A 461373-nucleotide genomic window follows, 5' to 3' on the forward strand; every position below is an offset into this window, starting at 1 on the left:
GATAATGCCAAGAAAAACTTAAAGTTAGGGAACTTACGCTCTAACTCGTAGAAATGTTCTAAATAGAATAGCTCACGCTTTGAACGTCCACCATACCAATACGTAACTGTTCTTCCTGTCTCTAATGTTTTAAATAAGTGGTACAAGTGGGAACGCATCGGAGCCATCCCAGCACCACCACCAACGTACAACATCTCTGCCTCACTTTCATTAATAAAGAACTCTCCATAAGGTCCAGAAATAGTTACTTTATCTCCCTTCTTCCTTGAGAAAATATAGGACGATGCTACTCCTGGGTTAACATCCATCCAACCATTTTTGGCTCGATCCCATGGTGGCGTAGCAATACGAACGTTCAACATAATTTCACGTCCTTCTGCGGGGTAAGAAGCCATAGAATAGGCTCTTTCTACCACTTCAGTATTTTTCATTACAAGCGGCCATAAACCAAACTTATCCCACTCTGCTTGAAACTTATCTGGTGTTTCATGCTCTTCAGGATGTGCAGTAATATCAATATCTGCATATTTTATTTCACATTCAGGAATTTCAATTTGGATATACCCTCCTGCTTTGTAACCCATATCTTCAGGAATTTCAACAACAAACTCCTTAATAAACGATGCTACATTATAGTTACGAACAACGGTTGCTTCCCACTTTTTAATACCAAACACCTCTTCTGGAATGGTAATATTCATGTCTTGCTTTACTTTAACCTGACAAGCTAATCGAGCACCATGCTGCAATTCTTTTCTAGTAAAATGAGGTGTTTCAGTCGGTAAAGCTTCACCTCCACCTTCTAATACATGACATTCACATTGAATGCATGTACCACCACCACCACAAGCTGATGGTAAAAATATCTTACTTCCGCCTAAAGTAGACAACAAACTACCTCCTGAAGCGACTTCAATCTCCTTTTCACCATTGATGGTAATTTTTACCGGTCCAGATGGCGATAACTTCTGTTTTACAAATAATAGTAAAGCAACCAATAACAATGTTACCACCAAAAAGGCTAATACTGTTACTGCGACTACACCTGTTGTACTTGCTGCTAATATCATGTTACTCATTTCCTTTTATGTTGTTAGCGATAACTTCTTCTTCAGAGTCGGTATTAGTACCTTCTACCTGAACTGTTTCTTCTTTTTTGGCACCCTCGTCATCTCCACCTGTTAACATACCGCCAAAACTCATAAACCCAATGGCCATTAAACCTGTAATAATAAATGTAATTCCTAAACCTCTTAATGCAGGAGGCACGTTAGAATATCTAATCTTTTCTCGAATTGCAGCGATAGCCAAAATAGCAAGAAACCATCCAATACCTGAACCTATTCCATACGTCGTTGCTAAACCAATTGTAGGTATTTCACGAGATTGCATAAATAATGAACCTCCCAAAATAGCACAATTTACAGCTATTAATGGCAAGAAAATTCCTAATGAATTATACAACGATGGTGAGAACTTCTCAACTACAATTTCCACTAATTGTACCATAGTTGCAATCGTTGCAATAAACATGATAAAAGATAAGAAGCTTAAATTATAATCGGCATATTCAGGGCCCAACCAAGTTAATGCTCCGGGTTGCAATAAATACTGATCTAACAACCAGTTTAAAGGCACCGTAATAGCCAAAACGAAAATCACAGCTGCTCCTAAACCAACTGCTGTTGATACTTTTTTAGATACTGCCAAGTAAGAACACATCCCCAAGAATGTAGCAAATACCATGTTATCTATAAATATTGATTTGAAAAATAATTCTATATGTTCCATTTATTCTTTATTATGAATTCAGAATTCTGAATTATTAATGATCTTCTACTAATGATGTGTTTCTTGTGCGTTGTATCCAAATGATAATTCCAACCACAATTAAAGCCATTGGAGCTAATAACATAAAACCATTATTCTCATAACCAAAAGCGTAAACCCCAGTTTTCTCAATTGGATCTCCCAAAACTTTAATTCCTAAAAGAGTACCTGCACCCAGTAATTCTCTAAAAAATGCTACAATTATTAAAATAACACCGTAACCAAGCGAGTTACCAATACCATCTAAAAACGATCTCCAAGGACCATTTCCTAAAGCAAACGCTTCAAAGCGTCCCATAATGATACAATTTGTAATAATTAATCCCACAAAAACAGATAAGGTTTTACTTAATTCGTAAGCAAAAGCCTTTAGTACTTGATCTACTATAATTACTAAAGCAGCAACAACGATTAGCTGAACAATAATTCTGATTTTAGATGGGATAATATTTCTCATTAAAGAGATAACTACATTTCCTATTCCTAGTACGAATAATACAGAAACAGACATCACGATGGCTGCTTCCAATTCAGCGGTAATAGCCAATGCAGAACAAATACCCAATACTTGAATAGTAATCGGGTTGTTATCCGCTAATGGATCTTTAATTAATGCTGCGTCTTTTTTTGATAAAAGTCCCATAAATTATTCGTTTTTTAAAGTTTCGAAATAAGGTACATACTGCTTTAACTCAGACTTAAGCATTGCAGAAACACCATCACCAGTAATTGTTGCACCTGCAATCGCATCTACCTTGTTGTCATTTTTATTTTCATTTTTAGGATCATTATTGCCTTTGGCAACTGTAATACCTTTAAACTCGCCGTTATTCATAAGGTTTTCACCAATAAAGTCATCCATAAAAAAGCGTTGCTTAATATTAGCTCCTAAACCAGCCGTTTCCCCTTTGTGGTCAAAATAGGCTCCTTGAACTACCATATCCTTATCCATAGCAATATAAGCCCATATAGCATCCCAAAGGCCTTTTCCTCTAATAGGTGCTATGTAAAATGTTTTACCATCCTTTTCCCCAACAAACAATGGCAATCGTCTTTCGTTTCCTTCTTTTGCACTAGCCTGTTCTTTTTTCACGTCGATTAAGTAGGCATTTTCATCCTCTGAAACATTATCCCCTTGGATAACTAATTGCTTTGAAATATACTTCTCAAATAACTGTGGAGCCTCTTTAGTTGAAACAAAAACAGCACTGCTTTCATCATTATCATTTACGCCCATAGCGTATAAAATATTCTGTTGCTTTTCAAGACGTTCGTTGTTATCAATCATTGGTCTTAAAGCAGATGCTGTAAAGGCTAGCAACCCTCCAACTACAATCACCATAGCAATGGCAAAAATTATAGTATATACGTTTGATTCTGTTCTGTTACTCATGATTTTTAAGCTGTTTTAACTTTTACACGTTTTAAACGACGTTTAACATTGCCTTGTACCACATAATGGTCGATGGTAGGTGCAAACACATTCATTAAAAGAATCGCTAACATAACGCCTTCTGGATATGCAGGATTAAAGACCCGAATAAGAATAGAAATAAATCCTACTAAAAATCCATATATCCATTTTCCTTTGTTTGTTTGTGAAGCCGTTACAGGATCGGTAGCCATAAATACGGTACCAAAAGCAAAACCTCCTATAATTAAATGCTCCCAAAATGGTGCACTCATTAACCCATAAAACTTACTAGAATCGGAGATAATTCCTGCCGAAGCTACTTGATTAAAAATTAATCCCATCACAACAGCTCCAAGTACAGATGACAACATAATTCTCCAGCTTCCTATTTTGGTAAAGATTAAAAATAAACCTCCTAACAAAATTAGAACAGTAGAAGTCTCTCCAACCGAGCCTGGAATAAATCCTAAAAACATATCGGCCGTGCTGTAAGCCACTTCTTTACCTTGAGCAAGCACCCCAAGAATTGTTTCACCAGAGATAGCATCTAAATTTTCTCCTGCTGCAATAGCTTGGTCTCTTTCAACCGCCCCATGAACCCAAACTTTATCTCCAGACATCCAAGTAGGATAAGCAAAAAACAAAAAGGCTCTAATGGTTAAAGCTGGGTTTAATATGTTCATTCCAGTACCACCAAAAACTTCCTTACCAATTACAACACCAAAAATCACTGCCACAGCTAACATCCATAGTGGAATATCAACAGGAACAATTAATGGTACAAGCATTCCTGTTACCAGATACCCTTCTTCTACTTCATGCCCTTTTATGATGGCAAAAATAAATTCAATACCTAAACCTACACCATACGATACAATGACTAATGGTAAGATCTTCCAAAAACCAACCATAAAATTATCCATGGTCCAAAACTCAGCGCTAAAAAAACTTCCTGTAACAGCTTGAATCTCCCCCAGAGCTAAGTGATGTTGATAACCCGCGTTGAACATACCGAAAATTAAACATGGTATCATGGCCATGATAACTGTATTCATAGTACGTTTTAAATCGTCCGCAGCTTTAATATGAGTTCCGTTATGAGTAGTCTCATCTGGCAAGAATAAAAACGTATGAATCGCCGAAAATGCTGGCAACCACTTTTTATCCTTATTTTTTATTTTAAAATCGTGTAATTTCTTTTTTAAACCCATTATCCTATCTCTTTAAGCATTAAGTCTAAACCTTCTCTTATTATTTTTTGATGTGGTTGCTTTGATACGCAAACAAACTCTGTTAAAGCAAAATCTTCTGGAGCTACCTCATACATGCCTAAAGCTTCCATTTCATCTAAGTCCTTATACATACAAGCTTTTAAAATTTGTAGAGGATAAATATCTAACGGAAATACCTCTTCATAACCACCAGTAACCACAAAAGCTCTATGTTCACCATTGGTGTTTGTATTTAAATCATATTCCTTCTTAGGATTTAACCAAGAAAATGTAAGTGCTCTAGACGTAGACACTTTATTAAAAACTGGTTTGTTCCATCCAAAGAATTCATAATCATCACCTTCTGGAATAATAGTTACTACATTGCTGTAATAATCTAAAGCGCCATCTGGCTTTATTTGTTTCCCTGATAAAACATTACCGGAAATAATTCTATCATGACCTCCCTTTTCAACGCCCTTATCATAAATTAACGTAGCAACTTCACTACCAATAAGGGTTTTAAAATATCTTGGTTTTTGAACCGAGGATCCTGCTAGCGCTACAACACGCTCTGCATTAAATCTACCTGTAAGTAAAAGCTCTCCTATGATAACTAAATCTTGCGCAGCAACAGTCCAAACAACCTCGCCTTTATTAACTGGATCAATTTTATTAATTAACGTACCAACGTTTCCTGAAGGATGCGGACCAGACACTTTATGCAATGTCACACCAGTTAAACCAGCAAGTGGTGAATTAGATTTTCTACCAACAGCCAAATGAACTTTACCTTCTGTTAATTTAGACAAAGCCGTAACTGCAGCTTGCAACTCGGCTTCTTTACCTTGCAACGTAAAATCTAAATCTGCTGCCAATGGCGCACTTGCATATCCTGAAATAAAAATTGCTTTAGGAGATTTTTCAGGATCAGCAATCACATCGTACGGACGTTGTTTAACAAAAGGCCAACAGCCGGATTCAAGCAATTTAGCCTTAACCTCGTCAGCACCCGCTGAATCTAAACTTAAAGCTCCAAAATCTCTGTAAGACTGCTTTTTATCTGCCTCGATTTTAATAGCATCAATGCGTCTTTTTGGTCCACGTACAATCTCAACCACTTTACCTGATACCGGAGATGAGAATTTAATTACCTCATTAGCTTTGTTATAAAATAAAGTCCCTCCAGCTTCAACTGAAGAACCTTCTTTAGCAACAAGTTTTGGAATTACGCCGTGGAAATCTTCTGGCCTTACGGTGCAGTAGTTGCTGATAATTGCCTGTTCTACAGTTTTTTCAGCTTCACCCTTAAGTTTAATGTCCAGACCCTTTTTAATACGAATGTCGTTTGACATATTTATTTTTATTGAAATTAGTTGTCTAAAAATCGGTGCAAAAATACGAATTAAATATACAGTTTACATAAAAAATACTTAGTTTTTTGCTGCAGGCACATTCCCGATTATTTTAGGCACAAATTTTGATTATATTTACGCAAAATAAGCTATAAATGACATTAAGAACCTTCTTAAATTTTATCATTTTATCCGTCCCAATATTCCTATTTGCTCAAGTTGTAGAAGTTAATCCTCCCGATTATATAAAAACGGTAAATTTTGGTGGTAATACCGAAGAAACTCAGTTACCAATAATAAGTTATGGGGATGAAATACAATTAGAATTTGATGCTTTAAACGGCAACGAAGATGATTTTTACTACAAAATAAAACACTATAATTTTGACTGGACGCCATCTGTTCTAGTACAATCTGAATTCATGGAAGGGTTCGACAATCAACGTATTCGAGAATACGAAAACTCATTTAATACCTATCAAATTTTCTCCCATTATAAACTCACCATTCCTAACAATGAAACCAGAAGACTTAAAGTTTCTGGAAACTATATATTGTTTATTTACGACAGTTATGGAGACCTAGTGTTTTCTAGAAAGTTTATGCTTTATGAAGACCGTGTTGGTGTTGGAGTATCCATTAAAAGAGCCAGAGATATTAATGTTATTGAAGAAAAGCAGCGTGTTGAAATTTTAGTTGCATCAGGTGGTTTGCAGTTGAACAACCCCTACCAAACTGTCAAGGCATCCATTATTCAGAATAACAACCTTAACACGGCCATTACCAACATGAAACCTCAATATACTTTGGGCAGCGATTTGGTTTATCGCTATGACTCTGAAACTAGTTTTAGAGGAGGTAATGAATACTTCTATTTTGAGAATAAAGATGTGCGAAGCGCCAGTAATGGCGTGCAATATATTGAACTAAATGATCTCTATCATAATTATTTGTTCACAAATGCATCCAGAGCCAATCTACCTTACACATACTATCCAGATATAAATGGTAATTACGTAGTGAATAATCTCGATGCAACTAATAATAACATTGAAGCCGATTATGTTTGGGTACATTTTTCTCTTTTAGCTAATGATAGCTTTAAAGATAAGACCGTACACGTTTATGGTAGTTTTAATAATTATGCCATCGAAGACATTACCCGTATGGACTACAATGCAGAAGAAAACAGGTTTTCAAAAGCTATTTTATTAAAGCAAGGGTTTTACAATTATAAGTACGTTGTTGCAGACCCCAATAACCAAATTGATGAAGGCTTAATTAGCGGTGATTTTTGGCAGACAGAAAACAGTTATAAGGTATTGATCTATTATAGAGAGCTTGGCGCTCGGTATGATCGAATAATTGGTTTTGGAGAAGGGAATTCTGTGAATATTACCAATTAAACAAGTCGTTTATCTAATATTTGTATCAAAGACGTTAAAATTTGTATTAGCCATTTAATATTTACTATTTTAGCAGCCTTAAACACGTGATTTATCAATAGTTAAGATGGTTCAACAAGTTACAAGTGGTATCAAAATTTCTGTAGAAACTAACTTTGAAGGCTCCTTTTATAAAAATTATAAAATCCAATATGCTTTTGGCTATACCATTACTATAGAGAATCAAAGTAAGGATGCTGTTCAACTTAACACACGTCATTGGGAAATACTTGACGCCTTAAATAATATTGAAATTGTGGATGGCGACGGCGTTATAGGAAAAAAGCCTGTTTTAAAACCTGGAGAATCTCACACCTATAGTTCTGGTTGTTTACTCACCTCCCCTTTTGGTGCAATGCAAGGATATTATAGCATGGTAAATTTCTCAACTACAAAAAAGTTTGATGTTGCTATTCCTTTATTTAAACTTAGCGCTCCTTTCGCAATCAATTAAGCGGTGTAAGCTTCATTTTAAAAAAATAAAAAGGAACAGTTTTTAACTCACCATTCCTTAGTATTTTAGACCAAATTACGGGTTCAATTCATTTCACTCACCCTGACCTAGAGAAAAACCACGTTTTCCATCAAACTCATACAGATTCTCTGTTTTAATCACGTCAAATTCATTAGCATGCAGTTTTGAAAGTAATGCCAATACTTGTTCATATTCAATAGACATATAAACGGGCTCATCGCGTTTAATTATCGAATCTTCAGCAACGAATCGACATCGCCAATGATCTGTGCAATAGGTTTCCTTTATACCCTTAGGAAACACCTTTACCCCTCGATTGGTTATCATTTTAAGTTTAAGCTTAAAAGCAGCAATATTTGATAGTTCTTGCCCAATCTCTTCTGGGTCATCTCCTTGCCAATCTATAAACACATCAACCCCAACTAATTTCTTATCCTGTATTTTTCGATGATACCCTGGAATTTTAATTTTATGTCCGTCTTGTTTTAAATCACTTTGCGGAAGTTGCTCCGGCACACTCCCTAATCGATTAATAACTTCTTGCGCAAACTCATCGGTACCAACACGCTTAAAACTCACACCTTTCTGGAATATATCCGAAGTATGGTAACCCGCCTCAATGGTAGACAACCAAGCATTCTTAATTTTTTTGGCTACAGCAGTATACCCCAAATGCGCCAACATATTAACAGCTGCATTGATTAAACCAGAAGGGTTTGCAATATTTTTGCCTGCAATATCTGGGGCTGAGCCATGAATAGCCTCAAACATGGCCACATTAGTTCCTACATTGGCCGATCCTGCCATACCAACAGAGCCAGCTACTTCTGCCACTATATCGGAAACAATATCACCATAGAGATTTGAAGTAACCACTACGTCATATTGCTCTGGATGCGCTGCCAGCTTAGCAGCTCCAATATCAATAATTTGGGTTTCATTAATAATCTCAGGATACTCGCAACAAATTTCTTCAAATACTTTGTGAAACAAGCCATCGGTTAATTTCATAATATTATCTTTTACCATACAGGTTACCTTCTTTCTGCCATAAGCTCTGGCATATTCAAAAGCATATCTAATTATTCGCTCGCAACCTGGACGGGTAATAAGTTTTAAACACTGTACCACATCTTGGGTTTGTTGATGCTCGATACCCGCATACAGATCTTCTTCATTTTCTCTAATCACCACAATATTCATGTTAGGAAAATAAGTGTGAACATATGGACTTAAGGCGGTAACCGGTCTCACATTAGCAAAAAGCCCAAGAGACTTTCTTAAAGTAACGTTCAAACTTTTATAGCCTTTTCCTTGCGGTGTTGTTATAGGTGCTTTAAAAATAACCTTATTCCTTTTAATAATTTCCCAAGCTTCTTTGGTAATACCAGCTGTATTTCCGGACAAATAAACTAGCTCTCCAATCTCAATAAACTCAGGTTCAATAGGTGCTCCTGCAGCATCTAGAATTTTTAAGGTGGCCTCCATAATTTCAGGACCAATACCGTCTCCTTTAGCTACCGCAATTTTTGTCGCAACTGGTATATGTTGTTGCTCTTGTCTGTTTAAAACCGTATTCGTATTCATAGTATCTTATTTTGTTTTCACAAAAATACACCAGACAATTCATATATTTTTATTTATACTTTTAATGAATTACATAAAATATTTTTATATAAAATTAATTCGTTGAAAAATTTCTACACTTAAACCTTTAAAGTAACCTACTTAAGGTGTAAACCCTTTTATTTTGTTGAATCGTGAAGAATTTGCAGTTGGAATAGTGAATTACAAGATATTCAAGCGTATAATCAAAACCTTGTTTATCAATTTCAAAAAGCGCATCAATATCCACATTGCCATATGGCGAAATACGCCTGCACTTAAACTGAGTCTCGGTTTTTGTGGGAAAGACCTCGAACCACGCCCCAGCTGCTATTCCAGAAAGCCATTGAGCATTTTCACTAATCTCTTTTAAAGGTCTAGGCTCTAAGGTGCCAGTAAAAGAGGGCACATGTCCTGTTAGCCTATCTAAAAAACAACGGATGTTTTCACTTCTTTGAGAACCTTTAAACTCTGAAATAATCCCATCCTCAGAAACTTCATAAATATAGTTTTCTGTATCTGCCAATAAAACATTTCCAATGGTACTAGGTGTAAACCATTTAGAAGCCAACAATTTCTTTTTAACCTCATCTTCTGTTACAGAAGCAATTAACGCATCGGTTACAAATCGAGCACAATTGCACGCTTCTTTAATAAAAGCGGCATACCTTATAAAATGTCTGTTTTGCATCATGTTGATGTGTTCACGTGCTAGACTATAATCAATGCACCCACAAACAGAGGCCACTAGTTTACCTTCACCATGTGTGATTTTAGGATGTGTTGACAAATATTCAAGAATACTATCAAGGTTTAATATAGTCTCGCCGTCAAATTTCGCCTTTAACGGAAAATGTAATTCGTTATCTGTAGACCTGCATCTTACTCTTCCCATTGGTTCTGGGGTAATGTAACGACCGAAATCATGATATTCTAAAACACCCGTTTCCTTATCTATTAGTACTAAAGCGGCATGACCTGCACGTAAATAGTTCTTTTTACCAACACCTAAATACCTTAAAAAAGGTGAAAACCACTCTTTAGATACCATAACAATGGTTTCTGGGTAGGCTAAGGTTAAAACAATTCCTGTATTAGCCATTTACAATATGAGAGGTTAAAAAATTCTTTGACCTTGAACAACCACTATCCAGATGAATATAATGCATATCTAATAAATTATCATGTTTTACAATCTGCGTTATACTGGTTGTTTTCACAAAACCGCGATCCATAATAACCCCATATTCGATATTATCTGCACCTGCGCTTTTATGAAATTTTAATATGTTAGTTGACTCCTTGCGACCGGCTAATACAAAATTACGAAACCATTTTTTACGCTCTTCCTTCATAGCTTCTGTATATAATGTAGATGAGGACCATATTCTAGGAGTAAGAGGCAATTCAGAAAAATACTTTTTAAGGCCATCCCAAACAAGCTCGTACAATTTTAATCCACCACTCCAATCTGCAACAACCAAAGTAAAAGGCTCTATATTATTAAAATCATATTCTTCAATGGTCATCTCAATATCCTCACAAACCATAAAATCATTAGCTACCAAACCTCTACTCTTTTTGTAACTAGCCTTTCTTTGATGCTTAACAAACCCGCCATTGAGCACGCAAACAACCCGATTTTTCTCACTTATTCCAATCCATGTCCCCCCAGAAAGTTCATCTTTAGGGTATAACACCCTTATTCCATCAATATTATAATATGACGGCAACAAGGCTTCTCTGTTAGGCGCTTCATCTCTATTTTGAGTAATAATGAAGTTATTGTTTTTTCCAGGAATAAAAGTAAGGGTACACATAAAACTTATAGTCTTGAAACATGTGAGCAACTTACAAAAAATAAATAAACTTTAACGCGCATTTAAGAAGTGGCCACCTCCATATATCATTTAAAAATTCTTAAATTTGCAGCGTATTTACTAAAAATTCAATAACGAAATACCTTAAATTATGGGAAAAGGATTTTTTAATGTACCAATAGCGGTTAACGAACCTGTAAAATCTTACGCACCAGGTTCACCAGAAAGAGCGGCTGTTTTAGAAGCATATAAAACTATGTTTAATAGTAAAACTGATGTTCCTTTATATATAAACGGCGAGTACATTAGTACCGGAAACACAAAAACTTTGTCGCCACCGCATGATCATCAACATGTAGTTGGAACATACCATATTGCAGAACAATCGCATATTGACGATGCCATTACTACCGCTTTAGAAGCAAGAAAAACATGGAGTCAAATACCTTGGGAGCAACGTGCGGGCATCTTTTTAAAAGCGGCAGAACTTATTGCTGGTCCATACCGTGCTAAAATCAATGCGGCGACCATGATTGCACAGTCCAAAACCATACACCAAGCAGAAATAGATGCAGCCTGTGAGTTCATTGATTTTTTACGTTTCAATGTTCAGTTTATGACAGATATTTACATGGAACAGCCAGAAAGCACCAGTGATGCTTGGAATAGAATTGAATACCGTCCTTTAGAAGGATTCACCTATGCAGTTACCCCATTTAATTTCACAGCAATTGCTGGAAACCTGCCTGCCTGTATGGCTCTAATGGGGAATGTTGTCGTTTGGAAACCTAGCGATAGCCAAGTGTATTCAGCAAAAGTCATTATGGATGTTTTTAAGGAAGCAGGTGTTCCACCAGGTGTTATCAATGTTGTTTTTGGGGATCCTATAATGATTACCAACACAATTTTAGCCCATAAAGATTTCTCAGGGTTGCACTTCACTGGTTCTACATTTATTTTTAAAGAACTTTGGAAACAAATAGGAAATAATATTCACAATTATAGAACCTACCCAAGGATTGTGGGAGAAACGGGCGGTAAAGATTTTATTATCGCTCACAAGTCTGCAAATGCCAAACAAGTGGCTACTGCAATTTCAAGAGGCGCCTTTGAATTTCAAGGACAAAAATGTAGTGCTGCTTCAAGAGCTTATATTCCAAATAGCTTATGGAACGATGTTAAAGCTTATGTTTTAGAAGATATTAAATCATTTAAAATGGGCTCGCCAGAAGATATGAATAACTTTATAACTGCTGTGATTCATGAAGGTTCTTTCGATAAATTAGCTAAATATATTGATCAAGCCAAGGCTGATGACGATGCTACCGTAATAGCGGGTGGTAATTATGATAAAAGCAAAGGGTATTTTATTGAACCTACTGTAATTGTTACTAATAATCCTAAATATACAACCATGTGCACCGAGTTATTTGGTCCAGTAATCACCGTTTATGTTTATGAAGACGATGCCTATTCCGAAACCTTAAAACTTGTTGATGAAACTAGTGAATACGCCTTGACAGGCGCTATTATTTCAAAAGACAGATACGCTATAACTCAAGCTACAAAAGCTTTGCAAAACAGCGCAGGTAACTTTTATATAAATGACAAACCAACAGGAGCAGTTGTTGGGCAACAACCTTTTGGAGGGGCAAGAGCTTCTGGAACTAATGATAAAGCTGGAAGTGCTCAAAACTTGCTGCGTTGGGTATCTCCAAGATTGATTAAAGAAACCTTCGTTACCCCAACCGATTATAGGTATCCTTTTTTAGGAGAATAAGTACACGGTAAAATAGAAACACATAAAATAAAACCTCTCAATTTAACTATTGAGAGGTTTTTAGCTTTTAATAACATAAAAGGTCTAACTTATGAAGGACTACTTACCCATTTACTGTATAAGCTATGCCCAATCGCCAAAACTACAGGCCCTACAAACAGACCTAATATACCTTGAAGCATCATACCTCCTATAGCACCAATTAAAATAACTATCATTGGAGTTTGCAACCCCTTAGCTAATAATAAAGGTTTTAAAACATTGTCTAACAAAGCTACTACAATCATATAAATAGAAAATAGGATTGCCGGTGTTGTTTCAGCGTTTGAAAATACATATACAATAGCAGGAATCATTACAATAATAACTGGCACTTGTACTACTGCAAATACTAGAACCGCAAAAGCCAAAATTCCAGAAGTTGCAAAATCCATCATAGAAAATCCAACAAAGGCAAGTACTGCTTGAATAATAGCCACTAAAAGAATTCCTTTCACCACACTGCGTATCGTATTAATACACATATCAATAATTTCTTTACCTTTTCCGCTCACTAATTTGTTTGAAAAAGCCACAGCAGTTTCGTAACCACTTGAAGCATTAGACAAAAAGATTCCAGCAATAATTATGGCAACTAAAGATAATAACGCAGCTCCCATAATTCCGGCAAAAGAGCTAAAAAACCATCCAACCGAAGATTTTACAGCATCGGGGTTTTTCAGAATAAATTTTTCTAAATCAGACGACGCACTCGACCATAAATCATAAATTTTATTTCCCAAAAGTGGCCAATCTTTAACCGAAGTAGATGGGGGCGGAACTTTTAGTGTCCCTTGTTCAAAATTATGAAATATTTCTTTTGAAGAATCTATTATAGACCCTGCAATACTCAAAGTAGGCATAACAATCAATAGCAATAGAACACCAACAAACAGACCTGTTACCAACCCTTTGCGTTTCTCTTTAAACATATTTAACGCTTTTAAATACAGCGGGTACAAAGCTACAGCCACAAGAATAGACCAAACTATTAGCATTAAAAAAGGTTTTGCAATAAAGAAACTCCAGATAATTATTCCCGATAGAACAACAATTTTAATAAATGTGTTAATAGTGTAATCTGTTTTTAAATTATTCATAATATTGGTTTTTAGTTTATTCGTTATTTTGATTATGCCAGCCACCCCCTAACGCCTGATATAGGTTTATTATCGACGACAACTCTTGTTTTAAAGCCTCGGAGGCTTTTAACTCAGCACTAAACTGAGAATTCTGTAAGGCTAGAACTTCTAAGTAACTTGTTAGCCCACCATCGTATCTAACCCAAGACAAATTAGCTGCTTTTGTGGCCAATTCCATCTGGGCATTCCTTAATTCATATTCATTTCTATAAGTTTCCTGAGCAATCATAGCATCTTCAACCTCCTTAATCGCGTTAAGATAGATTTTTTGATACTGGTTAAAGGCTTGTTCGGTTCTTTGTTTTTCTACCTCAACGCCTCTTTTAAGTTTACCATAATTAAATAAAGGCCCAAATAGTTGAGCTCCCAAATCTGCAAAAATTAAAGCGGGATTCAATACCTCTGCTCCCATGTTGGCACTTAATGTTAAGGATGGATATCTTAGTGTTTCTGCCACTCCTATTTGTAGTGTTTGCGCATGTAAAACGTGCTCTGCTTGTAATATATCTGGCCTTCTATCAATAAGCTCTGATGGTACCCCTACTGGTACTTCGGGTAAAGAAATTTGTTCAAACAAACTCAACCCTCTTGGAATATCTCTTGGAGCTGAGCCCAATAGTACGCTAATGGCATTTTCTAGTTGCACTCTAGACCTATTAAAGGTTTGAACAGCGGTTTTAGCCTCAATTAGCTGAATATTAGCTTGAGTTAAATCAACTTCGCTTATAAAACCGGCATCAAACCTTGCCTTCATGACATCTAAATTCTCTTCAAAACTTTTAGCTGTTTTTTCTGAAATTAACAACCTATTATCTAAGTCTCTAAGTGATATATATGCATTTGCCATTGCGGCAACCAAATTAATAGTAATGGCCTTATAAGCTTCTTCGGAAGCCAAATAATTTTGAAGTGCTGCATCATTCATGGTTTTAATTCGTTGCCATAAATCAACGGTATAAGAAACGTTCAACACGCCTGAAACCGAGTTATTTGCTTTTTTTGTTTCAGAATTTATACTAGTGTTTGCAGCAGCACCATAGCTTATCTGCGGATACAAATCAGCCCTAGAAATATCAACATAAAGCTGGGACTCCTGAATTCTCGAAATTGCAATTTTCAAGTCTTGGTTCTCTTCTAAAGTTGTTTGTATCAGGTCTACTAATACTGAATCTTTAAAAAGTTTCCACCAAGGTAAATTCGCAATGGTAGAATCCTTAACAAAATCTTGTCTAAACGCTTCTGGTAAATTCTGTTCAGCACGCTCATAATCTTCAGTTACTTTACAAGACAAGACCAGCAGCAAGGTTGCCACAATAAAAACACCTAAGCTATTTAACTTTAAAAACTTCATTATAGAGACCTAGATTTCCTTGAATTATTAAAATACTCCATCACCCTAAAAACAATAACTACATAGATAACTGCAATTCCTATTTGTATTATTCTAGTCCAAACCTTAGAACCGGCCTCGGCATCAGAGGATGTTACCGAACCCAAAATAAGCAAAAATGTAGAAAATGCCGTTCCAAATACAGGAGCAAATTTATGCTTACTAAACAATTTACTAGCGAACACCAAACCTACCAGTAAAGTCAATAAGATAAGTGTTAACAACATGGGAACGACGGTTAGTAAGTGATACACTAATATAGCCATAAGCCCTCCGATAATGTTAGCAACAATCATAACCAATCCTACTTTGGCATTCGCCAATGCCGGACTCATGGATAAAATTGAAATAAAAATTAAAACAACCAAAGAGTCATACAATCCAAAGAAATAAAACAGAAGAACCACTGGAAAAACAATAGCCAAAATATTAACTGCATATTTAAAACGTTGATTTTCTGTTTTTACTGGAGCTACTGGATTTGATTTGAAAAATACCTCATCGGTCTGACCCCAAGGAAATATCAAAAAAACTATTTGCGTTAATACAACAGCCATCAATGCATTATTTATTAAACTAACCGCAACAAAGGCGCCTATTTTACCACTTTGAATGGATAACATAGGGATTAATAAAAAACTAATAAGTGCAAAAACCTTGACCATCATGGGTAACTTATCTGAAAAATACAACCATAAAACCCCCAGAGCAAATAAAGGAATAAACACTAAAGTGTAGTTTAAAAAAATAGAACTAAACACAATGGCAATCACATTGGCTAATAGTAAAACCATTAAAAAAGAAGTCGCTTGTTTTAAACTTAAAGGCTTCACACCCGGAGCCAAATAACCTAATGCCAAAACTGGTGTTAAATATGACAACGAGTAATTTAATAATGACGAAACTAATAAAATAAAGCTGGCCCCTAACACATACCTATAAATAGGGATGTCTAACCTAAATCCATCCAAATACTTATTTAATTTCAAGTATTTACCTAACATAAGACAACCAAGAATTTAACCGTATTCTTAAAGACGCAATAGCATTTAATAGGGCATTATTACTAGTAAAAACCACCACATCTGCCTGTCCCCCAATTCTAATAATTCGTCTGAGTTCATGGCTATCATCTATACCAATAATTATAGGGAACCGCTGAGGGTCTCTTAACCAGCTATTTTTACTATCAATGCTCGGTAATCCGCCTTTATTAGCGGCATCGGCAGCAACACCATGCCCTAAGCTACTTACTTTTCCAATAAACACTTTACCAGGCGCAATATCGAAAGTAAATTTAACCTTATCTCCGACATGCATTCTTGACAAATTATTCTCTTTCATGTCTGCCTGTATCCAAATATTTGTATCTGAAATCAAAGTTGTTAACGGCTGGCCAACAGAAGCATAATACCCTAAGTCAATATCAAAACTCTCAATAACGCCAGAAGATGGTGCTACAATCGTTGCAAATTCGAGATCTAATTTAGCCTTTTCAAAGTCTTGAATAGCCCCTCTAATATTAGGGTTCCCTGGTCCGGAGTCACCCAAAGATTGCTTAGCCCGTTCAAGATTAGCTTCTGCAGAAGACACTTGTTCTAAGGCCTGAATTAAAGCGGTTTCAGATTGGTCTTTGTCTGCAGCAGATAAGGCACCTGCATTATCTTTTAATACTTTTTGAACTCGATCCCAGTTGCGTTGTGCTCTATCTAATTGAGCCTTTGCTACTCCCAATCTACCCGCAGCAGATTTTACTGACGAGCTACTTGCTGCAACAGATTGCGTTGCCTTATCAATATTCGCCTCGGCCTTTTTCAAGGCTATTTCAAAAGGTTTCCTATCTAATTGAATTAAGGTGTCTCCAAGTTTAACCTCAGAATGTAAATCAATATTTAACGAAACAACATTCCCCGAAACTCTGGAGGTAATAGGTGTTATAAGACCATTTACTCTAGCCTGATCTGTATAGGGTGTATAACGTTCTGAAAAAATATACCAAATAAAAAAGAGTACAGAAACTCCTAGAACTATATAAGTTACTTGTTTTATAGAGCTTTTACCCTTCGGTTCTTCTTCTTGCGAATCTTGAGTGTTGTGCTTAGGTGACTTCTCTTCACCTGATTTAGATGTTTCCAAATTAATCTTCTTTTTTATGTGAATCGTAATATGCTCTCGAATTAGTTACAATGACCTGCATTACAGAAAACATCATAGTTGTAGACCAACCTAGTAATAAAACCCCATTCATAGCCTCAATTCCAGATAAAATTCTACTTGGCGCACTTAAAGTAATTTCTCCATACCCCAAGGTTGTATAAGTAACAATTGAAAAATAAATAGACTCTTCTAAGGTACTAAACTGTGAAATTCCATAATGGTAGTAATAGGTCACCCCCCAAATAATTGCTTCTACAAAATTTAACAATAGTAGAAACAGTGCTGTTAAAATTAATGCCCAAACACTTGTTTTATCAAACGGTTTTCCTGTTAAATCCCCAAATTTATCTGAAAGCACCTTTACCCAAAACATAGTTCCGTAACCATGAATAGTAACCGTAATTCCAATGATAATAGTCCCTAAGGCAATATTTAGCATCATATTTATTCGGTGTAAAAAACCAAATATAACGAATAAAACATATCAATAATCTTTAAAAAAAATAAGCTTAAAATTATTCTTATAAAACTAATTAATAATTAGTGTACTTATAATGAAATAATTAAATTTAAAAACATGTATCCTTACAAAAGAGTGATACCTGGCACTTAGCACCGTAAACAACAAAATGGAAATGGACTATTTTATAAAAAAACGAGAGCGCATCATCAATTAAATAATTGTAAAGCTTCATCTTCTTTTCAATTATTCATAACTTAGTTGAATTCGATTTCATCATTTATTCAATCTTTTGTTATGAGGCATCTTGTTAGTTTCTTTCTTCTCTATTTACTCAACGTTTCTTTAGTTTTCGGACAATGGTCAAACAGATACCCAAAAGTAGATGGCTTTGGGCATCATGTTTATTTGGAAGGTTATGAATTACCTATCTTGAATTCAGGTCCGACAGACCCTGCACCATCTCCAGTAGATGACCATATAATATTTGCTGCAAAAGGCTGGCTATGGCTAATGGATATGAGCACGAATAATGCTGCTAGGATTACCTCTACGAAACACATAGATTCTAAACCCAACTGGTCTCCAGACGGGCAAAAAATTGTTTTTATTCGGGATAAAAGTGATGATACCGAAATTGTACTATTAGAATTAGCAACCAAGAAAGAAACGGTTTTAATAAATACTAAAGCACTTGATCTTGACCCTATTTTTTCGAGAGACGGAAACCATGTTTATTATGCTTCTGCAGAAGTTGGCTCTATTAATATTTGGCGTATCGATTTATTAAAAAATGAAAAACAGTTAATAACGAAGGAAGACAACCTAGAACGGCTTCCCGTTCCAACAAATTCAGATAAGTGGTTGGTCTATTTAAGAAAGGAAGGGTTTTCATATGACTCTATAGAACTTTTTAATACAAAAGCTCAGCAATCAAGCCCCTTGACTGAAGAAAATTTCACCTCCCAAGCGGCATTCTCTTTAGCTCCCGACAATCAGACCCTGGTTTATACATGGCCTAGGGACGACTTTTACGAACTTCGGCTTCTAGATATTTTAACACCAAAAAGTACGCTACTACTCACTAAAAGTGATGGACTCCCGCTAGGTCCTAAATTCAGTAAAAACGGAGAATGGGTTTACTATTATGAATTTAACTCCAATGAACGTTCCGAACTTAAGAGAATAAATACGTTTGGAGGCAAACCCGAAATCATAAATATTTCAAAATGGGATTGGAATGTACCCACCACTATGCTCAATATAAAAAGTTTTGTTGATGGTAATCAAGAAGCTGTCCGTATGAGTATTGTAGACCAATACGGTCACCCATTACTACCAGATAATGGAATCATACACTCCGATGGTCAAAACGGCATTGTTTTCTTTTATTCTAATGGTGATATTGATATTGAAGTTCCGCATGGCGATATTATAATAACAGCAGTTCATGGCTTATCTACCCTTAAAACCACCACAAAAATTCATATCACTAAGGACGACAGATTAGCAGAAATCTATCTTAGCAAAATTTGGAATGCCAAAGCGCATGGGTGGTACTCTGGCGACAATCATTTTCACTTGAATTACGGTGGTGTAAATCAACTTGACCCTACCGACATTGTATTGGATTTAAACGCGGAAGATATTGATGTAGCTTTTCCACTTCTGGCAAATTTGGGACAACGTTTTTTACAACAAGATTTATGGGGATGGGAGCGCAAAGAACTCCCTTTAATTGCTTTTGGCCAAGAAGTACGCTCCCATTTTTTAGGTCACCTAGGTCTATTAGGCAGTAAAGACTTGTTTTGGCCATGGGTATGGGGTCCTTATTACGACATTTATGGTCGTGATGATCGTGTAAATGCAGAAGCCCTACGTTTCGCAAAAAACCAAAATGGCTTGGGAGGTTATGTACACCCGACAAGTGTACAAGACCCTTTAACAGATTCGGGAGCAAGACGTATACCTATTGAATTGATTGCCGATGCTGTCTTAGGTGAAACTGATTATATTGAATTGGGGTGCTTATGGTCGGACGAAATTGGGACAGCTAAATTATGGCATGAAATGCTTAACATTGGAGAACCAGTCGCTATTTCTGCTGGCAGCGATGTTATGAACGACCTCTATAGAACTATGGCCATTGGAGCCACAAGAGTTTATGTAAAACCAGAGCAAAACTTAACCATGAGTAGCTACCTTCAGGCTTTGAAATCTGGACGCAGTTTTGTAACCAATGGCCCCCTAATTGAATTTAAAGTTGAAGACAAAATACCTGGTGAGGTATTAAAAACAAGAAAGAAAAAAGCTAAATGGTCTCTTAATGTGCATTCCGCTATACCTTATGAGTCTGTTGAAATATACGTAAATGGCAAGCTAGCGTCAACGAAAAAAGGGAATACTAAAACTGGAAGTAAAACGTATAAAGGCGCTCTTGATATTCCTGAAGGCGGCTGGGTAACAGCGAGGGTCGTTGGAGGTGCCATTGACTGGCCTTTTATGGATAGTTATCCTTTTGCTGAAAGTTCCCCAATCTGGTTTAATAATATTGGCAGCATAAGTACTGAAAGTGCAAAAGAATCTGCCAAAAATTTACTTAAACTTTTAGAGGCATCTAAAAAACGATTAGAAAATGGCTACGGCAACACTGAGATACCCATTTTACAAGGGCATTTTGAAAGAGCAAAACAAAAACTTCTTGAGTTAATAGATAGAGAACAATAAATTACACAAAATACTGTTTTAGGTACCAAATTAAATTCAACTAAATTTATTTATCTTTCGTAAGATTTTTTAAAACAAAAGCGGCACACTATTTGTTCATTAAATTGCTGATGAAAAACCAATTACTTGTATTCTTAATTTTTTTGCCCTTACTTTCTCTTGCTCAGGCGAATAAACTGTACAAAAAAGCTTTGAGAACTGATAATTTAGAAGAAAGGATGCGCCTATTAACTGAAGTTATTGAGTTGGAACCTAAAAATCTCGATGCTTATTTCCAAAGAGGGTTGGCAAAGAACGATTCTGGTGATTATCATGGCGCTATTGTAGACTATTCAAAAATCATTGTAGAACAACCAGATGCAGATAGCTATTACAATCGTGGAAATTCAAGGTATAGCATTAAAGACTTTGAGGGCGCTAAAGAAGACTATGCTAAAGCTTATATCTTAGATAACGAATTTATTGACGCCCTGTATAGTCTTGCCTGTGTTAGATATGATTTAGAAGAATATGAAAAGGCCATAGAGGACTTTAGTAGAGTAATAAAAATAGAACCTTCCCAGCCTAAAGTATACACATTAAGAGCTTCTGCTTATAAAGAAATAAAAAAATATAAAGAAGCTGCTCAAGATTATTCTACCGCCATTTTACTTCAACCCAGTGCTAATAACTATTATAATAGGGGAGTGTTTTTAATGAATATTAAATACTATCAAGAGGCCAGTGAAGATTTAACACGTTCCCTGAGACTAAATAGAAACAATTCGTATGCCTATTTTTTTAGAGGTGCTTCTAGACTACTACTGGGAAAATTTAAAGATGCATCAATCGATTTTACTAGAGCGATAGAATTTGACACTATGGATTTTGATGCCTATTTAGGCTTGGCCTTAGCTTACTATAAATTGAATGACACAGAAAAAGCCAAAACTTATTTTGAAAGGGCCAATGAAATTTTATATATTAAAACTCCAATAAATAGCATTGAACCCTACAATAACACCTATTGGTTTCAAAACCAATACTACTATTTCAATAATAATTTGAGTTTGCTTGCAAAACTGTAACTAGCCTTTGTATTTTAAAGGTAGATGAACCACTTTTTTGGTATCATAAAAATCTTCAACAAAGTAGTCTCTTAAATTATAAATAGTTCCTGTTTTATAAGTTTTTAATTCTTCTGATAGATCTCCTCCCTTCAAATAAAGAATACCGTTCTTAAGGTCGTTATTATGCTTTTTAGCTATTTTACCTTTTACCCAATGCACAAAGGTAGGCATCGCCGCAACCGCTCTGCTTACTATAAAATCGTAGGTATCATCAATAGCTTCAACCCTTGAATGTGTTGTTTTAACATTTGTCAACCCTAAACCATGAACAACCTCATCAACAACCTTAAGCTTTTTAGCGACACTATCAACCAAATGAAAAGAACAATCTGGGAATAAAATAGCCAATGGAATTCCAGGAAACCCTCCGCCAGTGCCAACATCCATGACTTTTGTACCAGCTTTAAAGGATATAACCTTGGCAATACCCAGTGAGTGCAGTGCATGGCGCAAATAAAGCTCATCAATATCTTTTCTTGAAACAACATTGATTTTTAAATTCCAATCTTGATACAAAGAATCTAATAACCTAAACTTTTCTATTTGATCTTCTGAGAGATTAGGGAAGTACTTTAAAATAAGATCCATTTCAAACTATATATTTGTAAATAAGATAGATCCAGAAAAAAATTTCTCCACAGTATATGAAAAAAAAACAGTCTCTGACTTCTTTAATGTTCGACAAAAATATACTTTTTCAACACATATTTTTATAAAAAAAGGTTATTACTTAAGTTGGTTTATACCTATCTTTGCCTCTGGTATGACAAACAATTTTTATTTTTTTTCATATTTAAACTTTTAGCATGACAAAACAAGCACTTTCATTTTCTAGAACTGATTCTGCAAAATTTTTCAAAACTTTAAATAAACGTGTTAATGATTATTTCAAAGAGAATAACCTAAAGCGCACAGGGAATTGGAAATTATATTCAAAGGCTATATTCATGTTTGCCCTTTTAATAACCCCTGTGGTGCTAGTTTTAACAATAGACATGCCATGGTGGGCTCAAATTTTATGCATGATTGTTACTGGTATTGGTATGGCAGGAGTTGGTATGAATGTGATGCATGATGCAAATCATGGTTCTTTCTCGAGTAAAAAATGGGTTAACAAACTAATGGGTAGTAGCATTTATATTTTAGCTGGTAACGATTATAACTGGAAGGTTCAACATAACGTACTTCACCATACGTATACTAATATTCAAGGACATGACGAAGATATTAATGCAGGAAGAATCATTAGGTTCTCCAAGCACACCAAATGGTTAAGAATCCATCAATATCAGAGATTCTATGCGTTCTTCTTATACGGTTTATTAACGGCTAATTGGGCAATTACTACAGATTTCATTCAAACTTACCAGTATCTAAAACGCAAGCTAGCTTATGGTAAAATGCCACACCCGGCTACTCAATGGACTAAATTGATTATTGGTAAAATAGTATACTATAGTATTTGGGTGATACTTCCGCTAGCGGTTGGCTTTACTTGGTGGCAAGTTTTAATAGGATTTGTAGTGATGCATTATACAGCAGGAATTATATTAAGCGTTATATTTCAATTGGCGCATGTTATGCCTAATACAGAAATGCCATTGCCGGATGAAAATGGTAATATAAAAAACACATGGGCCATTCATCAACTTTTTACAACTTCAAATTTTTCGCCAAAAAGTTGGTTGGCTGAGTTTTACACAGGAGGCCTAAACAGACAAGTGGAACATCATTTGTTTGCGCACATTAGTCATGTACATTACAGTAAAATAGCGAAAATAGTAAAAGAAACCGCTAAAGAATTTAGTCTTCCATACAATGAATATCATTCATTTTGGCAAGCTGTTGCAGAACATTATAACCAATTAAAGGCCCTAGGAAATAAACCTAGTATGGCTTAAACTTTATATTTACTTTTAATAATTAATTAAATGCAATTACTATCTGATAGAATTTTAAGCATGTCTACGTCTGCTACTTTGGCCATGGCTGCTAAAGCAAGAGAACTGAGAGGAGAAGGCAAGGATATTATCGGTTTAAGTTTGGGGGAACCAGACTTTAACACACCAGATTTCATTAAGGAAGCGGCGATTCAAGCTATTAACGACAACTATAATTCTTATACACCCGTTGATGGTTATGCGGATTTAAAGGATGCAATTATTACGAAATTTGAACGTGATAATGGGCTTACTTACACGCCAAGTCAAATAGTGGTTTCTACTGGAGCTAAGCAGGCTCTATTTAATATAGCAGGTGTTATGCTGAATGATGGGGATGAAGTGATTTTACCATGTCCTTATTGGGTAAGCTATTCTGATATTGTAAAACTTTTTGGAGGTCTTCCCGTTGAAGTAAAAACGTCTATTGATACGGATTTTAAAATGACGGCCGATCAATTGGAAGCAGCTATTACAGCCAATACGAAAATGATGTGGTTTAGTTCGCCGTGTAACCCTAGCGGTTCTGTTTACAGTAAGGAAGAATTACAGGCCTTAGTTGACGTTTTAGCTAAACACCCAGATATCTATGTAGTTTCTGACGAAATTTACGAGCATATTAACTATGGCAAGGGCCATACAAGTATTGCTAGTTTTGATGCGATGTACGACAGAACTATTACTGTAAATGGAGTATCCAAAGCATTTGCTATGACTGGATGGCGTATAGGATATATTGGAGCTCCAGAAAAAATTGCAAGAGCTTGTAACAAATTACAAGGTCAAGCAACCAGTGGTGCAAACTGCATCGCCCAACGTGCCGTGATTACGGCTTGCACAGAGTCTCCAGATAAGGTGAAATACATGATTGATGAGTTTAAAGATCGTCGTGATTTAATTTTAGGATTATTAAATGACATTGAGGGCTTTAAATGCAATGTGCCTGATGGTGCTTTTTATGTATTTCCAAACGTGACCCATTTCTTTGGAAAAACATTAAAAGGAAAGAAAATTAATAACGCTAGTGATTTTTCGTTATTCTTATTGGAAGAAGCCTTAGTAGCAACTGTTACAGGTGAAGCATTTGGAAATCCTGATTGTATTAGAATTTCATATGCGGCTTCAACCGAACAAATCATTGAAGCGGTTAAACGTATTAAAGAAGCTGTAAGCTAAAAACAGGTTTATATTTACAATAAAAAAGCCGCCATAAAGCGGCTTTTTTATGTAATAAGATAGAGCAATAAAATAAGAGCAAAAGATATTATAAAAAAGGCGATCAAATATCTTTTTCTTGCTTGTCTTTCCTCCTTCCTAATGCGAGTCCTTATTGCCTTTAAATTTTCGGGAGTCGCTTCTGGAAAATCTCTCAGTTTTACATCTGAATAATTACCTGACAACGCTTTTTTATCTTTCCTTTTTTTTAGCAAGCTCCTATTATTCTTTAAAGAATTAATAGCCGCAGCCATATGTCCTTCTCCTCCCATAGTATCTAAAAATATTAACTAAAACTTTCTTGAAATACTCAATAAAGTGTATGATGCTAATAACTACTTTTTCAGGAGCATCGATAAACTTTTAAGTAGATACTATATATGTAGGATATTATACTGGAATGTTACATCTTAACTTTCCGATTTAATGATGATACTCTAGAATTTTGTCAATATATTAATAAAAAAGTTTGTTCTTTAGCTTATTTGCAATGCAATCCTCTTTAATGAGAGGAACCAGGACAAAAATGATGCATGACACAACTCAAAAAACTACCGATTACGCCAAAAAAACGGTGTAAACAAAATAAGTACTGTAAATAACTCTAAACGCCCTATAAGCATTAAAAAGGAAGCCCACCATTTTCCTAAAGCAGGCAGTGGTGCATAGTTGTTTACGGGACCAAAATCTCCTAGTGCAGGACCAACATTACCGAGGGTTGATGCCGCCAGACCAACTGCCGACTTAAACTCGATACCAAGAATGGAAAAACCTAAAGACCCTATTATAAAAGATAGCATATAAAGTATAAAGAATGCCAAAACGTTAAAAACTATAAATCTATTAATCGCCTTCTTATTGTATCTTACTGGAACAATGGCGCTTGGATGAAGCGTACGTTTAAACTCTAAAAAACCATTTTTAATTAAAATTAAATGCCTAACAACCTTGACTCCACCCGATGTACTACCTGCTGAGCCTCCTAAAAACATAAGACCAAAAAAGAATACAGCCAGAAAAGGTGTCCATAATGTATAATCTGCAGTCACAAACCCTGTTGTCGTTACAATGGCGAGCACCTGAAATATGGCATGCCTAAAAGCACTTTCTCCTTCTCCCCAGACCATTGGATGATTAATAGAAGATATCGATATATCTGCCCTGAAATATATAATCAACGCCGCCACAAGGGTAAAGGATGCAATAAACTTAAAGTATAATTTAAATTCATCATCATGAATTATTTTTTGAATCTTACCTTTAAAAGCAAAATAGCTTAGTACAAAGTTGGTGCCAGCCAAAAACATAAACACAATAATAATATACTGAATGATGGGCTCTCCATTCCAATGGGCAACACTGGCGTTTTTTGTTGAAAAACCACCTGTAGACAGCGTACAGAGTGCATGATTAATGGCATCAAAAAAAGACATGCCTGCAACCTTTAACAATAAGGTTTCAGCAGCCGTATAGCCCACATAAATAAGCCATAATCGTTTAGCAGTATCCGTTATTCTTGGGTGCAGTTTATCTGTACTCGGACCCGGAGCTTCGGCGGCAAATAATTGCATACCCCCTATACCTAAAAGTGGTAATATGGCTATGGCTAAAACAATAATACCCATACCTCCAATCCAATGCGTTAAACTACGCCAAAACAAAACACCTTTTGGCACTGCCTCAATATCATTTAAAATAGAAGCCCCTGTGGTGGTATAGCCAGACATTGTTTCAAAAAAGGCATTAGTAAAGCTGGGTATACTTCCAGTAATAATATAAGGGAGTGTACCTGCTAAGGACATAATAATCCACCCAAAAGTAACCACTATATACCCCTCTCTTTTGTTAATTTCCTTTTGATGATGTCTTGTGAAAAACATAGAAATACCACCAAGACAGAGGGTTAACAAGCCAGCAATACAAATTTGAAAAGTGACCCCGTCTTTATAAACAAGACTAATAAGTGCTGATAAAAGCATAAAACCACCATTAAACAACAGAAGCAATCCTAAAATGTGGAAAATGATTTTATAATTAAGTTTCAAGTCTTTTTATGTTTTTAGGATAATCTTTTAAACAAAAAGTTTTTCTACAGTCTTGATAGACTTAAGTAAGCAACAAACAACGACCCTATCACCTTCCTTTATTTTAAAACTACCTAATGCAATCATTCCTACTCCGTCCCTAATGACACCACCAATAATAGCAGTTCTTGGAAAATCTATTGATTTGATTGTTTTATTACAAACAGCAGATGTTGCTTTTACTTCAAACTCCAGCAGTTCTGCATTTAAATTACTCAGCTTGGTCATTGCCACAACTTCGCCACGCCTTATATACCTAAATATGTTATTAGCCGCTAGAAGTTTTTTATTTATTAATGTGTCTATCCCTATAGAATGAGACAAATCAAAATAATCCATATTTTCAACCAATGCAATGGTTTTTTTCACTCCTTTTGATTTTGCTACTAGACAGGACATGATGTTAGTTTCAGAATTTGGCCCAACCGCAATAAATGCATCCATATCACTTATATTTTCTTCATCTAAAACATCGACATTCCTACCATCACTATTAATAACAAGTACCTTGGTTAAAGCATCTGCAATCTCGAAAGCTCTATCTCTATTACCTTCTAAAAGCTTAACATTAAAACTCTTTTCACTTAAGTCTTTGGCGGTTTTGAAAGCGATATCATCCCCACCAAGGATCATAACATCCTTAATATCTCTATTAACCTTACCTGTTAACCTACAAAGCTCGTCTGCGCCGCCTTCCGAAGTTATAAAAACAACATTATCGCCTCGTTTAAACTTTGTACTCCCTCTAGGAATTATTGTGTACTGTGTACCAAACCTTTGGATTGCAATAGGAACAAAATGAATTTCGGGAAATATCGCTGCAGCCTCTTTTACTGATTTACCTACAAACGATGCTGAACTTGAAAGCGTTAATCCCGCCATGGTTAATGCGCCATCTTCAAACTCATAGTTTTCATTAAAGGAAGACTGTTTTAGAGACAATTCAATTTCTGAAGATGCCAAGGCCTCAGGAGAAATAAGTTCATCTATCCCAAATTTAGTAAATCCAACTTCTTCTTTATATTGAATAAACTCGGTATTGGTAATTCTTGCAATTGTTTTAGTTGCCCCTAACTGCTTTGCTAATACACTTACCGTAATATTAGTAGTTTCACTAGAGGTTACGGCTATAAACAACTCACATGAATCTATACGGGCCTCCTTTAAAATGGCTATAGAAGTAGCATCGCCTTTTACAGTTCTAATGTCTAAATGTGCATCAGCATATGCTAAACTTTTTTTATTGGGGTCTATTAAGGTTATTTCCTGAGATTCGTAAGAAAGTAATTTTGCTAAATGAAATCCTACTTCACCTGCTCCAGCAATAATAATTTTCATGGTTTAATAATCATAAAAGGTAAAACAAATATACACAAATTCCATGCTGCAACATGATGGCCCAGCAATATAATTATTTAGAATTGTAATTATGACATGGCTTATTAATAGTTTATATTTGCCCAAAATTTTAAGTTTTGTCAAAAGTAAAACCATACAAAAACAGCGATTTAGGTAAAAAGGAACAGGTTACCCAAATGTTTGACAATATTTCAGAAGATTATGATGGTCTAAACCGTGTTATTTCCTTTGGAATAGACATTAAATGGCGTAAAAAAGTGGTGAATATCGTAAAAGCCACCAATCCTGAACTTATTTTAGATATTGCAACTGGTACTGGAGACTTAGCCATTAATCTAGTTGAAACCAATGCTTCTAAAATCGTTGGATTAGATATTAGCCCAGGCATGCTTGAAATTGGTAAAGAAAAAATCGAGAAGAAAGGTCTGGCCTCCAAAATAGAAATGACTTTAGGAGACAGTGAAAACATGCCTTTTGATGATAATACTTTTGATGCTATTACCGTAGCGTTTGGCGTAAGAAACTTTGAAACTTTAGAAAACGGACTGAAAGAAATATATAGAGTTCTTAAACCAAATGGGACTTTTGTCATTCTTGAAACCTCTGTGCCAACCAAGTCTCCCTTTAAACAAGGATATACATTTTACACTAATAATATTTTACCGCTTATTGGAAAAGCATTCTCAAAAGATAAAAGTGCCTATGCTTATCTAAGCGAATCAGCTTCTGTTTTTCCTTATGGTGAAGCGTTAAACAATATTTTACGAAAAATCGGGTTTATTAATGTTGAAGATTTTCCTCAAACTTTTGGTGTAGCCACCATTTACAAATCGTCAAAGTAGTTATATGAAATACCTATTTGCTCTACTTACAATAGTACTTGTATCTCAAACCTCCAGCGCGCAACTTTTTAAAAAAGAAAAAGTTACCTATGATGCGAATCAGGGACGAGGTAGCACAGATAATGACCTACTGAGATGGGGGTATTTTTTAGGATTTAATAGCTATGATTTTAAATTTAACTATAATGAAGATCTACGAGATATCTATGTAAGACGAAATGCAGGCTTTAATGTAGGCCTTATTGGAAATTTAAGAATCAATAGCTTTATCGACTTACGTTTAGAACCAGGATTATCAATAACCACGAGAGAATTAAACTATAGCACTAGTTATTTTGATGGGCTTGATTTTAAAAATTCCGATTTAGTAAGGGAAGTAAAATCTACATATATTCATATTCCTCTCTTGGTAAAAGTTTCTACAAAAAGAGTTAACAATTTTAAACCTTTTATCGTTGGAGGTTTTTCTACAGCAATAAACTTATCAAGTAACGAAGACAATCCGGAAGACAACAGCAACGGACAATTTAGAACCACCTCAAATCCAATATTTTACGAATTAGGGTTTGGAATTGATTTTTACCTTTATAACTTTAAGTTTACGCCTTCCATCCGGGGGATTTTTGGACTGAGCGATGAATTGGTCCGTGACGATGACCCGAATAGTCCATGGACAAGCAATATAGCCAGCATGAAAACGCGCGCTGTCTTTATTAACTTTACCTTTCAGTAGTTCCCTTAGGCCCCTCTTTTAAATTCACTCAGAATAACAGCTGCTGCCGTTGCTACATTTAAACTCTCTGTGGCCTGCACATCTCCAAATCTGGGTATAGCTACTTTATGCGTAACTAATCTGGTTATAGTCTTAGAAATGCCATTCGCTTCATTGCCCATAACCACTATTCCTTTTTCAGGCAAACTCTGCTTATATACATTTTGTCCATCCATATAAGTACCATATATAGGGCCATCATAACTTTTCAAAAAAGCTTCTAAATCGAGATAAACAATATTAACCCTTGTAATAGACCCCATTGTAGCCTGAATCACCTTCGGATTGTAACAATCAACTGTTTCTTTACTGCAAAGCAAATGCTCAACCCCAAACCAATCACATAATCTTATAATGGTTCCTAAATTGCCAGGATCTCTTATCGAATCTAAAGCTATTATGTGTCTAGTATCATCAATTTCCTTAAAACCTGGTATTTTAAAAATAGCAAGTGCCTTATTAGGGGTTGTTAAAAAACTTATTCGTTTTAATTCATTCTCAGAAATTAAAACTTCCTTTTTGGCATCAATATTGAAAGGATCAGTAGTGTAAAGTACTTTCAACTCAAGGTTAGAGTCTAATAACTCGCTTATTGTTTTAACACCTTCAGCAACAAATAAGGCATGTTGTTGCCTATACTTTTTATGTTTTAGACTAGTTATTAACTTTATCTGACTTTTAGAAAGCATGGATTCTTTATTTTTTATAAAGAAAAGAAATAATTAATTAGAAGCCTTATTTCTTCATGATTTAAAGCCGTTTTTTTTGGCATAAATAATGTATTTTTGATGGCATAACTAAGTATTTACCAAATGTTCAATCTTTATAAATAGTAAAACCTAGAATTAAGCCTACCTCCATTTGAAAAAGCAACTCTCAAAAATATTAGCTTTAACAATCATGACTGTCCAATTAATCTCTTGTGATGCTGTTAAAAGAGTTGGAGAAGAAGAATATTTGCTTACAAAGAATGCTATTGTTATTAACGGAAAGCTAGACAAAAGAGATCGTATTGATAAACTTATTGTTCAGAGTCCAAATAAAAAATTGGCTAATATTCCGTTACAACTTCATGTTTATAACTTAGCTCGACCAAATAGAGATTCTATTTTTGATGCCTGGTTAGAAAAAAAGCCAAAACGAGAAGAACGCCTTAAAAACCTATATTCACAAAAGCAAGTTAACCAATTAAGAGCGTCTGCATTAGGCTTCAATAGTTGGTTAAAAAAAACAGGCGAAGCCCCTGTTATAGTTAATGAAGATAAAGCAAAAAAGTCTGTAAAAAACCTCGAAGCCTATCATACTAACCACGGTTGGTTTAACGCAAAAGCAGAGTACAACGTTACAAGACACGATGATAAAAAGGCCGAAATCGAATACAAGGTACATACTGGATCACCCTATGTACTAGATTCTATAACAAACATCGTTAAATCTCCAGCTATTAAAACCCTATATGAGGATATTAAAAAAGAAAGCCTTTTAAAACCAAACGAACAATACAAAACATCAAATTTTGAAGAAGAAAGAGATAGAATTTCTCAAAGATTGAGAAACGCTGGAATTTATCACTTTAGTACTGATTATATAACCTTTGAAATAGATACGATAGGTACAAACAAAAAAGTAAATGTTAATTTAACCATTCAAGATCGAGCAATAAGAACACCCGACTCCCTAGAAAGGCAACCTTTTAATGTTTATACGATCCAAGGTGTTGATATTATTACCGACTATTCGTTTGAAAATAGCGGTAAACCGTTTAAAGATTCTATTTCATACGATGGCTATAATTTATATAGTTATGGTAAAATGAGACACCGACCTAAAAGTATAACGGATGCTATTTTTGTTAAACCTGGAGATGTTTTTAAAGAAATTGATGTGCTAAGAACATACAGGCACTTAAAAGAACTACGAACTTTTAAATACCCAAATATTGAAATTGAAGAGCATCTTGACAACACCTTAACTCACACGATTAGGCTATCTCCATTAAAAAAATTCAGCCTTGGGTTAGGAGCAGACGTTTCTACAAGTAACATTCAAACCGTAGGATTTTCGTTTAATCCCAGTCTACAAATGCGAAATATTTTTAGGGGCGCTGAAACTTTAGATATTACGGCAAGAGGCTCTATTGGTGCCTCAAGAGACAAAAACAACCCGAATGATGCTTTTTTTGATATTATCGAGTACGGTGTCGATCTTAGGCTAACAATCCCAAGGTTGTTTTCTCCATTTTATACTAAGCATATTATCCCTAAATACATGTCGCCCAACACCCAAATCACTTTGGCTATGACAAGTCAAACTAATATTGGTTTAGATAAACAATCTTTTCTGGGCACTCTAAATTACAATTGGTTACCTAATGACATATATAACAGCCGTTTGGGTTTATTTAATATTGAATACGTACAAAACTTGAACCCAGACAATTATTTTGGGGTATATCAAACATCATACAACTCGCTAAATCAGATTGCAAAAGATGTTGGTTACATTGAACCCGAGGAAAACCTAGGTATTCCTGAAGAAGCAGACGAATTTATTGCTTATGCCTTAGGTCCTCCTCCAGCACCAGAATTTTCTGAAGACCAGCTTAATACGGTAAACAGCATTGATGAGCGAAAAACAAGGTTAACTGAAAACAACCTTATACTTTCATCTAGTTATAGTTTTACAAAAGACAATAGAAAAAATTTATTTGATGAAGACTTTTCAATATTCAGATTTAAATTTGAGGCTGCAGGTAATTTGCTTTCAGCGGCATCAGACCTACTGGGCTTAAAAAAAGATGCTAGCGGTCGTTATACGCTTTTTAATGTAGCCTACTCTCAGTATCTTAAAACGGAGCTTGATTATGTAAAGCACTGGGATCTGGGTAAAAAAAATGTATTTGCCATTAGAAGCTTCTTTGGAATTGCAATACCTTATGGAAATTCAAATAGTATACCCTTTGCCAAAAGTTTCTTTGCTGGTGGACCAAATGACAATAGAGCTTGGTCTGCATATAGTTTAGGACCAGGAAGTTCTAAATCAAGAGATGAATTTAATGAGGCCAACTTAAAAATAGCCTTCAGCGCTGAACAGCGGTTTAATATTTTTGAAAAACTGAACGGTGCTGTTTTTATTGATACTGGAAATATTTGGAATGTACTAGATAATGTTACCGATCCGAACGCCACGTTCACAGGAATTAAGTCTTTAGAAGATATTGCAGTAGGTTCCGGCTTGGGGTTGCGCTACGACTTTAGTTATTTTGTTTTTAGATTAGATGTCGGTTTTAAAACTTACGACCCAGCTTATCAAAAGGGAGATCGGTGGTTTAAGGATTATAATTTTAAAAATGCTGTTTATAATATTGGTATAAACTACCCATTTTAAGACATGTAACGCTATACCCTTACTAAATCGTTTTAGTTTTATTTTGGATAATTCAACCTATAAATCCAACATAAAATCTTCAAAAAATCATTACTTTTGAATTTATTAAATTAGAAATTAAATTAAATTAAAAAAATGGGACATAATATAAAACCAGGAGTGGCTACTGGAAAAGAGGTTCAAGCCATTTTCGATCATGCGAAAGCAAATAACTACGCACTTCCAGCTGTCAATGTTATTGGTTCAGATACGATTAATGGTGTTTTAGAAACCGCTAGAGACTTAAACGCGCCTGTAATCATTCAATTCTCAAATGGGGGAGCTCAATTTAATGCTGGTAAAGGATTGAATAATGACGGACAAAAAGCTGCTATCGCTGGGGCCATCGCTGGAGCTAAGCATGTTCATACCTTAGCAGAGGCTTATGGTGTTCCTGTTATTTTACATACAGATCACTGTGCTAAAAAGCTATTACCTTGGATTGATGGTTTATTGGATGCTAGTGAAAAGCATTTTTCAGAAACTGGAAAATCTTTGTTTAGCTCGCATATGATTGACTTATCTGAGGAGCCAATTGAGGAAAATATTGAAGTTTGTAAACAGTATTTAGAAAGAATGTCCAAAATGGGTATGACTTTAGAAATAGAACTTGGTATTACCGGTGGTGAAGAAGATGGTGTTGATAATACAGATGTAGACGACTCGAAGTTATATACCCAACCAGAAGAAGTTGCTTATGCTTATGAGGAGTTAAGTAAAGTTAGTTCGCAATTTACTATTGCTGCTGCCTTTGGTAATGTTCATGGTGTATATAAGCCAGGAAATGTAAAACTAACTCCAAAAATTTTGAAAAACTCTCAGGAATATATTTCAAAAAAATATGGTGTAGGGCATAATCATATAGACTTTGTATTCCATGGTGGATCGGGTTCTACAGTTGAAGAAATTCGTGAAGGAATAAGCTATGGTGTTATCAAAATGAATATTGATACCGATTTACAGTATGCATTTATGAGTGGAATTAGAGATTATATGAGTGAAAAAACGGAATACCTTCAATCTCAAATTGGTAACCCTGATGGTAACGATGCGCCTAACAAAAAATTCTACGACCCCAGAGTTTGGCTGCGCGAAGGTGAAAAATCATTCGTAACTCGTTTGAAAAAAGCCTTTGAAGATTTAAACAATGTAAACACATTGTAATAAAATTATTTTTACCACAAAAACCCTAAAATGGCTTCACTTAGTAGTGAGGTCATTTTTGTTTATGTCCGATTTAACAAGGTTATAGCCTTGAAACGGTAATAAAAACATGATGGAGTTATTACAAAATTAAAAAAAGGTTTAATTTTGTAGTCTGGCTTGTTGTGACGGCTTGATGAATTTTATAGTTATATACTTAATAAACACCACGCAAACAATGCCAAATATTAGCTATTTAGATTATTTAAGATAATAAAATCTAAAAACACACAAACTATATGTCTTGGTTTAAAAGAAAAACAAAGGGAATTACAACAACCACCGAAGAGAAAAAAGACACGCCAAAGGGACTGTGGTATAAATCTCCTACTGGTAAAATCGTTGATACTGAAGAGTTAGAAAAAAACTATTATGTAAGTCCGGAAGATGGCTACCATGTTAGAATTGGAAGTAAAGAGTATTTTGAAATACTTTTTGATGACAACAAATTCAAGGAACTTGATAAAAATCTTGAGTCTAAAGACCCCTTAAAGTTTGAAGACACAAAAAAGTATCCTGAGCGTTTAAAAGCAGCTCAAGATAAAACAAAACTTAAGGATGCTGTAAGAACAGCAGTAGGAAAATCTAAAGGAAAAGACTTAGTGGTTGCCTGCATGGATTTTGCTTTTATTGGAGGTTCTATGGGGAGTGTGGTTGGCGAAAAAATAGCCAGAGCTGCAGATTATTCATTAAAGCATAATATTCCTTTAATGGTAATTTCTAAATCTGGCGGTGCTAGAATGATGGAAGCTGCTTTGTCGTTAATGCAATTGGCAAAAACATCTGTTAAACTTGCCCAATTAGCAGAAGCTAAAATTCCATATATTTCGTTGTGTACAGACCCTACCACAGGGGGGACGACAGCTTCTTTTGCTATGCTAGGCGATATAAATATTAGCGAACCAGGCGCCTTAATTGGTTTTGCCGGACCTCGTATAGTTAGAGACACTACTGGTAAAGAATTACCTGAAGGCTTTCAAACTTCCGAATTCTTGCTAGAACATGGTTTCCTTGATTTTATTACAGTAAGAAAAGAATTAAAAAATAAAGTAAACCAATACTTGGACTTAATTACAAATCAACCTTTGAGGGCTTAATTTAATTTTAAATACTTTCCCTAAGTACTTAAATATATATGTTAATAGCTTAATATTCATTAAACACTTTATTATCATGAAAACAAAAGCTACATTATTAATTATTTTACTTTTAAATGTCTTTAGCTGTGACGAAATAGACAAACTTACCGAGTTTGATGTAAACGACAGCTTTGCCTACACCATTATTGTTTCAGAAAGTACAGATTCTGAAGGCACACCTGTAAGTATATCAGAATCAATAACTATCAACCTAACTGATAATCAGGATATTGATGACAACTTAGATTTAATACAAAGTGTTGCGGTAAACTCAATTACTTTTGAAATAGATAATTTTGAGGGAGCAGAATTAACTACCTTAAGTAATGTTTTATTGACCTTTGATAGCGTTACATTACGGTTAGCCGATACTGACTTAAAAGCGGCCGACGACTCTAATACTAGTTATATGGTTGGAACGGCTAGTGATTATGATAATATTGCTAACTTGTTAAAAAACAACAAATCTGTAACAGCACAAATATCCGGAACAATAAGTGAAACTCCTGTGAGCTTTGATATTAACATAAAAGTAGATATTAAAGTTGTCATTGACGTTATTTAAAAACGGAATAGAGCTCTCATAAATCAGTAAAAAGAAAAAACTCTTTGACTTAAAAATAGTTTTATTGTTAAGAAGGTTCTTTAAACAGCTATAGAATTTCACTTATTAGAAAAGGTATAGATTTAACAAAAAGCTTGTTAGGGTATTTCTAGCAGGCTTTTTTTAGATATATTGAAAACTCCGTGCCCTTATCTACTTGGCTCACAACTTCAACCTTACCTCCCATCGATTCTATATGATTTTTAGTAATAAATAAACCAATCCCAATAGCATCTTTGTTAATATGAAAGGTTTTATACATATGAAAAAGCTTCTTTCCATACTTTTCTAAGTCGATCCCAATTCCATTGTCTGCAATAATTAAAATAACATAATTCTCATCTTCTTCAACAGATATTTTAATTTCTGAGGGTCTAGCTTCAGACCTATACTTAATAGCATTAGTTAAGAAGTTCAATACAATACTATCCAGGTAAGCAGGAACACCTTTAACAAATACATCATCCTCAATACTATTAATAATTGCAGTATTTGTGTTTCTAGCCAATGCTGTGACGTTATAAATAGCTTTCTCTACATAATCAAGAAGGTTTAATGTTTCAACTTCATCATTTCCAACTTGTTTAATTTTAGCAACTTCGGTTAAATGAGACACTGTTTCTTCCAAATTATCTATGGCTTTAACCATCAAATCAAAATTCTCATTGTCGTTAAGCCACTCAAACTCTTCTTGTAAAAAACCTTTTATAGTCGACAGGTTTCCCGAATGAGATCGTAAATTATGAGTTATAATATCGGCGAATGTATTGAGTCTTTCATTTTGTTCTCTAACAACCTTTAACATAAGTTTCAACTTATCTTGATTTAGTTTACGACTCGTTATATCCGAAAATTGCCATATCATTTGGGCTGGAGAACCATCTTTATTATTAATTAGGGAGACCGAAATGAGTACCCATATAATAGAACCATCTTTATGAAAGTAGCGTTGACGCACACGATACCGATCGATTTTCCCAGCTAATAATCGTTCATATTTAGTTTGATGTACTCCCAAATCCTCTCTAAATACAATATTTTGAATATCCATATTAAATAACTCGTTTCGGGTATATCCAAACAAATCACAAATACTATCATTTACTTTTATCCAATCCCCATCTAAAGTAAGTATTACAATACCGTTGTAAGTATTGTTAAATATTTTTTCAAAGGAATCGTAGGTGTCAGGAAAATTATTGTGAAGAAATGACGCTTTCATGCATAAGAAATTACAAGTTATATACGCTATTATATACTTATGGTCTTAGGCTAGGGTAAATGTCAAGTAAAAGTTACGCAAAAAAAGTTTTAAACCCAAAAAAGTTCCTATATTTGCCGCTCGAAAGATAGACTTTCGTTTACATAACAATTATTTACAACAATATTAGCATGTATTTATCAAAAGAAGCAAAAGAAGAAATCTTCGCAAAACACGGAAAAGGAAAAAATGATTCTGGTTCTGCTGAAGGACAAATCGCCTTATTTACGGCACGAATTAATCACTTAACAGAACACTTAAAAAAGAATCGTAAAGATTATAACACAGAGCGTTCGTTAGTAAAATTAGTAGGTAAGCGTCGTGCTTTATTAGATTACTTAACTAAGAAAGATATCTTAAGATATCGTGCCATAGTAAAAGAATTAGGATTAAGAAAATAATCGAAAAACATAAAGACCACGTCATTAGCGTGGTCTTTTGTTTTTGCCTTAATTTAAGGCTTTTAGACAGGGAATTCTACCAACAGGCAGACCCCGAATAATATAACTCTTGCGACAGAGTCTAAACCTCGCAGTATTTAGAAGAAGCTAGATTCTGAAAATAGATTCAGGACAAAAGGTTTTTCATTGGTCGAGACATTTAGTCACACACAACAACTACACACAACACAACGACCATTGTTTAACAAAGCTTAAGCATATCTGTGCTTAGGTGACAAGAAAAAAATTTATGATTCCAAAAACATTTAAAGAGGTTATTGACCTTGGTGACGGTAGAGAAATTTCTATCGAAACTGGAAAATTAGCAAAACAAGCTCATGGTAGCGTTGTCGTGCAATCTGGAAACTGTATGTTATTATGTACCGTTGTTTCCAATTACAAAGCTGCCGATGTCGATTTTTTACCTTTAACAGTAGACTATCGTGAAAAATTTGCGGCAGCAGGGAGATACCCTGGTGGATTCTTTAAGAGAGAAGCTAGACCAAGTGACGGCGAGGTATTAACCATGCGTTTAGTAGACCGCGTTTTACGTCCGTTATTCCCAAAAGATTATCACTCTGAAACTCAGGTAATGATTCAGTTAATGTCTCACGATCCTGAAGTAATGCCAGATGCTATGGCTGGTTTAGCCGCTTCTGCAGCTATTCAATTATCCGATTTCCCTTTTGAATGCCCAATCTCCGAAGTAAGAGTTGGTCGTATTAATGGTGAATTAATTATCAATCCTTCTTTCTCTCAGCTAGATGAATCTGACATCGATATGGTTATTGGCGCTTCGGCTGATTCTGTAATGATGGTTGAGGGTGAAATGGATGAGATTTCTGAAGAAGAAATGACTGAAGCTATCAAGTTTGCGCATGAAGCTATTAAAGTACAATGTGATGCTCAAATTAGATTAGCGGAAGCCTTTGGCAAAAAAGAAACTCGTGAATATGAACCTGAAAGAGAAGATGAGGACTTAGCTAAAAAGATTCATGATATGGCATACGACAAAGTGTATGCTGTAGCTAAAGCGGGTTCTTCCAAACACGAAAGAAGTGCTGCTTTTGCAGAAATAAAGGAGGAAATTGTGGCTTCATTCTCTGAAGAAGAGCTAGAAGATTTCGGCGATTTAATTTCCAAATATTACAGTAAAGCTGAAAAGGCCGCTGTACGTGACTTAACTTTGAATGAAGGTTTACGTTTAGACGGCCGTAAAACAACCGATATCAGACCAATATGGTGTGAGGTTGACTACTTACCATCTACACACGGTTCTTCAATATTTACACGAGGGGAAACTCAAGCACTAGCCACAGTAACCTTAGGTACTTCTAGAGAAGCTAACCAAATAGATATGCCATCTTTTGAAGGTGAAGAGCGCTTCTATTTACATTATAACTTCCCTCCTTTTTCAACAGGTGAAGCTAGACCTATTCGTGGAACATCTCGTCGTGAAGTTGGACACGGTAACTTAGCCCAACGTGCTTTAAAAGGTATGGTTCCTGAAGACTGTCCTTATACAGTACGTGTGGTTTCTGAGATTTTAGAATCAAATGGTTCTTCATCTATGGCAACCGTTTGTGCTGGAACAATGGCTATGATGGATGCTGGTGTACAACTAAAGAAACCGGTTTCTGGTATTGCTATGGGATTAATCTCAGATGCTGAGACTGGAAACTACGCGGTTTTATCTGATATCTTAGGTGATGAAGATCATTTAGGTGATATGGACTTTAAAGTAACCGGTACTGAAGACGGTATCACCGCTTGCCAAATGGATATTAAAGTAAAAGGATTGTCTTACGAAATCTTAGTGAACGCTTTAAAACAAGCACGTGATGGTCGTTTACATATTTTAGGTAAGATAACTGAAACCATAGCAACACCTAATGCAGAAGTTAAGGAGCACGCGCCTACCATGGTTACTAGACGTATTCCTAACGAGTTTATTGGTGCTTTAATTGGTCCTGGCGGAAAAGTAATTCAAGAACTGCAAAAAGAAACAGAAACCACTATAGTTATTAATGAAGACCCTATAACTGAAGAAGGTGTGGTTGAAGTTTTAGGTGTTGGTAGCAAAGGTATTGATGCTGTACTTGCCAAAATTGATGCTTTAATGTTTAAGCCTGAAGTTGGTAGCGTTTACGAAGTAAAAGTAATTAAAATGCTTGATTTTGGTGCCGTAGTAGAATATACTGAAGCGCCAGGTAACGAGGTGTTATTACACGTAAGTGAACTAGCTTGGGAACGTACCGAAAATGTATCGGATGTTGTGAATATGGGTGATATATTTGATGTGAAGTACTTTGGAGTTGATCCAAAAACACGCAAAGAAAAAGTATCTCGTAAAGCTATTTTACCAAAACCAGAAGGTTGGCAACCAAGACCTCCTAGAGATAACAACAGAGGTGGTCGTGACAACAGAGGTAGAGATAACCGTGGACGTGACAATCGCGGAAGAGATAATCGCAGAGAGGATAGAAAACCTAGAGAAGATAAGAAGGAAGATTAATACTTTCCATACTTTTTAAGTTTAAAAGCCATCAAATAAAATTGATGGCTTTTTCTTTTTGTGTTACTCGTTTTAAAAATTATATCTAAACGGTATTATAAATAATTCGCATTTTTTTAACACTATTAAAGCTAGATGCAGTTATATTATTTAAGCTTTAACGAGCTACGGATTCCTTGAACAATTGCCAACGTTTAGAATCGCCGTTTATAATAAAGCCTTCACTATTTTTAAATATAGCCGTGATCCCCCCAACAGCAGCACCATAAAAAGCTCCAGAGAATCCAAAAGCTAAGATAGCCCCTCCTCTCGAATAAGGCCAAAGATCGTCCTCGTTCGCTGTAATAGCAAGGGCAACTCCTACCCCCGTACCAACTAAAGCGCCTTTAGCAATATTATTCCCAGCCGATTTTTTTGTTTTAATTCTACCTATATCCTTCAAAAAAAGACTTCGGTATACTTCGGATCGTCTAAGTCCTATAACGCTATCGTTTATAAAAGCAATTTTTCCTGTACCAATTTTTTTATCGTTCAAATTATAAACTCTAACAAATATTTTATTTAAACTCTCGGGTTTCTGAGCATAACTCAATTTTGGATTTAAGTACATAATAAGTACGACAACACATCCTATAACTCTCATGATACTAACTTTTGATTAATAGCTACCATTAAAGTTATGGTACATCGAGATATTAACTATCCGAAAAAATCTTTAGAATAAAAAATAGGGCGTCCAACGATAATTTCGGACAATATAAACACTTAATACTTAGCTCTGAATGTAGAAGGTGTTTCTGAGGTGAATTTTTTAAACGCAGCGTAAAACGTCGATTTCGAATTAAAGCCGCATTCCAAACCAATGGCAACTATGGTGTAGTTACTATAGGCTTTATTAGATAAAAATCTCTTTGCTTGTTCTATCCTTAATGCGTTAATAAAATCAGAGAAATTAAAATCACTGTAGGAATTTATTAGTTTTGAGAAATAACTTTTACTCATTCCTAACTCTGCAGCCAATACTTCCATACTTAATAATGGGTCTAGGTATAATTTATCATTAATGATATGTGACTTTATCTTTTCAAAATCTTTTTGATGTTTCTCATTTAAAAATTCATCTTCACTATGAGAATGCGCTTTTAATTCCTGCGCTCCTATTAATACCTTATTGGTTTCTATAGAACTTCGTAATACGATTCTATCTCTTAAAACATTATATTTATAAACCCCTTGGTACCCCATCCAGTAAAGCACAATGGAAGAGCTGAGATTCAAAAACAAAAAAGCCTCAGTATTTCCAGTAAGCAACTTAATAAGTAATGCAACTGCCCAAAAGCCAATGACTACGACTCCCATTCTAATAAACCACTTAATCCAATTTAGGTCATCATAAGACAATATGTACGTTATTAGATGGTTTCTCCTAAAAATTAACAAACTGGCCTTCACAAAAAGAAAAATACTATATAAGAGATTAAAAACATCTTCATATAATGAATAAACCTCGATAAGGTGAATATCTCGATTTGGCACATAATAGTAAACATATAATATCAAACCCATACGAATTACTATTTCGACGGTAAAAACAATTAATGAAAACTTTAAAAAATCTCTGACTTTGTCTTGAACTTGAACAAAGTGCGTGGTAAAAGCATAAAACATAGGTAAGACAAGAACATACCAAGGTACTAGTAGTTGTTGAATTACAAAGCAATCTGAAATATAACCATTATCTATCAACCACCTTTGAAGGTTGTTTAATGAAATAAAAAGCACCGTAAGGTTTAAGAAAATAATTACGCGATCACACTTTTTTTTAGACAAAGTTGTAACAAGGTTAAATGCAAAACCTTGAACGACTCCAGCGATTAGAAAAAAATTGATAATTGATGTCAAATCTGTCAGTAAATTTTACTAAATTTAAGAATTTCAGGTTATTACACAACCACAAATGCTTCAAATCGAATTCGAAAAGGAACCTCGTAGTCCTTTAAACAATTGTTTAGTAACTAATACTATTCTTTAAAAAACATGTTTTACGTAAATACATTGGGACATTAATGTTACTATAAATAGTTCTCAAATCACTTTACCATCTATTTTTCTTAAAATCAAATATTTAATAAAAAATAGCATCTGTATCTTCCATTATCACAATATGGTTTTAAAAAAAATCTAAACCTGTTTTATTCACGTATAACCCATAAAACCATTACTATTTAGTGATCCATTAAAACCCCTCTATCATGAGTATTAAAAGACTTCACCGTATTATTAATATTAAATACAAAAAAACAAACCTCTGGAGTTTTATCGTATTAGTATGTACTTTTCTTCTAATACTTGATGCGATATATTTATTCTTCATACTTCAAAATGATTTCTACGAATTTAATATTGAAAGAACGGGATCGATATTGGGATCTACTTTTATGATTATAGCAGTTGCCTTACTTATTTTTAAGGCCAGTTTTTTTATATACACCCTCTACAAATACTTTAAATACAAACCAATAGCATCTGCCTTGGACAATGAGCTACCCTCCTGTACGGTCATTGTTCCAGCCTATAACGAAGGCAAACAAGTTTACGATACACTTATGAGTTTAGCTAAAAGTGATTATCCGAAACATAAATTACAATTACTGGCTATTGACGATGGTAGCAAAGATGATACCTGGCCTTGGATTATCGAGGCTAAAAAAGTTTTAGGAGATGGCTTGTCTATCTTTAAGCAACCTAAAAACAAAGGAAAACGTCATGCACTTTATCGCGGATTTAATGAAGGTACAGGTGATATATTTGTTACTGTAGATAGCGATTCTATTGTAACAGAAGACACCCTAAGAAATTTAGTAAGTCCTTTTGTATCAAACGAAAAATGCGGGGCTGTTGCAGGAAATATTAGAGTACTAAATAATAAGAAAGCTCTGCTTCCAAAAATGCTGGATGTTAGTTTTGTTTTAAGTTTCGAGTTTGTGCGTTCAGCTGAGAGTAGTCTTAATTCTGTATTGTGTACGCCAGGTGCCCTGGCGGCATATCGCCGTGATGCTGTTTTTGCTTGTCTTCCAGAATGGATTAATCAAACTTTTATGGGAAAACCATCAGATATTGGCGAGGACCGGGCAATGACCAACATGATTTTAAAACAGGGCTACCATGTTTTATTTCAAAGAAATGCCTATGCCTATACCAACGTTCCTGAAAAATACAATGATTTGTACAAAATGTTTATTAGATGGGGTCGAAGCAATGTTCGTGAAAATATAGCCATGTCTAAATACGTATTTACAAATTTTAAAGAAGAATCAAAGTTCGGAACGCGCTTATTATTTTTAAGTCAGTCTCTTGAAATCATAATGTGCTATCCTTTTTTAATTTTTATGTTACTTTTTGTTGTTATGCACCCTTTACTATTTATAAGCTCTACCCTTTTTAGTGTCTTTATTCTATCAACTTTTTCTGTTATTTTTTATGCTAAAAAATATGATTTATCAGAATCATTATGGGCATATACCTATAGCATATTGTATACATTTGGATTGTTTTGGATTACGCCCTACTCAATCGCTACAGCAAATAAAAGTGGTTGGTTAACCAGAGAAATAAAATAGCTAATAGGTTATAAAGGTATAACTTGGCTTATTTTGAGGTTTGCAACCAATCAAAATGCTTATTAATAATAGCCTGCTTGTTTTCAGTTACATAATCAATTAGCGATTTGGCAATGGTAGACATGTTTTTAGAACTAAGCCAAATTAAGTTCCAATTAGTAACAATTGGTAAGCCCTTTACAGGTATTATCTGTAAATCTCCAATGGTTAGAGCGTTTTTAATACCTATTAATGGCATAATAGAATATCCTAATCCAGAAATAACAGCTTGTTTTAAAGCTTCATTAGAAGTCAACTCCATCTTCTTGTAAGTTGATACCTTTTTAGAATCAATAAATTTTTCCATGGCCAAACGAGTGGCAGAGCCTTGTTCTCGGTAAATAAGTGGCAAATTTTGAAATGCAGTTTTCGAAAGGTACTTACCCTTATGAACATAGTCCTTCCCTCCTACCATGTACAGTTCATTTCTCATAAGCTCAATTCTGTTTATTTTTAGTTTTTTAGGAATGGTTGAAACCATGGCAAAATCTACTTCATTATTCTCTAGAGCTTTAATTACGGAAGCTTTATTTGTAACATCCATTATCAAGTCCACACCACGGTGCGTGTTAATAAAGTCTGAAATAAAATAAGGCATTACATATTTTGCGGTAGATACAATTGCAATCTTAAGCTTTCCTGCAAGTTCGCCTTGGTAAGACAAAGCTTTATAATCAATCGCTCTAACTTCGTCCATTATTTTCTCAGCAGCATGAGCAATTTCTTCTCCAAATTCAGTAATATAAATGCGCCTTCCAACAACTTCGAATAACGGAATTTTAAACTGTTCCTGAAATTTTTTAAGCTGAATTGACACAGCAGGTTGAGTAAGATATAATGCCTCTGAGGCCTTTGTAACACTTTGTAATTCAGCAATTTTTAGAAACACTTCAAGCTGGTGCAATGTATAATTCATAAAAAAATGTTATGGTTAACATAATAAATATAAATAAAAATATATGAATTATATGTACAAACTTTGCAAAAAAATAAATTCACAATGAAGCAAAAACTTTTACGCAGTTTTAAAAACCTACATGAAAAAACAATTTCAATGAACGATGTTATCATGACTTCAATGTACTTACTAGCAATAACCTTCTCTTTAAGGAGTGGTGGTATATTGATAAGAGAACTAGTTGTTTGCGGGCTCATTATTGGTTTAGCCTTATTACACAAAAAAACTAGTATTTAATTGAAAACCAGAAATTTTTTAAAATGGACTTACATTTATTAATCGACAACCTAACAAATCCAGCTTTGCTCTTCTTCTTTTTAGGGCTTATTGCGGTTCAACTTAAGAGTGACCTAAGAATTCCCGAAAACTCTTCAAAATTTATTTCTCTTTATTTATTATTAGCTATTGGCTTTAAAGGGGGTCAAGAGTTGTCTCATAGCCCTTTCAATTTAGAAATTATATGGGCACTCCTATTTGGAATTCTTTTAGCCGTTGCAGTTCCTATTTACACATACTTTATTCTCCGCAAAAAATTTAGCATCGAAAATGCAGGAGCCATTGCTGCATCCTATGGCTCTGTAAGTGCCGTAACATTTGTAACAGCTATTTCTTATTTAGAAATTATGCAAATACCCTTCAGCGGCCATATGGTTGCTGTTATGGCTCTAATGGAAGCGCCATCAATTATGGTTGGCTTACTCCTAATTATGGTTTCAACTGGAGGTAAAAAGAAAACAGACATTCCTTTATCGGCCGTTTTAAGACATGCCCTCTTTAATGGAAGTGTTTTACTAATAATAGGAAGTCTTGTTATTGGTTTTTTGGCAAGTGATGCGCAAGCGGAAGGCATCAAACCATTTACAACAGATATTTTTAAAGGATTTTTAGCCGTATTCCTTTTAGACATGGGAATAACCAGCGGAAGAAAAATTTCAAAACTCATAAAAAAAGGGTGGTTTGCATTCCTTTTTGCGATAATTATTCCAATAATAAACGGCTGCATAGTTGCTGCAATGACTGGGGCTTTTGTAAGCGGTACTGGTAACAGGCTACTATTTGCGATATTAGCAGCAAGCGCATCGTATATTGCTGTTCCTGCTGCAATGAAAATAGCCGTTCCAAAAGCCAGTCCTAGTTTGTATATCCCAATGGCCTTAGCTATTACATTCCCTTTTAATATTACCTTAGGAATGCCTCTATATTTATGTATTATTCAAAACTTTTAAAAAACATTTAATTATGAAAACTTCAGAAAAACAATCTCCAACAAAATCCCAGGTAGAACAAGAAATCAAGCTTGTAGATGGCATGTTTAATCCATCAGACGCAGCAAATATTATTGATGCCATTTTGGATATTAAAATCAACTATCATAAGCTTAAAAGACTATCCATAACAGAAGGTAATTGTAATGACCCATGCGAATATGACAGTGGAAGAATCAATGAGCTAATTGATGCCAAACTGGATGCAAAATCATTCTTTAAAGATGCTAGAAAGGACATGAAAAAATTAAAACTGTACGGAACACTGTCTATAAAAATTGAAGAATAATTCATTATTTACAGCTAAGTTCTTAAGCAATTTAGAATCTTAAAGACACATTAAATTGCATGAAAAAGCCCTTTTTTAATTAACTTAAAAAAGGGCTTATATTGTTGCGTATTCAATATTCTAATATCACATATCTTCTTCCAAGATATCAAATTCAGCCGCAGCTTGTGCATTTGTTTTTATGAGCAAGTAATGCTCTTTTAAGGCCTTCCACATACTCATAGATTTATATTCAAAACCATTTTCTTGAGCAAATTCTTTAATAACTTGAGTCGCTTCTGGTGCATATACAGAATTAACATTTGGTAAAATATGATGCACAATGTGGTAATTAAAATTACCCATAAACACTCTGCTAAACCAATTATCCATTGTAACATCATTGGTGGTAATAAACTGATGTTCTAGCCAACTATTTGGCATTTTACCATGTTCGTCTGGCACCGGAAACTCATTAGCCAAATTAGGATGAGCCGTTAATAAAATGGTTAACGCAATCAAGCTACCTACCACTAGCATAACTAAGAGCGCTCCTATAGCAACACCTGTTTTCTGTCCCATTAAGATTGGTACAAAAAGTAAGTAGAATACAAAGAAAAATTTGAAGAAAAATAATTTTACAAATTCTATTTTTGGTATGTCTTTTAACTTCTTTTTTATACAACGATCCTCCTGAAAAAAATCTTTAAAGTCCCTTATTAGAACCCAATTAAAAAGATACAAAGGATACATAAAAAACACAAGCCAGTGCTGCTTTCTATGGATAGGTTTCGATTCTGCCGCTGGATAAATCTTTACTGGACCTGCCTGCTCTATATCAGAGTCCCATCCCATAATATTCTGATAATTATGGTGCATTTTAATATGTCTGTTTTTCCAGATATAACTGTTTGCCCCCATAAAATCAAACACCAATAAAATCGCATTATTAGCCCATTGCTTTTTAAAAACATGATTATGAACGGCGTCATGAATGATATTCAAAAAAATAAATACTATTACAACTCCAAGTGCCACGTACAACGAATAATACAAACCAACATTTTCAATATTTCGCATAGCTACAAAATAAATGAGTACGTAAAGTGCAATAAAGAAAAAAGTGACTATTTGCTTTTTAAGGATTCTGGTTTTTGGCAAATCTTTAACCGCAGCATCTACTTTTTTTTTGAGTGATCTATAATGTTTATTATCTGTGGCGTTTTGATTAAATATAATTTCAGCACTCATATAACAAATCTTTAAAAATATACTGCAAAATTAAAGATAAAGCAGGGAATGAACAAGTTCTAAAAGCCTCAATTTATTAGACAAATATCGTGAAGATGCGCCTGAATTCAATCAAATAAAACTCACATCTCCATACATCTAGTCAAACCCCTCTTAAATATACATAATCATGTTTTGAAGCACCGGATTTCTATTCCTTTCGTTCCAGACCGCAGAAAGCGTAGTTAAGTGAATCTTAGATTTTATTTCAATAAATTTTAAGCTATCATTAGAAGTATTAACTAAAGACTTTGGAACAATAGAAATCCCAAAACCTTTATCCACTAGAGTATAGATCGAGGCTGCATGAATAGTATTGTGTGTTACATTAGGAACAAAACCAGCTTCATCGAAAATACCCATTACTTTTTCAAAATAGGAAGCACTATAAGCTGCATTAAACAAAATAAAAGGTTCTTCTCTTAATTGAGATATACTATTAAAATTGGTTGCATCAAGAGAGTGTTCTTTTGGCAGAACAATGCAAAAGGGTTCTTTTAGCAAAGGTTTAGACCTAATCCCTCTGGGTATTCTATCCAGTCTAACAAAGCCTAAATCAATATCTTGAGAAATCAAACTATCTATTTGCCTTTGGTTATCCATCTCTTGTAACGACAGGACTATATCCTTATGAGTGGCTTCAAACTGTAAAAGTAGTTCCGGAATGATTTTATTCATGGCAGATCCTACATACCCAAGTTTTAAGGCACCTTCCTGCCCATCACTCAAACGCTTTGCATGATTAAAAGTGTGCTCCAAACTTTTATTGTATGCATTTAATTCATCCTTTAAATATGCTCCAGCCACCGTAAGCTCGACCTTTCTATTATGCCTGTGAAACAACGTTAGACCCAATACGTCTTCCATATGTCTTATTTGTCTACTTAAACCAGGTTGAGAAATAAACAATCGCTCCGCAGCTTTTCTAAAATGTAAATCTTCGGCTACGGCCAAAAAATATCGAATATGCCTCAACTCTAATTGATTACCTATAGTTATCATTATTACAATAAATTAATCTTGTTAAGCATCAATATATCAAATAACTTTGAATTAAGCCTTAAATAACACAAAATGTTTAAATACGGTATTGATACATTAACTGGAAAAATAGCTATCGCCATTGCCAATGGAAGTACCAAAGCGATTCTCTCGAAAAGTGCTCAAGAAAAAGTTAATTCGTGCAGAAAAATGGTTGACACCATTGCCAATTCTAAAAAAGCAGTATACGGTATTAATACTGGTTTTGGTCCCCTTTGCGATGTACAAATTACTCCAGATGAAACCAGTAAACTTCAAGAAAACCTTATCAAAACACATGCCGTAGGAGTTGGTAAACCAATAGACAAACAGCTTTCTAAAATAATGATGATTTGCAAAGTACATGCACTTTGCCAAGGATTTTCTGGAATTAGAGTAGAAGTTATTGAACGCATTATATATTTTATTGAACATGATTTGCTCCCAGTTGTTCCTGAGCAAGGTTCTGTAGGGGCTTCGGGGGATTTAGCCCCTTTGTCTCATCTTTTTTTACCCCTTTTGGGAGAAGGACAATTTTGGGTAAAAAATAATACCATATCCGCAAGCAGCATTCTGCAGAAACACAAATTAAAACCCCTAAAATTATTAGCTAAAGAAGGACTAGCACTAATTAATGGTACACAGTTTATTTTAGCCCATAGTATTCTAGGGCTCGATAAAATGAAATTCCTTCTAAACCTAGCCGATCTTTCAGGTGCTATGAGTATAGAGGGCTACAAAGGAAGCGAATCTCCATTTAAAGCATCTTTGCATACTATTAGACCTTTTAAAGGCAACCTAAAAGTAGCTAAGCGCATGCGAAAACTATTCAAAGAATCTACGAATATTACCTCTCATAAAAACTGTGAGCGCGTTCAGGATCCGTATTCTATGCGATGTATTCCTCAGGTACATGGCGCCTCCAGAAATGCTTACTACCACCTGAAAAAATTAACAAAAATTGAAATAAATGCCGTAACCGACAACCCCATAATTTTAAGTAAAGATGAAGCGATTTCTGGAGGTAATTTTCATGGCCAACCTCTTGCCATGGCACTAGATTACGCCTCTATTGCAGCATCAGAACTCGGTAATATTGTCGATCGGCGATGCTATCTACTTATAGAGGGAAAATATGGATTACCTCGATTACTTACTGATTCAGGCGGACTCAACTCTGGATTTATGATTCCCCAATACACTACAGCTGCTTTGGTAGCAGAAAACAAGTCGTTATGCTTTCCTCCCTCTGCGGATAGTATTCCAACTTCGCTTGGTCAAGAAGATCATGTATCTATGGGAAGTATCTCTGGTAGAAAGTTTAATCAAATCCTAAATAATTTAGAAAAAATACTCGCCATAGAACTTATGTATGCAGCTCAAGCATTGGAGTTTAGAAGACCTTCGGAATTTTCAAAAATAGTTGAAGAGAATCTAAAAATTATCAGGAAAAAGGTTCCGAAACTTGAAGAAGATCGGGTTTTAATGCATGACATTAATGCCATGATTAGTCTTGTAAGAACCAGAGCCTTTATTGTTAAATAAACCATGAATTGAAAATGACCTTTAAGGAAGAAATACTGCAGGGAATCCCAAACATTTTGCCTGCCAAAAGAAAAATCTCTGAATCAATAAACAGAGCGCCAAAACGCAAAGATATATTATCTAAAGCAGAGAAACTTTTGGCCTTAAAAAATGCATTAAGATATTTTCCAAACCAATGGCACCAAGAACTAGCTAGTGAGTTTTTAAATGAGCTAAAAACGTATGGAAGAATTTACATGTATCGATTTAAACCAACCTATAAATTAAAAGCAAGACCCTTAAAGGCGTACCCTTCAAAATCCATTCAAACGGCTGCCATTATGCTTATGATACAGAATAATTTAGACCCAGAAGTAGCCCAACATCCAGAGGAACTCATTACCTATGGAGGCAATGGATCTGTGTTTCAAAATTGGGCCCAATACCTCTTGACCATGCAATATCTGGCTACCATGACCAACCAGCAAACCTTACATATATATTCTGGTCATCCATTGGGGCTATTCCCTTCGTCTAAACAAGCACCTCGAGTTGTGGTTTCTAATGGTATGATGATTCCTAATTATTCAAAACCAGACCACTGGGAAAAATTTAATGCTCTGGGTGTTACACAATATGGACAAATGACAGCTGGATCCTTTATGTACATAGGTCCTCAGGGCATAGTTCACGGTACCACGATCACCATAATGAATGCCTTTAGAAAAATACTAAAACCTCAAGAATCGCCAGCAGGAAAAATTTTCCTCACAGCCGGTCTTGGGGGTATGAGTGGTGCTCAACCTAAAGCTGGTAATATTGTTGGTTGCATCACCATTGTTGCAGAGGTTAATCCATTGGCGGCCGAAAAAAGATATAAACAAGGTTGGGTGGATAAACTCATTTATTCCATGGCTGAATTGGTTTTATTTACAAAATCGGCTCAAGCATCTAAAAAAAGTTTATCCATTGCCTTTATCGGCAATGTAGTTGATGTTTGGGAACAGTTTCTTGAAGCTCGTATTTTTATACATCTAGGGTCCGACCAAACCTCCTTACATATTCCTTGGACTGGTGGCTATTACCCTGTTGGCTTGTCTTTTGAAGCATCAAACCACCTTTTAAAAGAGAACCCAGAAAAATTCAAACTTAAAGTAAAAGAGTCCTTAGTACGTCATGCCGCTGCCATAAATAAACATTGTGCAAAAGGCACTTACTTCTTTGATTACGGCAACGCATTTTTACTTGAGGCTTCGAGAGCTGGTGCCCATGTTTTGACAAAAAATAACATTGACTTTAAATACCCTTCTTACGTACAAGATATCTTAGGTCCCATGTGCTTTGACTATGGGTTTGGTCCTTTTAGATGGGTATGCAGTTCTGGACTTCAGAAAGATTTAGACGAAACAGATAAAATTGCAGAAAACGCTCTGAAACAACTTTCTGAAGATGCACCAAAGGAAATTCAATTGCAACTTCAAGATAATATAACGTGGATACAAAATGCCAAAAGCAATAATATGATTGTGGGTTCTAAAGCTAGAATACTTTATGCCGATGCCTTAGGGCGAATAAAAATTGCACAAGCCTTTAATGATGCCATAAAAAAAGGAATTATAGGCCCTGTAATTTTAGGTCGCGATCACCACGATGTTAGTGGCACAGACTCCCCATATAGAGAAACATCGAACATTTATGATGGCAGTAAATACACAGCAGATATGGCCATACACAATGTTATTGGTGATAGCTTTAGGGGTGCTACCTGGGTTTCTATTCACAATGGCGGGGGCGTAGGTTGGGGAGAAGTTATTAACGGGGGTTTTGGACTCGTACTAGACGGCTCATTAGATTCTGAAAACCAACTAAAAAACATGCTCTTTTATGATGTAAACAACGGCATTGCTAGACGAGGCTGGGCACGAAATAAAGAAGCCCTATTTGCTATTAAAAGAGAAATGAGTCGTACGCCATCGCTCAAAGTGACTTTACCAAACCTAGTTGAAGAAACCATAATTAATAACATCAAGTTATGAAAACTATTTTCATCAATATAAAAGAGCTTTTACAAATACGATCATCCAAAATATCCTTTTTGTCTGGAAAAGAAATGCGGGAACTACCCTCTATAAAAGATGCGTTTCTGGTTGTTGAAAATGGTCTTATAGCGGATTATGGAAGCATGAATAATTGTCCGAAAGGAACTTTTAACAAAACCATAAATGCTACAGGGAAAATATTGCTCCCTGCCTGGTGTGACTCGCATACACATCTTGTTTATGCTGGTAACCGAGAACACGAATTTGTAGATAGAATAAACGGATTGAGCTATGAAGATATAGCTAAAAAAGGAGGAGGGATTTTAAACTCGGCAAAAGAATTACAAAAAACATCAGGAGAAGAACTATACCAACAAAGCAAAGTCAGGCTTGAAGAAGTTATAAAGCAAGGTACAGGAGCTATCGAAATAAAATCTGGTTATGGCCTAACAACGGAAAGCGAATTAAAAATGCTTCACGTTATCAAACGCTTAAAAGAAGAATACCCCATTGAAATAAAATCTACTTTTTTAGCAGCACATGCTCTGCCAAAAGCATTCAAAAATAACAAACCTAAGTATTTAGAGACTATTATTGAAGGGTTATTGCCGCTAGTAGCAGAGGAAAACCTTGCTGAATACATTGATGTTTTTTGTGAAACTGGATATTTCTCGGTTAAGGACACCGATCTCATTTTAAGAGCAGGGAAAAAGTATGGACTAATTCCTAAAATACATGTTAATCAATTTACATCTATAGGTGGCGTACAAAAAGGTATTGAGTACAATGCGCTATCTATAGATCATCTTGAAGAAATGCGAGATATAGATATTGATGCTTTACAAAATACTAAGACGATGCCCGTAGCATTGCCAGGGTGTTCCTTTTTTTTAGGCATTCCTTATACACCTGCTCGCAAAATGATAAATGCAGGTTTACCATTAGCACTTGCCACAGATTATAACCCCGGCTCATCACCTTCTGGGAATATGAATTTTATCGTCTCAACGGCTTGTATAAAAATGAAAATGACCCCAGAAGAGGCTATAAATGCAGCCACAATTAACGGTGCCTATGCCATGGGCTTAGAAAAATCTGTTGGCAGTATTACTATTGGCAAAAAAGCTAATGTATTACTTACAAAACCTATTAATTCTTACGGTGTAATTCCATATTCCTTTGGAACAAATCATATAGAAAAAACTTTTATTAAAGGCATAGAAGTAAAATAAGACCATGTATTTAAAACTTAAATACATATTGGGTTGATTCTAAAGTATATTTCATTGTTGTTTTTGCTTTTCAATGGCTTCCTTAAAAATCCGATTGCCCCCTGAACGTTTTGTTTTAAGAAACTCTAAAGTATCCATGTTTATTATTTCCTTCATTTTATCTAAAGCAAAAGTCGAGTCATGAATAAAAACAACCTTTCCTTTTCAACTTTATTTGAATCTTATCCATATACCCTTTAAAATCTTCATTTTTATTTTCATTACTTTTAGAATATCCATGACCAAAGATTAACCGTGTAAACTAAAAAACATAATTCATTAATCTATTTTATTAATTATCCATGCCTTATCTAACGCTATTTTTCAAGGTTAACAATGAATATTTTACCCATTTAGAATATAATTCAGCTAAAGGCACTCATTTCAATCTTCCTTCAAACCATAAAAGTGCCTCTTTAACACCATGATCTATGGGTTTAAAATCAAGTTTTAAATCTCTAACAGCTTTCTGGTTTGAATAATAACTCTCTATGCAAAGTATTTTCATATTTTCAACAGAAAAATCAGTTTTAACCCTAAAAAACCTCAATAATTTCCCAAAATACCCCAATAAAGTGAGGGCCTCTTTAGGTACTTTTATTATTAAGAATCTATTGTTACTATAATATTTCAGAATTTTAAAAAACTCATAAAAACTTAAATTTTGACTGGCCAATAAATAAGCGCCTTTATTTTTCCCATACTTTAAGGCTTTAATTATTCCTTTAGCGACATCACTTACACAAACAAAATTTTTTCCACCAGGGGGACATAGAACAAATCGATTCTTTAACCCCATAAGTACGATTTTACCAGAACTTGGTTTAGTATCAAAAGCGCCAATCATATAGGCTGGGTTAACGACGACTATTTCTATTTCATCTCCAATTGTTTTGATGTAGTCATGCGCCTCCTTTTTACTTCTGGAATAAAAAGTTTTACTGAAAGGATATCTCATTTTTTTAGTTTCATCTCCTAAGTCACTTAAACTCCCATATCCAAATTGGTTTGCAGTTCCTACATATATAATTCTTTGGAGTCCATTTCTAATCGCAATATGAATAATATCTTTAACAACTTTAACATTAATATTATAGTAATCACTATATTTTAAAAAGCTTTGATCTGTAATTGCTGCTATGTGAATTACATATTGACAACCAGAAATAGCATGTTCCAAATGCTCACTAATATTTATATCACCTTCAAACAGTTCTAGGCTAACATGGCTACCGCCTAGATACTTTCTTTTATTCCTTACAAAAGCTCTAACATAGAAACCATCTTTGAGCAATTTTAAAACTGTATTTGTACCTAATAAACCGTTAGCTCCTGTAACCAATACTTTTTTTGTCGCTGCATCCATTAAAAAAGAACTAAATTGATTCATTGATGATTAGTTTCCTCTAATTTTGGTATAGCAAATTTGTTTATCTCCCTGTTCGCTAATCTATCTTTTATAAAACCTGGTAATAACTTATCCAGTGCCATTAGGCATTTATTAACAAAGCCCGGAACCACAACTATTTCCGTCTTAATCATAGCCTTAATTGCTATTTTAGCGGCATCCTCTGGATTTAAAACAGTCTTCTGGGCAATCCAACTAACCAGTCTGTTTTGGTAACACAACCTTGTTGTTGTATTTAGTCCACCCGGACAAATGGTAGTTACAGAAATATTGTCTTTCTTCAATTCCTTTCTTAAGCTCTTTGAAAATGAAGTCAAGTATGCCTTCGTGGCTCCATATACTTGCTTTTTTGGTAAGAAAAAAAAACTGGCCATACTGCTAATGTTTAAAATTGATGCCGCCCCAGATGCTTTAAGATTTTCTAGCAATACTTTGGTCAGCAAGGTGGGGGCAGTAACATTCACGGCTATCTGCTTTAAAATAAATTCATCTTTAAGATCTTCAAACAAGCCTTTACTTAAAACCCCTGCATTATTTACCAAATATTTAATTTGAAGGGTACTACTATTTACATAGTCTGCAATGAAATAAGAGCTTTGGCCAATACTTAAATCAACCTCCAAATAGCGAACATCCACACCATAGATTTGTTTAATAAAATTTGATAATTCAGGTAATCCTGAATTTGGTAAAGCAATTAAAAGTAGATTTATCTTTCTATTTGCAAATTCTAAAGCCAATGCCTTTCCAAACCCTTGACTCGCTCCTGTAACTAAAGCATAATTCGTTTTCATAATTAGTTTTATAAATGATTAATAGTATTTGCCAGACCTACTTTTAATTTTGTTGGCTTATACTTTAATTCTTCTATTGCCTTTTCTGATGTAGAAATTCTATTTGTGAACAAGGAATTCAATATGTTCACTGATATCATGGACTGTGCACCAACCAAACTCCTAAATAAATTCAACGTTAATAGTCCCGTTTTAATAAAACCATAATTAACCTTCAATATTTTGATATTACTTTTGGTTAACGTTTTAATGGTCTCAAATAAGTTTTCATAATTGGAATTTTCGCCTCCAATAATGTATTTCCCCTTAACTATATTGCTTTCCATTGCTAAAATATGTGCGTCTATTACATCCTCGATAAAAACGTAGTTTGAAGTTATTTTAAGATTATCAGGAACTACCAAAATATCTTTGTTAACAAACATGGAGATAAGACTGTTTATGCCATTTGAGAATGTTTTTAAACCAGGTCCATAAACTTTTGAAACATTCAGCACAATACATGACAATCCCTTTTTGTAGTATTCTAAAACCTTTTCTTCAGACATAAATTTTGTGAGTTCGTAATCATTAGAAAAAGAAGTTAATCGAGGTTGTAACTCAGATATAGGAATATCTTTATACGATGGACCAAACACCGAAAGTGTACTTGTATATATCACTTTCTTAACCTTATTTTGACATGCCGCTTTTAATATATGCTCTGTTCCCAATACATTGGTATTATAGAAATCATGAATGTTTTTACATTTCAAATTAGTGTATGCCGCCGTGTGAAAAACGTAATCGCATTCATGGATAGCTTTCAAAATGGAATTAAAGTCACATATATTCCCCTCGAAAATTTTGATGTTTTTATGTCTTGGTAATTTTGAGGAATTTATGTCTCTTACTAGGGCGTGCACGGTTATGTTTTTTTCTGATAAAGCAAGTGCTAATTGATGCCCAATGTATCCTGTTCCCCCTGTTAATAACACCTTCATGATATTGATTTATTTAAGGTTAGATAATAAAAAATAGATATTTCGTAAACTGCTAATAGTGCCAGATGAATTAAAAAAGCATACCAAACACTATTAGTTAAATACGTAATTACACAGAGTATAACACCAAATGGAATAGCGCCTAAAATTTCTTCTTTCGAATCAAAAACGTGCATGACAAAATAAGCTAAAGTGCTATATAGAATAGCCATTTTAACAGAGACACATTCTAGAAATGTATATAATAAAACACCTCTGAAATAAAATTCGTAGCTAAGCAAAAAAATAAATCTTATGATAAAATAGAACCAAGACTTTGAAATCTTACAATCACTTATTACATGGTTTTTAATAACCTTATTTTGAATTGATAAATAAGACAAATAAGCCGATGTGAAAACTATGATTATAAACGGAATCAAAACATATAGTCTCGGTATTTCAATGGTTTCAATCAAAACCCTTAATTCTGGAATTATCACATAAAACAAAACCCCAAAAAGCGCAATACCAAGACTATGCTTCAGGTTTAATAACTGTAGCCCATTTCTAACCAAAAGTGCTTGTTGAAGATTAGGGATTCCCAATCCTTTGTAAACCCAACTCACCAAAAAATAAGTAAGAAAAGATAAAGTTATTATAATCCATATCGCATCTGTGGCTATCATGGTTTTACCGGAATTAAAGTAACACTAAACAAAGAGCTATTTGCTTCAATTTTTATACATTTTCCTTCTTTATAATGAAAAATATTATGCTTACCATTGGAAAATGACACTTTGTATTTACCTTTACCTAAAGATTGAATGTTTACCATTTGTTTTAAATTGTCACAAAAAATGTATTTCAAATCTTTAGGTTCACTAAAATAAAGTGACACTAAATTTTCCTGAATTTTATCAAGCCCGAGTCTTTTAAACTCATCATTAATCTCCAACTGGTATTGACCATTTTTATAAATTATGGTATGATTAGTTTTTGTTTTATTATTTAAAGTTCTTAAAACAGACGAGTACACTAAAAATCCATTTTTAAATACAGAGATTTCTTTTCCTGATATATTTAAGCTTAATATGTATTTAGCCTTAATGTTACTCTCTAAAATATATGTAACGGCATCATCAATAGAGTTGCAAGTTATTTGAATAGTCCCTATAACCTTGTTGTTTCTAACAACGTTGTACTTAACAATATTATCAGGATTAATATTAGCGGCATATAATGTTGGAGCAATAACTAGTACCAATAAAACCTTAAGTTTTAATACTAATTTTTTTAAATCATTTATCTTTCTATACAAAAATGAAGTCTTATCTAATCTTCTTAATAGGTATAGAATCAGCATGGGTATCATGTCTAGGAGTTTTAGGATTATTTTGGTAATCATAAAATTAATAGAGGATAACCATACTAATATCCCAGATGGTCTTATAAGAATAAAATAGGATGTCCAACGATAATCTCGGACTACAAATAGTCTAAAACTGACTTCTAAAAGAGGAAGGTGTTTCTGAAGTGAATTTTTTAAATGCAGAATAAAATGTAGACTTAGAATTAAAACCACATTCTAAACCTATAGCGACTATTGTGTATTCGCTAAAATGATCATTTGACAAGAACTTTTTAGCTTGTTCTACTCTTAACGAATTTATAAAATCTGAAAAATTATAATCACTATATGAATTTATAAGCTTTGAAAGATAGCTTTTACTCATACTCAATTCAGAAGCTAAAGATTCCATGCCTAATAAAGGATCAAGATAGAGCTTCTTGTCTACAATATATGAACGGATTTTTTCAAAATCCTGTTTATGTTTTTCAGAATAAAATTCATCGTTACTTTTTTCAGCTTTAGAAATCTGACTGGATGAAATAAGAACCTGATTTGTTTGAATAGTACTTCTTAAAACAATTCTATCTCTCAAAACAGTATATTTATAAAACCCTTGATAACCAATCCAATATAATAACACCGAAGAACTTAGTCGCAAAAACAAATAGGCATCTTCGTTTCCTGTGAGCAACTTAATAATAAGCGCAATAGTCCAAAATCCAATAACGACAGCTCCCAACCTAATAAACCATTTTATCCAATTCAAATCGTCGTATGACAAGATATAAGAAATTAGATGATGCTTTTTAAAGATTAACAAGCAGGCATTAATAAAAATAAAAATGCAGTAAGTCAAATTAAAAATATCTTCAGTATTAGTATAAAAGGTAATAATATTAATGTTCTTATCAGGAACCTCATAGTAGACATATGAGATCAAACAAAGTCTAATAGTTATTTCAGAAATAAAAATAACTAGTGAAATTTTAATAAAATCATTGACTTTATCCTCAACCTTTAAAAAATGAGTTGTAAAAGCATAAAACATAGGAAAAATGAGCAAATACCAAGGAACTAATAAATTTTTAAAAAGAAATAAGTTAGAAGAAAAATCGTTATCAATAAGCCAGCGCTGCAGATTGTTTAAAGAAATAAATAGCACAGTAAGATTTAGAAAAACAACAACTTTGTCAAACTTCTTGTTTCCTAATATAGTTACTAAATTAAACCCAAATCCCTGAACTACACCGGCTATCAACAAAAAATTGATAATTTTTATCATATTTTAAATTGGTTAACTTAAAACTAGTTATACTATTATCAGGCTAAAAGGGAATTACAGGGGAATAAACCAAAGTTAAAAAAAAAATTAAATTTCAAATAGATATATATCCATCTATTTGAGTGTCTTACGATTACTACCCCGTAAATAAAAGTATTTGACACCATTTCGCTTTTCATCGGAAGATATATCATTTAAACCCTTTTTTACAACAATATTACATATATACCAGTCTATACAACCATGTATAAATGATTTGCTTAATATGTGACTAATTTGCAACATTATTTGTGTTTAAAAGTTAGTTTATTTACTTGTTTACGGGTCGCCTAAATATTTAAATTCATCAAGAACAAGGCTCAACTATGACATAACGGTTTAACAACTAACTCAAAGAAAGTTATTATTGTCCATAATAAAAATACGTGAATTCCCGTATTTTTATTAAATTTATTAGCGAAACCCATGAATGAAGAAACCGGAATAACGTATTTTTTAAATCAGCTTAGTGATTTCAAAGCAAATTTAGAGACTATGGATGCCAAATCCATAAAAAAACGATTAATGCTTTATCCAAATCAAGCCATTTTTATTTATGATTACACAACTTTCGAGCTGAAGTACATTGATGGTTTTGAGATGTTTGGACTTAAAAACGAAGAAATTTCCATGTTGGATGTTTTCAATACAGCAATCCCAGAACAACGGGAAATATGTGGTGAATTGAGTGGAAAACTTATTAAATACGTTCAAGAAAACCCCGTAGACCAAGAGTCAACCGTTTTAAACATTAACTATGCAGGACAACATACAGATGGGAAACTGATGCATATTTTGCTTCAAGGTAAAATGTTCGAAACTACCCAAAAGGGTACGCTTAAAACGACTATAGTAACCATGACATTTTTACCTCACTTAAAACCTCCAAAGATTGTGAGCTGGCACCTAAAAGATTCTTCATTGAATGATACCATTTCAGGTATATTGGACAAAGATATTATGAGCCCTAACCATATTAGAGCAAGAGAGTTAGAAGTTTTAAAACTTACAGCAGAAGGCAATACAATGTCTGAAATTTCAAATAGTTTAAATATTTCAGATCGCACGGTTGAGAAGCATTTAGAAAATATGAGATCCAGATTTAATTGTCAAAATTCGGCTCAATTAATAACTTTTGGTTTAGAAATGAATTTAATTTGAGTTGATAGAAAAGATAAAGTCAAAAAACAGCCTAATCTAATTCTAACCTAAGCCTGTAATATACTCTCTTTTGAAATCGACACCTTTGCTTGAGCCCTATCTGGGAGTAATTGTCTACATTTCTTTTTCACAACTAAATGATAATATATATCTAAAAGAAAAGAACAAATGTGAGTTTATCAAAGTTTTTGAGTCTATAGTCTAAAACGTAAAAATTAATTTTACTTTTTTTGTAACAAAAATTAACTTTTGTTCGTATAACTACTAAATGCCCTATTTATTCACAATTAAATTACAGGAGAACATTAGATGAGACAACTTAAAATTACGAAGCAGGTAACTAACAGAGAAACCGCTTCGTTAGATAAATACCTGCAAGAAATTGGAAAGGTTGATTTAATTACAGCAGATGAGGAAGTAGAGTTAGCACAACGTATTAAAGCTGGAGATCAAATAGCTTTAGAAAAATTAACAAAGGCTAATTTACGTTTTGTAGTGTCTGTTGCAAAGCAATACCAAAATCAAGGGTTAACCTTACCTGATTTGATTAACGAAGGAAACTTAGGATTAATTAAAGCAGCGCAACGTTTTGATGAAACACGTGGTTTTAAGTTCATATCTTACGCTGTTTGGTGGATTCGTCAATCTATTCTTCAAGCCTTAGCCGAACAATCTCGTATTGTGCGTTTACCTTTAAACAAAATTGGGTCGATAAACAAAATTAACAAAACGTTTGCCTTCCTAGAGCAAAGTCATGAACGTCCACCTTCAGCAGAAGAAATTGCAAAAGAGTTGGATATGACTATTAATGACGTAAAAGAATCTATGAAAAATTCTGGTCGTCATGTTAGTATGGATGCTCCTTTAGTTGAAGGAGAAGATTCGAACTTATATGATGTATTAAACTCAGGTGAATCACCAAATCCAGATAAAGAATTACTACATGAGTCTTTAAGAACTGAAATTGAGCGTGCACTTGAAACATTAACGCCTCGTGAAGCCGACGTTATTCGTTTATACTTTGGTTTAGGGAACCAACACCCAATGACTCTTGAGGAAATTGGAGAAACCTTTGATTTAACGCGTGAACGTGTAAGACAAATAAAAGAAAAAGCCATTCGCAGATTAAAGCACACATCTAGAAGTAAAATATTAAAAACCTATTTAGGATAGTAATTACATTAAATTACGACTAAATTACAGTAACAAACAGTTACACATAACTGTTCGTTTTTTGATTGATGAAAGAACCCCCGGCTGATTATCGGGGGTTTGTTTTTATCATAAATCGATAGTTCAAAACAAGAGGCTTCTCAAAGACTTTTCTATATTTGCAATGCTTTATAAAACATCCTTTAAAATGAGTTCTAAATTAATAGCGCCTTCAATACTAGCAGCAGATTTTGCAAACCTTCAACGCGACGTGGAAATGGTAAATAATAGTGATGCTGACTGGTTTCATATTGATATTATGGACGGCGTATTTGTACCAAATATCTCTTTTGGCATGCCAGTACTTCAGGCTATTGCTAAACACGCTCAAAAAACGATTGATGTGCATTTAATGATTGTGGATCCAGACCGATATATTAAAACATTTGCCAAATTGGGTAGTGATATCCTTACAGTGCATTACGAAGCTTGCACGCACCTCCACAGAACACTACAAGCTATAAAATCTGAAGGCATGAAAGCAGGGGTTGCTTTAAACCCGCATACTAATGTTAGTGTTTTAGAAGATACCATTAATGATATTGATCTGGTTTGTATTATGAGTGTTAACCCTGGATTTGGTGGACAAAGTTTTATTGAAAACACGTATAACAAAGTAAAACAACTCAAGGAGCTCATAGCCAGAAAAGGCGCATCTACAATAATTGAAATTGACGGAGGTGTTACCAATAAAAACGCAAAACAATTAGTTGATGTAGGCGCCGATGTTTTGGTTGCTGGAAGTTATGTATTTAAAAGCGCAACCCAAATAGAAACTATTAAAAACCTTAAGGCCATTGCCAATTCTTAAAACGCCTTTAAATAATAGTTTAGTAAATCGGTAGTTGTTACAATACCTACTAAAACACCGCTATCAACCACTGGCAGCGAATTAAAACTATTTGATGCTAAAATATTAGTAGCTTCTCGTATACTCGCATCAATACTAATTGTAATGACATTTTTCTCCATAACCTGTTCTATTGAAAACATATTGAATACAACAGTTTCTACCGTGTCCGTATCGGCAGCCGTTTCTGGACAACTAATGCGCATTAAATCTGTATAACTCAGCATACCAACAACAGTTCCTTTAGCAACCACAGGCATATGCTTAATTTGGTGTCTTTTAAACAATACTTCTGCACGTTGGAGGTCATCTGATGTTGACAAGGCTATAATATTTTTTGTCATTATAGTAGACACTGGAATGCTTGTTGGCATAGCTCCTAGTTTAAATTTCAACAATTAGATTTTATCTACATAAAAAAACGATGTATTAAAACTGTTTTAGCAGATACTTAATTAGATCTGTTGTGGTTACTATACCTATTAAGGCATTGTTACTAATTACTGGTAACGCGTGAAACTCTTTAACCGCTAAAATTTCAGCTACTTCTTTAATTGAATTTGATGCCGAGACAGACACAATATTTTTATTCATTACCTGCTCAATAGTAAACATACTATACACCATAACATCAGACATATCATCTGTAGCGTAGTCCACATCGGCAAAACTAAGTCGCAGCAAATCTGTGTAGCTTAACATACCAACAATAACCTTGTCTTCAACAACAGGGATATGTCTAATATGGTGTTGTTTAAATAAATGCTCGGCTTTTTCTAAATTATCTTCTTTATTTAATGTAATAACAGGACTTGTCATTATCATTGAAATTGGTGCTTTTCGTATCATGACTTAATAAGTTTAATGTTTAGTTACCACTAAAGTTATTAAAATCTTGATTAAAAAATTATGACAAAAATCATAAGTCCCCTAATAGCCGGCAAAATTAAAATTAAGCATTTGCTTAGTTTTATTATACACATCTGGAAAATGAGATCTAAACTCGTGCGGTGTTTCAATGAAAGTCTCCATGATAACCGCTAAAAATTCAAATTGATTCGTGAAGGCGTATTTTCTAAAATAGTCAGAATTAACTAATTTGTTCCGTAGATTGGGATTATCTGCCAAAAGCTTCGTTAATTCCTTAAAGGAATCGTTAAAAATAGTTGAACTAACGTCACGCTCCTTTATACTGTTAATATGAATAGCATGCGTTAATTCATGAATTCCAAGATTTAGGTTATCATTTTCTATATCAAGGCCGACAATAAAATCTTCCCAACTTAAAACCAAAGCATTTAATCTCGGATTAAATTCACCTTTATGCAACGTCTGGTTGGTTTTTGAATAGAATGCTTTTGGATAAACAACAATTTTAGAAATAATACCGATGTAAAAATCTCTAAAACCAAAAGTAAGCATAACAGCTGTTGCAGAAATCATCACCTTAACTTCTTCGGTAATTTTAAAACCTTGCCTACCTATAAAATCTTTATCCTTAATGAAACACGCAACACGATGCTCAAAGTACCTTTTATGTTTGTCATTTAATCTGTTATAAAACTTAAAATTTCTTCTTAAAACAGATTTTTGAGACTTAGTCAACTTTCTAGAAAACAAGTAGAGATGCGTATATAAGGGTTTCATGTTTTTAAGAACATAGGCCGTTTCTAACATTCTTATCAGGTAGTTAACTATGATTCCACCCATTATAACCAAGAACACAAGAAGAATTATGCCTCCTAAAGATGAATAACTAGATATGTATTGACTTAAAAGCATAAGATTAAGGCTACTTAAACTCAAAGTAAAGGATTTTAATCTAAAATTAAACCTCTAGTTATCCCTAAGTACTTAATTTGTATAGAAAGATGTATTTCACCCATAAATAAAAAAGACTGGCATATAAGCCAGTCTTTTTATTAAGTGACCGCGGAGGGATTCGAACCCCCAACCCTCAGAGCCGAAATCTGATATTCTATCCAGTTGAACTACGCAGCCATTTATTCCTAAAAAAATCAGGAATTTTATTTGTTTAAGAGAGTTTTGCTTTCACAATAGCCGAAATAGTTTTACCATCCGCTTGCCCAGCAAGTTCCTTACTTACAATACCCATAACTTTACCCATGTCTTTCATACCTTGAGCTCCAACTTGATCGATAGTCGCTACAACCACTTTTTCAATTTCCTCTTCAGATAGCGCTTCTGGCAAAAACTGAGAAATAATATCTGCCTCAGCTATTTCTGGCGCTGCCAAGTCTTCTCGTCCTTGCTCTAAATAAACAGCAGCACTATCTCTTCTCTGTTTAACTTGCTTTTGAAGTAACTTTAACTCTTGCTCCTCTGTTAACTCTTCTTTGGCTCCACTTTCTGTTTGGGCTAAAAGAATAGCAGACTTTACTGCACGTAACGCTGTAAGAGCAGTTTGATCTTTAGCTTTCATAGCCTCTTTCAAAGCTGTCATCACCTCTTTTTGTAAACTCATCTTCTCGTTATTTAGAATGCGAAGATAAAAATAAAAAGCCTTTAATCCCTACGTGATAACCTGAAATTAGAAGCAAATAAAAACCCGAAAAGTTGAGGGATACTTTTCGGGTTCGTACATAGCATAGTAAGCCAAGGGCAGCGCTATTAATCTACATTATCATGTAAAAAAGAATTATTACTTCTTAGTTGAATATCGTCATTATCATCTAGCCCAATGCTTGTTCTAGACAAATCTGTTTCACTAGAGTGCCTTGTCTCATTCAAATCAACACCTTGACGTTTGTAAGCTGGCACTTTTTCAATATCATCTATTTTAGCACTATTAAATTTATAATTGAAATCCTTCATTTTACGTCTACGTTCTTCAGCTCGCTCTTTTAAAAGCTCTGAAATAGGCGTGTTCATAGGACCAATTTCTTGAACTTCTTCTTCCTCGGCAACCTCACTCTTAAGCGTTTTTCTTTCGAAAACAATATCGTGTTCTTCCTCTAAAACGTCTTGTGCCTTTTGCTTTTTATTCATTGATGATTCAGCCTCAGCATAATCATCAAGCGCATATCGTACATCTCCTTCTTCATTTGTTTCTGTTACAGTAATTAATTCAACATAATCGTTTACCGCGATATCCTTAACATTGTTGTCTGTTAAATCATCATTAAGATTATAAGAAACCACATCTTCCTTATTCTCCTCAACTTCTTCTTCTTTGGGCGATAGAGGCATATCAAACGTTAATGTGATTTGTTGCTCTTCCTCTATATAATCAGATATAACTTCTACATCTGAAATATCTTCTAAATCATTAGACATTCTGGTAACTGGCTTAATAATAAAGTCTTCCTCATCCTCAATAGTATTGGAAACTTCATTATACACCACATCTATATCCTTAATGAGGTCTGAAGTTGGAATTAAATCAATATTGTGTTTGGGTTTCTCTGTTTTTTGAATTACCGCAGGTCGTTCCACTTCCTGTTCTTCCATTTCCAAATCGAGCGTATGTCGCACAACAGGATCTTCTTTCTTTTCTTCTAACTCAATAGTGGGAGCTATTATTACAGGTTCTTTTTCTTGAGGTTCAAGTTCTTGCTCCTCATTCAATGAATGCACAACTTTTTTGGTTTCTGTATTTGAAATCTCATCTTGTTGCTCCAAATTAAAGCCAGTTGCAATAATAGTAACGGCAATAGATTCCTCCAAAGCTTCATCTTCACCAACCCCCATAATAATGTTAGCGCCATGACCAGCTTCACTTTGAATGTGATCATTAATTTCACCGATTTCGTCAATTGTAATTTCCTGTGAGCCCGAAACAATTAGCAGCAATACGTTTTTAGCTCCGGTGATTTTATTATCATTTAATAACGGCGAATCTAGAGCTTTTCTAATAGCATCTTGAGCACGGTTTTGTCCTGATGCTAAAGCCGATCCCATTATAGCGGTTCCACTATTACTTAATACCGTTTTAGCATCTCTTAAATCAATATTCTGTGTGTAGTGATGTGTAATAACTTCGGCTATACCTCGAGCAGCGGTAGATAGAACTTCATCGGCTTTGGAAAACCCAGCTTTAAAACCAAGATTTCCATAAACTTCTCGAAGCTTATTATTATTAATAACAATTAATGAGTCAACAACACTTCTTAATTTTTCTATTCCTTTTTGAGATTGCTCAATACGCATTCTTCCTTCAAACTGAAAGGGCATAGTAACAATTCCAACCGTTAAGATGTCTAAATCTTTAGCCATTTTAGCAATAATAGGAGCTGCTCCAGTTCCTGTGCCTCCTCCCATTCCAGCTGTTATAAAAACCATTTTAGTGTTGGTATCTAGCATTTGAGAGATATCATCAAAACTCTCGACCGCAGATTGCTCTCCTATATCTGGATTTGCTCCTGCCCCTAACCCCTCGGTTAAGTTAACGCCTAGCTGGATTTTATTAGGTACACCGCTGTTCTGCAATGCTTGTGCGTCTGTATTACAGATGTAAAAATCTACACCCTTAATACCTTGTTGGAACATGTGGTTAATAGCGTTACTGCCACCGCCTCCAACACCAATAACTTTAATGACATTTGATTGATTCTTGGGTAAATCAAATGAAATACTGTCGAATTCTTTTTTGCTGCTCATAAATTCAGTTTTACTGGGGTTTGTTTGTACTTTATTTTTTAATTCAATGGTTTTAATTATTCCGCGTTATCTAAAAAATCTTTAACGCGCTCTGTTAACTTATCAAGAAACGAGCGTCTTTCCTTAATAGGTTCTTCTTTTACCTCCTCCTCATTTGTTGCCTCAAAATGACCTGCCTGCTGCTCCTCTATCTGCTGTTCAGCTTTTTTTCGATCCTGCCTTTTTAATCCATCTAACACCAATCCTACAGCTGTTGCGAATAGAGGGCTTGTGATATCGTCATCACTATCGCCAGCCAAATGTTCATTAGGATACCCTATTCTGGTATCCATTCCTGTTATATATTCTACTAGTTGTTTTAAATGTTTTAACTGACTACCACCACCTGTTAAAACAATACCTGCTATTAACTTCTTTTTTTGTTCTTCATGGCCGTAATTCTTAATCTCAACATATACTTGCTCAATAATTTCTACAACCCTAGCATGTATAATTTTTGAGAGATTCTTAAGTGTAATCTCTTTAGGTTCTCTGCCCCTAAGACCTGGAATGGATACGATTTCGTTATCCTTGTTTTCACCTGGCCATGCAGAACCAAACCTTATTTTTAGTAATTCTGCTTGTTTCTCAATAATAGAACAACCTTCTTTAATATCTTCGGTAATTACATTGCCTCCAAATGGTATAACCGCAGTATGACGTATAATGCCATCTCTAAAAATTGCTAGATCTGTTGTCCCGCCACCAATATCAATAAGCGCAACTCCAGCTTCCTTTTCTTCTTGGCTAAGCACTGCATTAGCAGACGCCAATGGTTCTAAAGTAATACCTTCTAAATTAAGTCCAGAACTTTGAACACATCTACCTATATTTCGTATAGAAGACACTTGCCCCACAACCACATGAAAATTAGCTTCTAACCTACCTCCATACATGCCTATAGGCTCCTTAATTTCGGCTTGTCCATCTACTTTATATTCCTGAGGTAAAACATGAATAATCTCCTCTCCTGGAAGCATAACCAACTTATGCACCTGATTGATTAAACGGTCAATATCATTATCGTCGATAACTGTTTCAGAATTTGACCTAGTTATATAATCACTATGTTGCAAACTCCTTATGTGTTGCCCAGCAATTCCAACAGTTACATCGTCTATCTTTATATCTGATGCCACTTCGGCTTCTTGAATAGCTTGCTGAATAGATTGAATGGTTTGTGTAATATTATTAACCACACCACGATGCACCCCAAGGCTTTTGGATTTACCAATACCTAAAATTTCAACCTTGCCGTAATCATTTTTACGACCAATCATTGCTACAATTTTCGTGGTTCCTATGTCTAATCCTACTGCTAAATTATGCTCCATAGCCTAAATTTTGGTACATATAACTTGGTTTTCAAACTGTAAATTTACTTTACTGTAATTATCGAGTGTCTTATCTTTTAAATTCTTTTTATAGAATGCTTTTAGATTGTTTATTTTTTTATCCAAATAGGTCTCATCTCCCAACTGTACTAGAAAAGAACACTTCCTGAGCCTTAAGGCAATCTTGTTATTCATGTCCTGATGGATTTCAATAACCTGCTTTCTTAAAAACTCATCATATTTAACCTTTCGTGCAACTTTATAAACGTTCCTCAAGTTGTTTTTTTCAACATAACCAGTAACTAAAGGTACTCTAGCAGAATAATTTTTAGACAATGGCATGAACATACCTTCATCATCAATATAATAAGATGCATTTGTACTAACTCTTGCAATTGGTGTTTTTTGTTCGATTTCGGCCTTAAGCGCACCATTTACAGCAACATACACCTCTGCAGTTTTTATCATTGGATTAGATTTGAGGGCTTTTTCTAATTCATTCAAATCTAAAGTTTCTTTAGGCACGTTTTTAAGACCTCCCCAATTTTGTATTAACAATTTACTAACAGTTTCGTTAGATATAAACAGATTATTTTCTCCAACAAACACCACTTCAGGACTTGAAATAAACCTATCTTCATTACGAGCTTTAGAAAACCCAAACAGAAAGACAACCAAGCCCAACAAAACAATCATTTTTATAAAAGTCCAATTAATTCGCAATACTTAATCCTTTTTTAATTTGTTCAACTTCTTCCCCTATATCTCCAGCACCAATAGTAAGAATAATGTTGCTGTCACTTTTTCGAATTTCATTTAATAGATTTGATTTACTTACTAGTTTTTTATCCGAATTTTTAATTTTACTTAATAACCAACTAGAGGTAACACCTTCTATGGGCCGTTCCCGTGCGGGATAAATATCAAGTAAAAACACTTCATCAAACTGAGATAAACTTTTTGCAAATCCATCAATAAAATCTCGTGTTCTACTAAACAGGTGCGGCTGAAAAACGGCCAGTACAGTTTTGTTAGGATACATCTCCCTAATGGCCTGATGTACGGCATTAATCTCTTCTGGATGATGCGCGTAGTCATCAATAAAAACAAGGCCATCGGTCTTTATTTGGTAGCTAAATCGTCTTTTAACACCCTTATAAGATGCTAAAGCTTTGGCGAGCTGCCGGTGAGGGCAACCATATTCAACAGCCATCGCCAAGGCTATTAATGCATTCGACAAATTATGTCTACCAGGTAGGTTAAATTGTAATTTTTCAAGCACTGCGTTCGGTGTTTTTACATCAAACACATAAGCTCCCTTTTCTATTTTTATATTTTGAACTGTATAATCTGAATCGTCTTCAATTCCGTAGGTTATGCCCTTTAATGGTAATCCATTTTTAACAAAAAGCTTGCCTCCTGGCTTTATACGTTTTGAAAAAGCTTCGAACGATTTTATTAGCTCCGAAGAATCGCCATAAATATCTAAATGATCTGCATCCATAGAGGTTATACAAGCTAAGTTTGGAGATAAGGTTAAAAACGATCTATCAAACTCATCCGCCTCCACTACAGATACTTCCGTTCCGTTTAGAATTAAATTAGAGTTGTAATTTTCACTAATTCCCCCTAAAAATGCTGTAACCGCAACATCGCACTCATTTAACAAATGCCCTAAAATACTCGTTGTGGTGGTTTTACCATGAGTTCCAGCCACCCCCAAACAGAACGTATTTTCGGTTATAAGACCTAAAATTTGTGAACGTTTTAGAACCTTAAAACCATTATCTTGAAAATAACGCAACTCGGCATGATGCTTTGGTATTGCAGGCGTATAAACCACCAAAGTTTTTTCTTTGCTGAGAAATGACTCTTTAATATTTTCAATGTTATCATTAAAGTGAATGCCTATTCCCAAATCTTCTAAAGCTTGAGTGATTTCTGTAGCGGTTTTATCATATCCAGCTACTTCCATATTCTTAGCCTTAAAATACCTAGCCAACGCACTCATGCCTATACCACCAATACCTATAAAAAAAACGTTATGTATCTCTTTTAAATTCATTAATTCGTTTTCAATAAATTCTCTACTTCATCAACAATATCACTTGTGGCATTTACAAGGGCTAATTTTTTAATGTTTTGTCCTAACTCTTTTTGTTTATCTGAAGAAGCAATTAATTGTGAAAACTTATTTTCAAAATCTGCTTCTAAATCTTCTTCTTTTATTATCATTGCTGCCTCCTTATTAACAATAGCCATGGCGTTCTTTGTTTGATGATCTTCAGCAACATTAGGAGAAGGAATAAAAATTACCGGTTTACCTACAATACACAACTCGGATACGGAACTTGCTCCTGCCCTAGATATCACAATATCGGCAGCGGCATATGCTAAATCCATATCGTTCAAAAACTCAAACACTTGAACATTTTTGGTGTTATTATATATTTTATATTGTTCATAATAAAGCTTCCCACATTGCCATATAATTTGAACATTTTGTGTATCAAAAAAATCTAATTCTTTTTCTATTAATTGGTTAATGCGTCTGGCCCCCAAACTACCTCCAATAACCAAAAGTGTATTTTTTCCATGCTTTAAACCAAAAAAGTCTTTAGCCTCAACAGTTTTGGATTCCACATCTAAAAGTCCTTGTCGTACTGGATTCCCTGTTTTAATAATCTTGTCCTTTGGAAAAAATCGCTCTAAATTATCGTAGGCTACACAAACCTTACTGGCCTTTTTTGACAACAACTTATTAGTTATTCCGGGGTAAGAATTTTGCTCTTGAATTAAAGTAGGAATGTTATTAGCAGCTGCCACGTGCAACAATGGCCCGCTTGCAAAACCACCGGTACCAATTGCAATATCTGGCTTAAATGACTTAACTATTTGTTTAGACTTCCATAGACTACTTATAAGCTTAAACGGAAAGCTTAAATTCTTTAATGTTAATTGTCTTTGAATTCCAGAAATCCACAACCCTTTAATTTTATACCCTGCCTGAGGAACTTTTTCCATTTCCATTCTATCCTTTGCACCAACAAATAAAAATTCCGAATCAGGAAAACGTAGTTTCAGTTCATTTGCTATAGCAATAGCAGGGTAAATATGACCTCCCGTTCCTCCTCCAGATAATATGATTCTGTACTTACTCATTATATGGTTTCTGATAGTATTTCTAAGGGATTTTCCTCGTTAATTTCCCGCTCCTTTATCTCTTCTCTTTTTGCACTTACACTTAGTATGATTCCGATAGCCAAACAAGTCATCCAAATAGATGTCCCACCACTACTAATTAACGGCAAAGTCTGTCCCGTAACCGGAAACAACTCTACAGCTACCGCCATATTTATTAAGGCTTGAAACACAATTGGCAAGCCCACACCCAGTACTAAAAGTTTACCAAAAATAGTATCTGACTTTTGAGCAACAATCACAATTCTAAATAACAGCCACAAATACAAGATCATTATTACAAAACCTCCAAGTAGACCATATTCCTCAATTATAATAGCGAATATAAAATCTGATGATGATTGAGGTAAAAAGTTCTTTTGCAAACTTTTCCCTGGTCCTAAACCTTGAATTCCTCCAGTGGCAATAGCTATTTTAGCTTTTTCAATTTGGTAATCTGCTTCTGTATCTTCTGGGTTTGAAAAGCTTTCAATTCTTCCCATCCATGTATCCACTCTATTAGGCATGGCATCAGGAAAGGCCTTTGCTACAAGTATAAAAAGTGTTAAAACTAAAACACCAGACCCAATGATTATAGCCAAATACCTGATAGGATAACCTCCCAAAAACACCAGCATGATGACCATTAAAAAAATAATAGCTGTTGTTGAAAAATTAGCAGGTAGTATAAGAATGAGCACCAAAAATACTGGCAACCATAGAGGTAAAATTGAATCTTTAAAAGAAATTTCTTTGTCTGCTATTTTAGACATATATCTGGCTACATAAACCAACAAAACAACCGCCGCCAAAGTAGAGGTTTGAAAAGACATCCCAACAAAAGGAATTTGAATCCATCTGCTAGCATTAGCACCTTCTATAGTAGTTCCTTGCAACATGGTTAGACCTAAAAGCACTAAAACAATTGGTATCATTATTAGCGACAAACCCTTAAAATACCGATATGGAATTTTATGCACCCCATACATAATAGCAAATCCTAAAACCAGATGAACAAAATGTTTAATAAAAAAAGCGAAGGTATTACTGCCGCCTCCTTTATAAGCTAAATTACTGGCAGCACTATAAACAGGCAAGAATGACAAAATAGCCAACAACGCTACAATTGCCCAAATTAACCTATCTCCTTTTATGTTTTTAAATACAGATTGCACAAAAAAATAGTTTTATAAATTCCTTACTGATTCTTTAAACTGACGCCCTCTATCTTCATAGTTTTCAAACAAATCGAAACTTGCACAAGCAGGCGACAGCAAAACATTGTCACCAGATTCGGCCAACTTGTATGCAATTTTTACGGCTTCACTCATAAATTGAGTCTCAACGATTACATCGACCATATTCCCAAACGTCTGCATCAGCTTTTCGTTATCCACACCAAGACAAATAATAGCTTTCACCTTTTCATTAACAAATGAGAATAACTCCTCATAATTATTACCTTTATCTACACCACCAACAATCCACACGGTCGGAGCATCCATACTTTCTAAAGCATAATAGGTTGCATTTACATTTGTAGCCTTCGAGTCATTGATATATTGCACTTTATTAATCTTAAGCACTTGCTCTAGACGATGCTCAACACCCTGAAAATTCTCCAAACTTTCTCTTATGGTTTGTTTTCTTATTTTAAGTAAATGCGCCACGGTAGAGGCCGCCATCGCGTTTTTTATATTGTGCTTTCCCTCTAGTGCTAATTTTGTTGTTGGCATAACTATCTTATTATTATTTATTGTTATCTTAATTTCATCATTATCTAAATACGCACCGTTTCCCACAGGTTTTTCCAAAGAAAATGGTAACAGTGTAGATTGGACAGGATGTTTTTTTAAATGATTTGTTATCACTTCGTCATCGGCATCATAAATCAAATAATCTGATTTAGATTGATTCATAGCTATCCTAAACTTTGACCGAATATATTTTTCAAATTCATAATCATATCTATCTAAATGGTCTGGTGTAATGTTTAAAAGCACTGCTATTTTCGGTTTAAAATCGATAATATCATCTAATTGAAAACTACTTATCTCGAGTACGTAGTTCTCATAATTATGTTCCAAAACCTGTTTAGCAAAACTATCCCCTATATTACCTGCTAATCCAACGTTTAAATCATTTTTCAACAGATGATATGTTAGAGACGCTGTTGTTGTTTTTCCATTACTACCTGTAATGCCAACAATAGTACCATCGGTAAATGCTGCAGCAAATTCAATCTCAGACACCACAGGAATACCATTTGCTCTTATTGCCATTACCATGGCCACTTTATCTGGAATACCAGGGCTTTTCATCACCAGATCTGCATTCAAAATTTTAGATTCGGTATGGGTTTCATCCTCCCATTCAATCTCATTATTTATAAGAACTTGTTTATAGACTTCTTTTATTTTTCCTTTATCTGAAACAAAAACCTCAAAACCTCTATCTAAACCTAAAAGCGCCGTACCTACACCGCTTTCTCCTCCCCCTAATACAACCAGCCTTTGTTTAATCATTACGCTTTTTTTAGCCTGTTACTATTTAAACTCGGCTACCTGATTTTCAACGTTACTATTGAGACAATAGCAAGCAAAATTCCTATAATCCAGAATCTTGTCACTATTTTACTTTCATGATACCCAGACTTTTGATAGTGATGATGTAAGGGCGACATTTTAAAAATGCGTCGACCCTCTCCATACTTCTTCCTGGTGTACTTAAACCAACTTACCTGCATGATTACCGATAAATTTTCTGCCAAAAATATGCCGCACAAAACAGGTATAAGCCATTCTTTACGAACGGCTATTGCAATAACTGCAATAATACCGCCTATAGTTAAACTCCCCGTATCTCCCATAAAAACTTGGGCAGGATAGGTGTTGTACCATAAAAAACCAATGAGCGCCCCTACAAACGCTGCTATGTAAATGGTAATCTCCTCAACCCTCGGGATATACATAATATTCAAGTAGTCCGAAAAAATAATATTACCAGAAACCCAAGCAAAAATCCCAAGCGTTAGAACAATAATAGCCGAAGTACCTGCAGCTAAACCGTCTATACCATCTGTTAAATTAGCACCATTAGATACAGCTGTAATTATGATTATGGCAACAAGAATAAAAATGACCCAAGCATATTTTTCTAAAACTGGACTCACCCATGTAATGAGTTTTGCATAATCAAACTCGTTCCCTTTAACAAATGGGATGGTTGTTTTAGTTGATTTAATCTCTTCCTGAAACAATTTCGATGGCGCAATATTCGAATCTTGCTCCAATAAAACCTGACGTTCATGAAGAGGTAATTTCTCTTTTATAGTTACATCCTGATGAAAGAATAAGGTTGCGCCCACGATTACACCAAGTCCTACCTGACCTAAAACCTTAAAACGTCCTTTTAACCCTTCTTTATCATTTTTAAACTTTTTAATATAATCGTCGATAAAACCAATAACTCCCATCCAAAGTGTTGTAACAATGAGCAGAATGATATATATATTTTCAAGTTTAGCCAGAAGCAAAACCGGAACCAGAGTCGCCAATATGATAATAATACCTCCCATAGTTGGTGTACCAGCTTTTTCTTTCTGCCCATCCAAACCAAGATCTCTAATGGTCTCTCCAACTTGTTGCCTAAGTAAAAACTGTATGATTCGCTTACCATAAATAGTTGATATTAACAGTGACAAAATCATAGCCAATGCAGCCCTAAAGGTTAAGAAACCAAAAAGTGACGCTCCTGGAACTTGAAATTGTGACTCTAAATATTCAAATAGATAGTATAACATAGTTGGTTTTATTTCTATTTATTACTAGCTGCTAGCTTCATTTCTGCATTTGACTTAAACACTCCTTAACAATTTTTAAATCGTCAAAATCAAAACGCTCTCCCTTAATCTCCTGATAGGTTTCATGACCTTTTCCTGCTACGAGTATAATATCGTTAGGCTGCGCCATTTGGCAAGCAGCCTTTATAGCCTGATACCGATCTTCAATAGTTAATGTTTTTTTAAAATTTTGAGGTTCCACACCAGCTTCAATTTCATCAAGAATAACCTTAGGATCTTCACCCCGCGGGTTATCGTTAGTAAAAATCACTTTAGTACTTAATACTGTGGCAATATGCCCCATTTTAGGTCGTTTCGTTCTATCCCTATCGCCACCACAACCTACCACTGTGATTAACTCTTCGTTTTTAGTTCTTATGCTATTTATTGTATCTAACACGTTCTTTAAAGCATCAGGTGTATGCGCATAGTCTACAATGGCGGTAATATTATCTTTAGACTCTATATACTGAAAACGACCACTTACATTTTCTAAATCACTAATCAGCCTTAAGACCTCTCCTTTTTCTAATCCAAGCAATTCTGAAACAGCATAAATAGCCAAGACATTATAGGCATTAAAATTTCCAATAAGCTTAGTCCAAACCTCACTGTCATTTACCTTTAACAGCAAACCACCAAACTGATTCTCTAAAATTTGAGCTTTATAATCTGCATACTGCTTAAGGGCATAGGTTTTCTTCTTAGCCTTGGTATTTTGAAGCATATACAAACCGTTTTTGTCGTCGACATTCGATAAAGCAAAAGCGGTTTGAGGTAACTCATCGAAAAACTTCTTTTTAACATTTCTATATTCAGCAAAAGTTTTATGGTAATCTAAATGATCATGAGATAAATTTGTAAAAACTCCACCTTCAAAATGCAGGCCTTCCGTTCTATATTGATGTATTCCATGAGAACTCACCTCCATGAAGCAAAATTCAACTCCAGCTTCGCTCATCATACTCAAGTAGCGGTTAATACTTATAGAATCGGGTGTTGTATGAGTTGCTGCGTATTCCTGATTATCAACCAAAACTTTTACAGTAGAAAGCAAACCTACTTTATAACCAGCCTTTTTAAATAGCTGATACAACAAGCTCGCTACAGTTGTTTTTCCATTGGTTCCCGTAACTCCAACCAACCCTAAATTCTCGGACGGGCTACCAAAATAGTTTGAAGCCATAATAGCCATAGCTTTGTTTGAACTATCAACCTCTACATAGGTTACCCCATCCACTAAATCACCTGGCATAACTTCACAGACCACGCTATTCGCACCATTTTCGATCGCTTTTGAGATATAATCATGACCATCAAAAAGCAAACCTTTAATCGCCACAAAAAGATTATTTCGACTCACTTTTCTTGAATCAAAATTCATAGCATCAATCTCAACTGCAGTACTTCCAACCACAGCATTTATAGTCACTTTATACAATATGTCTTTTAATACCTTCATGATGCTTTTAAGACTACAGTTTGATTTGACTTAAGTTTGGTATTTTCACTAATAGACTGCGCTCTAATTACGCCATGCCCCTCTAAACGCACATTAATATCTACTTGCATATTCTCTAAGAGTACCAGAGCATCCATTGCTGGCATGCCTAATAGATTTGGCATAACAGTTTTATAAGTTTGTGCTGTTTCGTAAAACTTTTGAAAACTCACTTCTACATCTGCCACATTCATTTCTAAAGTCTCAACCTCATCTACTAATGGCGTATCCGTATATATTTTTTGAGCTACTCTTTTAAATACAGGCCCCGAAACATCTGCACCGTAATACCCTACACTTTTATCTGGCTCATGAATAACAACGATGCAGGAGTATTTTGGATTTTCTGCTGGAAAATAGCCTGCAAAAGAAGATATATAATTCAGTTTTTCTTTATCCCTATAATCCTTTTGACATGTCCCTGTTTTACCTGCCATAGAGAAGTTTTTAGAATACAACCTGTGCCCTGTACCATGATCTTTAGCAACTACATTTTTTAATAAATCTTGTAGCTTTCCAATAGTTTCATCCGAACAGATTTTCTTATTTACAACCTCTCTTTCAAAAGGCTCCACAACCTTATCGAATTCTTTAACCTCCTTTAAAAACCTTGGCTTAACCATTACCCCATTATTAGCAACAGCATTATAGAAGGCTAAAGTTTGAAGTGGTGTAAAAGAGACACCGTAACCATAAGCCATCCATTGCAAAGCAATACCACTCCACCTGCCATTTTTTACTCTAGGGTCGGGAATTATTGGTGAAGGTTCGCCAATTATTGGCAAATCTAAATCCTGATTTAGACTCATGCTATAAAGCCTATCAACAAACTTTTCAGGCTGTTTTCGATACCCCTTATCAATCACCTTTACAATGCCCGTATTTGAAGACACCTCGAAAGCTTTAGAAACTGTTATCTCCCCATAACCACCATGTTTTGAATCCCTAACTTTCTTTCCATAAAAGCTAATAACTCCTTTTTCTGTATCTACTACATCACTAGTATCAGCCACCTTATCTTCAAACGCTGCCGCCAAAGCCATCAACTTAAAAGTAGATCCCGACTCATGACTTTCGCCGACTGCATAATTTAAGCGCTCATAATAGTGTCCATTTTTATTTCTTCCTAAATTAGAAATCGCCCTAATCTCGCCGGTTTTGGTTTCCATTACCACCACACAACCATGATCTGCCTTGTACTTTTCAAGCTGTTCTAATAGTGCATGATGCGCTATATCTTGAATATTTACATCAATAGTTGTGTACACATCATAACCATCTTTTGGTTCCACCTCATTAGCGTCGCTTAATGGTTTCCATTGCCCTTTACCTATCTGTTGTTTCTTGCGATGCCCATCAACACCTCTTAAATACTTAACTCCAAAGGCCCCATCGATACCTGGCCTTGTTACATTTCCTTTTTCATCAATACGTTCGTAACCGATGGTTCTTTGGGCAATTCCACCCATAGGATGCTCTCGCTTTGTAGTTTGTTCTACAATAAACCCTCCTTTGAAAGTTCCAAGACTTAGCATAGGAAAACCTCTAAACATAATGTAATCTGAATAGCCAATATTTTTTGCTAACAGATAATACCTATTCCTATTAGCTCTAGCTCTCCTTAATCTATTTTCAATAGCCCTTGCAGACTTACCATTGTATTTAGCTAAAGATTCTGATAACTCTCGAATATATTTTTCAAAAGTTTTTGCTGAAGGCGCCAGAGCATCAAAACGTATATCATATTTTGGAATAGAGGTTGCCAATAAATTCCCTTTCACCGAATAAACATTCCCTCTGTTAGCAGGAATAACAACATCTTTAACCACACGTTTTGTAGCAAGTGCTTTGTACTTTTCCCCTTGAACAAACTGAATGCTTAAAAGTTTAAAGACCACAGCCACCCCAAAGACGAACATGCATCCAGCTATAAAATACAAACGGTTTAATATGCCTTTCTCACTTACTGCCAAGATTGAACTTTAATTTTGAGTTTTAACTTTTATTTTTTTTGGTGGAATATCAGAAACCTTCAACCCTTTTTCTTGCATAACTTGAACCACATGCGATTCCATTTTTAACATCATAAGCTTAGAACGCCCATCAACGAAAGCTGACCTCAACTCTTTAACTTCATTTTTAAGCCTTGCTATTTCGTATACTTTTTTATCTGCATTATGCGAACTTGCAATCATTACAAGTGCTAAACCAGATATAAACAAAATGAAACGCCAATTCCTAAAAGCATCATCACTAACTAAAAACGTTCCTTTTAATATGCTATACACCCCTTTTTTCATTACAATTTCTCAGCAATTCTTAGTTTTGCACTTCTGGCCCTATTATTCTCTTTAACCTCTTCTGAAGAAGGCACTATAAGCCCATTTACCTTTTTAAGGGGAACTTCAAAATTTCCAAACATATCGCGCTCTGGTTCCCCCTCAAACATGCCATTCCTAATAAATCTTTTTACCAACCTATCTTCCAGAGAGTGATACGAAATAAAGCTCAATCGCCCACCTGTATCTAAAAGCTCAGGCGTTTGCAACAAAAACTCCTTTAACACTTCAATTTCTTGATTAACCTCTATTCTTATAGCTTGATATATTTGCGCAAGAACCTTATTTTCATGTCTAGGCGGCAAAAACTTTTTCAAAATGGCTTTTAACTGCTTACTGGTTACTATTTGTTCATTTCTTCTATTTTCTACAATCAGTCGTGCCATGGCTGGTGCCGACCTTAACTCCCCATATTGAGACAATACCCGCCTCAAAGACTCCTCTTCATACTCATTAACCACATGAAAAGCAGACAACTCATTTTGCCGATTCATCCGCATATCCAGGTCTGCCTCAAAACGTGTAGAAAAACCTCTTTCTGCCATATCAAATTGATGAGACGACACCCCGAAATCAGCAAGAATCCCATCAACCTTTTTTACACCATGAAACCTTAAAAAGCGCTTGATATACCTAAAGTTTTCATGTATTAAAGTAAACCTATCATCATCTAAAGCATTTGCTAAAGCATCTTCATCTTGATCAAAAGCATATAATCTCCCACGATCATTTAGCCTGTTCAATATTTCTTTGCTATGACCACCACCACCAAACGTAACATCGACATACACACCCGACGGATTAATATTTAACCCATCCACCGTTTCGTTTAAAAGCACTGGATTATGATATTCCATGATCGTCATCGTCTTGTCCCATTACTTCCTCTGCTAAATCCGCAAAATCAACTGCTGCATCATCAATAGCCTGTTCATACAAATCTTTATCCCATATTTCAATAATATTAATAGCTGAAGCCACTACAATATTTTTTGAAATACTTGCAAACACCGTTAAATCCTTTGGCACTAGCAACCTTCCATTTATATCAACCTCGACCATTTTGGCTCCTGCCGTAAATCGTCTGATAAAATCGTTATTCTTCTTCTTGAACTTATTCAGCTTATTCATTTTCTGCATGAGCATTTGCCACTCACCCATTGGATAGAGCTCCAAGCACTTTTGAAAGACTGAGCGGCGAATTACAAACCCATCTTGCAACACCGCAGACAATTGCTTTTTGATAGCAGCAGGCATCATTAATCTGCCTTTTGCATCAACTTTACAATCGTATGTTCCTGTTATTAAGTCCAAAGCGGGTTAGTTGAAAATTAAATGTTTGAGTTTCAAATATATCGAAAAATTTACCACATTTTACCACTTCATACCACTTTGTTAATAAATTTTCGACCAAATCATTTATTAGACCGATTTAAAACGAAGTGATTTACCACCAACTGTGAAGTCTCCCTCGCTTTAACATAAGTTTCTATTCATAAAATAATGTTAACATCTTTTATTATTTATGGATTTCACCCATCAAAAACATCTCAATGAGATTTTTTTGTGAAACGAATAATTATCATGGAAATACCAATGATTTAACTATATTTGTTTTGAACGACTGACTAACGACAGATGACGCATCGCTTAAAAAAAGAAAATAAATACAGCTATATAGAAGCTGGCGAAGGCACCCCAATTATTGTACTGCACGGCTTAATGGGTGGTTTAAGTAATTTTGATTCTGTAACCAATTACTTTAGCAACAAAAGCTATAAAGTTATTATTCCTGAGCTCCCTATTTACACCATGTCTTTACTAAAAACGAACGTAAAGAGTTTTGCTAAGTATCTTCATGACTTTATCGCTTTTAAAGGATACAAAGAAGTTATTATTCTTGGAAATTCACTAGGCGGACATATAGGTTTGTACCACACCAAAATGTACCCAGAAACCGTTAAGGCTCTCATTATAACTGGGAGTTCTGGCCTGTATGAAAGTGCTATGGGTAGTGGCTATACTAAACGAAGTGATTATGAAGTGATAAAAAAGAAAGCACAGGATGTTTTTTATAACCCAGAAGTAGCTACTAAAGAAATTGTTGATGAGGTTTACGAAACAGTTAACGACAGGCATAAACTTATAAAAACTCTTGCCATTGCTAAAAGTGCGATTAGACACAATATGGCAAAGGACCTTCCAAACATGACTACCCCTACCTGTATAATTTGGGGAAAAAATGATACGGTAACTCCTCCGGAGGTAGCAGAAGAATTTAACGAACTCTTACCAGACTCTGAACTCTTTTGGCTAGACAAGTGCGGCCATGCTGCTATGATGGAACATCCTGACGAGTTCAATACGATTATGGATACGTGGCTTCAAAAAAGAGGGTATTAATTATTCTTAACAGGCCTGAAGTATTAATTGTTTACCCTAAAAAAAGAGGAACTAATGAAAATTAAATCTGCTGAGTTCGTTGTAAGCAACTCCGACGTTGCTAAATGCCCAAAAAGCAGACTCCCTGAATACGCCTTTATTGGGCGCAGCAATGTTGGGAAATCTTCATTAATTAATATGCTAACTAACCGAAAAAGCCTAGCTAAAACCTCTGGAAAACCAGGAAAAACACAACTCATCAATCACTTTCTAATTAATAAAAACTGGCACTTAGTAGACTTACCTGGATACGGCTATGCACGCGTATCTAAAAGCTCAAAAAAAGTGTTTCAAAAATTTATTACTCAATATTTTGCACTAAGAGAACAACTCGTTACAGCATTTGTATTAGTAGACATAAGACACAAGCCACAACCTATTGACTTAGAATTCATGCAATGGCTTGGAGAGCATGGCATTCCTTTTTCTATCATATTTACCAAGGCAGACAAACTTAAGCCAAATGCCATTGAGAAACATACTATGGATTACAAATCCATTTTGTTGGAATTTTGGGAAGATATGCCTAATTACTTTATTACATCCTCATCTAAAAACATTGGCAAAGAACAACTACTAACCTATATTGACTCTCTAAACAATAATATGTTAATTAGTAATGATTAAATTGTTTTGATAACAACCAGCGACAAGATATTATCAGACAACTGTTTTAATATTTCGTGAAGAAACAATTAACCAATAACTTAAACAAACCCTACTAACGGTTTAATCTGCCAGAAATGTCCCCTTCTAAAATAGTAGTAACCTCGCTCACAGTGGTTAAATTTACATCACCCTCGTAAGTGTGTTTTAAAGCACATGCAGCGCTTCCAAACTCCATAGCCTTACAATCATCAAAACGTCTTAATCCATAAATTAAACCTGCAGCAAAGGCGTCCCCAGTTCCCACACGATCGACTATATGTGTTATATCTAAATCTTTTGTCTCGTGAAATTTTTTGCCATTCCACATACGAGCCCGTATTTTATGCCAAGAAGAATTTAAAGAGGTTCGTATTTTGTCAAATACTTTTTCAATAGAAGGAAATGCTTGCATTAATTGTTTAGATGCGCGAATAAAATCCTCATTTGAATAGGAGTACTCTGTACCAAGTATTTCATTAATTTCATTTATACCACCAATAAAAATTGTAGAATAATGAAGCAGTTCTGAAAGCGCTTCTTTCGGATCCTTCCCATATTGCCATAATCCCCGCCTGTAAGTAGGATCTGCCGAAACCGTCAAACCCTTCTCTCTTGCTTTTTGAAGACCTTCTTTTAAAACATCAAAAGAACCTTGAGACAACGCAGGCGTAATCCCTGTCCAATGCAACCACTCCCCATCTATTAATGCTTCGTCCCAGTTCACCATATCTGGTTTGATTTCAGAAAATGATGAATGCGAGCGGTTATAAGAAATCGTGCTTGGTCGCATCACCGCTCCTACTTCAAAAAAATAGACCCCTAGTGGTCGTTTAGAACGCCCAATGGAAGATGTATCCACACCAAATTTATTTATATAGGAAATAGCGGTATCGCCAATAAAATCTTCAGATACGACTCCAATATGTTTTACGTTTCCACCAAAATTCGCTATCGAAACGCCGACATTTAATTCTGTTCCTCCAAAGAAAAATTCAACAACATTCGATTGAATAAACTTTTTCTTTCCTCTAGGTGAAATACGCATTAAAACCTCTCCAAATGTAATAACTTGTCCCATAATATAAATTTAACGTAATATAAATAAAACTTCAAAACTGAATATCTAACTAGGTTTTGTTTTGAAATCTAAAAACCCAATCTAGCAGCAATTACCCTTTCACATCTAAGGCATCTCTTAAAGCATTTCCTACCAGCATGAACGCCATAACCAAACTCATAATACACAACCCAGGTATTATCGCTAAATAAGGCTTTCCTAAAATAATATAATTATAATGATCCTTTATCATAGCCCCCCAGCTTGCCATAGGTGGCTGCGCCCCTATTCCTAAAAAACTTAAACCACTTTCAATCAATATAGCTGCTGCAAAATTTGCCGCAGAAATAACAATTACCGGAGCCATTATATTAGGAAGAATATGTTTTATAATAATACGAAAATCTGTATATCCCAATGCTCTTGCTGCCGTAACATATTGCATTTCTTTGACACTAATTATTTGCCCTCTAACCACGCGTGCAACCTCAACCCACATAGTTAAACCTACCGCTATAAAAACCTGCCAAAAACCTTTACCTAATGCTAAGGTAATGGCAATTACAAGAAGTAATGTTGGAATAGACCATGTAACATTAATAACCCACATAACAAGCGCATCTATTTTACCTCCAAAATAGCCGGCAATGCTTCCCATAAATAGCCCTATTATTAATGAAATAAAGACTGCCACAAAACCTATAAAAAAAGAAACTCTTGCTCCAACCAAAACTCGACTCAACAAGTCCCTACCATATTTATCTGTTCCAAACACAAAAACCTGCTCTTTAATATAATGGGATGGGTTATTATTAGGAAAGAAAGACATTGATACCGCTTTTTTTACGCCTTTCAAGCCATCCGAAGCATACTCAACATAAGCTAATGTATCAGCTGAAACTTCATAGCTAGATATCGGGACCTCTGTATCTGGATTTCGTTTTCCAAAAAACAACCTGCTTAAAGCGCTCTGACTTATTGTAGATTGCCCAGGAATAGTAAGCATAGTTACTTTAAAACCAGGTTTTTTAGAGTGAATTGCCAAATGCATTTGGTTGGCATGTTGAGTGTTATCTGGAACCAACACATAGGCGAATATTGAAATAGCCCCAACAAAACAAATAAACCAAAAACTAAAAACGCCCCAAAAATTTTTTTTAAATTTTTGGAGCGCCAAGCCCTTTAATGAGTTGGAATTACGACTCATGCAAACTACTATTTTTTAACTGTTGAGGCCACTTTTTTAACGGGATATGAAATCTTTAAATCCTCCAACACGTTGAGCGCTTCTTCTATATATACATCCTTGCTTAAGCTTTGATGCCAACGCTCTCTTTTTTCTTTCAGATCAGTGGTATCTTTATCGAATAACGCTTTTTCATAACTGGTTGATTCGAACGTTAAGTTCGATTTGTAATCAGAAATCGCATCAAACTGTTTGGCTTCTTCCTCATTTAATTCATTTTGATGATTATACTCATCATAATTAAGAGAAAACACAGTTTCATCAATCTTACTTTTAACCCATTTAGCATTTTGATCAATCAATTTTAATTGCTCGTTACTAGCCATTCGTGCTTTACTCTTAGCCACTGTTGAATCATAATCAAAATAATTTTCCCAAGATTTATAATTGGCAGCATCAATTTCATCCCAAGGCAATGGATTGTCTTTATCTTTTTCTCCTACATCTATATAGGTAAAACGTCCTGGAACCTCAACATCACTTTTTACACCTTCTAACTGAACAGACCCCCCATTTATTCTATAATACTTTTGGGTTGTAAGTGCTAGAGCACCTAAATCCCCCTGCGTATTATTTCGTAACATGTTATTGAGATTAATCACATTTTGCACCGTTCCCTTACCATAAGTTTGTTTACTACCTATAATTACAGCTCTTTTGTAATCCTGCATGGCGGCAGCCATTATTTCTGAGGCAGAAGCCGAAATTTCATTGACCAAAATCACCAAAGGACCATCCCAAGCAATGCTCTTATCTCTATCCTTCAAGACTTCTTTAGATTCTCCTGTGGAGCGCACCTGAACAATTGGGCCATCTTCAATAAAAAGACCAGCCATATCCACTACTGTTGGCAAAGATCCTCCACCATTATTTCGCAAATCTAGAACCAATCCTTCGATACCTTCAACTTTTAGATAGTCTATTTCTTTCTTAACATCTTTTGCCGCATTTACATTTTTATAATCCTGAAAATCTACATAAAAGGCTGGTAAATTAATGACACCAAATTTTTGCCCATCTTTTTCAACCACCGATGATTTTGCATACGTTTCAACTAATTCCACAACATCTCTTGTTATCACCACATCCTTAATGGTACCGTCAACCTTTTTAACAGTAAGGGTTACCTTAGTTCCTTTAGGCCCTTTAATATATTTAATGGCATCGCTTATACGCATTCCAACAATGTTAACAGGAAACTCCTCATTCTCTTGCTTTACTTTCAATATCACATCTTCAACTTCCAGTTCTTTGCTTCTCCAAGCTGGTCCTCCCGATATTAACTCAACAATCTTAATGTAATCCATGCGCTTCTGTAGTCGCGCTCCAATACCCTCTAATTTACCAGACATACGCTGATCAAAATCTTCTTTATTTCTTGGTGCCAAGTAATACGTATGTGGATCATATTCTTCAACAATGGTATTTACATAAAGTGCAAACCAATCTTCACGTTTCAAATCATCAACACTATCGTTAAAATAAATATCAATAGACTTAAGCGTGGCTTCCCTGGCTTCTTTCTCCATTTCTTCGGTAGTTTTCATGACGTACGATGGGTCCTTCTCTTTAGCCAGAACCTCTTGCTTCATTAAATCATCATAGTTAGAAATTGTAGAAAACTTCAATTGCTTCCTCCACCTGTCTTTCATTTGTTTCTTAGACTTTACAAACTCTATATTTTCATAATTGGTATCGAAAGTTTCATCAATGGTATAATCAAAAGGTTTCGACAATACCTCCTTGTATATCATTTTTGATTCCTCAATACGCTTTAACATACGCTCATGAACCAGATTAAAAAATGAAATATCTGTATCTTTTAGCTGATCGTCTATTTCTAACTTATATTTTTCAAAATCTTTAATATCCGACTGGTAAAAATAACGTTTAACAGGATCTAGAATCTCTATATAATCATTAAACAATTCTTCTGAAAACGCATCATCCATAGCAATAGGATCGAAATGTCCTTGCTCTAGTACAAACGTAATGATTTGAATTAGTAATTTATCTTTATCTGGATTGCTGAATTTTTTAGTAGTAAAACTACATGACGCAAAGGCTAGCAATAGCAAAAGCGACAGGATTTTATAATTCCTTTTCATAATATTTATCATCTATGCAATTTTGTTTGCTCGAAAAAGCACAACTTATTTTTCACTAAAATAAAGAAAAAACCATGCCATCGCCGAGAATTGCTACTAATTTTTTGTTAAACCAAAGAAATTAGGTGTTTCCTGACGAAATTATGTATTTTAGCGATGCTGTATTAATAGACAAAATGACAAAAAGGCCACTAATTCTAGTTACAAATGATGATGGCATAAGTGCTCCCGGATTGAGAACTCTTGTTGCGGTAATGAATACGATAGGAGACGTTGTTGTGGTTGCACCTGATAGCCCTCAAAGCGGCATGGGACATGCCATAACCTTAGATTCAACATTATTTGCTGAACAAGTTTTTTTTGACAAAGGCCCTCAAAAGGAATACAGTTGTTCAGGTACCCCAGCAGATTGCGTGAAATTGGCCGTTAGGGAAATTTTAGATAGAAAGCCAGACCTTTGCGTTTCTGGAATTAATCACGGTTCTAACTCAGCCATAAATGTTATTTATTCTGGCACCATGAGTGCCGCTATCGAAGCTGGTATTGAAGGTATTCCGGCAGTTGGTTTTTCTCTTTTAGATTACAGTTGGAACGCTAGTTTTGACGCCTCAAAACCTTTTGTTAAACGTATCGCTGAAAGTGTTTTAAAACATGGAATTCCTGAAGGCATTGTATTAAACGTAAATATCCCTAATATTCCTAAAAAGGATATTAAAGGCATTAAAGTTTGTAGACAAGCAAAATCTAATTGGGTTGAAGAGTTTGATAAACGCAAAACACCACAAGGTAAAGATTACTATTGGCTTACAGGGAAATTTGTGAACCTAGATGGAGGCCAGGATACAGATGAGTGGGCTTTAGAAAATGGCTACATATCGCTGGTGCCTTCTCAATTTGATTTAACAGCGCATCATTTTATAAAAAATTTAAACTCTTGGAATTTTAATGTATAAGAAAGAAATTGTTAAAGGTATGCTTGTTGGCCTTATTGCTAATACCATTGGTTTGTTTTTTGCTGCTAATATTTTAGGCCAAGGTGATGATTTTACAAATGTCATTAAGGCTGCTGCGTCAGAGGGCTTTTTGGGAAAATTAATTAGCTTGGGTGCTATTTTAAACCTCATTGCTTTCTTTATATTTATTAGAAGAAAAGAAGATTACAGAGCCCGAGGTGTTTTATTAATAACTGTTTTTATTGCAGTTTTTACTTTTGTTTTTAAACTCTTTTAAAAGGGATGAAGTATTACATTTTAGCAGGAGAAGCATCTGGAGATTTACATGGCTCAAACCTAATAAAAGCCTTATTAAAGCAAGATGAACAGGCTAAGATTAGGTTTTGGGGAGGTGACCTTATGGAAACTGCTGGTGGCACTTTAGTAAAGCATTATAAAGAACGTGCTTTCATGGGATTTACTGAGGTTATCATGAACCTAAACAAAATATTTAAACTCATCTCATTTTGTAAAAGAGACATTCAAAAGTTCCATCCAGATGTGGTAATTTTCATAGACAATTCAGGCTTTAACTTACGCATTGCTAAATGGGCCAAAAGCGCTGGATTTAGAACGAATTATTATATCTCCCCTCAAGTATGGGCCTCTCGCGCAAGTCGTGTTAAAGCTATAAAACGCGATATTGATGCCATGTTTGTTATTTTACCCTTTGTGAAACCTTTTTACGAAAAGTACAATTATAATGTAACTTTTGTAGGACACCCCTTGATTGATGCTATTGCAAACAGAAAACAAGTTGGAGAATATGCATTTAGAGATCAATATAAATTAAGCAACAAACCAATAATAGCCCTGCTTCCTGGAAGCAGGAAACAAGAAATCACTAAAATGCTTTCAGTCATGTTAAGTTTGGTAACTGAATACCCAGACTATCAGTTTGTGATTGCGGGTGCCCCAAGTCAAGATTACAGTTTCTATCAAACCTTCATTAAGTCTGAAAACGTAAAATTTATAACTAATAGAACTTATGACTTATTAAGTATTTCCTATGCTGCCCTAGTAACTTCTGGAACTGCCACCCTAGAAACTGCTTTATTTAAAGTCCCCCAAGTGGTTTGCTATAAAGGCGGTGCCATTTCTTATCACATTGCAAAACGAATTATTACTTTAAAATTTATTTCGCTTGTAAATTTAGTTATGGATAAGGCTGTTGTAACTGAACTTATTCAAGATGACTTTAACAAAAATTCCTTAAAAACTGAACTTGATAAATTGCTAAACCATGAGCATAGAAAACAAATGTTCTTAGACTATTTTGAATTAGAAAAGACATTAGGAGGAAAAGGCGCTAGTGAAAAAACAGCTCGCTTAATTTATCAAGGCATACAACCTACGCAATGAAAAAAACGCTTATTATTCTAATTCTTGGAAGCTGCCTACTTGCTTGCAAAGCATCTAGAAAATCTGGGAGAAAGCAAAAAAATCGAGTTGAAGTCGTTCAAAAAAATTCAACGCAAGAATCAAACAAGATAGCTGATAAAAAAAAGGCTAAAAAGAAAAAAGAAACCCCAAAGTCTCAAGCAGACCAGATTATTGATTACGCAAAACAATTTGAAGGTGTACGCTATAAATGGGGAGGTACTACAAAATCTGGTATGGATTGTTCTGGGTTAGTCTATGAATCTTTCAAAACATACGATATTACGCTTCCAAGAATATCAAGGGACATGGCTAAAAAAGGAAAAAAAGTTTCTTTAAAAAAAGTACTGCGTGGCGACTTATTATTTTTTAAAACGGGCAACAGACGTAACTCTATAAATCATGTGGGACTTATTGTAGCCATTAGAAACAATGATATAGAATTCATTCATGCTACAAGTAGTAAAGGGGTTATAGTCTCCCATCTAAACGAAACCTATTGGTTAAAAGCTTTTCATGAGGCTAGGCGTATTTTGTAAGATTTTTTATATATTACAGCAACATGCCTTTGCTGAATTTTAATATTATTAAATTAACGATATGCCTAATTTCTGGCATTATCATAGGGTACTATTTTAACATCTCCCTTAGGCTTTCTATTTGTATTTGTGGAATCCTATTTAGCATGCTATTAGCCGCTTATACGTTTTCAAAAAACAGGATAAAAAAAACTATTTGGTTTGGAGTTATTTCCATGATTACAATGCTTTCAATAGGCATTCTTATAATCAATTTTCATAATCCAAAAAACAACCCAGACCATTATTCTCATTACATTTCAAATAGCCTTAAAAATAATGAGACTATATGTTTTCGAATAAGAGAAGTATTAAAACCAGGATTATATTACAATAAATATATTATCGATATTATTTCGATTAATGATAATCCCGTATCTGGCCGATTACTTCTTAACATCAAAAAAAGCCCTCACAACGTATCACCTAATGTTGATGACACCTATATTACTAGAAGCTCTTTTAAAAACTTGACTTCGCCACTAAATCCCCACCAATTTGATTATAAAAACTACCTCAAAAAGAACTATATATATCAGCAATTATTTATTGATGCTCAAAATTTGCTAAATACTAATTCGAGTAAGCTAACGCTTTTAGGTGTTGCCGACCATATTCGGGATTACGTTAACCTTAAACTTGAATCATACCATTTTAGTCATGATGAATTAGCCATAATCAATGCACTACTGCTTGGACAAAGACAAGAGATCAGCCAAGAGGTTTATTCAAATTACTCGAACGCTGGTGCCATACATATTCTTGCTGTATCTGGACTACACATTGGCATAATTCTAATCCTCTTAAACTTTGTTTTAAAACCTCTTGAGTATTACAGGAGAGGTAAGCTTATCAAAATGCTTATAATTATTTGCCTATTATGGAGCTTCGCCCTTATAACTGGATTATCTGCCTCTGTTACCCGAGCGGTAACCATGTTCAGTATTTTGGCTATTGCCACGAATTTAAAAAGACCAACCAACATTTATAATACACTGGCTATAAGCATGCTCATCATATTGCTTTGTAAACCTTTATTTTTATTTGATATAGGTTTTCAACTAAGCTACGCGGCTGTTTTTGCAATTGTTTTAATAGACCCATTTCTATACAAACTCTGGCAACCGTCAAATAAACTTTTCAACCTATACTGGCACACCCTAACTATAACTATATCAGCCCAGTTAGGAATTATTCCAATTAGCCTCTATTACTTTCATCAATTCCCTGGTCTATTCTTTATATCAAACCTAATTATTGTACCGTTATTAGGCTTTATTCTCGGCTATGGTATTCTTGTTTTAATATTAGCTGCAATAAACGTTCTACCACAAGCCCTCGCAAATTTTTACGGTTTTGTTATTGAGACTATGAATAGCTTTGTAAAATGGATTGCTACTCAGGAAACCTTTTTATTTAAAGACATTTCATTCCCTGTTGTCTATGTTTTTACATTTTATTTTTTGATTTTAACCCTTATTCGATTTCTTATTAAACAAAATTACCAAACACTTAAATGGCTGCTTATTTCTATACTGATTCTGCAATTGGGTGTTGTTTACAATGCCATAAGCACAACTTCTAATGAGTTTGTTATTTTTCATAAAAGCCGACATACCATACTTGGAAACCTACAAAACAGGAAAGCACAAATAGCCCATGATTTCGACAACGCTACAAAATCAGGTTATAATATCATTAAAGACTACAAAATTGGAAAACAAATTAGAGAGGTCGCGTTTACTAAAGTTTTACCAGTTTACAGGATAGACAATAAAAACTTACTAGTTATAGATAGTCTAGGAGTCTATAAACCAAAGTCCTTCAAACCAGACTATGTATTAATAACTCAGTCTCCAAAAATCAACTTAACAAGGCTTATTGACTCATTGCAACCCAAATATATTATTGCAGACGGGAGCAACTACCCAAGTTATATTAAAAGATGGTCGAACATTTGCCTAGAAAAAAATACTTCATTCCATCAAACTAGTAAAGATGGTGCTTTTGTTATTAGACAGTGAATCTAAACTAATCTAAATGTCTTTTTCAACAATATTATTAGCGACATCCAACCACTTTTCAGCGCCACCCCTTACATAGCCTGTACGCCCAAGGCTCTTTAAATTAGTACGGCCGTCTGTCGTTTTTTCTGGTGACACAAAATAAACAGTTGGATACCCTCTAACTTTAAAGATACTTTGAAGATGCTGGTTTTGCCCCCTCGTTTTATCGTCTTGAGGGGTTCTCTTAGGAAAATCAATTTCAACTAAAACCACACTATCAGACCAAGCTTGAAAGTCTGATGTCATAAACACTTCTTTTTGAAGTTTTTTACACCATCCACACCAATCTGAACCTGTAAAAAACAACATCATCTTTTTGTTTTCCTTTGTAGCAATATCAAGTGCTTTTTCCATGTCGGTATGCCAAGTTAATTCCTGAGCATGTACAGTAGCAACTACTAAGAAAAATGCGAAATAAGTGAATAGAATCTTTTTCATAACTTTCAAACTTTACCCTCCATTAAACACAGGTGTAAAGGCTTTATAATAAGCACTGAACTCCTCTTGTGTTGTAATCTTTTTATGGTCGTCTTTTTTAAACATTTTTAAATACAATTCCAACTGTTCTGGTGTTTTATATCCAGTAATAGGAGCTATTACTTCCGCTTTTTCATCCATAAAAACTATAGTCGGGTAAGCGCTGACTTGTAAATATCTCGCTAATTCATGAACCGAGTTTCTCGAATTCTTTCGTGCCGGATCGTAATTAGGGTTTCCAAATTGCTTATTTTTATAATTCAACAATTCATTCCCTTCTCCATTAAACTTTACGGCATAATAATACTTATTTACATAATTTGCTACATCTGGGTTTTGAAATGTTCTATTATCTAGTAATTTACAAGGACCACACCAATTTGTATAAACGTCCATTATAATCTTTCTAGGTGATTTCTTTTGAAGTTCTATAGCCTCTTCAAGGCCCACCCATTGTATTTCTTGAGCCCATGAACTAAAGCTAAATACTATAACCACCAATAAAATAATAGTCTTTTTCATAATTATGTAGGTTGCAATACTTGTTCCGAACTTACAAAAAATGCTCCTAAATAGAAGCATTTCAAATGTTTTTTAACTTTTTTATCGATTAACGAACACCGTGCATTAACTTTTTTAACAACGGATGTAACATAAGGGAGACAAAACCTAACCCAATGGGTATGAATGTAAAAATCATAAAGAAAAAAGAAAGACCATGCTCATTGGTAATCTTTTCAATATCGCCCCCTACATAATGCGCTAACTTATTACCAATTGCTATGGCTAAATAATAAACACCAAACATAAACGCAATCATACGTGCAGGTATTAGCTTACTTAAATAAGACAGCCCCATAGGGGATAAACACATTTCACCTAAGGTATGGAACAAATAAGCAAATACCAACCAAGCCATACTTAAGCTCGCCGTTTCTGCGCCCAAGGGTACATCTTTAGCCCCAAAAGCCAAAAACCCAAACCCTAGTCCTAAAAGGAATAGCCCCAAGAAATACTTAACAGACGCTGGAGGATTGTATTTACTATCCCACCATTTTGTAAATAAAGGCGCAAAAATGATAATAAATAAAGAATTAAGGATAGCGAACCAAGTTATGGGCACTTCGGTTTCGGTAGATTGAAATTCATAATATATTTTATATAACACAATAACCCAAACAATCACAAAGCTAAACCCAAGAATGATATTTGAAAGACCTATTCTATTAAACGTTTTCCTAAACAAACTCAATAAAACATATGTAATAACACCTAATGGCACTACTGTAACTATTAAATCTACAATCTTAAAAGTCGTGGCCGTACCACCTTCTAAAATTCTATTGGTATAATCTCTCGTGTAGAGAGGAAGCGAACCAGCAGCCTGTTCGAAAGCGGCCCAGAAAAAGATGGTAAAAATACAGAATATTGAAAACGCAATCATTCTATCTCGCTCCAAAGATGTATATCTTGGTATTCTTACAAGTAACAACAATATAAAAGAAATAGCCGCTAGTAATGCAAAAAATAAGGAATCTGATAAACCTCCAATAGTAAAGTTAAAAGCTTGAATCCCACCTATTTTACTAAGGGGATCATTAATAATAAAAATGATTGCCGATATAGAAAAAATAGCAACCAAAATATAATCAAAAACTGAAAAGGGATTTAACTGCACAGTAGGCGCTTTATCTGCATTACTAGACTTTGCTGTTTGCTCAAGACCTTCACTTTTATTAACAGGTTTATCTCCTATAGTCCCAAATAAAGGTTGTGCAAAATAAAACTGTAGCATCCCTAACAACATAAAAATACCGGCCAAACCAAAACCAAAGCTCCAACCAATTTTTTCGCCAACCCATCCACAAAGCATAATGCCAATAAAAGCACCCGCATTAACACCCATATAAAAAATGTTGTAAGCACCATCTTTTTTATCATCATGACCCTCATACATTTTGGATATAATAGAGGTCATATTTGGCTTAAAAAACCCATTTCCAACAATAAGAAAGGCAATACCTATGTATAAAAAAGTAGGTGTTTCTATTGCCATAGAGGCGTGCCCAAGTGTCATTAGCAACGCTCCAATAACCACAGCCATTCTATAACCAATTTTATTATCGGCTAACCAGCCTCCAAGTAACGGAGTTAAATAAACCATCATGGCATATGTACCCAACAAAGATAAGGCTGCCGACGAGCTCCATTCCCATCCTGGGTTATCTCCAAGAAGAGATCCCGTTAAAAAAATAACAAGTATGGCGCGCATGCCGTAATAAGAAAAACGCTCCCACATTTCCGTAAAAAACAGAACAAACAACCCTGAGGGATGCCCTAAAACTTTGTCTTTAAAAAATTGATCTGTTGAGTTTTCAGCCATAATGTTATTTTTAGTTTTCTATATCTGCTAATTCAAAGCCTTCGGTTAATTCATCCTCTACATTTCGCTCATTATCTTCAGCCCCATGCGTAAGTTTTTCTAATTTATTTCTAAACAATAAAACTAACACCCCAAATGCCACACAAAAAACAGCAATACCTGTAAATACAGTAAACTCTCCTAAACCCTCTGCCGATTCACCAAGTAATCCAGCTAACTTATTACCAAAACCAGTCATAGCAAAGTAAACCCCCATCATTAAGGATGCATATTTAACTGGAGCTAATTTTGTTATGTAAGATAATGCCACTGGCGAAATACATAATTCACCAACCGTATGAAATAAATAGGCTAAAACTAACCAATACATTGCTGACGCCCCTGTACTTTCAAACTGCGAAGAAGCAGCCGACATGAAAAAGAACCCAGTTCCCATTATAATCAGCCCTACAATCATTTTAAATAGGGATGTTGACACTTTTCCTTTTAACTTTCTGTTTGCCCAAAATAACGCTACCGATGTTCCAAGAAAAATAATAAACATAGCATTTAAGGATTGAAACCAAGAAGCAGGAACTTCCCACCCCATGAGCATACGATTAGTATTTTCCATAGCGTAAATATTCATTAATCCCCCAGCTTGCTCAAAGGCTCCCCAGAACACGATAACCAATAAAAACGAAATAAACAGCACAATTACCCTATCCTTTTCAATCTTTGTTAAAGGCTTATCCATAGCTTCTTTATCTTCTTGGTTGTCTGATGTTCCAAGAAAATTCCCCACATGAGCCAAATGTTTCTGTCCTATTACATACTGAATTAAACCAAGAGCCATCCCTATTCCTGCCAATCCGAAACCATAATGCCATCCATGAACTTCTCCAACATACCCAACAATAAGACTGGATAAAAAGGCTCCAACATTAATTCCTATATAGAAAATGGTAAATCCTTTATCTCTTCTAATATCACCTTGTTTGTAAAGCCCTCCAACCATTGTTGAAATGTTTGGCTTAAGCATTCCAACACCTGCTATAATAAGGCCTAGCCCTGAATAAAAAGCCCACATTTCCTCAATAGCCAATATACTATGGCCTAAAACCAACAAAATACCTCCATACAACACAGATTTCTTTTGACCTAAAAATTTATCTGCAATCCATCCTCCTGGGATAGACATGACATATACCAACATGGTATAAGTTCCATAAAGAGAAAGCGCTTCCCCATTCGACCAACCAAGTCCGGCATTTTGACTTTGAGTTTCAGCTACAAGGTATAAAACTAAAATAGCACGCATTCCATAATAAGAAAAGCGCTCCCACATCTCTGTAAAGAATAGCACATACAGCCCTACAGGATGCCCAAATAATTCCTTTTGCTTAATTGTTGTTGAATTTGCCATAAATCTTCTTAAGTTAATTGTCTACTATTTATTGTCTTTTGATAGTTCAAAAGAATCCTTAATAAAATGTGTCATTTTTTTAAATAGGTGTAACCTAGTATTACCCCCATAAATACCATGGTTTTTATCGGGATAAATAGCCCATTCAAAAGGTTTATCGGCTTGAATTAAGGCTTCTGCAAGCCGCATGGTATTTTGAACATGCACATTATCATCTGCCGAACCATGTACCAATAAAAAATCCCCTTTTAGTTTGTTTACATGATTTAAAGGAGAGTTATCATCATAACCTGATGGGTTTTCTTGAGGTGTTGTTAAATAACGTTCTGTGTAAATGGTATCATAGAAACGCCAGCTCGTTACGGGTGCCACGGCAATAGCCATGGAGAACACGTCATTGCCTTGAAACAAGCAATTACTACTCATAAAACCACCATAACTCCAACCCCATATTCCGATTCTTTCGCTGTCTATATAGGGTAATTCCCCTAATTGCTTAGCTGCCTGAATTTGATCTTGCACCTCGTACTTCCCTAGCTCATTTTGGGTTATCTTTTTAAACTCTGCGCCTTTAAAACCAGTTCCTCTACCATCTATACAAACTACAACAATCCCTTCTTGCGCCAATAATTGATACCAGTAATCATTTGCACTATACCATTGATTGGCCACTTCTTGAGACCCTGGCCCTGAATACTGTGCCATAAGTAGAGGATACTCCTTCGTTTCATCAAAATCATTTGGTTTTATAGTCCACATATTCAATTCCTGCCCATTAACATTTAATGTGCCAAAATCTTTTTTAGAAAACGCATAGTCTTTAATGGTCTCTGCAACATTTGAATTATCTTTTATTTTTTTAACTAACTCACCCGTCTTTGCTTTATGAAGTGTATAGCTTGTGGGAGACTTTGCACTGGAGTGCGTGTTAATAAAAAAGGAGAAATCTGCACTAAAATCGGCTGCATTGGTTCCCCCGTTCTTTGTTAATCTGGTCTTATTTCGACCATTCAATTTTATAGCGTAAACATCTCTGTTGATAGAACCGTTTTCTACAGATTGGTAAAATACGGTTTTATTCTTCTCGTCAAAACCATAATAATCTGTAACCTCCCAATTACCCTTTGTAACCTGAGTGATTAATTTTCCATCGCTTTTGTAATGATAAATATGATTATAGCCATCTTGCTCACTGGTCCAAATAAAACTATTGTCCTCTAAAAAGGTAAGGTAATCAGTTACTTCAACATAAGCTTTGTCTTTATCCTGGAGTACCAAACTGGCGATATTCTCTTTGGTATTAAACATCCAAAGGTCTAATTCATTTTGGTGTCTATTTACATATTGCGCACTAAGCACATTGGTATTATTGGTCCATTTAATTCTCGGAATATAAAAATCATTATAATCCCTAGTGGGCTTTAATTCGGTAAGGGTATCTAAATTTAGGTCGTAAACATGCAAAGACACTTCTGCATTAGACTCTCCAGCCTTTGGGTATTTAAAAACTTCTTGTGTTTGGTATAATCCTTCACCATAAACATCCATAGAAAACTCCGGTACCTCAGTTTCATCAAACCTTATAAAAGCTATTTTATTACCCGCAGTATTCCAATCGAAAGCCTTTACGATAGAAAATTCTTCTTCATATACCCAATCTGCAATACCATTTATAATCTTGTTCTTCTCCCCATCAAAGGTTATTTGTGTTATATTACCACTGTTTAAGTCCTTTATAAACAAATTATTCTCTTTTGCAAAAGCCAGCTTAGTACCATCTGGCGAAAATGTTGGCTCTTGAATCCTATCCTCAGAAATTAATTCTAAGGTTTTTGTTTGTACATTATAAACAAAGTAATGTCCTTGAGAAGACCTTCTATAAATAGATTCCTCATCCGAGGTTAGAATCACTTTTTGCTCATCGCTACTAAATGTGTAACTAATAAAATAAGGCATAGCCTCTAAATCTTTGGAACTTACAATAGTATGCGTTTTTTCCAAAGTTTTATAATCATATACATCAATAGAAGTACTCCTGCTAACTCTATCAAAATTTAATACTGAATACTGTTTGCCGTTTTTCATGGAATGCAAAACATCCAAATATTGTTGTCTAAAAGTTCCGTTCTTCCAAATGTCTTCTAGAGTAATTTCCTTAGTTTGCGCAGATATTAATGAAGTTATAAAAAGACAAACACAAAAGGAGAATTTTAAGTATTTCATCAAAAAAAATATTTATTTCATAAAGCGATGTCAAGATTACTAAAAATTCTTCAAAAAAACACATTTATTAACACTTAAATGGCCCGATTTTAAAAGATTTCATTACAAATTAATACCAAGATAGTATCTTTGCGTTACAAATTAAAATCTATGAGTAAATCTATTGCCGGCTTTTCAAAATTGTCAAAATCAAAGAAAATTGACTGGATTGTTGACACTTATTTTTCTAATGGTGAAACTGCTAAAAATGTTTTAAAACAATACTGGAATAGTGATGAAAAACTACAACAACTCCATGATGAGTTTATAGAAAATACAATAACCAACTATTACTTACCCTTGGGGGTGGCTCCTAATTTTTTAATTAATAACAGGATGTACACCATCCCTATGGCGATAGAAGAAAGCTCTGTTGTTGCTGCAGCCAGTAAAGCTGCAAAATTTTGGCTTGATAGAGGTGGCTTTAAAACCAAGGTAATTTCAACAACAAAAATTGGTCAGGTTCACTTTTCTTTTTTAGGTGATTTTAAAAAACTTGAAGCTTTTTTTAATCATATAAAACCAAAGCTATATTCCGATTCTGAAAACATCACTAAAAATATGACCAAGCGTGGTGGTGGAATTGTTTCTATTGAATTGAGAAACAAAACAACCGATATCCCAAACTACTACCAACTTCATGTATCTTTTGAAACGCTTGATGCTATGGGTGCTAACTTTATAAATTCTTGTTTAGAACAGTTTGCTAAAACCTTAAAATCTGAAGCTTTAGACTACAAGGTGTTTTCTGAAAATGAAAGGCAAATTGATATTATCATGAGTATTTTATCAAACTATGTTCCTAACTGTTTGGTAAGAGCCGAAGTGAGTTGCAAAGTGGAAGAACTTGCAGAAAGTAATGGAATATCAGGAGATGCCTTTGCAAAAAAGTTTGTTCAGGCTGTAAATATTGCGGAGGTAGAACCTTACAGAGCGGTTACCCACAATAAAGGTGTTATGAACGGTATTGACGCCGTTATTTTAGCAACAGGTAATGACTTTAGAGCCGTTGAAGCTGGTGTGCATGCGTATGCTGCTAGAAATGGTCAATACAGTAGTTTAACGCATGCCAAAATTGAGAATGGCATTTTTAAATTTTGGACAGAAATACCTTTAGCTCTGGGAACTGTTGGCGGTCTTACAGGGTTACACCCATTAGTAAAACTTGCTTTAGAAATGCTACATAACCCTTCTGCAAAAGAACTTATGGAAATAGTAGCCGTAGCCGGATTGGCACAAAACTTTGCTGCTTTACGATCCCTTACTACCACTGGTATTCAACAAGGCCACATGAAAATGCATTTAATGAATATTTTAAATCAGTTTGAAGCTACCAAAGACGAAAAACAAACTTTAACGACTTATTTTAAGGATCAAACAGTATCTCACAATGCGGTGATTGAAGCCTTAAATAAACTAAGACAAAACATTGAAAAGTAAACACTTTTACAGCCATGGTAAACTACTTATTTCTGGTGAATATGTGGTATTAGATGGCGCCAAAGCTTTAGCGTTACCAACTAAATTTGGGCAATCATTAGATGTAAAAACCCATAATGAATCGCTCATAAAATGGAAAAGCTACGACCATAATGGGAACATTTGGTTTCAAGATATCTTTGAATATAGAGACAATCAGGTTTTTAGTTTGCATAACAATGAGGCCTCCAAACGGCTGGAACAGATACTTAATGCAGCGATGCAATTGAACCCTGAATTTTTAAAGACTCAAGATGGATTACGAATTGAAACTTCATTAACATTTCCCACCAATTGGGGCTTAGGCACCTCATCAACTTTAATAAATAATATTGGGCAATGGGCAAAAGTGAATTCTTATGAACTACTAAGTAATACATTTGGCGGTAGCGGTTACGATATTGCCTGTGCCCAAAATAATTCAGCGATCACATACCGTATTGAAAATAACTTGCCAATTGTAAACAAAGTAAATTTTAACCCTAGCTTTATTCAACACTTATACTTTATTCATTTAAATAAAAAACAAAATAGTCGAGATGGCATAGCGTCTTATCAAAGTAAGAAGGAAAATATTTCTGATGTTCTTCCTGACATAAACGAGATCACAGCAAAAATGATTGAAGCCGAAACACTAGAAGAATTTGAAAAACTAGTAGCAAAGCACGAAGTATTAATTGCAAACGTTACCAATCAAACACCTGTAAAATCTCTATTGTTTAATGATTTTAAAGGGCAAATTAAAAGTTTAGGAGCTTGGGGAGGTGACTTTGTATTGGCTACTTCTAAAGAAGACCCAAGGTCTTATTTTCATGCAAAAGGTTTTAAAACAGTTATTCCGTTTACCGACATGATACTATAGGCATGTTTAACTATAATATTTTCATAAAAATTAGTATTTTTCTTTGCTTTTGTTGCGCTACAGGTATTCAAAATGGATATGCTCAGGTGGATAAAACACCAAGATATGCCGTTGAAATTTCGTCAGACAATGATGCCTTTGCTCTTTGGGATAATCTCGATAGGTATTATACATTTGGTATTGGCCCAAAGTTTTACTTAAAGACACCTCATTTTCTTGGTTTACAAAACTGGTTTAAAAAGAAAAACGATTATTTCTTTAGTTTTGGGCTGCGATCCGAAGGTTACACTCCAACCAGACAATCTTATGACGGCCTCACTATAGCTTCAGATTCACTTTCCTTTGAAAGGCCTTTTGCAGGTCTACTTTATGGCACTCTTGAAGCCAACTACATATTTAAACGTTCCTTTGTAAAAACTGAGTTGCTTCTTGGAGTTATGGGACCATCTGCCTTTGCCCAAGAAATTCAAAATTGGTTACACAGTCAATTACCTACTAGCGATGAAGTGGAAGGTTGGGAATATCAAATACCCGATCAGGTCATTATTAACTTTAATATTCAAGGCGCATACACCCTTCATAATTTTGCTGATTGGTTTGATGTTTACACATCTGGTGAAGCCCGCTTTGGCAATCTATATATCGACGCTTCTCCTTTAATTGGACTAAGAATAGGTAAATTCGAATCAATTTCAAAGTCATCTGTTTTCAATAACCACCTTTTAGCACCGCTTCAGGTTAAAGAAATTTTCTTCAGAAGTTCCTTTGCCGGCACCTTTGCTCTGTTTAACGGAACGGCTCAGGGCAACCTTTTTAACAACGACTTTCCTTACGCTTTAGATAATATCAACAATTTCCATACCACCATATCGAATGGTATATTCATAAGTTTTAATCGCGTTTCCCTGAGTTATGATAACATTTTTACTTTTGGCAAAGTTAACAAAGGGGCTCAACACATATATGGTAAAATAGATTTTAAGTACCGGTTTTAAACACAAAAAAAACTCATCAATCAAATGATTCATGAGGTTTTTGTCGGGGTGGCAGGATTCGAACCTGCGACCTCCGCGTCCCAAACGCGGCGCGATAACCGGGCTACGCTACACCCCGATTCTGGTTATCTCTAACGGGATGCAAATATATATCTTTTTATCAATTACCCTATTCTTATTTTTTATTTTTTTTAACTAAAACCCTATTTAACTATTCTTGCTTAAAATTGTATCTTCAATTAATATTTAGACGTCCTTAAATGACTACCCATACTTTAAAACCATTACTCTTCATATTATTCCTAATAAGTCTATTAAGTCATAGTCAAGAGTTGAATACAATTAGGATAATAGACCAAGAAGATAAATTTGTTTTACCCAAGGTAACCATAATTAATCAATCTACTAAAGATACGACATTCACAAATTATAACGGTAGTTTTACAACGGCTACCCCAGGTAAATACGTGTTCAAAAAAGACGGGTATATTTTAAAACATCAAAACATCAATGATTCAAAATTACAAATTGTGGAACTTCAAAAAAATCCAGCACAATTAAATGAAGTAATTGTTAATTCTAATCAAATTCCTACTAAACTAAAAAAATCGGTAAATTCCTTAAGTTTAATCTCTGCATATGATATTGATCTGGGTAATAATGTGGATATGCCTCAAACCCTTAACAGAGCATCAGGAATCTTTATGCAGACAGGAGCTTTAAACACAAATAGGATAACTATTAGGGGGATTGGTTCCAGAAATTTATTTGGTACAGCGAAGCTAAGAGCATACTTTAAGGACATTCCTTTAACAAATGGCAGTGGAGAAACGAGTATAGAAGATTTTGAATTAGGTGCTATTTCAAAATTTGAAATAATAAAAGGAGCTGGTTCAACTGCCTATGGAGCAGGATTAGGCGGAACCATACATATTACACCAAAAAATGGACAATTCAACATGGCTAAAGCAGCAAGCGAACTAAGTGCTGGGTCTTTTGGTTTACTAAAAGGTCTTTTAAGCTTTAACTATGGCTCCAAAAAAGAAGATATAAGTACAATTTATAGCATTACGCATAGCGATGGATATCGTGAAAACAATAATTATGACAGACAAACATTTACCTTTAGCTCCAATCACTTTATTAATGGAAGCAATCAAATATCATTACTCTTTAGCTATGTAGATTTGAAGGCCTTTATCCCCAGCTCCTTAAATGAAGATGATTACCGAAACAATCCTCAATCGGCGGCATTTTCATGGAAGAACGCAAAAGGTCATGAAGATTTCAAAAGAGGCATCATAGGATTATCTTGGGAACATGATTATAGTTTTAAAACCAAACAAGTTACTAGTTTGTTTTCATCATTAAGAGATGCTTATGAGGCAAGGCCGTTTAATATTTTAGAAGAAAATACAAGAGCGTTAGGATTAAGAACTAAAATAGCAAGTAAGTTCAACCTCTTTGAAAACACCCTCAATTATGTTGTAGGTTTTGAAATTTTCAATGACCAATACAAACATCAAACCTTTCAAAATTTATATCAAGATTTTCCCCCTGGCACAGGAAGCGTAAAAGGTGATGCCTTATCCAATTATAAAGAGCAGCGCTCCTATTACAATTTCTTCTTAGATTCAAACTATGCAATAAGCGCTAAAACAACTCTTGTTTTTGGGATAAACATGAATCAAACTTTTTTTAGTCTAGAAGATCGTTTTCCTGCTACTTCAGAAAACCCTGATCAATCCGGAGACTTTAAGTTCAATATTATAGCCTCTCCAAAATTTGGTGTTTCATATGAAATTACAGATAAGCTAAGTATCTACTCAAATGTTAGTCATGGCTTCTCCCCTATTTCTTTGGAAGAAACACTGCTCCCCAATGGCCTTATAAACAACAACATTAAACCTGAGACTGGATGGAATTATGAACTGGGCACACGAGGTACATTAATCAATAACAAATTAAACTTTCAGGCTTCTATATTTCGTATGGATGTAAAGAATCTCTTGGTTCCGCGACGTACAGATTTAGACGAATTTATTGGTATTAATGCCGGAAGAACCCAACATGATGGTCTTGAATTAAATATGAATTATAACATAATTAATACTAGCACTGTAACACTAGATTCTTTTTTAAGCTATACACTAAACGCCTTTTCGTTCAAAGAATTTATTGATGACGATGCTGATTACTCTGGAAACGATTTAACTGGTGTTCCTGCAGAGGTTTTTAACATTGGCTTTGTATGCGAGTCGCGAGAAGGTGTCTATGCAAACGTCACTCATCAGTATGTAGGACAAATTCCAATAACAGATAGCAACAATATTTACACGAAAAGCTACAGCCTAACAAACTGTAAATTAGGCTTTAAAAGGATTCTTAACAAAAGTATAAATATTAATGTTTTTTTAGGTATAAATAATATCTTTGATGAAGCCTATGCATCCCAGGTATTAATAAATGCATCAAGTTTTGGTGGCAATGCGCCAAGATATTATTATCCTGGTAACCCAGTTAACTATTACGGCGGCATCAATTTAGGTCTTAAATTCTAAGTAAAACTAAATTACCAACAATGAAAAACTTTATAAGTACTCTGTTTTTTTTAACAATTACATTAGTTTCATGTGCTCAACCAGCCGAATCTGAAATAAAAGCAGATGCACCTGAAACTATGAATTATGAACTTGAGGTAGTTATACCAGAATTAACCAATCCTTGGGGCATGGTATTCTTACCAGACGATAGCATCCTGTTTACAGAAAAATCAGGTTCGCTTTTTCTTTTTCAGGATGGATTAAAAACAGTTATTGAAGACTTACCCGAGATTTATGTTCGTGGCCAAGGCGGATTGTTAGATGTTGAATTGCATCCAAGATATAAAGAAAACGGCTGGATTTATCTGTCATACGCTTCTCCAGAGGGTAAAGAGGAAGGTGGGCATACGGCTATTATGCGTGCCAAATTAAACGGTAACAAGTTGACTAACAAAGAATTACTATACAAAGCTGTTCCCAATACAAAAAAAGGTCAGCACTGGGGCTCTCGTATTGAGTTTGACCATGCAGGTTATTTATATTTTTCGATTGGAGAACGCGGTCAACGTGATGTAAATCCGCAAGATATTACAAAAGATGGCGGGAAAATTTATAGATTATTTGATGATGGCCGAATCCCTGACGACAATCCTTTTGTAGACATTAACAATGCAAAAAAAGCCATTTATAGTTATGGCCACAGAAACCCTCAAGGTCTTGTAATACACCCTGAAACAGGAGTTCTTTGGGAACATGAACACGGACCAAAAGGAGGGGATGAGATTAATATTATTGAAAAAGGCAAAAATTATGGATGGCCTGTCATTTCTTATGGCGTAAACTACAGTGGTACAAAATTTACTGATATTACGGAAAAAGAAGGTATGGAGCAACCTGTTTTTTATTGGACACCGTCTATAGCGCCTTGTGGTATGACATTCGTTACGTCTGATAAATATCCAGAATGGAAAGGTGATTTACTTGTTGGCTCCTTAAAGTTTAAATACTTAGAACGTTTAGTACTTCAAGACAATAAGGTAATTAAACGTGAAAAATTGTTTGAAAATACACAAGATGTTAGAAATGTAAGACAAGCACCAGATGGCTATATTTATTTTAGCATGGAAGGAACTGGTATTGTAAAAATTATTCCTAAAAAACAGTAATTATGAAACTATCAGTAATCAGCTTTATAACGCTTGTTATATCATCATCAATCGTTAAATTTGATTTAGCACCGCAAGACCCCTTAGCAGAAAGCATATCTCGTGGCAGTGAAATCTATGAAGATTTCTGTATGCAATGTCACTTGCCTGATGGTAAGGGTGTTGAAAATGTTTTCCCGCCACTTGCCAAATCAGATTATTTAATGAATAATATAGAGGCTAGTATTCGAGGTGTTAAATTCGGGCAAAATGATGAAATTGTAGTTAATGGTAAAACCTATAATGGTTTTATGCAACCCATGGGTTTAGATGATGACGAAATAGCAGACGTGATGAACTACGTCACAAACAGCTGGGGCAACAAAAACAAAGACATGATTACTACTGAAGCAGTCGCTGCCATAAAAAAATAAGTCTGCGCAGTTTTTTTCGTTTTTACATTTAATTAACTTTGTACTAGTCTGGCTCAATGTTTTTTTAGTTACTAGCCCAAATTAAACCAATAAATAATGTTAACAATAGGAATTGCTGGCGGCACAGGTTGTGGCAAAACTACGGTGGTTAATAGAATAATAAACGAACTTCCGGAAGGCCAAGTGGGTGTGATATCGCAAGATTCATATTATAAAGACACGTCTCATTTAACGTATAATGAGCGCGTAAATATTAATTTTGACCACCCCAGATCCATAGACTTTGAATTGCTTACACAACATCTTAAAAGTCTCAAAAACGGGCATAGCATTGAGCAGCCTATATATTCTTTTGTAAAGCACAACAGAACTGGTGACACCCTGTTAACAAGACCAAGAAAAGTTATTATTATAGAAGGTATTTTAATTTTAACCAACCCTTTGTTACGTGATTTGTTTGATATTAAAATATTTGTTCATGCCGATAGTGATGAGCGCTTAATAAGAAGACTAAAACGCGATATTGCTGAACGAGGCAGAGATTTAGACGAGGTTTTAGACAGATATCAAAACACCTTAAAACCCATGCACAATCAATTCATTGAACCCACAAAAGAATATGCAGATATTATAATACCTAATAATAAACGCAATAAAGTGGCCGTTGATATTGTTAAAACTATCATCGCCGAAAAGTTATAAGCTATGAGAATAAATAGGAGCAAATACCTAAAACCTTTTAAGAATATATTTATTCTTATTTCGGTCGTTTTTGTTATTTGGATGCTTTTCTTCGATGCTAATTCTTGGTTAATTCATAACGAACTTAATACCGAGATAAACGACTTAGAACATGAAAAAGAATACTACAGAAAGGAAATAGAAAAAGACAAAAAAGACTTAAAAAAGCTTAGTACCGAGGAAGGTATGGAAAAATTTGCCAGAGAAGCATATTATATGAAGCGCGAAAATGAAGAAATTTTTATTATTGAATATGAAGATAGCTTAAAAACAGAATCAGATGAATAACGACTTATTTAAGGAATTTCATACTGTATCTGCAAAACAATGGAAGCAGAAAATTCAGTGCGATTTAAAAGGAGCTAGCTATAATGACACCCTTATTTGGCATACCAATGAAGATATTTCTGTTAAGCCATTTTATCACTCGGATGATTTTAAGGATTACCCTCCTGTTTCAAATACCAAAGCCACATCTTGGAAAATTTATGAATCCATACATGTTACCAAGGTCCCAAACGCCAACAAAAAAGCTAATCATGCCATTTCGCAAGGCGTAGAAAGTATTCAGTTTATTATTGCATCCCCAGATATTTCCATTCAAGAATTAATCAAGAATATAGATACGAAGACCGTCCTTTTAACCTTTAATCTTTCTTTTCTATCTGAAACATATACAAAAACCATATTAACAATAGTCCCCAATGCTATTATTAACATTGATATTATTGGAGGTCTTGCTAAAACCGGTAGTTGGTTAGAAAATTTAAAAAGCGACTTTTTTAGTTTTCAGTCGGTATTCAACCAAACAACCTCAATCAGCATAAATACCACATTATACCAGAATGCAGGAGCAACTATAGTTCAGCAACTTGCTTATAGTTTAGCTCATGCAAACGAATACTTAAATCTTCTTGAGAAGGTTACCAACCTTGATACCATTATATTCCAGGTATCGGTTGGCACCAATTATTTTTTTGAAATAGCAAAACTTAGAGCACTTCGCGTACTTTGGGCTTCTTTAGCAAGAGCGTACAATCTAAGTGAAAACTGCAAGATTATGGCCTTCCCAACAAAAAGGAATAAAACTATTTACGACAACCATACAAACATGCTTAGAACCACTACAGAATGCATGAGTGCCATTCTGGGTGGCGCCAATTTGGTATCAAATTTACCCTATGATGCCATTTATCGTAAGGATCATGAATTTGGAGAGCGTATATCGAGAAACCAATTATTAATTTTAAAGCATGAAAGCTACTTTAACAAGGTTGACAACCCTGCCGATGGCGCCTACTACATAGAGCGTTTAACAACCCAATTAGCGGAAAAAGCATTAACTCTATTTAAAAATATAGAATCTGGAGGAGGTTATTTAAAACAGCTAAAAGACGGAACCATTCAAAGAAAAATTAAGGACAGTGCCCTTAAGGAACAGAAGCTATTTAACAACCAAGAAGATATTTTGGTTGGCACGAATAAATTCCCTAACCCTAATGACAAAATGAAGGAGCAATTAGAACTTTATCCCTTTGTTAAACATAACTCCAGAAAAACATTAATAGAACCTATAATAGAAAAACGATTAGCAGAATATTTAGAACAAACCCGATTAAAAAATGAACATTAAAATGAACTTAAAATTTACACTTTTTACTTTTATTTTCGCGCTGGTACTATTTAACTGTAAACAGCAAAATACATTTTCAGATTACCAATATACCGATAAGCCCCAAGTAATTTCTTGCGAAGGCATAAACGCTCCTCTATACAATGAGGCTCTCTACAGTTTTGAAGATGATATTTTAAAATATTATCAACAAAAAAGAGCCAATAATACTTTGGCACAAAGTTATTCGCAGTTTCTAAGAGAAGCCATTTATAATAGAATTAAGTTGGAAGATGTTGTAACAAAGCACACCATAGATGTATTTGAAGCTTTAAAAACGGAAAGCGATTTATGGGACGCCGCAAACACAAAAAGCCATTTAAATTATTCTGGAAAACCTTTAACCTGCATCGCTACAAGTTTAAAAGACGAGAATTTAAAAACAACCCTTAATGCACTTATAACCACTAACAGTATGAGTCCAAAGCTATTTGGAACGCCGTTAATTTCAAAATACAGAAATGCTATGAGCGATAAATATTTAGCACTTTATATCGCCTTAGACTTATATTATTCAAACCTTTTTGAACTTGACTTGTCTAAAATCAATTTAAACAAACCAGAACCTAAAGTTGACTTTAACAAGGTTCCTCAAAACCCATAACAGAATAGCTTAAAAAGAACATCTTTGAGAAAAAACCTAGAGCATATTAGTTTAATAACACCGTCTGAACCTGTTAGCGACTCAAATACAGGTTCTTTTTTAGCGGCTGAAGGTATTCCGGTAAAATCAAGATATTCTAAAGATGATATTAGCGGTTTGGCGCATCTTGATTTTGCTGCCGGAATTACTCCAAACCTAAGAGGTCCTTATAGCACCATGTACGTAAAAAGACCTTGGACTATTAGGCAATACTCAGGTTTTAGCACTGCCGAAGACAGCAATGCTTTTTACAAGCGAAATCTTGAGGCTGGTCAAAAAGGATTGTCCGTCGCATTTGACTTAGCCACCCATAGAGGTTATGACTCAGATCACGACCGCGTTATCGGAGATGTTGGTAAAGCAGGCGTTGCCATTGATACGGTCGAGGATATGAAAATACTTTTTGACCAAATTCCACTGGAACAAATGTCGGTATCCATGACTATGAATGGGGCTGTTTTACCCATAATGGCTTTCTACATTGTTGCCGCTGAAGAACAGGATGTAAACCCAAATCAATTGACTGGAACAATTCAGAATGATATTCTTAAAGAGTTTATGGTGAGAAACACTTACATTTACCCGCCTACCCCTTCCATGAAAATTATTTCTGATATTTTCAAGTACACAAGCCAGCACATGCCAAAATTTAACAGCATTAGTATTTCTGGCTACCATATGCAAGAAGCTGGTGCTACTTGCGATATCGAACTTGCTTATACCCTAGCCGATGGTTTGGAGTATATTAGAAAAGGACTTGAGGCTGGTTTAGATATTGATACATTCGCACCGCGACTCTCTTTTTTCTGGGGAATTGGTATGAGTCATTTTATGGAAATAGCGAAAATGCGAGCAGCTAGAATGCTGTGGGCCAAATTGGTTAAAAAATTCAACCCTAAAAATGAAAAATCACTCACTTTAAGAACGCATTGTCAAACTTCTGGATGGAGCTTAACCGAACAAGATCCTTTTAACAATGTTGCCAGAACTACCATAGAGGCTGCAGCTGCTGCTTTTGGAGGCACACAAAGTTTACACACTAATGCCCTAGATGAGGCGATTGCATTACCAACAGATTTTTCTGCGCGCATTGCAAGGAACACTCAAATTTTTTTGCAAGAAGAAACAAAAATCACCAAAACCGTCGATCCTTGGGCTGGTAGTTATTACGTTGAAAAACTTACTCATGATATTGCTGAAAAAGCTTGGGTACTTATTGAAGAGGTAGAACAACTTGGTGGTATGACCAAAGCCATTGAGGCTGGAATTCCAAAAATAAGAATCGAGGAAGCCGCAGCTAGAAAACAGGCACGTATTGACTCTTGTCAAGATATTATTGTCGGGGTTAACAAATACCAACTAAAAGAAGAAGCTCCAATTTCCATTCTTGAGGTAGACAATAAAATGGTAAGAGAAGCGCAAATAAAACGATTGCAGGCTGTTAAATCTATGAGAGATCATAAAACAGTAAAAGGCTTATTAGTAAAATTATATGAAGGGGCTAAATTTGGCCAAGAAAATTTATTAGCTTTGACTATTGAAGCTGCAAGGGCGAGAGCAACTTTAGGAGAGATTAGCGATGCTCTTGAAAAAGCTTTTGGACGACACAAAGCGCAAATCAAATCCTTTTCTGGCGTGTATAGTAGAGAAATTAAAGATGATATATCTTTTAAAAAGGCTCAAGAAATGGCCGATATTTTTGCTGAACAAGATGGTCGAAGACCGCGTATCATGATAGCAAAAATGGGACAAGACGGCCACGACCGTGGGGCTAAAGTTGTAGCCACGGCTTATGCAGATATTGGCTTTGATGTAGATATTGGTCCTTTATTTCAAACCCCGCAAGAAGTTGCAAAACAAGCTGTTGAAAACGATGTACATATTTTAGGAATATCATCTCTAGCTGCTGGCCATAAAACACTCGTTCCTGAGGTTATACAAGCTTTAAAAGAATACGGTCGCGATGATATAATCGTCATTGTAGGAGGCGTTATCCCTAAGCAAGATTATCAATTTTTGTTTGATGCAGGAGCCATTGCTGTTTTTGGACCAGGCACAAAAATTAGTGACGCGGCCATTACCATTCTTAATATTCTTATTGAAGATTAACACATCTTCGTGCATACTATCCTTCAGCAAACATTCTTCCTAGAAATTAACGTTAATAAGTGTTAATTTAAAACATGCTTTTAAAAAGAAGTGTAACTTTATTCAGACTTTATCTACAAACCTAGTATTAATTAAGTTTTAATCATATGAAAGCCTATTCTCATTTATTGACTGTCCTATTTCTAACAAGCTCCTTAATTCTATTTGCTCAAAAGTCCTCAAACAATATATCATGGAATGATAAAATACCTACTGATGAAAATGTTAAAATCGGAACGCTAAGCAATGGCTTAACCTATTACATTAAAAACAACGAAAAACCCAAGGACAAAGTAGAATTAAGACTGGTTGTTAACGTAGGGTCTATTTTAGAAGATGAGGACCAGCTGGGATTAGCCCATTTCATGGAGCATATGAATTTTAATGGAACCAAACATTTTAAAAAAAATGACCTTGTAGATTATTTACAAAGCATAGGGGTTAAGTTTGGTGCCGACCTAAATGCCTATACAGGATTTGACCAAACGGTATACATTTTACCAATTCCTAGTGATGATCCGGAAAAATTGGATAAAGGCTTTCAAATTATTGAAGACTGGGCTCATAACGCCTTATTAGAAGAGGAAGAAATTGATAAAGAACGTGGTGTTGTTTTAGAAGAATACCGACTAGGCAAAGGCGCAGACGAACGTATGCTTCATAAGTACTTACCAAAAGTATTATACAACTCTAAGTACGCTTCGCGACTACCTATTGGTACAAAAGAAAATCTCGAAAATTTCGATTATAGTTCTTTAAAACGCTTTTATAAAGACTGGTATAGACCAGATTTAATGGCCGTGATTGCCGTAGGCGATTTGGACGTAAACACCCTTGAAGAAAAAATAAAATCTCATTTTGAAGGTATTCCAACCACTCCAAACCCAAGACCAAGAGAACTCTTTTATTTACCAAACCATAAAGAAACCTTTATTGCTATTGAATCTGATAAAGAAGCTGCATTTTCTCGGGTGCAAATTTTATTTAAAGATGATAATAATGTTGAAAAAAAGGAGTCTTTATCGGATTATAAACATATGATGATCCAATCATTATTTACTCAAATGATAAACAATCGTTTAGATGAGTTAAGAAATAGTGAAAATCCGCCTTTTGTTTATGGGGTAAGTTACCACGGTAATACTTGGGCTAAAACAAAAGCTGCATATCAATCATTTGCTGTTACCAGCGAGACAGGACAATTGGATGGATTAAAAGCTTTGCTAAAAGAAAATGAGCGGGTGCGAAAGTATGGATTTTACGAAGGTGAGCTAAACCGTGCCAAAGCAGATATTTTAGCACGATTGGAAAAAGCTGAAAAAGATAAGGACAAAACGAAATCAGGAAAAATTGTTGGCGAATACATAAGACATTTTTTAAACGACGAACCTATTCCTGGGATTACTTGGGAATATAACTTTCATAAAACCAATTTACCAAGTATTACACTTGACGATGTAAATAACCTTATTAAGAGCTATTTGAAAGAAGAAAACCGCGTTATTGTACTTACTGGGCCAGATAAAGAAGATATTCCGAAAGTGAGTGAGAACGAGATAAACAATCTTTTGGATACCATTAAAACTTTAAATATAGAACCTTACGAGGATAAAGACATTCCTACGTCTTTAATTTCAAAGACACCTACAAAAGGGACTATTATAAAAACTACGATTAACGAAACCCTAAAAACCACTAAGTTAACACTTAGTAATGGTGCTAAAGTAACCTTTAAGAAAACAGACTTTAAAAATGACGAAATTCTTTTTAGAGCGTTTAGCTTTGGCGGAACCTCCCTATACGACAATGATACGTTCTTATCTACCACATTAGCAAACCGAGGACTAACAGAAGCTGGTGTTAATGGTTTTGATAAAATTACCCTTGGAAAAATGCTCTCAGGAAAAATAGTAAAGGTGTCCCCTAGTATTAATACCTATAGTGAAGGTTTTTCAGGTTCAGCCTCACCAAAAAACCTTGAAGAGTTATTTCAGCTAACTCATCTTTATTTCACCGCTTTAAACAAAGATGAAAAGGCATACAACTCATTTATCAATAAACAAAAGTCCATTTATGCCAATGTGCTATCGAACCCACAATATTACTTTCAAAATGAAATGGGCAAGTTTTTAAACACAGGAAATCCGAGATATGTAGGATTTCCTAGCCCTGAAGATTTTGATCATGCCAATTACGATTTGGCCTTTGAAAAATACCAAGAAAGGTTTGCAGATGCAGGAAATTTTAACTTCTATTTTGTTGGAAATATTGATGAAGAAAAATTCATTAATTATTGCGAAACTTACCTGGCTAGTTTACCTTCAAAAAACAACAAAGAAACTTATAAAGTACCCCCTTACAGACCTTTAACGGGCAACCACACTAAAATTGTAAAAAAAGGAAAAGACCCTAAGAGTAGCGTTAGAATTATATATCAAGGTGAAACAGCTTATAACAAAGATGAAGCACATGCCTTTATGAGCTTAGGCGAAATATTAACTATTAAACTTATAGAAAAATTAAGAGAAGAAGAAAGCGGTGTATACGGAGTTGGTGCAAAAGGTAGAATTCAGAAGATTCCTTATGGTTGGTATAACTTTAGCATTGGTTTCCCTTGTGGGCCAGAAAATGTGGACAAACTTAAAGCACTTGCCATAAAAGAAATTGAAACAATCATTAAAAATGGCCCAACAGATAAAGATTTGGTAAAGGTTAAAGAAGGTCAAATACTTAAAAAGAAACAGCAACTAAAAGAGAATAAATTCTGGATAAACCTTCTTAAAAATGCCGATTACAACGATAAGGATATTTCAGATATTTTTAATTATGAAAAAAACATTAATGCATTAACCAAAGAAAACATACAAGAGGTTGCTAAAAAATATTTAACTGGCGGTTATATTTCATGTATTCATAATCCAGAAGAATAAAATTACATATTTCGCAAAAAATACTGTTAATCCTATTGCGGTTTAGCAGAAATAGATGTTAACAATTTCGGTTTTTATTCCTAATAATAAATCGTATTTTTGGCGGGAATAAAACCAAATCAATTCATGGGGAAAATCATTGCAATTGCTAATCAAAAAGGTGGTGTTGGAAAAACAACGACATCTATAAATTTAGCAGCTTCGCTAGGCGTTCTGGAAAAAAAAGTTTTATTAATAGATGCTGACCCTCAAGCAAATGCAACTTCTGGAATTGGAATAGATGTAGAATCGGTTGAAATAGGAACTTATCAACTCTTGGAACATTCCAACATTCCTAAAGAGGCTATTGTTACGACCGAAACACCAAATCTGGATATTATTCCAGCTCATATAGACCTTGTGGCTATCGAGATAGAATTGGTTGATAAAGATGAACGCGAATACATGCTTAAAAAAGCATTAGAACCAATAAAAGATGATTACGACTACATCTTAATTGATTGTGCGCCATCTCTAGGATTATTAACACTTAATGCCCTTACAGCTGCAGATGCCGTTATTATTCCCATTCAATGTGAATATTTTGCACTAGAAGGACTAGGAAAGCTTTTAAACACGATCAAGAGTGTTCAAAAAATACATAATCCTGAATTAGATATTGAGGGACTTTTACTAACGATGTACGACTCGCGTTTGCGCTTATCTAATCAAGTAGTTGAAGAAGTTCAAAAACATTTTAATGATATGGTTTTTCAAACTATCATTCAAAGAAATGTTAGATTAAGCGAGGCTCCAAGTTATGGGGAAAGCATAATTAACTATGACGCCAGTAGTAAAGGTGCGAACAATTACTTAAGTTTGGCAAAAGAAATTATCAATAAAAACTCTTAAATTATGGCTAAAGCAACGAAAAAACAGGCTTTAGGAAGAGGTTTATCGGCCTTATTAAAAGATCCTAGTAACGATATTCAATCGGTTCAGGATAAAAATGCTGATAAAGTTATTGGTAATATTGTTGAATTGGATATTGATTTTATAGAGGTTAACCCATTTCAACCACGTACTAATTTTAGTGAAGAATCACTTAAAGAACTGGCATCTTCTATAAAAGAATTAGGTATCATTCAGCCTATTACAGTTAGAAAGCTCAACCTTAACAAATATCAGTTAGTTTCAGGTGAAAGACGGTACAGGGCATCTAAGTTATTGGACTTAGAAACCATTCCGGCCTATGTAAGAATTGCTAATGACCAAGAGTCCTTAGAAATGGCTTTAGTTGAAAATATTCAGCGCCAGGACTTAGACCCAATAGAAATAGCGCTCTCTTACCAACGCCTAATTGACGAAATTAACCTTACGCAAGAACAGATGAGTGAGCGTGTTGGTAAAAAACGCTCTACGATTGCCAATTACTTAAGGTTATTAAAGCTTGACCCCATAATACAAACGGGTATGCGAGATGGTTTCATATCTATGGGACATGGTAGGGCTTTAATTACAGTAGAAGATCAATCTTTACAACTGGATATTTACGAAAAAATCCTTTCTAATAAACTATCTGTAAGAGAAACAGAGAGTTTAGTAAGAAATGAAAATAATCCAGAAAGTAATACAGGTACTTCTAAAAAGTCTGAAAGTGACGATATTCCTAAGTTCGTAAAAAAAGGTATTTCAGCATTTTCAGAATACTTTGGACATAAAATTGACGTTAAAGTCTCTAAAAATGGAAAAGGAAAAATTACGATTCCTTTTCATTCAGAGGAAGATTTTAACCGCATAAAAAAATTAGTTCAAGGTGACTCCAAATAAACATCTAATAGTATGCATGTTTGCATTTTGGTGTTGTTTTTCTTTAATCGCTCAAGACAATGATAAAAAGGAAGAAGAGATTCCTAATGTTATTGCGATAGACTCGATTACGGAGGCTAGAGACATCAACCCGCTATCACCCGCAAGAGCTGCATTCTATTCTGCCTTGTTGCCTGGTTTAGGTCAGGCCTATAATAAAAAATATTGGAAAATTCCTATAGTCTGGGGAGCCATTGGAACGGGTATCTATTTTTATATACAAAACGACAAAGAATATAACAGGTATAGAGAGGCTTACAAAAGTAGATTAGCTGGTTTTACCAATGATGAGTTTTATTTTGATAGCAATGGAGACCCCCTTAGTGAACCAAGAGTAACTACCGATGGCTTGCAACGTGGTCAAGAATTTTACAGAAGAAATAAACAAATATCGCTATTAGTTACACTCGGGCTATATGCCTTAAATATTATTGATGCCAATGTAGATGCGCATCTAATGCAGTTTAACGTAGATGAAAATCTATCTTTGGCACCACATTATAAGTTTGATGAGATCGATGCATCAAGCAGTCTTGGATTAACTTTAAATTTTAAATTTTAATATGAACATAGCTTTACTAGGATACGGAAAAATGGGAAAAACCATAGAACAAATTGCTCTAAAACGAGGGCATCAAATCGTTTTAAAGGTTGATAAAGATGACAAGGGTTACGACCTTACTAAAGCGGATGTTGCGATAGATTTTAGTATTCCATCGGTAGCCTTCAATAACATAACCAATTGTATTAATAGTAATGTTCCTGTAATTTCTGGAACAACAGGCTGGTTAGATAAATATGATGTAGCCGTAGCACTTTGCAAAGAAAAAAAAGGAGCCTTTATTTATGCGTCCAATTACAGTTTAGGAGTTAATATCTTTTTTGAACTTAACAAAACCCTAGCTAAAATGATGAGCACTTTAAAACAGTATAATGTTTCAATGGAAGAAATTCATCATACGCAAAAACTCGATGCCCCTAGTGGAACCGCCATATCTTTGGCTAATGACATCATTTCTCAGCATGGTGAATACAAAGCATGGCAGTTAGACCAAGGTGATGACACTACGATTCCTATTGTGGCCAAACGTATTGAAGATGTTCCTGGAACTCACACCGTCGATTATTCCAGTGAGGTAGACACAATTACTATTGAGCATATTGCACATAACAGACAAGGCTTTGCTTTAGGTGCTGTAATCGCTGCTGAATGGATCGCTGGGAGAACAGGGGTTTTCACAATGAACGACGTATTAAATATTGGTTAATACCAAGTAAATTTGTAACAACTAGGAAGGTTACACCACTAACAAAATATTAAAAGCACGAAGTTATGACTTTAACACAATGGATTATTTTCATCTTAATCATTCAGGTAGTTCATGGATTAGGAACTTGGAAATTATACCTTAAAGCCAACAAACAGGCCTGGCAAGCCTTTATTCCTATTTATAATGGAGTTGTGTTAATGAAAATTATTAACCGCCCTACATGGTGGGTTGTTTTATTGTTTTTACCCATTGTTAACCTTATCATGTTTCCTGTAATATGGGTTGAAACTGCTAGAAGTTTCGGAAAAAATAGCACTATTGACACTATTTTGGCAATAGTCTCCTTGGGCTTTTATAATTATTACCTAAACTATGCTGCCAATATATCTTATATTGAAAACAGAAGCTTACAGCCAAAAACGGCTACAGGTGACTGGGTAAGCTCTATTTTATTTGCCATTGTAGCGGCTACCATAGTGCATACGTATTTCATCCAACCTTTTACAATACCCTCATCATCATTAGAAAAATCTTTACTTGTTGGTGATTTCTTGTTTGTAAGCAAATTTCATTACGGAGCCCGTGTACCGATGACAACCGTTGCTGCACCTATGGTACACGATACCATTCCAAAGCTAGGAAGCAAATCTTATTTATTCGATGATAACTTCTCTGAAAGAAAGACATCATGGAAAAATAAACTGCAATTGCCTTATTTAAGATTTCCTGGTTTCGAAGATATTGAACGTAACGACATTGTCGTATTTAACCAACCAGCAGATACGCTGTTGGACATGAATGACTTTAGGCCAGATAGAAATTATTACAAACCCATTGATAAAAAAACAAATTTAGTAAAGCGTTGTGTTGGTATTGCTGGGGACACTTTAGAAATTAAAGAAGGTTATGTTTACATTAATGGCAAAAAGAATGAACTCCCAGATAGAGCACATCTTCAATTTAGTTATCACGTACAGCCAAAAACAAATAGGTTTAATCCAGTGTTTATGAAAGAACGCTACGATATTACAGATGGTTTTGGTATCATAAACAATCAAAATACTTATTATTTCTCTGCTATATCTGACGAAGCAAGAGACAAATTCAAAAACCATCCTAACGTTCTTAGTATTAGCAAAAACATACAAAAAGAAGGCGTAAGAGATCCTAATATTTTTCCTCATGATCCGAATTATAATTGGAATGTAGACTTTTTCGGCCCCTTATATATTCCTGAAAAAGGAAAAACTATTACCATTAACTTAGAAAATCTGCCACTTTATAAACGTGTTATTACAGAGTATGAAGGCAATACACTCCAAACCAAAGGCAACCAAATTTTAATTAATGGAGAAGTAACCAACTCTTATACTTTTAAGCAAAACTATTATTGGATGATGGGAGATAACCGACATAATTCTATTGATGCGCGCGCTTGGGGTTTTGTGCCGTTTGATCATGTTGTTGGTAAACCCGTATTTATATGGATGAGTTGGGACGGTTTAAAAAACCCAAGATTAGAACGTTTCTTTACCACCGTTAGTGGCGAAGGAAAAGCTACTTCTTTCTTTATTCCATTTTTAATAGTTCTTTTTGGTTGGATTGGGTTTAACAAATGGAAATCAAGAAAAAAAGCAAATCAATAACCGGATGCTTCTTAAAGGTCTTATAGACTAAAATTAAAATGGACATTGTAATACATCCAACGTACTTTCCTAGCATTGCCCAATTTGTAACAATGGTAAAAGCTAAGACTATATGGCTGGAAACAGAAGACAACTTTGTAAAACAAACCTATAGAAATCGTTGTTATATTTATGGCGCTAATGGAAAATTAGCTCTCAATATTCCTGTAGTTCATACGCAAAAAAACAGGCAAAAATATAAGGATGTTAAAATATTTAATGAAGATTCGTGGCAAAGCAACCATTGGAAATCTCTGCTTTCGGCATATCGTACATCGCCATTTTTTGAATATTATGAAGACGACCTGAAGCCCTTGTTTTCATCACCAACAGAAAACCTTTTAGACTTTAACCTAAAATGTTTTAATACTATATGCGATTGCCTTCAAGTTGATTTTAGCATTTTTAAAACGATAACTTTTCAAAAAGAAACAAGAGATAAATCAGATTTTAGATTTCTAGTTAATGCAAAGAAGGAAACAGAACAGACTTTGAGTAAATACACCCAAGTCTTTGCAAGTAAACATGGGTTTTTACGCAACCTTAGCATTTTAGACCTTCTCTTTAATGAAGGTCCCAACAGCATTAATTACCTTGAATCGCAAAAACTTCCTACGCCATAATGATTCAATCTTTTATACATTATGGTTGTCATGTTGGCATTCCTTTGTTAGTGGCGTTTATATGTTACAAGTCCCAATGGAAGATGGCTTTTTTAATTATGCTATTAGGCATGTTAATAGACCTAGACCACCTACTGGCTACTCCAATATTTGACCCTAACAGATGTAGTATCAATTTTCATCCCTTGCATAGCTATTACGCCCTAGCCTTTTACATGCTCCTCATAATTCCAAAAAAAACACGATTACTCGGTCTGGGATTGGTTATACATCTTATTGCTGACGCTGTAGACTGTGCACTTATGTAACTATGGGCCTAGCTTAAGGGTTGCCATAATGGGATAATGGTCGGAATAGCGTTGATTATAACTTTTAAAACCATTAACGCTAAAAACAGGATCGGCTAAAATAAAGTCGATTCGTACTGGAAAAAACTTAAAATCATAACTTCTTCCAAAACCATTACCTGCTTCCTTAAAAGTATCATTTAAATCTCCCTTTATAGTTCTATATACATAAGAGAATGCTGTATTGTTAAAATCTCCGTAAATAATCATTCTATAGGTACAGGCCTTCTTATGCTTTACAAACAACTCAGCTTGAGTTTGTTGCATTTTAAATGAAGTACTCACCCGATTAAACAGGCGCTCTGAATCTTCTTTTTTCAAGTTTTCTACTTTTGCATCAATACGTAACGATTCTAAATGAACATTATAAACTCTTAACGTATCTTGTCCTTTAACCACATCTGCATAAATAGCATTATTCGAGGTATTAGGAAACTCCACAGACCCTGTATGAACAATAGGAAACTTAGAAAAAATAGCTTGTCCATATTTAGCTTTAGTTCCTGAAAGTTTTTCATACTTATACTTAAAAAACGACAAATCCATATTTTCATGAGGATGATACTCCTGAAAGCTCAGAATATCGGGGGATTCAGCTTCAATAAAGTTATTAATTTTGGTTTCTATTCCGCTTTCAGGAATCCATTCATACAAATTAAAAAGCCTTACATTATAATTCATAACCTTAATGTTTTCAGCATCTTCAACTTTTTTAGATGACGAAAACTTATATAAAGATCCAAATGAAAAATAGCCAACACATAAAACAACCAGCGATAAGAATAATTGTTTTTTTAACCGAATAAGCCAATAAATAAAAAAGAGCACGTTCAAAATAATTAAAAACGACACCCCTAAATTTACAACAGCCAATATAGAAAAGGTTTTTGGCGGTAAAAATGGCAAGACATAAGACAGCATCAATAAAACCGCAACAACCACATTTATAAAATAAATGACCTTATTTATAAAGCTTAATTTTTTCATGCACTACTTCCCTGCTCTAAACAAGAATTCCTTTTCTTCTGAAGTTAAACTCTCGTAGCCACTTTTACTAATTTTATCTAGAATAACATCTATTTTTTTTTGGTTATTAAACGCGTTAAAATCGCCTCTAGAATATCCACCAACTTTGCTTTTCTTTTTATGAACAGTTTTAAGCGGTCCTTTTTTTGACGACTTAAAAAGCCCCATTAAACTATCCATAAATTTTTCAAATCCACGTCCAATATCTTGTCCTTTGGCCAATTGTTTCGCGTAAAAATAACCTAAAAAGGCTCCACCTAAATGTGCCAAATTACCACCAGCGTTACCTGTTTCAGGATTACTAATACCCGATAACACCCCTAAAACATCTAGCACAACTATCGCAAGGCCAATATACCAGAGTTTTAAATTAAATGTAAAAAAGCGAACACCATGATTAGGCATATAGGCACATAAAAATATGAGCAAAGCTCTCACCGCTGCTGAAGCTCCTAATAATCTAGAATTTATCTGAAAAACACTTGGGAACAAGCTATAACAAAGCATGAATAATAGCCCTCCAAAAATAGCCCCCAAGAAATAAACATTTAAAGCCAATTTAGAACCAAATAAGTTTAAAAACATACGCCCTAAAAAATAGAGCCACAGCATATTAAACAATAGATGCATAAAGTCATAATGCAAAAAGGCGTAGGTAATAATACTCCAAGGTTTTAATATATAATCTGAAAAACCACTGGGTAAAGCCATCCAGTTTAAATAAGGCTTTACAATAAACGACAATAAAAACACCACCACATTAAAAGCAATGATTTTTTCCAACACATTTAGGTTGGATAACTTATCCTTTATATCTTGATTAAGAGATGTCATTAATACCAACGATGTTTATTAAATTGGTTTTTCTTCCAGTACCACATTATAAAGAAACCTGCTAAAGCACCACCTACATGTGCCATATAGGCCGTATTACTTGGACTGAAAAATGATTGTCCCGTTAAACCAGAGATTAAATCTAAAATAATAATTCCTGGAATAAAGTATTTAGCTTTTATTGGAATAGGAAGGAATATGAGCATTAATTCGGCATTTGGATTCATCATTCCAAAAGCTGCCATAACCCCCATAATACAACCAGAGGCGCCTACCATGCTCGCATTATAGGCAGGAAATATAGATTGTAACATAGCAAACTGAGATTGACTAGTCCCAGCGATAACCTCATTATTAGTGAGCATTTGTTTAATACTCTCTGAAGATAAACCTGACTCCAATAGCGCATTGTAATTTGGAATATACTCAAAATAATAAAAGCCAAGCTGAAGCAAAACAGCTCCTAATCCTGCCGATATATAAAGAAATAAAAAGCGTTTAGCCCCTAAAACTCTTTCCACAGGAGTCCCAAACATCCAAAGCGCGAACATGTTAAAAAATATGTGCATCATCCCGCCATGCATAAACATATGGGTAATAATTTGCCAGGGTTTAAACGCATCATTTTTAGGAAAATAAAGCGCAAACCATTCATAAAACAAAACCCCTTGTCCTATTGCTAGTGTACCAACAAACATGAGAACGTTGATAATTATTAGGTGCTTAACAGTTTCCGAAATTCGCATCATAGTTTAAATAAATTTTTTATCTAACTCATCAACACTCATGGTAATAAACGTTGTTTTGTTAGTAGGAGATACATTAGGCTCTTTACAAGCGAATAGCTTATTAACCAAATGCTCTTGTTCATCTTTCTTTAATAATTGTCCTGTTTTTATGGCCAAACTCTTGGCCATGGATTTGGCCAATAAATCTGTAGCACTAAAATGGGCATCTGGCACCTCGTTTTCAGTATCACTTATTAGTTGTTCCAAAATAATAGATACCTCGCTTTCTGGTACTCCAACAGGCACCCCAATAACATCAATACTTTCCTCTTCAATCTTAGAAAACACAAAGCCAGTATGCTCTAAATCGGCCTTTAACTGTGTTATAATAACCATATCTTCTTTTGAATAGTGCAATTGTAGTGGGAATAATAATTGCTGGCTTACACCCTCCTTGGTTGTCATGTTTTTTAAAAACTCTTCATATAAAACACGTTGATGCGCTCTATATTGATCAATAACCAACATCCCAGACTTTATTGTACTAACTATATATTTATTGTGTAACTGGTACGTTGTATTAACCTGCTCAACATCTTGGGCTTCATCAAACATTGAGGCTGGTTTTTCTTCACTTTCAAAATGCACCTCACTAAACTCCTTGTCATTCTGGTTACTCTTCGACTCAACACCTACATACAAACTCTCCCAACTTCCGGCAGGTTCTTTTTTGAAGCTAGCTACTCCACTTTTAGTACTGGATCCTTCTTGAAACGGGTTAAAACTCCTATCTACTTCAATTTTTGGGATAGTTGTGTCTGTTCCTTTATAGGTATACGGTGTATCTAAGCTAGGATCTCTTTCAAAATCGAGAATAGGTGCAATATTAAACTGCCCTAAACTATGTTTTACTGCCGAACGTAAAATTGCATATAAGGTATGCTCGTCATCAAACTTTATTTCTGTTTTTGTTGGATGAATATTAATATCGATTGTTTGTGGATCTACCGTAAGGTTTAAAAAATACCCTGCATGCGTACCACTTTTTAACAAACCTTCAAAAGCAGATGAAATAGCATGATTTAAATAAGCGCTTTTAATAAATCTGTTATTTACAAAAAAATACTGTTCCCCTCTTGTCCGTTTTGCAAACTCAGGTTTTCCAACAAAACCAGATATTGTAAGCACCTCTGTTTCTTCTTCAACTGGCACCAATTTCTCATTGGTTTTACTTCCAAAAATATTGACTATCCTCTGCCGGTAGTTACTAACTGGTAAATTGAAAGATTCGCTACCGTTATTGTAAAAGGTAAAGGCAATACTGGGGTGCGCCAAAGCTACACGATGAAATTCGTCAATGATATGTCGTAATTCAACAGTGTCTGACTTTAAAAAATTACGTCTTGCAGGTATATTAAAAAATAAATTTTTCACAGAAACCGAAGTACCCGTTGGTGTTACCACCACTTCTTGAGAAACTACGTTACTTCCTTCAATAACTAAGCACGTTCCGACATCATCATATGCTTGCTTGGTCTTTAACTCTACATGAGCAATAGCAGCAATACTAGCCAAGGCCTCTCCACGAAATCCTTTAGTATGCAGCTGAAATAAATCTTCAGCATTTCTAATTTTTGATGTAGCATGACGCTCAAAACTCAGTCTGGCATCGGTATGGCTCATACCTTTGCCATTATCAATTACCTGAACAAGAGTCTTTCCGGCATCTTTTATAATAAGTTTTATAGTATTTGCCCCTGCATCAATGGCATTTTCAAGCAGTTCTTTTACCACAGATGCCGGGCGCTGTACAACTTCTCCGGCGGCAATTTGATTTGCTACATGATCAGGTAAAAGCTGTATAATGTCTGCCATATATTACTTAGAAAAGAAGATAGATAAATCGAAATCAATAATGAACAAAAATACCAAAAGCAAAATGGCTACAATAATTAAAATTCGTCTATTTGCTTCCTTGTCTGGATTATTCTTTAGATCATCCCAAGCATCATTGAATTTTCCTTTTAAACCTTTATTCGCACCAACAGTTTTTCTATACGCGTCAAATTTATGTTTAATCTCAAACGGGCTACCTTCTGCCCCCTTGTTATCAAAATACCGAGGTGTATAACTAAATTTTTTGTTTTTACGCGTTTTTAATAATCCCATGAGTTCTAAAATTTTAATTACATGTATTTCTTCTCTAATAGATACATACAAATCAATAATAATACCAAAATGATTATTAAAATTTTGATGGACATAGCACCTCTCACTTTTACTTTAGTTTGATTTGCTTTTCGCCATTTAGACTTAAAATCGTCGGAATCAGAATTGTTGTTAGAACTAGAATTTGCTTGGTTTTCGTTCGAAAATCTAGGTTGATAATTAAAGGTTCTATGTTTGCGCTGTTTAAACAAAATCTAGTATTGTCAATTACCCAAAAGTACTTAAAAATAAAGAAACCTAAAGATTAGGAATGCTAAAAATTGTTAACAAACTTCAGTAAAATAAAGGCAAATAAATTCGATATTCAGCCTAATCAATTCGGGCTTTCTCTTTTAAATGAGATGGACTTATAGGTAATCAGCTATTTCTGCGTAGCTCTGCCATTTTTATGGCTGCAATAGCCGCTTCGGTTCCTTTATTGCCATGAACCCCTCCAGAGCGCTCAAGTCCCTGTTGCAAAGTATTATCTGTTAAAACACAAAAGATAACTGGGGTTTCTCGCATAACATTCAAATCTTTAATGCCTTGGGTAACACCTTCGCAAACAAAGTCGAAATGCTTAGTTTCTCCTTGAATTACACTACCAATAGCAATAACCGCATTAACCATTTGCTCCTGCATTTTTTTACAACCGTAAACCAATTCGAAACTTCCAGGAACATCCCATCTAATGATATTGGTAGCAGCCACGCCATTATCTATAAGAGTATCGTAAGCACCTTTATAAAGGCCTTCGGTAATCGTATTGTTCCACTCAGAAACAACAATCCCAAACCGAAATTTGCTCGCGTCTGGGATTGTTGATTTATCGTAATCGGATAAGTTTTTATTTTCAGTAGCCATACTATTTGTTTGCCAATACTTGAGCTTTTCCAATAAACACGTCTACCTTTGATGCTTCGGTAGAGTTAGAATAGTCGTCTTTTATTCTCTTAAAATATGCTAAGGCCTTATCTGCTTGCCCTAAATCTAAAGCAATAGCACCAGCCTTGAATAAATACATAGGCGTTGTATACCCGTTATCCCGCATTTCGGCAGCTTGCTCATAGTATCCTAACGCGTCTTCAACCTGATTTAATTGCACAAACGCATCTCCTATATTACCTTTTGCCAATGGCGCCAATATTTCATCCTCACTGCTAAAATTACTTAAATATTCAACAGCGTTCTTATAATCTTTCAATCTAAGATAAGCCGTTCCAGCATAATAATTAGCTAGGTTTGCAGAAGGGGTACCACTATATTCCTCAATAATATCTAACATACCGAATTTACCTTCTCCTCCATTTAAAGCTAAGTTATAAAGTGAGTCTTTTTGGGTAGACGTACCTGAAACTGCTTCATCAAAATATTTTTGAGCCTGAAACATATCATTCATGGCAGCGGCTTGTTTTGGTTGAGCTATAAATTCTTTATATCCTAAAGATCCTAAAACTACAGCAGCAACAACGCCTATAATAATGAAGATATACTTTTGATTTTTTGCAACAAAATCCTCGGTTTTAGAAGCTGTTTCATCAAGTGTATTAAAAACCTCGGCAGTCGTTGACCCTTCCTCAATATCATGCTGTTTCTCTACCTTATTCTTTGGTTTGTAACCTCTTTTATTATAAGTTGCCATACGTTCAGTTCAAATTTATTATCGCGCAAAAATATAATTTTTCTTCATAACTAAAAGGGTATTTATTTGATATTTTTCAATAATTTGCACTTCCTTTTAAGCGTTTACGCATCTAATTGCCACCAAAGTTGCTTTTTGTATGATTTTAAAATCACTTTCATTACTTAACTACAAAAATTTTGACAGCAAATCGTTCATTTTCAATGAGAAAATAAATTGTATTGTTGGCAACAACGGCATTGGAAAAACCAATGTACTAGATGCAATTTATCATTTATCCTTTGGGAAAAGTTACTTTAATCCCGTAGCCACGCAAAACATAAAGCATGGAGAGGACTTTTTTGTCATCAACGGCGATTATGATAAAGCAGATAAAATAGAAAAAGTGGCCATTAGTTTAAAACGCGGACAAAAAAAACTAATTAAAAGAAACGGAAAAACTTATGAAAAGTTTAGCGACCATATTGGCTTTTTACCATTGGTTATAATTTCTCCAGCAGATAGAGACCTTATTATAGAAGGTAGTACCACAAGACGAAAATTTATCGACAGCGTTATTTCTCAAAGCGACAAAACTTATTTAAAGGCTTTAATTAACTACAACAAAGTTCTGGCGCAACGCAATGCTTTGCTAAAATATTTTGCTTTAAACCATACTTTTAATCAGGATACTTTAGATGTTTACGACAGCCAACTTACCGAGTATGGCACCGTTATTTTTGAAAAACGAGATGCATTCTTAAAAACCTTTATCCCTATTTTTAAATCGCGCTATAATGCTATTAGCAATGACAATGAAATTGTCGATTTGGTTTACAATAGCGATTTATTCGAAGACCATTTAAACAACTTGCTCAAGAGCTCTATCAATAAAGACAAAGCACTGCAATACACCAGTACTGGTATTCACAAAGATGATTTAAGTTTTAATATTGAAACCCACCCTATTAAAAAGTTTGGAAGTCAGGGGCAGCAAAAATCTTTTTTAATAGCCTTAAAACTAGCACAATTTGATTTTATAAAAAAACAAAGTGGTGTTAACCCTATTTTACTTTTAGACGATATTTTTGACAAATTGGATGAACATCGTGTTGCTCAAATTATTAAATTAGTAGATAACGAAAACTTTGGACAGCTCTTTATAAGTGATACTCACGGTGAACGAACAGAGGATGCTGTAAAACAAGTACACCAATCTTATGAAATTTTCAGACTATAACTATGGCTAAACGTAACAATGAACATATAAGCATATCTGAAGCCTTAAAAGAATTTGTTGAAACCAACAAGTTAGAAAAAGGCCTAAACAAAGTAAATGTAGCTGATGCTTGGGTAAACTTAATGGGCAATGGCGTAAATAATTATACTACCTCTATAAACTTAGAGCGCGAAACATTATACGTGCAATTAAGTTCTAGCGTATTAAGAGAGGAATTGAGCTATGGAAAACAGAAAATTATTAACATGTTAAATGAAGAGTTAGGCAAAGAAATTATTAAGAAATTGATTTTAAGATAATTACATCAATCATTAAATTTTAAAATTTTCATTAAAAACAAAAAAGGTACAAGAATTTACATTACCTTTGGAACTTAATTTTTTATAATACAAATACAATGAGTAAAGGTACCGTAAAATTCTTCAATGATTCTAAAGGTTTTGGATTCATCATTGAGGAGGACAACAACAAAGAACATTTCGTACACATTTCAGGACTTATCGATGAAATTCGTGAAGGTGATGTTGTAGAATTCGATCTACAAGAAGGTAGAAAAGGATTAAACGCCGTAAACGTAAAAGTAGTCTAAAATATATACTATTTAACAATTACAAGTAAGCCTATCAAAATTGATAGGCTTTTTTATTTCCAAAAAGTAAATAAAAAATCCCGCAATAAAGATTGCAGGATTTTAAAGTATGCGTTTTCGATTCGGTATTTAAAACTGATCTCTGCCTGAAAAGTGAAAAGCACCTTCTATAGCAGCATTTTCATCACTATCACTTCCATGTACCGCATTTTCACTTATCGAAACCGCGAACATTTTTCTAATAGTTCCTTCGGCAGCATCAGCAGGATTTGTAGCACCAATTAGCGTTCTAAAGTCTTCAACAGCATTTTCTTTCTCTAAAATAGCCGCTACAATAGGGCCGCGTGTCATGTACGTTACCAATTCCGGAAAAAACGGACGTTCCTTATGTATAGCATAAAAAACTTCAGCATCGCTTTTAGTCATTTGAGTTAATTTCATAGCTACAATTCTAAATCCTGAAGCTGAAATCTTCTCTAAAATTGCCCCTATGTGTCCTTTTTCAACCGCATCAGGCTTAAGCATTGTAAATGTTCTATTTGTTGCCATTATATCGTTTTATTTATTTTGTTTTATAAAATTATAAAGACTTGTTTATTAAATATTTTGCGTGCAAAAGTAATGTATTTAAACTGAAATACAATTAATCCAATTTTAAAAAAATTGTATCTTCGTCGCTTATGAATAAAGAAGACATCTTAAAGGTTAAAGCGCTTTTAGCTACCAAGAAAAAAATAGTGATTGTTCCTCATAAAAACCCAGATGGCGACGCTATTGGATCCACTTTAGGGTTATATCACTATCTTTTGAAAAGCAATCACCAGGTAAAGGTTATAGTACCAAATGATTTTCCTTCTTTTTTAAAATGGATTCCTGGAAACGACCAGATTCTAAAATACGACTCGCAAACAAATCAATGTAACCCTTTAATCGAAGAAGCCGAAGTTATATTCACATTAGATTTTAATGCATTTCATAGAACAGGAGATATGGAGCCTTTACTAGCTAACTCTAAAGCTTTAAAAATCATGGTAGACCACCATCAAGCTCCAGATGATTATGCCACATTCATGTATAGCGATGTTAACATGAGCTCCACCTGCGAAATGGTATACAATCTTATTAATATGCTTGGCGATGAAAACACCATTGATAGCCAGATTGCTACTTGTTTATATGTTGGTATTATGACAGATACAGGTTCGTTCAGGTTCCCATCAACCACAAGTACTACACATAGTATAGTTGCTAGACTTATAGAAAAAGGTGCTAACAATTCCCAAATTCACAATAACGTATACGATACGAATAGCTACGAACGCCTTCAGCTATTAGGTTGTGCATTAACGAACTTAAAAGTAATACCCGAATTAAAAACAGCGTATATAACGCTCTCGCAAGAAGAATTAAATACATTCAATTACAAAAAGGGAGATACAGAAGGCGTTGTAAATTATGGGCTGTCGCTAAACGGGATTGTATTAGCAGCCATATTTATTGAGGACAAAAAGGAAGGTATCATAAAAATATCGTTGCGTTCTAAAGGTAGTTTCTCTGTGAATGAAATGTCTCGTAAGCATTTTAGTGGTGGTGGCCACACTAATGCAGCTGGAGGTAAGAGCTATACCTCTTTAAAAGCTACGGTTGATAATTTTATTAGTATATTGCCTAGTTATAACAAAGCCCTGAATAATGAATAAACTCTTAATTCTAATCTTTACCTTACTAGCATTTGGTTGCAAAACACCAGAAGCAAGAAGACCAGTTTCTGTAAAAACAGGTTCCTTTATTAATGAATCTGTAGAAAGAAATAAAAAACTCAACGCAAAAGAACAAGCCAGAATAGAAAATCTACTAAAAAACCAACAAAAAGACTACATCGCTTCCGAAAATGGTTTTTGGTATTATTATAACACTAAAATGGAGGCTGACACCTTATACAAGCCAAATTTTGGCGACTTGGTAAATTACAACTACAACGTAAAGTCCCTTAACGGACAGCTCATATACTCCAAAGAAGATTTAAAAACCCAAAACTACGTAATGGATAAAGAAGAGCTTTTTACAGGACTGCGTGAAGGTTTAAAATTAATGAAAACTGGAGAAACGGTTACTTTTCTATTTCCATCCCAAAAGGCATACGGATATTATGGTGACGAAAACAAAATAGGAAGTAACACACCTCTAATATGCGAAGTTACCATTAACTCTATTACCCCAAATTAAAATCTTAAAATGAGTCTAAAAAAAAATACCATTGTATTCTTACTGGTAATATGCTCTATTATAATAAGCTCCTGCAAAACCCAATACCCTGACCTTGAAGATGGTATATATGCCGAATTTGTAACCACAAAAGGCATTATGCTGGCTAAGCTTGAAGAAGAAAAAACGCCGATTACAGTTGCCAACTTTGTCTCTTTAGCAGAGGGTAGTAACACCATGGTTTCTGAGGAATATAGAGGAAAGCATTATTACAATGGCACTATCTTTCACAGAGTTATCGATGGTTTTATGATTCAAGCAGGAGATCCTACTGGCACTGGAAAGGGAAACCCTGGGTATCGATTTAAAGATGAATTTAATCCAGAGTTGAAACATAACAAACCAGGGATTCTATCAATGGCAAACGCTGGTCCTAAAACCAACGGAAGTCAATTTTTTATTACCGAAAAACCAAAACCTCACTTGGATCAAAGACATACGGTTTTTGGCGAATTAATTCTTGGCCTTGATATACAGGATTCCATTTCTAATGTTGAAACAAACGAAAAGGATCGTCCTAAAAATGATGTAGTCATTAAAGAGCTAAACATTATTAGAAAAGGTAAAGAAGCAAAAAAGTTTGATGCCAATGAAATATTTGTATCGCATTTTGCAGAAGAAGAACGATTAGAAAAGGAAAGAGCCGCTAAAAAAGAAGCTATTTTAAAAGCTACAAAAGAAAAGTTTGAAGCTCAAAAAGCAAAAGCTATAACATTAGAATCTGGACTACAGTATCTTATTACTAAAGAAGGAACTGAAATAAAACTACCTACCGAAGCAACCGTACTAACGCACTATGCTTTATATTTCGAAGACGGAAGCCTTCTAGAGACAAGTGACGCTGAAATAGCCGAATCTCTTGATGCTCTGGACGAAAAACGAAAAGCAGCAGGAAGATACCAACCTATTTCTGCACGTATTGGACCAAATGCTGGCATGATACCAGGGTTTAAGGAAGGACTTCAACAACTTAAAGTTGGCGATAAGGCCACCCTTTTTATACCTTACCACTTAGCCTATGGCGAGTCTGGAACCAGAGGTATTCCTGCAAAAACAAACCTTATATTTGAAGTTGAAATAATTGAACTTCTTAATTAGAATAAAACGCACTGAATATGCATGCTTTAAAACTAGACTGGAACCCTGTAACAGGAATTGATATAATTGGTAATTTTAAATTACACTTCTACAGTTTAATGTGGGTTATTGCCTTTATTTTAGGTTGGTATATCATGAAGCGTATTTTCACCAAAGAAAAGGTTTCTACAGATTATTTAGACCCGCTTTTTATTTATACGGTCTTGGCAACAATGCTTGGAGCCAGATTGGGGCATGTTTTATTCTATCAGTCAGAACTAATTTCCGAGGACTTCTTTAGCATTTTTCTTCCGTTTAAATTTAAGGGAGGGTTTGAATTTACAGGTTTTCAAGGGTTAGCGAGCCATGGTGCTGCAATAGGTATTATTATTGGAATGTATTTATATCGAAAAAAATATCAGTACAAATCAATATTATGGCTATTAGACAGAATTGTTATTCCCGTGGCTTCTGGTGCTGTTTTTATAAGAATGGGTAATTTTATTAATTCTGAAATTATCGGAAAAATAACAGATTCAAATTTTGGTGTTCGTTTTATTCAAGATCAATACTATAAAAGTGAAATTATGCAGCGTACAGGGATAAAGGATGTTCAAGAAGCTTATAATGCCGTAACCGACAATCCACAATTTCAAAATTTATTAGATGCTGTTCCTTACAGGCATCCTTCCCAACTATATGAGTCATTCTGCTATATTTTTGTGTTTTTAATTTTATGGTACTTCTACTCTAAAACATCTAAAAGAAACCAATCTGGGTTTCTATTTGGGTTATTTTTGGTACTGCTATGGACCATTAGATTTTTTATTGAATTCACTAAAGAACCCCAAGGAGAAGAATACATTAATTGGTTCAACTTCAACACAGGACAATGGCTAAGTATTCCTTTTGTGTTAATTGGACTATATTTTATGTTCGTTTTCAAACCGAAAGATCAAAAAGAATAATACAAACTTGATCATGACTAGATTTTGCTTTCTTTTTTTCAGCTTCGCTATTTTTCTAATGGCGTGCAAAGACAACATAAAACAGATTAAGCAAACTAAGATTGAATTCTCCAAAGACGGAGAACTATCCGTTTATAAAAAAACCGACTCAAGTACCGTGTTATTCGATATAGAAATAGCAGAGACAGATTTTGCTGTTCAAACAGGGTTGATGTATAGAGACTTCATGAAAACAAACCAAGCAATGCTTTTCATTTTTGAAGATGAGCAAGAGCGTTTTTTTTATATGAAAAACACAAAAATCCCTTTAGACTTACTCTATCTTAATTCAGATAAAAAAATAGTTAGCTTTCAAGAACATGCAAAACCTTTTGATGAATCTTCATTACCATCGAAAGCTCCTGCGCAATATGTTCTTGAAATAAATGCAGGACTTATACAGCAATTGTCCATAAATGTTGGTGACAGTGTTAGTTTCAAAAGACATAATTAATGTTTTCGCCAAGGCCAGATTAACAAAAAAATAATCTAAATTTCCATATTGCCAATCCGATTTTTCTTATTTTTATGAAAAAACTGAAGCCCTTCAGCTTTGTAACCTACATTATTAATCATTTAATTTTACCTTCATTGCTATTATGAAAAAACCGCTATTTGTTACAACCCTATTAATATTTTGCTTACTAGGGCACTCCCAGAATTCTAAAAATATTGACTCTACCGCCATTTTTATTTTAGACAAAATGAGTGATGTTATTGGCAATTTAAACGCTGTAACCTTTGATTTAAATACGTCTATTGACAAGTTAGACACCTCAAAAAACATTGTAAAGCACTACTCTAAAAGCACTGTGTCTTTTTCTGGCCCTAATAAGCTATTATCTAGAACAGAAGGTTCTAGAGGAAAAAGTGGATTTTGGTACGATGGCTCTTTTATGACATATTATAATTTTGATGAAAATAATTATGTAACACTTGCAGCTCCTGAAAGCACATTAGAGATGATAAATCAAATGAATGAAAATTATGATTTCAAGTTTCCTGCTGCCGATTTCTTTTACCCCGACTTTACAGATGATATGATGGAGTATTTTGACGAAATTAAATTTCTAGGAAAAAAGACCTTGGCTGAAGAAGAGTGCTATCACATCATGGCAATAAACAAAAACATGAATGTGCAAATTTGGATTTCTAATAAAACCTACTTGTTGCCAAAGCATTTTGTAATTATTTACAAAAATAAAGACAACATGCAATATGAATCTACATTTAGTAACTGGACTTTGAATCCCGATATTCCAGATGCTGTTTTTAATTTTTTAGCGCCCCCTACGGCTAAATTAATAAGCATCCTTAAGAAATCTTAATTCAACGCATTCTTAAAATTTATATAGTATGACATCACATAAATTCAACATAAAACATACCCTAGCTCTTTTATTACTTTTTATTGCATTAATACTTCCATCCAATATGTTTTCTCAGCGTATGAGAGGCGGAGGTGGCCACAGAGGTGGTGGGCATTCCATGTCTAGACCAACACATACGCCTAGTAGGAGCCATCAAACAACAAGACAATCTCGTCCTACAACTACACAAAGACCACAAAACAGATCCATAAATGGTGGTAGTACAAGAAATAAAAGTCGTGACTTTTCTAATAAAAGCAACATCCCCAATAAAACAACAAGACCAGCCACTAGTAACAGAGCAAGTACTGGCCAATCCAAAGTTAGCAACAGAAAAACCTCTGACGTTAAAAATAGGTCGACAAATAGGGCTGGAAATAAAACTGGAAACAAGGTTGGAAACAAAGCGGGGAACAACAACAAAATAGGCAACAACAATAGGCGCGTAAATAATAATATTAATATTAACGTTAACAACAGAAACACCTATGTAAGAGCTAGCGGTAGAGCTTACGTGCGACCTCCTTACAGATATGGCGGCTTTGGTTATTATTGTCATAGACCGTATTTCTACCATCCATATGTGCCATTTTATTGGGGGCCTGTTTATCACCCTTGGGGCTTCTTTGTAGCTACTTTAGCAACAACTGCTATTATTGTTAGCATAACTAACGATGACACCAATGAAAAGGAAGAGTATAATTATGAAAACGGAAACTACTATTTAAAAACTGAAGATGGTTTTGTTGCTGTACAAGCCCCAATTGGAGCAGAAGTCCCGGATATCCCTAAAGAAGCTGAGAAAGTAGAAGTTAATAATACCACGAATTATTATTACGGAGGTGCTTTTTACGAAGAAAACGAAGATGGCTACATTGTTGTACCTGCAACTGCTGGGACAATTGTACCTGGATTGCCAGAAGGTGGCGAAGAGGTTAAAATAGGAGATGTAACCTATGTTCAATTTGGACAAACTTATTACCAACCTATTCAAGTAGATGGTAAAAACATGTATGAAATTGTAGAGGTCAAGAAAGAAGGATAAAACCCCTTCAAACATAGAAGGTTATCTTTAAACCTGGATACCTGCTTAATATTATAACATTGTTCATTTTCCATTATGTTTTGCTATGAAAAACACCATAATAGTTATTGCGGCCTTATACTTTTTTTGTGTATGCCCATATATCTTAAATGCTCAAAACTTTGACAGATCTGTTAAAGCTGCAGAAAACTTTGAAGGATCCATTCCGCATCCAGACCAGGAAAAGGAAGTTTCAAAAAAGCTCTCTGATCTAAAAAAAAAGACAGGTAAAAAACCAAATATAGTTTGGTTGATAGTAGATGATATGGGCTATGGGGACCCAGGGTGTTATGGCGGAGGGGCTGCTATTGGTGCAGCTACGCCTAACATGGATAGATTTGCGGCTGAAGGCTTAAAACTCACATCATGTTATTCACAACAGACCTGTACATCAACTCGGTCAGCCATTCGTACAGGTAGATTACCAGTTCGCACTGGATTGATTCGACCAATTCTAGCTGGAGACATATTAACGCAAAACCCATGGGACACAGAAACTAGCATTGCTACGTTACTTGGTAAAGCTGGTTATTATACCTTATTAACTGGGAAATGGCATATTGGAGAAGCTGTAGGCATGCGACCTCATGATGTGGGTTATGATGAATTTATGGGCTATTACCCTGCTCAAAAAGAAATCTCTCAAGGTGTGGATCCGAGACGTTATCCCGATTTAGTATTAAATCCAGAAAGAATGGCAGATTTTGAAGGTATTAGACCAGACGATCACCTTCAACATGGATTTAAAGGCGGTAAGACTAAAAAAGTAAGCCAAGTGAAATCCATAGAAGACATGGGTAGAGCAGATCAAGTGCTTACAGATTTCACCATTTCAAGAATTAAAGAATTAGCTCAATCAGAGCAACCATTTTTTATTGATCACAATTTCATGAAAGTTCATGCCGATAATCATGATAATCCTGATTATCCTGGTTTAAGCGCGGCAAAATATGCTTACAAAAATGCAGTTGCAGAAGTTGATATGCATATTGGAAATATTGTTAAGACTCTGGATGAAGCTGGGGTGTTAGAAAACACTTTTATTTTTATTACCTCTGATAATGGTCCACAGATGGATTCATGGCCAGATGGCGGCTACACCCCCTTTCGAGGCGCTAAAGGAACCACTTTTGAAGGTGGCGTGCGTATTCCAGGAATAGCTTATTGGAAAGGCATTATAGCACCTGGTCGTCAGAGTGATGATATTTTTGATTTGATGGATCTGTTTGGAATAAATCTAAGACTCGCTGGAATTTCTACAGACGTACTACCTAAAAATAATTATTATGATTTTATTGATCAGTCGAGCTTCCTGTTTTTAGAAGACGGAAAAACGAATAGAGAGGCTGTATATTTTTGGTGGGGTAAAGAATTGATGGCTATTCGTATGAAAGAATACAAACAGCACATCAAGGTTATTATTCCCCAGGATACCCACATGTGGATTGATTATTCTACAGTTCAAGATGTAGGTCTAGCACCATGGATGTTTAACTTATATATTGACCCAAAAGAAGAAATGCCTGTAGGCCATAGGCGTAGTGCGTGGCTGGCAACTCTAGGTGCGAAGTTAAAAGCACATGCCGCTACCTTTAAAAAATATCCGCCTAAACAAATTGGCTTATAATTAATACCAGTGGCAATGTTTAAATCTAGACATATTCTTGTATACACAATAGGATTGTTACTCATCAGTATAGTCGCCCATTCTCAAGGCGATGGGCCAAGATCATACTTATTAGGACCTAAAGGTGTTATTGGTGCAAATCCTAAATACTTAAATTTAAATCAAAATTTAGTCCCTGCAGGAAATATTTATTTAACAGACTCGGATATTAATGTTAATGTATTCCCTACAACCTTATTTTATAACTTTGGATTAGGTGAGCGATTTGCTCAAGTTCAATTCATGTTTAACCCTGCAAATGCCTCCGGTACTATTGTTACTGATCAAGGTGAAATTTTTACAGGGTTAAATAACTCTGGATTTTCAGATGGATTTATAGCCTTTAAAGTAGGGCTAATAGGCGCTCCTTCACTATCTATTAAGGAGTTTACCCAACACACTCCAGCATATTCAATGTTTGGCTATCTAAGAGTTTGGTATTCGGGCTCATATGACGCTTCTAAACTATTAAACCTAGGCACTAACAGGTTTACCATTGAATTTGGAACCCCCATGAGTTTTCCTTTATCTAAAAATTCAAAAAGACTTATTTGGATAGAATCTTACCCCTATATACAATTATACACCAAAAACACAGATCCTTCTATTATTGTACAAGGGGACGAAGTTATACAAAATCCCCTTTTTGGAATTGAAAACCACCTGACACATAATCTAACAAATAAATTCTGGGCAGGAATAGACTTGAGGTATGCCATTGGAGGTGAATCTGAAATAGATGGTCAAGCTCAAGATAATAAAATTCACGTTTTAGGAGGAGGCATATCCGCAGGCTATCAAATACTACCTTTTCTTGCAGCTACATCAAGCTATGGGATCGTCCTTGCAGGAGACAATGGGTTAGACGGAAATATGTTCCGGTTAGGCTTAGTCTTTGTATACGCCAAAACAGAAAAAAATTAAAACACTATAACTATGAAACCTTTTCAATTAATCTGTATTGTTCTTGTATTTAGTTGTCTTACGCTAACTAATTGCAAAAATGAGCAAAAAACAATTACGGAAGAATCAACTGTAGAACAGAGTGATGCATATCAAGAAAGTACAATCCCTTATTTTGAAAACAAGGAAGCTTTTTTTGGTGAAACACATATGCATACCTCCTACTCATTAGACGCCTATATTGGCGGCAATAGACTTACACCAGATCAATCGCTTCGTTTTGCACAAGGTGAAGAAATGCTTTTAGAATTAACTGGCAAAAAAGTGCAACTTAAACGACCTTTAGATTTTGCGGCTGTGACCGACCATTCTGAATATATAGGTGAAATGCAAACGGTTATGAATCCCAATGCTAAGGGTTATAATTCAACGGAAGCAAAACAATTAAGAAATGTTAAGGGCTTGGAAGAAGCCGAACAATTATTTCTTGATCTCGTTGTTAAAAGTAATAGGAGTGCCACACCGCAGCACCCACCATTTTATCAAGGGGTTACCACCACTATGGATGCGTGGTCATTAATGAACGAAGCCACCGAAAAAAATTATAAACCCGGTAAATTCACAACACTTCATGCCTTTGAATGGTCTGGTGCTCCCGCAGGCGGCAACCTTCACCGGAACATCATTTTTAGAGATACTATTGTGCCTGATTTACCTGTAAGTTATATAGAAGTAAATCGTGAAACCGAGCTTTGGGCTTGGTTGGATCAAATTACAAAGAATGGGTCTACCGTATTGGCAATTCCTCATAATTCAAATGCCAGTAAGGGCATGATGTTCGATGAAAATATGCCTGATGGTATGCCACTAACTAAGAATTACGCCGAAAAGCGTGCACAGTATGAACGCACCATTGAAATTATGCAAATAAAAGGGGCCTCAGAAGTTTATCCAAAGTTCTGGCCTAATGATGAGTTTGCCCAGTTTGAAAATGCAGAGTCTTTAAAAAATTATAGTGGACGCTTATTTGAAGAAAAGAATTTTGTTCGACACGGATTAAAAAAAGGTCTTGAATACCAAATCAAATTAGGCGTAAATCCATACAAATTAGGATTCAATGGGGGAACCGATAATCATAATGGAGAGATGAGTAATGTTGAAGAAGATAACTATTCAGGTAGTCATGGATTAACAGATGGTACAGCTCAAGACAGAGTTATAAATGAAGTTCCAGGTTGGGCAAAAACCTATGACATAAACCCAGGAGCTATCACAGGAGTATGGGCGAACAATAATACCCGTGAAGGCATTTGGGATGGACTTTACAATAGAGAAACATTTGCAACAAGTGGTCCTCGAATGAAAGTTCGGTTTTTTGCAGGTTATGGATATAAGGATAGCTATGAAAGTTATGACGATTTGGCAAAAGATGGCTATGACAAAGGGGTACCTATGGGCGGTGATTTAACAGTTAGCCCAAACGAAAAACCAAAATTTTTAATTTGGGTTTTAAAAGACCCAATGAATGCCAATCTTGATAGAGTTCAAGTTATAAAAGGTTGGTATAAAGATGGGAAACTTCAGGAGAAAACTTATAATGTAGCCGTATCAGACAATAGACTAAACGCAGACGGCAGTGTAACCCCAACTGATGCCCAAGTGGACCTAAAAACAGGTGCTTTTGATAATTCGAAAGGAGCAACACAGTTTAGTCTCACCTGGTCCGATCCGGATTTTAATGCCGATGAAATTTCATTTTACTACGTGAGAGCACTTCAGCTTCCAACAGCAAGATGGACGCTTTGGGATGAAATTAGAGAGGGTGTTGTTTACCCAGATCATGTTGCAAAAACTGTTCAAGAACGTGTTTGGTCGAGTCCTATTTGGTGCACCCCTACTAAATCAATGTAATTGATTAAATGAATAAACGATTTAAAATACTTTTAGGGATTATAGTAATAGTTGGTATAACAATGTTCTTCATACCAACTATTGTTAAAAATTACGCGATCAACAATAGTAAAGAACTTCTTGGGAGAAAAATAGAAATTGGAAAACTTAAATACAATTATTTCTCCAGTACTATTCAAGTTCATGATTTTAAAATGTATGAACAAAATGAGGTTGATGAGTTCACGACCTTTGATACCTTAATTCTTGATATGGAACCTTACAGATTGTTTTTCAATGAAAAAGTAGTTGAACAATTTTATATAAGTGGACTAGTGGTTAAAACAATCATGAAAGATTCAACGTTCAATTTTGATGATCTTATCGCATTTCACACCTCGGAGGAAGACTCTCTTACAAAAAAGGAAGATAATTTATTTAAATATGAAATTTCAAATATTGAATTAAAGGAAGCCGATTTCTTTTTTAATAACGAAAATGTAAATAAAGAAACTCATATTGAAGACTTTTCCTGTCTTATTCCTTTTATTGGTTGGAATCAAGAGGAAAAGAGCAGTGCAGATCTCAAGTTTAATTTTAAACGAGGTGGATACTTTGAATCGGCATTAAATATCAATCCTGCCACGGGAGATTTCGATGCACACTTTACAATAAACCAACTCTATCTCGATAATTTTTTAAATTACATAAAGCCCTACGCTTATGTAAACTCTTTTGAAGGGGTGGTAAATTCACAGATCGATATTGTAGGTAACACCTATAGGGCAGTTGAATCTCTTGTTTCTGGCGAGTTAGAAGTACAAAATTTTAAAATGACTGACACCTTGAATCAAGAATTTTTATCGGCAAAATTAGTTGGAACCACCATCGATAAAATTGATTATTCGAAAAATAACTATGTTTTTAACTCGGTAAATATTACTGACTCTTATACGTTGTTTCAACTTGATTCTGTTTCTAATAATTTCTTTAACATTTTTAAATTTAATGAACCTGTCGAACCTGAAATTAAGGTAATCCAAGTTGACTCTGTGCACAATAAGCCCACTCAAGATGCCATAACTTATACTATTCATAACTTTTCCTTAAACAACGGTATTCTAGATTATACAGATAATTTAACGGGGGATCCGTTCAAATATCACCTAAGCCATATTGAAATAGAGTCAAAAGACATTTCTAGCACTTCAAATTGGTTAGATCTCAATTCTACCATGCTACTTAATGAAAGAGGAAACTTAAAAGCGCAGCTCGGCATCAATCCGAATGATTTTTACAACGCAACACTTGATATCTCTGTAGAAAAGTTCCTTCTGCCCGATTTGAACCTATACACTAATTACTATATGGGACATAGCATTTTAGAAGGTGATATGTATTACTATTCTAAATCAAAACTAGTTGATGGCAATATTACGAGCGAAAACAAACTTCTCGTTAAAAACGCCTCTCTTGAAAATGTAAAAGGTGGCTTATACGACTTACCCCTCAAATTTGCTTTCTTTTTATTAACCGATAAAAATGGAGATGTTAATTTAGAACTCCCGGTTAGAGGCGATGTTAAAAGCCCCGACTATGATACTAGAAAAATTATCTGGCAAACATTTAAAAATGTAATTGGAAAAACTGTGGCTTCGCCAGTAAATTTCTTAGTAGGGTTGGTTGGTGGGGACCCGAAAGAGCTTGAAGAAATTGAATTTGCGTATACAGATACCATCCCCACTGGTAAACAACTAAAACAACTGGATAAGTTATTGGAATTAGAATCAAAGAAGCCTGAGTTACAAATTGAGTTAACCTATTTTGCAGATAAAGAATTGCAGAGGGATGCGTTAGCGAAAGATTATGCAGGAGCTCTATTTAAACAGGAAACCAATCAAGACTATCTAAAAAAAGACAAGCAGTTTAAAAAATTTGTTTACAAAAAAACAGGTAGTGAAGGTATCCCTTTTAATGACGCCATAAAACAACTAACTAACACCGTTCGGTTTGATAGTGTTGTAAATCTTCGAAATGAAAAACTTGTTAAAACCACTATAGACTATTTAAAAGAACAATCGTTTTCAACAAAAATCAAAGTTAAGACTTCAGATAAAGAAGCGCCTGAAAATGTAGGAGCTTATCCAAAATACCTGATTAGCTACGGTATGACTGAAGAAATAAATAATACTGCGAAAACCATTGAAGAAGAAGCTACTATTGAACAATGATAGAGAATTAACTAAACAAACTTGTAAAAAAAATAATAACCTAGTAACTTTAATTTTTTAACTATTAATATTTTAAACTATGAGGATTTTTAAATCGCTGGGAGTATTTGCTATAATACTCTCAATGTCATTATCTGCTTGGTCCCAGAAAAAACCTAACATTTTGGTACTTTGGGGCGATGATATTGGGCAATCAAACATTAGTGCTTATTCAATGGGCATAACGGGTTACCAAACCCCTAACATTGATAAAATAGCCAAAGAAGGGACTATTTTCACGGACTATTACGCAGAACAAAGTTGTACTGCAGGACGTTCTTCTTTTATTTTAGGACAGAGTGTATTTAGAACGGGCTTAAGTAAAGTAGGTATGCCAGGTGCGGCAGAAGGAATCAGTGAAAAAGACCCTACCATTGCAGAATTATTGAAACCCCTTGGGTATACCAGTGGGCAATTTGGAAAAAATCATTTAGGTGATCGCGACGAACATTTACCTACCAATCATGGTTTTGATGAATTTTTTGGAAACCTTTATCATTTAAATGCCGAAGAAGAGCCAGAATTACCAGATTATCCAGACCCAGCTAAATATCCAGATTTTAGAAAGAAATTTGGTCCAAGAGGTGTTATTCACTCTACCGCTGATGGTAAAATAGAAGATACAGGACCACTTACTAAGAAACGTATGGAAACTATTGATGATGAATCTTCAAAGGCGGCAATGGATTGGATTAGAAAACAACATGCTGCAGGCAAACCTTGGTTCTGTTGGTGGAATGGAACGCGTATGCACTTTAGAACCCATGTAAAAGAAGAACACAAGGGGCTCTCGGGACAAAATGAGTACGGAGATGGTATGGTTGAACATGATATGCATATTGGTTTGTTCTTAGATCTATTGGATGAACTTGGCATTGCAGACAATACGATTGTACTTTATTCTACAGACAATGGTCCTCATAAAAACACATGGCCAGATGCCGGTATAAACCCATTTAGAGGAGAAAAGAACACCAACTGGGAAGGTGGATGGCGTGTACCTGCCATGGTAAAATGGCCTGGTAAAATTCCTGCTGGAACCATCTCAAATGAGATTTTTTCCGGGATGGACTGGATGCCAACATTCTTGGCTGCAGCTGGTGATGACAAGGTAAAAGATAAACTACTAAAAGGGCATTCTGCTAATGGTAAAAACTTTAAGGTACATTTAGATGGTTACAATATGTTACCATACTTAACAGGGCAAGAAGACAAAGGAAGACGTCATGAAATATTTTATTTCTCTGATGATGGCGATTTAACAGCCTTTCGTTATGATGACTGGAAACTTATTTTTATGGAACAACGAATGGCAGGTACTTTAGGCGTTTGGGCTAACCCTTTCACCCCATTAAGGTTGCCAATGATATATAATTTAAGACGTGATCCGTATGAGTTTGCAACAATCACTTCAAACACCTATTACGATTGGTTACTAGACCATGCATTTTTATTGGTTCCTGCCCAGGCCTATGTTGGTAAATTTTTAAGTACCTTTAAAGATTACCCTCCAAGAATGAAAGCCGCCAGCTTTAGCTTGGACAAAGTCATGGAAAAATTAACTGAACCAGGAAATAACTAATAACAATAATATAAATAAAGGGAGATTATCGCTCCCTTTATTTGTTAACTTAAAACAAACATTATGAAAAAAGTATTATTCTTTGCTATTGCTATAGCATTCTCAACAGTATCTACCTTATCGGCTCAAACATTACCTTCTGTTAACACCAAAGATTTAAACAAAGCTGGTAAAGATGTAGTCGCGCAAGCCAGTTCTTCTAATCAAGCAGATCAGATAAAAGAGGCTTTAATGAAAGATAAAGAGCTACAAGAAAAAACTATAGATCACCTAAAGTCTAATCCAGATACCAAAGACGCCTTAATGGGATTAGCTACAAAAAACACAGGCGGACTTAAAGGCTTAATGAAATCTGTTTTAGGAGATAAATCATTAACTCAGGCGGCTATAGACTATGTAAGTAGTAACCCTGATTTGCTTCAAAAAGCATTAAAACTAGTTGGTATGTAAACCATACCTTAACAACATGAAAAGCTCAAGTTTACACTTGAGCTTTTTTGTTTAACCATTAAATTATACTTTGATTATTTTTAATTTAGAATTAAGTTTACTTGCACAACTTATATAAATAATGATCCTAAAGTATTTTCTTGTTCTCTTTTTATGTCTTTATGCCATAAATGCTTATTCCCAAGAAGGGAACTACAAGTTCAACAATTTTGGTAACCGCTCTATACTGCTGGCAGGAAATGTTACAGGTAGTGTCTCCGATTTGGGTCTCACCTATTACAACCCGTCATTTTTAGCAAATAGCAAAAATGTAGGGTTCTCGTTAAACGCAAAAGCTTATCAACTCGAGAATATCAAGCTTAATAATCCCAATCAAAATGATGCTCAATTAAGTAATACAAGTTTTAATAGTGCCTCAACCATGGCTGGTGGTGTATTTAATCTTTTTAATACACGCTTCGCATATTCTTATTTAACAAAAGCCAATTTTAATACCAATCTGAGTTATGACAGTAATTATCTAGACGAATCCATTTTTGAACAGTTCCCTAATGCCTTTAACCAAAACACCAAAATTAATTTGAACTCCCGGCTAAACGATCATTGGACAGGAGGTTCTTGGGCATATAAAGTAAACGAATACTTTAACGTTGGTGTTTCCGCATTCTTATCTATTTATGATAAAAAGGAAAGTTCTGCCGTAACTCATATCGTTGAATCAACAGGGAATGATATTGCCTTTTATCAAAATATTATTGGTTTTAGTCAAAAATCTTATGGCTTGTTTTTAAAACTAGGCGCTAATTACAAGTTTCCAAAGTTCGCTCTGGGGGTAAACATTAACCTGCCCTATTTGGAACTGGTTCAAGACGGCCGTTTTTCCTATTCAAAAATAGTTTCTGGTGTTGGAGCAGATTTCAATCAATATGTCGACTACAATTTTGACGACCTCACATCAAAAAGAAAAGAACCTCTTGGTGTCTCAGTAGGAGCTGGTATACCAATTACCAATGGAAAGATTCATTTAAATTTAGACTTTGTAGATGGTCTCAACACTTATACCAGAATAGCGGTTCCAGATATTGATACGGGCAATGGAGAGCTCACCCCGGTTAACTTTGATGAATCTCGAAAAACAGTCATTAACTTCGGGATTGGTGCTGAATATAAATTACGAGATAATTTAAAGGCCTTTGGCGGGTTTTCTACAGACTTTAATGCCTATAAAACCGATCCTAATATTCTCGATATTTCATCGCCAGAAAACGAGCGTTTAGATATTGGAGAAGACTTTTTGCATATTTCCTTGGGGGTGGATTGGAAACTCAAATGGCTAAGTATAATATCTGGATTTACATATTCTAATAGCACAAGTAGTTTTGAAAGTCCTTATGCCTTTGATTTTGGCAAATCTTCCGCCGAAAATAATACCGCTCTTAGCGAATTAAAATATACGAGAGTGCAGTTCGTGATTGGGGTAGATGTTCCCATTTTAAATAAAAAAATCAAAGATTTCGGTGAAAAAATATAGATCCTCTCTACTTTAGTATATGCAATATCATTAAAAAAGCCTATCTAAATAAATAGACAGGCTTTCATTTTTTAAGAAAAGCTAATTATTACTTTTTGTTTTTGTCGTTTAGTTTACTCACCGAATCATACATAATAGGTGTCGCTATAAATAGCGATGAATAGGTACCTACAATAACCCCTATAATTAAGGCAAACATAAACCCTCTAATGGAATCACCTCCAAAAATAAAAATAGCTAATAATACTACCAAAGTAGTAAGCGATGTATTTAAGGTTCTACTTAAGGTGCTACTTAACGAAGAATTAACCACCTTATCAAATTTCCATGATGTGTGTTCATTAAAAAACTCTCTAATTCTATCGAACACTACTACTGTATCATTTAATGAGTAACCTATAACAGTTAAGATAGCTGCTATAAACGCCTGATTGATTTCCATGTTGAAAGGCATAAATTTATAGGTTAAAGAGAATACACCTAAAACAATTAATACGTCATGGAAAACAGCTGCAACAGCCCCCAAAGAATATTGCCATTTCTTAAAACGGAATAAAATATATAAGAACACAACAATTAAAGACCCTAAGACCGCCCAAAGGGATGCTTTCTTAATATCATCAGCAATGGTTGGTGTTACTTTATAAGATTCCAATAACCCGACCTGCTTGTTAACATCATTTAAATCAATAAATTCATCATATGAAATCCCTTCTAAATGCGGCACTAAAGCTGTATATAGTGATTTTCTAATTTCTTCATCAACAGCAGCACCAGACTCGTTAACTTTATACTTTGTTGTTATTTTCAATTGATTTTCAGACCCAAAAGTTTTAGCGTCTGCACTACCAAAAACAGCTGGATCAGAAAGCAAATTGGTAATCTCTGAAGCTGAAATATCTTGAGCAAAACGTACTTGATATGTTCTACCTCCAACAAAATCGACTCCTTGATTTAACCCATTTGTAAATAGCGACCCTAAGCTTAAAGCTAATAACACTCCTGAAACCATGTAGGCTACTTTGCGCTTCTTCAAGAACTCAATATTTATGTTTCTAAACAAGTTCTTAGTTATAGCCGTAGAGAAATCTAGTTTTCCTCCTTTATTTGCGTACCAATCAATTAACAACCTAGTTATAAAAATAGCTGTAAATAAAGATGTAGCGATACCTATTAATAGAGTGGTTGCGAAACCTTTAATTGGTCCAGTACCAAAAACAAACAAGATTAATGCTGTTAATCCAGTTGTAATATTGGCATCTAAGATAGACGATAAGGCATTACTAAATCCATCTTGAATAGACTCCAATTGCCCTTTTCCTTTAGCTAACTCTTCTCTAATACGTTCAAAAATAAGAACGTTAGCATCAACGGACATACCAATTGTTAATACAATACCAGCAATACCAGGTAAGGTTAATACAGCACCTAAGCCAGAAAGGATTCCAAATATTAACAAAATATTTAAAAGCATTGCTATATCGGCAAAACCTCCTGCTTTACCATAATAAAAAATCATCCAAACTAAAACCAATGCCAATGCTATTAAGAAAGACATGGTACCACTTTCAATAGCTTCTTTACCAAGAGAAGGTCCAACCACCTCACTTTGTATAATATCTGCAGAGGCTGGTAGTTTACCTGCCCGTAATACATTCGCTAAATCTATCGCTTCATTTAAGGTAAAATCACCAGAGATTGAGGAAGATCCTCCTGCAATTGGCCCTGTAGTTACACCAGGAGCAGAATACACAACATCATCTAAAACAATAGCTATTTGGCTTCCTTGAGTATATGCCTTACCTGTCATTTCTTCCCAAATCTTAGCTCCTTTAGCATTCATTTGCATAGAAACTTCAGACTTTCCTGTAGGACCAAATTGATTTCGTGCATCGGTAACTACGGCACCACTAAGCTGTGGGATATTTTCTCTATTTCCTACTAAAGCATATAAATCTACCAACTCACTATTTTTTTCAGGTTTACCAAAAACAAACTTGGCAAAACGTTGTTCGGCAGGTAGTAGCGATCTTACTTCAGGTTTATTTAAATAATCAAGTACTTTTGCTTTGTCCTTAATTTCAAACTTAGCGATAATAGGTCCTCCAGGGTAGCCCTGACCTCTTAATAAATCGAAAATTGGATTTACTGACTGTACGGCAGTTGAGTCTGTTTCGGCATCTCCCAATAAATCATCTATCTGGGCATCTTGCACATTTTCTTCATCCTGAGATTCTACTTCTTCAGTGGCTTCTGTTTCAACAAGCCCCTTAAGCGTTTCATTTGCTTGAGCTAAAAATGGAAAGAACTGCTCCCCTTTATAAGCATCCCAAAATTCTAACTGAGCTGTGCTTTGAAGTAAACTGGTAGCACGCTCTACATCCTTAACACCTGGTAACTCCACTAAAATACGCCCTGAGTTACCTAAGCGCTGAATGTTGGGCGATGTTACGCCAAACTCATCAATACGTTTACGTAATACTTCGAAAGCAGAAACAATAGACTCATCAATTTTTGTTTCTATGATACCTTTAACTTCATCGTCAGACATACTACCATCAATCTCTCCATCGAGTGCTTTGGTATAAAAAATATCTGGCGATGCTAATTTTGTATCTCCTTTTATAGCATCAAAAGCAATAAAAAAGTCTTCTAAATATGTATTCTGGCTATTCTTTTGGAGCTCTGATGCATCATCTAAGGCTTTATTAAATACCGGATCTGTGGTATTGTTAGCTAATCCTTTTAAAATATCTTTTACAGATACCTGCAAAATAACATTGATACCTCCTTTTAAATCTAAGCCCAAATTCATGGCTTTTTGCTTCACCTCATTATAAGTGAACTTGGCTATGCCAATATTGTATACAGTATCTGTTGCAATTGACTGTAAATAGTTTGCTTCTTCTTGACTGCGTTTAGCGCGGTAATCATCTTCGGTTTCAGAAACGGCATTAATAGCGATTTCTGCAGCCTCATTTTCTATTTGACTCGCTTTGAATGTGAATGATAATTGATAAAGACTTACCAATCCAAACAAAATAGCAAATAGTTTTACTAATCCTTTGTTTTGCATTTTTTAATGTTTTGTGGTCATTTTTTTTAACGAGCTAGTATATAACAGCTTCGTTGTCTAATAATAATTTAAGTTTTAAATAGGTTTTGAAGTAACAAATTTTCATTATCAAATTTGAATACCTTCATGGAGAGAATAAGAGCAGTTTTTTAGCTTACGTGTTTTAATCCTAAAATAAGAAAGCCTGCTCTTTTTTTAGCTTAATGGCCCAGCTCGCACTTCGGGAATGGCATATACGAGCTCACCAGAACTAAATGTCATTATTTGGCATACCTTATATGCCAGCTTAATAAGTCTTTGTTGATGCTCCTCAGAGTTGACAATGCTATTTAGAATAACATTAGGTTCTAAAAAACGATCGCTTTTTACATTAATTGGCAATGTAACTGTACCGTCAACCCCCCAACCAGAACCAAGCTCCGATTGTATCTCATAAATATCAAAATTTACGGCTATATTACCTTGTTCTTCACTAGAACGAAGCGGTTTTTCTTTGCTATTCGAATTAGTAGTAAAACCTAATAAAGCAATATCATTGGAAAAATTTTCTTTAACAATGGAGATATGGTCATGAGAATAGTAGCTTATTTTTAAATGACCATTTTCAAGGGCTTTAACTTGAATATTCTCAACACCCATCGACATAAGATGAGTTTTTACCAAGGAAATTGTATGTTTTGCTTCCTGAGATGTTACATCAACATCTTCAAATTGCAATACAATTTCTTGATTGGGTACCACCCGCTGTTCTTGAGATAAAATCCCAAAAAGAGCAAATAAAACAACCAATAGACTAAAGCCCCATCTTGCTAACATGCGCCAAATATAAAAAAATAAAGACTGTATTACTACAGTCTTTATATTTATTCTACAAACTAAACTTTTAGTTCCTACAAGTCTAGTAAGCCATTAGTTTTCTTAACACCTTCTGCACTTGTTTGCATATGTACTTTTTCGGCATCACTTAAAGGAATATCCACTATTTTTTCAATACCATTTCTTCCTAAAATAACAGGAACACCGATACAAATATCATTTAACCCATACTCGCCTTCTAAAAGGGTTGAACATGGATACATCTTCTTTTGGTCGCAAGCAATAGCTTGAACTAAACCACTAACAGCAGCTCCTGGCGCATACCATGCAGAAGTTCCTAATAACTTTGTAAGCGTAGCTCCTCCTACTTTTGTATCTTCCTTAACCTGATCAAGGCGCTCTTCACTTAAAAATTCAGAAACTTTAATACTATTTCTTGTGGCATGACTCGTTAATGGCACCATACCTACATCACTATGTCCTCCAATTACCATACCATCGATATCACTTATTGGTGCCTCCAAAGCTTCTGCCAATCTATATTTAAATCTTGCGGAATCTAATGCACCTCCCATACCGATAATTCTATTCTTAGGTAAACCAGTTGATTTATGAGCTAAGTAAGTCATGGTATCCATCGGATTACTTACCACTATAAGAATGGTATTCGGAGAGTGCTCAATTAAACTAGATGAAACCGTTTTTACGATACCAGCATTAATTCCTATTAACTCTTCTCTTGTCATACCAGGTTTACGTGGAATACCAGATGTAATAACACAAATATCACTTCCTGCTGTTGCACTATAGTCGTTTGTGATTCCTGTGATTTTTGTATCAAAACCATTTAAAGATGCACACTGCATCAAGTCCATAGCCTTTCCCTCAGCATATCCTTCTTTGATATCCAACAATACAACTTCTGAAGCAAAATCTTTAATAGCGATATACTCGGCACAACTAGCACCTACCGCTCCTGCTCCTACAACTGTTACTTTCATTTTTCTATTAATTTATTGTTAGTAATTTGATTTATCTTTTGTTGAGTAATACGTGATTTATATTTCCTGATTTTACCGAACGATTAACTCTGTTTCTTTTAAAATCAAAGCGCTGCAAAATTACAAATTAAAACCCTCTAAATAAAAAAAGTACAGGACAAATCCTGCACTTTTACCAACAACTCAAAAATACACTTGCTAAAACTAAATATTATCTTTTTACCTGTAATATTCTACCTAAAGCCAAAGTTTAGGCCAACAGAAAACACATTAAAGTCTGATATATGATACTCTGCATTTAATCTAAAAAAGCCCAACTTCAATTTAGTTCCTAAAGTTGCTCTTACATCTGAAACTTTGCTTGATATTGAAAACGGATCGATAATCGGATCTGCCGTAATTGATCCATCTGTGATAATATACGTTCCCTTTAAATCAGAGTCTGAAGTACCTGAAAGAAATCCGAGCCCACCATAAAAATTAATAATTGGTAGTTTAGTCGAAGCCAAAAGCTGAAATAACCAAGTAGAAGTGGCATTTTCAACACGCTGATTTTCTCCTTCAATGCCGCTTGAGTTTGTTAAATCATAAGTTGTATTAACTTGAGTATAGGCTATCAAACCAGATATTGAAACTGGCATGTAAATATCATGAGACAACCATTTTGTAAATTCTGCTTGTAAGGCACCTCCATACATCCCGAATTCAACATCATCAAAGTTCAATTTGGGAACAAATCGTGCTTTCACTTCAAAACCATTGCTTACACCCAATGCGCCTTGAATAATTGCTGTTGGAATAAAGTCAATATCCTCACCAATACCATTTGGAAGCGTGACAGTTACTTCCTGCCCGCCAAAAATGGGGTCGTCGTACTTAACAATAACATCTACATCTGGATTATTTGTTCCTAAAACGGTAGCGACACGTTGTGCTGAACCTCCTTGAGAAAAGGTTACATTATTATACAAGTCTGTATCCATAACAAAAGTCTTTTTCTCATCTTTAATTGGACCATAATTACCAATTATAGAAATTTCGAAGGCTCCCAGTGGTTTGGCTTTGGCTGAATTAAACCAATTGGCATTCATACCATGCATTAAACCATTTGTTCCAGGCTTAAGATAATCGGAGGCAAAACGTTGCGCATCTTCTATACCTGCCGATAATAGAACATCTAAACTATTATCTATTTGCCCCCTAGATTGAAACATTACAAAACATACAGCTATTAAGAATGGTAACTTTTTCATTATGTCATAGATTTGGAAATACAAACATAATAAAAATTTAGCCAAAAATGCATTTCATCGTGTTTTAAATGCTTTTTATCGATCATTTAACTGAAAAAAGTGGTCTTGACATCCATTTCTATAATTCAGTAAAGATTTATCGCTATAACAATACTACATTTAGCACTGTAACGTTATGATAATAAAATAATATGACAAAGAATATATTAGCGGTTCTACTTTTAGGATTGCTTTTGAATAGCTGTAAAAGTGATGATACTGATGACAGCCTCACCCCTATCAACAAAGTTGTAAATAGACAAGCTACTGGTAGTTCGGCTAACGATTTATTATCTGATGATACTTTTACCAGTATTGCCATTGAATTAGTCTTTGTAGAAGGCTTCGAACCAACACAAACTACTATTGACAATTTTGTTTCATTTATTACCGCCAGAACATTTAAACCAGATGGTATCAATATTGAAAAACGAGTCATACCCTCTCCTGGGCAAACATCATATACCATTGAGGAAATAGCTGATATAGAACGTAAAGAAAGAACCCTATACAACGCTGGAAAACAAATAGCCATTTGGGCTTTATTTTTAGACGGAGAGGCAGATAAAAATGAAGGAAACCAAGTTGTTTTGGGTAGTGCCTATTGGAATACATCCTTTGTAATTTATGAGAAAACCATCCACGAACTAAGCGATAGCCCTTTTGAACCTAAAAGAAGTGTTTTAGAGACTACGGTTATTACGCATGAATTTGCGCATATTTTAGGTTTAACAGATTTAGGTTCGCCCATGCAAACGGCACACGAAGATGAAGAGAATCCAAAGCATTGTGATGTTGCTTCTTGCTTAATGTATTGGGAATCCGAAATCACTACTGGCCCCTTTAAAAAAAGTGAAATCCCTGTTTTAGACGATCAATGTCTTGCCGATTTAAGGGCGAATGGTGGTAAATAAATAATAAAAGTAAAAAATCCACTTAATGGTTATTTAAGTGGATTTTTTAACTATTGCTTTTTTAATGATTATGCGTCAATGTTGGCATAAATTGCATTCTTTTCAATGAAATCTCTACGAGGCGGTACTTCATCTCCCATAAGCATAGAGAAAATCCTATCAGCCTCTGTTCCATTATCTATCTGAACCAAGCGCATGGTTCTAAACTCAGGGTTCATCGTAGTATCCCAGAGCTGCTCTGCATTCATTTCCCCAAGACCTTTATACCTTTGAATTTTTGCGCCATCACCATATTGAGCTATAATATCATCACGCTCGGCATCATTCCAAGCATATTGTTTTTTAGCTCCTTTTTTAACTAAATATAATGGTGGGGTTGCTATGTAAACGTGACCATTCTCAATTAATTCTTTCATATACCTAAAGAAGAATGTCAAAATTAGTGTTGCAATATGACTACCATCAATATCGGCATCACACATAATCACAATTTTATGATAACGAAGTTTTGACAGATTAAGCGCCTTACTGTCTTCTTCTGTACCAATAGTTACACCTAGAGCCGTAAAAATATTTTTTATTTCCTCATTTTCAAACACCTTATGTTGCATCGCTTTTTCAACATTGAGAATCTTACCTCGTAAAGGTAAAATAGCTTGAAAATTTCTATCTCTACCTTGTTTAGCGGTTCCTCCCGCAGAATCCCCCTCAACTAAAAACACTTCGCACTTTGCTGGATCTTGCTCGGAACAGTCGGATAACTTCCCAGGTAAACCTCCAATACTCATAACCGTTTTACGCTGTACCATTTCACGCGCTTTCTGGGCAGCATGCCTAGCCTGTGCAGCTAGAATTACTTTTTGAACTATGGTCTTTGCGTCATCCGGATGCTCCTCTAGGTAGTCTGATAACATCTCTGATACTGCTTGACTAACGGAGGCAGAAACCTCACGATTTCCAAGTTTAGTTTTTGTCTGCCCCTCAAATTGTGGCTCTGCTACTTTAACAGATACAATAGCCGTTAACCCCTCTCGAAAATCATCTCCAGAAATCTCAAACTTAAGTTTATCAAGCATACCTGAACCATCGGCATACTTTTTTAATGTATGCGTTAACCCTCTTCTAAAACCAGATAAATGCGTACCACCTTCATGTGTGTTAATGTTATTTACGTAAGAATGTAAATTTTCTGCATATGAGGTATTATAAACCATCGCAACCTCAACAGGCACACCATTCTTTTCTCCCTCGAAAGAAATCACATCTTTCATTAAGGGCTCTCTGGTAGCATCTAAATATCTTACAAACTCTGTTAAGCCTTCTTCCGAGTGAAATGTTTCTCCTTCAAAGGTTCCATCCTCCTTTTTGTTTCTCTTATCTATAAGGTGTACTGTAATACCTTTATTTAAAAACGCAAGCTCTCTTAACCTACTAGCAAGTGTATCGTAACTATACTCAAGAGTTTGTTGAAATATCTGCGGGTCTGGTTTAAATGTTACAATAGTACCGTTTATATCGGAATCACCAATAGTTTTTACCGGATATAAAGGTTTCCCTCTCTCGTATTCCTGCTCCCATATTTTTCCTTCACGATGCACCGTAGCCTTCAAATGCTCTGAAAGTGCATTAACACAACTTACACCAACTCCGTGCAAACCACCAGATACTTTATAAGAATCTTTGTCAAACTTCCCTCCAGCTCCAATTTTAGTCATCACAACCTCTAGAGCAGAGACCCCTTCTTTTTTATGAAGTCCTACGGGAATACCACGGCCATCATCTTGTGTGGTAATAGAGTTATCTTCATTAATTGTTACCGTTATATTATTACAGTGACCAGCAAGCGCTTCATCAATAGAATTATCTACAACCTCGTAAACTAAATGATGTAAACCTCGTACTCCAACATCTCCAATATACATAGATGGACGCATGCGAACATGCTCCATACCTTCCAGCGCTTGAATACTATCAGCGGAATATTGTGGGGTCTTATTTTCTTCGCTCATTTTACTTTATCTAAATTTTAATTTGATTTTATATCATAAAAAAAGATGCTCAGAGCATCCTTGTTGAATACAAACAAATATACAAAATTATCAAGCCAATTATGAGTATTTTAACGACTCTTAAATAAAATTATCAACATTTGTTCATTACTTAAAAATGTCTTAAATCGGCTAAAAACAGCCTTAAATTTAATCTTAGTACTTTTTTATTGATTAAAAAACACAAAAAAAACTAGAGCAGCTCTAAGGCTTTATTTTTAACTTTGGACCTACTTAAAAAACTCGAAAAAATTCAAACGTTATAGTTTGCACCAGTAAAAAAAACAAAGCTAAATATGACGCATGTCACTTTTTGAGCTTATACTTAGCAATACTTTTGTTTTGGATTTAAGAACGCACTTTTAAATGAAAAAAGAAACTAAACAAAGATTTAATACATTATTTCTTTTACTACTTTTTGCTCCAATTATTTTGACAGGGCAGAATAAAGATGGATTTAAACCAACTTTTAAATGGAATGTCTTTGGACAGATATGGGCTCGGTATTCCGATTTGAATGAAGGCTCCCTAATTTATGACGAGCCAACTACAGAGTTTTTTGACATTTCTATTAGACGCTTGCGTATACCTATATCATCACAAATAACTCCAAGAGTCTTTGCCTATGCTATATTTGGTGGCAATAATTACAATTTTAAACAAAAAACCTTTACACTTGAAGTTTTAGACCTTTATGTTGAGTATAAATTTGCACGTTTTCTAGAGGCTGGATTTGGTAAATCTGGTTGGCAAGGATTAAACAGATGGAATATTCGCTCTGCCATAACTTTAATGGGACTCGATTCCCCTTTATTTACACTAAATACTGTTGAAAAAAACGATGACCTTGGACGTTTATTCGGAGCCTGGGTTAAAGGACAAGTAGGTAAGTTTGATTATAGACTTGCTTTTAATAGACCTTTTGCAGTAACCAACATTCCAGATGGTGAGGTAAATTTTGCTAATAACAAGCCACGCGTAAAAACCTCTACTTATGTCAAATATCAAATGTTTGAGCATGAATCAAATAAGTCTGCATACCAAACAGGGACTTACTTACAAACCAAAAAAGTTTTCAACTTTGGTGCTGGTTATCAGTTTCAACCAAAGGCTATGAGTGATGGGGATGCCAGTTTACCTGAAACGACGTTTTACGACATGGAACACTGGGCTGTAGATTCATTTTTAAATCTCCCTTTAGCTAATGACGACGCCATTACAGCGTATTTAGGGTATTATGACTATGGTTTTGGTAAAGATTATATTAGAAATGTAGGCGCTAACAACCCAACAACAGGTGGCGGAACAGATTTTAATGGTCCCGGTGTAGCCTTTCCAATGATAGGCACTGGAACATCGTGGTATATGCAATTTGGCTATGCCTTTAAACAAACTGAGGTTTTAAAAACAGCAATGATCATTCAACCTAATATAGCCATTCAACATTCCAATTGGGATGCCCTTGAGGATAAAATGACCGTATTCGATTTTACTACCAATTTTTTAATTAATGGTTCTCATAGCAATAAGATCAGTTTAGGCTACCAATACCGCCCAATTTTTGATGCTGTTACATTAAAACAAAAAGATTACAAAGGTATGGCTGTATTGCAATATCAAATAGGTTTTAAATAACACAAAAGCCCTAGATTAATAGCACTTAAAAGCAGTAAAAAATCATTTTACTGCTTTTTGTATTAAAAACACTTTCAATATTGTGTGTTATTAATTGTTTTGATATCGAATTTAATTAAAAACAAGACTATCTAATATCTATTTCAAAGCAATAAAAAGACCTAAATAACTTTCAAGGTTTCATACTACATACTACATAAAAACTTTCGTAATTTTACGGGCTTAATTTTGAGTAATAAATCAAACAAATAAAGATGAGTAAAATTATGACAGTCGACGTATTGTCGAGTATTAAAGGAGCACAGCCCTCGGAGACTGTAAGTAAATTATTTGATGTAATAAAAAATGCCAATACAGCGAATAATAATTCCTTTAATAATAATCATAATAATGCTGTGTCTTTAAATCACCTAAGAGAGGATATTGTAGTTAATAGCTCTTTAACAGAAAAACAAATTATCGTTGAAAACTTCCCTAAAGAAAAGAATGGTTATTTGGTTGTTTCTAAAGTAATCGAAGAATAGTTATGGACTCTCAAATAAGAAAGATTCATCAGCAACTGATGAACAAAGAAATATCTTGCGTTGCATTAGTACAATCTAAATTAAACAGCTTAGAACAAAATACGCATAACACAGTAAATTCTTTACTCAGCGACAAGGCTTTAGAGTTGGCTGCTAAAGTTGACGCCAAGATTGAAAACGGCGAAACCATTGGCTTATTAGAAGGTATACCATTTGGTATTAAAGACGTGTATATGGTTCAAGGAACTTATACTACTGCAAGCTCTAATTTATTAAAGAATTATAAGTCACCCTACACAGCAACAGCTATTCAAAAGTTATTGGATGCGGGTGCTATTCCTGTGGTCAAGGAAAACTGCGACAGTTTTGGCCATGGGTCCTCCAGTGAAAACACCATTTTTGGGGCTGTTAAAAATGCAAAGAACCCTGAATTAGTTGGTGGTGGATCCAGTGGCGGATCGGCGGTCAATGTCGCAAAAGACTTTACCGTTTTCTCTATTGGTGGCGACACGGGTGGCTCAATTCGACAACCAGCAGGATATAATGGGGTTTATGGCTTAAAACCAACATACGGCCGCATTTCTAGATACGGATTAATGGCTTATGCCTCGTCTACCGATTGTGTTGGTCCAATTGCCAAGTCTATTGAAGACATAAGAATTCTTTTAAACATAATGAGTGGCATTGATACAAAAGACCAAACCACTTATCAATCAGAAAAAATAGAAGCTGATAGCATCAAAACTTCTGACTCTATTAAAACCGTAGGATACTTTAAAAACTTTGTTGAAAGCGAAGCTATCGATCCTAGAGTAAAATCTGATTTCTTAACGGTTATTGATAAAATAAAGGCAAAAGGTATTTCTGTTAAGCCCTTAGATTTCTTTGAATCTAACACCTTAGTTTCTACCTATTACACCTTAGCAATGGCAGAAACAGCTTCGAACTTATCTCGACTCGATGGTACCAATTACGGTAACCGAATAGAAGCTGAAAATTTAAAAGAAACATATGCTGTTACACGCTCAGAAAATTTTTCAGAAGAAACAAAACGAAGAATTGTTGGTGGTAATCAAGTATTGTCTCAAGGATTTTCAGATGAAATTTATTTAAAAGGCCTAAACCTTAGGGATCAAATCTCAGAAAATTTTGAAAAAGACTTTGATCAAGTAGATATCATTCTTTCACCGGTAACACCAAGTTACCCGCCAAAAATAGGAGACAGCTTAAAAGACCCTCTAGCCATGTACCTGTCTGATGCATATACCGTAGGGTTTAGTTTAGGGCAGTTACCTACCCTTACAGTACCTCAAGGCACACCAACAGGCGTACAAATTACAGCCTCAAAAAATAATGACGAACTCGTTTTGAAGTTTGCTAACTTCTTAAAAGATACGATATAATGGAACTGGAACAATTAAACGACTTGCTAAAAAAGCATGAATTAGAGTTAGTAATCGGTCTTGAAACGCACGTTCGATTAAATACGAAATCAAAACTTTTCTGTTCCTGTGCCAATGCAGGAGATATTGACATACCAAACCATAACATTTGCCCTGTATGTACTGGACAAATGGGTGTGTTACCAGCTATAAACAAAGAAGCCATAACAAAAGCTATTTACTTTGGAAAAGCTGTAAAATCAACTTTTGAAAACGATATTATTTCTTGGGATAGAAAACACTATGAATATCCAGACAACCCCAAGAATATTCAGATTACGCAATTTCACAACCCTATCATACCAGATGGGCAAGTATCCTGTTTTAGAAATGACGGATCTCAATTTACAGTCAACCTAACTCAAGTTCATATTGAAGAAGATGCTGCCAAACTTATGCATGAGAAAAAAGTGTCTTTGGTAGATTTTAACAAGGCTGGCGTTCCTTTAATAGAAATTGTAACAGAACCTTGTATTCGACATATTGAAGATGCATCAACATATGCGCAATATATTCAACGAATTGTTCAAAATTTAGGCATTTCTGAAGCCAATCTCGAAAAGGGTGAGTTCAAGTCGGACGTATCTGTTTCACTTCGTAAAAAACGGGATTATAATTTAAATCCAAGAACAGAGATTAAAAATCTTAACTCGTTTAAATTTATGGTAGATGCTTTAAAAGAAGAAGTTGAAAAACAGCTCAACTACTATTTGGAGCATAAAGAATTTAGACCAGATCAAACTACGGTACTTTTTGATGCTGATTTAAAGCAAACCAAAACCATGCGTAAAAAGGAATTTGAAGCGGACTACCGTTTTATTTCTGAGCCTGACTTACCTTTTGTTTATATTAAAGACGTCGTTGAATCTATCGATGTAGACTTAAGCACGCTCCCATATGCGGTAGAGTCTATTTTAATTAAAGGAGGTGTTTTACCTCAAGACGCAAAATTTTTCACTGCAGACTCTTTACGTTCTGAAACCTTTGTAGCTATTAACAATGAACTAAAAGAACCCTCGTTTGTTGCAAAAACGCTTACCAATAACATAAAGCCAGAAGACTATACAAAAATTGAAAACCTTTCAAACTTTATTGAAATATTTTCACTGTTTAAAGACAACAAAGTGACTTCTGTTTTAGCGCAAAACGCTATCAAGTCGTTATTAGAAAACCCTAATTTTGATTACAACACGTATTTCAGTGAAAATACCATTTCAGAATCTCAAATAGATGACGCTATTGCTAAAGTAATTTCCGAGAATGACGCTATAGCAACTGACATAAAGAATGGTAACCAAGGGAAAGCAGGGATTTTGGTTGGAAAAGTAATCGGAATTATTGGTAAAGGAGCTTCAGGTAAAGTGATTCGAGAAGGTATTCTTAAAGCCTTATCAAATAATACTAGCAGACAAAAGCCTGCAAGCCAGAGTGAACAACAAGCGCCAAGTAGCAATCAGCAAATAGCTGCTAAGAAGGAAGAAGAAGTTTTACCTGAAATTCCTTTAGTTATAAAGGATCAATACAGAACGCATGTAGCCTCTCAGATTTCTGAAGAAAATATTGGTATACAAGTTACCCTATCGGGATGGGTATCGAGTGTTAGAGACCACGGAGAACTTATATTTATTGATTTACGCGATTCTAGCACTCAAATTTTCCAAGTTAGATTGAGTAGAGAATCATTCCCTAATTTAGATGATTTAGTAAAGCTAAAACCCGAATCGGTTATCACCGTTTCAGGGTGTATTGTGCAACGTAAAGAAGACGACTACAACCCTTCCTTAAGAACAGGGAAAATTGAATTGGAAGCGACTTCTTTAGAAATACTCAACCTTTCTAAAACACTTCCTTTTGAAATAAAACGTGCAACAAAATCGAACGAAAACGTACGTTTTCAATTTAAATATTTAGACCATCGTAATGATGCCGTTCGCAAAACCATAGTTAATAGGCACAAGGTTATCAAGCTTATGCGCGATATCCTAGATGCACAAGATTTTCTTGAAATAGAAACCCCTATTTTAAGTGCTGGAACCGATGAAGGTGCGCGAGAATTTATTGTCCCCACTAGAAAGCAATCTGGCTCATTTTACACCTTACCTCAAGCACCGCAACAGTTTAAACAAATGTTAATGGTAAGTGGTTATGAAAAATATTTTCAAATAGCACGATGCTTTAGAGATGAAGACTCTCGTGGTGATCGCCAACCAGAGTTCACTCAATTAGATATAGAAATGGCTTATGCCAGCATGCAGCAAATTATCGATTTGAATACACATATGTTCAATGAAATAGTTAAAAATATTTACGGTAAAAAGTGGACGCTTCATCCATTCGAAGTGCTAACCTATAAAGAAGCCATGGATGCTTATGGATGTGACAGACCAGATTTACGTTTTGGCTTAAAATTAAAAGATATCACAGACATTGTAAAGGATACTACATTCCAAGTATTTAGTAAACCTATTGATGATGGTGGTATAGTAAAGTGTATTAAGGTTTCTGCCGAAGAGCAAGGGAAAAAGCGACTCTCAAAAGGTCAAATAGAAAAGCTCACTGAATTAGCCCAGCATCATGGACTTGGTGGCTTAGCATATATTATTGTAAATAAAAACGACTTACAATCTCCTATCATTAAGTTTTTAGGAGAAGATATTGCTGCCCGAATTATAGAAGCTACCAACGCCCAGGTGGGCGACATAGTTTTCTTTTCTGCTGCAGATTACGCCACTGCCAATAAGGCTCTAGATGCTGTAAGACAGGAGCTAGGTACGATGTTACGCTTAATAAACCCGAAGGAACTTAGACCTGCTTGGGTTGTTGACTTCCCTATGTTTGAAAAAACAGATGAAGGCAACTGGACGTTTACCCATAACCCATTCTCTATGCCTGCAATATATGATATTGAAAGACATATGAGCGGTAAGGAAGAGGAAATTGGAAGCATTATTGCACAACAGTACGATTTAATCTTAAATGGATATGAAATTGGAGGAGGCTCTGTTCGTGCCCATAAACCAGAAATACTTGAGGCGACCTATAAAAATATGGGCTACGATAAAGAAAGTATGATGAAAAGTGTAGGCACTATGTACAAAGCTTTCCATTACGGAGCACCACCTCATGGCGGTATTGCCTGGGGTGTTGATAGACTCATGATGATTTTGGAGAAAAAGACTTCTATTAGAGAGGTTATGGCATTCCCTAAAACAGGAACTAGTGAAGACTTGTTATTTGGAGCGCCTTCCGTTCTTTCAGATAAAAAGGTAGAAGAAATGAATGTCAAAGTAATAAAAAATTAGAATTCCTTAATAAAAAAGGCTTTTCAGTTTGAAAAGCCTTTTTTATTAAACTTAGTATCTCATTTCCAATTATTCTACTAGAATTCTTTTTAGATGCTTATTACCATCAATAAGAATCTTAATAAAGTATACACCAGAGGTTACATTTAGCATGCTCACCTCCACTTGTTGCGAAGGCTTTTTCACCCGTTCCGTTTGAATAAGTCTACCAGACACATCAAATATTTCTATTTGGTCTATTGGTTGGCCATTCAAATTATTAAGTGAAAAATCACCCTTATTAGGTATTGGGTAAACCAATAACTTATTGGCATTAAAACTTGTACTTGACTTAGAAAGTATCTCGTCCACTAAAAGAGAAACATTATCTAGCATGGCCTTTGATGGCCCTGTAGAGGACTCAGGAACAAATGCTTGAAAGTTCAATGAAATAGTTTGACCAGCATAATTACTTAATTCAGTTAATATATCATTACTAAAATTTCTTTCTATTTCCCCTTCATTCGGGTCTAAACCAAACTTTAACTCATCCACTTGAAACAACTGAACACCATTTAAGTCAGTAAACCTAACTTCAAAAACCCTTTCTTGAGTTGGGTTATTAAAGGTCATTTTATAATTTACTTTAAAGTCGAATGATAGTATCGCACTTGATGAGCTCGCAATGTTAGAAGGAATTTCAATACTTTGACTGAAACTATAGGTGGTGTTAGCAGAACCATCAAAGGATGTATAAGCAGCGTATTGACCATCCTGAGGATTAATATTATTAACAATGCTACAAACGCTATTAGAGTTTTCTAACACTGAAAAATTGACACTACATCCACTAAATACATTGGGGCCACCTACAGTCCAACCCGCTGTAGAACCACATTCAAACCCACCATTTACAATTAATTCACCTTCTTCAGATTGGGACTCACAAAGTGTTGTAAAACTTATTTGACTAGTCCAGTTGCTATAACCTTCATTGTTACAATTACTTCTCAAGTAAGCATAATACAATGTACTTCCGTTTAAATTATCCAATAGAATTGAGGGCTCTAAAACTGTTGTACGGGTTCCTCCTCCAGGAGAAAATGGTCGCGAACTATATTCAATATCCCAAATAGCAACATTTTCATCTTCGTCCCATGTTAACAATGTAGAATTTTGGGTTGACGTAGCCGCTTTAAAATTGGTAGGTGTACTACATGCAAGAAGTGTTCTAAAAAGAATATACCCAACCCAATTACTATATCCATCATCACCACAATTACTTCTTAAGTATACATAATAAAAGGTGTTTGGTTCAAGGCCTTCAAGAGTAATATTATTGACCGAAGCGGTCTGAACAGTACCAATTCCGTTTCCAGGGCTAAAAAAACTGGTGTGGTATTCTAGCTCCCATTCGTTCGCATCACCATTGTCTTGCCATTCTAGCGTTGCAGAATTTTTTGTCACATCACTAGTTGTAAAACCAAAAGGAATTGTACAAGCTTCATCGGTTTGAAAGTATAAATAATTGGTCCACCTGCTATACCCATTTTCTTCTCCACAATAACTTCTTAGATAAACATAGTATGCTGTATCTGGAACCAAACCTTCCAGATTTAAGCTATTTTCTAAAGCGACTTGCGTAGTACCAATTCCATTTCCGGGTGTAAAATAACTTGTATTATATTCCACCTCCCATTCGGAGGCATTGCTATTATTTTCCCATTCAAATGTTGCCGAATTTTTCGTAACTTCATTAGCCCTAAAACTAGTTGGGACATTGCATGACACTTGTGTTTTAAAGGATAAATACCCCGTCCAATTACTATACCCATCGTCTTCCCCACAATTACTTCTTAAGTATACGTAATACCAGGTGTCGGATGCTAATCCCTCAAGACTCAAACTATTTTGTAAAACAGTTTGGGTTGTACCTATTCCATTTCCTGGAATAAAATAATCTGTATGATACTCTATATCCCATTCGGTGACATTTCCACTGTCTTGCCATTCTAATGAGGCTGTATTCTTTGTTACTTCAGTTGTTCTGAACCCAATTGGAACAGCACAAGCCACCTCTGTTCGAAATATTATATATCGTGTTGAATTACTTATACCATCTTCTTCTCCACAATTTCTTCTTAAATACGCGTAATAGGTAGTATCCGGTAATAATCCTGTAAGACTTAAAGAATTTGTTGAAGACGTTTCTACAGTTCCCAATCCTGGAGAAAAATACCCGACTTTATATTCTACTTCCCATTGCGCGTCCCCTGAAACATCATCCCAGGACAACTCCGCCGAATTCTTAGTGGCAGAATCAACTCTGAAGTTAGTTGGCGTGGGGCAAAGCTCGGTTGTTGTAAATGTAATCGGCCCTATAAATTCACTAGAGTCACCAATACCACATACAGCTCTAACATAAACATCATAAGACCGTTCAGGTAATAAACTGGTAAGTGTATATGGATTATCTGTGGTAAACACAGTTGTAGCACCAGAAACATTAAACCCTGAGAAGCCGTATTGAATTTCCCAATTGGTTTCGTCGTCTGTAGATTCCCATGAAAAATCAGCTGTTCTTCCCGTAATATTTGTAACCATTGGATTAATAGGATTACTACAGGACGGCAACTCATCAAAATTAACCTCATCAATTAAAATATCATTATACCTTCTATAAGTACTAGAGTTTAAAGTTACTTCAAACTCCAACTGCACTATATTAGAGGTTAAGTTATAATCGCTAAGGTCTACAACAAAATCGCGCCAGATGTTAGTACTACTATTCACTGTAATTATACCACTAAACACCGTTCCATTAGAATCGTATAAGGTAACTTCTAAGGTATTATATATATCGTTATAAGTATTTTTACTAAACGCTGAAAAAGTGATTGACGGACTAGACAAACTTGAGATGTCCACCCACGGAGTTTTTAGTGTATAAGGGCCATTAACAGGATTATACGAACCATCTAACCAAGCATAGTTAGAGTTGTTTAGTGTACTCCTATCCCTAACATTAGAAGCTTCGTAACCTGCATACTTATTAAATTTCCATGAGTAACCAATATTATTTTGTTTCCAACAGTCAGGCATCACATTAGTAGCTACAAAACTTTCTTTATAAGGCGCCTCTATGACGTTACAATCTGTCTTGAATTCCAAAAGACTGGACCAATTACTATACCCATCAGAGTCGCAATTCGCACGAACATATACATCATAGAGGGTATTAGCGGTCAAATTCTCTATCAATACAGTATTTGTTGTAGAAGACACCTTAGTTCCCGTACCTAATTGAAATCCAGAGCTTCCATACTCTATTTCCCATTCATTTTCATTACCTGTTCCTAGGTCCCATATCAAGCTTACTGAGTTCGTTGAAATTGTACTTACCGTGACACTTTGAGGCACAAAACAAGCTACAGGAGTTCTAACCCTGAGCGGACCGACACTATCACTATGCCCTCCTTCCGAACAATTGGCTTTAACATAAATATCATAATCTGTTTCAGGACTTAACCCCGTTAATACTGCACTGGCCTCCTCTGAAACCACAACCGTTCCTTCACCTGGAATAAAACCGATTTCTCCATATTCAATAGTCCAGCTTGATTCATTATCTACCTGGTTCCATTCTATACCAACCTGTTTGGCTTCTATGTTAGTAAACCTAAAATTCGTTGGCGCCACACAATTGGGCTTTTCTTCGCATACTACCGTAGCCTCCCATCCCGAACTTGTTACACTACTATCTGAGGTAAATACAAAAGTAAGAGCACCACTTTCATGGCTGGAAATAATAGTTCCTGGGTTTGAAGAGTACGCCCCTAAATATGGCGATTGTGTATCCGGACCATCATAGATCCTTAACCTGTCGCAGCAGGATTCTACAAGAAAACTATTAAATATGACTCTGACACGTTCATCGAGTGTTTTAGGATGAATGGTAGTTGTGGTATTTTCGCTGTTAGAATAATTTCCAGTTGGTCCTCCTGAATCGTAGAAACGATCTCCATTACAGTAATCTGGAGTTGTTTTAAAAGGTATTGGTCCAGCCCAATTGCTAAATCCATCGCCTTCTGGCTCACAATTTGACCGCACGTATAAATCATATTCAGAATTGGAAACTAGCTGATTTATCGTAATATTTTTTTCTGAAGCCTCAACAGAAGTTCCTGAACCTAGGTCAAATCCTCGACTTCCATACTGAACTTCCCACAAAGCAACATCCCCATTTAAATTATCCCATGTAACTGTTACAGAATCATTTGTAAAACTCGTTATACTTAAATCTGTTGGGGTCGAGCAAAGTTCAGTGGTAACAAATCTTAAAGGCCCTACAACTTCACTAAACCCACCAGCATCACAAACGGTTTTAATATAAACTTCATATGCTGTTAGTGGCACTAAATTTTCGATAGTGATAGATGTTGCAGACGCATCAACTAATTCTCCACTTCCTCTTTCAAACCCAGCTAGTCCGTACTCCAGCTCCCAATTAGAATCATCTCCATTCTCAGTCCATATTAAGCTAACCTCGTCTCCTTTTAAACTAGCTATTTGAAAATCTATAGGTTCAAAACAATTCGGTTTTTCTTCGCAGGTTACAGTAGCATCCCAACCACTAAAATTTAAAAAACTATTGGATGTAAAAACAAAGGTAAGCGTACCAGTATCGGTAGTCGAAACGAATTCTTGGCCTCTTAACTCAGTTCCTGTAAAGGTTCCTAGAAGTGTGGCCTCATCATTTTCACCATTGTATATTCTCAGAAAATCATTACCAAAATGGGTTTCGAAACTGTTGAATCTTACTCGAACACGTTCAGATTCTGTTTCGGGAGCTATTACAGTTGTAATATTTTCATTATCGCCGTAGTTATTATCTGGACCTCCAGAATCGTAGAAATGATCTCCACTGCAATAATCAGAATCTGTCGAAACCTCAAACGGCCCAATGTATGCACTACTACCACCTATAGAACAGTTTCCTGCAATATAAAAATCATATTCAGTACCCGACTCTAAACCCTCTACTTTTGTTTGTTTATCTTCTAACTCAATACTCGTACCAGTACCTAAAGAAAATCCTGATACTCCATACTCAACTGTCCAAGAAGATGAATTTGAAACATCATCCCAAGAAAACTCAATACTATTAATTTCTGTACTTAACAATAAAAAGTCTGACGGAGAACCACATGCTGTTGAAAAATTATAAACAGTTGAAAAACTTGAAGTTCCACATGGATTTATAAATTGTACTCTCCAATAGTATAACTGATTATTTTCTAAATTTGATGGTACAAATAATGCATCTTGGACTGTTGCTTCCTCAATAATATTGTCAAAGCTATCGTCTGTCGCTATCTCAATAAGATAGGAAATGGAGTCTTCTCTGGCATCCCAAGTTAATTCAAGATCCAATGCTTGCGTATCTGAATCGTTTAAAGGTTGCACTAAGTTTGGAACCTCCTCGATAGCATCAAAAACCGTGAAATCCAACAACACACTCTTCTCTATACCAGATTCGGACAAACCACTAACATTAAAACTATAATCTCCTATTTCTAAATTTTCTAATCCACTAAGTGTAACAAAAAAAGAGGTGCCTTCAAGGTCACTACCACTAAAAGACTCTTGAGAAAATGTAGCAGTGGTTCCTTCAGGCAAGTTGGATGCGGACACGTTGACCTCTTCTTCAAAGGATAAAAAGGTTTTATATTTTAAATTAAGCACAGCAGATTCAGAACTACATACATCAACATGAGGCTCATCAGATAAAATAGCATACTCCGATTTTACAATTGTGAATGGATTCTGATTGACGGCAAAGAACACGTTATCATGCCCCTTAATCATTATTCTAGCATTAGCAGTGGCCTCCACATCAGGTAAGTTAAAAGTTTGGCTACCGTCATTATCTGTAACAATCAGGCTATAAGGGAAATTTTGCCCGCCATCAATTGAGAGTAAAATTTCAACCTGACTTGTATTTATGGGTGCTTCATTTGTACCCGCAACGTCCCAATTTACAGTCACTAATTCACCAACTGTCCATACTTCGGAATTACCATTTTGTGATGTCACTGCAAATGGTCCTGCATCACCAGAAACATCAATATATACCGCATCTGAAACCACCTGACCTCCATTTACATGATTATCCCTTACGGTCATTACGAAATTTAATCTTCTTGACACCGAGGGCAATACTTCCCATGTGGGCGTTAAATTATTAGACAAAACATCCCCTAAATCTGGAAAATATCTTTTACTTGTTGCCGCGGGAGGTAAAGACCTAAACATCGGGCCAACCAAATTCGTTGGCTGAGGAGTTGAAGTACTTACAGGGTCTTGCGGGTCATTCTGTTCCCAACAAAAGCTTAAAGATTCGTTGCCATCAGAATCTGTAGCGCTTCCTTCCAATACAAAAGCCGTACTCTTTGGGATTACATAGTTGCTTGCTGGTGTGACCACAGGCGCTGTATTATTGGTTGGAATCAATTCTGCACAACTCGAGTTGTTAATTGTCCAATTTGCCACATCGCGAATACTTGTATAATTGAAATAATCATCTGCCCCAGACTGCACATTAGGAGGGCAAATACCTGCATAACTCATTATCGTTGTTCCACTACCTGGTTCAACCTCACTATTATTTCCGCTTCTGCAATTACGACTACTCTGTGTGTGAAATGCCCCAAATTGATGACCAAACTCATGGGCAGCTAACAAATTCATGTCATCCTGATCAGGATTTCCATGAACACTGTAAGCTTGACCTTTAGCAGTATCTGTACACACACAGGCAATACATCCCGCATTACCATATTTTCTATTTGCTTCCTGATGAAATAAGTGCCCTACATCATAATCATTATTTGTAATATTATTGGCTAAAGTATTTACTAATTGACTTCTCAAACTACTTCCTGTAGTGTAGGGATCTGTTGCTGGATTTAAAAAAATTAGTAAATCAGTATTTGGAATAAGCTGCATTGAAATCCCAAAGTCTCGTTCGAAAATACCATTCAAACGATTTACAGATCCAACCATAGCTTGTAAAACCTTTGTCTTTCTTTCATCATCATCCGCCTCCGTGCCATCAAGAAATACCTGAGAGTAATCTCCACTAACAGAGAGGGCTAAACGATACCTCCTTAAATTTCCGTCATTAACGTCTCTATCAAACACGCCTTGTTTTGATAGTCCTTTTTCAAGATAGTCTTCTGTTTCACATAAAAACGCTGTATTCCCCTCTTGAGAGGAAGTTATTCTAAACTCATAAAGAGAATTAGTTAACGGTTTCACCTCTGTCTTTTCGTAAGTCTTGCTCTCAAAAACACCTCTAAACCCGACTCTTGGAGAATACGTAAAAGCTATTATTTTATTCGATGCACCTACAGACACCCCCCTGTAACTCTTTAATTCAGGGAATTTGGCTTCTAATTCAGGGTGCATCACTTTTGTTTCATACACTTTAAATGCAATGCTTTCTCCATTCTCTTCTGGAAATAATAGCACCGCTGGATTTGTAGTTGTAACGGCATTCAACTGGAGCCTAAAATCATCAACTCTTAAACTATAAACTGAAGCATCATTACCAGACTTATTTAGAACGATTTTGCTGGAGTTACTTGCTTTTTCCCATATCGTTTGGGAAAAAGAATTGGAGTATATAAACAATAACAAACAAAACAAACTAAGTTTTTTGCAACACTTCTTTGTTACGTTCTTCATAGGTTAAGTATTAAATTAGTAAAATGATAGTTAGTTCTTAAGTGCATTAAAATATGACGACCCTAAAGTAGTATAAAATTAAGTTAATTCTGACTTTTTAAAAATTAAAACGTTTAAGAGCTTATATTTAAGTTATAACACTAACTATGGTAATTCTTGTAACTAAGAGGGAAACTAAGTGACTCTAATTAGCAAATAAAATGATAGTACTACCAAATCTTAAACAGAAAAGCATCTTTTATATTAGTTTTACTTTGCGGTGTAACTACACCTAATATTCAATATAAATACCAAAAAATTAGCACATTAGATAAAGCCCTTAGGATGAGCATAATAGTTAACACAAATTGTAATACTGGGAGGCATATTTTTATAACAAAAAGAACAAGATAGTAAGACTAAAAAACAGGTTACATCTGGCGAGGAGACTCTCAAAAATCTTTATATAGTTTTTGGAGGGGAAATAATGGTTAAATTTCCATTGAGTAAGGAAAACTACAAGAATCGTGGTTCCATTTTCGCACTAAAAGAAAAACAACATAGTTTGAAAAATAAAAGACTAGATTAAACTAATCTCTTCTTTCCTTTTTAAGGGATATTTAAATACTTATGCGTTTGCAGTGACACCTTCCACTTGGGGTTTGCCATAACATAATCCACTATTAGGGGAACCACTTTGTCTCTTTTACTCCATTCTGGTTGTAAGTATAAAATACAATCTTTATTCACTTTAGCGGCCTGCTCCTCTGCAAAACGAAAATCATCTTTATTGTATATTATCATTTTTAGTTCATTCGCCTTATCGTAAATTTCATTTGTAGGTAACTTCATTTTTTTTGGCGACAAACATATCCAGTCCCAAACACCAGTTAAATTATAGGCTCCAGAAGTTTCAATATGAACTTGCATACCATTAGATTTTAAACCCTTCGTCAATTGGGTCATATCCCAAGTTAGAGGCTCTCCACCAGTTACAACAATAGTATCGCTATACTTTTTAGCATTATCTATAATTTTTGATGTCTCGGTAGGCGGATGTATTTCCGCATTCCAACTCTCCTTAACATCACACCAATGGCACCCAACATCACACCCACCAATGCGCACAAAATATGCTGCTGTTCCTTTATGATATCCCTCACCTTGAATGGTATAAAATTCTTCCATTAGAGGCAGCATCTCTCCCTTATCTACTAACGCTTGTACATTATTTTTCATCGTTGGCAAAGATAGTTGTTTGTAAACTAATTGTTCAAAGTTTTATTTGCCTTCTTCATTTGAATTAAGCTAGAATAGTTATTTTTATCAAAATTTAATAAGCATGAGCAAAAAGGAAACTTTTTTCAACTACATAAAAGAAGGAAACCATACAAAAGGAGATTTTATTCCGATTGGGGCAGCCATGTTAGATGGAGAAACAATAACTGGAGCTCATGTAAAAATTCCTTTAAAAACCATGAATCGTCATGGCTTAATTGCTGGTGCCACAGGAACAGGAAAAACTAAATCTTTACAGGTCCTCGCCGAAAATTTAAGTGAAAAAGGCATCCCCGTGCTGCTTATGGATATTAAAGGAGATTTAAGTGGCATTGCCCAGCCAAGTCCAGGACATCCAAAAATTGACGAACGCCATGATAAAATCGGGTTACCTTTTGAAGCCAAATCATTTCCTGTTGAAATTTTAACTCTTTCTGAACAAAACGGGGCTAGATTGCGAGCTACCATTAGTGAATTTGGACCTGTGCTGCTATCAAGAATTTTGGACTTAACAGAAACGCAATCAGGCATTGTTGCTGTTATATTTCAATATTGTGATGACAACAAGTTACCGCTGCTGGATTTAAAAGATTTTAAAAAAATTCTACAGTATACCACCCAAGAAGGCAAGAAAGAGTTTACCGAAGCCTATGGACGTATTTCTACCGCTTCGACAGGCGCCATCCTAAGAAAAATAGTTGAGCTTGAACAACAAGGGGCCGATTTATTTTTTGGAGAAACTTCTTTCGACACCCAAGATCTACTGAGGATTGACAATAGCGGCCGTGGATACATCAACATAATAAGACTTACGGATATTCAAGATAGACCAAAGCTTTTCTCTACGTTTATGTTAAGTTTATTGGCCGAAATATATTCTACATTTCCAGAACAGGGAGATAGTGATAGACCAGAGCTTATCATGTTTATTGATGAAGCCCATCTAATTTTTGATGAAGCCTCAAAAGCTCTATTAAGTCAGATTGAAAGTATCGTAAAACTTATAAGAAGCAAAGGTGTTGGACTATATTTTGTGACACAAAACCCAGCAGATGTTCCAGAAGAAGTATTAGGTCAATTGGGTTTAAAAATACAACATGCCCTAAGAGCATTTACAGCTAAAGACAGAAAAGCCATTAAATTAACAGCTCAAAACTATCCAGATTCAGATTATTATGACACCGAAGAGGTTTTAACGTCTTTAGGCATAGGGGAGGCTTTGGTTTCTGCTCTTGACGAAAAAGGCAGACCAACTCCTTTGGCTGCTACCATGATGCGTGCCCCCATGAGTAGAATGGATGTGTTAACAGAAACTGAATTAGAAAAACTACTTTCTCAATCGAAATTAGTAAAAAAGTATAATGAAACAATTGACAGAGAAAGTGCCTACGAATTACTTAACGAAAAAATAAAAGAAGCCGAAGCGGAAGAAGCCCAAGAAAAAGCAAAAAAAGAGCAAGAAGCCCTTAAAAAAGCTGAATCAAAAAGAAAATCTTCGTCTCGAAGACGATCAAGCACGCGAATGAACCCGATTGTTAAAGTACTTACAAGTGCTACGTTTATTCGAAGCGTATTTGGCATTTTAACGAAGGTAATGAAGAAGTAACTATATTAAATCTAACCCCAAAAAAACATATTTTATGCATCGATTAATTTTAGGCTCATTAGCCCTAACACTTTTAATATCAAGCTGCAATGAGACTCAGAATCCGTTTGAAATATCCAAGCAACATATAGGACTATTAACAGATTCTACACAGGTTAAAGACCTTGAAAGCATTTACCCTAATGATTCTATAGTAAGGTTTATTGGAGGCGATGAGTTTATTGGTAACATAAATAATATTGAAGTTTTTGAAAAAGGAGGTAAACAACTCCTAACACTAACTCCTAAATATGCCTTAGACTCAACATCTGTAATTAGTAGTATTAGAATTTTAGACGACCGTTATAAAACAGATAAAAACATATCTGCCATTAGTACATTCAAAGACATTCAAAACCAATATAAAATATCAAGAATTAGCAATTTAATTAACTCTGTTGTTGTTGCTGTTGATGATATTAACGCTAGTTTTACCATAGATAAAAAAGAGCTTCCTGCAAACTTAAGGTTCGATATGGATTTAAAATTTGAGTCAACACATATCCCTGATGACGCCAAAGTGAAGTACTTTTTTGTTAATTGGAACAACTAATTATGCTTAAGCCATGAATCCAATCTTATCAAAGCTACTTGTTGACATTGCTAAAAGGAAGTTAGAAAAAAAGCAAGTTAATAAGCCTGTTAGTCAAAAACAAATAGTGCCTTTGGTAAGAAACTACCAAGTAGAGTTAGTGCATGCTGTTAAAGAATACATATATATTCTTATAGGTGTGTTTTCTGCAGGTTTCGGATTAAAAGGATTCTTACTACCCAATAGCTTTATTGATGGAGGCGCTACTGGAATATCGCTTCTTTTAGAAAATATTACCGCACTAAATCTTGGTGTTTTATTAGTAATTGTAAACCTACCATTTATCATTTTAGCCTCAAGAACTATTGGAAAAAAATTCGCCATAAAAAGCATTGTAGCCATTTCGTTATTAGCGCTAGTTGTTCATTTTATCCATTATCCAACCGTAACTGATGACAAATTATTGATTGCTGTTTTTGGCGGCTTTTTTTTAGGCTTAGGTATTGGAATGTCCATGAGAGGAGGCAGTGTCATTGACGGGACAGAAGTCTTGGCTATTTTCCTCGGGAGAAAACTATCACTTACTATAGGAGATGTCTTGCTACTCATAAATATTCTAATATTTTCTGCAGGCGCTTATATTTTATCAATAGAAACAGCGCTATACGCTATGTTAACTTATTTGGCTGCAGGTAAAACAGTTGATTTTGTGGTAGATGGTGTTGAGGAGTATGTAGGAGTCACCATTATTTCTAACAAACATGCAGAACTAAAAATAATGCTAACACAAAAGTTAAGAAGGGCATGTACTATTTATGCAGGAAAAGGCGGATATGGCACCAGTGGAGAAAGTGTAAAAAAAGATATTATATATACCGTTGTTACGCGTTTAGAGCTTGCTAAGCTTCAAACAGAAATAGACAAAATAGACCGAAATGCTTTTATAATAATGGGCATCGTTAAGGATTTGAGAGGGGGAATGATTAAGAAAAAACCTTTAAAAGATCAGCATTAAAGGCATAGAATTTAAAAAATGACTAAAAAGTATACCATTCAAGATAAGCCATTTATAGTTCCGACTAATGATGGCAAAGTAATAAAAGAACATTTTGGAAATGCTACCGATGGTAATTCTAACATCAGCATTGCATATATGACAGCCCCTTCTGGCTGGAGTGAACCTTTTCAATCCCCCGAGTTTGATGAGTATACCATTGTTCTAAAGGGGAAAAAACAGTTTATTATTGAAGGAGAACGTATTGTATTAAGTGCAGGGCAGTCTATTAAAATAGAAAAAAATACTAGAGTACAGTATTCAAACCCCTTTACTGAGCCATGCGAATATATAGCCATTTGCATGCCTGCTTTTTCTATAAACCTAGTTAATAGAGAAGATTAATGAATCCTTTTACCCTTAAACTTATAGGGCATACGATAAATCTTTTAAGTTATTTATCTCCAGTCAACGCAGCCAAAATCGCTGTTAAAATTTTCTCAACACCTAGGAATGCAAATCTGGACGACGAAGCTAAGTGCTTTTTAGACCAAGCGCATCAAGAAAATCTTAGCTACGGCGGTTTTAGTATTATAACCTATCATTGGGCAAATAAAGGGAAAACAGTCCTTTTAGCACATGGCTGGGATAGTAATTCTTTTAGATGGAAAGACCTCATCAATCTGTTAATTCAAAACAATTTCAATATAATTTCTATTGATGCCCCTGCGCATGGCGCTTCAGGAAACAAGATATTTAATGCGCCTTTATATGCGGAATGCCTTAATGTGGCCATAAAAAAATATGCACCTTCAGTTCTAATTGGTCATTCAGTGGGTGGTACTGCAAGTGCCATTGCGCTAACTAATTACAAGGATATACACATTGATAAATTGGTATTATTAGGAGCACCATCTAATCTGGCTATTTCGGTTGGAAACTATGTAAAGATGATGAAATACAATAAAAGAGTATCTAAAGCAATTAACCGCTATTACCAAAAGCACTTTGGGCGTTTGCCCGAATTTTATTGTGTTGAAAACTTTTTTTCTAGTCTTGAACCTAAAGGGCTTATTATTCATGACAGAAGAGACAATATTATTTCTTACAAAGAAGCTCTAGACATTCATCGCGCCTATAAAAACTCTAAATTGATAAAGACCATCGGTTTGGGGCACCGCCTTAAATCAGACAAAGTTTATCGCCACATATTAGATTTTATAACCACTTAACTTTTGTATTTTTGATAGATGGAAGAACCGCAGTTAAAACGCATCAATAAATTTTTAAGCGAGGTTGGGTATTGCTCAAGACGTGAGGCCGATAAACTTATTGAAGCAGGCAGAGTCTCTATAAATGGGAATATTCCTGAAAAAGGCACTAAAATAGGGCCTAATGACCTTGTTGCTGTTGATGGAGAAATAATAAAAAACACTAAAGAGGACTTTGTTTATTTAGCTTTTAACAAACCCGTAGGTATTGTTTGTACCACTGACACTTCAGTAGAAAAGAATAATATTATTGACTTTATTAACTATTCTAAACGCATTTTTCCTATTGGCCGACTAGACAAGCCTAGCGAAGGCCTTATTCTACTTACAGACGATGGAGATATAGTTAATAAAATTCTAAGAGCCAGTAATAATCACGAAAAAGAATACATCGTGACGGTCGATAAACCCATCTCGCAAACCTTTATAGAACGTATGGCTGGAGGCATTTACCTTGAGGATCTTAGTAAGCGTACCAAAAAATGCAAAGTCGAAAAACTAGGGACTTATAAATTTAAAATTATACTTACCCAGGGTTTAAACCGTCAAATTCGTAGAATGTGTTCTTACCTTAATTACGAGGTTCAAACGTTAAAACGGGTTAGAATAATGAATATAAAACTGGATATCCCCGAAGGTAAATATCGCGAATTAACTCAAGAAGAATTTACAGAACTTCGTCATTTAATTAGCAATTCTACAAAAACGTTCGAAGCTTCAAAACTCAAAAAAGGAAGAAGATAGTTCATAAAAGTATCCAGATTAATACCACCTTCTTTTAGAAAAAAATTAGATTCGTGGGAATTAAATTTTTTATTCAATTTTTAGACTATTTCTGTTAGCCATGTCTTTCTCTTGCTAATAGTGTGTTTTTAAGAAGCATAGCAATGGTCATTGGCCCTACTCCACCAGGAACTGGTGTAATATAACTTGCTTTTTTGCTAACGCTTTCAAACTCTACATCGCCCGCTAACCTATAACCATTTTTCTTAGTAGCATCGGGTACACGTGTTATGCCCACATCTATAACCACCACATCTTCTTTAACCATATCTCCTGTTAAAAACTCAGAAATTCCAATAGCCGCAACAATAATATCGGCTTGTTTGGTAATCTCAGGCAGGTTTTTAGTTCGACTATGCACCACAGTCACCGTGGCATCTCCTGCAGAACGTTTTTGACTCATTAAAATACTCATAGGACGACCAACAATATGGCTTCTCCCCATAACAACAACATTCTTACCAGAGGTTTCTACTTGGTATCTTTCTAATAATTCAAGGATACCATATGGCGTAGCAGGCAAAAATGTAGGTAAATCTAAAGCCATTTTACCAACATTTACAGGATGAAACCCATCAACGTCTTTATCAGGGTCTACAGCCATTAATACCTTTTGCTCATCTATCTGATCAGGCAAGGGTAACTGAACAATAAATCCATCGATATCGTCATCTGTATTTAAATCGTTAATTTTTTCTAACAGTTCTTCTTCTGTTGTGTATTCAGGAAGTTCAATAAGCGTTGAATTAAACCCAATCCGCTCACATGCTTTTACTTTTGCGTTAACATAGGTCATACTTGCGCCATCGGACCCCACCAAGACAGCGGCTAAATGTGGAACTTTTTGGCCTTTCGAAACCATAGATTTTACATGATCTGCAATTTCTTCTTTAATATCGTTGCTTACTTTTTTACCGTCTAAAATTGTCATACTATAGTAACTTTCAGCTATTGGTTAACAGCCACCTGTCTTAAATTTTTAGTTTTAATTCCTATATTATAGATTAACGCATATTTTGCATCATTTGCATCATCTTTTTGCCACCACCACCTTGCATCATTTTCATCATTTTACTCATTTGATTAAACTGCTTTAAAAGCTGATTAACTTCTTGAACAGAGGTTCCAGAACCTTTTGCGACACGCTTTTTTCTACTAGCGTTAAGAACTGATGGGTTGGCTCGTTCTTTAGGAGTCATAGAGTGTATGATGGCTTCAATACCTTTAAATGCATCGTCATCAATATCAACATCCTTCAGCATCTTACCTGCACCAGGAATCATGCCCATGAGGTCTTTCATATTCCCCATCTTTTTGATCTGTTGAATCTGCTTTAAGAAATCGTCAAAACCAAATTGATTTTTCGCTATTTTTTTCTGAAGCTTTCTAGCCTCTTGTTCATCGAACTGTTCTTGCGCACGCTCCACTAAAGACACCACATCCCCCATACCAAGAATACGATCTGCCATACGAGATGGATAGAACACATCGATAGCTTCCATTTTTTCGCCAGTACCAATAAACTTGATGGGCTTATTAACAACAGATTTAATTGAAATTGCGGCACCACCACGTGTATCACCATCTAATTTTGTAAGGATAACACCATCAAAATTCAAAACATCGTTAAAGGCTTTTGCCGTATTAACGGCATCCTGACCAGTCATGGAGTCAACTACAAATAATGTTTCCTGTGGTTGAATAGCCTTATGAATATTTGATATCTCTGTCATCATAGCCTCATCAACAGCTAAGCGACCTGCGGTATCTATAATAACAACATTATGTCCATTTGCTTTTGCATGTGCTATGGCTGCCTGAGAAATAGCAACTGGGTCGTTATTTCCTTTATCACTAAAAACCTCAACGCCTATTTGGTCTCCAACCACATGTAATTGATCGATAGCTGCCGGGCGATACACATCGCAAGCAACCAACAGAGGCTTCTTTGTTTTCTTATTTTTTAAGTAATTGGCAAGTTTACCAGAAAACGTTGTTTTACCAGATCCTTGTAAACCCGACATTAAAATAACACTTGGTGTTCCTGAAAGATTTATCCCTTCAGCATCGCCTCCCATTAATTGCGTTAATTCATCTTTAACAATCTTAACCATTAATTGCCCCGGCTGAAGTGTTGTTAGTACATTCTGACCAAGTGCCTTTTCTTTAACAGTTTGAGTAAATTGTTTTGCGATTTTAAAATTAACGTCGGCATCTAATAGAGCACGTCTAACTTCTTTTAAAGTTTCAGCTACATTTACTTCGGTAATACTACCATGTCCTTTTAGAACGTGTAATGCCTTATCTAATTTATCACTTAAATTATTAAACATAATAAGTTATTCAAAATTTTAGGAATGCAAATTTAATGATTTGCTTGCTATTATAGAAGCATCATCAAGTAAAAGTAAACACAAAAAAGGGCTGTCAATTAAAATTGACAGCCCTTATAAAGGAAAACTAACTATTAACCTAACCAACCATACAGATTAGCTTTCCTTCTATAAATAAACAACACATTATTTCGCCTTTGTAAGGACTAAAATCCGCTCTATTATTCCGTTAGAATTAATATCTTTTAACTCAACTTTATTAGGTGTAATCTCTTTAATTATCCATCTATGACGCAATTCGCTAAACGGTTCGTTTTGAGTTCTAAAGTTTAACCCTAAATAAAGACCTTCATTCCTATAAGAAACCCAAGACCCTAAATAATTATTACCTTCACCTTCTGCAAATACTTTTCCGTTGTGGTTAAACCCAATTACATATCCGTTGTAATTCTCTGTTTCATCCATATCTTGGTCTATGTATGAAGTAACAATCCATGCTCCATTTACAAGAACTCTTGTAATGTAATCAACATCCTCATCTGGACACATTCTCTTTAAAACCATTTGATTATTTTCATTCGATAATTTAATTAATCCAGGTTCAAGGAAATTTATTACCCAAGCCAATCTTAAATCTGGTCTGCCCTCTAAATTAATTTTTAAAATTGCTCCAACAGGGCTTAAGCCTATCTCATAAGTTCCTTCTACTAGCTCTCCATTTACTCTTAGTTTAACAACATCGTTTTCATAAAACTTAAAGGGTGTGCCAATATATTCCTTTTCATTATCTACACCATTAATATTTAGCCTTGTTATACGCCATAAGCACTCTTGTAAGTAATTTTTAATTCGCTCTTTAGTGATATCAATTACAACATCACAATTCTTCTTCATAATAATACGGTTTCCTCCTACTTCGAATAGTTTGATTTTTCCGTATTCAATATCATGAACAATCCACTCTAATGTAAAATCAGCTAAAGTTTCAAATTTCATTTTTAGAAGCGCTCCTCTGTCTGTTACACGTGTATTCCATGTTCCTGTTAAGACATCACCTCCTCTTGCTCGCATAGTTACAACGCCTTCTTTCATAAAGTTTAAGGCATACTCCTTATATTCTGGCGTATTGTCTTGATTACTTCTCATAAACTCATGAACAACCCAAGGGCAAATTTTCAAATAATTATCCAGTCGCTCTTTGGTAAAATCGTCGTCACCGTAATCATTATCGTCATCTTCATCACAAGCATCTTTAGCAGCTTCAATAGTGCGTTCTAATTGAATGTTATTGTCTACCTCAACAGTAGTTTCGTCTGCATAAACTAGAGTTACAGGAAAATTTAAACTAGCAAAAACTTCTCTAGCTCTTACTCTTCTAATAAAGCGGTGCAACTGCCTATCACTTTCTATACTAATTACATTTACAACTTGAAAATCGGCATTGTATACAGAAAACGAAATAGGATATTGAAAATCTATACACTCTATGTCGTCATCTTCTTCATTTTCTCCTTTACATTCTGCTGCCAACTCCTCCAAAGCCAGACGGTTTTCAAGGACCACCTCAGAGTGATCTGCTAATATTACGGTAATCGGAAAAATAATATCTAAGGTATCCTCATCATCATCAAATTCTTTAAAAATAGCTTCAATCAGAGCAAAGTCTTCCTCAGAATCGATTATAACTTCAAGGCCTTTAACAACAACGGTTACAGGCAATTCTACAGATAAACAACTGGCTCGATCAATAATATTATCGTTAGACCCATCCATTATTGAGGCAGAACTCATAAGGGAAGTCAAGGTAGATTCGGCAACAAGGGCTTCACTTTCTTGCGGTTCGGTAACTTCGATCACCTCGTCCTGACAAGACGTAAAGAATAACAGGGCAATAAAAGGCAATAACATTAAGATTCTTAGTTTAGTCTTCATAGTACTTAATTTTGGGTTAAACATAGCTTTTATTAATGAAACAGTTTAACTTTAAAATTTCCTACCCTCTTATTTCATTTTTTTTATTTTAGTGCAGTTAACTACTATACCATAATGCAGAAACAGCTCCATGATAACATTTGCGAGGAACATATATTTTCCTCCATATTTAATAAGCATGCCAAAGATTTGTATAACTTTTTGCACTATAAATTTGGCGATTTACTGAATCCAAAAGATAAGGTACAAGAAGCTTTTATAAAACTATGGGAAAACTGCTCTAAAATTCCCCCGAATAAGGCTAAGAGTTTTGTCTTTACAACTGCTAACAATTTAATGCTAAACGAAGTCGCACATCAAAAAGTAGTTTTAAAACATCAACAAACTAAACAAAAGACTGCTACAAACGAAAGCCCTGAGTTTTTAATGCAAGAGTCAGAATACCGTGATAAGCTTCAAAAAGCACTCGAAAATTTAACTGAAGCACAACGTGTAGCTTTTATGATGAACAGGGTTGAAGGCAAACGTTTTAAAGAAATAGCCGAATTATTAAATATATCAACTAAAGCTGTTGAAAAACGCATTTATGGAGCCTTAGAAAAACTTAGAAAAGATATCAAGGAGCTTTAACCAACAACAATTGAAATTATTTTTAATCTTGAGGTAGGAAAAAATAAAAGTTAACTGTTATATAATTGAATAACGAATCATGAAGAGAGAAGAACTCATATCGAAATGGTTGGATAACAACTTAACAAATCAAGAGCTGGAAGCTTTTAAAAAGCTTGAAGACTATAATGATTTAGTTAGGTTAAACAACAACATGAAAGCTTTTAAAGCAGATAGCTATGATACGCCTAAGGAATTAGAGCATGTTTTAGTTCGTATTAAGCACAAGAACCAGACCCGCAAAAATTGGATTAAACCATTTTTGCGAGTGGCTGCTTTAATAGCCATATGCTTTGGCTTGTATTATTATACTACCAAAATAGACACCAGTGTTTCAACCGAATTTGCTCAAAAAACAACTGTTAAATTACCAGATGCATCAAATGTGTCTTTAAATTCAAAATCTGTTATATCATTTAATGAGAACCAATGGAAACAAGATAGAATTGTAAAACTTGAAGGAGAAGCCTTCTTTAAAGTTGCTAAGGGTTCATCATTTAAAGTAAAGACACCAGCAGGTACCGTTACAGTTTACGGAACCGAGTTTAATGTGAAGCAAAGAGAAAACTACTTTGAAGTTATTTGCTACGAAGGGCTAGTTGGGGTTAGCTACAAAAATCAGGAAACAAAATTAAAACCTGGAGATGGTTTTTTAATTCTTGATGGGAAACAAATTGCAAAGGAAAAAGAAAACCGCAGCATGCCTTCGTGGTTAAATAACTCAAGTGTATTTAAAAGTTTACCATTTAAAACGGTTATTGCTGAATTTGAAAGGCAATATAACGTTGAAGTAACTTTAATTGGCATAGATTCTAACCAATTGTTTTCTGGTAGTTTTGCTCATGATAATATTGAATTGGCGCTAAAATCTATTTCCCTACCATTACATGCTACTTATAGTAAAACCAATCGTACTATTATCTTAAAGCGTGAAGATTAAGGAGATATTTTACTTGATTTTATCTCTTTTTTTACTTAATGTTTCCTTTTTAAAAGCACAAGGCATTAGTAAAGAAAAGCAATCACTTGTTTCAATTTTAAAGACGGTTGAAGAACGATATAATGTTAGTTTTTCTTTTGCTGACCAAACCATTAAAAATAAATTCTGCACCCCAGTGAGTGAGGATTTTTCTCTTCCAGAAGCTATAGAATTTCTTGAAACTCAAACAAACTTAGAGTACGAAATATTAAACAATAGCTTTATAATAGTTAGGGCTCCAAAAAAAAAGAAAACCTCATTTTCAATACAAAATCTAGAAGAAGTTGTTATTACAAATTATTTAACAACTGGCATTACAAAACTGAACAACGGTTCAATAAAAATAAAGCCACAAACACTCGGAATTTTACCTGGCCTTATAGAACCAGATGTTTTACAAACTATTCAAGCAATTCCAGGTGTTTTGAGTGCTGATGAAACGGTTTCAAACATCAATGTTCGAGGAGGCACACACGACCAAAACCTAATACTCTGGGATGGCATAAAGATGTATCAATCAGGACATTTCTTTGGCTTAATATCTGCCTTTAACCCTTATACAACCAATGAGGTAAATGTATACAAAAACGGTACCCCTTCAAGATTTGGTGATGGCGTTTCTAGTGTTATTGACATGTACCTACCAAACGAATTAGATAACCAGTTTAATGCAGGGCTAGGCTTTAATTTAATTAATATTGATGGGCATGCTAAAGTACCGCTTTCAAAAAAAACAGAATTACAAATTTCTGCACGCCGCTCAATTACAGACCTGATAAACACCGTTACATTTAAACAATACTCGAAACGCATTTTTCAAGATTCAGATTTAACATCATCAAGAAGCAACAATTCTATATCCCAAAACGAAAACTTCTATTTCTATGATATCTCGGCCAAGTTTCTATATGACATTACGAAAAATGATAAAATAAGAATTCATTTCTTCAATGTAGATAACAATTTAGATTATGATGAACTATCTACAGTTAACAATCAAGAAGAAGCTTTAAATAGTAAATTATCGCAACGAAGCACTGCTGGAGGAATAACATATCTTAGAAATTGGAACAGAAAACTAACGAGCTCATTTCAAATGTATATTTCCAATTATGACTTAGATGCTACCAATTTTAACATTAATAACAATCAACGATTAATTCAGGAAAATGAAGTTTATGATGGTTCTGCAAAACTAGACTTTAACTATACATTTAATCATCAAATGACAATAAGCGGCGGATATCAATTCTCTGAAATTGGTATAAGTAATTTGGCCGATATTAATAATCCGCCTTTTAGAAGTTATATAAAAGAGGTTATTATAAGTCATGCAGGGTATGCAGAAGTTCACTTCTTATCCAATAACGCCAAATCGAAGTTAAATTTTGGTACCAGATTAAACGTTTTTCCAAAATTTAGCAAAACCCTTATCGAGCCAAGACTCGGTTTTAGTCAACGTTTTTTGAATAATTTTAGGTTTGAAGTTTTAGGTGAATACAAAAATCAAACAACATCACAGATTATAGATCGACAAAATGATTTTCTGGGCATAGAAAAACGCAGGTGGGTTTTAGCAAACAATAGTGATATTCCTATAATTAAAAGTAAACAACTAGCAACAGGCATTCATTTTAATAAAAATAATTGGCTTTTGAGTGCAGAAGGGTACATTAAAAAAGTTGATGGTATTACCACAAGAAGTCAAGGGTTTCAAAACCAATATCAATTTGTAAACCATGTGGGAAGCTATAATATTAAAGGCATTGACATTCTTATAAACAAACAGTTTAGCAGTATATTTCACAGCTGGTTATCCTATTCTTACAGTGTTAACAATTACATATTTGACGCTTTAAACAATAGTAATTCATTTCCCAACAATGTGGATATAAGACATATTCTTACGGCAGCAGGCACTTATACCTATAACCAGTTTAAACTGGCTGCTGGCTTGAACTATCATACAGGAAAACCAACTACAACAATAAACGAAAACAATAATTCCTCAAATAATTCCATACTGTTTAATACCCCCAATGGTGAACGCCTTCCCGATTACCTGAGGGTTGACTGTTCTGCCACATATAAGTTTAATATATCTAATAAAACGCATGCTATTGTAGGGGCATCTATTTGGAATTTACTCAATAAAAGAAATGTATTAAATAGTTATTACACATTAGATCGTGAAAACAACGTAAACAAGGTTGAAAATGAGTCACTTGGCCTCACTCCAAATGTAAGTTTTAGAGTACAATTTTAGATTAAATGTCGTTTTTCATCGTTCATTAACTTGCGATTAGTGAAAAACATGCAAATACAAGCACTCCACCTGTTCTTTTTTATATTTTACTCAAAAATTACAATATGGCGTCCCTTAATCCACTTGGTTCAGACTTAGATTTGCGAAAAGCTAAGCATCTACTCAGGCGTGCTAGTTTTCAATTTACAAAAGAACAGCTAAATACTTTTGTGGGGATGTCTGCTACCGATGCCGTTAACAGCTTAACAACAGCAGCTCCTAACACCTTATTAGCACCATACGACCCATTACCCATTGAATCTCCTGACGGGTTTTGGACGTCTTCACCTGAACTACCAAACTCATTTGAAGGTCAGAATAGAAAACGCGCTCACGTAACTGCTTGGTGGTGGCATAACGCTATGCAGCAAACCAGTTTAAAACATAAATTGTCTTTCTTTTTACACACCAGTTTTGTGGTTGGAAAGGATACTGGCGTTGGAGCAGCCACCTATTTTTTCGACCATATTAACTTGTTGGACTTTTATGCTTTTGGGAACCTTAAAACTTTAGCGAAAAAGATCACTTTTGATAATGGTATGCTTGATTATTTAGATAATACTCAAAACAATAAAAATAACCCGAATGAAAATTATGCACGAGAATATTTAGAATTGTTTACCATTTTAAAAGGAGAACAAATTGGACCAGATAATTATACTAATTATACTGAAATAGATATTCAACAAGCAGCAAAAGTATTCTCTGGCATTAAAAAAAGACCTGAGAGAACTGATATTGATCCAGACACCAATATCCCCATGGGGTACATTAATATTGATCAACATAATACAGATGACAAAACATTTAGCAGTGCTTTTGGAAATCAAGTAATTTCAGGAAAAAGTACAGAGCTTGAAATATTTGAAGAATTGGATGCTTTTGTTGAAATGGTTTTTGCTCAACCAGAAACAGCCAAGGCCTATTGCAGAAAACTATACAGATATTTTGTAAAGAGTCAATGGAATGAAGAGGTTGAAACAGATATTATTACGCCGCTTGCCGATATACTCATAGCAAATAATTATGAGATATTACCAGTTGTAACCACACTACTTTCTAGCGAACACTTTTATGATGCCGACGACAGTAATGCAACCGACAACATAATTGGAAGCATTATTAAAAGCCCTCTACAATTACTTTCGGAAGTTTGTTCCATGTTTGAAATTGAATATCCCGATCCAAGTACAGAAGCCTTACTCTATTACAGAGATTTTTTCCTTTATTTTCTCCACAACAGATATTTCCCAGCTTCAGGAATGGGCTTATTTAACCCAGATGAAGTTGCCGGCTACCCAGCATATTATCAGTTACCAGGGTACGACAGAAACTGGTTTTCATCAAACACCATCATTGGACGTTACAAATTAATAGAAAGTTTGATTGAAGGGAAAAATACCATAATTGGAGGAAGAAATATTTACGCCCAGTTAGACTCGGCTAAATTTGTAAAGAATAAGATTACTGATGCGTCCGATCCCAATTTACTCATTACTCAAATAGCGGATCTATTATACCCAGAAAGTATTGACACAGACAGAACAAATTACTTTAAAAGTTTTTTAATTGATGAAGGGTTTCCTGACTATTATTGGACCAAGGCTTGGGAAAAATATATAAACACAAATGACGACTCCACAGTAAGAACACGTTTAAATGCTTTGATTATTGCTATGGTTAATGCCGCTGAATTCCAATTAATGTAGGGTTTTAAATTCCTATTAAAATTAAACTCATGAAAAGAAGAGATTTTATAAAATTATCATCCGCAGCCTCGGCAATTGCCTTAACCCCTTTTGAATTGCAAGCGGCAATAAAATCATTCATGCCATATGCTAATTGCCCTGATATTTCAAATAGAAAGTTAGTACTTATTAATCTAGCTGGAGCTAACGATGGACTAAATACCATTGTTCCTTTAAACCAGTACGACATTTATAGTAATTTAAGACCCACTATTAAGGTACCAATAACGGGGGTCAACAAATACATAAGCTTAGATAGAACTTTACCAGATAACCAACAAATAGGGCTAAACCCTGCTCTTACTGGGCTTAAATCAATATACGATAAAGGTTGGCTAAGAATCATGCAGTCGGTAGGTTATCCGTCGCAAAATAAAAGTCATTTTAAATCAACTGACTTATACTTAACAGGGAACGACGGAAACAGTCTTTTAAATGGATCAGACACAGGATGGTTAGGTCGATTTATGGAATTATACTATGCAGATTTGATTGTTGAAAATTACCCTCTTGCTGTAGAAATTGGTTCAAACAAAACATCATTAGGGTTTCATGCTGAAGAAGCGCATGGGCTATCATTAAACATTTCTGGGCAGGATCCTGCCGGTTTCTATTCTGTTTTGAGCGGACTAGGAGGTGTTCCTCCGCTGAACATTCCAGATTCTGATTATGGCAAACAATTGGAGTATTTAACCAATACAGATGCCTTGTCTAACACCTATGCAGAATCTATTTCCAAAGCTTTCAATTCTGGAAAAAATGACACAAGTTATCCTGATTCGGATTTAGCTAATCAGCTTAAAACTGTGGCACGCTTGATAAGTGGTGATTTAGGCTCAAAAATATATATGGTTAGAATTTCTGGTTTTGACACACACAATGCCCAGGTTCAGGGTCCAGGGGAAGCCATAGGAAAGCACCATAGTTTACTTACAGATCTTGCTGAAAGTATGGAGGCATTTATAGATGACATGAATAGCCAGAACTTATCTGATAATGTGGTTGGACTTACCTTTTCAGAATTTGGTAGAAAAGCGGCCGAAAATGGCAATTTAGGTACAGATCATGGTGAAATAGCTCCTATGTTTGTTTTTGGAAAACCAGTTGAAGGTGGGGTTTCTGGCACAAACCCAGATTTAACAGAGGCCACAAGTTCGAACAACTTTCAAATACAAACAGTTCAATATGACTACAGGCAAACATTTACTACCTTGCTGCAAAACTATCTTGGTGCCGATGATAGTATTATTGATGCCACGTTTTTTAACCATACTGTAAACGACAGTTTTGTTAATTTAAAAATAGACGATTTATTAAAATCTGAGTTTGATATATCTAAAGGTTGTGTTGCAAGCACAAAAAACCCATTAGAAGCACATAAAAACTGGTTAGTATATCCTAATCCTTTTCAGGATATTGTTAATATTACTGGTATTGCAGCTGTTGAAACCCTCTCATTTAGAGTTTATAATGCTTCAGGGCTTTTATTATTAAACAAAACCGAAGCCCTAGTTGATGGCAAAGTAACCTTAAATCTATATAACTTTAGTAGCGGTGTTTATTTTTTTGAAATGCTTTCAGGGAGCCATAAAGAAATTCATAAAGTTGTTAAGATATAGTTTTATGATCTCTTACCAAAACTTTCAAGTTTATTCACAATCGAAATAAAGTTTATGAAGGCAACACAAACAATTTGGACGCTACTTATTAGTGCTATTATAGCATCTTCATGTCATTATGATATAGACGATATAACCGAAAACACCGGTTTAATAGATCCTGTTAGCCATGAGAATATTGAAAACAGATGGTGGATATTGACTCACAAAAACTACGAAGCGCCAGGGATTTATCTTTATAATGAAACTACCCAAAGCATAGAATTACAGTTAGATCTCCCAGAAAACCTTGAATCTCCGCATGCTTTAGCTTATGATGGCGAATATTTATGGGTTGGCGGAGCAGGTGACAACGAATCCATCTATCAACTTGATGCGGAAAATGGTAGCATAATTTCTGAAATAAAGAATATTACCACAGAAGGCATTACTGCGCAGGATGAATTTCTCTACTATTCAAACGATAAAATAATCCATAAGATAAATAAGGACGGAACCTTTATTGAAGAAATACCAACCAAAAACTCATCATATAATATTCCAGACATAGCCATTGATGGCAACCATTTATATTACTTACGCTATTCTGAACAAGATCCTGTTATAAAAATAGGTCTATCAGACAAAAGAGAAAGCAAAATAGCTTTAACAGAAAGCACGGGTACCTATTGCTTGACAATTTATAATAACGAAATAATCACCGTAAATGCTTTTAATGAAATAAATCGTTTTAATCTAGAAACTGGTGTGTTTATCTCAACCCAACCTACACTAATTAAAGGATGGATAACAGCAATTGAGCCTTACTATACATATTAAAATCTGTAATGCTTGCTCTCAATAAAATTAATGCTAAATAACACTTATTTTACTATTTGTAGCTTACGATAATACATTCTATTTAAAAAATTGAACGCTTCAAACAAACAAAATTTTCACGCTCAACTTACATTCGTTCGGGAACTTGGATGCCAAGCAAGTTAAATGCACTCTTAATGGTATTGGCTACAATTTTCGATAACTTTACGCGAAACGCTTTTTCAATACCTGTATCTGCCCCCAAGATAGATACATTCTGGTAAAATGAATTAAACTCCTTTACCAAATCATAGGTGTAATTGGCAATTAATGCAGGGCTATGATTTTCTGCAGCATTTTGCACTACTTCTGGAAAAAGTTGCAATTGCTTTAATAGTGCTTTCTCTTTTTGATGTAACTCCAACTCACTAAAACCATCAAATTCACTAATATCCGCTTTTCTTAAAATAGATTGAATCCTGGCGTAGGTATATTGAATAAACGGCCCTGTATTTCCTTGGAAATCAATAGACTCTTTAGGATCAAAAAGAATACGCTTTTTAGGATCCACTTTTAAGATATAATACTTTAAAGCCCCTAAGCCAATAGTTTTATAGAGTTCCTTTTTTTCAGCTTCAGAATAGCCATCAAGCTTTCCTAACTCCTCAGAGATTTCTTCAGCGGTACTTGCCATATCTTCTATTAAATCATCGGCATCAACAACAGTTCCCTCGCGACTCTTCATTTTACCACTTGGCAAATCTACCATACCATAGCTTAAATGATACAAATTTTTAGCCCATTCGAAACCTAGCTTTTTCAGAATCAAAAACAGCACCTGAAAATGATAATCCTGCTCATTCCCAACAGTATATACCATCCCACCTACATCTGGATAATCTTTTATTCGTTGGATAGCAGTTCCTATATCTTGAGTCATATAAACTGCGGTTCCATCAGCCCTTTGAACAATCTTTTTATCTAGACCTTCTTCGGTTAAATCGCACCAAACAGATCCATCATCTTCTTTGTGAAAAACTCCTGTTTTTAAACCCTCTGCAACAAACGCCTTACCCAACAAGTAGGTTTTACTTTCATAATACAAAGCATCAAAATCAACTCCTAAATTAGCGTATGTTTCATTAAAACCCTGGTACACCCAATTGTTCATTTTCGTCCAAAGCTCGACAACTCCTTTATCTCCAGACTCCCATTTACGAAGCATATCCTGAGCTTCAAGTAATAAAGGCGCATTCTTCTTTGCCTCTTCTTCGCTGCTTCCTTCAGAAACAAGGACTTCAATCTGTTTTTTGTATTCTTGATCAAATTTAACATAATAGTTCCCTACCAGTTTATCTCCTTTTAAACCAGTACTTTCGGGAGTTTCTTCATTCCCAAACTTTTCCCAAGCCAACATACTTTTACATATATGTATACCCCTATCATTAATAATTTGGGTTTTATACACCTTTTTACCTGAAGCTTTCAATATTTCAGAAACGCTATATCCTAAAAGGTTATTCCTAATATGTCCTAGGTGCAATGGTTTATTTGTATTTGGAGAAGAATATTCAACCATTATAGCTTTATTATTTGGGTCTGGCTCTAATATCCCATAAGTAGCACTGTCCTTAATAGCATTAAAAAATTCCAAATAATATACATCACTTATTTCAACGTTTAAAAATCCTTTAACGACATTAAAGGCTTTTACCTCATCTACGTTTTGCACCAAATAGTCTCCAATAGTTTCTCCAATTTGAACAGGGTTTCCTTTTATAAAACGTAGCATTGGGAAAATGACAATAGTAATATCACCATTAAACTCTTTCCTTGTTGCCTGAAATTCTATGGTCTCAATATTAACATTAAATCCTATTTTTACGGCGTGTTTTAAGTGGTTAGATAGAGTATCCTGGAGGGTCATTTTCTAAAAGATTTTAAGGCAGCAAAGATAATAAGATTTTTAAGTTTTAATAACTTTCCGCAAAAACTTAAAGTTCTAAAACATTGTATATCTATAGGTTAAAAAACTATACAAAAAACAAATTAAAACCACGTGTATTTCGTCGAAAAACATGCTTTTTTTCTATGATTTTTACCGTTCGTCTATTCGTCGGTTTTTTTGAAATTATACCTAATTCCTTTCGTCTAATTTATTGGTATTAAAACCCAAAAATTAGATTTTAAAAGCCCTTTTTTCAACTTTTGTGATGTATTGCTATTACTTCCATTTTTGGAAAAATTAAACCAACTAACAGTTACAGCTAATTAAAGCTGTCTTATTTTCCCTCAACTTAAGACTCCCAAAGGCTTTGTTACTGCTGTAATGTAGAAGTTATATGAGGAAAATAATTACTTTGGTAATGCTGTTGTGTATGTCTTTTGGTTTTACCCAAACCAACGAGATAGATAGTCTTGCATTAGAATTAGCTTTCCAAAATCAGGATTCCATAAAAGTTGACACCTCCTTAAAGCTTATTGAGTCACTATATCATATTCATGAGTTTGAAAGAGCGATGAAGTATATTATTGAAATTGAAAAACTTTCAAACACTTTAGGATATAAAAAGGGCATTGCCAAAATAGCTTACTTCAAATCTTTAATATACGCACAAAAAGGGGATTATATTAATGCAATTAATGGCTACGAGAAATCAAAAAATCTTTTTAATTCATTAAATGACACCTTACATGTTGCCAAGGTTAATAATAGTATTGGGCTAATTGAGTTAAATCGCGGTAATTTTGAAGCAGGGCTTAGATATTCTTTACGGGCCTTAGATGTTCTTAAAAACACACATCATAAAGATGAGCTCAATCTTGCATATTCTAACTTAGCGCATGCTTGTTATAATATTAAAGCTTATGATCAGGCTATAGATTTCTATGAAAAAGCATTGCTAGTTCAAGAAGCCTTAAATGACTCGAAAGGCATATATGAGTCTAGCAGCAAGTTAGCAGAGCTATATTCAAATAAAAAAGAGCATAGAAAAGCTATCGACTTTTACCAAAAAGTATTGGCAAGTACTGAATCGTCTGAAAATGACTCTATCAGAGGTTATACTTACACCAAATTAGGGAGTGAGTATCTACAATTTAACGACTATAATAAAGCTACTAAATACCTGATAGACGGCTATAATCTTAATACGAGAATAAAAAACAAGTCTGGTTTATTAATAGCATTGAATGGGTTGGGGGACTTGAATATGCAACAAGGACGGTATAGAATAGCTGAAAAGCAACTTCTCAATGCTGGAGAGTTAGCTAAAACTCTAAATAACAAAAAAGAGTTGTTAAGACATTATAAATTGATGAAATCTCTAGATTCCATACGTAAACGTTTTGACAGAGCTTTTGTATGGCAACGCGAATATTATGAATTAAATAACAGTCTTAAGAAAAAAGAAAATCCAGTTATTACATCCAAACTAATTACCCCATTTGATCTAAAGCCCACTCCTAATAAGACTGGACTTGGTCAAATTCAAAAAATTAAAAAAGAAGCTGATAACAAAAAAGACCTAATTGAAACAAATAAACAGTTTGACAAATTTAAAATTATTTTCTATGGTTTATTGGCTGCCTTAGCAATTGTGTCTACTTTTCTCGTGCTTATATATTTAAAACGAAACAACAATATTAAATATATGCAAGAACTTGAGGAGAAGAATATTAAAATCGAGCTTCAGAATGAAGCTTTCCTCGAACAGACCAAGCATTTAGAGAATGTTAACAATGTAAAAGACAAATTGTTTTCTATTGTCTCTCATGACTTAAAAGATTCTCTTTCCTCCATAAATGGATTTATAGATTTGTTAAAAGACGGTTCATTATCAAGAGAAGAATTTGATAATCTTATTCCTGAGCTAAGTGAAAACGCCAACAACGCATCACTATTATTGTTTAACCTGTTAAACTGGTCTAAATCTCAGATGCAATCTCTTGAACCAAAACCAAGTTTATTTGATATTCAGGAAGTTTTTGAAAGTAAACTAAAACTTGTAGAGCAACGCATGGAAAACAAAGGGATAACCTTAGTTGACCATTCTCTGAGAGATTTTGCCTATGCGGACAGAAGTATGTTTGAAATTGTTATTCAAAACCTATTAGCCAATGCTTTAAAGTTTTGCAAAGCAGGAGATACTATTACGGTTTCAAATCATATTAGCAATGGAAGTTGTATTGTTAGTGTTGCAGATACAGGTATCGGTATTTCCAAACAAAATTTAGATAAGTTATTTAAAAGTAGTTCTTTTTCTACCGTTGGAACGAATAACGAAAAAGGCACAGGTTTAGGTCTTTCCATATGTAAGGAATTGGTCGAGTTAAACAATGGAAAAATCTGGGTTGAAAGCACACAAGGTGTTGGTAGTACCTTCTACGTACAGTTACCAAAATCAAGACCTTCAGAATAATCTAAAAGTTGTTATAGTTAATCAACTTTTTTAGGCAAGAAAACTTCTGCCATCATACACCTGGCACTTCCTCCACCACAAACCTCGATAGTATTTAAAGAGCTTGACAATATTTTTGTGTGCTTCTTTAAAGTATTAATTTGCGATTGTGATAACGAATTATATGCAGCCTGACTCATTATTAAATAAAGCTCACCATTACCTCCTTTTACCTGCAACATATTACCAGCAAAATTATTGACTTGATTTTCTGTGATATCAATAATTTCCTTGCCATCTTCCTTTAAGTGCTTAATAACATTTTTTCTTTCTTTCTTATTATCAATACTAGCCAAACAAATAACGGCAAACGTTTCGCCTACACACATCATAACATTGGTATGATAAATGGGTTTACGCTTATTATTTACCGTTTGATTTGAAATAAAAACCACTGGCGTAAATTCAAAATCTTCACAAAATTCAATGAACAAATCTTCATCTGCCCTTGGAGACAGCGCACAATAAGCTTTCCTGTTAATTCTATCTAATATAAGACTCCCTGTTCCTTCTAAAAAAACACCTTCTGCCTCGGCACTTGTATAATCTACAATGTTATTAATAACAAAGCCATTTCCCTCAAGGGTTTCTAAAATATCTTCTCTACGCTCCAAACGTCTGTTCTCTGCAAACATGGGATATAAGCCAACATCTCCATTTTCGTGAAAGGACACCCAATTATTCGGGAAAATAGAATCGGGCGTATCGAACTCTTTACTATCATCAACCACTATAACATTTACTCCAATACTGCGCAGTTTAGCAACATAATCATCAAATTCTTGCTGTGCTTTCAAATTAACGGTCTCTGGCATAGTATTATCTAATTGTTTTTGATAATAATTATTAACAGCCGTTTGTTCATTCATCCTGAAATTTATAGGACGTATCATCAAAATACTATTGGTAGTTTGTTGCATTTTTGTAAAAAATTAATCTCTTATTAAAGGCAAGGTTGAACATCGTAGTAATCCTTCCTGTTTAGCTATTTCTGAATAAGTTACTTCCTCAACAGTAAACCCTTGCGCTCTCAACCATTTATTTAATCTAATAAAATTTCTTTCAGAAATAACGACATCTTCAGAAATGGAAAAAATGTTACTATTCATGTCGTACATTTCATCCTTAGTAATTTCAAAAATGTTTTCCTTACCAAAGAAATTAACTAGCCATTCATACTCACTTTCAATTAGAAAACCATTTTTATGAATAATTGCCTTTCCTCTCCCTATAGGTTGAAAACAACAATCTAAATGTAACGCATTATTTTTAGGATCTGTATTTGATTTTCTAAGCTCGAATGATTTTACCGTTTTATTTGGAAACAACTTCTGAATAGCAATTACGGCATTTATATTTGTCCTTGCCGTAATTAAACTGGCATAATCCTCTCCTGTATAGGTCCCAATAAAAACATAGTCGTTCCAAGGCATTACATCGCCTCCTTCTACATGGCAGTCTTCCGGTAAAATAATGCGCTTATCTTCAGCTACCTGATTCCATATATAGTCTATAGCATGGACTTCTTCTTCGCGGTGCGGCAAAATATTGGCTTCAATCATGATATCATCAATAACAAAAGCGATATCTCTTGAAAATATTTGGTTACAATTTTTTATAACCTCAGGTCTGTAAACCTTAACGTCATACCTCTCAAAAACTTTAGCAACCGCTTCCATTTCGGCAACCATATCTTTCTCTTTGGGGTAAGTGCCCGCTAAAATATGTTCTATACTCTTAGGGTCATAGCATTCTTCAACTTTAGGAGTCGGACCATTACTTATAGCAGTGCCTAAAACAACTGCTCTTAATCTAGAAGTTTCGTTCTTAACATGTACCTTCAACATATATAAATGATAAAAATTACAATCAATAAAGGTGCTAAACTACGTATAAAAAGAGTTAAGCATTGTATTATTCTTAAAAAAACGAAAATAAAACAAAAAAGCTTCATGAAAAACACATGAAGCTTAATAATTATTTAAAATAAGATGGTATTATCTTTCTTCGACTGGTACAAACTTTCGCTCTGTAGCGCCAATATATATTTGTCTAGGTCTGCCTATTGGCTCCTTACGTAAACGCATTTCTCTCCATTGTGCAATCCATCCTGGCAAACGACCTATAGCAAACATAACCGTAAACATCTCGGTTGGTATTCCCATAGCTCTGTAAATAATACCCGAATAAAAATCTACATTTGGATATAATTTTCTATCTACGAAATAAGAATCCTCCAAAGCTTCTTTTTCTAAACCTTTGGCTATTTCCAAAATAGGATCATCTATTCCTAAGTCGTGCAACACCTGATCGGCAGCTTTTTTAATAATTTTTGCGCGTGGATCGAAGTTTTTATAAACACGGTGACCAAAGCCCATTAATCTAAATGGGTCATTTTTATCTTTTGCCTTAGCCATATACTTTTTAGTATCTCCTCCATCTGCTTGAATGGCTTCAAGCATTTCTAGTACGGCTTGGTTTGCCCCTCCGTGAAGGGGTCCCCATAAAGCTGAAATTCCTGCAGAAAGGGATGCAAATAAACCAGCATGAGATGAACCTACAATTCTAACAGTAGAAGTAGAACAGTTTTGCTCATGATCTGCATGTAAAATTAATAATTTGTCTAAAGCATCTACTAACACTGGGTTTTGAACATAACAGCTGTTTGGTCTTGAAAACATCATTTTTAAAATATTTTCAACATAACCAAGAGAATTATCCCCATAATCTAAGGGTTGCCCTTGCTTCTTGCGCATAGTCCAAGCTACTAGCACAGGCATTTTTCCTAGTATTCTTACTACAGACTTATACATATCTTCCTCAGAATCTACATTTACTGAAGATGGATTAAAGGCTGTTAGTGCACTGGTTAACGACGAAATAACTCCCATAGGGTGCGCAGCCTTTGGAAAGGCATCTAAAATCTTTTTGATATCCTCATCTACCGCAGATTCTGCTTTGATATCATCATGAAACTTATCATTCTGTTCTTTGGTAGGTAACTCACCAAAAATTAACAAATACGCCACTTCTAAAAAATCAACTTTTTCAGCTAATTCTGCAATATCATAACCTCTATATCTTAAAATACCTTTTTCACCATCTAAGAAGGTTATTGCACTCTCACAAGAACCTGTGTTTTTGTAACCAGAATCTAAAGTGATTACGCCTCCAGTACTTGCTCTAAGTTTAGAAATGTCAATTGCAATTTCATTCTCTGTTCCTTCAATTAATGGAAACTCATATTTTTTATCATCAATCTCGATAGTAGCTGTATTTGCCATATGCTTATTTAGTGAATTTATGTTTTTTTTGCGGAACGCTAAATTACGAAATATCACCTTATTTTTAAAGATTATTCCGAATGATTTAATCAATTAACAAATTGTTATAATTGATAGCAAATAAAAAAGCGATTATTAAAAAATAATCGCTTTTTCTATTAAAATCTAATTGACTCTTTACTTTATTTTAAAAGCATTTTCTTGTGGAAAATAAGCAACTTCCCCAAGCTCCTCTTCTATACGAAGCAACTGGTTATATTTTGCCATACGGTCACTACGAGAAGCCGATCCAGTTTTTATTTGACCACAATTTAATGCAACTGCTAAATCTGCAATTGTATTATCTTCAGTTTCACCAGAACGGTGAGACATAACAGAAGTATAGCCAGCATTTTTCGCCATGTTTACTGCGGCAATAGTTTCTGTTAAAGACCCTATTTGGTTTACTTTAATTAAGATAGAGTTTGCAATACCTTCTTCAATACCTCTTGATAAACGCTCAACATTGGTTACAAATAAATCATCTCCTACCAACTGTACTTTATCTCCAACTAATTCTGTTAAGTAGGCCCATCCTTCCCAGTCATTTTCATCCATTCCATCTTCAATAGAAATGATTGGGTATTTAGATACTAAATCTGCAAGGTACTCTGCTTGTTCTTTAGAAGTTCTTACAACTCCAGAATCACCTTCAAATTTTTTGTAATCGTATTTACCGTCTGCATAGAACTCTGCAGAAGCACAATCTAATGCAATCTTAACTTCATCACCAAATTTGTATCCAGCATTCTCAACAGCCTTAGCGATCGTGTCTAATGCGTCTTCTGTTCCTCCTTCTAAGTTAGGAGCAAAGCCACCCTCATCTCCAACAGCAGTACTTAAATTTCTATCGTGCAATACTTTTTTAAGATTATGGAAAATCTCAGTACCCATTTGCATAGCATGTGTAAAAGTTTTTGCTTTAACAGGCATAATCATAAACTCTTGAAAAGCAATTGGTGCATCACTGTGAGACCCTCCATTAATAATATTCATCATCGGAACAGGCAGTGTATTAGCAGAAACACCACCTACGTAACGATAAAGTGGCATATTTAATTCGTTTGCAGCAGCTTTTGCTACAGCTAGTGACACTCCCAAAATAGCATTGGCACCTAATTTTGATTTATTTGGAGTACCATCTAAATCAATCATTATCTTATCTATAAGGTTTTGTTCAAAAACAGACACTCCAAGTAATTCTTCTGCAATTACTGTATTTACATTTTCTACAGCTTTTAAAACAGCTTTCCCCATGTATGCATCTCCACCATCACGCAACTCAACAGCCTCGTGTTCTCCTGTTGATGCTCCTGACGGTACAGCAGCTCTTCCTAATATATTGTTTTCAGTTACTACATCTACTTCAACTGTTGGATTTCCTCTTGAATCCAAAATTTGTCTTGCGTGAACGTTAATTATTACACTCATAATGCTTTATTTTTAAATCTTATAAATTACTTCAAATTTACGGCTAAATCTTCTTTATTCTTAGATGTTTTAATAGAAATTAACAAAATAACATCTATAACGTTTTAGTGAAAGAAAACCCCAATTATAGCCGATTATAATTGAGGTTAGCGTTATATTTTATTTTTTGATATTCTCAATAAATTGATCAAAAAGATATGACGAATCATGTGGTCCAGGACTTGCCTCTGGATGGTATTGTACAGAGAATACATTTTTATTTTTCATAGCTAATCCTGCTACGGTATTATCGTTTAAATGCACATGGGTTATTTCTAATTCAGGATTGGCTTCAGCCTCTTCTCTGTTAACAGCAAAACCGTGATTTTGAGACGTTATTTCTCCCTTACCGGTAATCATATTTTTTACCGGATGATTAATACCCCTGTGTCCGTTATGCATTTTATATGTTGAAATACCATTAGCTCTGGCTATCACTTGGTGTCCAAGACAAATACCGAACAATGGTAAATCTCTTTTAATTATTTCTTTAGCGACTTCTTGCGCCTCTACTAACGGTTCTGGGTCTCCAGGGCCATTAGATAAAAAGTAGCCATCTGGTTTAAATGCCTCTAAATCTTCAAACTTAGAATTGTATGGAAATACTTTTATGTAAGCATCTCTACTAGCAATATTTCTTAAAATATTCTTTTTAATACCAATATCCAACGCTGCCACTTTATAGGTAGCCTTTTCATCACCAAAATAGTATGGTTCTTTTGTAGACACCTTAGAAGCCAATTCCAACCCTTCCATATTAGGCACTTCTGCTAGTTGTTTTTTTAAGCCTTCAATATTATCTACATCCGTAGAAATAACAGCATTCATGGCGCCGTTATCTCTAATATAACTTACTAAAGCTCTAGTATCAACATCGGAAATAGCTAAAAGATTATTCTTATCTAAAAAGTTTTCTAGCGAATCATCTGCAGCATCTCTAGAATACTCATAACTAAAATTCTTTACAATAAGACCAGCAATCTTAATAGAATCTGACTCTACCTCATTCTCATTAGTTCCATAATTCCCAATATGTGCATTGGTAGCCACCATAAGCTGTCCATAATATGATGGGTCTGTAAAAATCTCTTGGTAACCAGTCATTCCTGTATTAAAACAAACCTCTCCAAAAGAAGTTCCTTGTTTGTTACCAACTGCCTTACCCCAGAAAATAGTACCATCTGCAAGAAGAACGATGGCTTTTTGTCTTTTTTGATATTTCATTCTAAAAAAAAGTTTTACAAAATTGCATAAAAAAAAGGATAAACTAAAATAGTTTATCCTTTATATGTTAAATGCTTATTAACATTTATTCCTCTTCGTTTGAAGCTTGAGTTTCAACAGGAGCAGCAGCCACAGATTTAGCACCACCTCTTCTACTTCTTCTTGTTGTTTTCTTCTTCGCTTTACCAGCATTGTAGATTTCGTTGTAATCAACCAACTCTATCATTGCCATATCAGCATTATCACCTAAACGATTTCCTAATTTAATAATTCTAGTATAACCACCTGGTCTGTCACCTACTTTTACAGCCACATCTCTAAACAATTCAGTAACAGCATCTTTCTGTCTTAGATTAGCCATCACAATTCTTCTATTGTGCGTCGTATCAGTTTTTGATTTAGTAATCATTGGCTCAACAAATTGCTTCAATGCCTTTGCTTTTGCAACTGTTGTATTAATACGCTTATGCTCAATTAATGAACATGCCATATTAGCTAACATTGCTTTTCTGTGAGCTGTTTTTCTACCTAAATGGTTTACTTTTTTTCCGTGTCTCATGACCTTTGTTTTATCATCTTGCTACCAAACTCGACTTGCGAGGAGCAAAATATGATTAATTAATCTTTATCTAATTTATATTTACTTAAGTCCATCCCGAAATTTAAACCTTTAACATTAACAAGCTCTTCAAGCTCTGTTAAAGATTTTTTACCAAAGTTTCTGAATTTCATTAAATCATTTTTATTGAATGATACTAAGTCTCCTAAAGTATCAACCTCTGCAGCTTTTAAACAGTTAAGCGCACGAACGGATAAGTCCATATCAATTAACTTAGTTTTTAGCAACTGACGCATATGAAGAGATTCTTCATCATAAGTTTCAGTTTGAGCAATTTCATCAGCTTCTAATGTAATACGCTCATCAGAGAATAACATGAAGTGATGAATTAACGTTTTCGCCCCTTCTGTTAAAGCATCTTGAGGTGTAATAGAACCATCTGTGATAATTTCAAAAACTAATTTTTCATAATCAGTTTTTTGCTCAACACGGTAATTCTCAATACTGTACTTTACATTCTTTATTGGTGTATACACAGAATCCGTAAAGATAGTACCTATAGGTGCTGAAGCTTTTTTATTTTCTTCGGCAGGCACGTAACCTCTACCTTTTTCAATAGTGATTTCCATGTTTAAATTTACTTTTGGATCTAAGTTACAGATTACTAATTCTGTATTTAACACTTGGAATCCTGAGATAAATTTTTGGAAATCGCCAGCTGTAATTCTGTCTTGCCCTGAGATAGATATAGATACTGACTCATTATCAATGTCTTCAATCTGTCTTTTAAAACGAACTTGTTTAAGATTTAAGATAATTTCTGTTACATCTTCAACAACTCCTGCGATAGACGAAAACTCATGATCTACACCTTCAATTCTAACAGAAGTGATTGCAAATCCTTCTAAAGAAGATAGTAAAACTCTTCTAAGTGCATTACCAACTGTTAGTCCGTAACCTGGTTCCAACGGTCTGAATTCGAATTTACCTTCGAAATCAGTCGAATCTATCATGATTACCTTGTCGGGCTTTTGAAAATTAAATACTGCCATATTGTGTTCTTCGTTTTAATTGTTATTTAGTTGCGCGATTTAAAAGTTTGAAGAAGACTAATAAATCCTTTGGCTAAATACCAATGTGATTAATATATTATTTAGAGTATAATTCGACGATGAATTGTTCGTTTATGTTCTCTGGAATTTGAATTCTTTGAGGAACAGAAACATACGTTCCTTGTTTTGTATCATCATTCCATGTAATCCACTCATAAACGTTACTAGAGTTAGAAAGTGATCTTTCAATAGCTTCTAGAGATTTTGACTTTTCTCTTACAGCTACAACATCTCCAGCTTTTAACTGGTATGAAGGTATATTTACCAACTCACCATTTACTGTAATGTGTCTGTGAGATACTAATTGTCTTGCACCACTTCTAGTAGGCGCTATCCCCATTCTGAATACTACATTATCTAATCTAGATTCACATAATTGTAAAAGCACTTCACCAGTAATTCCTTGTGCAGCTCTAGCTTTTTTAAACAAGCCTCTAAACTGACGCTCTAAAATACCATACGTATATTTAGCTTTTTGCTTTTCTTGTAATTGGATTGCGTACTCAGACTTTTTACCACGTCTTCTGTTGTTTCCGTGTTGCCCTGGAGGGTAATTTCTTTTTTCGAAAGATTTATCATCTCCGAAGATAGCTTCGCCAAACTTACGAGCTATTTTAGTTTTAGGACCAGTATATCTTGCCATTTTAAAATTTGTTTTGAGAGTGATTATGAATTAAGGTCTTAATCTTATCCTTCGATAATCATGAATCTCTCGTTAATACTTGTTAATAAAAATTTTTCAGTTTGCAAATTTATACAAAAAATTAATACCATCTACAGATAAGATGATATTAATTTTTGTATCGAATTTATGTAAATCGCGTTGCTTAAAACGTGATTAAACTCTTCTTCTTTTAGGAGGGCGACATCCATTATGTGGTAATGGTGTAACATCGATAATTTCTGTTACTTCAATACCTGCATTGTGGATAGAACGAATCGCAGATTCTCTACCATTACCAGGCCCTTTAACATAAACCTTAACCTTCTTTAATCCAGCTTCTGATGCCACTGCTGCAGCATCTTCCGCAGCTAATTGCGCCGCGTAAGGAGTGTTTTTCTTAGACCCTCTAAATCCCATTTTACCAGCAGAAGACCATGAAATTACATCGCCTTTTTTGTTGGTAAGTGAAATAATGATATTGTTAAAAGATGCTGTAACGTGTGCTTCTCCAACAGAATCAACTATAACTTTACGTTTTTTTGTACTTGTCTTTGCCATATTCTTTTAGTTTTTAGTTGCTAGTTTTTAGTTATTGGAATCCTAAACTTTTACATTTCAAACAGATTCTTCTAACGTCCAAATACTAATTACTAATGACTATTTTTTAATTATTAATTATGCTTTCTTCTTGTTAGCAACCGTTTTTCTTCTACCTTTTCTGGTTCTAGAGTTGTTCTTAGTACGTTGCCCTCTTAATGGTAACCCAGCTCTGTGACGAATTCCTCTGAAACACCCTATATCCATTAAACGTTTAATGTTTAATTGTGTTTCAGAACGTAACTCACCTTCAATAGTGTAAGTTCCCACTGCTTCACGAATTCCACTGATTTCATCATCAGTCCAATCCTGAACTTTCGTACTTTCATCAACCTTTGCTGCTGCTAAGATTTCTTTTGCTCTACTTCTACCAATTCCGTAGATGTATGTTAAAGAGATTACTCCTCTTTTGTTTTTTGGTATATCTACCCCTGCAATTCTTGCCATATTTTTTTAGTTTTTAGCTGTTAGCTTTTAGTTGTTAGAATCCTAAACATTGCTATTTCAGACAGATTCATCTAACTACTAATTACTAATGACTTTCTTTACTTTTATCCTTGTCTTTGTTTAAATCTAGGATTCTTTTTGTTAATCACGTAAAGTCTTCCTTTTCTGCGCACAATTTTACAATCTGCACTTCTCTTTTTAACTGATGCTCTTACTTTCATCTTATATTAGTTATTCTATATTACTTATAAAGTGCCCTCTTCCGATTTCACCTTGTTAGTATCTATAAGTTATTCGAGCCTTCGTTAAATCGTAAGGACTCATTTCTAATTTTACTTTATCTCCAGGCAACAACTTAATGTAATGCATACGCATTTTACCTGAAATGTGAGCAGTCACAATGTGACCATTTTCTAATTCTACACGAAACATAGCATTTGATAATGCTTCGATAATTGTTCCGTCTTGCTCTATTGCTGCTTGTTTTGCCATAGTATAATAATTAAGCTACTGCTTTTCTATTTTTACCTGTCTTCATCAAACCATCATAGTGTCTATTCAACAAATAAGAGTTTATCTGCTGCATTGTGTCAATTGCAACTCCAACCATAATTAACAATGAAGTTCCTCCAAAAAATAACGCCCAACCTTGCTGAACTCCCATAAGTTTAACAATAAAAGCAGGGAACACTGCTACTAGTGCTAAAAATATAGAACCTGGTAAGGTTATTTGAGACATGATTTTATCAAGATATTCGGATGTTTCTGACCCTGGACGAATCCCTGGGATAAATCCTCCGCTGCGCTTTAAATCATCAGCCATTTTATTGGTAGGTACCGTAATTGCCGTATAGAAATATGTAAAGACAATAATTAATAAAGCAAAAGTAAGGTTGTACCAAAATCCGAACATGTCAGAATAATTAGTTTGCATCCAAGCCCCTACTGTAGTTTCTTTTAAAAACGAAGAGCCTCCTATTAAACTAGGTACAAACATAATGGCTTGAGCAAATATAATTGGCATTACCCCAGATGCATTAAGCTTAAGAGGTATATACTGTCTTGATCCAGCCATGGCACTTTTTTCATAGCCTCCTGAAGCTGTTCTTCTAGCGTATTGCACTGCAATTTTTCTTACTCCCATTACCAACATAATAGAAGCCAAAATAATTACAAACCAAATTACAAACTCAATTAATACCATCATCAATCCTCCATTTCCACCACCTTCTAATCTAGTAGCTGCATTTTGTAAAAATGCTTGCGGTAAGGTTGCAATAATACCAACCATAATTAATAATGAAATACCATTACCAATACCCTTATCTGTAATTTTTTCTCCTAACCACATTGCGAAAATACATCCTGTTACAAGAATAGTTACTGATGAAAAGTAGAAAAGGAAACCTGTTCCTAATAAAAAGGCACTTGGAGGAATTCCTAATGCAGGTAAACTAGCTAAATAACCTGGTGCTTGTAATAAACAAATAGCGATGGTTAACCAACGTGTTATTTGGTTTATTTTCTTTTGTCCACTAGCACCTTCCTTTTGTAATTTCTGCAAATAAGGAATAGCTATTCCCATTAACTGTACAACAATAGAAGCAGAAATGTAAGGCATAATACCCAATGCAAAAACCGAAGCATTAGCAAAAGCTCCACCAGTAAAAGCATTAAGCAAACCTAACAAACCTCCGTCTGTTTTATCAGCTAAACCTCCTAGTTGAGCAGCATCAATACCTGGCAATACCACCTGAGCACCGAAACGATAAACTAACAACAAACTCAATGTAACTATGATTCTGTTTCTTAGTTCCTCTATTTTCCAAACATTCTTAATTGATTCTATAAATTTCATACTTGTAATGAGTCTTATATAGTTACAGCTTCTCCTCCAGCAGCTTCAATAGCAGCTTTTGCTGATGCCGTAAATTTATGTGCAGATACTTTTAATTTTGCTTTTAATTCACCTCTCCCTAAAATCTTAACTAGATCATTCTTTCCAGCCAAGCGGTTAGCAAACAACGTTTCAAAATCTACCGTATCTTTTATCTTCTTATCATCAACCAATTGTTGTAACGTATCTAAATTGACACCTTGGTACTCCACACGGTTAATGTTTGTAAAACCAAATTTAGGAACACGTCTTTGAAGTGGCATTTGCCCTCCTTCAAATCCTAGTTTCTTAGAATAACCAGAACGAGATTTAGCTCCTTTGTGACCACGTGTAGCAGTACCACCTTTACCAGAACCTTGTCCTCTACCTACTCTTTTTCCTTGGCTTTTTACTGAACCTTCTGCAGGTTTTAAATTACTTAAATCCATTTTTCAGTTTATATTTTTAAGCTTCTTCAACAGAAACTAAATGTGAAACTTTAGCAACCATACCAAGAATATTTGGCGTAGCCTCATGCTCTTTTACTTGACCAATCTTTTTAAGACCAAGAGCTTCTAAAGTTCTTTTCTGTCTTTGCGTACGATTGATTGCGCTTTTAACTTTTTTTACTTTAATCTTTGCCATTTCTGTCTATATTAAGCGTTAAAAACTTGTTCAAGTGTAATACCTCTATCTCTAGCAATAGCATTCGCATCTCTTAATTGCAATAAAGCATCAAACGTTGCTTTTACGACATTATGAGGATTTGAAGATCCCTGAGATTTTGATAATACATCATGTACACCAACGGCTTCCAGTACTGTTCTTACAGCACCACCAGCAATTACACCAGTACCAGGGGCAGCAGGAATAATATTAACTCTTGCTCCTCCATATTTACCTTTTTGTTCGTGAGGTAAAGTTCCCTTAATAATAGGGATACGTACAAGGTTCTTTTTTGCATCTTCAACAGCTTTTGCAATTGCGCTAGCTACATCTTTAGATTTTCCTAAACCTTGACCTACAACACCGTTTTCATCACCAACTACAACAATTGCTGAGAAACCAAATGCTCTACCACCTTTCGTTACTTTTGTAACTCTTTGTACACCAACTAAACGATCTTTAAGATCTAATCCACCTGGTTTTACTAACTCTGCACTTTTATATTTTTGAAACATAATATCTTAGAATTTTAGTCCTGCTTCTCTAGCTCCTTCAGCTAATTGTTTAACTCTACCGTGGTATAAATATCCGCCTCTATCAAATGAAACAGTTTCTACACCAACTTTTAAAGCTTTTTCAGCAAGTGCTTTACCTACTAATTTAGCTACTTCAGATTTAGTTGCTTTTGCAGCACTAATGTCTTTATCTCTTGAAGATGCCGCACTGATAGTTTTACCAGTAACATCATCAACTAACTGAGCATAAATTTCTTTATTACTTCTATAAACAGCTAATCTAGGTCTTGCCTCTGTTCCAGAAACAACCTTACGAATTCTGTTCTTTATTCTTAGTCTTCTATCGTTCTTTGTCAATGCCATAACCTAATTATTAAGCTGATTTACCTGCTTTTCTTCTTAATTCTTCACCAACAAACTTGATTCCTTTTCCTTTGTAAGGCTCTGGCTTTCTAAATCCACGGATTTTTGCAGCTACTTGACCAACAAGTTGTTTATCATGTGATGTTAGCTTAACTAAAGGATTCTTTCCTTTCTCAGATACTGTTTCAACTTTTACTTCTGGAGCAATGTTTAAAACGATATTATGAGAAAAGCCTAAAGCTAAATCTAATTTTTGTCCTTGGTTTGATGCTCTATATCCTACACCAACCAATTCTAATTCTTTAGTCCACCCTTTAGATACACCTTCTATCATGTTGTTCATTAAAGATCTATAAAGACCATGTTTAGCCTTTTGCTCTTTACTTTCAGAAGAACGTGTAACTAATATGTTACCTTCTTCTACTTTTATCTCAACAGTATCAAACGATTGTGTAAGTTCTCCTAATTTTCCTTTTACAGTAACAACGTTATCTTTAACCTCTACTGTTACACCTTCTGGAATGGCTACTGGATTATTTCCTATTCTTGACATTTCTTTCTGGTATTAAAAATTAGTAAACATAACATAAAACTTCACCACCTACATTATCTCTTTTAGCCTGTTTACCTGTCATAACTCCATGAGAAGTTGAAACAATAGCAATACCTAAACCATTTAAGATACGAGGTAATTCTTTAGCACCAGCATACTGACGTAAACCTGGTGTAGAAATTCTTTGAAGTTTTTTGATTACTGGTTCCTTTGTTTCTTTATTGTACTTAAGGGCTATTTTAATAGTGCCTTGTACAGAAGAATCATCAAACTTGTAACTTAAAATATATCCTTGTTCGAATAATATTTTAGTGATGTCTTTTTTCAAGTTAGAAGCAGGAATCTCAACCACTCTGTGGTTAGCACGCACTGCATTTCTAATTCTTGTCAAATAATCCGCAATTGGATCTGAGTACATAATGAATTGATTTTGTGGTCTTGGTTTTCGAACTATTTCGAACCTTAAACCTGATTATTTAAATAATATTACCAACTAGCTTTCTTTACTCCAGGAATAAGACCTTGGTTAGCCATTTCTCTAAAAGTTACACGAGATATTCCGAAGGTTCTCATATATCCTTTTGGTCTTCCTGTTAATTTACATCTATTATGCTGACGTATAGGAGAAGCATTTTTAGGTAACTTTTGTAATGCTTCATAATCGCCAGCTTCTTTTAAAGCTTTACGTTTTGCAGCATACTTAGCTACTGTTTTAGCTCTTTTTACCTCACGGGCTTTCATTGATTCTTTAGCCATAACTTAGTTCTTTTTAAAAGGTAACCCTAGTTCAGTTAATAATGATTTTGCTTCTTTATCTGTATCTGCAGAAGTTACAAAAGTAATATCCATACCAGAAATTTTATTCACTTTATCAATGTTTATTTCCGGGAAGATAATTTGCTCAGTAATTCCTAAATTGTAATTACCTCTTCCATCAAATCCTGTCGCTTTAATACCGTTAAAATCTCTAACACGTGGAAGTGCCGAAGTTACTAAACGATCTAAAAATTCATACATTCTTTCTCCTCGTAAAGTCACTTTTGCCCCAATTGGCATGCCTTTCCGTAATTTAAAAGAAGCAACATCCTTTTTAGATAATGTAGCTATCGCTTTTTGTCCAGATATTGTTGTTAACTCTTCTACTGCGTAGTCAATTAACTTTTTGTCTGCAACTGCCGCTCCAACCCCTTTAGATATTACTATCTTGGTAAGTTTAGGAACCTGCATTACATTATTATATCCAAATTCGTCTGTAAGAGCCGCAATTACTCTGCTTTTGTACTCTTCTTTAAGTCTTGGTGAATATGCCATAACTATATTACTTCATTAGATTTTGTTGAAAATCTTACTTTTTTATCGCCTTCCATTCTATAACCAACTCTTGTTGTTTCTCCCTTAGAAGTTAACAATGATAAGTTAGAAATGTGAATAGCAGCTTCTTTCTCTACGATTCCGCCTTGAGGATTCTGTGCACTAGGTTTAGTATGTTTCTTAACCATGTTTACACCCTCAACAATCGCCTTGTTCTTAGCTATTAATACCTTTTGAACTTTACCTTCAGATCCTTTATGATCTCCAGCAATTACTTTTACAGTATCTCCAGTTTTTATTTTAAGCTTTGTCATCTTTCAATAATGTATTAAAGCACTTCTGGTGCTAATGATACAATCTTCATGAATTGTTTGTCACGAAGTTCTCTAGCAACCGGACCAAAAACACGTGTACCTCTCATCTCACCTGTTGGGTTCAATAACACACATGCATTATCATCAAATCTAATATAAGATCCATCTGGTCTTCTTACTTCTTTCTTAGTACGAACAACTACTGCTGTAGAAACCGCTCCTTTTTTAATGTTTCCATTAGGAGTTGCATCTTTAACAGAAACAACGATTTTGTCTCCTACAGAAGCATATCTTCTTTTAGTACCACCAAGAACACGGATAGTTAAAACTTCCTTTGCTCCAGTGTTGTCTGCTACTTTTAATCTTGATTCTTGTTGTACCATAATTATTTAGCTCTTTCTAAAATTTCAACTAATCTCCAACATTTAGATTTACTTAAAGGTCTCGTTTCCATGATCTTTACAGTATCTCCAATATTACAATCGTTCGTTTCGTCGTGCGCAACATATTTCTTAGTTTTTAACACGAACTTACCATACATAGGGTGCTTTACTTTTTTAACTTCAGAAACCACAATAGATTTCTGCATTTTGTTACTTGTAACAACTCCTATACGTTCTTTTCTTAAATTTCTTGTTTCCATCTTTCAGCAGAATTATTGTAATTCTCTTTTAGTTAATTCAGTCGCAATTCTAGCTACCGTTCTTCTGATAGAACGTAATTGAATTGGATTTTCTAAAGGAGATATTGCATGAGCCAATTTTAGGTCTGAATAACTCTTTTTTGTTTCACTAAGTTTTTCTTGTAACTCAGCTACAGATAATTCTTTAATTTCTGATTGTTTCATAATATCAAATAAATTATGCTTCGTAATCTCTAGCAATTACAAACTTAGTTTTTACTGGTAGTTTTTGTGCTGCTAAACGAAGTGCTTCACGAGCAACTTCTAATGGCACACCACCTACTTCAAATAAAACACGACCAGGTCTACAAACAGCTACCCATAATTCTACAGCACCTTTACCTTTACCCATACGTACTTCAAGAGGCTTTTTTGTGATAGGCTTGTCTGGAAATATTTTAATCCAAAGTTGCCCTTCTCTTTTCATGTAACGTGTAGCGGCAATACGAGCTGCTTCAATTTGACGTGCAGTAATAAACGTAGCGTCTAATGCTTTTATTCCAAAAGTACCGTTTGAAAGTTGGTGTCCTCTTCCAGACAATCCTTTCATACGTCCTTTTTGTTGTTTACGAAATTTTGTTCTTTTAGGCTGTAACATTTTTCTTTACTTTATAAAAAATTACTTTCTACGACGAGGTCCTTTGTTTCCACGTCCTGCTCCACCTTTTCCTTGCTTCTTAGATAAACCAACAAGCGGAGAAAGCTCTCTTTTACCATATACTTCACCTTTCATGATCCATACTTTAACACCCAATCTACCGTAAGTAGTATGTGCTTCAACTAAAGCATAGTCAATATCGGCTCTAAAAGTTGATAAAGGAATACGTCCTTCTTTATAGTGTTCACTACGTGCCATTTCAGCACCGTTTAAACGACCACTAATTTGAATTTTTATTCCTTCAGCATTCATACGCATTGTAGCAGCGATAGCCATTTTGATTGCGCGTCTGTATGAAATTCTATTTTCAATTTGACGAGCAATACTTGATGCCACTAAATACGCATCTAGTTCAGGTCTTTTAATCTCAAAGATGTTGATCTGAACTTCTTTTCCGGTAATTTTCTTAAGCTCCTCTTTTAACTTGTCTACCTCTTGACCACCCTTACCAATAATGATACCTGGGCGAGCCGTAGTGATAGTAACGGTTACAAGCTTTAAAGTTCTTTCGATGATTACTCTACTAACACTAGCTTTAGATAAACGCGCGTGAACGTATTTTCTAATCTTATCGTCTTCGGCAAGTTTATCACCATAATCGTTTCCTCCGTACCAGTTAGACTCCCATCCTCTGATAATTCCTAAGCGATTTCCGATTGGATTTGTTTTTTGTCCCATACTTTTATTAAGCTTGTGTGTTATTGTTAGCTCCTACCACTAATGTTACGTGGTTAGAACGTTTTCTAATTCTGTGTGCACGACCTTGAGGTGCTGGACGTAATCTTTTTAACATAGATCCACCATCAACTCTAATCTCTTTTACAAATAACTCTGCAGATTCAACATCGGCATCCTCATTCTTAGCTTGCCAGTTAGCGATAGCTGATAATAACAACTTCTCTAATCTGCCAGATGCTTCCTTATTGTTGAATTTTAAGATATTAAGTGCATTCTCCACCTTTTCACCTCTTACTAAATCGGCTACTAAGCGCATTTTTCTTGGTGACGTAGGACAGTTATTAAGTTTTGCAAAAGCCACTTGCTTTTTCCCTTCCTTAATAGCGTCTGCCATTTGTTTTTTACGACTTCCCATAGCTTACTACTTTTTACCTTTATTTTTAGCACCGGCATGTCCACGGAATGAACGTGTTGGTGAAAATTCTCCTAATTTATGACCTACCATGTTTTCAGTAACATAAACTGGTACAAATTGGCGGCCATTGTGTACTGCTATAGTTTGTCCAACAAAATCAGGAGTAATCATACTGGCCCTAGACCAAGTTTTGATAACCGTTTTCTTGTTAGCCTCAACATTTGCAGCTACTTTTCTTTCTAATTTATAATGAACGTAAGGTCCTTTTTTTAATGATCTTGCCATGTCTTATTTCTTTCTACGTTCTACAATATATTTATTACTTGCTTTTGTTTTAGAACGCGTTCTATAACCTTTAGCTGGTATACCGTTTCTAGAACGTGGGTGACCTCCAGAAGATTTCCCTTCACCACCACCCATTGGATGATCAATTGGATTCATAACCACTGGTCTAGTTCTTGGACGTCTACCTAACCATCTCGTTCTACCTGCTTTACCACCAACTAATAACTGATGATCTGAGTTAGAAACAACACCTATAGTCGCTAAACAGTTTACAAGAATCATTCTTGTTTCACCTGAAGGCAACTTAACGGTAGCAAACTTACCATCTCTTGCCATTAACTGAGCAAAAGCACCAGCACTACGAGCCATAACAGCTCCTTGACCAGGACGTAACTCTACACAAGAAATAATAGTTCCTAATGGAATTTCACTTAATGGCATCGCATTTCCAATTTCTGGAGCCACACCTTCTTTACCAGAAACCACATTTTGCCCAACTTGCAAACCATTTTGAGCAATAATGTATCTTTTTTCTCCATCTTGATAATTCAATAATGCGATAAAAGCGGTTCTGTTTGGATCGTATTCTATAGATTTAACTTCAGCAGGAATTCCAGCTTTGTCTCTTTTAAAATCGATAATACGATACTTTCTTTTATGACCACCTCCAATATAGCGCATGGTCATTTTACCTTGACTGTTTCTACCACCAGACCTTTTATTCGGAACGAGTAAACTCTTTTCCGGCTTATCAGTAGTTATGGCGTCATACCCATTTACTACTCTAAAACGCTGTCCTGGTGTGATTGGTTTTAATTTTCTTACTGACATTGTTGTCTAATTACATGTTACTGTATAAATCAATCATTTCACCTTCCGCCAGTTGTACAATTGCCTTTTTAACAGCATTTGTTTTACCATGTTGAATACCAGTTTTTGTATACTTGGTACTACGATCTGGACGGACATTTATAGTACGAACTTTTTCAACAGAAACACCATAAGCAGCTTCCACCGCTTTTTTGATTTCTACCTTGTTCGCCTTTGTGTTCACTGAGAACCAATAGCAGTTTTTTAACTCGCTATCGGCAGTCGCTTTTTCTGTGATTATAGGTTTAATTAAGATACTCATCTGTTTCTTATTTACTTAAGTTTGTTTCAATTCCTTCTAAGGCTCCTTCTAAAAGCACTACTTGATTTGCATTTAAAATTTTGTAAGTACTTAATTCTGAGGCTATTATAACCTCAGAGCCTTTCAAATTGCGCGATGACAAATATACGTTATTATTTGACCCACCCAACACAAACAGAGATTTTTTGTTTTCCAACTCTAAAGCCTTTAAAACCGCTGTAAAGTTTTTTGTTTTTGGAGCATCAAAATTAAAGTCTTCTAAAACTGTAATTGATTGCTCTCCAGCTTTAATACTTAAGGCAGATTTACGTGCTAATCGCTTTAAGTTTTTATTAAGTTTGAAGTTGTAATTTCTAGGTCTTGGACCGAACATACGTCCACCACCTTTAAAAACACCCGACTTAATACTACCTGCTCTTGCAGTACCTGTACCTTTTTGCTTTTTAATCTTTCGCGTAGATCCAGAAATCTCACCTCTTTCTTTAGATTTGTGAGTTCCCTGTCTTTGATTTGCTAAATATTGTTTAACATCCAAATACACCGCATGATTATTAGGCTCAATAGCAAACACATCTTTTGAAAGGTCTGCCTTTCTACCTGTGTCTTTTCCGTTTATATCTAAAACTGCTACTTTCATTACTTCTGAATTGTTACATAAGCGTTTTTGTGACCAGGCACACAACCTTTAACCACAAGTAGGTTCTTTTCAGCAACTACTTTTAAAACTCTTAAATTTTGAACTTTCACTTTTTCTCCACCCATTCTTCCGGCCATTTTCATGCCCTTGAATACGCGTGCAGGATAAGATGCAGCTCCAATAGAACCTGGCGCTCTTAAACGGTTATGTTGACCGTGAGTCGCTTGACCTACACCACCAAAACCATGACGTTTTACAACACCTTGAAATCCTTTACCCTTAGATGTTCCTGCTATATCCACAAACTCGCCTTCCGCAAAGTGCTCTACAGTGATTGCATCTCCTAATTTGTACTCCTCATCAAAACCTTTGAATTCAGCAACTTTACGCTTTACAGAAGTACCTGCTTTTTTAGCATGACCTAGGTCTGCTTTTGTAGCACTTTTTTCTGTCGCGTCATCGAAACCTAATTGAATAGCTTCATAGCCGTCCACTTCTTCAGTTCTGACTTGGGTAACGATACATGGTCCAGCTTCGATTACTGTACAAGGAACATTTTTCCCGTTTTCATCAAAGATGCTGGTCATACCGATTTTTTTTCCAATTAACCCAGACATATTTATTAAATTTAATTTATTACTATTTGTTACTTAAAACTCAAGGCCGAAATACATTCCAGCCTTGAATTGTATTTTACCGTTTTTCCCGCGACCGCATCGGTGGGACATGTAAGTTGGCTATAAATGCCGACCGTATACTTATACTTTAATCTCTACTTCAACACCACTTGGTAATTCAAGCTTCATCAAGGCATCAATAGTTTTTGATGACGACGAGTAGATATCCAATAACCTCTTGTAAGATGATAATTGAAACTGCTCTCTTGACTTCTTGTTTACGTGTGGAGAACGTAATACAGTGAAAATTTTCTTGTGTGTTGGTAATGGAATTGGCCCAGTTACAACAGCTCCAGTGCTTTTTACTGTTTTTACAATCTTATCAGCAGACTTATCCACTAAATTGTGATCGTAAGATTTTAATTTTATTCTGATTTTTTGACTCATTTTCTTAGATTTTAAGCTTCAACACCTTTAGCCGCCTTGATAACCTCTTCTGAAATATTAGAAGGTGTTTCAGCATAATGTGAAAATTCCATTGTTGACGTTGCACGACCTGAAGACAATGTTCTTAATGTTGTTACATATCCAAACATTTCTGATAATGGCACAGTAGCTTTTACAGTTTTTGCACCAGCTCTATCTCCCATATCACTTACTTGACCACGTCTTCTATTTAAATCACCTACAATATCACCCATGTTTTCTTCAGGAGTAATAACCTCAAGCTTCATGATAGGCTCCATGATTACTGCTTTTGCAGCTTTTGCCGAATTCTTAAATCCTAACTTTGCAGCTAATTCGAATGATAATTGATCAGAATCCACGTCATGGTAAGAACCATCTGTTAATGTTACTTTCATAGCATCAACTTCATATCCTGCCAATGGTCCATTTACCATCGCCATTTTGAATCCTTTTTCAATAGAAGGGATAAATTCTTTAGGAACATTACCACCTTTAATTTCAGAAACAAATTCTAAACCTACTTTTCCTTCTTCCGCAGGTTCAAGAGTAAACACAATGTCTGCGAATTTACCACGTCCACCAGATTGTTTTTTGTAAACTTCTCTGTGTTCTGCACGTTGCGTAATAGCCTCTTTGTACTCTACCTGTGGTTGACCTTGATTTACTTCAACCTTAAACTCACGTTTAAGACGATCAACAATAATATCTAAGTGAAGCTCACCCATACCAGAAATAATAGTCTGTCCAGAAGCTTCATCTGTTCTTGCCGTAAATGTTGGATCTTCTTCAGATAATTTAGCTAAAGCCATCCCTAGTTTATCAACATCTGCCTTCGTTTTAGGCTCTACAGCAATACCAATTACCGGATCTGGAAAATCCATTGATTCTAATACAATAGGATTTTTTTCATCAGACATGGTATCACCAGTCTTTATATCTTTAAACCCTACAGCTGCGCCTATATCTCCTGCTTCAATGAAATCAATTGCATTTTGTTTATTAGAGTGCATTTGATAGATACGAGAGATACGTTCTTTTTTACCTGAACGGTTGTTCAAGATATAAGATCCTGCATCTAGTCTACCAGAATACGCTCTAAAGAAAGCTAAACGACCTACAAAAGGATCGGTAGCAATTTTAAATGCTAATGCCGAGAACGGATCTTTAACATCTGGTCTACGAACAGCTTCGTCTCCAGTTCTTGGATCTGTACCTACAATATTATCTCTATCAGTTGGAGATGGTAAGTAACGACAAACTGCATCTAATAAGAATTGAACTCCTTTATTTTTAAAAGCAGAACCACATATCATTGGAATAATAGCCATATCCATTACAGCAGCTCTCAGTGCAGCATGCACTTCTTCTTCTGTAATAGAATCTTCATCTTCCATGAATTTTTCTAGTAAGTTCTCATCGTAAGTTGCTACTTCTTCAATTAAAAGCGCACGATACTTACGAGCTTCTTCTTTCATATCTTCTGGAATATCGATCACATCAAAAGTAGCCCCTTGAGTTTCATCATGCCATACAATAGCACGGTTTTTTACTAAATCGATAATTCCTTTAAAGTCAGCCTCATCACCAATGTTTAATACAATTGGCACTGCGTTCGACTTTAGCATATCTTTTACCTGCTGACAAACACCTAAGAAGTTAGATCCCTGACGGTCCATTTTGTTAACAAACCCTATTCGAGGCACCTTATAGTTATCTGCAAGTCTCCAGTTAGTTTCTGATTGTGGTTCTACACCATCAACAGCACTAAATAAAAATACTAAACCATCTAGTACACGCAGAGAACGATTTACTTCAACCGTAAAATCAACGTGACCCGGAGTATCTATAATATTAAAGTGATATCCTTTAGTTTCTGGAGTTGGTTGCCCATTCTCAATTGGGAATTTCCAAGTACAAGTTGTGGCCGCAGAAGTAATAGTAATACCTCTTTCTTGCTCTTGTTCCATCCAGTCCATTGTAGCAGCGCCATCATGCACCTCTCCAATTTTATGCGAAACACCTGTATAATAAAGAATACGCTCAGTAGTAGTAGTTTTTCCTGCATCAATATGCGCAGCAATACCTATATTTCTAGTGAATTTTAAATCTCTTGCCATTTCTTATTAAAATCTAAAGTGAGAGAATGCTTTATTTGCTTCAGCCATCTTATGAGTGTCAACCCTTTTCTTAACTGCCGCTCCTTCTTCTTTAGCTGCTGCCAAAATCTCTGAAGCTAAACGCAAAGCCATAGACTTCTCATTACGTTTTCTAGCATAACCAATCAACCATTTCATAGCTGTTGATACTTTTCTATCTGGACGTATTTGCATTGGAATTTGAAAGGTTGCACCGCCAACACGACGACTACGTACTTCTACGTGAGGCATCACATTAGACAAAGCATCTTTCCAGATTTCCAAAGCTGTTTTTTCGTCATCAGTTTTCTTTGAATCTACAATATCTATAGCATCGTAGAATACTTTAAAAGCTACAGACTTCTTACCATCCCACATCATATTATTAACGAAACGAGTCACTAACTGATCGTTAAACCTTGGGTCTGGTAAAAGAGGTCTCTTTTTTGCTGCTCTTTTTCTCATGTCTTCTTCTTAAAGTTTTAATTACTTTTTAGGGCGTTTTGCACCATACTTAGATCTACGTTGCGTTCTTCCTGAAACACCTGCGGTGTCTAAAGCTCCTCGCACAATGTGATATCTAACTCCTGGTAAATCTTTTACCCTTCCACCTCTAACCAATACTATCGAGTGCTCTTGTAAATTATGTCCTTCACCACCGATGTATGCATTCACCTCGTTACCGTTTGTTAAACGAACCCTTGCTACCTTACGCATTGCTGAGTTAGGTTTTTTAGGAGTTGTTGTGTAAACACGAGTACACACACCACGTCTTTGCGGACAAGAATCTAAAGCAGCCGATTTACTCTTCTTGGTTATTTTGGCTCTTCCTTTTCTTACTAATTGCGAAATTGTTGGCATATATAATTACTATAAATTTTATTAACCTCTTCTAAGAGGCGTGCAAAGGTAGAAATTAAAATTTGAAAATCAAATCCTAATTCATTAATTTTCAATAGAAAATAAAAATCTCACCACTCCTTATATTATATACCTTCAATTTCCGTTAGATTTACAGAAAAAATACCTTTAAAAAAGTGCCAAAAGCAACTTTTACCTTTATAGTTATTTCATTGTTTTTATCCTTAGAAGGACTTTGCCAAAATTTAACCTTAAACATACAAGGACAAACAGATACACAAACAAAAAGTATTGACTCCTTAGGATACACTAAAAACCATAAGGACTTCCTATCCATACAACAAGAATTAGATACTTTACAAAGAAAGCTTGGCACCATTGGATTTATTGAAAATAAATTGGAAGCACTGAAGCGGGTAAATGATAGTACTTTCATTTCCATCATTAGCTTAAAACATCGTTTTGATACCATATATATATACTACAATAAAAACGACATAGAAAAAAGTAGCTTAAATTATATTTCAGAAGAAGTTTTTGAAGATTATTTTGTACTCAAATTGTCTCAAGCAGAAAATGCCCTAAAATTTTTAAATACAGAAATTTCCAAAAAAGGCTTTCCTTTTTCAAAACTTAAACTCACCAATTTAAGCACTCAAAATGCATCTTTTTTAAGGGCCGACTTAACTTTAAGCATAAACAAACAACAGCGTCGCATTGATGACATAGTCGTTAGAGGTTATGAGAAATTCCCAGAATCCTTTATTAAGCACTATTTAAAGATTAAGCCAAATCAAATATTTGATCTTAACACCATCCAAAATAAAACATCTCAGCTTAATAATTTGAATTTCGCTAATGAAATCAAAAAACCTGAAGTATTGTTTTCAAAAGACTCAACCACCTTGTATCTATATTTAGAAAAATCTAAAAGCAATGCATTTGATGGCTTTCTTGGTTTTGGCAGTAATGAAGAAACTAATAAACTTCAATTTGATGGATATCTTAATCTGAACCTCACCAATAATCTTAATTTTGGTGAGACATTTCGCCTTTTTTACAAGAGTGACGAAAACGACCAGCAAACCTTTGAGGTAAATACCTCGTTACCATATCTTTTTAAATCACCAATAGGCATCGATCTTCTACTCCGAATTTTTAGAAAAGACTCCTCATTTACCACAACAAATCAATTTGCAAAGATTCATTACCAAATTAATGCGTACCACAAAGTTTTTGGAGGCATCGAAGCAATAGAGTCAAGCAATCTCCTTGAAAACACCCCAACTCTTCCCATTGAAGATTACACGTCGCGATTCTATACTATGGCTTATGAATACATTCAAAACCAAAACAAAAACTTACTATTCCCTATAAATACAAAACTCTACATAGAAACTGGTTTTGGCAATAGAAAGAATGAAAACACATCGACTAAACAAACTCAACTTTTTTGCGACGCCTTTAAAATATTTAACCTTAATGAAAAGAATAGTATCTATTTACGAGCAAATGCAGCTAGTTTGATTTCAGATTCGTACTTCGAAAATGAACTCTTAAGATTTGGAGGCATAAATTCTATAAGAGGTTTCGAAGAGAATAGTCTCTTTGCATCTCTTTATGGTGTCCTTAATACCGAGTACAGATATCAAGTATCAAATTCCATTTACGTACATTCTATATTTGATGCAGCCTACTTTGAAAACCAACTGGTTGACTCCAAACAAAAATTATTTGGTTTTGGTTTTGGTTTCGGGCTATTAACCAAGGCAGGGTTATTTAGATTTAATTATGCAAATGGGAAAACTGAAGATGTTTCATTTAATCTTTCAAACTCCAAAGTTCATTTAAGTTTAACCTCTATATTTTAGTTTTCACTTACAATTTTTCAACAAAATCATAGAAATTGATAAATTTTAACCAATATTTATTGGTTTATTAACTTTTTATTATGATTTTTGGCATTGACTAATTCAAATAATTATAAAATGAAAACAAAGTTTAGTGGAATTCTAACGCTATTACTGGCGTTTGTGGTGCAACTAACATTTGCACAAGACAAAACTATTTCAGGAACTGTTTCAGATGGGTCTGGTTTACCCTTACCTGGAACAACTGTTTTAGTAAAAGGTACAACTTCGGGTACCTCAACAGATTTCGATGGTAATTATTCAATTCAAGCTAATTCTGGAGATACTCTAGTGTTTAGTTTTGTTGGATACTCCACCCAAGAGGTTGTTGTTGGAGCTTCAAATACAGTTAATGTAACTTTAACAGAAGATGCAGAATCCTTGGAGGAGGTAGTTATTACAGCTCAAGGACTTACGGCTAAGCCAAGAGCTTTGAGTTATGGCGTTGAATCAGTTGATTCTGGAGACATTACCAACGCGAGAGAAACCAACGTTGTATCAGCATTAAGCTCTAAAGCTGCTGGTGTTCAAGTTACAACTTCTTCTGGTTCTGTTGGTGCTTCAGCCAATATTAGAATTCGTGGTAATACCTCTATCACCCGTTCTAATTCACCCTTATTTGTAGTAGATGGTGTTCCAATTAATAACGATTCTTACAGTGAGGATCCAACACAGAGTAATAACAACTCTAGTTTAGGAGGTACCGATTTCTCTAACAGGGCTATTGATATTAACTCAAGTGACATTGAGTCTGTTAATATTCTTAAAGGTATTGCTGCCCAAACATTATATGGTTTACGTGCAGCCAACGGTGTTGTATTAATTACTACCAAAAAAGGGAAAGAAGGAAAAACAAGAGTAAGCTTAACAACTTCTGCTAGTTTTTCAGACTGGAATAAAGGTCCTGACTTACAAAGAACTTATGCACAAGGTAGACACAACCCTGATGGAAGTGGCTTACAATACAGAGGACCAGAAACATTTGAAGGCGATTCGTGGGGACCTTTGGTATCGGATTTAGAATATGATGGAGATACCTCTTACCCTTTCCATAGATTTGGAGCACTTGTACCAAGAGGTTCTGGAAATGGAAGAGCTGCAGAAACTTATGACAGTTACGACTTTTTCAAAACAGGAGATGTTTTTGACGTAAATCTTTCTGCAAGTGGCGGAACAGATAAAGTTAACTATCGTGCTTCTATAGGACGATTAGTGCAAAATGGTATTGCTCCTAACGAGAAATTTGAAAGAAAAACATTTAGAGTCGATTTACAAGGAAAACTTTATGAAGGTTTAACCTTAGACGCTTCTGCTCAGTATTCTAACTCTGGAGGGTTTAGAGTACAAAGAGGGTCTAATATTTCTGGTGTTATGTTAGGTTTATTAAGAAACACGCCTACCTTTGATATGGGTAATGGTAAGAAAGGCCAAGCTGCTGCTGATGACCCTGCTTCTTATTTCTATGATATTCCTGGTTCTGAGTTACCTGGTCACAGAAGTTACCGCGATGGAATTTATAACAACCCTTATTTTACAGTAGCAAGAAACTCCAATACAGATGATGTAAATCGTATCATAGGAAAAATGGGGCTTACTTGGGACATTAATGATAAACTTACCTTTAAAACTACAGCATCTGTAGATAACTGGACTGATACTAGAAAAATTGGTTTTGATATTTTAGATGCTAGTTTTGGAAACGGACGTGTTATTAATGATGTGATTCAAAATCAAGATGTAAACTGGAACGCTTTATTAACATACGCTGATGATTTAAACGAAAACCTTGGTCTTACAGCCACTGTAGGATATGATGGTTTTTATACTAAATCAAACAGACAAACGGTTCTTGGTGACGGTATGACAATTCCTGGGTTCTTTAATCTTTCTAACGTTAGTAGCACGCAAGCATCAGAGTTGACAGGAAAGAAAAAACTAATTGGTGCCTTTGCAACAGCAACTTTAAGTATCAACAATATGGTATTTATAACACCTTCTTTTAGAAATGACTGGTCGTCTACCTTACCTGTAGGCAATAATACTTTCCAATCGTACTCTATAGGTGGTAGTTTTATTTTTAGCGAGGTCTTAAACAGTAACTTTATTAACTACGGTAAACTTAGAGGGTCTTGGGGTAAAACAGGAAACGATGCACCAATTTACGCTACGCTTACTAACTTTGGTGGAACCTTTGCTAGTGGTGATGGCTTTATCCAAAGTGTTACATTCCCTGCCTACAATGCCACATCTTTTGAAAGAGCAGGACGCGCAGGTAATCCAGATTTAGTGCCTGAAACCACTAAGGAGTTTGAAGTAGGTATTGAGTTATCTATGTTGGATAGTAGATTAAAATTCGATGCTACTTACTATGATAAAGAAACTACAGATCAAATTGTTCCAATCGATGCTGTACCATCTTCTGGTTTTGTTGAAAAGTATTCAAATATTGGTCGTATAACCAACAAGGGTATTGAATTAACACTTGGAGGTACCCCTATCAGAACGGATAACTTTAACTGGGACATAAATGTAAACTTTACTACTTATGAGAATAAGGTTGAAGAGTTAACAGAAGGTCTTGAAAGTTATGTTTTAAATGGTTTCTCAGGAACCAGTTCTCGTGCAGTTGTAGGAGAGTCTTATGGAGCCATTTATGGAGCCAGATATGCTAGAAATGACGAAGGCACTATTTTGATCGACGACGATGGTTACCCAGCATTAGCGACTACGGATGGTGTGATAGGAGATCCTATCCCAGATTTTCTTATGGGTATAAGCAATACCTTTTCATACAAAAGCTTAAGCCTTTCTGTTCTTTTGGATATTAGAGAAGGTGGTGATGTATGGTGTGGTACTTGTGGTATCCTTGATTATTTTGGAATATCAACAGAAACTTTATTAAGAGACCAAACAACTGTTTTTGAAGGGATTGTTCAGTCAACAGGACAGCCTAACACGAAAGAAGTACCTTACTCAGACCCAACTATTAGTGAAGGTAATAACTTCTGGAGACGTTATGGTTTCGGTGATGTAGATGAAGGCAACGTTTACGATGCATCTTGGTTTAGACTAAGAGAAGTTACTTTAACCTACACTTTACCAAGTAAATTTTTAGAAGGTACTTTTATAGATGGCGCTTCAATCTCAGCTTACGGAAGAAACTTATACCTGAGCACAAAATATCCAGGAGTTGACCCAGAAACTAACCTAACTGGTGATAGTAATGGTATTGGTTTAGATTACTTTAATAACCCAAATACTAGAAGTTACGGCTTTGATGTGAAATTAAACTTTTAAAAAACTATGAAAACAATAAAATATATATTAAGTAGTATCTTGTTACTTAGCGCAGTGGTATCTTGTACTATCACTGATGTTAATGTAGATCCCGACAATCCATCGGCGGATAAAATAAATGCTGGTGCGGTTTACCCTGGGATGATAACACAAACACACAGGAATTCTGTAGCACTTGTTGGAAGAATTGCTGGACTGATTACTCAACAATATGATGGTTTAGACGCACAGCAAATTGCCTATGCTCAATATCTTATTGGTGAGAGTGATATAGATGATCTTTGGGATTTTGGTTTATACGGAGCAGGAGCGTCTAAGGATTGCTTCGTACTCATTGAAAATACAGAAGGAGAAGTTGGTGCCTTAGCTAAATTATACATGGCCGCTAACATGGGGGTTACCACAAGTTGTTGGGGAGATGTTCCTTACTCGGAGGCATTTCGAGGTGATGCAGGTGTTTTAAGTCCAACTTATGACAGTCAAGAAAGTATTTATGCAGAAATTCAAAAACTCTTGAGTGAGGCCATTTCTGACGGTGTTGCTTCTGGAATTGGTGCCTTTGCTGGTGCTGGTGATGCCAGTGGTATAGACTGGGAAAAAACAGCACATGCATTAAAAGCACGCTACTATATGCATTTAACCTCTGTGGACGCCAGTGCAGCGCAAAATGCCTTGAGTGAAGCTCAAAAAGCATTTTCTAGCGTATTAGAACAACCTGATTTCGTCTACAGCACACCTGCTCAAAATGCCAATCCATTATTCTTATTTGATAATGATAGACCAGGAACTTTAGGTATTGGAACTACCATTAAAGAAATGATGGAAAATGACCCAAGACTTCCATTATACACCACTGACGGAGAAGATTTCGCAGGTGTAGATGGCTTATTCTGGGGACAGGCCGCTTCGCCCACACCGCTAATCTCTTATTGGGAGGTTAAGTTTATCGAAGCAGAAGCTATAGTTAGAACAGGAGGTAGTGATGCTGATGCTTTGGAAGCATTAAAAGACGCTGTTGAAGCCAACATGCTTTATGTTGGAGTTGATGCTGCTGATGCAACAACCTATGTTGATGCTCTTGCTCTAACTGGAAGTCAAGCCAATAAAATAGAAACGATTATCGACGAAAAATATAAAGCTCTATATGGTAATGCGCCAATTGAGGCTTGGGTTGATTATAGAAGAACTGGCTTCCCTGCATTAGTGGATAACCCAGATGCTCAGTCATCTTTAAATCCTTCAAAGATTATTCCGAGAAGGTTTTTATACCCAATCACAGAGCGTACAACTAATAAAACAAACTACGATGCTGCAATCTCTGCACAAGGTGGACATTTATTAGATGTAGATATGTGGGCTTTCCCTAAAAATTAACTAAGATTTATGTTAATTAGTTAAGTTTTTTAGACTTAAAAATTAAAGCACCAGTAAACTTACTTACTGGTGCTTTTTTTTTAAAATATAATTCTAAAATAACCACTTCCAAACCACTAACTTCCATTTTTTGTTACATTTGCACCAATGAATAACCAAACACAAATATTCGGTATTAGAGCTATTATTGAAGCCATTCAATCTGGTGAAAGCATAGATAAGGTATTTCTTCAAAAAGGGCTTAAAGGGGATTTATTTTCTGAATTAGAATCTTTGATTAATAAGAAATCAATTAACAAATCGTATGTCCCCAATGAAAAACTTAATCGGCTGTCCAAGAAAAACCACCAAGGTGCTGTTGCACAAATATCTCCTATTGAGTTTCACGACATGGAGACCTTAGTTTTAAACGTTATGGAATCTGGACGAGCTCCATTGTTTTTGCTATTAGACCAATTAAGTGATGTTAGAAATTTTGGCGCCATTATTAGAACTGCTGAATGCACTGGGGTCGACGGCATTATAATTCAGAAAAAAGGTGGTGCACCTGTAAATGGTGACACGATAAAAACAAGCGCAGGTGCTGTTTTTAAAATGCCTATTTGCAAGGTAGATCACATTAAAGATGCTGTTTTTTTTATGCAAGCCTCTGGGATTAAAGTCATTGCTGCAACGGAAAAAACCAATAATCTGTTATACGATATATCCTTTAAAGAACCCTGTGCTATCGTCATGGGATCTGAAGGACGCGGTATAAACCCTTCCATACTCAAAGTCTCTGATACTCGGGCTAAACTACCTTTATTAGGTGATATTGAATCCTTAAACGTCTCGGTGGCTTGTGGGGCCTTTTTATATGAAGCTGTTAGACAACGTTTTTAATCCTCTGTTTCTTTGCTTTTCTTGTACGTGTAATTAACCTCAATGACATCTTCCCCTTCATTATCAATATTTTCAATGAAATTTCCATGCTCATCAAAATGCCTTAAAAAAGGATCGTCTTCCTCCTTATAATTATCCTCCTCCCATACATACTTTTGGGGTTCGGCTATTTCTTTTCTAAAAATACATGCAAATACCAAACCCGTTATCAACCCAGACAGATGTCCTTCCCAAGAAATTCCTTCTTCAATAGGCAGTGTATACCAAATCATACTTCCATATAAAAAAACAACTATTAAAGACAAGGCAATAAGTCTGTAATGCTTTGCAAATACACCTTTAAAAAAAGTAAAACTGACTAAAACGTAAATAAGGCCGCTTGCTCCAATATGATAGGATGGCCGACCCATACACCATGTTAAAAAACCCGAAAACAAAATACCGTAAAATAAAACTCTCCAAGCAATTGGTCTATAAAAAAAGAATAATGCCATAGATAACGCGAGTAGCGGCACCGTGTTATGGTAAAGATGCTCTAGGTCGCCATGTATAAATGGACTTAGAACTATGCCTCTTAAACCTTGCAAGGTTTGAGGGTACACCCCGTATTTACTAAAATTAAACCCAAAGCGTACTTCAAACCAAAATACAAGCCATATTAATAACACAAAAAAAACTGGATATGCAATGACTCCTGTTGAAAATTTAAACTGATCTTTATTATTCATTAAAATAAAGATAGCAAATTGTTAACCAAGATGACTTTTTATGTTAAAATGACAGACCATCAACTATATACAACTAATTCCAAATATAATATAATTTCTATCTTCTCAATTTTTGTTTGCAACAACTAAAACTTCAAGAAATTACTTTAATTTTACCACTATGAATCTAAATGAACCATTAGCCGAACGTTTAAGACCAAAAAGCTTAAAGGATTATGTAAGCCAAACGCACTTGGTAGGCAAGAATGGTTCTTTAACTCAGCACATTAAGCATGGCCTGATACCATCCATGATTTTTTGGGGCCCACCTGGAACAGGAAAAACAACACTAGCAAATATCATTGCTAATGAATCTAGCCGTCCCTTTTACACTTTAAGCGCCATCAATTCAGGTGTTAAAGACATTAGAGATGTTATAGATAAGGCAAAACAAAGTGGCAGTCTTTTTACCACTAAAAATCCCATTTTGTTTATTGATGAAATTCACCGATTTAGTAAGTCGCAACAAGACTCATTACTTCAAGCCGTTGAAAAAGGTTGGATTACACTTATTGGCGCCACAACGGAAAATCCGAGTTTTGAAGTCATTTCGGCTCTTTTATCACGATGTCAAGTTTATATTCTAAATCCCTTTGAAAAAAAGGATCTGGAAACGCTACTATTTCGAGCCATTGAAACAGACGAACATCTTTCGAAAAAAAATATTACAATTAAAGAGACCAGTGCTTTACTGAAACTTTCGGGTGGTGATGCCAGAAAACTGTTAAACATTTTTGAACTCATTGTTAATACTTTTGATTCGGAAGCTATACTTATAACAGATGATATAGTTTTACAAAGAGTTCAAAACAATTCCGTTAGATACGATAAAACAGGAGAACAGCACTATGACATTATATCTGCCTTTATCAAATCTATACGTGGTAGCGACCCCAATGCGGCGGTTTATTGGCTGGCAAGAATGATTGAAGGCGGAGAAGATGTTAAGTTTATTGCCCGCAGGCTCCTTATTTTGGCTAGTGAAGATATAGGTAACGCTAACCCAACAGCCCTAGTAATGGCAAATAGCACATTTCAAGCGGTTTCCACTATTGGCTATCCTGAATCTAGGATCATTCTAAGCCAGTGCGCAACTTATCTAGCCTGTTCACCTAAGAGCAATGCATCTTATTTAGCTATAGGTAGTGCTCAAAAATTAGTTAAACAAACGGGTGACTTAAGTGTTCCTTTGGAAATTCGAAACGCCCCAACAAAATTAATGCAGGAATTGGGTTATGGTAATAATTATAAATATGCCCACAATTACAATGATAGTTTTACAAATCAAGAATTCTTACCTGAAGAAATAAAAAACACTAAACTTTATGAACCTGGGGATAACTCTCGCGAAAATGCCCATAGGGTGTTTTTAAAAAACCGATGGAAGGAGAAATATAATTACTAAAACTTACAACACCTCAAATAGTACTTTATACTAAAACTTTATCTTTAATACATGTTGCTTTAACACACTATTTTCATAGTACTCTACTACCCAATCATTATCTTTTTTAAATAATATTGCACTCTTCCCCTCTACCAAAAAAACTTGATCCAAATTTGTTTTTTTTACTCTGTACACCACCTTGGGACTACTATCTACTAATTGATAGCCGTTATCAATTTCTTGAGCATAAAGCACCTCTCCTGAAGCATTTCTATCGGAAGTCTTAGTTTCTGTAGCATTTTTCTTCGGTTGTTCCTTAGCTACAATACCAATCCCAACGGCAGCAGGAACCGCAGCAGATACTTGAGAGGATGTTGTAGATGACTGGTTTATAGAATCAATTTTTGTTTCTTTCTCCTTTTCTAATTCTTGTATTTGTTGCTTGAGTTGTTTTATCTCCTCCGACTCCTTTGTAACAAGGGCAGCGGTTGCCCCTAGCGCAAGAATTTCATCATTAGGCTTGTATTTATAATTTAACCCTTCAATAGACTTAAAAGCTTCTCTTAAGGCTTTATTGTAAGCCACTTTATATTCTTTTTCTCGGCTACTTCCAACTGCAGACTGAAAAATCTCTTTTTCATTACAGTCTTTTAGTATCACTTTCAACTTAGTCATGAACATCCCTGATTCTTTTATAACATCACTTTTCATGGCTAAGCACCTGTTAAAATTCAAATCTTCGGGATACTCATCCCCTTCCATTAGCGAGGTAAACCCGTATTTTTCAAATAAAAATTTACTCAAAGAATTAAGTTGATACTTATCTTTTTCCTTTAAAAAGTCATATTTAGCAGGTACAATCACATATTTATAATTATTAACAGACTTTTGAGAAATCATGGAAGTTACAGTAAAACAGACTAATAATATAGATAAGATATTTGTTTTCATTTTAATTTAAAATATAATTAAACCCCAGTTGTAAAGATACTCCTTCTGCGTTATAAATATTTTGGTATTGAAAAAAATTGTCAGCCATTGCATAAAAATTCATCCCGCCTATGTGAAAGGACGCTCCTAAACCAATATTATAAAAGGAAAACGAATCAATTGTATAGGTTCCTTTTAACCTTAGTCCCTTAAACAACCTTCGGTAATAGTATGTCGTTAGAGCTACTTGAGGGCGTTTTGGACGATTTATAGCATATAGTTGGACCCCAATTCTGTTAATGTAACCAACATCTTCTTTAATACAATTGCAATCTTTTTCTTTCTGCTTTCCAAAAGCATAATTAATGGATGTATTTAGTTTTATTGGTCTCCAAGTAGTGTAATTTGTACTTATAGTGTCGGCATTGAAAAGTTCTTCAAAATCTTCCTCAATTTCACTCCAATAATCATCTGCTGTTTGTTCATCTTCCAATTCTGGAAAAATTGGATTAATTCCTTCGAAAACATAATCGCCCTTAACTTCATAGCTTTCAACATCTTTTGTATGATGAATAAATCCAATATCAAGAAGGCTACCATCCAAATACCATTGATCCGTGATATTATAAGAAAAGCCAATATCAAAACCCAAACCCAAATTGCCTCCAAGTAATACACGGTTGGTAATTTTTTTTAAGCGCTCATCTGAGCTATCCTCATCTACAAAACTTTGCACACCAGATGTCCTAACCGCTAAATCTAAATTAAAAACATGGTCATAAATATTATTCTTTCCAGGAACGGTTACAAATTGTCCTCGATTTCTTGTGGAATTTACATTCATAATGCTAGAATAAATCTTTCCTCTAACACCATAGCTTAATTTACTATTTACTTTTTTGTTATAACCAACATGAAATACGGAAACAACCTCAAAACTTGCATTTAAATCACTTAAATCGAAAACTCGATTTATATTATTCTGATTGCCTTCTATCGCCAAAATGGCATAATCTTTAGGAAAATAATTAATGAGGTCTAGCTCTTGATAAATTCCAAAACTTAAGTATTCATTTTTATCGTAACTACTCCCAAAAGCAAAACCTCCAGAAAACACCTCAAGTTGTTCATTTAATGTTATAAAATCGTTATCAGACATACTATAGGCTGCCGACTGAAGCTTTGTATTGAAATTAACTCCATCGTTCGCAAAAACATCGTACAAAGTAGATCCTGATGTGCCTGCATTTACATGGATATGTGATAATAAAGGAAAGCCAACATATCCTTTGTTTTTTACTTTACCACCTGGATTAACTAATAACGATTGGGGAATCTCTGAAAAACCATAAATGATTTGTTTGTTTTGAGTAAACGAAACAAACCAAAAAAATAGTATAGCAAATGTACTTAACCTTATCATAGAGCAACATCTTTTATTTCAAAATAAAAAACAGCTTTCGATTTGAGCTCAATACGTCCTGAAGTCGTTTCATCAATATTGGGACCAGGAAGTAATCTTAAAGTAAATAAAATAATATGGGTATTCTTTAAAGCTACCAAACGCTCATCTTCAAAAACCTCAACATGACTGGCTATTTCATTTTGCCCATCGGATGAAGCTTCTTGAATAACCACAAAAGAATCTTGCAAACCCAGTGCTTCATCATACAAATCAACCTGTAATTCGAAACGCCTGTTTATCGAGTTTTGAGTTTCAAAGTTGAAAGAAATTTTCTCAACATTATCGACGATAAAGTCATCGTTAAAAAAATCTATAAAAATAAAGTCTTGAACAATTTCAACCTCCGCACCTTGATCAATAAAAGCATTTGCCGATTCATTGAAAAACACAAGACTAGATTCAACAACCGGATTAAACTGATATTCTCTTGCTTGATCAAAATCAATATCTTTAGTGCATGAGATACAAAGTGTTAAAAGCAAAAAAAATAGGATGACATATTTTGGGGACAAGTGCATCATGTTTTTGGTACGAATTATAACTTTAAAAATATTCGAATAGTTCCTTTAAATGGCTAACCTGCTTTATATTTGGGTCTGTTGCTTTACCTCCAACATCAAATAAAATAACATCCATCCCAATGTTTTGCGCACCTAGTATGTCGGCTTCATAGCTATCACCTATCATTATGCTTTCACTAATATGTGCTTCGGCCTTATTAATTGCATAATTAAATATTTTAGGATTTGGTTTTTTAACCCCTACCATTTCTGAATTTGTTACCGTTTTAAAGTATGAATAAATATTAGATTTTATCATTTTTTTATACTGGACCTCATCAAAGCCATTAGTTATAATATGCAAATTATACTTGGGGTATAAATAGTTTAAAACATCTAAAGTATTTTCAAATAAATAATTAAACGAGGTTAAATGTGTAATATAATCTTCAGAAAGTTTGTTAATTATTGTATCCGCTACTACTGTTCCAATTTCTCTAAACGTTTCTTGCAGTCTAGCATATCTCAAATTTTCTTTATTAATTTTCTCTTCTCTATAAAGCTTCCAATACTTTAAGTTAATTGGTTCATAATACTCAATGAAATCATTCGAGTTTATATCCAATTGATTTAGCTCAAAAATTTTCTTAAAAGTTAAAGCTGAATTTTTATCAAAATCCCATAAGGTATGATCTAAATCAAAGAAAATATCTTTAATATGCTTAAGTTTCATCCGCCGAATTTAAAATTAAACTAAACAATTCTTTAAAACCTTCCCACCTTAAATCATCAGCAAAAGTATAGTTATGAAATACGGGTACAAAATCACCTCCTACCTTTTTAATTTCCTGAATCATCTCTAACAACACTTTTTTCTTGTCAAGAAGCGACTTGTGCTTTAAAAGGGCGTAATCCATAACATGATACGGTACAATTTTTAAGGGCGTTTGTACTTCATAATCTAGATCGTAAAACAAAAAAGAGGAGCAAGAACCAGCTCTAAACCCTATTTCATTAACATAGCCCATAGTATAATCTTCCTGAACTTCCAAAGTAATCAAGTTTCTATACGTCTCAGGTAAATTTAGTTTAGAAAAAGATTGTCTTGTTGCTCTTAAATTGGTGTTTAAAATCTCTTCCATTTTTGTTTTTTCTTTCTTTAATATAATTTCATCGTCAATAGCTAGAAAGGATACTTTAAGCCCAACGCTACAATAATCTCCTACATGTTTAATTAACGAAACAAATTTCTTTTTATTGGGGTTTATGCCCTTATCATAGGTAGAAAAGTCTCCTATTAAAAAGAAAAAAAGAAATTTAAACTTTGAATTTTTTTGTCTATTAATTAAGTATTTATAGGTATCATAAGGATCATGTTTAAATCCAAACAACACGGCAAATCTTAAATATAGGCTACGCAACCTAAACCTTGACACATCACTAATACACCCTCCAATAGAACGCATTAGTCCCTTTAACTTGTAATTATATGCACTAGGCACATCAATAATTGGAGTGATATTATATTTTCTGCTGGAAAACTTAAAATTAGGGAAATGTATCTGTAAGGCTTCTTTAAATTTACAGGCCCAAATATCGACAACTGGTTGGTGTAAAAAATTATGCCTGTAAGCTAAACTTTCCTTTGCTGTAAATCGCCCATAAGAATCCTTTACATGAGGTAAATATTCTTCATATCTGGATAATAGATAAAATGAAGCCGAAAAAATATCAAAAGGCATACTACTCTTATCTCCTACATAAAAAAAACATTTGGTATCTCCCCAATCATGAATATTTATATCTACATCACTCAGACCTTGTTCAAATAAAAAATCATGGCTTTTAATAAAAAATTCATTGCCCAACTGCTGCTTTGCGTATGACATTTTTAAACTATCATGCGTAATAAATTCTTCTATTTTAGTAGTAAAACTAACTTTCAGTCCTAGTAATCTTGTACAAATATGCTTAAAAACATAATTGACTCTTGGCGATATTTTTGGTGTGTAAACTAAAAGCATTAAAGGAGGGTTTCATCAGCAAAACTAAAATATGCTTTTTCGGTTATAATAAGGTGATCTAAAACTTTAATCTCTAAGCTTAACGCTGCTTCCTTTAACTTTTGAGTAATTTGTTTATCTGCATTACTTGGTTTTAAAGAACCTGATGGATGGTTATGAGCCAATATTAATCCAGTGGCCCCAACCTCTAATGCCGTTTTTAACACCAAACGAATGTCAACTAGGGTTCCTGTAATACCTCCTTTACTCAGCTGGCTCTTTTGAATCATATTATTGGAATTATTTAAAAAAATAATCCAAAACTCTTCATGAGGAATATCTCCAATAACAGGTTGCATCATCTCAAATACAGATGCACTAGATACAATTTTGTTCTCCTTAATAGCCTCCTCTCCCCTTCGTCTTCTTCCCAGTTCAAGAGCAGCCATAATTGTAATGGCCTTAGCTTCACCAATACCTTTAAACTCCATGAGTTGCTTTATAGACTGTTTTCCTAAGGCTCCTAAATTATTTCCTGCACTAGCCAAAATACGTTTAGATAGCCCCACAGCACTCTCCTTTCTGTTTCCAGAACCAATTAAAATGGCTACTAACTCGGCATCACTTAATGCTGTTTTTCCTTTATGAAGCAACTTTTCTCTTGGTCGATCATCATATTTCCAGTTTTTAATTGAAAAGGAACCTGAATTTTCTTGCATGTGATAAATATAAATATTGTAATTTTCACAAACAATACAAATACTTTGAAATATCCTCCTAAACATCATCAAGCTAACAATATTAACCATATTATTGAAGTTATTAAAGCCTATCCGCTGGCCACAATTATTTCAGTTAACAAGAACACTCCCATTATCACACACTTACCTCTTATGTTTGAGGAATCAGGCAAACTAGTCGGTCATATAGATAGTAGTAACCCTCAAGCGGCTCTACTAGAAAAAAACAACCCAATAACCGTTATATTTTCTGGACCCAATAGCTATATATCGCCAAGTATCTTTAAAACATCCCACTTACCAACCTGGAACTATATTAAAGTCCATTTAAAAGGGACTGTTATTTCTATTGATAATAAAGAACTATTGAAAGAATCTTTAATAAATCTAACCAGTTTTTTAGAAGCCCCCGATAACAAATATGTATTAAGCACTAACAACCCCAAAATGGAAATGTATTTAGATTATATTAAGCTATTTGAGATAACAGTTTTAGATTGGGAGGGTAAATTTAAATTATCTCAAGACAAACCTAAAGACGATTTCGGCTGTGCCAAGGAAGCCTTAATCAGTTCGAACAAAAAGGATATAGGCGAGTTTCTAAAAAAATTACAATAACCTTATATTTGATTATCTTTAATTATTGTATTTACTTATGGACACGTTAATAGCTTTCTCTAAAAAACAATTGGTCTTTCTTTTAATGTTGACCTGCTTTTCGGTTCTAGCGCAACGTAATGAAAGCATCCTATTTTCCGATTCAACGTCCATAAAAAAACCTCAGGCTATTCCTAGTCTTGATGTTGTTCAAGAAATACAAATAGCAAAGGAAAAGTTAAAAGATTTTAGCCAAAAATTAGAACCCAAGAAATCTTTATTAAGAATAGACTCGCTCTTTCCCATTCAGAAAAAGCTTATTGCTGAAAAACGAAAAGATGCCGAATTGTTTTTGAAGGCTAACCCCAACAAGCAAAAAATAAATAACTTGCTAAACAAATGGTATCGAACTAGCGACTATTTTAATGTTTGGCAAACCACCGTGAATGATCATATTCAAAGAAATGCCCGAATTCTTGAGGATGCGTCTTTCTCTGAACAAACTTGGAAACTTACCCTAGACAAGTCTAAAACTGAAGACCTTCCGGTAGAAATACTTCATGATATTGAGGAAACTTGGCAAGACTTTAAAAAGCTTAAGGCCAATTTTATTACTAGGAATAAGCGATATTTAAGTTTAGAATCTCGAATAAATAACCAAATTGCAATTACAGATTCTACTATTGAAGACCTAGAAGTATTAAAAAGTTCGGAAACGTATCATATATTTAATAGACGGCATGAACCTCTTTGGAAAGCTTCTTTTCGTAGCTCAGACATCAATTTACCGCGAAGTATTAAGGAATCCGGCCTTGAAAAGCTAAAAAACTCGTTTGACTTTTTTAAAACCTTTGAACACTTAATTTACCTCTACATTGTTTTTGTTCTTTTTATTGTAATCTTTTTTAGGTATCTAAAAAAGGGAATCAAGATGTACAAGTATGATGAGAGTAACGATTTTCTAAAAAAATCGTTAGACTTAATTTATATTAAAACCTGGGCCTCAATAGCATTTATATGTTTACTCCTAGCCAAGCTTTATTTTAACAATGCTCCAGAATTATTAGAGAACCTTATTTCTCTCTCTGCCTTAATATTAACAATTCCAATAGTATATAAAAGCTTAAATGAAAGATTTCGAAATGTTATTTATGTGATTATATTTTTCTATGTTTTTAACTCTATAAAAACCTATGTATGGTTTGAATCTTATCAATATCGCCTATACCTTTTAGCGGGATCTTTTTTTGTTATACTAACAGTATTTTATTTTACAAAACCATATATCAAAACAAGGAAACTTCCGTTAAAAAAAATGGGGGTATTTTTTATTAGACTAACACCTTTAATTTATGGTTTGGCCCTTATATCGATTCTCTCAAACATTTTAGGGTATACAAACCTAGCAGATATATCATTAAAATTTTGTACCCAAGGCAGTGCCATTTCAATTGTCTTTTATGCCACGTTGCGAATTTTAGAAGGAGTTGCTTTAGCCTTAGTTCATCGCCATTTTGGTCCGAAACAAGCTAGTCATACTACACAAAAAGCAATCACTGAAAAGAAAATTTTAAAAGTTATTCAGTACGTTGTTTTCATTATTTGGGTATTGTTTTTTATAAAAATTTTAGACCAGTTTGAAACCATTCTCACTTTCTTCAACAATTTTTTAACCGAGCCTTATATTGTCGGGAGCCTCGCCTTTACAATCGGGGATATTCTGTCGTTTCTTCTAATTCTAGCTGGATCTTTCTTAACAACAACCTTTATAAGTTTTATTATTGATGGCGATGATGGCGCATTACAATTTTTAAAGCTTCCCAAAGGTATTCCAAATGCAATTTCCTTGGTTGTTAGGTATTTGATTCTTGCATTTGGTGTGGTCTTTGCTTTATCCTCGTTAGGTATTGACTTGGGGAAATTTAATTTAATGGCTGGCGCCCTAGGTTTAGGTATTGGTTTTGGGCTACAAAATATAATTTCAAATTTTGTTTCGGGCATCATACTAATTTTTGAACGCCCTATATTACCAGGAGACACAATTGAAGTTAATAATTTGCTCGGCAATGTCAATAAAATTGGGGTTCGCTCTTCTAGCATAAGTACATTTGATGGTGCCGATGTGGTAGTCCCTAATAACAACCTTGTCTCTAATGATTTAATTAACTGGACGCTTTCAAATAATATAAAACGTGTAGAAATACTAATTGGAACAACCTACGGTTCTGATCCTAATCAAGTTTTAGAAATTTTAAAGCAATGTGCCTTAGATTATTCTGAAACTATGATCGACCCACCTCCCATAGCTCTATTTAGTGATTTTGGAGATAGTTCATTAAACTTTAGATTACGCTTTTGGGTCCATTTTGAAGTTGGCCTACAAGCCAAGAGCGACGTTTCTGTAGCTATTTATAATAAATTTAAGGAGCATGATATAGAAATTCCGTTTCCGCAACAGGACATTTATATTAAAGATATGCCGAAAAAATTAGACAATTAAAGATTTTACAGAATCAAAATCTAAACCACCATAGTTTCCAGAACTCATAAGAAGCAATGCTTTGTCATTAAAATCTTGAGTGAATAGAAATTCTTTAAAAGCATCTGGATTGGTATAAATAAGTAGATCTGCACGTTCAAAAGCGTTTGCTATTTGGGTATCTGTGATTTTATCAAGTTTCTTAATCTCTAAAGCGCTTGGTGAATAGAATACAACTGCTATGTCGGCTGCATCCAACGCTCCCTTATACTCTTTTAAAAACTCGACATTTAAACTGCTATAGGTATGTAACTCTAAGCAAGCCACTAACTCTTTTTTCTTATACTGATCCTTTACGGCCTCTGTTGTGGCTTGAACTTTACTTGGTGAATGTGCAAAATCTTTATAGGCTACGCTTGTCTTTCCTTGAGCTATTTTTTCTAAACGTTTACTAGCTCCTTTAAACGTTGAAATAGCTTCATAAAAATCGTCCTCATCAATTCCCATGTGCTGACAAATCCACTTAGCTCCTGCTAAATTATTTAAATTATGTTTTCCAAAAACTTCAATTGGCAAAGGACCTTCTGGAGTTTCAATTAGTGTCTGCCCGTCTTCAACAGTATAATCTGGTGTGCCGTACGGTATTTTTCTTATTGTATTTTCACTAGCCTCTACAATGCGTTTTACTTCAAGATCTTCCTCGTTATAAGTAATACTACCACCACTTACTATAGAGTCTACAAAAATGCTAAACTGCTTCACATAATTCTCATAGGTAGGAAATACATTGATATGATCCCAAGCAATACCACTTAGCAATGCAATATTAGGTTTATACAAATGAAATTTAGGACGTCTATCAATTGGTGAACTTAAATACTCATCGCCTTCTAAAACCATAAAATCATTATCTTCAGTAAGTTTTACCATGACATCGAAACCTTCCAGTTGCGCTCCCACCATATAATCAACATCTTTATCATGATAATGCATTACATGTAAAATCATAGAAGTAATCGTTGTTTTTCCATGACTCCCTCCTATAACTACACGTGTTTTATGCTTAGCCTGTTCATATAAAAACTCTGGGTAGCTATAAATTGTAAGGCCCAATTCTTGAGCCTTTAGAAGTTCTGGATTATCTACCTTGGCATGCATTCCTAAAACAATGGCGTCCAATGTATCATGAATCTTTTCTGGAAACCAACCAAAAGCCGCGGGTAAGAGCCCCTTAGATTCCAATCTGGATTTAGAGGGTTCAAAAATGGTATCGTCACTTCCTGTAACCCGATAACCTTTATTATGTAATGCCAAGGCCAAATTGTGCATTGCAGCCCCTCCTATAGCGATAAAATGTACGTTCATATTTTTTTCTATTGAAATCTTTTTGAAGCAAATACTGTCCTTTACAAACCGTGTTATTTAGAAAAGTAAATATATGAATTGCTGTGGTAAAGACTATTAAATACTAAACAAGTTTTTGGGATAGCACCCTTTTTTAAAGTAATAGAAAAAGTATAATAAAAAGTGCAACCTTTCTGTTCTACCTAGATATTACATTTTTAAAATAATATCCTTTTGCTTAACAAAAGGCTTAATATTAGGTAGTTCTGTAATTGCCATATTAATATAGTTTAAGGCTTTTTCTTTATTGTATTTATGGGTTTGTATTTGTGCTAGTCTGTAATAAGCCCATGCTTTTGGAACACCGTCTTTAGCCGTGTAATTCTTTATATATGTATGCAAACACTTTTCCCCTTTATATAGCTCTACGTTATACTCTGCAGCAACCTTCCCTATCTGATAATGCAAGGCATTTCTTTGGTGCTTTTCTTTTGCTGATTCTATATTTTTTATGGCTGCTTTGGGTTTGTTTTGATTTTGATAAAATGTGGTTAGTTTATCGAAACATGTCATTGACCCCCCTTCTTTAATAGCCATTTTATAGTATTTCTCAGCTAATTCTGGCTCATCATCATACTCATAAATATAGCCTTTAGCTAAATAACCATCTACTTTTGATAAGTCTTCTAACTCCTGGGCGTACTTCATAGATTTTTTAACACTTCCCCCAACAATGCTGGGTAGTTCCATATACAACTCTACAAGAGCCCAACGCGTATCTATATGTGTTTTATCTAATTCGGCTGCTCGTTCAAAAGCATATTTTAAATCGCCAATAAACCCAATAGCACTTAATTTATTTTCTAGAGCCTTCATGCCTAACACACCACCATATTTGTAGTGATAATTAGCATTATTTGCATCATGCTCTACTAAAGTTCTATAGGTATCTATAGCTTCATCCCATTTTTTCTGGTGTCCGTAGGCATCTCCTAATAATTCTACAGCTTTTAAATTATCTGGATTTGACTTTACGTAATTACTAAGTAATCGTTCGGCATCATCATATTGTCTATTTTTTAAAAACGTATCTGCCTTATCGACACTTGTCTGAGCAATGGTTATTAATGGCAGTAAAAATAAAAACCAGATTTTTCGCATATTATTCGATTTCTGTTGGCAAAAATAATCTTTCTTAAACAAGTATATTAGGTAATTAAGATACCATTAAGATTTTTATTTTGCTAGTTGTAGGCAACGTTCCTTTACCTTTAAATTGAGTAATTTCACTCAATCAATAACGCATTTCACGCATTTACATTTTTTTGGAATGGCTTTTGAAAGTAAGTTAGCAGAAAACTAAAGAACATGAAACACCTTTTAACAATTTTTTTCTTCACACTATTTTCTCACCTTAGTTTAGCGCAAGCAGATGCTTATGCTACCCTTTGGAAGCAAGTAGAACACCATGAATTAGAAGGTTTGATTACAAGTGCTCTTGAAGATGTTGAGCGCATAGAAATAAAGGCTAAAGCAGAAGACAACCATTCGCAAATAATTAAAGTCTTGCTTTACAAAAGTAAATTTGCTTTGGTTTTAGAAGAAGATGCGCAGTTAAAAATTATTGATAGTATTAAAACCCAAATAACAGAAAGTGCTTTTCCTAGCAAGAATATTCTAGAAAGCATTTTAGCCAATTTATACTGGCAATATTTTAAGAATAACCGATGGCAGTTTTATAACAGAACCCAAGTAAAAAACGTAAAAGATAATGCAGATTTTAGAACATGGGATTTACAAAGTTTATTTGACGCAATTCACGTCCATTACCAAAACTCATTGAAAAATGGTCTTATGCTTCAGCAAGAAAAACTAGAAACTTATGAAGCACTATTAAATGAACAAAAAGACTCCAAAATATTTAGACCTACCCTTTTTGACTTCTTAAGTCATGCGGCGCTTGATTTTTACAAAACTAGTGAAACCCATATTACAAAACCATCATATAAATTTGAGATAGACAACGATGAATATATGGCTGATGCCGAAAGATTTTCTACCTTGAATATAACATCTAAAGATACGACCTCGCTTCAACTAAATGCCCTAAAAATTTACAAGTCTTTAGTACGTTTCCATTTAAAAAACAAAAAGCCTTTAGCATTAACAGATGTGAATCTTGAACGGCTAAAGTTTGTACATAACCATGCTACTTTTTCAAACAAAAAAGACATATTCATAGACGCTCTAAAACAAGAAAGAGCCTCCATAAATGACACGGAAGCAGCCTCGTTATATGACTTTGAAATAGCATCTACCCACTTTAACCAAAGTAAAACATACCATCCAAAGAACAATCAAGAACATCGATGGAAGGCTAAAGAGGCTATAGATTTATGTAATGCTGTAATTTCCAAATCGCCAGATGGCTTTGCTTCTAAAAATTGTAAAATTTTAAAAGCTCAAATAGAAAGACCAAGTCTTACAATAACCACTGAAAAGTTTCTTCCTACTCAAAAACATGCGCGTCTTCTAGTTCAATTTAAAAATATTGATTCAATCCAGTTTATTGCATACAAACTCTCTGACTCCCAGTATAAAAAATACAAAAAATCTTATAGAGCAGAAGACCAAAAGGCCCTCTTTAAAAAACTAAACATATCAAAATCTTGGATTACTTCCTTAAGAAATGAAGGTGACTACCAAATCCACAATACTGAAATTTTAATTCCCAAGCTAAGTAATGGAAGATACTTGATTGTGGCTTATCAAAATAAGTCTCAAGATTATTTTGCTATTTCAGACATTCAAGTTACCAATATTGCTCTGGCTGAAACAGAAACTTTAAAACACAAAATTTTTCAAGTTATTAATAGAAACAACGGCAAACCACTTTCCGAATCTAAAATAGGCTTTAGCTATTATTCTCAAAAGTTAGGACAAAAAGTATCTCAGGATTTAAGACCTAATGAACTTGGTGAAATAAAAATTGAAAAAGACGACAGTTGGTATAATGATGTCAAATTAAAGGTAGTAACAGGGTCTGACACTGCTTACTTTGGAGACTATTATATAAACAAAAAGTACCCTAATTCTAAAAAAAGGATTGACTACAAGGCATTTTTATTTACTGATAGAAGTATTTACAGGCCAGGACAAACGGTTTATTTCAAAGCCATTGCGTTAAAATCTAAGAATGGCAAATCCGAAGTTATCCCCAACAAATTATTTTATTTGGATGTCTACGATGTTAACGATGATGATGTGATCTCTCTAGAATTAAAAACTAATGATTTTGGATCTATTTCTGGCGAATTCGTATTACCCTCTAGCGGTTTAAACGGTGAATACTATATCAACCTTTATGCAGATTCCAATGCTATTGATATTGATACCGACTACAGATTTTCTGTAGAGGAATACAAACGCCCTAAATTTGAAGCTTCGTTTTCACCAATAAAAGATACTTTTAAAGTAAACGATTCTATAACAATTTCAGGAAATGCCAAAGCCTACGCAGGGAGTCAGGTAACCAACGCTAAGGTTGTTTACCGTATACACCGTAAGGTTCAATATCCTGAGTGGTATTATTGGTATCGTCCTTGGTTTCAAAGTGAACCCCAGGAGATTTCTTTTGGTGAAACAAAAACTAACAATTCTGGTCAATTTGAACTAACGTTTAAAGCCATCCCAGACACATCTATAGACCCTACAACGCTTCCTATATTTAACTATGAAGTTATTGCGGATATTACCGATTTAAATGGAGAAACTCGAAGAGCAAAATCTACCGTAAAGGTTGGTTACCATGCCTTAATGGCTAAAATGACTCTAGATAATATTATTGACAAAAGCACAAAAAATTACGAGATAACGGTAAGTACAAAAAATTTGAATGATGAATTTGTTCCTGCAAAAGGATCCATAAAAATATATAAACTTAAAGCTCCAAATACGGTTTTAAGAGAACGCCCATGGCCTGCTCCAGATTATCAAGAATTCTCTGAGGAAGCTTTTAAAAATTTATTTCCTCACGACCCATACAATACTGAAGACCAAGTAAAATATTGGGAAAAAGGCGCATTAATACTACACAAACGTTTTGATACCAACCTGTCTAAAACAGTAAAATTAGGAAAGTTAAAAAAATGGCCTTCTGGACAATATATTGCCATTCTTGAAAGTAAGGATAAATTTGGACAACTCGTTAAAGATGAAATTAAAACAACCTTTTATAGCCAAAAAGATGAGTTACCTGCTGATAACCAAATTTTAACTTTAACAACAGACAAGTCATTTTATCAAGTTGGAGATACAGCCTATGTGACTTTAGGTTCTGCGGCAAAGTTTTTAAACGTTACGCTTTCCATTGAAAAAAATCATAATACTGTAAATACACAGGTTATTCAACTCAATGCTAACAAAAAAGTAATTGCTATTCCGGTTACAGCTAAGGACATGAATGGGTTTGCTCTTCAATACAGCTATGCCTTTTTTAATAGTTATAAATCGGGTACCAGAATAATTCCTGTTGAAGGTCCTAAAACTAATCTAGACATAGAAACTATAACGTTTCGGGACAAATTACAACCTGGAAATGACGAAACCTGGCAATTCAATATTAAAGGTCCGCATAACGAAAAAGTAAGTGCAGAATTATTAGCAAGCATGTACGACCTTTCACTAGACCAGTTTAAACCCCATAAATGGGCGTTCTCTCCAACATATAATTTAAGCTACACCTCGCACAATAAAAGGTCTGCCTATAGCAGTTTTGGAACTCGAAATTTTAGAGGTCACAGCAATTATCAACGTTTTAGTTATCCGCAACGGTCTTACGACGAATTTAATTGGTTTGGGTTTAGTCTTGTGAATAATATAAGGGTTAACGACCTTTATTTAATACAGATTAGAAACAAACGGTCTGCAGCCTTTCATAAAAATATTGCAAAAGGATTCATTTCAGGAACTATTTACGACGAATCAGGACTTCCCTTACCAGGAGTAAATATTATGGTTAAAGGTAGTACGATTGGAACCTCTACCGATTTTGATGGAAATTTCGCTATCAAAGCCAAAAAAGATGACGAGATAGAAATAAGTTATTTAGGTTTTAAAAACCAAGCCATAAAAGTTAATAGCAATCATTTAAACATAACTTTAAAAGAAGATAGCGCTTCTCTGGAGGAAGTTGTTGTTGTAGGTTACGGCACACAAAAAAAATCGGCAATAACAGGATCTGTTTCTACCGTACGATCTGAATATATTACCGCAGATGCAAGTCTTAATGCATTGGCAGGAAAAGTATCTGGGATTGAACTTTCTCAAGTTTCTGGAGCTCCAGAAAATATAAAGATTAAAGGCAGCGGGACATCTAGCAAAAGTAACCCTTTGTTTATTGTAGATGGAAAAATAGTAGAAGGAGAACTTGATTTAGATTCCTCTGATATAGAATCAATTGACGTTTTAAAGGACGCATCAGCAACCGCAATTTACGGCACAAAAGGTGCTAATGGTGTTGTTATTATTACAACAAAATCTGGTCTTAATGCTTTTACCCAAATGCCTGTTAGAAAAAATCTTCAAGAAACCGCCTTCTTTTATCCAAACTTAAAAACAGATGCTTCTAGTACTATTAGTTTTAGTTTTACAACACCCGAAGCTCTTACAAAATGGAAACTTCAGTTATTAGCACACACAAAAACTCTAGAAAGTGCGATTAAAACATTAAACGCAGTGACCCAAAAGGAATTAATGGTTATTCCAAATACACCACGTTTTTTGCGCGAAGGCGACAACATACGCATTAGTACCAAAATAGCAAATCTTACCGATACCAATATGAATGGGAGTGTTATATTACTTTTAACCGATGCCATTTCCGGAGACAATATTGACACCAAACTTGGTAACGTCATTAACAACAAACGTTTTGATTTATCTCCAAATGGTAATACCCAAGTATCCTGGAGTTTAAGCATCCCTAAAGGGATTCAAGCCATACAATATAAAATAATAGCTAAAACCGAAAATTTCAGCGATGGCGAACAAAATGTATTACCTGTATTATCAAACAGAACGTTGGTAACAGAAACGCTCCCTATGTGGGTAAGAAGTAATGAAACCCGAAGCTTTACTCTTGATAAACTAAAAACCAACAATTCTAAAACCCTTAAACATCATAAACTTACATTAGAAATAACTTCAAATCCGGCGTGGTACGCAATACAGGCTTTACCTTATTTAATGGAATACCCTTACCAATGCAACGAACAAACATTTTCCAGATATTATGCCAATGCTTTCGCTAGTCATATAGCCAATTCAAACCCCAGAATAAAAGAAGTATTCAATCAATGGCGCTCTAACAAAACCCTAATAAGTAAGCTAGAAAAGAATCCAGAATTAAAGTCCATCCTCATTCAAGAAACACCATGGATTCGCGATGCCCAAAGCGAAACAGAGCAAAAAAAGCGCATCGCTTTACTTTTTGACCTAAACAAGATGAATCAGGAACTCCTGGCTTCCAAAAATAAATTAAAGTCAAATCAATTATCGTCGGGCGGCTGGTCTTGGTTTAATGGCGGTAAAACAAACCGTTATATCACTCAACATATTGTAATTGGTTTTGGGCACCTTAAGCACCTAGGAATTAATACTGGGAACTATTCCAATATGCTTGATAAAGCAATTAGATATTTAGATGCGCAATTCATTAAAGAATATAACGACCTAAAAACAAACCATTCCAATGCAGACTTAAATAAGGATCATTTAAGCCATTATCAGATCCATTATTTATACATGCGAAGCTTTTTTCCAGATATTAAAAAGTCGAAAGAGTTAGAGGGCATTATTGCCTATTATCAAACTCAAATCAAGAAATTCTGGCTAAAACAATCCTTATACTCTAAAGGCATGATGGCCTTAATAGCTAATAGAAATAAAGACATACAAACGTCTAGTAAAATCTTAAAATCATTACTGGAAACGAGCATAACTTCTAAAGAATTGGGGATGTACTGGAAATCAAACTCCAATTCTTGGTACTGGTATCAAGCACCTGTTGAAACACAAGCCTTGTTAGTGGAAGCCTTTAGTGAAGCAGGTAAGCATATTATGAGTGATGCTAGACTTGAAGAAACCACTGATAATCTAAAAATTTGGCTTCTTAAGAACAAACAGACTAACCAATGGAAAACAACAAAAGCCACTACAGAAGCTATTTATGCTATGTTGCTCCAAGGTGCCGATTGGCTAAGTGTTACCGAAATGGTTGAGGTTAGTGTTGCTAACAAAAAAATTGAACCAACAAAATTAGAGCAAGTACAAGTAGAAGCCAGGACAGGTTATTATAAAACATCTTGGTCTCCAGCAGAGATTAATGCAGATATGGCTAATGTGAAACTCAGCAAAAAGACACCAGGCATAGCATGGGGAAGCCTCTATTGGCAATATTTTGAAGACCTAGACAAAATAACATCTTCAGAAACACCCCTAAGTCTTAAAAAGAAATTATTTCTCAAAAAGAATACCGATTTAGGAGAAGAGCTAAAAGAAATAACACCTCAAACACAACTGCAAGTGGGAGACCTTGTAACCGTTAGAATTGAACTAAAAAGTGATAGAACTATGGAGTTTCTGCATATGAAAGATATGCGTGCCTCCGGATTAGAGCCAGTAAACGTATTAAGTAGCTATAAATGGCAGGATGGACTTGGCTATTATGAAAGCACCAAGGATGCCAGTACTAATTTCTTTTTTAATTATTTACCAAAGGGCGTTTATATATTTGAATATGATTTACGTGTAAATAACTCTGGTGACATGAGTAATGGAATTACTAGTATACAAAGCATGTATGCCCCCGAATATTCAAGTCATAGCGAAGGTTCAAGAATACATATTGAAACCAAATAAACAATACCTAAATTTGCCTATGCTTAATTTAAGAAGTTATGCTAAAAAAACACCCATTAAAACTTAAACCATTAAAATTAGCATTTGTACTGTTGCTAATCTTTTCATGTGGTGGGACTAAGCAAGCAGCCCCTCTTAAAACTGAAACTATAAAGTCTCCAAAAATTATTTTTTTAACATATAGCATTTCTAAAGAGGATGATGGCAAAAAAATGGTTGAACTATTACAACAGAAAATAGTTGAAGGTAAAATAAAAACCTCTGAATCTATGGAAAATGGAAAACCCGGAGACTTAGTTTGCAAGCAGCTTAATAGCAAATCAGAAGTTTTAGCCACCACGCTTATAAAAGACCCGTTGAACAAAACAGTTGAGTTCTCGACAGAATCTATGGAGTTTCAAACTAAGTCCTTTAGCATTGAAAAAACGATGTTTACTCTAAGGATGCAGCTACATCATCATGCTAATAATATAACAATTAGTACTTTTGCTGATAATAAGCTCCTTAACAAAGCCAAAATAGATTAGAATGAAACCAATCTTATGCATTTTGCTACTTCTAAGCAACTACTTATATCCACAGACTTTTGATGTTGAACCCATTAAGATTTCAGGAGATAGTGATAAGCGTATAAACTTGGTGTTTTTAAGTGATGGCTACCAGACAACTGAATTAGATGATTTTTTGACGGATGCCACTAACTTTACTTCGACCATATTTAATTCTAGTCCACTTAAAGAGTACGAACCTTATTTTAATGTATATGCCATAAAGGTACCCTCCAATGAAAGTGGTGCCGACCACCCCGCTACCGCCACAGACATCGATGAAAATGGTGCTACTCCTGAGATTTTTGACACATATTTTGATTCAACTTTTGATGCTTATGGCATACATAGGCTTCTATTTTATGGCGTTGATGGTATAACGGCAGGAGGCGCAGAAGCAAAAATCACCTATGTTTTAATGGACAATTTTCCCCAGTATGATGCGGGCATCGTGTTGGTTAATACGAATACATATGGTGGTTCTGGAGGAAAATTCGCGATTTCTTACAATGGTTTTTGGGGTGCAAAAGTGGCTCTGCATGAACTAGGGCATTCTCTATTTAAATTAAAAGATGAATACTACCCTGGAGATATTCGTGCCAGTGAAGCCATTAACATGACTCAAGAAACAAGTCCAGAGTTGATAAAATGGAAAAATTGGCTGAATATTGAAGGTGTTGGCATTTATCCTCATGGCAACTCTGGGGTTGCCGCAACTTGGTATAAGCCACATCAAAATTGTATTATGGAACGTGTTGATAAATCTTTCTGCCCAGTTTGCACCGAAGGGATAATCGAAAAAATACACGATTTGGTGTCTCCAATTGATGCTTATTTCCCAATTACGAATGCTATCGACGCGCCAGATTTTCCAATAGATTTTCAGCTGGAACTCATAAAGCCAGAACCAAACACACTAGAAAGTTCTTGGTCGTTAAATGAAAACCCGTTTGCAAACGGTATAGAAATGGTATCCGTTTCAGAATCCGATTTGGTTATAGGCGAAAACACCCTAATAGCTGTTGTTCATGATAATTCGCCATTTTTAAAAGTTGACAATCATGATGAAGGGTCACATGTATTCACAGTGGAGTGGATAATTAATTACTCTACCTTAGGCATTGAAACTATTGAAAGTAAAACCAATGAATATAACATTCAATTATACCCTAATCCTACAAGCTCCATTTTGAATTTGAAATTTGACAGTCAACTTACAAGAGATTTATCTGTAAAAATTTCGAGCATAGATGGCAAAGTAGTAAAGACTGTTAATATTAGCACCTTGACTCATACCCCAGTTGACATAAGTTCCCTAAGCGACGGTATTTACGTTGCCCATTTTTACGCTAATAACAGTTTAGTTTTTAGTAAACGTATTGTCAAAAATTAATTATTTTCTCGGTGGCATAGTAGGTCTTACTTCTATCTTGCTAGGCAATGTTCTTGGATTCATTTTAATTAAATCGACCACAAGTTCTCCAATATCTTCAATTTGAATTTTCCAGACATCCTCCTCTTTTGGTGTATTGCCGTTAAAGTAAGTTGAAACAGACCCTGGCATAATCGTACTAACTTTAACACCATACTGTCTTAAATCTAACATTACAGACTGGGTAAACCCTGTAAGTCCAAATTTACTTGCATTATAAGCGGAACCTTTAGCAAAAAAGTTTGTTCCAGCCAAGCTTGAAATCGTAATAAAATACCCTTTAGAAGCCTTTAGCGCGTCAACCGTGGCTTTAATAGAATAAAAAACGCCGGTTAAATTGGTGTCAATAGTTTCATTCCATTGATTAATTGATAAATCTTCGATACTTGCAAAATGCCCCAAACCAGCATTAGCAACTACGATATTTATGGCACCAAAAGATTTAAGCACCTGTATAACAGCGTTTTGTTGGCTCTTAAAATCTCTAACATCGGCCATAACACCAATGGCCTTTCCGCTCAACCCCAAAGCATTTAAACTTTGAGCTGCATTTTTTGCGGCCTCTTCACTTCTACTTGTTACGGCAACATGAACCCCTTGCATTAACAGCGCTTCGGCTATACCATACCCAATTCCTTTTGATCCTCCTGTTATTAAAGCTACTTGATTTTTCATATTTTATCTTTTTAGTAAAGCTACAAAATGATAAAATCTTAGCCGAACAATTTTTGTTAGTAAAACGATAAAATTTAAGACCACATTACTTTTGCTCTGGAGGGTATTTAGACAATACTTTATCTACTATGGCTTTAAGCATATTGTCTCTAGCCTCTGGAGATGCATCTGGATTATAGGAAGCTTCGCTTATGGCCTGCCAAAATAGTTGCCTTTTACTTTGATTTACAAAATCGATTGTAATTTCCCTGTTTATATTACCTTCTCCCACAGGAATCCCCACTGAAATCCCGCCACCAACATTACCACTAGTTCCTCCCATGCCAATACCTACTGTGCTCTTGGGTCCTTCTTGGTATGCCCTGCTCTTTATATCAATAAAAAAGTCTGGGGTTTTAGAAATGCCATACCCTTTTTCAGCCATTTTAGCGTCTAGAGCATCTAGAAGTCTATTAGTATCTAATTCGCTTAAGCCAGTATTCATATCGGCGAAATACTGATAGGTCTTATACGTTGCAAAGTTTGCTGTCCTATCATAATCATAAGTAACATGTATGGGAGCACAGGATGCAAAAATCAAAAAAGTAAATACAGTTAGTAGGCGCATGGTATTTTTTTTATGATAAATGTAATCAAAAATTATTCCATTGTTAAAACCATTTACCTATGCGTTAGGGATTGAGGTATTGTTGGAGCTCCTTGCAAAGAGCGACTACCGAAAGCCCGACCAGACGTAAGGAAGGAAACGCCCTAATTATTTAGGGTTTTCCATAAGGTATCTTTAAGTTCTGTAATACCTTGTTGTGCCACCGAGGAAATAAAATGATAAGGAATGGGTAACTCTTTATCTAGCTCAACTTTTAATTCTGCTTTTAGTTCGTCGTCTAACATATCCGATTTTGAAATGGCTATAATGCGATCTTTATCAAGCATTTCTGGATTGTAACGTCTTAGTTCATCTAAAAGAATATCATATTGTTTTTTAATGTTATCTGCATCTGCTGGAATTAAAAACAACAAAACCGAATTTCGTTCTATATGACGAAGAAAATAATGCCCAAGCCCTTTACCCTCTGCAGCGCCTTCTATAATACCAGGGATATCGGCCATAACAAAGGTTTGAAAATCGCGATACTTAACAATGCCCAAATTAGGTTTCAGGGTTGTAAACTCGTAATCGGCAATTTTAGGTTTTGCTGAGGTTACAACAGATAGCAACGTAGATTTTCCGGCATTAGGAAAGCCTACTAAGCCAACATCTGCCAAAATTTTAAGTTCCATGGTAACGTATTTCTCTTCCATGGGTAACCCTGGTTGGGCATAACGTGGTGTCTGGTTAGTAGACGATTTAAAATGCCAATTTCCTAATCCACCCTTGCCGCCTTTGGCAAGAATTTGTTCCTCACCATCCTTTGTTATTTCAAAAATAACCGCATTTGTTTCTGTATCTCTTACCACGGTGCCCAAAGGCACATCAATGTAAACATCTTCTCCATCGGCTCCAAAACTCCTACCACTACTACCGTGCTCGCCATGTCCAGCGCGTGTATGCTTTTTAAACTTGAGATGAAGTAAAGTCCATAGATTTGCTTTTCCTCTTACAATAACATGACCACCACGACCTCCATCACCTCCGTCTGGCCCACCTTTAGTAATATATTTCTCTCGATGTAAATGCGCAGATCCCTTTCCGCCATTACCAGAAGCTACATACATTTTTACATAATCAACAAAATTCCCTTCGGTCATAACGGTACTTGAAATTTACGTGTTTAGAGTTTCAAAGTTTAAACTCTTGTAAAGACTATAAATTGTCGATTACAGAACTTAAACGTACAGTAATATCCTCAATACTACCTACGCCATCAACACCAAAATACTTGTTCTGGGAAGCGTAATAGTCTTTTAAAATAGCTGTCTTGCTGTAATACTCTTTAATTCTGTTTCTTATAATTGATTCGTCGGCATCATCGGCTCTGCCACTAGTTTTACCTCTACCTAATAAACGCTCTACTAAAATCTCGTCGTCTACTTCAAGAGCAATCATAGCATTAATTTGAGAATCTTTGCTATCCATTAACTTATCTAAAGATTCTGCTTGTGCATTGGTTCTTGGGAAACCATCAAAAATAAACCCATTAGCATCTGCATTTTTTTCTACTTCAGCATTTAACATATCAATAGTTACTTGGTCTGGTACAAGCTCACCCTTATCCATGTATGACTTAGCCAACATCCCTAAAGCAGTTTCATTTTTAATATTATATCTAAAAACATCTCCTGTAGAAATATGCACCAAATTATATTTGGTTTTTAAAAATTCTGCTTGCGTTCCCTTCCCGGCTCCTGGAGGTCCAAATAGTACTAAGTTTGTCATGTGTTGCGTTTGTTTAATTTGATATACTTCTGGTATATTTCTTCCTAACCCATCATAGTCTAAACCATAGCCAACAATGAATTTGTTTGGAATTTCAATACCAACATAATGTAATTTGAAATCTTTTTTATAAGCCTCAGGCTTGTAGAATAATGTAGCTATTTTTAGAGATTTAACATTTTCATTCTTAAAAATTCTATGAACTTCTGCCAATGTGTTTCCCGAGTCAATAATATCTTCTAAAATTATGACCGTTCTCCCTGTGAGATCTTGGGTTAACCCTATAAGCCTTTGAATATCTTCGGTAGATTTTACCCCTTCATAAGATGCTAATTTAATAAATGTAACTTCACAAGGGTTCTTGTATTTTTTAACAAAGTCACTTACCACCATAAAGGACCCATTTAAAATACCAACAAAAACAGGAATTTCATCACCTACATCCTCAGCAATTTCAGTAGCTAAACGCTCCATAGCTTCATCTATTTGCTCTGCAGAAATAAACGGCTTGAAATATTTATCGTGTAGCTTAATCAATGGTTATAATTTTAAAGATGCAAAGATAATCAATAGATTAACGAATAACCATTTTTTGATTTATGAATTAGGAACTAATTTAAGATTTAAGTGTATTTTTGCCTATCCTTATTTCGTTTTAGTAAAAAAGCAAATACATGAATTATTTTTCTTCAAGTTTTAAACTCGGTATTCTTGGTGGCGGACAACTTGGTAAAATGCTATTATATAATACAAGAAAATTTGATATTTATACAACGGTGTTAGATGCCAGTAATGAAGCGCCCAGTAAATTAGCGTGCAACGAATTTCATCTTGGAAATTTAATGGATTATGATGCCGTCTACAATTTTGGAAAACAAGTAGATATTTTAACAATTGAAATAGAAAATGTGAATGTCGATGCGCTTGAAGCTTTAGAAAAAGAAGGCGTTAAAGTATATCCTGCTTCCAATACATTAAGAACAATACAAAACAAGGCGACGCAAAAATTATTTTACAAAGACCATAACTTACCCACAGCTCCCTTTTCAAGATTTGCTTATACTTCTGAAATTGAAGAAGCTATCAAAAATGGTGGCTTAAGCTTACCTTTTGTTTGGAAAAGCGCTCAATTTGGTTATGATGGGCAAGGTGTAAAAATTGTAAAGTCCAATAAAGATTTACAGGGCTTGCCAAATGTGGAATGTATTGCTGAAAGTCTTGTACCCTTTAAAAATGAGCTTGCTGTTATTGTAGCAAGAAGTGCCTCTGGAGAGACCAAAACATATCCAGTAGTTGAAATGGAATTTCACCCAGAAGCTAATCAAGTAGAATATGTTATTTGTCCAGCAAGAATATCTGATAACGTTGCAAAAAAGGCAATGGATGTGGCTTTGGCCGTTTCAAATGCCTTCCAGCATGTTGGCCTTTTGGCTGTTGAAATGTTTCAGACGCAAGATGACCAGATTCTTATTAACGAAGTAGCTCCTAGACCCCATAATTCTGGACACCAAACCATTGAAGCCAGTTACACCTCGCAATTCGAACAACATGTTAGAGCTATTTTAGATTTACCCTTAGGAAGAACCGATAACAAAGTTGGAGGTGTTATGGTAAATTTAGTTGGTGCCGAAGGTTTTACTGGAAATGTGGTTTATCAGAACATTGAAAATATAATGAATATGAGTGGTGTAACCCCCCATATTTATGGCAAAAAAGAAACTAGACCTTTCAGGAAAATGGGACATGTTACTATTGTTAACGAGAATATAAATGAAGCTAGAAAAATTGCTGAACAAGTAAAGAAAAGTATAAAAGTAATAAGCGAATAATATGAGTAAAGTTGGCGTAATTATGGGAAGTAAAAGTGATCTTCCTGTAATGCAAGATGCCGTAGACATCTTGAAAGGATTTGATATAGAAGTTGAAGTTGATATAGTATCGGCTCATAGAACTCCTGAAAAATTATTTGATTACGGAAAAAATGCCCATACTAGAGGTTTTTCTGTTATCGTAGCAGGAGCTGGTGGTGCAGCCCATTTACCAGGGATGATTGCCTCTTTATCGCCTCTTCCTGTAATTGGGGTTCCTGTAAAAAGCAGCAACTCTATTGATGGATGGGATTCTGTATTATCTATTTTACAAATGCCTGGAGGCGTGCCTGTGGCAACAGTCGCATTGAATGGAGCCAAAAACGCAGGGATATTAGCTGCTCAAATCATTGGATCTCACGATAAATGTGTTTTAGATAAAATTATAGCCTACAAAGAAGGTTTAAAAATTAAAGTAAACGAGTCTGCAAAAAATTTATAATGAAAAAAGCCCTGAATGTCTTCAGGGCTTTTCAGCTATTAACAAATAATTCTCTTGAGTTAGTCACTCAGCAAAATTTTGCTCCGCCAAAAATATAAAAAAATTTGTTATGCACACATAATAAATTGATTTTTAACATATTTCATGAATTAAAATGATAAAAAAAGAACTTCAAACACCATTTAGCACCCCATATAACACGGCTCCTTTCTCAAAAATTGACGACTTAGATTATCTACCAACTATTAAGGAAGCTATTATTCTTGCCAAAAAAGAAATTGATAACATTATAAATAATCCTGAAGTTCCCAATTTTAAAAACACCATTGAAGCCTTGGACTTTTTAGGAGAACAACTTGATCGAATCTCGAGTATATTCTTTAATTTAAACTCTGCCGAAACAAATGAAACTATTCAAAAAATAGCTCAGGAGGTTTCTCCTTTACTTTCAGAGTTTAGTAATGACATCACTTTAAATGAAGATCTTTTTAAACGCGTAAAGTTAGTTTATGACACTAAAGGCGACTTGGATTTAACCCCAGAACAAAAAACGCTTCTTGATAAAAAATATAAAGGTTTTTCAAGAAACGGCGCGAATCTGCCTCTTGCCAAAAAAGAAAAACTACGAGAAATTGATAAAAAATTAAGCCAACTAAAACTTAAATTTGGAGAAAATGTGCTAGCAGAAACCAATAAGTTTGAGATGCTTGTAACGAACGAAACAGATTTATCTGGGCTTCCAGATGGAACCAAGGAAGCCGCAAGACAGTTAGCAGAATCTAAACAAAAAGAAGGCTGGCTTTTTACCTTAGATTATCCCAGCTATATCCCTTTTGTTACATATGCCGACAACCGTGAGCTCAGAAAAAAAATAACACTTGCTGCTGGTAGCAAGGGATTTAAAGGAGATAAGCTCGATAACCAAAATATTGTGCTTCAAATTGCTAAACTAAGGTACGAGCGCGCTAACCTTTTAGGTTACAAAACCCATGCACATTTCGTGCTTGAGGAACGCATGGCTCAAAGTCCTGAGAAAGTTCAAGAATTTCTAAACGAACTTTTAGATAAAGCTAAACCTGCTGCACAAAGAGAGTTTAACAATTTAGAAACCTTCGCCCAAGAACTTGATGGTATTAAAAAACTAGAAAAATGGGACGGCTCCTACTACGCAGAAAAGTTAAAACAAAAACTGTTTAATTTAGATGATGAAAAACTGAAACCTTATTTTAAGCTGGAAAATGTTATTCAAGGTGCTTTTACAGTAGCCAGTAAATTATTTGATTTAAAATTTGAGGAAATAAACAATATAGACAAATATCATGAAGATGTTCTAACTTATAAGGTTACAGACACTCAAGATAATTTTGTATCTATTCTTTATGCCGATTTCTTTCCAAGGGCTGGAAAACGAAATGGTGCCTGGATGACGGTATATAAACCTCAATATATAAAGAACAATGCGAATAGTAGACCTCATATTTCTATTGTATGCAATTTTACGAAACCAACAAAAACAAAGCCTTCTCTGTTAACATTCAATGAGGTAACAACTCTATTCCATGAGTTCGGACACGCGCTTCACGGTATGTTGGCAAACACCACCTACCCAAGCCTTTCAGGAACGAGTGTATTCTGGGATTTTGTGGAACTACCAAGTCAAATCATGGAAAATTGGTGCTACGAAAAAGAAACCTTGGAGTTGTTTGCCACACATTATGAGACTGGTGAAGTAATCCCAATGGACTTAGTACATAAAATAAAAGAATCAGCTACTTTTCATGAGGGGATGCAAACCTTACGTCAGCTTAGTTTCGGGCTACTAGACATGAGTTGGCATGGCCTTGATCCCACCGGCATTACTGATGTTAAAGCACATGAAGCTAAAACGTTTGAAAACACTAAACTTTACCCTGATGTAGCCGAAAACTGCATGAGTACAGCCTTTTCGCATATTTTTCAAGGTGGATACGCCTCTGGTTACTATAGTTACAAGTGGGCAGAAGTATTAGACGCTGATGCTTTTGAATATTTTAAAGAGGCAGGTATTTTTAATAAAACAGTTGCTAAAAAATTTGCAGCGCATATATTATCTTTAGGAGGGACCGAAGCCCCAATGACGCTTTATAAGCGTTTTAGAGGACAAGAACCTAAACCTGAAGCTTTGCTAAGACGTTCAGGGTTAATAAACAACTCATAAATTCAATTTTTTACCCTATTTTTGATGTTATAAAAAATTGCTCAATAATGTCTAACCATCAAATTAACCCAAATAAGTGGATTGATTCCTACTCAGACTACTTATTTAATTACACCATTTCTAGGGTGAGTGATCGAGAAATTGCTCAAGACTTGGTTCAAGACACCTTCCTAGCAGGATTAAAATCTATGAAAAACTTTAAGGGAGAGGCCAGTGAACGTACTTGGCTCATCTCCATTTTAAAGCGAAAAATCATCGATTATTACCGCAAAATAAACTCTAACAAAGGAAAGGCAGAAGTTAGAATAAATTACAAGGACTCAGAAAGCGAAGGGGATTGGTTAGAGGAACGTGTAGCGGATCCGTTCGACAAAACAGCTGAAGACAACCTGCAAAATTCCGAACTGGGTGACGCCATTTATAATTGCCTTGGAAAATTACCACAAAAGCAGGCCGAGGTTTTTAAGATGAAAACCATTCTTGGTCATGAAACAGAAGTTATTTGTAATGAACTAAATATTACAGCGTCTAACCTTTGGGTAATCATCCATAGAGCTCGAACGGCTATGGCAGATTGTTTAAAAGAAAATTGGTTTTAATTATGGGTAAGATAAAGGTGATAATGCCTTGCGAAGAAGCAAATCACGTATGTGACAAAACACAATACAAAGATGCTACATTATGGGAAAAAATAAAACTCAACATACATCTTATATATTGCAGAGCCTGTAGAGAGTACACAAAAGGAAATACTAAACTTACAAGGCTTTTCAAAAAATCGGAGGTAGAATGCCTTGATAGTCAAAGTAAAGAGACTATGAAAAGGGTGTTTAACAAAGCCTTACATAAACAAGAACAACAGAATTAACCACAATATTGGTAAAGATTCAACCCAAAAGGCACTATAGTACGCTTTTTGATTTACCGAGGAAAAACCGACAAATAACCCCGAAATAACAGTAATTAATCCTGTTACGAATAGTGTTTCGGAAGAGGTTTGGGCTTTAAAAAATTCTATTGATAGGAAAACGCATAACAATATAACACCTAGTAGTTTGGTGCGTTTAACTCCTAAACTCTGAGGTATCGTGTGGAGTTTTATATTATCAAATTTTAAATCCCTTATTTCAAAAGGAATCATAAGAATAATAACAAATATAAAGCGTTGCATTAATTCTAAAAGAACATTATAATTAATCGCTAAATCTTCATTCATTATTGGAAGTAATACCGTGACTCCTGCCCAGACCAAGGCGATAATATAGATTTTAAGTCCTCGTAAACTCCTTAAAGTCTTTTCTTTAGTTCCAAAAAATGGCATGGCATAAAAAAAAGTAAGGCAAGCAAAAACACCTATAAGAGCTAGTATTTGAATTTGCAGTTGAAACCCATAGTAACACATTAATAAAAAACATACGAAGGAAAGAATTTGAATATACCTAAGCCAGTCAGCCAAATTTCTATGTCGAAACCTAGCTACTCCGGAGTATTTTACAAAATTATACCCTGTTATGGTTGCATAAAATAAAAAGTATAAAATACTTTCTTTGTATCCTATGCCAAAGTTAATAAGTGTAATTCTTGTAAGGGCATATACCGCAAAAGCAACATGAATACTACTGTTAATATAAAAGTCAATTAAATTTTTTGCAAACTTCATACGCAAAAGTAACCATACCTTTTTTACTTTCTATGGGTTAAAAAACGGGAACCTTTCAAACTATTATGAAAAACTCAAAATTAAACCACATTTATGTTAATAAAGACTTAAAATGGTTAAAAACTTCCCATATAGTGCAATAAAACAACATATTTATTACTTAATTTTGCGAATTACTTAATAAAAAATTGTTGATGAATACAAATGCTTTTGCACTACGTCATATTGGTCCTAACGAAATGGACCAAAATCTTATGTTAAAAACCTTAGGTTTAGACTCATTAGATCAGTTGATTTATGAAACTATTCCTGATGATATCAAACTTAAGCAGCCGCTTAATCTGGATGAACCAATGACGGAGCATGAGTATTTATTGCATATTCATGATCTTTCTAAATTAAATAAAGCTCGTAAAACTTATATAGGACTGGGCTACCACCCAACGGTTATGCCGGCTGTTATTCAAAGAAATATTTTAGAAAACCCAGGATGGTACACAGCTTATACGCCGTATCAGGCCGAAATTGCACAAGGTCGATTAGAGGCCTTATTAAACTTTCAAACTACGGTTATTGATTTAACTGGTATGGAAATAGCTAACGCCTCTCTGCTCGACGAAAGTACAGCTGCGGCTGAAGCCATGAGCTTGTTATTTGCTGTAAGGGAGCGTGATCAGAAAAAAGCTGGAATTAACAAGTTCTTTGTTTCAAAAAATATTTTACCTCAAACATTATCTTTATTACAAACCAGAGCTAACCCTATAGGTATTGAATTGGTTATAGGTAGCGAAGATACATTTAGTTTTTCTTCCGAATTCTTTGGAGCTATCTTACAATATCCAGGAAAAAAAGGACAGATTACCGATATAAAAACCTTTATAGAAGATGCAAACAAAGCGCAAATTAAAGTAGCGGTAGCGGCAGATATTTTAAGCTTAGTAAAACTAGAAGCTCCTGGTAAATTTGGAGCAGATGTGGTAGTAGGAACCACGCAACGCTTTGGCATTCCTATGGGATATGGCGGGCCGCATGCTGCTTATTTTGCCACAAAAGAAGCCTACAAACGGGATTTACCTGGGCGTATTATAGGGGTAACAAAAGACGCTAATGGTAATCGCGCGCTGCGAATGGCTCTCCAAACAAGAGAACAACATATTAAAAGAGACAAAGCAACTTCTAATATTTGTACGGCACAAGTACTTTTAGCTGTAATGGCAAGCATGTATGCCGTATACCATGGTCCTAAAGGGCTAAAATTTATTGCAAACAAAGTACATAACAAAACGGTAACCCTAGCCAATGCCCTGAATGAATTAGGTTTTGAGCAAACCAATACGTCATACTTTGACACCCTTCAAATTAAAACCAAAGCAAAAAAAATAAAAAGAATTGCATCAGAGAAGAAAGTAAATTTATATTACCCAGATAAAAATACTGTTGCAATTTCTATCAACGAAACAACCTCAATTAGAGATATCAATTATTTAATCTCCATTTTTGCAGAAGCTGCTAATAAGGAAACAATTGTAATTTCTTCAGTAGGAGAACACAATAACATCTCAACGAATCTACAAAGAACAAGCTCTTTTTTACAAGACCCCGTATTTAACAAATATCATTCTGAAACAGAGCTTATGCGTTATATAAAATTTCTTGAACGTAAAGATTTAGCTTTGAATCATTCCATGATATCTTTAGGGTCCTGTACTATGAAGTTAAATGCTGCTTCAGAAATGCTTCCGCTAAGTTGGTTTAAATGGGGTAATATTCATCCTTTTGCCCCTTTAAAACAAGCGAAAGGGTACTTAACCATACTTAAAGAACTAGAAGACCAATTAACAGAAATTACGGGCTTTTCGGCTACCTCATTACAGCCTAATTCTGGCGCACAAGGCGAGTTTGCTGGACTCATGGTAATAAAAGCTTACCATAAATCTCGTGGTGACCATCATAGAAATATTTGTTTAATTCCTTCTTCAGCTCATGGTACTAATCCTGCAAGCGCAGTTATGGCAGGCATGAAAGTGGTTGTAACTAAATCAACCCCTGAAGGTAATATTGATGTTGAAGATTTAAGAGAGAAGGCAGAATTACACAAAGACAGCTTATCAGCACTCATGGTTACGTATCCGTCTACCCATGGTGTATACGAATCTGCCATAAAAGAAATTACTAAAATTATTCATGATAATGGCGGGCAAGTGTATATGGATGGGGCTAATATGAACGCCCAGGTAGGCTTAACAAACCCAGGTAACATTGGTGCCGATGTTTGCCACCTCAATTTACATAAAACCTTCGCCATTCCTCATGGTGGTGGTGGCCCTGGTGTTGGTCCAATTTGTGTAGCCAAACAATTAGTTCCTTTTTTACCTGGCAATCCCATTATAAAAACTGGAGGTAAAAACGCTATAACAGCCATATCTGCTGCACCTTATGGATCTGCTTTAGCTTGTTTAATATCCTATGGTTATATAAAAATGTTGGGAGCAGAAGGCTTAACAAAATCTACAAAAGTAGCTATCTTAAATGCCAACTACATAAAGCATCGTTTAGAGGGTAGCTTTAACACCTTATACTCTGGTGAACGCGGGAGAGCAGCACACGAAATGATAGTAGATTGTAGACCCTTTAAGGCCAGCGGCATTGAAGTAACAGACATTGCTAAAAGATTGATGGATTATGGCTTTCATGCCCCGACAGTATCCTTCCCAGTGGCGGGAACTTTAATGATAGAACCTACTGAAAGTGAAAGCAAGGAAGAGATAGACAGATTTTGCGATGCCATGATTTCAATTAGAAAAGAGATTGATAATGCATCAAAAGATGAGGCCAATAACGTTTTAAAAAATGCCCCGCATACGCTCGGTATGGTAACTGCAGATGACTGGTCTTTACCATACACAAGAGAAGCTGCTGCATTTCCTTTAGACTACGTTAGAAATAACAAATTTTGGCCAAGTGTTAGGCGTGTTGATGATGCTTACGGAGACAGAAACTTAATCTGTTCTTGTTCTCCAATTGAAGACTATATCGAAGCATAAAATGACAGTTGAACGTCGTAAAATAGAATGAAAACAAAATAGCCTTTTCACTTTAAGGTTCTATATTGCTTTTATCTAATAGACTATTAGCAATTATTCTTATTTATGAATATAAAAATTACTGGAACAGGTAGCTACATACCTGCTGAAATAGAGAAGAACGAAGACTTTCACAATCACGAATTTTTAAATGGAGATGGCTCTGCTATTAATGCTACCACCGAGGTAATTGTGAAGAAATTTAAAGCTATCACAGGTATTGCAGAACGACGCTATGCAAAAAACCACTTAAACACGTCGGATATAGCTTCCTTTGCTGCCGAAAAAGCCATAGAAAATGCTAATATTAATAGAGAAGACCTAGATTACATTATAGTCGCTCATAATTATGGTGATGTTAGGCATAATAGTAAACAAAGTGATACGGTACCGAGTATTGCTGCTCGAGTAAAGCATTTATTGCAAATAAAAAACTCTAAATGTGTAGGTTACGATGTCCTTTTCGGATGTCCTGGTTGGATAGAGGGCGTTATTCAAGCCAATGCTTTTATAAAGTCTGGAATTGCAAAAAAATGTTTAGTCATTGGAGCAGAAACTTTATCGCGAGTTATCGACCCATTTGACAGAGATTCTATGATTTATAGTGACGGAGCTGGTGCTGTTGTTCTAGAAAAAACAGAGCAAGAAGGGGGTATTATTACGCATAATTCTGCATCATTTACGCTAGATGAAGCCCACTTTATTTATTTCGGTGAAACCAATAATACAAATATTAAAGAAGACAGGCGCTACATAAAAATGTATGGGCGGAAGATATACGAGTTTGCGCTTACCCATGTACCATTAGCTATGAAATCATGCCTAGACCAAAGTGGTTATGGTATAAATGACGTAAAAAAAATACTCATTCATCAGGCAAATGAAAAGATGGACGAAGCCATTGTAACACGTTTTTATGATTTATATGACCAAGAAGTACCAGAGGGTATTATGCCTATGTCTATAGAAAAACTTGGTAATTCCAGTGTAGCGACCGTACCTACTTTATACGATCTTATCTTAAATGGAAACCTTGAAAATCAAGAAATAAATAAGGGAGACATCATTATTTTTGCAAGTGTTGGTGCTGGTATGAATATTAACGCTTTTATTTATAAGCAATAAATAATGTACGAGAAAACATTTCCGAACAGACGTTTTAATTTAACCTATAAGTTTCTTGAAAAGCACATTAACCAATCGGAATCTATACTGGATTTAGGTGTAGAGAATCCATTTAGTGCCATTATGAAGCAACGAGGCTTCACGGTTGAAAACACCAAAGGAGAAGATTTAGATTTTGATACCTCAAATATTGAAAGTTCCAATGCTCAGGTTGTGACTGCCTTCGAAATATTTGAACACCTATTGTCTCCTTTTACGGTTTTACAGTCCATAAAAGCCAATAAATTAGTAGCCAGTGTACCTTTGAAACTATGGTTCTCCTCTGCTTATAGAAGTAAAACAGATATGTTAGACAGACACTATCACGAATTTGAAGATTGGCAATTTGATTGGCTTCTAGAAAAAGCTGGTTGGACCATTAAAAATCGTCAAAAGTGGACTAATCCTACTAAAAAGATTGGTGTTCGGCCAATTTTAAGATGGTTTACCCCAAGGTATTACATCGTATATGCAGAAAAAATTGAGCAATGAAAACCAAAACTTCTAAGTCTTGAACTTCTACATTGTTATTCCTGCACACAATGAATCTGATTCTATTGGACGAACCATTCATTCTTTATTAAATCAAACTCTACCTCCAAAAAAAATCGTTGTTGTAAATGATAATTCTACAGATAACACAGAAACGGTTGTTAAGGACTATTCATTAAAAAACAATTCCATTGAATTAGTAAGTATTCGGTCTTCAAACCAACACTTACCAGGGACTAAAATTATCAATGCGTTTTATAAGGGTTATAATACTCTGGATGACCAATATGAGATACTCTGTAAATTTGATGCCGACTTAATTTTTCCCAGTAATTATCTTGAAACTTTAGCTGAACACTTTGGTTCTAATAAAAAACTTGGGATGGCTGCTGGTTTTTGTTATATAAAAAAAAACAAACAATGGGTTATAGAGGATTTAACAAGAAAAGATCATATTAGAGGCGCTTTAAAAGCCTACCGAAAAGACTGCTTCCATGATATTGGAAAAATAAAAACTTCTATGGGTTGGGATACCGTTGATGAGCTTTTAGCCAAGTACTACGGCTGGGAAATTTTAACTGATGAAACTTTACATGTTAAACACCTAAAACCAACAGGAATAAATTATAATGCTTCTTCCAAACATTTACAAGGAGAAGCCATGTATAAAATGCGTTATGGGTTTATTATAACCCTTATCTCTGCCTTAAAACTAGCTTACAAAAAACGAAGCTTTATTCAATTTCAAAACTACCTTTTAGGGTACATGAAAGCTAAAAAAGATGGTATCCCCTTTTTAGTAACAGAAGAAGAAGGTAGATTTATTAGAAAACTTCGTTGGAAAGGTATATTAGATAAATTCTCTTAGGGCTTAATAAGCACGCATTATAAGGCTTTAACTACCAAGCATTATAAATACTATTTGCTTCTACCCTATTTTCAACAGCATCTGGTAATTCCGGAAAAAAATCTATGCCCGTAAGCACTTCAATCTCATCAACAGAGACCACAAAATTATATAGCGGTTCTTTAGTATCCTCTTGAGAAATTAAAAAGGCTATAACTTTTAAATTTCCTGAATCATTATCTAGAATAATCTTGTAAAACTGGTCTGGAACCGCCACCCTCTCTTCTCCAATATAGGCCATATCACCTTTCAAAATTCCACCGGTAACCACAAACACACCATCATGCTTGTTTGCCCAATACCTTACTTTTTGTTCTAAGGTATTCCAAATACCAGAATTAAAGTCATGCTTTTGAGGGCTAATATTACTGGTTAAAAAAGTTTCGTTATAAGCTGCTTCACTATAGCGCCTATCGGCAGCTGGACATAAATGCCCTCTATCATAACCAGAATTTTTATAATTACGCCAATGTGCAGCACCCGTTTTAACAGCCTCATCAATTTCAAAATAAGGTCGTTTAAAATTTGTTTTAGCAAGCTGTGACTTCTTTAATTCATAAGCCACCCATTCGGCCTGTTCATGTGGTTCGCTATACGATAACGAATAGCCATTATGATGCACAATATGTCCTGTTGTACTGGACGGCAAATAATACTCATTTGTAGTGTTTTTTACTATTTCTCCATGGGATACGACCTTCGCTTTTTCCTTTTCTGATAAAACATACTCAAAGCCATAAACCAACAAAACAATGCTAATGGCTATTAGCGAATATTTAGACCTTTTAGTCATTTTTTAGAACAAATTCTAAAGGTTGGCCTGTTGCTGCATTTGGAAAGCTAATACCTAATAAAGCAGATATTGTTGGCGCAATATCTGGTATCTCCGTTCTTTTAAACGTCGCTCCTTGTTTTATTCCTTTTCCTAAAAACAATAGGGGCACATGGGTATCATAATTGAAACCACTTCCGTGAGTCGTCCCAGTTTTTCTGTAATAAATATAATTTGGAGCGTTTACCAAGAGAACGTCTCCCGAACGCTTTTGATTGTAGCCATTTTGTAATAACGCTTCAATACCTTTTGAGTAGTTGGTTGTTACCATTGAATTAGCAGTAAAAGTTTTATAAACATGGTTGTAAGTTATTTGCTCATTTGCTATGGAGTTCTGAACATCTTCTAAACTCAAACCTAACGCTTTTATCTTTTCCTTATTAAGAAAAATTTGATTGCTGCTAATGTTTTCAACAATGGTATTGTCTCCAAATTCATCCATTAAAAACTTTTGAAACTTTTCTTTTCTATTTTTACCATAAACATACCCTGCTTCAATTTTATGGGACTTCAAATAAGCTGGCACATCTACTGCCCCATGATCTGCCGTTAAAAAAACCACATATTCATTTTTTCCAACACGTTTATCTAAAGCCAAGAATAAACGTTCCAAATCTATATCAAGCCTTATATAGGTATCTTCTATTTCCTTTGAGTTAACACCAAACTTATGCCCTATGTAATCCGTACTAGAAAAACTCACTGTTAAAACGTCGGTATCATAATCTTTACCCAATGCTTCACCCTCTATAGCTGCAATAGCAAAATCGGTGGTAAGACTATTTCCGTATGGTGTAAATTTCAAAATATCATAGTATCCGTTCTTCTTTTTTAACTTTTTAAGATTATAGGGAAAAGTAGGCTTGTCTTTCCCTTTAAATTCGCCTTCAAACTCGTTTAAATCAGGTCCGCTTTCTACATAACTAGAAATATTATACAATGTATTCCAGTCTTTAAAATAAGTGTTTGCTATGCCTGAATTATTAAAATCTTTTACCCACTTGGGTAGTGCTTCCATATAATAAGAACTTGAAATCCATACACCTTCTTTCTTTCCGTGAAACCAGTAAGCCCCATTGGCGGCATGACCGGCTGGCAAAACGGCTCCTCTATCCTTTATAGAAATCCCAATAGTCTTACCGCGCATTTGTGTAAACAACCTATTTTCATCTCCAAATGTTGTTGACATCAATCTATGCGGTGACATTTGTCCAGAGTTAGTACTGGTTCCAATAGACTTTACAAGACTATCTCCAGCACAGTACACCATAGATTTAGTGTATTTATCGTACCAATTATTTGCGATAATACCATGATATTTCGGGGTTGTTCCTGTATAAATAGAAGCATGCCCTGGTCCTGTGTACGTAGGAATATAATTAAAATGGTTGTTTTTACAATTAAATCCTTCTCTTATCATTCTTTTAAAACCACCTTCTCCATATTTATTGTAGAACCGGGTTAAATAATCATACCGCATCTGGTCTACAACAATGCCTACAACAAGTTTAGGGTTTTGTCTTATTTCATTTTTAACTTGTCCATAACTAGAATTTAAAAAAACAGATAAGGTTAACAATACTAAGATATTCCTCATAAAAAACACACTATTTAGTAATTTCAAAAATACATATATTACCCATCATTATTTGAAATAAAGCTTAAATACCTCTAAGTTTTTTTTACTTTAGCGTCATTAATAATTTGTATGCAATACCTACACAACATTGGCTCCTATTTTTTAATGCTTGCTGAAATGTTCCGTAAACCGACTAAATGGTCTGTTATGAAACAACTGATATTAAAGGATATTGATGATTTGATTATCGGGTCGTTAGGCATTGTGTCGTTTATTTCGTTTTTTGTTGGTGGTGTTGTAACCATTCAAACCGCACTAAATGTAGATAATCCACTGATACCAAAATACCTAGTTGGATTTGCTACAAGACAGTCTATTGTTTTAGAGTTTGCACCTACTTTTATGTCTATAATTATGGCAGGAAAAGTAGGATCGTTTATTACATCAAGCATAGGTACTATGCGTGTGACTGAACAAATTGATGCCTTAGAGGTTATGGGAATTAACTCCATTAATTATTTAGTTTTTCCGAAGTTTATAGCGTTAATGCTCTATCCTTTTGTAATTTCTATAGCCATGTTTCTTGGTATCCTTGGTGGTATGGCTGCATGTGTTTATGGTGGCTTTAGCTCCTTAGAAGATTACATAGTTGGCATTCAAACAGACTTTATTCCGTTTCATATAACGTATGCTTTTATCAAAACGATAGTCTTTGCGTTTCTGTTAGCGACTATCCCTTCTTTTCATGGATACTACATGAAAGGTGGTGCCTTAGAAGTTGGTAAAGCAAGTACTACCGCTTTTGTTTGGACCAGTGTATTTATCATTCTTTTAAATTATTTGCTAACTCAAATGTTATTAAGCTAATGATTGAAGTTAAAGAATTACAAAAATCTTTTGGAGATGCTCATGTATTAAAGGGTATTACCACTTCTTTTAGTAAAGGAAAAACAAACCTAATCATTGGTCAGAGTGGATCTGGGAAAACTGTATTTCTTAAGTGCTTGTTGGGTTTATTTGAATACGAAGGAGGTTCTATTGCTTACGATGGAAAAATATTTTCTAAACTCTCTGAAGATAACAAAAGAGATTTAAGAGCGGAGATTGGTATGGTATTCCAAGGAAGTGCTTTATTTGACTCTATGACTATTGCAGAGAATGTTATGTTTCCGCTTAGAATGTTCACAAAACAAAGTAAAAGCGAGATGAACGACCGTGTTGATTTTGTTCTAAATAGAGTGAATCTTGCAGATGCTCACCATAAAATGCCTAATGAGGCTTCAGGAGGGATGCAAAAACGTGTTGCCATTGCTAGAGCCATTGTTAATAATCCTAAATATTTATTCTGTGATGAACCTAATTCTGGTTTGGATCCTAAAACTGCGATTGTAATTGATAACTTAATCCAAGAGATTACAGATGAATACCAGATAACAACGGTCATTAATTCCCACGACATGAATTCAGTAATGGAAATTGGTGAAAAAATTGTCTTCTTAAAGAATGGCTTTAAAGAGTGGGAAGGCTCAAAAGACACGATTTTTAAAACTGATAACGAAGCTGTCACTGATTTCGTTTACTCATCCAACCTATTTAAAAAAGTGCGTAAAATGTACTTGGACGAAAATAACTAATCTTTTATTAAGGGTAATTTCTCACTATTTTTTGGTAAATACTTGCTGCTTCTTATCTACATGACTTTGTAAATTTGAAAGCTTAATTTTCAAATTAAAAATAATGATTTCCAAAAAAATTAGTATTACAATAGGCCTGTTTTGCATTATCTCTTTAAAAAGCCTTTGTCAATCAGCACCGAATATTATTCTCATTTTGACTGATGATATGGGATATGCCGATATCGGATATAACAACGATGCTATTGGAGATATAGCCTCACCAACACTTGATAATCTTGCTGCAAACGGTACTAAATTCTCATCTGCTTACGTAACGCACCCTTTTTGCGGACCAAGTAGAGCAGGGCTTATGACGGGCAGATACCCTCATGAATACGGATCTCAATACAATATTGCGGAAAACGATTTTAGTGCGGGTATTGATATTAACGAAACTTTTTTTAGTTCTGTACTTAAAGATGCTGGTTATAAAACAGGTGTCATTGGAAAATGGCATTTAGGGCAATCAACTTCGTATGATCCTTTGGCAAGAGGCTTTGATTACTTCTATGGAATGCTTAACGGCGGACATAATTTTTTCACAAAAACTACTGCTAATGGTGGTTTTGGAGGTGCCTACAACAGAGACCTGGTAGAGCAGATAGCTCCAGACACTAGAAGGCCTGCAAATGAACCAAAATTCGCTTACATCACCGATCTTTTTACCGATAAAGCTATTGAATTCATACGAGATGCCGAAACAACAGATGATGACCAACCTTTTTTCCTATTCATGTCATACAATGCACCTCACACTCCAATACAAGCATTATCAAGTGATAAAAATGTTTTAACTAGTCCTCCATACAACTTTGACTATGGTGGTAATGATACTAGACACAGGTATGCTGCTATGGTTTATGCAGTTGACAGAGGTATTCAAAGAATAGTTGACGAATTAGCGAATAAGGGAGAAACCGATAACACCTTGATAGTCTTTTTAAGTGACAATGGAGGGAAATCTGCCAATAATGCAGGAGGAAATAATTTTCCACTTCGTGGCTTTAAAGGAGACACTTATGAGGGAGGTTTTAGAGTTCCTATGTTTATGTATTGGCCTGGTACTAAAGACAACCAAGGTATACCTTCTGGACAAACCTATGATTTTAATATATCATCTCTAGACCTATATCCAACTTTTGTTGCCTTAGCCAATGGTACAACTCCTAATGGTAAAGAATTAGACGGAAAAGATATTCTTAGCCATATTCAAAACAATACAGATTCTCGAGACGGAGAGTCAATATATACTTTAAGACATCAAGCCAGCAATAAAATAGGCATAAGACGTGGGAAATATAAAGCCTTTCAGCAAACAGATAATTCAGGTGATTTTGCAGGCACATGGTATTTATATGATATCGAGACTAATATAAGTGAAAATAATGCACAAGCTCTTAATAAAAATATAGAACCATACAAAAGTATTTTAGCTAATCTGGCCCACGATGCATATGAGTGGTCTTTAACACACACAGAACCTTTATTTTTTGATAGTACGGGAGCAGCAAATACTTGGAATAACAACCATAGTAATATTAATTCAGGTAAGCCAAACACATGGCAAGAAAGACTATTTAATGGCTTTACTTTATCTGTAGAAAGTATTGACATAAATAGTAATATAGCTGGATATATTTTTCCAAATCCAGTTAAAGAATCTAAACTTTCTATCAAATTTTATGAAAGGTTAAATGATGAAATAAATGTTGTTATTTATGATAATTTGGGTAGAGCTGTACAGACAGAATTGAACTTAAAACAGTTACAGTCAAACACAGTTGAATTAACCTTAAGCTCTGATATCTCATCGGGTAATTACTTTGTAAAAGTTCTTTCTGGATTGAAATCGTTTACTCAACAAATAATTATTGAATAAATAAAATATTCTTTTTAAATAAAAAACGGGTTAGTCACCTAAGCCGTTTTTTATTTGAATCTGTTTAATCCAGCCTTTTTACAACTAGAGTATCTAATCCTAACTTTTGTTTAAAAAGATTTTCTAATTTTTTTGTGTACGCTTTTCTTTCCTTTTCCTTGGTCCTTGATTTGTCCCAAGTTATATAAAAAACTGAAATCGTATCCTTCTTCTTAAAGTTTGTTGACACAACATTAGCGTAAGATATTTCTTCAATAGACTCATAGATAATCTTAACTTCTTTCGCTAAAGCATCAAAAGAAGAATAGCTTTTGTCAAGTGTTGCTAACCGACGCACCTTATTCTCTAAGTAGTTTATTTTTTGAGATTGCGACAATAAATCTAAGGAGTCCCTTGTACGTAATTCTTCCATATACCTCATATTATCAAGGTTCTTGGATTTATTTTGATTCACTATTAATTCTGTATTATAAAGCGCTCTATAGTCCTTCAATCTACTTCGTAGGAGGGCAATAGAAGATTCTGGTATTTCGTCAAGTCCAAACGTATTTAATTCTATTATAGAGATTTCATCATCTCCATATTTATAGGAAGCATTATTTCTTATAAACTCAGCATGTGGCAATTCTTCCAATTCTTTTTTAATGAATGTCATAGCATCCCTTTTAAAATTACTTTCATCTAAAACAATAAGAAACGTCCAAATAGCTGGTACCATAACCACAATAGCTAATGCAGTCGCTACTCTTGAGATAAACAAGCGCTTTTTACTGTTAGCGTATTTAAGCATTGGGAATCGTAATAACTTTAGTACTAAAAAAGTTGCTAAGGCAATAAAAATGGTATTAATTGTGAATAAATACATCGCCTGACCAAAGTAAATGAAGTTTCCTTTAGCTAGACCATAACCTGCAGTACATAAAGGAGGCATTAACGCTGTTGCAATTGCAACCCCAAAAATAACAGACGCTATGGTTCCTTTTTTGGTTCTTGCTATTATTAGGGCTAAACCACCAAAAAAAGCTATTAGCACATCCCTAATATCTGGTCTTACTCTCCCTAAAAGCTCTGAGGTATCTTCACTTAACGGAAATAGCCAAAAAAACATGAAAGCCGTAATTAAACTTAGCACAATCATAGTAGCCAAGTTTATCAATGATTTTCTTAGGGTATCAATATCATTAATAGCAATAGATAGCCCTACACCAAGAATAGGTCCCATTAACGGAGAAATCAACATGGCTCCAATAACAACCGCCGTCGAATTGGCATTTAACCCAATGGATGCCACAAAAATAGAGCAAACTAATATCCAAGCTGTAGCGCCTTTAAAAGAGATATCCCCTTTTATAGCCTGAATTGTAGCATCCCTATCCGTATCATCCCGAAAATCTAAAAGATCCCTTAAGAATATTCTAATGCTCTGAAAAAGTCCATGGGCGTCCTTCTGAACTGCCTTTTTAGATTCTTCAACTGCTTTTTCTTTTGGTTCCTCTGAACTCGTTTCTTCAGAAAAATTGAATTTACTCTCTTCACTCATTTTTTTCTAACCATATTGTTCTCCAAATTTGTTTTTCACGCTTTGAAGCACTTTTTTAATGTCTTGCTCTTTTGCTTTAGGAAAGATAAGCAAAACTTCATCCTTATCTACTATAATATAATCTTTCAAACCATCTACAACAACAATTTTATCTTCTTTTGTTCTTATCATGTTACCAGAAGACGCTTCCGTTAAAACTCGTGCATTCACAACGGCATTATTTGATCCATCCTTATCAAGCTTATCATATAAACTCCCCCAGGTCCCTAAATCATTCCAATCAAATTCTGCGGCTATTACATAAACATTATTGGACTTTTCCATAATAGCATAGTCCACCGAAATATTTTCTGCTTTCGGATAATTTTCTTTGATAAAAGTATTTTCTAAATCGGTGTTATAAGTTTCTATTCCAGATTCAAATAAAGCATATAGCTCAGGTTGATTTTTTTTAAATGTAGCAATTACTGTTTTTGCACTCCACATAAAAATACCAGCATTCCACAAAAAATTGCCTTGGTTAATAAACTCTTTGGCAGTTTGATAATTAGGCTTTTCTCTAAATTGATTCACTGATTTTATGGTTGCATCGGTCCCTTTATCAGATTCAATATAGCCATAGCCCGTATTAGGAAATGTTGGTTGAATCCCTAAGGTCATGAGTGCATTATTAGTAGAACAAAAATCAAAAGCTTGCTGAACATTCTTGGAAAACGTTTTTTCATCTTCTATCCAATGATCACTAGGAGCAACAATCATAACGGCATCTGGGTTCTCCTTTTGAATTTTTAATGAGGCATAAAGAATGCATGGAGCTGTATTTCGCATTGCAGGTTCCAGGACTACTTGCCTTTCAGTAACTTCTGGTAATTGTTCCAAAACCAAATCATTATACCGCTTATTTGTTAAAATAAAAATATTCTCCTTTGGTATGAGGTCTGCAAGCCTATTAAACGTTTTTTGAATTAAAGTATCACCTGTCCCCAACATGTCATGAAACTGCTTTGGAAAATCTTGTGTACTAATTGGCCAAAATCTTGAGCCTACACCTCCTGCCATTAAAATGGCATAATAATTTTTATTCATAATTATTAATCTCTCATTAAATCCACCTCTACGTTTGGATTAAACAAATATACTCTTCCTGTAGCAACTTCTAAACATTCATAACGTTTTACTCTCTTCTTGCCTTTTTTAAATACCTTACCGTTATATAGTCGAAATGTTTCCCCACTGGGCACTTCAAATATATAAACCTTGCCGTTGGGGGGATCAAACTGTTTTAATGCTAATGCTAATTCTATATCGGTATCACTGCTCGCCTTCGGATTTTTAAAATGTCTGGCTAGCAGAGGTAATATTTTAGCAGGAAAAACCTCTGGCCTTAAAAACGGCAAGATTAAATGCTGAAATGTATATTTCCATTCTTTCCCGTGTGGCTTAATAAACCTTCCATACCTATTGTAAGCTTCAAAATGAGCAATTTCGTGTATTAAAGTTATTAAAAAACGGTACTTGTTTAAACTAACATTTATGGTTATTTCGTGCTTTTCGTTGGGTAGAACTCGATAATCACCATGTCGTGTTTTTCGCTCTTTCTTTACTTTCACAGTTAAATTGTCATGCTCAAGGAGTTTTGAAACCTGACCTAAGGCACTCTCTGGAATAAACTCCTTTAGTTGATTTTGCATGGCTTAACGAAATTAAATTTATTCTAAAACTTCAAAAAACTTATGCATAGAATCAAAAGTTTTATTTGCTAAGCCTTTAAGTTCGTTCTTATAGTCATGTTCCGTATAACCATAAACATCAAAACCTCCTTTCTTGGCTGCTTTTACCCCCGAAACACTGTCTTCAATCACCAAACATTCGTTTGGCTTAAAACCCATAATTTTGGCAGCCCATAAATAAACGTCGGGTTCTGGCTTCCACTTTTGAATGGTATAACAGCTAAAAATATTTCCATCAAAATAAGGTAGCAACCCAGTTAAATCTAAATTTAATCTTATTTTATTTTCAGGGCCGCTTGATGCAACACAAAATGGCATTTTAAGTTTTTTTATAACAGACTCTATGCCTGTTATAGGTTTTATATTTTCAGTAAAAGCTTTGAAAGTATTTATTCTGTAATCAGGCTCAAAACTATCTGGCAGCGGTTTCTTAATCCTTTCAGAAATTAAATTCATGCACGCCTTAAGAGACTTTCCTTTTAAATTACCAACAGACTGTTGTTTATCAAAGTTTGCGCCAAGGGCATTGGCCATTTCAACCAAAACTCCAATGGCAATAGATTCGCTATCCACTAAAACACCATCACAATCAAAAATGATGCATTTATATTTGCTCATAAATTAAGGGGTAGAATTAGAAACCTGCAGCATTTTTCCATTATAGTACTTATTCCCATTCAAAGAAAAATCAAACATATAGTCTGCCATTTCTATAGCTGTAATAGGAGCCTGGTACCCAGGGAAAGCTTCTTCTAACATTTCAGTTTGTACAGCTCCTAAAGCCAGTACATTAAAAGAAATACCAGAATCTTTGTACTCCTCAGCTAAAAGTTCGGTTAAGGTTATTACCGCTGCTTTACTTGAACTGTAAGCCGCTAACCCAGGAAACTTCATACTTCCTTGTACCCCTCCCATCGAACTTACTGTCACAACATGGGCTCCTTGTTTCATAAACGGGAGAACCGTTCTAGTTAGTTCTGATACTCCAAAAACGTTAGTCGTATACACCTTTTCAAAATCGATTATTGAAGTTTCTGAAAAAGGCTTATTTAAAAGAGCTCCTGCATTATTGATTAAAACATCCACGTGAGTCCATTCCTTTTTTACAAATGCTTTAACCTTAGCGTAAGCATTCTTATCATTCAAATCAAAAGAAAAACAAGAAACATTGCTCAATGCTAAATTCTTTATAGGTATTTCATTTCTTGACAAAGCTAAAACACGATGACCTTCTTTCGAAAATTTTTTAACCAACTCGAAACCAATACCCCGACTTGTTCCTGTTATAATGATATTTTTACTCATTGTGCATTCTTATTTCTTTTGTAGCTGCATTAATCATACCTTCTAGAGCAGGAATCATTCTATTCATAAAACTAGTCATGTGATTAAAGTCCATTTTATCCACTTCATCATCTACATGGTGATAAAATTCGAAATTAGTGAAATCAAAAGTCGATATGGCCTGTGCTGGAATTTTAAATTGCTGATAAAAAGGGTAATTATCAGATCTTTTGAACAAACTGTATGATTTTGCCTGAGGTAGAAACCCAACGACATCATTTTTAGCATATTCATTTAATTTTTCGGCCATATTTGATAAATTAAATCCTGTCAAATAAGCCATAGTCTCTTTTTCAGCTCTAGGAACCCCAATCATTTCAAAATTAATCATGGTATACAAATCTATCCCAGCTTCTTTTAATTTAGCAGCCAAATGCTCTGAGCCTTTAAGCCCCATCTCTTCTGCAGAATATAAGGTAAATAACACACTTCTTTTGTTACTTTTAGTCTTAGCAAAATACCTTGCCCATTCCAATACCGCAATGGTACCTGAGGCGTCGTCGTTGGCTCCATTGGCAATAGTATCTCCGTCTACTTCCTTTCCTACACCAATATGATCGTAGTGTGCTCCTAAAATGACGAATTCACTTTTTAAATCTTTATCGTTTCCTTCTAAATACCCAACAACATTATAACCATCTAGCTTTTTTACCTTAAAACTATCTCTATAGGTCTCAAAATAAGGTTTGATATTATTTTCCTTAAAAAATGATTCTATATAAACCGCTGCTTTTTCAATTCCAGCACTTCCGGTATTTCTACCTTCAAGTTCATCAGACGCCATATATTCCATGGCTTGCTGAACATCTTGCAGCTTTACGAACTCAACACCACTATCGGTCGTTTTTGCTTCTATCGAGACTTTAGAGGACTCTTTAGAAAGTTCTTTTTTTGACCCACAACTATAAATACCAGCTACTAGAAGAAGAATGATTAAATTTCTCATTGTTTTACAGATTTAAAAATTAAAGATAAAAAAACCTGTTTCAAATAGTATGAAACAGGTTTTTATTTTCGGTATATCTTAAAAACAATCTATTAAACCACCATAGTTAACGGGTTTTCTATATATCCTTTCAAGGTTTGCAAGAATTGTGCGCCAGTAGCCCCATCAACAGTCCTATGGTCACAAGCTAATGTAAGCTTCATGGTATTTCCAACTACAATTTCGCCGTTCTTTACAACTGGTTTTTGCACAATGGCACCTACAGATAATATCGCTGAATTTGGCTGATTAATAATTGATGTAAAATAATCGATCCCAAACATACCAAGGTTAGAAACCGTGAATGTACTTCCCGACATTTCATCTGGTGTTAATTTCTTATTTCTAGCCTTACCTGCTAATTCTTTAACTTCTGCACCAATTTGTGGTAAAGACTGCTCATTTGCAAATCTTACAACAGGAACAACTAAGCCATCTGGAACAGCAACGGCTACACCAACATGTACATGATTATTCAAACGCATTTTATCGTCAAACCATTGGGAGTTTACTTGTGGGTGTTGCTTAAGCGCCAGCGCACAAGCTTTTACCACCATATCATTAAAAGATATTTTAGTATCAGGAATTGAATTGAATTGACTACGGAAAGCAATAGCATTGTCCATATCAAACTCAACCGCTAGATAATAATGTGGTGCTGAGAACTTAGATTTAGTTAGAGATTTTGCAATAGCCTTACGCATTTGAGAGTTAGGAACCTCATCAAAATCCTCTTGACCTGTTGGAACAAATTTACCTACTGTTGCGCCAGAACCTGCTGGTTCATAATTTTCAATGTCGCGCTTTATTATACGTCCATTTTCCCCTGAACCTTGAACTTTAGTGAGATTTACACCTTTCTCCTCTGCCAATTTTTTAGCCAACGGAGATACATAAACTCTTCCGTTTGCAGTGACTGGAGTTGGAGCAGGAGCTTTAGTTTTTGTAGATGTTGCTGTTGCTGGAGCCGCCTTAGGTGCTTCTTTCTTTGCTTCAGTCTTAGGTGCTTCTTCTTTTTTAGAGGCTCCTGTATTTGCAGAAAAGTTTGCTGAAACACCAGAAACATCTGTCCCTGCAGGGCCTATGATAGCTAACAACTCATCTACTTTTGCAGATTCTCCTTCTTGAAGTCCTATTTCTAAAAGCGTACCTGACTGAAATGATTCGAACTCCATCGTTGCCTTATCAGTTTCTATTTCAGCAAGAATATCTCCTTCTTCTACTACATCACCAACTTTTTTCAACCAAGTAGCAACTGTTCCTTCTTCCATGGTATCACTTAACCTTGGCATGGTTACAACTATTACCCCTTCAGGTAATGCAGCAGCTTCACTAGAAGCGTTTTCATTATCATTTGAACTAGGAATACTTTCAGAAGCTTCTTCTTTAGTCTCTTCGGATGCACTACTTGTAGCACCACCATTCAATAAATCGGATATATCTTCGCCTTCATCTCCAATAATAGCTAAAAGCTCATCTACTTTTGTAGTTTCCCCTTCTTGAACTCCAATATGAAGCAAAGTCCCTTCATTAAAAGACTCAAATTCCATAGTGGCTTTGTCGGTTTCTATTTCAGCTAAAATATCACCTTCTTCAATCTTATCACCAACTTTTTTTAACCAAGCCGCAACAGTACCCTCTTCCATGGTATCGCTCAAACGCGGCATATTTACTACTATTGCCATAGTTTATAATTTGTGTTGTATAAATGGATAATCTTCTTGTTCGTAAACAACATCATAAAGTTGTTGTACTTCTGGGAATGGAGACTCTTCTGCAAATTTCTCACATTCTGCTACTCTGGCCTTCACGCGCTTATCAATAACTTTTATATCATCTTCTGTCGCATATTTTTTATCGAGAATAACGTCTTTAACCTGAGTAATAGGGTCAATTTTTTTGTATTCTTCAACTTCATCCTTAGTTCTGTAATGCTGAGCATCACTCATAGAATGTCCTCTATATCTATAGGTTTTTAACTCCAAGAATGTTGGGCCACCACCTTTTCTTGCTCTTTGGATAGCTTCATCAAAAGCTTCAGCAACTTTAATAGGATTCATACCATCAACTGGTGCACAAGGCATATCATACCCTAATCCTAATTTATAAATATCTTCATGATTAGCTGTTCTTTCAACAGAAGTTCCCATGGCATACCCGTTATTTTCGCAAACAAAAACCACTGGCAAATTCCATAGCATAGCCAAATTAAAAGTTTCATGCAAAGACCCCTGTCTTGCAGCTCCATCACCAAAGCAACACAAGGTTACGGCATCGCTCCCATGATATTTATCACCGAAAGCAATCCCAGCTCCTAAAGGAATTTGACCTCCAACAATACCATGACCACCATAAAAACGGTGTTCTTTAGAAAAAATATGCATAGAACCACCCATACCATGAGAAGTTCCGGTAGCTTTTCCGTATAACTCTGCCATAACACGTTTTGGATCGACCCCCATACCAATAGGTTGCACATGGTTACGATAAGCCGTAATCATTTTGTCTTTTGTCAAATCCATAGCGTGCAATGCACCAGCCAGAACAGCTTCTTGGCCATTATACAAGTGAAGAAATCCTCTTACTTTTTGCTGAATATAAACTGCGGCCAGTTTGTCTTCAAACTTTCTCCAGAACAACATGTCCTCATACCATTTGAGATATACCTCTTTTGTGATTTTTTGCATCGAATAATATTATATTATTAATAAGCGAAATACAAAAGTAATACTTTGTGTGTTACTGGAAAAACCCAAACATATTAAACTAAAAAAAATATGAAAAAAAGGGTGCAAAATCATTCAAATTGGTTATTTGTTAATTTTCAGAATGAATTCTTAAAAATTTTAAAAACCAATTTTGCGAATAAGCTATAATTCGGATTTATCAAATGTAAACGGCAACAAATTAGAAAGCGAATCAGACTTTGCCACTGCACCTGTTGCTCCCATAAAATAAACTTCTATTGGTTTTTTCTGTTTTAATTCATATTCCGAAATAGCTTGTCTGCATGCTCCACATGGCGGAATTGGTCTACTTGTTTGCTTTTTAGTGGATCCAGCCGAAATGGCTATTTTAAGAATATTCTCTTTTGGATATTGCGAAGCTGCATAATAAATGGCTGTACGCTCGGCGCACAACCCAGATGGGTAAGATGCATTTTCCTGATTATTACCCGTAACCACGACATTATTGCTAAGTAAAACTGCTGCCCCAACCTGAAACTTAGAATATGGCGCATAGGCCTTCCCCCTGGCCTTTATGGCTGCTTCCATAAGGTGTACAACATCTTTCGGGAGTCGATCTAAAGCTACATAAACAAACAATACAGATTCTCTTTTAAGTACTTTCATAATTAATTAGTTTGTTAAAAGATAAGAAACCTGATAAAAACAAAAAACTATCGCCTTAGCAATAGTTTTTTGTTTTTAGCCCTAATGTGTTCCATATTAATACTCGACGTACTCCCCTTCACCTATATTAAAGGTTAAAGAAAAGCGCAAAGTATTTTCTAATGGGCTTTGTACTTTAGATGTAGAAAACAAATAAGACACATCAATATTTACAATATTTGCCTTGAAACCAGCACCTAATGCTAAAAACTTTCTAGCACCTTTCTCTTCTGACTCATTAAAATACCCCGCTCTAAACGCAAAAGAATCCTGATATTTATACTCTGCACCTAACGCCCATGTTATTTCTTTCATTTCTTCTTCAAATCCTCCAGGTGCATCTCCAAATGATTGAAACATCCCTGGTAAAAACCCTACATCATTGGACTTTCCTTTATAGATTAACCCATTTTCTGCCGAGATCATTTCTCCTAATTCATCAACGTCAGGATCATACATACCATTTCCATTATTATCAATATACTCATACTCAGTACCAAGAATTGGAGGTGTGGGCACTAATAATTTTGTGAATTCTGCTGTTACGGCTAACTTATTGTAATCATCAAAAATAAAATCGAAACCACCACCTAAACGAAGCGTTGTAGGCTGAAAGTTTTCAACACCACCTTCATCATACTTAAATTTAGGGCCTATATTTTGAATGGCAAATCCACCTCGCCATCGTCCATTAAAATCGGCATAAGCAACTTCCTCACTTTGGTAATATCCAGAAATATCTACCCCAAAGGTACTTGCTGCAACGGCATCGACATCGCCTACATTAAGTTTTAAATCTGATCTTAAGTATCGCATTGCAACCGACATTGCAAAAGGATCGCTTAAACGTAAGGAATAGGATGCATCTAATGCGAATTCATTAGGACGTTGTACAATAGCTGGATCGTTCGGGCCATTTGTAAACTCAATATCTCCTAGGGAAAAATATCTTAAACTAGCTGCAAATGAACTACGCTCGTCTATTCTATTAAAATAGGTTAACCCTCCTAAAAATATATCATTTACCAACTTACTTAAGTAAGGTGTATAGGTAACCCCAACTCCTGATTTTGTTTCGGAAAACACATATTTAGATGAATTCCATTGCTGTGAAAAAGCATCTACAGAGGTAGCAACTCCCATATCTCCCATACCTGCAGCACGAGCATCGGCAGCGATAAGTAAAAACGGCACCCCCGTAGTGATAACTCTTGAATCATTAGGGTTAGGGATTATGGTAGTTGGATTTTGAGCTTGAGTTTTAACTACTATTAGAGCAAATCCCAATAATAGCAATATTCGATTCTTCATGAATTAGTTTTTAATTTAGCAAATATAATTTTTTCTTAGAGTATTACAAGTTTCTCAATTTTTTCAACCGTTTTATTAAGTGCACTCGAATGCACCTTGAGTTTATACACGTAAACCCCTTTTCCTATTTTGTCTCCAAAATCATCTCTTCCGTCCCAAACGATATCTCTCGATAAGGAACTAGCTGCCTTAATTCCCCCCAAAGTTTGACCATTAAGGGTTCTAACCAACTTACCTGAAACTGTAAATATTTGTATAGAAACGTCTAAAGGCAATGAACTATTGTGATTAAACCAAAATTCAGTATAATTAACGAAAGGATTAGGATAATTTAATACATTATCAATGACCAAATCCTGATTTTCATTAAACACCACAAATTGAATCTCGGATGTAGAAGAATTATTGTAAACATCCCAAGCCTTAAGTGTTAAAGTATGCAAACCGGCTTCCAAATTTCTAAGTGGAAAGCTTATGACTCCTTTTGTGTAATCGTCCAGCTCCGTTTCATAATAGTCGTTTAGAACAATAGGATTCTTTTCATCGCCATCTATAATGGCAACAATATCATGACCTACACCACTTGCTGTATTGATTCCATTGGCATCCTCTAATTTAACTAGTAAGGTTGGAGACTCATTCGTTATTCCTCCTGAAACAAAGTTCTCATCATTCATAAATATGTTTACTACGGGACCAACATTATCTTCCTCAACATTTTTATTAATACCTCCAATAAGTATGGTATTTACTACAGATCCTGACTTATCTTGCAACAGCTCGTTATTATTTGAGTAAAAACTCACTTTACCAAACCCAACAGGAATGCCGATATCTTTAGGCACCACAAAATCAAATTCAAACGCACCATTAACAACAGAAGCTTTACCTCTAAAAATAATCTCTCCAAGGGTTTTAAAATCCATTAAAATCAACTCACCATCCAAAGCTGTACCATCATTTCCCAAAGTGCTTCTATCAATATTCTTGTCATAAACGGTTGTTGAGAGCGTGCCATTATAGTTGGACAATACATTTCCGTTTATATCTGTTACTTCTCCAGTCATTTTTACACGACTTAAAGCTTTTAAAGTATCTTTAGATTGCGCCAATGGCACGTTATTAAGCTTTGTAAGCCTGATATTGGGCTGGGAAAATGCCAGTTTCATAGCTGGATCTCCTATAAAAAATATCAACCTTATCTGGGAATTTCCCGACACCAAAGGATCTGATTTAGCAAGACGCAAGGCTTCAGCCATACTCGTATAATCGTTGCTAACAACATCGTCGTCATTATTATATGAAAACAAATATTGCCCTAAAATACGGTTGAAGTTCACGGCAAACCTTACAAATATTTGACGCGTGGTGGTTATTAATCCTACGGCCCCGGCATCCTTACTCCAGTAGGTAAACTCTCCAGCGGTTTCTCTTAATGGGTTGTCGAATCTAGTAAATTCGCAAGTAACGGTTACAAAACAATTAAGTTTACAAACGTTTTTAAAATTATTGATATCTGGTTTCTGCAAAATACGTTCCTCTGCTAAGCCATCTTCGCCTCCATGACCAAAATAGTTTAAAACTAATGCGCCTTTATCTACCGCATTCGCGATTTCGGTGTTTACAGCTGGATAACGATCGCCACCTGCCGATGACTGTTGCTTGAATGAATCAGAATGTATTTTAGTTACATTAATAAAAGGCTTTTTATCACTAACCAAGTTACCTACTTCGTCTGTGGTGCCTTGTAAGATGCCTTCCCAACTTTGGTCAACATCGTCAGATACTACCACAAAATTGTTTCGCCAACTACCAAATGCCTCCTTTATGTAATAAGATTCGACCTTATCAACCATTTCTTTGGCAAGTTGTGGTGTGTCTGCCAATATTCTACCAACGGCAATATCTAGCTTATCTGTATTAGCCATGGTTCCCTCATTACCATCCATCATTCCATAAAAATCGTCAGACACATAGGATGAAGCCAAACTAAAACTATTATAAGAATACCAAGAAGGCACAATGTTGGTGTTATTTGCGATTCTATCCTTATAGTCATAAGAACCATCCCCAAATAAGCATAGATATTTCAACTTCTTTTCCGGAGAACTTGCATTATCATAAACATACTTTACCATATTTCTAATAGCCCCAACATCTTGATTTCCTGAACTAAACTCATTATATATTTGATTTAGGGTTAATACTTTTACATTTAAATTGTACTGGTTCCTATTAATATCAGCCAAACGTTGGGCTTGACCAAGTAAATAATCGGGAGTCACTATAAGATAATCGATATCTTCAAAGCTTCCTTGAGCATTTCTAAATATAGTCCCTTTGATGTCTTGATTTTCTACTGTCGATTTTGAATCTATCTTGGGAGTGAAATACCCAGACAAAGGGAGTGCTACATAGGTTCTCAAAGTTCCTGAAGTTGCTTTAAAACTAAAACTTGAAGTTCCGTCTGTATTAATCGTATTAGTCACATTATAAATATCCGTAACATCCCACACCTCACTTAATCTTGAAGAATTAGATATAGTGTACTCAACAATTCCGCTTTGCGATACCACTTCACTGTTTTTAAACTGTAATTGGTTATTCGTAAAATTGAGCTGTCTTAAACCTTCTATCGCTATAAAGTCTAAATAACCAACAGTACTAGGATTTCCTTGATTATTAAAATCTAGTTCCACATTCACTTTTGATGAACCTACACTCACATTTCCAGAATACTGAGCGCCACTGGCAAGTGTAGGAGACGATGTTCCAGATAAATTAAGCGTAGCAATATTAGCGCCATTAACCCCAATAGCCATAGAACTTGAGGCTTTCGACGCTGCTGCAACAACAACTTTAAGCTCAATAGGCTCTGAAGTTATTAAATCTGGAAAATCAAATTTAAAATCTTTTTTATTCTCAATATCAAACTTATCACCAAACCATCGTCTTCCAAGAGATACTAAATTATAATCGTCAATTTCATGGAATTGATAATCCTCAAAGGTGTCAATCGTCAAACTAACAGCCCCTTCTGGTTGAGAAAAAGGTTTAATACGTTTTCCAAGCCCTGGACTTACATTAATGTAATAATAGGTTTTGTCTGTATAACAATTAATATGTGTTTGGCTTTCTTCATTATATCCTTTGGGACCTTGCGCATAAAACAAGATATAATCTTGATTGTTAAAAACCCCATCTTCTTCACCAATAAATTTAATGGCATTTTCAGGAACATCAAACGGGTATGGGATATTGTTAGCATAAGGAATCATGTTACCTCCATGCCCATATAGCTTAATATTTCTAGGATCAACACTGTTTACATTTACGCCTAATTTCTGCAAAAAATCTTTCGACAACCTAAAAACCCCAGTGGTATCAACAAAAAACCGATACCACTCGCCATTTTTTAAAACTGAACTTGATAATCCCTTAGATGAGACAAATCCACGTTTATATACAGAGGCCCGAGCACTATTTATTCCTGATCTATAATTAATTTGGAACGAAGTTATTTTTCTAAAACCTCCATTATTTAACCTAATAATGGGGTTTAGCTTAAACTGAACGTAGTTTTTGTCTCTGGCTTTAGAATTTTTTAAACTATACTCTAATGTGCTTGATATAAGCGATGTCTTAAGGTCTTTTAATTCTTCCTTAGAAATTGACTGGTATACAATATTAGTTACACTAACTGATGATTCATCAATTACTCGATTCGTTTGCCACTGATCAACGAAAAACAGTTTATCATTATCATAAACAAGGTTTTCTTTGCTAAAAGCAGGTACTTCTTTAGAAAAATTAGCCCCGAATACTTTATGAGTACCCTCCCAATTTAGATTATACTTTTTTTGTTGCGTCCATAAACTAACCGACACAAAAAATGCCAGTAGTAAAAACAATATCTTCTTTTTCATTGATAAAATAACGTAAATAAGCTGCTGTTATTATTTTGAGTACAACAATTTTAAAACGACTTCAAAAATACAATAATAAATTAGGAATACGTACGTTAATACATGACAAAACAGGCATAAAACCAACAAAAAACATCGTTGAAATACCCTATAAACAGGATGAAATGCATGTTTTTTTGGTTAAAATGTAAAAAATAGCTTGCCTTATTAGGTTTAATTCTTATATTGCAGCACCAAAATAATTAGCTTACTTAAAAGTATGGATATGAAAAAAGTAGTATCATTAAAGGTTTTATTGGTTTTAGCACTAGCCGTAGTTTCTACTGGCTGTAAAAAATCTTCTAGCTCAAAAAACAGCTCCAGAGCTACAGGATGGCAAATCAATTCCAGAGACGGTGGTTTTCAATACAACACCAATTTTCAAGAACAAGAAACTGCACCAGGTTTAGTTTTTATTGAAGGTGGTACATTCACAAAAGGTCGTGTTCAAGACGACGTTATGCATGATTGGAATAATAGTCCCAATCAGCAACACGTGCAATCTTTTTACATGGATGAGACAGAAGTTACCAACCTTATGTATGTTGAATATCTTGACTACATGAAAAAACTATACCCACCAGACGATGATTTGTATAAGGAAATATACAACGGCATTCTCCCTGATACATTAGTATGGAGAAATCGTCTTGGTTTCAATGAAGTGATGACGGAAAACTATTTAAGACACCCTGCTTATGCCGAGTACCCTGTAGTTGGTGTTAGTTGGATTCAAGCAGTTGAATATGCCAACTGGCGTTCGGATAGAGTTACAGAGCTAAGCTTGCAGAAAAATGGTTATAGAGATATAAACCTAACTGAGGCTGACCCAGAAAATTATTTTAGTACTAACAGATATCAAATCGACCCAAGTACTTACGATAATGGTGACACAGACGGACGAAGACGAAATAGAAACGTAAAAGTAGACGCAGACGGCAATGAAACTGGCATATATGCCTCGAAAGAAACCGGTGTTATTGGACCAAAATACAGACTTCCAACAGAGACTGAGTGGGAGTATGCAGCGCTTGGCTTAAGCGAATTAAGAAGCTACAATCTTTACAGAGGTAGAAAAAAATACCCTTGGGATGGACAATATACACGTTCTGGAAAACGTAAAACCAGAGGTGACCAATTGGCTAACTTTAAACAAGGTAAAGGTGACTACGGCGGGATTGCTGGATGGTCTGATGATGGTGCCGACATTACAAACGCTGTAAAATCGTATTCTCCAAATGATTATGGATTATATGATATGGCTGGTAATGTTGCTGAATGGGTTGCCGATGTTTACAGACCAATTATAGACGATGAGTTTAACGATTTTAACTACTACCGTGGTAACGTATATACCAAAAATGCCATTAATGAAGATGGAACTATAAAAGTAGTTACTTCAGACGATATTGTTTACGATACTTTATCAAACGGAAAGATAGTTGCAAGAAACTTACCAGGTGAAATTGCGCAGATTCCCCTTGATGAAAATGACACCTATTTAAGAACGAATTTCGACCGAAGTAATCATATAAACTTTAGAGATGGAGACCGTAGATCTTCTAGATACTTTGAAAGTTTTAATGATGATGAAACTGAAAGTAGCGAAGATGCTGAAACTAGAAAAATGTATAATTCTCCGAAGCATTCAGTTACTAGAGATTCTCTAGGTAATTTGATTAGAGAATATGACAAAGGAAACAATAGGACATCATTAATTAATGATGAAGTAAGAGTTTATAAAGGAGGCTCTTGGAAAGACAGAGAGTATTGGTTAGACCCAGCTCAAAGACGTTATTTCCCTCAAGATATGGCCACCGACTATATTGGTTTTAGATGTGCTATGTCTAGAGTAGGCTCAAAAAGCAAAGCAAAAGATAAAAGAAAAAACTAAACGTTTTTTTTGATCATAATTATTAAAAGTCCTAACTCTGTTAGGACTTTTTTTATACTTTTAAGTAAAAAATTTAATTCGTTGGACATAGACAAAATACATCAGCTTTTTTTATCATGTAAAGCCGTATCTACAGACACTAGAACAATTTCAAATAACGACCTGTTTTTTGCCTTAAAAGGGGATCATTTTAATGGCAATACGTATGCTAAAAAAGCTATTGAATTAGGTGCTAAATACGCTATTATAGACGAATTAGAATACGAAATACCCAATAAAACCATATTGGTTGATAACACCCTAGAAACCCTGCAAAAGCTTGCTACCTATCATAGGTTTTACTTAAACAAACCTATTATTGCTCTTACAGGAAGCAATGGAAAAACAACTACAAAAGAACTTATTAATGCCGTGCTATCTAAAAAGTTTAAGACAACGGCAACCATTGGCAATCTCAATAATCATATTGGTGTTCCTTTAACGCTGCTATCCATGAATGACGAAACAGAAATTGGTATTGTTGAAATGGGAGCCAATCATCAAAAGGAGATTGAATTCTTATGTCAAATTGCACAACCAGATTATGGATACATAACTAATTTTGGAAAGGCACATTTAGAAGGGTTTGGAGGTACTGAGGGAGTTATTAAAGGAAAAAGTGAAATGTATGATTACTTAATCAATAATGATAAAACAGTATTTATAAACTATAACGACCCTATTCAGGTTAAAAAAAACAAGTATACAAAACACAAGTACTCCTTTGGGACCAATCCAGATAAAACTAATGTTATTATAGGGTTTAAAAGTGCTCAACCCTATGTAAGCTGTACATACAATGCTATTGATATCCAAACACATCTTATTGGCGAATATAACTTCAATAACATTGCTATCGCAATCACGATAGGGCATTATTTTCAAGTGGAGGACACCAAAATAAAAGCTGCAATTGAAAACTACATTCCATCTAATAATCGTTCACAAATCATTAAAAAAGGTGATTATAAAATAATTCTAGACGCCTACAACGCCAATCCGTCTAGTATGGAGGCTGCGTTGCGAAATTTTGACATTCAAAACGGTAAAAAAATTGCAATTTTAGGAGATATGTTTGAATTGGGTGATGATGCCAAAAAAGAACACCAACAAATTGTTGACCTTGCCAACTCCCTTAACATTGACGAGTTAATTTTTATAGGAGAAAACTTTTTTAACACCACATGTAGCTCGTCAAAAATCTTAAGGTTTAATTCTTTTGAAACGTTTATAGAGGGATTAAACCTGAATTCACTAAAAAACACAACCCTTTTAATTAAAGGATCACGGGGCATGGCTTTAGAACGCGTTTTAGAATATATTAAGTAAAAATAAAAAGTGCCTTTTCAACACTTGAAAAGACACTTCCTAATAAATTCTCCCTAAGAACTAATTAATAGCGATGTAAAGATGCATCAATTAAAGATAGGTCGCAATACTCAATTTGAGTATTTTTATTTTTTTTCGATAATGTGTAACTATCTCCCGCTAACACACTTTTTTATTAGTTCTGCAGGTTTATTTGTTCCACAAGAAGCACCTATATTAAATTCTTATTCAATTTTAGCATGCCAACAAGTTCTCCGGTAGATGCAATATTTAACTTTTTTAGAATGTTTCGCCTATGCGTATCTACCGTATTGGAACTAATATTTAGTTTCTCCCCAATAACCTTACTCGAGTAGTTTAAAACAAGTAATCTAATAATATCTCGTTCTCTATTACTAATTCCTGAAGACAATAGTTTCTGAGAAAAATTGTTAAAATAAACGGTCTCATACTCCTTATTCTCATTCAGTAATTTTGCCGAAGCACATATCTGCATTTCAATGGCTGATGGCAAAACTGTATAATGGGCTAGACCAACAACTGGTTTGTTGTGACTATCAAATTCAAGAGGCGTGGTATTTTGAACCATATTAACGTATTCCCCTCCACTCGTCATAAACCTATAATTCCATGTATAACTCATCTTAGATCTATCTGCCACTGAAATCTCACTAAGTGTAAAATTCATCAATTCATTTAAAGCTTGTAACCATAACTCTAAATCATCTGGATGCATTCTACTCCAAAAATAGCGCATTCCTTTAAGTCGCATGTCTGCATCATCCAAACCTGTACAAGCCTTAAAATTTTTGCTTATATACTCAAATTTTAGATCTTGGGTGTTGGTAATACAAAAAAATGTAGAACTATAAGGGAGATAAGCATCTAACTCTATAATTTTCTCTATATGACTCTCTAAAGATGGATTATCATGCGACTTGAAAATTTCCTTATAAACGTCTTTTATTCGAGTATTTGTCATAAATAAGAGCTTTTTCTAAAAATATAAAATTCTATTAAAACAAAGAAATAGGGAAGACATATACGCATAAAAAAAGCCTCCATTTCTGGAAGCTTTTGTGGGCGCGAAGGGATTCGAACCCCTGACCCCTTGGGTGTAAACCAAGTGCTCTGAACCAACTGAGCTACGCGCCCTTGTTATCGGTGTGCAAATATAACCTAGTTTTTAAAACTGCAAAAACTTTTTTTGAAAAAAATTAAATTATTTCTGCTACTACAAATGTACTCCCACCAACAAAAATTAAATCATTATTTGAAGCATTTTGTAGAGCCTTTTTATAAGCCTCTTTTACAGACAAATAACTATCCCCTAATAGTTGATAATCTTTAAAAATAGCTTTCAAATTTGTAGCATCAAGCCCTCGTGGTATATCTGGCTTGCAAAAATAATAAGCTGCCGTTTTTGGTAATAAATCAATAATGGTACTCAAATCCTTATCATTTACAACTCCAAAAACAATGTGTAGTTTTTCATACACTTCTTGTTCCAACTGCTTCATGACATATTGAAGCCCCTCTCTATTATGACCAGTATCGCATATGGCTTTTGGGGTTTTATTCAAAGTTTGCCATCTACCTAAAAGCCCAGTGTTTTGTATAACTCCAGCCAGTCCAATTTTTAAATGTTCGTCGGTTATTAAATATCCTTTTCTTCTAAGAACCTCCAGAGTTTGAAATACGGTCTTTATATTTTTTAATTGATAGCTCCCTTTAAGATCTGAATTATAACCTTGAACAACTAGTTTGTCGGCAAACATAATTTCAGCATTATTCTTTTTTGCCAAAGTTTTAAAAACGGATACTGTTTCCTCCTGTGTTTCACCAATTACTACAGGAATATGAGGCTTAATAACCCCGCCTTTTTCAAAAGCAATAGCTTGCAAAGTATCGCCTAAAAACTGTGTATGATCTAAACCTATGTTGGTAATTACAGAAACTTCTGGAATAATAATGTTTGTAGAATCTAAGCGTCCTCCCATACCTACCTCTACCACAGCTATATCCACCTCTTCTTTAGAAAAATAATCAAAAGCCATACCCACAGTCATTTCGAAAAAAGAAAGGGCACTAGCATCAAAAAAGGCTTTATTTTTAGTAATAAAACTGACGACAAAATTCTCGCTAACATCAACACCGTTAATTTTAATACGTTCCCTAAAATCTTTTAGATGGGGGGATGTATACAAACCTACTTTGTAACCTGCTTCTTGAAGTACCGAAGCTAGCATATGGCTTGTAGATCCTTTTCCATTAGTTCCGGCGACATGTATGGATTTAAAATGCTTTTCTGGATTACCTAGATGCTTTGCAAGCTTAGTCGTATTCGATAAATCTTTTTTAAACGCCGATTTACCATGCTTTTGATACATTGGAAGTTGAGAGAACATCCAGTTCAGTGTATCTTTATAGGTCATCTATTATTCACTTATTTTAAAATTCACACTTACAAAACCTATTTGCCTTGTTGGTGCTTTGGAGTCGGCTGGCCATTTGTGAGAAAGTGCTATTTTTTTTGCTGGATCTAGGAGACATTTGGAATTATTGGTTGTGCCTTTTACCCCAGGAATAGCTTCTATTACATTACCACTTCTATTCACGACAATTTTAACAATCACCATACCCGACTCATTACAATTTTGAGCCAACCTTTTAAATGACGCACCTCCCCTGCCATTTAGACCATAACCTACGCCACCACTTCCAGAACCTTTACCACCAAAATAACTTGGCGCATAAGGGTCTCCATCTAACTGACCTTTATCCCCATACTGATTATCATCTCCTTCACTACCAGTTTCAGTTCCTTCAGACTTACTAACCCCACCAATTAAGGCATCCAATTTTTTCTTTTTGGCTTCCTGTTCGCGTTTTTCTCTTGCCATGCGCTCTGCTTCCGCCTTGGCTTTTGCCTCTGCCGCTGCCTTAGCTTTGGTTTCAGCTTCCTTTTGCTTTTTTAAAGCAATTTCCTCTGCATTGTCTGCAGTGAGAACTTCTTCAGTAGCTTCGTGAGATTTTGCTGGTTCTGGCTCTGACTTAGAAACATCTGGTTGGGGCACATCTTCTATTTTTTTTGGTTCTGACTTTACAGGCTTTAAGGGTTGCCTGTTTCCCTTTCCTAGGTTAGAATTACCAAAATTTACTGCAACACCGTACTCCTCGGGAGGATCCATATAGGTAGTACCAACCACGAATAGCAAAAGCAACAAAATTATGGCAATTAATGCCGTTAACTTTGCTGAATTGCGCTCGTGTTTAGTTCTAAAATATTTCATTATTTAGGCTTAACAGCCAGTATGACCTTAAATTTATTTCTGTTGGCAATATCCATAACCTTAACAACATTCTCAACAGGCACAGATTTTTCAGCCCGCAACACAATGGTTGGTTTTTCTTGAGAAGCCAAAGCTGCCATGATTTCATTTTCTAAAACACTCTCTCCAACCCGTTTTTGGTCAATATAATAAGTTAAATCCTTTTTAATGCTAACTGCAACAGACTTCTTATTCTCCGTCTTTCCACTTGCTTTTGGCAGTAAAATATCAATGGCATTAGTGGTTACCAACGTAGAAGCAATCATAAAAAATATTAACAGCAAGAATACAATGTCCGTCATCGACGACATATTGAATTCTGGAGTTACTTTATTTCTACCTCTAAAGTTCATATTATGTAGGTTCGTTTAGGTGATCTAGAAACTCTAATGAGTTTGCTTCCATTTGATACACAACCTTATCGGTTCTAACAACCAAATGATTATAAGCCATATATGCAACAATACCAACAATAAGGCCTGCGACTGTAGTAGTCATAGCTGTATACAAACCACTAGCAAGAACATCCATTTGAATGGTTCCTCCAGCATTTGCCAGTTCAAAAATAGCCAAAATCATACCAATCACTGTTCCTAAAAACCCAATCATAGGGGCGGCACCAGAGATGGTAGCCAAAATACTAACGTTCTTTTCTAAGCCATAAATCTCAAGACGGCCAGCATTTTCAATAGCTGTATTAATATCGGCGAGCGGCTTCCCTATTCTAGAAATTCCTTTCCCAATTAATCTTGAAACAGGCGAGTTTACTTGAGCACACAACATTTGAGCGGAATCAATTTTACCGTTACTTACATGATCCTTAATTTGATTCATAAAATTAGCATCAACATTTGAGGCCGCTTTGATCGCGAAAATACGCTCGAAATAAATGTAAATAGCGCCTACTAAAAGTAAAAACAACAGAGCAATAATGACTTGACCTGCAACGCCTCCGCTACTTATTAACTCTATTATTGAAAGTGTCTTTTCAACCGATTCTTCCCCAACAATTACCTCTGCTCCTTCTTGGGCATCCTGTATTACTGTACTTACCATATAATATTAAATATATTGAATTCTATAACGCACTAATTTGGGTTTACGTATACTAAAAAAGTGTTCTTGTAAATAAAAAGACCAATGCGCCTGCTATAAATCCAGCTAGCGCCAATAAAGAAATCTTTTTTAAATACCAGAAAAAATCAATTTTCTCCATACCCATAGCAACCACACCTGCTGCCGAACCTATAATTAACATACTACCTCCTGTTCCAGCAGAGTAAGCAATAAAGTGCCATAATTGGTCATCTAGCCCTGCACTAAACATACCTAAACTTGCAGCAACTAAAGGTACATTATCAATAACTGCAGAACCAACCCCTAATAACAACACAACTAAATCCGACACCTTAGCACCGTCTACTTCGGTTCCAATCATAGGAACTCCTTCTTTTAAAGATAAGGCAAACCCATATAAGGTGCCTAGAGATTCTAAAGCTGCAACCGCCATTAAAATTCCTAAAAAGAATAAAATACTAGGCAATTCTATTTTAGAAAGTGAATGATGTACAGGACTATGATGTGCATGCGCGTCGCTTTCGGAAGAATCATGATCTGTCAAACTAAATTTTGAACTACTGTAAATCTCAGCAAAAGTAGCGACAACACCTAAGGACAACATCATCCCAACATACGGAGGCAAATGAGTTACTACTTTAAAGATAGGAACGAACACTATAGCTCCCAAACCAAGGTACAACATCGTACCACTAAATCTGCTTTTTGGCTTATCTTCAACCGCAACATCCATATCTAATTCCCCTTTAAATACTGGCAAAAATGTGGCTATAAGCGTAGGCACCACCATACACAATAAAGAGGGTAAAAATAAATATCCAAATAAATTACCCGTTGTGACTTTATTACCAATCCATAACATCGTTGTGGTAACATCTCCTATTGGAGACCATGCGCCTCCGGCATTAGCAGCAATAATTATAAGACCAGCATACCAGATACGCACATTTCTTTCTTTTACTATTTTTTGCAGAATAGATATAAGAACAATGGTAGCTGTAAGGTTATCAATAATAGCAGATAAAATAAAAGCTAAGATTGCAAAAATCCACAGAATTTTACTTTTTTTCTTTGTCTTTATAAATCCTTTAATGGTAGAAAAGCCATCAAAATAGTCTATAATTTCAACAATGGTCATAGCACCCAACAAAAACACTAATATCTCGGATGTTTTCCCTAAATGATGGAGTAAGGTTTCTTCCATAAGATGCATTTTATCATCATGTCCAAGAAGTCCAAAACCGTCGATTAAAGCATGTGCACCAGAATCGAACCATTGCGGGAAGCTTTCAAGACCTAAAGCTATTAACGCCCAACAAATTGCCATCATAACAAGCGCAGGTATTAATTTATCTATTTTTATACTATGCTCTAGGGTTATAGCCAAATAGCCAATAACGAATACTAAAATAATTGCTGCTTCCATAAATTTTTGGGTTATATAAGTTGTTCAAGTGCAATTTCATAAGCGGTCGCACTCATTCCCGTCTTTGATTTATTTCTATTATATACTTTACTTAATGCTTGCCTAATTCTATTGGAGGTATCTTTGAAAATAGCCTCATCCGTCATTTGTACTTTTCGCTCCATAAAGTAAGCAAATACGCGTGCCATTCCACAATTAGATATAAAATCTGGAATTAAACTCACTTTATAATCGGTGTGTTCCATAATGGGACCGAAGAATATTTCGTTATCGGCAAAAGGTACATTAGCTCCGCATGATATAACTTCTAAACCGCTATCAATCATTTCGTCAATTTGATGAATAGTGACTAACCTCGAAGCCGCACAAGGAGCAAAAATTTCTGTCTTTAATGCCCATATTTTTTTATTGATTTCCTCGAAAGGAATTAAATTTTCGGCTGTCAAAGTATTTCCTGACTTGTTGAGGAATAAGTGCATGATCTCGCTATGTGAGAACCCTTCTTCCTTAATAAGACCTCCTGAAATATCAATAAGACCAACTATTTTGGCCCCCATTTGAGACAAATAGAATGCAGCCGCCGCTCCAACATTACCAAACCCCTGAATAACGGCACGTTTATCTTTTACAGTACCTCCATATATATGATAATACTGCTTTACTGCTTCTGCTACCCCATAGCCAGTAATCATATCGGCTATTGTATATTTTTTGGTGACGTCTGGTGAAAACTCAGGGTTTTCTATGACCTTAATCACACCCTGTCTAAGTTGTCCAATTCTATTTATTTTGTCTGCTTCAGAGGGTTTAAAATGGCCATTAAAAACACCTTCTTGAGGGTGCCACACGCCGCTTTGCTCCGTTATTGGAATAACCTCATGAGTTTCGTCAATATTCATATCTCCCCCTGTGCCGTAGTAGCTTTTTAAAAGTGGGGAAACAGCGTTGTACCAACGTTCCAAAACACCTTTTTTTCTTGGGTCTCTAGGATCAAAATTAATACCAGATTTGGCCCCGCCAATGGCTGGTCCAGAAACTGTAAATTTGATTTCCATAGTTTTAGCTAAAGACAAAACTTCATTCATATCAAGCCCTTTACGCATTCTTGTACCCCCTCCGGAGGCTCCTCCGCGTAACGAATTTATTACAACCCAACCTTCAGCATCTGTTTCAGAGTCTTTCCAATTAAATACTATTTCGGGTGCTTTGTTTTCAAACTTCTTTAATAATTCTTTCATTATCGTTTAAATTCAACATGATTATTAGCTTTTAAAATTTCCTGCATAAAAATTTAGTGTAGCTAAAGCTGATTCATAAGAAATGTAATTTGAATTATTATTGTAACAAATATAAAAAACTATGTCTCCAAAAGGATTAAAATCTTAGACTTTTTAACGAAGAAATACCTGACCAGAACTATGATCTTTAATTGCGCCAGTAACGCTTTTTAAACAGTTGTTTTTGCCCTGAAGTTTTAACACTCCCAAAAAACCAAATATCAGTGCTTCTTTAAACTCAACAACCTTATTGGAAGGAATCAAAACATCATGTTTCGTCAAGTCCTTAATGCGTTCTATTAAAAACGTATTATAAGCCCCTCCTCCAGTAACCAAAACAGAAGATTTATGTCGTGCTTTTACTTGATCTAACTCCGCAACTATTTGATGCGCAACATGTTCTACAAAGGTTCTAAGAATCGTTTTTATCTCCAACTTGAAAGCATCAATTAATGGTAAAACGCAAAGATCTACCCACTCTACCCCTAATGATTTTGGATAAGGCGCCTTGTAATAATCGAGCGCATTTAATTTAGTTAATAATCCCATATCTATGTTCCCTGACCTTGCAATTCCACCCCCTGCGTCATAATCCAAGCCTAAGAGATTCGCATAATGATTTAACACAATATTTACCGGGCAAATATCATAAGCAATCCTTGTATTATCCTTCTCTAATGAAATATTAGCGAACCCACCTAGATTGATACAATAATCGAATTTTGAAAACAACAGTTTATCCCCTATTGGCACTAATGGGGCACCCTGACCACCAAAAGCAACATCTTGCACCCTAAAATCACAAACGAGCGTTTGACTAATTAGAGTAGCTAGTTCCGCTCGATTCCCTATTTGATATGTCACTCCAGAATCAGGCTGATGACGCGCCGTATGACCATGGGAGCAAACTGCATCAATTTCTTTAATCTTGTTCCTCTTTATAAACCCATTGATAACCTCTCCCAAATAAAGCGTGTAAGATTTATCAATACTCTGAAGCGTATTGTAATCATGATTGGATAACCCCTTTAGTTTTGACTTCCAATTTTCTGAATAGTCAATGGTCTGGGCATTTAATATTTCAAACTGCCATTCCTTGCCTAAACGAAATCTTACTTGCGCCAAATCTATGCCGTCTAATGATGTACCAGACATCACACCAATTACATGGTATTCCTTTTTTTCCATACGTTGGTAAAAATAACAATACGCATTAAATAATTCTCACTAAAAACGTATATTTGTGAATATTTTTCATTTAAAACATTGCAATAATTACGAATTATGAATTTCAACCTGACTGAAGAACATATTATGATTCGAGATGCCGCTCGCGATTTTGCTCAAACAGAATTACTTCCAGGAGTTATTGAACGAGATGACAAGCAACACTTTCCAGATTCCCTAGTAAAGAAAATGGCAGACCTTGGCTTTATGGGTATTATGGTTGATCCTAAATATGGCGGAAGTGGTATGGATACAATTTCGTATGTGCTTATTATGGAAGAACTATCCAAAATTGACGCCTCGGCCTCTGTAATAGTCTCTGTAAATAATTCTTTAGTCTGTTACGGATTAGAGACCTATGGTACTGAAGAGCAAAAAGAAAAGTACTTGACCAAACTTGCCTCTGGCGAATTTGTTGGAGCATTCTGTTTAAGTGAACCTGAGGCAGGGAGCGATGCAACATCTCAAAAAACTACCGCTATTGACAAAGGAGATCATTACATCATTAATGGCACAAAAAACTGGATTACTAGCGGGGGTCGTGCAGATGTTTATATTGTTATTGCGCAAACAGATAGAGACAAAGGATCTCATGGCATAAATGCTTTTATAGTGGAAAAGGGCACAACGGGATTTCACATTGGGCCTAAAGAGGATAAATTAGGTATTCGAGGAAGTGACACACACACCTTACAATTTAATGATGTAAAAGTTCCTAAAAAAAATAGAATAGGCGTAAACGGGTCGGGTTTTAGGTTTGCAATGAAAACGCTCTCTGGAGGCCGAATAGGTATTGCTGCTCAAGCCCTTGGCATTGCATCTGGCGCCTTTGAACTGGCACGTAAATACTCTAAAGAGCGTAAAGCCTTTGGGACAGAAATATGCAATCATCAAGCCATTGCGTTTAAATTAGCCGATATGGCAACCGATATTGAAGCTGCCAGACATTTAGTTATGAAGGCTGCATGGGATAAAGATCAAGGTAATAATTATGATTATTCAAGCGCTATGGCTAAATTATATGCTTCTAAAGTAGCGATGGAACATACTGTTGAGGCCGTTCAAATTCATGGTGGAAACGGGTTTGTTAAAGAATACCATGTAGAACGACTCATGCGCGATGCTAAAATTACACAGATCTACGAAGGAACTTCAGAAATTCAAAAAATTGTAATCTCGAGAAGCTTACTTAGAGATTAAACTTTTACGTTTTTTACCAGTTTACCAACCGTTAAACCCTGAACTAATATAGAGAATACCACAACTATATAAGTTACAACTAAAAATAGGTCTCTATGCATAGCTTGAGTTAAGCCGAGTGCTAATGCAATAGAAATTCCACCGCGTAATCCTCCCCAAGTCATAATCAAGTTTGTTTTGGGAACGAAATTTAGGCGCTTCTTAAAGAAGTTTATAGGAAATAACAACGACGCATATCTGCATATTAAAACCGTTGGAATAGCCATTAATCCAGCAATTAAATATGTTTGCTCAAAAGCCAGTACCAAAATTTCCATACCAATTAGTACAAACAAGATATTGTTAAGAAGAATATCAATTAATTCCCAAAATTTATCTACGTAGCTTTCTGTTGTTTTAGACATAGCACTTCCTCTAATAGTATCGTTACCAATTATTAAACCAGCAGTAACCATGGCTAACGGAGCTGACAAATGAAATTTATGAGCTATTACCGTTCCAACCATAACCGCTGCCAAAGTAATGATAACCTCGATATCGTAATCATCAATTGAACGCATCAACCTGTAAGTTATCCAACCTAAAATACCACCCAATATAATACCGCCTAAAACCTCTTGACCAAATAACTTTACAACATCAAAAGCTTCGATATCACCATTCCCTAAAGCCGCAATTTGAAAAATTGTTAGAAAAACTACAACACCAACGCCGTCATTAAAAAGAGATTCTCCAACAATTTTTGCTTCTAATTTTTTGGGTACACCAGCCTTCTTTAATATCCCTAAAACGGCAATGGGATCTGTGGGGGAAATTAAAGCCCCGAACAATAAGCAATGCACAAAACTTACATTTAAGCCTACTAGCTTCAAAACATAAAACATTAAAAAACCTACCAGAAAGGTTGACAGTAACACACCAAAAGTTGAAAACACCAAAACAGGCCACCGCTGTACTTTTAACTGTTGAAAATTAGTATGTAAAGCACCCGCAAAAAGCAAAAAACTTAGCATAACATCTAGTAGAACCGTTTTAAAATCAATATGCGTTATTATATAACGTTCGGCTTCAAGCAAGGTGGAATCAACAAAACTTAAAATAAAAACTCCAAAAGTAAAGAGAATGGTAATTAGCATAAGCCCAATGCTATTAGGCAGTTTTAAAAACCTAACGTTTATATAACCAAACAAGGCAGATAGAAAAATTAAAACCGTAATTATTAAAAAATAGTCGTTCATTTTGAAGTTTTTTATTTAAAAACTAAAACTATAAAATCTTTATCAATAAATTATGTTATGTCTTTCCATAAATTCCGACATAAGTTTTTAGATTTATATCTTTAGAAAAAAAATAACTGATGCAAAAAACATATTACGACCCAGCAGATCTAAAAAAATTTGGTAAAATAAGTGAGTGGAATCAAGAATTAGGCGATAAGTTTTTTGAATACTACGGAAAAGTCTTTGAAGAAGGCGCTCTTACAGCTAGAGAAAAAGCTCTCATTGCCCTAGCTGTTTCCCACACCGAGCAATGCCCTTACTGCATTGATGCTTACACCAAAGACACATTGCAGAGAGGTGTTACAAAAGAAGAAATGATGGAAGCCATTCATGTTGGTGCTGCAATAAAAAGTGGAGCTACTTTAGTGCATGGTGTTCAAATGATGAATAAAGTGACCAAACTTGATGGTTAGTTTACAGACTAAAAAAAAGAAAACACACCTTTTACTCCTGCTTAAAAAGCAAATAAGACAACTAATTAATGGCGATTAAATCTTTACATAAACGCGAGAGCGCTTTAGCTAAAAGCAACAAGCAACTAGAAATTTTGTCGAACGGCATTTTCCAGAACGGCGAGTTACCTACCTTTAAAGCAAAAATTTCTGAGACAGATCAATTTCCTTTACAAGCAAAAAAGCTTGAAATCCTTCAAATAAATGTAGGCTACATGTGCAACCAAGTTTGTGAGCATTGCCATGTAGATGCTGGTCCAGACAGAAAGGAAATTATGACTCGCGAGACCATGCAACAATGTTTGGATGTGATAAAAAACACCCAAGCTCACACTTTAGACCTCACAGGAGGGGCTCCAGAAATGAACCCTAACTTTAGATGGTTTGTAGAAGAAGCCGCAAAAGTGGGTATTAAAGACTTCATTGTACGTTCTAATCTTACTATTATTAGAGCCAATAAAAAGTATCACGATTTACCAGAATTCTTCAAAAAATATAATATTCATGTGGTAAGTTCTATGCCACATTGGACCCGTGGAAAAACAGATAAGCAACGTGGCAATGGTGTTTTCGATGCTTCTATTGAAGCCCTTAAACAACTCAATGCCGTGGGCTATGGTATGCCCAACAGCAGTTTAAAGCTTGATTTGGTTTATAACCCTTCGGGGGCCTTTTTACCAGGAGATCAATCTTCTATGGAAAAAGATTTTAAAAAAGCACTACTTGAAGATTTCAATATACACTTTCATAGTTTGTTTGCCATTACCAATCTGCCTATTTCACGTTTTTTAGATTATTTAATAGCCTCCGAAAACTACGAGGATTATATGTACAGCCTTGTAGAAGCCTATAATCCAAATGCAGTAAAACATGTGATGTGTACAAACACCTTATCCGTAAGTTGGGATGGCTTTTTGTATGACTGCGATTTTAATCAAATGCTTGAATTACCTGTTAACAGTAAAGCAAAGCATATCGCAGACTATAATAGCGACTTATTAGAAGGACGAAACATCGTTATTTCTCAACATTGCTATGGTTGCACTGCAGGAGCAGGAAGTAGTTGTCAAGGTAGTGTCGCATAAAAACATATCATGAAAAACATAATATTATATACACTACTTTTGATCGCGACTTTCGGTTATTCACAAAAAAAACTATCCAAATTACTCAAGCAAGAAAACAGCGAAACAATTCCGTACATAACAGTAGATTCCCTTAGTGAAAGGGTTAATCATTATGTTCTATTGGACTCCAGAGAAAAAAAAGAATACAATACCAGCCACATTAAAAATGCAATTTATGTTGGGTATGATTTCTTTCAAATAGATTCCGTAACAAACAGAATACCCAATAAAGAAGCAGAGATAGTTGTTTATTGTTCATTAGGCATAAGATCTGAGGACATCGCAGAAAAACTAAAAAAAGCTGGTTATGACAATGTAAAAAACCTTTACGGTGGTATTTTCGAATGGAAAAACCACGACTTACCAGTTTACAGCAAAACTAAAAAAGAAACAGACAGTATTCATACCTTCTCCAAAACATGGAGTAAGTGGTTAAAAAAAGGCATAAAAGTATATGAATAAAGAACTCGTTATTGTTTTTGTAAAAAACATTAAACTGGGAAAAGTAAAAACGCGTCTTGCCAAAACCATAGGCAATCAAGGTGCTTTTGAAGTATATAGCGAATTAGTTAAGGTTACCGAACGCGCTACAAAAAACTTAAAGGCAGATCTACGTATTTATTTCTCAGATGCTATTATTGATACTAAATGGCCAAATACTTATAAAACGGTTCAGCAAGGAAAAGATTTAGGGGAACGCATGAAAAACGCTTTCCAAAAGGGTTTTGATGATGGCTATAACCGAATTGTTTTAATTGGTTCAGATTTACCAGATATTTCAGAAAAACACATCCGTAGTGGTCTTGAAAACCTAAAATCAAATCCAGTAGTTTTTGGCCCAGCAGAAGACGGTGGCTACTACCTCATTGGTCTAAATAAAATGCTCCCAATAATCTTCAAAAACAAACCATGGAGCCAATCTAATTTGTTACAAAAAACGCTTCGGGAATTGGAAGATAAACATATTGATTTTACTACCTTAGTCACGCTTAACGACATTGATACTTTTGAAGATTTAACAGCTTCAGAGTTTTATAAATCGAATTACAAACTTCAACAAAGAATCGAGCAACTACATGATTAAATATATTGAGGAAACCGCAAATTACCTGAAAGAAAAAGGGTTTAACCAACCAGAAGTTGGTATTATTCTTGGCACCGGATTAGGGCAATTAATTAATGAGGTTGATATTATTAAAGAGGTAAGTTATAATCATATCCCTAACTTTCCAACTGCGACTGTTGAGTTTCATAAAGGCAAACTTATTTATGGCAATCTAGAAGGCAAAAAAGTAGTCGTTATGCAAGGGCGCTTTCATCTTTATGAAGGCTATTCACTACAAGACGTTACTTATCCTGTACGTATTATGGAAAAACTTGGCATTAAAACCCTATTGGTTTCAAATGCAGCAGGAGCTATTAACCTAAACTTTAAAAAAGGAGAACTCATGCTTATTGATGATCATATTAATCTTCAAGGCAGTTCTCCACTAGCCTTTAAAGGAGTCGAACTACTGGGTGAGCGATTTACCGATATGAGTGCTCCCTACAACGCAACAATAAATTCGGCATTTCAAAACATAGCTAAAGCCAACAATATTACGCTTCACGAGGGTGTATATGCAAGTGTTGTAGGGCCACAATTAGAAACCAGAGCAGAATACCGCATGCTAAAAATTATAGGAGCCGATGCCGTAGGCATGAGTACAGTTCCAGAAATTATAGTTGCCAATCATTTAAATTTAAAAGTAGCAGCCATATCGGTTTTAACAGATGAATGCGACCCAGATAATCTCGATCCCGTTGATATTTCAGATATTATTGCCAATGCAGTAAAGGCAGAACCGAATATGATAATACTATTTAAAGAACTTATAAAAACATTATAACTGAAGGCGTTACCATAAGAATAGGCTATTCGTTATATCCTTAACGGAGTTTACGTTTCGCTTGAAACAGCATTAAAAGAATAAAAATATGAGCAGTTATTTAGAGACCACACACGATGTATACAAAGAGGCAGCATTAACTCCAGATGTCGGATTATGTTGTACCACAAATCCAATTTGGGAGTTGCCGGGGTTAAAAATTCCAAAGATCATGCAAGAAATGAATTATGGTTGTGGCTCTACGGTTCATGCTCGTGATTTAACAAACAACCCAAAAACACTTTATGTTGGTGTTGGGGGAGGCATGGAGTTACTGCAATTTGCCTATTTTAACCGTCAAAAAGGCGGGGTTGTTGGTATTGATGTAGTCGATGAAATGCTTGAAGCTTCGAGAAAAAATTTCGAAGAAGCAGAAAAGCAAAACCCTTGGTTTAAAAGTGAGTTTGTAGATCTTAGGAAGGGAGATGCTATGCATTTACCAGTTGAAGATAATTGCATAGATGTGGCAGCTCAAAACTGCTTATTTAATATTTTTAAAGCAGACGATTTAAAAAAAGCGATAGCCGAAATGCATCGTGTTTTAAAACCTCATGGGCGTTTGGTTATGAGTGACCCTACTTGTGAGCACCCCATGAACGGCACCCTGAGAAACGATGAACGCCTAAGAGCCTTATGCCTTAGTGGAAGTCTTCCTATTTCAGAATATGTAAAAGCACTAACCGATGCAGGTTTTGGAACCATTGAAATTAGAGCTAGAAAACCATACAGAATTTTAGATCCTAAGCACTACCCTACAGACGAACTAATCTATATTGAGTCTATTGAGGTAGCTGCCATAAAAGACCCCATGCCCGAAGATGGCCCCTGTATTTTTACAGGCAAAGCTGCTATTTACTATGGGGAAGAGGACTATTTCGATGATAAAAAAGGGCATGTTTTATTAAAAAATCAACCTTTAGCTATATGCGACAAAACAGCTGGAGCCCTAGCCAGTTTAAAAAGAGATGATATTTTTATTAGCGAATCCACCTTCCATTATGATGGAGGCGGTTGTTGTTAAGTCGTTTTGCCCATTTAATGATTGCCTCTTCCAGATGCAACCTAACACATGCCATGAATAAGTATATTGACATCATAATAAATTCGTATTCTGGTTATTGGAATTATCTAAAAAAGGAAATCTTATTTCAAAACCATTGGGATAATTATTTTTATGGGTTAATCGCTATTTCGGTTTTGGTATGGTTCTTAGAAATTTTATTTCCATGGAGAAAACAGCAATCCATATTTAGAAAAGACTTTTGGCTAGACACATTTTACATGTTCTTTAACTTCTTTCTGCTTAACCTAATTATACTTATAGCCTTATCAAATACTACCGCAGCGCTGTTTAATGATGCGCTCAGCCTTGTTAATTTAACATTATCAGACTTACAGCTTTTTAATGTTAATGAGCTTCCTAAATGGCTCGGATTATTCATTTTTTTTATCGTTTCCGATTTTGTACAATGGAATACGCATCGACTATTACACAGAATACCCTGGCTATGGAATTTCCACAAAGTACACCATAGCGTCAAAGAAATGGGCTTTGCCGCTCACTTACGTTATCATTGGATGGAACCTGTTGTTTACAAATCTTTACTCTACATTCCTTTAGCCATTATTGGAAATTATAGTTCTCAAGATGTGGCTCTCGTATACTTCTTCAGTATTGCTATAGGTCATCTTAATCATGCTAATCTTGGTTGGGATTACGGTTTCTTTAAATACGTTCTCAATAATCCTAAAATGCATATTTGGCACCATGCAAAAACATTACCAAAGCATGTTAGGTTTGGTGTGAATTATGGACTAACACTAAGTATTTGGGACTATATATTTAAAACCAATTATATTCCATATAACGGAAAGAATATTGAATTAGGGTTTAAAGGAGATACGTCATTTCCGAAAGGTTTTATAGGCCAGGAGGTATACCCTCTAAACAAAAAATAACGCTTAAATGATATACAGAACGCTGCTAGTTATAACTCTTATTATATTTTATTCTTGTGGAAGTACAAAGGAGTTAACTACAAAAGGTCCAGAGCAGGAGTTGCCACAAGACAAACCTATAGATTCCTCTTCTAACAAATTAGAAACACCTTTAGAACCGGTAAACGAAATTCCTTTATCTCCTAAACCACCTAATCCGTTAGAAAAAAAAAGCTCTAAAGATTCCGGACCACTATCCTTTAACCACAATTTATGGGATGGTTTATTACAAAAATATGTTTCAAACACGGGTAAGGTAAACTACTCTGGCTTTAAAACTGAAAAGACTCAATTACATGCATATCTTAATGCCCTATCCCAGAATATGCCAAATGATTCTTGGAGCAAACAAGCTATTTTAGCTTATTGGATTAACGCTTACAATGCTATGACAATAGATTTAATTTTGCGTTATTACCCCATAAAAAGTATTAAAGATATAAAAAAGCCTTGGGAACAACGACACTGGGAACTTGCAGGCAAATGGCACAACCTCAACGAGATTGAGCATGCTATTTTAAGAAAAATGGACGACCCTAGAATTCATTTCGCTATCGTTTGCGCTGCCGTGTCATGCCCAAAGCTAAGTAACAAAGCTTATGTGGAAACTCAACTAGACGATCAGCTTAATAATGCGGCCAAAGTTTTTTTAAATGACAGGTCCAAAAACGAGCTTTCTCCAACCAAATTGGAGCTTTCAAAAATATTCCAATGGTTCTCTAAAGATTTTAAGCAAAACGGAAGTTTAGTAGACTTCTTAAACCAGTACTCGAAGAGTCCTATTTCTGAAAAGGCAAAAAAAACATTTAAAAACTATAATTGGGATTTAAACAACTAAGGTATGGCATCAAAAATCTCTGTTATTATTCCTGTTCTTAATGAAGCATCCAATATTGGTAAACTTCTAGAACATCTTATAGCCAAAGGTTCTTCAAGACAATTAGCAGAGATCATTGTAGTAGATGGCGGAAGCACTGATGACACAGCGCAAATAGTACAGTCTTTTTCAGACGTACACAGTTCCAATTCAAAGAAAGCCTTTTATTTTATAAACAATAAAGTCCCTAATAAAACGAATACGGGTAATCCATTAAAGGCAGATATTATACTTCTTAAATCAAAAAAAGGTAGAGCAAAGCAAATGAACTGGGGTGCAAAGCATGCGCAAGGAGACATTTTATACTTTCTTCATGCAGATTCCTTTCCTCCCATGCATTTTGACAGACTCATCGTAAAAGAAATTAAAAAAGGGCATCTGGCAGGGTGTTTTAGAATGCAGTTTGACCATCATCACTGGTGGCTTCGTTTAGCCAGTTGGTTTACGCAATTTAATTGGAGAGCATGCCGCGGTGGTGATCAAAGTCAATTTATAACTAAAAACCTATTTAATAATATTGGAGGCTTCGATGAAACTTTCAGCATTTATGAGGATATTATTTTTATTAATGAACTTTATAAACGTAAGCAGTTTACAGTAATCAATAAAAAACTAAAAACTTCTGCCAGAATGTATAGAGAACATGGTATCTGGAAGCTTCAATATCTTTATTGGGCAATCTATGCTAAACGCTGGTTAGGAGCTAATGCCCAAGAGCTATATCGCTTTTATCAAAAATATATAAGTGTTAAAAATTAATAAAACAAGCTTAAGAAATCACAAAAAGTTACAAAAGGCTTGATTAATCGTCTATTTTTATAAAAACCACTTTTATGAAGCAAACTAGCACGGCATTCATTTTTGCTCTACTTTCATTCCTTACCTATTCCCAAGAATCGATTAACGCAAGGCTTTTAGATTCGCTTTCTAATATACCCATACCCCACGCTACTATTTCCCTTAATGACAAATCGGGAGTTATTACTAACGAAAATGGCGATTTCTTACTTTATCTAAACAAAAAACCATCAAAAAAAGACTCTATTAAAATTAGTTGTCTTGGCTACGAAACCAAGCAATTGGCTGTTAAAAACTTCAATGATAGTATTATTTTATTGAGTCAAAAAACCATCGAGCTAAAAGAAATTTTAATATCAAGCAAGCATTACACTCCAGAAGAAATTATTGAACAGGTTCGATTAAATTTAGACAACAACTACTCCAAGAGCAACTTAAAAAGTAAGCTGTTTTACCGAGCCTCTTACTTCACCAATATTAAAAAAAATGATGTCAAGGTTAAAAAAACAACTATCCCCGAATTTAATCAAGGTTTTATAGATAGTGTATTGACCGCAATGCCAAAAAAATCTGATGATTACACAGAAATATTAGCTAATATTTATGGAAAACCCGGTATTAAAGACGCCCAAAAGCTCGATATTATTAAGGCCTCACATCTCTATGATAAAAGCAACGAAGTAACCTTTGAAGCCTATGAAGATAAATTTAACAAGATTATCAAAAAACATGTTAAACGCGATTCCTATTTTAAAATAAAATCTGGCTGGTTTGGTACCAAAGAAGAAATGGATTCCACCTTTTATGACACCTTAGAAAATGACAAAAAGGAACAAACAGACGCCATGATTGATGCTCAGAAAAAGAAAGAAAAAGAACGAAAAGAAGACTTTCTAAAATATAGAAAATATTCCATCTCTCATTTACAGGGGTATAGTTTCATTTTTGAGGATACCGAGCTTAACTTTTTGGAAAAACCTAATAGATATGCGTTTGTTTTAGAGGACTACTCGTTTCTTAACGACAACTTTGTTTATAAAATTAGCTTTAAACCCAAGCGTAAAGAAGATTATAGCGGCATCATTTATGTGAACATAGACGATTTTGCCATTGTACGATTAGACTATAACAACGTAAAACCCTTAAAGAACTTCAAACTTTTGGGACTATCTTACAAGCTCTATTTAAAGAAAGGAACCCTTATTTATGTTAAAAATGATTCGAGTAAATACACCCTCCAATATGCCGATAAGGAAGAAGGAAGCACATTTGGCATAAAACGTCCTTTAAAAATTATTGAGAAGAATAAGCATACGAAAGGTAGGCGAAAACAAAATGAGCTGTCGACAGATATTCATTTTGAATTGTCTAGTATTGAGAAGAACGAATTAGTGGTTTTTGAAAACGAAATGATTTCTGAATCTGAATTCGATGCTTTTAAGGAAAAACCTAAAGTAACACCTGTTTACTTACCAGATTACGATCCTGAGTTTTGGGAAGGTTATAATGTTATTGAACCTAATCAAGCCATAAAAGATTTTAAAAGCATAGACTAAAACCTAATTTTTATTTCTACCCTTTTCGTTAGGATATAAGTTTGGTAAGTTATCACTCTGTAAAACTGCCTTTGTATTAATATCAATGGCCGAGAGCTTTCCTTTAAATGCCGCTCCGGTATCAATATTCCAGACATTTACAGCGTTCATTGGTATGTCATAACCAAAATTTATGGTTGGGGTATGCCCGATGTAAATCTCCTTATAGTGCTTAAGTCTATTTGGATATATTAAAGAGTCTTTTGATATTCCTTTATCCATAGTTAAAGCCATTTCCCATAGGGTTCTGTCAAAATAAAAGGTTTTCTCATACACCTCTTTTTTCACACCATGCATTGAGGTAAACCCAGCATGCAAAAACAGCCTATTGTCGTCATCCAGATAATATAAAGGCATCTCTTCAAAAAATGCCAAGTGCCGTTCTTTCTCTTCTTCAGAGAACCCGGAATAACTCTCAATGGTCTCCTTACCGCCATGCATATACCAAGTCATATTAACATGTTCAGACCTCAACCAATCTTCACACCAAACATCATGATTTCCTTTTATAAATACACATTTAATTTTTTGAGATAAGCCAATCAAGAACTGAATTACCTGAGCAGATTCCGACCAACCATCGACATAATCGCCCATAAAGATAAGCTGATCTTCTTCTTTTATTTCCAACTTGTTTAGAACTTGAACAAGTGCTTTTAAGCCTCCATGAATATCTCCAATAGCAATAACCCTCATAATTCAATTTTAGTTTTGACAAAACTAAACGTTTCTAATTAAAAATATAACTTGGAAAGTTAAGTAAAGATTAAAAATACTGGCCGATACCAAAAACGAAGCCTTGGCTGGCATTTTTAGTAATACCATACCCATAGTCTATTCTAAAAATGGCATTATATATTTTCTTATGTATAAAGCGCACCCCTACCCCTGGGTACACTTTTATATTCTCTCCCTCAACAAAATTTGATAACGGCCCTCCCGGATTTCGCCAAGAACCTGCATCAACAAAAGCATTCCCCTGAAATACAAACCAATCTTTTTCTATGAGCGTGTACCTATATTCTGTATTTAAAACAATGGAGCCTGTTCCTCTATCAATAACATTACCAACCCCCCTAATATTCACGTTATTATCTACCGAAAATGGTGCAAAGGGTGTTTTATCATTGGATGCCAAACCAAAACGTAATCTATTAGCCCAGTTTCCTCGACTACCAACTCTTTTAAAATAAAAGAAGTCATTCCAACCAACAAAAAAACTTGGTAATGATCCGTCTGTAGCGTTAACATACTGAAAGTTAAACTGACTTCTAAAACCGGTAACATATTGATAAAAGTAATCTAAACCATTATACTCATAAATAGCTTTAAACAACCACTTATTTATATCCAAAGTAAGAGGTACAGCAGGATTGGTAGCACCAAATTGATAATCGTAAGTTTCCGTAAAGTAATTAACACCCAGCTCTACTCTGTTTTTGAAATCAAATTCATAAAGCCCTAAGATTTCATAAGAATCATTATTATACCTATAATTTGAAGAGGTGTTATCAAAAAAAACAGGTTCTAAGGTTGTTAAGTCTTGCCTATTAAAAGCCAAACCAAGCTTATTTGAAAATAAATAAGGTGCTCTAAAATTTATAGCATAAGAACTGTAGATATCCTTTTGATAAAAGCCTCCAAAAATAATATTTCGTCCAAAAGTATTGAACTCGTACAAACCAAGTCGGTATGCAAATTCATCGTCATTAGTCGTGTAAACATTTAATGAAGGGATAAGGGTATGATTCTCTTCTATATGATAAAACACATTGTACTTATTATCTCCAGATGGAAACACTTGATAGTACGCATGAGATACTGAAGGTAAACGTTTGAGTCTTAAAATATCCTGTTCGATTAAAGCGGAATCCAGCACACTTGCCGGCACAATTGACGATATTTTCTTAATAAAAGTTGTTTTAATTCGCCTGTTGCCTTGGATCTTTAGGTCGTCTACAAGCATATCTTGAGAAAGTAAGCTTAGTGAAACGATAAAGAGTATTAAAAAGGAGTAGGCCTTTTTCATGGAATTTCAAATGGTGTTTGAATCACCCAATTTACCCAATTATCTTCACTTACATCCATTAAAGTGAAATTATATCTTGTTTGTGTCTCCAAATTTGGAGGCTCCTGCGTTGTTATGTTCAAAACTACATTATCTGTATTGTAATATTGAAATTGGTTTTGAAAGGTATATGTCCCGGATAATAAATTGTCCTGACTATCGGAAATAACTTGAAAGTAAATAGCGTTATCACCAAAAGCGTTATCTGGCCATAAAAAGCAAGGCATTCCCACTTGCTTCAAATCCATTAACACCTCAGCAGTCCAAACAGTTACTTTTGTTTTTTGTTTTAGCCTAATAGGATTCGAAATTTTGATTTCGTTACCCAATTCAAAAGTTACAATAGCCCATTTTTCTAATTCAATATTTTGCCTAAACACACCCAAATACCCATTAAAAACTGGATCTGAGTTTAATTCCTTTTGAACATAATTATTAAAATCTTTTTCATCAACATTAACCGTATTTGTTTCGTACAGCCTAATGTTAGTAGCTCCTTCTTCTGGGTAATAAAAAGTCAATACGGTATCACTATTATCCATATCACTAGCAGCACAAGCTATAACACCACCTAACTCTGTTGTTTTACCTGTAACATAAGCGCTTAAACTACTGTTCAATAGGGTATCATCGTTACTATTACACGATATAATTAATAAGCTTAACAAAACAACAACTAGTCTCTTTTTCATTCTGAACGGTATTGAATTCGTATCAAATCTTCGGCGGGTTTGTTTTGAGGTGTAAACATAGTATTTGTTATGCCGCCAACACTATCATGATTATGAAACCACTTCCAAACAAAACCACCTGCAAACCAATCTTCTTCCCAAAAAGTCTTAAATAAGGCCTGAGTAGTATTGTTTTGAGCTTCCAAATTTACCTGGGTCATACTCGTATCACTTTTCCAAGGCTCTTTTCCTGAAAAATCAACACTTCGGTATCCGTACTCGGTAAACAATATAGACTTATTATAAACTCTAGACAATGCCTCCAATTCTACCTTGTAAGGTTTCCAATTCTCCAAACAATCATCTACAGAGGGTGTTTCATTCTGGCTAACAGGAAAATAAGCGTCCACCCCAATATAATCTAAGTTCTTTAAAAACAGGGTTCTTTTATATTCATCCCAGTTTGCTGCATAAGTTAATTTACCTTTATAAATCTGTTTTATTTTCTGAATTAAATTTAACCAGTAGGATGGTCTATTTAATGTAAACTTTTCTAATTCTGTTCCAATACAAAAAATATCAACATTCATTTCTTGCGCCAACTTCGCATAGGTAAGAATAAATTTTGAATAAGAATCCTCTAAGTCGACCCAATCATTTTCATTTTTCATTTCAATAAGCCCAGTAAATTCACCTCTCCAAACCCAAATTTGAGGTTTTAACATGACCCCTATCGCTTCTTTCTGAAACTTTTCAACATACTGTTTAGCCCCTGCCTTGGTTTCACCGAACCATTGTCGTTCCGTGTTAAAAAGTATGGTTGGACTGGTCAAATCTTTTATAAAACCAAATGGCATGATGGCCACAAAATTAGCATTTAAGTTAACAACAGGTTCTACATGTTTGGCTTGTATTGCTTCTTTTGAGGCAACAAAACTAACCCCGTTAATCTTGCTAGTTTGTGCCTTACAAGATTGAATACTTATCGAGAGACATAGTACCAAAAGTTTGATTTTAACCATACTTAATTGTAAAGAGACTCCAATTTACTATTTATCCTTAAAACAAAGCTCGTAATCCTAGGCTAAATGTCTGGCCTAAGCCTTGAAAGTTATTTCCTCTTACAAATTTATTATACGACAACTCAATATTTAAGACCTGCGTAATCTGGTATTTACCACCGAAACCTAACTGCGTATAGTTTTGTTCGAAATTATTTCCTAAATCAATTAAGAACGCTTGTTGCGCATTTATAAAAACTGTTGATTTTGATGATGGAAAATAACTTAAAAAGGCACTAAGAGGCAAAAACAAACTATTATTTGCAAAACGTTCACCTACATTAGAGTTATTAAAATCGGCATCGGCCGCCTTTTCTCCAAAATTAAAACCAAAATCTGCTTCTGTAAAAATCTGCCATTTGTCGCCTCCAAACGTTTTATCGTAAAAGAACTTGGTTTCCCAAAAGACACTGCGCTTGTCTAAATAAGCTGGATCATTATCTTCCCCGGGAAACGCTTCATCTTTGAACAGAGGAAAATAAACGGACGATGTAAACGAAAATGTAGGGATACTTCTAAAAGGTTGCACTCTAATTGAAGGTGCTAAAGTTGTAAAACCACTTCTAGAATTCACTAAATCATTTTGAAATTTAAAAACATCGAGGGCATCAGCTCCATTAAAGGTATTTGATCTTATTTGAAATACAAATCCAATATTCACTCTAGAATTTTCGCTAATACCAGTATATACCTCTGTGGTATTAGTAAAAAATGTTTGTCGAGGTATAGATCTTGGAGTACTACCTGCATCGGTTTGTTTGGTTTCTGTATAGAGGCCGTTAAAGAATTTTATGTCCCACTGTCCCTTTTTTAATAGCTTAGAGGGTGTATACGTTTGAATATTACTCTTTTGTACTTCTGGCTCTTCCTGAGCATATAAACTTATTGATATTAAGGTCAATAGGATAACAGCTGAAATCTTTCTCATATAATTCTTCTTTTTGATTTGTTGCGTTTACTGTTTATTCACTTTCCAGTTATATGGAAAATATTTTATTTTAAAGTTACTTGGCACTTTATCTGTTCTGTAGCGATTTATAAAGTCTATTTCGGTCTCACCGTTCATTGTAAAATCCTCCTTGTACCACTCCATTATTTGGGATGCTTCAACACGTTTCTTCTTTTCATTTACTCTAAGAAAGTCACCATTTATGGCAAGTTTGGTTTGAGTTTCTAACTGATTATCTAGAGTATCGGGCACATAAGCACTGTTAATTAGCGGCGGACAGCCCAAAGCCCCGCAAACCAAAACAAAATGAAATCTTGCATCATTAAACTGCCCTCTAAGTAATTTATGCTCTATGTCATTTAATGTTATGTCTTTACCTCCAAGCGCATACGTTGTTTCATCGAAAAAGCCAGCTATATCAAGAGGTGAATTAGTGGGATAATTATCTATAATCCCCTTTATTACCGATAGATTGTATGCATTAATCCAAAAAGCTTGATACTTACTTGCCTCCTGCTTATTAACAACACTACCCTTTGCTATCTCCAATAATTCTGTTAAGGCCGCCTGGTTTTTATAAATAGTTTCATAAGCCACTTTACCATCTGCTACATTAGCCTTAAAAAAAGTGTCTGCCTTAGTAAAAAAAACGTTCAAGTCTTGAGCTTTAATTGATACCGATCCCAAAATGAATAATCCCAAAAGTATATAGCTTTTCATCTGTTTTAGTTATTGTTTTTATAATACATATCATTTTTTCTGATACCTAAGTCTTGGCAAAAACAATAAACTTTCAAAAAAAGTAAAGTTTTTTCGTGTCTTCAACACATAATCATCCTTACACCCTAAACTCAATTTAAATTTGTTCTAAATTATATACTGGAATTTAAGTTATTACCTTTAGCTTCGACATAATATCACAAACATCCAAAATATGGAAGAACACATCGTTATTATAGGAAATGGCATTTCTGGTGTTACAACTGCTAGGCATATAAGAAAAATGTCCAACAAAAAAATCACTATAGTTTCTGCAGAAACCGATTACTTTTTTTCTAGGACCGCACTTATGTATGTTTACATGGGGCACATGAAGTTTGAACACACCCAACCTTACGAAAACTGGTTTTGGGAGAAAAATAACATTGAGCTAAAAAAAGGATATGTTGAAGAAATTGACGTAAAATCTAAAACCCTACACTTTGCAAAAGGGGATACGCTTCCATATGACAAGCTAGTTATTGCTACTGGGAGCAAACCTAATAAGTTTGGATGGCCAGGGCAAGATTTAAATGGCGTTATGGGTATGTATCACAAACAAGATCTAGAAAATTTAGAAAAATACGCTCCAAATAATCAAACATGTAAACGCGCTGTTATTGTTGGCGGTGGTTTAATTGGTATTGAACTCGCAGAAATGCTAAATTCTAGAAACATCCCAGTCACCTTTTTAGTGAGAGAATCTAGCTTTTGGAACGGGGTCTTGCCAGATGGCGAAAGTGAGATGATAAATAGACACATAAGAAACCACCACATCGATTTGCGTTTAGAAACTAATTTAAAAGAAATCGTTTCTAATGACCAAGGAAAAGTAAAATCTGTTATTATTCAAGAAACAGGCGAAGAAATAATCTGTGATGTTGTTGGTTTAACAGCAGGAGTTACTCCAAATATTGATTTTGTAAAAAATTCTGAAATAGAAACAGGTCGCGGTGTAAAAGTAAATCGTTATTTAGAAACCAATATCCCTAATGTTTATGCCATTGGAGACTGTGCCGAACAAATCAATCCTATAGGGCAACGAAGACCTATAGAGGCGGTTTGGTATACAGGAAGAATGATGGGAGAAACCGTGGCTCAAACTATTTGCAATAACAGAATAGAATACAAACCCGGCCATTGGTTTAACTCTGCAAAGTTTATGGATATTGAATATCAAACTTATGGTTGGGTACATGGTGATAAAGGAAAACCTGAATATGAATTACAATTTCATTGGAAGCATAAAAACGATACCATATGTATTACAGTGGCCTATCATAAAGGCACGAACCAATTTCTGGGTATAAATACTTTTGGAATTAGAATGAGGCACGAGACTTTTGATAGGTGGTTAACTGAGGAAAGAGACGTGGATTACATTATGAATCACCTTGCTGAGGCCAACTTCGATCCAGAATTTTACCGTCATTACGAAGATGAGATACTCAAGACGTTTAATAAGCAACTTCAAACGGCATAACCATGAACAATAAAATAAATCATAGCCTATCTATCGCTAAACCAGATAGTGTTGCTATTTCAACAAAACAAAAGATTGCTTTAATAACAGGTGTTATAGGTCTTTTTATTCTAGCTTTAGCCTTACTAAATGTAAACTTCCCAAACCAAGGCTTTTTCCTAACACTTGCTTTAGGGCTTATATCTATTGGCACAATAGTATATTCAAGAGATGCCTACCTTACTAAATTAGAAGGTATCAAAAATGATGGTGTTTGGTTTAAATCAATATCCTCTCGTGGTATTTGGGGCTGGCTTGTTGGCATCATCTTAACTACATTCTATATCATCCTGTATTTCTTTCCCAAATATTTAGGTTTGGGAACAAACGGAGGTGAAAACACTGGCCTCATAGCTTTATTCGACCCATTGAGTAAGTTGTTAAGTGGGAGACCTGCAAGTCAATGGTTTGTTTACGGTACACTTTATACAGTTGCTATTTTGGTCTTTGGATACAAGTTTATATTGAAATACAGACATAACAGGTATCAGCAAATACGAACCATTTCCGTGATGTTTTTTCAGCTTGGATTTGCCTTTTTAATTCCAGAATTCATGTATGTAATGAATAATGATTTACCGTATTATGACTTAAAAAGTATTTGGCCCCTTAACTATTATATTTTTGATGAATGGTCTGTAAAAGGATTCCTTTCAAATGGCAACATTGGCTTAGCGTTGATCCTTTTTGGAGTATTATCTATATTTGTAATCACCCCAATTTTAACTTATAAATTTGGTAAGCGCTGGTATTGTTCGTGGGTATGTGGTTGTGGCGGATTAGCTGAAACCGCTGGAGACCCTTTTAGACAACTATCGTCTAAAAAACTATCTGCCTGGAAGTTGGAACGCTGGCTAATTCATACTGTACTTGTCTTTTCCGTTGTGATGACTACAGGTATGATATACACGTATCTTGGTTATGATAAAAATAATTTTTGGTTAACGCGCGACCTCTTCATTGGCTTAGTTATAACTTTTTTGACCATAATCTTTTTAGGCGTGATGATTTTTAAACGTCAAGAACTTGGTAAAGATGCTAAATACGGAGCAATTGGTTTTTTTGTTGTTATTGCACTTTTGTTAGTTATGCATTTAACTGGAAGTACAGATCAAATATTTTATATTAAATCCAGTGCCTTAAGGTCTGCTTACGGCTTATATATTGGTTCTATCTTCTCTGGCGTGATCGGAACTGGTTTTTATCCTATTCTAGGAAGCCGGGCTTGGTGTCGATTTGGGTGCCCCATGGCTGCAATACTCGGATTTCAACAACGTCTCTTCTCTAAGTTTAGAATAACGACTAATGGTGGACAGTGTATTTCATGTGGGAATTGCTCCAATAGTTGTGAAATGGGAATTGACGTTAGGGCCTATGCTCAAAAAGGTGAAAACATTGTGCGCTCTAGTTGTGTTGGTTGTGGTATTTGTTCAGCCGTATGCCCCAGAGGGGTTTTAAAACTAGAAAACGACCATATGAAAGGACGCATCAATCCCACTGAAATATTATTGGGTAATGACGTAGATTTAATGGATTTGGTAAACCGTAAATAAATATATATGAAGCCCCTAATTAGTATCTGCTTTATTCTAGCGATAAGTATTGGTTTAAAAATAAATGCGCAAAAACAGTACATAAAAAACTTTGACAAAGCGGGTAACCTATTAGCAGAAGGGTGGACAGAAAAGAACAAAAAAACGCAATACTGGTACTTTTATTTTTCGAATGGCTCTGTTAAAAAGGAAGGGCATTTTTTTGCTGGGATTGAAACAGATTACTGGATATTCTACAATGCAAATGGCAAAAAAAATAGTGAAGGCCATTATAAAAATGGTAAAAAAAACGGCTGGTGGGTGTTTTACGATAACTTTGAAAGCATAAACCATAAATGCCAGCTTAAAAACAATCAAAAAAATGGATATTGCTTAATGTACAAAAACAATGAACTTGTTTCTGCGTCAAAATATAAAGCGGGAAAAAGATTAAAAGAATGGACTACCTTTGCCTCCTTTAAAAGAGAAAACAATTTAAGCGACTTACAATGACAAAAATAAAAGTTATTATTCCTGCTTTTAACGAAGCAGATTCAATAACACATGTCATTAATGACATTCCTAATAAGGTTGAAGAGGTTATTGTTGTGAGTAATAATTCTACTGACGCAACTGAAAAAAATGCAAAAAAAGCAGGCGCTACTGTTTTAAGAGAAGAAAACAGAGGATATGGCTACGCCTGTCTTAAAGGCATGCATTATGTTGCTGAACAAAATGAAAAACCAGACATCATTGTTTTTCTTGATGGTGATTACAGTGATTACCCTGAAGAACTTACTAAGATTGTAGCTCCCATTTTAGAAGACAATATGGACTTTGTTATTGGAGCGAGAGTAAAAACACTTAGGGAAGAAGGTTCCATGACTATACCTCAAATTTTTGGGAATTGGCTTGCCACTTCATTAATGGCACTATTTTTTAAAGCTAAGTTTACAGATCTAGGTCCCTTTCGAGCTATTAAATACGATAAGTTATTAACGCTTAACATGGAAGACAAAACTTATGGTTGGACTATAGAAATGCAATTAAAAGTTTTAAAACACAAATACACTTACACCGAAGTGCCTGTAAACTACAGAAATAGAATTGGTGTTTCAAAAGTTTCTGGTACAATAAAAGGTGCTATATTTGCAGGCATTAAAATCTTAGGCTGGATTTTTAAATATAGCATGAAGAAATGATTTTAGAAACTACCATAATAATTATTTACAGCATATCGCTATTGCTTATTTTCTTATATGCACTGGCGCAGCTAAACTTGCTATTTAACTATTTATCCTCAAAAAAGAAAAAGGAAAACTGCCCTAGGTTTGATTTGACTAATCCTAATGAAGTTCCTCATATCACCATACAGCTTCCTGTTTACAATGAAATGTATGTTATGGAACGTCTTTTGGATAACATTGCCCTTATTGAGTACCCAGAAGACAAACTTGAAATTCAGGTTTTAGACGATTCTACTGATGAAACTGTTGAAAGCACGCGTCAACACGTTAAAAGGCTTCAAGCAACAGGTTTAGACATCAAGCACATTACAAGAACCGACCGAAAGGGTTTTAAGGCAGGCGCCCTGAAAGAAGGCTTAGAAATAGCCAAGGGAGATATTATTGCGATTTTCGACTCAGATTTCCTTCCTAAAAAAGATTGGCTTAAACGTACAGTTCCTTTTTTTAAAGACCCAGAAATTGGAGTGGTTCAAACACGTTGGGGACACATTAACAGGAATTATTCTATTCTAACAAGAATTCAAGCTTTTGCCCTGGACGCTCATTTCACTTTAGAACAAACTGGAAGAAATAGCAAAGGGCACTTTATTAATTTTAATGGAACGGCAGGTTTATGGAGAAAGTCCTGTATTATAGACGCTGGTAATTGGGAAGGAGATACACTAACGGAAGATCTTGATTTAAGTTATAGAGCGCAGTTAAAAAATTGGAAGTTCAAATATCTCGAAGATGTAGAAACACCCGCGGAACTACCCATTGTTATTAGTGCTGCCAGATCGCAGCAGTTTAGATGGAATAAAGGCGGTGCAGAAAACTTTAGGAAAATGTTAGGCCGGGTAATCGGTAGTCGCAACATATCACCAAAAACAAAAGTTCATGGCATTTTACACTTGTTAAACAGTACCATGTTTTTAAACGTACTTATTGTTGGTGTATTAAGCATCCCCATGCTATATATTAAGAATGAATATGCGCATTTAAGACCATACTTTTATGTTATGAGCTTTTTTGTAATGAGTACCATTATTTTCTTTATCTGTTATTGGTTTATGTTTAAAAACATTTATGGTGGAGGGTTTAAAAACTTTTTTCGATACATCGGTATGTTTTTCGTTTTTTTCTCCATAGCCATGGGGTTCTCTTTGCACAATTCGATTGCTGTTTTAGAGGGGCATTTTGGGAAAAAAAGTGAATTTGTCCGAACGCCTAAATTCAATTTAAAGAAGTATAAAGACAACTGGAAAAACAATAAATATTTAAGAAAGAACATTTCTGTACATGTGGTTTTCGAAGGGTTACTTATGCTTTACTTTGGTTTTGGTATGTATAGCGCTTTTATAGTTGGAAACCAAGGTGGTGACTTTGGATTATTCCCTTTCCACTTAATGCTATTTATAGGGTTTGGCTATGTGTTTTTTAAATCTTTGGCTTCGAAAGTTTAATTTCTTTACAGGCATAATTTGGCAGCACATCAATAGAAGTACTCCCATGCATTATACGAGCAGATGACTAATCTTAATGTTATTTCCATGACATATAAAAGCCTTCGATATTCATTACTGAGTTTTCATTTTAGAGCTGCATTATTTCAGCGGAAAAATTAGATCAAAAAAATCCTGACACCCGTTCAATCAACCAAAAAGAAGCCATACCCCCTATTACATAAGGAGGCACTTTTTTACTCCATGTTGGCCAATTGATTTTAGTTTTACCCAATAACCAAATTACTGCTAATACTACAAGGACAAAAGCTAATTGCCCTAGCTCAACGCCAATATTAAAAAAGGCCAGCGCTATTGGAATATCAAGTTGAGGCAAGCCTATACTTGATAATGCACCAGCGAAACCAAAACCATGTAATAGGCCAAATGTAAAAGCTACTAGCCATGGCTGCTTACTCGTAAGTGTCTGCTTGCCATTTAAAACTTTTAATATTTCAATAGCAAGAAAAACAATACTTAAGGCAATCACTGCCTCTACTGGCGGTGCTGGAAAATCTACGTAACCTAAAGCAGCCATACTTAATGTAATACTATGTGCTATAGTAAAAGCTGTAACGGTCTTTATAATCTTCCATTTCCCCTTGGTTATAAGAATTAGCGCAAGAACAAACAAGAGATGATCAATCCCCAAAAGAATATGCTCTACGCCCAATATGGTATAGGTTTTTATAACCTCTGAAGTTGAGTACTGCCCCGGTATAACCTCAGAATCTTTATCTGGCTGAAGCATAAAGGTCACTTTCTCACCATTCAAATAACTAATATTAACTAAAACATCAATAAGAGTTCTATTGAGTCCATTAATCCTTAATATGCTACCTTGAAGAAGTTCATCTGACGACAACTTATAACTATAAATAACAGACCCTGGAATTTGATTAGGCGCATTCAGCACTTCCATCTGGATGAAAGGTGCAAAAACAGGAGTTATTTTTGGTACGCCATCACCCATACTAGGTACTTTCCAGAACACATTATAGCTAGACTCATTAGTTTGTACTATTTGCAAAAAGGCAGGTCGAATTTCATGTGACCACCCATGAAAAGTGAAAACAATAAACAGCAAGGTTAGGAGCTTTTTCATAATCTACTGGTTTATTTCTTCCTGTAAATAATCTACAAACTTTGGGTCAAAATCTTCAGATTTTATATCAATTTGAATATCATATTGCTTCTTTAATTCTTGATATATATTTTCATCAAGTTCCTTTTGGTAATCATATTCAAAATCTCTTTTAACGGCCTTTTTAATATCCGCTAATTCTGGAAGCCTTGGTTCTATGCGTTCTGTAATATAAACCAAATGCTCTCCAAAACCAGAAGTTACGGGACCTACCCATTTATTAAGCTCTTGATTCACGAGCATTTCTGGAAACCTCCCCCCAAATTTAAGAGCTACCTCATTCGCATTTATAGTTCTAAAACGGTAGGCAAATGGTAAGTCATCGCCTCTAGATTTCATTTCATCAATTGTAGCATTTGAAAACTGCTTTAAGACATCTAAAGCATCTTTTTGATGGTTTTCTCTATTATCTGGACTAAATATGATTTGATAAAAGGAGTAAGTATAAGGCGTTAAATATTTATCTTGATGTTCTTTCAAATATTCATTTAAATCTTCGTCTGTTGGCTTCATGATAGAAGCAATATCATTTGACAAAAATTGCATTTTTTGAGCCAGTCTTCTTTTAATGATTTCATCATTATGATCTAAATTCATCTTCAAAGCCTCTTGATAAAAGACTTCTTGTTTAACATTTAAATTAATTAACTTTTTTAGCTCTTGTTCTGTTGGTTGCCTTTTCCATTGCATTTCCCAAGTAGAGATAAGATTACTAACGTCAAAATCATTGATAACAATGGTGTTTTTTGAATCTTCTTTTTGATTCACTAAACCGTATAAAATAAACAAACCAAATCCTATACATATAAAATGTAAAAAAGGCTCTTTAAGTATTTTCTTCATAATTATTTTCGACCAATCAAATTTATAATATAACCTATAGTAAAAATTGTAAATGCCACCAAACTAATAGGAGGTAAACCGCCCCATTCAGACGGGTTTAACCACCCCTTGAAACCCATGAAAAACAAATGTAATAATGAAAATAGCATGGCTACTAATAAAAACTTACGGGACGTTATAGCTTCAATAAAGACCTTATCATTCTTTAAATTTGTTTTAAAAGCCAAATTATAAGCCCATAGTATAACAAAAGATATAATACCACCTAGCATGCTTAAACCAGCATACAAGGTGAGACTCCCGTTTTCCTCAAAGAATCTAGCAAAAATTTCAGGTTTAAAAATCATAAAACTCATTAAGGCATGAATGAGAACAAATAAAAATCCAGTCATTCCTAAAGCTTGCCTAGAATTCATCCAGCCTTCAGATACTTTTACCCCTAAATTATTAAGTGGCCCAATACTAAAATTGAAAGTAATAAGAATAAACCCGGCAAGAGAAAACCCTTTATTGAGAATATAAAAAGGAAAATCTTTCCACGGGACATTGCCCAAAATATGATATCGCAAAACGGCATAAGACAGCGATAAGACACTTATAATGGCTATAATTTTTCCAGCGTGATTTTTCTGAATCATGAATATTAAAACAATATAAACGTAAATATATATTAATAAATTAATACTACTATTTAAACCTTGAAGGTCTTAATAAGATTTACCACGGGCCAAATTTATTGTGGATTAACAACTTTTAGTATGTCTTTAAAAATGGCTCTTATCCCATCTTTTTTGGCAAACTAGTTAAACTATTAGGACCATCATAAAAACACCTTAAGAAGTTTCAAAACCTTGATCCTTCTTAAAGCGCTTCTTATTAGGCAAATCTCCTAATAGTCTATTTTATTTGGGTGAATACCAGATTGGTGACGTATATCCTCTTTCGGTTTGCGTTAAAGGCACCTCTTTACTTAATTCAGCACCATACCTTAACTTGTCATATAAAGTCCAACGTGGGGTTGGAATTTCTAATACTCTTACATAATAAAAGGCCTCTAAAGCAGGATCAAAATCTGGATCAACCCAGACAGCTTTCAACTCAGTAGCACCAATTGAATTATCCCAAGTAGCATCTTCTAAATTAACACTATTTCCAACGGAAGGTACTTTACCGTTGGCATCCACTTTTCTATCGCCACTCCAAACAACGTCATAGACTTTTTCTTCTAAAGTACCATCAGTATTTGCCCAACCTTTTACTATTTGAATTCTATCTAAACTACCACTAATTGGATCCATTAGGGTGTGCACCATAAATGTTGGTGATTTTGATCCAGCATTGTTTAAATCACCCCCCATAGGCACGCCTTTTTCATAACCGGCCTCAACTAAATTGGCCAAATCATTATCCTCATAATCCCAACCACCGAAAAAACGAATTTGCATTCTTGAACCAGTCGTACCATAAGTTTCTTTTCTTGCCATGGCATCCCAAATAGAGGCTCTAGTATTCTCTTGCGCCCATACAGCAGCATATCCTGATGCCACTGTTTGCCATGTATATATCGTAGCTTTTTCTGCTTTCACAAAAGGATGATCCCAACGTTCTTTTGAAGGTTCAACATTAGATGCTTTCCCAAAAAAGTTATTATCATCTCCTGTAGCTAGAGAAGTATGTGAATCTGTACTTCCTATCATACCAAATTTATATGGGTTAGTCCCCATGGAAGCCTTATATTTTAATCCTATTTTCAATGCTGATCTGGCATACTCATGCTCCAACATATCATCACTTTTTAAAGTACTCAAATCCAAATTACCAAAGTCCCAGTTTTCATAATCAGCAAACTCATCATTTGGTGATAAAAATGGATGTGCTTCACCATCACCTTTTATTTGAGTAACTTCATACAAAGGTTCCCATTTCGCTCTTTTTTTCAAATAAGCCTCATCAAACTCCTTTCCAGAAATAGTTTCTTCCATAAACATCATACCATTAGATAGGTTTCCATTATGCGGAATAGCCAATACTTTCCCACCAGTACGCTCCTCATAAGAAGCTAAATTTTCCCATAATTTTTCAGGATCAGAACTATCTTCATTAGTATACGGCAATTGTGTTATGGCTTTATCTCCATTATCCCTGTAGATCACATTTCTATGTAGGTTATTTCCTTTAATTAGGGAAGTCCATTCATAACCAATAAAGGCTGTAAATTTACCTGGCTCGTTATACTCTTCAGCCTTAGCCACAATATCCTCCCAAACCGGTTTCATAATATTGGGGTCATTTGTTTTAAATGAAAAATTCCCCTGACTAAAATTAAAAATAATATCTAATGCCATTTCACTATTCTTTCCTTCATCATAAAACTTTCTCCATCTCGGATACTCGTCCAATTTTACCGCCCACTCCTCTTTATTCACGATAGCTGGAAATAATCCCATTCCATCCGAGTGATCTGCAATAACTAAAAAATCAAGAGGCCTATCTAACTTAGTCTTTAACCCTGTAGAAGACACCACTTCTTCCCCTCGGGCAAATCTATAGGCTTCGTCCATCCCAATACGATTTCCAAATGCACCTGCATCCATAGATAAATCTGTATGTAAATGGGTATCACCCCAAAATACTTGCGTTGGATTCTTGTCACTCCTAGGCGCTGCCTCCGCAGCTAGATCTGACTCATTAACCACTGATTTAATGCTTGTTTCCTTATCATTTTTACACGCCATGAAAACGAGGAATAACAATAGAAGGGATAGTTTTTTCATAATAAAAGTTGTAAAAAATATTTTAAGTTGTAATTTACAAAAAAAAGCTATCCTAAACACCTCAAATTCGTTGAAATATATTACAGATATAAGCTTTTACTTTGTAAGTATTAGCTCCTATGAGCAACAAATAAAACGGTAATATTTCATGCTTTTTATGCCTAATTTTATTAAACAAAACAAAACGGCCATATTTCTAATTCTACTCAATTTAATAGCCTACTGGGTATTTGCTTATGATTTAATTAGAGTAGACTATCTTAAATTAATAGGCCTTTACACTGTACTATTTTTACTTTTTTATAAACTCACAACAAACTTTAAAAATAACGTAGTCCCCTTAACATATTTAGCATTTAGTTTCAGAGCAATTTTTATTCTTGCCATACCAAACTTATCGCAAGACTTTTACAGGTTTATATGGGATGGTAAAATGATTTTAGAAGGATTTAATCCCTACCTGCATACGGTTGATTATTTTATAGGTAAAGACATACTTCCCATTAACCAGGCCTTAGAACTCAGAGAAGGCATGGGAGCTTTAAATGCAAGTCATTTTACTAACTACCCTCCAATTAATCAACTCTGTTTTCTTATTGCGGCTTTAGTTTCTAACAAAAGTATTTTAGGAGCTGTGATAACTTTAAGATTTATAATAATTCTAGCAGATTTCGGCACGCTCTATTTTGGCAAAAAACTTTTAGAAAAACTAAACATTCCTTCCTATAATATCTTTTGGTACATACTTAACCCATTTATCATAATAGAATTAACGGGTAACTTACATTTTGAGGGGGTGATGATTTTTTTCTTAATTTGGAGTCTCTATCTTTTACATTTGGGCAGGTGGCCCCTAGCTGGTTTGATATTGGCACTTTCGATATCCGTAAAACTCATTCCTTTAATGTTCTTGCCACTCTTTTTTCAGAGATTAATTTACACTTCAAAACATGAGAATAAAAACACTTTTGATTTAGATGGAATAAAAAAACTTTTGGGTTTTTACGCAATTACACTTTGCACAACGCTTTTGCTCTTCACACCCTTTTATTCACAAAACTTTATAAATAATTATTCCCAAACGGTGGCGCTTTGGTTTCAAAATTTTGAATTCAATGCTAGCATTTATTATATAGCGCGATCTATTGGGTACGCTTTTAGAGGGTATAACGAAATTGGTATTATTGGAAAAGTTATTCCAATTCTAGTGATAACATTTGTTCTTGGACTAAGTTTTTTAAGAAAAAACACCAGCACAAAACAGTTAATTACTGCTATGCTTTTAGCGCTTTCTTTTTACTATTTTACAGCCACCACAGTGCATCCTTGGTATATTGCTACGTTATTAATCTTATCTGTATTCACCAACTACAAATATCCCTTAGTTTGGAGTTTTGTTATTATTTTAAGTTATTTAGCTTACATCAATTTAAACCAAGCAGACAAGTCTGAAAATCTTTGGATCATTGCTTTAGAGTATGCTATTGTTTATACTATTTTTATCTGGGAAGTCTTCATAAAAAAAGCTTCCAAATTGGAAGCTTAATTTTATGCTTTTAAGATCTATTTCTAACTTTTTTCTAAATCTGTGATGGTATTTTTATCATCGTGAGTTTCTTCAGTAAAATTATCGTCTTTATTGAACGTTATTTTAAATAAACTTCCAACTAAAGCCTCAGATTTCAAATTATACTTCTTTAGTGCAGCCTCTTCTATATGATGAAATGTAAATGATACTACTTTTCCATTCTTGGCTTTTTTCTCGAATGCATATCCTGTTCCATCCATTCCTTTATAGGTGGCATATACAATTAATCCGTTTTGATATTCAGCGAAATCCAAATTATTAGGTATCGATGTCTCAGTTTTAAAACTCGATAGTGAGAACACCATTAATACAAATGCGGCTAATACAAAAAGTTGTTTTGTTTTCATGATTTTAAAAATTTAAATATTCATAGTGTTTGTTATTGGGGAGTATCCAAAAACTATACCATTAAACTTTGTTATACAGTTTTAAATATACGGTTTATTCAACAATATGCTTAGCTTATTATTAAAATTACTCATACTGCTAAGGTTTAACCTTAAAAGTTACTATGTTGTTAATCTATAGGTTTTAAACTCTCTACCCGATAAATAGGGTCATCTTCATCACCATCTTCAATAAAAGTGATTCTAAAGTTTAAATCTATTAGACGTTTATCATTTTGCAAATCATATTGCTTTAAAACTCGGGGATGTACTTCTTCAAAAGCCAGTTCTTCTCCATTCTCGAACCAAAAGGTGTAGTAACCGTTTTTGTAATTCTTAAAAACAGCTGTTCTCATAATAAGTAATTAGGTAATATTGAGGTTATTAATCATCTATTTTAGGTGGCTGGACAGCCTCAGGGTCATTGTCTGCAAATTCTTCATAATCATCTACATCATAATTCTCCATGGTAACTGCTAATTTCGAACTAACTTTCACTAGATACATGGTATCTTTAGTGGTTACCTCAACTGCTTCAATCATGTCGTTATGCTGATTTCTAAAAGATATAATGTGGTCATCATCATATCCGTCTGGATAGCGTTCTACTAACAAGGCTAAAATCTCTGGTGTCAACTTTTTAAAATCTACAATGACACGTTTTAGGTTATCATCTCTATTTTTCATAAAGCCAAAATTTAAATTTGGTAGGTTTTCGTAGCAAAAAGATACAAAAAAATAAAATTTCAGGCATCTTTTAATACTTGGCCGTTATTCTTAAAAAAAATAAAGGTCAACTACCTAGTTTAACTATATGTTAAATGAACAAAAAATTAATGATACTTTTTAGGGTCTGCTTTAAAGCATCTTTAGGTTATTTAGCTCTTGAGTGGTGAGATGTTTCCAATGGCCTCTGGGAATATCTTTTTTAGTTAAATGACCAATAGCCACACAATCTAAACTTAAAATATCATACTGAAAATGCTCAAAAATAGTTCTTATTATAGTATTCCCGGTGTTCTTAATTTTCAACCCTACTTCCTTTTTACTAGCCCCCTCAATATAGCTTATTTCTTCCACTTCGATAAGTTTGCCTTCAACCTTAAAACCATTCTGTATCTTTTTTAAATCTTCTAGTTTTAAATTTTTATCCAACTCGATATGGAATAGTCGAGCCACACCGTTCTTTGAGTTAGTAAACTTTTTAGCAATAGTGTCATCATTAGTAAAAAGCAATAAACCTTTTGAGTTTCTTCCTAAGCGACCTATGGGTTTTATTTTAGAATTAGTAGCATTGGCTACCAGGTCCATTACTGTTCTCCCTTTTCCCTCACTAGTAGTGGTAGCAAAACCTTTGGGTTTGTTTAACAAAACATAAGCCTTCTTTTCCGGGCTAATTCTGGCGCCATCATAGCGCACTTCGTCTCCTGGCTTTACTTTGTATCCCATTTCTGTAACAACCTTTCCATTTACCGCAACCAGACCAGTAGCTATATGCACATCTGCTTCTCTTCTTGAACACATACCAGAATTGGCTACATATTTATTTAAACGAATAACCTCCGAACTTTCTGGTTTCTTTGAAGACGATTTACTTTTATTAGTAGTTGTGACTTTACCCTTAAAAGCTTTAGAAAACCGTGGGTTTCCTTTTCCCTTTCTCGAAGCATTACCTTTTCCGCCTTGTTGTCTGCTCATTACTTTAATTTTTTGCAAAGATATAGTATAAACAGGACAATTGCTTTATTAATACTTATATCTCATTTAAAGTTAAAAATTAGGATTGTATTATAAAAACTTAAGAATTAGCCTCGGCAAACTTTTTATTTAAATCCTATTTAATATCACGCTTGGATCTATTAATAATATACTAAATACACCAGCAAGAATTATGAATTTTAAGATATTATGTAATATGAGATAATGAATTTTGGTATCAGATTTCCAAAGAAGCACCATAAACACCATTAGCAAAGCAATGCTCAAGTAGAAGAAAACAAACATATAACCTACTTCATATTTAAAAAGCAATAAATAAGAGGGGATAATGGTTAATACGGCCAAAACTGTAAGCATGATTTTCGAGACTCTTTCTCCATAAATTACAGGAATAGTAGTATAGTTCTGTGCAATATCTCCCTTAATATTCTCTAAATCTTTCGTTAGCTCTCGCATAGCTATCATTAAAAACAGAAAAATAGCATGCACAAAAATAACACCATCAAAATTTTTGTAATACAGGAAAATTGCGAAAAACGGTGTTATTGTAAGAATAGCAGAGGTTAAATTGCCTATAAATGGTAGTTTCTTTAGTTTATGTGAATAAAACCAAATACCGAAAATGTACACTGAGAAAAAAACCACGGCATTAAAGGATACATAACTGGCCATAATAACCGCCATAAAATTAAGAACAAAGTAAAACGATAGTTTTGTGTTTTGGCTTACCAACCTATCTAATCTCGATTTTATAGGTCTATTTATTAGATCTTTCTCTGAATCATAAAAATTATTAATAATATAGCCTGCAGCTATAGTGGCCGCAGAAGCTAAAACAAGCATAAACAAATTTAAATCGAAAACCACCTCTTTTAGTGGCCGATTATACGCTAAAATATAAATAGCTGTTAAATATTGAGCAAAAACTATAACCAGAATATTATAGCCTCTAACCACAGAAAACATGCTAAAAAACTTTAATAAGATATGTTTCTGTTTTCTAGATAGCATACTAATTCATGATCAAAGTTCTGAAATACCAGATTGACAATAAATATACAGAAAATTAGAAGTTGTATACTACTTCCAAATTATAATCAGAGAGTGATTTTTTTGCTCTATCTAAATCCTCGGTAAAACCAAGAATATAACCTCCACCGCCAGAACCGCAAAGCTTTAAAAAGTATTCGTTGGTTTCGATGCCCTTACTCCATAACTCATGAAATTGCTTAGGAATCATCGGTTTAAAATTGTTCAACACAATTTTAGAAAGCTTTTTAGTATTTTTAAACAAAGACTTTATGTCTCCATTCAGGAAATCGTCCACACAAGCATCAGTATGCTTTATAAATTGATTTTTAAGCATATTCCTAAAACCTTCTTGCTTCATATTTTCCATAAACAGACTCACCATGGGTGCCGTTTCACCTATAACTCCACTATCTATTAAAAACACAGCCCCCTTGCCTTCACTCTTTTGAGCCGGAATGCCTGTAGCCTCAATATTATCTTTTGAATTGATTAGAATAGGAATACTTAAATAACTATTTAAGGGATCTAATCCGGAAGACTTACCATGAAAAAACGACTCCATTGCTGCAAAAATAGCCTTAAGTTTTAAAAGTTTTTCTCTAGTTAAGTTTTCAAGCACCGTAATTTTATCGAAAGCATATTTGTCATAAATTGCAGCCACCAATGCTCCACTACTACCAACACCATAACCTTGAGGTATAGAAGAATCAAAGTACATTCCTAAATTCACATCTTCATGCAATCTATCTATATCGAACCGAACCAAGCTTGCATCTATATCTTGAATATGACTAGCAAATTGTTTCAGACTTTCATTGGATTTTAGCACAATTTCTGAAGTATTGCCATCAAGCTTTAAAGCCCCATTATAAAAACTGTATGGAATTGATAATCCTTTAGAATCTTTGATAATACCATATTCACCAAAAAGTAAAATTTTAGAATAAAATAAGGGTCCTTTCATAATAGCTTTTTTGTACGAATATTTTGTTTATCAAATATAGTGATTTTTTAAACAAAAATATGTCGATTTATATTTGTTTAGCTCCCAAACCAACAACATCGCAAATATACTGTCCATTTTGACAATATACAACTAATTCATTTTTAATGAATTCTAGCACCACAGAGGCTTCCTGCTCAGGATATAGGACATGCACATTGGCTCCTGCATCTAAAGTAAAGCAAACTTTTGATCCCGTTTTCTTTCTAAAACCCCAAATTTTATTAATAATCTCTAGTGTGTTTGGCTTCATAAGGATAAAATAGGGCAAACTAGTCATCATCATAGCATGCAGAGTCAATGCTTCGCTTTCAACCAATTCTATAAATTCATCTAAACGACCTTCTTTTAGAATAGAAATTAATTGTGATAAGTTATTGTTAGCCTGCTTAAACCGCTCACTAGAAAAAGGATGTCCATGCATTAAATTATGACCTACCGTACTACTAACCTGCTTTTCGCCTTTATCAACCAATAAAATAGTGTCCTGATAATTTTGGAAATTTTGGTGTACTTCATAAGGGTATTGAATTCCAAACAAATTCGAACTTCCATCAATTCTATCGTGCTTACCCCAAACTACAAGATTTCCCTCTAAACTTCTACAAGCGCTACCAGATCCTAATCTTGCAATAAACGAAGCCTTTCTTAGAAAATCTTCTTCAGACATTTCAAAACAAAGCTTCTTTTCAATACTCAGTAAACACAAGGCTAGAGCACTCATTCCCGAAGCCGAAGATGCGATACCCGAGCTATGCGGAAATGTGTTTGATGTCTCTATTTTAAAATGGTACGCCTTTAAAAAAGGTAAATATACCTCTACACGTTTAAAAAATGTAGCAATTTTTGGCTTAAAATCATCTTTCTTAACGCCATCCAAAAACACTTCAAAAGAAAAATCTTCTTCTCTCTCGTTTTTAGTAAAACTAAGTTTAGTAGTGGTTTTACAATTATCTAACGTAAAACTTATTGATGGATTCTCTGGAATTTGGTCTTGCTTCTTACCCCAATATTTAACTAAAGCAATATTACTTGGGGACACCCATGTAAAACTACCATTTTCAACTTGTTCCGCATATACTTGGGGAATAAACTCGTCGTGTATCATGTTCTAATTATCAGTTGACAAAGATAACAACTTTAGCATAGTTTTATAGTTTCTAGCCGTTGCGGTAACTTTTAATTTGCGCTCAAAAAAGTTATTGTTAAGTTTGGCTTTACCGTACCCTACTGAACAATAAAAATAAATTGCCTTCTTTGTTATAACAAAGGTTTCATTTGGATAAGACAGCGTCTCAACACTTTTTACTAATTCTACACCTGGCGCTTTAAAGAGTATCATAAAATAACTATTTTCTTTTTGTTCTTCAGGGAACGGACAAGCATCGAAAATAGTTTTTAAGTGGTTGGGCGTAAAAACTATGTTTGGTACTTCAAACCCAAAATGTGTTTTTATAGCATCATAAATAACATCTTGTAGTTTTTCCTTGTCATTCTCTAGGGACTCAAATATAACATTGCCACTTTGAATATAAGTTTGCACAGCTTTTAGCCCTGCATCCGTCAATACTTCCTTGAGCAAAGCCATGGGTACTTTTTTTTGACCACCTACATTAATCCCCCTTAAAAGCGCTACATATTTTTTCATTTATTTACAATACTATGAGCCGCAATAAAAGCACCTGTCCATGCATTTTGAAAATTAAACCCTCCTGTTACGGCATCAATGTTTAGCACCTCTCCAGCAAAATATAAATTTGGAATCACTTTACTTTCAAAGGTTTTAAAATTAACCTCTTTTAAGTCCACTCCTCCGGCTGTAACAAACTCTTCCTTAAAAGTACTTTTCCCATTAACCTTAAAAACAGCCTGAGTTAATTGCGATGCGAGCGCTTCTAATTGTTCCTTATTCAAATCTGCCCATCGCGTATTTTGGTTAAAACCAGACGCTAAAACCAATTTATGCCAAAGTCGTTTCGGTAAATTGAACTGCGTAGATTTAAATACTGTTTTTTTCGCCAATTCCTGTTTTAAACCTTTTAAAATCTCTAAACAATCAAACAAGGTATGTCTAATAAAATTGATTTGAATTTCAAATTTATAATCTCTTTTAAATAGTTCTATAGCTCCAAAAGCTGAAAGTTTTAAAATAGAAGGGGCGCTTAAACCCCAATGCGTAATTAACAAGGGGCCTTCACTTTGTAAATCTGAGTTTATTACATGAACCTCAACATCTTTAACCACTACTCCTGGAATATCTTTGAGCCTATCATCATCAATATTAAATGTAAACAAGGAAGGAACAGGCTGGGAAATGGTGTGTCCCAAGGCTTCTAAAAGATTCCATATTTTGGGATTGCTCCCCGTAGCTAATAATATCTTCGATGCCGAAAATAGCCCCTGAGACGTTTTTATGAGGAAAGTGCCCTTTTCTTTTTTAAAGGATTTTACAGCCTGGCTATACAAGACTTCTACTCCATGGTTTTTAGCCTCACTTAAGAAGCAATCAATAATTGTCTGTGATGAATTACTTACAGGAAACATTCTACCATCTTCTTCGATCTTCAGTTCTACACCTCGCTTTTCGAACCATTCAATAGTGTCTCCTGTCATAAACTTATGAAAAGGCCCGAGCAACTCCTTTTCGCCTCTGGGGTAGTTTCGGACCAATTCCTTAGGCATAAACTCGGCATGTGTAACATTGCACCTGCCACCACCAGACACTCTAACTTTTGTTAAGCCCTCCTTTCCTCTTTCAAGAATGGCCACTTTTAGGTTTGGATTTTGCTCTGCCATATTTATAGCTGCAAAAAAGCCAGCAGCACCACCACCAATAATAATCACATCTTTTTCTATCATAATCGATCTGGGTAATCTGTAATGATGCCGTCCACCCCATAAGATTTAATACGCGCAATAGGCTTTAAATTATTTACAGTGTAAGTATACACCCTATAATTTTCTTGTAAAGATTCTACAATTTCTTTTGTGAGCATGGTAAATTCTGGATGAATGGAAACCGCTTTAACCTCTTTTGCTAAAGCTACGGCAGCATCTAAATTTGTGTCTGTTAATATTCCCAATGGGATGTTTTTATTGATTTTATAAACTGTTTTTAATAAATCTGCTTGAAAACTAGACACGACCAGATTTTCATATTCCCACCCCTTCTTATCTACAAAAAATGTTATTATTCTAGCGGCTTCTGTCGCAGTATTTTGTCCTTTTAACTCAATATTTAAAAGGCATTTATTATCCACCAGCGTTAAAACTTGTGACAATGTAGGTATCTGATAATTACCTTTAACCTTTAACTTTTTTAGAGCACTGAGTTTGTGTTTTGCAACCTCTCCTGTACCATCGGTTAATCTATCTAACGTAAAATCATGAAAGACCACCAACTCCCCAGAGGCACACCTATGTACATCAATTTCAATAGCATCAACCCCTAGACTCAATGCTCTTTTAATCGATTCTAAGGTGTTTTCGGTAACATGCCCTTTAGCGCCTCGATGTCCAATTTTTAATATTTTACTTTCCATTATACTAATTTAAAGGACGCATTAACCCCTCTTGCGCCACTGATGCAATAAGCTTTCCGTCGCGAGTAAAAATATTACCTCTTGCGAAGCCCCGGGCACCAACAGCACTAGGAGATTCCATTGAAAAAAGTAACCAATCAGAAAAATCAAAATCTCTAAAAAACCACATGGAGTGATCTAAACTAGCTGTTAACGTATTGGTCCAATCGGCTTTTTCTGCATGAGGATTAAGCGCTGACACCAGCAAATTATAATCTGAAATATAGGTTAACACTTGCTGCTTCTTTGATAGATTTAAGCTTGTAACATCTCCTTTTAATTTAAACCAAACATCACTATAAGGTGGTAAATTTTGTCTATCGAAGGGATTCACATAATTAACAGGTTTAAACTCAATAGGCCTTTCTATTTCAAAAAAATGTTTTAAGTTTTTAGGTAAAAAGTCACGCCATTTCTTGAGCATGTCTGTCCAGCTTAAAAGTTCTTCTGGCTGTTTTAAATTGGTTTTCATAGCTATTTGATGATTATACCCATCCTCTTTTTTATGAAAAGATGCCGCCAAAATAAATATGGTTATCCCGTTTTGCTTGGCAGTAACCCGTCTTACCGAAAAACTCCCTCCGTCCCTGATAACGCTAACTATATAACTAATTGGAGTTTTTAAATCGCCTGATTCCAAAAAATAAGCATGTAACGAATGGAGCACCCTATTGTTTGTAATAGTCCTGCTTGCAGCATTAATAGCTTGCGACAAAACTTGCCCTCCAAAAACTACCGGACTCCCAACCGTTTTGCTTACCCCTTTAAACTCACAATCTCCTATTTCCTCCAGTTTAATTAGCCGTAATAAATCATTAACCGTGGTCATAATAAACTTTATTTTTCAATTTGATTTTTGAAATAGTTCTAAATAATTCTTAAAACCTACTTCTCTTTAGTTTTCAATTTTTACCTTGTTCTTTCCTTCTCATCTAACAAAGATAATCAGAGTATTTATGACTTTTACGTTGAAACCCATATTGATTTCTATGCTACTGCTTTTTTCCTGTAATACTGGAAAATTAAATATCCTTACCAGCATAGACCACGAGATTGATGAAGCTTCAGCCATAGAAATTGTTAAAGGTTTTAACCTATTTTGGACCATTGAAGACTCTGGAAACCAAAACTATCTATTTGGACTTAACCAAAAAGGAAATATCGCAAAAAAAATACGAATAAAGAACGCTAAAAATAAAGACTGGGAGGATTTAACTTCCGACAGTTTAGGCAATATTTATATTGGGGATTTTGGGAATAATCATAAAAAGAGAAAGCACTTTAGTATTCATAAGGTTCAGCATAGTGACTTAGATTCTGATGAGGCAATTGCTAAAACCACAAACTTTAGCTTGCCAAAAGATATGGCATCTGAAGATTTTGAAGCGTTCTTTTTACTAAACAATAACTTTTATATTTTTAGCAAAAACGCGAAAAAAAGCACTTTGTTAAGAGTAGCCAATAAAGAAGGAAAACAAAAAGCCAAACTAGTAACTACATTTAAGCTTGAAGGAAAGCAAACTAAAATCACATCGGCAGCAATTAGTCCAGACAAAAATATTATAGTCCTTCTAAACCATGATAAATTATGGCAGATCACTAATTTTGATTCTCAGAATTTTTTGAAAGGCGATCTTAAAAAAATGACTTTTGACCACAGTTCTCAAAAAGAGGGTATTTGTTTTAAAAATGACTCCATAGTTTACATAACCGACGAACGCACTAAAGGTCGTGAGAGCTATATTTATACTTTCAACCTTAAGGATTCTAACTATTAAATTAGTCCAATAAAGTCATATTTCTTCAATGTTTTTAGTCGCTACCTTTTTAATACAGACTCATGACACTGGACTTGCTCCAGAATCTAACCTTACTTTTATGTAATTGGTCAATATTTTGAAATTTATTTCGTGTATCCTATATTGCTCTTGATTCAAAATTTCAGCCATTTTATTATTTAAGGTTTCAACGATTTCATCAACGTGCATCTTAATATCATCTTTAGTATACCCCTGATCTTTGTCATTTAACCGCATCATTCTTGAGGTGTATATAAGTAAATTTGACTCATAGGCTTCAAGAGTTTCTTTACTCATATTCATGTTTTCAACTTCTTGATTAAACCATATTTGGATTTCGTCACGCTCCTTTGATGTGAATAATTCTACCTCATTTATTTCTCTGTTAAATTCTTTCTTTGTGAAGTTTTGAGCGGACACACCTACAGACGTAAAGACTATTACTGTTGCCAACAATGTTTTGATTGTTTTCATCTTTGAACGATTTTAATACCATCAAATATATTGTTAGAGGTGTCCAGATATTTAATTTTCACACCGAAACAGCCCAAAGTTTAGTTGAAGCCGCTTAAAATTAAAGTAAATTACACTGCTTACATATTCAACCAATTCTTAACTTCTGAAGCTTTAGCTTTACTTACCACAATGCGCTCTTTAGCCGGGGGGTTAACATTCATTATTAATTTACCATTGAAATAAAACTTTATATTGGCTACTGCATTTCGGTTTACAACAAATTGCCTGTTAATTCTATGAAACATGTCGGGGTCTAATTCGTTTTCAATATCTTCAAGCTTTTTATCAATCATATAGCTTTTATTATTAAAAGTAACACCTTTAACAATGCCTGTTTCAATGTAAAAATAAGCTAGATCTTCAGTTTTAATAGGCAGTAATTCATCTCTATGATGAACAAGATACGTGGTTTTATAAGATTTGCTTTTTGTCTGTAACAACTCCAGCAATCCCTGAATATTACTTTCATTTGCAGATGAATCTGATACATTCTGATTTTTAAACTGATTAATGGCTTGAGAAAGCTCTTCTTCGTTAACCGGTTTAAGTAAATAATCCACACTGTTTACCTTAAATGCTTTTATCGCGTATTGATCATAAGCTGTTGTGAAAACGATAGGAATGTTGAGCGATACTTGTTCAAATATTTCAAAAGAAATTCCATCGGCTAAGTGGATATCCATGAACACCAACTGAGCCTCGGTAGGTTTTGAAAAATAGTCGACTGCCAATTTCACAGAGTCTAAAACAGTCAATATTTCAATACTTGCATCAATCTTGTTAACTAAGTAAGTTAGGTTTTCTGCTGCTGTAATTTCATCTTCAACAATAACAACTTTCATAAGGCTTTATTTTAAAGGCAATTTAACTTTAAAAACTTGGTCTGCGTCTCTAATAACGATATTTTTTTTCATTAATATTTGGTAGCGCTTGTCCAGATTTACAAGACCATTGCCCGTGCTATCAACAAAAGTAGTCCTAGGCTTTATAGTATTTTCTACAATTAAAAAATCTTCTTCCAAATACACTTTTACTAATAACGGATTTAATTTTGAGATCTCGTTGTGCTTAACCGCGTTTTCTACCAATAACTGCAAGGCCATGGCGGGTAATCTTCTACTTAATACCTTTTCATCTAAATCAATTTCAATCTGAAAACGCTCCCTGTATCTGGTTTTAATGAGGAAAATATAACTTTCTAAAAACTTGAGTTCGTCCGCTAAAGTCACTAAATCTTCGGTACCACTTTGCAGTATATAACGGTACATAAAAGATAGTTTATTTACAAAGGTTGTAGCTTCCTTATTCTCTCTTACCAAGGAATTTAATGAATTAAGTGAGTTAAACAAAAAATGAGGGTTTATTTGATTTTTTAATGCTGTAAGTTCATTTTTCAAACTCTGTTGCCTTAACTCCTCCTTCTCTTTTAAGTTTATTTCTCGTTCCATTTGAAGCCTAATAATTCTTGAAACAAAAACAACAATTACCATAATTACCGCATAGACCATGTGCAAAATTGCATCGGCTACATCTGTAATCACCTGACCTGTAAGCCATTCATCTAAATAAATAAAGGCATGCACAGCACCAATAAATAGCGCTACATTTACAAAAACTCGTATAAGTATTCTTAAGGTAAGACTTATTTTAGAGTAAAGCAGCTTCCAGTTGGTGTTAATCTGTAATAACAACCAAGAATAAGTTGCTATAAAAACTAACCTTAAGATTATATCTTTTACTGTAATTTCCGGAAAAGAATTGGACCAACTCCCCCCAATTACTTCGTACAGCGCCAGCACTCTGGGAAGGTTTATTAAAAACGAAATTAATACGGCTATACCTAGTATTAAAGATTGTTTTGCACTTCTATAATATAGTATATTGTCTTTGGTCATGGTTATGCTTAGATACACAGCTAAGATAATTAATAGGTTTTATTAAACAAGAAAAGAGACTGCCATACCCCGTAGACAGTCTCTTAAGAAATTGCTATTAATCACTTTTCGGGGCAAAAGGGCTCTTAAAGCTCTTCTTCTACTTCAAAGAGTTCTATATCCTCAATTTTTAAAACCTCGATTGTTGGTATCTCTCCAAAAATCTCTTCAAACATCATAGATGTTTCAAAATCTAATTGTTTTTCTAAGTCTAATCCCTCAACTGGATTAAAATCAGCAGGCAAATATTCTTTGGTATCAAAACCTAGTTTCACTTCTTCTTCAAGCTCGTATACTTCTATATCTCTTACCCTCAAAGTTTTTCCTTTTTTTGGATTATCACCATCAAAGTTCACATAGCTACTGCCATTTAATTTATTAATAGTTGTTCTTTGTTTTACCAATTCATCTTTATTACTTGCCATCATCAACGATGTACTTAATAATACTGCCATAAGGGCCATTCCTATTCTTTTCATAATTATATTTTTATGGTTTATGAATCATTTACACTTCAAAAATACGCGCAACTTCAATCATTTTTTATCAATTTTTAAGTGAAGTGACCTTATTGAGAAGTGAACACAACGATCCTTCATTTGAAGCAATTACGTTAAAATTGAACGAGTAAAAACCTTGCTTAACTTCACAAAAAAACTGCTACAACACCTTTAGTACTGCAGCAGTCAATCAAATAAATCTAGCAATAAAACTAACCTACTATTATCTTACTTATGTTTTTTGAGAACTCTTTTGACATGGCTCCTAAGGTTTCAGGGTTATCTACCTGTGTTGTAATAACCGACACCAATTGCTCTTCATCGGGCAATGTCAAATCATAGGTCACTGTTTCTAAAATATATTTTTTATTCGTTGATGTTACGCTAGAAATAGGCGTTGAGTTTATATAAAACGAATTATAATACCCATAAAACCCATACCCTCTATAATACCACGGATGCCCATACATATGAACATTTGTCCCGCTTGAAGTATTAGTTTGAACGTATTCTTCAACACTTTTAAGCGCCGTGAGAACAACCAATTCAACATCTTCTGACCTCAATTTTTCTTTAACTGTTTTCAAAGCCTCGCCTTCTAATTTCTGAGATAACTCTTTATTAGAAAGCATTTTAAAACTCTCTGAAGCTTTTGCGTCAGCTAGTTTTAAATGCTGAACTAAATCTGTTTCAAATTGTACACGCTGTACATGATCATCTACTTTGGTTACTACCAAAACATTCTTGTTTTGAACATTTATTGGCTTATTGCTGTTCCAAACATTTACCACTTTTACTGGGGAACAACTAAAAATTACTACTGATAATATTAGTGCCCCAAAAATTTTGAACACCCTTTTCATACCTATTATATTTTGTTTTACAATTCTTAAATGAATAAAAAAGACTCTTCATTATTCTCATGAATTGAATAAACCTCTCTTAATTCATAAGAATCCTCATTACTACGAGTTTTCCAGTTTACCAATAATTGAATTTGCTCTAATATAAATCTATATACTTTCATAGCTCTATGTTTTTATCGTTTAACTTATTGCCCACTCAAATGTAATATCTACTTTGCTTTTTTGTGGTATAGGAGTATGTAGATCGACCTAATTAAAGGCTGAAATAGCCTGTATTGAAAATGGAATGACAAACACCCGTAATTTCCCGGAGCTTCTGGAATAAAAAAACTGCTAAAGTCTCTCTCTTTAGCAGCTACAAACTAAACAATCTCAATTTTTTCTAATTCATAAATTGTTATATAAATAACATGGAATCATCGCATGTTTCATTTATATTTTCAACCTGATTAGAATCATTAAAAATGTCGTTTTCAATATTGCTCCAATCGACTATAAATTGTTTTCTAAATATGTTTTTTACTCTTTTCATAACCTTATCTTTTGATTCCTTTTAATTACCATTTCAAATATAGAATCAAAGACTATTTTATAGGTATATAAATGCTTGAAACGTCTCATATCATATCTCGACTATGCTTTAAGTAAAGTGAACTGTATTTTAAATTAGGACATAAAAAATGCCTGATGTATTTGCTTTTTTAATACATCAGGCATGTAGTATAGTAGCTAATACTGTCTACACTAATTTTGTTCTTGCGCGTTTAGTCTTGTATTAACACTGTAAACAATTTTATGAATATTTTCAAGGTGCATAACGTACTCTTCCTCGTTTAAAATATCTTTAACCTCCGCGTTCATTTTGGTTATCGACTCAGAGAATTTGGTCTTTACTTCCTCATTAGTGTTTCCTTGGTCCTTATCATTTAAGCGCATTATCTTTGATACATATTTTAATATTATTTGGTCATAAGCTTCCAACTTTTCTTCTGAAAGCTTCATGGCATCGACGCCGCTTCTAAATTCCAATTGTAAATTATCATATTCATCTGGCGTGTATATTTTCACTTTATTCTTCTCTCTTTCTTTTTGTTTTTCGGTTAAGTTTTGAGCACCCAAATTAATAGCAAATAGTAAGCAGATTACAAGAGGCAAATGTTTCATAAGATTTGATATTTATAGATTAAACAACGAAAGTAATACTTTATTAATTAAGTTTAATTTATCACTTTTTGTTTCTGGTATGAAATATGTATTTTTCAACAACCACAGTCGTTACTATGATAATATAAAACTGCCCCAAAACACCAATTAACACAGAAGCCTTTTGTGCAATAGGGGTTAATGGAACCACATCCCCATAGCCAATACTAAGCAAAGTGATATAGCTAAAATAAAGTAAGGAATCTACTTTATTGGAAAACTTGTTGCCGTACATAAGCAATCCCTTAAACGAATCTGGTGTATATATTTCAATACTTAAAAAAATAAAAAATGCTATGAGTCCAATAGAAAGATAACCGCTCATAAGTCCAATAATAACATTCCTATTAACAGATGTTGTTTTCAAGACCTGCCTTACAATTTCGATTGAAATAATAATATAAAAGAGAAAATAAATTGTAAATCTAGTATAGGATAGATAATTGTTACTTGTTTGTTTAAAAAAGGTTACGCCAAATAAAATGAGTAACACCAAAAACAAAACAATAAGCACCCTTCCCAACTGTTTCTTTTTTGACACCAATACCAGACCAAAAAAAATATTTAGCAAAAATAACGCTGGCATCACCAGTTCATCAAATAAATCAACCGGCATAACAAGTGAGCCAAATAGAATAGCCAACTGACTAAAAAAGAATAGCTCATATCTAATTTCATAAAGCTTTGCGTACATTGGATTCATTCTACCTCAAAGACCTCTTTAATGAATTATTAATTTAAAGATTTAAGCTAAAGCCAAAAGAAAACCTTAAGCCTTCAACACTATTGAACAAGTTAAACGTTCCAGATATTTTTTCTGCTGCAGTCACCCAAAACCCACCGCCATAATCGTTGTGCCAAGTATTGGAAGATTCGCCGCTAAGCCACACTCTACCAACATCGCCTCCGGCAAAAACACCTATTTGAAATGGAATAAAAGATGTCCTGAATGAAGGAAAACTAAATCTTAAATCTGCACTCCCAACAAGTGCATTTTTACCTGTAAAACGCTCTGTACGATACCCTCTTAAACCATTATTTCCACCAATATTAGCCGCTTGGTAAAACACCAGATCGTTACCAAACCGCCATTGCGTTCTTAAGTCTGTTTTTAACACCAACCTTCTGTTTTTTGAAATGGCATTATAAAATCCGATATCGGAATTTATGTAACCATAGGTATACTCAGTATTCTCAAATTCTGTTTTACCGCCTAAATTAAACATAAAGTTCATTCCTCTTGTTGGGTTCAACCTGTCATCATAACTGGTATAATTAAAAAGAGCTTCAATTCCTCCAAAATAACGTCTTTTGTAAAAATCTGTATTCGATGGTGGAACAACGTCGGTAATAAATCGCCCCTCCGTATCCCCTACCTGAATACCATCGAGTAGGGCTTTAAACGATAAGTCGCTTCCATAATTCCCTCGCCTTACAACTCCAAAGTTAATGGATCGAATACTTTGCTTCACCCTGTTATAATCTAAACCTAAATCATCATCAATGTTTATGGTTTCATTTCCAAAACCAAAAAAGTTATTCGCAAAATTTTCGGTAGTAAATAATCCTCCCACCTGAAAGTTCCATGTTTTAAAAACATTGGCAAATTCACCGTCGTATTTTAAGGCAAACCCTTTTGTTGCAAAAAAATAACCTCCTCTAAATTTATGTTGGTTTGAAAACGGATTTCTCTGAAAACCGTTTTTTGTTCTCACTATAGAAGCTCCCACAGAAACCCCATCGTCTGGGTTAAAACCAATAGCTGGACTAATGGTTGTTGAAGTCATAATATTCTTAGTAAAATCAAAAAGGTTTAAATTATAAACATCGGTAAAATTAATGTTGACTCCTTTATTCTCCAATACAGTATTTTTTTTACTTTGATGGTCATAAATTTTTATAGCTCTACCACTACTTACTTTGTACGTATCATTATTTTGCCCTCCTATTATTCTTATAAATATAGGCTTGTCTGCTTTACCTGTTACCTCAAAAACATCCTTGTCATCTAAGCCATAAATCCATATCTCTTTAGTTACATCCTTATTAAAAGTTCTATCCAGAATTACCTCTGCTTTTTCGCCATTCTTTATTCTTGAAATCTTAACATGTGTTTGTTTGCTTCCATCTCTAGATATTTCAATAAAATCATCTTTATCAGTACTTGTTAAGATGACTAACTTATTAACGATTTCATAATACCTTTCAGCAATATCTATCATGTTGGCACGCCTTCCTCTTAATTTTTTCTTAATATCGGCTATATCCTGATCTTGAACTTCTAATGGTATTTTAGAGAAAGCTTTCTCTATAACTTCATCAGTTATGTTTTCTTGAAGAAACTTGGCATGTTCTATCCATTGAGCTTTAGTGGCCTTTTGAATCAAAATTCGATCTAACTTGATGCCATCGGTATTCATTCTTTCAACATCTTTTAGCTCTTCATCATATTCCTGTAACTCTCTTGTTGTTCCAGAAAGGTTTCTCAAAACATCTAACAATACCCCATCAAAATTACTATAAACCTGATCTCTATCCCTCGGGATTGGTTTATAATATTTATCACCATTCTCATGATTAAACTGGGCCCAGCGCCATTGGTCCTGGTGCCTATCCCAATCCCCTATAAGCATATCAAATAACCGCGCTCTTATAAAAGCATCTTCATCTATCTTATACTTCTCATCTTTTCTTATTTTTTGAATAACATCATGTGTGCTTTCTATATCATCAGCAAAATCAAACAAAGCGGTACCAGCATAGTTCTTTTCTGGTCTTTCTTCAATTAGATATAATTCGTTTCCATATTCATTATTAAACACCCCTAATTCCTTATGTTTAGGAACATAATATAATCTAGGATTGGTATGAAAAACCTCAGCAGCTTCAGATAGGTCAGGAACAGTGGCAAAAGCATATGGATGCGCCGAAGTATAAAAATCTAGAATAAAACTTTCTACTGAAGTCCTTTGAAAATCGTCTTGTATATACTTGTCTTTGTAAAGAGTTGTTTGTAAAAACTGAGTTGCACTTTTTCTAAGCGCCCTCATATTAAATTGTTTCCCATCTTTTGTTCGGAGTCTTAATGATTTGGTTTGATTCCCTCCTCCTTTACGAATAACCTCTAGCCCTCCATAAAGTGTATCTAACGTTGCAACCTTGGCCGTTATTGGTGTACTGTAAGCCTCTCGATAATGATCTCCTAGTATTTTCTCGGCAACCCTAGACACATCTGTTTCATCGGTAGAATAAACAGACACCTCTATGTTTTTTGGAAAACTCGTTGGCAAACTCGTTACATCATAATCCAATTGGGGCTTGAATACCTCTTTGGTATAAATGAGTTTTGGTTGATTGTCATTTTCATTTTCACCAAAATAATTTACCCTTGCACTTCCATCCTTATAAAATACTAATTCAGCGAAGCCCTGTTCTCCTGATGAAAACAATCCATTACTTCCTAAAGTCGCATAAGAAGATTTAGCACCAGATCCAGAAACTACTTGTTTTACATTGCCTTTTTCTACATATTGAAGCGTGTGCTCATGCCCAGATACTAGAACCACATTTTCTCTATTAAAAATAATGGTCTCAATACGCAACATCAACTCATTATACCTTTCGTTAAACCGGTCTTGCATAGACACTCCTCCTTGACTACGTACTTGAGCAACAAAAGACCCTATTCCAGGAAGCGGCACTTTTGAAGACAAAGGGAACAGGTGTTTTTCCCAAGCATATTTACCGCCATGAATACCATTAGTATACATAGGATGATGCATAGCCAAAACAACTTTTTTACCCTGTGCTTTTTTAATTTCTCCCTCTAACTCGGCAAAAAATCTATCGCGCGTCTTAATTTCGCACTTATCATTAATAGTTGGATGTTTATTCCAATTTTCTAAATACCATTCTGTATCTAAAACTATTAATTGAATATCTTGGCTAACGTCTATGCTCTCTAGAGGGCAGCCTTTTTCTGGCAGTAAGGTATGCTTTCCAAGAGCATCTTCTAGATAAGCCTCCTCGCGAGACAACCCTTTTAATCCATTTGAATACCAATCATGATTCCCCGGAATAAAAATAGTTTTACCTTTAAAATTAGAAACAGACATTATTTGAGCATCTAGAGCGTTTTCGGCACTAGCTCTGTTTTTATGATCTCCTTTAGGCATACCTGCTGGATAGATATTATCTCCTAAAAATATCGTGTAATCGCCTTCTGTTTTCTTAGTTTCAATGTGCTTTTTAAAAATGGTTAACCCATCGGACATACCCCCTATAGGCGATTTACCAACATCTCCCAATAAATAAAAAGTCTTAGACGCGCTTATTTCTTCGTCAACTTCCATAATCTCAACTTCCTCTGCGTATTGAGCCTTAGAAGTAGCACAAGAATTAACAACAAAAATGAATAACACTAATAGTGGAATTCTACAAAATTTCATAATTTATAGATAGATAGTTTGATTAAAGATAATCATTTGATTTAATTCCAGGTTAACGCATCTCGCTCTTCCCAATATCTTTTTGGAATGGCCTTAAGACTTTGTAACAGATGCAGGTCTTTTTCTGAAAAACTAAAGTCTTGGGTCTTTATGTTTTGTTTAAGTTGATTTATATTGGACGCACCACTTAATGCATAAGTAGGTTTCAAATTATCGATTACAAAACGCAGGGCTATGGCATCAATACCAACATTGTATTTTCTAGATAACTCATTTAAAATAACATACGAATCCTGATAATTCTTAAATCTACTATTAGGAAAAACTCTACCATTAGCTAAAGCCTCTTTTATAATAACATCTCTGCCATGGTTAAGTATATTTTTTAAAACCTGAAACGTGTCCTGCTCAAAAATGTTGTAGGTTACTTGAAAGCTATCAAATAAAAATTCATTATCAACCTTAATATCTCGAGCAATTGTTATAGTGTCTTTTTGATTCGCACCACTTGTTGAAATCCCAATTTTTAATCCAGTATTCTTTTTTATCTCATGCATCTGTTTTAAAACAGCATCATTACTCAAAATACCACTTTCTAAAGTAGCAGAATGCACTTGATAATATTTTAGTTTTGGTAACATTTCCTTTGAAGCTTCCCACTGTTCTTGAAGCTTTTTTAGCGAATGTTCTTTAATTTCATGTTTACCATGGTAACCAAGTTCCCAATTTGCCACATAGGTATAACCCCATTTTGTACCTAACACAACATCTGGATGTTTTCTAGAATTATTCCATGCCTTTAAAAAGGCTTCTCCTTTGCCGTAAGATGGGGCTGTATCAAAATAACGAATGCCTAATTTATAAGCTTCATCTAAAACGGAAAAGGTATTTTGTTGAAAAGCTTTCTCAGACTTGTCTAAAGATGTATTATCCCTAATATTTATGTATTCTGGTCTGCCTAATGCTGCAAGGCCTAATCCTAGTTTTGTGTTATCACTCATTTGTTTATTAATTCGGTTTCAATAATAGTTTCCGATAGCAAGGTACGATGTACAGGGCATTTTGAAGCAATTTCTTTAAGTTTTGCTTTTTGCGTTTGGTCTAAATCTCCAACAAACCTTAAACGTTTTTGTAAATGATCCATGCGTTTTGGTTCGTCTAAATCTAACATTAAGTCGTCACTATGCTTTTTAGAATAGGTAATGTACGCATAGACTTCTTGCAAATCCCATTTTTTACGTTGGGCATACATCTTTAAAGTCATTACCGTGCATGCCGCTAGTCCTGCACTTAAAAAATCGTATGGCGAAGGTCCAAAATCATCACCACCTATGCTTTGGGGTTCGTCTGCTAAAAATTGATGCTTTTTAGTTTGAATTGCCGTGGTAAAATTGTCTTCATTTAAATTTAAGTGTGCTACCAATTGCTCATCTTTAGTATCTAATATGATATTATCTTGAGGCTCGAAATAACGATCTGCCCAAGTACCTATAACATTACCAACGTATTTACTATCTCTTGAGTTACTAAGCAAATGGTCGGCATCGTCTAAACTGATAAAACTTTTTGGGTGATGCGCATTATGATATAATTCGTGTGCATTATTTATACCTACTGTACCATCAAATGGTGCGTGCATTATCAACAACGGTTTTCTTAAATTCTTGGTGACTTCAGATAAATTAATCTTTCCAAAATCTTCTACAAATTCATGATTAATTTTAAACGGTCTACCTCCAATATTAACCTCCACCAAACCCTTTTGTTTCACTTCTTCGATACCATGCGAAAATAAATGCTTTACATGACTTACTGCTGCAGGCGCTCCAATGGTAGCAACCGCTTTAATATTTTCTAATCGAGATGCCGCAACAATAACGGCTGCACCTCCTAAGGAGTGTCCTACTAATAAAGTTGGTGGTTTATAGTGTTCTGCAATGTAATTATTCACAGCAATTAAGTCATCAACATTAGCCGAAAAATGACTCTCGGCAAACTCACCTTCACTTTGTCCCAGTCCCGTAAAATCGAAACGAATTACTCCAAATCCATGAGACGTTAAGGATCTGCTAATGTTTTTTACTGCAGACAGGTTACTTGTACAAGTAAAGCAATGTGCGAAAACGGCAAAATAATGGGGCTTCTGATCTGCAGGCAGTTCCAAATATGCCTGAAGATTATGACCCTTGGTGTTCCTTATAGTTAGTCTTTCTCGATTCATGGTTAAGGTGCTTTAACTTATTCTGATTGGAGTATTTTGAAAACTTACGAAGTAGTATTTGTAGCTTTGGATTGATAAAACTTTCACAAAATGGCCTTTTGGTATTGGTGTAATAATAATTTTGTATTTGCACTCTTGATGCTTTAAATTTTTCAAATGGCAATACTTGAGTGATGAGTTTATCTTTAAATTGAAATTGCAGTAAATCTAATTGCGATTTTACTGCACTCCCTTGCGCCTCTGAAAAGACATATACAGCAGAACGGTATTTTGTTCGCATAGAATGATTTACTGTACTTTTATGGGTATTCAAATGAATTTCAACTAGGACTGCTATCGAAATTTTAGACATATCAAAATGCACAATCACGGCTTCTGAAAAATCACTATGTTCATCTATAGAGGCTACAAAACCTTGTTCTACTTTTAAAACCCCATGCAGCGATTGAAATACTGCCTCTGTACACCAATGGCAACCGCCTCCAAATCCTATTCGCGAAAGTGTTTTCAAAATTTAAATGGAAAATTAAATAAAAGAATCTTCAAATCGTAAAAAATGACAGGTATAACCATTAGGGTTCTTCACCAAATAATCTTGATGATAGTCTTCTGCTTTCCAAAAGGTAGACCAAGGCTCTAAGCTTGTAACAACTTTATTCTCCCATTTTCCAGATGCATTTACAATAGCAATCATATCTTCAGCTATTTGCTTTTCGTCTTCATTCTGATAAAAAATAGCTGACCGATAACTAGACCCCCTATCGTTTCCTTGTTGATCTAAAGTAGTTGGATTATGCATTCTAAAGAAATAATCAAGTAATAGCTTAAAAGAGGTTTCATTAGGATTGTATGTGATCTCGATGCCTTCGGCATGTCCTGGATGGTTTTTGTATGTAGGATTATCATTCTTACCTCCTTGGTAACCAACTTCTGTATCTATAACCCCTGGGCGCGTTCTAAACAAATCTTCCATTCCCCAAAAACACCCGCCTGCTAAATATGCTTTTTTATAACTACTCATTATTTTATTTTTTTTCTAGTTTATCTATTTAAATTTTATATGCTTTAAAAAAGCAATCACTTTCTGCTCTGTCATTTCACAAGGTTTTAAAAACTCTTTTTTTGCGGTGATATAAAAATTCAAACTAATAAAATTTGTACCCTGTAACTCTTTGGCATAAATTTTAAAAGATTTACTGTTGTTAAAGACCGATTTGGTAATGCCGTATTTTACGCCTTCATAAAAACCTTCAGAGTAGCCTTCTGGTATGTTTTCTATATAATTTAACACATTCATTAGGAACTACAAGACAACATTGAACATCCTACTTTATGGCGCGCCCAATCTGGTCGTTTTACAAACCATTTTTGGTATTGTGGTTGTTCATCATAAGGTTTTTTTAGCATTTGAAACAATTCACCTATCAGTTTATAATCACCATTATCAGCGTCATCAATAGCTAATTGCGCCATATAGTTCCTTAATACGTATTTGGGATTAACTTGATTCATTTTCAGCCGGCGTTCTTCATCAGAAAGCAACTCTTTTTGTAAACGCGAAGTATAGGTAGCAAACCAATCGCCCCAACGCTTTTCTATATTTCCAACCACTTCGTCTGGCTTGTAAAATGCATCATATACAATCTTTAATCCTTTTGAAGGTTCTTCCTTTTTAACGTTGGATAAATCTCTAAAGAAAATCGTCATATCCGTTTCCGTTAGGTGCAAATTATCTTCTAAATCTTGAATCAATAATTGATCCTTTTCATCCTTCATTAAAAATCCTAATTTGGAACGCATCATATCCAACTGCCTCTTATCAAAGTCCTTTTTATACTGATTTAGTATAGCCTCTAATGGTTCCGCTTCTTCTATTAATGGATAAAGCGCATTTGCTAATTGCAACAAATTCCATAACCCAATATTAGGTTGATTGCCATATCGATAACGTTTATGTTGCCTATCTGTGGTGTTAGGTGTCCATCCGTAATCATAGCCTTCTAACCATCCGTAAGGACCATAATCAATGGTCAATCCAAGAATAGACATATTATCGGTATTCATAACACCATGCACAAAGCCCACACGTTGCCAATGGATTATCATTTTTAAAGTACGATTGGCAACTTCTTTAAAAAATGCTAAATACGAATTTTTTGAAGGTTCTCCTAAATGTGGAAAATGATATTTTATGGTATAATCAACCAATTTCGTTAAGTTTTTTTCATCTTGTCTTGCTGCAAAAATCTGATAGTTACCAAATCGCAAAAACGATTCTGCTGTTCTACAAACAATAGCCCCTTTTTCATAAGCCGAATTTCCGTCGTACATAAAATCACGCAATACTTCATCTCCAGACAAGGCTAATGATAATGCTCTTGTTGTAGGTACGCCTAAATGAAACATAGCTTCACTACATAAATATTCCCTAATAGAGGAGCGTAAAACAGCCAATCCATCAGCTGTTCTTGAGTACGGTGTTTCTCCAGCTCCTTTTAACTGTAGCGCCCAGTTTTTTCCGTTATGCTCAACTTCGCACAAATTAATGGCACGACCATCACCTAGTTGTCCTGCCCAATTACCGAATTGATGCCCTCCATAACACATCGCATAAGGCTTTGTGTTTTCCTGTACTTGATTTCCTGTGAAAATATTTAAAAAATCTTTAGTTCTAACATCCGCTTCTGTCAACCCTAAATTTTCTAACATTTCAGGAGACACATGTAACAACTCTGCCTTTGAAGTTTGCTTTGGTGTTACATACGAGAAACAGGCTTCCGAAACCTGTCTTCTAGAATTTTCTAGAATTGGATCTGAAGGTAATTTTTTATTAAACTTATCTTTAATATTTAATTTCATAATAGTTTTTCAATCCATTTTTTTAAATCTTTATCCGAAGGATTTCTTAATTTCTTTGTACCTATAGTTAGGGTTGGAAAATTAAGCTTTCTATTCTCATAAAGGTTTCGAAGTGCTTCAGCATAAACTTCATGAAATTCAACATCTAAGAACTCATATTCCAAACTTAAATCCTCTAAATACTTTTTATAATATTGTGTTTTATGGCACCTTTCGGTGCCATAAAGTTTAATTTTAGGCATCATATTTACATAGTTTCAAGCAACTTAATAGCCGCTCTTGGTATTAAATGAAAATCTGAAAAAACTACATTATCATCTTTATCAATAAACAAAAACCAAGGTGTACCGCCCGTTTTATAATTAAACATAATATTAGACCCTGACCTTCCATGGCTTCCTGGGTCATGCCCAAATGGTATTTTTAAATCATATTGTTTTTGGGTTTTTACCATCCTGTCGTAGGTATTAGAATCATGACCTTCAAAAACAGTTTGAACAGCTAAAAAAACAACATTCTCATTTTCCTTTAAAACATCAACCATTCTTTTTAAATCTGGCAATCCTTTACTATGACATCCCCGACACCAACTTTGAAAACAAAACACGACTTTAAACTTACCTTTAAAATCGGATAATTTTATTGGTTTTGTTTTATTTCCATCGGCATCAATCCAATCATTGACTTCAAATTCAGGAGCTTCAAAAAATTGATTCTGTTTCACTTTATTTGTCAGTTATAGCAGCTTTCTTCAATTGCATCGATTCAGAATTTATACAATAGCGCAATCCACTAGGTTCTGGCCCATCGGGAAACACATGTCCTAAATGGGCATCGCATGTATTGCACATTACCTCAACACGTACCATTCCAAAAGCAGTGTCTCGCTCGTATTTAATGGCATTTTCTTTTATAGGTTGTGTAAAACTAGGCCACCCCGTACCAGATTCAAATTTGATAGTAGAATCAAACAACGGTGCATTACAGCACACACAATTATATTTCCCAGCTTCATGAATACTGCATAAAGCTCCACTATGCGGTCGCTCAGTTCCTTTTAATCTTGTAATCCTAAATTGTTCAGGCGATAATAGCGTTTTCCATTCAACTTCTGTTTTTTCAACACGCTTATCGGGCTCAGGATTTCCCTTAATAGAAAAATTAATAATCTCTTTCCAAGTTAGCATCATGTTTTTTCCTTTCTTATTTTATGATTTAACATGCTTTTTTGAACTTAAAGATAGTCGTTATTTTATTCATAAAATTACATATGTGCGCCTTTTGGAACTTTTTGATAGTATTTGAAAAATTTCCGACAAATATCAGCGTTACCAAAAGACATATCAATTACTTATATTTAAAGTTTAGTATTTTTACTTAATAAAGAAAAGGAGGTTTATGGAAAAGCTTATTGTTGAGGCAGAAAAATTCACTACTAAGTTATTAAACGAAGAATTGGACGCTTCCTTTCTGTATCATAATTTGACGCATACCCAACGGGTTGTTGAAAAATCTGAGTTATTAGCAGAACAATCAAGACTTAATGATGAAGAAACCAACTATTTAATTTTAGCCGCTTGGCTACATGACACAGGCTATACAAAAGGGATTAAAAACCATGAGGACGCTAGCGTAAAAATTGCCAAAAGTTTTTTAAAAGATCAAGACTGCGATAACAACACCATTGAAACTGTTTGTAATCTTATTTTAGCTACTAAATTGGATTACTCTCCAAAAAATCAGCTAGAAAAAATAATACGCGATGCCGATTGCTCACATATTGGTAGCAAAACTTATCTTGAGGTTTCTGAGTTATTAAAAAAAGAATGGGAACTTACTTGTAACAAGTATTTAACAGAGAGTGAATGGCTTGATGAAAACATTGCCTTTTTATCTACAAAGCATCGGTTTCACACCACTGAAGCCGCCCTAAACTGGGATAAAAGAAAAGGTAAAAATATTTCAGAACTTCTAAAAGCAAAGAAGAAATTAGACGCCGAAAACAGAAAACAAAAACAACGAAAAGAAGCTCTCAGTTTTAAAAAAAACAAAATAGAATTGCCTGAAAGAGGAATAGAAACGATGTTTAGGGTTACATTAAAAAACCATATGCACTTAAGCAATATTGCTGATACCAAAGCAAATATTCTATTATCTGTAAACGCGATTATCGTTTCGATGGTTTTATCAAACTTGGTATCAAAATTAGATAATCCATCTAACGCTTATTTAATATTACCAACAATCATCTTTGTATTGTTTACGGTGGCTTCCATTATTCTTTCTATATTGGCAACCCGCCCAAATATTACCAGTGGCAAGTTCACCAAAAAAGATGTTGCCAACAAAAAAGTAAACTTATTATTCTTTGGCAATTTCCATAAAATGAGCCTAAATGATTTTGAATGGGCTATGGGTGAGATGATGCAAGACAGAGATTACTTGTATTCTTCAATGAAAAAGGATTTATACTTCCTTGGTTTAGTACTTGACAGAAAATATAAAATTTTAAGATTAACCTATAGCGTATTCATGGTTGGCATTATTGTTAGTGTGATTGCTTTCGCTGTTGCATTTCATTCAACAGGAGCCTACTAAGCCTTTATCTCTTTCATTAAATCGTCATAAGTATAAAACTCTTTATCATCCTCCGCTTTATGATAAAGCACACTAACACGTATTGCTTTTAATCCAGTAACCGCTTGTAAGTCTTGTAATTCCACAATTTCAACATCAGTGTCTAAATAATGTTTAGATTGTAAAAATTTAATGTATCTTAAATACTCTCTTTCATCCTGTTTTTGAGAATACACGATAGTAATTTTCCCTTTTTCTGTAACTCGTTTTTGAGTCCCCTTTATAAAGGCCTTATCCACCCGCTTCTTCACAATTTCATATCTGGCATTGTAAGTCCCATCAACATCAAACTTCTTTTCATCCATTCTGAAACTTATGGATAAAGGTTGATTAAAGACGAGAATCATTGATGCTACATCTAATTGTACTGGAAACTTAGCTTGTTTTTGGTAATAGGCATTTTCCATTTCGCACATAACCTGTAATTGCCAAAGTCTCAGGTTATATAGATATATGGGATTAAAACTATCCTCCTTAGTAATAGACTCTCCAATATACATACTATGCTCTACACCGTCTGTTTTAAAACGCTCAAAATAGTGTGGATACATTGCTTGCGCATCGTACTGTTTTTCATCTAAAAGCGATGCCATTTCCTTGTTTATCTTGGCAATGGTTTGGTCGTAATCTTTCCGGTGCAAATAGAATGTATTTCCTTTTTCGTCAATGCTTTCAAAATACGCATCGACCTCATTTTTAAGCTCATGAGTATCCCTAACATGCATAAATACAGGCTCGATATCGTCTTTTAAAAAGTTTGATATTTGCTGCTCACTATCTACTTGAAAATTTCTATTTAAATCTTCTAAATATTCATCTATTTGAAAAATTAACTGCTCAAAAATGGGTAATTGATCTATATCCGAAGCCTTTAAAAACAATTTTTTAGCCGCCTCTAGTTGTAGCGTTAAATCGGCTTTGGTGGCCCTATTTCTTGCCTCTGAAGAGCCTTTTATATCAATTTGTCCGTAAAGCGGATAGATATTATCGAAAGAAATCTTCTTAAAACTTGGCTTTTGTCCATTTAGTTCTGCATGAATAAAATGTTTAGCTTCTTTTTCAAATCGCCATTTAACACTTGGATGAATGGAAGTACACTCTTGTTGAATAACTGCTTCAATTAAGTTTGCTTCTTCATTTTTAGACCTCTGCACAGCTGATACTATAAACGGCATAACATCAATTAGTTTATTGGCATTTATACTATTAAGTACTTTTGGTTTATTAGAAACTATTTCAATAATGCCCATGAGTCCATCTTCATCGGCAATCGGTGCAAAAATAGCACTTTTAAACCCTTGCTTATATAAACTCTTAATATGAGGGGCACAGGTTTCACTTTTTTGATACTCTCGCTCCACATCTGAAACGGAGAAGAACTTTGTTTCGGCTAACAACCTATTGTATGACCATTTGCATAGCACATCACTACATGTTTTACTTTCTAAATCCCCTAACAAAAAACTTTGAATCCCATTACCATGAACATGCTCAAAAATATCCTCGTCTTTATTAAATATTGAAAAGCCAACCTTTAAATCGTTAATACCAAATAAAGACCTAAAAACTTCATGAAAATCTTCCATAAAATCCTTATCCTTCCTTTTATCTTCGCCAATTAAAGAGGTTTTTATATTGGAAATAGACTGATCGTCGGTAACATCAAAAATGTTTGAAATAACAAACCCTTTAAACATATAACTGTTTGGAGGAAACTTTTCCCTCCAAATTTCAATATTCTCAAAATTATCCAGTAGTTCCTCATAATCGGCTTGTGTGATTTTCTTTGCTTGCTTTGTTGGAACTATTTCGCAAAAGTCTGCATTATATAATATTTTGTAAAACCTGTTAATACCATTGACATCAGGAATTTCATAATAAAATGGTCTTTTAAAATTTAAATTATATCCGTAGCAAAAATTCAATACGATAGTACAGGCAATAATGTAGACATCATCCTGGGGCATGTTTTTCATCTGCAGCTCAAAATCCTTACCAGCTGTTTTCAAAATAGATTTGAAACGCTCAGATGAATTAAATATAAAATTATGAAAAGGGACTGACGCTGTCTTAATTTCATTATGAGTAAGCAACGGACTAAAGGTATCCTGTAATATAATTTCTATTGCCTCTTTTCTTTTATCTAAAACAGTGGTATCGCTAAAACCATCCCTTAACTCAGGATATTTTTTTGCAATTTGTAAAACATTTTGAGCTTTAGTGGCAATTAATTTATTCTCACTGCTTGATAAAGCTTCGTAGCGTTCTAAAAGTTTATTGAAACTTATTTTAAGCTCTAATGGCGAATCAATATTTTCATTAATATCCATAATCTTAAACTACTTATACCGCAAATTTACTAAATAAAGACTTAGTCGGTATTAATTAGACTTCATAACAAAGATTATGTTACTAAAAAGTATCATGTTTTTTAGAAAATTTGAATAAAAACGCAAGAGGCATATTCAAATTGAACTGCGAGAAACACCTATTCATTAAAAGGTACACTCCTACTCAATAGAAGTAGGTCAAATTTTGAATTGACCAATACTTTACCTTGTGCCACATTTACCTTTTTTCCTGAATATGCATCAAAAATAACATCCCCATCATTGAAGATACCAGCCACAGGTATAGACTCAGTACCAACAGAATTTCCTAGCGCTACAACAACAGTTTCACTAAAATCTGGTGATTTAAAGGTTCTTGAAAACACATATGGTTCTTTCGACAATTCTTTATGAATACCTGCTCCTACCGCTGGGTGATTTACCCTAAAACGGCCAAGCTTTTGCCAATGCTCAAGGACTTGCTGGTTATACTCTTTGTTTTCAATATCTGCCCAATTCATAAAGGATCTAAGTTTAGCATCTCCCTCTGCTTGAGGATCCACTAACAAACGTGCTGATTCGTCACCATAGTAAACCTGAGATGCCCCAGGACACAATAAAAGCTTTGTACCTGCTTCAAAAGGTTTTTCTCTTAAAGCATCAAATGGTTGACCGTCATCATGTGAACTCAAATAGTTTAAAACACCATACCCCTTCAAATCTGTTTGTAAGATCTCTGAATACTTTGAGAACAGTTCTTGAATAGGCCATTTAGCAGCATCCCACTTAGCTTCAAAATTAATTAAACTATTAAAGCTATCGTCAAAATAGTTCACGCTTTTATTCCCAAAATTAAATGCTCGTTTTGCGCTTATACCATAGTTATAAACTTCTCCTACCAAATAAAAACCGTTAGCATCCAGCACCTTATCAGGATTATTTTTCTTGTATTCTGCGAAGGCATAATCACATTCTTTTTTAAATTCTTGCCAAACGTAAGGTTCGGTATGTTTTACGGTATCAACTCTATATCCATCAACACCAAACTCAGTTATATAGTCCGTAAGCCACTTAATAATATAAAACCTAGGAGCCTTGGGATATCCTGTTCTATTAAAAAACCTCTCAAGCTCTTGTAATTCTTGTTCGTATCTACCCTCTTGTTTCCACTTTTCAACTAATTGAATAGGCAATTCTACATTATCGTTACTTTCGGTTCTAATATCTGGTAAATTCTCAACTAAGGTGCATGTTACGGTATTTTCATATGATGAATAATCGCATTTTGGTTCTGTTCGCACCCATGCTTCGGGCCAAGCGGCATCTGTTTTTGTTACCGGACCTGTATGATTAACCACGGCATCTAACAAAACTCGAATCCCTTTTTTGTGGGCCGTATCAACCAACTCTTTTAAATCTTCTTTAGTTCCAAAATTGGGATCTAAATTAGACCAGTCTTTAGCCCAATATCCATGAAAACCATAACTTAAACCTGTACCTTCGTCTGTACCACCATGAATCTGTTCTACAATCGGTGTCATCCAAATAGCATTTATTCCCAAATTGGTAAAATACCCCTCTTTTATTTTTTGCGTTACCCCCTTTATATCGCCTCCCATGAAGCCTCTCAGTTTAGCAGGCTCTTCTGTTCTATTAAAATTAAGATCATTGTTCTTATCCGCATTATTAAACCTATCTACCAGTAAAAAATAAATATTAGCGCCTTCCCATACAAAAGGCACTTTTTCAGGAACAGCCTTATCATTGTCCTCTACTGGCTTACAACTACTTAATACAACAAAGACGAATAAAACAGATAAAAATAACTTCATTTTACTTTACACTTAATATTAATGACTCTAGTGGACTTAAGGTAATTGGTACAACTCCAATATTATTATGTACCTCGAGAGTAGCACTAAAATCGTCGTATAATTGATCGACAACTCTGTAGCTCTCGTTTTTTAAGCCCCAAGTTTTAACAATTTCGGAAGGAATTTTAAGCTGAAAACTTTGCTTGTTATTGGAATCAAAATTTGAAACAACAATAACCCTTTCTGAACCTTCCCACCTTACAAAAGCATATACCTTATCACTATAATCATTGGTTTCTGCTCTATTGAAAGCATGAATATCTGCATAGTTCCCTTTGAAAGCTGCATTCTTTAAGCTTAAGTTTAACAATCTCTTGTAAAAGTCTCTCAAGTCCTTTTCCTTATTAGATAATTGCCCCCCATCAAACTGCATATTGTTCATCCAGCGTTGATGGGCAGGTACCCCGGCGTAATCGAAAATAGTAGTTCTGGTTGGATCTCCAAAACCTGCATCTTCAGACCCATCTTCCCCAACTTCTTGGCCAAAATAAATCATGGTTGGAGCAGTCGTGGTGGTAGCCGAAACCACCATAGCGGGCTTTCCTTTATCAGCGTTACCTGCAAAATCAGGACTTGCTATTCTTTGTTCATCATGATTCTCCAGAAAATGTAGCATATGGTGCTCAATATCTTTCAAATCTTCTAGTATGGCCGGTAGGTTATCTGTTTTTCCGTGCCCCTGCATTATGTGCTTTATGGTATCGTACAACTGAACTTTATCATATAGATAATCCATTTTGCCTTTTTTAATATAATCTCTATACAGGGATGGATTATACACTTCAGCCAATAAAAAAGCATCGGGATTCTTCATTTTAATGTGCGAATTCATATAGCTCCAGAACTCTACAGGAACCATTTCGGCCATATCATACCTAAAACCATCAACTCCCATTTCCAACCAATACAAGGCAATATCTTTAAACTTCACCCACGAATTAGGCACATTCTTATTTTTCCAAAACTCATAATGCGCTTTATAGTTTTCATTTTTAAAACGATCTGGCAATTCGTCAAAGTCTTTATTGCCTTCGGGTGAAATACCGTAATTAACCTTAACGGTTTCATACCAATCTCCCATATTAGGTTGCGACGCTCTTGAACCATTTCCAGTCCACTTAGCGGGAGATTCATCAAAAAACCCATCAACTAATGGATGTTTTTCACCTCCAAGTGGCAAATAGTTATGCTCCCATTTTGGCAATTTAAACGAATCCTTAGGATTGTAATAAAAATTATTATTTACATGATAGGTTAATGACGTATCATCAGTTTCTCCAAAGTCTTTAACACCATCAGGGCTTGAAATACTTTTATAATTCCTCGCTACATGATTGGGCACGATATCAATTATCACCTTTAAGCCTGCTTTATGTGATCGCTCAATCAACGCCTTAAATTCTGTCAATCTATTTTCAACGTTTTCAGCCAAATCTGGGTTAACATTATAATAGTCTTTTACCGCATATGGCGACCCAGCGCGGCCTTTTACCACTTCAGGATCATCATTACCAATACCATACTCCGTATAGTCTGTGATCACATTATGATGCGGTACGCCTGTATACCAAATATGAGTAACGCCTAGTTCTTTTATTTCCTGCAGTGCTTTATCTGTAAAATCATTAAACTTACCAACTCCATTTTCCTCAATGGTCCCCCATGGCTTATTGGTTGTATTTGTATTTCCAAACAACCTTGTAAACACTTGATATACCACGTATTTTTCTTTTTTCACTTTAGGCTGAACTGCAACTGCCTGCTTGCCTTTCTTTTCCTCTTCGCATGCGAAGGTGCAAAAAACCATTGTCATTATTATTACTTTTAGTGCATTCATTTCTTAAGTTTTATACTAACATCTTGGTTTTCTATAGTGTTCCAAGATGTAACGATTATGAGTAGATTTTGCTTCTCATCCCAGCTAAATATTTTCTTACGTCCGCTGATTTTAACCCATTTAGGTTTCTTATCTACATTATGGATAACCAGATTTATGGTTTTAAGACTGTGCTTAAAATAATTTCCTTTTTTTGATTTAAACGAAATATTTAGGTTTCTTTTATCTACATCAGATTCTAACTCAAGCAACTCGTATTCTCCTTTTTCAAAAGCATTCGGTGTTTCGCCATCATCATTATAAATGGTTCGATTACTTCGTTTAACCGAAGCATCATGATAGTAGTGCAGTTCCCAATTGTTATGATTATATTCATTAGTACTTTGCATCTTATGAGCCATAGGAATAAATGCTCCTGCCCTAACATATACTGGAATATGGTCCTCTTTTAAATGAATCATTTTGGTAACGCCTCCTTCTATGCGCTCGTTAGAATAAAAATCAAACCAGATATTATCTTTAGGAAAATAAACGTCCTGTTCAAGCTTTTTAGATTTTAATACAGGACTAACAAGAAAATCATGCCCCCATAAATAGGTTTCCGAGTATGCCAACATTTTATCATTCTCTGGTTCTTCAAATAATAAAGGCCGCATTAAGGGTTTAGCATATTGATTATTTTCAAACACTAAATTATAGTTATATGGTAACATTTTGTAACGCAACAGAATAGCCTGTTTTGCTAGTTTCTTGGCTTTCTGACTTCTAAACACTGGTTCACTTGGAACATTCTCTTGAGCATGTGGCCTGTAAATTGGTTGAAACACACCATATTGCAACCATCTTACATAGAGCTCATCATCAAGGTTATCCCCTGCAAAACCACCTAAATCTGAATGCATATATGCCAACCCTTGCATACCCATTTGTAAAGCGATTTCTGGTTGACTCTGCAGCCCTCCCCATGTTCTGTTAACATCGCCAGACCAAGGAATTAAACCAAAGCGTTGTGAACCCGAGTATCCTGCACGCATAAGAATAAAAGGTCTAACATCTGTAAAATCTCTTTGATACCCTTCATAAACTAATCGTGCCCAGTCATGTCCGTAAATATTATGAACCTCATCAGCGCTTCCTACGACATGCCTCAAAGCTTTTGGGTGTACTTCTGGTTCTCCTAGGTCTCCCCATATACCAGCAACTCCCTTATTAATGATGTCATTTTTGTAGATATCCCAAAACCATGCTTCTCCTTCTGGTTTATAAATATCGATAAGACCTGTATTTCCAAAATAAAAATCGTAAGTAAAAGGATTCCCCAAAGAGTCTTTAGCCAGTACGTCTTTAGAAACGGCATCTTCCCATCGTTTTGATGTTGTTAGTACAAAGGGTTCTGTAATAACTACTGTCTTTATATCTTTACTTTTTAGACGGGTTATCATACCTTCAAAATCAGGAAAAGAGTCTTTAAAAACCTCCAAGTTCCCCATAGTACCTTCAACCGTTTTCCCAAACCAAAACAGATCTAAAATTACGGCATCAACAGGAATACTATCTCGTTTAAAAGCCGTTATAGTTTCTTCCGTTTCCCGTTGTGAATGATATCCAAAACGACTGGAAAAATTACCTAAAATCCATCGTGCTGGCATAGGCTGTTTGCCTGTTAAACTGGTGTAATTATCTAGCATGTCATACCAAGAATCTCCGGCAATAATTTGATAGGTTTTACGTCCTGAAATAGTCTCATAAGTTAACGTATTATCAGATTTACTATCTAAATCTAAAAATCCAATAGGCGCATTATCAAAATGGACCATATACTTATTTGATGACAAGACGATTGGGAGCGTGAAATTCATAAGTTCACTTCTAGTCTCATAGCCATAATGCGCTTTATTATAAAGCTCCAGCCTATTGCCTCTTCGGTTCATCCCCAGAGCTCTAGCACCTCCTCCATAAAGCATTTCGTCCTTTGAAAGATTAAATTGGATGGTTTCTAAACTATCATTCTTTACATAACCTGCTTTCTCTGAAATTAGAGGCTTGTTTTTATAAGTATAGGAAATTTGAAAAGGTTTAATCTCCACATGAACGCCAAGACCTTCAGACACATAATTATAAGTACCACTATCTTTAGTAGACACATAGTTAACGTTTCCCACTTTAAGAACTACGGCGTGAGACTTTTTCATAGAGTTTTCTCCTTTAGGAACAAAGGTTGTTTCAACAATTTTATCGTTATAAAATGTAACCTCATACTTACCATCACTTACATAAATTTCCAGACCATTATTGGTTTCTAAAATACGTTCAAATACTCTATCTAAATTTTGTCCTTTTAGAGTTTGAATCGATAATAAAACGAGTAGTATATTAAAAAGTAATCTCATATCTCTTTATTTATTTCCTAGAAGAAAAGTTAATGGAACATCCAACCTTTTGTTCCAAGAGTTTTCCGAATGATCTGTCTCATCAAACAATACATTCCTGAAAGTTTTTTGCGTATACCCTTTACTAATGAAAAGACTATCTACCTTAGAAGCATATTTAGGATAATGTGCATCTAAAGTTTTCGTTCCGTAATCAAAATAAATACTATTTGATCCCGCCTTCGGAAACCTATCTCCCATATACTTAAAAATAGCGTCAGACCATTGCTTTTCGTCCTTAACAGGCGTTGTGCCAGGCCAATGTGTGGATAAACAAGCGGCACCAGCAAATACTTTAGGATATTCTGAGATGGCATACATACTCATTAGCCCACCCATACTGGAACCCATAATATAAGTGTGTTCTTTATTAGGATATACCGAAAATTCGGCATCAATAATTGGTTTCAGTTCTTCCACTACAAACTTCAAATAGTTATCTCCATTTAGTTTATACGAACCTTCAGAAGCCATTTTTAAACTAATACTATCACGAGTTGATGTATCCAAAAAATCAAACGCTTTTTGAGGGAACAGATCGAACCATCTTAATTCACGTATGTTATGAATGGCCACAACTATAAAGTCTTTTGTCATCTTTGAGTTCATTAATTTACTAGCCCATTCGTCTACCTTCCATTCTTGTTTGTTCCAAGTTAATGTTGAGTCGAACAACATTTGCCCGTCATGCATGTATAACACACTATACTTTTTTTGCTTTCTATAACCTTGAGGTAACCAAACATCAACAGGTCTGGTTTCTATGAAGTTGGAGTTATACTTATCCATTCTCATAAGGGCTCCGTGACTCAATATAATCTTGTTGTGGATTTTAAAGTGTTTACTGGATTTATCTGCTTGTTCATGTTTATACTTACATGAGATTAAAAGCACAACAACAAGTAACACAAGAGATCCATATTTATAAAAACGTACCATATCTTATTTAATTTGAAATAACCAAGTTATAGCCTCTTGAAATTCATCTCTCCAAAATATTTCCGAATGGGTTCCATTAGGATTTACCTTTAAGTAAATGTTCTTTTCGGGAAAGCCCTCAGATTTAATCAATTTTACCATCTTATTTATATTGAACACCATGCTATCACTTTCTTTTTCACCAGCTAAGTAATAAAGTCTCGAATGAGTTCCATGAGCCCGTTCTTTGGTAAACGTATAACATTCATTGGTATACCAAAATGATGGTGAAAATACACCGACTAACCCAAAAACTTCAGGTTCCTTAAATGCGGTAAAATGGGCAAACAAGCCGCCCAGAGAGGAGCCCAATATAGCCGTATTTAAAGGCCCTGTTTTAGTTCTGTAATGCTTATCTATTGCAGGTTTTAAATGTTGTGTAATAAAATTTAAAAATGCATCTCCTTCTCCCAAACCATACTTCTTTGAATTCCATGCCGAGTATTCATTTACGCGTTTATCGGCACCATGATCGATAGCTACAACAATAAGCTCAAAACCTTTTTCTTTATAAAGGTTATTAAGTGTTTCATCGACCTCCCATTCTCCGCTGTAGGATGTTGATGCATCAAACACATTCTGACCATCAAGCATATATAGTACAGGAAAACTATTATTTGTGACCTCATAGCTTGGTGGTAAATACACACTAATTTTTCGAGTCCTTTTTAATTGAGGTATATAAAATGTACTACTAAAAACTTCTACATTCTTAGATGCCGTAGATGACTTATCGGTTATCATGGAATCATGCCACTTAACTATTTCAACGTCAACCGTATCATTCAATTTATTGAATATATAACTTCTATTTTCAATAGGGTTACCATTTTGTGCGCACTCCACTTTATCCCAACTACCAAGCGTAAATTTAAAACTAATTTGCTCTTTGTATTTGGGTAACGTCATGACATATTGCTTATCAAGTTTACTCAATTTAAATCGAGGTCTTCCACCAGACCACCCCTCAAAATTCCCCGACAAATAAATATCGTCTTTAAATTGATGATTATCAGGAAGCCTAGTGATCATAAAAGTAACTGTTTCGTTTCCTAAAACTGGATTATCAATATCTTCCTTTACTCGTTTACAAGATGTGAAGAGTATGACACTAAGGACTATTAAAACACATGACCTTACAACCATCTTTTAGTCTGCTTTTGTAGAATATAGATATACCCCTTTACCATTTAGTTTTAAGGTATTACCCCAAATAAAAGACTCACCGGAAATAACATTTATTACGCGCTTTGCATTCAGCCCAATTTCATCAAACCTCGTAAGATCAATTCTAATAGGAGCTTCGTTTTTATTTAAAATATGGATTAATGTCTCCTTATCCGTTTTTCTAAACAATACATAAACACCATTTTCAGGTCCGAAATGAATCGTTTCGCCTTCGTGTATAGCGTTACTGGTTTTCCTATAGTTCAACAAACGTTTAATAAACTCTTTCATATCTTTTTGTTCATCAGAAAGACCTTCTCCAGTAAAAGCATTGACCATATCACCATCCCAGCCTCCTGGAAAATCCGATCTTACCAAACCATGATCTCCAGGCTTATCAAAATCGTTCATTAAAATTTCTGTACCATAATAAAATTGAAGAATCCTTGGAATTACTGCCATATAACTTAGAGCCATTTTTGTATTGACTAAATCACCATTTAACTGCGTAAATATTCTGCTCATATCGTGGTTGTCAGGAAAAACCATAAGGTCTTTTGGAGATGCATAATGAAAATCATTAGCTAAGCCTTCGTACAATTTTACCAAACCAGTATCCCACTGTTCTTCTTCATTTAACCCTTCAACAATAAAACGTTGCATAGCAAAATCCATTGGAGATCTTAAATTGGAATCGTACCCATCCCTATTATTTGCACCATCCTGCCAATATCCAATAAGTAAAGGGTTATAACTCCACTCTTCACCAACAATAGAAAAATTGGGGTATTCTGTCATAATAGCGCCGGCCCAATCACTCATAAACTGTTTATCTGGATAAGGATATGTATCCTGACGAATACCTCCTAAGCCTGCCCCCTCAATCCACCAAATGCTATTTTGAATAAGATAGGTCGCCATAAAGGAATTTTTTTGATTTAAATCGGGCATAGTTGAAACGAACCAGCCATCTGCCATCTCTTTCTTGTCTATTTTAGCCGCATACACATCTTGATTGTCTGTTCTTCTGTGATTTGACGTTATTAAATTCCCATTATTTTCATAGTTCTCTTGATAATTGAGCCAATCCTTAAAAGGTAAATCTTGCATCCACCAGTGCTCGCTGCCGCAATGATTAACTACCTGATCCATGACTAACTTCATTTGGTTAGACCTAAGCTTATCCGATAGCTTGAGATAATCCTCTAAATTACCATACCGTGGATCAATTTGGTAATAATCCGTAATGGCATAACCATGGTAAGAAGATTTTGGCATATCATTGGTTAACAAGGGGCATGACCAAATTGCCGTAAATCCGAGATCTTTAATATAGTCGACATGATTGATAATCCCTTGAATATCTCCGCCATGCCTTGCATAATTATCCGCTCGATTAATTGCCTGTTCCTTTAAGGCTGGCTGAATATCATTCTTAGGGTTAGCATTTACAAACCTATCTGGTGTAATTAAATAAATGGCATCACTGCTATCAAAACCCAAATAGGAGTCTCCGTCCCTAACTCGCTCCTTTAACTCATAAGTTTGCATTAATTCTTTACCAGAATCAAATTCAAAGATGATGTTAAATTTACCTGGTGGTGTTTCTTTAGAAATGTCTAAATCTATAAACAGATAATTTGGACTATCGGCTTTATGAACCTTTAAAATGGTAACACCCTTGTAATTAATTTTTGGGGTTGCCTTAGTTATACCTGAATGTTTAACTAATAACTGCAACTGCGTATTTTTAAAACCGACCCACCAGTTTGGAGGTTCTAGGCGATCAATATCTTGCCTAACTTCTTTTACTGCTTTTGCAACGTTCAATTCATTATTCAGCCCCTCCTTCTCATTACCATTATTACATGATATTGTGAGCACTATTAGAGATATTAACGGTAAAAAAAATAGCTTATTTTTAATTTTAGCAAATCCCATCATAACCAAATTATTACATTAAACGGTCATAAGATTGTTAGGCTTAATTGACATTAACTTATTATTGACAAACAATTCTAAAGACTCATCGCTTTCTAACTCAAAATGAGTTTTATTTTGACAAACATTAACTTTTAAAACTTTACCTCTAAAATTAACTTTAAAGGAATATGCTTGCCATTGTTCTGGAATTTTAGGAGTAAATGACAGCTTATCATTTACAATTCTCATGCCTCCAAAACCTTCAACTATACTCATCCAAGTACCTGCCATTGAGGTGATATGCAAACCTTCATGAACTTCATGATTGTAATCGTCTAAATCAAGTCTTGATGTTCTTAGGTAAAACGTATAAGCTTGATCCATTCTTCCTAATTTAGCAGCTTGAATACTATGGACGCAAGGAGACAACGAACTTTCATGAACTGTAAAGGGTTCATAAAAATCGAAATGACGTGCTAGTTCTTCATCATTAAATTGATCTTCAAAAAAGTAGAACCCTTGCAATACATCGGCTTGCTTAATGTAAGGTGAACGTAAAATTCTGTCCCATGACCATTTTTGATTGATAGGGCGCTCGCTTTTATCAAGATCCGAAACTGTGATTAACTCTTTGTCTAAAAATCCATCCTGCTGAAGGTATACCTGAAACTTTTCTGAATATGGGAAAAACATATTATCTGCTACCTGTTTCCATTTTTTCAATTCTGATTCAGATAGCTTCACCTTGTTTACAATTCTAGCAAAATCGGCTTCATATTCTTTTTCAACCTTACCAAGACATTCCAGTGCATAATTAATAGACCACCTTGCTAAATAATTTGTATACCAGTTATTATTAACATTATTTTCATATTCATTAGGTCCAGTCACACCTAAAATAACATACTTATTTTTGTCGGCAGAAAAATTAGCACGTTGCTGCCAGAACCGGGCAATACCTATAAGTACTTCAAGTCCTTTTTCTGGTACAAAACTGAAATCGCCTGTATGTCTGTAGTAATTATAAATGGCAAAAGCAATAGCCCCATTTCTATGAATTTCTTCAAAGGTTATCTCCCATTCGTTATGGCACTCTTCTCCATTCATAGTTACCATCGGGTAAAGTGCTGCCCCATCAGTAAATCCTAATTTCTCAGCATTTTCAATAGCTCTGTCTAAATGGTTATATCTATATTCTAATAGAGCCCTTGCAACCTTTTGGTCTTTTGTTGCCATATAAAAAGGAATACAATACGCTTCGGTGTCCCAATAGGTACTACCTCCATATTTTTCACCAGTGAAACCTTTGGGCCCAATATTCAACCTAGAATCTTTGCCAGTATAAGTTTGATTTAATTGAAAAATATTAAACCTAATACCTTGCTGCGCTTTAACATCGCCTTCAATAGTAATATCAGCCATTTCCCAAATTCTGCCCCAAGCATCTTTTTGCTCTTCCAGTAATTCATCAAACCCTTTATCTTTCGCAACTTCAAGAATTTGTTTAGAAACAGAAATAAGTTCAGACTTATCATGATTACTATCAACTACGTAACCGCCAAATTTCTGAATAGCAAACACTTGATTCTGCTTTATATGGGCGGTATAATTATATACTATCTTATTGTTGGCCGCTTGAACTTCTGGACTTATTTCAAAAGGTTTTGCATTAATAGTAAACAGTGACTCCATAAAGGTACAAACATGAAAATCTGTTTTCATGGTTTTAGCCTCAATAAAGGCTTGACTCTCATTTTGAATGATGCTAGTGGTATCCCAAAATTTATCATCCCAATTAGTATCTTCATTGGTTATACCAGAATCTAAGTACGGTTCGAAAACAATTTCTGCATCACCGTTTATTGGCAATATTTTATATTGAATAGCCCCAAGTTCATCGGTTTTTAAACTTAAAAATCGTTTCGAACTCACACTAACTTCCAAACCATTTTGTAAAACTGCAGTAAAACTCCTAGAGAGCCAACCTTCTTGCATATTTAACTCTCTTCTAAAATTGCTAACGGATTGGCAACGAAAAAGATCTAAGGGTTCTCCATTAATTATAACATTAATCCCTATCCAATTAGGCGCATTCAATACTTTAGCAAAATACTCTGGATACCCATTTTTCCACCATCCAACTCGTGTTTTATCTGGATAGTAAACCCCTGCAATATAGCTCCCTTGAAAGGTTGGGCCCGAGTATTGTTCTTCAAAATTAGCTCGTTGCCCCATGGCTCCGTTCCCAATGCTAAATAAACTTTCTGAAGATTTCACGCGTTCTGCATCAAATCCTTCTTCTATGATTGACCAATTATCTGGTTTTATATAATCTTGATTCATCGATTCTAAAAATTAATATTCAAATAAGCTTTTTTTGCTTTTTGATTTGTGAACCATGGTTCACTCTAAGGTTGTTATACCTTTTCAGTAAGTAATTCTTGAAAGAATCCTTCTGGCAATTCTGTTAAGTCATTAAAATTATAATGAGCTCTGTTTAAAGTTTGAGCATCCCCAATCCCAATAGAAATCATTTTAGCTGCATTAGCCGCTTCTACGCCTGCTATGGCATCTTCAAATACAACGCAGTTCTGTGGTTTTAGACCTAATTTTTTGGCTCCTATTAAAAAGACTTCTGGGTCTGGCTTAGCTTTTGAAACGCTATTACCATCCACAATCCCTTTAAATCTATTATAAAGTCCTACCTGCTTTAGTATTAATGGTGCATTTTTACTAGCCGAACCTAAAACATAATCTATGCGCAAAGCATCTAAATTATCTAACAAATTGGACGCTCCTGGAAGAATCTCTTCAGGCCCCATTTTTGTAATGTATGAAAGGTAGTCTTCATTTTTACTAATTAAATATTCTTGCTTCTCATTATCAGAAATGTGAACTTTCCCTATATCTAACAAGATTTCTAAAGATCTTACTCTACTTACACCTTTAAGCAGTTCGTTGTGGCTTTCAGTAAATTCAAAACCCAACGTATCGGCTAACTTTTTCCAAGCCAAAAAATGATACTTAGCGGTGTCAACGATGACCCCATCTAAATCAAAAATAACTCCTATTGTATTCATGTTACAATTATTGTATTACATCATCAACATCTTTTACTTTATAAACTAAAGATGCTGCTATTAAAAAACTTACACCACTCATTACTAAAGCAAATATGGCTTGATTACCATAAGCGTATTTCACGAGCAGCCCGCCAATTAAGGCATTAATAATTTGAGGGATAACTATGAAAAAGTTAAATATCCCCATGTAAACCCCCATTTTTTTTGGCGAAATAGATCCTGCAAGAATCGCATAAGGCATGGCCAAAATACTTGCCCAGGCAATACCTACTCCAACCATAGATAGTATCAACCAATTTTTATCTGGCATAATATAGATAGATAATAATCCCAGTCCCCCAACAATAAGAGATATAGAATGTGTTTTTTTTCTACCAATTTTCTTAGCTATGTACGGCAATGCAAAAGCATAAAAAGCAGAAACTACATTATAAACGCCAAATAAGATACCAACCCAGTCGCCAGCATCTTGGTAAGCACCACTACTACTGTCTGAATGCGACAAGCCATAAATATGCTGAGCTATTGCTGGAGTCGCAAAAACCCACATTCCAAAAAGACCAAACCAGGAAAAAAACTGTACCCAGCTTAACTGGCGCATAGTTTCTGGCATCCTCTTAAAATCCTCAAAAATATCAAGTAAACTTGATTTCTCTTTCGTTTCATCTTTCTGAACAGCTTCGTTATGCGCTTGTTCATCTTCAAAGCTAGCCAACTCTTCTGGAGAATATTCTTTGGTAGTTAAAACTGTTACCAAAATTGAAATGATTAGAATTACTGCCCCAATTATAAATGACAGAATTAAATGTGTAGGAACCGAACCTTCAACAGATTGGTTAGAAACACCAAACCAGTTTGCCACAATATAAGGTAACCAAGACCCTATAACAGCACCAAAACCAATTAGCGCTGTTTGTACACTAAATCCTAATGTTCTTTGATCTGTTCTTAAATTATCGCCAACCAAAGCTCTAAAAGGCTCCATAGCAATATTAAAAGAAGCATCCATAATCATAAGCATTCCAGCACCCACCCATAAGGCAGGCAAGAAAGCAATAAACATATCGGCCTGTGGCATAAGTACCAAACCTACCGAAGCCAATATAGCTCCAATTAAAAAATAGGGCTTACGCCTGCCAAAACGGCCCCAGGTATTATCACTATAATGCCCAATAATTGGTTGAACAATAAGCCCCATTAGAGGTGCAATTATCCAAAACCAAGATAATTCGTGAACATCGGCTCCAAAAATTTGAAGAATTCTACTAGCATTGGCATTCTGTAAAGCGAAACCCATTTGGATTCCTAGAAACCCAAAACTCATGTTCCAGATCTGCCAAAAACTTAATCTACGCTTTTCCATGAAATAGTATATTATGGTTAATACTATTTGATAAGCGATTTATATCAATTTAAAATATAGAAATTGGAATAATTGTACTAATCTAACTTATCAAAACTTATGGTGAGAAGTGAAAATATAAGTTTCGATTTCGTCACAAAGATAGGAAAGATTTTAATTTTTCCTAATTATTTTTTTTATTTAGTTGATTCTCTTTCAATAATTTCGGTCTCAATGACCATCTTTATGTAATCGGATTTAGACGTATTACTAGAGAGATACTGATCCATTTGAGCATCTTCGGCCTCTAGCCTATCTATTAATAAATTTGCTGATTGCTCCCCCATTTTTTGACCATGTTGACTTACCGTTGTTAAACTAGGAGATGCATGTTTTGATAACACACCGTCTGTAAAACCTATTACCTGAATATCATCAGGAATTTGACGTCCAATTTTTTTTGCAACTTTCATAGCAGAGACCGCGTACAATTCATTAACCGCAAAAACACCATCAATATCGGGATTAGATTTTAAAAATTGAGCAATTTCAGTTTCAAGAAGATCTAAATTATTTTCTACATCTAAACTATCATCAATCTTTAAAATTAGATTGGAGTCTGGAGCTAATTTGTTTTCCTCAAGTGCCTCAAGGTATCCCTGTGTTCTCAATCTACCCACACTAACATAATCCATGGTAGTGATGAGTGCTATATTTTTACAGCCTTTATGAACAAGCTTTTCAACGGCCTTGACGGCTCCTTTAAAATCATCGACTATTACCTTATCACAATCTACTTCATTAACCACCCTATCAAACATAACAATTGGAATTCCTTGATTTATTGTTGCATTAAAATGATGGTAATCCTGCTTCATTAGAGTTTCTTTTGAAATAGACAGAATAAACCCATCGATACTTCCATTAGCAAGCAATTCCATATTAATTATTTCTTTGGTAAAAGATTCATTAGAGAGCCCAACAATAACGTTGTATCCTCTTCTATTTGCAACCCGCTCAATACCTCGAATAACAGTAGAAAAAAAGTGATGTACAATTTCCGGAATAAGAATACCAATGGTTTTGGTTTTTCTATTCTTTAAACTCAGAGCAATATTATTAGGTCTATAGTTATAAAGCTTTGCAAACGCTTGAATCTTTTGGGTGGTATCCTCACTTATTTCACTGCTATTACTTAAAGCTTTCGAAACTGTTGAAATGGACACGTCTAGCTCTTTTGCTATTTGCTTTAAAGTAACTTTTCTTTTCATTTGTTATCCAATTTTTGAATGTATAAAACATATACCAAGCTACCATAAAGAAATACCTTTGAATGCGTGCGTTTTATACTGGTGTCAAGTTACTACAAAATCCAAGAAATTCAAACTAAGAATCCCAAGAAAGCGAATACAAAACTGCAACTGACTGATATGTAATTGTTAAAATATCTGTCAAAAAATATAAAGTTGTCAACACGAAAACGTTTTCGCTAAGAATTTCGTAAATCATAACAACTTATTTACAATTTCTTTACATAAGTTTGACACGAGGAGTGAAAATATACAAGAACTAAATTAGAACAATTAAATTATTTATTTATATGAAAACAACTACTAGAAGTATTCTGTTTTTCATGCTGTTTTTGCCAGTTTTTATGTTTGGGCAAAACAGTATAACAGGAACAGTTACTGAGAAAGCAACTTCCATCCCACTACCAGGTGTTAATGTGGTAGTAAAGGGCACCACAAATGGAACTGCTACAGATTTTGATGGAAATTACGCGATTGAAGCTAATGAAGGCGACATTCTAGTTTTTTCCTATGTTGGTTATAAGGAAGTAGAAATGCCTTATACAGGACAAGCCAATTTAAATATTGAGTTAACCGAAGATACGGCTCAACTTGAAGAGATTGTTATTATTGGTTACGGTTCGACAACTAAAAAAGATGCTACAGGATCTGTAGAGTCTATTACACAAGAGGATTTTACAAAAGGAAATATCGTTACCGCAGAAAATTTAATTAGCGGTCGTGTATCTGGGGTTACTGTTAATACAAGTGGCGCCCCTGGTTCAGGAACTCAAATTAGAATTAGAGGTGGTTCATCTATTAATGGATCGAACGACCCACTTATAATAATTGACGGTTTACCAATATCTAACGATGGTGTTACTGGATCTAGAGGGGTACTTGCCTCAATTAACCCGAACGATATTGATTCGTTCTCTGTATTAAAAGATGCTTCAGCCACAGCTATTTACGGATCAAGAGCATCCAATGGTGTGATTATTATTGTAACCAAAAAAGGTAAATCTAGTTTTAGTGCGTCATTCGATGCACAAGTGAGTTTTGGAAGTGTTACCGACAATATTGATGTATTTAATGGGGATGAATATAGAGCTTTAGTTCAATCTCAACCTATTAATGGCACAACGCTTGACACTAACCTATTAGGCACTGAGAGTACGGACTGGCAAGATCAAATATTTAGAAATACCGTTTCAACTCAATATAATGTATCCTTACAAGGTGCTTTATTTGATGCTTTACCGGCAAGATTCTCGTTTGGTTATACCGACCAAGAAGGTGCTATTAAGACCTCTGAGTTTAACAGACGAAATTTAAGTCTTGCTTTAAACCCTTCGTTTTTAGATGATCACTTAAAAGTAAGTCTTAATGCCAACTTAGCATATGAGGACAACAGATTTGCAGATGCTGGACAAATTGGTGCTGCCATGCGTTATGACCCAACTAAACCAGTTTACGATCCAAGCTCACCTTTTGGCGGCTATTACCAACATATCATAGATAGAGAAAATAATGTTGTAGCAAATGGTACCACAAACCCTTTTGCATCTTTAATGCAACGTAATAACACCGGTGATGCCAACAGAGCCTATGGTAACTTAAACTTAGATTATAAATTTCATTTTCTTCCTGAACTTAAAGCGGTTGTAAACCTTGGTTTCGATGAAACAAAATCTAAAGGTTATGATATTTCAGATAGACTAGTTCCTACTACTGATACCGATCAATTGTTTAAAGGTTCTTACAAAGAAAATAACCAAACACGTGTAAACAGACTCTTTGATGGATATTTAAATTATAAAAAAGATTTTGAATCCTTTACGGGAGAATTAACTGCAGGTTACTCATACCAAAAATTTGAGAATAGCGGTGTTAATGGAAGAAACGAAAGAGACCCGCTTAGTGTTGATGATGTATACGCCGATCCAGATGTGGTTTTAATAGGATTCTTTGCACGAGCTAACGCTACATTTTTAGATAAATACTTGGTAACTTTTACCTACAGACGTGATGGTACTTCAAGATTCAGCAAAGACAATCAATGGGGTAACTTCCCTGCTGCAGCCGTGGCTTGGAATATGAGTCAGGAAGATTTCTTAAAAGATTCCAATACTATTTCTAACCTTAAACTTAGAGCGAGTTATGGTATTACTGGGCAGCAAACTATTGAGGAGAAAGTTATTTTCTTAAACAGATATAGATCAGGAATTGCTAATTCTCAATATCAATTCGGAAACAACACTATTTCCTCATTGATCGCTTCAGAAATTAACCCAGATTTAAAATGGGAAGAGACCAAGACTTTTGAGGTTGGGGTTGATTATGGCTTATTTGATAACAAACTTTCTGGTTCTCTTAACTACTTTAATAAGAACTCTGATGACTTATTATTTCAAGCATCAGTCGCCGATGGTACCAACTTTTCAAATTCTGTGATTCAAAATATTGGGAAGTTAAATATTCAAGGGGTTGAATTTGCGTTAAATGCCGATGTAATTAAAAAAGAAGACTTAACGCTTAACTTTAACTTTAACGCGACTTTCTTAGACAGAAAAATGAAAGAGCTTGCGCTCGATCAAGACGTTAGAACAGGCGGTATTGCTGGTGGTACAGGAAATAATATCCAAATTCACCGAGAGGGAGAAGCACCTAATTCGTTTTATGTATTCAAGCAATTATATGATAGCGCAGGCCGACCTATTGAAGGCGCTTATGCCGATTTAAATGGCGATAACATTATTAATGACGACGATAGATATGTAAAGGAAAACCCTGGAGCCAATGCTAACTTTGGATTTCAGTCAAGTTTATATTACAAAAACTTCGACTTTGCATTTAACCTTAGAGCTAACGTAGGAAACTATGTGTATAATAACGTAAGATCGTCTAAAGCACAATATGAACTTTTACAAGACAACGCTGTTTTAGGAAATATCCCTAAATCCGTTCTAGAAACTCAATTTCAAAGAACTGCCGATGTTATTATATCTGATATCTATGTTGAAAATGCGTCTTTCTTAAGAATGGACAATATTACGTTAGGATACACCTTTAGTGATATTTCAAAAGGTATTAACAGCATAAGAATTTGGGGAGGCGTTCAAAACGTATTTACTGTAACAAACTACAGCGGACTAGACCCAGAAGTAACAGACAACGATTCAGATTTAACCTTAACTCAAGGAATTGATAACGTTGTATACCCTAGACCAAGAACGGTACTAGTAGGAGCTAACTTTAAATTTTAAGAAATTAACTATGAAAACAAAATTTAAAATAAAAAACGTAATAGGTTTAGTTTGCCTTTCTGCAGTCGTGTTGTTGTCTTCATGCACAAACGATCTTAACATTACGCCAAAAGACGATCAAACTATTTTAAGTGAAGATTTATTTAAAGACGAATCTTCGTATAAACGCGTGCTAGGCGGTATTTATGCCAACTTAGCGCTAACAGGAACCGATGGACCAGAAAGTTCTAACTTAAAGAATATTGATGCTGGAACCAGCCAATTTGGGCGTGTATTATTGTATACCCAAACGCTTGCCGCAGATCAGATGATATGGTCTTACGAAAATGACCCAGGCACGAGAGAGATACAAAGAAATATTTGGACCGCTCAAAACCCTCTTTTATTAGGAATGTTTAGTAGAGCCCACCTATCTATTGCGCTTGCAAACAACTTCTTAAGAGAAACAACCGATGAAGCTCTTGATAGCAGAGGTGTTTCTGAAGCTACAAGGCAAAACATTGTGGCTTACAGAGCTGAAGCGCGTTTAATGAGAGCCATGGCTTACTATTATATGATGGATCTTTTTGGAAAAGCCAATTTCGCTGATGAGAACACCCCATTAAACTCGCAACCAGAAGTATATGAGCGCCCTCAATTATTTGCATTTATAGAAAGCGAATTAAAAGACATTGATGCTGACTTAGTAGCCTCAAGGCAAAATGAATACGGTAGAGCAGATAAATCTGTTGCCTATATGATTTTGGCAAAAATTTACCTAAATGCCGAAGTTTATATTCAAGAAAACAAGTACGCTGACTGTATTGCTTACTGCGAAAAAATCATTGACGGCGGTTACTCATTGGCGTCAAACTACTTACATAATTTTATGGCAGATAACAATACCAATTCGGCAATCAATGAAATTATCTTCCCTATTGTTTCTGATGGAGCAACCACACAAAACTACGGTCCTACAACCGTTATGATAAATGGTTCTGTGGGGAGCTTGGAAATAAATGGAGCTGAAGTTGGCGTTGGAGATAGCGGCTGGGGTGGTGCCTTAAGAGTTAGAAAGCAGTTTGCTCAATTATGGGATGCTTCATTTGCTAATGATACTCGCAACACCTTAATTATAGGAGAGCGACCTATAGATATTGATGATATTTCAAATAAAGACTCAGGATACATCATTCAAAAATACTCTAATGCGACCTCAACTGGAGATTTAGGAGTTGACAAAACCTTTGTTGACACGGATTTCCCGTTATTTAGATTAGCCGATGTTTATTTAATGTATGCAGAAGCTCATTTAAGAGGCGGCGGAGGTTCGCTTTCTACAGCTGTTGAATATGTGAATGCGCTTAGAACTCGAGCTAATAATCCAAATACGATTTCTTCTGGCGATTTAACCTTAGACTTTATTTTAGACGAAAGATCTAGAGAACTGCACTGGGAAGCACACAGAAGGCAAGACTTAATTCGATACAACAGATTTACTGGAGGTAACTACAACTGGGCCTGGAAAGGAAATGGAAGTAATGGTATAGCTATTCCAGCGCATTTTAATGTATATCCTATACCTGATGGAAGTAGAGCTGCTAATCCTAACCTAACCCAAAACACTGGGTACTAAAACAAGTTAAACAATGAAATATTTGAAAAACATATCAATATTAATGCTAACGGCATGTTTATTTGTGCTGGTTAGCGCTTGCGATGATGACTCTGAGAAGTTTGTCGCAACACCAACAGATGCTGTTCAATTAGCTGATTTAGAAATTACTGAAATAGAACTAGATCCTGTTAACACTAATAATCCTGCTGTTACCTTCAATTGGTCTAGAGCTGATTATGGACAACCTGCTGCAGTTAGATATAGTATTGAAATCGCGTCTGATGCTGATTTCGCAAATTCAACAGTTGCTACAACCATTACGGGCAACAATGCTGCTACATTATCTGTTGCAGAATTAAATTCTGCTGCTGGAACAGTTGGAGCTCCTGCGTTCGCTTGGAGCACATTGTACGCTAGAGTAACCTCGTCTTTGGGCACTCAGGAAGGCTTACCTGTAGATTCTAACGGTATAAGCTTTATGGTTTATCCCTATTTTAATTATCCATTTGATGATTTCTATTTAGTGGGTAATGGTACTGCTCCGGGTTGGAATAACAACTTGAATAATCCTGCCCTATTCAGAGATCAAGAAAATCCAAGATTGTATTATTACACTGGGTTTTTTAGTAATGATGATGGAGATTATAATAATGGTAGATGGAAAGTTTTAGAAGAAAGGGGGTTATGGCAACCTCAATGGGGTGTAACTGACGACGAAGGAAGTGATGATTTTAAGGCTGCTGGTGAAATAGCTGGTAACCCAGGAACTCAAGGAAGTGACCCTGGACGATTTGGAGTTGAAGCAACGGGTTACTATGAATTCACTTTTAATATCTCAACAAAAAAGTATACCACAAAACCTTTTGATGCTTCTGGAGCTACAGAATTCACAACCATAGCCATTCAAGGCTCTGCGGCAGAAACTACTGAAATGACCAAGTCTACTTTTGATCCCCATATTTGGAATATTCCAAGTATTAGATTAGTACCAGGAGACTTACAATTTTTAACTAACACTGGATCAACTTGGGGAGGTTCAACAGAATTTTCAGGTGTTGCCCAAGAAGGAGGAAGTACACCAGTTGTGGTAGAGGATGATTACGAAGTATGGTTTAACACATTAACTGGTCGTTATATCATGATTCCGTTGAATTTATAATCAATAAAAGTAAATTAAGATGAATACATATATTAAAAAATTGAGTTTTCTTTTGCTTTCACTAGCACTTGTTTTTACCTCTTGTGAAAACGAAGAAACACTAATACTTACTTCACCTGATCCAGCTTTAACATTACAGCAACCAGGTATTAGTACAGTATTCTTAAACTTTTCCCTTCCTAATAATCCAGCATTTACAATCTCATGGAATGATGATCTTACTGAAGGTGGGACTTATAATATTGAAATGGATACAGCATCTGATTTTGGAGCAGCTAGTACCATTGGAACTTCAGAAACAAATAGTTTTACAATGACTGTATCTGAATTCAATAATGCCATTGCTAATACAGGTGTGGAAACGTTTAAAGACATCCCTGTATACATGAGGGTTTTAGCAAACGGTACAATTTCAAATAGTATTTTAATGCTAGCAACAACCTATCCCGTTAATGCTCCTGTAATTACCGAACCTACTGATGGCGGTTCTTTTGTGCTTTCTATTGACAATAATAACGATCTTGCAACATCGGTAACTTGGACGGACCCTATTTTGGATTCATCATTAGAAATGGATATAGAGTATGTTGTTGAAACCGCTTTAGCTGGAACTGATTTCGCTTTACCTATTGAGGCCGGAAATATTAGAAACCTTGGCACAATTGATTTGACGCACGCCCAATTAAATGCAGCGGCTATTCAAAGTGGCATTGAGGCAGATACAACCGGCGACCTTGACATGAGAGTAACTGCTACAATAACTGATGTCGCAACAGGAAGTGTATTAGAAAGAATCTCTGATCCTATAAAAATCACAGTGTCTACCTATATGACATCTTTAGATTTATCTACACCTTGGGGTGTTGTAGGTTCTGGAGCAAATGATTGGGGAGCAACACCAGATTTACCATTCTTTACAACAGAAACTGAAGGTGTATTAGCTGCTTATGTAAACCTTATTGATGGAGAAATTAAATTCCGACAAAACAATAGCTGGGATGCACCAAATATTAACTATGGTGATAATGATAATGATGGCACTTTAGAAGAAGGCGGTGCTAACATTCCAGTAACCGCTGGATCTTACAAAATCACTATGGACTTAAACACATTAACCTATACCATAGAGCCTTTCTCTTTAGGTATCGTTGGAGGTGCTTATAATGACTGGGGAGCAACGCCAGATTTCATGTTAGATTATGATCAATATTCAGATGTTTTTAGAGGTATTGTAACCCTTATTGATGGTGAGATGAAGTTCAGAATGAATAATGATTGGGGAACTAACTGGGGTGATGATGGAGCTGATGGTACTTTAGATGAAGGTGGCGCTAATATTGTAGTAACTGCTGGAATATACATTGCTACCGTTAACTTAAACGAAATGACCTATACATTAGAACCTATTGATTACGTATGGGGGCTTGTAGGAGGCGCATATAACGAGTGGGGCGCAACTCCTGATGCACAGTTTAATAGAGATTGGTCTAGGCCTTTTGATGATATTTGGATTTTGAATGATGTAACCCTTATTGATGGTGAATACAAGTTTAGAGCCAATAACGATTGGGATGTAAATTATGGTGATGATGGCGGAGATGGTATTCTTGACGCAGGTGGTGCTAACTTAGTTACCACGGCAGGAACGTATTCATTTGTTCTTGATTTTAGTGATCCAACAAAACCCACCTACACCAAAAAATAGAATTAATAGCACAATAAAAAAGGCTGATTTAAATCAGCCTTTTTTTCCTAAAACTAGCTTGACTGCCAAATAATTGATGTTAAAAAAATAGTAATGATAAAGTTAATACGTTTTGCATTTACTCTAATTGGAGTATCTTTATTCGGGCAAGTCTCCATAACCCCAAATGCTTTTGAGGTAACGGATGAAATAACTATAACTGTTGATATTAATAGTTCAGCATCTGACTGTAATGGATTTAACAATCCAAATAAAGTATATATGCATTCTGGTATTGGCGATGATACCAATGCTTTTGGCTATGACGTTGTTGGAAACTGGGGAATAGACGATGGCATCGGGCAAATGACCAGTAATAACGACGGCACGTTTAGTATAACAATAACGCCATCTATTTACTATAATATAACAACAGAAGAGCAAAACTCGGCAACACAAATTGGTATGGTATTTAGAAACGAATCAGGCAATCAAGAATTAAAAGCTTCTGGGTGTAATGATTTCTTTTTTGACCTAGGTTCATTCCAATTGTTTCTAAATGCTCCAAGTAAAACAACTACACTGCTAAATGCAGGAGAAACCATTACCATAGAGGCAACTTCAAGTCTTACCGCAGACTTTACTTTGCTAGCAAATAATGCCATAGTCGATACCAAAACACAAGTAACTGCATACAATACAAATTATTCCGTTAATGAGACAACTAATTTTGAGTTAAAAATTACGAATGGTACCCAAACAGACTCCAAAACATTTCAAGCCATTGTAAAACCAACAGTAACAGAATCTCCATTACCAATTGGATTGTTAGATGGTATCAACATGAATCCTTCGGATAACACCAAAGCTACTTTGGTACTATTCGCACCTTATAAAGAATTTGTCCATGTAATTGGAGATTTCAATAATTGGACAATTGATGACAACTACATAATGCATAAAGATAGTAGTAAAGATCGATTTTGGATTGAACTTACTGGGCTCAGCCCACAAACAAATCACATGTACCAATATGTAGTAGACGCCAGCATTCGTATTGCAGACCCCTACTCGCATGTTATTTTAACAGAATCAAATGACCAGTTTATAAATGACATCACTTACCCAAATAGACCATTATATCCCACAGGAAAAACAAATCACTCAGTAACTTTATTAAGAACAGGAGACCCTTCTTATAACTGGGAGGTCACTAATTTTGTTAGCCCAAATAAAGACGACCTTGTTATCTACGAACTATTAATCAGAGATTTTGATGAACTGCACAGTTTCGATGCTGTTAAGAACAGATTAGACTATTTACAAAATTTAGGCATTAATGCCATAGAATTTATGCCGCTTAATGAATTTGATGGCAATGAAAGTTGGGGCTACAACCCGTCATTTCACATGGCATTAGATAAATATTACGGAACACAAAATGCCTTTAAAGCTTTAGTTGACGAGTGCCACAAGCGTGGTATTGCCGTAATTGTAGATGTGGTCTTTAATCATGCTTCAGGTCAAAATCCATATTACAGATTATGGAACACAGATAATGGCAACTACGGTGGAACAGCTTCGTCAGACAGTCCGTTTTTTAATCAAGAAGCCACACATAGCTATAGTGTATTCAATGACTTCAATCATAGCACACAAGCCACACGAGACTATGTAAAACGTGTTTCGCAGTTCTGGATAGAAGAGTATAATATAGACGGATACCGATGGGACCTCACCAAAGGATTTACCCAAAATTGCACCCCTAGTAATGAGAGCTGTACAGGGGCATACCAACAAGACCGCGTGGACGTTTTAAAATTATATGCCGATGACCAATGGGACATCAAAGACAACTTTTACGTAATTTTTGAGCATCTTGGAGGTATTACTGAAGAACGAGAGTGGGCTAACTATAGAATTGACGAAGGTAAAGGCATTATGCTTTGGAATAATCAAAATAACTCATATGGATTAGCGACATCTGGAAACGGCAGTGCTGATTTCGATAATATATCCCACAAGAAAAAAGGCTTTGATCAGGCATCTTCCTCCATTGGATATATGGAAAGTCATGATGAGGAGCGCATGATGTATAGAAACATTAATTCGTCGGAATCTAATGGTTCATATGAAGTAAAAGAGCTTAACACAGCACTTCAACGAACAGAAACAGCAGGTGCATTTTTCTTTACTGTACCAGGGCCAAAAATGATTTGGCAGTTTGGAGAGTTAGGCTATGACATTTCTATTAACAAAAATGGCAGAACAGGCAACAAACCCATTTTATGGAACTACTTTGATGAACCTGCTAGAAAAGCGCTTTATGATACTTGGTCTGAATTGATTCGACTGAAAAAAGAACAACCCATTTTTAGAACGGCTAATTTCTCTTTGGATACAAGCTCGGCAAATGGTTTAAAAACAATACATTTATCTTTAGACTCGGCTTCTGGTAATGACATAAAACATATTACGGTGATCGGAAATTTTGGGCTCACGGCTAGAAATATTGACCCTAAATTTCAACAAACAGGTACTTGGTATAATTTGTTAAATAGAAATATGCCGCTTGAAGTGACAAATCCAAATACTACTATAACTCTAGAACCTGGTACTTTTATTATCTATGGAGATAAGCCTTTTATAAACCCTGATGATACAGATAGTGATGGCGTTGAAAATGCCATTGACGCATGCCCAGACACCCCATTAGGTGCCACTGTAGATGCTAACGGATGTACTATTTTTAGCTTAGCTAAAAACAACTTCAAAATTCAAATATCAGGTGAAACCTGCAGAAACAGCAATAACGGGTTTATAGATATCACAGCTGTTGAAAGCTTAAACTACACTGTAAAAATATCTGGAAATGGATTTAGTAGCGAAGATCAATTCTCTAGTTCTATTATTAAGGACAATCTTGCTGCCGGAGATTACCAAATTTGTTTTACCGTAGATAGTGAGCCTGATTTTGAAATGTGTTTTAACGTGACTATCACTGAACCCGAAAATTTATCGGTTTTCTCAAAAGTTAGTAGTTCTAAAAAAAGTGTTTCTCTTGATATGAGTGGTGGAAATAATTATCAAATTACACATAATGGTACTAGCACGAGCACAACGGATTCTAAAATAGATTTAGAATTACACCCTGGAAAAAACACCATTCAGGTTAAAACAGATAAAGATTGCCAAGGCACTTACAACGAAACTATTTTTTATGGGGACACCATATTAGCCTACCCCAACCCTATAGGCACCAATAATATGCTTAATGTATTTTTAGGCGACTTGGACCAAGGGGCCGTACAGATTGAAATCTACTCAGTGTTAGGAAAACTTGTTTATAAGCAAGAAACAGCGAGTAAAAATATAAGAATCGATACCTCCCATTTCTCAAAAGGGGTGTATGTTTTAAAAGTAAGGACAGAATCTGTTCAAAACAGCTTTAAAATTATAAAGAACTAATGAAAACGTTTAATATATATATAGTAGCCGGCTTAATTTTAGGAAGCTCCATATTGGGTTGTAGCAGTAGTGATAGTCCTGCACCAGAACCCGAGCCACCTATTGAGGTAACACCACCAAGCGCTGCTACCTTAGTATTTCCTGAGGAAAACTCAGAGTGTACCGAAGGTTCAAATTTAACCAGTACAGAGAGCACCGTACTATTTAACTGGAATGATGCAGACAACACAGATTCGTATCAAATTTTTGTAAAAAACTTAGAAACTCAAACTACGAGTAATTATTCGTCAAATACGTCTGAAAAAAGTATTACCCTACTCCGAGGAACTCCCTACTCTTGGTATGTAGTTTCCAAAAATTCAAGTAATACCACTGCCAACAGTAGCATCTGGAAATTTTATAATGCTGGTGAAGCGGTATCTGCTCATGCACCTTTTCCTGCAGATATTATAAACCCAATTTACGATCAAACCTTTCCGGCTTCAACAACCCTTGTTACCATAGAATGGACGGCAGAGGATATCGACAACGATATAAAAGAATATACTATTTTGCTCGGTACTACACCTACTCCAGAAACAGAAGAAGCCACCACAGGAAATACAAGTTTATCAATTAGTGTAGTTGCTGGAAATACTTATTACTGGCGCGTTATTACCAAAGATGAAAAGAATAATAGTTCAGAATCACAAATTTTTAAATTCAATATAAAAAAATAAGTTAGTTAGTTTGTTGTTAATTGAAAAAGCTTCTCGAATTCAAGTAAAGTAAACTTGAAAAGAGAAGCTTTTCGTATTTTAAGGGATATAGTCGTTTCTAACTATTTCCTTTCTTGTAATCTTCTAAAAATTTAGCTAAACCGATATCGGTTAAAGGGTGTTTTAATAATCCTTTAATTGATGAAAGTGGGCCAGTCATCACATCACTACCAATTTTAGCACAGTCAATAACATGCATCGTGTGGCGAATTGATGCCGCCAAGATTTGGGTATTAAACCCATAGTTATCATAAATCTGTCTTATCTCGGCAATTAGATTTAACCCGTCTGTTGAAATATCATCTAAACGACCTAAAAAAGGAGATACATAAGTTGCTCCTGCCTTGGCAGCTAGTAAAGCTTGCCCGGCTGAAAACACCAAAGTTACGTTGGTTCTTATGCCTTTATCTGAAAAATATTTACACGCTTTAATACCATCGGCAATTAATGGTAATTTCACAACAATTTGTGGGTGCAACGCAGCTAAGGCTTCACCTTCTTTTACCATCCCTTCAAAATCTGTCGAAATCACCTCCGCACTAACATCGCCTTCAACAATATCGCAGATTTTCTTATAATGATTAATAATATTGTCTTCTCCTGTAATACCTTCTTTTGCCATTAATGATGGATTGGTTGTTACACCATCTAATACTCCTAAGGCTTGAGCTTCAGCAATATCCTCCAAGTTGGCTGTGTCTATAAAAAATTTCATAAGTCTTGTTCTTGTTTGTTATTTTGTTGTTACTGTTTTGCTCAAATAGGCTATCACTTCTTGACTCACCTTCTCTCCTGTAAAGCCAAATTTTTCATCAAGTACCCCAGCAGGAGCAGAATAGCCAAAGTGGTCTAAACCAAAAACCTTACCATGTGCACCAACTAAACCTTCTAAATTAACTGGCAATCCGGCTGTTAGCCCAAATAACGGCGTATTTTCTGGAATCACCTGTTTTTGATAATCTTCAGACTGTAATCTAAAAAGACCTTCAGATGGTACAGAGGCAATACTTACCTTTAAATTTTCTTTTGATTCAAGTATATCTGCCGCAGCAATAAGCGTGGCAACTTCTGAACCATTTGCAACTAGAACTACATCCGGATTTTCAACTTCTTTCACCAAATACCCGCCTTTTTCTGCTGCTAAGGCTTCCTGATACCTTGACTGTCCTTGTGCAGGTATATCCTTAATCCCTTGTCTAGATAAGATTAACCCCAATGGTGTACTATTGTTTTCTAAAGCCATTTTCCATGCCACACTGGTTTCAGCAGAATCGGCAGGTCGTAAGGCCAAGAAACTAGGTTTCCCGCTATGATTTTTTAATTTCTCTAATAATCGAATTTGTGCCTCTTGTTCAACAGGTTGGTGTGTTGGTCCATCCTCTCCTACTCTAAATGCATCGTGCGTCCAAACATATTTAACTGGCAATTCTTGTATACCACTTAAACGAATGGCTGGTTTCATATAGTCAGAGAATACAAAAAATGTAGCCACCACTGGAATAATTCCTCCGTGTAAGGCAATACCATTAGCAATACAAGCCATCGTTAATTCGGCCACACCTGCCTGTAAAAACGATCCACTAAAATCCCCTTTCTGTAGTGCCGAAGATTTCTTTAAGAAACCATCCGTTTTATCGGAATTAGATAAATCGGCTGAAGACACAATCATGTTTTCTACGTTTTCCGCTAAGTAAGCTAAAACATTGGATGAAGCAGCTCTTGATGCTAATCCTGCTTTGTGTTCAATCGATTCGAAATCTAGCTCTGGCAATTCTCCTGACAAGAAGAAATCTAATTTTTCTGCTAAAGCTATATTATCATTTCTCCATGCATTTATCTGTTCTTTCTTTGCGGCTGCAGCAGCCGTCTTTTCAGCAACTAAATTTTTATAAAATGCTTGAACATCATCAAAAATATCAAAAGGATTCTCTACATCTGCTCCTAAATTCAATAAGGTCTTTTCGTAATCTGCTCCTGTAGCGCCAATAGGCTGCCCATGTAACTCACAATGCCCTTCAAACATTTCACCATCTGCCGTTACACAACCTTTCCCCATTATTGTTTTTCCAATAATTAAGGTTGGTTTTTCGGTTTCGTTATTAGCATCTGTTAATGCTTTTCTAATCTCATCATGTTTATGTCCGTCAATGGTAACGACCTTCCAACCCCAAGCTTCATACTTCATGGCAGTATCTTCGGTAGTTACCTCATCGGTTGATGTTGATAACTGAATATCGTTTGAGTCAAAGAACATGATGAAATTGCTAAGACCTAAATGCCCTGCAATTCTCCCAGCTCCCTGAGAAATTTCTTCTTGAATACCACCATCAGAAATAAAACCATATACCTTATGATTCATCCAATCTCCAAAGCGTGCTTGTAAAAACTTTGCTGCAATGGCAGCACCAACACCCATAGTATGTCCTTGCCCTAAGGGACCTGATGTATTTTCAATACCTCTAGCCACATCTACTTCTGGATGCCCTGGTGTGATAGACCCCCATTGACGGAAATTAGCAACATCGTCTTTAGCATAATTCCCTAAAAGATAATACTGTGCATACATTAAAGTAGATAAATGCCCAGCATCCATAAAGAACCTATCTCTAAATGGCCAAGCCATATCTGTAGGATCGTAATTAAAAAATTCAGAATAAAGAATATGCATAAAATCTGCACCTCCCATAGGTCCACCCGGGTGACCCGACTTTGCTTTTTCTACCATAGCCACAGCTAAAGCTCTTATGTTATCTGCAGCCTGTTGATCAATTTGTTTGTTCATTTTTTTTAATTACGACGTTTATTTAATGTACTTTACACAAGGTATTTAAGCTATAAAACCTAATGATTTTGCAAATATATAATCTTTAAATCGTTAGGACTTAAAAAAGTAAAATTATTTAAACATTCCAACCGTTTCTAGAAATTGAATATGGAGGTAAGATTGAATAAAAAAAGCTTTTTCCCAATTAATTAAAAGCATGGGTAAACAATCATCTTTTTTTCTTTTTATGCTTGTCTTTGTGCAATAAATTTTGAATCCCTTTTTTGGGAACAATATAGGTAAACCCTTCAATCAATCCTTGGACTATATAATTTATTGGAGATCTGTAGATATTTCGGGGGTATGAGTAGGTAGCTGTACCATATTTTTTATCACCAGGCATATTTCGAGCGTGAATAGCTGCATTAGCAATAGCCGATTCAAATGTCTTCCGCTTGGGTTTATCATGTGGCTGTTCTTTAAGTACTTCTAATTTCAAATCTTGGTAATCAAAAACTAAATGGTTTTTAGACCGGATACTATCTGCTTTCATATGATACTTGATGCGCGCAATGTGCCCCGATAACATTTCAACCCCAACCAGAGGCTTTAAAGCACTATTAAAATCTGAAAATTTCATATGGTTCACTTCAACATCAAGTTCGAATACATCTTGATCATAAGGAGCAGTTAAATCAAAATTTAATACGGCTTTGTTTTCTAAATTGGTACTGATAGCAGCTCGCAATGACTCGACCTCTTTTTGGTGGTTCGCTTTATTGGTTACGCCCTCTATAATTCCATTTATATTTTCTAACACGATATACCCTGTTTTAGATTTATTTAACCCCAGCTCTCCATAAGACAGGGAGGAATTGGTTATTGTTAATGAATCTAATTCTAAATCCAAAGGAATAGCATTTACCATACCTTTAAACATAGGCTTTTTAGCATCTTTGGGTCTTGATAAATTTTTATTCCTTTGAAGTTTTATATTGAGTCCATCAATGGTTACAGATGTCGCATCAATATCTAATTCCGTATAAAACTCGGTAGAAGGTTCTAAGTTGTGAATTCCTATTTCTTTTACATCAAACTCAATTACATCATTTTGAAAGCCAATTTCATTACTAACAGCAACCCAACTTTTTGTATAGCCGAGTTCGACCTCTTGAAGCAAGACTTCCTTCTTTTTAAGATTGTAATTAAAACTTCCTAAGTTTAAGAAGGCACTATTACTTAATTGGATATTGACTCCTTCAATATTAACTTTAATATTTCCCATTTTAAAAGGAATAAGATGCGTAAACAGCAAGGCATCTGTTTCAATTTCAGTAGCTTCAATATCGACACGCTTAATATTACTAATGGTGTCCTTAGTTTGAGCATCGGTAAAAACTACTGCCCCTTGTTTTAAACTAAAACTTTTTAAATCTGCACGAGATAATATATCTCCAAACATGACCTGTAAGCCCTTACCTCCCTTATTTTTTGTGGTATCTTGGGCAACCTCGACTTTAAAAACTGGTTTATTAAAAGCAATCTCGTGAATATTTAGTCTTTTTCCCAGTAAGAATTGCACCCACTTAAATCCATTTAATGTGGCATAATCAACATGGCCTGTAACAACCGAACCACCTCTCCTATTTAAAGGTTCTATTTTTAACTCTGTAAGCGTAACTCCAGTAAAGAAATTATCGAGATTAAAATCCTCATAAATTATATTGTAAGAACGCTTAGGGTTGGTGTTGATTTGAGTCTCAAAGCTTGATTCTAGCCACATCTCTAACCCTTTAGAAATAATAACAAACAACAGCCCTATTATTAAAATAATTTTAAATAATTTCTTGATCATGTAATGAGATACATTTAAAAAATTAACAAATTGATACTGGCAAACATTAAGTAGCTAAAGCTAAGTTAAAGGTAAAATTATTTATGAGGAGAATATAATAAAAAAAGCCGAAGATTAACTTCGGCTTTTCCTTTTGTAAAGTGCGGGCGGAGAGACTCGAACTCTCACACCTCGCGGCACTAGATCCTAAGTCTGGCGCGTCTACCAATTCCACCACACCCGCTTTTTAAAAATTTAAGAACTTTTTCTTGTTTATATCCTAAGGCTAGCGGCACAATTTATCCGGAGATAAATGTTTTGGTTTTCAGTAATTTACATTTCATTGATTCCATTAAGAGCCCATTAAAACCATCTAAACTATACATTTGCCGTACCTATGTTGCACCTGTGTGATAAAATTATTTTTAACATGAACCTTTGTTTAGTTTAAGAGCTTAGAAACTCTACACATTGGTAATTTTAAAATCCTAAAACACGCTAGATATTTAATCTAAAAATTATCAGAAGGCAAAATTTCACCATTATCCTTAACAACAAAACTCCTATTAGAACTTCAAAGTTTTAATATTATCTCTCAAAACTATTTTGACGTAGTGCTTTTGAATATGGCCAAAGAAAGTTTACACTAAATATTATTTCCTTAAAAATCACAGTTTGCCTCAATTTCATTTTGCTTAATTATATGGAAGCTAAATAGAGAAATTGAAAACACATCCATAAATCAAGGTGTTTCCTTCTATTCTAATTTGTCCTTGATAACAAACAGTTAAATATGATTAGGTTTCAGCGCATAGACAGTTAAATAAAATGAAAAGCATAGCTAAATTTGTATTGGTTATGTGATACCTGTTTTCGATGATCCGCTTCATCCATTATAAACCCCTTAAAATGTGTAAGACAGCGTTTTGGTTTTTAGGGATTTTTGGGCAGGGACTCAAAAAGTCCTTGCCATAAATACCGTCAAGAAAACCAAGGTGGTGGCTTTCCACTTATAAGGCGGACTTAATCCCCTATTTTGGCTAGGGAATGTAGCGTTATTTCCCAGACCAAGCGGAAAGGGTTAGCAGAATGGAAAGCCGAAATAGAGGATTGTGTCCAAGACAATTGAAGTGAAGCCCTTTGCCCGGAATGTAATGTAGGGGAATGTGCTGAGTGGATTATGTTTTAATAATTTTATGAACCTATTTCACAAATTGCATTTATCAATAATTCAAATAAAATAATTCAGCAACTAAACAGTATCATTTTTATGGGATATTTGGGCAAGTACATAGGTAGGATACAAAGTTTCTTTTTTCCAATTCTTTCTCCCTTTTTCAGAAATCAAATGAAGATTTTTACGGGCTCTTGACCCAGAATCTTCTGAGTTTCTGAATTTCCTAAATCAACCATAACCATCAAATCATCCGTAGCATAACCTCTACTAGTGGTTTGAAAAGCAACTTCACATATTTTGTCTTTAGCCACGAGAGGCATTTCAATCCGAAGTATCATTACAAGAAGGTATGCAGCTTGCACATGATGCTGGTAAGTAGTTCCGCCACTTCCCATTGAAAACACACTCCCTGTTTTACTCATAATTCTATTGTAGTTAGGTTGTTTTAAATGCTCCTGCCATTAATTCCATTTCTAAATTTTTTATCCCCAACCTCTTAGCAACCGTCTTCCAATCCTGCACAACGGTAACAACCTCATTGATAATGCCATCCATTTCATCTTCGCTTAAGCGAAAAAATTCCCCAACACTCTTTGCTAGTTCAAAATCCAAGGAATTGTCATCCATATCTATATTGAGTGCCAACCCGTCCTTTTCAATGGAAGGGTTTAGGTCATAAGCAGGTGATAGTTCCCAACCTTTTTCGTTTAGTATGAATCCATGATTCCGTAGGTGGTCATCCGTGTTCGATATGGCGATATTGAAAACTATCCTGCGCCATAGTTGATGCAAATTGGATTCAACATTGGTTCCATAATTCTCGATGACGTCAACAATATCAAGATAACTTGCTGCTTTGGTTTTAAGCGTTTCCTCATTGTTTCCGGTCATTGTCATTGCCGATGCAAAATGGATCCGACCATCTACTGAACGGTCAAAACGTTTGGTGAGGAAGGTATGATAAGAGCTCGAAATCTTTTCGATTTTTGATTCGGCCATTTCTATACCGCAGGTGGTCGCCAATTTATAGGCCAGATATTCCCAGGCCGCCTTATCCAAAGTATCGGTCTTTGAAGGAAATTTTGCAATCCATAGACTTTTATCTATTCCTAAGATGTTTGCTTTTGGTCGTGCACCACCCAATGATGAACCTGGAGCTATTAATACGGCCAACCATTGTCTTGTTTCTTCATTTTGGGTATCGTTTTCAAGCTGTTCAACGGCTTTTTGTAAATCACCAAGGGAAGACCAAGGTGGAGTAGGGTTCTTGTCATCATCATCCAAAAATGGGCCTTTCATATCTGTCTTGAAGCGAAGTGCACCCATTCTACTTTCATCATAAACTCCTAGCAAATAGTCGATTTCGTACAATGTTCTTGCTTCTTCGTCACGCTCCCTTGCGTCTTGCGCTTCTCGCCGTTTCATCAGAGTCTTCCCCCAAGTGTCGGGCATACTGTCCAAGAATATTCCAAAATTTCCCTTATCGGTAGGATATTGAGGTCCTGAATAGAATGCAATATCTGGGTCAAGGCTTTGGTAAAGACCTTTGTCCAACCAATCTTTGTTATACTCAAAACTGAAGGCTTTTTTTGCTTTCGCGAAATGCGCCGATAGCACACCTACTTGAATTGGACCATTTAGTCCAACCCAGTCAGCATATACATAAATATCAAATTTTCCCTTTGCCATACCCTATAATAAATCCAAGTCTTGAAGTTTGCGACCGAATTCATCATCTTGGGCAATTTTTGAAAAATCGTTTTCAAGATTCAATACTCTCAGCACATTAAAATATAGGCCTATAGCCACCGATGAGTCGCCTTTTTCGATTCGATGCAGCGTAGCCCGGTGAACGCCCGCACGTTCCGAAACCTGTTCTGTTGTCAGCTTTCTGCGCTTACGAGCCAGTTTGATATTTTCGCCTATACCATCAAATATCTTCTGATATTTAGGAAGTATTATTGCTTTCTTTGAATTCATATTGTCGCTTATTAACGACAAATATAATGATTATGTTGTAAATAAGCGACATTTAAGAGTTTTGAATAAAAAAAGATCCGACATAAATGTCAGCTCTTCTCTAAAATTTGAAAGCTAATCACTCAATTCCTGAATCTAATTTTTAAGAATAGCGATGCTCTCTTTACAGTATTACTTCAGTTCTTCAAAAAATATGATATGAAAAGATAAATAATAACGCTTGAAGCTAAATGACATCAAACTACGAGGAATTAAATTTCAAGACAGAAAAGTCCAAAATGTTGTACCTATGTTGTACCCAAACAAAAAAAAGCTCCCCAAAATTGAGAAGCTTTTTTGTTTAAAATTGAATTTAAAAAGTGCGGGTGGGGAGACTCGAACTCCCACACCTCGCGGCACCAGATCCTAAGTCTGGCGTGTCTACCAATTCCACCACACCCGCTTTTTAAAAATTTTAAGAACTTTTTCTTGTTTAATTCCTAAGTCTAGCGTGTCTACCAATTCCACCACGCCCGCAAAAGGACTGCAAATATAAACAACATTTTTAAATTGCAAACTTTATGGTGTCAAAAAACTTCCTTTTTTATACTTTTGGTATTATTCTTTATTGTACGTCCATGAATCAAATACAAACATACATTGCCAAACATAAAAGCCGATTTATAACCGAACTTATTGAACTCCTAAAAATTCCATCTATTAGCGCCGATCCAGCCTTTAAAAACGAGGTTCTGAAAACCGCAGAAGCTATAAAAACGAGCTTACAGCAGGCAGGCTGTGACCATGTGGAGATATGTGAAACAGCTGGATACCCCGTTGTTTTTGGAGAAAAAATAATTAACCCGAGCTTACCAACTGTTTTAGTTTATGGGCATTACGATGTACAACCACCAGACCCCATCGATTTGTGGGATTCTCCTCCTTTTGAGCCGGTTGTAAAAACTACGGAAAGACATCCAGACGGCGCTATTTTTGCGCGTGGCGCTTGTGATGATAAAGGTCAACTTTATATGCATGTTAAAGCTTTGGAATTTATGACAGCCACCAACCAACTTCCATGCAATGTGAAGTTTATGATTGAAGGCGAAGAAGAAGTAGGTAGCGCAAACCTTAGCACCTTTATAAAACAGAATCATGAAAAATTAAAAAATGATGTTATTCTCATTTCAGATACAGGAATGATTGCCAATAACACCCCGTCTATAACAACAGGGCTCCGAGGTTTAAGTTATGTTGAAGTAGAGGTGACTGGCCCCAATAGAGATTTACACTCAGGACTTTATGGTGGGGCTGTTGCGAACCCAATCAATATTCTCACTACAATGATAGCGTCCTTACATGACGATAGCAATCGGATTACCATCCCAGGGTTTTATAATAAGGTTGAAGAACTCTCTAAAGCCGAACGGGCAGAAATGGCTAAAGCTCCTTTTTCGATAGAAAGCTATAAAAAAGCCTTAGATATTGATGACGTATATGGCGAATCGGGATACAGCACAAACGAAAGAAACTCTATAAGGCCCACTCTTGATGTTAACGGTATATGGGGTGGTTATACTGGTGAAGGCGCCAAAACGGTCATTCCAAGTAAGGCTTACGCAAAAATCTCGATGCGATTAGTACCCAATCAAGATTGGGAAGAAATAACAAAACTCTTTAAAACGCACTTTGAAAACATAGCCCCTAAAGGCGTTAAAATAAAAGTAAAACCACACCACGGTGGGCAAGGGTATGTAACCCCAATAAACAGTATAGGTTATCAAGCAGCAAGCAAAGCTTACGAGCAAACCTTTGGAAAAATACCTATACCACAGCGCAGCGGTGGCAGTATTCCTATAGTATCTCTTTTTGAACACGAATTAAAGAGCAAAACTATTTTAATGGGCTTTGGGTTAGATAGCGACGCTATTCATTCCCCAAACGAACATTTTGGTATTTGGAATTACCTTAAAGGCATAGAAACTATTCCTTTGTTCTATAAACATTTTACTGCCTTATCAAAATAACGAGCATTGTGTTATCTATTTATAGTTTTGCCTGAAAACGAAGTCTGCCAGAAATTAACTCTTACTATCGCTAGGATAAATTAGCGTATCTCATGAAAAACCAACATACCAATCACCTATTACTATTAGGCCTTGCAACCTTATTTATAAGCACATCAGGTGTACTAGGTAAATATATTGATCTACCAACACCTTTAATTATATGGTTTAGAAGTGCTTTAGCAGCAGTGTTTTTATTCTTATTCTGTAAATTTAAGAAGCTTAGTATTACGCTAAAATCCAGAAAAGATATGCCTACCATTATTTTAGGAGGTATATTGTTAGGTGCGCATTGGGTGACCTATTTCTTAGCTTTAAAATTGAGTAATGTTGCTATTGGTATGCTTTCCATGTTTACATTCCCTGTAATAACGGCTTTACTAGAGCCTTTTTTTACAAAAAAAAAATTAAATCCCATACATGTGCTATTGGGGTTTATGGTTTTACTCGGCATATACATCCTTGCTCCAGAAATAAATTTTGAGAGCACGTATTTGCGAGGCATACTCTTAGGGGTATTTTCGGCCTTCTGCTATTCTTTACGAAATCTTATTTTAAAAAGACATGTGTCTCAGTATAATGGTACCGTATTAATGATGCAACAATGCATCATAGTTACAGTGCTGTTAATACCTGTTTTAATCAATATAAATATGGAGCAGGTACGCACTCAACTGCCATTTCTTTTAATACTAGGTTTAGTCACCACAGCCTTAGGACATTCTTTATTTATAAGCAGTTTAAAGCATTTCTCGGTAAGTACAGCAAGTATAATAGGAAGCGCGCAACCCATTTTTGGAATCATCATGGCTTATTTTTTCTTAAATGAAATTCCTACCATTAACACCTTTATTGGTGGCAGCTTGATTTTGAGCACAGTCATTATAGAAAGTATTCGGTCTAATAAAGCATAGTCCACACTCTTTTACCTCTACACTTGTAGAATAAAAATATTTATTCTACATTTGTAGAAACAATTCTAACATTGTAGAATATGAAACTATCAAAAACAGAAGAGGACCTAATGAATCACCTCTGGAAACTTGAAAAAGCTTTTATGAAAGAGTTATTAGACGTTTACCCAGAACCAAAACCTGCTAACACAACCATTGCTACACTACTTAAACGCATGACAGACAAAGGTTTTATCGATTATAACCTGTTTGGAAAATCTAGACAATATTACCCTTTGGTAAAAAAGAAAGATTATTTCTCCAAACATGTAAATGGATTAATAAAAAACTTTTTTAACGATAGTGCGTCTCAATTTGCATCCTTTTTCACCAAAGAAACCAATCTAACAAAAGAGGAGCTAGAAGATTTAAAAGCCTTAATTGACAATGAGATTAAAAATAAATAGTTATGCTTTTACTCCTATTAAAATCCAGTGCTTGTTTAGCTACTTTTATGTTGTTTTATAAATTTTGTTTAGAACAAACGAGCGCACATACTTTTAAACGATTCTATCTAATTGTTACAATTTTAATTTCAATAGGTATTCCGTTTATCACATTTACTAAGTATATTTTGGTTGAACCCGTAAGTTTTGATACTAGCACAGAATTTATGAATCAATCACAAGTTTTCTCTCCAGAAATCATACAACCAAAAAATTATTTACCAACAATTTTATGGAGTATTTATGGTATTGGTGTTATTACTTTTTCGTATCGGTTTTTTAAAAATCTATATGAAATTGTTCAAAAAATAGAAAAAAGCCAAAAATTTAAAACTGATAGATTCAATATTGTGCTTTTAAATGATTTAATACATCCTCACACTTTTTTCAACTTTATATTCCTCAATAAAAGCAAATTCGAAAGCAACCTTATACCAACTGAGATTCTTTTGCATGAGCAAGTTCATGCTAGACAAAAACATGCCATAGATATCTTATTTATTGAACTGCTTCAAATAGTATTTTGGTTTAATCCTTTACTGTATTTTATTAAAAAAGACATAAAGCTTAATCATGAATTTTTGGCTGACCAAGCTGTTATTAAGAGTGGATCAAACATAAAGCAATACCAACAATTATTATTGGCATTCTCATCAAATGCCTCTCCAAATCAATTGGTAAATGCCATAAATTATTCATTAATCAAAAAACGATTTACAGTTATGAACGCAAACACATCAAAAACACAAATATGGGTTAGGAGTCTTATACTTTTTCCTTTATTAGCCATTCTAATCTACAGTTTTAGTGCTCACAAAAAAACAGAAAAATACATAGCTACAGAAAACCTAGAAATGCGTCATATTGCCAGAATTATTGAAGTGGAAGTATTTGAAAACGGCACTTATAAGATAGACGGTATTACTGCCACCAAAGCAACATTTGTATCAACAGTTAACAAATTACATCAAGACATTTCCCCCGAAATTCGTAATCAAATAATAAATATTCATGTTAACGACCAGAAAATAGTTTCAGATGAAGAAGTATGGTTTATTTACAATTCGGTTCTTGATTATGGCTTTCATCGCATTGTAACTTATAACCAAGAAATAATTCGTGCAAAAGGAAATAAACCTTTTGCTATTGAAAGTTCGGATAAACAAAATGGCGCTACTAAAAAGCAAGTGGATGAATATAATGTTCTAGCTAAAAAATATAATAAGAAACCTCAAAACAAACGCATTATCAAATTAAAAGACATAAAACGTTTGGAATATTTATTTAGTTTAATGAGCGAAAGTCAAAAAAATAATGCGCAACCATTACCTAATTATCCGCCACCACCTCCAAATTCTCCAAAAGTCAAAAAAGGAGAACAATCAGATATTCCTACTCCACCGCCATCAGCATCTAAGGTCAAAGAAAGTGAGTACTCAAAATTTCTAACACCTGCTAATCCAAGATTACAATTAGACCATACAAAGCAGCATAACACAAAGGAATCAAACTCTTCGCAAAAATATTACATAAATATTCTTATATATGAGAGTGGAGATATATTCGTAGATTCTCAAAAAGTTAATTTAAATACACTTTCCCATAAAATTATTGAAATAAAAAATCAATTTATAGATGAAAAAATCATAGACAAAGGATACAATTTCAGAATTAAAGATAAATTATCTATCAAGGTTAAAATTGAAGGACATACTACTGGAAAATATTTAGTTAATCTTAGAAATGAAATCAAAAAATCTAAACTTTTAATTTCTTCTATTGAGGCCGATTCTGCTTCTCAAATTCAAGATTTTATCAATAGAAAACAGAGCATTACTCCTACTCAAGACACTGTATATAAATACAAACAAACTACTAAAATCAGTATAGATACAATAAAAAGAAGTACAGAAAAGAAAAAAAACTAAAACAACTTCTTTAACAAATCATAATAATATTTTTATCTGACCTGTTAGGTTTTAAAAACCTAACAGGTCTTTTTTTGCTAAAACATGTAACATATCTATGACTTTAACGTTCTAATAGTCAATCATCAATCAAAATAAACACCAATGTTAAAGCAATTTTTTATTATCTGCTCTGGGGCAGATACCGATGTTTTGGAACAATGTTCCAAAGGAGAACAAAATAAATACGCTGGAATAGGAGCTACCGTTTTTTTTACTGCCATCATGGCTTTTATAGCTTCAAGCTATGCTCTATTTACCGTTTTCGATACGATATATCCCGCTATCTTTTTCGGACTTATCTGGGGCCTTCTCATATTTAATTTAGACCGTTTTATTGTATCTACCATTAAAAAAACTGGAAATACCATTAACGAACTTATTCAGGCCTCTCCAAGAATAATTTTGGCTATTATAATTGCGATAGTCATTTCAAAACCATTAGAATTAAAACTCTTTGAAAAAGAAATCAATCAAGTACTTTTAGAACAGAAAAATGAAATGACCTTGGCTAACAAAAACCAAATTTCAGAACAGTTTACACCAAAAATTCAAGCAGTCAACAATGAAATTAATCTTCTAAAAAATGAGGTTTATAGAAAAGAGGCTGAAGTTAACAATTTGTATAATACCTATATTGCTGAAGCCGAGGGCACATCTGGAACAAAATTATTGGGTAAAGGTCCCGTCTATAAAGAAAAACGAGAAAAGCATGACGCGCTCTTGGCAGAACTAAATCAACTCAAAGCAGACAACAGACTAAAAATAATAGCTAAAGAAAACGACATTACTTACTTAAAAAGAAATTACAACTTAGAGGTTGGTAATTCGCAACCTATTATTAATAACTTCGACGGCTTAATGGCCCGCGTGAATGCCTTAAACCACTTACCATGGCTTCCATCATTCTTTATATTCTTGTTGTTTTTAGCCATCGAGACCTCGCCTATTATAGCCAAACTCCTTTCTCCAAGAGGTGCTTACGACCTTAAGTTAGAGGATAATGAAACCGCTTTAAAAACAAATGTTATTCAAAACGGCTATCAAAGAGATGCAATACTTAAGGCCGAATATAACATAAACGATCGTATATATCGCGACATCAAACAAGAGGACGATTTATATAACTATAAACGAAAAAAAGCACGTGAGCTTATGCAACTTCAAGCAGATGCATTTTACAAACAACAAAAAAAGATTCTTTAAAAATATTAGGCAGCTGTGCTTGTTTTGAAATGATCGTAAAGTTCTTTACAACCATAACCAATAATTGAAAATCGCTTGTTTTTCATGAGTGCCTCTTCATGCAGTCTAGCAATAGCAGACACACCAACTTTGTCCATACTTTCAATATCCTTAATACTAATAGTAAGATCGTCTACCTTATCAAAAATATCATTAAACTTATTTTGAAATAGGTCAATACTGGTCTTATTAAGAACACCTTTTATTTTAAAAAAATTGTTGCAGTTAGTAATTTGTAAATCCATAATTAAGTAATTTTAAAAGGTTAATAGCTAAATTTGAGGGAGAACAATCCTATGATTGCGAGTTAAAAGTAAAAAACTTAACGTGTTAGTACACAATTTTTTCGACAAATAGATTTTTACCTCAGACAAAACTTATCTTAATGTCAATTTTATCGATGAGTAACCTTAAAACTGAAGAATTTATTACATTTACCAGCATAAACTGTACTTACTTAAATTTTAAATGAAGCAACTACTTATCGCCCTTACCTTACTTTTAGCCTTAAACAGCTATAGCCAAAGCAATCAAGAAGCAGACATAAAAGCCATAAATAAAGTTTTAAAAAAACAAAGAATCGCTTGGTCTAATAACGACCTTGAAGGTTTTATGGATGGTTACTGGAAAAGCGATTCTCTTAAATTTTACGGTGCTAATGGTATTACCCATGGATGGGAAAACACTTTAGAACGGTACCAAAAGGCCTATCCTACTGAAGCGCATACAGGAAAATTAAGTTTTAGAATCAACGATATTACAAAAATTAGTGAAGGCGCTTATTATGTGTTAGGAGAATATCATATTAAAAGAGAGGTTGGAAATGCCGATGGTATTTTTATGATTATTTTTAAGAATATAAATGGCGAATGGAAAATTATTGCAGACACCTCTTCATAAGAACCTTCGCTTCTTCGAAACATGAAATCAGGTCATAAACCCAGAAGTGGATAAATAGACTACCTTTTAATAAACTAATATGAAACATAGATATAAGATACTTATCATGATTGTCTTAGCTTTGATTACCATATATGGTTTAATAACTGGTAGATACCTGTTCTTGGTTTTTATGTTCCCTTTTAGTCTTGGTTTGTTTAAAAAGCAAAAAGATTATTAAGTTTTTTTAACGTACTGGGTAATAATTACAATGTGTTGACCTGCAACTTTGCCTTCAATATAATCCTGATTACCTCTGTCTAGTCTAATATTTCTAATTGCAGTCCCTTGCTTAGCGACCATACTGGAACCCTTTACTTTTAGGTCTTTAACCAGAACTACAGAATCTCCATTTTCAAGAACAACCCCATTAACATCTCTATGAATTATCTTTTCACTGTCATCTTTATCCTCTCCTGTTGCCCTAGCCAGAGCCAAAGCATCACCATCAAGATACATCATATCAAGTAAGTCTTTTGGCCATCCTTCATCTCTTAACCTCTGCAGCATGCGCCATGCCATAATTTGAACTGCCACATGCTCACTCCACATACTATCATTTAAACAACGCCAATGATTTGGATTCATAGTTACATGGCCTTCTATTTGATCTAAGCACGTTTTACATACCAATATATCATTAGCAACATTTTCGTTTAATGAAGGAGGAATCGTATACTGCTTTAAATCTTGCGCTGAAGTACATAACTCGCAGCAATTATTACTTCTATCTATTAAAGTTTGTAATACGCTCATTTATATGATTTTTATTTTACAATAATACATTATAATACAACAACAGCAAGCTTGCTATCACTAAATACAGAGACTCTTTTTTGCAGAACTGTCTCTGTTATGATGAATTCTTAAAACAATTACGCGGGTTTTATAACATAGCAAGGCTTTCTCTCATTTTCTTAGTCATACCCTTTACAACCATTGTATAGGAATGATCAATGAGATCTTTAACCAACGGAGGTGTTAATTCGCCTTCACTAAGGTAAAGCGTGTTCCAATGCTTTTTACTCATGTGAAACCCTGGACGAATCGACTGGTAGTCTTCACGAAGCTCAATAGAATAATCGGGGTCTGCCTTTAGGTTAATGGCAGGCTGACCTTCTTCCCATTTTTTAATGGAAACCAAGGCAAACATCTTATCTAGCACCTTAAAAACTAGCGTATCCTCATCAAAAGGAAAACTTTCAGAAGTGCCCTTTTTACTCAAGCAGTAAGATCGAATATGCTCAATATCCATCATTTTTTAAGTGTAACCGTTTTATGTTCCTCTATTTTAAAATCAGAATAATCGAGTTTCCAACCTATCGTTTCTACTATAGTTTCAATTAAAAGCACTGCCTCTAGGGCTTCTTTTTGAGCGGCTTCTATAAGGCCACTTTCAGGAATTTTTTCTTGAATATGAAGTTTCGCTTCTTTTTGCAACCCTGTTAAGTCTGAAGCATCAAACTTATTAAACAAGCCATCAGATTTGTCGTAGTAATTTAAGTTTGTTTCAATTGATAACACTTCTGGCTGTGGGAAAGCTTCTAAGACAATCTTCTTTTTGCTATTATCGGCTCTCAACTTAATTTTAGACAAGTCAAACCCTACATGCGCCTTGGCATTTATAACGACTAAGGCTTTTTTTCTGCTAGACACCATTTTTAGTAACCGCTGTTTAACATCTTGATAATGATAAATTTCTGCAAAGTCACCCTCAACAGTTATAAGTTTGCATACTGTTCTAATCTTATCTAACAGGATGGTAGATTGAGAATCTACTAATTGCTTTTGTTTGATAGCTTGATAATAGGCTAGTAACCCCCAACCCAATAAAGCGCCAATTAAGATCCCTAAAATTGCATCCATGCTAATTTATAATTTTGTATAAGATTGGCTTACTCGGTGCCGCATCATTTTCAAAAGGAGCAATCTGTAGATTTAAAATATACATACCGTCTTCAATCTTATTTGAAACATATATAAGCTCTGTTATGGTAGCATCCATACGCATTCGGCCATTAGTATTCCAAAATGCATTATGTGCCAATAGCTCGCAGTTATCTTTTTCTTTATCAATACTTGGTAAGTCTATAAGTAAATGTTTTACACCTTTTTCACGTAAATAAATGGCTGCGTCTCTCATCAAATACGGTGGATTTGTATTAGAGTACTGCCGGGTAAATTTATCTCTAGTATTTGGAATGGTTCTGATTATTACGGCATCACGCTTTTTATTTCCTAGCGCAAACTGTATTTGCTTTTTTGAAATTACACGATCTTCCTCTAGTCGTTCTGGTGCCACTGTAATTACTTCTGCCAAAAAGAAAAATGTTTTTAAATGGTCGTTTATAGCGTGTACTTTTTCGGTAATATGACCTACGCATTCTGTATGCGTACCATGAGCATGTGGATTAAAATAGATATTGTTAAAATTTATACAAGCCCCATTTTTTACACTAGCCACCCAATCGCCATCTTTTTCAGGTTCTATTCGTGGGGCACCTACATACCAAGCGTTAACATTACTACTGGATGCCCTGAGTGGCATAGAAAGGTCTAGAGGTTTACTTAAATCTACTTGAATTTTTCTGGAATTATATTGAATAGCTGCGATCATACTCAAATATAATCAAATCATAAACAAATCTGAAGCGATTCCATCAACTAAAAATTTTCCTTTTTCGGTCGTTTTCAAATAATCATTATCTAATGAATTGTCACCCATTGTTGAGTTTACTTCTAATAAGCTCTGGCTTAAGAATACTTTTGATGATGCTTTTAAATGTTGAAGGTATTCCAATCCAAACTCTTGCTCTACCTTACTAAAGGAAACTCCCCATATAGTGCGCAGGCCAGTCATTACATATTCGTTATACCGATCTTTTTTAGACAGCAACTCGGTGGTTTTGGGCAAAGTGTTATTTTTGATCGATTGTATATATTTTGAGTTATTTGAAATATTCCAACTTCGGTTGTTTCTGTTAAAGGAATGTGCCGATGGCCCTATTCCTAAATAAGCCTTCCCCTGCCAATAACTGGTATTATGTTTTGAAAAATAATTAGGCTTTCCAAAATTTGAAATTTCATAATGCACAAAACCCCGTTCTTGTGTCTTCTCTATTAGTGTTTTAAAATGCTGAAGCGCTAAATTATCATCTAGCGGTGGGTAAATGCCCTTTTTTACGAAAGCCTCTAATGCGGTTTTTGGCTCTAGTGTTAAAGCATAACTTGAGATATGGTTCACATAAAAACTAAACGCTTGATCCAAATTAGCTTCCCATTTATCTTGACTCATATTTGGAATACCGTAAATAAGATCTATGGTAATATTCTCAAAAAAATATGAAGCCTCCGCTAAACAATGTTTCGACTCTTTTGCATTATGAGCTCGATTCATTTGCTTCAAATCGTCATCAAAAAAAGATTGAACTCCTATACTTAACCTATTAATAGGTGTATTCTCTAATTGTTTTATTCGATACGATGTTAAATCGTCTGGATTAGCTTCGAGAGTAATCTCGGGAGTATCTGCAACTTTGAAATCTAGATATATTGATTCTATAATGCGACACAACTCTTCATTTGATAACAAGGATGGTGTTCCTCCACCAAAATAAATGGTTTCTACTGTTTCACCAATAAACTCTTCTTTCCTTAATTCCAGCTCTTTTATCAAACACTGTACTAAATCATCCTTTTTTTTAATAGAGGTAGAAAAATGAAAATCGCAATAAAAACAGGCCTGTTTACAAAATGGAATATGTATGTATATACCAGCCATTTTAACTGTTACCAATCTTATTTGGATTCTGCTTTACAAATGCCTCCCATCCTGAATAACTTTTCCCCACATCGAGCCTACCAGAATTATAGAAATGACACACCGCTGCCGCCAAACCATCCGTGGCATCCAAATTTTTTGGCAAATTTTTAATCCCCAATTGGCTCTGCAGCATTTTAGCAACTTGCTCTTTGCTTGCATTACCATTACCCGTAATAGCCATTTTAATTTTTTTTGGCAAGTATTCTGTTATAGGTATTTGTCTGCTTAAACCAGCAGCCATGGCTACTCCTTGTGCTCTTCCAAGTTTAAGCATACTCTGAACATTTTTACCAAAAAAAGGAGCTTCAATGGCAATTTCATCTGGGTTATGCGTATCTATCAGCTCAACAGTGCGTTCAAAAATAAGTTTTAGCTTTAAATAATGATCGCTATATTTTTTCAAGTCTAACTCATTTAGCTGTAAAAACTGCATCTTTTTGCCAACTACTTTTATAAGGCCAAACCCCATAATGGTAGTTCCTGGATCAATTCCTAAAATAATTCTTTCCTGCATTAGTCTCCACAATAGTAACAACCGCTTAACGAAATATTCGCCCCAATAGTTACAGTTAATAAATTACCGTTAAAGGATCCAAATCCACTAGTAACCGGATTAAATTCTTTACCAAATCCAAATATATATGAGGTATCTAAGTATAAGGACAGTTTTTCTGAAATACCATAGTGAACCTCAACCCCGGCTACAGCATTTAAAAACGACGTATTATTGGCTCCATAATTACCTAAGGGTTTGATTATTGAAATACCCGGGCCTGCATGAACAAAAGTCCCTATTCTACGCGAAATATTAATGGTTCCAGATAAATCGTAAACTAGCTGACCATTAATTCTTGTATAATTTGTTTTAAACTCCATGCTATTATCTGCATTAGAAAATCTATTAAATCCTAAATCCAACTTAGCACCTATCCTTGAAGCAAACATATACTGAAGCCCTAAATTGACTGTTGGAAAATTAATGGCGTTTGACTGAAATCCATCTACAAATCCGTTTTGAGATGGACTATTAATTCCTAAACCAAATTGCGCTTTTATTGTACGAGTATCATTTTGAGAGAACGCTAAAAAAGAACAAAAACACAACATAACCCACAGTAACTTTTTAGGATTATTTTTAAATTTTAATATCATTCAGTAATATTGGTTTACTTTGCAAAAGTTAAGATGTTGACCTATTCCCACAAAACTAAACAATTCTTTTTTGTGCTTATTAAACTAAGCATTGTATTTGCTGCGTTTGGCTTTATTTATTACAAATTTTCCTCAAATACGGCATTCTTAAATGATTTTAAGTACTTTATAAATAAAAGCAACTTATTTACCATAAATAACTGCATAGTACTAATAACCCTAAGCACGCTCAATTGGTTCTTTGAAGTAAAAAAATGGCAGATTTTAATTGCACCAATAAAGCCTATATCTTTTAAAGCGTCCTTAGAACAATCCCTTGGAACACTAACCGCATCATTGATTACCCCAAATCGAATCGGGGAATATGGTGCAAAGGCATTGTACTATATAAGTTCCCTAAGAAAACGTGTTCTTTTAATTACTTTATTAAGTAATATACTTCAAATGCTAACCACCGTTTGCTTTGGAGCAGTCGGCTTAATCATTTTTTTTTCAATTTTCGAAAACACTATTTTAAAAATAGACCTTCGTGTTCTATTTATTTCATCGTTTATTCTTTTGGGCACTATAATAGGCGTCATAGCTTACAAGTACAATACCTTAAAACTAGATAACTTACTGTTTAGGCTAAAAAGATTTTTAAGAAACTACCCCTTAAAAAACAGCTTTCACGGATTACTGTTATCTGTTTTGCGCTATTTTACCTTTTCGTTTCAATTTTTTTTTATTCTGATATTGTTTAAAGTCGATATTAACTATTTAGAAGGTATGATGATGATATCAGCTATGTATTTATTGGCGTCGGCAATTCCTTCCATATTTATATTTGATGTTATTGTTAAAGGAAGCGTTGCCGTGTACCTTTTTGCATTTATAGGAGTTAACGAACTAGTAGTGCTTAGCACAACTTTTTTGATGTGGCTTCTAAATTTTGTTCTTCCAAGTATTCTGGGGAGCTACTATGTATTAAGTTTTAAACCTATGAAAGCCTCTAAAGTATTATGATGCTATTTGGTGCTATTATTACTTTGGCTTATCTAATTTTAATAGGCAGTTTGATATATGGTTATGATAAGATTGAGCTATTTATACCCAAATCAAAAATTCCTAAAACAAAATTTAGTGTTATTATTCCTTTTAGGAATGAAGCTTCTCATTTACCTGCCTTACTAAAATCGATTGAAGAATTAAATTATCCCTCTGACCTTTTTGAAGTTGTATTGGTTGATGATGCGTCTACAGACAACTCTGTTAACCTTGTTGAATCATTTATTGGGCAATCGAAAAAACATGTTTCATGGCTTCCTAACGTTCGACTTACGGCTTCACCAAAGAAAGATGCTATTTTAACTGGGATTAAATCATCTTTAAACCCTTGGATAGTAACTACAGATGCCGACTGTATACTACCCAAATATTGGCTAGATAGCTTCGATCAATTTATACAACAATCAGATGCCTTATGTATTGCTGCTCCAGTAACTTATTTTAATGACAACAAGTTATTAAATAGCTTTCAAACTTTAGACATTCTAAGTTTACAGGGAGCTACCATTGGTGGGTTTGGTATTAAGAAACCCTTTCTTTGTAATGGTGCCAATTTTGCTTACCAAAAAACTCTTTTCAAAGAATTACAAGGGTTTGATGGCAATAGCCAGATAGCAAGTGGTGATGATATTTTCTTCCTAGAAAAAGCTATTAGGTATAACCCTAACAAGGTGACTTATTTAAAAAGTAATCTGGCTGTTGTAAAAACACATTCCGAACCTACACTAAAAAAAATTCTATCCCAACGTATCCGTTGGGCTTCAAAAACTAAAGCTTCAAATAGCAACATGAGTAAACTTACGGGTACAATTGTTCTGTTAATGAACTTCTTTGTAATTCTTAGTTTCCTTAATTGTTTTATAGACTTTTCTGGTTACAAACTTTTTATCAACGTTTTCATTATAAAACTGATTACAGATTTTTTATTGCTTTACAAACTGGCTGCTTTTTTTGGTCAAAAGAATACGCTTAGTATTTACCCTGCGGCGTCCCTTATTTACCCTTTTTTTAATATTTATGTAGGAATTCTGTCTTTATATTCTGGTTATAAATGGAAAGACCGAGTTTTTAAAGGATAAGCTATTATTTCACATTGATAATAATAGGCAAACTAAATTCTGTTGTTACTAATTGCCCCTTTTTACTCGCTGGATATATTTTTGGTAAGTTCTCTAAACTGCTAGAAAGTAGTTTATGTATATCTGGGATTTCATCAAGGGTCGTGGAGTCTAATTTAGTTTCAAGCAAAGCTAAATGACCTTCTCTGTTTACTTGAAATTTTAAAAAAATAGTATCATTAACATCTCTTGTCACAACAATAACTTCACGTTGTAAATGTTTGGTAATGTGATTAACAATTGCATTCTCAAAACACCATGCCCTTTGTTTTCTTCCTGAAATAGAATCGCAAGCAGAAACACTAGGATACTCATCTACATCAATCCAATTAAATGTTTTCAATTCCTCATTTAATATAGCCTCTGAAGATGTTTTTTTTACGTTAAAATATTCACAAGACACGAGTGCAAAAACACATATAAAAACACATAGTTTCTTCATAAATTTCAACTGAAACTGAAAAGTACAATTTTATTCTAAAATTTACATGTATATTCTTCTATTTGTAACATAATACTGGACATAACGTCTTATTGAAAAAGAAATATTATAAATGGATATTGCATTAATAATCGTAAGTACCCTTATCATGATAATTGGAATTCTAGGAAGCTTCTTGCCTATTATTCCTGGCCCTCTAACTAGTTGGATTGGGCTACTTACACTGCATTTTACCAATGCCATCCCTATGAATAAGTCTTTTTTAATAATTACTCTTGTTATTGCTGTATTAATTTGGGGGTTAGACTATATCATTCCTGCATTGGGCACAAAACGGTTTGGCGGATCAAAATATGGTATAATTGGCACCTCTGTTGGACTTATTATTGGACTCGTTGCTCCTATTCCAGGTGGCATTATTATAGGTCCTTTTATAGGAGCTCTTCTTGGAGAGTTGATAAACAAAAATGACTTTCGCAAAGCCACCAAAGCGGCTTTTGGCTCTTTTATAGGTTTCTTAACCTCAACCTTTATAAAGTTTATAGTTACTATAATTTACCTCGGGCTTTTCATTAAAACAGTTTGGGACTACAAACACTTTATTTGAATCTTTAAAAAAGAAACCCTGCGGGTCTCTCACTTCCGCAGGGTCTATAAATTGCTATTATCAACAAAAATAATTGAGGGATTAATTAATTCTTGAAGTGTTGATACACAAATATAACTAGATACTTTCTTTTTAAACTGCGGGAAACCCGTAACTATATTACGGGTTAAAAGTAGATGTTAGACAGGGCAAAGGTTTTACGAACTAAAAAAATATGAATTTTTTTAAAAAATTTTGCCATCGTATAACTTTAACAAAAATTCACTTACACAAATCCTTTTTTTCTAGCTTCGCTTAACAAGGTTTCGTCTTGTCCATCGCTTACTTCAAATATTTCTCTAAGCTGTTTTTTACGCTTTTCAATAGCACTCAAAGAAATATCAAGATGTGCCACTAAGTTTTTGGTTTTAATACCCTGAGATAAGAGGTGAAGAATTTTTCTATTCTTATCATCAATTACAATATCACTTGCAATAGTTTTTCTAATATGGCTATTTACTGTACCACTATAAAACGGCGGATTATTTAAAACCGCTTGGAAGGCACTAGCAAGCTCATTGGAGGTTAAGTCACTTTTTATTAAAAAACCTTCTGGGTCAATAGTTTTTATAATATTATGAATTCTAAATGACTCATTAAACATCGTTAAAATAATAATCTTGGCATTAGGCAATATCTTCCTAGCATACTCCGCTAAATCTTCTCCAGAACTCATAGAACCATCTGAAGAGGGCGGCAAACTTATATCAACAAACAACACATCATATGGTCGTTCATTTTCTACAGACTTATTCATGGCTTTGAGTGCCTCATCACAGTTATTTGCTATATCAACAAATAACTCTTGACTCTCTTTTTTTGTAAAAAGTAATGTGTTTTGATACCCTTCTATAATCATTGGGTGATCATCAATCATAAGTATTTTAATCTTTTCTGTCATAATTTGCAATTAGGGGATTGGTATTTCTATGCTTACAGTAGTGCCTTTTGTAATTTCGGAAGTTATTTCTATTTCTCCATTAATTTCATTAATCCTAGAGTTCATGTTCTTTAATCCAATACCAGATTTGGCTTTACTCACATCAAAGCCGGCACCGTTATCGGCAAGTGTCAAGTAAATTACGTTGTTTTTAAGTTTTAGGCCAACATCAACTTTAGTAGCATTGGCATGTTTGTAAATATTATGTAAAGACTCTTGAATTATTCTATAGATATGGATTTTCTTTTTATTGGACATATCATCCCAATTTATAGAGTCGTCATGTTCTAATATATATTTTAAATTATAGGCTAGGGTTTGGGTTTCTACTAAGGTTTTAATAATATCTATAAACCCAGAACCTGAGACAAAATCTGTATTCAACTCATGAGACACTTTTCTAATATCTTCTTCAATGGTTTTCAATTTCTCTATATACTGTCCTCTAGTTTTTATTGCTTCTGGGGTGTTATTCATATTTAAACTATCCAAACTTAAACGCGTGCCAAATAATCTGCCCAGAACGCCATCATGTAACTCTTCTGAAATTCTTTTTTTCTCTAAGGTTCTAGCCTCTTCAATGGTCTCATTTTGTGAAAGCATAAGGTTATAAATCTCTTCATTTGTCTCCTGTTGCTTCTGGACAAACTGTAACTCTCTATTTTTATTTCTTTGATGAATTACCAAATACAATAGAAAAGACGCTATAATCACTACAACAGAAACTATTAAGAGCCAAAGACGCTCTTTGGCTATTTGGATATTTTCTTTCTCTATTTGATCGGTTTCAAAACGAATTCTGGCAAATTTATTACGAATGGCTCTCTCTTTTTTCTGGAGACTATCACTCAACTCTACGTAAGTCCTTAGAAAATCAGCAGCTTTCTGACCTTTTTCAATTTTAGAAAGCAAAAGCAAGGATTTAAGCAAATCATCATTATTATATTTTTCCGAAATTTTCTTTGCCTTATAGCCGTAGTATAGAGCAGAATCATTTAAGCCAATTTTATCATAATACTCCGCTAAATGTTGACTAATGATGATTGAGTTATAATTATCTTTATGTAAACTATCACTAATTTTTAACGCCCTAAGATACATATTTGGTAGGTGTGAATTTTCCCCAGACAGATACAATGTATTTGCATAGTTATTCAATACCATAGCATAAAAATTGGGTCTATCACTAATTAGGTCTTTATTTTCAAGAATTTGCAAGTATGTATTAATTGATAAATCATAATTACCAGACCGTTTGTAACTATCAGCTAAATTATTTAAAGTATTGTAAATACTATTTTGAAAATTTCCCGACAAACTTCTTTTAAGCTTAAGTGCTAAAATATAGTACTTAACCGCTTCATCATATTGCTCTAATTCGTCAAAGACAATGCCTAAATTATTATATATATATGATTTATATTTTCTTGTGTTGTTTGATTCAGTCAGGGATTCTAAAAGAGAAATGGCTTCAATAGAAGTAACTTCACTTCCTGTATAATCCTTTTCATTTGTTTGTATCACTGCAATACCAAAAAGTGTACGTGCAAGATTATATTTATCCTCTAGCTCTCTGTATATTTTTTCTGCTCTATTATAATAAACATAAGCACTGTCACTTACTAAATTACTCCTATATACTTGACCAATACTATAATTATTAAATGCTATTCCCAAAGAATCGTTTTGCTTCAAATTATATATATTTTCTCTCAATGAATCTATTAAAAACAAATCCCTATCATTTTGACAAAAACTAAAAAAACAGAGAGAAAATAAAATATATGATAAGCAAAGTTTCAAATTGAAAATATTTGAGTAACTCTCAAATGTATATAATATATAATCAAAAAAAAACTCCTTAATCATAAATTAAGGAGTTAAAATCTTTATTGAGTTTCTATTCTTATACGTCTTGAGACTTCCCTCCTGTAAAATAGGCTTCAGTATCATCAATTAAAACATCGTCCTCAGATAAATCTTGTTTAGTACAAGAAGTTAAAGATGCGAAAATAACTGCTAAAACTAGGGTAATTTTTAGGGCTTTCATATTATGTTGATTATTAGGTTAAACTATTTTTCTCTTTAATTAAAACATGTAAATAGCATGCTAACGAGGTTTTGGAAAACAAAATCTCAAACGAGGGAAAATGGATAATTAACTTAAAATCAAAAGCACAATATGCTTCAAGATTTATCTTATTTTTGAGGGATTTTGACTTAAAAAAAGCCAGAAGGATTAATTAATTTTGAAATGAACTTAGGGAAAATAGTTGGTCGCCCATTTACATATACGAAATAATAGCAAATCCAGTGCGTGTTGAAAAATAATCGACAAAGTGTATTATTTTACCGATAAAACGCATCGATAAACTGCATAATCCTATTTACAGCGTTGATTTGTTCTTAATCAAGCTAGTCTTGACAATCTTAGTTTTGTTATCGTCGTTGGACGAACTACCACTTTGAATGCGATTAATAAGTAGCTCTGCTGCATTGGCTCCAATAGTCTTGGCATGTTGCCTTATGGTGGTTAACTTAGGAAAGGTGTGATTGGAATCAGATTTACTTGCAAATGCTATAACAGACATATCTTTTGGTACTTTACGCCCTAAATTTATGGCCATATTAAGCGCAATGATTCCTGATGAGCTTTCTGCAGCAATAACAGCATCTACCGTTTTATTCTTCTTTAAAAAGGACCTAATTTTCTTTTGATGATCATCCTTTTTCTTAATTTTTAAAACTATTGGTTCTTGCCCAGCATCTTCCAAAATGGCCTTATTATAACCACGTTCCCGTAATTTACCAACGCTAATATCATTTATATTACTAACAAAGGCAATGTTTTTTCTTTTTTCAGCGAGTAAGCTTTTTGTAGCATTATAAGTAGCATCAAAATCATCTACAATTACCTTATCACACATCACATCATGGGCAACTCTATCAAACATAACAATAGGCAGACCTTGACTAATGGTTCTTTTAAAATGCTCTATTGCATTGTTTACCTGAGATTCTTGGGCAACGGAAAGTATAAACCCATCAACACTCCCATTTGCCAATAACTGTAAACTCTCTTTTTCTTTATCTAAAGATTCGTTAGAAATACACGTTATTATATTATAGCCATGCTTACTTGCTTCACGTTCAATACCAAAAAGCACCTTAGCTAAAAACCTGTTTAAAATATTAGGAATAATAACCCCGATAGTTTTTGTTTTATTCTGCTTTAAACTAAGTGCCACTTTATTGGGCTTGTAATTGTACAGTTCTGCCAATTCTTTTACACGTCTAACGGTCTCTTCACCAATTTCGTCACTATTATTAAGTGCTTTTGAAACCGTTGAAATTGAAACATTCAATTCTTTTGCTAACTGTTTAAGTGTAACCATAGAGGCATGTAAATTTTAAAGGTTAGGCAAGTTACAAAATAAGTAGTTCCCTAAAAAAATATTTCTTCGGTGATAAATAAGACCTAAAATCAATTATTAACAAATAAAATAGTTCTATATCTAATCTAACTTATAAAAAAACAAATACATTTGTCGGCTTACATTTGCTTAGGACTATCGATAACACCTTTAATTTGTAATTACAATGAAATCTATCAAAGCTTTAGTATTATCCCTTTGTTTGGTATCACTTACTGGTCATGCACAAATTATTGGCAAAATACTCGAAGAAAATTCAAATCAGCCATTAGAGTATGCTACGGTAGCGCTTTATAAATCCTCAGATAAATCTTTAATTTCGGGAGTGATTACTTTAAAAGATGGCAGTTTTAAGATGGAAGATATAAACAAGGGGACCTATTATCTTGAAGCCTCTTTTTTAGGCTACCATAGCAAAACTTTGTCTTCTATAATTGTTGCTAAAAAAAACACTCCTGTAGACCTTGGTAATATATTTTTAACCATTAATAACGATGAACTTAATGAGGTTGTAATAAATGCCAAGACATCTACAGTTATTAATAAAATTGACCGACAAGTATTCAACGCTAAAGCTTTTCAAAATACTCAAGGCGGCTCTGCCACCGATGTAATAAGTAATTTACCATCAGTAAGTATTAATAGTCAAGGAGCGATTAATGTAAGGGGCGATGATGGTTTTGTTCTTTTAATTAACGGCAAGCCAATACAGGGAAGCCCGTCCGATTTTTTAAATCAAATACCTGCAAACGCTATACAGCGCGTTGAGATGATTACAGCACCTTCGGCAAAATATGACCCCGAAGGACAGTCTGGCTTATTAAACATTATTACCAAGAAAGGTGCTATTAATGGAAGTTTTGCTCAAATAAATACTAATCTTGGCTTCCCTTCTATCGAAGATTATGATAATAAAGAGCCAACCCATAGATATGGTATTGACGGCATTTACAACATTAAAAAGGATAAGTGGAACATTTCTTTAGGCGCCAGTTACCAAAGAAAGGATATTAGTGGTAGGCGAGAAGGCTTTGTCTACACCATTGTTGATGGCATTTACACAGAATTCCCTTCTGATGGCGAACGCAGTTTTGATGAAGAAAACTACTCTGGAAGGTTTACCGTAGACTTTTTGCCCGATGATAATAACGAATTTTCTTTAGGATTCTACGCTGGAAAACGTGATAAAGCAAGAACAGCAGATATTCTATATAACAATCAAGCCTATCCTGTTGGGGATCCAGATAACAAACTATTTGAACTTACCTATTTTAACGAAAACCTAAGAATTCGTAAAGGCGACTTCATACTTGGAAGCTTGGATTACAAACATACATTCAAGAACAGCTCCCAACTTTCTGGATCTATACTATACGAATACACCCAATTAGGAGGGCCTACAACCAATAGAAACTTAAACTATCCAGACACAGAAAACCTTATTCAAGATGAATATAACACCAACGATAATCCTCTAAATGGTTATCGAGCTCAGGTTGACTATGTACTAAAACCCATGTCGTTTGGTACTTTAGAAACGGGTTATCAATTTAGATCGCTTAATAATAGAGGTGATTTCTTTTATGGAAGACGGTATGACTATGATGATGATTTTGAGCGTGTGGATTTATTTTCTAGTGATATTGATTTAAATAGGAACATTCACTCGGGGTACATTCAATTAAGCGGTGCTAAAGATAAATGGGAGTACGCTGCAGGTCTTCGCTTAGAAATACTTGATAGGGAGTTAATGCTTGCCGATAAAGCAGGGACGACATCAGAAACACTAAATTATTGCTACGAAAAACTTTTTCCTTCTGGACAACTTCAATATGCAATAAACGAAACTACAACTCTTAAAACAGCCTACAGCAAACGAGTGGATAGGCCTTCAGCTTTTAAATTAAATCCGTTTAGAGAAAGAGAGCACTCTGAGACCTTAGAACAAGGCGACAAAAACCTCTTGCCAGAGTTTACAGATCTGGTAGAACTGGGGATGACGAAAAAACTCGGAAAAAACAACTCCTTTTTTGCGACAGCTTATTTTAAGCATGTTGAAAACTTAGTTAATAGAGTCAATCAAATATATGACGGTCCTCCTATTGATCCGAACGATCCTAGGTTTGACAACGTAGTTTTAGACAGAATTTATTCGAACGTGGGAACAGGTCAATCTTTAGGGCTCGATTTAGGATTAAATATTAATTTTACCGAAGATTGGAGTAATTTCTTTGGAGCAAACATCTATAATTTTAAGCTTGATGGTGTTTATAATGAAAAACCTGTTAAAGGAAACGCTACGCAATACTCTTTAAACTTAAACAGCAACTATAATTTTAGCGATACCGCGACACTTCAGTTCACCTTTAACTACTTATCAGAAAGAAAAACTGCTCAAGGTGAAGATTCGAGATTTTACTCTCCAAATTTAAGTTTTAAAAAGAGCTTTTTAGACAACCGTATTGTGGCAACTTTACAATGGCAACATATAGATATGGGGCTATTGAACACCAATGAACAGCGCATTACAACCTCTGAACCTAACGAATTTTTCACCACTACCAACTATGTTTACGAGGTCGACATGGTTATGTTAAACCTATCTTATACATTCAGGAATACTAAAAACAAATCAAAATTCATTGATAGTGAATTTGGTAAAAAAGAGTTTTAGTAACAAGCTAGCTACTACTTGCTCTCCAAGCAACCCTACATTTAAGCTTTGAAACCTTTATTAACTAAAAAAGCGCCTACATAATGTAAGCGCTTCATTAGCTATTAATATCTCTAATCCTAAGTAAGAATTTAGAGATGCATAATTACAATATGTAAATAAACTGTTATGTAACATTTGTTACATAAAAAAATCAAGTCACATAATTTCAATAAGTTAATGTTTTAAATTTTTATAAAAATTTTTCTTTTAGCCATTACATAAGCTAAAAGCGCGTAAAAACACACCACACAAAAAGCGTAAAGAAATGATGAGAATTCTAAACTAAAATAAGGATTAACAAAAACGCTCCTAAACACCCAGTCATGTAGACTCTGTTCTTTATTTATTTGCACAAGGTACATGACCTTATTTATGAAGATTGATAAAAAATAGAGGGTAATTGCATTCATCCCTATATATTTAAATAGCGTACCAAACTGTACTTGCCTAATATCTACCAAATAATAAATTCCAGATAAAAATAATACGCCCCATCCACTTGATACTAGAACAAAACTACTACTCCAAAGGGCTTTATTTATTGGAAATACTGTACTAAAAGCATACCCTATCAATAACATGGCAAACCCAGTAAAGACTAAAGGCACTAATTCTTTTGACATGTCCAGTAATCTGCCCACCAAAACACCAATTAAACAACTTACTACCGCAGGCAGTGTACTAAAAACACCTTCAGGATCATAATCTGACCGCCACATATGGCTGCCTAATAAACACCTATCTAAATAGGTTACCCAGTTGGTTTCCACCCTATCAAATGAGGGGAGCGCTCCATTGGAGTGAGGAAAAGGAACAAAACCTAAAAATAACCAATAACCTATGAGTAGACTTATTGAAACCCCAAGTAGCACTTTCCAGCTACCATTAAGGTAAAGTATAGAGGTAATCAAAAAAACAATACCTATTCTTTGCAACACTCCAGGTATTCGTGCTGTACTTAGTTCTACAATAAAAGGAAAATCAATAGTAAACCAATTAAGAAACAACCCCAATACTATTAGCTTAACACTGCGTATTACCACTTTTTTATAAACCATAGCAGACGTGTTTTTGTTCTTGTAGGCAAAGTAAATTGAAACCCCAACAAGAAATAGAAAAAACGGAAACACTAAGTCGGTTGGAGTAAGCCCATGCCATTCAGCATGTAACAGCGGAGCATATACATAATTCCAATCTCCAGGGGTGTTCACCAAAATCATAGCCACTATGGTCATACCCCTTAGAATATCCACAGAAGCAATTCTTTGACGTTTTGCCATGGGTAATTAATCTTTTTTCAAGCCAACTTTATGACCATAAAATGCATAATAAAGAATAATGATGTAGCAGGGTAATAAAATCCAATATCCAAAAGACGCTGCCTCTGCTGTTGCTGATAATTCTTGCAAACCTTCATTGAGGAGTTGCTCTTTTTGAGCATCAACGATTGCGCCGTATAAAGGCGGTATAATGGCGCCTCCAGAAATAGCCATAATAAGCAGGGCTGATGCAGTTTTGGTGAATTTACCTAAACCATTAAGTGCTAAAGGCCAGATAGCCGGCCATACCAATGCATTGGCAATCCCTAGTGAAGCCACAAACAACACAGAAGTAAAGCCTGTAGTAAATACAATACAGAAAGACAAAGCAACACCAAGTATGGCACTCAATTTAAGAGCAAATGATTGACTTATATATTTGGGAATTAAAAAAACACCTAAAGCATAGGTACCCACCATTGCCATAAGGGTAAACAAGGTAAAAAACTTGGCTTCGCTAGCTGGAATATTCAGAGAGATACCGTAAGAAATGATCGTATCTCCTGCTATTACTTCTACACCAACGTAAACAAAAAGTGCTAAAACACCTAACCATAAATGAGGAAATTGAAAGATGCTCGATTTTGTCTTTTCGCCATCTTCGGTAGCTTCAATAGGTTTAGCTTCTACATGCGGCAATGGTGCCTTTCTAATCAACACACCTAAAAGTACTAATACAACAGCCATGGCTATGTAGGGCGTCACCACACTGTCGGCCATAGTATTCAATAAATCTGCCTTTTCAGTGACGCTAACAGTGCCTAATTTTTCTTTTATTTCATCTATACCAGATAATAGAATAGCTCCAAATATGACAGAGCCTAAGGCTCCTGCTACTTTATTAGCAATTCCCATTATAGCAATACGTTTAGCAGCACTTTCTAAAGGACCTAAAATGGTGATGTATGGGTTTGAAGCTGTTTGTAATAAAGTCATCCCTGCCCCTTGAATAAATATAGCGGTTAAAAACATCCAGTAAGTTCTTGCATTTGCAGCAGGAATAAAAATTAATGCCCCTAAAGCCATTATTAATAACCCTAAAGACATACCTTTCTTATATCCTATTTTGTTAATAATATAGGAGGCTGGTAAAGCCATAACTACAAATGAAATATACGATGCCGATGCCACAAGATATGATTGCGCATCGCTAAGTTCATTAATGGTTTTCATGAATGGAATTAAGGCACCGTTAATCCAGGTTACAAAACCAAAAATGAAAAACAGACCTGCAATAATTAAGATAGGAACTAAGGTGTTATTAGAATTTGGGGTATTTGATTGGTTGTTAGACATGATACTTTTTTATATGCTTATTAGTGTTAATTTTCTTTATCGTCATTAATATTAAAAATGCGCTCTTTGGCTTGCTTGGTATAGTTTCTACCTATAGGTATTTTTCGCCCAGAAATCTCTACAGTATTTCCCTCTAAAGCACTTATTTTATTTATAGAAACAGTATAAGAACGATGTATTCGCATAAAATTAGACTGCGGTAATTCTTCGGTAATTGCAGACAAGGATTTATGAACTACATAATCCCCTAAACTTGTAATCACTTTTATATAATCTTTGAGACTTTCTATATAAAGTATATCGTTCAGGTTAATTTTAATAAGCTTCTTGTTTACCTTTAAAAAAATATGAGGTTCTTGCTGTAAACCTGTATCAGCCGTAGAAGCATTTACATAAACCTGCTGATAAATTTTGTTTACGGTCTTTAAAAATCTATTAAATGGAATAGGCTTCACTAGATAATCTAAAATATTGAGCTCGAAGCTTTTTACAGCATATTCTCTGTAGGCTGTTGTAATAACTATTAAGGGTTTGTAGCTTAAGTTGTCTATAAATGTGAACCCCGTCATTTGAGGCATGTTAATATCTAGAAAAATTACATCAATTTTTTCCTGTTCTAATGCCCGATAGGCTTTTAAGGGGTTGTTAAAAGTTTCAACAATTTCAACGTGATCAAAATTCTTTAAATGATCTTCAATTACATTGATAGCCAAGGGCTCATCATCAATTATTATACATTTAATTTTCATCAAATAGGAATTTTTAAATACAGTTTATACACATCACCTTCTACTTTAGAATCCAAAACAAAGTTACTTGCAAACAACAATTTTAATCGTCTTTTAGCATTTTCATTACCAATACCTTTATCTTCTAGCCTCGCCATATTAGGGTTGAAATTATTGGAAATTAAAACCTCCAAATATTCTTTATTCAGCACTTCAAAGCTCATGTGTATCTTAAGCTTTTCATTACCCCGCATACCATGCTTGAAACAATTCTCTATAAACGACAAAAGCAGGAGTGGCGGCACTTCTATGTCTTCAATATCACCCGTAATATCCATTTCAGATTCTACCTTGTCTTTAAAGCGCAGCCGTTCAATATCAATAAAATTATTAATGTGATTTATTTCTTCTAGTAAACTAGCCTTAGAACTCTTTACTTCGTACAAAATATATTGCATCATATCGGATAATTTTATGACCAATCGTGGTGCATTATCCGATTTCTGAAGTGTTAAAGCATACAAATTATTAAGAGTATTAAAGAAAAAATGAGGTTGTATTTGGGTTCTTAAAAACTTAAGCTCCGTACTCATTTGTAACTTTGCTAAATCTTCATTCCTCTTTTTCTCTATAGACCAGTCTATAACTAGTTTAATGGCCATTACAAATCCTATTACATAAAGTTCTCCTAAAATTACGGCTATGATATGATTTAACTCTAAGAATTTAGCAGGATCCTCAGCCTCTGGCCAAATTTCTTTGGTTACCAAAAGGTAATTAAGCCCTGTTCTTACCAAATACACCATGGCTAACATAAACGCCAATGACAGTATATAGTTTAAGTATTTTTTTCTGAGTATAAATTTTGGTATTAAGTAATAAATATTAATGTAAACAATAACAATATGTATAGGAAACTCCACTAAGTTTGATTTCAATGAATACCAATAATCGTCAAAATAACTCCCCCATCTCACAAAATTGAAGAAGAAATAACTCAACCAAAATATGACGTGATATTTGATTGGAATGGTGATTGGTATTCTTTTACTTAATGGCGAAATAATTATTAAATTTTAACAGATTTTATTACGAAAACTTGATTAATATTCAACAATTTTAGTGATATATTCATTAATTAGCAATAAAATCACTGTTTGTTTGTTAAGCCAAAATCACTTATCGAATAATCATTGTTGTCTGTGTGCAAATTGATGTCGTTGATATAATTTTTTTTAAAACAATTTTTATAATAAATAGTTTGGCTCAACTAAAAAAACAAAATAATCAAATTATGAAACAAAACTTACAAAGACTTTTCTTAGTTTCATTTCTACTATTCGCGGTTCAAATAGCCGTAGGGCAAGAGAAAGAAATAACAGGAACAGTAACTTCAAAAGTAGATGGCATACCGCTTCCTGGAGTTAATGTAACAGTACAAGGAACCTCTAACGGAGCTCAAACAGACTTTGATGGGAATTATTCGCTAACGGCTAATGTTGGCGATGTTCTAAATTTCTCATTTTTGGGTATGACTTCCGTACAAATAACTGTTGGAGATTCCAATGTTATTAATGCCCAATTAGAAGAAGACGCCGAGCAACTTAACGAGGTTGTTGTTACAGCTTTAGGGATTAAGAAAGAACGAAAAACATTGACTTATTCTGCCCAGGATGTAAAAGGAGATGATTTAACCAAAGTAAAACAGGTTAATCCTATTAATAGTTTATCAGGAAAATCGGCTGGTCTTACTATTACCAGAAGTTCCTCCGGTGCTGGCGGTGCTACAAAGGTAGTTTTAAGGGGTAATTCTTCAACAACTAACAATGATCCATTATACGTTATTGATGGTATACCAATGCTAAACAATGGTAATGGTCAAAATGGAGAAACTCCAGGAACCAATGTTTTTGGAAGTCAAACAGGAAATAGAGATGGTGGAGACATTACCTCTTTAATTAACCCTGATGATGTTGAAAGCATGACCATATTAAAAGGAGCTTCGGCAGCTGCCTTATATGGTAGTCAAGGTGCTAATGGTGTTATTTTAATAAATACTAAAAGTGGTAAAGAAGGAAAAATTAAAGTAAACTTCAATACAACTATGACAGTTGATAATGTAATTTCTTTACCAAAATTACAAACACAATATCAATCATTATCTGTAGGGCAACCTATTGCTGAAAATGGAGAAGTCGCAGACCCAAAGTCATGGGGACCTGCAGCAAGTGGATTATCTAATACAGTAGATGATTTCTTTAAAACAGGCTTTACAGCTATTAATGCTTTATCTCTAAGTGCTGGAAACAAAAAAGCGCAAACTTACTTCTCTTACGCAAACACAAACGCTACAGGAGTAATGCCTGAAAACAGTTTAAATAGAAATGTTTTCAACCTGAGAGAAACAGCGCTTTTTCTAGATGAAAAAATTCAAGTATCTGCGAACATTACGTTATCAGATCAAAGAATTCATAATAGACCAGGTAATGGTTTATACTCAAATCCTTTAACAGGGTTGTACTTGAATCCGGTTGGAATTGATTTAAACAACTACAAAAACTTTGAATATTTCAATACAGCGACCAACATGATGGATCAATACAGAACCTCTTTTGATGAAAATATTCAACAAAACCCGTATTGGTTAATTAATAGAAATCCAAGTAAAGACATAGTGCAACGTGTTCTAGCTAGCGTTAGTGTTAAGTACCAAATCAATGATAATTTCGCATTACAATCTAGAGGCAGTTATGATAAATCATTCTTTACTTTTGAGAAAAAGTTGTTTGCTGGTAGTGACCCTACGTTTGTACCCGATACAGGGCGCCATATTCTAGAAAAAACGGAAAACACTCAACAGTATTTGGATTTAATTGGAACTTATAACAAACAATTATCTGAAGATTTTGATTTCGGACTAACCCTAGGTACTAGTTTAACAAAATATAGAATTGGCGATCAAATTCAATTAGATTCTGGTCCAGAAGGATTAAGGTTCCCTAATGAATTTACCATTGCTAATTTTAGATCATCAAATGGAATAAGACAACAGGTTGCCAACCGTGAAGTTCAATCGGTTTTTGGTGCTGCAAATGTTGGCTATAAAAATATGCTATTTCTTGATATAACAGGAAGAACCGATTGGTCTTCTACGCTCGTCAATACAGATTCCAATTCATTCTTCTACCCTTCTGTAGGTTTAACAGGAATTTTAACGGAAGCTTTTGATATGGGAGAGTCCATCTCTTTTGCTAAAGTACGAGCGTCTTATGCAGAAGTTGGTAAAGACATCCCTGTTTATGCAACCGTTCCTTTAAGAACTATAGGAACAACCAATTCCGGAGGAACCATTGGATCTGCAAATCAAGCAACCTTTGCTCCAAGAGAAGGAGAAACACTTAAGCCAGAAAGACAAAAAGCTTTTGAAATAGGAACAGAATGGCGTTTCCTGAATAATAGATTAGGTATAGATTTAACATATTACGATTCTACAACAGAAAATCAAATATTCTTTATAGCCGCACAGCCTAACATCCAAGGGTATACTCAAAACATTGTTAATGCTGGTGAAATTTCAAACAAAGGTATCGAACTAGTACTTTCAGGAAAACCAATAGTAAACGACAACTTAAAATGGAATACCGCATTAAACTTTGCCCAAAACAAAAATAAAGTGGTATCTGTGCACCCTTCTTTAGAAAATGGAGAAGCCATACTTACAGCTCCGGGGGTTAATGGTTACGGTTACTCTTTAATTGAAGGTGAAGACTTTGGAAGTATTAGAGCTCGCTCTGTAATAAGAGATGAAAATGGAACACCCATAGTTACCGACGATGGGTCTGGTAACTTAACTATAGAAGCCACAGAATTTGAAACCGTAGCTCATGCACAACCAGATTTTACTTTAGGATGGAACAACACTATTGACTTCAACAACTTCAGCATCAACTTCTTGGTAGACGGTAAGTTTGGAGGTGATGTATTAAGTGTTACTGAAGCAGTAAATGACTTTTATGGTGTTTCTCAAGCATCAGCCAACACCAGAAACACTAATGGAGGTTTTGTAAACGTAGTAACAACAGACGGAACTCCTGCTCAAATGACAGCTCAAGATTATTACACAAAAACTGGTGGTAGAGCTGGCTTACTTGGCGAATATGTTTATAGTGCTACTAATGTGAGCTTAAGAGAGTTTTCTGTGGGATACACCATTCCAAAACCAGGAGAATTCTTTGAATCAATCAAGCTATCGCTTATTGCTAATAATCTATTCTTTTTCTACAAAGATGCGCCTTTCGACCCTAATATCGCATCAAGTACTGGTATAGGCTTACAAGGTGTTGACATTTATGGGCAACCGTCAACAAGAAGTATCGGATTAAACATTAATGTAAATTTCTAAGAAAATGATGAATATATATAAATACTTACTAGCGTCATTAGTTTTAATTGGCTTTGCCAGTTGTACGGACGACTTTGAGAAGATAAATACAGATCCTAACGGGATTACTGAGGAAAGTTTAACACAAATGAACAACAATGTTGGAAACGAATTTCCGCCAATGTTCTTAAACGTGTTCAATGTCACTCCAGCTTGGAATTACCAACTTCAACAAGGTTTAATGGGCGATGTATTTTCTGGATATATGACAGCTCCTACACCTTTTGCAGGAAATGTAAACAACCAAACCTATGCACTAGTTGATGGTTGGAATACATTCCCGTGGAATAATGCCTACGGAAGCGTTATGCCTCAAGCTCTAAACGTAAAAAACGCTGTGGAGCTAGGTGGCGATCCTGATGGTATAAAGTTTGTTCATTTGGCGAACATCATTAAAGTAACAGGTATGCATCGTGTAGCCGATATTTATGGTCCAATTCGATATACCAAATTCAACGATTTTGCAACCACTGGTGAATATGACCCTCAGGATGTAGCCTATAAAGCGTTCTTTGAAGATTTAACAAGCGCTATTGATGGGCTTGAAGCCTACGAAGGCGATGTACAGTTTATTCCTTTCGACATGTCTAATCTTGGCGGAGATATAGCTTTATGGCGTCAATTTGCAAATAGCATAAGGCTGCGCTTAGCCATTCGTGTTTCTAAGGTTGACCCTTCTTTAGCTAAAACGCAAGGCGAATTAGCTTTATCTAGTGATGCAGGTTTAATGACTGATTCAGATATGGTAATAAATACAGGCTTCCCACACCCTATTACTGTTATAAGTGGTTCTTGGGGAGATATTAGAATGGGTGCCGAAATGGAATCTATACTAACTGGATATGACGATGGACGTATAGAAACTTACTTTAACCCTTCTGCTGATACCGCACTACCAGGCGATTACAAAGGCATACGAATGGGTATTGATATTGCTGCTAAAAACGAATATGGCGATCATGCATCCATTGGTAGTGTTATTGATGGCGAAACCTTAACCTGGATGACAGCTGCCGAAGTAAACTTCCTAAAAGCCGAAGCTGCTTTAAGAGGATGGGCTGGCGCTGGCGATGCTAAAACCAACTATGAAGCCGGTGTTACAGCATCCTTTGCACAACATGGTGTTTCTGGTGTTGCAGATTATTTGGCAGACAATTCAAGTACCCCTGCGGATTTTGTGGATGCGCTTAATTCAGTAAACGATATCCCTTATGCAAGCGATGTGAAAATTGCCTTTAATGAAGCTGGATCTAATGAAGAGAAGTTAGAGCAAATCATAACACAAAAATGGATTGCTATGTTCCCTGATGGCCAGGAAGCTTGGAGTGAATTTAGGAGAACTGGTTACCCGCGATTATTCCCTGTGGTGGTTAATAACAGCGGCGGTACCATAGATACTGATATTCAAGTTAGAAGAATAAACTTCGTAGAGAGTGAAAGAAATACTAATGGCGCAAACGTGGAAGAAGCTGTAGGGTTCTTAGGTGGTCCAGATACAGGAGGCACAAGACTATGGTGGGACACTGGCGCATCAAATTTTTAAGTTTAGTTAGTTGATTTAGTCAATAGTTTAGTTTGTTGTTTTGCAAGCGGAGGATACAATATTTTCCGCTTGCTTTTACCAAAATTCCTTTAATAGAAAAATACGTTTTCCGTGAAAATTTCAAATCAAAAAAATATTGCATACACCAAAGCTGGAACCTTTGAAGAAACACGTTTTGAAAAAATACACAATATCATTTTCAAAGACTCTAAAGAAGCTTCTGTCCTTGTTGCACATGAAATAGCAGAACTCATCAGAAAAAAAGAAAAAGAAAACAACCCATGTGTATTAGGCTTAGCTACTGGATCTTCACCAATAAAAGTTTATGAAGAGTTGGTGCGTATGCACAAAGAAGAAGGACTCAGTTTTGCAAACGTAATAACCTTTAACCTTGATGAGTACTACCCCATGGAAAAAGGAAACATACAGAGCTACTTCTACTTTATGCATGAGCACTTGTTTAACCATGTGGATATACTCCCTGAAAACATAAACATTCCCAGTGGAACTGTAAGTTCTGAAAACCTCTACCAATATTGTATTGATTATGAAATGAAAATCAAGGCTGTTGGCGGCTTAGATTTTCAGCTTTTGGGCATAGGAAGAACTGGACATATTGGCTTTAACGAACCAGGGTCTCATTATAATTCTGGAACAAGAAGTATTACTTTAGACCATATTACACGTGTTGACGCTGCTCCTGCTTTTTTAGGCATAGAAAATGTACCTCGAAAAGCCATAACTATGGGTATTGGAACCGTGCTTAGTGCTCATAGAATTGTTCTATTAGGATGGGGAGGCAATAAAGCTGAAATTCTTAAACACACCATTGAGGGCGAAATCACCTCTGAAGTTCCAGCTACCTATCTTCAAAACCATAACAACACGTCTTTTATAATTGATGAAGCAGCAGCTTCAGAGTTAACACGTGTTAAAACACCATGGCTAGTAACCAACTGTGTATGGAATGATGATTTAAAACTTAAAGCGGTGGTTTGGTTAAGCGAATTAACAAACAAGTCCATACTTAAATTAACCGATAAAGATTATAATAATAATGGTATGTCTGGTCTTCTTACTGAAGAAGGTACCGCTTACGATTTGAACATTAAAATGTTTAACAGGCTCCAACATACTATTACGGGCTGGCCTGGAGGTAAACCAAATGCCGACGATTCTAATAGACCTGAACGCGCCAGCATCCCTAAAAAGCGTATTATTATATTTAGTCCACACCCAGACGACGATGTTATTTCCATGGGAGGTACTTTCGATAGGCTTGTAGAGCAAGGGCATGATGTTCATGTTGCCTACCAAACCTCAGGAAATATTGCCGTTTCTGATGAAGAAGCTTTAAAGTTTGCTGAAATCACACAGTCGCTTTGCCCAGATTGCGAGGACACTCAAAGCATTATCAACTTTCTAAAAATAAAAACAGATAATGATATCGACTCCCTTGAAGTGAGACAACTAAAAGGGCTTATTAGACGAAGTGAATCATTGGCTGCCACTAGATACTTTGGGTTAAAAGACGAAAATGTACACTTTTTAGACCTGCCGTTTTATGAAACAGGAACTATAAAGAAAAACAATATTTCTGAAGCCGATATTGAAATTATGTGTGCTTTAATAGATGATATTAAACCACATCAAATTTATGCCGCAGGTGATTTGGCCGATCCTCATGGCACCCATAAAGTATGTCTTGACGCCTTATTTGAAGCACTTAAAGCATTAAAACCGAAAGCTTACATGAATGATTGCTGGGTATGGTTATACCGTGGTGCATGGCACGAATGGGAATCATATCAAATTGAAATGGCCGTTCCTATGAGTCCAGATCAAGTGCTAAGGAAGCGGCATGCTATCTTTTATCATCAATCCCAAAAAGATGGGGTCATGTTTCAGGGAGGCGATTCTAGAGAATTTTGGGTAAGAGCCGAGGATAGAAACAGGCTAACAGCCAAAAAATATAACGATTTAGGACTTGCAGATTATGCGGCTATTGAAGCCTTTAAGCGTTATCACTTTTAACAGCCTATGAAAACATTAATGCTATCTTTTCTATGTTTAGGGCTTCTCGGGTGCAACGAGAACAAACAAGCCATTCAGGGTACTTGGAAAATGGTTTATGCCGAAACCGTAGAAAATGATTCAGTGAAAATTAAAAACCTCTCCAATACTACCTTTATTAAAATTATTAATCAAGACCACTTTGCATTTTTCAATCAGGAAAATCACGGCAGTGACCATTTTTATGGAGGTGCTGGCACATACAGCTTAAAAGGTAGCACATATAATGAAACATTAAAGTTTACCCAAGTCGAATCGCTCAAAAATCACATGTTTTCTTTCAGCGTTAGTATAAAAGGAGACACCTTAATTCAATCGGGGCTTGAGCACGTAAAAGAAGCTGGAATTAATAGAACCATTACCGAAAAATACGTAAGAGTTAATTAAGGCTATAAAGACACTAATTCATGAAAAAAAATATACTCGCAATATCATTTTTCACTCTTTGTTTAAAATTGTGCATAGCGCAGTCTATCCTAACCGAATCTTATAACTTAATGCCTTGGCCCCAAGACATTTCAGAAAATACTGCTAAGTTTATTATTAATAGCGACGTTACGATCTCACTAAGCTCTGATGATTCAGACCGAGTTCGTAATGCCGCTGTTATTTTCTTAAGACGTTTATCTAATAGAACTGGCGTATTTTTAAATGAAGGGTTTCCCTTAAAAGAGCGAAAAGGAAACATTCAAATTATATACAAAACCCATGCCCCACTTAATATTAAGACTGACGAATCTTACACTTTAACAGTTAACGATAGCCTCGTGCAAATTAATGCCAATACCGATATTGGAGCGCTAAGAGGCCTGCAAACCTTGCTACAGCTTATAACAAACTCTGAAACCGAATATTACTTCCCTGGAGTTAACATTACCGATTCCCCCAGATTTGTTTGGCGTGGCTTAATGATTGATGTTTCTAGGCACTTTCATCCTGTACATGTAATTAAAAGAAACCTAGACGCTATGGCATCGGTAAAAATGAATGTGTTCCATTGGCATTTAACAGACGATCAAGGCTTTAGGATAGAATCTAAAGTATATCCCAAACTACAAAGTAAAGCCTCTGATGGCTTATTTTATACCCAAGAACAAATAAAGGAGGTCGTTGCATATGCTAACCTACTTGGTATTAGAGTTATCCCAGAAATCGATGTTCCTGGTCATGCCTCTGCCATTCTGAGTGCCTACCCCGAGTTAGGTAGTCTCCCAGATTACAATTACAGCATTGAAAGGTTCGCTGGCGTTTTTCATCCAACACTAGATCCAACAAACGAATTAACCTATGAATTTCTTGAAAATTTATTCACTGAAATAACACCCTTATTTCCTGATGACTATTTCCATATTGGAGGTGACGAAAATGAAGGTAAACACTGGACTGAAAATAAAGCTATTGAACAGTTTAAAACCGAACATAATCTCAAAACCAACCATGACCTTCAAACCTATTTTAATATCAGATTAGAGAAAACACTCAATAAACTTGGCAAAAAACTCATGGGTTGGGATGAAATTATGACTCCAGGTATGCCGACATCGGCAGTTATTCATTCTTGGCGTGGTGAAAATGAAGGCTTACCCAATGGAGGCTCCCTTATAAAAGCAGCTAAAAGCGGCTACCAAACCGTGTTATCAAACGGTTTTTATATTGATAGAATGCTATCTGTAGATCATCATTATAGCATTGAACCCATTGGAGACATCGCGCTTACTCCCGAAGAACGCGAAAGGGTACTTGGTGGAGAAGCCACTATGTGGAGCGAATTGGTGACTCCTCTAACCATAGACTCCAGAATCTGGCCAAGAACAGCAGCCATTGCAGAACGCTTTTGGTCGGCTAAAGAAATACGAGACTTAGAACATATGCAAAAGCGCTTAGCCGTTATATCGTATCAACTAGAAGAACAAGGCATTACACACATAAAGAACAGAGCTGTGATTTTAAGAAGCATGACAAACAATCAAGATATTTCTGCATTGCAAGAGCTATCCAATATATGCGAACCCCTAAAAGTGTATTCAAGAAATAAAGATGGTATAGAATACAAAACATTCTCACCTTTTAATTTATTTGCCGATGCCTGCATTGTAGATGCAAAAGATGCGCTAAGCTTCAATAAGGCTGTGATAGCATTTCAAAAAGAAGATACCAAAAGCGCTCAACAAGCCGTTCTTCATTTCTTGAAACAGTGGCAGGTTAATTATTCAAATTTTTCGAAACTAACATTAAATCCAAAGATAAGTGCTTTAGAACCGTTGTCTAAGCACTTAAGCAAAACATCAGGTTTGCTTCTTAAATGCTTTGAAGCTCAAAAAGTATCGACACACGATCTCGATGATTTAAATACATCTTTAGAAGTTCTTAAACAAGAGTTTATGGATACCGAAGTGGTTATTGTAGCCCCTTTAGAAATTCTTATCACTTATTGTAAAACAAATTTTCAAACTCGTTAATATGGTTATTATTGCCGACAGTGGATCAACAAAATGCGATTGGATACTCTGTGACCCAAACAAAACAGAACCTATTAGGGTTTTTACTAAGGGACTTAACCCAGCTATAATCACGAAAAAAGACTTTGAAAAGGTATTAACAACCTCTGAAACCTTAAACTTATATAAGAATCAGGTCTCTGATATAAAATTCTTTGGTGCCGGCTGTGGCACTAAAAAAAGTCAAAAAAAAGTAAATAGCGTATTAGAGTCGTTTTTTAAAAATGCTAAGGCGTATACGAACGAAGACACCATGGCCGCTGTTTTAGCAACCACTAAAGATCCAGCGGTTGTGTGCATACTGGGCACAGGCTCAAATTGTTGTTACTACGATGGTAAGCATATTCATTTAAAAACACCAGCTTTAGGTTATTCCCTGATGGATGAAGGAAGCGGTAACTTTTTTGGAAAAATGTTATTGAAAGCTTATTTCTATGAAAAAATGCCCAAAGAGCTCTTAAGTTTATTTGAAAAGACATACAATCTCAAGGAAAAAGAGATTATAAAAGGCCTTTATAAATCAAAGACTCCTAATAAATATCTGGCCTCTTTTGCTCCTTTTTTATTTAAATGTGAGTCACACCCTTTTTGTCAAGACATGCTATATACGGGTATGCAACTATTTATTGAAAACCATGTCTTAAAATATCGCGACACCTTAAAAGAGGTACCCATTCACTTTGTGGGCTCTATTGCCTACTACGCTCAAGACTACATAAAAAGGGCTCTTAAAGAGCGAGGTATCTGTGCAGGGGGTTTTGTAAAAAGCCCTATCGACAACATTATAAAACAACAATTTGCAGTACATTAAGGATCTTATACTAAAAACCTCATGACATCAATAAAGCATAACATACCTCGAATTTATTATGCTCTGGTTATTCCTTTAACTTTCTGTTTCTTTTTTAACTGTACAAAAGCAAAGGAAAGCCCACTGGATAAGGGTACTTTGTTCTCCCTTGTCCATGCCGAACAGTCAAATATTACTTTTTCAAACAACATAAAAGAAGATCTCTATTTTAATTTTTTGAATTACGCCTACATTTATAATGGTGGAGGTGTTGCTGTTGGCGATGTAAACAACGATGGACTTGATGATCTATATTTTACCTCCAATCAACAATCAAACGCCCTTTATATTAATGAAGGCGGTTTTAAGTTCAAAGACATCACCTCTAGAGCGGGAGTAGAAGACCAAGGAGGGTGGACTACAGGAGTGACTATGGTTGACTTAAATAATGATGGTTGGTTAGATATTTATGTTTGTAAATCGGGTTCCCTAAAAAGTCATGAGCAAAGAAAAAATAAGTTATTTGTCAACCAGAAAAATGGCACCTTCAAAGAAGACGCCGCTAGATTTGGCCTAGACCATTTTGGGTTTTCTGTTCAAGCCTATTTTTTCGATTTTGATACCGACGGCGATTTGGACATGTACTTGGTTAATCACAGATCAGACTTTCAAAATAATACGGTTATCAACCCCGCAATTCAAGCTCAAAAAGAGCCTTACCACTCCGATCAACTTTTTAGAAATGATAATGGATATTTTAAAAATATTACCAAAGTGGCAGGTATAGAAAATAAAGCTTGGGGGCTAAGCGCTAGTATCGGAGATTTTAATAATGATGGTTTACCTGATATTTTTGTCGCTAACGATTTTTTAGAACCTGATTTCCTGTATATAAACCAAGGCAACGGTACATTTAAAGATGAAGCTCTAAAACACTTCAACCATATTTCGGCCAATAGTATGGGGTCTGACTTCGCCGACATTAACAACGATTTAAAGTCAGATTTAGTGGTACTAGATATGTTGGCAGAAGACCATATTCGTAGTAAGGAAAATATGGCCTCCATGAGCACCAGTAATTTTAACTTGTTGGTTGAGCAAGGCTATCATCATCAATATATGTCTAATATGCTGCAATTAAATAATGGCGATGGTTCGTTTAGCGAAATAGGACAGCTTGCAGGCATTGCTAAAACCGATTGGAGCTGGGCGCCATTGATTGCAGATTTCAATAACGATGGCTTCAAAGATATTTTTGTTACAAATGGCATTGAGCACGATTTATCAAATCAAGATTTCAGGAATCAAATGCGTACCAATATTAGAAATCGTAAAAAAGTATCTCTTGAAGAAGCTATTGGTATGATGCCTTCAGAAAAACTCAGCAATTATATTTTTGGTAATACGGGAGCCCTTGGTTTTGTTAATCAAACTGTTAATTGGGGGCTTAATCGGAAGGTAAATTCTTGTGGTGCTGTCTACGCCGATTTAGATAATGATGGCGACCTAGATTTGATAACTAATAATCAAAGTGATGTGGCCTCTATTTACCAAAACAACACCCATGGTAATCACTTATCTATCACCTTAAATGGCCCGAAAACCAACACTTTTGGCATTGGTTGTAAAGTCATACTTTATACTAATGGTTCAGGGCAATCTAAAACGGCCTATGCTAGCAGAGGCTTCCAATCTGCCATATCGAGCAAACTGCATTTTGGTCTTGGCAATCAAGAAGCTATTGATAGTTTACAAATTATTTGGCCAGACAAAAAGAGCCAAACTATCTTAAAGCCAGCTATTAATACCCGTCTTGTAATATCCCATGCAAATAGTAAACCAGATATGACCATCGACCCAAAAAGAGCATCGCTTTTTGAGACCGTTTCTGCCGAAAGCTTGGGCATAAACATTAAGCAAAAAGAGAACAACTTTGACGATTTTAAACTACAATTGTTACTCCCTCAAAAACAGTCTGAGAAAAGTTCTGCGATTGCGATTGGAGATATTAATAATGATGGGCTTGACGATTTATTTATTGGTAATGCGAGAGGAGCAACCGCAGGTCTTTTTACGCAAGATCAAGCGGGAATGTTTCATGCCACAAACATATCTTTATTTGAAAGTCATAAAGACTTTGAAGATACGGATGCCGCCTTAGTAGATATTGATAACGATGGTGACTTAGATTTGTATGTGACCTCTGGAGGCTATGAAGTCCCTATTGAAAACAACCTACTTCAAGATAGACTCTATAAAAATGACGGTACAGGAAAATTTAGCTTAACCAAACTACCAAAGCGTTTTATGAATACAAAAAAGGTTGTTTTTGCCGATTGGGACCAAGATGGCGACCAAGATGCCTTTGTAGCTGGTGGGGTTATTCATGGTAAATATCCACTTGCAAACCCATCGTTATTGTTAGAAAACAAAAACGGACAGTTTAAAGATGTTTCCCAAGAAAAAGGGTTAGATCAACAAGAGCTAATCATGCCTAACGATGCCATTTTTACAGATTTTGATAACGATGGTGACTTGGATTTACTTATTGTTGGAGAATGGATGCAGATTGTTTGTTATGAAAACGACAACAATGCTTTTAAAATCAAACAATTCCCTGAACTCCAATCGTTTTCTGGATGGTGCCAAACCATTCAAGAATTTGATTATAACCATGATGGATTTAAAGACTATTTAATTGGAAACTGGGGCCATAATAACAAGTTTCATCCCTCAAACAAAAAGCCCTTACATATCTACGCCGATTATCTAGACAATAATGAATCTTTTGATGTTGTTTTAAGTAAGGTATCTAAAACAGGAGATCTTTTACCTGTTCGCGGCAAAGAATGCTCGTCCCAGCAAACCCCATTTATAAACAAAAAGTTAAAAACCTACCAAGCCTTTGCCAATTCAACCTTACCCGAAATATATGGATCCAAGGCATTAGATAAAGCCTCCCATTACCAAGCAACAAACTTTAGTTCTATACTCTTAAAAAATATCAATGGCGTGTCCTTTGAAATTCAAGAATTACCTATTGAAGCCCAGTTTAGCCCAACATTGAGCTTTATAACACATGATTTTAATGCCGATGGGTTTCAAGATGTTTTTGGAGTAGGTAATATCTATGAGGCCGAAGTAGAAACTATAAGATACGACGCTTCAAAAGGCTATGTACTACTTAACAGGAATGGAACACAATTAGAATACCTAAACGATTCCAGCTATTTTAATAATAAGGAAACTAAAGCCATTAAACAAGTTACTATAAATGGACAAACATACTTTGTGATACTAAATAAAAACAACACCTTAAGTTTTTTAAAACTTAATGCGCATAAGGCCTTATAATATGATTGAAACCTTAGAAAGACACATGCCAATGGCAATTAATGAAGCAACCAAGATTACAGAAACTTTAAAAGAATCACTTGCCAGTATCGCACAATACAGGCAATTCCTAAATTGGATGAGTGCCGATTTTGAATTATACCTTCAAGATTACGACAAAGACTTAACTATTTACTTCCCCGGAGGAGCCATATGCATTCAGCAAAAAGAAAACATACAAAGCGACTTTATAAATTTTGAAATTCACATTTCGAGTAAACACAAAAAGACCTTCGATAGCCATAAAAGCAGGGTCCTTTTAGTCTTAAATCATTTTAAATTTTTCTGCCAATAATATTGAAAAAAAAGAGTCACAATCTCTTGCAACTCTCGTTTATAAAAAGCATGCATTTACCAGCAAACTCTTTTTTGATTAATAGCAATTATAAGACACCTTAATTGAGAAAAAGTCACCAATGCTTCGGCAGATCCTTTAACGCAAAAATAAAAGTTTTAGAAGTCAATATAGAGGCGTGAAAAACACCGAATTCTTCTTATTTAGATTAACACAAATTTTTGCATAAACACAACATTTGGGCTTGATCCATCCAAAGTCACAGTAGTTAAAAAAAAGCTGTAAAAACAAAAAAGCTTCACAATTTTCAATTAAGAAAAAAGGAAAGCTTTCCGTTATATTGTTAAGTTAAACTAGATATAACTAATTCATGAGGTTATTTGATTATTTACACTTTTAAGTCCCAATATACCTTAAAAATATATCTATCCGTACATAGGAGGATCTTCATCATTACCGTCATCACTGTTACAATCGGTTAAATCTACTTCAAAATACATTGCCCAACTATTACCCCCAAAATCTTTGCCTTCGGCCCAAGCAGTTTCTTCAGATGGTCCATCTACTTCAGCATGTCCAGCAAAACATAATTCACCTGTTATTTCTCCTATATCTATAGTGTAAGTTACTTGTGTCGTACCATCTTCATGTTCACTTGCATAATCAAAATGACCTATTTTAGGATTGTTAGCTCCTGTAGTAGGAAAACTATCTTCTTCACAACTAGTAATATGTAAATGCGTAGCATTTAAAACCCAATCACCAGTTGTATTGTAAGTCACTGTTAAAATATCACCATCAACATCTATAGTAACTGTTCCAATGTCATAATGCTGTCCTGCAATTAAACTAACTGAATGACAATGTTCATCCGATGTATTATCAGAAGAGCTATCACTTTCCTCAAGGTCAAAATCTTTATTTTTTTTGGATGATCTTTTCTCCGTTAATGTTTGACTTTCAGATTGTTCTAAATTCTCAATATTACATCCAAAAATTAATACGCACAAACTCAAAAGAGATAATTTTGCTATATTTTTCATAACATTTTATTAAGTAGGTTATCAATTCAAATATAGCCTTAATCAGACAATACGTAAAATATTTTCGTTGAAAAGCAGCTGTTCTTACAAAAAAGAAAGTTAAATATTACAAAACAAAATTAACTCCATAAAAAACCCACTCGTATAGAATGGGCTTGATTTTTAGCTAGTTCTCTTTTAACCTTAACTTACTCTAATTCTAATATTATATTTTCCAAAACTTCTACATTACCAACTGTAACGGTTATTTCTGTTGATGTAAAATCTAAATAACCTTCTTTTGTGATTTTTAGGGTATAAGTTCCTGCTTCTAATCCTTGTACTACAAAGTTTCCATTTTCATCAGTTAATGTATCTTTAACTAAAACATCATCTGTAGAATAAACTTCTACTATTTGATTAATTATTGGTGTTTCAACCTCTTCTACAATTTCAATTACCTTAGCGCTTATAGAACCAGAACTAATTTCTGCATTTACTTTAATTACAGGTTTCAGAATATACTTCCCAGAGTTACCAGCTTTAACGATAGATTTTTGTACATCCCAATCCAAGATAAATGAATACACAAATCCTGCTTCTAATTCTTCATCTAAATTAAGTTTTAACCCAGATTGCTGTGCACTAGGAGTGTCCAAAGGTATAAGCTCTTCTTCCCCCTCAATTTTTAAAGTATTATTATCACTTAAAACAAGTCTTACTTGCTTTAAAATACCAACAGGTACAACTTCATTTGCAAGTAATAGACTATTACCTGCAATAAGCTCTGTAATATCAACATTTATAGGAAATTCTCCTTCTGGTGTAAAACTCTGCCATCCTTCATCTTCATTAGACTGGTATTGAATATCTATTATTTCAACATTCACTTCTTCATAATCCCCTGGTTCATCAACTAACTTTAGTTGAACTCTAGCTGTTTCATTTGTTTCACTACTATTATTATCCTCACAGTTCACAAATAGCAACGCTATTAAAATAAATGTAGTAAATAGTATTGATTTTAAAAACTTCACACTCATAACTTTCTATTTTACAGGTTTTAACAAAAATAATGTTTGATTTAAAGATATACGCGTATAGTACCTCTATTTGGTGTAATTTATTGCTATATTTTCGTTGAAATGCACAGCGTAGATTTCATAAAAAAGGCTAACCACTATCTTTCAATTTATTAACCTCCAGACTAATCCTCTCTTCCTCAACCTTCCATAACTTTCCTGCGTAGTCTGTAATTTGCTATAACCCAATAGCCTACTCACAACTTCCGTTAGCACATTATTGTACAACAATACAGCACTAGCAAAAGTCTTTCTTGCAATACGATGGGTTAAGTTAAACTCAATACCAACTAAATCACCTATCTCTTTTAAATAAGGATAAACACAACATTTGGCTTGATCCAAAGTCACAGTAGTTAAAAAAATAGCTGTAAAAACAAAAAAGCTTCACAATTTTCAATTAAGAAAAAAGGAAAGCTTTCCATTGGATACCAAATTGCTTTGGTAACTACATCCTAGATTTCTCTAGGAACAACACAACTTCTTGTAATTGCCAAAAAAAGCCCTAATTTCTCAGAGCTTTTTGTTGCAATTTTTTGCGGTCTGGACGGGACTCGAACCCGCGACCTTCGCCGTGACAGGGCGACATTCTAACCAACTGAACTACCAGACCGTTGCATTATTGCGGTTGCAAATATACACGCCTTTTTTAATATCTCAAACCTTTTATTAGCTTTTTTTGTGTTTTTTTTACTAAGCAAATTTTTGTCGCTCTATCATATACGCTGTGAGGATGTTATTAAAATCTTGATTAATATCAGCCTCCACATATTTTATCTTGTACTGTGCACATTTTAAACGCAACGTATTAAAATAGTCAGCAACCGCTTTACTATAGTTTTCTTTAATCGATTCTGAATATAAGTTTATATACTCCCCCGTTTCAACATCAATAAACCGTTTTGGCGTATTATCAAAATCAAACTTCAATTCTTTAGATTTATCAAAAACATGAAATAATATAACCTCATGCTTATTATACTTTAAATGCCTTAAAGCCTCGAAAAGGGTCTCAGGGTTTTCAGATGTTTGAAACATATCTGTAAACAAAAAAATTAAAGAACGTCTATGTATCTTTTCGGCAATTTCATGTAAAAACTTGTAGGTTTCTGTTTGCTTGCTTTTAGGCTTGGATACCACGGCATCACTTAAATGACTTAGTAACATTTGGTGATGACGCTCACTACCCTTTTCAGGCGCATAGTAATCATACGCATTACTGTATATGCTAAGCCCTACAGCATCCCGTTGTCGTTTTAAAATTTGCATAAGCGAAGCCGCGGCCAAGGCCGAAAATGCTACCTTATTTAATTTATCAATAGAAAATGTATTGAGCAAGGGATAATGCATAGAACTACTATTATCTAAGATTATATGGCAACGTAAATTAGTTTCATCATCATAACGCTTAGTGTATAGTTTATCTGTTTTAGCAAATAATTTCCAATCAATATGGCGGGTACTTTCGCCTTGGTTATAAATTTTGTGTTCGGCAAACTCTGCTGAAAACCCATGAAACGGACTTTTATGCATCCCTGCAATAAACCCTTCTACCACCTGTTTTGCAAGTAACTCTAGATTTTTAAAGCCTTCAGCCTTATTCAGTTCATGTCTTAAATTCATGGATATTTTAATCTAATACGTTTTGCTCTGTATATGCCATTAGAAGCCTGTAAAATTTTATTTTTTAAAACCGTTGGATAATCTGGATGATCAGCTAAAAACTGTTCTAAAATTTGATATGCATATTCTGAAGAATAATTTCCAAGTGTGGCGTTAAGCCATGATTTTGGAAAAAAAATGTCTCCAGTAATTTGAATGTCTTCAAGCAAATCTAAATAAAATCTTAAATGCTTTTGAGCTGCCTCTTGACGCAACGGATGATTGATATAATATAGCGCGGTTGAAACCCAGCTTTCTTTTTCTCTATTTCCAGAATCTTTGAGAGACATCACAAAATCATCTCGCACCTGATTGCTTTGAGATAATGACGGCATTAAAAATGCAAATCGCTTCTTTCTATCTGGATTTGAAATATCATTTAAGGCTTTTTCTAAAATTGTATTTGAATGCGGATGGTTATAAATAGCCAAGGTTGCCGCCAAATTAGTAAGATCAAATGCATTTAAATGCAGTCCTTTTATTGGCTTGGTTTTACTCCAAATATCATATAAATTACTTAGGCCCTCCTTTGAATATGCAATACTTTTATACAGCCCAAAAAGGGTTTTCTTATAACTTGGTGATAAGTCTTCACTTATGAGTTGTTGGTAAATTACGCCTTCTATATCGCTTTGCATAGCAGTACGCTGCTCACTTGATATAAAATTCCAAAATACAGACACAATTCGGCTTCTAATAATACCTAAAACCAATTCTTCCTTTTCAGAAGTAAGGCCTTCTAAAAAAACATCAAGTGCATCTCTAGGGTTTACATGGGCGGTAAGAACATTTTCATATAAATTAATATAGGCATAACCTCTAGCAACATCGTCATCTAAATGAGGAATATCTTCTATATTTAAATGCTTCATGGGGAATACACCATAACCAAAAGCATCATAATTATAAATAATAGATTCTGGTTTTTCCCAGCCTATCAAATGTGTTATATCATTTTCTTGAGAGCTAATTTTTATTGGAACAACCGCTGTACTATCTTTATATACTAAGCCTATTTTAAATTTTTGAGGCCAAATATTATGACTACCATCTTCTGCCTTTTGAGAAATATTAAAATGCTTAATAGTATTATCTTGATAAACTATAGAATCTAAAATAAGTGGCCTACCTGGTTTATTTACCCAAACGGCACTCCATTGTTTTAAATCTTCAGGGATTTCTTCATCAAGAATGGCAACTAAGTCTTCCCAATCGGCATTGTCATTAGCAAAGGTTTTTATATAGTTACGCATGCCATGTCTAAACCCTTCCTTTCCTACTAAAGCCTCCAATTGCCTCATCATAATGGGTGCTTTATTATAGATAATACGACCGTATAAAGTACCTGCATTCTTGAGGTTATCAAGAGGTTGCTTTATTGGGGTTGCGCCCGTAGTTCTATCTTCACTATAAGCGCTTCCATAATGATCTGACATGAAATTAAGCCCATGATTTATTTCAGGAAACGATTGGCTGGTCACTTTATCTGCTAAAAAATTGGCAAAAACTTCTTTTAGCCACACGTCATCAAACCATCTCATAGTGACCAAGTCACCAAACCACATATGAGCGGTTTCATGAGCTATTAATCGAGCTCTATTGAGCTCTTGGTTTTGAGTAGCATTACTATCTAGAAACAGTGAAGATTGCCGGTATTGAATAGCGCCAACATGTTCCATACCACCATATTGAAATCCAGGAATAACAGCAAAATCAAGCTTCTGAAAAGGAAATTTATACTTGGTATAGCTTTCCAGAAATACCAGAGACTCATGGTGTAACTTAAAAATGGTATCTGTACTAGCCTCTAACCTATCTTTATTATCTTCCCTGTATAGCATGGTCATGTTTAAACCTTCTATTTGTTGGTTAGTTCGTTTAAAATCACCAACCACAAAAGAGAACAAATAGGTACTCATTTTATCAGACTTCTTAAACTGATATTGGGTGAAATCCCCTTGATTTTCAAATTTATCTAAGTGTGCACCGCACATAACTTCCCAATGTTTTGGTGCTGTAATATTTAAAACATACTGCGCCTTTATATTGGGTTGATCAAAGCAAGGAAACAAGGTACTTGCCCTATCTGGCACCAATAGGGTATATAAATAATCATCGTTTCTATTTAATGATAATTCGCCAGCATTAAAGGTTACAGCAATATTATTATGCCCTAATTTCAAATAATCTTGAGGAATAATGAGATGCTCTTCTCTATGATCAATGGCAACTATTTCATCATTTACTACAACACTCTTTAAAAGCTTACTACTGGCGTTAAAATCTAAATACAGAGGATAGTCTAAATCCTTAATTTGCAATTGTAACTTTAATTGTGCTGGTATAGGCTCATCTTTCTTTTCAGGAATGTTGAATGATAAATCATAAACCACACTATCTACCTGTTGCTTTCTATAGTTAGCCATATCTAATGATATACCTGAACTCAACAAAGACACAGGCTCTTGTTTTTTATTACAAGACGTAATAAAGACCACAAGTACTAATAAGCTAATAAGTTTTTGCATAAGTGAAATGTTAATAAAAACCCATATGTTCAATATGGGTTTTTATTATAAATATGTATCTAAATCACAGCATCTACAATACCATAGGCAACAGATTCATCAGCACCCATCCAATGATCGCGATTAAAATCCTTCATTACTTTGTCAAAATCCTGCCCACAATTACTCGCTAAAATTTTAGCACTTAATTCTTTGGTTTTAAGAATTTCTTGAGCTGTAATTTCAATATCACTTGCCTGTCCACGCGCCCCGCCACTTGGTTGATGAATCATGACACGCGCATGTTGTTGAATAAAACGTTTGCCTTTTGTCCCTACAGACAACAAAATAGACCCCATAGAAGCAGCAAGTCCTGTACAAATTGTAGACACATCACTGTTAAGTGATTTAATACAATCATAAATAGCAAAACCAGAAGTTACATAACCACCTGGACTATTTATATACAAATGAATATCTTCAGCACCTAAGGCATCCAAATATAATAACCTGTCAATAACATGCTTAGCAGATTTATCATCTACTTGACCCCACAAAAACACTTTACGTTGTTCTATCAACTTACTATCAATGGCGTCTTGTATTTTTAATTTACTCATATTTTTAATGTTTCTTTTTAGTTAACTCTTAGCATCTAAAAATAAAAAAAGGTTTGCCATAATGGCAAACCTTTTCATTTTTCTTTTTCAATATACTTTTATAGCAGCGAGTCTATCGCCTCTGTATAAGCGTTTTTAGGAGCTACTCCTACTTGACGACCTACAACTTCACCGTTTTGAAAAACCAAAACTGTTGGGATATTTCTAACCCCGTATTTAGCAGCAAATTCCTGATTGGCATCAACATCAACTTTCCCTACAACCGCTTTACCATCATATTCACCACTTATTTCTTCAATAATGGGACCAACCATTCTACATGGCCCACACCAAGCAGCCCAAAAATCAACCAAAACCGGTTTATCACTCTTTAATACCGTTTCCTCAAACGTTGCATCTGTTATTTCTAATGCCATAATATTTATATTTAATAAGTTCTTAATTATTTTAATTACACAAAATTAGTCAAAAAAAAGTCCAAAGCTTACAATTCAACAATTTGTTTTCTTTATAGTCTTATTGGTGGGGGTTATTTTCTTTATTTTTTTATGATATCCACATGATAGCGGTCGGCCCAGCTCCTATATCTTTATGTTACATGAAAAGGGGGTTAACTTAATTTATACATTAGGAATACACTCCCAAATGCATACAACCCAACTAGAACAATCCAAATAAGCAACCGAAAAGTTGCCTATTTGGATTGTTTATTTTAATTTAGCAACCGTATAGTTGCATATTAATCAAGAAAAACGAACAATTATGAACGACATTATTAAAAAAGAAGTGATTTTTAATCATGACATTGACAAAATCTGGAATGCCATTTCAAAAGCCGACGAAATATCATCTTGGTTTATCCAAGCAGATTTTAAAGCCGAAAAAGGGTACAAATACACCTTTACGGCCGAACCCAACGAAAAAGGTTGTACTGTAATTAGTGGCGTGGTAAAAAATGCAAAACCCTACTTACTTATTTACACTTGGGTTGTGGCAGATACCAAAATTGAAACTACGGTAAAGTGGTTGTTAGAAAGGACTTCTGAGGGCACAAAACTTACCTTAGAGCATTCAGGCATTTCTAGATACACTGGTGAAACTGCTATTGCCATGTTCGAAAGCTTTAATGGAGGGTGGGACAATTGCATTTCTGGTTTAACCAACTACCTAAAAGAGATTGTAAATGCAGGATAACATTACCAAACTCTTTAAAGCCATAGCAGACCCAACAAGGCGTGATATTTTTCATGCCTTGGTAATCGCCGCTTCTGCACTATCCATTACTCAAATTTCAAATCAGTTTGAAATGACTCGACAAGGCGTTACCAAACACATTAAAACTTTGGAAGAAGCAGGTTTAGTATATATCGAGTCGCAAGGACGTGAGCGATTTTGTAATGCTAATCCTAAAGAACTTCAAGAAGTTAACAAATGGCTGAAGTTCTACGAGAAATTCTGGGATAATACATTAAACTCTTTAGGAACATATCTAAATTCTAAAGACACTTGACTCGTCTAAATTAATGCCTATAAAAAACACCCGTAACAATGAAACGGGTGTTTTATCTTTTCATTTTTAAACCGCTGTTATTTCTTTCTTTTTTTTCCGAGCCTTACTTCTGTCTCCGTTCCATCCATAGCTGTTTTGGTAGCGACATTATCGCAGGTACCATCACCAAAATCAAGGGTAACGGTTCCTGCTGAAACCTCGTAGGTTTTTACCCCAGAAGCAATATATCTACATTCTGCCGGTTTCACTAAAGGGCTTGTAATTGTTACCGTTTTACTTAAGCCTTCGGTATTTGTATAAACAGCAGCACCTGTTATGGTTTTTTCATCGTCATAACAACTATCTGTGTCTCCTCCAGCCGTAATCTCAACTGTTCTATTCCCTTTTTTCGTTCTAATTCCTTCTTCTGTGGCAATAGTCATATCTACGGTTCCATTCATTTCAGGGTTACCATTAGCATTGCTTTCTACAAAAGTATATGTTTTGGTTCCATTAACAACATACCCATTAATACTGAAATCTGTGATAGTCACAACCTTTTCTTTACTTGCATCCCCAATTGTTTTAACTTTTACAATGGTTCCAGAAATAACATTGCCATGCCTATCCTCACAATTTTCATCAAAGGTAATTGTAGTTGTTACTATACCATCGGACACTTCAGAAACAATACTAGCACATTCTTTAAAAAACTTTGACCGTCCTCGATTTTTACCAAGAGAGTCTTTATCCGTAGAGGTTTTTGAAGTACTTGCATCAATTCCAAAAGCACTATCTGAATACATAACGATATCATCTAATACAATCTCTGTTTCTTCTGCCACGAGCTCCGTGGCCAAAGCGTTTTGCTCTAAAAGGTTTGAATCGGCAACCTCAACATCTTGATTTTCACATGCAATGAATCCAAAAACGGATAACAATAATAAACTTTGAATCTTTTTCATAACAACTTTTTATAATTTGATTTATATGAATAGAACAGTTTACTTTGAAAAAGTCCTACCTATCAAACTAAAAAATTATCATAATTAATTTCTAGATGTTAACTAAAGTTCCAAAACCAATAGACTTACCTTCACGTTAATTCAGTTTAAACCTAACATGCCTCGATTCTAGCTCGCCAATTAGCTCTTGACAAACTTTAACTTTTTGCCTTCTACTAGGCATGTTTAGTTTCATCTTCTCTTTGGTATCGTAAACAACAAAACTAAGAGCTTGGTTACCTGGATGCATATTTAAAAGCTCTTTTAATGACAGTATATGTTGTTCATCTAGATTATTAATATCAACCTGAATAGAAAGCTTTTTCGCATATTGCTCCATTACATCGTGTAACAATTGAAAGTTATTAAATTGTAATCTGGGGTCACTTTTCTTACCAGTATCCTTATTCACCCAACCTTCACGAACAAAGGTTTTAACAAACACAAAATTATTTTGAAGTAAAAAATGTCTAAACTTCAAATACTCTTCACCAAAAATTCTAAACTCATAGCTATCTGTATAATCTTCAATGGTAAATAACGCCCATCCTTTTCCTTGCTTACTTACACGGTGTTGCACATCGGTTACGACACCACCAAAAACGAGCTCTCTATTAACATACGGTTCTAAATTATTGAACATACCTACGGAGGCATTACAAAAGGTATTCATTTCCGTTTTAAAATCATCCAGTGGGTGTCCTGAAATATATACCCCTACTACTTCGCGCTCCTTGCTAAGTGTTTTCATAGTCCCCCATTCTTCGCAAGGAGGCACTTCAGGCTCTGCTATTTGCACTTCACTTGATTCTCCAAACAAACTCACCTGCGCTGAGTTTTCATTTTCTTTATGTTTATGCGCGTACTTTATTGCCTTTTCTAAAAATGTTATGCCATCGCCTTCATCGTAAAAATACTGCGCACGATGTGTCCCACCAAAACCATCAAACCCACCAGCTAGAGCCAAATTTTCAAACGCCTTTTTATTAGCAGCTCGCAGATCAATACGCTTTGCCAGATCAAAAATAGATTTATACGGCCCATCTTCTTTTCTGTTTTCAACAATCGTCATCACAGCACCATGACCTACTCCCTTAATAGCACCCATACCAAAGCGAACAGCACCATCTTTATTTACAGAGAATTTATAATAACTTTCATTTACGTCAGGCCCTAAAACATCCAACTTCATACGCTTACATTCTTCCATAAAGAAGGTAACCTGTTTAATATCGTTCATGTTATTAGATAATACGGCAGCCATATATTCTGCTGGATAATGCGCCTTTAAATAGGCAGTCTGATAGGCTATCCACGCGTAACAGGTGGAATGTGATTTATTAAACGCATAACTAGCAAAGGCCTCCCAGTCTTTCCATACTTTCTCAAGGATTTTAGCATCATGACCGTTAGCACTGGCTTGATCAATAAACTTAGGCTTCATTTTATCAAGAACAGCAATTTGTTTTTTTCCCATCGCCTTACGCAATACATCGGCCTCACCTTTAGTAAAATCAGCAAGACTTTGAGAAAGTAACATCACTTGCTCCTGGTATACCGTAATACCATAAGTTTCCTTCAAGTACTCTTCCATAGCCGGCAAATCATACTCAATTTCTTCATCGCCATGCTTTCTTCTAACAAAACTTGGAATATATTCCATTGGCCCCGGACGATACAATGCATTCATTGCAATAAGATCTTCAAACACGGTAGGCTTTAAATCTCTGAGGTGTTTTTGCATCCCAGGAGATTCATATTGGAATACGCCTACGGTTTCACCTCTTTGGAACAAAGCATAAGTCTCTTCATCATCTAAAGGAAAACTCTCTGGGTCGAGCTGAATACCATGCTTCGCTTTTACAATTTTTACTGTATCCTTAATTAGGGTAAGTGTTTTTAAACCTAGGAAGTCCATTTTTAATAACCCCGCATCTTCAACCACCGAGTTATCAAATTGGGTCACATACAAATCGGAGTCCTTAGCTACCGAAACTGGAACGAATTTGGTAATGTCATCTGGCGTAATAATCACGCCACAGGCATGAATCCCTGTATTACGAACAGAACCTTCCAATGTTTTTGCTAGGTTAACCGTTTCTGCTTGTAAGTCGGAACCTTCAGCAATATTTAAAAGCTCGTTAACTTTCTCTAACTCCTCAGCTCTAAATTTACTTGCCAATCCTTTTTCATCTAAACCAAAAATCTTATTCAGTTTAGACATATTAGGAATTAACTTTGCTATTCTATCGGCATCAAATAATGGCAAATCGAGTACACGCGCTGTATCTCGGATGGAGGACTTAGCCGCCATGGTTCCATAGGTAATAATTTGAGCCACCTGATTGGCACCATATTTTTCAATTACATAATCCATTACCCGACTACGACCTTCATCATCGAAATCAATATCAATATCGGGCATGCTAATACGATCTGGATTTAAGAAACGCTCGAAAAGCAGGTCGTACTTTAAAGGATCTATATTGGTAATCCACAAACAATAAGCTGCTACCGAACCTGCCGCCGAACCACGTCCGGGTCCAACGGAAACATCCATATTTCGTGCTTCTCGAATAAAATCTTCAACAATTAAGAAATACCCTGGATAGCCAGTGTTTTCAATAACATTTAGCTCAAAATCTAGCCTTTCTGTTACCTCTTCGGTCAAAGGTTCACCATAACGTTTCTTGGCGCCTTCATACACCAAGTGCCTTAAATAAGCATTCTCTCCACGCTTGCCGCCATCTACTAAATCTTCCTTGTGTTTAAATTCATCAGGAATATCAAAAGCTGGTAATAATACATCACGTGCCAATTGAAAGGCCTCAACCTTATTAACAATCTCTTGCGCGTTTAAAATAGCTTCTGGAATATCCTGAAACAATTTTTTCATTTCTTCCGAAGACTTAAAATAGTATTCTTGATTTGGTAATCCGTAGCGATATCCGCGACCACGACCTATAGGTGTTGCTTGCTTTTCGCCATCTTTTACACATAGTAAGATGTCATGAGCATTGGCATCTTCTTTATCTTGATAATAGGTATTGTTTGTAGCTATTAATTTTATATCATGTTTTTTCGCTAGCTTAATCAATGTAGGATTTACACGGTTTTCATCTTCTTGATTATGGCGCATCAATTCCACATATAAATCATCCCCAAATGTTTCTTTCCACCAAATTAAAGCTTCTTCAGCTTGATTTTCGCCTACGTTCAAAACCTTGCTTGGCACTTCGCCATACAAGTTACCAGTAAGTACAATAATATCTTCTTTATATTGCCTGATTAACTTTTTGTCAATTCTAGGCACATAGTAAAACCCATCTACAAAGGCATACGATGATAACTTTGCCAGATTGTGATAGCCATTTTTATTCTTTGCGATTAGTACCACCTGATACCCATTATCTTTCCTAGATTTATCGGTATGGTTTTCGCACACAAAAAACTCACAGCCCACAATCGGTTTAATGAGCTTGGCATCGGTAGTTTCTCCTTTTTCTTCAGCTTCGTCAATCTTCGCTTTTATACCACTATTCACTTTGTTAACTGCATTTACAAAATGAAAAGCCCCCATCATATTCGCGTGGTCTGTTAAGGCTACCGCTGGCATATTATATTTTGCTGCAGCAGAAACAATATCTGCAACCCCCATAGTGGACTGCAATACCGAAAACTGAGAGTGGTTATGCAGATGTACAAAATCTACATTGGCTAAATCTGAAACGTTTTGTTTAATGGATTCGGAAGAAATACCAGCTTCTGCCTTTTGTAATCGTGCTTGAATTTTTGCACTTTCCTTTTTGAGATTAATATGCTTTAATCCTATAAGCTGAAAAGGCTCAGGGTTTTCTTGAGTGAATGTCTCCAAATAATCAGGCGCTGCATCTAGCTGTTTGACTGTGTACTGCTTGAGTCTCACTAATTCAAGAAAACAACGGGTGGTAGCTTCTACATCGGCAGTAGCATTATGGGCCTCAGCAAAAGGTTCGTTAAACAAATGTTCATGTAGTTCCGTTAGTGTGGGTAGTTTAAAACGTCCACCGCGTCCTCCAGGAATCTTACACAAATTTGCTGTATGCTCGGTACAGGTATCTAAAACAGGAAGCTCTTGCAATGGGTTTTCCACCGCTTCGCGCACAAACTCAGCTCCCATAATATTCAAATCGAACTTTACATTTTGCCCAACCACAAACTTAGTCCGTTGTAAAATAGCATTAAACTTTTCTAACACCTCGGCTAATGGCACACCTTGTTCTTGTGCTAATTCCGTAGAAATACCATGAATTTTTTCTGCATCATACGGAATATTAAAACCTTCAGGCTGCACTAAATAATCCTGACTATCAACACAATTCCCCATAGTATCGTGCAACTGCCATGCAATTTGTATGCACCTTGGCCAATTATCGGTATCGGTTATAGGAGCATCCCAACGTTTTGGCAATCCAGTAGTTTCGGTATCAAAGATTAAGTACATAAAAAAGTTTATTTATTGATTCGTCTAGTCGTAGATTCGAAAAGAACGAGCATATAAAAATAGGTAGAATTTCTACTTTTTTAAAGGGAAGTTTTTAAGAGTTGTGAACAAAAAAACTAATCTCATTATTTTTACTTGGGCAACTGTACAATGCCATCAATACTGATAAAGAGTCTGTAAATTTTTGAAAGTACCATTTCGTTTTCAAAGCCCTGAAAAATGGTATATTTAAAAATATTTATTATAATTTAGTTTCTTTTTAACTTAATACACGCTATGAAATTATTTCTCTACTTCCTTACCTTATTGTTCTGTTTTAATACTTACGCCCAAACATCGCCACTTTACATAGGCACATACACCAGAGAGCACAGTAAAGGCATTTACAAACTCAATTTTAATACCGAAACAGGAGCTTTAAGCGATTTAAAGCTGGCCATTCCCATTGACAACCCTTCTTTTCTAGTCTATTCACCAGACAGAAAACATTTGTACTCTACTAATGGGAGCGAAAGTGGTTATGTTTCATCATATAAAATAAAGGAGGACGGTAGTTTACAGCTACTAACTCGTGTTAGCAGTATGGGCAAAGGGCCTTGCCATATTTCAATTCGAGAAGACGGCAAAACAGTTGCTGTATCAAACTATGCAGGCGGCACCATTGCGCTATACCCAGTTAATAAGGATGGTAGTTTAGCAGAAGCCTCTCAAGTGTTTAATCATAATATCAAGGAAAGAGAAGCTCATGCGCATTCTGCCTTATTTTTTGATGATGAATTATTTGTGGCTGATTTAGGAAGAAATGCGCTGTACCAATACATATTAAAAGATGACGCATACACTTTAAAAGATGACGCCATTATTAAAACGAAGGGAAACCCAGGCCCAAGACATTTTAAACTAACCAAAGACGGAAAGTTTATTTACCTTATTAACGAATATGGCGCTTCCATTACGAGCATTAAAAGAACAAAAAAAGGATTCAAACAAATTGACGAAGATAGCACTTTAGAACCTGGATTTACAGAATTCAACAAATGCGCAGACATTCATATATCTAAAGATGAGCGTTTTGTATACGGTTCTAACCGTGGCGAGAATACTATTGCTGTTTTTGAGCGTAATAGTAAAAACGGAAAACTTAATAAAGTACAAAGTATGCCTGTTCACGGGGATTGGCCTCGTAATTTTACAATAGACCCCACAGGAAAATTTCTTTTAGTAGCCAATATGAAAACTGAAAATATAGCTGTATTTAGTATTGACAAAAATACTGGTACACTTGCTTACTTGCACGATTTTAAGGTTCCTGAACCCGTATGTTTATTGTTTTAAAATTTGACAGTAAATAAAACGCTGATTTCTAAAAAAATATGGTATATTTGCGCCCTCATTAATAACCGAGGTCGAGAACCTCAAATAATTAATTATTATGCCAGTAAAAATTAGATTACAAAGACACGGTAAAAAAGGAAAACCTTTTTATTGGATCGTAGCTGCAGATGCTCGCTCTAAAAGAGATGGTAAATACTTAGAAAAGTTAGGTATTTACAATCCAAACACAAACCCTGCAACTGTTGACTTAGATGTTGATGGCGCGGTAAAGTGGTTACAGAACGGAGCACAACCAACAGATACTGCTAAGAACCTATTGTCTTACAAAGGAGCCTTATTAAAAAATCACCTAGCAGGTGGTGTTAGAAAAGGGGCTTTAACTGAAGAGCAAGCTGAAGAAAAATTCAACGCTTGGTTAGAAGAGAAGACTGCGAAGATTCAAGCTAAAACTGATGGTTTATCAGAGGCCGATGCAAAAGCTAAAGCTGAAGCCTTAGCTGCTGAAAAAGCAGTTAACGAAGCTAGAATTGCCGCTGCTGCACCAGTAGTTGAGGAAGAAGCTACAGAAGAGGAAGCTCCTACTGCTGAAGCTGAAGCTGCAAACGAAGAAGAATAAAAAAATATTTTTTATACTTTTAGACTCCGATAGAAATATCGGAGTTTTTTATGCAAAATTGTTTTCTGCCTTATACTGATTATGTTTCAGTATAGATAAACTCATACATACTAAAACCGCTTAAAGTAATAAATCCATAATTTGTCATGAAAAAAGAAGACTGCTTTTACCTTGGGAGGATTGTTAAAAAGTATAGCTTTAAAGGTGAAGTATTAGCTAAATTAGATACCGACGAACCAGAGATTTATGAGCATCTTGACGCTGTTTTTCTAGAGCTTAGAAACAACTTAGTTCCCTTTTTTGTTGAAAACAGTCAACTACACAAATCTCAATTATTGCGCATCAAATTTGAAGATGTAGATGGCGAATCTGATGCAGATGCTATTATGAAAAGTGGCCTATATTTACCTCTAGATTTATTGCCAAAACTAGAAGGCAACACATTCTACTTTCATGAAGTTGTAGGTTTTAAAATTTTAGACGAAAATTTTGGAGAGGTTGGTACTATAAAAGGCATTAATGACTCTACCGCGCAAGCCCTATTTGAAATTGATAGAGAAGGAACAGAAATATTGATTCCTATGAATGATGAATTTATAATTAACGTTAATAGAAAGTCTAAAACTATAACCGTTAGGGTTCCTGATGGTTTAATTGATTTATACCTTTAAAGAAGCATACCGCATCGTCTTTTTGACTGCTAAAACCTAAACCACGACAAGATGCTCCTCGCGCTTTAAGGCATCCATTGCATCCTGAATATTATCTCGCTGCCTTATTAAAAGCTTACATGAAGAGAGTGGTAAATGCATTTCTTGTAAAATATCGTTGTATTTTTTTACACTCAACTCTTTTAGGTCATATAATTCATAGAACAAATCTTTATTATCTTCAAGAAGTAAAAGATTTCTAAAATTCATCCAAAATTTATAAAACTCACTTTTAGCTGCCTTGGCATATTTAGGTTTACCTCCAAGCTCAATAATCTCAAACTTTAAATCTTTATTAAACTCATTCCGCTGCTCAGCACGCTCCTTAATAAGTGTTTTGAGTTCATAATCATTTAGCTTATTAAAAAGTTCTAAGTACATCTTTTCAACTTCAGCATTCATGATTAACAAATCGTTCATTTTACTGGTAATATGTTCTATCCTTTTCATGGCTCATCCTAATTTTTTTTCTTTTTCAAGCATTCATTTTCTAATGAATTCTAGTAAAATTAAAGTTGATTAGAACGGCATACCAATTTTTAACAATGTTTAATAAATTTTAGCCTATTTTAACGGATTTCATGGACTAATTCTCTTAATATTTTAACATAGTAAAGCACGCATATACATGCGGTGCACGCGATTAGAAAAACAAAAATTCTAATTTGCAGTACGTAACTGATTGAAATTGTACTTTTTGGACTTCACAGACCTTAAGCTTTTTTCAAGAATAGATTTCTGCTTGTTGAGCAGTTCAGACAGCTGACTTGGGAAGTCGACCGCACTCATAACATCTTCATACTTTTGGATACTCCATGTTTTAATTCTAACCAACTCATCTACCAAAGCCTTATTATCATTAACACAAATAATATACTTTAAATTAGACCAAATTAAGTTAGACTTATGTTTAATATGTTCTGGATATTTGGGCTTTCCACCTTGCTGAATAATTTCTGCTCCAATAAATCTGCAAAATTCACTTCGTTCAAATGCCATAGCCCTACAAAAATGCTTTAAGTAGTCATTTTCAACTTCATTTAAGGCATCTAAATAAATCTTTTCTACATAATAGTTAATCGCTAAAAGTTCGTTTAGTTGAGCAATAATCAGTTTTGATTTTTCCATAATGTCTTGGGGTTTTAGGTGAAATTTCTTTGTTTAATCCATTTAGTTGGTTTACAGTGAGAACGTTAAGTTAATAAATTAATCGCAATTATTTGCACTTTAACGATGTTATTTTTTTTAAAAAACTTAGATTCCATTAAAAACGCGACCATCTATTTTAAGGTATAAACTCTTAATTGATTAGTTTTGCTTTTAAAAAAGTCTATGCCCTCAAAACCTTTTACATTCAAAAACTTTAAAGTAGAACAAGATAGGTGCGCTATGAAAGTTGGAACAGACGGTGTGCTTTTGGGAGCTTGGACACCCATTAACAGACATCCTATTTCTATTTTAGATATTGGCGCTGGAACAGGATTGTTATCGCTTATAATGGCACAACGTTCTTTTGCAGAAGTAATCGACGCGATAGAGATAGATGATGATGCCTACGAGCAGTGTGTTGACAACTTTGAACAGTCACTTTGGGGAGACCGATTATTTTGTTATCACGCTTCCCTAGAAGAATTCACTGAAGAAATTGAAGATACGTACGATTTAATTATTTGTAATCCACCTTTTTATTCTGAAAACTACAAAACTGAAAACGACCAACGAGACTTAGCCAGATTTCAAGATGCAATGCCTTTTAACCACTTACTAGAGAGTGTTTCTACTCTGCTAGCCCCTAACGGAACTTTCTCGGTTGTTATTCCGTATATTGAAGAGAACAGGTTTATTGAAATGGCTGCATCATTAAAGCTCTTCCCCAATAACATACTTCATGTGCAAGGCAACCCTAATAGCCCGATAAAAAGAAGTTTAATTATATTTTCGTTCGTTGAAACCTCCATTGAAAAAGACCTATTGATTATTGAAACAGACCGACATAAATACACCTCCAACTACATTAAGTTAACAAAAGATTTTTATTTAAAAATGTAACCTATTCAATAAAGATTAATTAAATTTGAGAGACAAAAATGATAATTTGATAACAAAAATTATCATTTACCAATTATTTTACTTCAATCTCTTAATTTAATTTTTATGAGACCCGATCTTTTTAAGGCACCAGATTATTATAATTTAGACGAATTACTTACTGATGAACATAAACTAGTTCGTGATGCTGCACGAGAATGGGTTAAGCGTGACGTTTCCCCCATTATAGAAAGCTATGCTCAAAAGGCTGAGTTTCCAACCCAAATTATAAACGGCCTGGCAGAAATTGGAGCTTTTGGCCCCTATATTCCTATTGCATATGGAGGTGCTGGTCTAGATCAAATTTCGTATGGTTTAATTATGCAAGAAATTGAACGAGGAGATTCTGGCATTAGAAGTACCGCATCGGTACAATCGTCGCTGGTCATGTATCCCATCTGGAAATATGGCAACGAAGCACAAAAGCAAAAATACTTACCCAAATTAGCTAGTGGCGAGTGGATAGGTTGTTTTGGCCTAACCGAACCAGATCATGGCAGTAACCCTGGTGGCATGACTACCAATTATAAAGACATGGGCGATCACTACCTTTTAAACGGTGCTAAAATGTGGATCAGTAATGCACCCTTTGCCAAAATTGCAGTTGTTTGGGCAAAAAACGAAAAAGGACGCATACATGGCCTTATTGTTGAGCGAGGGATGGACGGGTTTTCTACCCCAGAAACTCATAACAAATGGTCTTTAAGAGCTTCTGCAACGGGAGAACTCATTTTTAACAATGTTAAAGTCCCCAAAGAAAACCTATTACCTAATAAATCTGGCTTAGGCGCTCCCTTAGGCTGTTTAGACTCCGCCAGATATGGTATTGCTTGGGGCGCCATTGGAGCAGCCATGGATTGTTACGATACCGCACTGCGATACAGTAAAGAGCGCAAGCAGTTCGGAAAACCAATTGGACAATTTCAACTTCAGCAAAAAAAATTGGCAGAAATGATTACGGAAATTACAAAAGCACAACTTCTAACATGGCGACTGGGAGTTCTAAGAAATGAAGGCAAAGCAACCTCTGCTCAAATATCTATGGCTAAGCGTAATAATGTTGATATGGCTATTACCATAGCCCGAGAGGCCCGCCAAATTTTAGGAGGCATGGGAATTACAGGAGAGTACAGCATTATGAGGCACTCTATGAATCTTGAAAGTGTTATTACTTATGAAGGCACACACGATATTCATCTTCTTATTACAGGACTGGATATTACGGGACTCAACGCCTTTAAATAATTAATTACACTACGAAAACGTTTTCTTTTAAAATTATTATTAAGACTGACTTTTGACAGGTTTTTTACGCTAATGGGACTATAACTTTGCATGTGAACTTGAATACTTTAGGTATTCTAACTATTTAATATCATGCAAGAATCAAGAAAAGACATTGTACAATTTATTAATTTACAATTAGCTGCAATAGGACAGCCAGTTTTTAAAGACAAAGAAGGTAGTACCGAAAAATTTTGTGATCCAGAATTTGAAAAAACTACCAAGGCCTTAATTATGAGTCTAAGAGAGAAATCGAGACTTTTAGCTGATCACTTATCGCCTGCAGATTCGAGAATTCAAAGTTTTATTGATAGATACCTTAAGGACATTTCAGATGTTCCTCCTTTCAAGCTTCCTAATAACACCTTAATACTTTCTAAAAAAGGGCAGGCTCGTGAGGCCAGTTTACCGCCAGATGGCACCTCTTTTACAAGCGATTTAGTAAACTCTAAGCGTCTAAAACAAGGTATTTTAAATAATCCACTTCATGATAAAAGAACCACAAAAGGAACTTTTCATATAGTAGAAGGACCACTACCGGTACCTCTAGATAAAAAAGAAATTCCTAAAATAGTTCTTGCGCATTTTTTGCACGCGGCCTTTAATCCATCAGATGATTTAAAGGTATTGCCATTCACCTCTAATCAAGAGGAAAAAGCAAAAACCATGGTATCCATGCTATTACGGCCAGTGGTATGCCCAGAAGTAAAAGGTGTTATTTCAGAAAAGAGATTAGAGGTTCGGTTTTTTGCCCCTGGAAACTTAGTAAGTAACCTTGACTTTGTAGAGTCTATTTTTGGAAATGCAGGAGATCCCAATCTAGCGCATAACGATGCAGCTCTAGATCCAGAGCATTGGACAGGACATACTGGCTGTATTATACTTGCTCCACAGCTCCTAAAACTTAAGAAAAAAGATGTTGGACTTCCTCATTATGACGATGCTACCGAACGTCAAAGAAAAGATGGCATGTGCTGGAAAGATGAAAACGAACTTTATAATGACGGTGGGGCCTTTAAAATTACGTGTAGAGATGATAGCGGTGTAGTTATTACCTTAATCGCAGATAATTATTATGGCTATTCTAAAAAGGAAATAAAAACTCAAATTAGTTATTCTGCCAACCTATATGGATTAGCGGAAGAAGAACATGCTGGAGGTGCCATAGCCTATGCAAGACGTATTATGGGCGATACAGTTGATGGCTCGGACTACTCTCAGGTATACGGTCTTGATCACACTTTTGAGGAAGTTAAAACCATCCTAGCAGATAGAATTGAGGTTAAACCCGAGAATTATGCCGTAGATAAAAAATACCCGAACGTTATTTACATCCCAGAATCGTCATACTTTAACATTAACACGAATAACATTACTTGGATGCATAATGGGCAAGAGCAAAAGCTCACATTATCGCCTTTTAAAACGTATGTTCATCCAACGGGTAATAAACTTAGATTAGAGAAACATCCCTCTATAAACTTATGGCGCATTGTTGAAACCTTCCCCGAAGGCGTATTTTGTCATAAACCTTGTACGGTATCTGGTGGAGGTAAATCTGAGATATCTAAATCTATGCAAAATGCGATTACCTACAGCAACTTTAACATTCATAATATTGAAGAGGATTTCAAAAAAGCTGACGAGATTATTGAATTCGACTATTCTACACGTTGGAAAATAAAGGATCCTAATAGACCAAAGTCTAGATCGTTTCTAAGTGAAAAAAGGACTTTAGGCTCTGTGGTTAAATTATTAACCCCTTCTGAAGAAAACTCAGATGAGTTTAATGCATGGTTAGAGGATATTCCTGTTCATATACGTTCTTTAGTGCTTTTTGTAAAGCGTTTATTTAGGCAAGCACATGGTGGTAATCTTAACTGGAAGGACATGATGTCTGTTGAAATTATTAACGGTGTTAAGGGTACATCATTACGATATAACAACACACCAGTTGTTGGCAGTTACGTACGTATTGGTTTTAACCAGAAAGGTAATTGGATGCTTAATAAATTGCGTTCGGATTTTTCAGCAAGTGAAAAAATTCAAACGGAAGATGATATTTCAGCATCTATTACACTTCCTAAGACCTCACTAAAAGATTTAAATCCAGAATACACTAATCCAAGTGTAAAAGTTTTAACTAATTGTGAAGCTCATCTATTCCAAAGACCAGACGAGGCCATTGTAAGGGGTTATGATAAAGGTGCAGAATTAGATATTATTTCTGATGGCAGGTTCTTGACTAATTATGAAATGTTGACTAAAAAAGATGCTATTGCCATCTATGAAGACACGATTAATTTCGACAAATACACCCAACCCGTTAAAGATTTTATTCTTGAAATTGTAAACAGTGATCGTGAAGATGAGCAATTTGTATTGCCGTCTCACCCTAGAATTATTGAAGATGGTCTACCAACAAAAAACCCTCGTTATTTAGAACCAAATAGGTTCTATAATGAAAACCAAGCTTCTTACATTTCAGATATTGGTGTACGTTTACGCAGAAAAATAAAACCTGAAGACCCTGTTATACACGTTGTAAATGCCGTTTTACCGGGTAGAAGAAATAACCCAGTTGACAAAGCTGCTGGCATTAGGCCGCTTGCAGTCTATAACCCTATTCACTACCAAGAAACTCCAGAGTTATTTATGGACTTTGTATGTAGTTTAACAGGAAAATCACCCTCAACTACAGGAGCAGGATCTGAAGGCGCCTTAACCAAAGCACCGTTTAATATGTTAACTCCAACCACAGATTTAAACAATGCTTTACTATCGCATATTTTAACTGAATCTAACGGTTTCAGTACTGCGGCTGGTTATGTGGGTGCTGAGAATAAAATAGACCATGATGTTAGTTTGTTAATCCCTGAAATTTGGGCTAGAATGACACCAGACGACAAAGATCCTAAAAACCTTATTGCAAACGGTTCTTTAGAAAAGATTGAGGATTTTGAATACGAGGGTAAGAAAATACTAGCGAGTCGCTTGGGCTATAGAATTACGAAAAAATTCAACTTATTTTGCTTAAACCGTATATTCGATGAACCCACTGCTGTATTTAGTGAGCGCATGTTAAAACCAGAACTTCAAGGTATTGAAGATTATGTTGACGGCATAAACAATATTGTTGAAGCTCAACAAAAAGTAGCTCTTAACTATTTTAAAGATGGTAGTGTAGAAAGCGCAATCCCTCCATTAAAAATCTTGTTACACATTATGGCCTATGGAGAATATGAAGGTAAAGATATTAGCGATCCTGAATTAAGAAAATATTTTAACAGGGACTATGTATTGAGCAGCACTTGGTATAAAGAACGTTTAGCTTTAAAACAAGAAAAAGACAAGGTGTATTACAGTTCTCAAATTGAATATTTAGAATCATTTATTAGTAACCCTAGTAATCGCATTTTAATCGAAGATTTAAAAATAAATGAACGTCTTGAGTCCGTTAAAAAGTTGTTTAGTGAGGCAAACTCAGAAGATTACTTAGATAAACTGGTAGGTACTATTGGTGCAGATCCATTATTTAGGAAATAGTAATAACGTTTAACACAAAAAAGCCCCTTTCTTAAGGGGTTTTTTTATGTCCCCAGCCAAGCTCATATCATATTTTGTATCTTTAAAAGAAAAAAAGATATGAAAAAGAGCTTATCTCTATGGCTTTTTGTAGCTTTAATTAGCCTAAACTGTAACACAGACTCTCCTGATAATTTTATTGGAACTACTGATAAACAATCTGAAGAAGTTACACCACAAGAAGAAGGAAATGCAGGTGAAGAAACCAGCGAAAATCAGGACGAAAACCAAGATTCAGGTAACCCATTAAATAATCAAAACAAATCACTTAAAATCCTCTCACTAGGAGATAGCTATACCATAGGAGAGCGTGTGTGCGAAACTTGTCGGTTTCCTGAACAATTAAAAAGAGAGCTCAGTGAAAAATTTAATCAAGGGAATATTGATCTTCAGATTATTGCGAGAACTGGCTGGACAACCTCATCTTTAATTGGGGCCATAACCAGTGAAAAGCCTAGAAACGATTTTGATTTAGTTACCTTACTTATCGGGGTTAATAATCAATTTCAAGGTAGGCCCTTCTCGCTTTATGAAGATGAATTTGTAAAGCTAGTAAATACAGCTGTTCGCTTGGCTAATGGCAAAAAAGACCGTGTTATCGTTGTGTCAATACCAGACTATGCTTTCACACCTTTTGGCAGAGGAAACGTCAATATTTCTAAGGGCATTGACACATACAATACCTTTGCCGAAAATTACTGCAAATCAATCGATATAAGCTATGTATATATAACAGATATTACAAGGGAAGGGCTAAACAATACTGCTTTGGTAGCTTCCGATGGACTACACCCATCTGAACTGGCTTATAGTAAGTTTGTAGAAAGAATACTTCCTTTAGCGCTCAACAAACTTAGCCCCTAGCCATTTCTTTAAATCTTGGTGCACTAAAATTTGTTTACATTTACCTTATGTTTTCATCAAAGAAAAGGCTTGACAACGCTTATAAAAATGCTAAAATTATTGAATTTGATGACACCAGTAAGTTCATCCTATTTAGTGATTGCCATAGAGGCGACAATAGTTTTGCCGATGATTTTGCCAATAACAGAAATATATACTTTCATGCCCTAAAACATTATTATAAAGAAGGCTTTGAATATTGTGAACTAGGAGACGGTGATGAACTTTGGGAAAACCTATCCTTTCAATCTATTTTTAACGCCCATAAAAATGTATATCTGCTCATGAAGCAATTTCATGAACAAAACAGATTACATATGATTTGGGGAAACCATGATATGGTTTATAGAAAACCTGACTTTGTTAAAAAGCACTTGTCGTCTTATTTTGAGCCTAAAACAGGAAAAGACGAAGCACTTTTTGAAGCTATAACCTACCACGAGGGTCTTGTTTTAAAACATCGAAAAACTAACCAACAATTGTTCCTAGCCCATGGACATCAGGCAGATTGGTGGAATTTTTTGTTTTGGAAATGGAGTCGATTTATGGTAAGAATACTATGGAAGCCGTTGAACGTTATGGGTATTGCAGACCCAACGAGCCCAGCCAAAAACTACAAAGAACTTATAAAAATTGAGCGAAGAACCAAAAAATGGATTGCAGACAATGAGAATTTAATAACCATAGTAGGACACACACACAGACCGCGGTTCCCTGAACCTGGCGATATTGCATTCTTTAATGATGGTAGTTGTGTCCATCCCCGAAGCATAACAGGTTTAGAGATTGAAAATGGTGCTATCTCCTTAATTAAATGGCATATTGCTACCAAAGATGATGGCACTTTGCAAATTGTTAGAACCCTTTTGGAAGGCCCTGTAAAACTTATAGAATACCAAACTGAATGAAGGGCTACTTTATTAAGAATTATTATGCACCAAAAAAGATATGAAGGCTTTTTAAGAACACCCTGTTTATGGGAAAACGATTCCTTATTTGAACTGAAACAATTTGAGATTAAATCGGTTTTAAAAAAAATAGATCTTTCTATTGACTCGAAGCTACGTTTAGGAAAATACATAGAACGTTTTGTTTCTTTTCAACTTCAAAACACAAACAGCATTTCAGTTATCGCCGAAAACGTTCAAATTCAGCAGGAAAAAATCACATTAGGGGAATTAGATTGTATACTCAAAAAAAATAATCAGCCTATCCATCTTGAAATTATATATAAGTTTTATGTATATAACCCGGCTGTCGGCACAACTGAAATTGATCATGTTATCGGCCCTAATAGAAAAGATTCTCTGATTGAAAAATTGGAAAAACTTAAAGAAAAACAGCTACCACTTCTCTACTCAGAAACCTGCAAACCATACATAAGTGAATTAGGCCTAAACACCGAAGATATTTCACAACAAGTCTATTTTAAAACTCAGCTTTTTCTTCCCTTCAAGAACCAAAACATTAAGCTTAAAACGCTGAATAATGAATGTATCGTTGGTTTTTACATATCTAAAAATGAATTAATCGAATTTTCGGAATGTAAGTTCTACATCCCTATCAAAAAAGATTGGTTGGTAATACCTCATCCCAATGTAGATTGGTTAAATTTTCAAGCATTTAAGGTCGTTGCCGAAGCATATTTACAACAACAGTATTCTCCCTTATGCTGGGTAAAATTTAAAAATGGAACTATAACAAAAATGTTCTTAGTTTGACCACCAAACTAAGAACATTGTTTCTAAGATGCTGAAACCATTTCAGCATGACATATAATTTTACTCGCTAGGAAGTCTTTCGTCAATCATTTTTAATGGCATTCCTTCCATTAAATCAAAAATATCGAGTATACTTCTAAAAGTATCTTCTTCTTCAGACTGTTCGGTGATAAACCATTGTAAAAACACTTCAGTTATCAAATCACCTTCTTTTCTGGCCGACTTAAAAATTTTAAAAATAGATTCAGTGACAGCTATTTCCTGTTCAAGACTAGTTTCATAAACACCCCTTAAACTTTCAAAATCGTTATTTACGTTAGTAACATTTGGAGAGACCGCTGCCCCACCGTTATCGTTAATAAAGGTAAATATCTTCATAGCATGCTCACGCTCTTCTTCGGCTTGTTTATAAAAAAAACTTTTTGCATTTAAAAGCTCTCTTTGGTCACACCAAGACGCCATTGCCAAATAAGACGCCGAGGCACTCATTTCCATGGCAATTTGGTTATTTAATAAATCCATCACTTCTGGATGAATTGACATTTGTTTTCTTATTGCTGTTGCATTCATAACTTCTCGTTTTTATCAAAGTTACAACAAAAAGATCAGGGTAATCGATCGTTAAGGGAATTTAAAAAAAGTCTAAATAAATATAGGACTAGACTAAAACGGGATTGAAGCTTAAAAAGAACAACGCAATTTCTTCCTTTAACTTCAACAATTGCGAAATATCTAAGTAAAGAAGATGTTGCTTATCGGCCACAAATAGCAAAACGAAATTTTCATTATTTATGATTTCGTTTAGCGTATTGAAAGTGGTGAGTTCATTGATTTTACGCCTTAACTCCAACATTTGAGGAAACGATAGTTGGATCTCCTTATTGGGTGTAATTAAAAGATATTTACAAAACGTAGTTTGTTTTAATTGGTAGCAGTATTCTATATCATTTTCGTTATTCACGAGGCAAATATAAATTTTATTTAGAATAAATAAAAATAATAAAAAGAAGATTTCCGCGGAAGATAGGACTTCATTAACTCTCTGGAGCTAACTCAACCTCAAGCCCTTCCATTTCGGGTGTAATTTGAATTTGGCACCCCAAACGCGAATTATCCTGTACATCAAACGCTTCAGAGAGCATTGCTTCTTCGTCATCCGACATTGGGGGCAATTCATTATCACTCTTAACATAACATTGACAAGATGCACACATAGCCATACCTCCGCAAACACCAATGGTACCTTCAGGAGCCAGCTCATAAGAGCGAACCACTTCCATTAAGTTCATAGCCATATCTGTTGGCGCAACAATTTCATGGGTTACACCATCTCTATCCGTTATCTTAATATTTATATCTTCCATTATCACACTTTTTTACTTCAATATGAAGTATAGCACATTTTATGCCGCAAATTTAAACTTTAAAATGAATTTTGAAACAGCTTTGTCTATTATTTTAGTAGGAATTTAAAATAATGTAAATTAAGCATCTATATTTATAACCTGTTCAATTTTAGGAACATACTTTTTAATAGTCATTTCCACACCAGACTTAAGCGTCATTTGATTAACGCTGCAACCTACACAAGCGCCCTTTAATTGAACTTTTACCAAGGTATCGTCTTCTTCAATTGCTAACAATGAGATATCACCACCATCGCTTTGTAAAAACGGACGGATTTCATCTAATGCTTTAAGCACATTGTCTTTTACTTCTTCTGACGTCATAAATTTATTTTTTAACTGCCGAACAACCTGCCATTGTTGTAATTTTTATTGCTTCTGTAGGTGGCAAATCTTCATTACGCCTTACAACTTCTTGTACCACATTTTGAGTTAACTTTTCGAATGCTCGTTCTAAAGGCGTTGCTGTTTGCAAGGCTGCAGGGCGCCCTACATCACCAGCTTCTCTTATACTTTGCACCAAAGGCAACTCTCCTAAAAAGGGTACTTTTAAATCTTCCGCCAAATGTTTGGCTCCTTCTTTACCAAAAATATAATATTTGTTCTCTGGTAACTCCTCTGGTGTAAAATACGCCATGTTTTCTATAATACCTAATACAGGCACACTTATGCTATCTTGCTGAAACATGGCAACTCCTTTTTTAGCATCTGCAAGTGCCACATTTTGTGGTGTACTCACCACAACCGCTCCAGTAATGGGAAGGGACTGCATAATACTTAAATGAATGTCTCCTGTACCAGGAGGTAAATCTAAAAGTAAAAAATCTAGCTCCCCCCAATGGGCATCAAAAATCATTTGATTTAAGGCTTTTGCTGCCATAGGTCCGCGCCAAACAACGGCCTGATTTGGTTGCGTAAAAAATCCAATAGACAATACTTTTACACCGTAATTCTCTATAGGCTTCATCTTAGATTTACCATCAATATTCACAGCTAACGGTTTTTCTGCTTCTACATCAAACATGATAGGAATTGATGGACCATAAATATCGGCATCAAGAACCCCAACTTTAAATCCCATTTTAGATAAAGTAACAGCCAAATTTGCAGTAACTGTAGATTTACCAACACCACCTTTACCCGATGCGACAGCAACTATGTTCTGAATGCCAGGAATTGGCTTACCTTTTATAACATTAGTCTTAGGTTTTTCTGGTGCCTCAACCTTAACATTTACCTTAATTTTAGCCTTCGCATAAACCTTTTCATGAATGGTTTTTAAGATGTCAACTTCTGTTCTTTTTTTAGCCTGAAGACTTGGGTTTTTTATAGTAATATCTACAATTACCTCATCACCAAATGTAATCACGTTTTTAACAGCTCCGCTCTCAACCATATTTTGCCCTTCACCAGGAACCGTAATGCTTTCTAACGCCTTTAATATATCTTGTTTACTAAGCTTCATGTCTTTTATTAAGAATCGTTCTAAAGGCAAAGATAAACAATAAAGCAGGAAGATTAACGGCTGAAGCTAGAAGTTTTAACTATGTTATTATTGGGTTTGATTATGAGTTATAATTCCTTAGAGGGGTCCCAAAATACCTGATCAAAATTTTGAATTTGGTTGTCTACTACCACGATCCCCTCACTTTCTAAAAGTTGTTGCATTAGGTTGGTACCATCAAAATGATGTTTTCCCGTTAATAGCCCCTTTCTGTTAACCACTCTATGGGCTGGCACTTCTTTTCCTGAAGATCCATTCATGGCATACCCTACCATTCTGGCGCTTCTTGCAGTCCCTAAATATTTAGCGATCGCACCATAACTTGTTACTCTTCCATAAGGTATAACCTTGGCTACATTATAAACTTTATCAAAAAAACTTAAAGTCTCTGGTTTCAAAACTTACCAATCGTTTAAAATATTTATTAAAGTAATTATGGATATTATCCCCGTAACGCTTCCTATAATGCGATTCATATTCTTCTGAGAAGTAAAGGTTTTACCTTTTATTTTATCGAAAAAGAAAATATACAAATACAGAGGAACAAACGTACCAATAATGCCTCCTGAAACATACGTAATAATGTTGCTATTTTCAAAAGTCATCCAACCAAAAGAAGCTAAAGTTATAGTAATGTACGCATGATAAGGAATAGGGAAAACATTAATTGTTGCAAGAAAGACACCTTGAAAAAACCGACTATGTTTACTTTTTATTTTAGGGTCTATTTGTTGTTTTGAGCTGGACTTAGCAATAAAAAAAAAGTAAATAGTTATTAAGATAAAAATAACCAAGCCGATAAACCTAAGAATACTTATAACCTCTGGATGCCTGCTTAAATATCTTGAAAATATAGCTGCTAAATAAATTTGAAAGAAGTTAATTACACAAACCCCAATGGAAAACATAATGCCTCTTATATAACCCTCTTTAAGGCTTATTTTTGCGGCCGTTACATTTAACATTCCGGGAGGCATAGCCCCAATGAAGGTTAAAATAAAAGCTAAAAAGAAAATAATGGCAAAATCCAAGTTATTTAATTTTAAAACGAATATACGTAATTGGTTTATTTTGCTCTAGATATTGAGATTCATAAAAGGTTTGAATACTGGTTACTTCTTCTGGGCTTCCTTCTTGTTTATAAACATTATGATTGGCGTATAATATTTCATGACCTGAACCATGCAGTAAACCCAGCGTGTAGCCATGCATAAATTCACTATCGGTTTTTAAATTAACAACTCCTTCTGGTTTTAGTATTTGTTTGTATTTAGCCAAAAAACTAGCATTGGTCATTCTATGCTTTGTTCGCTTATACTTTATTTGAGGGTCTGGAAAGGTAATCCAAATTTCATCCACTTCATTATTGGCAAAAGCATGATCTATTAGTTCTATTTGAGTTCTTAAGAATCCAACATTTTCAATTTGTTCTTCAATAGCCGTTTTAGCTCCACGCCAAAACCGTGCGCCTTTTATATCAATGCCAATAAAGTTTTTCTCGGGATACTTTTTTGCAAGTGCCACAGAATATTCTCCCTTGCCACATCCAAGTTCTAACACTAATGGATTATCATTCTTAAAAAAATCCGTTCTCCAATGGCCTTTAAGCTTAAAACTTGAATTTACTAATTCATCTCTACCGGGCTGAATAACATTTTTAAAGGTTTCATTTTCTTTAAATCGTTTAAGTTTATTTTTACTTCCCAAGATTTAATAACTATTTCTTATTATTATTTTATTTTTGGTAAAATTAAGGAAATATATGAGAGTGTTAATACCCTTACCTTTGTTTTTATCTTAACCATACACTATGGAATAAGCATAAATTTAAACACTTATAAGATTAATTTATTCAGACCTTTTTTAGGCTCAAAATAATAAGTAAATGAAAAAGCGGATTTTAGTTGCACCTTTAAATTGGGGACTTGGTCATGCTACTAGGTGCATTCCTATTATTCGTGGGCTTCTTGATCATAATTTCACCCCGATAATTGCAAGTGATGGCGCTGCTCTGAGCCTATTAAAAAAAGAATTTCCTAACCTTTCGTCTGTAGAATTACCATCCTATGACATTACCTATGCAAAAAACAGCAAACTTTTTAAACTAAAGCTCCTAAAAGACTCACCAAAGCTTATAAATGCTATTAAAGAAGAAAAAAAGGCTGTTGCAGCAATTTTAAAACATAACGATATAGCTGGAATTATTTCTGATAACAGACTTGGAGTTAGGCACAAAAATGTACCATCAGTTTTTTTAACGCATCAAATAAATGTTTTAAGTGGCAGCACCTCTTGGTTAAGTTCTAAAATGCATCAAAAATTTATTAAAAAATATAATGTTTGCTGGGTACCCGATGTTGAAGAAGATGTTAATTTAAGTGGAAAATTAGGTCATATAGCTTCTTTTGATATTCCCATTAAGTACATTGGCCCTCTAAGTAGATTTAACCCTTCGGCGCACCCTATTAAGAACAATTTAATGGTTTTAATTTCTGGCCCCGAACCTCAGCGAACGCTCCTAGAAAAAAAGCTACTCGAAGCGTTAAAAAACTATCCTGGGAAAATAGTTATGGTAAAAGGTGTTCTTGAAAAAGAACAAACTATTGAAACCAATGGGCAAATGACTATTTACAATTTTATGACATCTGCGCTTCTAGAGAAAACAATTAATGAAAGCGCCTTAATTATTTCAAGATCTGGGTACACAACTATAATGGATTTGTCTAAACTGAACAAAAAAGCCTTTTTTATTCCCACCCCAGGGCAGTTTGAACAAGAGTATTTAGCAAAGAGACTTATGGAAATGAATCTTGTTCCAAGCTGCAAACAAGATGAGTTTACACTAAAAAATCTTAAAGATGTTGAGAACCACAATGGCTTAAAAGCTTTTAATTTCCAAATAGATTTTAAAGAATTATTCAACCTTTTCTAGTGTAAAAGAAAATTCGCTTCCTACGCCAAATTCACTTTCTACGTAGATTTTCTCTCTGTGCGCCTCTATAATATGCTTTACTATAGAAAGCCCTAGACCAGAGCCGCCTTCTTTTCTTGAACCACTTTTATCCACTCGATAAAAACGCTCAAATAACCTTGGCAAGTGCATCTTATCAATGCCTTCTCCATTATCTGTAACTCTTACGATAACTTTGTTTTTTATTAGGTTTTCAATACTAACCTCTGTAGTTCCTTTAATGCTGCCATACTTAATAGAGTTTACTATTAAATTTGCTAATACTTGTTGAATACGCTCCTTATCGGCCCTTACCATAATGGGCTTACTGTAATCTCTATCAAAAGTAAACGTAATCTTCTTTTTGCTTGCTTTCATTTCAAGCATTTCAAATACATTCTCTACCAGATCTACGATATTAAAAACTTCAATGTTTAAGCTTAAATCGCCTACCTCTAACTTGGTAATCATATCTAAGTCTTTAATAATATAGCCCAGTCTTTCAATACCTTTACTTGCCCTTTCCAGATATTTTTTCCGAATATTCTTATCATCTCCTGCTCCGTCTAAAAGGGTAAGAATATAACCTTGTACCGTAAATAAGGGGGTCTTTAATTCGTGAGATACGTTTCCTAAAAACTCCTTTCTATATTCCTCTCGAACCCTAAGTGTTTCTATTTCAATTTTCTTATCCCTAGCAAACTTATCAATCTCTTCGGTAAGGGTTTGCATATTAGTGGTAATAGGGCCCCCAGTCAAATTAGCAGATTCAAGAAGTGTTAAATCATCATAGATTTTTTTCACACGTTTATATATAAAACGTTCCACACTAAATTGAATAATTAAAAAAGAAAACAGGAAAATACTTAAAGCAAATAACAGCAAAAAACCCCAATGTACTTGGTACACGTAATACAAAAAAACACCCATCATGAGTGTTGTGTAGAAAGTAATGTAAAGCGATGTTCTTACCGCAAAACGATATGATTTCTTAAATTTTGTTTGCATGCTTGTATTAGTCTACAAACTTGTAACCAACACCTTTAATTGTTTTAAAACTATCGTCTCCAAGTTTTTCGCGCAGTTTCCTTATATGAACATCAATAGTTCTGCCACCAACAACGACTTCGTTGCCCCAAACCGCATCTAGTATTTCATCTCTTTTAAAAACCTTCCCAGGTTTTGAGGCCAATAAAGATAGTAATTCAAATTCTTTTCTTGGAAGAATTATTTCTTTTCCTTTTGAAGTAATCTTATACTCATCTCTATTTATAACCAAACTACCAACCTTTACCGTATCTGTAACGTCCTCATCCTTAAAACGTCTTAAAAGTGCTTTTACTTTACTAACTAATACCTTTGGTTTTATGGGTTTTGTAATATAGTCATCGGCTCCCGCATCAAAACCAGCGACTTGAGAATAATCTTCTCCTCTAGCGGTCAAAAAAGTTACTATGGTATTACTTAAATCAGGGTTTTTTCTAATAATTTCGCAGGCTTCAATGCCATCCATTTCAGGCATCATAACATCAAGAATGATTAAATGAGGAAGTTCTTTTTTTGCCTTTTTAACCCCTTCCTGTCCATTCTCGGCCGTAATTACTTGATAGCCTTCACTCGATAAGTTATACCCTACAATTTCTAAAATATCTGGCTCATCATCAACCAATAATATCTTAATATCCTTTTTTTTCATTCTCTAATTACAATGTTTCTTGTAGTAAAGATAAAACATAATACATAAATGGGTAACATTAGAAACATTAATAACATTAAGGTAACAAAGACCTTACATGCAGTTAAACTTTAGACGAAATACTGTTAGCTTTAACAGTATTTTGGCACTAATTTTGCACGGATTTATTACCTTTAATTATCTAGAAAAATATGTGTATGAAAATAAACTACTTCATATTT

General features: G+C 34.9%; 408 protein-coding genes and 6 tRNA genes (2 of these 414 only partly in view). 165 read left to right on the top strand and 249 right to left on the bottom strand.

The window, feature by feature from the left end:
- The 6 genes in view from nqrF to E5D58_RS01170 are tightly spaced (at most 34 nt apart) and all read right to left on the bottom strand, a layout consistent with a single transcriptional unit that may run on beyond the window.
- Nucleotides 1-1070 carry the 5' portion of an NADH:ubiquinone reductase (Na(+)-transporting) subunit F gene (gene nqrF, locus E5D58_RS01145; RefSeq protein WP_136480498.1) on the bottom strand. It extends 241 nt beyond the left edge of the window, so 1070 of the gene's 1311 nt are visible here — the first part of the coding sequence; its start codon is at nucleotides 1068-1070; its stop codon lies off the left edge, out of view.
- Between the two features lies 1 nt (nucleotide 1071).
- Nucleotides 1072-1791 carry an NADH:ubiquinone reductase (Na(+)-transporting) subunit E gene (gene nqrE, locus E5D58_RS01150; RefSeq protein WP_136479997.1) on the bottom strand — a complete coding sequence of 240 codons (720 nt, stop codon included), beginning with the start codon at nucleotides 1789-1791 and terminating at the stop codon, nucleotides 1072-1074.
- A gap of 34 nt (nucleotides 1792-1825) precedes the next feature.
- A complete protein-coding gene (locus E5D58_RS01155) occupies nucleotides 1826-2473 on the bottom strand; it encodes an NADH:ubiquinone reductase (Na(+)-transporting) subunit D (protein ID WP_136479998.1) in 648 nt (215 codons plus the stop codon).
- 3 nt (nucleotides 2474-2476) lie between these two features.
- On the bottom strand, nucleotides 2477-3223 hold the full coding sequence (locus E5D58_RS01160; RefSeq protein ID WP_136479999.1) for a Na(+)-translocating NADH-quinone reductase subunit C: 747 nt from the start codon (nucleotides 3221-3223) through the stop codon (nucleotides 2477-2479).
- 5 nt (nucleotides 3224-3228) lie between these two features.
- The gene (locus E5D58_RS01165) at nucleotides 3229-4455 is read right to left on the bottom strand and encodes an NADH:ubiquinone reductase (Na(+)-transporting) subunit B (RefSeq protein ID WP_136480000.1); all 1227 of its coding nucleotides are present in this window, start codon (nucleotides 4453-4455) and stop codon (nucleotides 3229-3231) included.
- The gene (locus E5D58_RS01170; protein ID WP_136480001.1) at nucleotides 4455-5810 is read right to left on the bottom strand and encodes a Na(+)-translocating NADH-quinone reductase subunit A; all 1356 of its coding nucleotides are present in this window, start codon (nucleotides 5808-5810) and stop codon (nucleotides 4455-4457) included. Before E5D58_RS01170 ends, E5D58_RS01165 begins: the two co-directional genes overlap by 1 nt.
- Before the next feature lie 155 nt (nucleotides 5811-5965).
- On the opposite strand from E5D58_RS01170, the gene E5D58_RS01175 reads away from it, so the two are divergent.
- Together E5D58_RS01175 and apaG are read left to right on the top strand one after the other, a co-directional pair.
- Nucleotides 5966-7216: a type IX secretion system plug protein gene (locus E5D58_RS01175; protein WP_136480002.1), complete on the top strand. Its 1251-nt coding sequence runs from the start codon at nucleotides 5966-5968 to the stop codon at nucleotides 7214-7216.
- Nucleotides 7217-7322: 106 nt separating this feature from the next.
- Nucleotides 7323-7709 (top strand): Co2+/Mg2+ efflux protein ApaG, encoded by a 387-nt coding sequence (gene apaG / locus E5D58_RS01180; RefSeq protein ID WP_136480003.1) that lies wholly within the window; start codon nucleotides 7323-7325, stop codon nucleotides 7707-7709.
- A 93-nt stretch (nucleotides 7710-7802) separates the two neighbouring features.
- Here the strand turns inward: apaG and E5D58_RS01185 are convergent, their stop codons facing one another.
- From E5D58_RS01185 to E5D58_RS01195, 3 genes are all read right to left on the bottom strand, one after another.
- Nucleotides 7803-9317 (bottom strand): NADP-dependent isocitrate dehydrogenase, encoded by a 1515-nt coding sequence (locus tag E5D58_RS01185; protein ID WP_136480004.1) that lies wholly within the window; start codon nucleotides 9315-9317, stop codon nucleotides 7803-7805.
- Nucleotides 9318-9444: 127 nt separating this feature from the next.
- Nucleotides 9445-10437: a DUF6695 family protein gene (locus tag E5D58_RS01190; RefSeq protein ID WP_136480005.1), complete on the bottom strand. Its 993-nt coding sequence runs from the start codon at nucleotides 10435-10437 to the stop codon at nucleotides 9445-9447.
- Nucleotides 10430-11155, bottom strand: a complete 726-nt coding sequence (locus E5D58_RS01195; protein WP_136480006.1) for an NRDE family protein — start codon at nucleotides 11153-11155, stop codon at nucleotides 10430-10432. The genes E5D58_RS01190 and E5D58_RS01195 overlap by 8 nt, the downstream gene beginning before the upstream one ends.
- 151 nt (nucleotides 11156-11306) lie before the next feature.
- Here E5D58_RS01195 and pruA point away from each other — a divergent pair, with 151 nt between their 5' ends.
- Nucleotides 11307-12935, top strand: a complete 1629-nt coding sequence (gene pruA / locus E5D58_RS01200) for an L-glutamate gamma-semialdehyde dehydrogenase (protein WP_136480007.1) — start codon at nucleotides 11307-11309, stop codon at nucleotides 12933-12935.
- An 89-nt stretch (nucleotides 12936-13024) separates the two neighbouring features.
- Here pruA and E5D58_RS01205 read toward each other — a convergent pair whose 3' ends face one another.
- From E5D58_RS01205 to E5D58_RS01225, 5 genes are read right to left on the bottom strand one after another with little or no spacing between them, the layout of a single operon-like run.
- Nucleotides 13025-14074: an AI-2E family transporter gene (locus E5D58_RS01205; RefSeq protein WP_136480008.1), complete on the bottom strand. Its 1050-nt coding sequence runs from the start codon at nucleotides 14072-14074 to the stop codon at nucleotides 13025-13027.
- 16 nt (nucleotides 14075-14090) lie between these two features.
- Nucleotides 14091-15467, bottom strand: coding sequence for an efflux transporter outer membrane subunit (locus E5D58_RS01210; protein WP_136480009.1), 1377 nt, complete (start codon nucleotides 15465-15467; stop codon nucleotides 14091-14093).
- The gene (locus tag E5D58_RS01215) at nucleotides 15467-16495 is read right to left on the bottom strand and encodes a hypothetical protein (protein ID WP_168796605.1); all 1029 of its coding nucleotides are present in this window, start codon (nucleotides 16493-16495) and stop codon (nucleotides 15467-15469) included. Before E5D58_RS01215 ends, E5D58_RS01210 begins: the two co-directional genes overlap by 1 nt.
- Nucleotides 16496-16499: 4 nt before the next feature.
- Entirely contained in the window at nucleotides 16500-17642 is a 1143-nt protein-coding gene (locus E5D58_RS01220; protein WP_168796606.1) for an HlyD family secretion protein, read from the bottom strand.
- 1 nt (nucleotide 17643) lies between these two features.
- Nucleotides 17644-18105, bottom strand: coding sequence for a potassium channel family protein (locus tag E5D58_RS01225; protein WP_136480012.1), 462 nt, complete (start codon nucleotides 18103-18105; stop codon nucleotides 17644-17646).
- Nucleotides 18106-18420: 315 nt separating this feature from the next.
- Between E5D58_RS01225 and E5D58_RS01230 the strand changes: the two genes are divergently transcribed.
- The gene (locus E5D58_RS01230; RefSeq protein WP_136480013.1) at nucleotides 18421-20850 is read left to right on the top strand and encodes a CehA/McbA family metallohydrolase; all 2430 of its coding nucleotides are present in this window, start codon (nucleotides 18421-18423) and stop codon (nucleotides 20848-20850) included.
- Nucleotides 20851-20960: 110 nt separating this feature from the next.
- The gene (locus tag E5D58_RS01235; protein WP_136480014.1) at nucleotides 20961-21917 is read left to right on the top strand and encodes a tetratricopeptide repeat protein; all 957 of its coding nucleotides are present in this window, start codon (nucleotides 20961-20963) and stop codon (nucleotides 21915-21917) included.
- On the opposite strand, the gene rsmG is transcribed toward E5D58_RS01235, so the two are convergent.
- Nucleotides 21918-22547, bottom strand: coding sequence for a 16S rRNA (guanine(527)-N(7))-methyltransferase RsmG (rsmG, locus tag E5D58_RS01240; RefSeq protein WP_136480015.1), 630 nt, complete (start codon nucleotides 22545-22547; stop codon nucleotides 21918-21920). It lies immediately after the preceding gene.
- A 218-nt stretch (nucleotides 22548-22765) separates the two neighbouring features.
- Between rsmG and E5D58_RS01245 the strand changes: the two genes are divergently transcribed.
- Nucleotides 22766-23860 (top strand): fatty acid desaturase family protein, encoded by a 1095-nt coding sequence (locus E5D58_RS01245; protein WP_136480016.1) that lies wholly within the window; start codon nucleotides 22766-22768, stop codon nucleotides 23858-23860.
- Nucleotides 23861-23890: 30 nt separating this feature from the next.
- Nucleotides 23891-25075, top strand: coding sequence for a pyridoxal phosphate-dependent aminotransferase (locus tag E5D58_RS01250; protein ID WP_136480017.1), 1185 nt, complete (start codon nucleotides 23891-23893; stop codon nucleotides 25073-25075).
- Nucleotides 25076-25122: 47 nt separating this feature from the next.
- On the opposite strand, the gene E5D58_RS01255 is transcribed toward E5D58_RS01250, so the two are convergent.
- The 3 genes from E5D58_RS01255 to trkA all read right to left on the bottom strand — a co-directional run bounded on the left by E5D58_RS01255 (nucleotide 25123) and on the right by trkA (nucleotide 28536).
- Nucleotides 25123-25386 (bottom strand): potassium-transporting ATPase subunit KdpA, encoded by a 264-nt coding sequence (locus tag E5D58_RS01255; RefSeq protein WP_136480018.1) that lies wholly within the window; start codon nucleotides 25384-25386, stop codon nucleotides 25123-25125.
- 279 nt (nucleotides 25387-25665) lie between these two features.
- Nucleotides 25666-27093, bottom strand: coding sequence for a TrkH family potassium uptake protein (locus E5D58_RS01260; protein WP_235835812.1), 1428 nt, complete (start codon nucleotides 27091-27093; stop codon nucleotides 25666-25668).
- Between the two features lie 93 nt (nucleotides 27094-27186).
- Complete coding sequence (trkA, locus tag E5D58_RS01265) at nucleotides 27187-28536, bottom strand: Trk system potassium transporter TrkA (RefSeq protein WP_136480020.1); 1350 nt, start codon at nucleotides 28534-28536, stop codon at nucleotides 27187-27189.
- Nucleotides 28537-28673: 137 nt separating this feature from the next.
- Between trkA and ubiE the strand changes: the two genes are divergently transcribed.
- Together ubiE and porT are read left to right on the top strand one after the other, a co-directional pair.
- Nucleotides 28674-29399, top strand: coding sequence for a bifunctional demethylmenaquinone methyltransferase/2-methoxy-6-polyprenyl-1,4-benzoquinol methylase UbiE (ubiE, locus tag E5D58_RS01270; protein ID WP_136480021.1), 726 nt, complete (start codon nucleotides 28674-28676; stop codon nucleotides 29397-29399).
- A gap of 4 nt (nucleotides 29400-29403) precedes the next feature.
- On the top strand, nucleotides 29404-30132 hold the full coding sequence (gene porT / locus E5D58_RS01275) for a type IX secretion/gliding motility protein PorT/SprT (RefSeq protein WP_136480022.1): 729 nt from the start codon (nucleotides 29404-29406) through the stop codon (nucleotides 30130-30132).
- Between the two features lie 5 nt (nucleotides 30133-30137).
- Here porT and E5D58_RS01280 read toward each other — a convergent pair whose 3' ends face one another.
- On the bottom strand, nucleotides 30138-30860 hold the full coding sequence (locus tag E5D58_RS01280) for a TrmH family RNA methyltransferase (protein WP_136480023.1): 723 nt from the start codon (nucleotides 30858-30860) through the stop codon (nucleotides 30138-30140).
- Nucleotides 30861-31071: 211 nt separating this feature from the next.
- Here E5D58_RS01280 and tamL point away from each other — a divergent pair, with 211 nt between their 5' ends.
- The 4 genes from tamL to E5D58_RS01300 all read left to right on the top strand — a co-directional run bounded on the left by tamL (nucleotide 31072) and on the right by E5D58_RS01300 (nucleotide 36504).
- Entirely contained in the window at nucleotides 31072-33558 is a 2487-nt protein-coding gene (gene tamL / locus E5D58_RS01285; RefSeq protein WP_235835813.1) for a translocation and assembly module lipoprotein TamL, read from the top strand.
- Nucleotides 33559-33693: 135 nt separating this feature from the next.
- Nucleotides 33694-34761 carry a class II fructose-bisphosphate aldolase gene (gene fbaA, locus E5D58_RS01290; protein WP_136480025.1) on the top strand — a complete coding sequence of 356 codons (1068 nt, stop codon included), beginning with the start codon at nucleotides 33694-33696 and terminating at the stop codon, nucleotides 34759-34761.
- A gap of 278 nt (nucleotides 34762-35039) precedes the next feature.
- A complete protein-coding gene (gene accD, locus E5D58_RS01295; protein ID WP_136480026.1) occupies nucleotides 35040-35897 on the top strand; it encodes an acetyl-CoA carboxylase, carboxyltransferase subunit beta in 858 nt (285 codons plus the stop codon).
- A gap of 76 nt (nucleotides 35898-35973) precedes the next feature.
- Nucleotides 35974-36504, top strand: a complete 531-nt coding sequence (locus tag E5D58_RS01300; RefSeq protein WP_136480027.1) for a hypothetical protein — start codon at nucleotides 35974-35976, stop codon at nucleotides 36502-36504.
- A 148-nt stretch (nucleotides 36505-36652) separates the two neighbouring features.
- Here E5D58_RS01300 and E5D58_RS01305 read toward each other — a convergent pair whose 3' ends face one another.
- Nucleotides 36653-37765 (bottom strand): sensor histidine kinase, encoded by a 1113-nt coding sequence (locus E5D58_RS01305; protein ID WP_136480028.1) that lies wholly within the window; start codon nucleotides 37763-37765, stop codon nucleotides 36653-36655.
- A 170-nt stretch (nucleotides 37766-37935) separates the two neighbouring features.
- Here E5D58_RS01305 and rpsO point away from each other — a divergent pair, with 170 nt between their 5' ends.
- Nucleotides 37936-38205: a 30S ribosomal protein S15 gene (gene rpsO / locus E5D58_RS01310; RefSeq protein ID WP_136480029.1), complete on the top strand. Its 270-nt coding sequence runs from the start codon at nucleotides 37936-37938 to the stop codon at nucleotides 38203-38205.
- A gap of 289 nt (nucleotides 38206-38494) precedes the next feature.
- Nucleotides 38495-40759 carry a polyribonucleotide nucleotidyltransferase gene (locus E5D58_RS01315; protein WP_136480030.1) on the top strand — a complete coding sequence of 755 codons (2265 nt, stop codon included), beginning with the start codon at nucleotides 38495-38497 and terminating at the stop codon, nucleotides 40757-40759.
- Nucleotides 40760-40916: 157 nt separating this feature from the next.
- Here E5D58_RS01315 and E5D58_RS01320 read toward each other — a convergent pair whose 3' ends face one another.
- Both E5D58_RS01320 and E5D58_RS01325 read right to left on the bottom strand, forming a co-directional pair.
- Nucleotides 40917-41402 carry a hypothetical protein gene (locus E5D58_RS01320; RefSeq protein ID WP_136480031.1) on the bottom strand — a complete coding sequence of 162 codons (486 nt, stop codon included), beginning with the start codon at nucleotides 41400-41402 and terminating at the stop codon, nucleotides 40917-40919.
- Between the two features lie 122 nt (nucleotides 41403-41524).
- A complete protein-coding gene (locus tag E5D58_RS01325) occupies nucleotides 41525-42589 on the bottom strand; it encodes a helix-turn-helix domain-containing protein (protein WP_136480032.1) in 1065 nt (354 codons plus the stop codon).
- 422 nt (nucleotides 42590-43011) lie between these two features.
- Between E5D58_RS01325 and E5D58_RS01330 the strand changes: the two genes are divergently transcribed.
- Nucleotides 43012-44379: a glycosyltransferase family 2 protein gene (locus tag E5D58_RS01330; protein ID WP_136480033.1), complete on the top strand. Its 1368-nt coding sequence runs from the start codon at nucleotides 43012-43014 to the stop codon at nucleotides 44377-44379.
- Nucleotides 44380-44407: 28 nt separating this feature from the next.
- On the opposite strand, the gene E5D58_RS01335 is transcribed toward E5D58_RS01330, so the two are convergent.
- Nucleotides 44408-45334: a LysR family transcriptional regulator gene (locus E5D58_RS01335; RefSeq protein ID WP_136480034.1), complete on the bottom strand. Its 927-nt coding sequence runs from the start codon at nucleotides 45332-45334 to the stop codon at nucleotides 44408-44410.
- An 84-nt stretch (nucleotides 45335-45418) separates the two neighbouring features.
- On the opposite strand from E5D58_RS01335, the gene E5D58_RS01340 reads away from it, so the two are divergent.
- Genes E5D58_RS01340 through E5D58_RS01350 form a run of 3 tightly spaced genes read left to right on the top strand, consistent with a single transcriptional unit; the run spans nucleotide 45419 to nucleotide 46930 of the window.
- Entirely contained in the window at nucleotides 45419-45613 is a 195-nt protein-coding gene (locus tag E5D58_RS01340; RefSeq protein ID WP_136480035.1) for a hypothetical protein, read from the top strand.
- 23 nt (nucleotides 45614-45636) lie between these two features.
- Entirely contained in the window at nucleotides 45637-46602 is a 966-nt protein-coding gene (locus E5D58_RS01345) for a sodium-dependent bicarbonate transport family permease (RefSeq protein WP_136480036.1), read from the top strand.
- Nucleotides 46603-46615: 13 nt separating this feature from the next.
- Nucleotides 46616-46930, top strand: coding sequence for a hypothetical protein (locus E5D58_RS01350; protein ID WP_136480037.1), 315 nt, complete (start codon nucleotides 46616-46618; stop codon nucleotides 46928-46930).
- A gap of 126 nt (nucleotides 46931-47056) precedes the next feature.
- On the opposite strand, the gene E5D58_RS01355 is transcribed toward E5D58_RS01350, so the two are convergent.
- Together E5D58_RS01355 and E5D58_RS01360 are read right to left on the bottom strand one after the other, a co-directional pair.
- A complete protein-coding gene (locus E5D58_RS01355; RefSeq protein WP_205660287.1) occupies nucleotides 47057-48160 on the bottom strand; it encodes a fatty acid desaturase family protein in 1104 nt (367 codons plus the stop codon).
- Nucleotides 48161-48313: 153 nt separating this feature from the next.
- Nucleotides 48314-49201: a LysR family transcriptional regulator gene (locus E5D58_RS01360; RefSeq protein ID WP_235835814.1), complete on the bottom strand. Its 888-nt coding sequence runs from the start codon at nucleotides 49199-49201 to the stop codon at nucleotides 48314-48316.
- 72 nt (nucleotides 49202-49273) lie between these two features.
- On the opposite strand from E5D58_RS01360, the gene hutH reads away from it, so the two are divergent.
- The 3 genes from hutH to hutI are packed head-to-tail and all read left to right on the top strand — an operon-like array spanning nucleotide 49274 to nucleotide 54014.
- Nucleotides 49274-50764, top strand: coding sequence for a histidine ammonia-lyase (hutH, locus tag E5D58_RS01365; protein WP_136480038.1), 1491 nt, complete (start codon nucleotides 49274-49276; stop codon nucleotides 50762-50764).
- A gap of 14 nt (nucleotides 50765-50778) precedes the next feature.
- On the top strand, nucleotides 50779-52779 hold the full coding sequence (locus E5D58_RS01370; RefSeq protein ID WP_136480039.1) for a urocanate hydratase: 2001 nt from the start codon (nucleotides 50779-50781) through the stop codon (nucleotides 52777-52779).
- The gene (hutI, locus tag E5D58_RS01375) at nucleotides 52776-54014 is read left to right on the top strand and encodes an imidazolonepropionase (protein WP_136480040.1); all 1239 of its coding nucleotides are present in this window, start codon (nucleotides 52776-52778) and stop codon (nucleotides 54012-54014) included. The genes E5D58_RS01370 and hutI overlap by 4 nt, the downstream gene beginning before the upstream one ends.
- Nucleotides 54015-54432: 418 nt before the next feature.
- On the opposite strand, the gene E5D58_RS01380 is transcribed toward hutI, so the two are convergent.
- The 6 genes from E5D58_RS01380 to E5D58_RS01405 all read right to left on the bottom strand — a co-directional run bounded on the left by E5D58_RS01380 (nucleotide 54433) and on the right by E5D58_RS01405 (nucleotide 59853).
- Entirely contained in the window at nucleotides 54433-55443 is a 1011-nt protein-coding gene (locus tag E5D58_RS01380; RefSeq protein ID WP_136480041.1) for an NAD-dependent epimerase/dehydratase family protein, read from the bottom strand.
- Nucleotides 55440-56255: an SDR family NAD(P)-dependent oxidoreductase gene (locus E5D58_RS01385; protein ID WP_136480042.1), complete on the bottom strand. Its 816-nt coding sequence runs from the start codon at nucleotides 56253-56255 to the stop codon at nucleotides 55440-55442. Before E5D58_RS01385 ends, E5D58_RS01380 begins: the two co-directional genes overlap by 4 nt.
- A gap of 8 nt (nucleotides 56256-56263) precedes the next feature.
- Complete coding sequence (locus tag E5D58_RS01390) at nucleotides 56264-57238, bottom strand: NAD-dependent epimerase/dehydratase family protein (protein ID WP_136480043.1); 975 nt, start codon at nucleotides 57236-57238, stop codon at nucleotides 56264-56266.
- Complete coding sequence (locus tag E5D58_RS01395; RefSeq protein WP_136480044.1) at nucleotides 57235-57906, bottom strand: CPBP family intramembrane glutamic endopeptidase; 672 nt, start codon at nucleotides 57904-57906, stop codon at nucleotides 57235-57237. The genes E5D58_RS01390 and E5D58_RS01395 overlap by 4 nt, the downstream gene beginning before the upstream one ends.
- Entirely contained in the window at nucleotides 57903-58592 is a 690-nt protein-coding gene (locus tag E5D58_RS01400) for a DUF6134 family protein (protein ID WP_136480045.1), read from the bottom strand. The genes E5D58_RS01395 and E5D58_RS01400 overlap by 4 nt, the downstream gene beginning before the upstream one ends.
- 124 nt (nucleotides 58593-58716) lie before the next feature.
- Nucleotides 58717-59853 (bottom strand): helix-turn-helix domain-containing protein, encoded by a 1137-nt coding sequence (locus E5D58_RS01405; RefSeq protein ID WP_136480046.1) that lies wholly within the window; start codon nucleotides 59851-59853, stop codon nucleotides 58717-58719.
- A gap of 465 nt (nucleotides 59854-60318) precedes the next feature.
- Here E5D58_RS01405 and E5D58_RS01410 point away from each other — a divergent pair, with 465 nt between their 5' ends.
- From E5D58_RS01410 to rpe, 3 genes are all read left to right on the top strand, one after another.
- On the top strand, nucleotides 60319-61053 hold the full coding sequence (locus E5D58_RS01410; RefSeq protein WP_205660288.1) for a response regulator transcription factor: 735 nt from the start codon (nucleotides 60319-60321) through the stop codon (nucleotides 61051-61053).
- Nucleotides 61054-61362: 309 nt separating this feature from the next.
- Complete coding sequence (locus tag E5D58_RS01415; protein ID WP_019387909.1) at nucleotides 61363-62226, top strand: sigma-70 family RNA polymerase sigma factor; 864 nt, start codon at nucleotides 61363-61365, stop codon at nucleotides 62224-62226.
- A gap of 187 nt (nucleotides 62227-62413) precedes the next feature.
- A complete protein-coding gene (gene rpe / locus E5D58_RS01420; protein WP_136480047.1) occupies nucleotides 62414-63076 on the top strand; it encodes a ribulose-phosphate 3-epimerase in 663 nt (220 codons plus the stop codon).
- On the opposite strand, the gene E5D58_RS01425 is transcribed toward rpe, so the two are convergent.
- From E5D58_RS01425 to mraZ, 18 genes are all read right to left on the bottom strand, one after another.
- Nucleotides 63073-63510: a CBS domain-containing protein gene (locus tag E5D58_RS01425; RefSeq protein WP_317129254.1), complete on the bottom strand. Its 438-nt coding sequence runs from the start codon at nucleotides 63508-63510 to the stop codon at nucleotides 63073-63075. The genes rpe and E5D58_RS01425 overlap by 4 nt on opposite strands.
- Nucleotides 63511-63544: 34 nt before the next feature.
- Nucleotides 63545-63964, bottom strand: a complete 420-nt coding sequence (locus E5D58_RS01430) for a CBS domain-containing protein (RefSeq protein ID WP_136480048.1) — start codon at nucleotides 63962-63964, stop codon at nucleotides 63545-63547.
- 81 nt (nucleotides 63965-64045) lie between these two features.
- Nucleotides 64046-64921 (bottom strand): zinc-dependent peptidase, encoded by an 876-nt coding sequence (locus E5D58_RS01435; RefSeq protein WP_235835815.1) that lies wholly within the window; start codon nucleotides 64919-64921, stop codon nucleotides 64046-64048.
- A 121-nt stretch (nucleotides 64922-65042) separates the two neighbouring features.
- Nucleotides 65043-65116, bottom strand: a tRNA-Arg gene (locus tag E5D58_RS01440).
- Nucleotides 65117-65150: 34 nt separating this feature from the next.
- Nucleotides 65151-65600 (bottom strand): GatB/YqeY domain-containing protein, encoded by a 450-nt coding sequence (locus E5D58_RS01445; protein ID WP_136480049.1) that lies wholly within the window; start codon nucleotides 65598-65600, stop codon nucleotides 65151-65153.
- A 146-nt stretch (nucleotides 65601-65746) separates the two neighbouring features.
- Nucleotides 65747-67735 (bottom strand): cell division protein FtsZ, encoded by a 1989-nt coding sequence (gene ftsZ / locus E5D58_RS01450; protein ID WP_136480050.1) that lies wholly within the window; start codon nucleotides 67733-67735, stop codon nucleotides 65747-65749.
- A 56-nt stretch (nucleotides 67736-67791) separates the two neighbouring features.
- Nucleotides 67792-69108, bottom strand: a complete 1317-nt coding sequence (gene ftsA / locus E5D58_RS01455; RefSeq protein WP_136480051.1) for a cell division protein FtsA — start codon at nucleotides 69106-69108, stop codon at nucleotides 67792-67794.
- A 3-nt stretch (nucleotides 69109-69111) separates the two neighbouring features.
- On the bottom strand, nucleotides 69112-69804 hold the full coding sequence (locus tag E5D58_RS01460; protein WP_317129255.1) for a cell division protein FtsQ/DivIB: 693 nt from the start codon (nucleotides 69802-69804) through the stop codon (nucleotides 69112-69114).
- A 16-nt stretch (nucleotides 69805-69820) separates the two neighbouring features.
- Nucleotides 69821-71173: a UDP-N-acetylmuramate--L-alanine ligase gene (murC, locus tag E5D58_RS01465; protein WP_136480053.1), complete on the bottom strand. Its 1353-nt coding sequence runs from the start codon at nucleotides 71171-71173 to the stop codon at nucleotides 69821-69823.
- Entirely contained in the window at nucleotides 71173-72270 is a 1098-nt protein-coding gene (murG, locus tag E5D58_RS01470) for an undecaprenyldiphospho-muramoylpentapeptide beta-N-acetylglucosaminyltransferase (protein ID WP_136480054.1), read from the bottom strand. The genes murC and murG overlap by 1 nt, the downstream gene beginning before the upstream one ends.
- Complete coding sequence (locus E5D58_RS01475) at nucleotides 72270-73463, bottom strand: FtsW/RodA/SpoVE family cell cycle protein (protein ID WP_136480055.1); 1194 nt, start codon at nucleotides 73461-73463, stop codon at nucleotides 72270-72272. Before E5D58_RS01475 ends, murG begins: the two co-directional genes overlap by 1 nt.
- A 12-nt stretch (nucleotides 73464-73475) precedes the next feature.
- Nucleotides 73476-74813 carry a UDP-N-acetylmuramoyl-L-alanine--D-glutamate ligase gene (gene murD, locus E5D58_RS01480; protein ID WP_136480056.1) on the bottom strand — a complete coding sequence of 446 codons (1338 nt, stop codon included), beginning with the start codon at nucleotides 74811-74813 and terminating at the stop codon, nucleotides 73476-73478.
- A gap of 35 nt (nucleotides 74814-74848) precedes the next feature.
- On the bottom strand, nucleotides 74849-76090 hold the full coding sequence (gene mraY, locus E5D58_RS01485) for a phospho-N-acetylmuramoyl-pentapeptide-transferase (protein ID WP_136480057.1): 1242 nt from the start codon (nucleotides 76088-76090) through the stop codon (nucleotides 74849-74851).
- A gap of 37 nt (nucleotides 76091-76127) precedes the next feature.
- Nucleotides 76128-77591 carry a UDP-N-acetylmuramoyl-L-alanyl-D-glutamate--2,6-diaminopimelate ligase gene (locus E5D58_RS01490; protein WP_136480058.1) on the bottom strand — a complete coding sequence of 488 codons (1464 nt, stop codon included), beginning with the start codon at nucleotides 77589-77591 and terminating at the stop codon, nucleotides 76128-76130.
- Nucleotides 77588-79549, bottom strand: coding sequence for a penicillin-binding protein (locus E5D58_RS01495; RefSeq protein WP_136480504.1), 1962 nt, complete (start codon nucleotides 79547-79549; stop codon nucleotides 77588-77590). Before E5D58_RS01495 ends, E5D58_RS01490 begins: the two co-directional genes overlap by 4 nt.
- A gap of 63 nt (nucleotides 79550-79612) precedes the next feature.
- Nucleotides 79613-79930 carry an FtsL-like putative cell division protein gene (locus tag E5D58_RS01500; protein WP_136480059.1) on the bottom strand — a complete coding sequence of 106 codons (318 nt, stop codon included), beginning with the start codon at nucleotides 79928-79930 and terminating at the stop codon, nucleotides 79613-79615.
- Entirely contained in the window at nucleotides 79930-80826 is an 897-nt protein-coding gene (rsmH, locus tag E5D58_RS01505; RefSeq protein WP_136480060.1) for a 16S rRNA (cytosine(1402)-N(4))-methyltransferase RsmH, read from the bottom strand. The genes E5D58_RS01500 and rsmH overlap by 1 nt, the downstream gene beginning before the upstream one ends.
- Nucleotides 80813-81283, bottom strand: a complete 471-nt coding sequence (gene mraZ / locus E5D58_RS01510; protein ID WP_136480061.1) for a division/cell wall cluster transcriptional repressor MraZ — start codon at nucleotides 81281-81283, stop codon at nucleotides 80813-80815. The genes rsmH and mraZ overlap by 14 nt, the downstream gene beginning before the upstream one ends.
- A 324-nt stretch (nucleotides 81284-81607) precedes the next feature.
- Between mraZ and E5D58_RS01515 the strand changes: the two genes are divergently transcribed.
- The gene (locus E5D58_RS01515; RefSeq protein WP_136480062.1) at nucleotides 81608-82372 is read left to right on the top strand and encodes an alpha/beta fold hydrolase; all 765 of its coding nucleotides are present in this window, start codon (nucleotides 81608-81610) and stop codon (nucleotides 82370-82372) included.
- Between the two features lie 54 nt (nucleotides 82373-82426).
- Nucleotides 82427-83038 (top strand): ribosome biogenesis GTP-binding protein YihA/YsxC, encoded by a 612-nt coding sequence (gene yihA, locus E5D58_RS01520; RefSeq protein ID WP_136480063.1) that lies wholly within the window; start codon nucleotides 82427-82429, stop codon nucleotides 83036-83038.
- 94 nt (nucleotides 83039-83132) lie between these two features.
- Here yihA and E5D58_RS01525 read toward each other — a convergent pair whose 3' ends face one another.
- The 3 genes from E5D58_RS01525 to E5D58_RS01535 all read right to left on the bottom strand — a co-directional run bounded on the left by E5D58_RS01525 (nucleotide 83133) and on the right by E5D58_RS01535 (nucleotide 87470).
- A complete protein-coding gene (locus E5D58_RS01525) occupies nucleotides 83133-84137 on the bottom strand; it encodes a sugar kinase (protein WP_136480064.1) in 1005 nt (334 codons plus the stop codon).
- 91 nt (nucleotides 84138-84228) lie between these two features.
- On the bottom strand, nucleotides 84229-85323 hold the full coding sequence (locus E5D58_RS01530) for an ABC transporter permease (RefSeq protein WP_136480065.1): 1095 nt from the start codon (nucleotides 85321-85323) through the stop codon (nucleotides 84229-84231).
- 8 nt (nucleotides 85324-85331) lie between these two features.
- Nucleotides 85332-87470, bottom strand: a complete 2139-nt coding sequence (locus E5D58_RS01535) for a carboxy terminal-processing peptidase (RefSeq protein ID WP_136480066.1) — start codon at nucleotides 87468-87470, stop codon at nucleotides 85332-85334.
- Between the two features lie 176 nt (nucleotides 87471-87646).
- Here E5D58_RS01535 and surE point away from each other — a divergent pair, with 176 nt between their 5' ends.
- The 5 genes from surE (at nucleotide 87647) to E5D58_RS01560 (ending at nucleotide 92444) form a co-directional block, all read left to right on the top strand.
- The gene (gene surE / locus E5D58_RS01540; protein ID WP_136480505.1) at nucleotides 87647-88423 is read left to right on the top strand and encodes a 5'/3'-nucleotidase SurE; all 777 of its coding nucleotides are present in this window, start codon (nucleotides 87647-87649) and stop codon (nucleotides 88421-88423) included.
- Nucleotides 88416-88700 (top strand): hypothetical protein, encoded by a 285-nt coding sequence (locus tag E5D58_RS01545; RefSeq protein WP_136480067.1) that lies wholly within the window; start codon nucleotides 88416-88418, stop codon nucleotides 88698-88700. The genes surE and E5D58_RS01545 overlap by 8 nt, the downstream gene beginning before the upstream one ends.
- A 5-nt stretch (nucleotides 88701-88705) precedes the next feature.
- Entirely contained in the window at nucleotides 88706-89824 is a 1119-nt protein-coding gene (gene lpxB, locus E5D58_RS01550; protein WP_136480068.1) for a lipid-A-disaccharide synthase, read from the top strand.
- On the top strand, nucleotides 89821-90381 hold the full coding sequence (locus E5D58_RS01555; RefSeq protein ID WP_136480069.1) for a C40 family peptidase: 561 nt from the start codon (nucleotides 89821-89823) through the stop codon (nucleotides 90379-90381). Before lpxB ends, E5D58_RS01555 begins: the two co-directional genes overlap by 4 nt.
- 146 nt (nucleotides 90382-90527) lie before the next feature.
- Nucleotides 90528-92444 (top strand): ComEC/Rec2 family competence protein, encoded by a 1917-nt coding sequence (locus E5D58_RS01560; RefSeq protein ID WP_235835816.1) that lies wholly within the window; start codon nucleotides 90528-90530, stop codon nucleotides 92442-92444.
- 12 nt (nucleotides 92445-92456) lie between these two features.
- On the opposite strand, the gene E5D58_RS01565 is transcribed toward E5D58_RS01560, so the two are convergent.
- From E5D58_RS01565 to E5D58_RS01585, 5 genes are all read right to left on the bottom strand, one after another.
- Entirely contained in the window at nucleotides 92457-92924 is a 468-nt protein-coding gene (locus tag E5D58_RS01565; RefSeq protein ID WP_136480071.1) for a thioredoxin family protein, read from the bottom strand.
- A gap of 12 nt (nucleotides 92925-92936) precedes the next feature.
- A complete protein-coding gene (locus E5D58_RS01570; RefSeq protein WP_136480072.1) occupies nucleotides 92937-93485 on the bottom strand; it encodes a thioredoxin family protein in 549 nt (182 codons plus the stop codon).
- Nucleotides 93486-93573: 88 nt separating this feature from the next.
- Nucleotides 93574-95346: a peptide MFS transporter gene (locus E5D58_RS01575; RefSeq protein WP_136480073.1), complete on the bottom strand. Its 1773-nt coding sequence runs from the start codon at nucleotides 95344-95346 to the stop codon at nucleotides 93574-93576.
- Nucleotides 95347-95356: 10 nt separating this feature from the next.
- Entirely contained in the window at nucleotides 95357-96751 is a 1395-nt protein-coding gene (locus tag E5D58_RS01580) for a peptide MFS transporter (protein ID WP_136480074.1), read from the bottom strand.
- A 24-nt stretch (nucleotides 96752-96775) separates the two neighbouring features.
- On the bottom strand, nucleotides 96776-98974 hold the full coding sequence (locus E5D58_RS01585) for a S9 family peptidase (RefSeq protein WP_136480075.1): 2199 nt from the start codon (nucleotides 98972-98974) through the stop codon (nucleotides 96776-96778).
- A gap of 150 nt (nucleotides 98975-99124) precedes the next feature.
- Here E5D58_RS01585 and E5D58_RS01590 point away from each other — a divergent pair, with 150 nt between their 5' ends.
- From E5D58_RS01590 to E5D58_RS01600, 3 genes are read left to right on the top strand one after another with little or no spacing between them, the layout of a single operon-like run.
- Entirely contained in the window at nucleotides 99125-100453 is a 1329-nt protein-coding gene (locus tag E5D58_RS01590) for a hydroxymethylglutaryl-CoA reductase, degradative (RefSeq protein WP_136480076.1), read from the top strand.
- A complete protein-coding gene (locus E5D58_RS01595; protein ID WP_136480077.1) occupies nucleotides 100443-101354 on the top strand; it encodes a GYDIA family GHMP kinase in 912 nt (303 codons plus the stop codon). The genes E5D58_RS01590 and E5D58_RS01595 overlap by 11 nt, the downstream gene beginning before the upstream one ends.
- A gap of 2 nt (nucleotides 101355-101356) precedes the next feature.
- The gene (locus tag E5D58_RS01600; RefSeq protein ID WP_136480078.1) at nucleotides 101357-102349 is read left to right on the top strand and encodes a lipid A-modifier LpxR family protein; all 993 of its coding nucleotides are present in this window, start codon (nucleotides 101357-101359) and stop codon (nucleotides 102347-102349) included.
- Nucleotides 102350-102392: 43 nt separating this feature from the next.
- Here E5D58_RS01600 and E5D58_RS01605 read toward each other — a convergent pair.
- Nucleotides 102393-102467 (bottom strand) — tRNA-Pro (locus E5D58_RS01605).
- Between the two features lie 142 nt (nucleotides 102468-102609).
- On the opposite strand from E5D58_RS01605, the gene E5D58_RS01610 reads away from it, so the two are divergent.
- From E5D58_RS01610 to E5D58_RS01685, 16 genes are all read left to right on the top strand, one after another.
- Complete coding sequence (locus tag E5D58_RS01610; protein WP_136480079.1) at nucleotides 102610-104910, top strand: TonB-dependent receptor family protein; 2301 nt, start codon at nucleotides 102610-102612, stop codon at nucleotides 104908-104910.
- A gap of 20 nt (nucleotides 104911-104930) precedes the next feature.
- Nucleotides 104931-106058, top strand: a complete 1128-nt coding sequence (locus E5D58_RS01615; RefSeq protein WP_136480080.1) for a PQQ-dependent sugar dehydrogenase — start codon at nucleotides 104931-104933, stop codon at nucleotides 106056-106058.
- Nucleotides 106059-106060: 2 nt separating this feature from the next.
- Complete coding sequence (locus tag E5D58_RS01620; protein WP_168796607.1) at nucleotides 106061-106471, top strand: c-type cytochrome; 411 nt, start codon at nucleotides 106061-106063, stop codon at nucleotides 106469-106471.
- Between the two features lie 96 nt (nucleotides 106472-106567).
- Nucleotides 106568-107173, top strand: coding sequence for a uridine kinase (udk, locus tag E5D58_RS01625; protein WP_136480081.1), 606 nt, complete (start codon nucleotides 106568-106570; stop codon nucleotides 107171-107173).
- Between the two features lie 3 nt (nucleotides 107174-107176).
- A complete protein-coding gene (locus tag E5D58_RS01630) occupies nucleotides 107177-107500 on the top strand; it encodes an FtsB family cell division protein (RefSeq protein ID WP_136480082.1) in 324 nt (107 codons plus the stop codon).
- Nucleotides 107493-108845, top strand: a complete 1353-nt coding sequence (locus tag E5D58_RS01635; RefSeq protein WP_136480083.1) for a methylmalonyl-CoA mutase subunit beta — start codon at nucleotides 107493-107495, stop codon at nucleotides 108843-108845. Before E5D58_RS01630 ends, E5D58_RS01635 begins: the two co-directional genes overlap by 8 nt.
- A gap of 1 nt (nucleotide 108846) precedes the next feature.
- Nucleotides 108847-109488 carry a hypothetical protein gene (locus tag E5D58_RS01640; protein WP_136480084.1) on the top strand — a complete coding sequence of 214 codons (642 nt, stop codon included), beginning with the start codon at nucleotides 108847-108849 and terminating at the stop codon, nucleotides 109486-109488.
- A gap of 24 nt (nucleotides 109489-109512) precedes the next feature.
- A complete protein-coding gene (scpA, locus tag E5D58_RS01645; protein WP_136480085.1) occupies nucleotides 109513-111636 on the top strand; it encodes a methylmalonyl-CoA mutase in 2124 nt (707 codons plus the stop codon).
- A gap of 146 nt (nucleotides 111637-111782) precedes the next feature.
- Entirely contained in the window at nucleotides 111783-114605 is a 2823-nt protein-coding gene (locus E5D58_RS01650; protein ID WP_136480086.1) for a M16 family metallopeptidase, read from the top strand.
- A 126-nt stretch (nucleotides 114606-114731) separates the two neighbouring features.
- Nucleotides 114732-115496 carry a ParA family protein gene (locus E5D58_RS01655; RefSeq protein WP_136480087.1) on the top strand — a complete coding sequence of 255 codons (765 nt, stop codon included), beginning with the start codon at nucleotides 114732-114734 and terminating at the stop codon, nucleotides 115494-115496.
- Between the two features lie 3 nt (nucleotides 115497-115499).
- Nucleotides 115500-116414, top strand: a complete 915-nt coding sequence (locus E5D58_RS01660; protein WP_136480088.1) for a ParB/RepB/Spo0J family partition protein — start codon at nucleotides 115500-115502, stop codon at nucleotides 116412-116414.
- A 16-nt stretch (nucleotides 116415-116430) separates the two neighbouring features.
- Nucleotides 116431-117015 carry a DUF5683 domain-containing protein gene (locus E5D58_RS01665; protein WP_136480089.1) on the top strand — a complete coding sequence of 195 codons (585 nt, stop codon included), beginning with the start codon at nucleotides 116431-116433 and terminating at the stop codon, nucleotides 117013-117015.
- Between the two features lies 1 nt (nucleotide 117016).
- Nucleotides 117017-117721, top strand: a complete 705-nt coding sequence (dapB, locus tag E5D58_RS01670) for a 4-hydroxy-tetrahydrodipicolinate reductase (protein WP_136480090.1) — start codon at nucleotides 117017-117019, stop codon at nucleotides 117719-117721.
- Nucleotides 117722-117786: 65 nt separating this feature from the next.
- A complete protein-coding gene (gene lepB / locus E5D58_RS01675; protein ID WP_136480091.1) occupies nucleotides 117787-119370 on the top strand; it encodes a signal peptidase I in 1584 nt (527 codons plus the stop codon).
- A gap of 38 nt (nucleotides 119371-119408) precedes the next feature.
- Nucleotides 119409-120032, top strand: a complete 624-nt coding sequence (locus E5D58_RS01680) for a WbqC family protein (protein WP_136480092.1) — start codon at nucleotides 119409-119411, stop codon at nucleotides 120030-120032.
- Nucleotides 120032-120340, top strand: a complete 309-nt coding sequence (locus E5D58_RS01685; protein WP_136480093.1) for a DUF6122 family protein — start codon at nucleotides 120032-120034, stop codon at nucleotides 120338-120340. Before E5D58_RS01680 ends, E5D58_RS01685 begins: the two co-directional genes overlap by 1 nt.
- Here E5D58_RS01685 and E5D58_RS01690 read toward each other — a convergent pair whose 3' ends face one another.
- From E5D58_RS01690 to E5D58_RS01720, 7 genes are all read right to left on the bottom strand, one after another.
- Nucleotides 120341-121366, bottom strand: a complete 1026-nt coding sequence (locus tag E5D58_RS01690) for an endonuclease/exonuclease/phosphatase family protein (protein WP_136480094.1) — start codon at nucleotides 121364-121366, stop codon at nucleotides 120341-120343.
- A 3-nt stretch (nucleotides 121367-121369) separates the two neighbouring features.
- Nucleotides 121370-122239: a rhomboid family protein gene (locus E5D58_RS01695; RefSeq protein WP_136480095.1), complete on the bottom strand. Its 870-nt coding sequence runs from the start codon at nucleotides 122237-122239 to the stop codon at nucleotides 121370-121372.
- Nucleotides 122239-122988, bottom strand: coding sequence for a rhomboid family intramembrane serine protease (locus tag E5D58_RS01700; RefSeq protein WP_136480096.1), 750 nt, complete (start codon nucleotides 122986-122988; stop codon nucleotides 122239-122241). The genes E5D58_RS01695 and E5D58_RS01700 overlap by 1 nt, the downstream gene beginning before the upstream one ends.
- 3 nt (nucleotides 122989-122991) lie before the next feature.
- Nucleotides 122992-124842 (bottom strand): DNA mismatch repair endonuclease MutL, encoded by a 1851-nt coding sequence (mutL, locus tag E5D58_RS01705; RefSeq protein ID WP_136480097.1) that lies wholly within the window; start codon nucleotides 124840-124842, stop codon nucleotides 122992-122994.
- A 3-nt stretch (nucleotides 124843-124845) separates the two neighbouring features.
- Nucleotides 124846-125136, bottom strand: coding sequence for a riboflavin synthase subunit beta (locus tag E5D58_RS01710; protein ID WP_136480098.1), 291 nt, complete (start codon nucleotides 125134-125136; stop codon nucleotides 124846-124848).
- A 417-nt stretch (nucleotides 125137-125553) separates the two neighbouring features.
- Nucleotides 125554-126039, bottom strand: a complete 486-nt coding sequence (gene ribH, locus E5D58_RS01715; RefSeq protein WP_136480099.1) for a 6,7-dimethyl-8-ribityllumazine synthase — start codon at nucleotides 126037-126039, stop codon at nucleotides 125554-125556.
- A 1-nt stretch (nucleotide 126040) separates the two neighbouring features.
- Complete coding sequence (locus E5D58_RS01720; RefSeq protein ID WP_136480100.1) at nucleotides 126041-126817, bottom strand: tetratricopeptide repeat protein; 777 nt, start codon at nucleotides 126815-126817, stop codon at nucleotides 126041-126043.
- 139 nt (nucleotides 126818-126956) lie between these two features.
- On the opposite strand from E5D58_RS01720, the gene recF reads away from it, so the two are divergent.
- From recF to E5D58_RS01735, 3 genes are all read left to right on the top strand, one after another.
- Complete coding sequence (recF, locus tag E5D58_RS01725) at nucleotides 126957-128036, top strand: DNA replication/repair protein RecF (RefSeq protein ID WP_136480101.1); 1080 nt, start codon at nucleotides 126957-126959, stop codon at nucleotides 128034-128036.
- Between the two features lie 2 nt (nucleotides 128037-128038).
- Nucleotides 128039-128335, top strand: a complete 297-nt coding sequence (locus E5D58_RS01730) for a DUF721 domain-containing protein (RefSeq protein ID WP_136480102.1) — start codon at nucleotides 128039-128041, stop codon at nucleotides 128333-128335.
- A 98-nt stretch (nucleotides 128336-128433) separates the two neighbouring features.
- Complete coding sequence (locus tag E5D58_RS01735) at nucleotides 128434-128625, top strand: cold-shock protein (RefSeq protein WP_019386352.1); 192 nt, start codon at nucleotides 128434-128436, stop codon at nucleotides 128623-128625.
- 129 nt (nucleotides 128626-128754) lie between these two features.
- Here the strand turns inward: E5D58_RS01735 and E5D58_RS01740 are convergent, their stop codons facing one another.
- Complete coding sequence (locus E5D58_RS01740; RefSeq protein ID WP_136480103.1) at nucleotides 128755-129174, bottom strand: nucleoside-diphosphate kinase; 420 nt, start codon at nucleotides 129172-129174, stop codon at nucleotides 128755-128757.
- A gap of 131 nt (nucleotides 129175-129305) precedes the next feature.
- Here E5D58_RS01740 and E5D58_RS01745 point away from each other — a divergent pair, with 131 nt between their 5' ends.
- The 14 genes from E5D58_RS01745 (at nucleotide 129306) to E5D58_RS01810 (ending at nucleotide 145720) form a co-directional block, all read left to right on the top strand.
- On the top strand, nucleotides 129306-130325 hold the full coding sequence (locus E5D58_RS01745; RefSeq protein WP_136480104.1) for a DHH family phosphoesterase: 1020 nt from the start codon (nucleotides 129306-129308) through the stop codon (nucleotides 130323-130325).
- Nucleotides 130318-130851 (top strand): gliding motility-associated peptidyl-prolyl isomerase GldI, encoded by a 534-nt coding sequence (gene gldI, locus E5D58_RS01750; protein WP_136480105.1) that lies wholly within the window; start codon nucleotides 130318-130320, stop codon nucleotides 130849-130851. The genes E5D58_RS01745 and gldI overlap by 8 nt, the downstream gene beginning before the upstream one ends.
- Before the next feature lie 9 nt (nucleotides 130852-130860).
- Complete coding sequence (locus E5D58_RS01755) at nucleotides 130861-131988, top strand: peptidylprolyl isomerase (protein WP_136480106.1); 1128 nt, start codon at nucleotides 130861-130863, stop codon at nucleotides 131986-131988.
- Nucleotides 131989-132005: 17 nt separating this feature from the next.
- Complete coding sequence (gene lgt, locus E5D58_RS01760) at nucleotides 132006-132935, top strand: prolipoprotein diacylglyceryl transferase (RefSeq protein WP_136480107.1); 930 nt, start codon at nucleotides 132006-132008, stop codon at nucleotides 132933-132935.
- A gap of 58 nt (nucleotides 132936-132993) precedes the next feature.
- Nucleotides 132994-133428: a DUF192 domain-containing protein gene (locus E5D58_RS01765; RefSeq protein WP_235835817.1), complete on the top strand. Its 435-nt coding sequence runs from the start codon at nucleotides 132994-132996 to the stop codon at nucleotides 133426-133428.
- 145 nt (nucleotides 133429-133573) lie between these two features.
- Nucleotides 133574-134302: a DUF2092 domain-containing protein gene (locus E5D58_RS01770; RefSeq protein ID WP_136480109.1), complete on the top strand. Its 729-nt coding sequence runs from the start codon at nucleotides 133574-133576 to the stop codon at nucleotides 134300-134302.
- Nucleotides 134303-134330: 28 nt separating this feature from the next.
- Nucleotides 134331-135389: a DUF6515 family protein gene (locus tag E5D58_RS01775; protein WP_136480110.1), complete on the top strand. Its 1059-nt coding sequence runs from the start codon at nucleotides 134331-134333 to the stop codon at nucleotides 135387-135389.
- An 85-nt stretch (nucleotides 135390-135474) separates the two neighbouring features.
- Nucleotides 135475-137055 carry an arylsulfatase gene (locus E5D58_RS01780; protein ID WP_136480111.1) on the top strand — a complete coding sequence of 527 codons (1581 nt, stop codon included), beginning with the start codon at nucleotides 135475-135477 and terminating at the stop codon, nucleotides 137053-137055.
- 15 nt (nucleotides 137056-137070) lie between these two features.
- A complete protein-coding gene (locus E5D58_RS01785) occupies nucleotides 137071-138018 on the top strand; it encodes a transporter (RefSeq protein ID WP_136480112.1) in 948 nt (315 codons plus the stop codon).
- A gap of 12 nt (nucleotides 138019-138030) precedes the next feature.
- A complete protein-coding gene (locus E5D58_RS01790) occupies nucleotides 138031-139908 on the top strand; it encodes a DUF3604 domain-containing protein (RefSeq protein WP_136480113.1) in 1878 nt (625 codons plus the stop codon).
- Between the two features lie 8 nt (nucleotides 139909-139916).
- Nucleotides 139917-142118, top strand: a complete 2202-nt coding sequence (locus tag E5D58_RS01795) for a DUF748 domain-containing protein (protein WP_136480114.1) — start codon at nucleotides 139917-139919, stop codon at nucleotides 142116-142118.
- Between the two features lie 79 nt (nucleotides 142119-142197).
- Complete coding sequence (locus E5D58_RS01800) at nucleotides 142198-143739, top strand: arylsulfatase (protein ID WP_136480115.1); 1542 nt, start codon at nucleotides 142198-142200, stop codon at nucleotides 143737-143739.
- A 63-nt stretch (nucleotides 143740-143802) separates the two neighbouring features.
- Nucleotides 143803-144189 (top strand): hypothetical protein, encoded by a 387-nt coding sequence (locus E5D58_RS01805; RefSeq protein ID WP_136480116.1) that lies wholly within the window; start codon nucleotides 143803-143805, stop codon nucleotides 144187-144189.
- Between the two features lie 121 nt (nucleotides 144190-144310).
- A complete protein-coding gene (locus E5D58_RS01810) occupies nucleotides 144311-145720 on the top strand; it encodes a porin family protein (RefSeq protein ID WP_136480117.1) in 1410 nt (469 codons plus the stop codon).
- Between the two features lie 88 nt (nucleotides 145721-145808).
- Here E5D58_RS01810 and secDF read toward each other — a convergent pair whose 3' ends face one another.
- From secDF to E5D58_RS01830, 4 genes are all read right to left on the bottom strand, one after another.
- Nucleotides 145809-148796, bottom strand: a complete 2988-nt coding sequence (gene secDF / locus E5D58_RS01815) for a protein translocase subunit SecDF (protein ID WP_136480118.1) — start codon at nucleotides 148794-148796, stop codon at nucleotides 145809-145811.
- Nucleotides 148797-148991: 195 nt separating this feature from the next.
- Nucleotides 148992-149612, bottom strand: coding sequence for a hypothetical protein (locus E5D58_RS01820; RefSeq protein ID WP_136480119.1), 621 nt, complete (start codon nucleotides 149610-149612; stop codon nucleotides 148992-148994).
- Between the two features lie 74 nt (nucleotides 149613-149686).
- Entirely contained in the window at nucleotides 149687-150613 is a 927-nt protein-coding gene (gene mdh / locus E5D58_RS01825; RefSeq protein ID WP_136480120.1) for a malate dehydrogenase, read from the bottom strand.
- 233 nt (nucleotides 150614-150846) lie between these two features.
- The gene (locus E5D58_RS01830; RefSeq protein ID WP_235835818.1) at nucleotides 150847-151866 is read right to left on the bottom strand and encodes a DUF6588 family protein; all 1020 of its coding nucleotides are present in this window, start codon (nucleotides 151864-151866) and stop codon (nucleotides 150847-150849) included.
- A 191-nt stretch (nucleotides 151867-152057) separates the two neighbouring features.
- On the opposite strand from E5D58_RS01830, the gene E5D58_RS01835 reads away from it, so the two are divergent.
- Entirely contained in the window at nucleotides 152058-152819 is a 762-nt protein-coding gene (locus E5D58_RS01835; RefSeq protein ID WP_136480121.1) for a membrane metalloprotease, read from the top strand.
- Between the two features lie 68 nt (nucleotides 152820-152887).
- Here the strand turns inward: E5D58_RS01835 and gyrB are convergent, their stop codons facing one another.
- On the bottom strand, nucleotides 152888-154828 hold the full coding sequence (gyrB, locus tag E5D58_RS01840; RefSeq protein ID WP_136480122.1) for a DNA topoisomerase (ATP-hydrolyzing) subunit B: 1941 nt from the start codon (nucleotides 154826-154828) through the stop codon (nucleotides 152888-152890).
- Between the two features lie 405 nt (nucleotides 154829-155233).
- On the opposite strand from gyrB, the gene E5D58_RS01845 reads away from it, so the two are divergent.
- The 4 genes from E5D58_RS01845 to gatB/aspS all read left to right on the top strand — a co-directional run bounded on the left by E5D58_RS01845 (nucleotide 155234) and on the right by gatB/aspS (nucleotide 161770).
- The gene (locus tag E5D58_RS01845; protein WP_136480123.1) at nucleotides 155234-156502 is read left to right on the top strand and encodes a porin; all 1269 of its coding nucleotides are present in this window, start codon (nucleotides 155234-155236) and stop codon (nucleotides 156500-156502) included.
- A 254-nt stretch (nucleotides 156503-156756) separates the two neighbouring features.
- Nucleotides 156757-157026, top strand: coding sequence for an Asp-tRNA(Asn)/Glu-tRNA(Gln) amidotransferase subunit GatC (locus tag E5D58_RS01850; protein ID WP_205660289.1), 270 nt, complete (start codon nucleotides 156757-156759; stop codon nucleotides 157024-157026).
- A 2-nt stretch (nucleotides 157027-157028) separates the two neighbouring features.
- On the top strand, nucleotides 157029-158429 hold the full coding sequence (locus tag E5D58_RS01855; protein WP_136480124.1) for an amidase family protein: 1401 nt from the start codon (nucleotides 157029-157031) through the stop codon (nucleotides 158427-158429).
- Nucleotides 158429-161770, top strand: a complete 3342-nt coding sequence (gatB/aspS, locus tag E5D58_RS01860) for a bifunctional amidotransferase subunit GatB/aspartate--tRNA ligase AspS (RefSeq protein WP_136480125.1) — start codon at nucleotides 158429-158431, stop codon at nucleotides 161768-161770. Before E5D58_RS01855 ends, gatB/aspS begins: the two co-directional genes overlap by 1 nt.
- A gap of 69 nt (nucleotides 161771-161839) precedes the next feature.
- On the opposite strand, the gene E5D58_RS01865 is transcribed toward gatB/aspS, so the two are convergent.
- Nucleotides 161840-169498 (bottom strand): fibronectin type III domain-containing protein, encoded by a 7659-nt coding sequence (locus tag E5D58_RS01865; RefSeq protein ID WP_136480126.1) that lies wholly within the window; start codon nucleotides 169496-169498, stop codon nucleotides 161840-161842.
- Nucleotides 169499-170086: 588 nt separating this feature from the next.
- Nucleotides 170087-170716: a 7-carboxy-7-deazaguanine synthase QueE gene (locus E5D58_RS01870; protein ID WP_136480127.1), complete on the bottom strand. Its 630-nt coding sequence runs from the start codon at nucleotides 170714-170716 to the stop codon at nucleotides 170087-170089.
- A gap of 103 nt (nucleotides 170717-170819) precedes the next feature.
- Between E5D58_RS01870 and E5D58_RS01875 the strand changes: the two genes are divergently transcribed.
- Genes E5D58_RS01875 through E5D58_RS01900 form a run of 6 tightly spaced genes read left to right on the top strand, consistent with a single transcriptional unit; the run spans nucleotide 170820 to nucleotide 175941 of the window.
- The gene (locus E5D58_RS01875) at nucleotides 170820-172361 is read left to right on the top strand and encodes a helicase HerA-like domain-containing protein (RefSeq protein ID WP_136480128.1); all 1542 of its coding nucleotides are present in this window, start codon (nucleotides 170820-170822) and stop codon (nucleotides 172359-172361) included.
- 34 nt (nucleotides 172362-172395) lie between these two features.
- On the top strand, nucleotides 172396-172953 hold the full coding sequence (locus tag E5D58_RS01880; RefSeq protein ID WP_136480129.1) for a hypothetical protein: 558 nt from the start codon (nucleotides 172396-172398) through the stop codon (nucleotides 172951-172953).
- 13 nt (nucleotides 172954-172966) lie between these two features.
- Nucleotides 172967-173947 (top strand): YitT family protein, encoded by a 981-nt coding sequence (locus E5D58_RS01885; protein ID WP_136480130.1) that lies wholly within the window; start codon nucleotides 172967-172969, stop codon nucleotides 173945-173947.
- An 18-nt stretch (nucleotides 173948-173965) separates the two neighbouring features.
- Entirely contained in the window at nucleotides 173966-174331 is a 366-nt protein-coding gene (locus E5D58_RS01890) for a cupin domain-containing protein (RefSeq protein WP_136480131.1), read from the top strand.
- Nucleotides 174331-175158 (top strand): alpha/beta hydrolase, encoded by an 828-nt coding sequence (locus E5D58_RS01895; RefSeq protein ID WP_136480132.1) that lies wholly within the window; start codon nucleotides 174331-174333, stop codon nucleotides 175156-175158. The genes E5D58_RS01890 and E5D58_RS01895 overlap by 1 nt, the downstream gene beginning before the upstream one ends.
- Nucleotides 175159-175176: 18 nt before the next feature.
- A complete protein-coding gene (locus E5D58_RS01900) occupies nucleotides 175177-175941 on the top strand; it encodes a pseudouridine synthase (protein ID WP_136480133.1) in 765 nt (254 codons plus the stop codon).
- A 94-nt stretch (nucleotides 175942-176035) separates the two neighbouring features.
- On the opposite strand, the gene folD is transcribed toward E5D58_RS01900, so the two are convergent.
- The 3 genes from folD to E5D58_RS01915 all read right to left on the bottom strand — a co-directional run bounded on the left by folD (nucleotide 176036) and on the right by E5D58_RS01915 (nucleotide 180245).
- A complete protein-coding gene (gene folD / locus E5D58_RS01905; RefSeq protein ID WP_136480134.1) occupies nucleotides 176036-176911 on the bottom strand; it encodes a bifunctional methylenetetrahydrofolate dehydrogenase/methenyltetrahydrofolate cyclohydrolase FolD in 876 nt (291 codons plus the stop codon).
- Between the two features lie 73 nt (nucleotides 176912-176984).
- Nucleotides 176985-178313: a signal recognition particle protein gene (gene ffh, locus E5D58_RS01910; RefSeq protein WP_136480135.1), complete on the bottom strand. Its 1329-nt coding sequence runs from the start codon at nucleotides 178311-178313 to the stop codon at nucleotides 176985-176987.
- 186 nt (nucleotides 178314-178499) lie between these two features.
- A complete protein-coding gene (locus E5D58_RS01915) occupies nucleotides 178500-180245 on the bottom strand; it encodes a hypothetical protein (RefSeq protein WP_136480136.1) in 1746 nt (581 codons plus the stop codon).
- Between the two features lie 114 nt (nucleotides 180246-180359).
- Between E5D58_RS01915 and E5D58_RS01920 the strand changes: the two genes are divergently transcribed.
- From E5D58_RS01920 to E5D58_RS01945, 6 genes are all read left to right on the top strand, one after another.
- The gene (locus tag E5D58_RS01920) at nucleotides 180360-180875 is read left to right on the top strand and encodes an RNA polymerase sigma factor (protein WP_136480137.1); all 516 of its coding nucleotides are present in this window, start codon (nucleotides 180360-180362) and stop codon (nucleotides 180873-180875) included.
- A 79-nt stretch (nucleotides 180876-180954) separates the two neighbouring features.
- The gene (locus E5D58_RS01925; protein ID WP_136480138.1) at nucleotides 180955-181854 is read left to right on the top strand and encodes a FecR family protein; all 900 of its coding nucleotides are present in this window, start codon (nucleotides 180955-180957) and stop codon (nucleotides 181852-181854) included.
- 13 nt (nucleotides 181855-181867) lie between these two features.
- A complete protein-coding gene (locus E5D58_RS01930) occupies nucleotides 181868-184159 on the top strand; it encodes a FecR domain-containing protein (RefSeq protein ID WP_235835819.1) in 2292 nt (763 codons plus the stop codon).
- A gap of 104 nt (nucleotides 184160-184263) precedes the next feature.
- Nucleotides 184264-185907, top strand: a complete 1644-nt coding sequence (locus E5D58_RS01935; protein ID WP_136480139.1) for a DUF1800 family protein — start codon at nucleotides 184264-184266, stop codon at nucleotides 185905-185907.
- Nucleotides 185908-185936: 29 nt separating this feature from the next.
- Nucleotides 185937-187565: a DUF1501 domain-containing protein gene (locus E5D58_RS01940; protein WP_136480140.1), complete on the top strand. Its 1629-nt coding sequence runs from the start codon at nucleotides 185937-185939 to the stop codon at nucleotides 187563-187565.
- 54 nt (nucleotides 187566-187619) lie between these two features.
- Nucleotides 187620-188384 carry a YncE family protein gene (locus E5D58_RS01945; RefSeq protein WP_136480141.1) on the top strand — a complete coding sequence of 255 codons (765 nt, stop codon included), beginning with the start codon at nucleotides 187620-187622 and terminating at the stop codon, nucleotides 188382-188384.
- Between the two features lie 127 nt (nucleotides 188385-188511).
- Here the strand turns inward: E5D58_RS01945 and argS are convergent, their stop codons facing one another.
- Nucleotides 188512-190290, bottom strand: coding sequence for an arginine--tRNA ligase (gene argS / locus E5D58_RS01950; RefSeq protein WP_136480142.1), 1779 nt, complete (start codon nucleotides 190288-190290; stop codon nucleotides 188512-188514).
- A gap of 415 nt (nucleotides 190291-190705) precedes the next feature.
- Between argS and E5D58_RS01955 the strand changes: the two genes are divergently transcribed.
- Nucleotides 190706-192784, top strand: coding sequence for a tetratricopeptide repeat-containing sensor histidine kinase (locus tag E5D58_RS01955; RefSeq protein ID WP_168796608.1), 2079 nt, complete (start codon nucleotides 190706-190708; stop codon nucleotides 192782-192784).
- Between the two features lie 17 nt (nucleotides 192785-192801).
- Here the strand turns inward: E5D58_RS01955 and ctlX are convergent, their stop codons facing one another.
- The 37 genes from ctlX to rpsL all read right to left on the bottom strand — a co-directional run bounded on the left by ctlX (nucleotide 192802) and on the right by rpsL (nucleotide 216385).
- Entirely contained in the window at nucleotides 192802-193743 is a 942-nt protein-coding gene (gene ctlX, locus E5D58_RS01960) for a citrulline utilization hydrolase CtlX (protein WP_136480143.1), read from the bottom strand.
- Between the two features lie 12 nt (nucleotides 193744-193755).
- Nucleotides 193756-194670 (bottom strand): dimethylarginine dimethylaminohydrolase family protein, encoded by a 915-nt coding sequence (locus tag E5D58_RS01965; RefSeq protein ID WP_136480144.1) that lies wholly within the window; start codon nucleotides 194668-194670, stop codon nucleotides 193756-193758.
- A 150-nt stretch (nucleotides 194671-194820) separates the two neighbouring features.
- On the bottom strand, nucleotides 194821-196107 hold the full coding sequence (locus E5D58_RS01970) for a citrate synthase (protein ID WP_136480145.1): 1287 nt from the start codon (nucleotides 196105-196107) through the stop codon (nucleotides 194821-194823).
- 177 nt (nucleotides 196108-196284) lie between these two features.
- A complete protein-coding gene (eno, locus tag E5D58_RS01975) occupies nucleotides 196285-197577 on the bottom strand; it encodes a phosphopyruvate hydratase (protein ID WP_136480146.1) in 1293 nt (430 codons plus the stop codon).
- A 159-nt stretch (nucleotides 197578-197736) separates the two neighbouring features.
- Nucleotides 197737-198840: a glutamine-hydrolyzing carbamoyl-phosphate synthase small subunit gene (gene carA / locus E5D58_RS01980; RefSeq protein WP_136480147.1), complete on the bottom strand. Its 1104-nt coding sequence runs from the start codon at nucleotides 198838-198840 to the stop codon at nucleotides 197737-197739.
- A gap of 85 nt (nucleotides 198841-198925) precedes the next feature.
- On the bottom strand, nucleotides 198926-199399 hold the full coding sequence (gene rplQ, locus E5D58_RS01985) for a 50S ribosomal protein L17 (RefSeq protein WP_136480148.1): 474 nt from the start codon (nucleotides 199397-199399) through the stop codon (nucleotides 198926-198928).
- 59 nt (nucleotides 199400-199458) lie between these two features.
- Nucleotides 199459-200451 (bottom strand): DNA-directed RNA polymerase subunit alpha, encoded by a 993-nt coding sequence (locus E5D58_RS01990; protein ID WP_136480149.1) that lies wholly within the window; start codon nucleotides 200449-200451, stop codon nucleotides 199459-199461.
- Between the two features lie 97 nt (nucleotides 200452-200548).
- Nucleotides 200549-201154 carry a 30S ribosomal protein S4 gene (gene rpsD, locus E5D58_RS01995; RefSeq protein WP_136480150.1) on the bottom strand — a complete coding sequence of 202 codons (606 nt, stop codon included), beginning with the start codon at nucleotides 201152-201154 and terminating at the stop codon, nucleotides 200549-200551.
- Nucleotides 201155-201349: 195 nt separating this feature from the next.
- A complete protein-coding gene (rpsK, locus tag E5D58_RS02000) occupies nucleotides 201350-201733 on the bottom strand; it encodes a 30S ribosomal protein S11 (protein ID WP_136480151.1) in 384 nt (127 codons plus the stop codon).
- Nucleotides 201734-201850: 117 nt separating this feature from the next.
- The gene (gene rpsM / locus E5D58_RS02005; RefSeq protein WP_136480152.1) at nucleotides 201851-202219 is read right to left on the bottom strand and encodes a 30S ribosomal protein S13; all 369 of its coding nucleotides are present in this window, start codon (nucleotides 202217-202219) and stop codon (nucleotides 201851-201853) included.
- A 104-nt stretch (nucleotides 202220-202323) separates the two neighbouring features.
- The gene (ykgO, locus tag E5D58_RS02010; RefSeq protein WP_013305171.1) at nucleotides 202324-202440 is read right to left on the bottom strand and encodes a type B 50S ribosomal protein L36; all 117 of its coding nucleotides are present in this window, start codon (nucleotides 202438-202440) and stop codon (nucleotides 202324-202326) included.
- Between the two features lie 55 nt (nucleotides 202441-202495).
- A complete protein-coding gene (infA, locus tag E5D58_RS02015; RefSeq protein ID WP_007094967.1) occupies nucleotides 202496-202711 on the bottom strand; it encodes a translation initiation factor IF-1 in 216 nt (71 codons plus the stop codon).
- 10 nt (nucleotides 202712-202721) lie between these two features.
- Entirely contained in the window at nucleotides 202722-204077 is a 1356-nt protein-coding gene (gene secY, locus E5D58_RS02020) for a preprotein translocase subunit SecY (protein ID WP_136480153.1), read from the bottom strand.
- Nucleotides 204078-204091: 14 nt separating this feature from the next.
- On the bottom strand, nucleotides 204092-204544 hold the full coding sequence (gene rplO, locus E5D58_RS02025) for a 50S ribosomal protein L15 (RefSeq protein WP_136480154.1): 453 nt from the start codon (nucleotides 204542-204544) through the stop codon (nucleotides 204092-204094).
- A gap of 16 nt (nucleotides 204545-204560) precedes the next feature.
- On the bottom strand, nucleotides 204561-204740 hold the full coding sequence (gene rpmD, locus E5D58_RS02030) for a 50S ribosomal protein L30 (protein ID WP_019386285.1): 180 nt from the start codon (nucleotides 204738-204740) through the stop codon (nucleotides 204561-204563).
- Nucleotides 204741-204751: 11 nt separating this feature from the next.
- On the bottom strand, nucleotides 204752-205276 hold the full coding sequence (rpsE, locus tag E5D58_RS02035; RefSeq protein ID WP_136480155.1) for a 30S ribosomal protein S5: 525 nt from the start codon (nucleotides 205274-205276) through the stop codon (nucleotides 204752-204754).
- 6 nt (nucleotides 205277-205282) lie between these two features.
- On the bottom strand, nucleotides 205283-205639 hold the full coding sequence (rplR, locus tag E5D58_RS02040) for a 50S ribosomal protein L18 (RefSeq protein ID WP_136480156.1): 357 nt from the start codon (nucleotides 205637-205639) through the stop codon (nucleotides 205283-205285).
- 10 nt (nucleotides 205640-205649) lie between these two features.
- A complete protein-coding gene (gene rplF / locus E5D58_RS02045) occupies nucleotides 205650-206192 on the bottom strand; it encodes a 50S ribosomal protein L6 (RefSeq protein WP_136480157.1) in 543 nt (180 codons plus the stop codon).
- Nucleotides 206193-206211: 19 nt separating this feature from the next.
- Nucleotides 206212-206610: a 30S ribosomal protein S8 gene (rpsH, locus tag E5D58_RS02050; RefSeq protein WP_136480158.1), complete on the bottom strand. Its 399-nt coding sequence runs from the start codon at nucleotides 206608-206610 to the stop codon at nucleotides 206212-206214.
- A 68-nt stretch (nucleotides 206611-206678) separates the two neighbouring features.
- Nucleotides 206679-206948, bottom strand: coding sequence for a 30S ribosomal protein S14 (gene rpsN / locus E5D58_RS02055; RefSeq protein ID WP_136480159.1), 270 nt, complete (start codon nucleotides 206946-206948; stop codon nucleotides 206679-206681).
- Nucleotides 206949-206951: 3 nt separating this feature from the next.
- Nucleotides 206952-207503: a 50S ribosomal protein L5 gene (gene rplE, locus E5D58_RS02060; protein ID WP_136480160.1), complete on the bottom strand. Its 552-nt coding sequence runs from the start codon at nucleotides 207501-207503 to the stop codon at nucleotides 206952-206954.
- A gap of 2 nt (nucleotides 207504-207505) precedes the next feature.
- Complete coding sequence (gene rplX, locus E5D58_RS02065; RefSeq protein ID WP_136480161.1) at nucleotides 207506-207817, bottom strand: 50S ribosomal protein L24; 312 nt, start codon at nucleotides 207815-207817, stop codon at nucleotides 207506-207508.
- Nucleotides 207818-207831: 14 nt separating this feature from the next.
- Complete coding sequence (gene rplN, locus E5D58_RS02070) at nucleotides 207832-208200, bottom strand: 50S ribosomal protein L14 (protein ID WP_019386277.1); 369 nt, start codon at nucleotides 208198-208200, stop codon at nucleotides 207832-207834.
- Nucleotides 208201-208202: 2 nt separating this feature from the next.
- Nucleotides 208203-208460 (bottom strand): 30S ribosomal protein S17, encoded by a 258-nt coding sequence (gene rpsQ / locus E5D58_RS02075; RefSeq protein WP_136480162.1) that lies wholly within the window; start codon nucleotides 208458-208460, stop codon nucleotides 208203-208205.
- A 12-nt stretch (nucleotides 208461-208472) separates the two neighbouring features.
- Nucleotides 208473-208664 (bottom strand): 50S ribosomal protein L29, encoded by a 192-nt coding sequence (gene rpmC, locus E5D58_RS02080; RefSeq protein WP_019386275.1) that lies wholly within the window; start codon nucleotides 208662-208664, stop codon nucleotides 208473-208475.
- A gap of 13 nt (nucleotides 208665-208677) precedes the next feature.
- Nucleotides 208678-209097, bottom strand: coding sequence for a 50S ribosomal protein L16 (gene rplP / locus E5D58_RS02085; RefSeq protein ID WP_136480163.1), 420 nt, complete (start codon nucleotides 209095-209097; stop codon nucleotides 208678-208680).
- A gap of 21 nt (nucleotides 209098-209118) precedes the next feature.
- The gene (gene rpsC, locus E5D58_RS02090; protein WP_136480164.1) at nucleotides 209119-209835 is read right to left on the bottom strand and encodes a 30S ribosomal protein S3; all 717 of its coding nucleotides are present in this window, start codon (nucleotides 209833-209835) and stop codon (nucleotides 209119-209121) included.
- 7 nt (nucleotides 209836-209842) lie between these two features.
- Nucleotides 209843-210250 (bottom strand): 50S ribosomal protein L22, encoded by a 408-nt coding sequence (rplV, locus tag E5D58_RS02095; RefSeq protein ID WP_136480165.1) that lies wholly within the window; start codon nucleotides 210248-210250, stop codon nucleotides 209843-209845.
- Nucleotides 210251-210256: 6 nt separating this feature from the next.
- Nucleotides 210257-210535, bottom strand: a complete 279-nt coding sequence (gene rpsS, locus E5D58_RS02100; RefSeq protein WP_013869040.1) for a 30S ribosomal protein S19 — start codon at nucleotides 210533-210535, stop codon at nucleotides 210257-210259.
- Between the two features lie 3 nt (nucleotides 210536-210538).
- Nucleotides 210539-211366: a 50S ribosomal protein L2 gene (rplB, locus tag E5D58_RS02105; RefSeq protein ID WP_136480166.1), complete on the bottom strand. Its 828-nt coding sequence runs from the start codon at nucleotides 211364-211366 to the stop codon at nucleotides 210539-210541.
- Nucleotides 211367-211376: 10 nt separating this feature from the next.
- The gene (rplW, locus tag E5D58_RS02110) at nucleotides 211377-211667 is read right to left on the bottom strand and encodes a 50S ribosomal protein L23 (RefSeq protein WP_136480167.1); all 291 of its coding nucleotides are present in this window, start codon (nucleotides 211665-211667) and stop codon (nucleotides 211377-211379) included.
- Nucleotides 211668-211674: 7 nt separating this feature from the next.
- Nucleotides 211675-212304, bottom strand: coding sequence for a 50S ribosomal protein L4 (rplD, locus tag E5D58_RS02115; RefSeq protein WP_136480168.1), 630 nt, complete (start codon nucleotides 212302-212304; stop codon nucleotides 211675-211677).
- Nucleotides 212304-212921 carry a 50S ribosomal protein L3 gene (gene rplC, locus E5D58_RS02120; RefSeq protein ID WP_136480169.1) on the bottom strand — a complete coding sequence of 206 codons (618 nt, stop codon included), beginning with the start codon at nucleotides 212919-212921 and terminating at the stop codon, nucleotides 212304-212306. Before rplC ends, rplD begins: the two co-directional genes overlap by 1 nt.
- 141 nt (nucleotides 212922-213062) lie before the next feature.
- Nucleotides 213063-213368, bottom strand: a complete 306-nt coding sequence (rpsJ, locus tag E5D58_RS02125; protein ID WP_007650482.1) for a 30S ribosomal protein S10 — start codon at nucleotides 213366-213368, stop codon at nucleotides 213063-213065.
- Nucleotides 213369-213379: 11 nt separating this feature from the next.
- Complete coding sequence (fusA, locus tag E5D58_RS02130; protein WP_136480170.1) at nucleotides 213380-215506, bottom strand: elongation factor G; 2127 nt, start codon at nucleotides 215504-215506, stop codon at nucleotides 213380-213382.
- 6 nt (nucleotides 215507-215512) lie between these two features.
- The gene (gene rpsG / locus E5D58_RS02135; RefSeq protein WP_136480171.1) at nucleotides 215513-215989 is read right to left on the bottom strand and encodes a 30S ribosomal protein S7; all 477 of its coding nucleotides are present in this window, start codon (nucleotides 215987-215989) and stop codon (nucleotides 215513-215515) included.
- 21 nt (nucleotides 215990-216010) lie between these two features.
- A complete protein-coding gene (gene rpsL / locus E5D58_RS02140; protein ID WP_019386263.1) occupies nucleotides 216011-216385 on the bottom strand; it encodes a 30S ribosomal protein S12 in 375 nt (124 codons plus the stop codon).
- A gap of 176 nt (nucleotides 216386-216561) precedes the next feature.
- Between rpsL and E5D58_RS02145 the strand changes: the two genes are divergently transcribed.
- The 4 genes from E5D58_RS02145 (at nucleotide 216562) to rlmB (ending at nucleotide 223848) form a co-directional block, all read left to right on the top strand.
- The gene (locus E5D58_RS02145; RefSeq protein ID WP_136480172.1) at nucleotides 216562-218256 is read left to right on the top strand and encodes a POTRA domain-containing protein; all 1695 of its coding nucleotides are present in this window, start codon (nucleotides 216562-216564) and stop codon (nucleotides 218254-218256) included.
- A gap of 117 nt (nucleotides 218257-218373) precedes the next feature.
- Complete coding sequence (locus tag E5D58_RS02150) at nucleotides 218374-221592, top strand: SusC/RagA family TonB-linked outer membrane protein (protein WP_136480173.1); 3219 nt, start codon at nucleotides 218374-218376, stop codon at nucleotides 221590-221592.
- Between the two features lie 6 nt (nucleotides 221593-221598).
- A complete protein-coding gene (locus E5D58_RS02155; RefSeq protein ID WP_136480174.1) occupies nucleotides 221599-222966 on the top strand; it encodes a SusD/RagB family nutrient-binding outer membrane lipoprotein in 1368 nt (455 codons plus the stop codon).
- Between the two features lie 147 nt (nucleotides 222967-223113).
- Nucleotides 223114-223848: a 23S rRNA (guanosine(2251)-2'-O)-methyltransferase RlmB gene (gene rlmB / locus E5D58_RS02160; RefSeq protein WP_136480175.1), complete on the top strand. Its 735-nt coding sequence runs from the start codon at nucleotides 223114-223116 to the stop codon at nucleotides 223846-223848.
- Here rlmB and E5D58_RS02165 read toward each other — a convergent pair.
- Nucleotides 223845-224576 carry a rhomboid family intramembrane serine protease gene (locus E5D58_RS02165; protein WP_136480176.1) on the bottom strand — a complete coding sequence of 244 codons (732 nt, stop codon included), beginning with the start codon at nucleotides 224574-224576 and terminating at the stop codon, nucleotides 223845-223847. The genes rlmB and E5D58_RS02165 overlap by 4 nt on opposite strands.
- Before the next feature lie 160 nt (nucleotides 224577-224736).
- On the opposite strand from E5D58_RS02165, the gene E5D58_RS02170 reads away from it, so the two are divergent.
- Nucleotides 224737-226020, top strand: coding sequence for a replication-associated recombination protein A (locus E5D58_RS02170; protein ID WP_136480177.1), 1284 nt, complete (start codon nucleotides 224737-224739; stop codon nucleotides 226018-226020).
- 30 nt (nucleotides 226021-226050) lie between these two features.
- Here the strand turns inward: E5D58_RS02170 and E5D58_RS02175 are convergent, their stop codons facing one another.
- The 6 genes from E5D58_RS02175 to radC are packed head-to-tail and all read right to left on the bottom strand — an operon-like array spanning nucleotide 226051 to nucleotide 231619.
- Entirely contained in the window at nucleotides 226051-226953 is a 903-nt protein-coding gene (locus E5D58_RS02175; protein ID WP_136480178.1) for a hypothetical protein, read from the bottom strand.
- A gap of 1 nt (nucleotide 226954) precedes the next feature.
- Nucleotides 226955-228355, bottom strand: a complete 1401-nt coding sequence (locus E5D58_RS02180) for a DUF5723 family protein (protein ID WP_136480179.1) — start codon at nucleotides 228353-228355, stop codon at nucleotides 226955-226957.
- Complete coding sequence (locus E5D58_RS02185; RefSeq protein WP_136480180.1) at nucleotides 228352-228918, bottom strand: hypothetical protein; 567 nt, start codon at nucleotides 228916-228918, stop codon at nucleotides 228352-228354. Before E5D58_RS02185 ends, E5D58_RS02180 begins: the two co-directional genes overlap by 4 nt.
- 22 nt (nucleotides 228919-228940) lie before the next feature.
- A complete protein-coding gene (locus E5D58_RS02190; RefSeq protein ID WP_136480181.1) occupies nucleotides 228941-229630 on the bottom strand; it encodes a YjjG family noncanonical pyrimidine nucleotidase in 690 nt (229 codons plus the stop codon).
- Nucleotides 229620-230921 carry a polysaccharide deacetylase family protein gene (locus E5D58_RS02195; RefSeq protein WP_136480182.1) on the bottom strand — a complete coding sequence of 434 codons (1302 nt, stop codon included), beginning with the start codon at nucleotides 230919-230921 and terminating at the stop codon, nucleotides 229620-229622. The genes E5D58_RS02190 and E5D58_RS02195 overlap by 11 nt, the downstream gene beginning before the upstream one ends.
- Nucleotides 230921-231619 carry a RadC family protein gene (gene radC / locus E5D58_RS02200; RefSeq protein WP_136480183.1) on the bottom strand — a complete coding sequence of 233 codons (699 nt, stop codon included), beginning with the start codon at nucleotides 231617-231619 and terminating at the stop codon, nucleotides 230921-230923. The genes E5D58_RS02195 and radC overlap by 1 nt, the downstream gene beginning before the upstream one ends.
- 45 nt (nucleotides 231620-231664) lie before the next feature.
- Here radC and E5D58_RS02205 point away from each other — a divergent pair, with 45 nt between their 5' ends.
- Together E5D58_RS02205 and E5D58_RS02210 are read left to right on the top strand one after the other, a co-directional pair.
- Nucleotides 231665-232258, top strand: coding sequence for an FMN-binding negative transcriptional regulator (locus E5D58_RS02205; RefSeq protein ID WP_136480184.1), 594 nt, complete (start codon nucleotides 231665-231667; stop codon nucleotides 232256-232258).
- A 37-nt stretch (nucleotides 232259-232295) separates the two neighbouring features.
- Complete coding sequence (locus tag E5D58_RS02210) at nucleotides 232296-234737, top strand: mechanosensitive ion channel family protein (protein ID WP_136480185.1); 2442 nt, start codon at nucleotides 232296-232298, stop codon at nucleotides 234735-234737.
- Here the strand turns inward: E5D58_RS02210 and E5D58_RS02215 are convergent.
- A complete protein-coding gene (locus tag E5D58_RS02215) occupies nucleotides 234726-236081 on the bottom strand; it encodes a UDP-N-acetylmuramate--L-alanine ligase (protein WP_136480186.1) in 1356 nt (451 codons plus the stop codon). The two genes, E5D58_RS02210 and E5D58_RS02215, sit on opposite strands and share 12 nt — an antisense overlap.
- Nucleotides 236082-236270: 189 nt before the next feature.
- Complete coding sequence (locus E5D58_RS02220) at nucleotides 236271-237221, bottom strand: tetratricopeptide repeat protein (protein WP_136480187.1); 951 nt, start codon at nucleotides 237219-237221, stop codon at nucleotides 236271-236273.
- Nucleotides 237222-237428: 207 nt separating this feature from the next.
- Between E5D58_RS02220 and E5D58_RS02225 the strand changes: the two genes are divergently transcribed.
- The 3 genes from E5D58_RS02225 to E5D58_RS02235 are packed head-to-tail and all read left to right on the top strand — an operon-like array spanning nucleotide 237429 to nucleotide 245921.
- Nucleotides 237429-243980: an alpha-2-macroglobulin family protein gene (locus E5D58_RS02225; RefSeq protein ID WP_168796609.1), complete on the top strand. Its 6552-nt coding sequence runs from the start codon at nucleotides 237429-237431 to the stop codon at nucleotides 243978-243980.
- Between the two features lie 38 nt (nucleotides 243981-244018).
- The gene (locus E5D58_RS02230; protein ID WP_136480188.1) at nucleotides 244019-244507 is read left to right on the top strand and encodes a hypothetical protein; all 489 of its coding nucleotides are present in this window, start codon (nucleotides 244019-244021) and stop codon (nucleotides 244505-244507) included.
- Nucleotide 244508: 1 nt separating this feature from the next.
- Entirely contained in the window at nucleotides 244509-245921 is a 1413-nt protein-coding gene (locus E5D58_RS02235; RefSeq protein ID WP_136480189.1) for a T9SS type A sorting domain-containing protein, read from the top strand.
- Here E5D58_RS02235 and E5D58_RS02240 read toward each other — a convergent pair whose 3' ends face one another.
- The 4 genes from E5D58_RS02240 to E5D58_RS02255 form a co-directional block, all read right to left on the bottom strand.
- A complete protein-coding gene (locus E5D58_RS02240; protein ID WP_136480190.1) occupies nucleotides 245922-246635 on the bottom strand; it encodes an SDR family oxidoreductase in 714 nt (237 codons plus the stop codon).
- Nucleotides 246636-246720: 85 nt separating this feature from the next.
- On the bottom strand, nucleotides 246721-247242 hold the full coding sequence (locus E5D58_RS02245) for a DUF4136 domain-containing protein (RefSeq protein ID WP_136480191.1): 522 nt from the start codon (nucleotides 247240-247242) through the stop codon (nucleotides 246721-246723).
- 143 nt (nucleotides 247243-247385) lie between these two features.
- A complete protein-coding gene (gene obgE / locus E5D58_RS02250; RefSeq protein WP_136480192.1) occupies nucleotides 247386-248384 on the bottom strand; it encodes a GTPase ObgE in 999 nt (332 codons plus the stop codon).
- Between the two features lie 55 nt (nucleotides 248385-248439).
- Nucleotides 248440-249549 carry an adenylate kinase gene (locus E5D58_RS02255; RefSeq protein WP_136480193.1) on the bottom strand — a complete coding sequence of 370 codons (1110 nt, stop codon included), beginning with the start codon at nucleotides 249547-249549 and terminating at the stop codon, nucleotides 248440-248442.
- Between the two features lie 137 nt (nucleotides 249550-249686).
- On the opposite strand from E5D58_RS02255, the gene E5D58_RS02260 reads away from it, so the two are divergent.
- From E5D58_RS02260 to E5D58_RS02275, 4 genes are all read left to right on the top strand, one after another.
- The gene (locus tag E5D58_RS02260; RefSeq protein WP_136480194.1) at nucleotides 249687-250841 is read left to right on the top strand and encodes a 5-(carboxyamino)imidazole ribonucleotide synthase; all 1155 of its coding nucleotides are present in this window, start codon (nucleotides 249687-249689) and stop codon (nucleotides 250839-250841) included.
- A gap of 1 nt (nucleotide 250842) precedes the next feature.
- Nucleotides 250843-251322, top strand: coding sequence for a 5-(carboxyamino)imidazole ribonucleotide mutase (gene purE / locus E5D58_RS02265; protein WP_136480195.1), 480 nt, complete (start codon nucleotides 250843-250845; stop codon nucleotides 251320-251322).
- Nucleotides 251323-251476: 154 nt separating this feature from the next.
- On the top strand, nucleotides 251477-253519 hold the full coding sequence (locus tag E5D58_RS02270; RefSeq protein WP_136480196.1) for a M3 family metallopeptidase: 2043 nt from the start codon (nucleotides 251477-251479) through the stop codon (nucleotides 253517-253519).
- 47 nt (nucleotides 253520-253566) lie between these two features.
- A complete protein-coding gene (locus tag E5D58_RS02275; protein ID WP_136480197.1) occupies nucleotides 253567-254118 on the top strand; it encodes a sigma-70 family RNA polymerase sigma factor in 552 nt (183 codons plus the stop codon).
- Between the two features lie 242 nt (nucleotides 254119-254360).
- On the opposite strand, the gene E5D58_RS02285 is transcribed toward E5D58_RS02275, so the two are convergent.
- Nucleotides 254361-255179, bottom strand: coding sequence for a UbiA prenyltransferase family protein (locus E5D58_RS02285; protein ID WP_136480199.1), 819 nt, complete (start codon nucleotides 255177-255179; stop codon nucleotides 254361-254363).
- A 194-nt stretch (nucleotides 255180-255373) separates the two neighbouring features.
- On the opposite strand from E5D58_RS02285, the gene gcvP reads away from it, so the two are divergent.
- From gcvP to E5D58_RS02305, 4 genes are all read left to right on the top strand, one after another.
- Entirely contained in the window at nucleotides 255374-258223 is a 2850-nt protein-coding gene (gcvP, locus tag E5D58_RS02290; protein ID WP_136480200.1) for an aminomethyl-transferring glycine dehydrogenase, read from the top strand.
- Between the two features lie 105 nt (nucleotides 258224-258328).
- Nucleotides 258329-259387, top strand: coding sequence for a 3-oxoacyl-ACP synthase III family protein (locus E5D58_RS02295; RefSeq protein ID WP_136480201.1), 1059 nt, complete (start codon nucleotides 258329-258331; stop codon nucleotides 259385-259387).
- 3 nt (nucleotides 259388-259390) lie between these two features.
- Nucleotides 259391-259918 carry a methyltransferase domain-containing protein gene (locus E5D58_RS02300; protein WP_136480202.1) on the top strand — a complete coding sequence of 176 codons (528 nt, stop codon included), beginning with the start codon at nucleotides 259391-259393 and terminating at the stop codon, nucleotides 259916-259918.
- Nucleotides 259919-259937: 19 nt separating this feature from the next.
- Nucleotides 259938-260786, top strand: coding sequence for a glycosyltransferase (locus E5D58_RS02305; protein WP_136480203.1), 849 nt, complete (start codon nucleotides 259938-259940; stop codon nucleotides 260784-260786).
- 31 nt (nucleotides 260787-260817) lie between these two features.
- Here the strand turns inward: E5D58_RS02305 and E5D58_RS02310 are convergent, their stop codons facing one another.
- Both E5D58_RS02310 and pafA read right to left on the bottom strand, forming a co-directional pair.
- On the bottom strand, nucleotides 260818-261618 hold the full coding sequence (locus E5D58_RS02310; RefSeq protein ID WP_136480204.1) for a DNA/RNA non-specific endonuclease: 801 nt from the start codon (nucleotides 261616-261618) through the stop codon (nucleotides 260818-260820).
- Nucleotides 261611-263254: an alkaline phosphatase PafA gene (gene pafA, locus E5D58_RS02315; protein WP_136480205.1), complete on the bottom strand. Its 1644-nt coding sequence runs from the start codon at nucleotides 263252-263254 to the stop codon at nucleotides 261611-261613. The genes E5D58_RS02310 and pafA overlap by 8 nt, the downstream gene beginning before the upstream one ends.
- 111 nt (nucleotides 263255-263365) lie before the next feature.
- Between pafA and E5D58_RS02320 the strand changes: the two genes are divergently transcribed.
- From E5D58_RS02320 to E5D58_RS02330, 3 genes are all read left to right on the top strand, one after another.
- Entirely contained in the window at nucleotides 263366-264103 is a 738-nt protein-coding gene (locus E5D58_RS02320) for an MlaE family ABC transporter permease (protein WP_205660290.1), read from the top strand.
- On the top strand, nucleotides 264103-264870 hold the full coding sequence (locus E5D58_RS02325) for an ABC transporter ATP-binding protein (protein ID WP_136480207.1): 768 nt from the start codon (nucleotides 264103-264105) through the stop codon (nucleotides 264868-264870). Before E5D58_RS02320 ends, E5D58_RS02325 begins: the two co-directional genes overlap by 1 nt.
- A gap of 103 nt (nucleotides 264871-264973) precedes the next feature.
- A complete protein-coding gene (locus E5D58_RS02330; RefSeq protein WP_136480208.1) occupies nucleotides 264974-266791 on the top strand; it encodes a sulfatase-like hydrolase/transferase in 1818 nt (605 codons plus the stop codon).
- A 64-nt stretch (nucleotides 266792-266855) separates the two neighbouring features.
- On the opposite strand, the gene E5D58_RS02335 is transcribed toward E5D58_RS02330, so the two are convergent.
- From E5D58_RS02335 to porU, 11 genes are all read right to left on the bottom strand, one after another.
- On the bottom strand, nucleotides 266856-268331 hold the full coding sequence (locus E5D58_RS02335; protein WP_136480209.1) for a DUF389 domain-containing protein: 1476 nt from the start codon (nucleotides 268329-268331) through the stop codon (nucleotides 266856-266858).
- A gap of 6 nt (nucleotides 268332-268337) precedes the next feature.
- Nucleotides 268338-269417, bottom strand: a complete 1080-nt coding sequence (locus tag E5D58_RS02340) for a mannose-1-phosphate guanylyltransferase (protein ID WP_136480210.1) — start codon at nucleotides 269415-269417, stop codon at nucleotides 268338-268340.
- A 5-nt stretch (nucleotides 269418-269422) separates the two neighbouring features.
- On the bottom strand, nucleotides 269423-270022 hold the full coding sequence (locus tag E5D58_RS02345) for a SprT-like domain-containing protein (protein ID WP_136480211.1): 600 nt from the start codon (nucleotides 270020-270022) through the stop codon (nucleotides 269423-269425).
- Between the two features lie 18 nt (nucleotides 270023-270040).
- Entirely contained in the window at nucleotides 270041-270679 is a 639-nt protein-coding gene (locus E5D58_RS02350; protein ID WP_136480212.1) for an HAD family hydrolase, read from the bottom strand.
- Between the two features lie 3 nt (nucleotides 270680-270682).
- Nucleotides 270683-271366 (bottom strand): SDR family NAD(P)-dependent oxidoreductase, encoded by a 684-nt coding sequence (locus tag E5D58_RS02355; protein WP_136480213.1) that lies wholly within the window; start codon nucleotides 271364-271366, stop codon nucleotides 270683-270685.
- Nucleotides 271359-272351 (bottom strand): M28 family metallopeptidase, encoded by a 993-nt coding sequence (locus E5D58_RS02360; protein WP_136480214.1) that lies wholly within the window; start codon nucleotides 272349-272351, stop codon nucleotides 271359-271361. Before E5D58_RS02360 ends, E5D58_RS02355 begins: the two co-directional genes overlap by 8 nt.
- A gap of 92 nt (nucleotides 272352-272443) precedes the next feature.
- Complete coding sequence (locus tag E5D58_RS02365) at nucleotides 272444-274075, bottom strand: pyruvate dehydrogenase complex dihydrolipoamide acetyltransferase (protein WP_136480215.1); 1632 nt, start codon at nucleotides 274073-274075, stop codon at nucleotides 272444-272446.
- Between the two features lie 3 nt (nucleotides 274076-274078).
- Nucleotides 274079-275077 (bottom strand): pyruvate dehydrogenase (acetyl-transferring) E1 component subunit alpha, encoded by a 999-nt coding sequence (gene pdhA, locus E5D58_RS02370; protein ID WP_136480216.1) that lies wholly within the window; start codon nucleotides 275075-275077, stop codon nucleotides 274079-274081.
- Nucleotides 275078-275260: 183 nt separating this feature from the next.
- Nucleotides 275261-275743, bottom strand: a complete 483-nt coding sequence (cdd, locus tag E5D58_RS02375) for a cytidine deaminase (protein WP_136480217.1) — start codon at nucleotides 275741-275743, stop codon at nucleotides 275261-275263.
- 96 nt (nucleotides 275744-275839) lie between these two features.
- Nucleotides 275840-277093, bottom strand: a complete 1254-nt coding sequence (gene porV / locus E5D58_RS02380; RefSeq protein ID WP_136480218.1) for a type IX secretion system outer membrane channel protein PorV — start codon at nucleotides 277091-277093, stop codon at nucleotides 275840-275842.
- Nucleotides 277094-277128: 35 nt separating this feature from the next.
- Nucleotides 277129-281019 (bottom strand): type IX secretion system sortase PorU, encoded by a 3891-nt coding sequence (gene porU / locus E5D58_RS02385; protein WP_136480219.1) that lies wholly within the window; start codon nucleotides 281017-281019, stop codon nucleotides 277129-277131.
- A 259-nt stretch (nucleotides 281020-281278) separates the two neighbouring features.
- Here porU and gldJ point away from each other — a divergent pair, with 259 nt between their 5' ends.
- A complete protein-coding gene (gene gldJ / locus E5D58_RS02390; RefSeq protein ID WP_136480220.1) occupies nucleotides 281279-282952 on the top strand; it encodes a gliding motility lipoprotein GldJ in 1674 nt (557 codons plus the stop codon).
- Nucleotides 282953-283033: 81 nt separating this feature from the next.
- Nucleotides 283034-284320, top strand: coding sequence for a UDP-N-acetylmuramoyl-tripeptide--D-alanyl-D-alanine ligase (locus E5D58_RS02395; protein WP_136480221.1), 1287 nt, complete (start codon nucleotides 283034-283036; stop codon nucleotides 284318-284320).
- Nucleotides 284321-284531: 211 nt separating this feature from the next.
- Here the strand turns inward: E5D58_RS02395 and E5D58_RS02400 are convergent, their stop codons facing one another.
- The 9 genes from E5D58_RS02400 to E5D58_RS02440 form a co-directional block, all read right to left on the bottom strand.
- Complete coding sequence (locus E5D58_RS02400) at nucleotides 284532-285302, bottom strand: LuxR C-terminal-related transcriptional regulator (RefSeq protein ID WP_136480222.1); 771 nt, start codon at nucleotides 285300-285302, stop codon at nucleotides 284532-284534.
- Nucleotides 285303-285400: 98 nt separating this feature from the next.
- Nucleotides 285401-285475: transfer RNA gene (locus E5D58_RS02405), tRNA-Val, on the bottom strand.
- Between the two features lie 62 nt (nucleotides 285476-285537).
- A complete protein-coding gene (locus tag E5D58_RS02410; RefSeq protein ID WP_136480223.1) occupies nucleotides 285538-286755 on the bottom strand; it encodes a bifunctional folylpolyglutamate synthase/dihydrofolate synthase in 1218 nt (405 codons plus the stop codon).
- Nucleotides 286756-286758: 3 nt separating this feature from the next.
- Nucleotides 286759-287613: an energy transducer TonB gene (locus tag E5D58_RS02415; RefSeq protein WP_136480224.1), complete on the bottom strand. Its 855-nt coding sequence runs from the start codon at nucleotides 287611-287613 to the stop codon at nucleotides 286759-286761.
- Nucleotides 287613-288005: an ExbD/TolR family protein gene (locus tag E5D58_RS02420; protein ID WP_136480225.1), complete on the bottom strand. Its 393-nt coding sequence runs from the start codon at nucleotides 288003-288005 to the stop codon at nucleotides 287613-287615. The genes E5D58_RS02415 and E5D58_RS02420 overlap by 1 nt, the downstream gene beginning before the upstream one ends.
- A 1-nt stretch (nucleotide 288006) precedes the next feature.
- Nucleotides 288007-288708 carry a MotA/TolQ/ExbB proton channel family protein gene (locus E5D58_RS02425; protein ID WP_205660291.1) on the bottom strand — a complete coding sequence of 234 codons (702 nt, stop codon included), beginning with the start codon at nucleotides 288706-288708 and terminating at the stop codon, nucleotides 288007-288009.
- Nucleotides 288709-288760: 52 nt separating this feature from the next.
- Nucleotides 288761-290155, bottom strand: coding sequence for a sodium:proton antiporter NhaD (gene nhaD, locus E5D58_RS02430; RefSeq protein WP_136480226.1), 1395 nt, complete (start codon nucleotides 290153-290155; stop codon nucleotides 288761-288763).
- A gap of 11 nt (nucleotides 290156-290166) precedes the next feature.
- On the bottom strand, nucleotides 290167-291393 hold the full coding sequence (locus E5D58_RS02435) for a Glu/Leu/Phe/Val dehydrogenase dimerization domain-containing protein (protein WP_136480227.1): 1227 nt from the start codon (nucleotides 291391-291393) through the stop codon (nucleotides 290167-290169).
- 153 nt (nucleotides 291394-291546) lie between these two features.
- Complete coding sequence (locus tag E5D58_RS02440) at nucleotides 291547-292620, bottom strand: anhydro-N-acetylmuramic acid kinase (protein WP_136480228.1); 1074 nt, start codon at nucleotides 292618-292620, stop codon at nucleotides 291547-291549.
- Nucleotides 292621-292716: 96 nt separating this feature from the next.
- Between E5D58_RS02440 and E5D58_RS02445 the strand changes: the two genes are divergently transcribed.
- On the top strand, nucleotides 292717-293859 hold the full coding sequence (locus tag E5D58_RS02445) for an acyl-CoA dehydrogenase (protein WP_136480229.1): 1143 nt from the start codon (nucleotides 292717-292719) through the stop codon (nucleotides 293857-293859).
- On the opposite strand, the gene E5D58_RS02450 is transcribed toward E5D58_RS02445, so the two are convergent.
- Complete coding sequence (locus tag E5D58_RS02450; protein ID WP_136480230.1) at nucleotides 293856-295097, bottom strand: cation:proton antiporter; 1242 nt, start codon at nucleotides 295095-295097, stop codon at nucleotides 293856-293858. The genes E5D58_RS02445 and E5D58_RS02450 overlap by 4 nt on opposite strands.
- A 119-nt stretch (nucleotides 295098-295216) precedes the next feature.
- Here E5D58_RS02450 and E5D58_RS02455 point away from each other — a divergent pair, with 119 nt between their 5' ends.
- The 10 genes from E5D58_RS02455 (at nucleotide 295217) to E5D58_RS02500 (ending at nucleotide 303875) form a co-directional block, all read left to right on the top strand.
- The gene (locus E5D58_RS02455) at nucleotides 295217-295552 is read left to right on the top strand and encodes an arsenosugar biosynthesis-associated peroxidase-like protein (RefSeq protein WP_136480231.1); all 336 of its coding nucleotides are present in this window, start codon (nucleotides 295217-295219) and stop codon (nucleotides 295550-295552) included.
- 68 nt (nucleotides 295553-295620) lie between these two features.
- Nucleotides 295621-296676, top strand: coding sequence for an arsenosugar biosynthesis radical SAM (seleno)protein ArsS (gene arsS / locus E5D58_RS02460; RefSeq protein ID WP_136480232.1), 1056 nt, complete (start codon nucleotides 295621-295623; stop codon nucleotides 296674-296676).
- Between the two features lie 9 nt (nucleotides 296677-296685).
- Nucleotides 296686-297180 (top strand): rhodanese-like domain-containing protein, encoded by a 495-nt coding sequence (locus E5D58_RS02465; RefSeq protein ID WP_136480233.1) that lies wholly within the window; start codon nucleotides 296686-296688, stop codon nucleotides 297178-297180.
- Nucleotides 297173-297802: a TIGR04282 family arsenosugar biosynthesis glycosyltransferase gene (locus tag E5D58_RS02470; RefSeq protein WP_136480234.1), complete on the top strand. Its 630-nt coding sequence runs from the start codon at nucleotides 297173-297175 to the stop codon at nucleotides 297800-297802. The genes E5D58_RS02465 and E5D58_RS02470 overlap by 8 nt, the downstream gene beginning before the upstream one ends.
- Nucleotides 297795-298607, top strand: a complete 813-nt coding sequence (locus E5D58_RS02475) for a purine-nucleoside phosphorylase (RefSeq protein ID WP_136480235.1) — start codon at nucleotides 297795-297797, stop codon at nucleotides 298605-298607. The genes E5D58_RS02470 and E5D58_RS02475 overlap by 8 nt, the downstream gene beginning before the upstream one ends.
- 88 nt (nucleotides 298608-298695) lie before the next feature.
- The gene (gene arsM, locus E5D58_RS02480; RefSeq protein ID WP_136480236.1) at nucleotides 298696-299667 is read left to right on the top strand and encodes an arsenosugar biosynthesis arsenite methyltransferase ArsM; all 972 of its coding nucleotides are present in this window, start codon (nucleotides 298696-298698) and stop codon (nucleotides 299665-299667) included.
- A gap of 53 nt (nucleotides 299668-299720) precedes the next feature.
- Entirely contained in the window at nucleotides 299721-300605 is an 885-nt protein-coding gene (locus tag E5D58_RS02485; RefSeq protein WP_136480237.1) for a sterol desaturase family protein, read from the top strand.
- 7 nt (nucleotides 300606-300612) lie between these two features.
- Complete coding sequence (locus E5D58_RS02490) at nucleotides 300613-301482, top strand: DUF547 domain-containing protein (protein WP_136480238.1); 870 nt, start codon at nucleotides 300613-300615, stop codon at nucleotides 301480-301482.
- Nucleotides 301483-301485: 3 nt separating this feature from the next.
- Complete coding sequence (locus tag E5D58_RS02495; protein WP_136480239.1) at nucleotides 301486-302280, top strand: TIGR04283 family arsenosugar biosynthesis glycosyltransferase; 795 nt, start codon at nucleotides 301486-301488, stop codon at nucleotides 302278-302280.
- A gap of 74 nt (nucleotides 302281-302354) precedes the next feature.
- A complete protein-coding gene (locus tag E5D58_RS02500; RefSeq protein WP_136480240.1) occupies nucleotides 302355-303875 on the top strand; it encodes a carboxypeptidase-like regulatory domain-containing protein in 1521 nt (506 codons plus the stop codon).
- 3 nt (nucleotides 303876-303878) lie between these two features.
- Here E5D58_RS02500 and E5D58_RS02505 read toward each other — a convergent pair whose 3' ends face one another.
- The 6 genes from E5D58_RS02505 to E5D58_RS02530 all read right to left on the bottom strand — a co-directional run bounded on the left by E5D58_RS02505 (nucleotide 303879) and on the right by E5D58_RS02530 (nucleotide 309383).
- Nucleotides 303879-304610, bottom strand: a complete 732-nt coding sequence (locus tag E5D58_RS02505) for a metallophosphoesterase family protein (RefSeq protein WP_205660292.1) — start codon at nucleotides 304608-304610, stop codon at nucleotides 303879-303881.
- 70 nt (nucleotides 304611-304680) lie between these two features.
- A complete protein-coding gene (locus E5D58_RS02510) occupies nucleotides 304681-305943 on the bottom strand; it encodes a BamA/TamA family outer membrane protein (protein ID WP_136480242.1) in 1263 nt (420 codons plus the stop codon).
- Nucleotides 305940-306674, bottom strand: a complete 735-nt coding sequence (locus E5D58_RS02515) for a hypothetical protein (RefSeq protein WP_136480243.1) — start codon at nucleotides 306672-306674, stop codon at nucleotides 305940-305942. The genes E5D58_RS02510 and E5D58_RS02515 overlap by 4 nt, the downstream gene beginning before the upstream one ends.
- Nucleotides 306671-307675, bottom strand: a complete 1005-nt coding sequence (locus E5D58_RS02520; protein ID WP_136480244.1) for a glycoside hydrolase family 113 — start codon at nucleotides 307673-307675, stop codon at nucleotides 306671-306673. The genes E5D58_RS02515 and E5D58_RS02520 overlap by 4 nt, the downstream gene beginning before the upstream one ends.
- Before the next feature lie 37 nt (nucleotides 307676-307712).
- Complete coding sequence (locus E5D58_RS02525) at nucleotides 307713-308642, bottom strand: hypothetical protein (protein WP_136480245.1); 930 nt, start codon at nucleotides 308640-308642, stop codon at nucleotides 307713-307715.
- 27 nt (nucleotides 308643-308669) lie between these two features.
- Nucleotides 308670-309383 carry a DUF547 domain-containing protein gene (locus E5D58_RS02530; protein WP_136480246.1) on the bottom strand — a complete coding sequence of 238 codons (714 nt, stop codon included), beginning with the start codon at nucleotides 309381-309383 and terminating at the stop codon, nucleotides 308670-308672.
- A 214-nt stretch (nucleotides 309384-309597) separates the two neighbouring features.
- Here E5D58_RS02530 and E5D58_RS02535 point away from each other — a divergent pair, with 214 nt between their 5' ends.
- The 5 genes from E5D58_RS02535 to E5D58_RS02555 are packed head-to-tail and all read left to right on the top strand — an operon-like array spanning nucleotide 309598 to nucleotide 315165.
- Nucleotides 309598-310905 (top strand): NAD(P)/FAD-dependent oxidoreductase, encoded by a 1308-nt coding sequence (locus tag E5D58_RS02535; protein WP_136480247.1) that lies wholly within the window; start codon nucleotides 309598-309600, stop codon nucleotides 310903-310905.
- Nucleotides 310906-310907: 2 nt separating this feature from the next.
- The gene (locus E5D58_RS02540) at nucleotides 310908-312497 is read left to right on the top strand and encodes a 4Fe-4S binding protein (RefSeq protein WP_136480248.1); all 1590 of its coding nucleotides are present in this window, start codon (nucleotides 310908-310910) and stop codon (nucleotides 312495-312497) included.
- Between the two features lie 6 nt (nucleotides 312498-312503).
- Nucleotides 312504-312989, top strand: coding sequence for a toxin-antitoxin system YwqK family antitoxin (locus E5D58_RS02545; RefSeq protein ID WP_136480249.1), 486 nt, complete (start codon nucleotides 312504-312506; stop codon nucleotides 312987-312989).
- Entirely contained in the window at nucleotides 312986-313678 is a 693-nt protein-coding gene (locus E5D58_RS02550) for a glycosyltransferase family 2 protein (RefSeq protein WP_136480250.1), read from the top strand. Before E5D58_RS02545 ends, E5D58_RS02550 begins: the two co-directional genes overlap by 4 nt.
- Nucleotides 313675-315165, top strand: a complete 1491-nt coding sequence (locus E5D58_RS02555) for a cellulose synthase family protein (RefSeq protein ID WP_136480251.1) — start codon at nucleotides 313675-313677, stop codon at nucleotides 315163-315165. Before E5D58_RS02550 ends, E5D58_RS02555 begins: the two co-directional genes overlap by 4 nt.
- Nucleotides 315166-315328: 163 nt before the next feature.
- Here E5D58_RS02555 and E5D58_RS02560 read toward each other — a convergent pair whose 3' ends face one another.
- The 4 genes from E5D58_RS02560 to E5D58_RS02575 all read right to left on the bottom strand — a co-directional run bounded on the left by E5D58_RS02560 (nucleotide 315329) and on the right by E5D58_RS02575 (nucleotide 319965).
- On the bottom strand, nucleotides 315329-316309 hold the full coding sequence (locus tag E5D58_RS02560; protein ID WP_136480252.1) for a HupE/UreJ family protein: 981 nt from the start codon (nucleotides 316307-316309) through the stop codon (nucleotides 315329-315331).
- Nucleotides 316310-316312: 3 nt separating this feature from the next.
- Entirely contained in the window at nucleotides 316313-317191 is an 879-nt protein-coding gene (locus E5D58_RS02565; protein ID WP_136480253.1) for a peptidyl-prolyl cis-trans isomerase, read from the bottom strand.
- 2 nt (nucleotides 317192-317193) lie between these two features.
- Nucleotides 317194-317829: a hypothetical protein gene (locus E5D58_RS02570; protein ID WP_136480254.1), complete on the bottom strand. Its 636-nt coding sequence runs from the start codon at nucleotides 317827-317829 to the stop codon at nucleotides 317194-317196.
- Between the two features lie 264 nt (nucleotides 317830-318093).
- Complete coding sequence (locus E5D58_RS02575; RefSeq protein ID WP_136480255.1) at nucleotides 318094-319965, bottom strand: DUF3604 domain-containing protein; 1872 nt, start codon at nucleotides 319963-319965, stop codon at nucleotides 318094-318096.
- 148 nt (nucleotides 319966-320113) lie between these two features.
- On the opposite strand from E5D58_RS02575, the gene E5D58_RS02580 reads away from it, so the two are divergent.
- A complete protein-coding gene (locus E5D58_RS02580; RefSeq protein WP_136480256.1) occupies nucleotides 320114-321511 on the top strand; it encodes a mannosyltransferase in 1398 nt (465 codons plus the stop codon).
- Nucleotides 321512-321534: 23 nt separating this feature from the next.
- Here the strand turns inward: E5D58_RS02580 and E5D58_RS02585 are convergent, their stop codons facing one another.
- The 11 genes from E5D58_RS02585 to E5D58_RS02635 all read right to left on the bottom strand — a co-directional run bounded on the left by E5D58_RS02585 (nucleotide 321535) and on the right by E5D58_RS02635 (nucleotide 330103).
- A complete protein-coding gene (locus E5D58_RS02585) occupies nucleotides 321535-321900 on the bottom strand; it encodes a hypothetical protein (RefSeq protein WP_136480257.1) in 366 nt (121 codons plus the stop codon).
- Nucleotides 321901-322070: 170 nt separating this feature from the next.
- Nucleotides 322071-322295: a hypothetical protein gene (locus E5D58_RS02590; RefSeq protein ID WP_136480258.1), complete on the bottom strand. Its 225-nt coding sequence runs from the start codon at nucleotides 322293-322295 to the stop codon at nucleotides 322071-322073.
- Between the two features lie 28 nt (nucleotides 322296-322323).
- Nucleotides 322324-322626 carry a hypothetical protein gene (locus E5D58_RS02595; protein ID WP_136480259.1) on the bottom strand — a complete coding sequence of 101 codons (303 nt, stop codon included), beginning with the start codon at nucleotides 322624-322626 and terminating at the stop codon, nucleotides 322324-322326.
- Nucleotides 322627-322797: 171 nt separating this feature from the next.
- Nucleotides 322798-323637: a pseudouridine synthase gene (locus tag E5D58_RS02600; protein ID WP_136480260.1), complete on the bottom strand. Its 840-nt coding sequence runs from the start codon at nucleotides 323635-323637 to the stop codon at nucleotides 322798-322800.
- A 129-nt stretch (nucleotides 323638-323766) separates the two neighbouring features.
- The gene (locus E5D58_RS02605) at nucleotides 323767-324669 is read right to left on the bottom strand and encodes a geranylgeranylglycerol-phosphate geranylgeranyltransferase (RefSeq protein WP_136480261.1); all 903 of its coding nucleotides are present in this window, start codon (nucleotides 324667-324669) and stop codon (nucleotides 323767-323769) included.
- A gap of 55 nt (nucleotides 324670-324724) precedes the next feature.
- Nucleotides 324725-325654 (bottom strand): mevalonate kinase family protein, encoded by a 930-nt coding sequence (locus E5D58_RS02610; RefSeq protein WP_136480262.1) that lies wholly within the window; start codon nucleotides 325652-325654, stop codon nucleotides 324725-324727.
- Nucleotides 325655-325721: 67 nt separating this feature from the next.
- Nucleotides 325722-326801, bottom strand: a complete 1080-nt coding sequence (gene mvaD / locus E5D58_RS02615) for a diphosphomevalonate decarboxylase (RefSeq protein WP_136480263.1) — start codon at nucleotides 326799-326801, stop codon at nucleotides 325722-325724.
- Between the two features lie 3 nt (nucleotides 326802-326804).
- Nucleotides 326805-327341: a DUF1697 domain-containing protein gene (locus E5D58_RS02620; RefSeq protein ID WP_136480264.1), complete on the bottom strand. Its 537-nt coding sequence runs from the start codon at nucleotides 327339-327341 to the stop codon at nucleotides 326805-326807.
- Complete coding sequence (locus E5D58_RS02625; protein ID WP_136480265.1) at nucleotides 327338-328552, bottom strand: BaiN/RdsA family NAD(P)/FAD-dependent oxidoreductase; 1215 nt, start codon at nucleotides 328550-328552, stop codon at nucleotides 327338-327340. The genes E5D58_RS02620 and E5D58_RS02625 overlap by 4 nt, the downstream gene beginning before the upstream one ends.
- A complete protein-coding gene (locus E5D58_RS02630) occupies nucleotides 328549-329235 on the bottom strand; it encodes a glycerophosphodiester phosphodiesterase (RefSeq protein ID WP_168796610.1) in 687 nt (228 codons plus the stop codon). Before E5D58_RS02630 ends, E5D58_RS02625 begins: the two co-directional genes overlap by 4 nt.
- 4 nt (nucleotides 329236-329239) lie before the next feature.
- Nucleotides 329240-330103: an acyl-CoA thioesterase gene (locus E5D58_RS02635; protein WP_136480266.1), complete on the bottom strand. Its 864-nt coding sequence runs from the start codon at nucleotides 330101-330103 to the stop codon at nucleotides 329240-329242.
- Between the two features lie 127 nt (nucleotides 330104-330230).
- On the opposite strand from E5D58_RS02635, the gene E5D58_RS02640 reads away from it, so the two are divergent.
- Nucleotides 330231-331052, top strand: coding sequence for a hypothetical protein (locus tag E5D58_RS02640; protein ID WP_235835820.1), 822 nt, complete (start codon nucleotides 330231-330233; stop codon nucleotides 331050-331052).
- A gap of 60 nt (nucleotides 331053-331112) precedes the next feature.
- Here E5D58_RS02640 and E5D58_RS02645 read toward each other — a convergent pair whose 3' ends face one another.
- The 19 genes from E5D58_RS02645 to msrB form a co-directional block, all read right to left on the bottom strand.
- Nucleotides 331113-331547 carry a hypothetical protein gene (locus E5D58_RS02645; RefSeq protein ID WP_136480267.1) on the bottom strand — a complete coding sequence of 145 codons (435 nt, stop codon included), beginning with the start codon at nucleotides 331545-331547 and terminating at the stop codon, nucleotides 331113-331115.
- Between the two features lie 119 nt (nucleotides 331548-331666).
- A complete protein-coding gene (locus E5D58_RS02650) occupies nucleotides 331667-332431 on the bottom strand; it encodes a LytR/AlgR family response regulator transcription factor (protein WP_136480268.1) in 765 nt (254 codons plus the stop codon).
- Between the two features lie 6 nt (nucleotides 332432-332437).
- Nucleotides 332438-333484 (bottom strand): sensor histidine kinase, encoded by a 1047-nt coding sequence (locus tag E5D58_RS02655; RefSeq protein ID WP_136480269.1) that lies wholly within the window; start codon nucleotides 333482-333484, stop codon nucleotides 332438-332440.
- A gap of 125 nt (nucleotides 333485-333609) precedes the next feature.
- Complete coding sequence (locus tag E5D58_RS02660) at nucleotides 333610-334002, bottom strand: hypothetical protein (RefSeq protein WP_136480270.1); 393 nt, start codon at nucleotides 334000-334002, stop codon at nucleotides 333610-333612.
- Nucleotides 334003-334235: 233 nt separating this feature from the next.
- Complete coding sequence (locus E5D58_RS02665) at nucleotides 334236-334886, bottom strand: hypothetical protein (protein WP_136480271.1); 651 nt, start codon at nucleotides 334884-334886, stop codon at nucleotides 334236-334238.
- A gap of 26 nt (nucleotides 334887-334912) precedes the next feature.
- Nucleotides 334913-335050 carry a hypothetical protein gene (locus tag E5D58_RS14905; RefSeq protein ID WP_168796611.1) on the bottom strand — a complete coding sequence of 46 codons (138 nt, stop codon included), beginning with the start codon at nucleotides 335048-335050 and terminating at the stop codon, nucleotides 334913-334915.
- Nucleotides 335051-335286: 236 nt separating this feature from the next.
- A complete protein-coding gene (locus tag E5D58_RS15160; RefSeq protein ID WP_262710718.1) occupies nucleotides 335287-335421 on the bottom strand; it encodes a hypothetical protein in 135 nt (44 codons plus the stop codon).
- A 212-nt stretch (nucleotides 335422-335633) separates the two neighbouring features.
- Nucleotides 335634-336053, bottom strand: a complete 420-nt coding sequence (locus tag E5D58_RS02670; RefSeq protein WP_136480272.1) for a hypothetical protein — start codon at nucleotides 336051-336053, stop codon at nucleotides 335634-335636.
- Between the two features lie 61 nt (nucleotides 336054-336114).
- Nucleotides 336115-336786 (bottom strand): ion channel, encoded by a 672-nt coding sequence (locus tag E5D58_RS02675; RefSeq protein ID WP_168796612.1) that lies wholly within the window; start codon nucleotides 336784-336786, stop codon nucleotides 336115-336117.
- A 43-nt stretch (nucleotides 336787-336829) separates the two neighbouring features.
- On the bottom strand, nucleotides 336830-340540 hold the full coding sequence (locus tag E5D58_RS02680; RefSeq protein WP_136480274.1) for a metallophosphoesterase: 3711 nt from the start codon (nucleotides 340538-340540) through the stop codon (nucleotides 336830-336832).
- Nucleotides 340541-340581: 41 nt separating this feature from the next.
- Nucleotides 340582-341541, bottom strand: coding sequence for an aldo/keto reductase (locus E5D58_RS02685; RefSeq protein WP_136480275.1), 960 nt, complete (start codon nucleotides 341539-341541; stop codon nucleotides 340582-340584).
- On the bottom strand, nucleotides 341538-342761 hold the full coding sequence (locus E5D58_RS02690; protein ID WP_136480276.1) for a bifunctional alpha/beta hydrolase/OsmC family protein: 1224 nt from the start codon (nucleotides 342759-342761) through the stop codon (nucleotides 341538-341540). The genes E5D58_RS02685 and E5D58_RS02690 overlap by 4 nt, the downstream gene beginning before the upstream one ends.
- Complete coding sequence (locus E5D58_RS02695) at nucleotides 342718-343272, bottom strand: peptide-methionine (S)-S-oxide reductase (protein ID WP_136480277.1); 555 nt, start codon at nucleotides 343270-343272, stop codon at nucleotides 342718-342720. The genes E5D58_RS02690 and E5D58_RS02695 overlap by 44 nt, the downstream gene beginning before the upstream one ends.
- Before the next feature lie 15 nt (nucleotides 343273-343287).
- On the bottom strand, nucleotides 343288-343782 hold the full coding sequence (gene msrA / locus E5D58_RS02700) for a peptide-methionine (S)-S-oxide reductase MsrA (RefSeq protein ID WP_136480278.1): 495 nt from the start codon (nucleotides 343780-343782) through the stop codon (nucleotides 343288-343290).
- Between the two features lie 24 nt (nucleotides 343783-343806).
- A complete protein-coding gene (locus E5D58_RS02705; RefSeq protein ID WP_136480279.1) occupies nucleotides 343807-344058 on the bottom strand; it encodes a peptide methionine sulfoxide reductase in 252 nt (83 codons plus the stop codon).
- Nucleotides 344058-345620 (bottom strand): protein adenylyltransferase SelO, encoded by a 1563-nt coding sequence (locus tag E5D58_RS02710; RefSeq protein WP_136480280.1) that lies wholly within the window; start codon nucleotides 345618-345620, stop codon nucleotides 344058-344060. Before E5D58_RS02710 ends, E5D58_RS02705 begins: the two co-directional genes overlap by 1 nt.
- Nucleotides 345617-345865 carry a glutaredoxin family protein gene (locus tag E5D58_RS02715; RefSeq protein WP_136480281.1) on the bottom strand — a complete coding sequence of 83 codons (249 nt, stop codon included), beginning with the start codon at nucleotides 345863-345865 and terminating at the stop codon, nucleotides 345617-345619. The genes E5D58_RS02710 and E5D58_RS02715 overlap by 4 nt, the downstream gene beginning before the upstream one ends.
- Before the next feature lie 2 nt (nucleotides 345866-345867).
- Nucleotides 345868-346344 carry a peroxiredoxin family protein gene (locus tag E5D58_RS02720; RefSeq protein ID WP_235835821.1) on the bottom strand — a complete coding sequence of 159 codons (477 nt, stop codon included), beginning with the start codon at nucleotides 346342-346344 and terminating at the stop codon, nucleotides 345868-345870.
- 1 nt (nucleotide 346345) lies between these two features.
- Nucleotides 346346-346807 carry a peptide-methionine (R)-S-oxide reductase MsrB gene (gene msrB / locus E5D58_RS02725; protein ID WP_136480515.1) on the bottom strand — a complete coding sequence of 154 codons (462 nt, stop codon included), beginning with the start codon at nucleotides 346805-346807 and terminating at the stop codon, nucleotides 346346-346348.
- Nucleotides 346808-347018: 211 nt separating this feature from the next.
- On the opposite strand from msrB, the gene E5D58_RS02730 reads away from it, so the two are divergent.
- A complete protein-coding gene (locus tag E5D58_RS02730) occupies nucleotides 347019-348218 on the top strand; it encodes a Pycsar system effector family protein (protein ID WP_136480283.1) in 1200 nt (399 codons plus the stop codon).
- Here E5D58_RS02730 and E5D58_RS02735 read toward each other — a convergent pair.
- The 11 genes from E5D58_RS02735 to E5D58_RS02785 all read right to left on the bottom strand — a co-directional run bounded on the left by E5D58_RS02735 (nucleotide 348215) and on the right by E5D58_RS02785 (nucleotide 366491).
- Complete coding sequence (locus tag E5D58_RS02735; protein ID WP_136480284.1) at nucleotides 348215-350587, bottom strand: GAF domain-containing protein; 2373 nt, start codon at nucleotides 350585-350587, stop codon at nucleotides 348215-348217. The two genes, E5D58_RS02730 and E5D58_RS02735, sit on opposite strands and share 4 nt — an antisense overlap.
- Nucleotides 350588-350745: 158 nt before the next feature.
- On the bottom strand, nucleotides 350746-352419 hold the full coding sequence (locus E5D58_RS02740; protein WP_136480285.1) for an alpha-amylase family glycosyl hydrolase: 1674 nt from the start codon (nucleotides 352417-352419) through the stop codon (nucleotides 350746-350748).
- 1 nt (nucleotide 352420) lies between these two features.
- The gene (locus E5D58_RS02745; RefSeq protein WP_136480286.1) at nucleotides 352421-354298 is read right to left on the bottom strand and encodes an alpha-amylase family glycosyl hydrolase; all 1878 of its coding nucleotides are present in this window, start codon (nucleotides 354296-354298) and stop codon (nucleotides 352421-352423) included.
- Nucleotides 354295-356688: a glycoside hydrolase family 31 protein gene (locus tag E5D58_RS02750; protein ID WP_136480287.1), complete on the bottom strand. Its 2394-nt coding sequence runs from the start codon at nucleotides 356686-356688 to the stop codon at nucleotides 354295-354297. Before E5D58_RS02750 ends, E5D58_RS02745 begins: the two co-directional genes overlap by 4 nt.
- A 6-nt stretch (nucleotides 356689-356694) precedes the next feature.
- Entirely contained in the window at nucleotides 356695-357666 is a 972-nt protein-coding gene (locus E5D58_RS02755; RefSeq protein WP_136480288.1) for an alpha/beta hydrolase, read from the bottom strand.
- 3 nt (nucleotides 357667-357669) lie between these two features.
- On the bottom strand, nucleotides 357670-358851 hold the full coding sequence (locus tag E5D58_RS02760) for an alpha/beta hydrolase (RefSeq protein WP_136480289.1): 1182 nt from the start codon (nucleotides 358849-358851) through the stop codon (nucleotides 357670-357672).
- Between the two features lie 3 nt (nucleotides 358852-358854).
- Nucleotides 358855-360756 carry a glycoside hydrolase family 13 protein gene (locus E5D58_RS02765; protein ID WP_394345698.1) on the bottom strand — a complete coding sequence of 634 codons (1902 nt, stop codon included), beginning with the start codon at nucleotides 360754-360756 and terminating at the stop codon, nucleotides 358855-358857.
- 75 nt (nucleotides 360757-360831) lie between these two features.
- Entirely contained in the window at nucleotides 360832-363138 is a 2307-nt protein-coding gene (locus tag E5D58_RS02770; RefSeq protein WP_136480290.1) for a glycoside hydrolase family 65 protein, read from the bottom strand.
- A 74-nt stretch (nucleotides 363139-363212) separates the two neighbouring features.
- Nucleotides 363213-363875 (bottom strand): beta-phosphoglucomutase, encoded by a 663-nt coding sequence (gene pgmB, locus E5D58_RS02775; protein WP_136480291.1) that lies wholly within the window; start codon nucleotides 363873-363875, stop codon nucleotides 363213-363215.
- Between the two features lie 7 nt (nucleotides 363876-363882).
- Nucleotides 363883-365241, bottom strand: a complete 1359-nt coding sequence (locus tag E5D58_RS02780; protein WP_136480292.1) for an MFS transporter — start codon at nucleotides 365239-365241, stop codon at nucleotides 363883-363885.
- Nucleotides 365242-365417: 176 nt separating this feature from the next.
- Nucleotides 365418-366491: a LacI family DNA-binding transcriptional regulator gene (locus tag E5D58_RS02785; RefSeq protein WP_136480293.1), complete on the bottom strand. Its 1074-nt coding sequence runs from the start codon at nucleotides 366489-366491 to the stop codon at nucleotides 365418-365420.
- A 329-nt stretch (nucleotides 366492-366820) separates the two neighbouring features.
- On the opposite strand from E5D58_RS02785, the gene E5D58_RS02790 reads away from it, so the two are divergent.
- The 6 genes from E5D58_RS02790 (at nucleotide 366821) to E5D58_RS02815 (ending at nucleotide 378402) form a co-directional block, all read left to right on the top strand.
- Nucleotides 366821-369775 carry a SusC/RagA family TonB-linked outer membrane protein gene (locus E5D58_RS02790; protein ID WP_136480294.1) on the top strand — a complete coding sequence of 985 codons (2955 nt, stop codon included), beginning with the start codon at nucleotides 366821-366823 and terminating at the stop codon, nucleotides 369773-369775.
- 10 nt (nucleotides 369776-369785) lie between these two features.
- The gene (locus E5D58_RS02795; protein WP_136480295.1) at nucleotides 369786-371390 is read left to right on the top strand and encodes a RagB/SusD family nutrient uptake outer membrane protein; all 1605 of its coding nucleotides are present in this window, start codon (nucleotides 369786-369788) and stop codon (nucleotides 371388-371390) included.
- A 13-nt stretch (nucleotides 371391-371403) separates the two neighbouring features.
- On the top strand, nucleotides 371404-372531 hold the full coding sequence (locus tag E5D58_RS02800) for a SusE domain-containing protein (protein WP_136480296.1): 1128 nt from the start codon (nucleotides 371404-371406) through the stop codon (nucleotides 372529-372531).
- A gap of 19 nt (nucleotides 372532-372550) precedes the next feature.
- Nucleotides 372551-374236, top strand: a complete 1686-nt coding sequence (locus E5D58_RS02805; RefSeq protein ID WP_136480297.1) for a SusE domain-containing protein — start codon at nucleotides 372551-372553, stop codon at nucleotides 374234-374236.
- Between the two features lie 93 nt (nucleotides 374237-374329).
- The gene (locus E5D58_RS02810) at nucleotides 374330-377683 is read left to right on the top strand and encodes an alpha-amylase family glycosyl hydrolase (protein WP_136480298.1); all 3354 of its coding nucleotides are present in this window, start codon (nucleotides 374330-374332) and stop codon (nucleotides 377681-377683) included.
- Nucleotides 377683-378402 (top strand): hypothetical protein, encoded by a 720-nt coding sequence (locus E5D58_RS02815; protein ID WP_136480299.1) that lies wholly within the window; start codon nucleotides 377683-377685, stop codon nucleotides 378400-378402. Before E5D58_RS02810 ends, E5D58_RS02815 begins: the two co-directional genes overlap by 1 nt.
- 97 nt (nucleotides 378403-378499) lie before the next feature.
- On the opposite strand, the gene fsa is transcribed toward E5D58_RS02815, so the two are convergent.
- The 8 genes from fsa to E5D58_RS02855 form a co-directional block, all read right to left on the bottom strand.
- Nucleotides 378500-379156 (bottom strand): fructose-6-phosphate aldolase, encoded by a 657-nt coding sequence (fsa, locus tag E5D58_RS02820; RefSeq protein ID WP_136480300.1) that lies wholly within the window; start codon nucleotides 379154-379156, stop codon nucleotides 378500-378502.
- A gap of 18 nt (nucleotides 379157-379174) precedes the next feature.
- Nucleotides 379175-381223 (bottom strand): transketolase family protein, encoded by a 2049-nt coding sequence (locus E5D58_RS02825; protein WP_136480301.1) that lies wholly within the window; start codon nucleotides 381221-381223, stop codon nucleotides 379175-379177.
- 211 nt (nucleotides 381224-381434) lie between these two features.
- Complete coding sequence (locus tag E5D58_RS02830; RefSeq protein ID WP_136480302.1) at nucleotides 381435-383060, bottom strand: AsmA family protein; 1626 nt, start codon at nucleotides 383058-383060, stop codon at nucleotides 381435-381437.
- Nucleotides 383061-383201: 141 nt separating this feature from the next.
- Nucleotides 383202-383283, bottom strand: a tRNA-Leu gene (locus E5D58_RS02835).
- Nucleotides 383284-384383: 1100 nt separating this feature from the next.
- Nucleotides 384384-384638 carry a hypothetical protein gene (locus E5D58_RS02840; protein ID WP_136480303.1) on the bottom strand — a complete coding sequence of 85 codons (255 nt, stop codon included), beginning with the start codon at nucleotides 384636-384638 and terminating at the stop codon, nucleotides 384384-384386.
- Between the two features lie 13 nt (nucleotides 384639-384651).
- Nucleotides 384652-385905, bottom strand: a complete 1254-nt coding sequence (locus E5D58_RS02845; RefSeq protein WP_136480304.1) for a type II toxin-antitoxin system HipA family toxin — start codon at nucleotides 385903-385905, stop codon at nucleotides 384652-384654.
- A gap of 3 nt (nucleotides 385906-385908) precedes the next feature.
- Nucleotides 385909-386196 carry a helix-turn-helix transcriptional regulator gene (locus E5D58_RS02850; RefSeq protein WP_136480305.1) on the bottom strand — a complete coding sequence of 96 codons (288 nt, stop codon included), beginning with the start codon at nucleotides 386194-386196 and terminating at the stop codon, nucleotides 385909-385911.
- Nucleotides 386197-386556: 360 nt separating this feature from the next.
- Nucleotides 386557-386638: transfer RNA gene (locus tag E5D58_RS02855), tRNA-Leu, on the bottom strand.
- A 175-nt stretch (nucleotides 386639-386813) separates the two neighbouring features.
- Here E5D58_RS02855 and E5D58_RS02860 point away from each other — a divergent pair.
- The 5 genes from E5D58_RS02860 (at nucleotide 386814) to E5D58_RS02880 (ending at nucleotide 392813) form a co-directional block, all read left to right on the top strand.
- Nucleotides 386814-388202, top strand: coding sequence for a dipeptidase (locus E5D58_RS02860; RefSeq protein ID WP_136480306.1), 1389 nt, complete (start codon nucleotides 386814-386816; stop codon nucleotides 388200-388202).
- A gap of 92 nt (nucleotides 388203-388294) precedes the next feature.
- Nucleotides 388295-389155 (top strand): DMT family transporter, encoded by an 861-nt coding sequence (locus E5D58_RS02865; protein WP_136480307.1) that lies wholly within the window; start codon nucleotides 388295-388297, stop codon nucleotides 389153-389155.
- Nucleotides 389156-389235: 80 nt separating this feature from the next.
- Nucleotides 389236-389601: a BlaI/MecI/CopY family transcriptional regulator gene (locus tag E5D58_RS02870; RefSeq protein ID WP_136480308.1), complete on the top strand. Its 366-nt coding sequence runs from the start codon at nucleotides 389236-389238 to the stop codon at nucleotides 389599-389601.
- A gap of 47 nt (nucleotides 389602-389648) precedes the next feature.
- Nucleotides 389649-391568, top strand: coding sequence for a M56 family metallopeptidase (locus E5D58_RS02875; protein WP_168796613.1), 1920 nt, complete (start codon nucleotides 389649-389651; stop codon nucleotides 391566-391568).
- 144 nt (nucleotides 391569-391712) lie between these two features.
- Nucleotides 391713-392813 (top strand): DUF4407 domain-containing protein, encoded by a 1101-nt coding sequence (locus E5D58_RS02880; RefSeq protein WP_136480310.1) that lies wholly within the window; start codon nucleotides 391713-391715, stop codon nucleotides 392811-392813.
- A gap of 5 nt (nucleotides 392814-392818) precedes the next feature.
- On the opposite strand, the gene E5D58_RS02885 is transcribed toward E5D58_RS02880, so the two are convergent.
- Entirely contained in the window at nucleotides 392819-393097 is a 279-nt protein-coding gene (locus E5D58_RS02885) for a hypothetical protein (RefSeq protein ID WP_136480311.1), read from the bottom strand.
- A gap of 223 nt (nucleotides 393098-393320) precedes the next feature.
- On the opposite strand from E5D58_RS02885, the gene E5D58_RS02890 reads away from it, so the two are divergent.
- Entirely contained in the window at nucleotides 393321-393752 is a 432-nt protein-coding gene (locus E5D58_RS02890) for a YybH family protein (protein ID WP_136480312.1), read from the top strand.
- Nucleotides 393753-393968: 216 nt separating this feature from the next.
- On the opposite strand, the gene E5D58_RS02895 is transcribed toward E5D58_RS02890, so the two are convergent.
- The 7 genes from E5D58_RS02895 to E5D58_RS02925 all read right to left on the bottom strand — a co-directional run bounded on the left by E5D58_RS02895 (nucleotide 393969) and on the right by E5D58_RS02925 (nucleotide 398766).
- Complete coding sequence (locus tag E5D58_RS02895) at nucleotides 393969-394547, bottom strand: PhnA domain-containing protein (RefSeq protein WP_136480313.1); 579 nt, start codon at nucleotides 394545-394547, stop codon at nucleotides 393969-393971.
- A gap of 130 nt (nucleotides 394548-394677) precedes the next feature.
- The gene (locus E5D58_RS02900; protein WP_136480517.1) at nucleotides 394678-395046 is read right to left on the bottom strand and encodes an MmcQ/YjbR family DNA-binding protein; all 369 of its coding nucleotides are present in this window, start codon (nucleotides 395044-395046) and stop codon (nucleotides 394678-394680) included.
- On the bottom strand, nucleotides 395046-395657 hold the full coding sequence (locus E5D58_RS02905) for a DUF4230 domain-containing protein (RefSeq protein ID WP_136480314.1): 612 nt from the start codon (nucleotides 395655-395657) through the stop codon (nucleotides 395046-395048). The genes E5D58_RS02900 and E5D58_RS02905 overlap by 1 nt, the downstream gene beginning before the upstream one ends.
- 1 nt (nucleotide 395658) lies before the next feature.
- Nucleotides 395659-396408 (bottom strand): cyclase family protein, encoded by a 750-nt coding sequence (locus E5D58_RS02910; protein WP_136480315.1) that lies wholly within the window; start codon nucleotides 396406-396408, stop codon nucleotides 395659-395661.
- A 12-nt stretch (nucleotides 396409-396420) separates the two neighbouring features.
- A complete protein-coding gene (gene hemW, locus E5D58_RS02915) occupies nucleotides 396421-397572 on the bottom strand; it encodes a radical SAM family heme chaperone HemW (RefSeq protein WP_136480316.1) in 1152 nt (383 codons plus the stop codon).
- A 1-nt stretch (nucleotide 397573) separates the two neighbouring features.
- Entirely contained in the window at nucleotides 397574-398128 is a 555-nt protein-coding gene (ruvC, locus tag E5D58_RS02920) for a crossover junction endodeoxyribonuclease RuvC (protein ID WP_136480317.1), read from the bottom strand.
- Entirely contained in the window at nucleotides 398128-398766 is a 639-nt protein-coding gene (locus E5D58_RS02925; protein ID WP_136480318.1) for an outer membrane beta-barrel protein, read from the bottom strand. The genes ruvC and E5D58_RS02925 overlap by 1 nt, the downstream gene beginning before the upstream one ends.
- Nucleotides 398767-398838: 72 nt before the next feature.
- Here E5D58_RS02925 and E5D58_RS02930 point away from each other — a divergent pair, with 72 nt between their 5' ends.
- Nucleotides 398839-399771 carry a hypothetical protein gene (locus tag E5D58_RS02930; RefSeq protein WP_235835823.1) on the top strand — a complete coding sequence of 311 codons (933 nt, stop codon included), beginning with the start codon at nucleotides 398839-398841 and terminating at the stop codon, nucleotides 399769-399771.
- Complete coding sequence (locus E5D58_RS02935; protein ID WP_136480320.1) at nucleotides 399768-400892, top strand: glycosyltransferase; 1125 nt, start codon at nucleotides 399768-399770, stop codon at nucleotides 400890-400892. The genes E5D58_RS02930 and E5D58_RS02935 overlap by 4 nt, the downstream gene beginning before the upstream one ends.
- 4 nt (nucleotides 400893-400896) lie before the next feature.
- Here E5D58_RS02935 and E5D58_RS02940 read toward each other — a convergent pair whose 3' ends face one another.
- On the bottom strand, nucleotides 400897-401373 hold the full coding sequence (locus tag E5D58_RS02940) for a hypothetical protein (RefSeq protein WP_136480321.1): 477 nt from the start codon (nucleotides 401371-401373) through the stop codon (nucleotides 400897-400899).
- Between the two features lie 112 nt (nucleotides 401374-401485).
- Here E5D58_RS02940 and E5D58_RS02945 point away from each other — a divergent pair, with 112 nt between their 5' ends.
- Nucleotides 401486-401980 (top strand): DUF456 domain-containing protein, encoded by a 495-nt coding sequence (locus E5D58_RS02945; RefSeq protein WP_136480322.1) that lies wholly within the window; start codon nucleotides 401486-401488, stop codon nucleotides 401978-401980.
- A 265-nt stretch (nucleotides 401981-402245) separates the two neighbouring features.
- Here the strand turns inward: E5D58_RS02945 and E5D58_RS02950 are convergent, their stop codons facing one another.
- The 4 genes from E5D58_RS02950 to E5D58_RS02960 all read right to left on the bottom strand — a co-directional run bounded on the left by E5D58_RS02950 (nucleotide 402246) and on the right by E5D58_RS02960 (nucleotide 406354).
- A complete protein-coding gene (locus tag E5D58_RS02950) occupies nucleotides 402246-402920 on the bottom strand; it encodes a response regulator (RefSeq protein ID WP_136480323.1) in 675 nt (224 codons plus the stop codon).
- 9 nt (nucleotides 402921-402929) lie between these two features.
- On the bottom strand, nucleotides 402930-404654 hold the full coding sequence (locus E5D58_RS02955) for a tetratricopeptide repeat-containing sensor histidine kinase (protein ID WP_168796614.1): 1725 nt from the start codon (nucleotides 404652-404654) through the stop codon (nucleotides 402930-402932).
- A 211-nt stretch (nucleotides 404655-404865) separates the two neighbouring features.
- Nucleotides 404866-405009, bottom strand: a complete 144-nt coding sequence (locus E5D58_RS14910) for a hypothetical protein (protein ID WP_168796615.1) — start codon at nucleotides 405007-405009, stop codon at nucleotides 404866-404868.
- 337 nt (nucleotides 405010-405346) lie between these two features.
- On the bottom strand, nucleotides 405347-406354 hold the full coding sequence (locus tag E5D58_RS02960; protein ID WP_136480325.1) for a LacI family DNA-binding transcriptional regulator: 1008 nt from the start codon (nucleotides 406352-406354) through the stop codon (nucleotides 405347-405349).
- A 205-nt stretch (nucleotides 406355-406559) separates the two neighbouring features.
- Between E5D58_RS02960 and E5D58_RS02965 the strand changes: the two genes are divergently transcribed.
- A complete protein-coding gene (locus E5D58_RS02965; protein WP_136480326.1) occupies nucleotides 406560-409067 on the top strand; it encodes an outer membrane beta-barrel protein in 2508 nt (835 codons plus the stop codon).
- Between the two features lie 224 nt (nucleotides 409068-409291).
- Here the strand turns inward: E5D58_RS02965 and E5D58_RS02970 are convergent, their stop codons facing one another.
- Genes E5D58_RS02970 through E5D58_RS02985 form a run of 4 tightly spaced genes read right to left on the bottom strand, consistent with a single transcriptional unit; the run spans nucleotide 409292 to nucleotide 413267 of the window.
- Nucleotides 409292-410389, bottom strand: a complete 1098-nt coding sequence (locus E5D58_RS02970) for an acyltransferase family protein (RefSeq protein ID WP_136480327.1) — start codon at nucleotides 410387-410389, stop codon at nucleotides 409292-409294.
- A 6-nt stretch (nucleotides 410390-410395) separates the two neighbouring features.
- Entirely contained in the window at nucleotides 410396-411724 is a 1329-nt protein-coding gene (locus E5D58_RS02975) for a sugar MFS transporter (protein ID WP_136480328.1), read from the bottom strand.
- A 26-nt stretch (nucleotides 411725-411750) separates the two neighbouring features.
- Nucleotides 411751-412473, bottom strand: a complete 723-nt coding sequence (locus E5D58_RS02980; protein WP_136480329.1) for a LytR/AlgR family response regulator transcription factor — start codon at nucleotides 412471-412473, stop codon at nucleotides 411751-411753.
- Nucleotides 412473-413267, bottom strand: coding sequence for a sensor histidine kinase (locus E5D58_RS02985; protein ID WP_235835829.1), 795 nt, complete (start codon nucleotides 413265-413267; stop codon nucleotides 412473-412475). Before E5D58_RS02985 ends, E5D58_RS02980 begins: the two co-directional genes overlap by 1 nt.
- 479 nt (nucleotides 413268-413746) lie before the next feature.
- Between E5D58_RS02985 and E5D58_RS02990 the strand changes: the two genes are divergently transcribed.
- The 8 genes from E5D58_RS02990 (at nucleotide 413747) to E5D58_RS03025 (ending at nucleotide 427485) form a co-directional block, all read left to right on the top strand.
- A complete protein-coding gene (locus E5D58_RS02990; protein ID WP_136480331.1) occupies nucleotides 413747-416854 on the top strand; it encodes a SusC/RagA family TonB-linked outer membrane protein in 3108 nt (1035 codons plus the stop codon).
- A gap of 4 nt (nucleotides 416855-416858) precedes the next feature.
- Nucleotides 416859-418436 carry a RagB/SusD family nutrient uptake outer membrane protein gene (locus tag E5D58_RS02995; protein WP_136480332.1) on the top strand — a complete coding sequence of 526 codons (1578 nt, stop codon included), beginning with the start codon at nucleotides 416859-416861 and terminating at the stop codon, nucleotides 418434-418436.
- 111 nt (nucleotides 418437-418547) lie between these two features.
- Nucleotides 418548-420470: a glucosamine-6-phosphate deaminase gene (gene nagB / locus E5D58_RS03000; protein ID WP_136480333.1), complete on the top strand. Its 1923-nt coding sequence runs from the start codon at nucleotides 418548-418550 to the stop codon at nucleotides 420468-420470.
- Nucleotides 420471-420476: 6 nt separating this feature from the next.
- Nucleotides 420477-420896, top strand: a complete 420-nt coding sequence (locus E5D58_RS03005) for a hypothetical protein (protein ID WP_136480334.1) — start codon at nucleotides 420477-420479, stop codon at nucleotides 420894-420896.
- 20 nt (nucleotides 420897-420916) lie between these two features.
- Nucleotides 420917-422968, top strand: coding sequence for a beta-N-acetylhexosaminidase (locus E5D58_RS03010; RefSeq protein WP_136480335.1), 2052 nt, complete (start codon nucleotides 420917-420919; stop codon nucleotides 422966-422968).
- Nucleotide 422969: 1 nt separating this feature from the next.
- A complete protein-coding gene (locus E5D58_RS03015) occupies nucleotides 422970-423818 on the top strand; it encodes an N-acetylglucosamine kinase (protein WP_136480336.1) in 849 nt (282 codons plus the stop codon).
- A gap of 21 nt (nucleotides 423819-423839) precedes the next feature.
- Complete coding sequence (locus tag E5D58_RS03020; protein WP_136480337.1) at nucleotides 423840-427151, top strand: VCBS repeat-containing protein; 3312 nt, start codon at nucleotides 423840-423842, stop codon at nucleotides 427149-427151.
- A gap of 1 nt (nucleotide 427152) precedes the next feature.
- A complete protein-coding gene (locus E5D58_RS03025; RefSeq protein ID WP_136480338.1) occupies nucleotides 427153-427485 on the top strand; it encodes a hypothetical protein in 333 nt (110 codons plus the stop codon).
- A gap of 425 nt (nucleotides 427486-427910) precedes the next feature.
- Here the strand turns inward: E5D58_RS03025 and E5D58_RS03035 are convergent, their stop codons facing one another.
- The 8 genes from E5D58_RS03035 to trxA form a co-directional block, all read right to left on the bottom strand.
- On the bottom strand, nucleotides 427911-428501 hold the full coding sequence (locus E5D58_RS03035) for a hypothetical protein (RefSeq protein WP_136480339.1): 591 nt from the start codon (nucleotides 428499-428501) through the stop codon (nucleotides 427911-427913).
- Nucleotides 428502-428716: 215 nt separating this feature from the next.
- Nucleotides 428717-429550, bottom strand: a complete 834-nt coding sequence (locus E5D58_RS03040) for a DUF4382 domain-containing protein (RefSeq protein ID WP_136480340.1) — start codon at nucleotides 429548-429550, stop codon at nucleotides 428717-428719.
- A 144-nt stretch (nucleotides 429551-429694) separates the two neighbouring features.
- On the bottom strand, nucleotides 429695-429934 hold the full coding sequence (locus E5D58_RS03045; protein ID WP_136480341.1) for a site-specific integrase: 240 nt from the start codon (nucleotides 429932-429934) through the stop codon (nucleotides 429695-429697).
- A gap of 194 nt (nucleotides 429935-430128) precedes the next feature.
- Nucleotides 430129-430202: transfer RNA gene (locus E5D58_RS03050), tRNA-Asp, on the bottom strand.
- An 80-nt stretch (nucleotides 430203-430282) separates the two neighbouring features.
- The gene (locus E5D58_RS03055; RefSeq protein WP_136480342.1) at nucleotides 430283-431212 is read right to left on the bottom strand and encodes a DUF58 domain-containing protein; all 930 of its coding nucleotides are present in this window, start codon (nucleotides 431210-431212) and stop codon (nucleotides 430283-430285) included.
- On the bottom strand, nucleotides 431209-433779 hold the full coding sequence (locus tag E5D58_RS03060) for a M1 family metallopeptidase (RefSeq protein WP_136480343.1): 2571 nt from the start codon (nucleotides 433777-433779) through the stop codon (nucleotides 431209-431211). Before E5D58_RS03060 ends, E5D58_RS03055 begins: the two co-directional genes overlap by 4 nt.
- Before the next feature lie 59 nt (nucleotides 433780-433838).
- Nucleotides 433839-434378, bottom strand: a complete 540-nt coding sequence (locus E5D58_RS03065) for a ClpP family protease (RefSeq protein ID WP_136480344.1) — start codon at nucleotides 434376-434378, stop codon at nucleotides 433839-433841.
- 98 nt (nucleotides 434379-434476) lie between these two features.
- Nucleotides 434477-434794, bottom strand: coding sequence for a thioredoxin (gene trxA, locus E5D58_RS03070; RefSeq protein ID WP_136480345.1), 318 nt, complete (start codon nucleotides 434792-434794; stop codon nucleotides 434477-434479).
- Nucleotides 434795-435140: 346 nt separating this feature from the next.
- On the opposite strand from trxA, the gene E5D58_RS03075 reads away from it, so the two are divergent.
- Both E5D58_RS03075 and E5D58_RS03080 read left to right on the top strand, forming a co-directional pair.
- Nucleotides 435141-435572 (top strand): SRPBCC family protein, encoded by a 432-nt coding sequence (locus E5D58_RS03075; protein WP_136480346.1) that lies wholly within the window; start codon nucleotides 435141-435143, stop codon nucleotides 435570-435572.
- Entirely contained in the window at nucleotides 435562-435888 is a 327-nt protein-coding gene (locus E5D58_RS03080) for an ArsR/SmtB family transcription factor (RefSeq protein ID WP_136480347.1), read from the top strand. Before E5D58_RS03075 ends, E5D58_RS03080 begins: the two co-directional genes overlap by 11 nt.
- Before the next feature lie 77 nt (nucleotides 435889-435965).
- Here E5D58_RS03080 and E5D58_RS03085 read toward each other — a convergent pair whose 3' ends face one another.
- Nucleotides 435966-436832: a hypothetical protein gene (locus tag E5D58_RS03085; RefSeq protein WP_136480348.1), complete on the bottom strand. Its 867-nt coding sequence runs from the start codon at nucleotides 436830-436832 to the stop codon at nucleotides 435966-435968.
- A 136-nt stretch (nucleotides 436833-436968) separates the two neighbouring features.
- Nucleotides 436969-441354 (bottom strand): DNA polymerase III subunit alpha, encoded by a 4386-nt coding sequence (gene dnaE, locus E5D58_RS03090; protein ID WP_136480349.1) that lies wholly within the window; start codon nucleotides 441352-441354, stop codon nucleotides 436969-436971.
- 276 nt (nucleotides 441355-441630) lie between these two features.
- Here dnaE and E5D58_RS03095 point away from each other — a divergent pair, with 276 nt between their 5' ends.
- The 3 genes from E5D58_RS03095 to rimM all read left to right on the top strand — a co-directional run bounded on the left by E5D58_RS03095 (nucleotide 441631) and on the right by rimM (nucleotide 443976).
- A complete protein-coding gene (locus E5D58_RS03095) occupies nucleotides 441631-442689 on the top strand; it encodes a lactonase family protein (RefSeq protein WP_136480350.1) in 1059 nt (352 codons plus the stop codon).
- Nucleotides 442690-442786: 97 nt separating this feature from the next.
- A complete protein-coding gene (locus E5D58_RS03100; RefSeq protein ID WP_136480351.1) occupies nucleotides 442787-443305 on the top strand; it encodes a 30S ribosomal protein S16 in 519 nt (172 codons plus the stop codon).
- A gap of 146 nt (nucleotides 443306-443451) precedes the next feature.
- Complete coding sequence (gene rimM / locus E5D58_RS03105) at nucleotides 443452-443976, top strand: ribosome maturation factor RimM (RefSeq protein ID WP_136480352.1); 525 nt, start codon at nucleotides 443452-443454, stop codon at nucleotides 443974-443976.
- Between the two features lie 36 nt (nucleotides 443977-444012).
- Here rimM and E5D58_RS03110 read toward each other — a convergent pair whose 3' ends face one another.
- Entirely contained in the window at nucleotides 444013-444465 is a 453-nt protein-coding gene (locus E5D58_RS03110) for a PA2169 family four-helix-bundle protein (RefSeq protein ID WP_136480353.1), read from the bottom strand.
- Nucleotides 444466-444675: 210 nt separating this feature from the next.
- Nucleotides 444676-445143 carry a DUF2383 domain-containing protein gene (locus E5D58_RS03115; RefSeq protein ID WP_136480354.1) on the bottom strand — a complete coding sequence of 156 codons (468 nt, stop codon included), beginning with the start codon at nucleotides 445141-445143 and terminating at the stop codon, nucleotides 444676-444678.
- Between the two features lie 261 nt (nucleotides 445144-445404).
- Here E5D58_RS03115 and E5D58_RS03120 point away from each other — a divergent pair, with 261 nt between their 5' ends.
- The 6 genes from E5D58_RS03120 to E5D58_RS03145 all read left to right on the top strand — a co-directional run bounded on the left by E5D58_RS03120 (nucleotide 445405) and on the right by E5D58_RS03145 (nucleotide 453596).
- On the top strand, nucleotides 445405-446064 hold the full coding sequence (locus tag E5D58_RS03120; protein WP_235835824.1) for a tRNA1(Val) (adenine(37)-N6)-methyltransferase: 660 nt from the start codon (nucleotides 445405-445407) through the stop codon (nucleotides 446062-446064).
- A 105-nt stretch (nucleotides 446065-446169) separates the two neighbouring features.
- Nucleotides 446170-447348: an acyl-CoA dehydrogenase family protein gene (locus E5D58_RS03125; RefSeq protein WP_136480356.1), complete on the top strand. Its 1179-nt coding sequence runs from the start codon at nucleotides 446170-446172 to the stop codon at nucleotides 447346-447348.
- Nucleotides 447349-447480: 132 nt separating this feature from the next.
- Nucleotides 447481-450933 carry a hypothetical protein gene (locus tag E5D58_RS03130; RefSeq protein ID WP_136480357.1) on the top strand — a complete coding sequence of 1151 codons (3453 nt, stop codon included), beginning with the start codon at nucleotides 447481-447483 and terminating at the stop codon, nucleotides 450931-450933.
- A 99-nt stretch (nucleotides 450934-451032) separates the two neighbouring features.
- Complete coding sequence (locus tag E5D58_RS03135) at nucleotides 451033-451836, top strand: SGNH/GDSL hydrolase family protein (protein WP_136480358.1); 804 nt, start codon at nucleotides 451033-451035, stop codon at nucleotides 451834-451836.
- 47 nt (nucleotides 451837-451883) lie between these two features.
- Complete coding sequence (locus tag E5D58_RS03140) at nucleotides 451884-452783, top strand: metallophosphoesterase family protein (RefSeq protein WP_136480359.1); 900 nt, start codon at nucleotides 451884-451886, stop codon at nucleotides 452781-452783.
- Nucleotides 452784-452807: 24 nt separating this feature from the next.
- Nucleotides 452808-453596 carry a DUF1853 family protein gene (locus E5D58_RS03145; protein WP_136480360.1) on the top strand — a complete coding sequence of 263 codons (789 nt, stop codon included), beginning with the start codon at nucleotides 452808-452810 and terminating at the stop codon, nucleotides 453594-453596.
- Between the two features lie 60 nt (nucleotides 453597-453656).
- Here the strand turns inward: E5D58_RS03145 and E5D58_RS03150 are convergent, their stop codons facing one another.
- From E5D58_RS03150 to trmB, 8 genes are all read right to left on the bottom strand, one after another.
- Entirely contained in the window at nucleotides 453657-454166 is a 510-nt protein-coding gene (locus tag E5D58_RS03150; RefSeq protein ID WP_136480361.1) for a ferritin, read from the bottom strand.
- An 88-nt stretch (nucleotides 454167-454254) separates the two neighbouring features.
- Complete coding sequence (locus E5D58_RS03155; protein ID WP_136480362.1) at nucleotides 454255-454557, bottom strand: hypothetical protein; 303 nt, start codon at nucleotides 454555-454557, stop codon at nucleotides 454255-454257.
- A 73-nt stretch (nucleotides 454558-454630) separates the two neighbouring features.
- A complete protein-coding gene (locus E5D58_RS03160) occupies nucleotides 454631-454960 on the bottom strand; it encodes a 2Fe-2S iron-sulfur cluster-binding family protein (protein WP_136480363.1) in 330 nt (109 codons plus the stop codon).
- 120 nt (nucleotides 454961-455080) lie between these two features.
- On the bottom strand, nucleotides 455081-455326 hold the full coding sequence (locus E5D58_RS03165) for a NifU family protein (protein ID WP_136480364.1): 246 nt from the start codon (nucleotides 455324-455326) through the stop codon (nucleotides 455081-455083).
- A gap of 4 nt (nucleotides 455327-455330) precedes the next feature.
- Nucleotides 455331-456467, bottom strand: a complete 1137-nt coding sequence (locus E5D58_RS03170) for an Mrp/NBP35 family ATP-binding protein (protein ID WP_136480365.1) — start codon at nucleotides 456465-456467, stop codon at nucleotides 455331-455333.
- Nucleotides 456468-456574: 107 nt separating this feature from the next.
- Nucleotides 456575-456904 carry an MGMT family protein gene (locus E5D58_RS03175; RefSeq protein WP_136480366.1) on the bottom strand — a complete coding sequence of 110 codons (330 nt, stop codon included), beginning with the start codon at nucleotides 456902-456904 and terminating at the stop codon, nucleotides 456575-456577.
- 3 nt (nucleotides 456905-456907) lie between these two features.
- On the bottom strand, nucleotides 456908-457537 hold the full coding sequence (locus E5D58_RS03180) for a LysE family transporter (RefSeq protein WP_235835825.1): 630 nt from the start codon (nucleotides 457535-457537) through the stop codon (nucleotides 456908-456910).
- Nucleotide 457538: 1 nt separating this feature from the next.
- A complete protein-coding gene (gene trmB, locus E5D58_RS03185) occupies nucleotides 457539-458213 on the bottom strand; it encodes a tRNA (guanosine(46)-N7)-methyltransferase TrmB (RefSeq protein ID WP_136480367.1) in 675 nt (224 codons plus the stop codon).
- Nucleotides 458214-458391: 178 nt separating this feature from the next.
- Here trmB and E5D58_RS03190 point away from each other — a divergent pair, with 178 nt between their 5' ends.
- Nucleotides 458392-459438: a glycosyltransferase gene (locus tag E5D58_RS03190; protein ID WP_136480368.1), complete on the top strand. Its 1047-nt coding sequence runs from the start codon at nucleotides 458392-458394 to the stop codon at nucleotides 459436-459438.
- On the opposite strand, the gene E5D58_RS03195 is transcribed toward E5D58_RS03190, so the two are convergent.
- A complete protein-coding gene (locus E5D58_RS03195; protein ID WP_136480369.1) occupies nucleotides 459421-460464 on the bottom strand; it encodes a sensor histidine kinase in 1044 nt (347 codons plus the stop codon). The two genes, E5D58_RS03190 and E5D58_RS03195, sit on opposite strands and share 18 nt — an antisense overlap.
- A 7-nt stretch (nucleotides 460465-460471) precedes the next feature.
- A complete protein-coding gene (locus E5D58_RS03200) occupies nucleotides 460472-461152 on the bottom strand; it encodes a response regulator transcription factor (protein WP_136480370.1) in 681 nt (226 codons plus the stop codon).
- A 197-nt stretch (nucleotides 461153-461349) separates the two neighbouring features.
- On the opposite strand from E5D58_RS03200, the gene E5D58_RS03205 reads away from it, so the two are divergent.
- Nucleotides 461350-461373, top strand: partial view of a T9SS type A sorting domain-containing protein gene (locus E5D58_RS03205; protein WP_235835826.1) — the start only. 318 nt of this gene lie beyond the right edge of the window; the window shows 24 of its 342 coding nt (coding positions 1-24); the start codon lies at nucleotides 461350-461352; its stop codon lies beyond the right edge, outside the window.

The sequence above is a fragment of the Cognatitamlana onchidii genome (assembly GCF_004804355.1).
Taxonomy (GTDB): domain Bacteria; phylum Bacteroidota; class Bacteroidia; order Flavobacteriales; family Flavobacteriaceae; genus Cognatitamlana; species Cognatitamlana onchidii.

Excerpts from the sequence above, each read along its gene's own strand:
- E5D58_RS02610 (WP_136480262.1), bottom strand. The coding sequence starts at position 325,654 with ATGAAAGGACCCTTATTTTATTCTAAAATTTTACTTTTTGGTGAATAT.
- argS (WP_136480142.1), bottom strand. The coding sequence starts at position 190,290 with ATGACCCTCCAGGATACTCTATCTAACCACTTAAAACACGCCGTAAAA.
- ftsZ (WP_136480050.1), bottom strand. The coding sequence starts at position 67,735 with ATGAGCAGCAAAAAAGAATTCGACAGTATTTCATTTGATTTACCCAAG.
- E5D58_RS02220 (WP_136480187.1), bottom strand. The coding sequence starts at position 237,221 with ATGCGAAAAATCTGGTTTTTATTTTTACTGCCATTAATAACCATTGCT.
- E5D58_RS02165 (WP_136480176.1), bottom strand. The coding sequence starts at position 224,576 with ATGAATAATAAAGATCAGTTTAAATTTTCAACAGGAGTCATTGCATAT.
- E5D58_RS01495 (WP_136480504.1), bottom strand. The coding sequence starts at position 79,549 with ATGTTCGTCTTTGGGGTGGCTGTGGTCTTTAAACTTTTAAGCATTCAG.
- E5D58_RS02660 (WP_136480270.1), bottom strand. The coding sequence starts at position 334,002 with ATGAAAAGAATAGGAATGGCCCTTATGGCAGTATTATTAAGTACATCG.
- E5D58_RS02355 (WP_136480213.1), bottom strand. The coding sequence starts at position 271,366 with ATGAGTAAAAATATCATTATAACAGGAACAAGTCGGGGTATTGGTTTC.
- rpsE (WP_136480155.1), bottom strand. The coding sequence starts at position 205,276 with ATGTTTCAAAAATATAAAAGTGCAGAGTTAGTAAAACCAGGTGGATTA.
- E5D58_RS01590 (WP_136480076.1), top strand. The coding sequence starts at position 99,125 with ATGAGTAAATCTATTGCCGGCTTTTCAAAATTGTCAAAATCAAAGAAA.
- E5D58_RS14905 (WP_168796611.1), bottom strand. The coding sequence starts at position 335,050 with ATGAAAGTATATAGATTTATATTAGAGCAAATTCAATTATTGGTAAAC.
- E5D58_RS01875 (WP_136480128.1), top strand. The coding sequence starts at position 170,820 with ATGAGCAAAAAGGAAACTTTTTTCAACTACATAAAAGAAGGAAACCAT.
- E5D58_RS02935 (WP_136480320.1), top strand. The coding sequence starts at position 399,768 with ATGATGCTATTTGGTGCTATTATTACTTTGGCTTATCTAATTTTAATA.
- E5D58_RS03005 (WP_136480334.1), top strand. The coding sequence starts at position 420,477 with ATGAAAACATTAATGCTATCTTTTCTATGTTTAGGGCTTCTCGGGTGC.
- E5D58_RS01990 (WP_136480149.1), bottom strand. The coding sequence starts at position 200,451 with ATGGCAGTATTTAATTTTCAAAAGCCCGACAAGGTAATCATGATAGAT.
- E5D58_RS03075 (WP_136480346.1), top strand. The coding sequence starts at position 435,141 with ATGAACGACATTATTAAAAAAGAAGTGATTTTTAATCATGACATTGAC.
- msrA (WP_136480278.1), bottom strand. The coding sequence starts at position 343,782 with ATGAGTAGTTATAAAAAAGCATATTTAGCAGGCGGGTGTTTTTGGGGA.
- E5D58_RS03140 (WP_136480359.1), top strand. The coding sequence starts at position 451,884 with ATGTTTTCATCAAAGAAAAGGCTTGACAACGCTTATAAAAATGCTAAA.
- E5D58_RS01225 (WP_136480012.1), bottom strand. The coding sequence starts at position 18,105 with ATGATGCTAAATATTGCCTTAGGGACTATTATCATTGGAATTACGGTT.
- rplC (WP_136480169.1), bottom strand. The coding sequence starts at position 212,921 with ATGTCTGGGTTAATTGGAAAAAAAATCGGTATGACCAGCATCTTTGAT.
- E5D58_RS02580 (WP_136480256.1), top strand. The coding sequence starts at position 320,114 with ATGCTTTTTATGCCTAATTTTATTAAACAAAACAAAACGGCCATATTT.
- E5D58_RS01790 (WP_136480113.1), top strand. The coding sequence starts at position 138,031 with ATGAAACCTTTTCAATTAATCTGTATTGTTCTTGTATTTAGTTGTCTT.
- E5D58_RS02340 (WP_136480210.1), bottom strand. The coding sequence starts at position 269,417 with ATGAATAAAAATTATTATGCCATTTTAATGGCAGGAGGTGTAGGCTCA.
- E5D58_RS02635 (WP_136480266.1), bottom strand. The coding sequence starts at position 330,103 with ATGACCACGGTTAATGATTTATTACGGCTAATTAAACTGGAGGAAATA.
- E5D58_RS02185 (WP_136480180.1), bottom strand. The coding sequence starts at position 228,918 with ATGATGCACTTGTCCCCAAAATATGTCATCCTATTTTTTTTGCTTTTA.
- E5D58_RS02285 (WP_136480199.1), bottom strand. The coding sequence starts at position 255,179 with ATGAAGTTTGCAAAAAATTTAATTGACTTTTATATTAACAGTAGTATT.
- E5D58_RS01885 (WP_136480130.1), top strand. The coding sequence starts at position 172,967 with ATGAATCCAATCTTATCAAAGCTACTTGTTGACATTGCTAAAAGGAAG.
- cdd (WP_136480217.1), bottom strand. The coding sequence starts at position 275,743 with ATGAAAGTACTTAAAAGAGAATCTGTATTGTTTGTTTATGTAGCTTTA.
- E5D58_RS01660 (WP_136480088.1), top strand. The coding sequence starts at position 115,500 with ATGGCTAAAGCAACGAAAAAACAGGCTTTAGGAAGAGGTTTATCGGCC.
- E5D58_RS02745 (WP_136480286.1), bottom strand. The coding sequence starts at position 354,298 with ATGAATGCACTAAAAGTAATAATAATGACAATGGTTTTTTGCACCTTC.
- mdh (WP_136480120.1), bottom strand. The coding sequence starts at position 150,613 with ATGAAAGTAACAGTTGTAGGAGCAGGAGCGGTAGGTGCTAGTTGTGCC.
- E5D58_RS01820 (WP_136480119.1), bottom strand. The coding sequence starts at position 149,612 with ATGTTAGCAAGATGGGGCTTTAGTCTATTGGTTGTTTTATTTGCTCTT.
- E5D58_RS02875 (WP_168796613.1), top strand. The coding sequence starts at position 389,649 with ATGTTGTTTTATAAATTTTGTTTAGAACAAACGAGCGCACATACTTTT.
- E5D58_RS01665 (WP_136480089.1), top strand. The coding sequence starts at position 116,431 with ATGTTTGCATTTTGGTGTTGTTTTTCTTTAATCGCTCAAGACAATGAT.
- E5D58_RS01585 (WP_136480075.1), bottom strand. The coding sequence starts at position 98,974 with ATGAAATACTTAAAATTCTCCTTTTGTGTTTGTCTTTTTATAACTTCA.
- E5D58_RS03080 (WP_136480347.1), top strand. The coding sequence starts at position 435,562 with ATGCAGGATAACATTACCAAACTCTTTAAAGCCATAGCAGACCCAACA.
- E5D58_RS01525 (WP_136480064.1), bottom strand. The coding sequence starts at position 84,137 with ATGGGACAAGTTATTACATTTGGAGAGGTTTTAATGCGTATTTCACCT.
- E5D58_RS01460 (WP_317129255.1), bottom strand. The coding sequence starts at position 69,804 with ATGATTGTTTTGTTGGGCTTGGTTGTCTTTCTGTTTGGGTTTTCTAAA.
- E5D58_RS02520 (WP_136480244.1), bottom strand. The coding sequence starts at position 307,675 with ATGGTTAAAATCAAACTTTTGGTACTATGTCTCTCGATAAGTATTCAA.
- E5D58_RS02585 (WP_136480257.1), bottom strand. The coding sequence starts at position 321,900 with ATGAAAACAAAACAACTTTTTGTATTAGCCGCATTTGTATTAATGGTG.
- E5D58_RS03115 (WP_136480354.1), bottom strand. The coding sequence starts at position 445,143 with ATGGAAAAATCAAAACTGATTATTGCTCAACTAAACGAACTTTTAGCG.
- E5D58_RS02540 (WP_136480248.1), top strand. The coding sequence starts at position 310,908 with ATGAACAATAAAATAAATCATAGCCTATCTATCGCTAAACCAGATAGT.
- E5D58_RS02180 (WP_136480179.1), bottom strand. The coding sequence starts at position 228,355 with ATGATAAGGTTAAGTACATTTGCTATACTATTTTTTTGGTTTGTTTCG.
- E5D58_RS02785 (WP_136480293.1), bottom strand. The coding sequence starts at position 366,491 with ATGAAAAGAAAAGTTACTTTAAAGCAAATAGCAAAAGAGCTAGACGTG.
- E5D58_RS01770 (WP_136480109.1), top strand. The coding sequence starts at position 133,574 with ATGAAAAAACCGCTATTTGTTACAACCCTATTAATATTTTGCTTACTA.
- E5D58_RS01490 (WP_136480058.1), bottom strand. The coding sequence starts at position 77,591 with ATGAAGGTATTAAAAGACATATTGTATAAAGTGACTATAAATGCTGTG.
- E5D58_RS01610 (WP_136480079.1), top strand. The coding sequence starts at position 102,610 with ATGACTACCCATACTTTAAAACCATTACTCTTCATATTATTCCTAATA.
- apaG (WP_136480003.1), top strand. The coding sequence starts at position 7,323 with ATGGTTCAACAAGTTACAAGTGGTATCAAAATTTCTGTAGAAACTAAC.
- E5D58_RS01250 (WP_136480017.1), top strand. The coding sequence starts at position 23,891 with ATGCAATTACTATCTGATAGAATTTTAAGCATGTCTACGTCTGCTACT.
- E5D58_RS01160 (WP_136479999.1), bottom strand. The coding sequence starts at position 3,223 with ATGAGTAACAGAACAGAATCAAACGTATATACTATAATTTTTGCCATT.
- E5D58_RS02440 (WP_136480228.1), bottom strand. The coding sequence starts at position 292,620 with ATGGAAAAAAAGGAATACCATGTAATTGGTGTGATGTCTGGTACATCA.
- E5D58_RS02680 (WP_136480274.1), bottom strand. The coding sequence starts at position 340,540 with ATGAAATTTTGTAGAATTCCACTATTAGTGTTATTCATTTTTGTTGTT.
- E5D58_RS03190 (WP_136480368.1), top strand. The coding sequence starts at position 458,392 with ATGAAAAAGCGGATTTTAGTTGCACCTTTAAATTGGGGACTTGGTCAT.
- E5D58_RS03040 (WP_136480340.1), bottom strand. The coding sequence starts at position 429,550 with ATGAGTGTGAAGTTTTTAAAATCAATACTATTTACTACATTTATTTTA.
- recF (WP_136480101.1), top strand. The coding sequence starts at position 126,957 with ATGATTTTAAAATCACTTTCATTACTTAACTACAAAAATTTTGACAGC.
- infA (WP_007094967.1), bottom strand. The coding sequence starts at position 202,711 with ATGGCAAAACAAGCAGCAATAGAGCAAGACGGAACAATTATCGAAGCA.
- E5D58_RS02270 (WP_136480196.1), top strand. The coding sequence starts at position 251,477 with ATGATAAAAAAAGAACTTCAAACACCATTTAGCACCCCATATAACACG.
- E5D58_RS02950 (WP_136480323.1), bottom strand. The coding sequence starts at position 402,920 with ATGACAGAAAAGATTAAAATACTTATGATTGATGATCACCCAATGATT.
- E5D58_RS02840 (WP_136480303.1), bottom strand. The coding sequence starts at position 384,638 with ATGAGTAAAACAGGGAGTGTGTTTTCAATGGGAAGTGGCGGAACTACT.
- E5D58_RS02965 (WP_136480326.1), top strand. The coding sequence starts at position 406,560 with ATGAAATCTATCAAAGCTTTAGTATTATCCCTTTGTTTGGTATCACTT.
- E5D58_RS01745 (WP_136480104.1), top strand. The coding sequence starts at position 129,306 with ATGAATAAAGAAGACATCTTAAAGGTTAAAGCGCTTTTAGCTACCAAG.
- E5D58_RS01965 (WP_136480144.1), bottom strand. The coding sequence starts at position 194,670 with ATGTTGAAGGTACATGTTAAGAACGAAACTTCTAGATTAAGAGCAGTT.
- E5D58_RS01935 (WP_136480139.1), top strand. The coding sequence starts at position 184,264 with ATGGCGTCCCTTAATCCACTTGGTTCAGACTTAGATTTGCGAAAAGCT.
- E5D58_RS01405 (WP_136480046.1), bottom strand. The coding sequence starts at position 59,853 with ATGATAAAAATTATCAATTTTTTGTTGATAGCCGGTGTAGTTCAGGGA.
- nhaD (WP_136480226.1), bottom strand. The coding sequence starts at position 290,155 with ATGGAAGCAGCAATTATTTTAGTATTCGTTATTGGCTATTTGGCTATA.
- secY (WP_136480153.1), bottom strand. The coding sequence starts at position 204,077 with ATGAAATTTATAGAATCAATTAAGAATGTTTGGAAAATAGAGGAACTA.
- E5D58_RS02810 (WP_136480298.1), top strand. The coding sequence starts at position 374,330 with ATGATAAAGTTAATACGTTTTGCATTTACTCTAATTGGAGTATCTTTA.
- E5D58_RS02570 (WP_136480254.1), bottom strand. The coding sequence starts at position 317,829 with ATGATTCAGAAAAATCACGCTGGAAAAATTATAGCCATTATAAGTGTC.
- E5D58_RS02235 (WP_136480189.1), top strand. The coding sequence starts at position 244,509 with ATGAAACCAATCTTATGCATTTTGCTACTTCTAAGCAACTACTTATAT.
- udk (WP_136480081.1), top strand. The coding sequence starts at position 106,568 with ATGTTAACAATAGGAATTGCTGGCGGCACAGGTTGTGGCAAAACTACG.
- E5D58_RS01155 (WP_136479998.1), bottom strand. The coding sequence starts at position 2,473 with ATGGGACTTTTATCAAAAAAAGACGCAGCATTAATTAAAGATCCATTA.
- E5D58_RS02630 (WP_168796610.1), bottom strand. The coding sequence starts at position 329,235 with ATGGAAAGTAAAATATTAAAAATTGGACATCGAGGCGCTAAAGGGCAT.
- E5D58_RS03085 (WP_136480348.1), bottom strand. The coding sequence starts at position 436,832 with ATGAAAAAGATTCAAAGTTTATTATTGTTATCCGTTTTTGGATTCATT.
- E5D58_RS01280 (WP_136480023.1), bottom strand. The coding sequence starts at position 30,860 with ATGCTTTCTAAAAGTCAGATAAAGTTAATAACTAGTCTAAAACATAAA.
- E5D58_RS01570 (WP_136480072.1), bottom strand. The coding sequence starts at position 93,485 with ATGAAAAAGACTATTATTTTATTGGTGGTTATAGTATTTAGCTTTAGT.
- porT (WP_136480022.1), top strand. The coding sequence starts at position 29,404 with ATGAAATACCTATTTGCTCTACTTACAATAGTACTTGTATCTCAAACC.
- rplB (WP_136480166.1), bottom strand. The coding sequence starts at position 211,366 with ATGTCAGTAAGAAAATTAAAACCAATCACACCAGGACAGCGTTTTAGA.
- E5D58_RS01385 (WP_136480042.1), bottom strand. The coding sequence starts at position 56,255 with ATGAAAACGAATTATGCTTTAGTTACAGGAGCGAGTCAAGGGTTTGGA.
- E5D58_RS01555 (WP_136480069.1), top strand. The coding sequence starts at position 89,821 with ATGAAAAAAACGCTTATTATTCTAATTCTTGGAAGCTGCCTACTTGCT.
- E5D58_RS02510 (WP_136480242.1), bottom strand. The coding sequence starts at position 305,943 with ATGAAAAAGGCCTACTCCTTTTTAATACTCTTTATCGTTTCACTAAGC.
- E5D58_RS02995 (WP_136480332.1), top strand. The coding sequence starts at position 416,859 with ATGATGAATATATATAAATACTTACTAGCGTCATTAGTTTTAATTGGC.
- E5D58_RS02455 (WP_136480231.1), top strand. The coding sequence starts at position 295,217 with ATGCAAAAAACATATTACGACCCAGCAGATCTAAAAAAATTTGGTAAA.
- E5D58_RS01320 (WP_136480031.1), bottom strand. The coding sequence starts at position 41,402 with ATGAGAGTTATAGGATGTGTTGTCGTACTTATTATGTACTTAAATCCA.
- E5D58_RS01900 (WP_136480133.1), top strand. The coding sequence starts at position 175,177 with ATGGAAGAACCGCAGTTAAAACGCATCAATAAATTTTTAAGCGAGGTT.
- E5D58_RS02805 (WP_136480297.1), top strand. The coding sequence starts at position 372,551 with ATGAATACATATATTAAAAAATTGAGTTTTCTTTTGCTTTCACTAGCA.
- E5D58_RS02345 (WP_136480211.1), bottom strand. The coding sequence starts at position 270,022 with ATGCAAAATCAACTAAAGGAGTTTATTCCAGAGAGTGCCTTAGGTCAG.
- hemW (WP_136480316.1), bottom strand. The coding sequence starts at position 397,572 with ATGGCTGGTATATACATACATATTCCATTTTGTAAACAGGCCTGTTTT.
- E5D58_RS01830 (WP_235835818.1), bottom strand. The coding sequence starts at position 151,866 with ATGAAAAAGTTACCATTCTTAATAGCTGTATGTTTTGTAATGTTTCAA.
- E5D58_RS01620 (WP_168796607.1), top strand. The coding sequence starts at position 106,061 with ATGAAACTATCAGTAATCAGCTTTATAACGCTTGTTATATCATCATCA.
- E5D58_RS03135 (WP_136480358.1), top strand. The coding sequence starts at position 451,033 with ATGAAAAAGAGCTTATCTCTATGGCTTTTTGTAGCTTTAATTAGCCTA.
- E5D58_RS01315 (WP_136480030.1), top strand. The coding sequence starts at position 38,495 with ATGATTCCAAAAACATTTAAAGAGGTTATTGACCTTGGTGACGGTAGA.
- E5D58_RS01870 (WP_136480127.1), bottom strand. The coding sequence starts at position 170,716 with ATGAAAAATAATGTACAAGCGTTAGTAGATAAGGGAGAGATGCTGCCT.
- E5D58_RS02900 (WP_136480517.1), bottom strand. The coding sequence starts at position 395,046 with ATGGATATTGAGCATATTCGATCTTACTGCTTGAGTAAAAAGGGCACT.
- msrB (WP_136480515.1), bottom strand. The coding sequence starts at position 346,807 with ATGCTAACTTGGAAAGAGATTATTAATTTTTCTATTAAGGGAAATCCT.
- lpxB (WP_136480068.1), top strand. The coding sequence starts at position 88,706 with ATGAAGTATTACATTTTAGCAGGAGAAGCATCTGGAGATTTACATGGC.
- E5D58_RS02815 (WP_136480299.1), top strand. The coding sequence starts at position 377,683 with ATGAAAACGTTTAATATATATATAGTAGCCGGCTTAATTTTAGGAAGC.
- E5D58_RS01165 (WP_136480000.1), bottom strand. The coding sequence starts at position 4,455 with ATGGGTTTAAAAAAGAAATTACACGATTTTAAAATAAAAAATAAGGAT.
- E5D58_RS02190 (WP_136480181.1), bottom strand. The coding sequence starts at position 229,630 with ATGAAACTTAAGCATATTAAAGATATTTTCTTTGATTTAGATCATACC.
- E5D58_RS02475 (WP_136480235.1), top strand. The coding sequence starts at position 297,795 with ATGATTAAATATATTGAGGAAACCGCAAATTACCTGAAAGAAAAAGGG.
- rpsJ (WP_007650482.1), bottom strand. The coding sequence starts at position 213,368 with ATGAGTCAAAAAATCAGAATAAAATTAAAATCTTACGATCACAATTTA.
- E5D58_RS02365 (WP_136480215.1), bottom strand. The coding sequence starts at position 274,075 with ATGGCAATAGTAGTAAATATGCCGCGTTTGAGCGATACCATGGAAGAG.
- gcvP (WP_136480200.1), top strand. The coding sequence starts at position 255,374 with ATGAATACAAATGCTTTTGCACTACGTCATATTGGTCCTAACGAAATG.
- E5D58_RS02640 (WP_235835820.1), top strand. The coding sequence starts at position 330,231 with ATGACTTTTACGTTGAAACCCATATTGATTTCTATGCTACTGCTTTTT.
- ffh (WP_136480135.1), bottom strand. The coding sequence starts at position 178,313 with ATGTTTAATAATTTAAGTGATAAATTAGATAAGGCATTACACGTTCTA.
- E5D58_RS01720 (WP_136480100.1), bottom strand. The coding sequence starts at position 126,817 with ATGGCAACTTATAATAAAAGAGGTTACAAACCAAAGAATAAGGTAGAG.
- rpsM (WP_136480152.1), bottom strand. The coding sequence starts at position 202,219 with ATGGCAAGAATTGCAGGGGTAGATATACCAAAAAACAAAAGAGGAGTA.
- E5D58_RS02245 (WP_136480191.1), bottom strand. The coding sequence starts at position 247,242 with ATGCGCCTACTAACTGTATTTACTTTTTTGATTTTTGCATCCTGTGCT.
- E5D58_RS02590 (WP_136480258.1), bottom strand. The coding sequence starts at position 322,295 with ATGAGAACAGCTGTTTTTAAGAATTACAAAAACGGTTACTACACCTTT.
- arsM (WP_136480236.1), top strand. The coding sequence starts at position 298,696 with ATGAGCAGTTATTTAGAGACCACACACGATGTATACAAAGAGGCAGCA.
- E5D58_RS03095 (WP_136480350.1), top strand. The coding sequence starts at position 441,631 with ATGAAATTATTTCTCTACTTCCTTACCTTATTGTTCTGTTTTAATACT.
- rplV (WP_136480165.1), bottom strand. The coding sequence starts at position 210,250 with ATGGGAAGTCGTAAAAAACAAATGGCAGACGCTATTAAGGAAGGGAAA.
- E5D58_RS01800 (WP_136480115.1), top strand. The coding sequence starts at position 142,198 with ATGAGGATTTTTAAATCGCTGGGAGTATTTGCTATAATACTCTCAATG.
- E5D58_RS01600 (WP_136480078.1), top strand. The coding sequence starts at position 101,357 with ATGTTTAACTATAATATTTTCATAAAAATTAGTATTTTTCTTTGCTTT.
- E5D58_RS01235 (WP_136480014.1), top strand. The coding sequence starts at position 20,961 with ATGAAAAACCAATTACTTGTATTCTTAATTTTTTTGCCCTTACTTTCT.
- E5D58_RS03055 (WP_136480342.1), bottom strand. The coding sequence starts at position 431,212 with ATGAATTTAAGACATGAACTGAATAAGGCTGAAGGCTTTAAAAATCTA.
- E5D58_RS03020 (WP_136480337.1), top strand. The coding sequence starts at position 423,840 with ATGACATCAATAAAGCATAACATACCTCGAATTTATTATGCTCTGGTT.
- E5D58_RS01190 (WP_136480005.1), bottom strand. The coding sequence starts at position 10,437 with ATGGCTAATACAGGAATTGTTTTAACCTTAGCCTACCCAGAAACCATT.
- E5D58_RS02960 (WP_136480325.1), bottom strand. The coding sequence starts at position 406,354 with ATGGTTACACTTAAACAGTTAGCAAAAGAATTGAATGTTTCAATTTCA.
- E5D58_RS02655 (WP_136480269.1), bottom strand. The coding sequence starts at position 333,484 with ATGACCAAAGACAATATACTATATTATAGAAGTGCAAAACAATCTTTA.
- rpsO (WP_136480029.1), top strand. The coding sequence starts at position 37,936 with ATGTATTTATCAAAAGAAGCAAAAGAAGAAATCTTCGCAAAACACGGA.
- E5D58_RS01175 (WP_136480002.1), top strand. The coding sequence starts at position 5,966 with ATGACATTAAGAACCTTCTTAAATTTTATCATTTTATCCGTCCCAATA.
- E5D58_RS02790 (WP_136480294.1), top strand. The coding sequence starts at position 366,821 with ATGAAAACAACTACTAGAAGTATTCTGTTTTTCATGCTGTTTTTGCCA.
- rpmC (WP_019386275.1), bottom strand. The coding sequence starts at position 208,664 with ATGAAACAATCAGAAATTAAAGAATTATCTGTAGCTGAGTTACAAGAA.
- gldJ (WP_136480220.1), top strand. The coding sequence starts at position 281,279 with ATGGATATGAAAAAAGTAGTATCATTAAAGGTTTTATTGGTTTTAGCA.
- lepB (WP_136480091.1), top strand. The coding sequence starts at position 117,787 with ATGACTTTAACACAATGGATTATTTTCATCTTAATCATTCAGGTAGTT.
- E5D58_RS01655 (WP_136480087.1), top strand. The coding sequence starts at position 114,732 with ATGGGGAAAATCATTGCAATTGCTAATCAAAAAGGTGGTGTTGGAAAA.
- E5D58_RS03150 (WP_136480361.1), bottom strand. The coding sequence starts at position 454,166 with ATGAATGCAACAGCAATAAGAAAACAAATGTCAATTCATCCAGAAGTG.
- rsmH (WP_136480060.1), bottom strand. The coding sequence starts at position 80,826 with ATGGAATATCATAATCCAGTGCTTTTAAACGAAACGGTGGATGGGTTA.
- ftsA (WP_136480051.1), bottom strand. The coding sequence starts at position 69,108 with ATGGAGCATAATTTAGCAGTAGGATTAGACATAGGAACCACGAAAATT.
- E5D58_RS01925 (WP_136480138.1), top strand. The coding sequence starts at position 180,955 with ATGAAGAGAGAAGAACTCATATCGAAATGGTTGGATAACAACTTAACA.
- E5D58_RS01785 (WP_136480112.1), top strand. The coding sequence starts at position 137,071 with ATGTTTAAATCTAGACATATTCTTGTATACACAATAGGATTGTTACTC.
- E5D58_RS03100 (WP_136480351.1), top strand. The coding sequence starts at position 442,787 with ATGCCAGTAAAAATTAGATTACAAAGACACGGTAAAAAAGGAAAACCT.
- E5D58_RS02600 (WP_136480260.1), bottom strand. The coding sequence starts at position 323,637 with ATGAGCAGACAACAAGGCGGAAAAGGTAATGCTTCGAGAAAGGGAAAA.
- hutI (WP_136480040.1), top strand. The coding sequence starts at position 52,776 with ATGAAAACTATTTTCATCAATATAAAAGAGCTTTTACAAATACGATCA.
- E5D58_RS02945 (WP_136480322.1), top strand. The coding sequence starts at position 401,486 with ATGGATATTGCATTAATAATCGTAAGTACCCTTATCATGATAATTGGA.
- E5D58_RS01630 (WP_136480082.1), top strand. The coding sequence starts at position 107,177 with ATGAGAATAAATAGGAGCAAATACCTAAAACCTTTTAAGAATATATTT.
- E5D58_RS03160 (WP_136480363.1), bottom strand. The coding sequence starts at position 454,960 with ATGGAAGATATAAATATTAAGATAACGGATAGAGATGGTGTAACCCAT.
- E5D58_RS01400 (WP_136480045.1), bottom strand. The coding sequence starts at position 58,592 with ATGATACCCATGCTGATTCTATACCTATTAAGAAGATTAGATAAGACT.
- E5D58_RS03195 (WP_136480369.1), bottom strand. The coding sequence starts at position 460,464 with ATGCAAACAAAATTTAAGAAATCATATCGTTTTGCGGTAAGAACATCG.
- E5D58_RS01500 (WP_136480059.1), bottom strand. The coding sequence starts at position 79,930 with ATGAAAAAAGGGGTGTATAGCATATTAAAAGGAACGTTTTTAGTTAGT.
- E5D58_RS02445 (WP_136480229.1), top strand. The coding sequence starts at position 292,717 with ATGAATTTCAACCTGACTGAAGAACATATTATGATTCGAGATGCCGCT.
- E5D58_RS03025 (WP_136480338.1), top strand. The coding sequence starts at position 427,153 with ATGATTGAAACCTTAGAAAGACACATGCCAATGGCAATTAATGAAGCA.
- E5D58_RS02505 (WP_205660292.1), bottom strand. The coding sequence starts at position 304,610 with ATGAGGGTTATTGCTATTGGAGATATTCATGGAGGCTTAAAAGCACTT.
- E5D58_RS01350 (WP_136480037.1), top strand. The coding sequence starts at position 46,616 with ATGAAAACTTCAGAAAAACAATCTCCAACAAAATCCCAGGTAGAACAA.
- rsmG (WP_136480015.1), bottom strand. The coding sequence starts at position 22,547 with ATGGATCTTATTTTAAAGTACTTCCCTAATCTCTCAGAAGATCAAATA.
- E5D58_RS03200 (WP_136480370.1), bottom strand. The coding sequence starts at position 461,152 with ATGAAAAAAAAGGATATTAAGATATTATTGGTTGATGATGAGCCAGAT.
- E5D58_RS02485 (WP_136480237.1), top strand. The coding sequence starts at position 299,721 with ATGAATAAGTATATTGACATCATAATAAATTCGTATTCTGGTTATTGG.
- E5D58_RS01300 (WP_136480027.1), top strand. The coding sequence starts at position 35,974 with ATGAAAACAAAAGCTACATTATTAATTATTTTACTTTTAAATGTCTTT.
- E5D58_RS01955 (WP_168796608.1), top strand. The coding sequence starts at position 190,706 with ATGAGGAAAATAATTACTTTGGTAATGCTGTTGTGTATGTCTTTTGGT.
- E5D58_RS01635 (WP_136480083.1), top strand. The coding sequence starts at position 107,493 with ATGAATAACGACTTATTTAAGGAATTTCATACTGTATCTGCAAAACAA.
- E5D58_RS01735 (WP_019386352.1), top strand. The coding sequence starts at position 128,434 with ATGAGTAAAGGTACCGTAAAATTCTTCAATGATTCTAAAGGTTTTGGA.
- E5D58_RS02415 (WP_136480224.1), bottom strand. The coding sequence starts at position 287,613 with ATGAAATATTTTAGAACTAAACACGAGCGCAATTCAGCAAAGTTAACG.
- E5D58_RS02555 (WP_136480251.1), top strand. The coding sequence starts at position 313,675 with ATGATTTTAGAAACTACCATAATAATTATTTACAGCATATCGCTATTG.
- E5D58_RS01970 (WP_136480145.1), bottom strand. The coding sequence starts at position 196,107 with ATGGCAAATACAGCTACTATCGAGATTGATGATAAAAAATATGAGTTT.
- E5D58_RS02865 (WP_136480307.1), top strand. The coding sequence starts at position 388,295 with ATGAAAAACCAACATACCAATCACCTATTACTATTAGGCCTTGCAACC.
- murD (WP_136480056.1), bottom strand. The coding sequence starts at position 74,813 with ATGATTAAACAAAGGCTGGTTGTATTAGGGGGAGGAGAAAGCGGTGTA.
- pafA (WP_136480205.1), bottom strand. The coding sequence starts at position 263,254 with ATGAGGAATATCTTAGTATTGTTAACCTTATCTGTTTTTTTAAATTCT.
- E5D58_RS01685 (WP_136480093.1), top strand. The coding sequence starts at position 120,032 with ATGATTCAATCTTTTATACATTATGGTTGTCATGTTGGCATTCCTTTG.
- E5D58_RS03165 (WP_136480364.1), bottom strand. The coding sequence starts at position 455,326 with ATGACGTCAGAAGAAGTAAAAGACAATGTGCTTAAAGCATTAGATGAA.
- E5D58_RS01185 (WP_136480004.1), bottom strand. The coding sequence starts at position 9,317 with ATGAATACGAATACGGTTTTAAACAGACAAGAGCAACAACATATACCA.
- E5D58_RS03120 (WP_235835824.1), top strand. The coding sequence starts at position 445,405 with ATGAAAGTTGGAACAGACGGTGTGCTTTTGGGAGCTTGGACACCCATT.
- rplX (WP_136480161.1), bottom strand. The coding sequence starts at position 207,817 with ATGACAAAGCTTAAAATAAAAACTGGAGATACTGTAAAAGTAATTGCT.
- E5D58_RS02400 (WP_136480222.1), bottom strand. The coding sequence starts at position 285,302 with ATGACAAATACTCGAATAAAAGACGTTTATAAGGAAATTTTCAAGTCG.
- E5D58_RS02470 (WP_136480234.1), top strand. The coding sequence starts at position 297,173 with ATGAATAAAGAACTCGTTATTGTTTTTGTAAAAAACATTAAACTGGGA.
- rplD (WP_136480168.1), bottom strand. The coding sequence starts at position 212,304 with ATGAAAGTAGCAGTTTTAGATATAAACGGAAAAGACACAGGTAGAAAG.
- E5D58_RS01535 (WP_136480066.1), bottom strand. The coding sequence starts at position 87,470 with ATGAAAAGGAATTATAAAATCCTGTCGCTTTTGCTATTGCTAGCCTTT.
- E5D58_RS02310 (WP_136480204.1), bottom strand. The coding sequence starts at position 261,618 with ATGACTAAAAGGTCTAAATATTCGCTAATAGCCATTAGCATTGTTTTG.
- trxA (WP_136480345.1), bottom strand. The coding sequence starts at position 434,794 with ATGGCATTAGAAATAACAGATGCAACGTTTGAGGAAACGGTATTAAAG.
- dnaE (WP_136480349.1), bottom strand. The coding sequence starts at position 441,354 with ATGTACTTAATCTTTGATACCGAAACTACTGGATTGCCAAAACGTTGG.
- E5D58_RS02575 (WP_136480255.1), bottom strand. The coding sequence starts at position 319,965 with ATGAAAAAACTATCCCTTCTATTGTTATTCCTCGTTTTCATGGCGTGT.
- fusA (WP_136480170.1), bottom strand. The coding sequence starts at position 215,506 with ATGGCAAGAGATTTAAAATTCACTAGAAATATAGGTATTGCTGCGCAT.
- E5D58_RS01380 (WP_136480041.1), bottom strand. The coding sequence starts at position 55,443 with ATGAATCAATTTAGTTCTTTTTTAATGGATGCAGCGACAAAAAAAGTA.
- E5D58_RS02240 (WP_136480190.1), bottom strand. The coding sequence starts at position 246,635 with ATGAAAAATCAAGTAGCTTTAATAACAGGAGGATCAAAAGGAATTGGG.
- E5D58_RS02710 (WP_136480280.1), bottom strand. The coding sequence starts at position 345,620 with ATGAAATTAAATATTAAAGATAAGTTTAATAAAAAATTACCTTCAGAT.
- E5D58_RS02420 (WP_136480225.1), bottom strand. The coding sequence starts at position 288,005 with ATGAACTTTAGAGGTAGAAATAAAGTAACTCCAGAATTCAATATGTCG.
- E5D58_RS01650 (WP_136480086.1), top strand. The coding sequence starts at position 111,783 with ATGAAAGCCTATTCTCATTTATTGACTGTCCTATTTCTAACAAGCTCC.
- rpsK (WP_136480151.1), bottom strand. The coding sequence starts at position 201,733 with ATGGCAAAGACAAGTACAAAAAAACGTAAAGTTATAGTTGATTCTGTT.
- E5D58_RS02550 (WP_136480250.1), top strand. The coding sequence starts at position 312,986 with ATGACAAAAATAAAAGTTATTATTCCTGCTTTTAACGAAGCAGATTCA.
- E5D58_RS01890 (WP_136480131.1), top strand. The coding sequence starts at position 173,966 with ATGACTAAAAAGTATACCATTCAAGATAAGCCATTTATAGTTCCGACT.
- E5D58_RS02490 (WP_136480238.1), top strand. The coding sequence starts at position 300,613 with ATGATATACAGAACGCTGCTAGTTATAACTCTTATTATATTTTATTCT.
- E5D58_RS02230 (WP_136480188.1), top strand. The coding sequence starts at position 244,019 with ATGCTAAAAAAACACCCATTAAAACTTAAACCATTAAAATTAGCATTT.
- E5D58_RS02210 (WP_136480185.1), top strand. The coding sequence starts at position 232,296 with ATGGACACGTTAATAGCTTTCTCTAAAAAACAATTGGTCTTTCTTTTA.
- E5D58_RS02545 (WP_136480249.1), top strand. The coding sequence starts at position 312,504 with ATGAAGCCCCTAATTAGTATCTGCTTTATTCTAGCGATAAGTATTGGT.
- E5D58_RS01340 (WP_136480035.1), top strand. The coding sequence starts at position 45,419 with ATGAAGCAAAAACTTTTACGCAGTTTTAAAAACCTACATGAAAAAACA.
- E5D58_RS02350 (WP_136480212.1), bottom strand. The coding sequence starts at position 270,679 with ATGAGCAAATATAAATGCATCATTTTTGATTGTGATGGTGTTTTAGTG.
- rpsS (WP_013869040.1), bottom strand. The coding sequence starts at position 210,535 with ATGGCAAGATCATTAAAAAAAGGACCTTACGTTCATTATAAATTAGAA.
- E5D58_RS02925 (WP_136480318.1), bottom strand. The coding sequence starts at position 398,766 with ATGATATTAAAATTTAAAAATAATCCTAAAAAGTTACTGTGGGTTATG.
- E5D58_RS02990 (WP_136480331.1), top strand. The coding sequence starts at position 413,747 with ATGAAACAAAACTTACAAAGACTTTTCTTAGTTTCATTTCTACTATTC.
- carA (WP_136480147.1), bottom strand. The coding sequence starts at position 198,840 with ATGAAATATCAAAAAAGACAAAAAGCCATCGTTCTTCTTGCAGATGGT.
- E5D58_RS02620 (WP_136480264.1), bottom strand. The coding sequence starts at position 327,341 with ATGAAAAAATATGTAGCGCTTTTAAGGGGGATTAATGTAGGTGGTCAA.
- E5D58_RS02195 (WP_136480182.1), bottom strand. The coding sequence starts at position 230,921 with ATGCTTTTAGTTTACACACCAAAAATATCGCCAAGAGTCAATTATGTT.
- E5D58_RS01565 (WP_136480071.1), bottom strand. The coding sequence starts at position 92,924 with ATGAAAAAGATTCTATTCACTTATTTCGCATTTTTCTTAGTAGTTGCT.
- E5D58_RS01530 (WP_136480065.1), bottom strand. The coding sequence starts at position 85,323 with ATGAGTCGTAATTCCAACTCATTAAAGGGCTTGGCGCTCCAAAAATTT.
- E5D58_RS02860 (WP_136480306.1), top strand. The coding sequence starts at position 386,814 with ATGAATCAAATACAAACATACATTGCCAAACATAAAAGCCGATTTATA.
- E5D58_RS14910 (WP_168796615.1), bottom strand. The coding sequence starts at position 405,009 with ATGAAAGCCCTAAAAATTACCCTAGTTTTAGCAGTTATTTTCGCATCT.
- E5D58_RS02450 (WP_136480230.1), bottom strand. The coding sequence starts at position 295,097 with ATGAACGACTATTTTTTAATAATTACGGTTTTAATTTTTCTATCTGCC.
- E5D58_RS01680 (WP_136480092.1), top strand. The coding sequence starts at position 119,409 with ATGGACATTGTAATACATCCAACGTACTTTCCTAGCATTGCCCAATTT.
- E5D58_RS02685 (WP_136480275.1), bottom strand. The coding sequence starts at position 341,541 with ATGAGTGATAACACAAAACTAGGATTAGGCCTTGCAGCATTAGGCAGA.
- E5D58_RS02495 (WP_136480239.1), top strand. The coding sequence starts at position 301,486 with ATGGCATCAAAAATCTCTGTTATTATTCCTGTTCTTAATGAAGCATCC.
- E5D58_RS02215 (WP_136480186.1), bottom strand. The coding sequence starts at position 236,081 with ATGAACGTACATTTTATCGCTATAGGAGGGGCTGCAATGCACAATTTG.
- E5D58_RS02975 (WP_136480328.1), bottom strand. The coding sequence starts at position 411,724 with ATGTCTAACAACCAATCAAATACCCCAAATTCTAATAACACCTTAGTT.
- E5D58_RS01730 (WP_136480102.1), top strand. The coding sequence starts at position 128,039 with ATGGCTAAACGTAACAATGAACATATAAGCATATCTGAAGCCTTAAAA.
- E5D58_RS01880 (WP_136480129.1), top strand. The coding sequence starts at position 172,396 with ATGCATCGATTAATTTTAGGCTCATTAGCCCTAACACTTTTAATATCA.
- E5D58_RS02780 (WP_136480292.1), bottom strand. The coding sequence starts at position 365,241 with ATGGAAAAGCGTAGATTAAGTTTTTGGCAGATCTGGAACATGAGTTTT.
- hutH (WP_136480038.1), top strand. The coding sequence starts at position 49,274 with ATGTTTAAATACGGTATTGATACATTAACTGGAAAAATAGCTATCGCC.
- E5D58_RS02320 (WP_205660290.1), top strand. The coding sequence starts at position 263,366 with ATGCAATACCTACACAACATTGGCTCCTATTTTTTAATGCTTGCTGAA.
- rpsG (WP_136480171.1), bottom strand. The coding sequence starts at position 215,989 with ATGAGAAAAAGAGCAGCAAAAAAGAGACCTCTTTTACCAGACCCAAGG.
- E5D58_RS03010 (WP_136480335.1), top strand. The coding sequence starts at position 420,917 with ATGAAAAAAAATATACTCGCAATATCATTTTTCACTCTTTGTTTAAAA.
- rimM (WP_136480352.1), top strand. The coding sequence starts at position 443,452 with ATGAAAAAAGAAGACTGCTTTTACCTTGGGAGGATTGTTAAAAAGTAT.
- E5D58_RS01195 (WP_136480006.1), bottom strand. The coding sequence starts at position 11,155 with ATGTGTACCCTTACTTTTATTCCTGGAAAAAACAATAACTTCATTATT.
- E5D58_RS02670 (WP_136480272.1), bottom strand. The coding sequence starts at position 336,053 with ATGAAACATTTGCCTCTTGTAATCTGCTTACTATTTGCTATTAATTTG.
- murC (WP_136480053.1), bottom strand. The coding sequence starts at position 71,173 with ATGAATTTAAAAGAGATACATAACGTTTTTTTTATAGGTATTGGTGGT.
- E5D58_RS02605 (WP_136480261.1), bottom strand. The coding sequence starts at position 324,669 with ATGCTATCTAGAAAACAGAAACATATCTTATTAAAGTTTTTTAGCATG.
- E5D58_RS01515 (WP_136480062.1), top strand. The coding sequence starts at position 81,608 with ATGACGCATCGCTTAAAAAAAGAAAATAAATACAGCTATATAGAAGCT.
- E5D58_RS01740 (WP_136480103.1), bottom strand. The coding sequence starts at position 129,174 with ATGGCAACAAATAGAACATTTACAATGCTTAAGCCTGATGCGGTTGAA.
- E5D58_RS15160 (WP_262710718.1), bottom strand. The coding sequence starts at position 335,421 with ATGAAAAGAGTAAAAAACATATTTAGAAAACAATTTATAGTCGATTGG.
- E5D58_RS02565 (WP_136480253.1), bottom strand. The coding sequence starts at position 317,191 with ATGAAGAAAATACTTAAAGAGCCTTTTTTACATTTTATATGTATAGGA.
- E5D58_RS03065 (WP_136480344.1), bottom strand. The coding sequence starts at position 434,378 with ATGAGTAAATTAAAAATACAAGACGCCATTGATAGTAAGTTGATAGAA.
- E5D58_RS01355 (WP_205660287.1), bottom strand. The coding sequence starts at position 48,160 with ATGAGTGCTGAAATTATATTTAATCAAAACGCCACAGATAATAAACAT.
- E5D58_RS02910 (WP_136480315.1), bottom strand. The coding sequence starts at position 396,408 with ATGATCGCAGCTATTCAATATAATTCCAGAAAAATTCAAGTAGATTTA.
- rplF (WP_136480157.1), bottom strand. The coding sequence starts at position 206,192 with ATGTCAAGAATAGGAAATAATCCAGTAGCCATTCCAGAAGGTGTAACA.
- rpsQ (WP_136480162.1), bottom strand. The coding sequence starts at position 208,460 with ATGGAAACAAGAAATTTAAGAAAAGAACGTATAGGAGTTGTTACAAGT.
- E5D58_RS02645 (WP_136480267.1), bottom strand. The coding sequence starts at position 331,547 with ATGAAAACAATCAAAACATTGTTGGCAACAGTAATAGTCTTTACGTCT.
- fbaA (WP_136480025.1), top strand. The coding sequence starts at position 33,694 with ATGGGACATAATATAAAACCAGGAGTGGCTACTGGAAAAGAGGTTCAA.
- E5D58_RS01205 (WP_136480008.1), bottom strand. The coding sequence starts at position 14,074 with ATGAATAATTTAAAAACAGATTACACTATTAACACATTTATTAAAATT.
- pdhA (WP_136480216.1), bottom strand. The coding sequence starts at position 275,077 with ATGCAAAAAATCACAAAAGAGGTATATCTCAAATGGTATGAGGACATG.
- E5D58_RS03015 (WP_136480336.1), top strand. The coding sequence starts at position 422,970 with ATGGTTATTATTGCCGACAGTGGATCAACAAAATGCGATTGGATACTC.
- nqrE (WP_136479997.1), bottom strand. The coding sequence starts at position 1,791 with ATGGAACATATAGAATTATTTTTCAAATCAATATTTATAGATAACATG.
- E5D58_RS01920 (WP_136480137.1), top strand. The coding sequence starts at position 180,360 with ATGCAGAAACAGCTCCATGATAACATTTGCGAGGAACATATATTTTCC.
- E5D58_RS02535 (WP_136480247.1), top strand. The coding sequence starts at position 309,598 with ATGGAAGAACACATCGTTATTATAGGAAATGGCATTTCTGGTGTTACA.
- rlmB (WP_136480175.1), top strand. The coding sequence starts at position 223,114 with ATGAATAACCAAACACAAATATTCGGTATTAGAGCTATTATTGAAGCC.
- E5D58_RS01810 (WP_136480117.1), top strand. The coding sequence starts at position 144,311 with ATGATCCTAAAGTATTTTCTTGTTCTCTTTTTATGTCTTTATGCCATA.
- E5D58_RS01855 (WP_136480124.1), top strand. The coding sequence starts at position 157,029 with ATGGACTCTCAAATAAGAAAGATTCATCAGCAACTGATGAACAAAGAA.
- E5D58_RS02410 (WP_136480223.1), bottom strand. The coding sequence starts at position 286,755 with ATGACCTATAAAGATACACTGAACTGGATGTTCTCTCAACTTCCAATG.
- ribH (WP_136480099.1), bottom strand. The coding sequence starts at position 126,039 with ATGGCTACTGAAAATAAAAACTTATCCGATTACGATAAATCAACAATC.
- E5D58_RS02260 (WP_136480194.1), top strand. The coding sequence starts at position 249,687 with ATGAATTATTTTTCTTCAAGTTTTAAACTCGGTATTCTTGGTGGCGGA.
- rplO (WP_136480154.1), bottom strand. The coding sequence starts at position 204,544 with ATGGATTTAAGTAATTTAAAACCTGCAGAAGGTTCAGTAAAAAGCCAA.
- tamL (WP_235835813.1), top strand. The coding sequence starts at position 31,072 with ATGACTGTCCAATTAATCTCTTGTGATGCTGTTAAAAGAGTTGGAGAA.
- rpsL (WP_019386263.1), bottom strand. The coding sequence starts at position 216,385 with ATGCCAACAATTTCGCAATTAGTAAGAAAAGGAAGAGCCAAAATAACC.
- gatB/aspS (WP_136480125.1), top strand. The coding sequence starts at position 158,429 with ATGGAACTGGAACAATTAAACGACTTGCTAAAAAAGCATGAATTAGAG.
- E5D58_RS01710 (WP_136480098.1), bottom strand. The coding sequence starts at position 125,136 with ATGGGATTATTAAAAACGCGTAAAAACAAAAAATTTAGTTATACACCT.
- E5D58_RS02275 (WP_136480197.1), top strand. The coding sequence starts at position 253,567 with ATGTCTAACCATCAAATTAACCCAAATAAGTGGATTGATTCCTACTCA.
- E5D58_RS02755 (WP_136480288.1), bottom strand. The coding sequence starts at position 357,666 with ATGGTACGTTTTTATAAATATGGATCTCTTGTGTTACTTGTTGTTGTG.
- E5D58_RS02325 (WP_136480207.1), top strand. The coding sequence starts at position 264,103 with ATGATTGAAGTTAAAGAATTACAAAAATCTTTTGGAGATGCTCATGTA.
- E5D58_RS01255 (WP_136480018.1), bottom strand. The coding sequence starts at position 25,386 with ATGGGAGGAGAAGGACATATGGCTGCGGCTATTAATTCTTTAAAGAAT.
- E5D58_RS01695 (WP_136480095.1), bottom strand. The coding sequence starts at position 122,239 with ATGACATCTCTTAATCAAGATATAAAGGATAAGTTATCCAACCTAAAT.
- E5D58_RS02970 (WP_136480327.1), bottom strand. The coding sequence starts at position 410,389 with ATGGCAAAACGTCAAAGAATTGCTTCTGTGGATATTCTAAGGGGTATG.
- E5D58_RS02885 (WP_136480311.1), bottom strand. The coding sequence starts at position 393,097 with ATGGATTTACAAATTACTAACTGCAACAATTTTTTTAAAATAAAAGGT.
- E5D58_RS02760 (WP_136480289.1), bottom strand. The coding sequence starts at position 358,851 with ATGGTTGTAAGGTCATGTGTTTTAATAGTCCTTAGTGTCATACTCTTC.
- E5D58_RS01640 (WP_136480084.1), top strand. The coding sequence starts at position 108,847 with ATGAACTTAAAATTTACACTTTTTACTTTTATTTTCGCGCTGGTACTA.
- E5D58_RS01835 (WP_136480121.1), top strand. The coding sequence starts at position 152,058 with ATGACAAAGAATATATTAGCGGTTCTACTTTTAGGATTGCTTTTGAAT.
- E5D58_RS01795 (WP_136480114.1), top strand. The coding sequence starts at position 139,917 with ATGAATAAACGATTTAAAATACTTTTAGGGATTATAGTAATAGTTGGT.
- E5D58_RS02795 (WP_136480295.1), top strand. The coding sequence starts at position 369,786 with ATGAAAACAAAATTTAAAATAAAAAACGTAATAGGTTTAGTTTGCCTT.
- E5D58_RS01700 (WP_136480096.1), bottom strand. The coding sequence starts at position 122,988 with ATGATGCGAATTTCGGAAACTGTTAAGCACCTAATAATTATCAACGTT.
- E5D58_RS02705 (WP_136480279.1), bottom strand. The coding sequence starts at position 344,058 with ATGAATGTGTTAAATTATATAGAAAACATACCAGAAGGCTACTCTGAA.
- trkA (WP_136480020.1), bottom strand. The coding sequence starts at position 28,536 with ATGAAAATTATTATTGCTGGAGCAGGTGAAGTAGGATTTCATTTAGCA.
- rplW (WP_136480167.1), bottom strand. The coding sequence starts at position 211,667 with ATGAGTATCTTAATTAAACCTATAATCACAGAAAAAGCGACTGCCGAT.
- E5D58_RS02665 (WP_136480271.1), bottom strand. The coding sequence starts at position 334,886 with ATGAAAAGGGTGTTCAAAATTTTTGGGGCACTAATATTATCAGTAGTA.
- E5D58_RS01230 (WP_136480013.1), top strand. The coding sequence starts at position 18,421 with ATGAGGCATCTTGTTAGTTTCTTTCTTCTCTATTTACTCAACGTTTCT.
- rpsD (WP_136480150.1), bottom strand. The coding sequence starts at position 201,154 with ATGGCAAGATATACTGGTCCTAAAACTAAAATAGCTCGTAAGTTTGGC.
- E5D58_RS02890 (WP_136480312.1), top strand. The coding sequence starts at position 393,321 with ATGAAGCAACTACTTATCGCCCTTACCTTACTTTTAGCCTTAAACAGC.
- radC (WP_136480183.1), bottom strand. The coding sequence starts at position 231,619 with ATGCAAGAAAATTCAGGTTCCTTTTCAATTAAAAACTGGAAATATGAT.
- rplP (WP_136480163.1), bottom strand. The coding sequence starts at position 209,097 with ATGTTACAGCCTAAAAGAACAAAATTTCGTAAACAACAAAAAGGACGT.
- lgt (WP_136480107.1), top strand. The coding sequence starts at position 132,006 with ATGCATGCTTTAAAACTAGACTGGAACCCTGTAACAGGAATTGATATA.
- E5D58_RS03110 (WP_136480353.1), bottom strand. The coding sequence starts at position 444,465 with ATGAAAAGGATAGAACATATTACCAGTAAAATGAACGATTTGTTAATC.
- E5D58_RS02675 (WP_168796612.1), bottom strand. The coding sequence starts at position 336,786 with ATGTACGCAAAGCTTTATGAAATTAGATATGAGCTATTCTTTTTTAGT.
- E5D58_RS01410 (WP_205660288.1), top strand. The coding sequence starts at position 60,319 with ATGAATGAAGAAACCGGAATAACGTATTTTTTAAATCAGCTTAGTGAT.
- E5D58_RS02295 (WP_136480201.1), top strand. The coding sequence starts at position 258,329 with ATGAATATAAAAATTACTGGAACAGGTAGCTACATACCTGCTGAAATA.
- pgmB (WP_136480291.1), bottom strand. The coding sequence starts at position 363,875 with ATGAATACAATAGGAGTTATTTTTGATTTAGATGGGGTCATCGTTGAC.
- E5D58_RS02465 (WP_136480233.1), top strand. The coding sequence starts at position 296,686 with ATGAAAAACATAATATTATATACACTACTTTTGATCGCGACTTTCGGT.
- E5D58_RS01690 (WP_136480094.1), bottom strand. The coding sequence starts at position 121,366 with ATGAAAAAATTAAGCTTTATAAATAAGGTCATTTATTTTATAAATGTG.
- yihA (WP_136480063.1), top strand. The coding sequence starts at position 82,427 with ATGAAAATTAAATCTGCTGAGTTCGTTGTAAGCAACTCCGACGTTGCT.
- rpsC (WP_136480164.1), bottom strand. The coding sequence starts at position 209,835 with ATGGGACAAAAAACAAATCCAATCGGAAATCGCTTAGGAATTATCAGA.
- porV (WP_136480218.1), bottom strand. The coding sequence starts at position 277,093 with ATGAAGAATCGAATATTGCTATTATTGGGATTTGCTCTAATAGTAGTT.
- E5D58_RS01755 (WP_136480106.1), top strand. The coding sequence starts at position 130,861 with ATGAGTCTAAAAAAAAATACCATTGTATTCTTACTGGTAATATGCTCT.
- E5D58_RS02985 (WP_235835829.1), bottom strand. The coding sequence starts at position 413,267 with ATGTTAGCCATGGTGTATTTGGTAAGAACAGGGCTTAATTACCTTTTG.
- E5D58_RS01335 (WP_136480034.1), bottom strand. The coding sequence starts at position 45,334 with ATGAATTATACATTGCACCAGCTTGAAGTGTTTCTAAAAATTGCTGAA.
- E5D58_RS02175 (WP_136480178.1), bottom strand. The coding sequence starts at position 226,953 with ATGAAAACAAATATCTTATCTATATTATTAGTCTGTTTTACTGTAACT.
- E5D58_RS02525 (WP_136480245.1), bottom strand. The coding sequence starts at position 308,642 with ATGAGAAAGATTTCAGCTGTTATCCTATTGACCTTAATATCAATAAGT.
- E5D58_RS01895 (WP_136480132.1), top strand. The coding sequence starts at position 174,331 with ATGAATCCTTTTACCCTTAAACTTATAGGGCATACGATAAATCTTTTA.
- E5D58_RS01940 (WP_136480140.1), top strand. The coding sequence starts at position 185,937 with ATGAAAAGAAGAGATTTTATAAAATTATCATCCGCAGCCTCGGCAATT.
- accD (WP_136480026.1), top strand. The coding sequence starts at position 35,040 with ATGTCTTGGTTTAAAAGAAAAACAAAGGGAATTACAACAACCACCGAA.
- rpmD (WP_019386285.1), bottom strand. The coding sequence starts at position 204,740 with ATGGCAAAGATTAAAGTAAAAAAAGTTAAAAGCGCAATCAATCGTACG.
- eno (WP_136480146.1), bottom strand. The coding sequence starts at position 197,577 with ATGAGTGTAATAATTAACGTTCACGCAAGACAAATTTTGGATTCAAGA.
- rplN (WP_019386277.1), bottom strand. The coding sequence starts at position 208,200 with ATGGTACAACAAGAATCAAGATTAAAAGTAGCAGACAACACTGGAGCA.
- E5D58_RS01865 (WP_136480126.1), bottom strand. The coding sequence starts at position 169,498 with ATGAAGAACGTAACAAAGAAGTGTTGCAAAAAACTTAGTTTGTTTTGT.
- gldI (WP_136480105.1), top strand. The coding sequence starts at position 130,318 with ATGAATAAACTCTTAATTCTAATCTTTACCTTACTAGCATTTGGTTGC.
- E5D58_RS02560 (WP_136480252.1), bottom strand. The coding sequence starts at position 316,309 with ATGAAAAAGCTCCTAACCTTGCTGTTTATTGTTTTCACTTTTCATGGG.
- E5D58_RS03125 (WP_136480356.1), top strand. The coding sequence starts at position 446,170 with ATGAGACCCGATCTTTTTAAGGCACCAGATTATTATAATTTAGACGAA.
- E5D58_RS02830 (WP_136480302.1), bottom strand. The coding sequence starts at position 383,060 with ATGATCAAGAAATTATTTAAAATTATTTTAATAATAGGGCTGTTGTTT.
- E5D58_RS02500 (WP_136480240.1), top strand. The coding sequence starts at position 302,355 with ATGAAGCAAACTAGCACGGCATTCATTTTTGCTCTACTTTCATTCCTT.
- E5D58_RS02940 (WP_136480321.1), bottom strand. The coding sequence starts at position 401,373 with ATGAAGAAACTATGTGTTTTTATATGTGTTTTTGCACTCGTGTCTTGT.
- E5D58_RS02155 (WP_136480174.1), top strand. The coding sequence starts at position 221,599 with ATGAAAACAATAAAATATATATTAAGTAGTATCTTGTTACTTAGCGCA.
- E5D58_RS01370 (WP_136480039.1), top strand. The coding sequence starts at position 50,779 with ATGACCTTTAAGGAAGAAATACTGCAGGGAATCCCAAACATTTTGCCT.
- dapB (WP_136480090.1), top strand. The coding sequence starts at position 117,017 with ATGAACATAGCTTTACTAGGATACGGAAAAATGGGAAAAACCATAGAA.
- E5D58_RS02880 (WP_136480310.1), top strand. The coding sequence starts at position 391,713 with ATGTTAAAGCAATTTTTTATTATCTGCTCTGGGGCAGATACCGATGTT.
- E5D58_RS01805 (WP_136480116.1), top strand. The coding sequence starts at position 143,803 with ATGAAAAAAGTATTATTCTTTGCTATTGCTATAGCATTCTCAACAGTA.
- E5D58_RS02650 (WP_136480268.1), bottom strand. The coding sequence starts at position 332,431 with ATGAAAGTTGTTATTGTTGAAGATGAAATTACAGCAGCAGAAAACCTA.
- fsa (WP_136480300.1), bottom strand. The coding sequence starts at position 379,156 with ATGAAATTTTTTATAGACACAGCCAACTTGGAGGATATTGCTGAAGCT.
- E5D58_RS02980 (WP_136480329.1), bottom strand. The coding sequence starts at position 412,473 with ATGAAAATTAAATGTATAATAATTGATGATGAGCCCTTGGCTATCAAT.
- E5D58_RS01345 (WP_136480036.1), top strand. The coding sequence starts at position 45,637 with ATGGACTTACATTTATTAATCGACAACCTAACAAATCCAGCTTTGCTC.
- E5D58_RS02715 (WP_136480281.1), bottom strand. The coding sequence starts at position 345,865 with ATGATGCCTAAAATTAAACTTTATGGCACCGAAAGGTGCCATAAAACA.
- arsS (WP_136480232.1), top strand. The coding sequence starts at position 295,621 with ATGGCGATTAAATCTTTACATAAACGCGAGAGCGCTTTAGCTAAAAGC.
- E5D58_RS01445 (WP_136480049.1), bottom strand. The coding sequence starts at position 65,600 with ATGAGTTTACAAAAAGAGGTGATGACAGCTTTGAAAGAGGCTATGAAA.
- E5D58_RS02895 (WP_136480313.1), bottom strand. The coding sequence starts at position 394,547 with ATGAGCGTATTACAAACTTTAATAGATAGAAGTAATAATTGCTGCGAG.
- E5D58_RS02750 (WP_136480287.1), bottom strand. The coding sequence starts at position 356,688 with ATGAGATTACTTTTTAATATACTACTCGTTTTATTATCGATTCAAACT.
- E5D58_RS01305 (WP_136480028.1), bottom strand. The coding sequence starts at position 37,765 with ATGAAAGCGTCATTTCTTCACAATAATTTTCCTGACACCTACGATTCC.
- E5D58_RS01210 (WP_136480009.1), bottom strand. The coding sequence starts at position 15,467 with ATGAAGTTTTTAAAGTTAAATAGCTTAGGTGTTTTTATTGTGGCAACC.
- E5D58_RS01330 (WP_136480033.1), top strand. The coding sequence starts at position 43,012 with ATGAGTATTAAAAGACTTCACCGTATTATTAATATTAAATACAAAAAA.
- E5D58_RS02770 (WP_136480290.1), bottom strand. The coding sequence starts at position 363,138 with ATGAATCAAGATTATATAAAACCAGATAATTGGTCAATCATAGAAGAA.
- E5D58_RS03145 (WP_136480360.1), top strand. The coding sequence starts at position 452,808 with ATGCACCAAAAAAGATATGAAGGCTTTTTAAGAACACCCTGTTTATGG.
- E5D58_RS02335 (WP_136480209.1), bottom strand. The coding sequence starts at position 268,331 with ATGAGTGAAGAGAGTAAATTCAATTTTTCTGAAGAAACGAGTTCAGAG.
- pruA (WP_136480007.1), top strand. The coding sequence starts at position 11,307 with ATGGGAAAAGGATTTTTTAATGTACCAATAGCGGTTAACGAACCTGTA.
- E5D58_RS01945 (WP_136480141.1), top strand. The coding sequence starts at position 187,620 with ATGAAGGCAACACAAACAATTTGGACGCTACTTATTAGTGCTATTATA.
- surE (WP_136480505.1), top strand. The coding sequence starts at position 87,647 with ATGACAAAAAGGCCACTAATTCTAGTTACAAATGATGATGGCATAAGT.
- purE (WP_136480195.1), top strand. The coding sequence starts at position 250,843 with ATGAGTAAAGTTGGCGTAATTATGGGAAGTAAAAGTGATCTTCCTGTA.
- E5D58_RS02905 (WP_136480314.1), bottom strand. The coding sequence starts at position 395,657 with ATGGATGCAATTTTAGGGATCTTAATTGGCGCTTTATTGGGTTGGGGG.
- E5D58_RS01850 (WP_205660289.1), top strand. The coding sequence starts at position 156,757 with ATGAGTAAAATTATGACAGTCGACGTATTGTCGAGTATTAAAGGAGCA.
- E5D58_RS02800 (WP_136480296.1), top strand. The coding sequence starts at position 371,404 with ATGAAATATTTGAAAAACATATCAATATTAATGCTAACGGCATGTTTA.
- E5D58_RS02360 (WP_136480214.1), bottom strand. The coding sequence starts at position 272,351 with ATGAGAAATTTAATCATTCTTCTTCTAGTAGCTGGTATTTATAGTTGT.
- murG (WP_136480054.1), bottom strand. The coding sequence starts at position 72,270 with ATGAGTAAGTACAGAATCATATTATCTGGAGGAGGAACGGGAGGTCAT.
- E5D58_RS01765 (WP_235835817.1), top strand. The coding sequence starts at position 132,994 with ATGGCGTGCAAAGACAACATAAAACAGATTAAGCAAACTAAGATTGAA.
- E5D58_RS01915 (WP_136480136.1), bottom strand. The coding sequence starts at position 180,245 with ATGAAGACTAAACTAAGAATCTTAATGTTATTGCCTTTTATTGCCCTG.
- rpe (WP_136480047.1), top strand. The coding sequence starts at position 62,414 with ATGAGTTCTAAATTAATAGCGCCTTCAATACTAGCAGCAGATTTTGCA.
- E5D58_RS02850 (WP_136480305.1), bottom strand. The coding sequence starts at position 386,196 with ATGAATTCAAAGAAAGCAATAATACTTCCTAAATATCAGAAGATATTT.
- gyrB (WP_136480122.1), bottom strand. The coding sequence starts at position 154,828 with ATGAGCGAAGAAAATAAGACCCCACAATATTCCGCTGATAGTATTCAA.
- ykgO (WP_013305171.1), bottom strand. The coding sequence starts at position 202,440 with ATGAAAGTAAGAGCATCAGTTAAAAAGAGAAGTGCAGATTGTAAAATT.
- E5D58_RS01545 (WP_136480067.1), top strand. The coding sequence starts at position 88,416 with ATGTATAAGAAAGAAATTGTTAAAGGTATGCTTGTTGGCCTTATTGCT.
- E5D58_RS01260 (WP_235835812.1), bottom strand. The coding sequence starts at position 27,093 with ATGCTTTTATCAGCACTTATTAGTCTTGTTTATAAAGACGGGGTCACT.
- obgE (WP_136480192.1), bottom strand. The coding sequence starts at position 248,384 with ATGACCGAAGGGAATTTTGTTGATTATGTAAAAATGTATGTAGCTTCT.
- mutL (WP_136480097.1), bottom strand. The coding sequence starts at position 124,842 with ATGGCAGACATTATACAGCTTTTACCTGATCATGTAGCAAATCAAATT.
- porU (WP_136480219.1), bottom strand. The coding sequence starts at position 281,019 with ATGAAAAAGAAGATATTGTTTTTACTACTGGCATTTTTTGTGTCGGTT.
- rpsH (WP_136480158.1), bottom strand. The coding sequence starts at position 206,610 with ATGTACTCAGATCCAATTGCGGATTATTTGACAAGAATTAGAAATGCA.
- rplR (WP_136480156.1), bottom strand. The coding sequence starts at position 205,639 with ATGGCATTGACAAAGAACGATAGAAGACTAAGAATAAAGAACAGAATT.
- E5D58_RS02530 (WP_136480246.1), bottom strand. The coding sequence starts at position 309,383 with ATGAAAAGCTATATACTTTTGGGATTATTCATTTTGGGATCGGTATCA.
- E5D58_RS02735 (WP_136480284.1), bottom strand. The coding sequence starts at position 350,587 with ATGGATATTAATGAAAATATTGATTCGCCATTAGAGCTTAAAATAAGT.
- mvaD (WP_136480263.1), bottom strand. The coding sequence starts at position 326,801 with ATGATACACGACGAGTTTATTCCCCAAGTATATGCGGAACAAGTTGAA.
- E5D58_RS02595 (WP_136480259.1), bottom strand. The coding sequence starts at position 322,626 with ATGAAAAATAGAGATGATAACCTAAAACGTGTCATTGTAGATTTTAAA.
- E5D58_RS02625 (WP_136480265.1), bottom strand. The coding sequence starts at position 328,552 with ATGATAGAAAAAGATGTGATTATTATTGGTGGTGGTGCTGCTGGCTTT.
- E5D58_RS02150 (WP_136480173.1), top strand. The coding sequence starts at position 218,374 with ATGAAAACAAAGTTTAGTGGAATTCTAACGCTATTACTGGCGTTTGTG.
- E5D58_RS02870 (WP_136480308.1), top strand. The coding sequence starts at position 389,236 with ATGAAACTATCAAAAACAGAAGAGGACCTAATGAATCACCTCTGGAAA.
- rpsN (WP_136480159.1), bottom strand. The coding sequence starts at position 206,948 with ATGGCTAAAGAATCAATGAAAGCCCGTGAGGTAAAAAGAGCTAAAACA.
- ctlX (WP_136480143.1), bottom strand. The coding sequence starts at position 193,743 with ATGCAACAAACTACCAATAGTATTTTGATGATACGTCCTATAAATTTC.
- E5D58_RS01780 (WP_136480111.1), top strand. The coding sequence starts at position 135,475 with ATGAAAAACACCATAATAGTTATTGCGGCCTTATACTTTTTTTGTGTA.
- E5D58_RS01170 (WP_136480001.1), bottom strand. The coding sequence starts at position 5,810 with ATGTCAAACGACATTCGTATTAAAAAGGGTCTGGACATTAAACTTAAG.
- E5D58_RS02435 (WP_136480227.1), bottom strand. The coding sequence starts at position 291,393 with ATGAAAGAATTATTAAAGAAGTTTGAAAACAAAGCACCCGAAATAGTA.
- E5D58_RS01390 (WP_136480043.1), bottom strand. The coding sequence starts at position 57,238 with ATGAAGGTGTTATTAACAGGGGGAACAGGATACATTGGGCATCAATTA.
- E5D58_RS01845 (WP_136480123.1), top strand. The coding sequence starts at position 155,234 with ATGAAAAAAGAAACTAAACAAAGATTTAATACATTATTTCTTTTACTA.
- E5D58_RS02845 (WP_136480304.1), bottom strand. The coding sequence starts at position 385,905 with ATGGCAAAGGGAAAATTTGATATTTATGTATATGCTGACTGGGTTGGA.
- E5D58_RS01430 (WP_136480048.1), bottom strand. The coding sequence starts at position 63,964 with ATGATACGAAAAGCACCAATTTCAATGATAATGACAAGTCCTGTTATT.
- E5D58_RS02690 (WP_136480276.1), bottom strand. The coding sequence starts at position 342,761 with ATGAATCGAGAAAGACTAACTATAAGGAACACCAAGGGTCATAATCTT.
- folD (WP_136480134.1), bottom strand. The coding sequence starts at position 176,911 with ATGACAATTTTAGACGGTAAAAAAGTAAGCAACGATATTAAAGAAGAA.
- E5D58_RS02425 (WP_205660291.1), bottom strand. The coding sequence starts at position 288,708 with ATGGTAAGTACAGTAATACAGGATGCCCAAGAAGGAGCAGAGGTAATT.
- E5D58_RS02300 (WP_136480202.1), top strand. The coding sequence starts at position 259,391 with ATGTACGAGAAAACATTTCCGAACAGACGTTTTAATTTAACCTATAAG.
- E5D58_RS02730 (WP_136480283.1), top strand. The coding sequence starts at position 347,019 with ATGGAAAAGCTTATTGTTGAGGCAGAAAAATTCACTACTAAGTTATTA.
- E5D58_RS01360 (WP_235835814.1), bottom strand. The coding sequence starts at position 49,201 with ATGATAACTATAGGTAATCAATTAGAGTTGAGGCATATTCGATATTTT.
- E5D58_RS01580 (WP_136480074.1), bottom strand. The coding sequence starts at position 96,751 with ATGGCAAATTCAACAACAATTAAGCAAAAGGAATTATTTGGGCATCCT.
- ruvC (WP_136480317.1), bottom strand. The coding sequence starts at position 398,128 with ATGCAGGAAAGAATTATTTTAGGAATTGATCCAGGAACTACCATTATG.
- E5D58_RS02225 (WP_168796609.1), top strand. The coding sequence starts at position 237,429 with ATGAAACACCTTTTAACAATTTTTTTCTTCACACTATTTTCTCACCTT.
- E5D58_RS01415 (WP_019387909.1), top strand. The coding sequence starts at position 61,363 with ATGAGACAACTTAAAATTACGAAGCAGGTAACTAACAGAGAAACCGCT.
- E5D58_RS03170 (WP_136480365.1), bottom strand. The coding sequence starts at position 456,467 with ATGAAGCTTAGTAAACAAGATATATTAAAGGCGTTAGAAAGCATTACG.
- E5D58_RS01615 (WP_136480080.1), top strand. The coding sequence starts at position 104,931 with ATGAAAAACTTTATAAGTACTCTGTTTTTTTTAACAATTACATTAGTT.
- E5D58_RS03060 (WP_136480343.1), bottom strand. The coding sequence starts at position 433,779 with ATGCAAAAACTTATTAGCTTATTAGTACTTGTGGTCTTTATTACGTCT.
- E5D58_RS02330 (WP_136480208.1), top strand. The coding sequence starts at position 264,974 with ATGATTTCCAAAAAAATTAGTATTACAATAGGCCTGTTTTGCATTATC.
- E5D58_RS01560 (WP_235835816.1), top strand. The coding sequence starts at position 90,528 with ATGCTATTAGCCGCTTATACGTTTTCAAAAAACAGGATAAAAAAAACT.
- rplQ (WP_136480148.1), bottom strand. The coding sequence starts at position 199,399 with ATGAGACACGGAAAAAAAGTAAACCATTTAGGTAGAAAAACAGCTCAC.
- E5D58_RS02515 (WP_136480243.1), bottom strand. The coding sequence starts at position 306,674 with ATGAAAAAGAGACTAGTTGTTGTTTTGTTAAGCTTATTAATTATATCG.
- secDF (WP_136480118.1), bottom strand. The coding sequence starts at position 148,796 with ATGCAAAACAAAGGATTAGTAAAACTATTTGCTATTTTGTTTGGATTG.
- mraY (WP_136480057.1), bottom strand. The coding sequence starts at position 76,090 with ATGTTATACTATCTATTTGAATATTTAGAGTCACAATTTCAAGTTCCA.
- E5D58_RS01775 (WP_136480110.1), top strand. The coding sequence starts at position 134,331 with ATGACATCACATAAATTCAACATAAAACATACCCTAGCTCTTTTATTA.
- E5D58_RS02825 (WP_136480301.1), bottom strand. The coding sequence starts at position 381,223 with ATGAACAAACAAATTGATCAACAGGCTGCAGATAACATAAGAGCTTTA.
- E5D58_RS02170 (WP_136480177.1), top strand. The coding sequence starts at position 224,737 with ATGAATCTAAATGAACCATTAGCCGAACGTTTAAGACCAAAAAGCTTA.
- E5D58_RS01245 (WP_136480016.1), top strand. The coding sequence starts at position 22,766 with ATGACAAAACAAGCACTTTCATTTTCTAGAACTGATTCTGCAAAATTT.
- E5D58_RS02740 (WP_136480285.1), bottom strand. The coding sequence starts at position 352,419 with ATGAAGTTATTTTTATCTGTTTTATTCGTCTTTGTTGTATTAAGTAGT.
- rplE (WP_136480160.1), bottom strand. The coding sequence starts at position 207,503 with ATGGCATATTCACCAAGACTTAAAGAAGAGTACAAAAGCAGAGTAATT.
- E5D58_RS03130 (WP_136480357.1), top strand. The coding sequence starts at position 447,481 with ATGCAAGAATCAAGAAAAGACATTGTACAATTTATTAATTTACAATTA.
- E5D58_RS01395 (WP_136480044.1), bottom strand. The coding sequence starts at position 57,906 with ATGATAGCCACAGATGCGATATGGATTATAATAACTTTATCTTTTCTT.
- E5D58_RS01575 (WP_136480073.1), bottom strand. The coding sequence starts at position 95,346 with ATGGCTGAAAACTCAACAGATCAATTTTTTAAAGACAAAGTTTTAGGG.